The organism is Rhizobium sp. S163 (assembly GCF_030380805.1).
In the GTDB taxonomy this organism is placed as follows: domain Bacteria; phylum Pseudomonadota; class Alphaproteobacteria; order Rhizobiales; family Rhizobiaceae; genus Rhizobium.
Map to the genome: position 1 here is coordinate 54,479 of NZ_JAUDSA010000018.1, position 449,074 is coordinate 503,552.

At 62.6% G+C, this 449,074-nt stretch carries 444 protein-coding genes, 5 tRNA genes, 4 pseudogenes and 1 riboswitch (2 of these 454 cut by a window edge); of the genes and pseudogenes, 211 read left to right on the top strand and 242 right to left on the bottom strand.

All coding sequences use genetic code 11. From position 1 onward, the window contains the following. Both cmk and rpsA read left to right on the top strand, forming a co-directional pair. A protein-coding gene (gene cmk, locus QTL96_RS15765; protein WP_289728351.1) for a (d)CMP kinase crosses the window boundary here: on the top strand, positions 1-316 show its 3' portion. It extends 335 nt beyond the left edge of the window; the window shows 316 of its 651 coding nt (coding positions 336-651); its start codon lies off the left edge, out of view; the stop codon is at positions 314-316. 168 nt (positions 317-484) lie between these two features. After that, positions 485-2,185, top strand: coding sequence for a 30S ribosomal protein S1 (rpsA, locus tag QTL96_RS15770; protein ID WP_018899132.1), 1,701 nt, complete (start codon positions 485-487; stop codon positions 2,183-2,185). A 106-nt stretch (positions 2,186-2,291) separates the two neighbouring features. Here rpsA and QTL96_RS15775 read toward each other — a convergent pair whose 3' ends face one another. The 4 genes from QTL96_RS15775 to QTL96_RS15790 all read right to left on the bottom strand — a co-directional run bounded on the left by QTL96_RS15775 (position 2,292) and on the right by QTL96_RS15790 (position 5,628). Continuing rightward, positions 2,292-3,908 carry a hypothetical protein gene (locus QTL96_RS15775; protein ID WP_289728352.1) on the bottom strand — a complete coding sequence of 539 codons (1,617 nt, stop codon included), beginning with the start codon at positions 3,906-3,908 and terminating at the stop codon, positions 2,292-2,294. A 229-nt stretch (positions 3,909-4,137) separates the two neighbouring features. Further along, the gene (locus QTL96_RS15780; RefSeq protein WP_111563060.1) at positions 4,138-4,764 is read right to left on the bottom strand and encodes a ribonuclease D; all 627 of its coding nucleotides are present in this window, start codon (positions 4,762-4,764) and stop codon (positions 4,138-4,140) included. Between the two features lie 94 nt (positions 4,765-4,858). After that, positions 4,859-5,305 carry a PACE efflux transporter gene (locus tag QTL96_RS15785; protein WP_289728353.1) on the bottom strand — a complete coding sequence of 149 codons (447 nt, stop codon included), beginning with the start codon at positions 5,303-5,305 and terminating at the stop codon, positions 4,859-4,861. Positions 5,306-5,418: 113 nt separating this feature from the next. Then, on the bottom strand, positions 5,419-5,628 hold the full coding sequence (locus QTL96_RS15790) for a SlyX family protein (protein WP_112944972.1): 210 nt from the start codon (positions 5,626-5,628) through the stop codon (positions 5,419-5,421). A 193-nt stretch (positions 5,629-5,821) separates the two neighbouring features. Between QTL96_RS15790 and uxaC the strand changes: the two genes are divergently transcribed. After that, a complete protein-coding gene (gene uxaC, locus QTL96_RS15795; protein ID WP_289728354.1) occupies positions 5,822-7,237 on the top strand; it encodes a glucuronate isomerase in 1,416 nt (471 codons plus the stop codon). Beyond that, positions 7,234-8,688, top strand: a complete 1,455-nt coding sequence (locus QTL96_RS15800; protein WP_289728355.1) for a mannitol dehydrogenase family protein — start codon at positions 7,234-7,236, stop codon at positions 8,686-8,688. Before uxaC ends, QTL96_RS15800 begins: the two co-directional genes overlap by 4 nt. A gap of 88 nt (positions 8,689-8,776) precedes the next feature. Here the strand turns inward: QTL96_RS15800 and QTL96_RS15805 are convergent, their stop codons facing one another. From QTL96_RS15805 to QTL96_RS15840, 8 genes are all read right to left on the bottom strand, one after another. Then, positions 8,777-10,717 (bottom strand): methyl-accepting chemotaxis protein, encoded by a 1,941-nt coding sequence (locus tag QTL96_RS15805; protein ID WP_289728356.1) that lies wholly within the window; start codon positions 10,715-10,717, stop codon positions 8,777-8,779. Between the two features lie 341 nt (positions 10,718-11,058). Beyond that, the gene (locus QTL96_RS15810) at positions 11,059-13,509 is read right to left on the bottom strand and encodes an FAD-dependent oxidoreductase (protein ID WP_289728357.1); all 2,451 of its coding nucleotides are present in this window, start codon (positions 13,507-13,509) and stop codon (positions 11,059-11,061) included. Position 13,510: 1 nt separating this feature from the next. Beyond that, positions 13,511-14,380, bottom strand: a complete 870-nt coding sequence (locus QTL96_RS15815) for a phosphotransferase (RefSeq protein WP_289728358.1) — start codon at positions 14,378-14,380, stop codon at positions 13,511-13,513. Positions 14,381-14,457: 77 nt separating this feature from the next. Next, entirely contained in the window at positions 14,458-15,537 is a 1,080-nt protein-coding gene (ugpC, locus tag QTL96_RS15820; protein WP_289728359.1) for a sn-glycerol-3-phosphate ABC transporter ATP-binding protein UgpC, read from the bottom strand. 24 nt (positions 15,538-15,561) lie between these two features. After that, positions 15,562-16,635 carry a Gfo/Idh/MocA family oxidoreductase gene (locus QTL96_RS15825; RefSeq protein ID WP_289728360.1) on the bottom strand — a complete coding sequence of 358 codons (1,074 nt, stop codon included), beginning with the start codon at positions 16,633-16,635 and terminating at the stop codon, positions 15,562-15,564. Positions 16,636-16,672: 37 nt separating this feature from the next. Then, positions 16,673-17,557 carry a carbohydrate ABC transporter permease gene (locus tag QTL96_RS15830; protein WP_289728361.1) on the bottom strand — a complete coding sequence of 295 codons (885 nt, stop codon included), beginning with the start codon at positions 17,555-17,557 and terminating at the stop codon, positions 16,673-16,675. Continuing rightward, complete coding sequence (locus QTL96_RS15835; RefSeq protein ID WP_026283119.1) at positions 17,550-18,512, bottom strand: sugar ABC transporter permease; 963 nt, start codon at positions 18,510-18,512, stop codon at positions 17,550-17,552. Before QTL96_RS15835 ends, QTL96_RS15830 begins: the two co-directional genes overlap by 8 nt. Before the next feature lie 5 nt (positions 18,513-18,517). Beyond that, positions 18,518-19,804: an ABC transporter substrate-binding protein gene (locus QTL96_RS15840; protein ID WP_289728362.1), complete on the bottom strand. Its 1,287-nt coding sequence runs from the start codon at positions 19,802-19,804 to the stop codon at positions 18,518-18,520. Between the two features lie 201 nt (positions 19,805-20,005). Here QTL96_RS15840 and QTL96_RS15845 point away from each other — a divergent pair, with 201 nt between their 5' ends. From QTL96_RS15845 to QTL96_RS15860, 4 genes and pseudogenes are all read left to right on the top strand, one after another. After that, a complete protein-coding gene (locus QTL96_RS15845) occupies positions 20,006-20,674 on the top strand; it encodes a TetR/AcrR family transcriptional regulator (RefSeq protein WP_112982924.1) in 669 nt (222 codons plus the stop codon). 135 nt (positions 20,675-20,809) lie between these two features. Then, positions 20,810-21,957, top strand: a pseudogene (locus QTL96_RS15850) (Gfo/Idh/MocA family oxidoreductase). Between the two features lie 77 nt (positions 21,958-22,034). After that, positions 22,035-22,862: a sugar phosphate isomerase/epimerase family protein gene (locus QTL96_RS15855; protein WP_289728363.1), complete on the top strand. Its 828-nt coding sequence runs from the start codon at positions 22,035-22,037 to the stop codon at positions 22,860-22,862. 50 nt (positions 22,863-22,912) lie between these two features. Beyond that, the gene (locus QTL96_RS15860; RefSeq protein WP_289728364.1) at positions 22,913-24,187 is read left to right on the top strand and encodes a Gfo/Idh/MocA family oxidoreductase; all 1,275 of its coding nucleotides are present in this window, start codon (positions 22,913-22,915) and stop codon (positions 24,185-24,187) included. Positions 24,188-24,249: 62 nt separating this feature from the next. Here the strand turns inward: QTL96_RS15860 and QTL96_RS15865 are convergent, their stop codons facing one another. Continuing rightward, on the bottom strand, positions 24,250-24,987 hold the full coding sequence (locus QTL96_RS15865) for a type 1 glutamine amidotransferase (protein ID WP_289729130.1): 738 nt from the start codon (positions 24,985-24,987) through the stop codon (positions 24,250-24,252). Positions 24,988-25,125: 138 nt separating this feature from the next. On the opposite strand from QTL96_RS15865, the gene QTL96_RS15870 reads away from it, so the two are divergent. After that, positions 25,126-25,422, top strand: a complete 297-nt coding sequence (locus QTL96_RS15870; RefSeq protein WP_113197242.1) for a SelT/SelW/SelH family protein — start codon at positions 25,126-25,128, stop codon at positions 25,420-25,422. A gap of 27 nt (positions 25,423-25,449) precedes the next feature. On the opposite strand, the gene QTL96_RS15875 is transcribed toward QTL96_RS15870, so the two are convergent. After that, the gene (locus QTL96_RS15875; protein ID WP_289728365.1) at positions 25,450-25,908 is read right to left on the bottom strand and encodes a BA14K family protein; all 459 of its coding nucleotides are present in this window, start codon (positions 25,906-25,908) and stop codon (positions 25,450-25,452) included. A 184-nt stretch (positions 25,909-26,092) separates the two neighbouring features. On the opposite strand from QTL96_RS15875, the gene QTL96_RS15880 reads away from it, so the two are divergent. The 4 genes from QTL96_RS15880 to QTL96_RS15895 all read left to right on the top strand — a co-directional run bounded on the left by QTL96_RS15880 (position 26,093) and on the right by QTL96_RS15895 (position 27,531). Next, positions 26,093-26,179, top strand: a tRNA-Leu gene (locus QTL96_RS15880). 259 nt (positions 26,180-26,438) lie between these two features. Next, positions 26,439-26,777, top strand: coding sequence for a type II toxin-antitoxin system RelE/ParE family toxin (locus QTL96_RS15885; RefSeq protein ID WP_289728366.1), 339 nt, complete (start codon positions 26,439-26,441; stop codon positions 26,775-26,777). Between the two features lie 11 nt (positions 26,778-26,788). Further along, the gene (locus QTL96_RS15890) at positions 26,789-27,076 is read left to right on the top strand and encodes a helix-turn-helix domain-containing protein (RefSeq protein ID WP_289728367.1); all 288 of its coding nucleotides are present in this window, start codon (positions 26,789-26,791) and stop codon (positions 27,074-27,076) included. A gap of 239 nt (positions 27,077-27,315) precedes the next feature. Further along, complete coding sequence (locus tag QTL96_RS15895) at positions 27,316-27,531, top strand: hypothetical protein (RefSeq protein ID WP_289728368.1); 216 nt, start codon at positions 27,316-27,318, stop codon at positions 27,529-27,531. Positions 27,532-27,574: 43 nt separating this feature from the next. On the opposite strand, the gene QTL96_RS15900 is transcribed toward QTL96_RS15895, so the two are convergent. The 4 genes from QTL96_RS15900 to QTL96_RS15915 form a co-directional block, all read right to left on the bottom strand. Continuing rightward, the gene (locus QTL96_RS15900; protein ID WP_289729131.1) at positions 27,575-28,210 is read right to left on the bottom strand and encodes a DUF1109 domain-containing protein; all 636 of its coding nucleotides are present in this window, start codon (positions 28,208-28,210) and stop codon (positions 27,575-27,577) included. Continuing rightward, the gene (locus QTL96_RS15905) at positions 28,197-28,784 is read right to left on the bottom strand and encodes a sigma-70 family RNA polymerase sigma factor (protein ID WP_289728369.1); all 588 of its coding nucleotides are present in this window, start codon (positions 28,782-28,784) and stop codon (positions 28,197-28,199) included. Before QTL96_RS15905 ends, QTL96_RS15900 begins: the two co-directional genes overlap by 14 nt. A 138-nt stretch (positions 28,785-28,922) precedes the next feature. Beyond that, on the bottom strand, positions 28,923-29,264 hold the full coding sequence (locus tag QTL96_RS15910; protein ID WP_018899157.1) for a hypothetical protein: 342 nt from the start codon (positions 29,262-29,264) through the stop codon (positions 28,923-28,925). A 115-nt stretch (positions 29,265-29,379) separates the two neighbouring features. Then, positions 29,380-31,110, bottom strand: coding sequence for a GNVR domain-containing protein (locus QTL96_RS15915; protein ID WP_289728370.1), 1,731 nt, complete (start codon positions 31,108-31,110; stop codon positions 29,380-29,382). A gap of 133 nt (positions 31,111-31,243) precedes the next feature. On the opposite strand from QTL96_RS15915, the gene QTL96_RS15920 reads away from it, so the two are divergent. The 4 genes from QTL96_RS15920 (at position 31,244) to QTL96_RS15935 (ending at position 37,699) form a co-directional block, all read left to right on the top strand. Then, the gene (locus QTL96_RS15920; protein WP_289728371.1) at positions 31,244-32,305 is read left to right on the top strand and encodes a glycoside hydrolase family 5 protein; all 1,062 of its coding nucleotides are present in this window, start codon (positions 31,244-31,246) and stop codon (positions 32,303-32,305) included. A gap of 4 nt (positions 32,306-32,309) precedes the next feature. Then, positions 32,310-33,578, top strand: a complete 1,269-nt coding sequence (locus tag QTL96_RS15925) for a hypothetical protein (protein ID WP_289728372.1) — start codon at positions 32,310-32,312, stop codon at positions 33,576-33,578. 160 nt (positions 33,579-33,738) lie between these two features. Continuing rightward, positions 33,739-34,623: a formyltetrahydrofolate deformylase gene (gene purU / locus QTL96_RS15930; RefSeq protein ID WP_113197233.1), complete on the top strand. Its 885-nt coding sequence runs from the start codon at positions 33,739-33,741 to the stop codon at positions 34,621-34,623. A gap of 148 nt (positions 34,624-34,771) precedes the next feature. Continuing rightward, a complete protein-coding gene (locus QTL96_RS15935; protein WP_289728373.1) occupies positions 34,772-37,699 on the top strand; it encodes an aminotransferase in 2,928 nt (975 codons plus the stop codon). A gap of 6 nt (positions 37,700-37,705) precedes the next feature. On the opposite strand, the gene QTL96_RS15940 is transcribed toward QTL96_RS15935, so the two are convergent. Continuing rightward, positions 37,706-38,209 (bottom strand): SRPBCC family protein, encoded by a 504-nt coding sequence (locus QTL96_RS15940; protein WP_289728374.1) that lies wholly within the window; start codon positions 38,207-38,209, stop codon positions 37,706-37,708. Positions 38,210-38,214: 5 nt separating this feature from the next. After that, positions 38,215-38,559, bottom strand: coding sequence for a metalloregulator ArsR/SmtB family transcription factor (locus QTL96_RS15945; protein WP_018899165.1), 345 nt, complete (start codon positions 38,557-38,559; stop codon positions 38,215-38,217). Between the two features lie 117 nt (positions 38,560-38,676). Here QTL96_RS15945 and QTL96_RS15950 point away from each other — a divergent pair, with 117 nt between their 5' ends. The 8 genes from QTL96_RS15950 to QTL96_RS15985 all read left to right on the top strand — a co-directional run bounded on the left by QTL96_RS15950 (position 38,677) and on the right by QTL96_RS15985 (position 47,768). Beyond that, positions 38,677-39,318 carry a dihydrofolate reductase family protein gene (locus QTL96_RS15950; protein ID WP_289728375.1) on the top strand — a complete coding sequence of 214 codons (642 nt, stop codon included), beginning with the start codon at positions 38,677-38,679 and terminating at the stop codon, positions 39,316-39,318. Between the two features lie 522 nt (positions 39,319-39,840). Further along, positions 39,841-40,035 carry a hypothetical protein gene (locus QTL96_RS15955; RefSeq protein WP_018899167.1) on the top strand — a complete coding sequence of 65 codons (195 nt, stop codon included), beginning with the start codon at positions 39,841-39,843 and terminating at the stop codon, positions 40,033-40,035. A gap of 170 nt (positions 40,036-40,205) precedes the next feature. Beyond that, positions 40,206-41,201 carry a P1 family peptidase gene (locus tag QTL96_RS15960; protein WP_289728376.1) on the top strand — a complete coding sequence of 332 codons (996 nt, stop codon included), beginning with the start codon at positions 40,206-40,208 and terminating at the stop codon, positions 41,199-41,201. 42 nt (positions 41,202-41,243) lie between these two features. Then, positions 41,244-42,161, top strand: a complete 918-nt coding sequence (locus QTL96_RS15965) for a LysR family transcriptional regulator (RefSeq protein WP_289728377.1) — start codon at positions 41,244-41,246, stop codon at positions 42,159-42,161. Positions 42,162-42,334: 173 nt separating this feature from the next. Beyond that, complete coding sequence (locus tag QTL96_RS15970; protein WP_289728378.1) at positions 42,335-43,864, top strand: ABC transporter substrate-binding protein; 1,530 nt, start codon at positions 42,335-42,337, stop codon at positions 43,862-43,864. A gap of 653 nt (positions 43,865-44,517) precedes the next feature. Next, positions 44,518-45,465: an ABC transporter permease gene (locus QTL96_RS15975; RefSeq protein WP_289728379.1), complete on the top strand. Its 948-nt coding sequence runs from the start codon at positions 44,518-44,520 to the stop codon at positions 45,463-45,465. 1 nt (position 45,466) lies between these two features. Beyond that, positions 45,467-46,330: an ABC transporter permease gene (locus tag QTL96_RS15980; protein WP_289728380.1), complete on the top strand. Its 864-nt coding sequence runs from the start codon at positions 45,467-45,469 to the stop codon at positions 46,328-46,330. A gap of 46 nt (positions 46,331-46,376) precedes the next feature. Then, positions 46,377-47,768, top strand: a complete 1,392-nt coding sequence (locus QTL96_RS15985; protein WP_289728381.1) for an amidase — start codon at positions 46,377-46,379, stop codon at positions 47,766-47,768. On the opposite strand, the gene QTL96_RS15990 is transcribed toward QTL96_RS15985, so the two are convergent. From QTL96_RS15990 to QTL96_RS16000, 3 genes are all read right to left on the bottom strand, one after another. Further along, positions 47,761-48,618 (bottom strand): NlpC/P60 family protein, encoded by an 858-nt coding sequence (locus tag QTL96_RS15990; protein ID WP_289728382.1) that lies wholly within the window; start codon positions 48,616-48,618, stop codon positions 47,761-47,763. The genes QTL96_RS15985 and QTL96_RS15990 overlap by 8 nt on opposite strands. Positions 48,619-48,634: 16 nt before the next feature. Continuing rightward, the gene (locus tag QTL96_RS15995) at positions 48,635-48,979 is read right to left on the bottom strand and encodes a MarR family winged helix-turn-helix transcriptional regulator (protein WP_289728383.1); all 345 of its coding nucleotides are present in this window, start codon (positions 48,977-48,979) and stop codon (positions 48,635-48,637) included. Between the two features lie 120 nt (positions 48,980-49,099). Next, the gene (locus QTL96_RS16000; RefSeq protein WP_289728384.1) at positions 49,100-50,488 is read right to left on the bottom strand and encodes a M17 family metallopeptidase; all 1,389 of its coding nucleotides are present in this window, start codon (positions 50,486-50,488) and stop codon (positions 49,100-49,102) included. A 143-nt stretch (positions 50,489-50,631) separates the two neighbouring features. On the opposite strand from QTL96_RS16000, the gene QTL96_RS16005 reads away from it, so the two are divergent. Beyond that, on the top strand, positions 50,632-51,462 hold the full coding sequence (locus QTL96_RS16005; RefSeq protein ID WP_289728385.1) for a tetratricopeptide repeat protein: 831 nt from the start codon (positions 50,632-50,634) through the stop codon (positions 51,460-51,462). A 5-nt stretch (positions 51,463-51,467) separates the two neighbouring features. Here QTL96_RS16005 and QTL96_RS16010 read toward each other — a convergent pair whose 3' ends face one another. The 10 genes from QTL96_RS16010 to QTL96_RS16055 form a co-directional block, all read right to left on the bottom strand. Continuing rightward, positions 51,468-52,100, bottom strand: a complete 633-nt coding sequence (locus QTL96_RS16010; RefSeq protein WP_289728386.1) for a LysE family translocator — start codon at positions 52,098-52,100, stop codon at positions 51,468-51,470. Between the two features lie 95 nt (positions 52,101-52,195). Beyond that, a complete protein-coding gene (locus QTL96_RS16015; protein ID WP_113197220.1) occupies positions 52,196-53,182 on the bottom strand; it encodes a type II secretion system F family protein in 987 nt (328 codons plus the stop codon). 13 nt (positions 53,183-53,195) lie between these two features. Next, complete coding sequence (locus QTL96_RS16020; protein WP_113009722.1) at positions 53,196-54,203, bottom strand: type II secretion system F family protein; 1,008 nt, start codon at positions 54,201-54,203, stop codon at positions 53,196-53,198. Between the two features lie 4 nt (positions 54,204-54,207). Further along, a complete protein-coding gene (locus QTL96_RS16025; RefSeq protein ID WP_289728387.1) occupies positions 54,208-55,680 on the bottom strand; it encodes a CpaF family protein in 1,473 nt (490 codons plus the stop codon). 22 nt (positions 55,681-55,702) lie between these two features. Further along, on the bottom strand, positions 55,703-56,980 hold the full coding sequence (locus QTL96_RS16030) for a CpaE family protein (RefSeq protein ID WP_289728388.1): 1,278 nt from the start codon (positions 56,978-56,980) through the stop codon (positions 55,703-55,705). Between the two features lie 17 nt (positions 56,981-56,997). Then, on the bottom strand, positions 56,998-57,732 hold the full coding sequence (locus QTL96_RS16035) for a CpaD family pilus assembly protein (protein ID WP_289728389.1): 735 nt from the start codon (positions 57,730-57,732) through the stop codon (positions 56,998-57,000). 17 nt (positions 57,733-57,749) lie between these two features. Next, positions 57,750-59,255 carry a type II and III secretion system protein family protein gene (locus tag QTL96_RS16040; protein WP_289728390.1) on the bottom strand — a complete coding sequence of 502 codons (1,506 nt, stop codon included), beginning with the start codon at positions 59,253-59,255 and terminating at the stop codon, positions 57,750-57,752. Positions 59,256-59,266: 11 nt separating this feature from the next. Further along, the gene (gene cpaB / locus QTL96_RS16045; protein ID WP_289728391.1) at positions 59,267-60,079 is read right to left on the bottom strand and encodes a Flp pilus assembly protein CpaB; all 813 of its coding nucleotides are present in this window, start codon (positions 60,077-60,079) and stop codon (positions 59,267-59,269) included. A gap of 110 nt (positions 60,080-60,189) precedes the next feature. Further along, positions 60,190-60,702, bottom strand: coding sequence for a prepilin peptidase (locus QTL96_RS16050; protein WP_289728392.1), 513 nt, complete (start codon positions 60,700-60,702; stop codon positions 60,190-60,192). Between the two features lie 107 nt (positions 60,703-60,809). After that, entirely contained in the window at positions 60,810-60,989 is a 180-nt protein-coding gene (locus QTL96_RS16055) for a Flp family type IVb pilin (protein WP_289728393.1), read from the bottom strand. 401 nt (positions 60,990-61,390) lie between these two features. Between QTL96_RS16055 and QTL96_RS16060 the strand changes: the two genes are divergently transcribed. The 7 genes from QTL96_RS16060 to QTL96_RS16090 all read left to right on the top strand — a co-directional run bounded on the left by QTL96_RS16060 (position 61,391) and on the right by QTL96_RS16090 (position 66,879). After that, positions 61,391-61,828 (top strand): pilus assembly protein N-terminal domain-containing protein, encoded by a 438-nt coding sequence (locus QTL96_RS16060; RefSeq protein WP_289728394.1) that lies wholly within the window; start codon positions 61,391-61,393, stop codon positions 61,826-61,828. A 104-nt stretch (positions 61,829-61,932) separates the two neighbouring features. After that, on the top strand, positions 61,933-62,550 hold the full coding sequence (locus tag QTL96_RS16065; protein WP_289728395.1) for a TadE/TadG family type IV pilus assembly protein: 618 nt from the start codon (positions 61,933-61,935) through the stop codon (positions 62,548-62,550). After that, on the top strand, positions 62,550-63,128 hold the full coding sequence (locus QTL96_RS16070; RefSeq protein ID WP_289728396.1) for a TadE/TadG family type IV pilus assembly protein: 579 nt from the start codon (positions 62,550-62,552) through the stop codon (positions 63,126-63,128). Before QTL96_RS16065 ends, QTL96_RS16070 begins: the two co-directional genes overlap by 1 nt. A gap of 107 nt (positions 63,129-63,235) precedes the next feature. Then, positions 63,236-64,456 (top strand): phosphopentomutase, encoded by a 1,221-nt coding sequence (locus tag QTL96_RS16075; RefSeq protein ID WP_289728397.1) that lies wholly within the window; start codon positions 63,236-63,238, stop codon positions 64,454-64,456. Beyond that, the gene (locus QTL96_RS16080; protein ID WP_289728398.1) at positions 64,453-65,421 is read left to right on the top strand and encodes an adenosine deaminase; all 969 of its coding nucleotides are present in this window, start codon (positions 64,453-64,455) and stop codon (positions 65,419-65,421) included. The genes QTL96_RS16075 and QTL96_RS16080 overlap by 4 nt, the downstream gene beginning before the upstream one ends. 133 nt (positions 65,422-65,554) lie before the next feature. Next, positions 65,555-66,184, top strand: a complete 630-nt coding sequence (gene upp, locus QTL96_RS16085) for a uracil phosphoribosyltransferase (protein WP_047506686.1) — start codon at positions 65,555-65,557, stop codon at positions 66,182-66,184. Positions 66,185-66,345: 161 nt separating this feature from the next. Then, the gene (locus tag QTL96_RS16090) at positions 66,346-66,879 is read left to right on the top strand and encodes a TIGR02281 family clan AA aspartic protease (protein WP_289728399.1); all 534 of its coding nucleotides are present in this window, start codon (positions 66,346-66,348) and stop codon (positions 66,877-66,879) included. Here the strand turns inward: QTL96_RS16090 and deoA are convergent, their stop codons facing one another. The 9 genes from deoA to QTL96_RS16135 all read right to left on the bottom strand — a co-directional run bounded on the left by deoA (position 66,880) and on the right by QTL96_RS16135 (position 75,517). Further along, complete coding sequence (deoA, locus tag QTL96_RS16095; protein WP_289728400.1) at positions 66,880-68,187, bottom strand: thymidine phosphorylase; 1,308 nt, start codon at positions 68,185-68,187, stop codon at positions 66,880-66,882. It lies immediately after the preceding gene. A 1-nt stretch (position 68,188) separates the two neighbouring features. Next, positions 68,189-68,965 (bottom strand): deoxyribose-phosphate aldolase, encoded by a 777-nt coding sequence (deoC, locus tag QTL96_RS16100; RefSeq protein WP_289728401.1) that lies wholly within the window; start codon positions 68,963-68,965, stop codon positions 68,189-68,191. Continuing rightward, the gene (locus QTL96_RS16105) at positions 68,962-69,768 is read right to left on the bottom strand and encodes a purine-nucleoside phosphorylase (RefSeq protein ID WP_289728402.1); all 807 of its coding nucleotides are present in this window, start codon (positions 69,766-69,768) and stop codon (positions 68,962-68,964) included. The genes deoC and QTL96_RS16105 overlap by 4 nt, the downstream gene beginning before the upstream one ends. Next, positions 69,768-70,154, bottom strand: a complete 387-nt coding sequence (locus tag QTL96_RS16110) for a cytidine deaminase (RefSeq protein WP_037188430.1) — start codon at positions 70,152-70,154, stop codon at positions 69,768-69,770. Before QTL96_RS16110 ends, QTL96_RS16105 begins: the two co-directional genes overlap by 1 nt. A 4-nt stretch (positions 70,155-70,158) precedes the next feature. Then, positions 70,159-71,130 carry an ABC transporter permease gene (locus QTL96_RS16115; RefSeq protein ID WP_112535027.1) on the bottom strand — a complete coding sequence of 324 codons (972 nt, stop codon included), beginning with the start codon at positions 71,128-71,130 and terminating at the stop codon, positions 70,159-70,161. Positions 71,131-71,141: 11 nt separating this feature from the next. Next, positions 71,142-72,245: an ABC transporter permease gene (locus QTL96_RS16120; protein ID WP_018899200.1), complete on the bottom strand. Its 1,104-nt coding sequence runs from the start codon at positions 72,243-72,245 to the stop codon at positions 71,142-71,144. A gap of 7 nt (positions 72,246-72,252) precedes the next feature. Then, a complete protein-coding gene (locus QTL96_RS16125) occupies positions 72,253-73,764 on the bottom strand; it encodes an ABC transporter ATP-binding protein (RefSeq protein WP_018899201.1) in 1,512 nt (503 codons plus the stop codon). Between the two features lie 71 nt (positions 73,765-73,835). Next, on the bottom strand, positions 73,836-74,828 hold the full coding sequence (locus QTL96_RS16130; RefSeq protein ID WP_018899202.1) for a BMP family ABC transporter substrate-binding protein: 993 nt from the start codon (positions 74,826-74,828) through the stop codon (positions 73,836-73,838). Positions 74,829-75,199: 371 nt separating this feature from the next. After that, positions 75,200-75,517, bottom strand: coding sequence for a hypothetical protein (locus tag QTL96_RS16135; protein WP_018899203.1), 318 nt, complete (start codon positions 75,515-75,517; stop codon positions 75,200-75,202). Between the two features lie 227 nt (positions 75,518-75,744). Between QTL96_RS16135 and QTL96_RS16140 the strand changes: the two genes are divergently transcribed. After that, a tRNA-Ser gene (locus QTL96_RS16140) sits at positions 75,745-75,834 on the top strand. Positions 75,835-76,071: 237 nt separating this feature from the next. Then, positions 76,072-76,791 (top strand): L,D-transpeptidase, encoded by a 720-nt coding sequence (locus tag QTL96_RS16145; RefSeq protein ID WP_289728403.1) that lies wholly within the window; start codon positions 76,072-76,074, stop codon positions 76,789-76,791. A gap of 232 nt (positions 76,792-77,023) precedes the next feature. On the opposite strand, the gene pncB is transcribed toward QTL96_RS16145, so the two are convergent. From pncB to QTL96_RS16195, 10 genes are all read right to left on the bottom strand, one after another. After that, positions 77,024-78,328, bottom strand: a complete 1,305-nt coding sequence (gene pncB / locus QTL96_RS16150) for a nicotinate phosphoribosyltransferase (RefSeq protein ID WP_289728404.1) — start codon at positions 78,326-78,328, stop codon at positions 77,024-77,026. Positions 78,329-78,479: 151 nt separating this feature from the next. Next, complete coding sequence (locus tag QTL96_RS16155) at positions 78,480-78,791, bottom strand: hypothetical protein (RefSeq protein ID WP_289728405.1); 312 nt, start codon at positions 78,789-78,791, stop codon at positions 78,480-78,482. An 85-nt stretch (positions 78,792-78,876) separates the two neighbouring features. Further along, positions 78,877-79,842, bottom strand: a complete 966-nt coding sequence (locus QTL96_RS16160) for a glyoxylate/hydroxypyruvate reductase A (RefSeq protein WP_289728406.1) — start codon at positions 79,840-79,842, stop codon at positions 78,877-78,879. A gap of 21 nt (positions 79,843-79,863) precedes the next feature. Next, a complete protein-coding gene (locus tag QTL96_RS16165; protein WP_289728407.1) occupies positions 79,864-81,492 on the bottom strand; it encodes an ABC transporter ATP-binding protein in 1,629 nt (542 codons plus the stop codon). Then, on the bottom strand, positions 81,492-81,980 hold the full coding sequence (locus tag QTL96_RS16170) for a type II toxin-antitoxin system VapC family toxin (RefSeq protein WP_289728408.1): 489 nt from the start codon (positions 81,978-81,980) through the stop codon (positions 81,492-81,494). Before QTL96_RS16170 ends, QTL96_RS16165 begins: the two co-directional genes overlap by 1 nt. After that, positions 81,980-82,273 carry a hypothetical protein gene (locus QTL96_RS16175; protein WP_209188744.1) on the bottom strand — a complete coding sequence of 98 codons (294 nt, stop codon included), beginning with the start codon at positions 82,271-82,273 and terminating at the stop codon, positions 81,980-81,982. The genes QTL96_RS16170 and QTL96_RS16175 overlap by 1 nt, the downstream gene beginning before the upstream one ends. Positions 82,274-82,343: 70 nt before the next feature. Then, positions 82,344-83,492 carry an ABC transporter permease gene (locus QTL96_RS16180; protein WP_112945172.1) on the bottom strand — a complete coding sequence of 383 codons (1,149 nt, stop codon included), beginning with the start codon at positions 83,490-83,492 and terminating at the stop codon, positions 82,344-82,346. After that, positions 83,492-84,583: a microcin C ABC transporter permease YejB gene (locus QTL96_RS16185; RefSeq protein WP_111563118.1), complete on the bottom strand. Its 1,092-nt coding sequence runs from the start codon at positions 84,581-84,583 to the stop codon at positions 83,492-83,494. The genes QTL96_RS16180 and QTL96_RS16185 overlap by 1 nt, the downstream gene beginning before the upstream one ends. 158 nt (positions 84,584-84,741) lie before the next feature. Next, complete coding sequence (locus tag QTL96_RS16190; RefSeq protein WP_289728409.1) at positions 84,742-86,580, bottom strand: extracellular solute-binding protein; 1,839 nt, start codon at positions 86,578-86,580, stop codon at positions 84,742-84,744. Positions 86,581-86,692: 112 nt separating this feature from the next. Further along, complete coding sequence (locus tag QTL96_RS16195; RefSeq protein WP_289728410.1) at positions 86,693-87,307, bottom strand: TetR/AcrR family transcriptional regulator; 615 nt, start codon at positions 87,305-87,307, stop codon at positions 86,693-86,695. 51 nt (positions 87,308-87,358) lie between these two features. Between QTL96_RS16195 and QTL96_RS16200 the strand changes: the two genes are divergently transcribed. From QTL96_RS16200 to QTL96_RS16230, 7 genes are all read left to right on the top strand, one after another. Beyond that, a complete protein-coding gene (locus QTL96_RS16200; protein ID WP_289728411.1) occupies positions 87,359-87,931 on the top strand; it encodes a hydrolase in 573 nt (190 codons plus the stop codon). Positions 87,932-88,060: 129 nt separating this feature from the next. Then, entirely contained in the window at positions 88,061-89,134 is a 1,074-nt protein-coding gene (mepA, locus tag QTL96_RS16205) for a penicillin-insensitive murein endopeptidase (RefSeq protein WP_289728412.1), read from the top strand. Between the two features lie 105 nt (positions 89,135-89,239). Then, positions 89,240-89,623 (top strand): methylglyoxal synthase, encoded by a 384-nt coding sequence (locus QTL96_RS16210; protein ID WP_289728413.1) that lies wholly within the window; start codon positions 89,240-89,242, stop codon positions 89,621-89,623. Positions 89,624-89,656: 33 nt separating this feature from the next. Beyond that, positions 89,657-90,688 carry a glucokinase gene (locus QTL96_RS16215; RefSeq protein WP_018899218.1) on the top strand — a complete coding sequence of 344 codons (1,032 nt, stop codon included), beginning with the start codon at positions 89,657-89,659 and terminating at the stop codon, positions 90,686-90,688. Positions 90,689-90,805: 117 nt separating this feature from the next. Next, a complete protein-coding gene (locus tag QTL96_RS16220) occupies positions 90,806-92,593 on the top strand; it encodes an ABC transporter ATP-binding protein (RefSeq protein ID WP_047506728.1) in 1,788 nt (595 codons plus the stop codon). A 23-nt stretch (positions 92,594-92,616) separates the two neighbouring features. Beyond that, a complete protein-coding gene (gene dapB / locus QTL96_RS16225) occupies positions 92,617-93,441 on the top strand; it encodes a 4-hydroxy-tetrahydrodipicolinate reductase (protein ID WP_289728414.1) in 825 nt (274 codons plus the stop codon). A 21-nt stretch (positions 93,442-93,462) separates the two neighbouring features. Further along, positions 93,463-94,098 (top strand): 2,3-bisphosphoglycerate-dependent phosphoglycerate mutase, encoded by a 636-nt coding sequence (locus QTL96_RS16230; protein ID WP_289728415.1) that lies wholly within the window; start codon positions 93,463-93,465, stop codon positions 94,096-94,098. A 63-nt stretch (positions 94,099-94,161) separates the two neighbouring features. Here QTL96_RS16230 and QTL96_RS16235 read toward each other — a convergent pair whose 3' ends face one another. Next, on the bottom strand, positions 94,162-94,575 hold the full coding sequence (locus tag QTL96_RS16235; protein WP_113197192.1) for a helix-turn-helix domain-containing protein: 414 nt from the start codon (positions 94,573-94,575) through the stop codon (positions 94,162-94,164). A gap of 87 nt (positions 94,576-94,662) precedes the next feature. On the opposite strand from QTL96_RS16235, the gene QTL96_RS16240 reads away from it, so the two are divergent. From QTL96_RS16240 to QTL96_RS16250, 3 genes are read left to right on the top strand one after another with little or no spacing between them, the layout of a single operon-like run. After that, positions 94,663-95,529: an oxidoreductase gene (locus tag QTL96_RS16240; protein ID WP_289728416.1), complete on the top strand. Its 867-nt coding sequence runs from the start codon at positions 94,663-94,665 to the stop codon at positions 95,527-95,529. Positions 95,530-95,589: 60 nt separating this feature from the next. Then, positions 95,590-95,955, top strand: coding sequence for a type II toxin-antitoxin system RelE/ParE family toxin (locus QTL96_RS16245; RefSeq protein WP_289728417.1), 366 nt, complete (start codon positions 95,590-95,592; stop codon positions 95,953-95,955). Further along, the gene (locus QTL96_RS16250) at positions 95,939-96,262 is read left to right on the top strand and encodes a DNA-binding transcriptional regulator (protein ID WP_112428009.1); all 324 of its coding nucleotides are present in this window, start codon (positions 95,939-95,941) and stop codon (positions 96,260-96,262) included. Before QTL96_RS16245 ends, QTL96_RS16250 begins: the two co-directional genes overlap by 17 nt. Positions 96,263-96,265: 3 nt before the next feature. Here the strand turns inward: QTL96_RS16250 and phnF are convergent, their stop codons facing one another. Continuing rightward, positions 96,266-96,997: a phosphonate metabolism transcriptional regulator PhnF gene (phnF, locus tag QTL96_RS16255; RefSeq protein WP_289728418.1), complete on the bottom strand. Its 732-nt coding sequence runs from the start codon at positions 96,995-96,997 to the stop codon at positions 96,266-96,268. Positions 96,998-97,113: 116 nt separating this feature from the next. Here phnF and phnG point away from each other — a divergent pair, with 116 nt between their 5' ends. From phnG to QTL96_RS16290, 7 genes are all read left to right on the top strand, one after another. Next, positions 97,114-97,599, top strand: coding sequence for a phosphonate C-P lyase system protein PhnG (gene phnG, locus QTL96_RS16260; RefSeq protein WP_289728419.1), 486 nt, complete (start codon positions 97,114-97,116; stop codon positions 97,597-97,599). Further along, a complete protein-coding gene (gene phnH, locus QTL96_RS16265; protein WP_289728420.1) occupies positions 97,599-98,222 on the top strand; it encodes a phosphonate C-P lyase system protein PhnH in 624 nt (207 codons plus the stop codon). The genes phnG and phnH overlap by 1 nt, the downstream gene beginning before the upstream one ends. 3 nt (positions 98,223-98,225) lie before the next feature. After that, the gene (locus QTL96_RS16270) at positions 98,226-99,335 is read left to right on the top strand and encodes a carbon-phosphorus lyase complex subunit PhnI (RefSeq protein WP_113009751.1); all 1,110 of its coding nucleotides are present in this window, start codon (positions 98,226-98,228) and stop codon (positions 99,333-99,335) included. Continuing rightward, positions 99,332-100,213, top strand: a complete 882-nt coding sequence (locus QTL96_RS16275) for an alpha-D-ribose 1-methylphosphonate 5-phosphate C-P-lyase PhnJ (protein ID WP_018899231.1) — start codon at positions 99,332-99,334, stop codon at positions 100,211-100,213. The genes QTL96_RS16270 and QTL96_RS16275 overlap by 4 nt, the downstream gene beginning before the upstream one ends. A 271-nt stretch (positions 100,214-100,484) precedes the next feature. Beyond that, entirely contained in the window at positions 100,485-101,261 is a 777-nt protein-coding gene (phnK, locus tag QTL96_RS16280) for a phosphonate C-P lyase system protein PhnK (protein ID WP_018899232.1), read from the top strand. A 65-nt stretch (positions 101,262-101,326) separates the two neighbouring features. Beyond that, positions 101,327-102,037 carry a phosphonate C-P lyase system protein PhnL gene (gene phnL / locus QTL96_RS16285; RefSeq protein WP_112981688.1) on the top strand — a complete coding sequence of 237 codons (711 nt, stop codon included), beginning with the start codon at positions 101,327-101,329 and terminating at the stop codon, positions 102,035-102,037. Then, on the top strand, positions 102,034-102,651 hold the full coding sequence (locus tag QTL96_RS16290; protein WP_289728421.1) for a DapH/DapD/GlmU-related protein: 618 nt from the start codon (positions 102,034-102,036) through the stop codon (positions 102,649-102,651). Before phnL ends, QTL96_RS16290 begins: the two co-directional genes overlap by 4 nt. Positions 102,652-102,713: 62 nt before the next feature. Here QTL96_RS16290 and QTL96_RS16295 read toward each other — a convergent pair whose 3' ends face one another. After that, a complete protein-coding gene (locus tag QTL96_RS16295) occupies positions 102,714-103,637 on the bottom strand; it encodes a DMT family transporter (RefSeq protein ID WP_289728422.1) in 924 nt (307 codons plus the stop codon). A 260-nt stretch (positions 103,638-103,897) separates the two neighbouring features. On the opposite strand from QTL96_RS16295, the gene rsgA reads away from it, so the two are divergent. The 10 genes from rsgA (at position 103,898) to QTL96_RS16345 (ending at position 113,802) form a co-directional block, all read left to right on the top strand. Further along, positions 103,898-104,917 (top strand): ribosome small subunit-dependent GTPase A, encoded by a 1,020-nt coding sequence (gene rsgA / locus QTL96_RS16300; RefSeq protein ID WP_289728424.1) that lies wholly within the window; start codon positions 103,898-103,900, stop codon positions 104,915-104,917. 312 nt (positions 104,918-105,229) lie between these two features. After that, entirely contained in the window at positions 105,230-106,075 is an 846-nt protein-coding gene (phnC, locus tag QTL96_RS16305) for a phosphonate ABC transporter ATP-binding protein (RefSeq protein ID WP_112534996.1), read from the top strand. A gap of 87 nt (positions 106,076-106,162) precedes the next feature. Next, positions 106,163-107,074, top strand: coding sequence for a phosphonate ABC transporter substrate-binding protein (gene phnD, locus QTL96_RS16310; RefSeq protein WP_047506750.1), 912 nt, complete (start codon positions 106,163-106,165; stop codon positions 107,072-107,074). Between the two features lie 70 nt (positions 107,075-107,144). Then, on the top strand, positions 107,145-108,125 hold the full coding sequence (gene phnE / locus QTL96_RS16315; protein ID WP_289728425.1) for a phosphonate ABC transporter, permease protein PhnE: 981 nt from the start codon (positions 107,145-107,147) through the stop codon (positions 108,123-108,125). Next, a complete protein-coding gene (gene phnE, locus QTL96_RS16320; RefSeq protein WP_018899241.1) occupies positions 108,125-109,471 on the top strand; it encodes a phosphonate ABC transporter, permease protein PhnE in 1,347 nt (448 codons plus the stop codon). Before phnE (QTL96_RS16315) ends, phnE (QTL96_RS16320) begins: the two co-directional genes overlap by 1 nt. 120 nt (positions 109,472-109,591) lie before the next feature. After that, positions 109,592-110,287 (top strand): DUF1045 domain-containing protein, encoded by a 696-nt coding sequence (locus QTL96_RS16325; protein ID WP_289728426.1) that lies wholly within the window; start codon positions 109,592-109,594, stop codon positions 110,285-110,287. 14 nt (positions 110,288-110,301) lie between these two features. Further along, on the top strand, positions 110,302-111,441 hold the full coding sequence (locus tag QTL96_RS16330) for an alpha-D-ribose 1-methylphosphonate 5-triphosphate diphosphatase (RefSeq protein WP_289728427.1): 1,140 nt from the start codon (positions 110,302-110,304) through the stop codon (positions 111,439-111,441). Next, positions 111,438-112,052, top strand: coding sequence for a phosphonate metabolism protein/1,5-bisphosphokinase (PRPP-forming) PhnN (phnN, locus tag QTL96_RS16335; protein WP_112534993.1), 615 nt, complete (start codon positions 111,438-111,440; stop codon positions 112,050-112,052). Before QTL96_RS16330 ends, phnN begins: the two co-directional genes overlap by 4 nt. 5 nt (positions 112,053-112,057) lie before the next feature. Then, positions 112,058-112,579 carry a GrpB family protein gene (locus QTL96_RS16340; protein WP_289728428.1) on the top strand — a complete coding sequence of 174 codons (522 nt, stop codon included), beginning with the start codon at positions 112,058-112,060 and terminating at the stop codon, positions 112,577-112,579. A gap of 737 nt (positions 112,580-113,316) precedes the next feature. Beyond that, on the top strand, positions 113,317-113,802 hold the full coding sequence (locus QTL96_RS16345) for a GFA family protein (RefSeq protein ID WP_289728429.1): 486 nt from the start codon (positions 113,317-113,319) through the stop codon (positions 113,800-113,802). A gap of 36 nt (positions 113,803-113,838) precedes the next feature. Here QTL96_RS16345 and QTL96_RS16350 read toward each other — a convergent pair whose 3' ends face one another. Beyond that, positions 113,839-114,876 (bottom strand): aldehyde reductase, encoded by a 1,038-nt coding sequence (locus QTL96_RS16350; RefSeq protein WP_289728430.1) that lies wholly within the window; start codon positions 114,874-114,876, stop codon positions 113,839-113,841. A 122-nt stretch (positions 114,877-114,998) separates the two neighbouring features. Between QTL96_RS16350 and QTL96_RS16355 the strand changes: the two genes are divergently transcribed. Next, positions 114,999-115,955, top strand: a complete 957-nt coding sequence (locus QTL96_RS16355) for an AraC family transcriptional regulator (protein WP_289728431.1) — start codon at positions 114,999-115,001, stop codon at positions 115,953-115,955. Positions 115,956-116,020: 65 nt separating this feature from the next. Here the strand turns inward: QTL96_RS16355 and QTL96_RS16360 are convergent, their stop codons facing one another. Beyond that, on the bottom strand, positions 116,021-117,391 hold the full coding sequence (locus QTL96_RS16360) for an MATE family efflux transporter (protein WP_289728432.1): 1,371 nt from the start codon (positions 117,389-117,391) through the stop codon (positions 116,021-116,023). 468 nt (positions 117,392-117,859) lie between these two features. Between QTL96_RS16360 and QTL96_RS16365 the strand changes: the two genes are divergently transcribed. After that, positions 117,860-118,696 carry an SDR family NAD(P)-dependent oxidoreductase gene (locus QTL96_RS16365; protein ID WP_289728433.1) on the top strand — a complete coding sequence of 279 codons (837 nt, stop codon included), beginning with the start codon at positions 117,860-117,862 and terminating at the stop codon, positions 118,694-118,696. 237 nt (positions 118,697-118,933) lie between these two features. Here QTL96_RS16365 and QTL96_RS16370 read toward each other — a convergent pair whose 3' ends face one another. Together QTL96_RS16370 and polA are read right to left on the bottom strand one after the other, a co-directional pair. Next, entirely contained in the window at positions 118,934-121,594 is a 2,661-nt protein-coding gene (locus QTL96_RS16370) for a DNA translocase FtsK (protein WP_289728434.1), read from the bottom strand. Between the two features lie 274 nt (positions 121,595-121,868). Beyond that, positions 121,869-124,868, bottom strand: a complete 3,000-nt coding sequence (gene polA / locus QTL96_RS16375) for a DNA polymerase I (RefSeq protein WP_289728435.1) — start codon at positions 124,866-124,868, stop codon at positions 121,869-121,871. Between the two features lie 328 nt (positions 124,869-125,196). On the opposite strand from polA, the gene QTL96_RS16380 reads away from it, so the two are divergent. Together QTL96_RS16380 and QTL96_RS16385 are read left to right on the top strand one after the other, a co-directional pair. After that, on the top strand, positions 125,197-125,595 hold the full coding sequence (locus QTL96_RS16380; protein ID WP_289728436.1) for a hypothetical protein: 399 nt from the start codon (positions 125,197-125,199) through the stop codon (positions 125,593-125,595). 371 nt (positions 125,596-125,966) lie between these two features. Then, positions 125,967-126,383, top strand: coding sequence for a MarR family transcriptional regulator (locus tag QTL96_RS16385; RefSeq protein WP_018899251.1), 417 nt, complete (start codon positions 125,967-125,969; stop codon positions 126,381-126,383). A 54-nt stretch (positions 126,384-126,437) separates the two neighbouring features. On the opposite strand, the gene QTL96_RS16390 is transcribed toward QTL96_RS16385, so the two are convergent. The 4 genes from QTL96_RS16390 to QTL96_RS16405 all read right to left on the bottom strand — a co-directional run bounded on the left by QTL96_RS16390 (position 126,438) and on the right by QTL96_RS16405 (position 129,282). Further along, complete coding sequence (locus tag QTL96_RS16390; RefSeq protein ID WP_113009505.1) at positions 126,438-126,839, bottom strand: hypothetical protein; 402 nt, start codon at positions 126,837-126,839, stop codon at positions 126,438-126,440. 145 nt (positions 126,840-126,984) lie between these two features. Continuing rightward, entirely contained in the window at positions 126,985-128,241 is a 1,257-nt protein-coding gene (locus QTL96_RS16395; RefSeq protein ID WP_113198805.1) for a sensor domain-containing diguanylate cyclase, read from the bottom strand. Positions 128,242-128,353: 112 nt separating this feature from the next. Continuing rightward, the gene (locus QTL96_RS16400) at positions 128,354-128,815 is read right to left on the bottom strand and encodes a cupin domain-containing protein (protein WP_289728437.1); all 462 of its coding nucleotides are present in this window, start codon (positions 128,813-128,815) and stop codon (positions 128,354-128,356) included. Positions 128,816-128,862: 47 nt separating this feature from the next. After that, entirely contained in the window at positions 128,863-129,282 is a 420-nt protein-coding gene (locus QTL96_RS16405; RefSeq protein ID WP_289728438.1) for a DUF1801 domain-containing protein, read from the bottom strand. Between the two features lie 135 nt (positions 129,283-129,417). On the opposite strand from QTL96_RS16405, the gene QTL96_RS16410 reads away from it, so the two are divergent. Both QTL96_RS16410 and greA read left to right on the top strand, forming a co-directional pair. Then, positions 129,418-130,668 carry a D-arabinono-1,4-lactone oxidase gene (locus QTL96_RS16410; protein WP_289728439.1) on the top strand — a complete coding sequence of 417 codons (1,251 nt, stop codon included), beginning with the start codon at positions 129,418-129,420 and terminating at the stop codon, positions 130,666-130,668. A gap of 110 nt (positions 130,669-130,778) precedes the next feature. Beyond that, the gene (gene greA, locus QTL96_RS16415) at positions 130,779-131,261 is read left to right on the top strand and encodes a transcription elongation factor GreA (RefSeq protein WP_289728440.1); all 483 of its coding nucleotides are present in this window, start codon (positions 130,779-130,781) and stop codon (positions 131,259-131,261) included. Here greA and QTL96_RS16420 read toward each other — a convergent pair. Then, positions 131,245-131,778: a ribonuclease H gene (locus QTL96_RS16420; RefSeq protein WP_289728441.1), complete on the bottom strand. Its 534-nt coding sequence runs from the start codon at positions 131,776-131,778 to the stop codon at positions 131,245-131,247. The two genes, greA and QTL96_RS16420, sit on opposite strands and share 17 nt — an antisense overlap. Before the next feature lie 84 nt (positions 131,779-131,862). Continuing rightward, positions 131,863-134,253: pseudogene (locus tag QTL96_RS16425) on the bottom strand (EAL domain-containing protein). A gap of 195 nt (positions 134,254-134,448) precedes the next feature. Between QTL96_RS16425 and QTL96_RS16430 the strand changes: the two are divergent. Together QTL96_RS16430 and QTL96_RS16435 are read left to right on the top strand one after the other, a co-directional pair. Continuing rightward, positions 134,449-135,834 (top strand): dipeptidase, encoded by a 1,386-nt coding sequence (locus tag QTL96_RS16430; RefSeq protein WP_289728442.1) that lies wholly within the window; start codon positions 134,449-134,451, stop codon positions 135,832-135,834. 480 nt (positions 135,835-136,314) lie between these two features. Then, complete coding sequence (locus tag QTL96_RS16435) at positions 136,315-137,223, top strand: SH3 domain-containing protein (RefSeq protein WP_289728443.1); 909 nt, start codon at positions 136,315-136,317, stop codon at positions 137,221-137,223. Positions 137,224-137,423: 200 nt separating this feature from the next. On the opposite strand, the gene QTL96_RS16440 is transcribed toward QTL96_RS16435, so the two are convergent. Then, entirely contained in the window at positions 137,424-137,606 is a 183-nt protein-coding gene (locus QTL96_RS16440) for a hypothetical protein (protein ID WP_289728444.1), read from the bottom strand. Positions 137,607-137,792: 186 nt separating this feature from the next. Continuing rightward, entirely contained in the window at positions 137,793-138,116 is a 324-nt protein-coding gene (locus QTL96_RS16445) for a hypothetical protein (RefSeq protein ID WP_113009513.1), read from the bottom strand. 282 nt (positions 138,117-138,398) lie between these two features. On the opposite strand from QTL96_RS16445, the gene QTL96_RS16450 reads away from it, so the two are divergent. The 5 genes from QTL96_RS16450 to QTL96_RS16470 all read left to right on the top strand — a co-directional run bounded on the left by QTL96_RS16450 (position 138,399) and on the right by QTL96_RS16470 (position 146,763). Continuing rightward, complete coding sequence (locus QTL96_RS16450) at positions 138,399-140,921, top strand: transglycosylase domain-containing protein (protein WP_289728445.1); 2,523 nt, start codon at positions 138,399-138,401, stop codon at positions 140,919-140,921. 236 nt (positions 140,922-141,157) lie between these two features. Beyond that, positions 141,158-143,074 carry a molecular chaperone DnaK gene (gene dnaK / locus QTL96_RS16455; protein WP_018899265.1) on the top strand — a complete coding sequence of 639 codons (1,917 nt, stop codon included), beginning with the start codon at positions 141,158-141,160 and terminating at the stop codon, positions 143,072-143,074. Positions 143,075-143,159: 85 nt separating this feature from the next. Further along, on the top strand, positions 143,160-144,287 hold the full coding sequence (dnaJ, locus tag QTL96_RS16460) for a molecular chaperone DnaJ (protein ID WP_289728446.1): 1,128 nt from the start codon (positions 143,160-143,162) through the stop codon (positions 144,285-144,287). A 263-nt stretch (positions 144,288-144,550) separates the two neighbouring features. Continuing rightward, the gene (locus QTL96_RS16465; protein WP_289729132.1) at positions 144,551-146,392 is read left to right on the top strand and encodes a tetratricopeptide repeat protein; all 1,842 of its coding nucleotides are present in this window, start codon (positions 144,551-144,553) and stop codon (positions 146,390-146,392) included. 167 nt (positions 146,393-146,559) lie between these two features. After that, positions 146,560-146,763 carry a hypothetical protein gene (locus QTL96_RS16470; protein WP_113009516.1) on the top strand — a complete coding sequence of 68 codons (204 nt, stop codon included), beginning with the start codon at positions 146,560-146,562 and terminating at the stop codon, positions 146,761-146,763. Between the two features lie 30 nt (positions 146,764-146,793). Here the strand turns inward: QTL96_RS16470 and QTL96_RS16475 are convergent, their stop codons facing one another. Continuing rightward, entirely contained in the window at positions 146,794-147,144 is a 351-nt protein-coding gene (locus tag QTL96_RS16475) for a helix-turn-helix transcriptional regulator (protein WP_026283144.1), read from the bottom strand. Positions 147,145-147,476: 332 nt separating this feature from the next. Here QTL96_RS16475 and mbfA point away from each other — a divergent pair, with 332 nt between their 5' ends. Beyond that, complete coding sequence (gene mbfA / locus QTL96_RS16480) at positions 147,477-148,460, top strand: iron exporter MbfA (protein ID WP_289728447.1); 984 nt, start codon at positions 147,477-147,479, stop codon at positions 148,458-148,460. Positions 148,461-148,707: 247 nt separating this feature from the next. On the opposite strand, the gene QTL96_RS16485 is transcribed toward mbfA, so the two are convergent. Beyond that, a complete protein-coding gene (locus tag QTL96_RS16485) occupies positions 148,708-149,307 on the bottom strand; it encodes a transglutaminase-like cysteine peptidase (protein WP_289728448.1) in 600 nt (199 codons plus the stop codon). A 239-nt stretch (positions 149,308-149,546) separates the two neighbouring features. Beyond that, a complete protein-coding gene (locus tag QTL96_RS16490) occupies positions 149,547-150,347 on the bottom strand; it encodes an alpha/beta hydrolase (protein WP_289728449.1) in 801 nt (266 codons plus the stop codon). Between the two features lie 175 nt (positions 150,348-150,522). On the opposite strand from QTL96_RS16490, the gene infC reads away from it, so the two are divergent. The 8 genes from infC to pheT all read left to right on the top strand — a co-directional run bounded on the left by infC (position 150,523) and on the right by pheT (position 157,409). Beyond that, positions 150,523-151,059: a translation initiation factor IF-3 gene (infC, locus tag QTL96_RS16495; protein ID WP_289729133.1), complete on the top strand. Its 537-nt coding sequence runs from the start codon at positions 150,523-150,525 to the stop codon at positions 151,057-151,059. A 356-nt stretch (positions 151,060-151,415) separates the two neighbouring features. Next, positions 151,416-151,619, top strand: a complete 204-nt coding sequence (gene rpmI, locus QTL96_RS16500; RefSeq protein WP_007813308.1) for a 50S ribosomal protein L35 — start codon at positions 151,416-151,418, stop codon at positions 151,617-151,619. 38 nt (positions 151,620-151,657) lie between these two features. Further along, a complete protein-coding gene (gene rplT / locus QTL96_RS16505; protein WP_018899276.1) occupies positions 151,658-152,062 on the top strand; it encodes a 50S ribosomal protein L20 in 405 nt (134 codons plus the stop codon). A 96-nt stretch (positions 152,063-152,158) separates the two neighbouring features. Further along, positions 152,159-153,013, top strand: coding sequence for a serine/threonine protein phosphatase (locus QTL96_RS16510; protein ID WP_289728450.1), 855 nt, complete (start codon positions 152,159-152,161; stop codon positions 153,011-153,013). Between the two features lie 40 nt (positions 153,014-153,053). After that, entirely contained in the window at positions 153,054-154,136 is a 1,083-nt protein-coding gene (pheS, locus tag QTL96_RS16515) for a phenylalanine--tRNA ligase subunit alpha (protein WP_289728451.1), read from the top strand. Positions 154,137-154,185: 49 nt separating this feature from the next. Then, complete coding sequence (locus QTL96_RS16520) at positions 154,186-154,500, top strand: hypothetical protein (RefSeq protein ID WP_289728452.1); 315 nt, start codon at positions 154,186-154,188, stop codon at positions 154,498-154,500. A 3-nt stretch (positions 154,501-154,503) separates the two neighbouring features. Then, positions 154,504-154,977: a hypothetical protein gene (locus QTL96_RS16525; protein ID WP_289728453.1), complete on the top strand. Its 474-nt coding sequence runs from the start codon at positions 154,504-154,506 to the stop codon at positions 154,975-154,977. Then, positions 154,974-157,409, top strand: coding sequence for a phenylalanine--tRNA ligase subunit beta (gene pheT / locus QTL96_RS16530; RefSeq protein ID WP_289728454.1), 2,436 nt, complete (start codon positions 154,974-154,976; stop codon positions 157,407-157,409). The genes QTL96_RS16525 and pheT overlap by 4 nt, the downstream gene beginning before the upstream one ends. A gap of 240 nt (positions 157,410-157,649) precedes the next feature. On the opposite strand, the gene QTL96_RS16535 is transcribed toward pheT, so the two are convergent. The 3 genes from QTL96_RS16535 to QTL96_RS16545 form a co-directional block, all read right to left on the bottom strand. Further along, entirely contained in the window at positions 157,650-158,009 is a 360-nt protein-coding gene (locus QTL96_RS16535; RefSeq protein WP_047507504.1) for a nuclear transport factor 2 family protein, read from the bottom strand. 81 nt (positions 158,010-158,090) lie between these two features. After that, the gene (locus QTL96_RS16540; protein WP_018899281.1) at positions 158,091-158,378 is read right to left on the bottom strand and encodes a hypothetical protein; all 288 of its coding nucleotides are present in this window, start codon (positions 158,376-158,378) and stop codon (positions 158,091-158,093) included. Positions 158,379-158,533: 155 nt separating this feature from the next. Further along, positions 158,534-159,529: an aldo/keto reductase gene (locus QTL96_RS16545; protein ID WP_289728455.1), complete on the bottom strand. Its 996-nt coding sequence runs from the start codon at positions 159,527-159,529 to the stop codon at positions 158,534-158,536. A 121-nt stretch (positions 159,530-159,650) separates the two neighbouring features. Between QTL96_RS16545 and QTL96_RS16550 the strand changes: the two genes are divergently transcribed. Beyond that, complete coding sequence (locus QTL96_RS16550) at positions 159,651-160,541, top strand: LysR family transcriptional regulator (protein ID WP_289728456.1); 891 nt, start codon at positions 159,651-159,653, stop codon at positions 160,539-160,541. Between the two features lie 42 nt (positions 160,542-160,583). Here QTL96_RS16550 and QTL96_RS16555 read toward each other — a convergent pair whose 3' ends face one another. Beyond that, positions 160,584-161,078, bottom strand: a complete 495-nt coding sequence (locus QTL96_RS16555) for a ferritin-like domain-containing protein (RefSeq protein ID WP_047506830.1) — start codon at positions 161,076-161,078, stop codon at positions 160,584-160,586. A gap of 150 nt (positions 161,079-161,228) precedes the next feature. On the opposite strand from QTL96_RS16555, the gene QTL96_RS16560 reads away from it, so the two are divergent. Beyond that, positions 161,229-161,846 carry a hypothetical protein gene (locus QTL96_RS16560; RefSeq protein ID WP_289728457.1) on the top strand — a complete coding sequence of 206 codons (618 nt, stop codon included), beginning with the start codon at positions 161,229-161,231 and terminating at the stop codon, positions 161,844-161,846. Here QTL96_RS16560 and QTL96_RS16565 read toward each other — a convergent pair. Both QTL96_RS16565 and QTL96_RS16570 read right to left on the bottom strand, forming a co-directional pair. Next, a complete protein-coding gene (locus QTL96_RS16565; protein WP_289728458.1) occupies positions 161,836-162,279 on the bottom strand; it encodes a GNAT family N-acetyltransferase in 444 nt (147 codons plus the stop codon). The two genes, QTL96_RS16560 and QTL96_RS16565, sit on opposite strands and share 11 nt — an antisense overlap. Positions 162,280-162,291: 12 nt before the next feature. After that, entirely contained in the window at positions 162,292-163,242 is a 951-nt protein-coding gene (locus tag QTL96_RS16570) for an aldo/keto reductase (protein ID WP_289728459.1), read from the bottom strand. Between the two features lie 193 nt (positions 163,243-163,435). Between QTL96_RS16570 and QTL96_RS16575 the strand changes: the two genes are divergently transcribed. Then, positions 163,436-164,422 carry a Gfo/Idh/MocA family oxidoreductase gene (locus QTL96_RS16575; RefSeq protein ID WP_289729134.1) on the top strand — a complete coding sequence of 329 codons (987 nt, stop codon included), beginning with the start codon at positions 163,436-163,438 and terminating at the stop codon, positions 164,420-164,422. Here the strand turns inward: QTL96_RS16575 and QTL96_RS16580 are convergent, their stop codons facing one another. Next, entirely contained in the window at positions 164,423-164,800 is a 378-nt protein-coding gene (locus tag QTL96_RS16580) for a GtrA family protein (protein ID WP_018899289.1), read from the bottom strand. After that, positions 164,797-165,810 (bottom strand): glycosyltransferase, encoded by a 1,014-nt coding sequence (locus tag QTL96_RS16585; RefSeq protein WP_289728460.1) that lies wholly within the window; start codon positions 165,808-165,810, stop codon positions 164,797-164,799. The genes QTL96_RS16580 and QTL96_RS16585 overlap by 4 nt, the downstream gene beginning before the upstream one ends. 215 nt (positions 165,811-166,025) lie before the next feature. Here QTL96_RS16585 and QTL96_RS16590 point away from each other — a divergent pair, with 215 nt between their 5' ends. After that, on the top strand, positions 166,026-167,828 hold the full coding sequence (locus QTL96_RS16590) for a hypothetical protein (protein WP_289729135.1): 1,803 nt from the start codon (positions 166,026-166,028) through the stop codon (positions 167,826-167,828). Positions 167,829-167,851: 23 nt separating this feature from the next. On the opposite strand, the gene QTL96_RS16595 is transcribed toward QTL96_RS16590, so the two are convergent. Further along, positions 167,852-168,088 carry a hypothetical protein gene (locus QTL96_RS16595; RefSeq protein WP_289728461.1) on the bottom strand — a complete coding sequence of 79 codons (237 nt, stop codon included), beginning with the start codon at positions 168,086-168,088 and terminating at the stop codon, positions 167,852-167,854. 99 nt (positions 168,089-168,187) lie between these two features. Beyond that, on the bottom strand, positions 168,188-168,451 hold the full coding sequence (locus tag QTL96_RS16600; protein WP_289728462.1) for a hypothetical protein: 264 nt from the start codon (positions 168,449-168,451) through the stop codon (positions 168,188-168,190). A 219-nt stretch (positions 168,452-168,670) separates the two neighbouring features. On the opposite strand from QTL96_RS16600, the gene xseA reads away from it, so the two are divergent. Then, positions 168,671-170,275, top strand: coding sequence for an exodeoxyribonuclease VII large subunit (xseA, locus tag QTL96_RS16605; protein ID WP_289728463.1), 1,605 nt, complete (start codon positions 168,671-168,673; stop codon positions 170,273-170,275). Between the two features lie 188 nt (positions 170,276-170,463). After that, positions 170,464-170,817, top strand: coding sequence for a hypothetical protein (locus QTL96_RS16610; protein WP_289728464.1), 354 nt, complete (start codon positions 170,464-170,466; stop codon positions 170,815-170,817). 21 nt (positions 170,818-170,838) lie between these two features. Here QTL96_RS16610 and QTL96_RS16615 read toward each other — a convergent pair whose 3' ends face one another. Continuing rightward, positions 170,839-171,321 carry a MarR family transcriptional regulator gene (locus tag QTL96_RS16615; RefSeq protein ID WP_289728465.1) on the bottom strand — a complete coding sequence of 161 codons (483 nt, stop codon included), beginning with the start codon at positions 171,319-171,321 and terminating at the stop codon, positions 170,839-170,841. Positions 171,322-171,418: 97 nt separating this feature from the next. Here QTL96_RS16615 and QTL96_RS16620 point away from each other — a divergent pair, with 97 nt between their 5' ends. Continuing rightward, positions 171,419-172,339 (top strand): EamA family transporter, encoded by a 921-nt coding sequence (locus tag QTL96_RS16620; RefSeq protein WP_289728466.1) that lies wholly within the window; start codon positions 171,419-171,421, stop codon positions 172,337-172,339. Here the strand turns inward: QTL96_RS16620 and QTL96_RS16625 are convergent. Then, positions 172,314-173,567 carry an aminopeptidase gene (locus QTL96_RS16625; protein WP_289728467.1) on the bottom strand — a complete coding sequence of 418 codons (1,254 nt, stop codon included), beginning with the start codon at positions 173,565-173,567 and terminating at the stop codon, positions 172,314-172,316. The two genes, QTL96_RS16620 and QTL96_RS16625, sit on opposite strands and share 26 nt — an antisense overlap. A gap of 139 nt (positions 173,568-173,706) precedes the next feature. Here QTL96_RS16625 and QTL96_RS16630 point away from each other — a divergent pair, with 139 nt between their 5' ends. Beyond that, the gene (locus tag QTL96_RS16630; protein ID WP_289728468.1) at positions 173,707-174,525 is read left to right on the top strand and encodes a hypothetical protein; all 819 of its coding nucleotides are present in this window, start codon (positions 173,707-173,709) and stop codon (positions 174,523-174,525) included. A 13-nt stretch (positions 174,526-174,538) separates the two neighbouring features. Here QTL96_RS16630 and ybaK read toward each other — a convergent pair whose 3' ends face one another. The 4 genes from ybaK to QTL96_RS16650 are packed head-to-tail and all read right to left on the bottom strand — an operon-like array spanning position 174,539 to position 177,151. Further along, positions 174,539-175,012, bottom strand: a complete 474-nt coding sequence (gene ybaK / locus QTL96_RS16635; RefSeq protein ID WP_289728469.1) for a Cys-tRNA(Pro) deacylase — start codon at positions 175,010-175,012, stop codon at positions 174,539-174,541. 4 nt (positions 175,013-175,016) lie between these two features. After that, positions 175,017-175,367: an ArsC family reductase gene (locus QTL96_RS16640; protein ID WP_289728470.1), complete on the bottom strand. Its 351-nt coding sequence runs from the start codon at positions 175,365-175,367 to the stop codon at positions 175,017-175,019. Positions 175,368-175,409: 42 nt separating this feature from the next. Continuing rightward, positions 175,410-176,489 (bottom strand): succinylglutamate desuccinylase/aspartoacylase family protein, encoded by a 1,080-nt coding sequence (locus QTL96_RS16645; protein WP_354669140.1) that lies wholly within the window; start codon positions 176,487-176,489, stop codon positions 175,410-175,412. Between the two features lie 44 nt (positions 176,490-176,533). Then, positions 176,534-177,151 (bottom strand): 2'-5' RNA ligase family protein, encoded by a 618-nt coding sequence (locus QTL96_RS16650; protein WP_289728472.1) that lies wholly within the window; start codon positions 177,149-177,151, stop codon positions 176,534-176,536. A 123-nt stretch (positions 177,152-177,274) separates the two neighbouring features. Here QTL96_RS16650 and QTL96_RS16655 point away from each other — a divergent pair, with 123 nt between their 5' ends. Then, the gene (locus tag QTL96_RS16655; protein WP_289728473.1) at positions 177,275-178,504 is read left to right on the top strand and encodes a glycosyltransferase; all 1,230 of its coding nucleotides are present in this window, start codon (positions 177,275-177,277) and stop codon (positions 178,502-178,504) included. A 109-nt stretch (positions 178,505-178,613) separates the two neighbouring features. After that, positions 178,614-179,174: a methylated-DNA--[protein]-cysteine S-methyltransferase gene (locus QTL96_RS16660; RefSeq protein ID WP_289728474.1), complete on the top strand. Its 561-nt coding sequence runs from the start codon at positions 178,614-178,616 to the stop codon at positions 179,172-179,174. 2 nt (positions 179,175-179,176) lie between these two features. Here QTL96_RS16660 and QTL96_RS16665 read toward each other — a convergent pair whose 3' ends face one another. Together QTL96_RS16665 and QTL96_RS16670 are read right to left on the bottom strand one after the other, a co-directional pair. Then, positions 179,177-179,566 carry a type II toxin-antitoxin system VapC family toxin gene (locus QTL96_RS16665; RefSeq protein ID WP_289728475.1) on the bottom strand — a complete coding sequence of 130 codons (390 nt, stop codon included), beginning with the start codon at positions 179,564-179,566 and terminating at the stop codon, positions 179,177-179,179. Then, positions 179,563-179,853 carry an AbrB/MazE/SpoVT family DNA-binding domain-containing protein gene (locus tag QTL96_RS16670; RefSeq protein WP_289728476.1) on the bottom strand — a complete coding sequence of 97 codons (291 nt, stop codon included), beginning with the start codon at positions 179,851-179,853 and terminating at the stop codon, positions 179,563-179,565. The genes QTL96_RS16665 and QTL96_RS16670 overlap by 4 nt, the downstream gene beginning before the upstream one ends. Positions 179,854-180,113: 260 nt before the next feature. Between QTL96_RS16670 and QTL96_RS16675 the strand changes: the two genes are divergently transcribed. From QTL96_RS16675 to QTL96_RS16685, 3 genes are all read left to right on the top strand, one after another. Continuing rightward, on the top strand, positions 180,114-181,121 hold the full coding sequence (locus QTL96_RS16675) for a hypothetical protein (protein ID WP_289728477.1): 1,008 nt from the start codon (positions 180,114-180,116) through the stop codon (positions 181,119-181,121). A 230-nt stretch (positions 181,122-181,351) separates the two neighbouring features. Then, complete coding sequence (locus QTL96_RS16680) at positions 181,352-181,777, top strand: hypothetical protein (protein ID WP_289728478.1); 426 nt, start codon at positions 181,352-181,354, stop codon at positions 181,775-181,777. A gap of 6 nt (positions 181,778-181,783) precedes the next feature. After that, positions 181,784-181,981, top strand: coding sequence for a hypothetical protein (locus tag QTL96_RS16685; protein ID WP_289728479.1), 198 nt, complete (start codon positions 181,784-181,786; stop codon positions 181,979-181,981). Positions 181,982-182,054: 73 nt separating this feature from the next. Here QTL96_RS16685 and guaA read toward each other — a convergent pair whose 3' ends face one another. From guaA to QTL96_RS16700, 3 genes are all read right to left on the bottom strand, one after another. Next, on the bottom strand, positions 182,055-183,617 hold the full coding sequence (guaA, locus tag QTL96_RS16690) for a glutamine-hydrolyzing GMP synthase (RefSeq protein WP_065692491.1): 1,563 nt from the start codon (positions 183,615-183,617) through the stop codon (positions 182,055-182,057). A gap of 123 nt (positions 183,618-183,740) precedes the next feature. Further along, positions 183,741-184,379: a 5'-methylthioadenosine/S-adenosylhomocysteine nucleosidase gene (locus QTL96_RS16695; RefSeq protein WP_112944838.1), complete on the bottom strand. Its 639-nt coding sequence runs from the start codon at positions 184,377-184,379 to the stop codon at positions 183,741-183,743. After that, positions 184,376-184,825 carry a PaaI family thioesterase gene (locus QTL96_RS16700; protein ID WP_026283151.1) on the bottom strand — a complete coding sequence of 150 codons (450 nt, stop codon included), beginning with the start codon at positions 184,823-184,825 and terminating at the stop codon, positions 184,376-184,378. The genes QTL96_RS16695 and QTL96_RS16700 overlap by 4 nt, the downstream gene beginning before the upstream one ends. A gap of 141 nt (positions 184,826-184,966) precedes the next feature. Between QTL96_RS16700 and QTL96_RS16705 the strand changes: the two genes are divergently transcribed. After that, entirely contained in the window at positions 184,967-185,428 is a 462-nt protein-coding gene (locus tag QTL96_RS16705) for a GNAT family N-acetyltransferase (protein WP_289728480.1), read from the top strand. Here QTL96_RS16705 and QTL96_RS16710 read toward each other — a convergent pair. After that, positions 185,425-186,057 carry an amino acid transporter gene (locus QTL96_RS16710; RefSeq protein WP_289728481.1) on the bottom strand — a complete coding sequence of 211 codons (633 nt, stop codon included), beginning with the start codon at positions 186,055-186,057 and terminating at the stop codon, positions 185,425-185,427. The two genes, QTL96_RS16705 and QTL96_RS16710, sit on opposite strands and share 4 nt — an antisense overlap. Before the next feature lie 11 nt (positions 186,058-186,068). Then, positions 186,069-186,521, bottom strand: a complete 453-nt coding sequence (locus tag QTL96_RS16715) for a TspO/MBR family protein (RefSeq protein ID WP_289728482.1) — start codon at positions 186,519-186,521, stop codon at positions 186,069-186,071. A gap of 137 nt (positions 186,522-186,658) precedes the next feature. Between QTL96_RS16715 and QTL96_RS16720 the strand changes: the two genes are divergently transcribed. Continuing rightward, positions 186,659-187,735, top strand: coding sequence for a DUF2252 family protein (locus QTL96_RS16720; RefSeq protein WP_289728483.1), 1,077 nt, complete (start codon positions 186,659-186,661; stop codon positions 187,733-187,735). On the opposite strand, the gene QTL96_RS16725 is transcribed toward QTL96_RS16720, so the two are convergent. The 4 genes from QTL96_RS16725 to QTL96_RS16740 are packed head-to-tail and all read right to left on the bottom strand — an operon-like array spanning position 187,721 to position 192,851. Further along, complete coding sequence (locus QTL96_RS16725) at positions 187,721-188,818, bottom strand: DUF1513 domain-containing protein (protein ID WP_289728484.1); 1,098 nt, start codon at positions 188,816-188,818, stop codon at positions 187,721-187,723. The genes QTL96_RS16720 and QTL96_RS16725 overlap by 15 nt on opposite strands. A gap of 4 nt (positions 188,819-188,822) precedes the next feature. Continuing rightward, a complete protein-coding gene (locus QTL96_RS16730) occupies positions 188,823-189,989 on the bottom strand; it encodes an imelysin family protein (RefSeq protein ID WP_289728485.1) in 1,167 nt (388 codons plus the stop codon). Further along, positions 189,989-191,524 carry a di-heme oxidoredictase family protein gene (locus tag QTL96_RS16735; RefSeq protein ID WP_289728486.1) on the bottom strand — a complete coding sequence of 512 codons (1,536 nt, stop codon included), beginning with the start codon at positions 191,522-191,524 and terminating at the stop codon, positions 189,989-189,991. The genes QTL96_RS16730 and QTL96_RS16735 overlap by 1 nt, the downstream gene beginning before the upstream one ends. A 46-nt stretch (positions 191,525-191,570) precedes the next feature. Beyond that, positions 191,571-192,851, bottom strand: coding sequence for an imelysin family protein (locus QTL96_RS16740; RefSeq protein ID WP_289728487.1), 1,281 nt, complete (start codon positions 192,849-192,851; stop codon positions 191,571-191,573). 212 nt (positions 192,852-193,063) lie between these two features. On the opposite strand from QTL96_RS16740, the gene QTL96_RS16745 reads away from it, so the two are divergent. Continuing rightward, positions 193,064-193,570 carry an HPP family protein gene (locus QTL96_RS16745; RefSeq protein WP_018899318.1) on the top strand — a complete coding sequence of 169 codons (507 nt, stop codon included), beginning with the start codon at positions 193,064-193,066 and terminating at the stop codon, positions 193,568-193,570. 15 nt (positions 193,571-193,585) lie between these two features. Here the strand turns inward: QTL96_RS16745 and QTL96_RS16750 are convergent, their stop codons facing one another. From QTL96_RS16750 to QTL96_RS16770, 5 genes are all read right to left on the bottom strand, one after another. Next, positions 193,586-194,875: an RsmB/NOP family class I SAM-dependent RNA methyltransferase gene (locus tag QTL96_RS16750; protein ID WP_289728488.1), complete on the bottom strand. Its 1,290-nt coding sequence runs from the start codon at positions 194,873-194,875 to the stop codon at positions 193,586-193,588. Positions 194,876-195,036: 161 nt separating this feature from the next. Next, positions 195,037-195,399 (bottom strand): septal ring lytic transglycosylase RlpA family protein, encoded by a 363-nt coding sequence (locus QTL96_RS16755; protein WP_026283154.1) that lies wholly within the window; start codon positions 195,397-195,399, stop codon positions 195,037-195,039. Between the two features lie 406 nt (positions 195,400-195,805). Further along, positions 195,806-196,678, bottom strand: coding sequence for an SDR family oxidoreductase (locus QTL96_RS16760; protein WP_289728489.1), 873 nt, complete (start codon positions 196,676-196,678; stop codon positions 195,806-195,808). Next, positions 196,678-197,838 carry a tRNA epoxyqueuosine(34) reductase QueG gene (gene queG, locus QTL96_RS16765; RefSeq protein WP_289728490.1) on the bottom strand — a complete coding sequence of 387 codons (1,161 nt, stop codon included), beginning with the start codon at positions 197,836-197,838 and terminating at the stop codon, positions 196,678-196,680. Before queG ends, QTL96_RS16760 begins: the two co-directional genes overlap by 1 nt. 11 nt (positions 197,839-197,849) lie before the next feature. Continuing rightward, a complete protein-coding gene (locus QTL96_RS16770; protein WP_047506891.1) occupies positions 197,850-198,542 on the bottom strand; it encodes a glutathione S-transferase family protein in 693 nt (230 codons plus the stop codon). A gap of 282 nt (positions 198,543-198,824) precedes the next feature. On the opposite strand from QTL96_RS16770, the gene QTL96_RS16775 reads away from it, so the two are divergent. Continuing rightward, on the top strand, positions 198,825-199,622 hold the full coding sequence (locus tag QTL96_RS16775) for an undecaprenyl-diphosphate phosphatase (protein ID WP_047506892.1): 798 nt from the start codon (positions 198,825-198,827) through the stop codon (positions 199,620-199,622). A gap of 61 nt (positions 199,623-199,683) precedes the next feature. Here the strand turns inward: QTL96_RS16775 and QTL96_RS16780 are convergent, their stop codons facing one another. From QTL96_RS16780 to dnaN, 7 genes are all read right to left on the bottom strand, one after another. Continuing rightward, positions 199,684-199,833, bottom strand: a complete 150-nt coding sequence (locus tag QTL96_RS16780) for a hypothetical protein (protein WP_018899325.1) — start codon at positions 199,831-199,833, stop codon at positions 199,684-199,686. A 283-nt stretch (positions 199,834-200,116) separates the two neighbouring features. After that, positions 200,117-201,097, bottom strand: a complete 981-nt coding sequence (locus QTL96_RS16785) for a complex I NDUFA9 subunit family protein (protein ID WP_289728491.1) — start codon at positions 201,095-201,097, stop codon at positions 200,117-200,119. A gap of 109 nt (positions 201,098-201,206) precedes the next feature. Beyond that, a complete protein-coding gene (locus QTL96_RS16790; protein WP_112820396.1) occupies positions 201,207-201,494 on the bottom strand; it encodes a DUF1330 domain-containing protein in 288 nt (95 codons plus the stop codon). A 29-nt stretch (positions 201,495-201,523) separates the two neighbouring features. Further along, positions 201,524-202,231, bottom strand: coding sequence for an orotidine-5'-phosphate decarboxylase (gene pyrF, locus QTL96_RS16795; protein ID WP_289728492.1), 708 nt, complete (start codon positions 202,229-202,231; stop codon positions 201,524-201,526). Position 202,232: 1 nt separating this feature from the next. Beyond that, positions 202,233-202,820, bottom strand: coding sequence for a histidine phosphatase family protein (locus tag QTL96_RS16800; RefSeq protein WP_289728493.1), 588 nt, complete (start codon positions 202,818-202,820; stop codon positions 202,233-202,235). Position 202,821: 1 nt separating this feature from the next. Then, complete coding sequence (pmtA, locus tag QTL96_RS16805; protein ID WP_289728494.1) at positions 202,822-203,418, bottom strand: phospholipid N-methyltransferase PmtA; 597 nt, start codon at positions 203,416-203,418, stop codon at positions 202,822-202,824. A 109-nt stretch (positions 203,419-203,527) separates the two neighbouring features. Next, the gene (gene dnaN / locus QTL96_RS16810) at positions 203,528-204,646 is read right to left on the bottom strand and encodes a DNA polymerase III subunit beta (protein WP_026283155.1); all 1,119 of its coding nucleotides are present in this window, start codon (positions 204,644-204,646) and stop codon (positions 203,528-203,530) included. A gap of 423 nt (positions 204,647-205,069) precedes the next feature. On the opposite strand from dnaN, the gene rsmI reads away from it, so the two are divergent. The 10 genes and pseudogenes from rsmI (at position 205,070) to QTL96_RS16860 (ending at position 215,221) form a co-directional block, all read left to right on the top strand. Then, on the top strand, positions 205,070-205,930 hold the full coding sequence (gene rsmI, locus QTL96_RS16815) for a 16S rRNA (cytidine(1402)-2'-O)-methyltransferase (protein ID WP_051110797.1): 861 nt from the start codon (positions 205,070-205,072) through the stop codon (positions 205,928-205,930). Continuing rightward, the gene (locus tag QTL96_RS16820; RefSeq protein WP_289728495.1) at positions 205,920-206,303 is read left to right on the top strand and encodes a YraN family protein; all 384 of its coding nucleotides are present in this window, start codon (positions 205,920-205,922) and stop codon (positions 206,301-206,303) included. Before rsmI ends, QTL96_RS16820 begins: the two co-directional genes overlap by 11 nt. Before the next feature lie 123 nt (positions 206,304-206,426). Beyond that, positions 206,427-207,755, top strand: a complete 1,329-nt coding sequence (ugpB, locus tag QTL96_RS16825; protein WP_112981618.1) for a sn-glycerol-3-phosphate ABC transporter substrate-binding protein UgpB — start codon at positions 206,427-206,429, stop codon at positions 207,753-207,755. Between the two features lie 66 nt (positions 207,756-207,821). Continuing rightward, the gene (gene ugpA / locus QTL96_RS16830) at positions 207,822-208,706 is read left to right on the top strand and encodes a sn-glycerol-3-phosphate ABC transporter permease UgpA (protein ID WP_047506911.1); all 885 of its coding nucleotides are present in this window, start codon (positions 207,822-207,824) and stop codon (positions 208,704-208,706) included. Between the two features lie 14 nt (positions 208,707-208,720). Further along, entirely contained in the window at positions 208,721-209,569 is an 849-nt protein-coding gene (ugpE, locus tag QTL96_RS16835; RefSeq protein WP_018899335.1) for a sn-glycerol-3-phosphate ABC transporter permease UgpE, read from the top strand. Between the two features lie 2 nt (positions 209,570-209,571). Further along, positions 209,572-210,675 carry a sn-glycerol-3-phosphate import ATP-binding protein UgpC gene (locus QTL96_RS16840; protein WP_289728496.1) on the top strand — a complete coding sequence of 368 codons (1,104 nt, stop codon included), beginning with the start codon at positions 209,572-209,574 and terminating at the stop codon, positions 210,673-210,675. Between the two features lie 149 nt (positions 210,676-210,824). Beyond that, complete coding sequence (locus tag QTL96_RS16845) at positions 210,825-211,313, top strand: cupin domain-containing protein (protein WP_289729136.1); 489 nt, start codon at positions 210,825-210,827, stop codon at positions 211,311-211,313. Between the two features lie 133 nt (positions 211,314-211,446). After that, positions 211,447-212,394, top strand: a complete 948-nt coding sequence (gene gshB / locus QTL96_RS16850; RefSeq protein WP_289728497.1) for a glutathione synthase — start codon at positions 211,447-211,449, stop codon at positions 212,392-212,394. A 315-nt stretch (positions 212,395-212,709) separates the two neighbouring features. Further along, positions 212,710-213,351, top strand: a pseudogene (locus tag QTL96_RS16855) (magnesium chelatase domain-containing protein); the annotation flags it as partial. Positions 213,352-213,436: 85 nt separating this feature from the next. Then, the gene (locus tag QTL96_RS16860) at positions 213,437-215,221 is read left to right on the top strand and encodes a recombinase family protein (RefSeq protein WP_289728498.1); all 1,785 of its coding nucleotides are present in this window, start codon (positions 213,437-213,439) and stop codon (positions 215,219-215,221) included. Here the strand turns inward: QTL96_RS16860 and QTL96_RS16865 are convergent. Next, positions 215,218-215,484: a helix-turn-helix transcriptional regulator gene (locus QTL96_RS16865; protein WP_289729137.1), complete on the bottom strand. Its 267-nt coding sequence runs from the start codon at positions 215,482-215,484 to the stop codon at positions 215,218-215,220. The two genes, QTL96_RS16860 and QTL96_RS16865, sit on opposite strands and share 4 nt — an antisense overlap. Before the next feature lie 249 nt (positions 215,485-215,733). Between QTL96_RS16865 and QTL96_RS16870 the strand changes: the two genes are divergently transcribed. Then, positions 215,734-216,378 (top strand): hypothetical protein, encoded by a 645-nt coding sequence (locus QTL96_RS16870; RefSeq protein ID WP_289728499.1) that lies wholly within the window; start codon positions 215,734-215,736, stop codon positions 216,376-216,378. Between the two features lie 43 nt (positions 216,379-216,421). Here the strand turns inward: QTL96_RS16870 and QTL96_RS16875 are convergent, their stop codons facing one another. Further along, on the bottom strand, positions 216,422-216,694 hold the full coding sequence (locus tag QTL96_RS16875; protein WP_289728500.1) for a hypothetical protein: 273 nt from the start codon (positions 216,692-216,694) through the stop codon (positions 216,422-216,424). A gap of 221 nt (positions 216,695-216,915) precedes the next feature. Here QTL96_RS16875 and QTL96_RS16880 point away from each other — a divergent pair, with 221 nt between their 5' ends. Then, the gene (locus QTL96_RS16880; RefSeq protein WP_289728501.1) at positions 216,916-218,967 is read left to right on the top strand and encodes an AAA family ATPase; all 2,052 of its coding nucleotides are present in this window, start codon (positions 216,916-216,918) and stop codon (positions 218,965-218,967) included. 142 nt (positions 218,968-219,109) lie between these two features. Further along, a complete protein-coding gene (locus tag QTL96_RS16885; protein ID WP_289728502.1) occupies positions 219,110-219,685 on the top strand; it encodes a recombinase family protein in 576 nt (191 codons plus the stop codon). Positions 219,686-219,788: 103 nt separating this feature from the next. On the opposite strand, the gene QTL96_RS16890 is transcribed toward QTL96_RS16885, so the two are convergent. Further along, positions 219,789-221,099, bottom strand: a complete 1,311-nt coding sequence (locus QTL96_RS16890; protein WP_289728503.1) for a hypothetical protein — start codon at positions 221,097-221,099, stop codon at positions 219,789-219,791. Between the two features lie 68 nt (positions 221,100-221,167). Further along, on the bottom strand, positions 221,168-221,791 hold the full coding sequence (locus QTL96_RS16895; protein ID WP_289728504.1) for a hypothetical protein: 624 nt from the start codon (positions 221,789-221,791) through the stop codon (positions 221,168-221,170). A 297-nt stretch (positions 221,792-222,088) separates the two neighbouring features. On the opposite strand from QTL96_RS16895, the pseudogene QTL96_RS16900 reads away from it, so the two are divergent. Next, positions 222,089-222,994: pseudogene (locus QTL96_RS16900) on the top strand (ATP-binding protein); the annotation flags it as partial. 76 nt (positions 222,995-223,070) lie between these two features. On the opposite strand, the gene QTL96_RS16905 reads toward QTL96_RS16900, so the two are convergent. From QTL96_RS16905 to QTL96_RS16915, 3 genes are all read right to left on the bottom strand, one after another. Further along, positions 223,071-223,370 (bottom strand): putative quinol monooxygenase, encoded by a 300-nt coding sequence (locus QTL96_RS16905; RefSeq protein WP_289728505.1) that lies wholly within the window; start codon positions 223,368-223,370, stop codon positions 223,071-223,073. A gap of 132 nt (positions 223,371-223,502) precedes the next feature. Then, entirely contained in the window at positions 223,503-224,465 is a 963-nt protein-coding gene (gene cysK, locus QTL96_RS16910; RefSeq protein ID WP_018902717.1) for a cysteine synthase A, read from the bottom strand. A 132-nt stretch (positions 224,466-224,597) separates the two neighbouring features. Next, positions 224,598-225,215: a LysE family translocator gene (locus QTL96_RS16915; RefSeq protein WP_047506924.1), complete on the bottom strand. Its 618-nt coding sequence runs from the start codon at positions 225,213-225,215 to the stop codon at positions 224,598-224,600. 256 nt (positions 225,216-225,471) lie between these two features. Here QTL96_RS16915 and QTL96_RS16920 point away from each other — a divergent pair, with 256 nt between their 5' ends. Further along, positions 225,472-225,987, top strand: coding sequence for a DNA starvation/stationary phase protection protein (locus tag QTL96_RS16920; protein ID WP_018902719.1), 516 nt, complete (start codon positions 225,472-225,474; stop codon positions 225,985-225,987). A 22-nt stretch (positions 225,988-226,009) separates the two neighbouring features. On the opposite strand, the gene QTL96_RS16925 is transcribed toward QTL96_RS16920, so the two are convergent. After that, positions 226,010-226,915: a DMT family transporter gene (locus QTL96_RS16925; RefSeq protein ID WP_289728506.1), complete on the bottom strand. Its 906-nt coding sequence runs from the start codon at positions 226,913-226,915 to the stop codon at positions 226,010-226,012. A 102-nt stretch (positions 226,916-227,017) separates the two neighbouring features. On the opposite strand from QTL96_RS16925, the gene QTL96_RS16930 reads away from it, so the two are divergent. Beyond that, positions 227,018-227,476 carry an Lrp/AsnC family transcriptional regulator gene (locus QTL96_RS16930; protein ID WP_289728507.1) on the top strand — a complete coding sequence of 153 codons (459 nt, stop codon included), beginning with the start codon at positions 227,018-227,020 and terminating at the stop codon, positions 227,474-227,476. Between the two features lie 4 nt (positions 227,477-227,480). Here the strand turns inward: QTL96_RS16930 and QTL96_RS16935 are convergent, their stop codons facing one another. Next, positions 227,481-228,380, bottom strand: a complete 900-nt coding sequence (locus tag QTL96_RS16935) for a GNAT family N-acetyltransferase (RefSeq protein ID WP_289728508.1) — start codon at positions 228,378-228,380, stop codon at positions 227,481-227,483. Beyond that, positions 228,380-228,850, bottom strand: coding sequence for a dUTP diphosphatase (gene dut, locus QTL96_RS16940; protein WP_289728509.1), 471 nt, complete (start codon positions 228,848-228,850; stop codon positions 228,380-228,382). The genes QTL96_RS16935 and dut overlap by 1 nt, the downstream gene beginning before the upstream one ends. Positions 228,851-228,940: 90 nt before the next feature. Between dut and QTL96_RS16945 the strand changes: the two genes are divergently transcribed. Beyond that, a complete protein-coding gene (locus tag QTL96_RS16945; RefSeq protein WP_289728510.1) occupies positions 228,941-230,524 on the top strand; it encodes a peptide chain release factor 3 in 1,584 nt (527 codons plus the stop codon). A 56-nt stretch (positions 230,525-230,580) separates the two neighbouring features. Further along, the gene (tsaA, locus tag QTL96_RS16950) at positions 230,581-231,105 is read left to right on the top strand and encodes a tRNA (N6-threonylcarbamoyladenosine(37)-N6)-methyltransferase TrmO (protein ID WP_289728511.1); all 525 of its coding nucleotides are present in this window, start codon (positions 230,581-230,583) and stop codon (positions 231,103-231,105) included. Here tsaA and QTL96_RS16955 read toward each other — a convergent pair whose 3' ends face one another. From QTL96_RS16955 to QTL96_RS16965, 3 genes are read right to left on the bottom strand one after another with little or no spacing between them, the layout of a single operon-like run. Then, positions 231,106-231,315, bottom strand: coding sequence for a molybdopterin-binding protein (locus QTL96_RS16955; protein WP_018898137.1), 210 nt, complete (start codon positions 231,313-231,315; stop codon positions 231,106-231,108). It abuts the gene before it with no gap. A 57-nt stretch (positions 231,316-231,372) separates the two neighbouring features. Beyond that, positions 231,373-232,887, bottom strand: a complete 1,515-nt coding sequence (gene betC / locus QTL96_RS16960; RefSeq protein ID WP_289728512.1) for a choline-sulfatase — start codon at positions 232,885-232,887, stop codon at positions 231,373-231,375. Between the two features lie 23 nt (positions 232,888-232,910). Continuing rightward, entirely contained in the window at positions 232,911-233,861 is a 951-nt protein-coding gene (locus QTL96_RS16965; protein WP_289728513.1) for a choline ABC transporter substrate-binding protein, read from the bottom strand. 99 nt (positions 233,862-233,960) lie between these two features. Here QTL96_RS16965 and QTL96_RS16970 point away from each other — a divergent pair, with 99 nt between their 5' ends. Beyond that, positions 233,961-234,860: a LysR family transcriptional regulator gene (locus tag QTL96_RS16970; protein WP_289728514.1), complete on the top strand. Its 900-nt coding sequence runs from the start codon at positions 233,961-233,963 to the stop codon at positions 234,858-234,860. Between the two features lie 26 nt (positions 234,861-234,886). On the opposite strand, the gene otsA is transcribed toward QTL96_RS16970, so the two are convergent. The 6 genes from otsA to QTL96_RS17000 all read right to left on the bottom strand — a co-directional run bounded on the left by otsA (position 234,887) and on the right by QTL96_RS17000 (position 241,600). Further along, complete coding sequence (gene otsA, locus QTL96_RS16975; RefSeq protein ID WP_289728515.1) at positions 234,887-236,263, bottom strand: alpha,alpha-trehalose-phosphate synthase (UDP-forming); 1,377 nt, start codon at positions 236,261-236,263, stop codon at positions 234,887-234,889. A gap of 58 nt (positions 236,264-236,321) precedes the next feature. Further along, positions 236,322-237,119 carry a trehalose-phosphatase gene (otsB, locus tag QTL96_RS16980; RefSeq protein ID WP_289728516.1) on the bottom strand — a complete coding sequence of 266 codons (798 nt, stop codon included), beginning with the start codon at positions 237,117-237,119 and terminating at the stop codon, positions 236,322-236,324. 90 nt (positions 237,120-237,209) lie between these two features. Continuing rightward, positions 237,210-238,739 (bottom strand): carboxypeptidase, encoded by a 1,530-nt coding sequence (locus QTL96_RS16985; protein WP_289728517.1) that lies wholly within the window; start codon positions 238,737-238,739, stop codon positions 237,210-237,212. Between the two features lie 82 nt (positions 238,740-238,821). After that, on the bottom strand, positions 238,822-240,117 hold the full coding sequence (locus QTL96_RS16990) for an MFS transporter (RefSeq protein ID WP_289728518.1): 1,296 nt from the start codon (positions 240,115-240,117) through the stop codon (positions 238,822-238,824). Beyond that, a complete protein-coding gene (locus tag QTL96_RS16995) occupies positions 240,114-240,791 on the bottom strand; it encodes an FCD domain-containing protein (protein WP_047506970.1) in 678 nt (225 codons plus the stop codon). The genes QTL96_RS16990 and QTL96_RS16995 overlap by 4 nt, the downstream gene beginning before the upstream one ends. A gap of 533 nt (positions 240,792-241,324) precedes the next feature. Then, positions 241,325-241,600: a hypothetical protein gene (locus QTL96_RS17000; RefSeq protein WP_289728519.1), complete on the bottom strand. Its 276-nt coding sequence runs from the start codon at positions 241,598-241,600 to the stop codon at positions 241,325-241,327. 39 nt (positions 241,601-241,639) lie between these two features. On the opposite strand from QTL96_RS17000, the gene QTL96_RS17005 reads away from it, so the two are divergent. Beyond that, positions 241,640-242,449, top strand: a complete 810-nt coding sequence (locus QTL96_RS17005; protein WP_209188879.1) for a class II glutamine amidotransferase — start codon at positions 241,640-241,642, stop codon at positions 242,447-242,449. Here QTL96_RS17005 and coaBC read toward each other — a convergent pair. Further along, positions 242,436-243,647: a bifunctional phosphopantothenoylcysteine decarboxylase/phosphopantothenate--cysteine ligase CoaBC gene (gene coaBC / locus QTL96_RS17010; protein WP_289728520.1), complete on the bottom strand. Its 1,212-nt coding sequence runs from the start codon at positions 243,645-243,647 to the stop codon at positions 242,436-242,438. The two genes, QTL96_RS17005 and coaBC, sit on opposite strands and share 14 nt — an antisense overlap. 87 nt (positions 243,648-243,734) lie before the next feature. Further along, positions 243,735-244,658 (bottom strand): DMT family transporter, encoded by a 924-nt coding sequence (locus QTL96_RS17015; protein WP_289728521.1) that lies wholly within the window; start codon positions 244,656-244,658, stop codon positions 243,735-243,737. Positions 244,659-244,964: 306 nt separating this feature from the next. On the opposite strand from QTL96_RS17015, the gene QTL96_RS17020 reads away from it, so the two are divergent. Beyond that, complete coding sequence (locus QTL96_RS17020; RefSeq protein WP_289728522.1) at positions 244,965-245,393, top strand: DUF2946 family protein; 429 nt, start codon at positions 244,965-244,967, stop codon at positions 245,391-245,393. Positions 245,394-245,451: 58 nt separating this feature from the next. Then, entirely contained in the window at positions 245,452-246,819 is a 1,368-nt protein-coding gene (locus tag QTL96_RS17025; RefSeq protein WP_289728523.1) for a PepSY domain-containing protein, read from the top strand. A 33-nt stretch (positions 246,820-246,852) separates the two neighbouring features. Here QTL96_RS17025 and QTL96_RS17030 read toward each other — a convergent pair whose 3' ends face one another. Further along, a complete protein-coding gene (locus QTL96_RS17030; protein ID WP_289728524.1) occupies positions 246,853-247,752 on the bottom strand; it encodes a LysR family transcriptional regulator in 900 nt (299 codons plus the stop codon). Positions 247,753-247,864: 112 nt separating this feature from the next. Between QTL96_RS17030 and QTL96_RS17035 the strand changes: the two genes are divergently transcribed. Continuing rightward, positions 247,865-248,719: an NmrA family NAD(P)-binding protein gene (locus QTL96_RS17035; RefSeq protein ID WP_289728525.1), complete on the top strand. Its 855-nt coding sequence runs from the start codon at positions 247,865-247,867 to the stop codon at positions 248,717-248,719. Positions 248,720-248,780: 61 nt separating this feature from the next. On the opposite strand, the gene QTL96_RS17040 is transcribed toward QTL96_RS17035, so the two are convergent. Further along, positions 248,781-249,530 carry an SDR family oxidoreductase gene (locus tag QTL96_RS17040; RefSeq protein WP_047506987.1) on the bottom strand — a complete coding sequence of 250 codons (750 nt, stop codon included), beginning with the start codon at positions 249,528-249,530 and terminating at the stop codon, positions 248,781-248,783. A 124-nt stretch (positions 249,531-249,654) separates the two neighbouring features. Continuing rightward, a complete protein-coding gene (locus QTL96_RS17045) occupies positions 249,655-250,419 on the bottom strand; it encodes an SDR family oxidoreductase (protein ID WP_289728526.1) in 765 nt (254 codons plus the stop codon). Between the two features lie 124 nt (positions 250,420-250,543). Between QTL96_RS17045 and QTL96_RS17050 the strand changes: the two genes are divergently transcribed. Further along, positions 250,544-251,449 carry a LysR substrate-binding domain-containing protein gene (locus QTL96_RS17050; RefSeq protein ID WP_113010964.1) on the top strand — a complete coding sequence of 302 codons (906 nt, stop codon included), beginning with the start codon at positions 250,544-250,546 and terminating at the stop codon, positions 251,447-251,449. On the opposite strand, the gene QTL96_RS17055 is transcribed toward QTL96_RS17050, so the two are convergent. After that, entirely contained in the window at positions 251,450-252,322 is an 873-nt protein-coding gene (locus QTL96_RS17055; protein ID WP_289728527.1) for a LysR family transcriptional regulator, read from the bottom strand. Positions 252,323-252,417: 95 nt separating this feature from the next. On the opposite strand from QTL96_RS17055, the gene QTL96_RS17060 reads away from it, so the two are divergent. After that, complete coding sequence (locus QTL96_RS17060) at positions 252,418-253,716, top strand: MFS transporter (RefSeq protein ID WP_289728528.1); 1,299 nt, start codon at positions 252,418-252,420, stop codon at positions 253,714-253,716. Positions 253,717-253,783: 67 nt separating this feature from the next. On the opposite strand, the gene ubiB is transcribed toward QTL96_RS17060, so the two are convergent. Continuing rightward, positions 253,784-255,358 carry a 2-polyprenylphenol 6-hydroxylase gene (ubiB, locus tag QTL96_RS17065; RefSeq protein ID WP_289728529.1) on the bottom strand — a complete coding sequence of 525 codons (1,575 nt, stop codon included), beginning with the start codon at positions 255,356-255,358 and terminating at the stop codon, positions 253,784-253,786. A 6-nt stretch (positions 255,359-255,364) separates the two neighbouring features. Continuing rightward, positions 255,365-256,141 (bottom strand): bifunctional demethylmenaquinone methyltransferase/2-methoxy-6-polyprenyl-1,4-benzoquinol methylase UbiE, encoded by a 777-nt coding sequence (gene ubiE, locus QTL96_RS17070; protein WP_289728530.1) that lies wholly within the window; start codon positions 256,139-256,141, stop codon positions 255,365-255,367. 149 nt (positions 256,142-256,290) lie between these two features. Here ubiE and mutM point away from each other — a divergent pair, with 149 nt between their 5' ends. The 6 genes from mutM (at position 256,291) to QTL96_RS17100 (ending at position 262,970) form a co-directional block, all read left to right on the top strand. Further along, the gene (gene mutM / locus QTL96_RS17075; protein ID WP_289728531.1) at positions 256,291-257,196 is read left to right on the top strand and encodes a bifunctional DNA-formamidopyrimidine glycosylase/DNA-(apurinic or apyrimidinic site) lyase; all 906 of its coding nucleotides are present in this window, start codon (positions 256,291-256,293) and stop codon (positions 257,194-257,196) included. A 48-nt stretch (positions 257,197-257,244) separates the two neighbouring features. Then, positions 257,245-258,018 carry an enoyl-CoA hydratase gene (locus tag QTL96_RS17080; RefSeq protein ID WP_209188903.1) on the top strand — a complete coding sequence of 258 codons (774 nt, stop codon included), beginning with the start codon at positions 257,245-257,247 and terminating at the stop codon, positions 258,016-258,018. A 191-nt stretch (positions 258,019-258,209) separates the two neighbouring features. Continuing rightward, positions 258,210-258,488, top strand: a complete 279-nt coding sequence (gene rpsT, locus QTL96_RS17085; protein WP_018898162.1) for a 30S ribosomal protein S20 — start codon at positions 258,210-258,212, stop codon at positions 258,486-258,488. An 854-nt stretch (positions 258,489-259,342) separates the two neighbouring features. After that, the gene (dnaA, locus tag QTL96_RS17090; protein ID WP_289728532.1) at positions 259,343-260,893 is read left to right on the top strand and encodes a chromosomal replication initiator protein DnaA; all 1,551 of its coding nucleotides are present in this window, start codon (positions 259,343-259,345) and stop codon (positions 260,891-260,893) included. A gap of 133 nt (positions 260,894-261,026) precedes the next feature. Next, positions 261,027-262,109, top strand: a complete 1,083-nt coding sequence (locus tag QTL96_RS17095) for a saccharopine dehydrogenase C-terminal domain-containing protein (protein WP_113239289.1) — start codon at positions 261,027-261,029, stop codon at positions 262,107-262,109. A 105-nt stretch (positions 262,110-262,214) separates the two neighbouring features. Next, complete coding sequence (locus QTL96_RS17100; protein WP_289728533.1) at positions 262,215-262,970, top strand: glycoside hydrolase family 16 protein; 756 nt, start codon at positions 262,215-262,217, stop codon at positions 262,968-262,970. Between the two features lie 45 nt (positions 262,971-263,015). Here QTL96_RS17100 and fhuF read toward each other — a convergent pair whose 3' ends face one another. Both fhuF and gcvA read right to left on the bottom strand, forming a co-directional pair. Beyond that, positions 263,016-263,780 carry a siderophore-iron reductase FhuF gene (gene fhuF, locus QTL96_RS17105; protein WP_289728534.1) on the bottom strand — a complete coding sequence of 255 codons (765 nt, stop codon included), beginning with the start codon at positions 263,778-263,780 and terminating at the stop codon, positions 263,016-263,018. 136 nt (positions 263,781-263,916) lie between these two features. Continuing rightward, on the bottom strand, positions 263,917-264,801 hold the full coding sequence (gcvA, locus tag QTL96_RS17110; protein WP_289728535.1) for a transcriptional regulator GcvA: 885 nt from the start codon (positions 264,799-264,801) through the stop codon (positions 263,917-263,919). Between the two features lie 213 nt (positions 264,802-265,014). Between gcvA and QTL96_RS17115 the strand changes: the two genes are divergently transcribed. Further along, on the top strand, positions 265,015-265,932 hold the full coding sequence (locus QTL96_RS17115; RefSeq protein ID WP_289728536.1) for a DMT family transporter: 918 nt from the start codon (positions 265,015-265,017) through the stop codon (positions 265,930-265,932). Between the two features lie 208 nt (positions 265,933-266,140). On the opposite strand, the gene hemW is transcribed toward QTL96_RS17115, so the two are convergent. From hemW to rph, 4 genes are all read right to left on the bottom strand, one after another. After that, complete coding sequence (gene hemW / locus QTL96_RS17120) at positions 266,141-267,343, bottom strand: radical SAM family heme chaperone HemW (protein WP_289728537.1); 1,203 nt, start codon at positions 267,341-267,343, stop codon at positions 266,141-266,143. Between the two features lie 10 nt (positions 267,344-267,353). Further along, positions 267,354-267,998: an RdgB/HAM1 family non-canonical purine NTP pyrophosphatase gene (gene rdgB / locus QTL96_RS17125; RefSeq protein WP_112983060.1), complete on the bottom strand. Its 645-nt coding sequence runs from the start codon at positions 267,996-267,998 to the stop codon at positions 267,354-267,356. Positions 267,999-268,008: 10 nt separating this feature from the next. Continuing rightward, a complete protein-coding gene (locus QTL96_RS17130) occupies positions 268,009-268,413 on the bottom strand; it encodes a VOC family protein (RefSeq protein ID WP_289728538.1) in 405 nt (134 codons plus the stop codon). A gap of 181 nt (positions 268,414-268,594) precedes the next feature. Continuing rightward, on the bottom strand, positions 268,595-269,311 hold the full coding sequence (rph, locus tag QTL96_RS17135; RefSeq protein WP_018898171.1) for a ribonuclease PH: 717 nt from the start codon (positions 269,309-269,311) through the stop codon (positions 268,595-268,597). A gap of 183 nt (positions 269,312-269,494) precedes the next feature. Here rph and hrcA point away from each other — a divergent pair, with 183 nt between their 5' ends. Continuing rightward, positions 269,495-270,583: a heat-inducible transcriptional repressor HrcA gene (gene hrcA, locus QTL96_RS17140; RefSeq protein ID WP_018898172.1), complete on the top strand. Its 1,089-nt coding sequence runs from the start codon at positions 269,495-269,497 to the stop codon at positions 270,581-270,583. 2 nt (positions 270,584-270,585) lie between these two features. On the opposite strand, the gene QTL96_RS17145 is transcribed toward hrcA, so the two are convergent. Beyond that, positions 270,586-271,020, bottom strand: a complete 435-nt coding sequence (locus QTL96_RS17145) for a GFA family protein (protein ID WP_111561566.1) — start codon at positions 271,018-271,020, stop codon at positions 270,586-270,588. 219 nt (positions 271,021-271,239) lie between these two features. On the opposite strand from QTL96_RS17145, the gene grpE reads away from it, so the two are divergent. Next, the gene (gene grpE, locus QTL96_RS17150) at positions 271,240-271,860 is read left to right on the top strand and encodes a nucleotide exchange factor GrpE (protein WP_018898174.1); all 621 of its coding nucleotides are present in this window, start codon (positions 271,240-271,242) and stop codon (positions 271,858-271,860) included. A gap of 43 nt (positions 271,861-271,903) precedes the next feature. Here the strand turns inward: grpE and QTL96_RS17155 are convergent, their stop codons facing one another. After that, entirely contained in the window at positions 271,904-272,848 is a 945-nt protein-coding gene (locus QTL96_RS17155) for a nucleoside hydrolase (RefSeq protein ID WP_026282940.1), read from the bottom strand. Positions 272,849-273,136: 288 nt separating this feature from the next. On the opposite strand from QTL96_RS17155, the gene QTL96_RS17160 reads away from it, so the two are divergent. From QTL96_RS17160 to QTL96_RS17170, 3 genes are all read left to right on the top strand, one after another. Continuing rightward, positions 273,137-273,568 (top strand): Hsp20 family protein, encoded by a 432-nt coding sequence (locus QTL96_RS17160; protein WP_047507035.1) that lies wholly within the window; start codon positions 273,137-273,139, stop codon positions 273,566-273,568. A 50-nt stretch (positions 273,569-273,618) separates the two neighbouring features. Then, positions 273,619-273,876 (top strand): DUF1150 family protein, encoded by a 258-nt coding sequence (locus QTL96_RS17165; RefSeq protein WP_018898177.1) that lies wholly within the window; start codon positions 273,619-273,621, stop codon positions 273,874-273,876. Between the two features lie 84 nt (positions 273,877-273,960). Next, positions 273,961-274,677 (top strand): carbon-nitrogen hydrolase family protein, encoded by a 717-nt coding sequence (locus QTL96_RS17170; protein WP_289728539.1) that lies wholly within the window; start codon positions 273,961-273,963, stop codon positions 274,675-274,677. A 22-nt stretch (positions 274,678-274,699) separates the two neighbouring features. Here the strand turns inward: QTL96_RS17170 and QTL96_RS17175 are convergent, their stop codons facing one another. From QTL96_RS17175 to trpS, 17 genes are all read right to left on the bottom strand, one after another. Next, on the bottom strand, positions 274,700-275,143 hold the full coding sequence (locus QTL96_RS17175; protein WP_289728540.1) for an NUDIX domain-containing protein: 444 nt from the start codon (positions 275,141-275,143) through the stop codon (positions 274,700-274,702). A gap of 21 nt (positions 275,144-275,164) precedes the next feature. Further along, positions 275,165-275,866 carry a tRNA (guanosine(46)-N(7))-methyltransferase TrmB gene (locus QTL96_RS17180; RefSeq protein WP_289728541.1) on the bottom strand — a complete coding sequence of 234 codons (702 nt, stop codon included), beginning with the start codon at positions 275,864-275,866 and terminating at the stop codon, positions 275,165-275,167. Positions 275,867-275,870: 4 nt separating this feature from the next. Continuing rightward, positions 275,871-277,112, bottom strand: a complete 1,242-nt coding sequence (gene metK / locus QTL96_RS17185) for a methionine adenosyltransferase (protein ID WP_113010982.1) — start codon at positions 277,110-277,112, stop codon at positions 275,871-275,873. 180 nt (positions 277,113-277,292) lie between these two features. Further along, positions 277,293-277,712: a helix-turn-helix domain-containing protein gene (locus QTL96_RS17190; protein WP_018898182.1), complete on the bottom strand. Its 420-nt coding sequence runs from the start codon at positions 277,710-277,712 to the stop codon at positions 277,293-277,295. 151 nt (positions 277,713-277,863) lie between these two features. After that, positions 277,864-279,468, bottom strand: coding sequence for an apolipoprotein N-acyltransferase (gene lnt, locus QTL96_RS17195; RefSeq protein ID WP_289728542.1), 1,605 nt, complete (start codon positions 279,466-279,468; stop codon positions 277,864-277,866). 77 nt (positions 279,469-279,545) lie between these two features. After that, entirely contained in the window at positions 279,546-280,697 is a 1,152-nt protein-coding gene (locus QTL96_RS17200; protein WP_047507047.1) for a hemolysin family protein, read from the bottom strand. Next, positions 280,694-281,209: an rRNA maturation RNase YbeY gene (ybeY, locus tag QTL96_RS17205; protein ID WP_018898185.1), complete on the bottom strand. Its 516-nt coding sequence runs from the start codon at positions 281,207-281,209 to the stop codon at positions 280,694-280,696. Before ybeY ends, QTL96_RS17200 begins: the two co-directional genes overlap by 4 nt. Beyond that, complete coding sequence (locus QTL96_RS17210) at positions 281,209-282,261, bottom strand: PhoH family protein (protein ID WP_026282943.1); 1,053 nt, start codon at positions 282,259-282,261, stop codon at positions 281,209-281,211. Before QTL96_RS17210 ends, ybeY begins: the two co-directional genes overlap by 1 nt. A gap of 18 nt (positions 282,262-282,279) precedes the next feature. After that, the gene (gene miaB, locus QTL96_RS17215) at positions 282,280-283,689 is read right to left on the bottom strand and encodes a tRNA (N6-isopentenyl adenosine(37)-C2)-methylthiotransferase MiaB (protein WP_289728543.1); all 1,410 of its coding nucleotides are present in this window, start codon (positions 283,687-283,689) and stop codon (positions 282,280-282,282) included. 47 nt (positions 283,690-283,736) lie between these two features. Then, the gene (locus QTL96_RS17220) at positions 283,737-284,534 is read right to left on the bottom strand and encodes a lysophospholipid acyltransferase family protein (protein WP_289729138.1); all 798 of its coding nucleotides are present in this window, start codon (positions 284,532-284,534) and stop codon (positions 283,737-283,739) included. A gap of 30 nt (positions 284,535-284,564) precedes the next feature. After that, entirely contained in the window at positions 284,565-284,993 is a 429-nt protein-coding gene (locus QTL96_RS17225) for a Fur family transcriptional regulator (protein ID WP_018898190.1), read from the bottom strand. Between the two features lie 36 nt (positions 284,994-285,029). Then, complete coding sequence (locus QTL96_RS17230; RefSeq protein WP_289728544.1) at positions 285,030-285,530, bottom strand: GNAT family N-acetyltransferase; 501 nt, start codon at positions 285,528-285,530, stop codon at positions 285,030-285,032. After that, positions 285,527-286,186 (bottom strand): tRNA (adenosine(37)-N6)-threonylcarbamoyltransferase complex dimerization subunit type 1 TsaB, encoded by a 660-nt coding sequence (tsaB, locus tag QTL96_RS17235; RefSeq protein ID WP_289728545.1) that lies wholly within the window; start codon positions 286,184-286,186, stop codon positions 285,527-285,529. The genes QTL96_RS17230 and tsaB overlap by 4 nt, the downstream gene beginning before the upstream one ends. A 97-nt stretch (positions 286,187-286,283) precedes the next feature. Then, positions 286,284-286,850 carry a NifU family protein gene (locus tag QTL96_RS17240; protein WP_018898193.1) on the bottom strand — a complete coding sequence of 189 codons (567 nt, stop codon included), beginning with the start codon at positions 286,848-286,850 and terminating at the stop codon, positions 286,284-286,286. A gap of 110 nt (positions 286,851-286,960) precedes the next feature. Beyond that, positions 286,961-287,452 (bottom strand): universal stress protein, encoded by a 492-nt coding sequence (locus QTL96_RS17245; protein ID WP_047507053.1) that lies wholly within the window; start codon positions 287,450-287,452, stop codon positions 286,961-286,963. Between the two features lie 88 nt (positions 287,453-287,540). After that, positions 287,541-287,972, bottom strand: coding sequence for a cupin domain-containing protein (locus QTL96_RS17250; RefSeq protein WP_113198698.1), 432 nt, complete (start codon positions 287,970-287,972; stop codon positions 287,541-287,543). A gap of 103 nt (positions 287,973-288,075) precedes the next feature. Then, positions 288,076-289,140, bottom strand: coding sequence for a tryptophan--tRNA ligase (trpS, locus tag QTL96_RS17255; protein WP_018898196.1), 1,065 nt, complete (start codon positions 289,138-289,140; stop codon positions 288,076-288,078). A 968-nt stretch (positions 289,141-290,108) separates the two neighbouring features. Between trpS and QTL96_RS17260 the strand changes: the two genes are divergently transcribed. Then, positions 290,109-290,537, top strand: coding sequence for a DUF882 domain-containing protein (locus QTL96_RS17260; protein WP_289729139.1), 429 nt, complete (start codon positions 290,109-290,111; stop codon positions 290,535-290,537). Positions 290,538-290,558: 21 nt separating this feature from the next. Here QTL96_RS17260 and murJ read toward each other — a convergent pair whose 3' ends face one another. The 4 genes from murJ to mutS all read right to left on the bottom strand — a co-directional run bounded on the left by murJ (position 290,559) and on the right by mutS (position 298,347). Beyond that, positions 290,559-292,142, bottom strand: a complete 1,584-nt coding sequence (gene murJ, locus QTL96_RS17265) for a murein biosynthesis integral membrane protein MurJ (RefSeq protein ID WP_289728546.1) — start codon at positions 292,140-292,142, stop codon at positions 290,559-290,561. A 206-nt stretch (positions 292,143-292,348) separates the two neighbouring features. Next, a complete protein-coding gene (locus QTL96_RS17270) occupies positions 292,349-295,225 on the bottom strand; it encodes a [protein-PII] uridylyltransferase (RefSeq protein WP_289728547.1) in 2,877 nt (958 codons plus the stop codon). A gap of 109 nt (positions 295,226-295,334) precedes the next feature. After that, entirely contained in the window at positions 295,335-295,610 is a 276-nt protein-coding gene (locus tag QTL96_RS17275) for a hypothetical protein (RefSeq protein WP_112943833.1), read from the bottom strand. A gap of 4 nt (positions 295,611-295,614) precedes the next feature. Continuing rightward, positions 295,615-298,347: a DNA mismatch repair protein MutS gene (gene mutS / locus QTL96_RS17280; RefSeq protein WP_289728548.1), complete on the bottom strand. Its 2,733-nt coding sequence runs from the start codon at positions 298,345-298,347 to the stop codon at positions 295,615-295,617. A gap of 112 nt (positions 298,348-298,459) precedes the next feature. Here mutS and QTL96_RS17285 point away from each other — a divergent pair, with 112 nt between their 5' ends. Continuing rightward, positions 298,460-300,742 carry an NADP-dependent malic enzyme gene (locus tag QTL96_RS17285; RefSeq protein ID WP_289728549.1) on the top strand — a complete coding sequence of 761 codons (2,283 nt, stop codon included), beginning with the start codon at positions 298,460-298,462 and terminating at the stop codon, positions 300,740-300,742. 206 nt (positions 300,743-300,948) lie between these two features. Here QTL96_RS17285 and QTL96_RS17290 read toward each other — a convergent pair whose 3' ends face one another. The 5 genes from QTL96_RS17290 to QTL96_RS17310 all read right to left on the bottom strand — a co-directional run bounded on the left by QTL96_RS17290 (position 300,949) and on the right by QTL96_RS17310 (position 306,704). Then, complete coding sequence (locus QTL96_RS17290; RefSeq protein ID WP_289728550.1) at positions 300,949-301,824, bottom strand: GNAT family N-acetyltransferase; 876 nt, start codon at positions 301,822-301,824, stop codon at positions 300,949-300,951. A gap of 108 nt (positions 301,825-301,932) precedes the next feature. Then, positions 301,933-304,200 (bottom strand): ATP-binding protein, encoded by a 2,268-nt coding sequence (locus tag QTL96_RS17295; RefSeq protein WP_289728551.1) that lies wholly within the window; start codon positions 304,198-304,200, stop codon positions 301,933-301,935. 55 nt (positions 304,201-304,255) lie between these two features. Beyond that, entirely contained in the window at positions 304,256-304,759 is a 504-nt protein-coding gene (lspA, locus tag QTL96_RS17300) for a signal peptidase II (RefSeq protein WP_047507075.1), read from the bottom strand. Beyond that, positions 304,756-305,616, bottom strand: a complete 861-nt coding sequence (locus QTL96_RS17305) for an RNA methyltransferase (RefSeq protein ID WP_289728552.1) — start codon at positions 305,614-305,616, stop codon at positions 304,756-304,758. Before QTL96_RS17305 ends, lspA begins: the two co-directional genes overlap by 4 nt. Next, the gene (locus tag QTL96_RS17310) at positions 305,613-306,704 is read right to left on the bottom strand and encodes a class I SAM-dependent methyltransferase (protein WP_289728553.1); all 1,092 of its coding nucleotides are present in this window, start codon (positions 306,702-306,704) and stop codon (positions 305,613-305,615) included. Before QTL96_RS17310 ends, QTL96_RS17305 begins: the two co-directional genes overlap by 4 nt. A gap of 117 nt (positions 306,705-306,821) precedes the next feature. On the opposite strand from QTL96_RS17310, the gene QTL96_RS17315 reads away from it, so the two are divergent. Both QTL96_RS17315 and QTL96_RS17320 read left to right on the top strand, forming a co-directional pair. Continuing rightward, positions 306,822-307,274: a carbon monoxide dehydrogenase subunit G gene (locus QTL96_RS17315; protein ID WP_047507081.1), complete on the top strand. Its 453-nt coding sequence runs from the start codon at positions 306,822-306,824 to the stop codon at positions 307,272-307,274. 62 nt (positions 307,275-307,336) lie between these two features. Continuing rightward, positions 307,337-307,774: a GNAT family N-acetyltransferase gene (locus tag QTL96_RS17320; protein ID WP_289728554.1), complete on the top strand. Its 438-nt coding sequence runs from the start codon at positions 307,337-307,339 to the stop codon at positions 307,772-307,774. Between the two features lie 5 nt (positions 307,775-307,779). On the opposite strand, the gene QTL96_RS17325 is transcribed toward QTL96_RS17320, so the two are convergent. The 4 genes from QTL96_RS17325 to sppA form a co-directional block, all read right to left on the bottom strand. Continuing rightward, on the bottom strand, positions 307,780-308,685 hold the full coding sequence (locus QTL96_RS17325; RefSeq protein WP_289728555.1) for a S1C family serine protease: 906 nt from the start codon (positions 308,683-308,685) through the stop codon (positions 307,780-307,782). 168 nt (positions 308,686-308,853) lie between these two features. Continuing rightward, positions 308,854-309,186 (bottom strand): LapA family protein, encoded by a 333-nt coding sequence (locus tag QTL96_RS17330; protein ID WP_018898212.1) that lies wholly within the window; start codon positions 309,184-309,186, stop codon positions 308,854-308,856. A 122-nt stretch (positions 309,187-309,308) separates the two neighbouring features. After that, positions 309,309-309,608: an integration host factor subunit beta gene (locus QTL96_RS17335; protein WP_018898213.1), complete on the bottom strand. Its 300-nt coding sequence runs from the start codon at positions 309,606-309,608 to the stop codon at positions 309,309-309,311. Positions 309,609-309,637: 29 nt separating this feature from the next. Next, the gene (gene sppA, locus QTL96_RS17340) at positions 309,638-310,588 is read right to left on the bottom strand and encodes a signal peptide peptidase SppA (RefSeq protein ID WP_289728556.1); all 951 of its coding nucleotides are present in this window, start codon (positions 310,586-310,588) and stop codon (positions 309,638-309,640) included. A gap of 210 nt (positions 310,589-310,798) precedes the next feature. On the opposite strand from sppA, the gene lptC reads away from it, so the two are divergent. The 6 genes from lptC to ptsN all read left to right on the top strand — a co-directional run bounded on the left by lptC (position 310,799) and on the right by ptsN (position 316,012). Beyond that, positions 310,799-311,464 (top strand): LPS export ABC transporter periplasmic protein LptC, encoded by a 666-nt coding sequence (gene lptC / locus QTL96_RS17345; RefSeq protein WP_018898215.1) that lies wholly within the window; start codon positions 310,799-310,801, stop codon positions 311,462-311,464. 11 nt (positions 311,465-311,475) lie between these two features. Beyond that, complete coding sequence (locus tag QTL96_RS17350) at positions 311,476-312,093, top strand: LptA/OstA family protein (RefSeq protein ID WP_113196593.1); 618 nt, start codon at positions 311,476-311,478, stop codon at positions 312,091-312,093. Positions 312,094-312,130: 37 nt separating this feature from the next. After that, positions 312,131-312,913 carry an LPS export ABC transporter ATP-binding protein gene (gene lptB, locus QTL96_RS17355; protein ID WP_289728557.1) on the top strand — a complete coding sequence of 261 codons (783 nt, stop codon included), beginning with the start codon at positions 312,131-312,133 and terminating at the stop codon, positions 312,911-312,913. Between the two features lie 174 nt (positions 312,914-313,087). Then, a complete protein-coding gene (gene rpoN, locus QTL96_RS17360; RefSeq protein WP_289728558.1) occupies positions 313,088-314,653 on the top strand; it encodes an RNA polymerase factor sigma-54 in 1,566 nt (521 codons plus the stop codon). A gap of 256 nt (positions 314,654-314,909) precedes the next feature. Next, entirely contained in the window at positions 314,910-315,485 is a 576-nt protein-coding gene (raiA, locus tag QTL96_RS17365; protein WP_026282950.1) for a ribosome-associated translation inhibitor RaiA, read from the top strand. Between the two features lie 62 nt (positions 315,486-315,547). Continuing rightward, positions 315,548-316,012: a PTS IIA-like nitrogen regulatory protein PtsN gene (gene ptsN, locus QTL96_RS17370; protein WP_018898220.1), complete on the top strand. Its 465-nt coding sequence runs from the start codon at positions 315,548-315,550 to the stop codon at positions 316,010-316,012. Between the two features lie 76 nt (positions 316,013-316,088). Here ptsN and QTL96_RS17375 read toward each other — a convergent pair whose 3' ends face one another. The 3 genes from QTL96_RS17375 to QTL96_RS17385 all read right to left on the bottom strand — a co-directional run bounded on the left by QTL96_RS17375 (position 316,089) and on the right by QTL96_RS17385 (position 320,847). Then, positions 316,089-318,449 (bottom strand): methyl-accepting chemotaxis protein, encoded by a 2,361-nt coding sequence (locus tag QTL96_RS17375; protein WP_289728559.1) that lies wholly within the window; start codon positions 318,447-318,449, stop codon positions 316,089-316,091. Between the two features lie 225 nt (positions 318,450-318,674). After that, positions 318,675-319,574 carry a ribokinase gene (locus tag QTL96_RS17380; RefSeq protein ID WP_289728560.1) on the bottom strand — a complete coding sequence of 300 codons (900 nt, stop codon included), beginning with the start codon at positions 319,572-319,574 and terminating at the stop codon, positions 318,675-318,677. Between the two features lie 49 nt (positions 319,575-319,623). Next, the gene (locus QTL96_RS17385; RefSeq protein ID WP_289728561.1) at positions 319,624-320,847 is read right to left on the bottom strand and encodes a DNA recombination protein RmuC; all 1,224 of its coding nucleotides are present in this window, start codon (positions 320,845-320,847) and stop codon (positions 319,624-319,626) included. A 195-nt stretch (positions 320,848-321,042) separates the two neighbouring features. On the opposite strand from QTL96_RS17385, the gene QTL96_RS17390 reads away from it, so the two are divergent. The 7 genes from QTL96_RS17390 (at position 321,043) to arsC (ending at position 326,060) form a co-directional block, all read left to right on the top strand. After that, positions 321,043-322,542 (top strand): globin-coupled sensor protein, encoded by a 1,500-nt coding sequence (locus QTL96_RS17390; protein WP_289728562.1) that lies wholly within the window; start codon positions 321,043-321,045, stop codon positions 322,540-322,542. 96 nt (positions 322,543-322,638) lie between these two features. After that, positions 322,639-323,157: a peptide deformylase gene (def, locus tag QTL96_RS17395; protein ID WP_026282951.1), complete on the top strand. Its 519-nt coding sequence runs from the start codon at positions 322,639-322,641 to the stop codon at positions 323,155-323,157. Between the two features lie 65 nt (positions 323,158-323,222). Then, complete coding sequence (locus QTL96_RS17400; RefSeq protein ID WP_018898226.1) at positions 323,223-323,483, top strand: hypothetical protein; 261 nt, start codon at positions 323,223-323,225, stop codon at positions 323,481-323,483. Next, positions 323,480-323,899: a type II toxin-antitoxin system VapC family toxin gene (locus QTL96_RS17405; RefSeq protein WP_289728563.1), complete on the top strand. Its 420-nt coding sequence runs from the start codon at positions 323,480-323,482 to the stop codon at positions 323,897-323,899. The genes QTL96_RS17400 and QTL96_RS17405 overlap by 4 nt, the downstream gene beginning before the upstream one ends. 40 nt (positions 323,900-323,939) lie before the next feature. Further along, positions 323,940-324,875: a methionyl-tRNA formyltransferase gene (fmt, locus tag QTL96_RS17410; protein ID WP_289728564.1), complete on the top strand. Its 936-nt coding sequence runs from the start codon at positions 323,940-323,942 to the stop codon at positions 324,873-324,875. Then, positions 324,875-325,681, top strand: coding sequence for a tRNA pseudouridine(38-40) synthase TruA (truA, locus tag QTL96_RS17415; RefSeq protein WP_289728565.1), 807 nt, complete (start codon positions 324,875-324,877; stop codon positions 325,679-325,681). The genes fmt and truA overlap by 1 nt, the downstream gene beginning before the upstream one ends. Beyond that, positions 325,659-326,060 carry an arsenate reductase (glutaredoxin) gene (arsC, locus tag QTL96_RS17420; protein WP_289728566.1) on the top strand — a complete coding sequence of 134 codons (402 nt, stop codon included), beginning with the start codon at positions 325,659-325,661 and terminating at the stop codon, positions 326,058-326,060. The genes truA and arsC overlap by 23 nt, the downstream gene beginning before the upstream one ends. On the opposite strand, the gene QTL96_RS17425 is transcribed toward arsC, so the two are convergent. The 3 genes from QTL96_RS17425 to dapD all read right to left on the bottom strand — a co-directional run bounded on the left by QTL96_RS17425 (position 326,057) and on the right by dapD (position 328,851). Beyond that, complete coding sequence (locus QTL96_RS17425; RefSeq protein ID WP_018898233.1) at positions 326,057-326,653, bottom strand: hypothetical protein; 597 nt, start codon at positions 326,651-326,653, stop codon at positions 326,057-326,059. The genes arsC and QTL96_RS17425 overlap by 4 nt on opposite strands. Then, on the bottom strand, positions 326,640-327,833 hold the full coding sequence (gene dapE / locus QTL96_RS17430) for a succinyl-diaminopimelate desuccinylase (protein WP_289728567.1): 1,194 nt from the start codon (positions 327,831-327,833) through the stop codon (positions 326,640-326,642). Before dapE ends, QTL96_RS17425 begins: the two co-directional genes overlap by 14 nt. Positions 327,834-327,990: 157 nt before the next feature. After that, a complete protein-coding gene (dapD, locus tag QTL96_RS17435; protein WP_289728568.1) occupies positions 327,991-328,851 on the bottom strand; it encodes a 2,3,4,5-tetrahydropyridine-2,6-dicarboxylate N-succinyltransferase in 861 nt (286 codons plus the stop codon). Between the two features lie 189 nt (positions 328,852-329,040). On the opposite strand from dapD, the gene QTL96_RS17440 reads away from it, so the two are divergent. Continuing rightward, positions 329,041-329,907, top strand: coding sequence for an LOG family protein (locus tag QTL96_RS17440; protein ID WP_018898236.1), 867 nt, complete (start codon positions 329,041-329,043; stop codon positions 329,905-329,907). A 7-nt stretch (positions 329,908-329,914) separates the two neighbouring features. On the opposite strand, the gene QTL96_RS17445 is transcribed toward QTL96_RS17440, so the two are convergent. The 4 genes from QTL96_RS17445 to QTL96_RS17460 all read right to left on the bottom strand — a co-directional run bounded on the left by QTL96_RS17445 (position 329,915) and on the right by QTL96_RS17460 (position 332,126). Next, complete coding sequence (locus QTL96_RS17445) at positions 329,915-330,328, bottom strand: DUF2442 domain-containing protein (RefSeq protein WP_289728569.1); 414 nt, start codon at positions 330,326-330,328, stop codon at positions 329,915-329,917. Then, positions 330,321-330,548, bottom strand: a complete 228-nt coding sequence (locus QTL96_RS17450; RefSeq protein WP_289728570.1) for a DUF4160 domain-containing protein — start codon at positions 330,546-330,548, stop codon at positions 330,321-330,323. The genes QTL96_RS17445 and QTL96_RS17450 overlap by 8 nt, the downstream gene beginning before the upstream one ends. 109 nt (positions 330,549-330,657) lie before the next feature. After that, positions 330,658-331,296, bottom strand: coding sequence for a calcium-binding protein (locus QTL96_RS17455; RefSeq protein WP_289728571.1), 639 nt, complete (start codon positions 331,294-331,296; stop codon positions 330,658-330,660). Positions 331,297-331,406: 110 nt separating this feature from the next. Then, positions 331,407-332,126: a pyrimidine 5'-nucleotidase gene (locus QTL96_RS17460; protein WP_289728572.1), complete on the bottom strand. Its 720-nt coding sequence runs from the start codon at positions 332,124-332,126 to the stop codon at positions 331,407-331,409. 120 nt (positions 332,127-332,246) lie between these two features. Between QTL96_RS17460 and QTL96_RS17465 the strand changes: the two genes are divergently transcribed. Beyond that, positions 332,247-333,017 (top strand): isocitrate lyase/phosphoenolpyruvate mutase family protein, encoded by a 771-nt coding sequence (locus QTL96_RS17465; RefSeq protein ID WP_289728573.1) that lies wholly within the window; start codon positions 332,247-332,249, stop codon positions 333,015-333,017. A 194-nt stretch (positions 333,018-333,211) separates the two neighbouring features. Here QTL96_RS17465 and argB read toward each other — a convergent pair whose 3' ends face one another. Continuing rightward, positions 333,212-334,099 carry an acetylglutamate kinase gene (argB, locus tag QTL96_RS17470; RefSeq protein ID WP_289728574.1) on the bottom strand — a complete coding sequence of 296 codons (888 nt, stop codon included), beginning with the start codon at positions 334,097-334,099 and terminating at the stop codon, positions 333,212-333,214. A 163-nt stretch (positions 334,100-334,262) separates the two neighbouring features. Between argB and QTL96_RS17475 the strand changes: the two genes are divergently transcribed. The 3 genes from QTL96_RS17475 (at position 334,263) to QTL96_RS17485 (ending at position 336,190) form a co-directional block, all read left to right on the top strand. Next, positions 334,263-334,802 (top strand): sigma-70 family RNA polymerase sigma factor, encoded by a 540-nt coding sequence (locus QTL96_RS17475; protein ID WP_018898242.1) that lies wholly within the window; start codon positions 334,263-334,265, stop codon positions 334,800-334,802. Continuing rightward, a complete protein-coding gene (locus tag QTL96_RS17480; protein ID WP_018898243.1) occupies positions 334,799-335,527 on the top strand; it encodes an anti-sigma factor in 729 nt (242 codons plus the stop codon). Before QTL96_RS17475 ends, QTL96_RS17480 begins: the two co-directional genes overlap by 4 nt. A gap of 105 nt (positions 335,528-335,632) precedes the next feature. Beyond that, the gene (locus tag QTL96_RS17485) at positions 335,633-336,190 is read left to right on the top strand and encodes a fasciclin domain-containing protein (protein WP_018898244.1); all 558 of its coding nucleotides are present in this window, start codon (positions 335,633-335,635) and stop codon (positions 336,188-336,190) included. Positions 336,191-336,248: 58 nt separating this feature from the next. Here QTL96_RS17485 and yihA read toward each other — a convergent pair whose 3' ends face one another. The 4 genes from yihA to rpmH all read right to left on the bottom strand — a co-directional run bounded on the left by yihA (position 336,249) and on the right by rpmH (position 339,401). Continuing rightward, entirely contained in the window at positions 336,249-336,905 is a 657-nt protein-coding gene (gene yihA, locus QTL96_RS17490) for a ribosome biogenesis GTP-binding protein YihA/YsxC (RefSeq protein ID WP_018898245.1), read from the bottom strand. Between the two features lie 140 nt (positions 336,906-337,045). Then, on the bottom strand, positions 337,046-338,845 hold the full coding sequence (gene yidC / locus QTL96_RS17495; protein WP_111561923.1) for a membrane protein insertase YidC: 1,800 nt from the start codon (positions 338,843-338,845) through the stop codon (positions 337,046-337,048). Next, complete coding sequence (rnpA, locus tag QTL96_RS17500) at positions 338,845-339,246, bottom strand: ribonuclease P protein component (protein WP_081619887.1); 402 nt, start codon at positions 339,244-339,246, stop codon at positions 338,845-338,847. Before rnpA ends, yidC begins: the two co-directional genes overlap by 1 nt. A gap of 20 nt (positions 339,247-339,266) precedes the next feature. Further along, positions 339,267-339,401 carry a 50S ribosomal protein L34 gene (gene rpmH, locus QTL96_RS17505; protein ID WP_065689331.1) on the bottom strand — a complete coding sequence of 45 codons (135 nt, stop codon included), beginning with the start codon at positions 339,399-339,401 and terminating at the stop codon, positions 339,267-339,269. A 450-nt stretch (positions 339,402-339,851) separates the two neighbouring features. Between rpmH and QTL96_RS17510 the strand changes: the two genes are divergently transcribed. From QTL96_RS17510 to QTL96_RS17525, 4 genes are all read left to right on the top strand, one after another. Further along, complete coding sequence (locus tag QTL96_RS17510) at positions 339,852-341,849, top strand: methyl-accepting chemotaxis protein (protein WP_289728575.1); 1,998 nt, start codon at positions 339,852-339,854, stop codon at positions 341,847-341,849. Positions 341,850-342,004: 155 nt separating this feature from the next. Next, positions 342,005-343,507, top strand: a complete 1,503-nt coding sequence (locus QTL96_RS17515) for a HAMP domain-containing sensor histidine kinase (RefSeq protein WP_289728576.1) — start codon at positions 342,005-342,007, stop codon at positions 343,505-343,507. A gap of 122 nt (positions 343,508-343,629) precedes the next feature. After that, positions 343,630-343,706 (top strand) — tRNA-Arg (locus tag QTL96_RS17520). 442 nt (positions 343,707-344,148) lie between these two features. After that, positions 344,149-344,367: a hypothetical protein gene (locus tag QTL96_RS17525; RefSeq protein WP_289728577.1), complete on the top strand. Its 219-nt coding sequence runs from the start codon at positions 344,149-344,151 to the stop codon at positions 344,365-344,367. A gap of 198 nt (positions 344,368-344,565) precedes the next feature. On the opposite strand, the gene QTL96_RS17530 is transcribed toward QTL96_RS17525, so the two are convergent. Further along, positions 344,566-344,775 (bottom strand): hypothetical protein, encoded by a 210-nt coding sequence (locus tag QTL96_RS17530; protein WP_289728578.1) that lies wholly within the window; start codon positions 344,773-344,775, stop codon positions 344,566-344,568. A 137-nt stretch (positions 344,776-344,912) separates the two neighbouring features. Here QTL96_RS17530 and QTL96_RS17535 point away from each other — a divergent pair, with 137 nt between their 5' ends. From QTL96_RS17535 to QTL96_RS17550, 4 genes are all read left to right on the top strand, one after another. Further along, a complete protein-coding gene (locus tag QTL96_RS17535; RefSeq protein WP_018898253.1) occupies positions 344,913-345,239 on the top strand; it encodes a hypothetical protein in 327 nt (108 codons plus the stop codon). Between the two features lie 167 nt (positions 345,240-345,406). Continuing rightward, positions 345,407-345,784, top strand: a complete 378-nt coding sequence (locus QTL96_RS17540; RefSeq protein ID WP_289728579.1) for a surface protein — start codon at positions 345,407-345,409, stop codon at positions 345,782-345,784. Between the two features lie 510 nt (positions 345,785-346,294). Further along, the gene (locus QTL96_RS17545) at positions 346,295-347,542 is read left to right on the top strand and encodes an FAD-binding oxidoreductase (RefSeq protein ID WP_289728580.1); all 1,248 of its coding nucleotides are present in this window, start codon (positions 346,295-346,297) and stop codon (positions 347,540-347,542) included. A 62-nt stretch (positions 347,543-347,604) separates the two neighbouring features. After that, the gene (locus QTL96_RS17550) at positions 347,605-348,642 is read left to right on the top strand and encodes a 4-hydroxyproline epimerase (protein WP_289728581.1); all 1,038 of its coding nucleotides are present in this window, start codon (positions 347,605-347,607) and stop codon (positions 348,640-348,642) included. Between the two features lie 18 nt (positions 348,643-348,660). Here QTL96_RS17550 and QTL96_RS17555 read toward each other — a convergent pair whose 3' ends face one another. Continuing rightward, positions 348,661-349,137 carry an RbsD/FucU domain-containing protein gene (locus QTL96_RS17555; protein WP_018898258.1) on the bottom strand — a complete coding sequence of 159 codons (477 nt, stop codon included), beginning with the start codon at positions 349,135-349,137 and terminating at the stop codon, positions 348,661-348,663. Further along, the gene (locus tag QTL96_RS17560) at positions 349,121-350,368 is read right to left on the bottom strand and encodes an ROK family protein (RefSeq protein WP_289728582.1); all 1,248 of its coding nucleotides are present in this window, start codon (positions 350,366-350,368) and stop codon (positions 349,121-349,123) included. The genes QTL96_RS17555 and QTL96_RS17560 overlap by 17 nt, the downstream gene beginning before the upstream one ends. 233 nt (positions 350,369-350,601) lie before the next feature. On the opposite strand from QTL96_RS17560, the gene QTL96_RS17565 reads away from it, so the two are divergent. The 7 genes from QTL96_RS17565 to QTL96_RS17595 all read left to right on the top strand — a co-directional run bounded on the left by QTL96_RS17565 (position 350,602) and on the right by QTL96_RS17595 (position 357,613). Further along, a complete protein-coding gene (locus QTL96_RS17565) occupies positions 350,602-351,627 on the top strand; it encodes a sugar ABC transporter substrate-binding protein (RefSeq protein ID WP_018898260.1) in 1,026 nt (341 codons plus the stop codon). Between the two features lie 264 nt (positions 351,628-351,891). After that, positions 351,892-352,971: an ABC transporter permease gene (locus tag QTL96_RS17570; RefSeq protein ID WP_289728583.1), complete on the top strand. Its 1,080-nt coding sequence runs from the start codon at positions 351,892-351,894 to the stop codon at positions 352,969-352,971. Continuing rightward, positions 352,971-353,753, top strand: coding sequence for an ATP-binding cassette domain-containing protein (locus QTL96_RS17575; RefSeq protein WP_289728584.1), 783 nt, complete (start codon positions 352,971-352,973; stop codon positions 353,751-353,753). The genes QTL96_RS17570 and QTL96_RS17575 overlap by 1 nt, the downstream gene beginning before the upstream one ends. After that, entirely contained in the window at positions 353,750-354,376 is a 627-nt protein-coding gene (locus tag QTL96_RS17580; RefSeq protein ID WP_289728585.1) for a nucleoside triphosphate hydrolase, read from the top strand. The genes QTL96_RS17575 and QTL96_RS17580 overlap by 4 nt, the downstream gene beginning before the upstream one ends. Positions 354,377-354,480: 104 nt before the next feature. Further along, positions 354,481-355,521, top strand: coding sequence for a dihydroorotase (pyrC, locus tag QTL96_RS17585; RefSeq protein ID WP_113196567.1), 1,041 nt, complete (start codon positions 354,481-354,483; stop codon positions 355,519-355,521). 182 nt (positions 355,522-355,703) lie between these two features. Further along, complete coding sequence (locus tag QTL96_RS17590; protein ID WP_289728586.1) at positions 355,704-356,882, top strand: GGDEF domain-containing protein; 1,179 nt, start codon at positions 355,704-355,706, stop codon at positions 356,880-356,882. A 188-nt stretch (positions 356,883-357,070) separates the two neighbouring features. Then, the gene (locus QTL96_RS17595) at positions 357,071-357,613 is read left to right on the top strand and encodes a glyoxalase superfamily protein (RefSeq protein ID WP_289728587.1); all 543 of its coding nucleotides are present in this window, start codon (positions 357,071-357,073) and stop codon (positions 357,611-357,613) included. 44 nt (positions 357,614-357,657) lie between these two features. Here QTL96_RS17595 and QTL96_RS17600 read toward each other — a convergent pair whose 3' ends face one another. Together QTL96_RS17600 and QTL96_RS17605 are read right to left on the bottom strand one after the other, a co-directional pair. Then, positions 357,658-358,929 (bottom strand): MgtC/SapB family protein, encoded by a 1,272-nt coding sequence (locus QTL96_RS17600; RefSeq protein ID WP_289729140.1) that lies wholly within the window; start codon positions 358,927-358,929, stop codon positions 357,658-357,660. A gap of 89 nt (positions 358,930-359,018) precedes the next feature. After that, positions 359,019-359,501: an anthrone oxygenase family protein gene (locus tag QTL96_RS17605; protein ID WP_289728588.1), complete on the bottom strand. Its 483-nt coding sequence runs from the start codon at positions 359,499-359,501 to the stop codon at positions 359,019-359,021. A 115-nt stretch (positions 359,502-359,616) separates the two neighbouring features. Between QTL96_RS17605 and QTL96_RS17610 the strand changes: the two genes are divergently transcribed. Next, a complete protein-coding gene (locus QTL96_RS17610; protein WP_289728589.1) occupies positions 359,617-360,273 on the top strand; it encodes a TetR family transcriptional regulator in 657 nt (218 codons plus the stop codon). On the opposite strand, the gene QTL96_RS17615 is transcribed toward QTL96_RS17610, so the two are convergent. Then, positions 360,274-361,176 carry a GGDEF domain-containing protein gene (locus QTL96_RS17615; RefSeq protein WP_289728590.1) on the bottom strand — a complete coding sequence of 301 codons (903 nt, stop codon included), beginning with the start codon at positions 361,174-361,176 and terminating at the stop codon, positions 360,274-360,276. It abuts the gene before it with no gap. 421 nt (positions 361,177-361,597) lie between these two features. On the opposite strand from QTL96_RS17615, the gene QTL96_RS17620 reads away from it, so the two are divergent. Together QTL96_RS17620 and QTL96_RS17625 are read left to right on the top strand one after the other, a co-directional pair. Next, on the top strand, positions 361,598-362,287 hold the full coding sequence (locus QTL96_RS17620; RefSeq protein WP_047507167.1) for an orotate phosphoribosyltransferase: 690 nt from the start codon (positions 361,598-361,600) through the stop codon (positions 362,285-362,287). A 91-nt stretch (positions 362,288-362,378) separates the two neighbouring features. Beyond that, positions 362,379-363,305 (top strand): carbohydrate kinase, encoded by a 927-nt coding sequence (locus QTL96_RS17625; protein ID WP_289728591.1) that lies wholly within the window; start codon positions 362,379-362,381, stop codon positions 363,303-363,305. Positions 363,306-363,309: 4 nt separating this feature from the next. On the opposite strand, the gene QTL96_RS17630 is transcribed toward QTL96_RS17625, so the two are convergent. Both QTL96_RS17630 and QTL96_RS17635 read right to left on the bottom strand, forming a co-directional pair. Next, a complete protein-coding gene (locus QTL96_RS17630) occupies positions 363,310-364,104 on the bottom strand; it encodes an alpha/beta hydrolase (RefSeq protein ID WP_289728592.1) in 795 nt (264 codons plus the stop codon). Positions 364,105-364,193: 89 nt separating this feature from the next. Beyond that, a complete protein-coding gene (locus tag QTL96_RS17635; RefSeq protein ID WP_289728593.1) occupies positions 364,194-365,624 on the bottom strand; it encodes a PLP-dependent aminotransferase family protein in 1,431 nt (476 codons plus the stop codon). 89 nt (positions 365,625-365,713) lie between these two features. Between QTL96_RS17635 and QTL96_RS17640 the strand changes: the two genes are divergently transcribed. Continuing rightward, a complete protein-coding gene (locus tag QTL96_RS17640) occupies positions 365,714-366,577 on the top strand; it encodes a DMT family transporter (RefSeq protein ID WP_289728594.1) in 864 nt (287 codons plus the stop codon). Positions 366,578-366,673: 96 nt separating this feature from the next. Beyond that, a complete protein-coding gene (locus QTL96_RS17645; RefSeq protein ID WP_181459210.1) occupies positions 366,674-366,817 on the top strand; it encodes a hypothetical protein in 144 nt (47 codons plus the stop codon). Positions 366,818-366,929: 112 nt separating this feature from the next. On the opposite strand, the gene pgi is transcribed toward QTL96_RS17645, so the two are convergent. Both pgi and QTL96_RS17655 read right to left on the bottom strand, forming a co-directional pair. Next, positions 366,930-368,555 (bottom strand): glucose-6-phosphate isomerase, encoded by a 1,626-nt coding sequence (gene pgi / locus QTL96_RS17650; protein WP_289728595.1) that lies wholly within the window; start codon positions 368,553-368,555, stop codon positions 366,930-366,932. Between the two features lie 418 nt (positions 368,556-368,973). Further along, entirely contained in the window at positions 368,974-370,674 is a 1,701-nt protein-coding gene (locus QTL96_RS17655; RefSeq protein WP_289728596.1) for a long-chain fatty acid--CoA ligase, read from the bottom strand. A 267-nt stretch (positions 370,675-370,941) separates the two neighbouring features. Here QTL96_RS17655 and QTL96_RS17660 point away from each other — a divergent pair, with 267 nt between their 5' ends. After that, a complete protein-coding gene (locus QTL96_RS17660; RefSeq protein WP_018898279.1) occupies positions 370,942-371,334 on the top strand; it encodes a PRC-barrel domain-containing protein in 393 nt (130 codons plus the stop codon). A gap of 107 nt (positions 371,335-371,441) precedes the next feature. Here QTL96_RS17660 and QTL96_RS17665 read toward each other — a convergent pair whose 3' ends face one another. From QTL96_RS17665 to QTL96_RS17690, 6 genes are all read right to left on the bottom strand, one after another. Beyond that, positions 371,442-373,895, bottom strand: a complete 2,454-nt coding sequence (locus QTL96_RS17665; RefSeq protein WP_289728597.1) for a glycoside hydrolase family 2 protein — start codon at positions 373,893-373,895, stop codon at positions 371,442-371,444. Positions 373,896-373,904: 9 nt separating this feature from the next. Further along, positions 373,905-374,300, bottom strand: a complete 396-nt coding sequence (locus QTL96_RS17670) for a VOC family protein (RefSeq protein WP_026282962.1) — start codon at positions 374,298-374,300, stop codon at positions 373,905-373,907. Between the two features lie 45 nt (positions 374,301-374,345). After that, complete coding sequence (locus tag QTL96_RS17675) at positions 374,346-375,095, bottom strand: ABC transporter permease (RefSeq protein WP_289728598.1); 750 nt, start codon at positions 375,093-375,095, stop codon at positions 374,346-374,348. Further along, positions 375,092-376,036, bottom strand: coding sequence for an ABC transporter ATP-binding protein (locus tag QTL96_RS17680; protein WP_289728599.1), 945 nt, complete (start codon positions 376,034-376,036; stop codon positions 375,092-375,094). Before QTL96_RS17680 ends, QTL96_RS17675 begins: the two co-directional genes overlap by 4 nt. Further along, a complete protein-coding gene (locus QTL96_RS17685) occupies positions 376,033-377,199 on the bottom strand; it encodes an ABC transporter permease (protein ID WP_289728600.1) in 1,167 nt (388 codons plus the stop codon). Before QTL96_RS17685 ends, QTL96_RS17680 begins: the two co-directional genes overlap by 4 nt. Positions 377,200-377,263: 64 nt before the next feature. Continuing rightward, entirely contained in the window at positions 377,264-378,172 is a 909-nt protein-coding gene (locus QTL96_RS17690; protein ID WP_113235887.1) for an ABC transporter substrate-binding protein, read from the bottom strand. A gap of 286 nt (positions 378,173-378,458) precedes the next feature. Here QTL96_RS17690 and QTL96_RS17695 point away from each other — a divergent pair, with 286 nt between their 5' ends. After that, complete coding sequence (locus QTL96_RS17695) at positions 378,459-379,181, top strand: copper homeostasis protein CutC (protein WP_289728601.1); 723 nt, start codon at positions 378,459-378,461, stop codon at positions 379,179-379,181. On the opposite strand, the gene QTL96_RS17700 is transcribed toward QTL96_RS17695, so the two are convergent. The 7 genes from QTL96_RS17700 to QTL96_RS17730 form a co-directional block, all read right to left on the bottom strand. Continuing rightward, positions 379,178-380,194: a zinc-binding alcohol dehydrogenase family protein gene (locus QTL96_RS17700; protein ID WP_289728602.1), complete on the bottom strand. Its 1,017-nt coding sequence runs from the start codon at positions 380,192-380,194 to the stop codon at positions 379,178-379,180. The two genes, QTL96_RS17695 and QTL96_RS17700, sit on opposite strands and share 4 nt — an antisense overlap. A 60-nt stretch (positions 380,195-380,254) precedes the next feature. Next, positions 380,255-381,229, bottom strand: a complete 975-nt coding sequence (locus QTL96_RS17705; protein ID WP_113196552.1) for an ABC transporter permease — start codon at positions 381,227-381,229, stop codon at positions 380,255-380,257. A gap of 26 nt (positions 381,230-381,255) precedes the next feature. Continuing rightward, a complete protein-coding gene (locus QTL96_RS17710; protein ID WP_113009845.1) occupies positions 381,256-382,809 on the bottom strand; it encodes a sugar ABC transporter ATP-binding protein in 1,554 nt (517 codons plus the stop codon). 117 nt (positions 382,810-382,926) lie between these two features. After that, on the bottom strand, positions 382,927-383,913 hold the full coding sequence (locus QTL96_RS17715; protein ID WP_113009846.1) for an ABC transporter substrate-binding protein: 987 nt from the start codon (positions 383,911-383,913) through the stop codon (positions 382,927-382,929). Between the two features lie 350 nt (positions 383,914-384,263). Beyond that, complete coding sequence (locus QTL96_RS17720; protein WP_112981972.1) at positions 384,264-384,710, bottom strand: RbsD/FucU domain-containing protein; 447 nt, start codon at positions 384,708-384,710, stop codon at positions 384,264-384,266. Between the two features lie 11 nt (positions 384,711-384,721). Next, complete coding sequence (locus QTL96_RS17725) at positions 384,722-385,741, bottom strand: aldo/keto reductase (protein ID WP_289728603.1); 1,020 nt, start codon at positions 385,739-385,741, stop codon at positions 384,722-384,724. Positions 385,742-385,773: 32 nt separating this feature from the next. Beyond that, on the bottom strand, positions 385,774-387,276 hold the full coding sequence (locus tag QTL96_RS17730; protein WP_112940964.1) for an altronate dehydratase family protein: 1,503 nt from the start codon (positions 387,274-387,276) through the stop codon (positions 385,774-385,776). 239 nt (positions 387,277-387,515) lie between these two features. Between QTL96_RS17730 and QTL96_RS17735 the strand changes: the two genes are divergently transcribed. Both QTL96_RS17735 and QTL96_RS17740 read left to right on the top strand, forming a co-directional pair. Beyond that, positions 387,516-388,427, top strand: a complete 912-nt coding sequence (locus QTL96_RS17735; protein WP_289728604.1) for a GntR family transcriptional regulator — start codon at positions 387,516-387,518, stop codon at positions 388,425-388,427. A gap of 857 nt (positions 388,428-389,284) precedes the next feature. After that, positions 389,285-390,997, top strand: a complete 1,713-nt coding sequence (locus QTL96_RS17740; protein ID WP_289728605.1) for a flagellin — start codon at positions 389,285-389,287, stop codon at positions 390,995-390,997. Between the two features lie 171 nt (positions 390,998-391,168). Here the strand turns inward: QTL96_RS17740 and QTL96_RS17745 are convergent. Together QTL96_RS17745 and QTL96_RS17750 are read right to left on the bottom strand one after the other, a co-directional pair. Then, positions 391,169-391,244: transfer RNA gene (locus QTL96_RS17745), tRNA-Thr, on the bottom strand. A 130-nt stretch (positions 391,245-391,374) separates the two neighbouring features. Beyond that, positions 391,375-392,346, bottom strand: a complete 972-nt coding sequence (locus tag QTL96_RS17750; protein WP_289728606.1) for a nitronate monooxygenase family protein — start codon at positions 392,344-392,346, stop codon at positions 391,375-391,377. Between the two features lie 247 nt (positions 392,347-392,593). On the opposite strand from QTL96_RS17750, the gene QTL96_RS17755 reads away from it, so the two are divergent. Beyond that, positions 392,594-393,781: a hypothetical protein gene (locus QTL96_RS17755; RefSeq protein ID WP_289728607.1), complete on the top strand. Its 1,188-nt coding sequence runs from the start codon at positions 392,594-392,596 to the stop codon at positions 393,779-393,781. A gap of 41 nt (positions 393,782-393,822) precedes the next feature. Here the strand turns inward: QTL96_RS17755 and ppk2 are convergent, their stop codons facing one another. Then, a complete protein-coding gene (gene ppk2, locus QTL96_RS17760; protein WP_289728608.1) occupies positions 393,823-394,704 on the bottom strand; it encodes a polyphosphate kinase 2 in 882 nt (293 codons plus the stop codon). 206 nt (positions 394,705-394,910) lie between these two features. Between ppk2 and phoR the strand changes: the two genes are divergently transcribed. The 7 genes from phoR (at position 394,911) to phoB (ending at position 402,676) form a co-directional block, all read left to right on the top strand. Beyond that, a complete protein-coding gene (phoR, locus tag QTL96_RS17765) occupies positions 394,911-396,182 on the top strand; it encodes a phosphate regulon sensor histidine kinase PhoR (protein ID WP_289728609.1) in 1,272 nt (423 codons plus the stop codon). Between the two features lie 198 nt (positions 396,183-396,380). Beyond that, complete coding sequence (locus QTL96_RS17770) at positions 396,381-397,415, top strand: substrate-binding domain-containing protein (protein ID WP_113009851.1); 1,035 nt, start codon at positions 396,381-396,383, stop codon at positions 397,413-397,415. 153 nt (positions 397,416-397,568) lie between these two features. Further along, positions 397,569-399,050, top strand: a complete 1,482-nt coding sequence (gene pstC / locus QTL96_RS17775; protein ID WP_289728610.1) for a phosphate ABC transporter permease subunit PstC — start codon at positions 397,569-397,571, stop codon at positions 399,048-399,050. Continuing rightward, a complete protein-coding gene (gene pstA / locus QTL96_RS17780; protein WP_047507228.1) occupies positions 399,047-400,369 on the top strand; it encodes a phosphate ABC transporter permease PstA in 1,323 nt (440 codons plus the stop codon). Before pstC ends, pstA begins: the two co-directional genes overlap by 4 nt. 14 nt (positions 400,370-400,383) lie before the next feature. After that, a complete protein-coding gene (gene pstB / locus QTL96_RS17785) occupies positions 400,384-401,199 on the top strand; it encodes a phosphate ABC transporter ATP-binding protein PstB (protein WP_018898305.1) in 816 nt (271 codons plus the stop codon). A gap of 43 nt (positions 401,200-401,242) precedes the next feature. Then, a complete protein-coding gene (gene phoU / locus QTL96_RS17790) occupies positions 401,243-401,956 on the top strand; it encodes a phosphate signaling complex protein PhoU (RefSeq protein ID WP_018898306.1) in 714 nt (237 codons plus the stop codon). 36 nt (positions 401,957-401,992) lie between these two features. Further along, on the top strand, positions 401,993-402,676 hold the full coding sequence (gene phoB / locus QTL96_RS17795) for a phosphate regulon transcriptional regulator PhoB (RefSeq protein WP_018898307.1): 684 nt from the start codon (positions 401,993-401,995) through the stop codon (positions 402,674-402,676). An 82-nt stretch (positions 402,677-402,758) separates the two neighbouring features. Here the strand turns inward: phoB and QTL96_RS17800 are convergent, their stop codons facing one another. Next, positions 402,759-403,304, bottom strand: a complete 546-nt coding sequence (locus QTL96_RS17800; RefSeq protein ID WP_018898308.1) for a GcrA family cell cycle regulator — start codon at positions 403,302-403,304, stop codon at positions 402,759-402,761. A gap of 427 nt (positions 403,305-403,731) precedes the next feature. Between QTL96_RS17800 and QTL96_RS17805 the strand changes: the two genes are divergently transcribed. The 3 genes from QTL96_RS17805 (at position 403,732) to QTL96_RS17815 (ending at position 406,982) form a co-directional block, all read left to right on the top strand. Continuing rightward, positions 403,732-404,928: an aspartate aminotransferase family protein gene (locus QTL96_RS17805; RefSeq protein WP_289728611.1), complete on the top strand. Its 1,197-nt coding sequence runs from the start codon at positions 403,732-403,734 to the stop codon at positions 404,926-404,928. Between the two features lie 48 nt (positions 404,929-404,976). Then, complete coding sequence (gene argF, locus QTL96_RS17810; protein WP_026282967.1) at positions 404,977-405,894, top strand: ornithine carbamoyltransferase; 918 nt, start codon at positions 404,977-404,979, stop codon at positions 405,892-405,894. Positions 405,895-405,986: 92 nt separating this feature from the next. Continuing rightward, positions 405,987-406,982: an Hsp33 family molecular chaperone gene (locus tag QTL96_RS17815; protein ID WP_047507232.1), complete on the top strand. Its 996-nt coding sequence runs from the start codon at positions 405,987-405,989 to the stop codon at positions 406,980-406,982. A gap of 64 nt (positions 406,983-407,046) precedes the next feature. Here QTL96_RS17815 and apaG read toward each other — a convergent pair whose 3' ends face one another. Both apaG and QTL96_RS17825 read right to left on the bottom strand, forming a co-directional pair. After that, the gene (gene apaG / locus QTL96_RS17820) at positions 407,047-407,439 is read right to left on the bottom strand and encodes a Co2+/Mg2+ efflux protein ApaG (RefSeq protein ID WP_026282968.1); all 393 of its coding nucleotides are present in this window, start codon (positions 407,437-407,439) and stop codon (positions 407,047-407,049) included. Between the two features lie 207 nt (positions 407,440-407,646). Further along, on the bottom strand, positions 407,647-408,831 hold the full coding sequence (locus QTL96_RS17825; protein WP_289728612.1) for an O-succinylhomoserine sulfhydrylase: 1,185 nt from the start codon (positions 408,829-408,831) through the stop codon (positions 407,647-407,649). 44 nt (positions 408,832-408,875) lie between these two features. Continuing rightward, positions 408,876-408,954: riboswitch (SAM riboswitch) on the bottom strand. 73 nt (positions 408,955-409,027) lie between these two features. Here QTL96_RS17825 and QTL96_RS17830 point away from each other — a divergent pair. From QTL96_RS17830 to QTL96_RS17840, 3 genes are all read left to right on the top strand, one after another. After that, positions 409,028-410,122 carry a 2'-deoxycytidine 5'-triphosphate deaminase gene (locus QTL96_RS17830; protein WP_289728613.1) on the top strand — a complete coding sequence of 365 codons (1,095 nt, stop codon included), beginning with the start codon at positions 409,028-409,030 and terminating at the stop codon, positions 410,120-410,122. Positions 410,123-410,191: 69 nt separating this feature from the next. Beyond that, positions 410,192-410,265: transfer RNA gene (locus QTL96_RS17835), tRNA-Gly, on the top strand. A gap of 212 nt (positions 410,266-410,477) precedes the next feature. Then, a complete protein-coding gene (locus tag QTL96_RS17840; RefSeq protein WP_018898317.1) occupies positions 410,478-410,666 on the top strand; it encodes a hypothetical protein in 189 nt (62 codons plus the stop codon). Between the two features lie 97 nt (positions 410,667-410,763). Here QTL96_RS17840 and QTL96_RS17845 read toward each other — a convergent pair whose 3' ends face one another. Together QTL96_RS17845 and QTL96_RS17850 are read right to left on the bottom strand one after the other, a co-directional pair. Further along, positions 410,764-412,776 carry a methyl-accepting chemotaxis protein gene (locus QTL96_RS17845; protein WP_289728614.1) on the bottom strand — a complete coding sequence of 671 codons (2,013 nt, stop codon included), beginning with the start codon at positions 412,774-412,776 and terminating at the stop codon, positions 410,764-410,766. A 232-nt stretch (positions 412,777-413,008) separates the two neighbouring features. After that, positions 413,009-414,943, bottom strand: a complete 1,935-nt coding sequence (locus tag QTL96_RS17850; RefSeq protein ID WP_289728615.1) for a glycosyltransferase family 2 protein — start codon at positions 414,941-414,943, stop codon at positions 413,009-413,011. A 53-nt stretch (positions 414,944-414,996) separates the two neighbouring features. Between QTL96_RS17850 and QTL96_RS17855 the strand changes: the two genes are divergently transcribed. Continuing rightward, positions 414,997-415,872 carry a transporter substrate-binding domain-containing protein gene (locus QTL96_RS17855; protein ID WP_289728616.1) on the top strand — a complete coding sequence of 292 codons (876 nt, stop codon included), beginning with the start codon at positions 414,997-414,999 and terminating at the stop codon, positions 415,870-415,872. Between the two features lie 5 nt (positions 415,873-415,877). Here QTL96_RS17855 and QTL96_RS17860 read toward each other — a convergent pair whose 3' ends face one another. From QTL96_RS17860 to QTL96_RS17880, 5 genes are all read right to left on the bottom strand, one after another. After that, positions 415,878-416,291, bottom strand: a complete 414-nt coding sequence (locus QTL96_RS17860; protein WP_018898321.1) for a tellurite resistance TerB family protein — start codon at positions 416,289-416,291, stop codon at positions 415,878-415,880. Positions 416,292-416,344: 53 nt separating this feature from the next. After that, positions 416,345-417,085 (bottom strand): thermonuclease family protein, encoded by a 741-nt coding sequence (locus QTL96_RS17865; protein WP_289728617.1) that lies wholly within the window; start codon positions 417,083-417,085, stop codon positions 416,345-416,347. A gap of 11 nt (positions 417,086-417,096) precedes the next feature. After that, positions 417,097-417,762, bottom strand: a complete 666-nt coding sequence (locus tag QTL96_RS17870) for a helix-turn-helix transcriptional regulator (RefSeq protein WP_018898323.1) — start codon at positions 417,760-417,762, stop codon at positions 417,097-417,099. A 104-nt stretch (positions 417,763-417,866) separates the two neighbouring features. Next, positions 417,867-418,514, bottom strand: coding sequence for a response regulator transcription factor (locus QTL96_RS17875; protein ID WP_113009859.1), 648 nt, complete (start codon positions 418,512-418,514; stop codon positions 417,867-417,869). Between the two features lie 91 nt (positions 418,515-418,605). Next, positions 418,606-419,004, bottom strand: coding sequence for a hypothetical protein (locus QTL96_RS17880; RefSeq protein WP_112940945.1), 399 nt, complete (start codon positions 419,002-419,004; stop codon positions 418,606-418,608). Between the two features lie 110 nt (positions 419,005-419,114). Here QTL96_RS17880 and QTL96_RS17885 point away from each other — a divergent pair, with 110 nt between their 5' ends. Further along, complete coding sequence (locus QTL96_RS17885; RefSeq protein ID WP_289728618.1) at positions 419,115-419,468, top strand: DUF952 domain-containing protein; 354 nt, start codon at positions 419,115-419,117, stop codon at positions 419,466-419,468. Then, positions 419,465-420,553: a quinone-dependent dihydroorotate dehydrogenase gene (locus QTL96_RS17890; protein ID WP_289728619.1), complete on the top strand. Its 1,089-nt coding sequence runs from the start codon at positions 419,465-419,467 to the stop codon at positions 420,551-420,553. Before QTL96_RS17885 ends, QTL96_RS17890 begins: the two co-directional genes overlap by 4 nt. Here the strand turns inward: QTL96_RS17890 and QTL96_RS17895 are convergent. The 3 genes from QTL96_RS17895 to QTL96_RS17905 form a co-directional block, all read right to left on the bottom strand. Further along, positions 420,529-421,824, bottom strand: coding sequence for an MATE family efflux transporter (locus QTL96_RS17895; RefSeq protein ID WP_289729141.1), 1,296 nt, complete (start codon positions 421,822-421,824; stop codon positions 420,529-420,531). The two genes, QTL96_RS17890 and QTL96_RS17895, sit on opposite strands and share 25 nt — an antisense overlap. An 88-nt stretch (positions 421,825-421,912) precedes the next feature. Then, entirely contained in the window at positions 421,913-422,410 is a 498-nt protein-coding gene (locus QTL96_RS17900) for a CAP domain-containing protein (protein WP_047507248.1), read from the bottom strand. 1 nt (position 422,411) lies between these two features. Next, on the bottom strand, positions 422,412-422,678 hold the full coding sequence (locus tag QTL96_RS17905; RefSeq protein WP_018898330.1) for a DUF6460 domain-containing protein: 267 nt from the start codon (positions 422,676-422,678) through the stop codon (positions 422,412-422,414). A 143-nt stretch (positions 422,679-422,821) separates the two neighbouring features. Between QTL96_RS17905 and QTL96_RS17910 the strand changes: the two genes are divergently transcribed. Together QTL96_RS17910 and QTL96_RS17915 are read left to right on the top strand one after the other, a co-directional pair. Next, positions 422,822-423,754: a methyltransferase gene (locus QTL96_RS17910; RefSeq protein WP_289728620.1), complete on the top strand. Its 933-nt coding sequence runs from the start codon at positions 422,822-422,824 to the stop codon at positions 423,752-423,754. A 196-nt stretch (positions 423,755-423,950) separates the two neighbouring features. Then, entirely contained in the window at positions 423,951-424,586 is a 636-nt protein-coding gene (locus tag QTL96_RS17915) for a YitT family protein (RefSeq protein ID WP_018898332.1), read from the top strand. Positions 424,587-424,589: 3 nt separating this feature from the next. On the opposite strand, the gene pdeM is transcribed toward QTL96_RS17915, so the two are convergent. Together pdeM and QTL96_RS17925 are read right to left on the bottom strand one after the other, a co-directional pair. Continuing rightward, positions 424,590-425,315, bottom strand: a complete 726-nt coding sequence (pdeM, locus tag QTL96_RS17920; RefSeq protein ID WP_289728621.1) for a ligase-associated DNA damage response endonuclease PdeM — start codon at positions 425,313-425,315, stop codon at positions 424,590-424,592. Positions 425,316-425,497: 182 nt separating this feature from the next. Next, positions 425,498-428,008 (bottom strand): ligase-associated DNA damage response DEXH box helicase, encoded by a 2,511-nt coding sequence (locus QTL96_RS17925; RefSeq protein ID WP_289729142.1) that lies wholly within the window; start codon positions 428,006-428,008, stop codon positions 425,498-425,500. 127 nt (positions 428,009-428,135) lie between these two features. On the opposite strand from QTL96_RS17925, the gene QTL96_RS17930 reads away from it, so the two are divergent. Continuing rightward, a complete protein-coding gene (locus QTL96_RS17930) occupies positions 428,136-429,110 on the top strand; it encodes an alpha/beta hydrolase (protein WP_289729143.1) in 975 nt (324 codons plus the stop codon). Here QTL96_RS17930 and QTL96_RS17935 read toward each other — a convergent pair. Continuing rightward, on the bottom strand, positions 429,104-429,859 hold the full coding sequence (locus QTL96_RS17935; protein WP_113009864.1) for an ABC transporter substrate-binding protein: 756 nt from the start codon (positions 429,857-429,859) through the stop codon (positions 429,104-429,106). The two genes, QTL96_RS17930 and QTL96_RS17935, sit on opposite strands and share 7 nt — an antisense overlap. Before the next feature lie 181 nt (positions 429,860-430,040). On the opposite strand from QTL96_RS17935, the gene QTL96_RS17940 reads away from it, so the two are divergent. Further along, positions 430,041-430,541, top strand: coding sequence for an Rrf2 family transcriptional regulator (locus tag QTL96_RS17940; RefSeq protein ID WP_289728622.1), 501 nt, complete (start codon positions 430,041-430,043; stop codon positions 430,539-430,541). Between the two features lie 21 nt (positions 430,542-430,562). Next, the gene (locus QTL96_RS17945) at positions 430,563-431,024 is read left to right on the top strand and encodes a carboxymuconolactone decarboxylase family protein (RefSeq protein WP_018898338.1); all 462 of its coding nucleotides are present in this window, start codon (positions 430,563-430,565) and stop codon (positions 431,022-431,024) included. A gap of 59 nt (positions 431,025-431,083) precedes the next feature. On the opposite strand, the gene QTL96_RS17950 is transcribed toward QTL96_RS17945, so the two are convergent. From QTL96_RS17950 to QTL96_RS17960, 3 genes are all read right to left on the bottom strand, one after another. Continuing rightward, positions 431,084-431,668 (bottom strand): transglycosylase SLT domain-containing protein, encoded by a 585-nt coding sequence (locus QTL96_RS17950; protein WP_209232645.1) that lies wholly within the window; start codon positions 431,666-431,668, stop codon positions 431,084-431,086. Between the two features lie 130 nt (positions 431,669-431,798). Continuing rightward, positions 431,799-432,605, bottom strand: coding sequence for a TIGR02186 family protein (locus QTL96_RS17955; protein WP_113196525.1), 807 nt, complete (start codon positions 432,603-432,605; stop codon positions 431,799-431,801). Beyond that, positions 432,605-433,525 carry a sulfite exporter TauE/SafE family protein gene (locus QTL96_RS17960; protein WP_289728623.1) on the bottom strand — a complete coding sequence of 307 codons (921 nt, stop codon included), beginning with the start codon at positions 433,523-433,525 and terminating at the stop codon, positions 432,605-432,607. Before QTL96_RS17960 ends, QTL96_RS17955 begins: the two co-directional genes overlap by 1 nt. Before the next feature lie 295 nt (positions 433,526-433,820). Here QTL96_RS17960 and QTL96_RS17965 point away from each other — a divergent pair, with 295 nt between their 5' ends. Then, the gene (locus QTL96_RS17965) at positions 433,821-434,405 is read left to right on the top strand and encodes a DUF922 domain-containing protein (protein ID WP_289728624.1); all 585 of its coding nucleotides are present in this window, start codon (positions 433,821-433,823) and stop codon (positions 434,403-434,405) included. A gap of 20 nt (positions 434,406-434,425) precedes the next feature. Here QTL96_RS17965 and QTL96_RS17970 read toward each other — a convergent pair whose 3' ends face one another. Then, on the bottom strand, positions 434,426-435,055 hold the full coding sequence (locus QTL96_RS17970) for a TerC family protein (protein ID WP_018898343.1): 630 nt from the start codon (positions 435,053-435,055) through the stop codon (positions 434,426-434,428). Positions 435,056-435,129: 74 nt separating this feature from the next. After that, complete coding sequence (locus QTL96_RS17975; protein WP_289728625.1) at positions 435,130-435,657, bottom strand: Rrf2 family transcriptional regulator; 528 nt, start codon at positions 435,655-435,657, stop codon at positions 435,130-435,132. 118 nt (positions 435,658-435,775) lie between these two features. On the opposite strand from QTL96_RS17975, the gene QTL96_RS17980 reads away from it, so the two are divergent. Then, the gene (locus tag QTL96_RS17980) at positions 435,776-436,675 is read left to right on the top strand and encodes an NAD(P)/FAD-dependent oxidoreductase (RefSeq protein WP_289728626.1); all 900 of its coding nucleotides are present in this window, start codon (positions 435,776-435,778) and stop codon (positions 436,673-436,675) included. A 100-nt stretch (positions 436,676-436,775) separates the two neighbouring features. On the opposite strand, the gene QTL96_RS17985 is transcribed toward QTL96_RS17980, so the two are convergent. Continuing rightward, a complete protein-coding gene (locus QTL96_RS17985) occupies positions 436,776-440,585 on the bottom strand; it encodes a peptidoglycan-binding protein (protein WP_289728627.1) in 3,810 nt (1,269 codons plus the stop codon). A 372-nt stretch (positions 440,586-440,957) separates the two neighbouring features. Next, entirely contained in the window at positions 440,958-441,392 is a 435-nt protein-coding gene (locus QTL96_RS17990; protein ID WP_018898347.1) for an Lrp/AsnC family transcriptional regulator, read from the bottom strand. 147 nt (positions 441,393-441,539) lie between these two features. On the opposite strand from QTL96_RS17990, the gene QTL96_RS17995 reads away from it, so the two are divergent. After that, positions 441,540-442,823 (top strand): cystathionine gamma-synthase family protein, encoded by a 1,284-nt coding sequence (locus QTL96_RS17995; protein ID WP_289728628.1) that lies wholly within the window; start codon positions 441,540-441,542, stop codon positions 442,821-442,823. A 27-nt stretch (positions 442,824-442,850) separates the two neighbouring features. Here the strand turns inward: QTL96_RS17995 and QTL96_RS18000 are convergent, their stop codons facing one another. From QTL96_RS18000 to QTL96_RS18015, 4 genes are all read right to left on the bottom strand, one after another. Next, the gene (locus QTL96_RS18000) at positions 442,851-443,222 is read right to left on the bottom strand and encodes a hypothetical protein (RefSeq protein WP_081619891.1); all 372 of its coding nucleotides are present in this window, start codon (positions 443,220-443,222) and stop codon (positions 442,851-442,853) included. A 130-nt stretch (positions 443,223-443,352) separates the two neighbouring features. Next, positions 443,353-444,375: a histidine kinase dimerization/phosphoacceptor domain -containing protein gene (locus tag QTL96_RS18005; protein ID WP_289728629.1), complete on the bottom strand. Its 1,023-nt coding sequence runs from the start codon at positions 444,373-444,375 to the stop codon at positions 443,353-443,355. Positions 444,376-444,391: 16 nt separating this feature from the next. Continuing rightward, entirely contained in the window at positions 444,392-444,829 is a 438-nt protein-coding gene (locus QTL96_RS18010; protein ID WP_289728630.1) for a response regulator, read from the bottom strand. Then, on the bottom strand, positions 444,826-446,319 hold the full coding sequence (locus QTL96_RS18015; protein WP_289728631.1) for a CHASE3 domain-containing protein: 1,494 nt from the start codon (positions 446,317-446,319) through the stop codon (positions 444,826-444,828). Before QTL96_RS18015 ends, QTL96_RS18010 begins: the two co-directional genes overlap by 4 nt. 234 nt (positions 446,320-446,553) lie before the next feature. Between QTL96_RS18015 and QTL96_RS18020 the strand changes: the two genes are divergently transcribed. Both QTL96_RS18020 and QTL96_RS18025 read left to right on the top strand, forming a co-directional pair. Next, positions 446,554-448,350 carry an acyl-CoA dehydrogenase C-terminal domain-containing protein gene (locus QTL96_RS18020; protein ID WP_289728632.1) on the top strand — a complete coding sequence of 599 codons (1,797 nt, stop codon included), beginning with the start codon at positions 446,554-446,556 and terminating at the stop codon, positions 448,348-448,350. Between the two features lie 37 nt (positions 448,351-448,387). Beyond that, positions 448,388-449,074: the 5' portion of an acetyl-CoA C-acetyltransferase gene (locus tag QTL96_RS18025; RefSeq protein ID WP_289728633.1), read on the top strand. 522 nt of this gene lie beyond the right edge of the window; the window shows 687 of its 1,209 coding nt (coding positions 1-687); the start codon lies at positions 448,388-448,390; its stop codon lies beyond the right edge, outside the window.

The window sequence follows — 449,074 nt, forward strand, 5'->3', positions numbered from 1 at the left end:
ACCGGGCACGGTGCTCGATGGGCGGGACATCGGAACGGTGGTCTGCCCTGAGGCACCCGTTAAGCTTTATGTGACGGCATCGGCCGAAGTGCGCGCAAGGCGCCGTTTCGACGAGATCAAGGCCAAGGGGATCGCCGCCGATTTCGCGGCGATTTTCGAAGACGTCAAGCGACGCGACGAACGCGACATGGGACGGGCCGACAGCCCTTTGAAACCAGCCGAAGACGCGCACTTGCTTGATACGTCGGAAATGAGTATAGAAGCCGCGTTTCAAGCCGCGAAATCGGTCATCGATGCGGCCTTGAACCGAAACTAGGATTTGAGGCGTTCCGCCAGGCTTTGCCCGGAGTGCCTCGAACGACAGCCTGAAATTCCGTCCAAGCGCCGGATTGCCTTCGATGAGAGGGCGGACGGGGATCAGGCTCATTCAACACGAACCAACCGGCGCATACGTGTCCAAAGATTCGGACACGCAGGAGATTTCATGTCAGTAGCTACTCCCTCTCGCGAAGATTTCGCGGCCCTTCTGGAAGAATCCTTTGCCAAGAACGATCTGGCTGAAGGCTATGTAACCAAGGGTATCGTAACGGCAATCGAGAAGGACTCCGCCGTTGTCGACGTTGGCCTCAAGGTCGAAGGTCGCATTCTGCTCAAGGAATTCGGCGCCAAGGCCAAGGACGGCACGCTCAAGGTCGGCGACGAAGTCGAAGTTTACGTTGAGCGCATCGAAAACGCTCTCGGCGAAGCTGTTCTGTCGCGCGAAAAGGCTCGCCGCGAAGAGAGCTGGGTCAAGCTCGAAGCCAAGTTCGAAGCTGGTGAGCGCGTTGAAGGCGTTATCTTCAACCAGGTCAAGGGCGGCTTCACGGTTGACCTCGACGGCGCGATTGCCTTCCTGCCGCGTTCGCAGGTCGACATCCGTCCGATCCGCGACGTTACCCCGCTGATGCACAACCCGCAGCCCTTCGAAATCCTCAAGATGGACAAGCGTCGCGGCAACATCGTCGTATCGCGTCGTACGGTTCTGGAAGAATCCCGTGCCGAGCAGCGTTCTGAAATCGTTCAGAACCTCGAAGAAGGCCAGGTTGTTGACGGCGTCGTCAAGAACATCACCGATTACGGTGCGTTCGTTGACCTCGGCGGCATCGACGGCCTGCTGCACGTCACCGACATGGCATGGCGCCGTGTGAACCATCCGTCGGAAATCCTGTCCATTGGCCAGCAGGTCAAGGTTCAGATCATCCGCATCAACCAGGAAACCCACCGCATCTCGCTCGGCATGAAGCAGCTCGAGTCGGATCCGTGGGATGGCATCCAGGCCAAGTATCCGGAAGGCAAGAAGATCTCCGGTACCGTCACGAACATCACCGACTACGGTGCGTTCGTCGAGCTGGAGCCGGGCATCGAAGGCCTGATCCACATCTCGGAAATGTCCTGGACCAAGAAGAACGTACACCCCGGCAAGATCCTGTCCACGAGCCAGGAAGTCGAAGTCGTCGTTCTCGAAGTCGATCCGTCCAAGCGTCGTATTTCGCTCGGCCTCAAGCAGACCCTGGAAAATCCGTGGGCGGCATTCGCTCGCAACCATCCGGCCGGCACTGAAGTCGAAGGCGAAGTCAAGAACAAGACCGAATTCGGCCTGTTCATCGGCCTCGACGGCGATGTTGACGGCATGGTGCACCTCTCGGACCTCGACTGGAACCGTCCGGGCGAACAGGTCATCGAAGAATACAACAAGGGCGATGTCGTTAAGGCTGTCGTTCTCGATGTAGACGTCGAAAAGGAGCGCATCTCGCTCGGCATCAAGCAGCTCGGCAAGGACTCGGTCGGCGAAGCAGCCGCTTCCGGCGACCTGCGCAAGAACGCCGTTGTTTCGGCTGAAGTCATCGCCGTCAACGACGGTGGCATCGAAGTGAAGCTCGTAGACCACGAAGACATCACCTCGTTCATCCGCCGCGCTGACCTCGCTCGCGATCGCGACGACCAGCGTCCGGAGCGCTTCTCGGTTGGCCAGACGGTTGACGCTCGCGTCACCAACTTCTCGAAGAAGGACCGCAAGGTCATGCTTTCGATCAAGGCTCTGGAAATCGCTGAAGAGAAGGAAGCCGTTGCTCAGTTCGGTTCGTCCGACTCTGGCGCTTCGCTCGGCGACATCCTCGGCGCGGCTCTGAAGAACCGCGGCGAATAATCGCCAGCCGTCAGGCTTGAAGAATAAGAGAACCCGCCGGAGCGATCCGGCGGGTTCTTTGTTTTGAAGGATTGGTCGTTGCGGCTCGCGCCCGTTCCGGGTCGCGCTATTCCCAGCCGACCATCCGCCGGTAGCGCGCATAGGCCTCATCGCTCGCCGGCGCCATCGGCAGGCCGGGACCCGGCAGCATCAGGATAGGCTCGCCCGCCTCGTCGAGCATGGGTGCGTCGATTGCGGATTGCTGCGCGGCCATGATTGCGGCGTCCTCGCTGTCATCCGCGGCAAGGACTTGCTCCTCGAGCGTCCCCGCCTCGTCCGCGCCATCCTGTTCTGCGTCTTCGTTCTCGTCGCCTTGGTCGATATTGCCGTTGTGGTCCTCGCGGTTCATTTCGCGCGAGCCGGCATCGTCGGTCTCGTCCTTGGCGAAGTCGTAAGGCTGCGGCGCATAGGGCACGCCCTCGATGACCTTCATCAGCACGGGCGCGTAGGTGGCGTCGATCATCTGCCGCGTTGCCGATGGCGTGTCGGTATCCGTCTGTGCCGTCTGCCGTGCCGCCGCCTGTGCCGCCACCGCCTCCAGCGGCGAGGGGGCTGCCTGCGCCGTCACCGGCTTCGCCAGCCCGTTCGCCATCAGCATCTGCTCGGCGGGGCGCTTCAGATTGTCAGGGATGTCAGCGATCAGCGTGTCGTCGAGCAGAACGTCGATATCGACTGCCGGCTCGACGTCCGTTGCCTCAAGCAGCGTCTCGGTCGCCTGATCGCGGATGATGACCACGATCATGTCGGTCTCGTCCTTCGACAGCGAAGCCGGAATGCCGACCCAGCTCTTGGGGATGATCGGATCGGCCTTGGTGTCGCGCGTGACTGTCGGCTCAGCCGCGACCTCGGTTGCTTCCGCTTCGGCCGGGGGAGCGGATGCCTCCGTTGCCACAGGCGCTTCCGCCGCTTCGTCGGCCGAAAGCGTGGCGCTTGCGGCGGTCATCGCAGCCTTTGGCTCCGCGCGTTCGGCGACGGGAGCCATTGGTGCTTCGTCGGTCAAAACTGTCTGCGGAGTCACGTCGCTTTCGTGGCCCGTGGTCCCAGCTGCCGCCGCCGCCGTCGCCGCATTCTTGGCCCCAGCGCTCTCGGTCGCCGCGGTCGTGGCGCGCGGCGTGGATGTGACCGTATCGCGATGCAGGCTGATCTCCGGACGCTGTTCCGGGCGCGCCGGCGAACCATCGTTCTGGCTGTAGGATTTGAGAACGGCGCGTGTCGCGAGATCGCGATCTCTCGTGCCGATGGTTTCGAGATAGGCTGCGATGCGCGTCGCGGCGGGGCCGGCCGGGTTCTGCAGCGCTTCGGCAAGCAGCCGCAGCGGGATCGCGTGGCCCTGGGCCGCCAGCTGGCGCTCGATCACTTCGATCTTGGCGGCCGGCAGTTTCTGGATCGCGTCAGCAAGCCGCGATGCGAAGACGAGATCCGGTTCGTTATCGTCGCGCGGTTGCGAAAGCGCCTCGCCGGTGGCGGTCAGCACATTGAGCAGCGCCTCGACCATGCGGGCGCGAACGGCAAGCAGCAGGATATTGAGCTTGGCGGTGGCGCCGGATGTCAGGTCCGGGCTCTCGACCTGGTTGACCGGCACAACCGCGGTGACGCTGCGCACGACGTCGCTGGCGCTCAGCGCCGAGGTGGAGCCCTGCGAGGGAAAGCTTGAGCTTGACGCTGCACGAACCGGAGACAACATGGCATGCTTCCTCTTTCGTAAAATGCGCTGAAGCAGGTTACAGGGGAGCCGCGTTCATCGGGCTGTTCGCATTCTCCGGCGATGTCGCGTGCCTGGAGGACGCTGCATCGCGCCACGGAATGCTCAGAAGTTAATGAGCATCCTAGTGATTCACCGTTAACGAAGCACTAATCATTCGGTGCGTGGCGGCACACTTGGGCTTTGCGTGGTGAGAAGCCGGCAAGCAATCTCAGCTGTGCGCGAAAATATCCGTCTCGTCCCAGCCGAGCAGGTCGAGCTTGGCGCGGGTGGGAAGGAAGGCGAAGCATGCGGTCGCATGCTCGAACCGCCCGTCGCGAATGAGGCGGTGGGTCAGCTTGTCGCGCAGCGCATGCAGATAGAGAACATCGGACGCTGCATATTCGAGCTGTGCCTGCGACAGCGTCTCCGCACCCCAGTCGGAGGATTGCTGGGTCTTGGAGATATCGACCTCAAGCATCTCCTTCAGATTGTCCTTCAGCCCGTGCCGATCCGTATAGGTACGGCAGAGGCGCGAGGCGATCTTGGTGCAGAACACCGGCGTCGTCGTCACGCCGAAAGCATTGAAGAGCACGGCGATATCGAAGCGACCGTAATGGAAGATCTTCTCGTGCGTCGGATCCGAAAGAAGCGCCACGAGGTTCGGCGCCTCCGTCTGGCCGGCCGCTATGCGGATCACGTCAGCCGAACCGTCGCCCGGCGAAAGCTGGACGACGCAGAGTCTGTCGCGGCGCGGCACGAGGCCGAGCGTCTCGGTATCGATCGCGATCGCGCCGGTATAGCGAGCTGCATCGGCGGCGGAAATGTCGCCTTCGTGGTAACGGATCGTCGCGGCCATGCTGTCGTCTTTCGCTGAGTAACAATGTTCTGGCGCTATATAGACCCGAAAGCCGCGATCGCAAACCACGCCATTTGGCGCGGCGTGGTATCAATCAGCCGCGCGCGGCGTCGGGCGTCTTCCCCTGCCAGTCCGGCAGCGGGAAGATGCGATCGTAGGCGAGGTTGAAGACGAACGCATAGACCAGATAGAAGAGCGCGAAGGACACGTCCATCATGAAGGCCTGCAGCAGGCTGACGCCGAGATACCAGGCGATCAGCGGCAACAGCGCCACAAGCAGACCACCCTCGAACAGCACGGCATGAAGCACGCGCACGGCAAGGCTCTTCTTCGTGCCGCCGGTCAGGCGCTGCATCACATGGTCGAAGCCGAGATTGTAGAGATAGTTCCAGCCCGTGGCGATCGTGGCGCCGGCAACGCCGACGACGCCGATGTCGGCGACAGGCATGCCGAAGGCCAGCGCGCCGAGCGGCGTGACAAGGGCAAGACCGATGATTTCGAAGCTGATGGCGTGACGGATACGGTCGGATGTGGATCGCATGAATAACCCCTGTGGGATAGTTCGGGTCGTCCCGAGTTTTTGCCCAGAAGGGGGAGGTCGTCCTCGCAGCGCTGATATAGTGATCTCGCCCGCAAAGGGCAAGATCGGGATGCTCAGTAGTGCGGCGGCCTGGTGATCGCCGGCGCTTCCAGTGCTTGTTCCTCGAGCGAAAGGAAGCGCTCGGTCAGCCGGTCCAGCTTGGCGCGCGTCTGCTCGACCACCTTCCACTGCTCCGTCAGCTGGTCGGACAGTTCCTCGATCGTCTTTGCCTGGTGGGCGACGGTTTCTTCGAGTTGGGTGATACGATCGGTCTGATCCGACATCGGGCTCTCCTTGCCACGACCGGCCAGATGAACCGGTCATGTGATTGCGCTCTCCAAAGCGGAAATAGGCGGCAAGGTCAATCGTTTCGAGAGGGCCCGCCGCCGATTCACAACGTGAACCGTTTGGTTACTAAAAGCCCTTGCCGCATCTTTTTTTGTGCGCTAGGCCGATAGGTACCAGGGAGGAATAAAGATGGATATCGGCAATGGATTTCTGCATCCGGACCGGCTCTTTCCGGCCGATCCGGCAACGCGCAGCATAGCGCGCGAGCTTTACGAGAGCATCAGCGGGCTCCCGATCGTCAGCCCGCACGGGCACACCGAACCCTCCTGGTTCGCCGAGGACAAGCCCTTCGAGGACGCAGCCTCGCTGCTCGTCATTCCCGATCATTATCTCTTCCGCATGCTGCACAGCGTCGGCGTCAAGCTCGACGATCTCGGCGTTCCCCGCCTCGACGGCAAGCCCGTTTCGTCCGGCCGCGACATCTGGCGCACCTTCGCCGCGCACTACCATCTCTTCCGCGGCACGCCGTCCAGCCTCTGGGTCGATCACGCCATGTCGGCCGTGCTCGGCTGCGAGGAGCCGCTGACATCAGGGAATGCCGACGCGCTCTACGATCACATTAATGCGCAGCTGGCCCTGCCGGAGTTCCGCCCCCGCGCGCTCCACAAGCGCTTCGGCATAGAGACGATCGCCACCACCGAGGGCGCGCTCGATCCGCTGCCGCACCACCAGAAGATGGCCGAGGATGGCTGGATCGGCCGCGTGCGCACCACCTATCGTCCCGATAGCGTCACCGATCCGGATGCCGTCGGTTTCCGTGAAAATCTCGCGAAGCTCGGCGAGCTCACCGGTTGCGACGTCGCAAGCTGGGATGGGTTGATCGAAGCGCATCGCAAGCGTCGCGCCTATTTCCGCCAGTTCGGCGCCACCGCGACCGACCACGGCGTCCCCACCGCCTTCACCGCCGATATCCCGCATTCGGACAAGCAGCGGCTGCTCGACCGGGCGCACAAGGGCACGCTCGAGGCTGGCGAGGCCGAGCTTTTCCGTGGCCAGATGCTGACCGAGATGGCCGGGCTTTCGGCGGAAGACGGCATGGTCATGCAGATCCACGCCGGCTCGCGCCGCAACACCGACCGCGAACTCTTCCAGACGCGCGGACCGAACATGGGCGCCGATATCCCGACGCCGACCGACTGGGTCGGCGGGCTCTCGGCACTTCTGGCGAAATACGGCCATGCGCCGGGCCTGCGCGTCCTGCTCTTTACGCTCGACGAAACGACTTACGCCCGCGAACTGGCGCCGATGGCCGGCCACTGGCCCTGCCTGATGATCGGGCCGCCCTGGTGGTTCCACGACAGCCCGGCCGGCATTCGCCGCTATCTCGACCAGGTGGTCGAAACGGCAGGCTTCGCCAACATGGCCGGCTTCAACGACGACACGCGCGCGCTGCTCTCCATCCCCGCCCGCCACGATGTCTGGCGCCGCGAAGTCTGCGGCTTCCTTGCGACGCTGGCCGCCGAGCACCGGATCTCGCGCCAGGATGCGGCAATCGCCGCCGCCGATCTCTCCTACGGCAACGCCAAGAAGGCCTACAAGCTGTGACCGAACGACTGACGCGCCTCACCGGCCTCGCACATACAGCCAAGCTTCCCGCTTTCAACCGGGATGCGCTGAAGCCGGGCATCCTGCATCTCGGCCCCGGCGCTTTCTTCCGCGCCCACTTCGCGCCCTATACGGATGCGGCGCTGGCGCTTGGTGGAGGCGATTGGGGGATCGAGGTGGCAAGCCTGCGCACCGCCGATGTCGCCGATCACCTGAACGAGCAGAACGGCCTCTACACCATGCTGGTGCGCGACACGGAAGGCACGGTCGCGCATGTCATGGGCCCGATCCTGAAGGCGCATGTCGCGACCCGCAATCCTGATGAGCTGCTGGCGCGGCTCGAGGATCCCGCCATCCGCATCGTCAGCCTGACGGTAACGGAAAAGGCCTATGGCTTCGATGCCGCCACCGGCGGTCTCGATCTCAAGCATGCGGATATCGCAGCCGACCTCGCAAACCGCCACGCGCCCCGCGGCGTCATCGGCTACCTCGTCGAGGGCCTCGCCCGCCGCCGCGCCAAGGGTATCGCGCCGTTTACCCCTCTCAGCTGCGACAACCTTCCAAGCAACGGCGCCGTCTTGAAGCGCCTCGTCCTCGATTTCGCCGGCCGTGTCGATCCCGAGCTCAAGGCCTGGATCGAGAGCAACGTCCCATTCCCCTCGACCATGGTCGACCGCATCACGCCCGCCAGCACCGAGGCCACCTATCGCGACGCCGAAACGCTCATCGGCCGCGTCGATCTTGTCGCGATCGAGACCGAACCTTTCACGCAATGGGTTATCGAAGACAGCTTCGCCAATGGCCGCCCGCAATGGGAAAAGGCCGGCGCGCTGATGGTCGAGGATGTCTCGGCCTATGAGAAGATGAAGCTGCGCATGCTGAACGGCGCGCATTCGCTACTCGCCTATCTCGGTTATATCGGCGGCTATGAATTCATCCGCGACGTGATGGACGATACAGGCTTAGCAGCCCTCGCGCGCCGCCACATGAACGCCGCCGCCGCCACGCTCGATCCGGTCCCCGGTATCGACCTAGAGGCTTATGCCGACGAATTGACAGCCCGCTTTGCAAACAAGGCGATCGCCCACCGCACCTACCAAATCGCCATGGACGGCACCCAGAAGCTGCCGCAGCGCCTGCTGGAGCCGGCGGTGGAAGCGCTCGCCGATGGCAGCAAGGCCGAAACCTACGCCATCGCCGTCGCCGCCTGGATGCGTTACGCGCTCGGTATCGACCGCAACGGCAAGGTCTACGAGCTCCGCGACCCGCGCGCAGCCGAGATCGCGGCATTGCTGGCGGATATCCCCCGCAACGGCGGCGCCGTCGCCGCCGCGCTGTTCACGCTTCCCGGCCTTTTCCCGACGGCGCTCACCGAAAACCTCGCCTGGACCGAGGATGTGGCCAACAAGCTCGACATCCTCATCCAGGACAACAAGCTGCCGCTGTTCTAAAGATAGCCGCCCACCCGGCATAACGTGATGTGGCGGCGAAGATCTCCGCCGCCACACAAATCATGATGCTCAAGCCCTTAGGCTGGGATCAAAACTCTTCCCAGCTGTCCTGCTTGACCGCGGCATTGCCGACGAAGGCGCTGGCGAGCTTGTTGCCGAGCGCCTTGACGGGCGAGGCGACGGGCCGTTCGGTGCCCCTGGCGGCCCGCACGGGAGCAACAGCGCTCTGCTGCCGTTGTCCGCCCGAAAGCTTGAACATGGTGAGAAGCTCGTTGAGGGACGACACCTCTTGCGACAGGCTGTGGGTCGCCGCCGTGGTCTGTTCTACCATCGCGGCATTCTTCTGTGTGTCCATGTCCATCTGATTGACGGCGGTGTTGATCTGCTGCAGACCCGAGCTCTGCTCCTGCGCCGCCTCGACGATGGCGCTGACATGATGGTTGATTTCCTGCACTTCCGTGACGATCGATTCCAGCGCCCGCCCCGTATCGGCGACGAGTTGTACGCCCTCCTGCACCTGGGTGTTGGAAGCGGTGATCAGCGTCTTGATCTCCTTGGCGGCACTTGCCGAGCGCTGGGCGAGCTCGCGCACTTCCTGGGCCACCACCGCGAAGCCCTTACCTGCCTCGCCGGCACGCGCAGCTTCCACGCCGGCATTCAGCGCCAGCAGATTGGTCTGGAAGGCGATTTCATCGATCACGCCGATAATGTTGTTGATCTCGCTCGACGATTTCTCGATCTGCTCCATGGCGGAGACGGCGCGTCGCACCACTTCGCCGGATTTTTCCGCACCGGCCTTGGCGCGGCTGACCAGCGCACCGGCGTCCTGTGCGCGCCTGGTGGAATCCTTCACCGTGGTGGTGATCTCCTCCAGAGCCGCGGCTGTCTGCTCGACGGCGGCGGCCTGCTGCTCGGTCCGCTTGGCGAGATCGTCGGCGGCCGACTTGATTTCGTTCGAACCGGATTTGATCCCCGAGGCATTGCCGGCGATACGGCTGAGCGTCGATTGCAGCTTTTCGGCCGAATTGTTGAAGTCCATCCGCACCCGATCAAGTCCGTCCGCGAAGGGCTGCTGGATGCGGTGCGAGACGTCGCCATCCGAGAGATGCGAAAGGCCGTCCGCGAGATTTTCGACGGCGAACTTGATGGCCTCGGCCTCCTTGGCCTTTTGTGCCTCGCGTTCGATGGTCTGCTGTTCGGACAGGCTGCGGTTTGCCACCGCTTCCTGTTCGAGGCGGGTGCGTTCGAGCGCGTTGTCGCGGAAAACGGATACGGCCTGCGCCATCTCGCCGATCTCGTCCTTGCGTTCGAGGCCGGGGACATTGTCGCGGGTCTCGCCGTTGGCCAGGGTCATCATGCGGTTGCGCAGGTCATGAATGGGGCCGGCAATGCCGCGCGAGATGATCAGCAGCGCCGCGGTGATGCCGAAAAGGAAGGCGACGCCGAGAGCGGCCAGCGAGGTGACGATGATGCTGTCGCTTTCGCTTGCGATCGCCTTGCTGGTTTCGCCGATTTCCGTCGTCTTCGCCGTGATGACGTTGGCGATGTCCTTCGACAAGCCGAGGATCAGGTCATCCGCCTTGCCGAGTTCGGCCTTCGCCTGCTCGTCGGCGTTCGTTCCGGCAAAGGCGGTGGCCTTGTCGAGAATGGCGATGATCGCGTCGGCCTTGGTGATGAAGCCGGTAATCTCGGTGGCTTTTCCGGGCAGGTTGTCCTTGGCGAGACCAAGGCGCTTCTTCAGCGCGTTGGTGCTGTTGCGATAATACTGATTGGACGCCTGGAACTTGGCGTCGGAGGGATCCTGCAGCGTGATCTGGTAGGCGGCAGCCGAAATGGCATTCAGGTTGCGATCGGCGCGTGCAAGGTCGATGGTCGCGGCGTTGTCGATGGTGATGAAATCCGAATAGCGCGTGTTGGCACTCTTGTAGTTGCTAGACACCCACGCGACCCCACCAATGCCGATCAGACAGATCGGAACGATGACGGACAAGATTTTGGTGCTAATTTTTCGGTTCTGCAAGAAGGACACGTAAAACCCCATGATTCGACGGCCGTCCCTGGCTTCCCCGTGTTGGAAGTCGTTGCGACGGTAGAGAAATGGACATTCACGGGGAGACGCTCAGTCATTGAGCGAAGTGGACGGCGACGTCTTGCAAGGCTGTCACGCGTAACCCAGGGGCGGGCGAACGAGACCGCAGCGCGGCGAGAGCTCTGTTTTTAAACGAGTTATCGTACGCGGGGTCTCGTGAGACCCGGCCGCGATCCTTAGGTAAACGCAGTTAAGGGAGGGTAAAAGTGCAACAACGAGATCGCCCAATGCGCGCTTCTGACTAAGGCAGGTGCGGCGCACCTGCGTGCCAGCTTGGAGCGTTACGCCTTGACCCTTTCCATCCCCGGATCATAAAGCGGCGTCAGCGACACCTTGCACGGCACCCGCACCCGCGCGACATCGAGCTCATACTGGCCCGACAGCACGAAATCCTCGCTCACCCCCTCGGCGTTGCGGACATAGCCGTAGCCGATCGGCTTGCCCACGGTGTAGCCGAAGCCGCCTGAGGAGAGCCAGCCGACGCGCTTGCCGTCGCGGTAGATCGTCTCGCGGCCGAGCAGCACCACGTCGGGATCATCGGGGATGAAGCAGGCGAGCATCTTCTTGACGCCCGATGCCAACTGCCGCTCGATCGCCTCGCGGCCGCGAAACGGCGTGGTCTTCTTCGTCTTCACCGCCCAGCCGAGCCCGGCTTCGATCGGCGTGTGATCGGGCCCGATATCCGAGCCCCAGGCGCGATATCCCTTCTCCAATCGGCAGCTCTCGATCGCGCGGTAGCCGGCATTCACGAGATGCAGCGGAGCGCCCGCCGCCATCAGCGCGTCATAGACGGTCGTGGCGTATTCGATCGGCACATGCAGCTCGTAGCCGAGCTCGCCGACATAGGTGATGCGCAGCGCCCTGACCGGGCAGCCGGCGATGCCGATGGTTTTCACACGGCCGAAGGGGAAAGCGGCGTTGGAGACGTCGCTACCTGTGACCTTCTGCAGCACCGCGCGAGCATTCGGCCCCATCAGCGCCAATACCGAATAGGCCGAGGTCACGTCGACCAGTTCGGCATGCAGATCATCAGGAATATTGCGGGCTATCCAGTCGAAGTCGTGGGTCGCGAAGCCGGTGCCGGTGACGATGTAATACTCGTCCTCGGCGATGCGCGCGCAGGTGAGGTCGCATTCGATGCCGCCCTTGTCGTTCAGCATCTGCGTGTAGACGAGCGAGCCCACCGGCTTGGTTACATCGTTGGCTGATATCCAGGAGAGGGCTTTTTCCGCGTCGCGGCCCTTCAGCGTGAACTTGGCAAACGAGGTCTGGTCGAAGATCACCGCTGCCTCGCGCACCGCCCTGTGCTCGCGGCCCACCACCTCGAACCAGTTCTGCCGCGCGTAGCTGTAGACGTCCTTCGGCTCCTCGTTGGCGAAAAGATCTGCGAACCAGTTTGGCCGCTCCCAGCCGAGCTTCTCGCCGAAGCACGCGCCCTGCGCCTTCAGCCGGTCGTAGAGCGGCGATTTGCGGCAGGGGCGGCCGCTGGAATATTCCTCGAAGGGGAAAGCCAGCGTGTAGTGCTTGCCATAGGCCTCCAGCGTGCGGGTGCGCACCCAGTCGGTGTCGAAATGCGGGCGGCCGAAGCGGCGGATATCGACAGGCCAGAGATCGTAGGGCGGCTCGCCCTTGGCAACCCACTCCGCCAGTGCCATCCCCGCGCCGCCGGCCGATGCGATGCCGAAGGCGTTGAAGCCGGCGCCGACAAAGAAGTTCTTGAGCTCCGGCGCCTCGCCGAGAATGAAGTTGCCATCAGGCGTAAAGCTCTCCGGCCCGTTCAGCAGCTGCTTGACGCCGACATTTTCGAGCGCGGGCACGCGCCCGAGCGCCTGCTCCATGATCTGCTCGAAATGGTCGAAATTGCTGTCGAGCAGCGTGTAGTGGAAACCGTCAGGGATGCCCGATGTCGCCCAGGGGATCGGGTTCGGCTCGTAGCCGCCCATGACGATGCCGCCCACCTCTTCCTTGTAGTAGGTCAGCCGGTCGGGATCGCGCAGCGTCGGCAGGTTGGAGGGCACGCCGAAGGATTCGGTGATGATGTACTGGTGCTCGACCGAGACCAGCGGCACGTTGACGCCGAAGCGCGCCGCGAAATTGCGCGTCCATTGCCCGGCGCAGACGACGACGCGCTCGCATTCGATACGGCCGTGCTCGGTGATGACGGCGCGGATACGGCCCTTGTCGATCTCGAGATCGATCACCTCGGTATCCTCGAAGATCGAGACGCCGGCCATGCGCGCGCCCTTGGCGAGCGCCTGCGTGATATCTGATGGATTGGCCTGCCCGTCGGTCGGGAGATAGGCTGCGCCGATCAGGTCGTCTGTTGTCATCAGCGGCCAGAGGTCGAAGGCTTCCTGCGGCGTCAGAAGCTGCATGTCGAGCCCGAAGGATTGCGCCGTGGTCGCCTGCCGCTTCACCTCCGTCCAACGTTCCTCGTTGCAGGCAAGCCGCAGGCCGCCATTCATCTTCCAGCCGGTGCCGAGCCCGGTCTCGGCCTCCAGCCGCTTGTAGAGATCGACGGAATAGCCGAGCAGCTGGGTGATGTTGGCGCTGGTCCTGAGCTGGCCGACGAGGCCGGCGGCATGGAAGGTGGTGCCCGAGGTCAGCTTCTTGCGCTCCAAGAGCACGGTATCCGTCAAGCCGATCTTGCCGAGGTGATAGGCCGTCGAGCAGCCGATGATGCCGCCGCCGATGACGACAACCTTGGCGGTCTTGGGCAATTCCTTCGTCATGTCATTGATCCTGTTCGGCATAGGCGCGCTCGAAGCGCGCACGGTTTTCGGCGGTATAGGCGGCGTAGTCGAAATCGATGGTCGAGTGGATTTCCGACACCATGCTCCACAGCATCTCGCGCAAGAGAGAGGCGCATTTCATTGCCTGGTAGCGCCGCCAGAGATCCGGTTTCAGCGGCGCCTGGTAATAGGCCTCTAGCATCGCGCGCTCGGCATCTTCGGAGAACTCGTTGTTGGAGGCGAGGCCGCCGAGATCGAAGAGCGGCGTGTTGAAGCCGGCATAGTCCCAGTCGATCAGCCAGAGCCTTTTGCCGTCGTCGAGAAAATTGGCGGCCAGCATGTCATTATGGCCGAAGGCGATCTCGAACGGCCCGGCCGCCTGCTCCAGCCGCTCCGCCTTGACCAGGAGATCGGGAAACAGCCGATGATACGGGCTGCCAGCGGCATCGAGCGTGGCGATATAGTCGCGCACCACATGAAACACCCAGAAGATCGTAGCCGTGCCGCGAAATTCGCGTGCGATATCGTCGTGGCAGGCGCGCACCAGCGGGATCACGCGCTCCAGCGTCCCGGCGTCGCGCAGATCCTCGGGCGTGAGCGCTTTTGACTCGATGTAGTCGAGCACCAGCACGCCCGGCGCATGGTGGATCACCGCGGGCGATAGCCCGGCCGCATGCGCCGCCTTGCTCGCCGCCAGTTCGTTCGATCGGCTGATGTGGTGGACGGGGATATCGTCGCCCAGCCGCACGACCCGCTTCAGCGTGCCGTCACGGACCAGATAGTTGCGGTTGGTGATGCCTCCCGTGATCGCCGAGATATCGATCGGACCATTCCATATGCCAAGCGCATGTATCCGGTCTTCAGGCGTCACGCTGTCCCCCTCGCGGCCTATCCTATTGAAATCTTGGCCAGAGCGGGCTGTGCTGTCAAGCGGGGTAAATGGCCGGCCTAAATGGTGCTGCCCGCGCCGTCGAAGATATGACAGCGCGCCGGGTCGAAATAGGCAGTGACGTTGGCCCCGCGCTCCACCTTCTGCTGCCCGTCGAGCGCGATCGTCAGCTGCTGCTTGTCCGGCGTCGTCGTGTAGAGCATCGTCGCGCCGCCGAGGTTTTCCAGAAGGTCGATGTTGACTGATGACAGCGCGATACCGCCCTTGTCGATCAGCGACAGATGCTCCGGGCGGATGCCGAAGGTTACGCTTTCTCCCGCCTGCGCCGCCACCCGGCGCGGCAGCCGCACGCTGTTGCCGCAGACGTTGATCGTTGTCTCGTTGCCGCCGACGCTTTCGATCTTGCCCTGCAGGAAGTTCATCTTCGGGCTGCCGATGAAGCCGGCGACGAAGCGGTTGGCGGGGTTGTTGTAGAGATCGAGCGGCGCGCCCACCTGCTCGATGCGGCCGGAGTTCAGCACCACGATCTTGTCGGCCATGGTCATGGCCTCCACCTGGTCGTGGGTGACGTAGATCATCGTGTTGCCGAGGCTGCGGTGCAGCCGCGAAATCTCCACGCGCATCTGCACGCGCAGTTCGGCGTCGAGGTTGGATAGCGGCTCGTCGAACAGGAAGATGCGCGGCTCGCGCACGATGGCGCGGCCGATCGCGACGCGCTGCCGCTGCCCGCCTGAGAGCGCCTTCGGCTTGCGCTGCAACAGCTTCTCGATCTGCAGGATCTGAGCGGCGCGCTGCACCTTCGGCTCGATATCGGCCTTCTTGTAGCCGGCCGTTTCCAGCCCGAAGGCGAGGTTTTTGTAGACGGACATGTGCGGGTAAAGCGCGTAGGACTGGAACACCATGGCGATCCCGCGCTTGGCCGGCGCCACCTCGTTCATCCGCTCGTTGTCGAGCATCAGCGCGCCGCCGGAGATCTCCTCCAGTCCTGCGATCATACGAAGCAGCGTGGACTTGCCGCAGCCGGAAGGGCCGACGAAGACGACGAATTCGCCGGGATCGATCGCCAGATCGATGCCGTGGATGACGTCAAGCGCGCCATAGCGTTTCTCGACCTTCTGAAGAACGACGCTTGTTGCCATATCCAGGGTTTCCTTGTCTGTCCGTTACCGGGTTCTTGCGCGCCAGTCGGCGTATTTCGGGCTGTCGGGTCCGACGGGCAGGGCGATGTCCTGGCCGCTGTCCGACGATTGATAGATGGCGGTCACGAGCTCCAGCGCCCGCCGCGCATCCTCAGTGCTGACCGGCAGCGGGCCGTTGCCTTCGAGGTGGGCGTGGAAATGCGCCATCTGCGTGGTGAAGCGCGGCGCTACCGGCTGCCAGTCGCCGATCACGGTGTCGATCCGGCGCTGCACCTCGTCATTGGCGGCAAGGATCGTCCATGGGTCCTTGCCGGGCGAATAGGCCTCGTGGTTGCTCTCGAAGGTGACGTTCTCGAAATGCAGCCTGAGCCGGCTGATTTCCCGCTGCGAGCCGAGCGTGCAGGACAGCGAGACGAAGGCGCCGTTTTCCATTTGCAGGCTCGCCGAGGCGCAATCCTCGACCTCGATGTCGTTGACGCGGGTCGCGACGCGGCCGAAAACGCGTGTCGCCGGCCCCATCAGGTGCAGCAGCATGTCGTGCAGGTGCAGCGCATGCGTCACCAGCACGCCGCCGAGCTCGGTTGCCCACTTGCCGCGCCAGGGAACGGCGTAATAGGCAGGCGTGCGCAGCCAGAAGGTTTCGACCGAGCCCATATAGGGTTTGCCCGCGATCCCCGCCTCGATGATCCGCTTCGCCTTTTCCACGCCGTCGCCGTAGCGATACTGGAAGATCGGCATCAACACGCCCTTGGCGGTCTTTTCGACGCGCATGATCTCGTCGACGCCGGACAGCGATCCGGTGAGCGGCTTCTCGCATATCACATGCTTGCCCGCCTGAAGGGCTGCCACCACCTGCTCGAGATGGATGCCGGGCGGCGTGCAGATGTCGACGATGTCGATGCTCTCGTCGGCGAGAACCTCGGCGAAGGACGTGGTGCGTCCGGCGATCCCGAACTCGTCGGCCACCTCGGCAAGCCTGGCTTCGTTGAGGTCGCAGAGAAGGGCTACCTCGAGCTTGTCGGGATGCGGCAGGTAACCCTCGACGATATGCGAGCGGCCGATGCCGCAGCCGATGATCGCAACTCTCTTTATGCTCATGGGGTAGGTCTCTTTGGCATGTTCATCGCGGCCGGTCTCAACGCTTCATGCCCGTCGTGGCGATGCCGTCGATCAACAGCCGCTGGAAGAACAGGAAGAAGAAGAACACCGGAACCAGCGTCAGCGTCGACATGGCGAACAGCCCGCCCCAGTCCGATGTACTGCTCGAATCGACGAAGGTGCGCAGGCCGAGCTGGATCGTGTAGGTGTCCATGTCGTTGAGGTAGATCAGCGGCCCGAAGAAATCGTCCCAGGTCCAGATGAAGGAGAAGATCGCCGCCGTCGCCAGCACCGGCAGCGAGAGCGGCAGCATGATCTTCCAGTAGATCCGCCAGGCGCTGCAGCCATCCATCATCGCCGCCTCATCGAGCTCGCGCGGGATGCCGCGGAAGAACTGCACCATCAGGAAGATGAAGAAGGCATCGCTGGCGAGAAACTTCGGCACGACGAGCGGCAGGATGGTGTTCACCCAGCCGAGGTTGAGAAACAGCACATATTGTGGGATCAGCGTCACGTGATAGGGAATCATCAGCGTGCCGAGCATGATCGCGAACCAGAAGTTCCGCCCCGCAAAGCGCAGCCGCGCGAAGGCATAGGCGGCAAGCGAACAGGCAACCACGTTGCCGGTCACGGTCAGCAGCGAAATCACCAGTGAGTTCCAGAAGAAGCGCCCGAAGGTGATGTCGAGCCCGCTCCAGCCGCGCACATAGGATGTGAAATCGATCGATGACGGGATAAGCGAGGTCGACGAGAAGATCTCGTTTTCCGGCCGCACCGAGGCCGAAACCATCCACAAGAGCGGATAGAGCATCAGCAGCGAGGCCATGATCAGCAGCGCGTGAACGACGATCGAGGCCGGCAGGCTGCGCTTGGTGATGTCGGATGGCGGCGCGGCGACCGCGGATGTGATCCCGTTAGTCATCGTAATGCACCCAGTAGCGTGAGGACAGGAACGAGAAGGCGGTGAACACGGCGATGATCAGCACCAGGATCCACGCAAGAGCGGAAGCATAGCCCATGCGGAAGTTCCCGAACGCCTCCTGATAGAGATAGAGCGTGTAGAACAGCGTCGAATTGATCGGCCCGCCCGACCCGCCGGAGATGATGAAGGCAGGCGTGAACGCCTTGAAGGCGTCGATCGTCTGCACCACGGCGTTGAAGAAGATGACGGGCGTCAGAAGCGGCAGGGTGATCTTGTAGAACTGCCGGAACTTCGAGGCCCCGTCCAGGCTCGCCGCCTCGTACATGTCGGTCGGGATCTGTCTCAGCCCGGCGAGGAAGATGATCATCGGCGAGCCGAACTGCCAGACGCTGAGCGCCACAAGCGTATAGATCGAGTAGCTCGGATGCGAGATCCAGCTCGGTCCCTGGATGCCGATATGCGACAGCGCCGCGTTGACCAGGCCGTCACCGGCAAAGAGCTGCCGCCACAAGACGGCGATCGCCACGCTGCCGCCAAGCAGCGATGGCAGATAGAAGACGGCGCGGTAGAACGTCAGCCCCCGCACGCCCTTGTTGAGCGCCATCGCCACCAGAAGCGCGAAGATCAGCTTGAACGGCACCGACAGCACGACATAGGTCAGCGTCACCTTCATCGCTGCCGCGAACTTCGGGTCTGCGGTGGTGATGCGCACATAGTTCGCCGCCCCCACCCATTCGGGCGAGCGGATCATGTCGAAATCCGTGAACGACAGGTAGAGCGACACCAGCGCCGGCCCGAGCGTCAGCCCCAGGAAGCCGAGCAGCCATGGAAGAAGAAAGAGATATCCAGGTCCGTTGGCGGCAAGGAGGCGTCGCCAACGGCTGTCGGCGACCACTCCCTGATACTGCTCCGCCGTCGCGGCCCGGTCAGCCGTCGCGCGCATCGCATTGCTCATGTCGGTCAACCCCGCGCGAGAAGGCGCGTGATCTCGTCGACAAGCTGTTTGCCGGCATCGGCTGGCGTGACCTGACCGAAGGCGACCTGCTCGGCAAGCTGGCGCAGAACGGTCTGGCCTTCGCCGGCGCCTGAAGGCGGCGGCGGCGGCAGCGGCCCGGCGAGATCGCCGAGATTGGCCACATAGTTCAGCGGGATCTTGCCGACATCGTCGAGCATGCCGGCCACGACATCGCGCATCGCCTTGGATTCCGGGATGCCGCGCTCGACATCGAGCACCTTGGCGGCTTCTGGATCCTTGACGAAGAAGTTGACGTAGTCGACGGCCTGTTCGAGCGCCTTGGACTGCGCCGAGACCGAGAAGAACATCGACGGCTTGCGGTAGTGGCCGCCCTTCGAGTCCGCCTTGATCAGCGGGTAGTTGTTGAGCGTCAGCTTGTCCTTGACCACGGCCTGGAAGCCGACGAACTGGTTGCTGTGCGCATAGTCGATCGCGGCCTTGCCGAGCGTCAGCGGCGCGGTATCGATCGTGTCCTTGTAGAGCGCCTGCACATCGGGCGGCACGCAGGCTTGCGCCTCGCGGAACTTGGCCCACATGTCGAACCATTCGGATGCGTCGTCGGCGCCGAAGGCGATCTTCGAGTCCGCCGTGTAGAGCGCCTTGCCGCGCTGGCGCACGTAGTTTTCGAAGAGCGGCTCCGCGCCGCTGCCGTCGGCAAAACCGAAGAAGCCCTTGCGCTTGCCGGCCTTGGTGATCTCGGCGCCCATCTTGCCGAGCTCTTCCCAGGTTGTCTTGTTGGTGGGCATCTCGACGCCGGCTTCCTGCAGCGCCACCGTGTTGACGACGGTTGCCGCCGAGTTTGCGCCGAGGCTGACGCCATAGAGATGGCCGTCGACCTTGCCGCCCTCGATCTGCGCCGGATCGAAATCGTCGAGATTGAGCTTCGACGGCATGTAGGATTCAAGCGGGGCGAGCGCGCCGCGCCGCGCGTATTCGACGATATAGCGGTAATCCATCTGGATCACGTCGGGCGCGTTGCGGCCGGCGACCTGGGTCGCCAGTCGCGGCCAGTAATCGCTCCATCCCAGGAACTCGCCGGTTATCGACGTGCCTGAATTCTTGGCCTTGTAGAGATCCGAAACCTTGTTGGTGCGGTCGGCGCGCGGTTGCGAACCCCACCACAAGAGCCGCAGCCGGGCGTCGGCGGCAAAAGCCCCTGGCGCCAGTGCGGACAGCGAAAGAAGCGTGGCCCCTCCCGCAACGAAATTGCGTCTGCTCACACGAAACGTCATCTGTTTTTCCTCCTCCCTTGGGGAGCGCCTCCACACGCTCCCGGCTGGTTTCTCTTGCAACAAATAACTATTTGGTTACAAGCTATGAAGAAGCACCGGGACTGTCAAGCGACATGTGGCGGCGGGATCGTCAGGCTTGGTTTTTTACAATCTGTTCATAAACAACTATGAGCGCGAGGTTTAAAGGAAAGGGTATTAGGGATGGATGGCAGCGGAGAGAAGAAACCGGCCAAGCGGCGTTCACAAGAGCGCGTTTTGCAGCGCGATCCCGAGCGAACGCGCGCCGCCATTCTCGAAGCCGCGACCCGGGAATTCGCCGAAAACGGCATGGGTGGCGCCCGTGTCGATGCCATCGCCGAGCGTGCCGGCACCAACAAGCGCATGCTCTATCACTACTTCGGCGACAAGGAGCAGCTCTATCTGCATGTGCTCGAGGAAGCCTATGTCGGCATCCGCACCGCCGAGCGCGAGCTGCATATCGGCGACCGTAGCCCGGAGGAGGGGATCGCGGAGCTTGCGCTCTTCACCTGGCGCTATTTCCTGAGACATCCCGAATTCCTGAGTCTGCTTGGCACAGAAAACCTGCACCGCGCCCGCTGGCTGCGCCAGTCGGTGCGGCTGAAGGAGCTGCATTCGCACCTGATCGTCGAGCTGACCGAGGTGCTCGATCGCGGCAAGAAGACGGGCGTCTTCATCGATGCCGCCGATCCGCTGAACGTCTATCTGACCATCGCCTCGCTCGGCTATTTCTACATTTCCAACCAGTACACGCTCTCGACCATCTTCGGCCGCGACCTTGCGGAGAAGGGCAATCTCGACGCCTGGGAACGCCACATCGTCCACGTCACGCTCGCCTCGATCAAAGCCTGATCGCTGAAATTTAGCCCCGGCTATTGACAGCGCCGCTTCTCCTCTGCCATCAAGTAACTGTTTGGTTACTGGCCGGGAGGAGCCGCGCGGCATCGCGCGTCCGGCATTGCAACACGGTTTTGCAGGGAGGCAGACATGGCACGTCTAGGAATAATTCTGCACGGCGTAACGGGCCGCATGGGCTACAATCAGCACCTCGTCCGCTCGATATTGGCGATCCGCGATCAGGGCGGCCTGACGCTGAAATCAGGCGAGAAGCTCGAGATCGACCCCATCATCGTCGGCCGCAACGCCGCCAAGATGGAGGAACTGGCGAAGCGCCACGGCATCAAGCGCTGGTCGACCGACCTCGACGCGGCGCTCAAGAATCCCGACGACCAGATATTCTTCGATGCCGGCACCACGCTGATGCGCGCCGAGCTTTTGTCGCGGGCGCTCGACGCCGGCAAGCATGTCTATTGCGAAAAGCCGATCTCGGATGATCTCGAAGTCGCGATCGCGCTCGCCCGCAAGGCGCGCGGCTCGGGCCTCAAGCACGGCGTCGTGCAGGACAAGCTCTTTCTGCCCGGCCTGCGCAAGCTGGCGCTGCTGCGCGACAGCGGCTTCTTTGGCAAGATCCTCTCTGTGCGCGGCGAGTTCGGCTACTGGGTCTTCGAGGGCGATTGGGGCGTGCCGGCGCAGCGCCCGTCCTGGAACTACCGCAAGGCCGATGGCGGCGGCATCATTCTCGACATGCTCTGCCACTGGCGCTACGTGCTCGACAATCTCTTCGGCGAGGTCAAATCGGTCTCCTGCCTCGGCGCCACCCATATCGGCACCCGCGTCGACGAACAGGGCAAACCCTATCATTGCGACACCGATGACGCCGCCTATGCCACTTTCGAGCTCGAAGGCGGGGCGATCGCCCACATCAATTCGTCCTGGGCGGTGCGCGTGCGCCGCGACGATCTCGTCACCTTCCAGGTCGACGGCACCCACGGTTCGGCCGTCGCCGGGCTGACGAAATGCTGGACCAGCACCGCGTCAACACGCCCAAGCCCGTCTGGAATCCCGACCAGCCGCAGACCATCGATTTCTACAAAACCTGGGACGAGGTGCCGGACACGCAGGCCTTCGACAATGGCTTCAAGGTGCAGTGGGAGATGTTCCTGCGCCATGTCGCCGAGGACGCGCCCTGGCCCTATGGTCTGGAAGCAGGCGCCAAGGGCGTACAGCTCGCCGAACTCGGGCTGAAATCCTGGGCTGAGCGCCGCTGGCTCGATGTGCCCGCGCTGGAGTTCTGAGCCATGCCTGATATAGTGCGCTATGTACTCATGGTGATCGCGCCTGTTGCCCCGCATGAAAGCGGGGCCTGGCAAACATGGTAGACGATCTCTCCATCAACCTCGCGACCATTCGCGAGCAATGTGGCTTCGCCGAAGCGGTCGATCTCTGCCTGAAACACGGCATCACCTCGATCGCCCCCTGGCGCGATCAGGTCGCCAAGGTGGGGCTCGACGAGGCGGTGCGCATCGTCCGCCAAAACGGCATCAAGCTCACCGGTCTCTGCCGCGGCGGCTTTTTCCCCGCCGCCAACGAGGCGGACCGCCAATCGGCGATCGACGACAACAAGCGCGCCGTCGATGAGGCGGCCGCTCTGGGCGCCGATTGCCTCGTGCTTGTCGTCGGCGGGCTCGCCGGCGGCTCGAAGAACATCGATGAAGCGCGCAGCATGGTGGCGGACGGCATCGCCGCCACACTGCCGCATGCCCGCGCGAGCGGCGTGCCGCTGGCGATCGAGCCTCTGCATCCCATGTATGCCGCCGACCGCTCCTGCGTGAACACGCTCGGCCAGGCGCTCGACATGTGCGAGACGCTGGGCGAGGGGGTGGGCGTTGCGATCGACGTCTACCATGTCTGGTGGGACCCCGATCTGGCGCGCCAGATCGCCCGCGCGGGTCAACTGAAGCGCATTCTCGCGCATCACATCTGCGATTGGCTGGTGCCGACGCGGGACATGCTGACCGACCGTGGCATGATGGGCGATGGCGTCATCGACCTGAAGGGCATAAGACGGATGGTGGAGGGCGCAGGTTTTCATGGCGCGCAGGAGGTCGAGATATTCTCGGCGGAGAACTGGTGGAAACGCCCGGCCGACGAGGTGATCCGCACCTGCGTCGAGCGTTTTCACGACTGCTGCCGGATCTGATTTGGCAGAACAACATTTTCGTTTCCGCACGCATGAAGGAGGATCATTCGATGGAGAAACGCCGCTTCGCACTGATAGGCACCGGAAATCGCGGAACGACCATGTGGGGCAAGGAATTGCTGGCCGGCTGGCGCGAGCATGTGGATCTGGTGGCGATCGTCGACACCAATTCGCTGCGCGCCGAACGCGCCCGTACCATGATCGGCAGCAACGCCCCGATCTACGAGAACATCGACGCCATGCTCGCGGAGCAGCAGGTCGACATGGTCATCGTCTGCACGCCCGATTATACCCATGACGACATCGTCGTGCGGGCGCTCGAAGCCGGCATCGACGTCATCACCGAAAAGCCGATGACCACAGCCGTCGACAAGATCCGCCGCATCCTCGATGCCGAAAAGCGCAGCGGCAAGCGCGTCGACGTCTCCTTCAACTACCGCTACGCGCCGACGGCCGCCAAGATCAAGGAGCTGCTCTCCTCGGGCGAGATCGGCCGCGTCACCTCCGTCGATTTTCACTGGTACCTCGACACCAAGCACGGCGCCGATTACTTCCGCCGCTGGCACGCCTATACGGAAAATTCCGGCAGCCTCTTCGTCCACAAGGCCACCCATCACTTCGATCTCCTGAACTGGTATCTCGACAGCGACCCTGAGGCTGTCACCTCCTTCGCCGACCTGCAGAATTATGGCCGCAAGGGCCCATTCCGCGGCCCGCGCTGCAAGCTCTGTCCGCACACCGAGGAGTGCGATTACTACCTTGATCTCGAGGCCGATCCCTTCCTCGATGCGCTCTATGAAGACCCCTCCGAAATCGACGGCTATTTCCGCGATGGCTGCGTCTATCGCGAGGATATCGATATTCCCGACACCATGGTCGTCAGCCTGCGCTACCGCAACAACGTCCACGTCTCCTATTCGTTGAACACCTTCCAGCCGATCGAAGGCCACCACATCGCCTTCAACGGCACCGAGGGGCGGATCGAGCTGCGCCAGTTTGAAAAGCAGCCTTGGGAAACGCCGGATGAGGACACGATCCTTTTGATCCGCAATTTTCCGAAGGGCAGGGAGCCGGTCGAGCGCATCGTCGTGCCGCATTTCTCTGGCGGCCACTATGGCGGGGACGACCGCATGCGCAACATGATCTTCAAGCCCGGCATGGAAGACCGCCTCGGCCAGCGCGCCGGCACCCGCGCCGGCGCCATGTCGGTGCTGACAGGGATCGCGGCGCTGTCGAGTGCGCGCAGCGGCAAGGTCGTGAAGATCGCCGATCTGATGCCGGAGCTTACGGGCGGCGATGCGAGCCCGGGCTTGAAGGCGGGTTGAGGCAAGCCGGCCGACGAAGGCGGGTTGATGCAAGCCAATGGCTGCCGCCATCGGCCCTATCCTCAGGCGTTGGCGGCGAGCGGTTCCTTCGCCGTCGCGACCTCGATCATCGCAACCCAGTTGCGCGCGATCTGAAGGCCGCTGGCGTCAGCCGCTGCACCGTCCACCGGGGCGAGATCGGGATGGCGCTTCAGCCAGCCGGGCTCCATCCGCTCGATCGTTGCCTCGAAGCCCGTCTTCCACCCCTCGACCACCGCGCGGCTGGCCTCGAAATGAAACTGCGTCCCATAAGTCGCGCGGCCAAGCCGGAAGGCCTGGTTGCGCACGAGTGGGCTGGTCGCCAGCAGGCAGGCGCCCTCAGGCAACGTAAACGTATCGCTGTGCCATTCGAAGGTGGTGAAATCGGCATCGAGGCCCGAAAGCAGCGGATCGGCCTTTCCCTCTTCCGTCATCTCGACGGGTTTCCAGCCGAATTCCAGCTGCCGTCCAAGATGGTTTTCCGCGCCATAGGCGCGCGCCAGGATCTGCGATCCCAGGCAGATGCCCATCACCGCCTTGCCCGCCTCGCAAAAGCGCTGCATCAGCCGCGCCAACGCCGGCAGATAGGGATAGTTCGCGTCGTCGAGCGCATCCTGCTCACCGCCCAGCACGACAAGTGCGTCATGCTCGAAGATGCTCTGCGGCAGCCGGCCGTTAAGATAGGGCTGGTAGATGTCGAGCTCGGCATTGGCCTCGGCCAGCGCGATGCCGAGCGAACCCAGCGACGTGTTCTTCATATTTTCGACCACGGCAACCCGCATCGGCATCTCCTGTCTTCCTTTGAGCGACAGGAAGAACACCAAGCCATCGTGCATTGCAATATCCGTTGCGCGCCACCCGGCCACTTCGTAAGCTCGGCGCAACTGGAACGACATGCCCGAAGCCCGACGGAAAGCGCCATGACCGAGAAAAAAGCCCGCGTCACCATTCTCTATTGCACCCAGTGCAACTGGCTGCTGCGCGCCGGCTGGATGGCGCAGGAACTGCTGCAGACCTTCACCGACAGCCTCGGCGAAGTGGCGCTCATCCCCGGCACCGGCGGCAATTTCGAGATCCGCGTCGATGATGAGCTTATCTGGGAGCGCAAGCGCGACGGCGGCTTTCCCGGCCCCAAGGAGCTGAAGCAGCGCATCCGCGATATCATCGACCCCGATCGCGACCTCGGCCACACCGACCGGGCGTCGAAGGAAAGCTAAGCCACACCCGGTAGGCTCAACTCGCTCCTAGTCGTAAGGCGAGTTGCACGTCTTGTAGATCCCCTCATAGGTGACGAAGCGATCCGTCCTGGGATTGTAGCTGCGATATTGGTTGCGGCACCAATCGACATGGAAGTTGCGATCGGGCGTGTTCGGCCGCGCGGTCCGCGTCTGTGGCTGCGACGGCTTATAGCGCGTCGGCGGCTGCGGGTTGTAGTATTGCGGCGCCGGGCCCATTTCGCGCGGGCGATAATAGGTCGGTCCGGTCGCGGTCGGCGGCCGGTAGTTCGGCTGTATGTAGGATGGCGTGAACGATTGCGTCTTGCCGAAGGTGAAGCAGCCGCGAAAATCGCACATGGTCTGCACGCGGACGATATCTCGATTGCCGATATTTTCAGGAGCAGGCGCCATCGGCATGGCCGAAACCTGGCTGAACGGCATGACGGATAGAATCACAACAACCGGCAATTTCTGAAAAACGCGCATCGCACCATCCTTTTCCTTGAATGACATATAGTGCGCCCAAGCTTTCTTGGCATCGCCCGAAATCCCCGACCGCCCAAAAACCCACCTTTCCCGGCCTTGGCCTTAGACTTTTTTGCGTGGTGTCAGAAAAACTTCAAAAACCCTGTTGACACCAACGGGCCACCCCCGTACATGGCTCTCCGTCGCCCAGATGGCGGAATTGGTAGACGCGCCAGCTTCAGGTGCTGGTACCCGAAAGGGTGTGGAGGTTCGAGTCCTCTTCTGGGCACCATTCCATTTTTGAGAAACATAGATTTCTCAACTATTTCAAGACTTAGCAGATATCTTCGATACGCTTTCCGGTTCACCGGAAGCCCTCACGGGCTTGTCTTTTTTGCGTCAGACTTATTGAAACCGGGCTTTCTCACTGTCGCTGCCGATACAAACAGCAATCCGCAGCATTCTGGATTAAAGCGAATTTGACCGGGCTCTTCGCATGCCTGACGAATAGTCGATTATCTTGAAAATGATAACCCAATGGGGTACATTTCATGCTGACTGTTGCAGAGACTCCGACCTTCACCCGACAAGCCGAAAAACTGTTCAGCGAGGAAGAGAAGCGGGAGCTGATAGACTTTCTCGCGGAAAATCCTCTTGCCGGGGATGAAATTCCGGGCACCGGCGGCGTTCGCAAGGTGCGCTTTGCGGCGTCTGGGCGAGGAAAGCGAGGCGGCGCTCGGATCATCTACTACTATCTCGATGAAACGATGCCGCTTTATGCTCTGCTTGCCTATGCGAAGAACGCCAAGACGGACATGACGCCGGACGAGAAACGGATTGTTTCGGCCTTGGCCTCGGCTCTCAAGGCCGCCGCGCGGCAAACGAAATGACGGAGACGAAAATGACAAGCTTCGCAGACGATCTTATTCAGTCTCTTGGAGAGGCTCTCGCCCATGCAAAGGGTGACGGTCTAGCTGTCGTTCATGCTCCTCTCGATCCCCGCGAGGTGCGTGAAAGGGTGAACCTCACCCAGGCTCAGATGGCGCCGCTGATGGGCATGAGCCTTTCCGGCTACCGCAAGTGGGAGCAAGGTCAGCGACGCATCAGTGGTCCAGCTGCGGCGTTGTTAAAGGTAATTGAAAAGGAGCCGGATGCCGTGCGCAGGGCTCTGGTGGACGGTACGCGCTGAACGCAGGCATGTCATGCTGCGCCAACGCGCGTGCGTTACTGCCTCATCGCAAGTGCCGACGCGACTATTTCTACCTCTGCCCGCGTAGCCATGTTTTCATGCAACTCTGCCAAGTATTATCGCGCGATCGATCCCTTAGATAAGCCCCAATCTCTTTCCATCCTCTTCGAATGATGCTTAGGTCACTCCGCTGGGAGGCGACGATATTCATCGATAGTATTCGAGGGACCGGGTGCCGCATGACCAACGTGACGTCTTCTTCCGATAATGGCGGCGGTTCCACGCTGAGGGTCGATCTGACGGGCGTGCTTGCCTGTCTGCTGATGGCCGTCATCGTCGCCTGCGCCATCATAGGCTACGGCACCAGACACCGGATCGACGACGTTGTGCAGCCGGTCGGGCCAAAGGCGACGCAGCAGCAGGCGGTCGATGGCGACGTCGCCAATGGCGGCTAGCAGTCCCGCATGCAGGGTGGCCGTTCGGGTCGCAGTTTGATCATCACCATCTGAGGTAACGGCGCCCGAGTGCCGCGCCTATGGCGGTCACGAGTGCGATCGCGATCGTGTACCAGGTGGCGACGAAGAGCGGGCTGTCGTCGACGCAATGCCAGGCGTAGAGCGCTGACGCGATGGCGCTGGCGGCAAGCCCGGCCGCGGCACCCGCAAGCGCCGGCCGGCGCGGCGCACCGGCGCGGAGCGCCAGGATGAAGCCCAAAAGCGGCGCGATCGACAGAAGCGGGATCAGCGCCAGGCAATAGGCCGCGTTGTGCCCCATCATCTGCGGTTCCCAAAGCTCTCGAGGCAACACCTGGAGCTCTATGAGGACGGCCGCCGCAAGCACGCCTGTCGGCGCCAGAAGCGCCCATGACGCGGCGCTGACGGGGGCGTCAGGGCGGCCGATGCGAAACACGATCGTCGATGCGAGAATGGCGAGCACCAGCATCAGGCTCACCTTGAAGAGCACGCGGGTGGTACCCATCATGCCTGCAATGTCGTGGCGGATGCCGATCGCGAATACCAGGATAAGCGCCGAAGCGACGACGCCCGAGACGAGCGCGGTCTTCAGCGCGCGCCCCAGCCGCATCCGCACGGGCGCATCCTCGGTCAACAGGCTGATCAGCTCATTCGTCTTCAACACGTCCACTCCGATCGTCCGTCTCGCCGCGATAAAAGGCGGCAAGTTTCTTCAGCGCCCGATGCAGCGAAACGCGCACCGCCCCCTCGCTCATCTTCAGCCGCTCCGCCGTTTCCCGTATCCCCGCGCCACCGATCGAGATCGAGCGAACGATGTCGCGCTGCGGATCCTTCAGCCGCTCCAGGAGGTGGATGGCGTCGAGCCGGTCCATCGCATCGGCTGCCTCGTCGTCGCTGGCAACCGTTTCCATCACATCCTCGATCGGCACGCTCACATGCCGTCCGCGCCGGCGCAGGCTGTCGATCAGCTTGTTGCGCACGATGGCCGAAAGCCACGGACCGATCGGCCGCGCCGGGTCCCAGGTGCCGCGCTTCAGGTGCACGGCGAGCAGCACTTCCTGCACCACGTCTTCCGCCTCGCTTGCCGGCGCGCAGAACTGTTCGCAACGCCGCCTCGCCATGGCGCGCAGATGCGGCGTCACCGCCAGAAGAAAACGCTGATAGGCCTGCGCGTCGCCATCAAGCGCCCGCCGCATCCAGTCTGCCCATTCCTCTTCACGCGCCGAATAATTCACCCGACATCATCCTCTACGAACGGGCACATGCAGTTGTTACCGGACCTTGGAAATATTTCGCAGACCTCGCAAGGCCGCATCGCCTAAAAAGCGTCGCGGGCGCGAGCCGAAACCCGATGAGGAGGGGAAAAGGCCCGCTTAGCGGACGGGCTGGTAATGACCGCGCAGCGGCACCTGGCTGCCGGTGGAAATCACACCGTCGCGGTCGCACACATAGACGGTCATCGGCATGCCGCCGGAGCGGAAGATCTCGTCGTAGCGCCGGCGCACGAATTGCGTCTCGGTGCGGCAGGTCAGCTTCGGCTCCAGCGAAGGGTCGGTCGGCGCCTTGACGCCCGGCAGGTTGGGATAGGGATAGGCCGACTGCACCCGGCCCTGGCCGGCGCGGCCCCAGTCGGTCGAAAACGCCGGCGCGGGGAGAACGCCGCTCGAAAGCGTCAGCGCCACGAGAACGATTTTTTCGAAATTACCAAGCCGCATCAATTCCCTCCGGCCGTTTGCCGGTCTCTCTATCAATGCTCTCGATGTAAGCATGCCACTCTAACGCATCAAGCGGAAGCACGCGCCGCTCCCGCAAACGTGACCTCATGCGAGCCTAGGCCGGCTTGCGGAAATAACCGCGAAACGTCGGGTGGGCGAAGAGGCTGGCGAGGATGGCAAAGCCCGCGCCGAGGAGGAAGCCGGCGAAGAACCCACCAATGACGCCGGCAATCAGCAGCGCCGTCTTGCCCGGCCCGTTGGCCTTCAGCGGCGGCTCGGCCTCGGAGATCACCCGCACATTGCTGCGCGACAGGCTTTGCTCCTCGCTGGTCTGGCCGGAACGCTTCAGCACGGTCTCGTAGATGTCGCGCGCGGCGGTCGCCTTGCGCTGCAATTCGTTGAGCTCGACCTGCTTGTCGGAGGTGTTCACCTGCAGGGCCTTTTGAACCGACAGCTCCTTGGAGACAGCGTCCTCGGCCTTCTTCGCCTGCTGGTATTCGCCCTGCGCCGTGCTCGCCAGCCGCTGCAGCTCGCCGCGGATCTGGTCGGATATGCTGTTCAGCGACGAGCGCGCGGCCTGCAGGCGCGGATGGCGCGTGCCCATCTGGCTCTCGAGGCTGCTCACCATGGCGGCCTGCGTCGAATATTGCTGGCGAAGCGTTGCAAGCGCGGTTGAAACGCCGCCGCCCTGCGAGGTGCCGCCGACCACGTCCTCGAAGCGCAGGTTGGCCGCCGCATCGGCGCGTGCCTTGGCCTGGATCGTCTTGTCTTGCGCGGTCACCAGCAGGGTGTTCAGCGAGGCCAGGCGCTGGTCGGAGATCAGTCCGTTCTGCGTCGAGGCCATGTCGTTGTCGGCGCGGTAGGTCTCCACAGCCTGTTCGGCCTCCTGCACCTTCTGGCGAAGATCGGTCAGGCGGTTGTCGAGCGTTTTCGAGGTATCCTGGTAGAGGCCTGAGCTGGCGCCGTCTTCTTCCTGCAGGAAGGAGGCCACGACCTGGTTTGCCAGCCTCGCGGATTTCTCGGCGTTCTTCGTGGTGACGTCCATGGAGACCACATAGGTGGAACTCTGGCGGGTGATGACGAGCGCTTTCTGCAGCGCGCTGACGACCGCAGCACTGTCTGCCCGGCCGGCGTTGAATTCCGGATCCTGGTCGAGCTTCATCGCATCGGCCACGCGGCGCATCACGTTGCCGGAACTCAGGATCTGCACCTGGCTGTCGATCATCGCCGAGATCATCTCGGGCGAGGGGCCGGAGGCCTGCGTGCTGGGATCGTTGAGGCCGATCTGGCGCGGGTCGAAGTAGAGCGTCGTGTTGGCTGTGAATTTCTGCGTCGACATCGGCAGCACGACGGCGCCGGCAACCGCGCCAAGCACGGAGAGACCAAGAATGAGGAGCCGCTTGTTCCAGATCGCCTGGATCGCCGAGCGGGTGTCGAGCAGCGGGCCGCCCGGCGCTGGTGCCTGGACGACAACGGGCGTGATCACGGGTGCAGCGACGGTCTCCGTCACCGGCGTCGCAAGGGGCGCTGGTGCCGCCTCGCGCGCGACGGTGCTGGCGGATGGAGGTGAAGCGTCGGCGCTCGGCTGGATCGGGGCGTCGCGCTCAGTCGTCCGCGTGGGCTCGGCGGCGGCCGGCGGTGGTACCGGTCTCGATCGGCTTGCCGATACTGGCTCTTGCGGGGCGGCGTCGGTGATCAGGGAGGCGGGCGCAGGCTTGGCGGGCACGAAGTCGGACGGGCGCAGCACCGGTCCGGGTGCGCCGGTCCGGTTGGGCTCGGTATTCGGCGGCTCATAGCTGCGCCATTGTGGCAGCCGGCCAACCTTGTTCCTGTCAAACTGGTTCATGCGCGCGCTCGTTGCTCGCCTCTAAAATACTGGCGACGTGGGCTCGACTTTAGAAATCCTTAGCTAACGGACCGTTAAGATGCCGGGACAAGCAATGACACCAACGACCAGCCGAACCCGGAAGCGGTATCAAATGAGCGACAAATCCTCCCTCCGGCGGCGCCTCGCGGCGGCCGTCCTGGCAACGATCTTGCTCCAGGCCGGTGGCGCCAGCGCGCAGGGCACATGCCTGCAGGGCATCAACCTCTCGGGCGCCGAATTCGGCGAGCGCGGCGGCGAGGTTTTCAAGGCCTATGCCTATCCATCCGAGGACACCATCGCCTATTTCGCCAAGAAGGGCTTCAACACCGTGCGTCTTCCCTTCCTCTGGGAGCGCCTGCAGCCCGAACTCGGCAAGCCGCTCGACGAGGCCGAGCTGCAGCGGCTGAAGGACGCGGTTGAGCTTTTGCGCAAGCAGCACCTGACCATCATTCTCGATCCGCACAACTACGCCCATTACGACAAGGTGATGATCGGTACGCCGCCGGTCACCGATACCGCCTTCGCGGAATTCTGGGCGCGGCTGGCGATAGAATTCTCCAATCAGGAAGATGTGATCTTCGGCCTGATGAACGAGCCCTACGACATCGGCGCCGATGCCTGGCTGAAGGCGGCCAATGCCGCGATCCGCACGATCCGCGCGACGGGGGCGAACAACCTGATTCTCGTTCCCGGCACCCGCTTCACCGGCGCCCATTCCTGGCAGGCGGATGCGCCGGGTGGCGCCAACGGCACGGTCATGCTTGGCGTTCGCGACCCTCGCAAGAATTACGCTTACGAGGTGCATCAGTATTTCGACCAGGATTCATCGGGCATGCACGCCGAATGCAGCGGTAACGACAGCGCGCTCAATGCGGTGACTGCAATGACCGACTGGGCGAAGAAGAACAACACGCGCGTTTTCCTCGGCGAGTTCGGCGTGTCGCAGGACAAGTCCTGCGTGGCGGGTCTCGGCCGCGTGCTAAACCACATGCAGGCAAACCCCGATGTCTGGCTCGGCTGGACCTATTGGGTGGCGGGCGATTGGTGGCCGGAGACCGAGACGCTGAACGTCCAGCCGCGCAACGGCAAGGATCGCCAGCAGATGACGGCGCTGGAAAACGCCATTAAAGCCCCGCCCGCCGACAAGGCCAAGTGCAAGACGCTGGTGGATTGAGGACATGACAGGCAAGGGCACAACCGTTAAGGAGCCGATCGATTACAGCATCCTGGCTGTCAGCGTGCTCGGCGTGACCTATAACGCCATCCTTGCCTTCATCAATCACAACATCATGCCGCTGACACCAACCGCCGTGGTGTTGAGCGAAATCCTGATCCTCGCCTACAGCTTCGGCTATATCCTGAAGAAGGGGATTTTCGAGGAGGATATCATTCCTCTCGGCTATCTCCTCGCGACGATCGTGCTGACTGTCTACGTGATGGTCATCAACAAGGCCGGCTATATCGATCATCTGCGCAACGTCCTGATCATCTTCGCCTTCACCGTGCTCGGCCGCTGGAGCAACGAGCGAACGCTGCGGCTCGCTTTCAAGATCTGCTGCGTTACGGTTCTGGCCGTGCTGGTTTGCGAGATTGTCTCGACGCCGGCCTATGTGGCGTTGGTCCATCCGGCCGAGTATTTCCAGAACACCCGCGGCGTGCCTCCCGCCACCTATAGTGATGCCGGCCTGTTTCGCGGCGCGCTCGGCTTCGAAGGGAGGTTTTCGTTCGGCCTGATCGATCACCGCTCCTCCTCGATCTTCCTCGAACAGGTGTCGCTCGCCAATTTCTGCGGCGTCATGGTCATTTATCTCGTGAGCTTCGCCAATCGCATCACGCTGTTCGATCGCCTGATCTTCGTCACCACGATCGTGCTCATCCTGGTGACGAACGATACCCGCACCATGCTGATCTTTGCCATCGTCAGCGCTGCCGGCTATGTCATCTATCCCTTCATCCCGAAGATCTTCAATTTCCTGATGATGCCTGGCATCGTCATGGTCGGCTTCATCATCCATGCCTTCAAGCCGAACGCCCATGACGACGACTTCGTCGGCCGCATCAGCGGCACGATCAGAAACATCATCGCCATGGATTTGCCGGCGACGATGGGGCTTGAGCTCGACAAGGCGACGACCTTCGTCGACAGCGGCTACGTCTACATCACCTACGGTGCCACCGTCTTCGGTCTGATCCTCTTCTGGCTCTTCGTCTCCTTCTACCCGGCCGGCCAGACGCCGAACCAGAAGCGGCTTTGCCATTCCCTCTCGCTCTTCATGTTCCTGAACCTGATGATCGGCTCGACCGCGATCTTTTCCATGAAGACCGCCGGCCTCGGCTGGCTTCTCGTCGGCTTTCTCAAATTCAACGAGGGCACCAAGGCCACGGCGGGGATGCGCGGTTCCACGACGCAAAGTGAACGGACTCCGATAGGAAACGCCGTAAGCTGACGGTCGATGGGATGTTCCGGCCATTGAGGCCGCTCTTCTCGATAAACTTGGTGCAGCGGCGTGAGCGTCGTGCTTGATCGGCCATGTCGCTTTGATCTAAGCAGGCTCGACGGTCGATGCCGCCTAAACAAGGCCGACGCTTAAACAAGGAATATGACGCATGACGCAATATGTATTGACGGTAGCCTGCAAATCGACACGCGGCATCGTGGCGGCGATTTCGACCTATCTGGCCGACAAGGGTTGCAACATCATCGATAGCTCGCAGTTCGATGACCTGTCGACAGGCATGTTCTTCACCCGCGTCAGCTTCATCTCCGAAGAGGGTGCGACGCTGGCGGCTATTCGCGAAGGCTTCCAGCCGATCGCCGAGAAATTCGAGATGACCGCGGAAATCCACGACGGCGACCAGCGCATGAAGGTGCTGCTGATGGTCTCGCGCTTCGGTCACTGCCTGAACGACCTGCTCTACCGCTGGAAGATCGGTGCGCTGCCGATCGATATCGTCGGCGTAGTGTCCAACCACTTTGACTATCAGAAGGTGGTGGTCAATCACGATATCCCTTTTCACCACATCAAGGTGACGAAGGAAAACAAGCCCGAGGCCGAAGCGCAGATCATGCAGATCGTCGAATCGACTGGCACCGAACTCGTCGTGCTCGCCCGCTACATGCAGGTGCTCTCGGATGCGATGTGCAAGAAGATGTCCGGCCGCATCATCAACATTCACCACTCCTTCCTGCCGTCGTTCAAGGGCGCAAACCCCTACAAGCAGGCCTATGAGCGTGGCGTAAAGCTGATCGGCGCCACCGCGCACTACGTCACCGCCGACCTCGACGAAGGCCCGATCATCGAGCAGGACACGGCGCGCATCACCCATGCGCAGTCGGCTGACGATTACGTCTCGATCGGTCGCGATGTCGAGAGCCAGGTTCTCGCCCGCGCCATCCACGCCCACATCCACCACCGCGTGTTCCTGAACGGCAACCGCACCGTGGTCTTCCCGGCAAGCCCGGGCAGCTATGCCTCCGAGCGCATGGGCTGACACAGCTATCGGGCGTCCGCTAATTCCTTGGCCAGTAATTCCTAGGCCGGTAATTCCTAGTGATGACGCCCGATCCCTTGCTTGCCGATAGCAAGCTGTCGATTATCTGCTTATTGTGCAGGATCGAATCGTGCGGTGGGGGAATGCCATGACCGATGAAACGCTTGCTCAGCGTCTCGAGCTTCCGCGTCCAGATGTGACGGCCGAGGAAGCTGGAGACATCCTGCAGTCGCGTTACGGTTTGTCCGGCCAGCTGAGCGAACTCGGAAGCCAGCAGGACCGCAACTACCGCGTCGATACCGGCGATCAGACCTACGTCCTGAAGATTTGCCACATGATCTACGAGACGATCGAGCTCGAGGCGCAGAATGCCGCGATCCGTCATCTCGCCGGCATCGAGGGCGCGCCGCGCGTGCCCCGCGTGGTCGCCTCCACCGATGGCCAGGACATCGTCGCCGTCGTCGTCCGCGACCAGACCTATCAGGTTCGCCTGCTCGAATATCTCGAAGGTGAGGGCCTCACCAAACCTTCGTATCTCCCCGGGCACTCCGTGGCGGCGCTGGGCGCGCTCTGCGCCAATCTCGCCCGGTCGCTGGCCGATTTCGATCACCCCGGCCTCGACCGCAACCTGCAATGGGACTTGCGCCGCGCCGGCCCGGTCGCCGTCCAGCTCCTGTCGGCGATCACCGATGGCGCCGCGCGCGACCGCATCGCCAAGAACATGGTCGCTGCCGTTCGCCGCGTGCAGCCCTTCGCGCCGGCGCTGCGCCTGCAGGCCGTCCACCATGACGTGACCGGCGACAATGTCGTCAGCCGCCGTGACGAAAAGGGCCGCCTCATCCCGGATGGCGTCATCGATTTCGGCGATATCATCCGCGGCTGGCTGGTCGGCGATCTCGCCGTCACCTGCGCCTCGCTGCTGCACCAGGCCGATGGCGACCCCTTCTTCGTGCTGCCCGCCGTCAAGGCCTATCACGAGGTCTATCCGCTGAAGGAAGAGGAGCTCAGGGCGCTCTGGCCGTTGGTCGTCGCCCGCGCCGTCATTCTGGTGGCGAGCAGCGAGCAGCAGATCTCCATCGATCCCGAAAACGAATATGTCCGCGCCAATCTCGTGCTTGAGCAGCGCATCTTCGATACCGCCATCGCCGTGCCCTTCGATCTCATGGAGACGGCGATCCTGAAGACGGCGGGCATCGAACTTCCCACTGTTGCGACCGAGCACTGGCATCCGCTGCTGCCCGATCTCGATCTCCAGAACATGCTCTATGTCGACCTCGGCGTCGAAAGCCAGCACTTCGCCGCCGGCAATTGGGGCCAGGGCGACATGGACTGGCGCCTGCTCGCCCGCGCCGCCTCCGAGGCCGATGCCGCCGCCACCCGCTACGGCGAATACAGGCTGTCGCGCGCCCGCCTGCTGAGCGCCAGGCCGTCGGCCACCTACGCGCTGCATGCCGATATCTGCCTCGCCGCCGGCAGTGCGATCGCGGCCCCGTTCTCGGGGCGCATCAGCTGGCAGAACCACCATCTGGTGCTCGAGGGCGCCGATATCGGCCTTCATCTCGACGGTCTCGACCCATCGGTCGAGGATGGCGCCGAGCTCGAATCAGGCCAGGCGATCGGCGTGGTCTCTGGCGAACAGGGATCGCTCGGCGGCTTGCGCGTGCAGCTCTCGACGTTGAAGGGTGCCGAGCCGCCGCTCTTCTGCACGCCCGCTGAAGTCTTCGCCTGGTCGGCGCTTTGCCCGTCGCCAGCAGCCTTGCTTGGCAAGGGCGTCGAGGCGCCGAAGCCTGTCGACGCGGAAATCCTTGCCGTTCGCACGGCCCATTTCGCCGCGGCCCAGAAGCATTATTACGAGATCCCGCCGCGCATCGAGCGCGGCTGGAAGGAATATATGTTCGATGTCGAGGGCCGCGCCTATCTCGACATGGTCAACAACGTCACCATCCTCGGCCACGGCCATCCGCGCCTGGCCGATGCCGTCGGCGAACAATGGCTGCGGCTGAATACCAATTCGCGCTTTCACTATGCAGCCGTCGCCGATCTCTCCGAACGGCTGGCGGCTCTGGCCCCCGAAGGTCTCGACACCGTCTTCCTGGTCAATTCGGGGTCGGAGGCCAACGATCTGGCGCTGCGGCTTGCCTGGGCCCACACCGGCGCGCGCAACATGCTGAGCCTGCTTGAGGCCTATCACGGCTGGTCGGTGGCGAGCGATGCCGTCTCCACCTCGATCGCCGACAATCCGCAGGCGCTGACGACGCGGCCCGATTGGGTCCATCCGGTCGCTGCGCCCAACACCTATCGCGGCGAGTTTCGCGGCCCCGATTCGACCGGCGACTATCTACAGAGCGTTCTTGCCGCGCTGGAGCTGATCGACGCCAGCGGCGAGCGGCTGGCGGGCTTCATCGCCGAGCCGGTTTACGGCAATGCCGGCGGCATCGCGCTGCCGCATGGTTATCTCGCCGCCGTCTACGGCCAAGTGCGGGCCCGTGGCGGCGTCTGCATCGCCGACGAGGTGCAGGTCGGCTATGGCCGGCTCGGCCATCATTTTTGGGGCTTCGAAGAGCAGCAGGTGGTGCCCGATATCATCACGGTCGCCAAGGGCATGGGCAATGGCCACCCGCTCGGCGCCGTCATCACCACGCGGGCGATCGCCGATTCGCTGGAGAAGGAGGGCTATTTCTTCTCCTCGGCCGGCGGCAGCCCGGTCAGCTCCGTCGTCGGCATCACCGTGCTCGACATCATGGCCGACGAGGCGCTGCAGCAGAACGCCCGCGAGATCGGCGATCGGCTGAAGGGCCGGCTGGTGACGCTGATGGATCACCATCCGCTCATCGGCGCGGTGCATGGCATGGGGCTCTATCTCGGCGTCGAGTTCGTCCGCGACCGCGAAACGCTGGAGCCGGCGAGCGAGGAGACGGCGGCGATCTGCACGCGCCTGCTCGAGCTCGGCGTTATCATGCAGCCGACCGGCGATCACCTCAACGTGTTGAAGATCAAGCCGCCGCTCTGCCTTGCCGCCGAAAGCGCCGATTTCTTTGCCGACATGCTGGAAAAGGTGCTGTCCGAGGGCTGGTGAGCGGCCTTATTCGGCCGCCTCACCGCCTGCCTGGCCATCCAGCCAGGCCACCAGTCCGTCAAGCGTCTGCAGCCCGTATTCGACGGCGCCGAAGCCGATGACGAACTGACGCCGCGCGCGGGTGGGATGCAGCTGGCGCATGGTCAGCACCGTCTTGCCGTCGGTCTGCTCGTCGAAGGTCACCGTCACCCGGAAGCGATCGGGGTCCTCGGGGTCGGGCGTGCCGTAGTCCATGACGATCCGTTCGTTGGGCACGATTTCGAGAAAGCGCATGAGATTGGGGAAGCGCTGCTCCCGGCCTTCGAACATGCCCACCATGTCGAACCGCCACACGCCGCCTTCGCGAATATCGGCCTCGATGCTCTCGATCGCAAGGCCTGCGGGGCCATACCATTGCGCCAAGGCATTGGGGTCCATCCAGGCCGCGAAGACCCTGTGGCGGGGATGATTGATGACCTTCACCAGCACGATTTCCCGGTCCAGCGACCAGCTGTCAAACGGATCTGCCATGTGCTTCAATCTCCTCCCACTTCATCTTGCGTATTATCGAGATAAGTCTCCAGGCGATCCAGCCGCTGGCTCCAGCGCAGCCGCTCGGACGCCATCCAGTCCGCCGCCTCGTCGAACCGCGCCTGCACCAGGCGGCACCAGCGGCTGCGGCCGCGCTTTTCGCTGGCGATCAGCCCGCAATCTTCAAGCACCTTCAGATGCTGGACGAAGGAGGGCAGGGCCATGTCGAAGGGCTCCGCCAGGATGCTGACCGATACCTCGCCCTCGGCCAGCCGCGAGACCACCGCGCGGCGCGTGGGGTCGCTGAGGGCGTGAAAGGCGAGGTCGAGCGGGGTCGAGTGATAGGGCATGTCGTTTTCTACGGCAGGCCGGATTGCGGGTCAATATTATAAAGGTACTTGCCTTAGTAATTTGATCTGATACAAAGGTAATGGCCTTAGTATTTAGCCTGTGAGGAGGATAGCACAATGGCAGTCCGTATCGATCTCATGATCTCGCTGGATGGTTTCGCCACGACGACCGACCAGACACCCGAAGTCCCGTTCGGCGAGGACTGGCCACGGCTCGTAGGCGCTTATGCCGCCACGCGGACCTTCCGCGAGCGCGTGTTCAAGGACACAAGCGGCAGCGGCACCACCGGCCTAGACGATGACTATGCGCGGGCCTATTTCGAAAATATCGGCGCCGAGATCATGGGTGCCGGCATGTTCGGCCTGCACAATTTTCCCGATGATCCGGACTGGCGCGGATGGTGGGGCGACGAGCCGCCCTTCGGTTGCCCGGTCTTTGTCCTCACGCATAAGCAGCGCCCGTCGATCGAGATGTCCGGCGGCACGACCTTCCACTTTCTCAGCGCTGATCCCGTCGATGCGCTGGCACAGGCGACGAAGGCCGCCAACGGCAAGGATGTGCGCGTCGGCGGCGGGCCGACGGTCGCGCGCGATTTCCTGAAAGCCGGTCTCGTCGATCAGCTTCATGTCGCGATCACGCCGATCCTTTTGGGTCGCGGCATTCGCCTGTGGGATGATCTGCGTGGCCTCGAAGCGGGTTACACGGTCAAATCCGAAACCGCGCCTAGCGGCACGATCCACCTGACTTTCAAGCGTTAATCGCTTGCCGGTGCCCGTTAACCATTTCGGTCATTTCGCGGCTTACCGACTTTTAATCAAAAGCCCATTGCCGGAATCAGACGCACTCCCTATCTCTGGCTGCGAGCGACAGAGAGTTCCGTATCGTCATACCAAGTGCACAAAGACCTGCTAATGGTCTTCTCGTGAATTCGGCTTTGGCGGAATGATATTTTCCTAATCGCCGACATTTTGACACGTTTCGGAATATGTTTCCGACAGTCCGTTATGTATTCTCTACAAATAAAGTAGATTATACGGAACGCCAACCGCCGGTCCCGGCATGCCCGGGGCCCGAAGCAAGCACGACGCAGAAGAAAGGAATGAGACATGAACGACTTTGATATTCTTGCCACGCTCCTGACGCGCCCGGTGCTTGGCAGTGACCGTCCGGGCGCTCTCTCCCGCCCGAACTGTCGAATGTGACCTTCGTCCCCCCTTAAACGGTAAAAGACAAGTCAATTCGCCATCGCCGACGCACTCCGCGCGGCAGGAGTTCTATGCATGAAAAAAGAAGTTATCGAATACGCAGGCGTGCCCGTTGGCATCGTCATTCCGGATGAAAACCGGCTGAAATTCATCGCCGTGAAGTATCACGTCCACGATCTCGACGAGCAGCACTTCAGCTCGCCGGCCGAGGTCAAGCACGCGATCCACGATCTGATGACCCGCCGTCATCCCAAACCCATCCATGCCTGAGGGCATGGTTCGATGCCGGCTTGAAATGGCCGGGCGAAAACAATTCGAGGATATCTGACCGGTCCCGCCTGAAGCGGGGCCGGTCTTGTTTTTTGCCCTCCCATATCGTCCTATCGCCTCCTGCCGATCGCCCATCTGCGAAAAGCCCACCGACGAGAAGGACGCCGCACTTGCTCAATCTGCTCACCGATATCGAAGGCCTTTCCGTCGGCCACGCCACGGATCTCGGCCTCGGCTCCGGCGTCACCGCCATTGTTTTCGATAAGCCGGCGGTGGCCTCCGGCGTCGTGCTCGGCGGTGCGCCGGGCGGCCGTGATACCGCGCTGCTCGATCCCTCCATGGCGGTGACCGAAGTCGATGCCTTCGTGCTCTCGGGCGGCTCCGCCTTCGGGCTCGACGCGGCCGGTGGCGTCCAGGCCGGCCTGCGCGCCATGGGCCGTGGCTTTCCGGTTGGAAACCAGCGCGTGCCCATCGTCCCGCAGGCGATCCTGATGGACCTCCTGAACGGCGGCGACAAGGATTGGGGCCTGCAATCGCCCTACCGCGATCTCGGCTACGAAGCCTTCCGCGCTGCCGCGAAGGGTTCGTTCGCGCTCGGCACCGTCGGCGCCGGCACCGGCGCCACCACCGCGACCTTCAAGGGCGGCCTCGGCTCGGCCAGCGCCCGCTCGTCGGCTGGCCACACCATCGCTGCCATCGTCGCCGTCAATGCGCTTGGTTCCGCCACGGTGGGCGAGGGGCCGCATTTCTGGTCGGCGCCTTTCGAAGAGGACAATGAATTCGGCGGCCTCGGCCTTCCGCAGGCAATCGGCGCGCGCGATACCGCCATGCGCCTCAAGGGCATGAACACCACCGCCACGACCATCGGCGCCATCGTCACCGACGCGGTGTTGACCAAACCCGAAGCCCATCGCCTCGCTGTCATGGGCCATGACGGGTTTGCTCGGGCGCTGTTGCCGGCACATCTGCCGCTCGATGGCGACACCATCTTCTCCGCCGCCACCGGCGCCAAGCCACTCGGCGGCCTGCCTGAGTTTCTGGAACTCTGCCACCTCGCCACTCTTGTGATGGCCCGCGCCATTGCCCGCGGCGTCTATGAGGCGACGGCGCTTCCAGTGGAAGGCACCCAGCCGGCATGGCGGGACCGCTATGCCGATCGCCTGTGATGGATTAGAGGATGGCATTGGTCCGAATGCGGAGACGGTGAGATGCAGATACGCGCCCTGATGTATTTCGACGAACTGGTCCGCACCAATTCGATGCGCCAGGCCGCCGAAAACCTGAACGTCGCGCCGACAGCGATCAGCCGCCAGATCGAAAACCTCGAATATCATTTCGGCGCGCCGCTGGTGGAGCGCAGCGCCCGTGGCGTCAAGCTGACGGCCGCCGGCGAGCTGCTCGCCGCCCGCGCCGGCCGCACCCTGCGCGAGCTCGATCATGTCGGCCAGCTGATCGAGGACCTGAAGGGCCTGCAGGCCGGCCGCGTTGCCATCCACGCCAATGGCGCCACCGTCGCCAATCTCTTGGCGCCGGCGCTGGCCGAATTCAGCCTCAAATATCCCAAGCTGCATTTCGAGGTCACCATCTCCAGCGCCCGCCAGGCCGTCGAGGCGGTCAATGGCGGCGAGGCGGATATCGCCGTCACCCTGTTTGCGCCGGCCGTATCGGGCACTAAGGTCCGCCTGCGCTCCGAGATCGCCTACGACCTGATCGTCGCGACAGGCCATCCGGCGGCCGAGCGGCAGGAGGTGAACCTCAAGGATATAGCCGACTATCCATTGGCGCTGCCCGACCAATCTTTCGGCTTCCGCCAGGCTTTCGATGCACTCTTCGAAAAGGCCGGGCTGAGCTTCGATGCTGTCTTCGTCACCAGCTCGCTGGAGATGCTGAAGGAGCTGGTGCTGAGCGGCGCAGCCGCCACGCTGCTTCCGGCGCTGACGGTGCGCCGTGAGATCGAGGCCGGCCAGCTCCGCGCCGTGCCGCTGGCGCCCAGAAGCGCCATCCGCACCCATGTCGATCTCTGCGTCGCGCCCGATCGCCAGCTATCGTTCGCCGCCTCCAAGCTTCTCGATTTCATCGAGCGTTTCATGCGCGAGCGCGCCGGCGGTCCGGTCAGCAAGGGCTGAGCGGATGCCCGGCCGCCAGCAGGCGGTGTTGGGCTTGCATCGAGCGGGAAATTCCTGTGTAGCTCTTTTGGCTGCACTGAGCACACAAAATCGTCATTGTGTGTGCACAGGCGCAATGACACTCTATCGGCAATCGGCCAGTTGCAGCAAGCGGCGGCCATGAAGGGGACATGATGATCAAGCTTTCGCTCGCGCCTTCCGCGCGCCTCGTTCGTCGTCTTTCGCTTGGGGCCGCCGTCTCGGCCGGGCTGGTGATGCTGAGCCTGACGCCGGCTGAGGCCGCCAAGACCACGCTCAGCCTCGGCATGACCATCGAGCCCACGGGCCTCGACCCGACGATCGCCGCCCCCGTCGCCATCGGCCAGGTCACCTGGCAGAACGTCTTCGAGGGTCTGGTGACGATCGACGAGGCCGGCAAGGTTCAGCCGCAGCTGGCGAAAAGCTGGGAAATCTCAGCCGACGGACTGACCTATACGTTCAAGCTGCGCGAAGGCGTCACCTTCCACGACGGACAGGCCTTCGATTCCGCTTCCGCCAAATTCGCGCTCGACCGCGCCCGCGGCAAGGATTCCGTCAACCCGCAAAAACGCTTCTTCGCCTCCATCTCTTCGATCGATACGCCCGATGCGACAACCTTGGTGCTGCATCTCTCTGAACCCACCGGCAGCCTGCTTTACTGGCTTGGCTGGCCGGCCTCCGTCATGGTGGCGCCGAACTCGGCGGCCGACGACAAGACCAAGCCCGTCGGCACCGGCCCCTTCAAGTTCGTCAGCTGGGCCAAGGGCGACAAGGTCGAGCTGGAAAAGAACGCCGGCTATTGGAACAAGGATGTGTCGGTCGCCCTCGACAAGGTGACTTTCCGCTTCATCGCCGATCCGCAGGCGCAGGCAGCGGCGCTGAAATCCGGCGATGTCGACGCCATCCCCGAATTCGCCGCACCCGAGCTGATGACCTCGTTCGACGGCGACGCCAGGCTGATGACCAAGATCGGCAACACTGAGCTCAAGGTCGTGGCCGGCATGAACAATGCCGAAAAGCCCTTCAACGACAAGCGCGTGCGCCAGGCGTTGATGATGGCGATCGACCGCAAGACGGTGATCGACGGCGCATGGTCCGGCTTGGGCACCCCGATCGGCAGCCACTACACGCCGAATGATCCCGGCTATGTCGACCTGACGGCCAAGCTCCCCTACGATCCGGAAAAGGCGAAGGCCTTGCTGACAGAAGCCGGCTACCCCGATGGCTTCACCTTCACCATCAAGTCCCCGCAGATGGCCTATGCGCCGCGCAGCGCCGAGGTCATGCAGGCCATGCTCGCCGAAATCGGCGTGACCATGACCATCGAGCCCACCGAATTCCCGGCCAAGTGGGTCCAGGACGTGATGAAGGACCGTTCTTACCAGATGACCATCGTCGCCCATGCCGAGCCGATGGACATCGACATCTATTCCCGCGATCCCTACTACTTCAACTACAAGAACCCTGATTTCAACGCGCTGATGAAGAAGGTCCAGGAAACCACCGATCCGGCCGCGCAGGCCAAGATCTACGCCGAAGCCCAAACCATCCTCGCCGACGACGTCCCGGCTCTCTTCCTCTTCGTCATGCCCAAGCTCGGCGTCTGGGACAAGAAGCTGAAAGGCCTCTGGGAAAACGAGCCGATCCCCTCGAACGTGCTCACCAACGTCTCCTGGGACGAGTAGGTGACGGGAGGGTTTGTGTTGGTGGGAGAGGATGGAGAGGTTGGGGTAAGCGATACGCTGACGGCAAGCACCGAGCTTGCGGCCCCCCCTCATCCGACCCTTCGGGCCACCTTCTCCCCGTTGGGGCGAAGGGGAGGTTGGCGCGAGTGGCTGACCCCGAGTCTCTTCTCCCCAACGGGGAGAAGGTGCCGGCAGGCGGATGAGGGGGCCACACGCGCAAAGTTCACCTACAGCCGAGTCGCCAACAGCCATCTCCTTGCCCAGGTTACCCCCCTCTGCCCTGCCGGGCATCTCCCCCACAAGGGGGGAGATTGGCTTGGCTCACCCGCTCGCTCCACTCTCATTGTTTGGCGTAAACCTCACCACTTGCCGATCTCCCCCCTTGTGGGGGAGATGTCCGGCAGGACAGAGGGGGGTATCCCGCCCACCGAGCCCGCGGCCCCCTCATCCGGCTGCCGCCACCTTCTCCCCGCTGGGGAGAAGAGACTCGTAGCGGGCAGCTCGCTCCATCTTCCCTTCTCCCCAATGGGGGTCCGAAGGACGGGTCGAGACCAGCGGCTCGACCCCGGTCAGTGGCCCGAAGGGTCGGAGGAGGGGGCCACGCGCGCTGACATCACCATCAGCCGCCCTGCACCCACCTCAAGAGCCGCCGCATGATCGCCCTCGTGCTCCGTCGCGTCGCCGGCCTCGTCATCACGCTGCTCGTGGTCTCGCTGCTGATCTTCGCCGTCATGGACATGCTGCCGGGCGACCCGGCCTCGATCATGCTCGGCACCTCGGCCTCGCCGGAAACGCTGGCGGCGCTGCGTCACGAACTCGGCCTCGACCGCTCGCTCCTGATCCGCTACGCCGAATGGCTGGCAGGCGTCTTCACCGGCGATCTTGGGCGCTCCTACACCTATGGCGTCCCCGTCGCCGGCCTCATTCTCGAGCGGCTCGCCGTCACCCTGCCGCTCGCCCTCATCGCCATCCTGCTCTCCGTGGCGATCGCCATCCCGCTTGGCGTCACCGCAGCCTCCAGGCGCGGCGGCATTGTCGATGCGATCGCGGCCGTCGTCTCGCAGGTCAGCATCGCCGTGCCCGCCTTCTGGGTGGCGCTGCTGTTGATCATCCTGTTTTCGACCACGCTCGGGCTGATGCCGGCGGGTGGTTTTCCGGGCTGGAGCGCGGGTGTCTGGCCGGCGCTGAAGGCCCTGCTGATGCCGGCAGTCGCATTGGCGCTGCCGCAGGCAGGCGTGCTCACCCGTGTCACCCGCTCGGCGGTGCTGGATACGCTGCACGAGGATTTCACCCGAACCGCCCGCGCCAAGGGTCTGTCATCAGCCACCGTGCTCTGGCGCCATTCGGTGCCCAATGCGCTGGTGCCGATCCTCACCATCCTCGGCCTGCAAGCCACCTTCCTGGTGGCCGGCGCAGTCCTGGTCGAGAATGTCTTCAATCTCCCCGGCCTCGGCCGTCTCGCCTATCAGGCGCTGTCGCAGCGCGATATTGTCGTCATGCAGGATGTGGTGCTGTTCTTCGCCGGCCTTGTCATCCTCATGAACTTCCTGGTCGATCTCTCCTACCTTGCGATCGACCCGCGTCTGAGAAAGGGGATCTGAGATGGCGCCCCTGGTCTCGACCACAACAAATGTCGGCCGCCGACGCATGCGCGACGTCAAGCGCGTCAATCTCATCATCGGCGCCGCGATCGTCGCGTGCCTCGTCGCCATCGCGCTGCTGTCGCTCGTCTGGACGCCACTGCCACCGGCCAAGATGCAGATCATCCACAAGCTGCAGCCGCCGCTCGGCTTCGGCCTTCTCGGCACCGATCAGCTTGGCCGCGATGTGCTCTCCATGCTGATGGTCGGCTGCTGGAATTCGCTCTCGATTGCCATCGTCGCCGTCGCTATTGGCGGCACGCTCGGCACCATCGCCGGCCTTGCCGCGGCCGCCTTTCGCGGCATCTTCGAAACGCTTCTGATGCGCGTCTGCGACGTCATCTTCGCGCTCCCGCCGATCCTCTCGGCGATGATGCTCGGCGCCTTCCTCGGCGGCGGCCGGCTGACGGCGATCGCTGCCATCGCCACCTTCCTCATTCCGGTCTTTGCCCGTGTTGCCCTGGCAGGCGCGCTGCAGGCCTGGAGCCGCGATTACGTGCTTGCCGCCCGCGCGCTTGGCAATACCCGGCTGGCGATCTCGCTCCGCCACGTGCTGCCCAATATCATGAGCCAGCTCATCGTTCAGGTGACCATCCAGCTTGGCCTCGCGGTGCTCACCGAAGCGGGCCTCAGCTTCCTCGGTCTCGGCCTTGCCCCGCCGGCGCCGAGCTGGGGGCGGATGTTGGCCGATGCGCAGACCTATCTTGCCCTTGCCCCCTGGCTCGCCATCCTTCCCGGCCTTGCCATCGCGCTCTCCGTCCTCGGCTTCAACATGCTGGGCGACGGCCTGCGCGACCTGCTCGACCCTCGCGAGGCCAGCCGCTGATTGAGCAAGTCGCTGATTTGAAGATGTCCTTTTGAAAGACCGCGCCATGACCGAGATCGACCTGAGCATCCGAGACCTGAAGCGGCATTTTGCGGCGAAGAGCCTATCTCCGCTGGAATACTGGCTGGCGCTGGAGCCGCATATCGCCGCCTGGGAGCCGCATATCGCCGCGCTCTATCTCTACGATCCCGACGCCGCCCGAGCCCAGGCCAAGGCCTCCACCGAACGCTGGACGAAGGGCGAAACGCTGGGCCCGCTCGATGGCATCCCGGTCACGCTGAAGGAGCTGATATCAACCAAAGGCCAGCCCGTCCCGCTCGGCACCCGGGCCATGGAGCTGACGCCGGCGCTCGACGACGCCCCCATCGCCGCCCGCATGCGCGAGGATGGTGCCATCATCTTCGCCAAGACTACGTGCCCCGACTACGGCATGCTCTCCTCCGGCCTGTCGAGCTTCCACCCGCTCAGCCGCAACCCGTGGGATATCAGCCAGAACCCCGGCGGTTCCAGCGCCGGCGCCTCGGCGGCGGCCGCCGCCGGCTATGGTCCGCTCCACATCGGCACCGATATCGGCGGCTCCGTGCGGCTCCCGGCCGGCTGGACCGGCATCTTCGGCTTCAAGCCCAGCCACGGCCGCATCCCGGTCGATCCCTATTATGTCGGCCGCTGCGCCGGGCCGATGACGCGCACCGTCGATGATGCGGCGCTCGCCATGGCAACGCTGTCGCGGACGGACTGGCGCGACGGCACCAGCCTGCCGCCGAACGATATCGACTGGACCGATCTCGACATCGACCTCTCAGGCATGCGCATCGGCCTCATGCTCGACGCCGGCTGCGGCCTTGATGCAGAGGACGAGGTGAAGGCGGCCGTCGTTGCGGCTGCGAAACAGTTCGAGCGCGCGGGTGCCGTCATCGTGCCGGTCGGCCCGGTGCTGTCGCGGGCGATGCTGGATGGTCTCGACAATTTCTGGCGCGCCCGCTTCTGGGGCGATATCGAGGGGTTGAGCGAGGAGCGCCGCGAGAGCATCCTTCCCTATATCTACGGCTGGGCCAAGGGTGGGGCCGATGTCAGCGGCGTAGCCGCCGTCAAGGGCTTCAACCAGACGATCGAGATGCGCAAGGCCTGCGGCGCGCTGTTCGAGACGGTCGACGCCGTGCTGTCGCCGACCAATCCCATCGTCTCCTATCCGGCCGAATGGGCCTCGCCGACCAACGATCCGGCCCGGCCCTTCGAGCACATCGCCTTCACCGTTCCCTGGAACATGTCGGAGCAACCGGCCTCGTCGATCAACTGCGGCTTTTCCCGATCCGGCATGCCGATCGGCCTGCAGATCGTCGGCCCCCGCTTCGACGACATGCGCGTTCTGAGGCTGTCTAAAGCGTTCGAGACCTGGTCCGGCGGCGTCACCGCATGGCCGAAGCCGCCGGTCAGTTGATCGGGCGACGATAGCCGTTCGGCTGCTCGTAGAGCCAGCCGATGCGCTGGACGGCCTCTTCGAAATTCTCGCGTACCACCGTCATGGTATGGCCGGTCGCATGCAGGATCGTTTCCGCATCCTCCATGATCGCCACATGCCCCTTCCAGAACACCAGGTCGCCGCGTCGCAGTTCCTCGCGGGTGATGGGTGTGCCAAGCGCCGAGGCCTGCATGTCCGTGTCGCGCGGCGCGGCGCGGCCGGTCATCAGCATGGAAAGCTGCACCAGCCCTGAGCAGTCGATCCCGAGCCCCGAGCGGCCGCCCCAGAGATAGGGTGTCTCGACAAAGCGGGCGGCGATGTCGACATAGTCCTCGCCGTCAAGCGCGCCGATCGGCTGCACATGCTTGGCAAAAATGGCAGTGCCGTCTTCCAGCGTCACATAGTGGTTGCCGCGCGCCTCCGCGGTGTCGGCGACCGCCACGCGGCTGCCCATCGAAAGAATGTCGTTATAGGGTTTGCGCAGTTCCGGCTCGCGATAGAGAAAGGTCCGCTGAACGGTGACGATATGGCTCGGCACGGGCGCCGTCTCGCTCACCGCGCTCTCTGGCAGGTAGCCGACGTAATTGTCCGATCGCGCCTTGATCCAGCACCATCCGTCGGCGCGGTCGAGCACGGTCACGTCCTCGCCGAATAAGAGCTCGGTGTCGATACCGACGGTCGCGTCGGGTCGCGGCCGCAGCCCCACGACCGGCACTGCGATGCGCGCCGGCGTCCCGTCGGTAAAGCGCTGCGCCGCCACCTGTCCTTCCAGCCCGCGCTCGGCGAGGTCGTCCCTGAAGGCGTGCAGGCGGCGGTCGAGCGTGGTCATGGTCTTGTCCTCAAAGTCACAGTCGGCGCCCGTGCTCGCGCACGCGGTCGCCCAGTTTTTCCAGGTAAAGCGCGCCGCCCACGGTGCGCTTGATCAGCACGTTGCGCCGGTCGCTGTCATCGCGCACCCGGTCCACCAGCCCCATGTCGCCCATCGTATCGAGTGCCCGGGTGATGACCGGCTTGGTGACATTGAGCTCGGCGGCCAGTCCGCGCACGGTATGCGGCGGCGGCACGAGATAGATATGCAGCAGGATCGCCATCTGGCGCAATGTCAAATCGCGGTCGTCGTGGCGAACCTGGTCGAGCGAGACGCCATGCCAGAGCCCGAGCGCCTGCGATGCGGTCAATTCGATCGGCACGGCCCCTCCCGCATTCGTTACGCCTGCGTTCCATTTTCCGGCACGTATCCGCACAACGCAATGGGGCGGCAAATCTGCCGCCCCACAGGGTGAATAAAATTTTAACGATCGCGATGCGGTTTAACGAACGCTCTCGCGGATGTGGTGGTAAAGCGCCCGGATTGCCTGCGCCTCGCCGCCGCCGGGCGAATGCGGACGCTCCGAAGGCGCCCAGCCGTAAATGTCGAAATGCGCCCAGCTCTTGGCATGGCTGACGAAGCGCTTGAGGAAAAGCGCGGCCGTGATCGCGCCCGCCATGCCGCCTGCCGGCGCATTGGTGATGTCGGCGAACTTGGCGCGGATGTCCTTTTCGTAGCCGGCATAAAGCGGCAGCCGCCAGAGCGGATCGTCGGTCTCTATGCTCGATTCCATCAGGTCGCGCGCGAGATCCGTATCGTCGGTGAAGAAGGGCGGCAGGTCGGGCCCGAGCGCCACGCGCGCAGCCCCCGTCAGCGTCGCCATGTCGATCATAAGGTCCGGCTCTTCCTCGTCGGCATAGGCCAGCGCGTCGGCGAGGATCAGGCGGCCCTCGGCGTCGGTGTTGTCGATCTGCACCGTCAGGCCCTTGCGGCTCTTGTAGATGTCGCCGGGGCGGAAGGCATTCGAAGAGATCGAGTTCTCGACCACCGGGATGACGACGCGCAGATCAACCTTCAGCTTGGCATCCATGATCATCAGCGCCAGACCCATGACGTTGGCTGCCCCACCCATGTCCTTCTTCATCAGAAGCATCGAGGAGGCGGGCTTGATGTCGAGACCGCCGGTGTCGAAGCACACCCCCTTGCCGACGAGCGTGATCTTGCGATGGCCCTTCTTGCCCCAGCGCAGCTCCATCAGGCGCGGCGCGTCGGCGCTGGCGCGGCCGACTGTGTGCACGAGAGGGAAATTATGCCGGAGGTCGTCGCCCGAGATCACCGAGATCTCCGCCTTGTAGTGCGCCGCAAGCCCGCGGAACGCCGCTTCCAGCTCGTTCGGGCCCATGTCGTTGGTGGGGGTGTTGATCAGATCGCGGGCGAGGAACACGCCGGCCAGCTGCCGCCTGATATCGGCGGCATCGGCATCGCGCGGGATCATCAGCGTACCCGCCGGCTGCTTTTCGGATTTGTAGCGGTCGAACCGGTAGCTCCCAAGGCCGAAGCCGAGCGCCAGCCGGTTGGCCGTCAGCGGCGCCGTCTCGATGTGCCAGTCGCCTGCCGGCAGCGCGCGCGCCAGCTTGCCGGTGATATAGGGCTGTTCGGAAGGATTGGTGCCGAGGCCGAACAACGCGCCGCCGAGATGGCCTTCCGAAGTGGGGATCAGCAGCAGCGAGCCGCTCTCGGCCTTGTAGCCTGCCTTCTTCGCCCAATCGAGCGCGATCGGATCGATCGTCCCGGTTTCGATATGCGCCGGCGTGACGGCGAAGATCGGCAGGGTCTGGCCGCCCTTGCTGTTGAAGGGGGTCGGTCTCTCGATGAACTGGAACGGGGGCATTGTTTATCCTTCGGGGGCGTCCGGAATCATATTTTAACGTTCCGTTAGGGTTAACAGACTATTGCTTGAGCGTAGATTGCGTCAAAGCCTTTCCCTGTTCCGCTTTTAGGTCAGGCGCCGATTTCTGATTTCAGGAAACCGCGATGGCTGCTTTGGTCGACACTTATTCGAAAACCCGTCTTCTCCAGTGCGCGGCAACCGCGATGCTGGCGCTGATGCTGGCCGGTTGCAACACCACCAAGGACAAGATGACGACGGGCTCCATCCCGATCGCGCTGAACAAGCCGGTCGAGACGATGAACGATCAGGAAGTGCGTTCCGCCACCGATCGCGTCGGCCAGGCCTATGACAAGAACCCGCGCGATCCCGTCAACGGGGTCAACTACGCCAATCTCCTGCGCATGCAGGGCAGGGACGCCCAGGCGCTCGCCGTCATGCAGCAGGTTGCGATCGCCAATCCGCAGGATCGCAACGTGCTTGCCGCTTATGGCAAGGCGCAGGCCGCCGCCGGCCAGCTGCAGCAAGCGCTCGACACCATCGGCCGCGCACAGACGGCCGACCGTCCCGACTGGAAGCTCGTCTCCGCGCAGGGCGCCATTCTCGATCAGCTCGGCCGTTCGAGCGAGGCGCGCCAGCGCTATCGCGATGCGCTCGATCTGCAGCCGGGCGAACCGTCGATCCTGTCCAACCTCGGCATGTCCTACGTGCTGACGCGTGATCTCCGGACCGCCGAAACCTATCTGCGCCAGGCAGCAAGCCAGCCGACTGCCGATAGCCGCGTGCGCCAGAATCTCGCGCTCGTCGTCGGCCTGCAGGGCCGCTTCCCGGAAGCTGAAAAGATCGCCCGCGGCGAACTCTCGCCGCAGCAGGCCGATGCCAACGTCGCCTATCTCCGCTCGATGATGTCGCAGCAGAATTCCTGGCAGAAGCTCGCCGCCAAGGATGTCGGCACGGATACAGCCAGCGCCAACTGACCAGTCTAACGGCCGCTCAGGCCTGACACGACAAGCTGTAACCCCAGCCCGGCCATCACGGCGCCAGCCGCGCGGTCGATCCACTTCTTCGCGGCGAGATAGATCCGGCGTGGGTGCCGGGCCGAGAAAGCCAGCGCCACGATCGTGTACCAGCCGGCCTCGACGGCAAAGACGCCGAGCGGGATTGCCACGAACAATTCCAGCGGAATGGTCTTCGGCAAGAGAGCCGCGAAAATGCTGGCATAGACGACGATCGTCTTCGGATTGCTGACCTGTGTCAGGAACGCCGTCATGAAGCTGCGGCCGACGGCACGGTTGGCGGCGGTCGTCTCGCCGATCTCAAGCGGCTCGCCGGCGCCGCGCCAGATCCTGTAGGCGATATAGGCGAGATAGAGCCCGCCCATGGTCTTCAGCGCCAGATAGAGCCAGCCGAATTGCGAGAGCAGTGCCGTCAGCCCCGCCAGCGCCAGGATGCTGAACAACACGCCGCCCAGACCCATGCCGATAGCCGCCGCAAGCCCGTCGACACGCGAGCGCGACACGGCGATCCTGGAGACGAGAACGAAGCTTGGCCCGGGGCTCATCGCGCCGATCGAGAGTGTTGCGATGATGCTGAGAAAGACGCTGAGCGACGACATGGCGATGGTCCGTGGGTGGGGTTGCGTGATCGAATGTCACACGGCCCCGCGCGGCGGTCCATCCTAAAAATCGGCTGTGCCGACGGTAGAGCCGCTTAGAACCGGTCGGCGACCTGGATGCCGGCCGGTCCGAGAATGACGGCGACCAGAACCGGCAGGAAAAACAGGATCATCGGCACGGTGAGCTTCGGTGGCAGCGCGGCCGCCTTTTTCTCCGCCTCGTTCATGCGCTCGTCGCGACCTTCCTGGGCAAGAACGCGCAGCGCCTGCGAGACCGGCGTACCGTAGCGATCGGCCTGCATCAGCGCCTGCACCACAGACTGCACGATCGGGATCTGCGTGCGCGTGCCGAGGTTTTCGAGCGCCACGCGGCGATCCGGCAGGAAGGAGAGCTCGGCCGTCGTCAGAACCATTTCTTCGGCGAGCGGCGGAGAGGCCTCGCCGAGCTCTTCCGAGACGCGGCGCATCGCGGCTTCGATCGAAATACCGGATTCCACGCAGATCAGCATCAGGTCCAGCGCGTCCGGCCAGGCGCGTTTGATCGAATGCTGCCGCTTTTTCATCTTGTTGGAGATGAAGATATTGGGCGCGTAGAAGCCGAGATAGGCAAAGCAGAGCGTTGCGAGAAAGCGGATCGGCGTCGGCTTGTCGACGAGGTGGTCGAGGCCGAACACCCAAAAGATCGCCAGTGCGAAAAAGCAGAAGGGCAGGAGGAAGCGCGCGACCAGAAACATGTTGAGCGCGTTTTCCGAGCGATAGCCGGCCGCGCGCAGCTTGTTCATGGTGTTCTCGTCGACCAGCGCCTCGCGCAGGTTGAAGCGTTCGACGATCTGGCGAACCGAGCGGTTGTTCTGCGTGCGCAGCGACGCCTTGCTGCCGGTCGATTCCGCGTTCATCCGCGCGCGTTCGCGGGCGCGCATCTGCTCGCGCTCCGTCGAGACAGCCTTCATGCGCTGGTTGAGATCGCCGCGCTCGAAGAAGGGGATGGCGAGCGTGTAGAGCGTCGCGAACACTGCGAGCGCCACAAGCACCGCGATCAGCATCGAAGGGTCTGTCAGGGAACTCGCAAGATCGGACGACATCGCATTGCCTCGGTTAGATATCGAAATTGACCATGTTGCGCATGACGAAGATGCCGATCGACATCCATACCGCCGAAGCGCCCATGATCAGGTGGCCACGCGGGTCGGTGAACAGCACCATCATGTATTGCGGCGAGGTCATGTAGACGAGCGTCGCGACGATGAACGGCAGCGCGCCGATGATGACGGCGGACGCCTTTGCTTCCATCGAAAGCGCCTTGACCTTGGCCTTCATCTTCTTGCGTTCGCGCAGCACCTTGGAGAGGTTGCCGATCGCTTCCGAAAGGTTGCCGCCGGCCTGCGATTGAATGGCGATGACGATCGCAAAGAAGCTCACCTCCTGCAGCGGCATGTGGTTGACCATGCGCGTACAGGCATCGGGCACGCTGAGGCCGACCTGCTGGGATTCGACCACGCGCCGGAACTCGCCCTTGACCGGCTCCTTGCCCTCGTTGGCGATCAGCCGGATCGAGTCGTTCAGCGGCAGGCCCGATTTGATCGAGCGCACGATGACATCGAGCGCGTTGGGGAATTCGTCGAGGAACTTGTTCTGGCGACGCTTGATCAGGAAGCCGAGGATCCAGCGCGGCAGCCCGAGCCCGGCCACAACAGGCACCCCGAGCACCACCATGGTAGGGGCGCCGGCCAGAAACGCGACGGACATCAGCACAAAGCCGAAAATGGCGCTGAACATGTAGAAACGGCCGGGCGTGATCGAGAGGCCGGCCTGCGTCAGTCGCGATTTCAGCGTCAGTTTCTTCTTGGCGTTTTCCTGCTGCCGCTTCTCGAGATCCTTCAGGTTGTCCTGCATCGACTTGCGACGCTTCGACATTTCCTGGACGCGGTCGCGTGCGGCCTTGACGTTCTGCTTGTCGAGTTCGGCCGATGCCACCCGGCTAACGCGGCTTGCCGCCTTCTTCTCGGTTTCCATCCGCGAAAAGAGCAGGCCGTAACACACCGCGCCGGCCGAAATGGCGACGAGCAGCACGATACCCAGCACGATCGGATCGAAACCGAACATAATCTTAATCCTTCGACTTCTCTTCCATTTCGTCGAGCGCCGCGGCAAGCCGCTTCTCTTCGTTGTAGTAGCGGGCGCGGTCCCAGAAATTCGGCTTGCCGATACCGGTCGATTTATGTCGGCCGATGATCTTCCCGGCCGCGTCTTCGCCCTCGATCTCGTAGCGCATCAGATCCTGGGTGATGATCACGTCGCCTTCCATGCCCATCACTTCGGTGATGTGCGTGATGCGGCGCGAGCCGTCGCGAAGGCGCGCGGCCTGCACGACGATGTCGATCGAGCCGGAAATGATTTCTCGCACCGTCTTCGCCGGCAGGCTGAAGCCGCCCATGGCGATCATCGATTCGATACGGCTCAGGCATTCGCGCGGCGAGTTGGAGTGGATCGTGCCCATCGAGCCGTCGTGGCCGGTGTTCATCGCCTGCAGGAGGTCGAAGACCTCGGGTCCGCGCACTTCGCCAACGATGATGCGTTCGGGGCGCATACGCAGGCAGTTCTTGACGAGATCGCGCATGGTGATCTCGCCTTCGCCTTCGATGTTCGGCGGGCGGGTTTCCAGACGCACCACATGCGGCTGCTGCAGCTGCAGTTCGGCCGTGTCTTCGCAGGTGATGACGCGCTCGTCGCGGTCGATATAGTTGGTGAGGCAGTTCAAAAGTGTCGTCTTGCCCGAGCCGGTACCGCCGGAGATGACGATGTTGCAGCGGACACGGCCGATGATCTGCAGCAGCGTCGCGCCCTCGGGCGTGATCGCCCCGAAGCGCACCAGCTGGTCGAGCGTCAGCTTGTCCTTCTTGAACTTACGAATTGTGAGCGCCGGCCCGTCGATGGCGAGCGGCGGCGCGATGACGTTCACGCGTGAGCCGTCGGGAAGACGGGCGTCGCAGATCGGGCTGGATTCATCGACGCGGCGGCCGACCTGGCTGACGATGCGCTGGCAGATCGAGAGCAGCTGCGCGTTGTCGCGGAAGCGCACTTCCGATTCCAGCGTCTTGCCGCCCACTTCGATGAAGGTCTTGCCGGAGCCGTTGACCATGATGTCGGCGATGTCGTCGCGCGCCAGAAGCGGCTCCAGCGGACCGTAGCCGAGAACGTCGTTGCAGATGTCGTCGAGCAGCTCTTCCTGCTCGGAAATCGACATCGCAAAGTTCTTGATGGTGATGATATCGTTGACGATATCGCGAATTTCCTCGCGCGCGCTCTCGCCGTCGAGCTTGGCGAGCTGCGACAGGTCGATCGTGTCGATCAGTGCCGAGAAAACCTGTGCCTTGGTGTCGTAATATTCGTCGGTGCGGGCAGGGCGCTTGCGCTGCGGCGTCTGCATCGGCGGCGGCGCCACCTGCTGGCGTGCCTGCTCGCGCTGCGGCTCGACGAAGACGGCCGGCGCCGTCGACGAGGAAGGCGCAGCAACAGGCGGCGGTGGCGCGATCGTGCCGCCCGCCTTGCCAGATCCTTCGTTTCCGCGTTTTCCGAACATGCCTTATTCCACTCCTGGTGGGCTACTTGCGTTTCAGGAGGCCGAGAAGACTGCTCTTCTTCGCCTTCTTGACGGCGATGCGCCCGGTAACGATGTGCGACAGCTGCGAGAAGGTCTCGGCCGTCGGCGATTTCGGGTCCATCTCCGAGATCATCCGGCCGCTATTGGCGGCCGTTCCGAACAGGTTGCTGTCGAACGGGATGATGGCGACGGGCTCGCATTCCAGCGGCTCACAGAAATCCGATGGGCTGATCTCCGGACGCTTCGGCATGCCCACCTGGTTGAGAACGAGGTGCGGCGCCTTGTCGTTCGGCCGCATCTTGCGCAGAGCGTCGATCAGGTTCTTCGTGTTGCGCAGGTTGGCGAGATCGGGAGACGCGCAGATCACCACTTCATCGGCGGCTGATAGCACCGAGCGCGTCCATTCGGACCAGGCGTGCGGCACGTCGAGAACGGTCACCGGCGCGCTGCGCTGCAGCACGTCCATGACCGGCTGGAAGGCGTGTCCGTCGAAATCATAGGCGCGGTCGAGAAGCGATGGCGCCGCAAGCAGAGAGAGGTTCTCCGAGCACTTCGTCAGCAGGCGGTCGAGGAACATCTCGTCCAGGCGCTCCGGCGCATAGACCGCTTCGGCAATCCCCTGCGTCGGGTCCTGGTCGAAATCGATATTGGCGGTTCCGTAGGGCAGGTCGAGATCGGCGAGGATGGTTTCGGTCGAAAACAGCCGCGAAATACCAAAGGCGCAATTATGCGCGATGGTGGAGGAACCGACGCCACCCTTGGCGCCGATGAAGGCGATGCTGCGCCCGAGCGGTTCGGCATCGGGGTCGACGAAGATCGTCGCCATCGCCGTCATGATGTCGGGCATCGCCACCGGCTGCACGATGTATTCGGAAATGCCGTTGCGGATCAGGTCGCGATAGAGCGCGATGTCATTGTGGTAGCCGACGATGATGACCTTGGTCGACGGGTCGCAGACGGCGGCAAGCGGTGCCAGCTCGTTGAGCAGGCCGGCGCTGCTGGCGCGTGTCTCGAGAATGATCAGGTTCGGTGTCGGCGCGCTCGCGAACATGTTGGCCGCGGCCGCGATGCCGCCGCTGGTGATGCGCAGGCTGACCTTCGACAGGCGGCGATCGTTACCGCAGCGCTCCATCACCCGCTGCAGCTCCTCGCTTTCGCAGAAGGCATGGACCGATATGCGCGGCAGCGGGCGCATGTTTTCCAGCTCGCCCATGCGCATGGCGTCTTCGGCCTGCTGAAGGTCCGCAGTGTTCGTGATGTCGTATTCAACCGTGCTCATCGTCAATCCTAGTCTGATCAGAAGCTGCCGGCGGCGTTGCCACCGACTTCTTCGATCGTGGATGTGCGTTCGCGATATTCCTTGATGGCGGCGTTGCGGCGCGTTGCATCGATCGGCGTCATGCCACGCGGCGCGACGAGATCTTCGGGGTTGGCGATCTGTGCCGCGAGGTTGTTCTGCGTCGCGCAGCCGAAATTGTAGTAATTCTGGTTGCTGAAGTCGTTGATCATGTCCTTCGGCCACTGGCCGCACTGCGAGGTCATCGCCGTGGTGCCGACAAAGGTGAGGCGGATCGGCGCCGCATCCTTGGCATCGAGCGTCACGTAGGAGCTGTTGACGATCTTCGAGCTCGCGATGCCGCGTGCGGAGAGTTCGGCGCGCACCTGGCCGCGCAGCTGGCGTGCGGCGTTGGAGTTCGGCGATCCCTCTGGCGTCAAGAGGTAGACCGGGCCGGTGGCGCGCGAACCGTAGTTCTGCGCGAAGCCACGGATCACGTCGCGCTGCGCGGTGTTGAGCCGACGATCGGTCGAGGCAACCGGAATATCCACCGACTGCTCGGCTTCCGTCACCACGATCGGATGGCGCTGGCGGTAATCATCCGGAATGCCGCCAGTCGTCAGGTCGTCGCGCGAAGCGCAGCCCGAAAGCAGGGCGGCTGCGATCGTGGCGGCCGCGATAAGCGGTGTCGAAAAGCCGCGGTTACGGGCGCTGGTCTTGATCTTGGCCATCGGCGTGTCTCTGTGTTGTGCCATTGCTGATCCCGCTTCGCTCATTTGTAGATGAACCCGATTGAACCGTGGAACTGGGCGTCTGCGACCGGCGCCTTGCCGCCATAGACCTTGTTGACGCGGTTCATGAAGAATGCCGCGCCGTCGTTCTCCGGGCTGAAATTGTCGTCGGGCCGGTTCAGCTGATTGCGAGCGACCGGACGCACGAGATAGGGCGTTGCGATGATGACAAGCTCGGTCTCGTCACGCTCGACCGTGCGCTGGCGAAACAGCGTGCCAAGCAGCGGGATCTTGTTGGCGCCTGGCGTTCCGTTCGATGTCTGTGCGACGTTGTCGCGGATGAGGCCCGCCAGCGCGATCGAGCCGCCGGAGGGAAGTTCGACGGAGGTCTCGGCAGAACGGCGCTGGTAGGTCGGCTGCGAACCGCTGACCGAAGGTGCCGGTTCCGACACGTTGGTCTTGATCTCCAGGCTGATGCGGCCCGAGGACAGGACGACAGGCTTGAAGGCCAGGTTGATACCGTAATTGTAGGGCACGACGGTCACGTTGCCGTCGTTGTCGGTCGTCGAATAGAGCACCTGGCCGCCGGAATTGAACGTCGCGGCCTGGCCGGAAATAGCCGTCAGCGTCGGCTCGGCAAGCGTCTTGACAACCTTTGCCTGCTCCAGCGCGCTCAAATAGGTCGAGATGTCGTATTTGCCGATCGAGCTCTTGAACAGGGCAGCCAGACCGCCACCCAGCGTCGCGGTTGCGGCGCTGGAATTGGGCGCGCCAAGCTGAGCGACGCTGAGGCCACCGGAATTGGAGACCAGATTGTCGAAGCCGATCTGCTTCAGGATTTCTCGGCGAACTTCGGCGATGGTCACTTTCAGCGTGACCTGGTCCTCACCTTCGATCTGCAACAGGTTGATCACCTGCGACTGCTGGCGGTTTTCCGCGAAAAGCGCCACCGAGCCGTCACCGCCACCCTGGCTGCTGGCCGTTTCCGTGCGCGTCGTCGCCTCACCACCCTTGAGGAAGACGCCGGCCAGATCAGCCGCCTGCGCGGCATCCTGCGGCGTGCGAACGGTACCCGTCAGCACGATGTTGTCGGAGACGATCTCGACGTTGATGTTGGAATCGGGAATGAAGCGGCGCAGGTTGTTCTGCAACCCGCTGACGTCGCGTTCAATCGCGATGTCGAGGCTGACGATCTGCTGACCATCGGCGCCGAAGATGAAGATGTTGGTCTGCCCGACCGTCTTGCCGAACAGGTAGATGCGCCGCGAGGAGCGCGTCACCGCGTCGGCCATGCTCGGATCGGAAACGAGAATGTCGTGCGCATCGACGGGAAGGTCGATGACGATAGCCTTTTTCAGGCCGAGCTTGAGGGCGCGATGAGCGCCCGGGCCCGTCTGGGTGATGTTGACCATGCCGTCGGCGGCAGCCTCAGCCGCGCTGACGCCGATGATGGGATCTAGGAAGGTGGGTGCGATGCCGGTAAAGCCGACCGTCAGCGACAGGCAGCCTGCCATCAGATGTTTCATGTGCCGTGTTGAGTTGCCCATGTCCGTTTCCTCTACTCGGCTTTCGAAGGCGCGCTGTCTGTGACGATGGCGCCTGACTTGATGACCTGAACGATGGAGCTGCCGTTGTCGCCGCTGAGCAGGTAATCGGCGGCCTTGGTGTCCGGCTCGCGGGCATCGGCAACCGAGCGCAGCGCTAGCGACAGGCGGTCGGCCATCTGTTGCGCGACCGCCAGAACCTTGGTCTGGTCAGGTGTCAGCTCCAGCGTCGCGGTCGTGCCGACCACGGCCTTGGAGCCGTCATCCTTTTCCTGAACCTGCTGGTCGATCGCGAGCACGCGAACGTTGTTGAGCACGGTCTCGGTCAGATACTTGTCGCCGCTCTTTTCCTTGCGCACCATGATGAGGTCGACACGGTCGTTCGGCAGGATGAAGCCGCCGGCGCCTGTTGCGACCGAGATTTCGGTGGCGACCGCGCGCTTGCCCGAAGGCAGCAGCGACGACATGATGCGACTGTTGGAATCGGCGATCTTTTCGGCCCGGATCGGCTCGCCCTCGAAGATCGGCATGCGCACCACGGCGCCCTGCAGGTCCTTGATTGCGTCGGGCTTGTCGGTTTCGGTGATGAAGCCCTGAACGACCCCGCCTGTCGGCCATGCCATCCAGTGCGTAGACTTGTCGTCGAGGCGCGCGCCGACGGGCAGATTGGCGCCCGATACCAGCACGTTGACGGTCGGTTCCTTCTCGACCACCTGCTGCACCTGGGTCACGACCGATCCGCGGCCGGCAAGGCTCATCGCCAGAACGCCGGCCAGACCGGCGGCGACGACGGCCACTCCAAGGATCAATATGCGGGCGGGTTTCATCAGGCGTTCCCCAAGGAATCGAAATATTCGTTCCGGAGAATTGGCTCCAATTGGTGTAATTATAGTTAACGAAAGACTTCGATCTTAGGTTAACGAGCGCTTAAGCGCCTTTATTTCAGGCTCTGCAGCGCGGTCATGAACAACGGCGAGGACGGAAATGCCAGAAAACCGCCGATCGCGATGGCGATACCGTAAGGGATCTTCTTGGCCATAAGGATCGAGTTCGGAACCGGAAGGCCGATCGCGAGAATGGTGTCTGCCTGCGTGCGGATCATCATGATGACCAACGTCAGGAGACCGCCAATAATACCGACATAGCCGAGAAACTCGACGATAGCAGGGTTAAGGCCGAACCAGAGTGCCGTGGCCGTCAGAAGCTTGGCGTCGCCGCCACCCATGGTGTTGGTTGCGAACAAAACGAAGCAGACGACAAACACGGCAAGCGCGCCAGCGGCATGATTGCCGATCGCGGCAAGCGGCATGCCTGTCAAAAGCGCGATGACGAAGAAAGACGCGATGAGGATGATGGAGATCCTGTTCGGGATCGTCATCGTGAACAGATCGGAAAATGCCGCGATTGCGAGGCACAGCGGGAATATCACAAAGACGGAAGCTGCGATCATTCTGCTATCGATCCTTAAGACAAAAGGCCCACCGCGTGTTCGCGTGAGCCTATGTTTAGCGCCAGACCCGTTAAGGTCTGGCGTATATCGTGTCGCCGAAGGCGATATCAGGTCGGCGTCTTGGAAGCGATCGTGTTCGACAGGCCGTTGAACATGAGGTTCAGTTTGCTGCCGAGTGCGGTCGCGCCGGTGATGAGCGCTACGGAAATGAGCGCTGCGATCAGGCCGTATTCAATTGCGGTCGCGCCGGATTCGTCTTTCAGAAAACGGCTTACAAGCTTGGTCATGATAACTCCTAACTCCAGTTGATGTTCAGCACGTCCGCCAACTGTTTGCCGTTGATCGGATGAGCACAACCTAACGTACCGCTCTTTCGATCGGCTTAAAAAAATGGGTTACCAATGTGTAAAGAAGAAGCAGTCGGCGGCTATGGTAAGTAACTGCCTCAGTAGATCTGTAGAAATTTAAATATCATGTCGAAGTTACTGCTGCATAAGGGGTTTCTGATGGGGCGGGGTGCGATGCCGTTACCTCATCCGCCATCGTGAGAGCCGTCTGTCTCATTACGCTACTGCTCCTGGCGCGTTAACGTCTCATTATGAACGGGCCGGTTGCGATATTAAGGTTTCATGCACCATTTTTTTCTATGCTCGCGGTAAGTTAGCGTCGTGATTGTGAGAGAATCCAGATGTCATCGAGCGGCATAAGGCTAGTCCTTGCCAGTGTACTTGCCGCCGCCGCGGCTTGCACAACTGTCTGCGCCCCGGCCTTCGCCCAACAGCAGCAGATGCTCAGGGTCTATATGGACCAGGCGCGCGTATTGAAGCTCGATCGTCCCGTCAGCAAGGTTATCGTCGGCAATGCCAAGGTGGCGGATGCGACGGTTGCCGACGCAAAGACTATCGTGCTCACAGGCCGCAGCTTCGGCAGCACCAATCTCGTCCTGCTCGATGCCGACGGCAACGCCATCCTTGATCAGAGCATTCTCGTATCGATCGACGAAGCAAACACGGTGCGCGTGTTCCGCCAGACGGAGCGCACGGTTTTGTCCTGCACGCCGAACTGCGAACAGCACAGCGACACGACGGCCGCCGCGGGTGCAGCCGCCGGCGCGACAGGCCCATAATCGAAGCCCTTTTACTTGTTGTTAAATTTCTGAACCGGCTTGAAACGGAAAATCAACGTTCGGCACCTAAAAATGCATGATCGAAGCTGTGTCGGATACAGGCCATGACGGAATTGGATCAAACAGCGGAACGGACGGATCGGCGCCAATGCAGGCGACGGTGGTCCATTGCCGCTTTCAGGCGCTCGCGTGATGGGGCCGCCGCGATCGAGTTCGCGCTTCTTGCCATTCCTTACTTCATGGTCGTTTTCGCGATCATCGAGACCTTCATCGCCTTTGCCGGTGAGGAGCTCGTGTCAAACGCCGTCGATACGCTCGGCCGCAAGATCCGCACAGGCCAGATTACCGCCACCAACACCGACCGCACCGCCTTTCGCACTGCCTTCTGCAAGGAAATCTCGATCCTGATCACCTGCTCGGCGACGGAGGCGGCAACGCCGAGCAAGCTGTTCGTCGATGTCCAGAAGTTCGCGACCTTCGCGGCCATCCCGACGACCATCCCGAAAAAGTCGACCGCCAACTTTTCTGATCTCGACACCTCGGCGCTGCAATACGCGCCTGGCGGCGCCGGCACCATCAACATGGTCCGGGCCTATTACAAGTGGCAGGTTATCGGCGACCTCATCCGCCCCTACATTTCCAACGTCCGGCCATCCGACGGCTCCTCGGCTTACTTCCTGATTGTCGCGACCGCCGCGTTCCAGAATGAGCAATACCCGTGATGAGGATCCGCAGCGCAATCGCCAGGCTGAAGACCCTGTCCCACCGCTTTGCCGGTGACCGCGACGGCATGGGCGCGATCGAATTCGCCATCCTCTTTCCGATCCTCGTCATGCTTTATGTCGGCGCCTTCGAGATCACCATCGGGCTGAGCGTCAGCAAGCGCGCCTCGCGCGCAGCCGCCACCGTCGCGGATGTCGTCACCCAGCAGCAGACGGTGACGAAATCCTGGCTCGCGGACATGCCCAATGCCGCAGCCGCGATCTTCGTGCCCTACAATGCCGGAACCACGCTGAGCCTGAAAATAACGGGCATCCAGATCGACGCCGCCGCCAACCCGACCGTCAAGTGGTCCTGGGCGCAGGACAATAGCCGTCCCTACGCGGTCAATGCCGCCGTGACCGTGCCGACCGATCTCAAGAAGGCCAACAGCTTTCTCGTCCGCTCGGAACTCTCCATTCCCTACAAGCTGTTCCTCTTCGCGCCCAATCTCATGCCGAACAACAGCACCATCACCATCAGTCGCACCTATTATTACCGGCAGCGGCAGGGCGACAACGTTCTGTGCAGCGACTGCTGAGCAGCACGGGCCGCGCCCCCCTTTTGCCATCCTCCCGTCTCCGTTATAAGGCTTGTGACCCTGCGGCCGGCATTCCGGCGCGCCAGCTTTTCAGTGTCGGGTGAAACATGCCGCGTGCCTTTCTATTCGTGATGGATTCCTTCGGTATCGGTGGCGCGCCCGATGCGGCCGCCTATGGCGACGAGGGGGCGGATACGCTCGGCCATATCGCCGAATTCTGCGCCGCCGGCTTGGGCGACCGCGAGGGTTTGCGGTCGGGACCGCTGAAGCTGCCGAACCTGTCGGCGCTCGGCCTCCTGCATCTCGCAAAGGCCGCATCCGGCAAGATCCCCGTGGGCATGCCGATGGCCGAGAAGGTCTATGCCAGCTTCGGCTCGGCCAACGAGGTCTCGCGCGGCAAGGATACGCCATCGGGCCACTGGGAAATCGCCGGCACGCCCGTCAATTTCGATTGGGGCTATTTCCCCGCCGAGGGCGATGCCTTCGCACCCGAATTCGTCGAAGCTCTGTGCCGCGCCGCCGAAGTGCCCGGCATCCTCGGCAATTGCCACGCGTCCGGCACCGACATCATTGCCCGCTACGGCGAGGAACACATCCGCACCGGCAAGCCGATCTGCTACACCTCGTCGGACTCCGTCTTCCAGGTCGCCGCACACGAGAAGCATTTCGGTCTCGAGCGGCTGATGACCTTCTGCGCCATCGCCCGTGCCCTTCTCGACCGCGAAAACATCGGCCGCGTCATCGCCCGCCCCTTCGTCGGCGAGACCAGGGCCACGTTCGAGCGTACCGGCAATCGCCGCGATTTCTCCGTGCCGCCGCCGGAGCCGACGCTGCTCGACAGATTGGTGAAGGAAGGCCGCACCGTCCATGCCGTCGGCAAGGTCGGCGATATCTTCGCCCACCAGGGCGTCTCACGGGTCGTCAAGGCCAACGGCAACGCGGCGCTGATGGATGCGACGCTGGACGCCATGGATGTCGCCGAGGATGGCGATCTCGTCTTTACCAATTTCGTCGATTTCGACATGCTCTACGGCCACCGTCGCGACGTGCCGGGCTATGCCGCGGCCCTTGAGGCCTTCGACGCGCGCCTGTCGGAAGTCGGCGGCAAGCTGAAGCCCGGCGATCTCGTCATCATTACCGCTGACCACGGTTGCGACCCGACCTGGCGCGGCACCGATCACACCCGCGAGCGGGTTCCCATCATCGCCTACGGCCCCGGCCATCGCCCGCGCAATCTCGGCATCCGTTCGAGCTACGCCGATATCGGCGAGACCATCGCCCAGCATCTGCGCATCCCCGCCGGCCCGCACGGGAGGAGTTTTCTGTGACGTCACATCTGAAGAAGGTCGAGCTGCACTGTCATCTGGAGGGTGCCGCCCCGCCGGCGCTCACTTTGGCGCAGGCCCGCAAGTACAACATCGACATCAGCGCCTATCTGAAGGACGGCGCCTATGTCTGGCATGATTTCGCAAGCTTCCTCGAGTGTTACGACAAGATCTCCGAGGTCTACAAGACCGACGAGGACTATGCGTTGCTCACCGAAACCTATCTGGCTGAACTCGCCGCGATCGGCACGATCTACAGCGAGCTCATCGTCTCGCCCGATCACGGCAAGCGCATCGGCCTCGGCGCCGATGCCTATATCGAAGGCGTTTGCGAGGGTATCCGCCGCGCCAAGGCGGCATCAGGTATCGAGGCCCGGCTGATCGTCACCGGCGAGCGCCACTTCGGCCCCGAGAGCGTCGTCGGCGCCGCCGAATATGCCGCAAGCGCCCGTAACCCGCTTATCACCGGCTTCAACCTCGCGGGCGAGGAGCGCATGGGCCGCGTGGCGGATTATGCGCGCGCCTTCGATATCGCCCGCAAGGCCGGTCTCGGCCTCACCATCCACGCCGGCGAAGTCTGCGGCGCCTTCAGCGTCGCCGATGCGCTGGATGCGGTTCGCCCGGCCCGCATCGGCCATGGCGTGCGCGCCATCGAAGACGCCGATCTCGTCAAGCGGCTGGCCGATCTGGGCACCGTGCTGGAGGTCTGCCCGGGTTCGAACATCGCGCTCAAGGTCTTCCCGGATTTCCAGTCGCACCCGCTGCGGGCGTTGAAGAATGAAGGCGTGCGCGTCACCATCAGCTCCGACGATCCGCCCTTCTTCCACACCTCGCTCCAGCGGGAATACGAGCTCGCGTCCTCCGTCTTCGGCTTCAGCGACGCCGAGATCGACGTGATCACCCGCACCGGCATCGAGGCCGCCTTCGTCGACGAGGCCACGCGTAGCGAGCTCCTGGCCAGGCTCTGATCCGTCCCGATCCGGGCCAGATTGGGGATCCCAGATTGGGGATCATAGTGGCAATTTGCCCTCCGCTCTTGCGGCGGAGACAAATTCCGTGGAAGAAACATGCTATAAGAACAGCTAAAGAAAGGGCTCGGCCATGAACGGCGTAACGGTCATCGATCATCCGCTCGTGCAGCACAAACTCACCATCATGCGGCGCAAGGAAACGTCGACGGGCAGCTTCCGCCGCCTGTTGCGCGAAATCTCCACGCTCCTGTGTTACGAGGTGACGCGCGATCTCGAGCTGACGATGGCAACCATCGAAACGCCGATGCAGACGATGGAATCGCCGATCCTCGAAGGCAAGAAGCTGGTCTTCGTGTCGATCCTGCGCGCCGGCAACGGCCTGCTCGAAGGCATGCTGGAGCTCGTTCCCTCCGCCCGCGTCTCGCATATCGGCATGTACCGCGATCACGATACGCTGCAGCCGGTGGAATACTATTTCAAGGCGCCCGAAGCGCTCGACGAGCGCCTGATGATCGTGGTCGATCCGATGCTCGCGACCGGTAACTCCTCGATCGCCGCCATCCACAAGCTGAAGGAACGCGGCGCGACCAACATCCGCTTCCTCTGCTTGCTTGCAGCTCCCGAGGGCATCAAGAACTTCCAGGAAGCTCATCCCGACGTGAAGATCTACACGGCCTCGATCGACAGCCATCTTAACGAGAAGGGCTATATCATGCCCGGTCTCGGCGATGCCGGCGACCGCATGTACGGCACGAAGTAATTAACGAGCCGTTTACCATTTGAAATGTTACATGGGGCCTGGACTATGTTTCCAGGCCTTATCTCCTTCCGCCGTTAGCAACTTTTCAGCAATTGTGGCTTAGCTGCTAAAGATACGGCCGCGCATGATGCACGGTTTATACAGGAAGGATTTCTGTTTCCATGCTCTTGCGTACAGTCATATTCGCAAGCATCGCAGCGGTGCTTGCCACACAGGTTCCTTCCTTCATCGGAAGCACGCCCGCGCGGCCGGAAGGGCCGATCTCCGCCAATTTCGTTTCCGGCGCGGTCGATCCCACCCCCACGACCGCAATCTCAGGCAATGGCACCAGCATGCGCCTGCAGGCCGATCAACAGGGCCACTACACCGGCGATTTCCGCATTAACGGCAAGTCGGTCTCCGGCCTGATCGACACTGGCGCCACCTATGTCGCGCTGAATGAGACCATGGCCCGCCGTCTCGGCTACACCGCCAACCAGCTCGATTTCCGCTATTCGGTCAACACCGCCAACGGCCAGACCAAGGCCGCGCATATCACGCTCGACCGTGTCGAGATCGGCGGCATCCGCGTGCGCGACGTAGAAGCTTTCGTCCTGAAGGACGAGGCGCTGTCCTCTACGCTCGTCGGCATGAGCTTCCTGAAGAAGCTCGCCTCCTACGCGGTGGCCGACGGCTCGCTCAGCATGAAGCAGTAATCAGAAGCGCGATGAAATGACCGGTGGCAGCGCGGGCGCGCTGTCGCCGATCACGTAGTTCGCCTGAAGTGTCGCAGCGGCTATTTCCGACGCATCCTCGCTTGCCGCATGCACGAAGGCGATCGGCTCGCCGCGCTCGACGCGCGTGCCGAGCGGCAGGATATCGCTGAACCCCACCCGATGGTCGATCCTGTCATCCGGATGCCGCCGCCCGCCGCCGAGATCGATCAGGCTCATCCCGATATCCCTGCTGTTGCAGGCCGCAAGCCAGCCGCTTCGCGTGGCCACGACAGGCCGGATGGCTGGAGCAGCCGGCAGATAGCTATCCGGCTTCTCCAGAAGGTCCGACGGCCCGCCCAGCATATGCGCCATGCGCCCGAATATCTCCGCCGCCTTGCCCGATGACAGCGCGTTGGCCCCCCGCGCCTCGCCATCCTCCCGCGAGGATGCGACACCCGACTGGACGAGCATCTCGGCCGCGAAGGCGAGAACCACCGTCTCCAGCCTCGTGCCGCTCTTCTCGCCCGCGAGGAACGCGATCGCGTTGCGGATCTCCAGCGCGTTGCCCACGGCATCCGCCAGCGGCTGGTTCATGTCGGTAATGACGGCCGAGGTCTTCAGCCCGGCACCATTCGCGACCTCGACCAACGACCGCGCCAGCCGCTCGGCCTCGTTGGTGGAGGCCATGAAGGCGCCGTTTCCGACCTTGACGTCGAGCACCAGCGTCTGCAGCCCGGCGGCCAGCTTCTTCGACAGGATCGAGGCGGTGATCAGCGGAATGGAATCGACCGTCGCCGTCACGTCGCGCACCGCGTAGAGCTTGCCGTCGGCGGGCGCCAGTGCCGCCGTCTGGCCTATGATGGCGCAGCCCGCCTCACGCACCACCTTGCGAAACAGCGCGGCGTCGGGCGTAATCGTATAGCCTGGTATGGATTCCAGCTTGTCGAGCGTCCCGCCGGTGTGGCCGAGCCCGCGCCCCGAGATCATCGGCACAGCCAACCCGCAGGCCGCGGCGATCGGCGCCAGCATCAGCGAGACATTGTCGCCGACGCCGCCGGTCGAATGCTTGTCGGCGATCGGCCGGTCGAGTTCGCTCCAGTCGAGCATGTCGCCGGAGCGCGCCATCGCCATGGTCAGCGAAACCGTCTCCTCGCGGCGCATCCCCTTGAACCACACGGCCATGGCAAAGGCGCCGATCTGCCCCTCGGAGAGCTTGCCCGCCGCGAGCGCTGCGATGAACGCCTGGATATCGTCATCGGACAGCACCGCGCCGTCGCGCTTGCGGCGAATGATCTCCTGAGGGATCATCTCAGTAGCTCGCGGCGGTCGCCGGTGCCGATTGCGTGCCGGAAAGAACCGCAAGGATATCGTCGAGTACGCCGGAAGCGCCGAAGCGGAACGTCGAAGGCATCGGCCAGTCGGGCGCCATGATCGTCTCGGCAAGGCTCAGATAGAGCGCTGCATCGGCCACAGAGGCAATGCCGCCCGCCGGCTTGAAGCCGACCTTGCGGCCGCTCTGGCGAATGGCCCGCAGCATGATGTCGGCGGCCTCAAGCGTCGCGTTGACGGACACCTTGCCGGTCGAGGTCTTGATGAAGTCGGCGCCCGCCTCGATCGCCAGTTCGGATGCGCGGCGGATCATCGCCGCATCCTTGATCTCGCCGGTCTCGAGAATGACTTTCAAGAGCACCGCCTCGCCGCATTCGGCGCGCACGGCGGCCACCATGTCGGTAACCGCCCGGCCGCTGCCGGCGATGAACTTGCGATAGGGAATGACGAGATCGATCTCGTCGGCGCCGTCGGCGATCGCCTCGCGCGTCTCCGCCGCCACGTCGGCGACCTCCATATCGCCCGAGGGGAAGTTGACCACGGTTGCGATCTTGATCGGATGGCCGCTGCCGAGGATCGAGCGCGCATGCGACACGAAGCGCGGCCAGATGCAGATCGCCGCGCTATTGCCGTAGGGCGTCTGCGCGCGTGCGCACAAGGCCTCGATCTGCGCTTCCGTGCAGTCGTCCTTGAGGTTGGTGAGATCAAGCAACGACAGCGCCACGGCCGCCGTTTCCTTCAGCGAGTGATTGCTCATGCGTCATTTCCTCCAGCCGCGATCATCTCTTTCAGGATGGCGGCAAGACGGACACCGCCGATGGGCGCCATCTCCTTGGTTTCGTCGTGGCTCAGTTCCGAACCGGTCATTCCGGCCCCATAGTTGGTGATAACGGAAGCAGCCGCAACCCTCATGTCGAGCATTCGCGCGATGATGACTTCAGGCACGGTCGACATGCCAACGGCATCTGCACCGAGAATGCGCGCCATGCGGATCTCCGCCGGCGTCTCGAAGCTCGGGCCCGAGAACCACATGTAGACGCCCTCAGAAAGCGCCGTCCCCGTCTTCTCCGCCGCCCGCCGCATCGCGTCAGCAAGCCCGGTGTCATAGGCATTGGTCATGCCCACGAAGCGGCGGTCGCTCTCCTCGCCGATCAGCGGGTTGATGCCGGAATAGTTGATGTGGTCGGTGATCTGCATCACCGATCCCGGCGCCAGATCCTCGCGCAGCGATCCCGCCGAATTCGTCAGGATCAGCGCCTCGACACCGAGCGCCTTCAAGACCTCGATCGGCCGCCGCATGGCGTTGGCGTCACCCTTTTCGTAGAAATGCACGCGCCCCGACAGCATGATCACAGGCGCGCCGCCAAGCGTGCCGGCAACGACCTCGCCCGCATGGCCGGAAACCGCGCTGACGGGAAAGCCCGGCACATCCTGATAGGGGATACGAACCGCATCCTTGAGCTCCGCCACCAGCGAGCCGAGCCCGGAGCCGAGGATCACGCCGTAGCGCGGCGAAAGCCCGCCGAGACGTGCCTTCAGGAGGTCGAGCGCCGCCTGCATCAGAGTTCGGTCTCGAAGCTGAAGGGAAGCAGCTCGTCCATGGTCATGGTCTTCTGCACGCCGGCTTCGTCGCAAAGATAGATCCTGGTCTCCTTGGAGGCGAATTCAGAGATCTTCTGCCGGCAGCCGCCGCAGGGCGGGCAGAGCGGCAGCTTCTCGGCGATGACAGCCATCTCGACGATCTTCTTCGCCCCGCCCATGATCATGGCGCTGATGGCCGTCGGCTCCGCGCACCAGCCCTGGGGAAACGAGAGGTTCTCGATGTTGGCGCCGGTATAGACCTTGCCGTCCTCGGCGCGAATAGCCGCGCCAACGGGGAATTTGGAATAGGGCGCGTGGGCGAATGCCATGGCGCCGCGGGCGGCTTCGAAGAGGTCGTGGGACATGGTCTTAGCGTTCCTTGACATAGGGTGCGCCGCCGGCCTTCGGCGGGATGGCTTTGCCGATGAAGCCCGCGAGCAGCACGCAGGTGAGGATATAGGGCAGCGCCTGGAAGATCTGCACCGGCACCTCGCCGATACCGGGGATCGGTTTGCCCTGCATGAAGTTGCCGAGCGCGTCGAGGAAGCCGAACAGCAGGCAGGCGAACATGACAGGCACCGGCTTCCACTTGGCGAAGACGAGTGCGGCGAGCGCGATATAGCCCTTGCCGGCCGACATGTCCTTGATGAAGGCGGCCGACTGCGCGATCGCCAGGTAGGTGCCGGAGAAACCGCAGAGAATGCCGGCGCAGATGACGGCGCGGTAGCGCAGCCAGCTGACCGAAATGCCGGCGGTATCGACCGCACCCGGATTTTCACCGACGGCGCGCAGACGAAGACCGAAACGCGTGCGGTAGAGGATCCACCAGGAAAGCGGCACCGCCAGGAAGGCGAGGTAGGTCAGCACGTTGTTGCCGGAGATGACGTTGGCGTAGAGCGGCCCAAGGATCGGCACCTCGCGCACCGCATCAGCCCCCGGAAGCGTGATCGGCGTGAAGCGCGCGTCGCCGGCCAGCTGCGGCGTGCGTCCGCCCTGGCCGAACCAGGCCTGGCCGAGCACGATGGTGATCCCGGCCACGAAGAAGTTGATCGCGACGCCGGAGATGATCTGATTGCCGCGATTGGTGATCGAGGCGAAACCGTGCACGAAGCTCAGCGCCACCGAGCAGACGATACCGGCGCAAAGCCCCGCCCAGGCGGAATCGGTGAGATAGGCGACGCAGGCGGCGGCGAAGGCCGACCCTAGCATCTTGCCCTCGAGCCCGATGTCGAAGACGCCGGCGCGTTCGGAAAACAGGCCAGCCAGCGCCGTGAAGATCAGCGGGATCGACAGGCGGATGGTGGAGCTCAGAACGCTGATGAAGATGTCGTAATATTCCATCGTCGCGCTCCTTACGCCCGCTTGAACTGTTGGTAGAGACGCACCATCGCCGGCCGGTACATATACTCAAGCGCGCCGGCAAACAAGATCACCAGACCCTGGATCACGAGGATCATCTCGCGGGTGATGTTGGGCATCTCGAACGAGATCCAGTCGCCGCCCTGGTAGAGGATGCCGAACAGGATGGCCGAGAGCACGATGCCGACAGGATGGTTGCGCCCCATCAGCGACACCGCGATGCCGACGAAGCCGGCGCCGCCGACGAACTCGACCTGCAGGCGGGCCGACGAGCCCATCACAGGGTTGAGCGCCATCATCCCCGCCAGCGCGCCCGAAAGCAGCATGGCGATGATGACGATGCGCGCATAGGGAATGCCGGCGTAAGCGGCCGCACTCGGGCTGACGCCGAGCGTGCGCATCTCGAAGCCGAGCTTGGTGCGCCAGATCAGCAGCCAGACGAAGTAAGCCGCCACCAGCGCGATGATGAAGGAGACGTTGAAGGGAGCGGCACCCAGCTTGGCGCCGAACATGTCCATGATCCAGCCAAGTTTCGGCAGCTGACCGCCTTCGAGGAAGGTGCGGGTCTCAGGCGCCATCTTGCCCGGCACGATCAGCACGTGGACAAGCAGATAGACCATCAGCGCCGCGCCGATATAGTTGAACATGATCGTGGTAATGACGATATGGCTGCCGCGCTTGGCCTGCAGCCATGCCGGAATGAAGGCCCAGGCCGCGCCGAACAGGCCGGCGCCGATGACAGCCACAGGCATGGTCACATACCACGGCACGAACTTGTCGAGCGCCAGCGCCACCAGCGCGCAGCCGAGGCCGCCGAGATAGGCCTGGCCCTCGGAGCCGATGTTGAACAGACCGGCATGGATGGCGACCGCCACCGAAAGGCCGGTGAAGATGAAGCTGGTGGCGTAGTACAGCGTAAAGCCGATGCCTTCGCCGCTCCCGAGCGCGCCTTCGATCAGAAGCTGCAGCGCGCCGATCGGGCTTTCGCCGATCAGCCAGACGACGAAGCCTGATATCAGGAAGGCGGTGAGAAGGTTCAGGATCGGGATGAGGCCGTAGTTGATCCAGCGGGGTAGGGGAGTGGAAGCAGTGCTCATCAAGGCCTCACGCGGCAATGCCGGCCATCATCAGGCCGAGGGTCTGTTCACCGGCATCGGGCGTCTTCTCGCCGACGACATGGCCGGCGAACATGACAAGGATACGGTCTGAAAGGGCGCGGATTTCGTCGAGCTCGACGGAGACGAGCAGGATCGCCTTGCCCGCGTCGCGCATCTCGATGATCCGGCGGTGAATGAATTCGATGGCGCCGATGTCGACGCCGCGCGTCGGCTGGCCGATGATCAGAGCCGTCGGATCGCGCTCGATCTCGCGGGCGACGACGATCTTCTGCTGGTTGCCGCCGGAGAAATTGGCGGTCTTCAGCCGCGGGTTCGGCGGCCGGATGTCGTATTTCTCGATCTTCTCCATCGCGTCCTTGCGGATCGCTTCGAGATCGAGCAGCGGGCCCTTGCTATATTCAGGTTTGCGGTGATAGCCGAGCACCGAATTCTCGTATTCCTCGAACTTCAGCACGAGGCCCATGTGGTGGCGGTCCTCGGGGATGTGCGCGAGGCCGAGCTCGCGCAGCCGCGCCGGATCGGCCTTGTCGATCGGCTGTCCGTCGAGCAGGATCTCGCCCGAATGCGGCTTGCGGATGCCCGCGATGGCTTCGAGAAGCTCCGACTGCCCGTTGCCGGCCACGCCCGCCACACCGACGATCTCGCCGGCCCGCACGTCGAACGACACGTTGTCGACCATGACGACGCCGCGGTCGTCCTTCACCGTCAGATTGCGCACCGACAGGATGACCTTGCCGGGATTGGCCTCGCCCTTCTGCACGCGCAAGAGCACGCGGCGGCCGACCATCAGCTCTGCCAGCTCCTCGACCGTCGTCTCCGCCGTCTTGCGGGTCGCCACCATCTCGCCGCGGCGCATGACCGACACCGTATCGGTGATCGCCATGATCTCGCGCAGCTTGTGGGTGATGAGGATGACCGTCTTGCCCTGGTCGCGCAGCACCTTGAGGATGCGGAACAGGTGGTCGGCTTCGGCAGGCGTCAGAACGCCGGTGGGCTCGTCGAGGATCAGGATCTCGGCGCCGCGATACATGGCTTTCAGGATTTCGACGCGCTGCTGCAGGCCGACGGGGAGCTGCTCGATCAGCGCATCCGGGTTGACCTCGAGGCCGTATTCCTTTTCCAGCCGCTTCAGCTCGGCGCGGGCCGACGCCACGCCTCTGGCGAGCAACGCTCCGCCCTCGGCGCCGAGCATGATGTTCTCGAGCACCGTGAAATTGTCGACCAGCATGAAGTGCTGGTGCACCATGCCGATACCGGTTGCGATCGCCGTCTGGCTGTCCTTGATCGTCACGGCCTGGCCGTTGACCCGGATCTCGCCCTGATCGGCGTGGTAGAAGCCGTAGATGATCGACATCAGCGTCGATTTTCCGGCTCCGTTTTCCCCGATGATGCCGTGGATGGATCCCTTGGCGACAGTGAGGTTGATGTCTTTGTTGGCGTGGACGGCACCGAATTTCTTGTCGATGCCCACAAGTTCGATAGCGGGCGTGTCAGTCACAGCAGGCTCCAGATACGAAAAGGGCGTATGGCGAAAATCAATTCCGCCATACGCCCAATTTCAGGCGCGGATCACTTCGGGCAGGCGTTGTCCGAGGTGTAATCGTGAACCTTGACGGTGCCCGCGATGATGTCTGCCTTGGCCTTTTCGACGGCGGCCAGCATTTCAGGCGTGATCAGCGCCTTGTTGTTGTCGTCGATGGCAGCAGCAACGCCGTCTTCCTTGACGCCGAGCGACTGCACGCCGCCGGTGAACTTGTCGGCCTTGGTGTCGGTGTAGGCGTTGTAGACCGCGAGGTCGACGCGCTTGACCATCGAGGTCAGGACCGAGCCCGGATGCAGGTGGTTCTGGTTCGAATCGACGCCGATCGAGAACTTCTTGTTGTCGGCGGCGGTCTGCAGAACGCCGAGACCGGTTGCGCCGGCTGCCGCGTAGATCACGTCGGCGCCCTGGTCGATCTGGTTCTTGGTGAGCTCACCGCCGCGAACCGGGTCGTTCCATGCAGCACCCGTCGTGCCGGTCATGTTCTGGAACACTTCCATCTTGGCGTTGGCAGCGCGTGCGCCCTGCTCGTAACCGCACTCGAACTTGCGGATCAGCGGAATGTCCATGCCGCCGACGAAGCCGACCTTGCCGGTCTTGGATGCCATGCCGGCGAGAACGCCGACGAGGTACGAACCTTCTTCTTCCTTGTAGACGACCGAGCGGACGTTCGGCTTGTCGACAACGGCGTCAACGATGATGAACTTGGTGTCCGGGAATTCGGCGGCAACCTTTTCGATCGCCGAGGTCCAGGCGAAGGATACGGCAACAACCGGGTTGAAGCCGCGGCTGGCGAAGTTGCGGATGGCCTGTTCGCCCTGCGTGTCGCCGGTCGGCTCAAAATCGCGGTAGGCGATACCGGTTTCCTTCTTGAACTTCTCGGCGCCATTGTAGGCGGCTTCGTTGAACGACTTGTCGAACTTTCCGCCGGTGCCGTAGACCAGTGCCGGCTTGACGTCGGCAGCGAGCGCCGTCGTGGACATGGCAGCCACGGCAAGGACGGTCAGAAGGGATTTTTTCATTGTGCAGCCCTGTTGTTGCTATTTGTTAGGGGTCCTCCCGCAAGCCCGTTTTCAGGCATGTCTGCGGAACCACCGACCTCCCCCCGGAGGCCTGGCTTGCCGCATCCTTGCATGGCTCCAATGAAAATTCACGAGAAATTTTTCGGCTGGTAAAAAATCACCGACTTTGCGTAAAAACCGGCCAGCGCAATCGTTTTTTACGCAAAAGCACCGCTAAAATGCGATTTTTCTAGCCATTTGAGACGCCGCCATGCACCTCCAGCCGCGATGCGCCTCGTGTCCGCATCATGCGCGCATGGCCGCCAAAGGGCGTTCACCGCCACGTCAGGTAGCATAAATGTGGACAAGCATGCCTGAGACCGGCGTCTCGCCTAAGCCGCGAAACGGCCAGCCACCGGCGGCTTCTTATACCCCGCCATCCACAGCAACAGCGAAAGCACGAGAAACACCGCGAAAGCCGGCTGCATCATCAGCCACTGGAAGGCGATCGTGTAGAAGCGGGGGTGGATATAGTAGGCGATGGTCGATTGCAGCGCCTCGAAGGAGGATGCGCTCATGTCCTGCCAGGCGTCGCCCATCGGCGTGATGACGACGGAGGATGCCGCCACGGACTGGATGCTGTCGATCGTTCCGGCAATCACCGCAACCGCCAGCGCGATCAGGCTCGCCAAACGCAAAAGGAAACGCATTACACTCTCCGCCACCGATCCGCCGGATTTGGCCCGGCCAGTTGCGCCCATTCTCCAAGACATCAAGACACTAGTGCCCTGCCGCCGGAACCGCAATGGACCGCATTCCGGCACTTTTGCTGGAAGAAGTCAAAAAACTGTTAGATTTAGGTTGATCCCTGAAAATTCCTCGGTATATATCGCGCCGTTCCAACGATTTGCATCAAGCGATGCGGATCGGCAATCAAGGACAGGTGGCCGAGTGGTTTAAGGCGCACGCCTGGAACGCGTGTGTACGTGAAAGCGTACCGTGGGTTCGAATCCCACCTTGTCCGCCATTTCCTCGGAAATCGATGCTGCTATCTCCGTCTCCCCAACGACGTGTGATCCGTTAGTCAACGCTGGCTTTTTGCGCCCTACGCCCAGCACTTCGCCACCCTGTTGCATTCCGCCAACAGCCCCGCGCCGAAGCTCCCGGGCCCCCTCTGTATTTCCCTCCGCGAACACAATTTGGTCACCGATGCCCGGCCAGGGAGAGGGATCACAGCTTACCTCTCGCATTGGATACCCTGAAATTGCATAGCCTCTCCATTCTTCGGCCGCTTGTCGCGGCGGCCGGCGTTTCGCTGCTTGCGGCCTGCACGCAGCTTCCTTCCCAGCCTGTCGATGTCGCCATGCCCAAGCCGCCGGCCGTCGAGGCCGCAGCACCCGTCGCCGAGGCCGCCGTGTCGCAGCCGGAGCGCCCGGTCGACAAGCCGGATTATCCGCTGATCTACGCCGATCTCGACGACAGCGGCTATCGGCTGCCGGCGATCAGCTATTCAGAGGTCGATCCGCGCTATCTTCGCCAGGAGGTCGATTATCATAGCGACGAGCCACCGGGCTCGATCGTCGTCGATACCGAGACCAAGTTCCTCTATTTCATTCTGAAGAACGACCGGGCGGTCCGCTATGGCGTCAGCCTCGGCGCCCAGGGTCGCGCCTGGAAGGGGCGGGCTGTGATCCAGTGGAAGCGCAAATGGCCGACCTGGACGCCGACGCCGGCGATGATAGGCCGCAATCCCAAGCTCAGCGAGTGGAAAGAGGGCATGCCACCGGGGCTCAGCAATCCGCTTGGCGCCCGCGCGCTCTATATCTTCCAGGATGGCCAGGACACGCTCTATCGCATCCACGGCTCGCCGGAATGGCGCTCGATCGGCAAGAACGCCTCTTCCGGCTGCGTGCGCATGTTCAACCAGGATATCATCGACCTCTACGACAGGGTCCGCGGCAAGGCCATCCTTGTCGTCAAGTAAGCCGGCTACGGGCGCCCGAGAGCGAGGCGCCCGTTCGGCTAGAATGATCGGGATCACGAGCAAGCACGACCTGCCGCCTTGCATCCCCGCAAATATGCTATAAACGCAGCGTCGGAACGCGACTGCCGTTAACTTAAGAACGGGGTCGGGCGGCAGATTGACGTCACGTCGCTGTCACGAGATCACGTGGCCGTTCCCTCATCCCCAAAGCACATGCCTGGCAAGATGCGTCTCAGACCAGAACGGCCTGATCGACCAGATCCTCGGTACCGAAGAATTTTAGATAGCGCTCGACCTCGGCAGGCTCGCCGGTCGCCTTCTGCGGGTTGTCGGAGAGCTTGACAGCCGGACGGCCGTTGGCGTCGCTGACCTTGCAGACGATCGAGATCGGGTTGAGGCCGGAAATCTCGGTCGGCGCGCAGCCGGCGAAGTCGTTGGTAAGGTTGGTGCCCCAGCCGAAGCTCATCCGCACGCGGCCCTCGAAATGCTTGTAGGTGTCGATGATCGCATCGACATCCATACCGTCGGAGAAGATCAGCATCTTCTGGCGGGGATCGCGCCCCATCTTCTTCCACCATTCGATGATCTTCTCGCCGCCTTCGATCGGGGGCGCGCTGTCGGGACGGAAACCCGTCCAATCCGCCACCCATTCCGGCGCGTCGCGCAGGAAGGCTGCGGTGCCGAAGGCGTCGGGCAGCACGATCAAGAGGTTGCCGCCGTAAAGCTTGTTCCAGTCGCGCAGCACCTTGTAGGGCGCGTTGCGAAGCTCATCGTCGCTCTCGGCAAGCGCGGCCGCCACCATCGGCAGCTCATGCGCGTTGGTGCCGACGGCCTCGAGGTCGTTGTCCATGGCGAGCAGCACGTTGCTGGTGCCGGTAAAGCCCGCACCGATGCCTTCCTTCAGGGCCTCGACGCACCAGCGCTGCCACAGGAAGCTGTGGCGCCGCCGCGTGCCGAAATCTGAGATGCGCAGTCCCGGCAGTTCGCGCAGCCGCTCGACCTTCTCCCACATGCGCGCCTTGGCGCGGGCATAGAGCACATCGAGCGTGAACGGCCCGAGCGCGCGTAGCGCTGAGCGCGAGCGCAGCTCGTTGATGATCGCGAGTGCCGGAATTTCCCACATCGTGGTCTCTTTCCACGAACCGTGGAAATCCAGCCTGTATTGTCCATCGCGCTTCGAAAGCTCGTATTCCGGCAGCTGGAAATGCGACAGCCAGGCCAGGAACTCGGGCTCGAAGATCTGCGCGCGGCCGTAGAAGCTGTTACCCGCCAGCCAGATCATCTCCTTCTTGGAGAGCCTAAGCGTGCGCGCATGGTCGAGCTGCGCGCGCAGTTCCCCCTCGTCGATCTCCTCGGCAAGCAGCACCCGCTTGGTGCGGTTGATGACGGTGAAGGTGGCGTTGACGTCGGGATAGAGCTTCCAGATCATCTGCAGCATCAACAGCTTGTAGAAGTCCGTGTCGATCAGGCTGCGGACGATCGGGTCGAGTTTCCAAGCGTGGTTGTAAACGCGCCGTGCAATATCTGTCTTCGCCATCGATTCCACCCTATCCAATCCGGGTGCAGGCGCCGAGAGAGGCGCACGACAACCGGCCTGTGCGCTTTCTTATCGAAAACTGTGCCGGTAATGTCCAGAACAAATAAGAACCCGCCATTTGCCCGAAAGCCGGGGCAAGCGCCGGCCCAGCCTACTGCGCGTTTGTCTGCGGCGCGTTTGCCCGCCCGGCAGGCGTCGGCGCTTCCGTGCCGGACTGCCCGCCGCCGCCTTGCGCCGGAGCGGGCTCCGCATGCGTGGGCTCGTCAGGCTGCGGCAGGTGATAGCGGCTCCAGATTTCCACGGGAATCCAGACGGCGAACGCCAGAAGCAGGGCCGCGATCAGCATGCGTAAGATGCGGACGCTGGTCGGCGACTTCCGTTTGGTCCGCCCAGCCATCGCTTCTTGTGGCGTCTCTTCGCGGTGGCCGCCTTCGCTCCACGGTCTCTCGATCCGTTCGACCATGCTTGCCCCTTCCCAAACCGGGCGGCATCGGCCGCCCTTCAAACATCAGGAAAAGAAACGGCCACCGGCAACGATGGTTCCCGCCTCAGTAACCGCGGTCGCGGTCGACCACATATTGCAGCGGCTGGCCTTGCTCGAAGCGGGCGATCTGCCGCTCCACATGCCGAAACAGCGCATTCTCCTCTGAACTCGCTGCATCATGCGGCGTGATGAAGACACCAGGCAGGTCCCATAGCGGGCTTTCCGAAGGCAGCGGCTCGACCTCGAAGACATCGAGCGAAGCGCCGCCAAGCACGCCGGTTTCGATCGCCGAGACGATATCGGCCTCGACCTGGCTCTTGCCGCGCCCGGCATTGATGAACACCGGCTTTCCAAGCGCGCCACCCTGGCGGAGCTTGGAAAACAGCGCGGCGTTATAGAATTTCGTCGTCTCCGGCGTCAGCGGCAGCAGGCCGACGAGGATGTCGGTCTTCGAAAGAAAGGCGTCGAGCCCGCTTGCGTCGAATGTCTCGATGCCATCGATTTGCTTAGCTGTGCGCGACCAGCCGATGACGTTGAAGCCCATGACCGTCAGCTTCCTGACGGCATCCTGGCCGAGCACGCCGAGACCCATGACGCCGACGGTAAGTTCCGATGCCTCCGGCGCCACGTCGCTGCCCCATTCGCGCCGGCGCTGCAATCGGTCGTGCTCTGCCTGCCCACGCTGATGCATCAGACACTGCATCACCACCCATTCGCTCATCCGCGTCGTCAGGCTGTGGTCGACGAAGCGCACGATCGGCACATCGGGAAGGCCGGGCAGGTTCATGAAGCTGTCGACCCCCGCGCCGCCCGAGAAGATCACCTTCAGGTTTGGCGCCCGTTCGAAGAGATCCGCATCCGGCTTCCACAGAAGCGCGTAGTCGAGATCGGAAAGATCCCGGCCCTTCGTCTCGGGATCGGCGATATTGATGCTGCCGCGATCGAGAAAAGCTGTCTTCAGGATGCGCGCGACGGTATCGGGATTGAACTTGAGATCGACGAGAATGGGGGCTGGCTTAAAAGCTGACATGGTGTCTGGGCTCTGATGTCGTTAGTGTTGCACTGCGGGCGTGGGCCGCGCCTCGATGTTGAAGGCCGCCGCCATCAGCGCCTTGGTATAGTCGTCCTTCGGCGCGCGGAAAATATCGGCCGATGGCCCCTGCTCCACCACCTTGCCGAAGCGCATCACGATCACCTCGTTGGCGAGCGCCTTCACCACCTTGAGATCGTGGCTGATGAAGAGATAGGCGAGATCGTGCTTCTGCTGCAGGTCGCGCAGAAGATCGACCACCTGCGCCTGAACGCTCATGTCGAGCGCCGATGTCGGCTCGTCGAGCATCACGAAGCGCGGCTTCAGCACCATGGCGCGGGCAATGGCGATACGCTGCCGCTGGCCGCCGGAAAATTCGTGCGGATAGCGCCAACGAGTGGTGGGATCGAGCCCCACTTCCTCCAGCGCCCAGCAGACGCGCCGGTCGCGCTCCTCATAGGAAAGACTACCCTCATGCACCTTCAGCCCCTCGGCGATGATGTCGCCGACCGACATGCGCGGGCTGAGCGAGCCGTAAGGGTCCTGAAACACCACCTGCAACTGGTTGCGCAGCGGACGCATCTCGGTGAATGAATAGCTGGCTATGTCCTTGCCGACGAAGCTGATCCGCCCCTGCGAGGAAATCAGCCGGGTGAGCGCCAGCCCGAGCGTTGTCTTGCCTGATCCGGATTCGCCGACCACACCCAGCGTCTGCCCGGCGCGCAGCGAAAGGTCGATCCCGTCGACCGCCTTCACATGATCCACCACCTTGCGCATCAGCCCCGCCTTGATCGGGAACCAGACCTTGATGTCCGATCCCTGCATCACGATCGGCTTGGAGCTGTCGGCAAGCGGCGGCTCGCCGCGCGGCTCGGAGGCGAGCAGGTGGCGGGTATATTGATGCTGCGGATTGGTGAAGACCTCCTCGACCGTCCCGGTCTCGACGATCTTGCCCTTGGTCATCACGCAGACCCGGTCGGCGAACTTGCGCACGATGCCGAGGTCGTGGGTGATGAACAGCATCGACATGCCGTGCTGGCCCTTCAGCTGTCGCAAGAGCTCAAGGATCTGCGCCTGCACGGTGACATCGAGCGCCGTCGTAGGCTCGTCGGCAATCAGCAGTTCCGGCCGGTTGGCCAGCGCCATGGCGATCATCACACGCTGCCGCTGACCGCCCGAGAGCTCGTGCGGATAGGCCTTCAGCCGCTTTTCCGGCTCGCGAATCCCCACTTGGTTCAAGAGCTCCAGCACCCGGGTGCGCGCCGCCTGTCCTTTGATCCCCTGGTGCAGCTCTAAAATCTCGGCGATCTGCTTCTCGATATTGTGCAGCGGGTTGAGCGAGGTCATCGGCTCCTGGAAGATCATCGTGATGTCGTTGCCACGCACCTCGCGCAGCACCTTGTCGGATGCTTTCAGGAGATCCTTGCCCTTAAACAGGATCTCGCCGGAGGGATGGCTGGCCGAGGGGTAGGGGAGCAGCCGCAGGATCGAATTGGCCGACACCGATTTCCCCGAGCCGGACTCTCCCACCAGCGCCACCACCTCGCCCTTGTTGACATCGAAGGAAATGCCATCGACAGCCACCGATGTCGCGCCCCCCTGGTGAAAGGCGACGGAAAGATTGCGGACGGACAGCAAGGGTTCGGACATCAGGACAGGCTCTCGATCAGGGAGGTCAGGGTGGCGTCGTCGGGGCGGAGAGTGGTGAGGGGTGAACGCTTTGGTGCCGCGTCCGCACCCTTGATTTCGTAGTCATGCTTCAAGCCGGTGTCGCTTGTCAGTATATGCGTGCATTCCGTTGCCAAGGCCGTCGAAACATGAATGGCATCGGGCAACTTCAAGCTTGGGTAGTTCGCCCTCAATAGTGCGGCATGCCGAAGAACGGGTTTTCCGACTGGAACGACGTCAAGCCAGGGACTTGAGACGATCGTTCTATCATATGCATCGACCAGTCTGCTGTTGGCGTCACGAAAGGGCCTGACCAGCAGCTCCGAGAGGGTCAGTTCGCTTGTAGCAAAGAGCGGCCTTTTGCTTTTGATCGCGAAAAGCTTTCTCAGCAGTTGCGTGGCCATGCCAGCATTTTCGAACGCCAGGATAAAGATATTGGTGTCAATGTAGATCTTCTTTATCGCGGGCATCAGTAGTCCCACTCGTCACGCAATTCGCGTATGCGAGCGACGGCTTCTTCCTCGCTGACGGGGGGGTGGCCAAGAGCCTGATAATCCTCGATCAGCTTAATAAGTTCGGCACCGGTGAGTGGCTTCTTGGGCTCAGTCTGGAAATCGCGCAGACCGGGGTAGATATCGTGCTCAGAGGAGGCTTTATCCTCGACCTCAAGCACGACACGCACCGTAGCATCGTCGGCAAATCCCTCCCTCAAATCCTCAGGAAGGTTGGCGACAGGATAATGATCACGCACAATCTTGTTCATCGCGGTCACGCTCCAAAAGTTGCGTAAAAATCAACTCTACCCGCAAACCCCTGCCATGACGAGGCCGCCCTCATCCGAAGGTCTTTCTCGGATCGAACGCATCGCGCACCGCCTCGCCTATGAAGATCAACAGCGACAGCATGATCGACATCGCGAAGAATGCCGTCAGTCCCAGCCACGGCGCCTGCAGGTTGGCTTTGCCCTGGGCGATCATCTCGCCGAGCGAGGGTGAGCCTGGCGGCATGCCGAAGCCGAGGAAGTCGAGCGAGGTCAGCGTGGTGATCGAGCCGGAGAGGATGAAGGGCAGGAAGGTGAGCGTCGCCACCATCGCGTTCGGCAAAAGGTGCCGCCACATGATCGTGCGGTTGCCGACGCCAAGCGCGCGTGCTGCACGGACATATTCGAAATTGCGGGCTCTCAGGAACTCCGCGCGCACCACGCCCACGAAGCCGACCCATGAGAACAGCAGCATGATCCCGAGCAGCACGAAGAAGCCCGGCGGCAGGATCGCGGCGATGATGAGGAGAATGTAGAGCACCGGCATCGACGACCAGATCTCGATGAAGCGCTGCAGCAGCAGATCGGTCCAGCCACCGAAATAGCCCTGGATCGCGCCGGCGCTGACGCCGACGACGGCCGAGCAGATCGTCAGCACCAGCCCGAACAGCACCGAAATGCGGAAACCATAGATCACCCGGGCGAGCACGTCGCGCGCCTGGTCGTCGGTGCCCAGCCAGTTGAGGTTGCTCCAGGTGCAGTTGGGGTCGTTCACCCCTTGCGGATAGCCCGAGCAGCGCTCCTGCTCGCTCATCATCCAGAAGGGTGCGGTCGGCGCCGAGTGCGGGATGTTGGAGTTCACAGAGCGGTAGGAATAGCGGATCGGCGGCCAGATCATCCAGCCATTGGCCTTGATCTCGTCGGCGATCACGTCGGAGCGGTAGTCGGTCTCGGCCAGGAATCCGCCGAACTTCTCCTCGGGATAATTGACGAGAACGGGAAACAGGATCTCGCCCTTGTAGGAGGCGATGATCGGCCGGTCGTTGGCGATGAATTCGGCAAACAGGCTGAGCCCGAAGATGAGAAGGAACAGCCAGAGCGACCAGTAGCCGCGCCGGTTGGCCTTGAAGTTCTTCCAGCGCCTTATGTTGGTGGGCGACAGCAGCCCCTTGCGCGGCGGCTTGACGGGCGTGGCGGTCGCGGGCTTTGCGGCGGTGTCCATCACACGTCCCTCCGCTCGAAGTCGATGCGCGGATCTATCCAGGTGTAGATCAGGTCGGAGATCAGGCTGACGAACAGGCCGAGCAGCGAGAAGATGTAAAGCGTCGCGAACACGATCGGATAGTCACGATTGACCACCGAGAGATAGCCGAGCCGCCCCAGCCCATCGAGCGAGAAGATATTCTCGATCAGCAGCGAGCCGGTGAAGAAGGCGGAGATGAAGGCGCCGGGAAAGCCGGCGATGATGATCAGCATGGCGTTGCGGAACACGTGGCCGTAGAGCACCTTGCGCTCGTTCAGCCCCTTGGCGCGCGCCGTCACCACATACTGCTTCTTGATCTCCTCGATGAAGGAGTTCTTGGTGAGCAGCGTCGTCGTCGCGAAAGCCGCCAGCGACAGCGAGATCAGCGGCAGCGCCAGGTGCCAGAAATAGTCGAGCGGCTTCTGCCACCACGCAAGCTGGTCGAAATTGTCGGAGACGAGGCCGCGCAGCGGGAACCAGTCGTAGAAGGATCCGCCGGCGAAAAGCACGATCAGCAGGATACCGAACAGAAAGCTCGGAACCGCATAGCCGATGATGATCACGCCCGAGGTCCAAACGTCGAAGGTCGAGCCGTCCTTCACCGCCTTGCGAATGCCGAGCGGAATGGAGATGCCGTAGGAAAAGATCATGATCCAGATGCCGAGCGAGGCAGAGACCGGCAGCTTGTCTTTGATCAGGTCGAGAACGGAGGTGTTGCGGAAGAAGCTCTCGCCGAAATCGAAGCGGATGTAGTTCCACATCATCTCGCCGAAGCGCGTCAGCGGCGGCTTGTCGAAGCCGAACTGCTTCTCGAGCTTCTTGATCAGCTCCGGATCGAGCCCCTGCGCGCCGCGATATTTCGAGCCGCCTTCATCCATGCCGGACCCCATCAGGTCGCCGCCGCCGCCCGAAAGGCGGGCGTCCGCCCCTTGAGCGTCGCCCGTCAGCTGCGCGATCACCTGCTCGACAGGCCCGCCCGGCGCGAACTGGATGACGGTGAACGAGATGGCCATGATGCCGATAATGGTCGGGATCATCAAAAGCAGGCGGCGAAGAATATAGGCTCCCATCAGCGAGCGGCCTCCGGGGAGTTCTGTCGTAGGCTGTCCAGTCTATCGCCGCTCAATCGTCAAGCCTTCCTCTGCCGGCACTTCCCGGCGCTGATCATGGTCCGAAGTGATTCGGTGGGCCCATTTGGAGCCCAGCCGTCAGGCCAATGCAAGTCCGCTCATTTCTTGGCGGAAGACGACCACCAGACGTCGGGGAAACCGGTCGCGTAGGTCGGGTATTCGGCCGGATGGGTGATCGTGTTCCAGTAGGTGATCGACTGCGTGTCGCGGTAGAACAGCGGCACGACATAGTGGCCCGCCATCAGCACACGGTCGAGCGCCTTGATCGACGCCACCTGCTCGTCGCGGTTTGGCGCGAAGATCACCATGCGGATCAGCGCGTCGACCGCCGGGTCGGAAATGCCAGAATAATTGCGCGAGCCCTGCTGGTTGGCGGAACCCGAGCCCCAGTAGTCGGCCTGCTCGTTGCCGGGGTTCATCGTTTCGGCCCACACGTTCCAGATCACGTCGTAGTCGAAGCTGCGCACGCGGTTGGTATATTGCGAGGCGTCCACGGTGCGCACCCGCGCATCGATGCCGATCTTCTTGAGATTGTTGGCGTAGGGCACCGCCCAGCGCTCGAAGACGGGGCTGGAGAGCAGAATCTCGAAGCTCATCGGCTTGCCGGTCTGGCTATTGACCATGCGGTTGCCCTTGATGTCCCAGCCCGCTTCCTTCAGCAGCTTGATCGCCGTGCGCAGGTTGTCGCGGCTCTTCTGCGAGTCGCCGCCGACAGGGTTCGAATAGGCAGTGGTGAAGACCGAAGGCGAAAGCTTGTCCTTGAGGCCGTTCAGGATCTCCAGCTCGCGCCCCTCAGGCAGACCGGAGGAGGCGAGCTCGGTGTTCCAGAAATAGCTGTCGATGCGCTTGTAGCTGTTGAAGGCGACGGTGCGGTTCAGCTCCTCGAAGTCGAAGGCATAGTTCAGCGCCTCGCGCACCTTCTCGTCCTTGAACGCGTCGCGGCGGGTGTTCAGCACCATGGCCTGCATGATGCCGGTGGCGCGCAGCGCATTCGGCACGTCCTCCTTCTTCACGCGGCCTTCCTTGACTGCGGGGAAATCGTAGCCGGTCGCCCAGCGCGCCGCGAGCGTCTCCTGCCAGTAGTCGCTGTTGCCGGCGCGGAAGGCCTCGAACTCCACGTCGCGGTCGCCGTAATAGGTGTAGTTGATCGAGCCGAAATTGTTCTGCCCGACATTCACGTTGAGATCCTTGCCCCAATAGTCGTCGCGCAGCTCGTAGCGGATCGTGGCGCCTGCCGTGAAGGCGGCGATCTTGTAGGGGCCGGAGCCCATGACAGGTTCCAGCGTGGTCTTGGCGATATCGCGCGGCTTGCCGTCAGCCCCGGTGCCCTCCCACCAGTGCTTCGGCACGACCACCAGCTGGCCGAGGATGTTTGGCAGTTCCTTGTTGTTCTTCTCGTCGAAGGTGAAGGTCACGTCGCGATCGCCCGATTTCTCGGCCTTCACCACGTGCTTGTAATAGTTGGAAGCGAGCGGGTTCAGCTCCTTCACCTTGTCGAAGCTGAAGATCACGTCCTCTGCTGTCACAGGCTTGCCATCCGCCCATTTCGCCTCGGCGCGCAGCCGGAAGGTCGCGCTCGACACGTCATCGGGAAAGGAGAGCCCTTCCGCCAGCAGCCCATACGAGGCGAGCAGCTCGTCGTCCGCCGATTTCATCAGCGTCTCGAACGGCAGCGTCAGGCCGACGGCGGCCTGCCCCTTGGAAAGCAGCGGGTTGAAGGTATCGTAGGTGCCGGATGCCGAAAGCCTCAGATTGCCGCCCTTCGGCGCAGCCGGGTTGACGTAGTCGAAATGCTTGAAGCCCGGCTTGTATTTCAGTTCGCCGATGGTGGAGGTTCCGATCCGGAAGACCGGCTCCTGGGCGACGGCCTGCAAGGGCAGGGCGGCAGCGCCCAACAGAGAAAACACCAAACCAAGTCTCGACCACGCACGCGCCATTCGCCAGCCCCAATTGTTTCGCTTTTTCGAGGATAGGCGAAATGCTGGCGAAAAACAGGTGACGCAACCTTTTTTGTCCGGCTTCGCGCAAATGTGAGCGCAACCCGGCTGCTCAGGCCGTCGCTTCCTCCAGCCTTTTGCGCAGCATCCCCCGCAACTCCGCCACCATGCGCGGATCGCCGCCGATGTCGGGATCGTGCGCCGCCGTCACGATGATCCTCAGCAGTTCGAGCACCAGCGCCGACAGAAGGTCGAGATCGTCTCCAACAGGAGGGCTCGCCTTCTGCAATAGCGCCTTGATGTTGCCGCGCAGCTCCGCCCGCGATTTCACCTTGCGGTCCTTGGGGATATCGCGCCGCGCGGCCAGCACCGGAAATTCGCGGTACTGCTCCAGAAAGGCGCCAAGCCGCGCGAAGATCGCGTCGCCGATCTCTGACGCCCGCTTGCCGTCGACCTCGTTTTGCAGCTCGACCAGCGCGGCGTTCAGCTGCCGCATCCGCTCGATATGCAGCGCTTCGGCCAGCACCGGCTTGGTCGGGAAGAACTGGTAGAGCGAGCCGATCGAGGATTTCGCCTCGGCGGCGATCTCCGTCATCGTCGCGGCCTCATAGCCCTTCTCAAGAAAAACCTTGGCGGCCGCCTCGGTCAGAATGGCAACGCGCTCGTGCCCGCGCTTCTGCTTCGGCGAACGATCGATCGAATCGGCACTTGATTTTTGTGAGTGCATCCTCATATTTCCAATTGCGAGGATATCCTCATGTTTGTTCCGGAGCCTTCCATGTCCCTCTACGATCCCAAGACCACCGCCCTGATCTCCATCGATCTGCAGGGCTTTATCATTTCCAGGCCCGTCGCGCCTCATTCCGCTCAGCAGGTGATCGAAAACACCGCCGCAATCGCCAAGTCGCTGAAAGCAGCCGGCGGCACGACCGTCTTCGTCACCATCGGATTTTCCGCGGACTATGCCGACGCTGTCAACCAGCCGACCGACGAACCGATCGCCTTCCCACAGGGTGGCTTGCCGGACGAGGCGCTGCGCGAGCCTCCGGAGATCGCTGACCTGACGCCGGATGTGCGCATCACCAAGCATCAATGGAGCGCCTTTTATGGCAGCGAGCTCGACCTGCAGCTGCGCCGTCGCGGCATCCGGACCGTCATTCTCACCGGCATCGCCACCAATTTCGGCGTCGAGGCCACGATCCGCGATGCGTTCGCCCATAATTACGCGGTCATTGCCGCCGAGGATGCGATGACGACGTTCACCGCCGAGATGCATGCCTTTGCCTGCGAGCGGATCTTCCCGCGCCTGTCGCGCATCCGCAAAACCGCCGACATCCTCGCCAACACCTGAGCGCGGCGCTGCCGGCCGACGCGATGTCTCGCAATCGCCCGTGAAAAACATCGATTCACCAGAATCGCATTTCACGGTAAAACGGGTGCAAATCACTCGACTATGGTCGGCAGCAGTTCAGGATACGGCATGGCTTTCCGCATCGCGCAGGCGCTCTCTTCAATCGGTAAACTGGCACTGGCCACTGCGATCGGCGCCAGCCTTATCGCCGGCGATGTCGCCGCCCAGCAGAAACAGCCGAGCCCCGGCAGCGCCAAGGCGATCTTCGGTGGCGTTCAGCTTCCGACGCAAGGCGCTCCGCAACCCTATGGCTTCTACGCCAAGGGCTGCATGGCAGGCGCCGAGGCGCTTCCGACCGATGGTCCGAACTGGCAGGCCATGCGCCTGTCGCGCAATCGCCGCTGGGGCAATCCGGCGATGCTCTCCACCATCGAGCAGCTGTCGCGCGATGCCGCCAAATATGATGGCTGGCCGGGCCTGCTGGTCGGCGATATCGCCCAGCCGCGCGGCGGCCCGATGATCACTGGCCACGCCTCGCACCAGATCGGCCTCGATGCCGATATCTGGCTGACGCCGATGCCCAACTTCCGCATGACGGCGGAACAGCGCGAGGCGCTGCCCTTCACGACCATGCTGCAGAAGAACGCGTTTTTGACGATCAACCCGAACGTATGGACGCCGGCTCACGCCCGGCTCCTGATGCGCGCCGCGAGCTATCCGCAGGTCGAGCGCATCTTCGTCAATCCGGCGATCAAGAAGAAGATGTGCGACACCTGGACCGGCGATCGTACCAATCTCGGCAAGCTGCGCCCGGAATACGGCCACGATTCCCACTTCCACATCCGCATCAAGTGCCCGCCGGGTGCGGCCAATTGCAAGCCGCAGGCACCCGTGGTGGCCGGCGATGGTTGCGATAAGTCGCTCGCCTGGTGGTTCAGCCCGGCGCCCTGGGCCAAGCCCAAGCCGCCGAAGCCGGATGCCAAGCCGGTCAAGCCGCGCGAGGTCATGGTGTCGGATCTGCCGAAGGCCTGCCAGGCGGTTCTCGATGCTCCCGCCGTCTCCTCCGTGCGCGCCGCGACCTATGGCGGTCCCTCGGCTGCCGAAGTGCTCCGCGCTCAGCCCATTGGCGCACCGCCCGCCGCCAATGACGACGAGTTGCCCGATCTCGGCCCCATCCCGGATGACAAGCCAGCAGCGCAATGATCCCGGTTGAACACCGCGACACCGCTCTTTAAAACCCTGATCGCTTCGTATAGAAGCGGTCAAATCGATTGAATTATGCCAGTGAATTTAGAGGGGGAGCTTCTGATGGCCGGCCGCAAGTGCCTTGCGCTCATCGCGCATGACCAGAAGAAGGACGACATGGCGGAATTCGCCCGCCGCAACGAGGAGACGCTCAACGCGAACTGGACGATCTTCGCGACGGGTACGACCGGCGGCCGCGTTCTCGATGCCGCTCCCTCGCTCGATGTCACTCGGTTGAAAAGCGGCCCGCTCGGCGGTGACCAGCAGATCGGCGCGCTGATTGCCACCGGCGAGGTCGATGCGCTGATCTTCTTCGTCGACCCGCTGACCCCCATGCCCCACGACGTCGACGTCAAGGCCTTGATGCGCCTTGCGATCGTCTATGATATCCCAATGGCACTCAACGAGGCCACGGCCGACAGGCTGATCGCCAATCTTCACGCATAAGCGGCGCGCGAACGCGCAACAACGGAACCTGCCATGCACCAGCTCGATACCAGCGACGCCTCCATGCCCTTCCCGATCCTGATCGGCGATATCGGCGGAACCAATGCCCGTTTCGCCATCATCGAGACGGCCGACGCCGAACAGGTCAATTTCCCGAACGTGCGCACCGCCGATTTCAAGACCATCGACGACGCCATCCGCGCCACCATCCTGGAAAAGAGCGCCATCAAGCCGCGTTCGGCGATCCTCGCGGTTGCCGGCCCGATCAGCGACGACGAAATCCCGCTGACCAATTGCGATTGGGTCGTGCGTCCGAAATCGATGATCGAAAATCTGGGCATCGAGGATGTCTTGGTCGTCAACGATTTCGAAGCGCAGGCGCTGGCCATCTCCGATCTGGCCCCCGAACACCGCGAACGCCTCGGCAATGCCGACGCCCATGAGGACATGGTCGCCTCCCGCGTCGTGCTCGGACCGGGCACCGGGCTCGGCGTCGGCGGCCTCGTGCATGCGCGCGGCGTCTGGATCCCGGTTCCGGGCGAGGGCGGCCACGTCGATCTCGGGCCGCGCAGCAAGCGCGATCTCGAAATCTTCCCCTATGTCGAAACCATCGAGGGCCGCGTCTCGGCCGAGCAGATCCTCTCCGGTCGCGGCATCGTCAACCTCTACCGCGCCATCTGCACCGCCGATGGCATCGCGCCGAAATACAGCGACCCTGCTGATATCACCTCGCACGCGCTGGCCGAAAGCGACCCGGTCGCCGTCGAGACCATCTCGCTGTTTTCGACCTATCTCGGCCGCGTTGCCGGCGACATGGCGATGATTTTCATGGCCCGCGGCGGCGTGTTCCTTTCCGGCGGCATCAGCCAGAAGATCCTGGCCGCTCTGCGCAAGCCCGAGTTTCGCGCCGGTTTCGAGGACAAGGCGCCGCACACGGCACTGCTCTCGACCATCCCGACCTATGTCGTCACCCACCCGCTGGCCGCACTCTCCGGCCTCTCGTCCTATGCTCGCCGGCCCGACACCTTCGGCGTGTCGACCGATGGCCGCCGCTGGGGTCGATAGCCCCCCCAGCGTCCGGCGCCCGGACAGACCTAGCCAAACGGGCGCCAACTCTTTATAGAGCCGCTCGAGCGCGGGCCGCAGCAGCGGCTCGCATGGTCACGAGACAGGAAGTCTTTATTGCGTTCATCCGATCCCCAGCAGCGCCCCGTCGACAGCGGCACGGTCACCGCCGTCTTGAAGCGCATCATCGCTGAAAACGGCCGCGAGCACATCTGGGGCTACGTCGTCGCCATCAGCTGTCTTGTCCTCGTCGCGCTATCGACGGCCTTTACCGCCTGGATCATGCGCTCGATCATCGACGAGGCCTTCGCCAACCGGCGTGCCGATGTCGTCTGGGTCATCTGCCTCTCCATCTTCATTGCCTTCGTCATTCGCGGTTTCGCGAGCTACGGCCAGGCGGTGGCGTTGTCGAAGATCGGCAACAACATCGTCGCCCGCTACCAGAGCCGTCTCTACGTGCATCTGATGACGCTGTCGGTCGGCTATTTCAACGAGGCGCGTTCGGCCCGCATCGCCGCCCAGGTGAGCCAGAACGTCGGCGGCATCCGCGACGTCCTCAACCTGACGATCACCTCGACCGCCCGCGACCTCCTGACCTTCGTCGCCCTGCTCGGCGTCATGGTCTATCAGGACCCGCTGCTCAGCGTCGCCGTCCTCATCCTCGCGCCGCCGCTGCTTCTGGCGCTGCGCTATCTCTCCAAGCGCCTGCGACAGGCCACCAAGGAAGCCATCGATCTCAATAGCCACGTGCTCGGCGCCATGCAGGAGACCATTCAGGGTATCTCCATCGTCAAGGCGTTCACGATGGAGCGGCAGCTCGAGCAGAAGATCAACAAGATCATCGTCGCTGCCGAAGAGCGTGGCAACAAGATCGCCAAGCTGTCCGAGCGCAACGCGCCGATGACCGAAAGCTTCGCCGGTTTCGCCGTCGCCAGCGTTCTTGCCTACGCCGCCTACCGCTCGATCTATCAGAACGTGCCGCCCGGCGCCTTCTTCTCCTTCGTCACCGCGCTGCTGCTCGCCTATGATCCGGCCCGCCGCCTTGCCAAGCTGCAGGTGCAGATGGAGCGCGCCGCCGTCAATGCGCGGATGATCTACGAGCTGCTCGACATGGAGCCGCGCCAGCGCGACCTGCCGGATGCCAAGCCCCTCGTCGTCACCGAAGCCCGTATCGAGCTCAAGGATGTCGCCTTCGCCTATGGCAACGACAACGTGCTCGATGGCGTCAACATGGTTGCCGAAGGTGGCAAGACCACCGCGCTCGTCGGCCCCTCCGGCGCCGGCAAGTCGACGATCATCAATCTCATCCCGCGCTTCTACGATCCGAAGGCCGGCGAGATCCTGATCGACGGCCAGGACATCGCCCATGTGACGAAGAAGTCGCTGCGCGAGCAGCTGGCCTATGTCTCGCAGCAGCCCTACCTGTTCGAAGGCTCGATCCGCGACAACATCCGCTATGGCCGTCCCGACGCCAGCGATGCCGAGGTCGAGGAAGCAGCGCGTCTGGCTTACGCCCACGATTTCATTCTCGCTCAGCCGGAAGGCTATGACACGCCCGTCGGCGAAAACGGCGTGACGCTCTCGGGCGGCCAGCGCCAGCGTCTGTCGATCGCCCGCGCGCTGGTGCGCAACGCCCCGATCCTGCTCCTCGATGAAGCGACCTCCGCGCTCGATACGGAATCGGAAGCAGCCGTCCAGAAGGCGCTCGACGAAGCCATGACCGGCCGCACCGTCGTCGTCATTGCCCACCGTCTGTCGACCGTGGTTCGCGCCGACAAGATCGTCGTCATGCAGCAGGGCCGCGTCGTCGAAGAGGGCAATCACGAGACGCTTGCGAAGCGCAGCGACGGTCTTTACGCTCGCCTCAACAACCTTCAGAGGCCCGCGGCCTCCGAGACTTTCTGATACGTGAATGATGGACGCCTGACATGAGCGATGCTGCGATGAAACTGGTGGTGGTTGGTGCAGCGGGCCGCATGGGACAGGCGCTCATCCGCATGGTGCACGAGATCGAAGGCGTTACGCTGCACGCAGCCGTCGGCCGTCCGGGCTCGCCCTTCATCGGCAAGGATGCCGGCGAGATCGCGGGCCTCGGCCCCAACGGCGTCGCGATTACCGACGATCCGCTGGCCGCCTTCCTCCACGCCGATGGCGTGCTCGATTTCACCACGCCCGCGACCACCAATGACTTCGCCGCACTTGCCGCCCAGGCCCGCATCGTCCACATCATCGGCACCACAGGCTGCTCGGTCGAGGACGAAGGGAAGATCTCCGCCGCCAGCCGCCATGCCCGCATCGTCAAGTCTGGCAATATGGGCCTCGGCGTCAATCTCTTGAGCGTGCTGGTCGAGCAGGCGGCGCGCGCGCTCGATCCCGCCGATTGGGACATCGAAGTTCTCGAAATGCATCACAAGCGCAAGGTCGATGCCCCCTCGGGCACCGCGCTCCTGCTGGGTGAAGCCGCCGCCAAGGGCCGCGGCATCGATCTCGCAACGCACTCCGTACGCGTCCGCGATGGCCACACCGGCGCGCGCGAAGCGGGCACGATCGGCTTTGCCACGCTTCGGGGCGGCTCCGTCATCGGCGAACATTCCGTCATCTTCGCCGGCGAGGGCGAGCGCGTCTCCATGGCCCACAGCGCCGGCGACCGCTCCATCTTCGCGCGCGGCGCCGTCAAGGCGGCCCTTTGGGCGCGCGACAAGAAGCCGGGTCTCTATTCCATGCTCGATGTTCTCGGGCTCTCCCAACACTGATCTCATCAGAAGGAATTTATAATGAGCGGTACCCTCGTCCTCGTTCGCCACGGCCAGAGCGACTGGAACCTGAAGAACCTTTTCACCGGCTGGAAGAACCCGGAGCTGACAGAGCTCGGCGTTCAGGAAGCCAACACCGGCGGCAAGGCGCTTGCCGAAACCGGCATCAAGTTCGACATCGCCTTCACCTCCGACCTGAAGCGCGCCCAGGACACGCTGAAGATCATCCTTGAAAACGTCGGCCAGACCGGCCTCGAGACGATCAAGGATCAGGCGCTGAACGAGCGCGACTACGGCAATCTCTCCGGCCTCAACAAGGACGATGCCCGAGCCAAGTGGGGCGAAGAACAGGTCCACATCTGGCGCCGCTCCTACGACGTTCCCCCTCCGGGCGGCGAAAGCCTGCGCGACACCGGCGCCCGCGTCTGGCCTTACTACCTGACGGAAATCCTGCCCCGCGTCCTGCGTGGCGAAACCGTGCTCGTCGCCGCCCACGGCAACTCGCTGCGTTCGCTGGTCATGGTGCTCGATAAGCTTACCAAGGAACAGATCCTCGGCGTCAACCTCGCGACCGGCGTTCCCATGGTCTACAAGCTCAACGCCGACTCGACCGTCGCGTCCAAGGAAGTCCTCGGCGACATGTCCGGCGCGCACTAAATATCATCGCGCCGCGCGTCTCTCCGATGCGCGGCGCCTCTCCGGACAGACCGGACAAATTCATTAGTTTTTGGGTCCGTTTTCCGTCTGACCCTTCGGCTTCCGCGCGGCCTCGAAATCCGGCAGCCGGTTGGCGATCCATTGCCAGAGCCCCACCACCTCCACAAGCAGCTCACCGCCCAGCGGCGTCAGTTCGTATTCCACGCGCGGCGGCACCTGCGGGTAGAGCGTGCGCGTCACCAGACCATCGGCCTCCAGCGTCCGCAATGTCTGCGTCAGCACCTTCTGGCTGATGCCTTCCACCCGTTCCAGGACCCGTGAAAACCGCAAAGGCCCCTTGGCCTCGGCCAGGATATGCATGACGCGCAGCGGCCACTTGGCGCTGGCGCGCTCCAGCATCTCGCGAGCGAGTGCGTCCTCGGCATCCGTCAGCGTCTCGCAGAAGTCGAATGTACCATCGTTTAGTTCAGTTACCATAAGGTATGTATAGATCCATCTGGTACCTTCTTTCAAGAAGATACCGTCTAGCCTATATGGTCTTTCGACGGATCAAGGAGATTTCGGATGTCACAGGTTTGGTTGATTACAGGCAGTTCGCGCGGTCTCGGCAGGGCGCTTGCTGAAGCGGTTCTGGCTGAGGGGCACAATCTGGTCGCCACCGCGCGCAACCCCGCCCAGCTCGACGATATCAAGCAGCGCTACCCCTCGAGTGTCTTGACGATTTCGCTTGATGTGACCGACGAGCAATCGGCCGAGCAGGCAGTCAAGGCCGCGGTCGAACGCTTCGGCCGGCTCGATGTCCTCGTCAACAATGCCGGCTATGGCGATGTCGGATCGATCGAGGATACCAGCCTCACAGATTTCCGCGCCCAGATCGAAACCAACCTCTTCGGCACCATCATCGTCACCAAGGCGGCCTTGCCTCTGATGCGCGAGCAGGGCGCCGGCCATATCGTCCAGATCTCCTCCGTCGGCGGTCGCATCGGCCCGGCCGGACGCGCGCCCTATGCGGCGGCCAAATGGGGCGTCGAGGGCTTCTCGGAAGTCTTGAGCCGCGAAGTCGGTCCGCTCGGCGTCAAGGTCAGCATCGTCGAGCCCGGCGGTTTCCGCACCGATTTCGCCGGCGCCTCCACGACGCTGCGCGAAGGCCGCCCCGAATACGACGAAACCGTCGGCAAGATGGCCCGCTACCAACGCGATTACGACGGCAGGCAGCCCGGCGACCCGGCAAAAGCCGCCGCCGCCATCATCCACCTAGCCAGCCTCGAAAACCCGCCGCTGCGCCTCCCGCTCGGCAGCGACGCCATCCGCGCCATCGCGCAGAACGACGCGCAAAGAGCCGCCGAACACGCCGCCTGGCGCGACCTCAGCATCTCCACCGACTTCGACGCCGGCAATGGGGCAGGGCACTTTCCCTGGGAGGCGAGGTGAGGGGCTAGCTCGATCCACTAGAACCTTGAATTTGGTAGCACTTGGTGCTACCTTTTCTTCGTGAGCGAGCGCGTCTTCAAAACATCATGGTTTGCCAAGGCGGCACGGAAGGCGCGCATTCCGGACGAGGATCTGTGCCGCGCGATCCGTCAGGTGGCGCAAGGTCAGGCGGACAATCTCGGAGGCGGAGTTTTCAAGAAGCGCCTCAATGATAACAGGCACCGTTCGATCATTCTGTCGAAGGCCGGCCAATTCTGGGTATACGAATACCTGTTCGCCAAGCAGGATCGGGCCAATATCGAGGACGACGAACTGGTGGCCTTTCGCCAGCTTGCGAAGGCCTACGCGGCATTGAACGACCGTCAGGTTGAAGAGTTGCTGCGTGTCGGCCAATTCAAGGAGATATGCAATGACGACCCGGCGTAAGTTCAAGTCCGATGCCTTCGAGGCCATCCATTCCTCGGCGGAGGCGCTGTTCAAGGTCGGTGGCATCGATAAGGCGACGTTGCGTGGGTTCGACGAGGCATGTCTGACCGCGCCGCCGGAACTTGCTCCGCAGGAGATCAAGGCGCTGCGCGAGCGCAACAATGTCAGTCAGCCGGTCTTTGCTCGATACCTGAACACGAGTGAATCCACCGTCCAGAAATGGGAGAGCGGCGCCAAGCGGCCGAGTGGCCTAGCGCTGAAACTGCTCTCCGTCGTCGAGAAGCATGGGCTCGAAGTCCTAGGATAACCCTCAATTCTCGATCGTGAACTGCACCCGGTCGGCCGCAAATCGCGTCACCGAATATTGCACCGGCACGCCGTCGAGATCGGTATTCATCGCCTTGGTGATCAGCACGATCGCGCCCGGCGTCAGTTCCAGCGCCGATAGATCGGCGGCTTCGGCGTGGGCGGCGGTGATTTCGGTGGTGGCGCGGATATAGTCGGATAGGCCGAGTTCGGCGAAGGCGCGGGTGATCGATTCCGTCGTCTCGTAGGCGTCACGCATGCCCGCGAAGCGGTCTGCCGGAAACCACGAGGTCGCGCTCGAAACCGGCCGTCCGTCGGCCTTGCGCACCGTCTCCAGCCGGATCACGTTTGTCCCCGGCGCAAGCTTCAGCCAGCGCGCCACTTCGTCGCTGGCCGCTTCCTCGCCATGTCCGAGCAGCAGCCCGCGCGTCTCGCGCGCCTGCTCGCCGATGCCGCTGTTGAAGCGGGTGCGCTTGCTGATCGGGAAGTTCAGCCGTTCCTTGCGCTCGATCAGCGTGCCGCGACCCTGCACGGCGCGCACGATCCCCTCCTGCGCCAGAGCCGCGAGCGCGCTGCGCACCGTATGGCGGTTGACGCCGAACTGCGTGGCCAGCGTCATCTCCGGCGGCACCATGCCCGTTTCGTCATAGGCGCCGGCGCTGATCGCCTGGCGAATCCGGTCGGCGATCTGCCGCCACAGCGCCACGCCCGTCTGTCTCTGAACCTGCCCAGCCATTTTAGCCCTTTATCTTATGCGCCCCCGAAATGTCACACGCTTGTCACCTCGGCGATTTAGGTCTAGGTATAGCTTGTATGGTTGTCTATATCAATAGACATTTAAAGGATGTGGCGATGACCTTAGCGGAAAAGAAGGTAGGCAAGACCGAGCTGAGTGAGGGTGACCGGGCGCGCAAGCGCACCGTCGATCTGCTGGCCCGCGCCGAGCGGCAGGAGCTGGAAGCGGCCTGGCAGGCATTGACGGAAAAGCCGGTGGCGCAAGCCGTGCGCGCCCCCGAAACCGGCCTCGTCATGGTGCGCGGCCGCATGGGCGGCGGCGGTGCGGCCTTCAATCTCGGCGAGGTCACCGTCACCCGCGCCACCATCCGCCTCGCTTCGGGCACCATCGGTCACGCCCAGGCGCTCGGCACCGATCGCGAAAAGGCCCGCCTCTCGGCGATCTTCGATGCGCTCTGGCAGGAGCCAGCCACCCGCGACGCAATCGAAACCACCCTGCTTGCGCCGATCGCGGCCCGCGTCGCCGATGCCGATAACAAGAAGGCCGACGAGACCGCAGCCACCCGCGTCGATTTCTTCACCATGGTTCGCGGAGACGACTGATGCCCCTCAAGACCGAAACGCATAACGCTGATGCCCTGTCGGGCGGCTTCGCCGAGCCGGTGTTCCACGCCCAGAGCGTCTTCAAGCTGATGATGGATGCCATGGCCCGCCCCGGCACCATCCAGACCGTCTCGCCCGATGCCGAGCCGCCGGCGCCGCTCGGCATCGCCGCCGGTGCCATCGCGCTGACGCTCTGCGATCACGACACCCCCGTCTGGCTCTCACCTGTCTTGGCCAAGTCCGCCACGCCGCAATGGCTCGGCTTCCACACCGGCGCGCCGGTCACGCCGGAAAAGGCCGAAGCCCGCTTCGCCTTTGTCGATGAAGGCGCCACGCTCTCCTCCTTCGGCCTGTTTGCCTCCGGCACCCAGGAATATCCGGATCGTTCGACGACGCTCGTCATCGAGCTGCCCGATCTCGAAGGCGGTCGCCGTCTCGCGCTGATGGGCCCCGGCATCAAGACCGTCACCGACGTTGCGCCGCTTGGGCTGCCCGAGCGCTTCCTGCATCTGTGGACGGAAAATCGCGCGCTCTTCCCGCGCGGCGTCGACATCGTGCTGACCTCCGGCAGCCGTTTCCTCTGCTTGCCGCGCACCACCAAGATCACCGCAACGGAGATGTGACCCATGTATGTTGCCGTCAAAGGTGGCGAGGCCGCCATTTCGAATGCCCACCGCCTGCTCGCCGATCGCCGTCGCGGTGATCGCGCGCTCCCCGCCATCGGCATCGAGCAGATCGTCGCGCAGCTGACGCTCGCCGTCGACCGCGTCATGGCCGAAGCCTCGCTCTACGACCGCACGCTGGCGGCACTCGCCGTGCGCCAGTCGCGCGGCGACATGATCGAGGCGATCTTCCTGTTGCGCGCCTACCGCACGACATTGCCGCGCTTCGGCTATTCACAGCCGATCGACACGGCGCAAATGAAGATCGAGCGCCGCGTCTCCGCCACCTACAAGGACCTGCCCGGCGGCCAGCTGCTCGGCCCGACCTTTGATTATACGCATCGCCTGCTCGACCCCTCGCTGCTTGAGGATGGCGCGGTCGAAGAGCCGGTGCTGCGCGAGGCCGAAACCGGCCGCGTCATGCGCGTCTCGGAGATCCTTGCCCATGAAGGCCTGATCGAGGGCGATGGCGAGATGCCCGAGGATCACGAGATCGGCGATCTCACCCGCGAGCCGATGGAATTCCCGATGAGCCGCGACCTGCGCCTGCAGGCGCTCGCTCGTGGCGACGAGGGCTTCCTTCTGGCGCTCGGCTATTCCACCCAGCGCGGCTATGGCCGCAACCACCCCTTCACAGGCGAAATCCGCATCGGAGAGGTCGAGGTGGAGTTCGATGTGCCCGAGCTCGGCTTCGCGGTTTCGCTGGGGTCCATCCAGGTCACAGAGTGCCAGATGGTCAACCAGTTCAAGGGCTCCTCCAAGGCGCCGCCGCAGTTCACCCGCGGCTACGGCCTGGTCTTCGGCCAGAGCGAGCGCAAGGCCATGTCCATGTCGCTGGTCGATCGTGCCTTGCGCGCCGGCGAACTCGGCGAGGACATCACCGCCCCCGCGCAGGACGAAGAATTCGTCATCTCGCATGCCGATAACGTCCAGTCGACCGGCTTCGTCGAGCATCTGAAGCTGCCGCACTACGTCGATTTCCAGGCCGAGCTCGATCTCGTCCGCCGCATGCGAAACGACTTCGACGCCGCCCGCAACGGTGGCGATGACGATCTCAAGGAGGCAGCCGAATGAGCGATCTCGCCACGTACAACTTCGCCTATCTCGACGAACAGACCAAGCGGATGATCCGCCGCGCCATCCTGAAGGCGATCGCCATTCCCGGCTATCAGGTTCCCTTCGCCTCGCGCGAAATGCCGATGCCTTATGGCTGGGGCACCGGCGGCGTACAGGTAACGGCCTCGATCATCGGCCCCGATGACGTGCTGAAGGTCATCGACCAGGGCGCCGACGACACGACGAATGCCGTCTCCATCCGCGCCTTCTTCCAGAAGGTCGCCAATGTCGCGGTCACCACCCACACCAAGGATGCCACCATCATCCAGACCCGCCACCGCATTCCGGAAGAAAAGCTCGGAGCCGGCCAGGTGCTGGTCTACCAGGTGCCGATCCCCGAGCCGCTGCGCTTCCTCGAGCCGCGCGAGACCGAGACCCGCAAGATGCACGCGCTTGAGGAATACGGCCTCATGCACGTCAAGCTCTACGAGGACATCGCCCATAACGGCCGCATCTCCAAGACCTACGCCTACCCGGTCAAGGTTGCGGGCCGCTACGTCATGGACCCGTCGCCGACGCCGAAATTCGACAATCCGAAAATGCACATGTCGGACGCGCTGCAGCTCTTCGGCGCCGGCCGCGAAAAACGCATCTACGCCGTCCCGCCCTACACCGAAGTCGTCAGCCTCGATTTCGAGGACCACCCCTTCGAAATCCAGCGCTTCGGCAAGCCCTGCGCGCTCTGCGGCGCCGAAGACGTCTATCTCGACGAGGTGATCCTGGACGACAAGGGCGGCCGCATGTTCGTCTGCTCGGATACCGATCACTGCGAGGATCGGCGCGAGCACGGCCACGTCGGCGAGATGCTTGCGCAGGGTCGGGAGGCTGCGGAATGAGGGCGATTCAAGTTCGGCGTTCTGCCGGGGATACCCGTTCAACTGCCTGCTTCGTTCTCCAAGCGGAGTGGGGGAACGGTGCCATTGCGGCTCGTCTCTTCTCCCCCACGGGGAGAAGGTGGCGGCAGCCGGATGAGGGGGGCTTCGCCGCAACCTCGTCCGTCGCTTATCGCTCCGGCCGTTCGCTCCTGCGTTCGCTCACCCCCTCATCTGTCCTGTCGGACATCTTCTCCCCGTTGGGGAGAAGAGGAAACGCCTGGGAGGCATAGCCATGACCGACACCCCCCTTCTCAAAGTCAACGACGTCTCGAAATTCTACGGCAACCGCATCGGCTGCAAGAACGTCTCCTTCGAGCTCTGGCCCGGCGAAGTGCTGGCGATCGTTGGTGAATCCGGCTCCGGCAAGACCACGCTCTTGAACTGCATCTCCACCCGCCTGATGCCGACGACAGGCAGCGTCGAGTATCACATGCGCGACGGCCAATATCGCGATCTCTACCACATGAGCGAGGCCGAGCGCCGCTTCCTGATGCGCACCGACTGGGGCTTCGTGCATCAGAATCCGGCTGACGGTCTGCGCATGACGGTGTCGGCCGGCGCCAATGTCGGCGAGCGGTTGATGGCGATCGGCGATCGGCACTATGGCAATATCCGCGCCACCGCGGTGGACTGGCTGAGCCGCGTCGAGATCGACGAGAGCCGCATCGACGACCAGCCACGCGCCTTCTCCGGCGGCATGCGCCAGCGCCTGCAGATCGCCCGCAACCTCGTCACCGGCCCGCGCCTCGTCTTCATGGACGAGCCGACCGGCGGTCTCGACGTCTCCGTTCAGGCACGCCTGCTCGATCTCGTTCGCGGCCTCGTCAACGATCTCGGCCTCGCGGCCATCATCGTCACCCACGATCTCGCCGTCGCCCGCCTGCTGTCGCACCGGATGATGGTGATGAAGGATGGCCACGTGATCGAGCATGGCCTGACCGACCGGGTGCTCGACGATCCCCGCGAGCCCTACACCCAGCTCCTCGTCTCCTCGATCCTGCAGGTATAGTTGAGAGCGCGATCCGTAAGCCGGCTAAGCTCACGGATTGTCGCCAGAAACCAGGGAAGTCAATCATGGCAACGCCACTCGTTGTTTCGGAAGTCTCCAAGAGCTTCACCATGCATCTGCGCGACGGCATCAAGCTGCCTGTCGTCTCGGATGTCTCCTTCTCCGTCGCCTCGGGCGAATGCGTCGTGCTCGGCGGCCCCTCGGGCATCGGCAAGAGCTCGCTGTTGAAGATGATCTACGGCAACTACGCGGTCGATAGCGGCCAGATCCTGGTCAAGCACCAGGATCGCATCGTCGATCTCGCCACCACCGATCCGCGCACCATCATCGAGGTCCGCCGCCAGACGCTGGGTTACGTCAGCCAGTTCCTGCGCACCGTGCCACGCGTCGCGGCCATCGATGTCGTCGCCGAGCCGCTGGTCGCCCGTGGCACGAAGGCGGATGTCGCGCGTGAAAAGGCAGCCGAACTGCTCGCCAAGCTCAACCTGCCGGAAGCGCTCTGGCAGCTGCCCCCCGCCACCTTTTCCGGCGGCGAGCAGCAGCGCGTCAACATCGCCCGCGGCTTCATCACCGATCATACGATCCTGCTGCTCGACGAGCCGACCGCCTCGCTCGACGCGAAGAACCGCGCTGTCGTCGTCGAAATGATCGCCGAGAAGAAGGCCAAGGGCGTTGGCCTGCTCGGCATCTTCCACGACGAGGAAGTGCGCGAGGCCGTCGCCGACCGTATTCTCGACGTGCAGAAATTCTCGCCACGGAGGCCGATCGCAGCATGAGCCGCAAGATTGGCCTCAAGCCCTATATCCACGAGACCGCCTCGGTGAACAATTCGACGCTCGGCCGCTACACCGAGCTGTCGGAGCGCTGCCGCATCGACGAGGTCGAGCTTGGCGATTACTCCTACGTCATGCAGGACGGCGCCATCTGGTGCGCCACGATCGGCAAGTTCGTCAACATCGCCGCCTCCGTGCGCATCAATGCTACCAACCATCCGACCTGGCGCGCCACGCTGCACCACTTCACTTACCGCGCCGCCGATTACTGGCCGGATGCGGACATGGAGACGGAGTTCTTCGAATGGCGCCGCTCCAACCGCGTCACGATCGGCCATGACGTCTGGATCGGCCACGGCGCCACGCTTCTGCCTGGCGTCAGCGTCGGCAACGGCGCCGTCATCGGCGCCGGCGCGGTGGTCTCCAAGGATGTGGCACCCTACACCATCGTCGGCGGCGTGCCCGCCAAGCTGATCCGCGAGCGCTTCGGCAAAGAGATCGGCGAACGCATGGACAAGCTCGCATGGTGGGATTGGGAGCACGACCGGCTGCGCGTGGCACTCGCCGATTTCCGCGCGCTCAACGCAGAGGATTTCCTGGCGCGATACGAGGCCTAGGCCGCCTATCCCTTCGCATCAAACCTCTCCGGCGCGGATAGATCCCCATTCGCGCCGAGGCCCTAGCTGAGGCTGATCAGCGCCGTGCCCGCGATGGCAAGGGCTGCCCCGCCCCAGGCATGCGCACGCGGCATCTGCCCGCTGCGCAGCCACACCATCGGCAGGATGACGACAGGCGTCATCGAAGACAGCGTCGAAACGATCCCGACATTGCCGGTCTTCAGGGCCGCCATCAACAGCGACATCCCGAGCGCCGTGCCAAAGAAGGCGGCGGTGGCCGCAAGGCCGAAATCCCGCGCCCGAAAGCCGTTTGCCTGCGCCCGCACCCGGGGCAGCGACAGAAGCGCCCAGAAGCAGATCACCGCCAACCCCGAGCGCACCGCCATCGCCGTGAATGGCTCGACACCAGCAGCCATCGCCGGCCGCGCCGTCAGGCTCCCCAGCGCCTGCCCGAGCGCGGTCACGACCCCAAGCGTTATGCCGAGCTTGGACACCGGTGGTGTTGACGGCGCCGGCTCCGCGATCGGCTCGCCATCGGCAAGCGGGATCATCGGCGCCGGCCGACGCCGGCGAAAGCCGATGGCAATCACGGTGCCGCATAAAATGAGCACGACCCCGAACCCCTGACGCAGATCGATCGTCTCGCCCAGCGCGACATAGCCCAGCACCAGCGCGAATGGCGAGGCCAGCGAAAACAGAAGCGCCGTCACACGCGGCCCGGCCGTATAGATCGCCGCGAAATAGGTGGTGCTGGCAATCACGATCCCGAACACGCTGGAGGCTAAGAGCGACCCGAGCTGCCAAGCCCCAAGCGTCGCCCACCCGCCGGCAATCGTCGCCGCCATCGCCGTCATCGCGAAAGCAGCGGTCAGCTGCCAGCGCGCCAGCTGCATCAAAGGCACCCGCCCGTTGAGCTCGTTGATGAACATTGAGCTGAGCGCGATGCAGGTGGCCGAACCGATTGCGAAGGCTTCCGAGACGAACATGGAGATTTCCTTGAGGGGCAACGCAGCTTTCAGGAAAGTCTCGCGGGAAATCAAGATGCTATGAGGCGCGAAAGGCACCAATCTCTGCCGGTGACTTGGCGGTCCAACAGCAACAGGGATCGGCTGCCGTTTTCCGCCCGGATGTCTCGCATGGTGCAAACCCCATATCTTCCCGCCGAAGCTTCCGCTAATGTCCGCGTCACCACGCATCCCATCACGGAGCCAGCCTTGACCCATACGCCGCAGTCCCCGGTGAACCTTTGACGACCGATCACGAAGCGACATTCCTGGCCTCGCTTGGCTGGTCCGAGTTCTTTTCCGATCAGCTGACGGATGACGATCATGGCCTCATCCCCCGTCGCATCGCCGAAGTGCACCGCAGCCGCCTGAGCGTCACCTCGCTGGATGGCCTGATCCGGCTCAAGATCTCGCATCAGCTGAATACGTCCGAATTTGCCGTCGGCGATTGGGTCATGGTCGATCCCGAGGACGACAGCCTGGTGCGCCGGCTGGAGCGCCGCACGCTGCTGCAGCGCCGCGTCGAAGGACGTCAGGGCCAGCAGCTCGGCGCCGCCAATGTCGATACGCTTCTGATCGTCACCTCCTGCAACGCCGATTTCAACGTCGCCCGCCTCGAGCGCTACATGGCGCTCGCCAACCAGGCGGAGACGACGCCCGTCATCGTGCTGACCAAGGCCGACCTCGCCCCTGATGTCGCGGAATACGAAGCCCAGGCGAAAGCCCTGCAGCGCGATCTTGCGGTCGTCGTGCTCAACGCCAAGAGCGACGGTGCGGCTGCAGCTCTCGGTCCATGGAGCGGCTTCGGCCAGACGCTGGCGCTGATCGGCTCCTCCGGCGTCGGCAAGTCGACGCTGGTCAACGCGCTGGCGGGGCTGAGCGGCGAGGGCTCGCAGGCAACCGGCGGCATCCGCGAGCGCGACGCCAAGGGCCGCCACACCACGACCGCCCGCTCGCTGCACGCCATGGCCGGTGGCGGCTGGGTCATCGACACGCCAGGCATGCGCACGCTCCATGTCAGCGATGTGCAGGAGGGCATCGAGCAGGTCTTCTCCGAGATCACCGAACTTGCCGGACACTGCCGCTTCCGCGATTGCACCCACGACCACGAACCCGGCTGCGCCGTCCAAGCTGCCGTCAAATCCGGCACGCTGGCGCCCGAGCGCCTCGCCCGCTGGCGGGTGCTGCGCGACGAGAACGACAAGAACACCCCGAAGATGACCGGACCGAAGGGCAACAAGGTGCTGCAGAAGCGGCGGTGAGGAGGACGCGGGAGTGGGCGCGAGAACCATGCGCCAAGCAATGGCGTCACTAGCAGTGACTATGGAAATCTACTGTTTTTCACTAGACTTCGCCATGCACGGCTAGATTCGCTTGAACTTCGGGAAAATGCCGTAGACGTGCGCCACACTCACCACATCCCGCATCTGTCACAGAATTGTGACCCCACTGTCACGTTTCAATCCACCACAGCCCCGTTTGTGACAGCACTTACACAAAACTGACATTGGAGCTTCACGGACCGGGCCTAATGCACTCCCTCATATCGCGTTTGGGCTATGAGGAAGAGCATGATGTTCGAGCTGAAGAATGTCACCCGTCAATTCGGCAAGAAGATCGCCGTCGATAGTGTGACGCTTGACATCCCTCAGGGCCAGATGGTCGGCATTATCGGCCGTTCGGGCGCCGGCAAGTCCACGCTTCTGCGCATGATCAACCGCCTGCAGGAGCCGAGCTCCGGCTCGATCCATTTCAACGGCACGGAAGTGTCGGGCCTGCGCGGCAAGTCGCTGCGCAACTGGCAGCGCGATTGCGCCATGATCTTCCAGCAGTTCAATCTCGTGCCGCGCCTCGACGTGATGACCAATGTCATCCTCGGCCGTCTCAACCACCGCTCCACCGTGCTCAGCCTGCTCGGCGTCTTCACCCGCGAAGAGCGCGTGCAGGCGATCGCGGCGCTTGAGCGTCTCGGCATCGAGCAGACCGCGCTGCAGATGGCCGGCACGCTCTCGGGCGGCCAGCAGCAGCGCGTGGCGATTGCCCGCGCTCTCATGCAGGCGCCGAAGATGCTGCTTGCCGACGAGCCGATCGCCTCGCTCGACCCGCTGAACGCCAAGATCGTCATGGACGCGCTGCGCGATATCAACGAGCGCGAAGGCATCACCGTCATCACCAACCTGCACACGCTCGACACCGCGCGCAGCTATTGCGAGCGCATCGTCGGCATGGCCGGCGGCCGCGTCGTTTTCGACGGCAAGCCGTCCGAACTGACGGCTGATGCCGTCAACGAGATCTACGGCACCGACAAGAACGGCGCCGGCATCGACGAATCCATGACGTCCACCAGCCTGGATAACATCAAGGGCAAGCAGCAGGACGCCGTATCCCGCGTGATGGCCGCCTCCGCCGTCATGCGCTGACAAGTTTCCGGCCGGGGGAAAAAGCCGGAAAAGCACAGATCCCCAGTAACTTACAGTCACTGACAAACGTCACCAAAGGAGACTACCATGTCTGCGTTCCGCAAGATCCTGATGGCAACGATCGCCATCGCCACCGTTGCAGGCCAGGCCTACGCTCAGGACGTTAAGGTCCTGCGTATCGGCCTCGACGGCGGTGAAAACGAAGCCGACCAGGTTCGCCGCACCGAGTGCGTCAAGCCGGGCCTCGTTGCCGCTACCGGCGTTTCGGAAGTCCAGATCTTCCCGTCGCCGAACTATAACGGCGTCATCCAGGGCCTGCTGGGCGGCACCATCGACCTCGCTGTCATGGGCGCTTCCTCCTACGCCTCGATCTACCTCAAGGATCCGAACGCCGTTACGCCGGTTCTGACCACCAAGCAGGAAGACGGCTCGACCGGCTACTACTCGATCATGGTCGCCCGCAAGGATTCGGGCATCAAGACGCTCGCCGACGCCAAGGGCAAGAAGCTCGGCTTCGCTGATCCGGACTCGACCTCGGGCTACCTCGTCCCGAACGTCTCGCTGCCGAAGGATGTCGGCATGCCGGTCAAGCAGTACTTCTCCGAAACCGGCTTCGGCGGCGGCCATGAGAACCTCGTTCTCGGCGTTCTCGACAAGAAGTTCGACGTCGGCACCACCTTCGGCTCCGCCACCGGCGATTGGGCCCAGGGCTACACCTCCGGCAACCTGCACATCATGGTCACCAAGGGCCTGCTCGACATGGACGATATCGTCCAGGTCTGGAAGTCCCCGCTGATCCCGAACGGCCCGCTGATGGTTTCCAACAAGCTGCCGTCCGACATCCAGAAGAAGGTCACCGCCTACTTCGCCGAACTGCCGAAGACCGACAAGGGCTGCTTCGACAGCTTCACCGGCGGTGGTTACGTCGATTGGTCGCCGGTCGACCAGTCCTTCTACCAGACGATCATCGACGCTCGTAAGTCGGTTATCGGCGGTTGATCCGAACCTCTGAATAAACTCGCGGCGGCATCATCATGGTGCCGCCGTTCGTTCAACAAGGATGCTCAACATGGCGCACGTGGCCGAACCCGACCACATGGGCGGACTGCAGCAAGGCTCCCGCACAATTCTCGATCACTACCAGCAACAGGTCCGGACACGGCGTATCTACACCGTGATCTCGATCGTTGTGTTCCTGATCGTCCTCGGTGCCTCGCTCGATTTCGCCAACAGCGCCAATTCGGGCAAGTTCTTCGAACGTCTGCCCTATCTCTTCGACTTCATGAAGCACTTCGTGCCGGACAGCCCGCTCGAAATCTTCCGCGCGATGTTCGACCTGCCGTCGCCCTATGCCGATGGCTCGATCAAGTATGATTACGTCAGCGACCGCGTCTACATCACCGACAGCGTCTACATCCCGAATTTCTTCTACCAGCTGGCGATCACCATCAACGTCGCCATCGTCTCGACCATCCTCGGCGCATCCGGCGCCTTCGTGCTCTGCTTCTTCGCCTCGACCAATCTGGTCGGCGCCGGCGCCACCCGCTGGGTCGTGCGCCGCATCATGGAAATCCTGCGCGCCTTCCCGGAGATCGTCATTGCCGGCCTGCTCGCCGCCATCCTGTCGATCGGCCCGATCTCGGCCATCATCGCGGTGTCGATCCACACCATCGGCGCGCTTGGAAAGCTGTTCTTCGAAGTGGTCGAGAATGCCGACATGAAGCCGGACGAGGGCCTGCGCGCATCCGGCGCCAGCTGGCTCGAGCGCGTCCGCTTCGCCATCCTGCCGCAGGTCATGCCGAATTTCGTCTCCTACACGCTGCTGCGCCTCGAGATCAACGTGCGCGCCTCCACCATCATCGGCGCCGTCGGCGGCGGCGGTATCGGCGAAGTCTTCAGCCTGGCGATCGGCCGCGATCACGCCGCCAAGACCTATGCCATCATCATCCTGCTCCTGATCACCGTCGTCTGCGTCGACCAGTTCTCCGCCTGGCTCCGCCGCCGCATGATCGGCAAGCAGTCCTTCGAATTCGGCCGAGGAGCAGCCTGATGTCGTCGCTCACAGTCAACGCCGCCGATCGCCAGCGCCTGCTGGACAATTATCCCGAAGTCTTCCACCGCAGCTTCATGCAGCGCTGGGGTCTCGCCCTTATCGCCGGCCTCGTCATCATCTACCTCGCGCTCGCATTCAATTTCTTCAAGGTCATCCCGACCTTCGTCAACGGCAATTGGGACCGCGCCTCGATCTACGTCCAGGACTGGTACTCCTGGCGCGCCCAGCCGCGCCTGCGCTTCGTCGATGGCAAGGTCGTGCCGCAGTGGACGAGCCGCGGCCAGTATCCGAAAGACGCCGTCATCGCATGGATGTTGCCGACCGCAGCCGGCGGCTACACCGTCACCTACGGCAGCGATGCCGACCGCATGGAAGTGACGCCCGAGCGTGTCGACGTCTATCTCGGCGGCAAGCTCTATCCTGTCGAGATCACCAAGGACCGCGCCATCCTGCCGCCGGGCGCGCCCGCCGTCATGAAGCAGGACGATAGCAAGGTCACCGTCTCCTTCGGCTTCGAGGGCCAGGCGGAAATCCGCTCGACGCAGGTCTATGTGCAGCGCCGCTTCCTCGGCTGGGCCAATTTCTTCTTCGACACGCAGTCGCCCTTCTGGGGCAAGAGCCTCGTCGATGTCGCCGGCCTCATGCTGTCGGGTGATCGTATCGATCCCGCGCAGTCCAACGCCTCCCTGGTGCTCGACAATTTCCTCAACAATGCCAGCTGGCAGCACGGCGATATCCTGTCGAAGCTGATGCAGACGCTGGTCATGGCCTTCGTCGGCACGCTGCTCGGCTCGCTCTTCGCCTTTCCGCTGGCCTTCATCGCCGCGCGCAACATCACGCTCAACCGCTCGGCCAACTGGGCGACGAAGCGCCTCTTCGATTTCCTGCGCTCGATCGACATGCTGATCTGGGCGCTGTTCTTCACCCGCGCCTTCGGCCCCGGGCCGATCCCCGGCATTGCCGCCATCTTCTTCACCGACACCGGCGCACTGGGCAAGGTCTATGCCGAGGCGCTGGAGAATGTGGATGACAAGCAGCGCGAGGGGGTCAAGTCGGTGGGTGCTTCGCCCGTCGTCGTCCAGCGCTTCGGCGTGGTGCCGCAGGTGCTGCCGATCTTCATCTCGCAGTCGCTCTATTTCTGGGAATCCAACACCCGCTCGGCCACCGTCATCGGCGCCGTCGGCGCAGGTGGTATCGGCCTGAAACTCCTGGAATCCATGAAGACCAACTCCGATTGGGACAAGGTCGCCTACATGGTGCTCCTCATCCTCATCGTCGTCTTCGTCTTCGACAATATCTCCAATGCGCTGCGTTCGCGGGTGATGGGCAAAAAGACCCATTGATGGGTCTTGATCATCATCATTCTGTCACGGAAATCTTTTAGCCGGAAGCAAGCTTGCGGCGGGCGGTCAAATCACGGCAGACTGCCTCCCGCATCCACATAGATTTCCGGGATACTGGCCTTGCGATACGCACTCTATTTCACGCCGCCGAAGGGTGATCCCTTGAACGTGGCGGCAGCCCATTGGCTCGGTCGCGATGCCTTCACCGGCGAAACTTATCCGGCTCCCGATTATCCTGATCTCCCTGCCGCCGAGCAGTTCGAGCTCACCGCCGATCCGCGCCGCTATGCCTTCCACGCCACCATCAAGGCGCCGTTCCATCTCGCCTCCTCGGTCACCGAAAAGGACCTGATACAGGCCGTCGAGGATTTCGCCGCCGCGACACCGGCCTTCGAGATCCCCGAGCTGGTGCTCGGCCAGCTCGGCCGCTTCTTCGCGCTCGTGCCCGGCTCCCTGCATCCGCCGCTTCAGCAATTTGCGGCCTCCGTGGTAAAGTCCTTCGAACCCTTCCGCGCGGCATTGTCCGAAGCCGATATCGCCCGGCGCAATCCGGACAAGCTCAGCGAAAGCCAGAGGGCCAATCTGTTGCGCTGGGGCTATCCTTACGTGATGGATGACTTCGGTTTCCACATGACGCTTTCCGGCCAGGTGCCGGAAGAGCGCGCCGAGGTGATGAAGACCATTCTCGCCGAGCGTTTCGCCGCCTTCACCGGCCGGCCGCTTTTGATTTCGGGCCTTGCCGTTTTCGTCGAAGAGACGCGCGGCGCGCCGTTTACCGCCCATTCCTGGTGGCCGCTTGCCGCCGCCAAACCTTGAAAGATCTGACGCCCATGACCAAAGAAACCGTCTTCTCCAACGCCCGCATCGTCCTCGAGGATGAAATCGTCGAAGGATCGGTCCTCGTTCGCGACGGCAAGATCGAAGATATCGCAAGCGGCAGCTCCCGCCTCGGCGAGGATTTCGAGGGCGATTACCTGATCCCCGGCCTGGTCGAGCTGCACACCGACCATCTGGAAGGCCACTATTCGCCGCGTCCCGGCCTGCGCTGGAACAAGACGGCGGCGATCCAGGCGCATGACGCCCAGATCGTGACGTCAGGCATCACCACGGTCTTCGATTGCCTGCGCATGGGCGCCGACGAAGATGGCGGCTTCGAGCATGGCGAAATGCGCGACATGGCCGATGCCATCCAGAAGGCCGAGAAAGAGGGCCGCCTGCGCGCCGAGCACCTCATCCACCTGCGCTGCGAAGTCTCCGCCGACAACGTGCTGCAGCACTTCGCCGATTTCGAAAACGACCCCTATGTCCGCCTCGTCTCGCTGATGGACCATGCGCCGGGCCAGCGCCAGTTCCAGACCATGGACCAGTACATCTTCTATTATCAGAAGAAGCGCGGCCTCACCGACGCCGAGTTCGCCAAGTTCGTCGATCGCCGTGTGTCGGAATCCGAGCGCAACTCGACGCCGCACCGCGTCGCGATCTCGAAGGTCTGCGCCGAGCGCGGCATCACGGTCGCCAGCCATGACGACGCAACGCTCGCCCATGTCGACGAGGCGATCGAAAACGGCGTGCGTCTTGCCGAATTCCCGACCAGCTTCGACGCCGCCAAGGCCTCGCATGAAAACGGCATGAGCGTGCTGATGGGCGCGCCGAATATCGTGCGCGGCAAGTCGCACTCCGGCAACATCGCCGCCCGCGATCTCGCCGAGCGCGGCGTGCTCGACGTCCTCTCCTCCGATTACGTTCCGCTCAGCCTGCTCTACGCACCCTTCCTGATTGCCGACGAAGTCGAGAGCATTTCGCTGCCCAAGGCGATCGCCATGGTCACGTCGACTCCATCACGCACGGTGAGCCTCAACGATCGCGGCCGCATCGCAACCGGGCTCCGCGCCGATCTCGTCCGCGTCTTCCGCGACGAGGGCGTTCCGGTCAGCCGCTCCGTCTGGCGCGAAGGGCGCCGGGTCGCATGACCGCGCACGAAACCCATCCCTCGCACGAGCCCCATGTCGTTCCCGGCACCGAGCACGGCATCATGGTGGTCGTGGTCGGCCCCTCCGGCGCCGGCAAGGATACGCTGATGGCGGCCGCCGCCCGGCATTTCCGCGAGCGGCAGGACGTCCATTTCGTCCGCCGCGTCATCACCCGTGATCACGACGCCGGCGGCGAGGATCATCTCGCCGTCTCGCCCCAGGGCTTCGCCTCTATGGAGCAGGCCGGCAGCTTCTCCGTCTGGTGGGAAGCCCACGGCCTGAAATACGGCATCCCCTCGGAAGTCTCGGTGTCGCTGTCAGCCGGAAGCCTCGTCATCGCCAACGGCTCGCGCTCGGCGCTGCACCATTTCCACGCCGTCTTCCCGCGCCTGAAGGTGATCAACGTCACCGCCCGCGCAGACGTGCTGGCAAGCCGGCTGGAGGCCCGCGGCCGCGAGACCCACGAGGACATCATGGCCCGCCTGGCCCGCGGCCCGCTCACCGTGCGCGGCGATTATGACGTCGTCGATCTCGACAATAGCGGGTCCTTGGAACAGGGCGAACGCCGCATGGTTGAAGTCCTCGAGGGCTTCCTCCAGGAGATCGGCTGAAGACGATGCGGCCGATCCGGGTTATCGACTATGATCCGCGTTGGCCCTCGTTCTTCCAGGCCGCGCGCGACGAAATCCTGTCGCTCGCCCCCGGCCTCATCCTTGCTGTCGAACACATCGGCAGCACCGCCCTCCCCGGCCTCGCCGCCAAGCCGAAGATCGACCTCGACGCCGTCCTGATCGACGCCGACGCCCTCGCCACCCTCACCGAGAAACTCGCGCTCTCCGGCTTCCGTGCCCACGGCGACCCGCATGGCGACGGCCGCCTGCCATTCACCCGCGAGCACGAAGGCTACGGCCTGCGCCTCTACCTCTGCCTCCACGCCAACCCCGCCCACCACGACCGCCTCCTCTTCCGCGACCACCTGCGCCTCCACCCGGACCGCGCCGCCGAATACCAGGCGCTGAAGCAGCGCCTCGCCGAGGAATCCGCCGGCGACTGGGACCACTACACCGGCGGCAAGAGCGCCTTCGTGGCCGAGACGCTGCGCCGCGCCGAGGCCGAGATATCGGCGTCGCGGGGATAATTTTGTTGCGCGGTGAAAGATATCGCCGCGATATCAGCCGCTTGCGGATTTCGTCTTCCCCATCCATCCCCGCCGAAACCATCCAGCCGATACTGATGGCGTCATTGGACAGGGAGCCGGGTCGCGAACCGGATCTGACACATCAGGGCGCAAGCCCGGCGTCCGGTGATGGTTGTTGAGAGGTGGGTGTTGAGGCCGTCAGGACCTCGCATCCATCCGGAAGCGAAAGGCCGAGAGACGCTCCTGTCGGCCTGGATATCCGGAAGCCTTGATATGATCGGGCAGGCGACATTGCCTGACAATCCTATCTTATACCGACCACCGCCTGCCCATTCCCAGCTTGTCATGTCATGCCGTCGCGGAGAGCTCTCCGGCGCGGGGTTTTGTGGTGTGCGGTTGGCGCGCTGTCTGTGCCCGACGCCTTTTATTCAGGTTTTGCCGAGCCATACCCCCCTCTGCCCTGCCGGGCATCTCCCCCACAGGTGGGGAGATTGGCTGGGCGCGGCCGCTCGTTCCACGCTCATTGTTTGGCTCTGAACAAGCCACGAGTCGATCTCCCCCCTTGTGGGGGAGATGTCCGGCAGGACAGAGGGGGGTATCTCACGGTAAAACCTCAACGATTGTCCGCGCCGTCGCCCCGCAGCCCCCCCCCACCAACGTCACCCACAAAATCCCATCCCGTCTTGCAGCCGACACACCCCTTCTCTACCGTCCCCGCACAAACCCAAGGACACCCCATGACCGACGCAAGACCCCAGCATAACGCCGCCTGCCACTGCGGCACCGTCAAATTCAAGGTGCGGCTGACGGACGAGTTCAACACCATCCGCCGCTGCACCTGCTCCTATTGCCGCATGCGCGGCGCCATCGCCGCCTCCGCCAATCTCGATGACATCGAGTTCGTCGAGGGCGAGGACAATCTGACGCTCTACCAGTTCCACACCGGCACGGCGAAGCACTACTTCTGCAAGACCTGCGGCATCTACACCCACCACCAGCGCCGCTCCAACACCAGCCAGTTCGGCATCAACGTCGCCGTCATCGAAGGCGTCAGCCCTTTCGATTTCGCCGAAGTAAAAGTCATGAACGGCATCGCCCACCCCAACGATTCCGGTGGCACGTCCGAGGTCGCCGGCGTGCTCAGGTTCGACAAACTTCGCGGCCATGCCGGGGAGGGCCCAAGCACCGACGCGGTTATGGCGCTCACCCGAGGCGAAGCGTAACGCCGATCGACACCGGCGCTAACGTAGCTCCCATCCCTACACCAACTGAAGCCGAACCAAGCTCTCGGCGCAGGCAACGATCGCCTCTTCCCTTGAGCGCGGCGCCCACCCCAGCAGGCGTTCGGCCTTCTCGCCCGTCGCGTTCATGTCGTAGTTGAGGAGCGGCACCACGGCCTTCAGCTGCGCATTCGTCTCGCCGGCGATCCGCACCTGCTCGTCGGGCCAGACATCGGTCGAGACCTTCGCCGCCGCTGCACCCAGCCTTTGCCGCAGCAGCTCCGCGACCTCGACCATCCACAGGCTGTCACCGACGGTAGCGAGGAAGCGCTCGCCGGCAGCCGCGGGGTCGGTCATGCAGCGCATGTGGAGATCAGCAACATCGCGCACGTCGACGCAGCAGGAATTGACGTTCACGCAGCCCGGCTGCCCCTTCATCATGTTGGCGATCAACCGGATCGAGTGTGAATAGTCGGCGCCGAGAACCGGGCCGTAGACCGCGACTGGATTGACCGCCGAAAGCTCCATGCCTTTGCCCTCGCGGGCGATGAACTCCCAGGCGGCGCGCTCCGACAGTGTCTTCGATTTCTGGTAAGGCGCGACATTGCCTTCGAGATTGCTCCAGTCAGTCTCGTCGAACGGCCGCCGGTGGTCCGGCCCATGGCCGACGCCGATGGCGCCGAAGGCCGAGGTCAGCACCACGCGGCTGACGCCGGCATCGCGCGCCGCCCTGAGCACCCTCAGATTGCCGTTGACGGCAGGCTCGATCCAGTCCTCCTCGCGCGTCTGGTCGCCCGATGGGGTCGGCGAGGCGCCGTGCATCACGTAAGTGCAGCCAGCGGCGGCCTCCGCCCAACCCTTGTCATGGTCGAGATCGGCGATCGCGAAGGACAGTTGATCGCCGGCATCGACGCCGCCGGCCTTCAGATGCGCCCGCACCTCGTCCTCGCGTCCGGCTGAGCGGATGGTAGTGCGCACGCGATAACCGTCTTTCAGCAGCGCCAGCATGCAATATTGCGCAATGAACCCGGTGCCGCCGGTGACGAGAACGAGCGTGTCTTTACTATCAGTCGTCATAATCTGCCTCATGTCTATGCCGCCGCATCGGGCCGCGGCGAACTTCGATGACGGGAAGGTAGGCAGCCAGGTCCGTACTGTGAATGCTTGAAAATCCGCATCACTTGCGCGATAGTTCGATAATGCTCGCTGATCCTTTCTCCGATGTCCTAAGCCTGACGAAAGCCGAGGCGATCGTCACTGGCGGCTTCACCGCCGGCGGTCCGTGGTCGATCGCCTTTCCGGGGCGCGACAAGATCAAGTTCTTCGCGGTGGTGAAGGGCGGCTGCTGGGTAACGCTGGAGGGCGAGGCCGAGCCGGTCCGCTTCGAGGAGGGCGATGTCGGCCTCCTCGCCAAGAAGCGCAGCTTCGTGCTGTCAAGCGATCCCGCGCTTCAGCCCGTCGACGCCATGAGCATATTCACCGGCGCGGGGCGGCGGCTGATGACGCTGGGAGATGGCAATGATTTCGCCCATATCGGCGGCCATGTCGCGCTCGATCCGCTAAGGGGCGGCCTGTTGTCGGATATCCTGCCCACCTGGATCCACACGCGTGCCGCCTCTCCACAGGCCGCCATCTTTCGCTGGCTGCTCGACCGGCTGATCGAGGAGCGCGATATCGGCCAGCCGGGTGCGGCGCTTGCCTCCGCGCAGCTGACCCAGCTGCTCTTCATCGAAATCCTGCGCTCGCACTTAAGCGCCGCCGACCGCATGCCCGCCGGATGGCTGAAAGCGCTCGCAGAACCCAGGATCGCGCCGGCGCTACGCCTGATGCATGGCGAACCCGCGCGCGCCTGGCATCTGGAGGAGCTGGCCAGCGCCTGCGCCATGTCGCGCACCTCGTTTGCCGTGCATTTCAAAGCGGTCTCGGGTATCGCCCCGCTTGCCTATCTCACGGAATGGCGCATGCGCCTTGCCGAGCGGGCGCTGCGCGAAGCCCGCACCCCCATCGCCTCGGTCGCCCGCTCGCTCGGCTACACCTCCGAAAGCGCCTTCAGCAACGCCTTCAAGCGGGTGAATGGCAGATCGCCATCCGCCTATAGGGTGGCGGTGAGTAGGCTGGATGCCGGCGATGGGAGTGAGTTGGCATCCGCGGGCTAAGTACCGCAGAAGCCGCCACTGTTGGGCGCCTCCCGCGCTTTCACGCTCGACGGCGGGCGGGCCCATCACCCCTGTCTCATCCGCTCTGCGCCGCGTATCACGACGGCGCCGAGAACCACCGCAGCGATCGCCACGGTCAGCCCGTCAGCGATCGGGAAGGCGAACCAGATGGCCGTTCTGTCCAGCAAAGCGGCAATGACGATGATGGCGACCGGAACAAGCACGAAGGACTTCATCAGCGTCAGAAGTCCGGCCTGCAGAGGTCGGCCGATCGCCTGGAAGTAAAGTGCGAGCACCAGCACCGGCCCCGAAAACAGATAGAGCGCGGCCATCGGTCTAAGAATCCGGGCGACCTCCTCGATAACGCCGGCATCGGCGATGAAGGCGGAGGCGATCAGTCGGCCTTGTGTCAGCAGCAGCAGTTCGACGGCGGCGCCGTAGATGAAGGCGGTTACTGCTGCAATCCGCAGAACCTGGTCGGCGCGATCCCAGCGCCCGGCTCCGACATTGTTGCCGACGATGCTCTGCATGGCGAGCGCTGCGGCCATGGGCGGCAGGAAGGCAAAGCCGAGAATGCGCGTGATGATGCCATAGGCGGCAACAGCCTGCGAATGGCCTTCACCTGACGAAGGCAGCGCAAGAACCACGCAAGTTGCCGTTAGCGCCATCCCCAGGAAAGTGAGGCTGACGGGAGCGCCGAGTGCCGCGATCTGCCCCCATTGCCCATACCATGCGTTCCGCCGCAGAGCGCCAAGCGGCATCATCTCCCGAGACCGTCGTCGCCCCTCGATAAGAAGAGCAAGGCCCGCCCCTTGCGCCAAAACGGTGCTCAAAGCCGACCCCGCGACGCCCATCGCAAGCGGCACGATCAGGATGTAGTTGAAGAGGATGTTGATCGATGTCACACCGAGCGACATCAGCGCCATGCTGCCCGCCCGGCCTTCGTTGCGCCAGGCATCCGCATGGATACCGAGCAGGAACTGCAGCGGTGTGCCTAAGAGGGTGATCATCAGGAAAACCCAGGCCATCCTGGCAACCGGCTCCGCCGTTCCCGCCATCCGCGTCGCAAACGTCCAGCCGCCGACGAGGAAGAGCAGGATCAGCACCAGGCCGATCATGATGGCCAGGCCATGCGCCCGGGCAAAGGTGGCGCCCGCCTCTTCGCGCGCACCGGCGCCGAGCTGTCTCGCAAGCAGACTGGACATGCCGCTGCCGACAAGCGTCGAAAGCGCGATGGTCAGAAGCAGAACGGGAAACGCGATGCTGATGGCCGCTATGGCCTCTTCCCCGACAAAGCGTCCAAGAAAGGCGGCATCGACGATGCCGAGCAGGCCGCTCATCGTCATGATGGCCACCATCGGCAAAGCGGTCGTGGCAAAGATCCGGCCCACGGGCGCGGTCAGGAATCGATTTTCGGGTGATTGTCTCGCAGACATCACGCACTCCTCAGATGAGGCATTTCGATTGAGGAGGGAGCCTGCATTGCCACCAACGAAATGCTTCGAGGGTGAGATGATATCGACGTCGAGCTTTTACCGTGACTTGCGTCCGCAGGCGGCAGGCACTCGAAACCTGCACCGGATCAATCATGTTGACGCGGGGCTGTCAATTCGAAAACCGGCGGACGACGGTTTCGCTTGTCGCTCAGGGCGTCGCTTCCGCTCCACCCCCTCATCGCCTCGCTACGCTCCGGCACTTCTCCCCGTCGGGGAGAAGTGGCAGGGAGCACCGTGTTGCTCCTCGTCGAGCGTTGATTTCAAGCCGGCATGTAGGCGAGAATATTGCGCGGCGCAACCACGAGTCTCTTCTCCCCGACGGGGAGAAGGTGGCGGCAGCCGGATGAGGGGGGCGCAGACGCCGGCGTTTCCACGCTAAGTCATCGACGCTACAGGGGGGAGAAAATCATGAAAGACACCGTCGCACTGGTCACCGGCGCAAGTCGCGGCGTCGGCCGCGGCATCGCGCTTGCGCTGCTCGCCGAGGGTGCCACCGTCCATGTCACGGGCCGAACGCACCATGAGACCGACATCCAAGGCAAGCGCCCAGGCTCCCTCGAAAGCCTCGCCAACGAAGCCGCCACGCTCGCCGGCCGCGTCGTCATTCATCATTGCGACCACGCCAACGACGCCGACACCCACCGTGTCGCCGAAGCGGTCACAGCCGGCGGAAAGCTGGATATCCTCGTGAACAACGCCTGGCCGGGCTACGAAAACATGGTCGAGAATGGCGATTTCACCTGGCCGCGCGCCTTCTGGGAGCAGCCTATTTGGCGCTGGGACGCCATGATCGGCACGGCGCTCAAGGCAGCCTTCCTGATGTCGCGCGCGGTGGCGCCGATGATGGTCGCAAACCGGCGCGGCCTAATCGTCAACATCTCGTTCTGGGCGTCGCGCTTTTATGATGGCAACGCCATCTACGGCATCTCCAAGGCCGCAGCTGACAAGATGGCAGCCGATTTCGCCCATGACCTGCGCCCGCACGATGTCGCGGCCGTCTCACTCTATCCCGGTCTGGTCCGCACCGAAGCGGTGATGGAGAACGCCGCATATTTCGACCTCTCCAACTCCGAATCCCCTCAGTTCATCGGCCGCATCATTTCAGGCCTCTGGCGCGATCCGGCGCTGATGTCGAAATCCGGCGAAGCCCTGATCGCAGCCTCACTCGGCCGCGAATACGATATCGCCGACGTCGATGGGTACAGGCCCGTTCCGCTGACCGAGGCGGATTTTGCTAAGACCTGAATCTGCTGCCAGCCCCTAACTCTGCCGTTATTGTTGGGCGAGACGTTTCACCGAGTCGATCTCCCCACTTGTGGGGGGCGCGTAGCGCGGGGCGAGACACGCGGCTCGGCTCCGGTGGCCCGGCAGGCAGAGGGGGGTAAGCCTCGTGGCGGGTCCAATCATTCTGCGTGTCAGCGGAACTGTCTAGCGAGCCGCCTCACCGCCCGCTACCATCCACGATCCGCATGGCGAGGGACCTCAATCCCCCTCGCCACGCCCATTGACGATCTCGCGCTTGCCTACATGGTTGGCGGGGCCGACCAGCCCTTCCTTCTCCATGCGCTCGACGAGCGATGCGGCGCGGTTGTAGCCGATGCCGAGGCGGCGCTGGATGTAGGAGGTCGAGCACTTCTTGTCGCGCAGGACGACCTTGACGGCCTTGTCGTAGAGGTCGTTGCCGTCCTCTGCCGCCATGTCGCCCTTGTCGAACACGGCGCTGTCTTCTTCCTCGCCATCTTCCTCTTCGTCGGCCGTGACCGTGTCGAGATATTCCGGGCGGCCCTGCGTCTTCAGATGCGCCACGACCTTCTCGACCTCGGCGTCGGAGACGAACGGCCCGTGGACGCGCGAGATGCGGCCGCCGCCCTGCATGTGCAGCATGTCGCCCTGGCCAAGCAGCTGTTCGGCGCCCTGTTCGCCGAGGATCGTACGGCTGTCGATCTTGGACGTCACCTGGAAGGAGATGCGGGTCGGGAAGTTGGCCTTGATCGTGCCGGTGATGACGTCGACCGAGGGACGCTGCGTCGCCATGATCAGGTGGATACCGGCCGCGCGCGCCATCTGCGCCAGACGCTGGATCGCGCCTTCGATTTCCTTGCCGGCCACCATCATCAGGTCGGCCATCTCGTCGACGATGACGACGATGTAAGGCATCGGCGTCAGGTCGAGTTCCTGCTGTTCCTCGATGGGCGCTCCGGTGCTGCGGTCGAAGCCGGTCTGCACCATGATGTGGATCGTCTCGCCCTTATCCTTTGCCTGCGCCACGCGGCTGTTATAGCCGTCGATATTGCGCACGCCGAGGCGCGACATCTTGCGGTAGCGCTCTTCCATCTCGCGCACCGCCCACTTCAGCGCCATCACGGCCTTCTTCGGGTCGGTCACGACGGGGGTGAGCAGATGCGGAATGCCGTCATAGATCGACAGTTCCAGCATCTTCGGGTCGATCATGATCAACCGGCACTGTTCCGGCGTCATCCGGTAGAGCAGCGAAAGGATCATGGTGTTGACGGCGACCGACTTGCCCGAGCCGGTGGTGCCGGCAACGAGCAGATGCGGCATCTTCGCAAGCTCGGCGATCACGGGCTCGCCGCCGATCGTCTTGCCGAGCCCGAGCGCCAGCTTGTAGCTGCTCTTCTCGAAATCGGCGCTCTCGATCATCTCGCGGAAATAGACGGTCTCGCGCAGCGCGTTCGGGAGTTCGATGCCGATGACATTGCGGCCGGGCACCACGGCGACACGCGCCGAAAGGGCCGACATCGAGCGGGCGATATCGTCGGCAAGGCCGATGACGCGCGAGGATTTCACGCCCGGCGCAGGCTCGAATTCATAGAGCGTGACGACTGGGCCGGGGCGCACATGGATGATCTCGCCCTTGATGCCGAAATCTTCCAGAACGCTTTCCAGAAGCCCTGCATTCTGCTCCAGCGCTTCCTGCGACATGATCTCGCCGACGCGTTCCGGCGGCTCCTGCAGCAGCGAGTTGGAGGGGAATTCGTAGCCGGAGGCATCGACCTTGGAGGGCACGAACTTGTGCGCCACCATGCGGGCAGCGGGCGCCAGCGGTGCGATCGCCGGCTGCGAGCGAACCGGCATCGGCGCGATCGGCTGCGCTACTGATGGCTGCGGCTCGATGGCGATGGGCTGCAAGACCTGCGGGGCAGGGGCGGGCGCCAGTGCCTCTGCGGCAGCTGCCTGCTGCTTCAGCCTGACGGCAAGCGGCTGGCGGATCGGCGCGCGGCCGGTGGTCGGGGCCGGCGCCACGACGACAGGCGCTGCAACGGAAACGGCAGGCGCAACTGTTACGACGGGCGCGGTGATCGGGGCTGCGACCGGAGCAGGGGTAACTGCAACCGGCAGCGGCGCGGCATAGGGCGCGGCGACCACGGGCTGCTTGCCCGGGCGCCATTCCATGATGCGGAACTGGCTGATGATCGAGTGGGGCTCGGAGACGGTCTGCGGCGCGACGATCTGCACCTGCGGTGCCGCTTCCGCCGGCTCGGCCGGCGCCTCGCCATCCTCGAAGGACATCACTTCCCAGAAGGCGAAGTCGGAGATCGAGGAGAGGTTGGAGGAGGCATGGAATTGCGCTTCGTCGGCGGTCTCGGAAACGACGATCGCGTTTTCCTCGACGGCAGCGACATTGGCTGCCGGCTGGTAGACGTCGAAGGGCACGTTAACAGCGATGGGCGCGCGCGGGCCAGCCGGCTGCGACGCATAGGCATTGCGTAGCGCCTGCTGTTGAACGTGTGGCTGCGGCTGCGTGGTGGCCTGGCGGGCAACATAGCCTTGGCGCGGCTGTGCGGCGGGCTGCGGCGTCACGACGATCGGCTGGGCGACCGGCGCCATCACCTTCACGGCCGCCGGTGCCACCACTTGGGCGGGCTGCGGGGCAGGTGTCGGCGCGGGTGTTGCCACCTGTGCGGGCTCCATCACCCGCTGCTGCACCGGCTCGGCCAGCTGCTTGCGCGGGTTGATCTGGCTCTCCGGCGTGCGGGTAAAGCGGACATTCGGCGCCAGCGAAAAGTGATTCTGCCAGATCGGCGGCACCGGCTTCTCGCCGGCCTGTTCCTGCAGCTGTTCGCCCTGGGCGTCGGCGGAAACCTCGCCGGCATCCGTCAGATTGGTTCTAGGAAAGCGCATACGACAGCCACTCACTCATGATTGGTAACTATTATCCTCTTCCGGCTTAGGAAATGAAGGTTAATAAGTTCCTTCTCGACGCCCCTGCGCGACAGCCGCAGCAAGGCGTAAATCGAGTGGTTTCAGTGACTTGCTTGATAAAGAAAATTTTAGCGATTTTTCGATGAGGCGCCCGCGCATCGGCCCGAAAATCAAAATCGATTTTCGGAAAGTCCGATGCGTGGATGCAAAAAGTTAGAGTGTTTCTTGTGCTTTCGCGCGAACGCGAGGCGCTCTAGTGCGCCTCGTCCCAGTTGGTCGCCGCGCGCGCATCCACCTTCAGCGGCACACGCATTTCGAGCGCCGGCATGGTGGCGTTTTCCATCACCGAAACGATGACAGGCATGGCCTTGTCGACGTCCTCGTCCTCGACCTCGAAGATCAGTTCGTCGTGCACCTGCAATAGCATGCGCACCCGCTCGGAAAGCCCGACCTCGGCCAGCGCCGGCTCCATCTTGATCATCGCCCGGCGGATCACGTCGGCGGCCGAGCCCTGGATCGGGGCGTTGATCGCCGCGCGCTCGTTGAAGGCGCGAACCGAGGGGTTGGAGGAGCGGATTTCCGGATAGTTGATTCGCCGCCCGAAGATTGTCTCGACATAGCCCTTGTCGCGCGCCTGCTGCTTGGTGCTGTCCATGTAGTTGCGGATGCCGGGGAAGCGCTCGAAATAGCGCTTGATGTAGTCGCTGGCTTCCGAGCGTTCGATGGAGAGCTGGTTGGCAAGGCCAAAGGCGGAGATACCGTAGATGATGCCGAAGTTGATCGCCTTGGCGCGGCGACGCACCTCTGACGGCATGCCCTCGACGGGAACGCCGAACATCTCGGACGCCGTCATCGCGTGAATGTCGATCCCGTCGGCGAAGGCCTGCGTAAGCTGCGGGATTTCGGCGACATGGGCAAGCACGCGCAGCTCGATCTGGCTGTAGTCGGCCGAGATCAGCTTGTGACCCGGCGTCGAGATGAAGGCGGTGCGGATCTTGCGGCCTTCGGCGGTGCGAACCGGAATGTTCTGCAGGTTGGGTTCCGACGAAGAAAGCCGCCCCGTCGTCGTAGAAGCCAGCGAGTAGGAGGTATGCACCCGTTTCGTCTGCGGGTGCACATAGCCCGGCAGCGCGTCGGTATAGGTGGATTTGAGCTTGGTCAGCTGTCGCCAGTCGACGATCTTGCGCGGCAGTTCCAGCCCGGCCGCGGCCAGATCCTCCAGCACGCTGGCCGAGGTGGACCACTGGCCGGTCTTGGTCTTCGAGCCGCCGGCAAGGCCCATCTTGCCGAACAGGATGTCGCCCAGCTGCTTCGGCGAGCCGATGTTGAAGCGCTCGCCGGCCAGCTGGTAGATCTCGTCCTCCAGCCTCGCCGCACCCTGCGCCAGCTCGCCCGAGAGACGCGACAGGATCTGCCGGTCGACGGTGATGCCCCGCTCTTCCATATGCGCGAGAACGGGCAGCAGCGGCCGCTCCAGCCGCTCGTAGACGGAGGTCAGCTTCTCGGCCGCCAGCCGCGGCTTCAGCACCATCCAGAGCCTGAGCGTCACGTCGGCATCCTCTGCCGCGTAATGCGTGGCGCGGTCGATATCGACGAGATCGAAGGAGATGTTCGACTTGCCGCTGCCGGCCACGTCCTTGTAGGCGATCGGCTTGTGGTTGAGGAATTTCTCCGACAGCGGATCCATGCCATGCGCGCCGGTGCCGGCGTCGAGCACGTAGGAGATCAGCATCGTGTCGTCGAAGTTCTTCGTCTCGATGCCGTAGCGCTTCATCAGCAGGTAGTCGTATTTCAGGTTCTGCGCCACCTTGAGCACCGACTGGTCCTCGAGCAGCGCCTTAAGCCTCGGCAGCGCATCGCGCATCGCGATCTGGTTCTCGGCCATGCCGCCGCCGAGCAGGTCGCCGACGCCGGTCTTGTGGCCGAGCGGCACATAGGCAGCGCGGATGTTGACGCCCGTGGGGCTCTTCGCGTTATCGGCAATCGCCATCGAGAAGCCGACGAGCTCGGCCTGCATCGCATCGAGCGAGGTCGTCTCGGTGTCGAAGCCGATTACGCCGGTCTCGCGCGCTTCCGCGATCCACTTGTCGAGCGTCGCGACATCGCGGATGGTCACATAGCGCGAATGGTCGAAGGGCAGGTTGGCGAAGGCATCGGCCCGCGACTTGGCGAAGTCGGATGGCGTGAAGCTGCCCTCGGGCGCAGCGGAGCCATTGACCTTTGCGGGAACCGCCACGGCATCACCGACGATCTCGGGCGTGCCGCCGGCAACCGGCGCCGGCTCCGCGACGTCGAGGTCGGGCCCATGCGCATTGGCGCCCCACTCGACCGGCACGTCCACCGCATCGATGGCACCAGCGTCGCATTCGCAGGCCTCGGCCACGCGCCGCGTCAGGCTGGTGAATTGCATGGCCTTCAGGAAGCCGATCAGCTTCGGCCCGTCCTGCGCCTCGAGAATGAGGTCGGTGACGGCGATGTCGAGCGGCACGTCGGTGCGGAGCTTGACGAGTTCACGCGACAGCCGCGCCTTGTCGGCATTCTCGATGATCGTCTGCCGGCGCTTCTCCTGCTTGATCTCGGTGGCGCGCTCAAGCAGCGTGTCGAGGTCGCCATATTCGGCAAGCAGCGTCGCCGCCGTCTTCGGGCCGATACCGGGAATGCCAGGCACGTTGTCGACGGAATCGCCGGTCATCGCCTGCAGGTCGATCATCTTCTCCGGCGGCACGCCCCATTTCTCGATCACGTCGGGAATGCCGATCTGCTTGTCCTTCATGCTGTCGTACATGTGGACGTTATCGGTGACGAGCTGCATCAGGTCCTTGTCGGAGGAGACGATCGTCACGTCGGCGCCGAGCGCTTCCGCCTGCCGCGCATAGGTGGCGATGATGTCGTCGGCCTCGAAACCCTCGGTCTCGATGCAGGGCAGGTTGAAGGCCCGCGTCGCCTGGCGGATCAGCCCGAACTGCGGGATCAGCTCTTCCGGCGGCGCCGAGCGGTTGGCCTTGTAGGCGTCGTAGAGATCCTTGCGGAAGGTCTTCGACGAATAGTCGAAGATGACGGCCAGATGCGTCGGCGTCACGCCCACCGACGTGTCGCGCGCCTCGGTCAGGAGCTTCCACAGCATGTTGCAGAAACCCGAGACGGCGCCGACAGGCAGCCCATCGGATTTGCGCGTCAGCGGCGGCAGGGCATGGAAGGCTCGAAAGATGAATCCGGAGCCGTCGACAAGAAAGAGATGATCGCCTTTTTTCATGGCAGCATGGATAGCGCGCCGGCCTTGCGAGGTCCATATAAAGTTAGGGTGTCCAAGCGTTGCGCACATGCTTGGGAAGTGCCGGAAAACGCGCGGAAACGGCCATAACCCCTCAATAGCTGCGGCTTGTTTCAGGTGTTTTTCGCCCGTACATTAGGTTTGCGCTTAACGAGAGCCCGCGATGTCTGGAGCCCCTGAATCTCAGAGATACTTTCTCAGCCAACTCTCCGTGCTTATCGATGGCATGAAGGGGTTGAGTACGCAGGTCGCCCGGCAGGTCGACGCGATGGGTCGGTACGACGTCGAATTTTTCAAGCTAGGGCGTTCCATGACCAAGTTCGAAAGCGACTTGATCGAACTCAGGGCTGATATGGGAAGCGTGAAGCTGGAAGTTGGCCAGCTGAGAATTGAGATTGGCCAGGCACGAGCCGACGTCGGCCAGTTACGGGCCGAGATGGGCCAGTTTCGCTCCGAGATAGGTCAGTTTCGCTCGGAAATGGAACTCCGACTCGGCGCAATCTTGAAGCGCATAGACGACCTAGAAGGCCGGACACATGATCTCGCCGATCATATCCAGGAACTGCGCTCCGACAGCCTGCGCCAGTACAACGAAGTGATCAACGCCGTGCAGGACAGTTATCAGAACCGGATGTCGGTCAACGACATCGAGGAGCGCCTCGCCGAACTCGAACGCCTCATCGGCCCGCGCTTGCCACCTGCGGCATAATCCTTCGCAAGCCGCTCACCGGACTGTTACCAAAATGTAATAGTCAATTCTTTTCTTTCCCTTGAAAAGCCACATTCGGAACTACAAATAAATATCACCGACGCGACATTGATCACGTCGAGGGTCTGATTGTCGGCTCGTCCCCCGCCGCATTGGACTTGGACAAAGGCCTCATCCCCTCTCCGGGCCTTTGTCCCCTATTTGAAGCCGCCATAGCCTTACCTCCAGGCTATGGCGGCTTTGTTTTTCTGCACTATCTCCAGCTGTATGAATATGAATATGAATGTCTGTCTTTCAAAGCATCGCATACGATTTGTTGCATTGCTCGTGGCTGGGTTTTGCGCCTAACTGAAAAAATGGGAACGGAACGAATGGACTCGGGAGCCTATCTCGCCAGCCAGCTGGCCAAGGGCTTTGCCCGCTCGCTGCAGCAGCGCGCGGCAAGGTTGGGTTTTTCGCCGGGTCAGTTTCCGATTCTGCTGGAGCTTTGGGCCGAAGACGGGCTGACGCAGAAGCAGCTGCTCGCCCGTGTCGATATCGAGCAGGCGACCATGGCCAACACGCTGTCGCGCATGGAGCGTGACGGTCTGATCGAGCGCCGCCCGCATCCGTCAGACAAGCGTGCTCAGCTGGTGTTCCTCACCGACCGCGCGAAAACGATGGAAAACGATGCGGTGCTGGCCGCCCGCGAGGCCGATCTCGCTCTGTTCGATGGCTTCAAGACATTCGAGCGCGAGCTGACGCTCGAATACATCCGTCGTCTGCTGGAGAATGCCAAGAAGCTCTAAGATGTGGGTGTGGCCCCGGCGCGAGCCGCACCATCAGGGAGGGAAGCCGGCGCCTTATTCGGCGGCGGCGAGGTAGATCTGGTTCTGCGAGGATGCGGCCAGAGCCTGCACGCGCGCTTCGGTCTTGGCGATCAGCTGATAGAACTCGTCCTGTGCCTCGACATCAAGCTGAATGACGGCGTTCACTTCATCCGGCGTATCGCAGACGCAGGCAATGGCCGATATCGGGCAGATGCCGCCGGGATAGCGCTTGCCGCTACCCGTATAGGCGCGGCGACCCCAGCGCTCGGAATAGACGGTCTCTTCGCGATCGATATGAAGGATCGTGCCCTTGCACGCGGTCACGATGCCGGCCTTGCCATAGGCAAACCAGTGGTAGTTCAATTTCCGCAAGATATACTTGCCGGTGATGTCTTCCCCGGCCAATTCGGCGGGATCTTCAATCATACGGATCATGACGTCTTCCTTAACGTGCACGTAATATCCGATATCTATGTTTCAGCTTCAAGACGAAAAGGTCAGCTTTTGGAGCCACTTAGTCACAAGTTGTTTCGAATTCTTACGAATTTCGCCGCTTTTTCGCCCTTTGAGCGCAATGGGCTCAGCCCCGGAACGCAACTTCCAGGTTTTGCCGGTCCTGCGCGACCACCCGGCAATGCGTCTCGAAGCCTTCGCCCTTGATCATCAATACGAACTCGGCCGGGATTCCCGTTGAGCTCGAAACCGAGAGTGCGGCGCTGTCGGCGCCGAGCGAGCGGATGGTGCAATCGATCGTCGAGCGACGGTCGTTGAAGAGGATCGAGCCGGCCTTCAGCACGCGTCGGCGCGCGCCGCTCGGCTGATCCGAGCTGATCGATTGCCAGCAGAGGCAGCGGTTGCGGCCGCTGCGCTTGGCCTCGTACATGGCGGCATCCGCCTGGGCCAGCAGCGTGTCGATCTCCTTGCAGACGATCGAGAGCGCCGAAATCCCGAAGCTCGCCGTCACCTCGAGCGAGCCGAACTCGCCGACGATCGGCTCGGCCGAGATCGCCGCCCGAAGTCTTTCGGCCACGACGAGTGCGCCGTCGCGGTCGACATTGGGCAGGATGATCGCGAATTCCTCGCCACCCAGCCGGCCGAACAGGTCGCCGCTTCGAAGCACCGAGCGGCAGATCGAAGACACCGCCTTCAGCACCTCGTCGCCGGCCGCATGGCCATGCGTGTCGTTGACGGTCTTGAAGTGGTCGATGTCGAGCACGATGCAGGCGAGGCTTTTCTGGTTGCGCAGCGCAGCGCCGATCAGCTGGTCCGTCTCTTCCTTGAAGGCGCGGCGCGTCAGGCCCTCGGTCAGGCTGTCGGTCGCCGCCGATTGCATCAGCTCGATGCGGTCCATGGCGACGCCGGCAATCTCTTCAAGAATGGTCAGATCCTTGCGCCCGAAGGAGCGCGCCGTGCGGTCGATCGCGCAGACGGTGCCGACGGTGTGGCCGCTCTTGGTGCGCAGCGGAACGCCGGCATAGAAGCGAACGTGATTTTCACCTGTCACGGCGGGGTGGGCGGCAAAGCGCGGGTCGCGGGTGGCGTCGGGCACGATCACGGCCGTGTCGAGATCCACCACGAAACGGCAGAAGGAATCCTCGCGCGGCACTTCGCTGTTCGAGAGACCGGAGCAGGCCTTGTACCATTGGCGGTGCGCGTCGATCAGCGACACCAGGCCGATGTCGACGGTGAACACTTCCTTGATCAGCCGAACGATCCGCTCGAAGCCTTCATCGCGCGGTGAATCGAGCAGGTCGAGCTGCTCCAGCGCCGCCAGACGCTCAAGTTCCCGCTGTTTCACATCCGCGGAAGACGTACCGAATGCGCGCGCAACAGCCATTGCAAACGTGCTCCCCACCTAAGTCCGTGTATGAGATGCCTCGCACAAAATCATGAACAAATGAATATTATGCGTCCCCGGTTCTCATGGGTGAAGGTCGCGGGCAGGGGTGTCAAGGTTTCGGATAGGGGCTCCCATCCTTGTGAACGAACCGGCCATCGGCATTCGCGCTCATCATGTCGATGTCGGAACAGGTGGTGAGGTCGGCCATGTCCCGTGAGCCGATTTCCAGATAAATCGCCATCGCATCGGACCGGTTGATGAGGTGATGACCGTTGCCGGTATTCTTGGGAAAGGCGGCGCAATCGCCTGCGCGAAGCGGCGTCTCGCCGTCATCCTCGACCAGCACCACCTCGCCCGAGAGCACATAGACGAACTCGTCCTCATGCGAATGCCAGTGCCGCTGGCTCGACCAGTTTCCCGGCGGCAGGTGCATGAGGTTGATGCCGAAATCGGAAAGCCCGCCGGCGTCACCCAGCCGCTGGCGGATCCGCTCGGCGCAGGCCGCCGCATGCGGCTCCGGATAAGGCGAGCCCTTGACGCGGGGCACGTTGGCGACGTCGATCTTCGGCATCAGACTATCCTCCGCGGTATGTGTTCGGTGGGCGGCGGGCCGCCCGCTCAGCTCTTCGGTTTCTTAGTGGCCTTCGTCATGTTGAGCGCGATCGCCGCCCGCACCAGTGCCGTAAGTGCCGGCGCGTCGATCGTGTCTCCCTCGTGGAAGTCGATGGCGCGCCGCGCATTCCCCTCGAGGCTGGCGTTGAACAGGCCGGAGGGATCGCCGAGCGATGCGCCCTTGGCGAAGGTCAGCTTCACGGCGGTCTTGTAGGTCTCGCCGGTGCAGATGATGCCGGAACGCTCCCACACCGGAACGCCGCGCCACTTCCACGTCTCGATCACCTCTGGATCGGCACCCCGGATGATGCGCCGCGCATTGGCCAGCATTGCGCCGCGCCAGTCGGTCAGCTCCGCGATCCGCTGGTCGATCAGCTGTGACGCATCGGCTTCCTCGCCCGCGGCACCCTTCGTCTTCTCCGCCATTCCATCCTCCCCGTCGATAAGCTTATGCGAATACTGCGCAATCTAGGAGATTCGCGGCTGAGGGAAAGAGGGTTTCCTTTGTCTCCGCCTCTATCGTCGTGCTACCACTCCCGCGGGATTCGAGGAGGTTCACTCATGACGCAGGTGCCTGCCGCCAATTGGGCGGAAAGCTTTCACTATGGTTTCAAGGACTGCCATTACCCGTCTTCCATTGAGGAGATACGTGCGATCGTCGCGCGGTCGGCGGCGGTAAAGACGCTCGGCTCGCGCCACTCGTTCAACGCCATCGTCGATGGCAGCTCTGCCATGTCGCTCGAGCGGATGCCGATCGATCCTGTCGTCGAAAGCGGCGGCCGCCAGGTCTCGGTCGCCGGCCACTGCACCTATGGCGAGCTCGCGCTCTTCCTGCAGCGCCACCAGCTCGCGATCCACAATCTCGCATCCCTTCCGCACATCTCGATCGCCGGCGCGATCGCGACCGCGACGCATGGCTCGGGCGATAGAAACGGTAATCTGGCCACGGCCGTCTCCGGCCTCGAATTCGTCGCCGGCGATGGCAGCCTGGTGAAAGTGAAGCGCGGCGACGCCGATTTCGAAGGCATGGTCGTGCATCTAGGCGCGCTCGGCGTCGTCACCCGCGTGACGCTGGATGTCCAGCCGGAATTCCAGGTCGCGCAGCACGTCTATGAGGGGCTGAGCTGGGATGCGCTGCTCGCCAACCTCGATGCCATCATGGCCGCAGCCTATAGCGTCAGCGTCTTCACGCAATGGGGCGAGAAGGCCGGTGCGGTCTGGCTGAAGGAGACGGAAAAGAGTGGCAATCATCCCGATGCCCTGCATGGCGCGGTCAATGCCGACATCAAACGTCATCCGATCATCGGCCTCGATGCCGAAAACGCCACCGAGCAGCTGGGCGCCTTCGGCCGCTGGTCGGACCGGCTGCCGCATTTCAAGATGGGTTTCACGCCAAGCAGTGGCGCCGAGATCCAGTCCGAATATCATGTGCCCCGCAAGCATGGTGCGGCCGCCGTCGAGGCGCTCTTGTCGATCCGCTCGAAATTCGCGCATCTCGTCCAATCAGGCGAGCTGCGCACCGTCGCCGCCGACGGCCTGTGGCTCAGCCCGCAGTTTCATCGCGATACGCTGTCGATCCACTTCACCTGGGTTCGCGACCAAGCGGCGGTCGATGCCGCCGCCGCCGAGATCGAGCAGGCGCTGGCGCCTTTCTCGCCCCTGCCGCACTGGGGCAAGGTCTTCACCCGCCGCCATGTCGGCAAGAGCTACGAAAAACTGGCCGACTTCGCCCGCATTCGCGAGCGCATGGACCCGGAACGCAAGTTCTCCAATCCATGGCTGGAAGAGGTCGTCTTCGGCACGAAGGCCTGAGCGGGATCGTGCGGCATCTTGCCGGCGTTGGCGCTCGCCGCCGCGCCGGTATATGCTGTTGCGAACAAGCAAGGGGCGAAGACGTCCCTGATATCGGCATGGAGTAGAGATTGGCGGTCGCCTTCACCAAGGAAGAAAGCTTCGAAACGGCATCGGAAACACTGATTCCCGATCGGCCGATTTCGCCACATCCGAACCTCGTCACCGAGGCCGGATTGAAGGCGCTGGAGCTCAATCTTAGCCAAGCGCGCGAGGCCTATGAGGCGACCTTGGGGATCGAGGATATCAACGAGCGCCGCCGCCAGGGTGCCGCGCCGTTGCGCGATTCCCGCTACTTCGCGGCCCGCCTCGGCACTGCCCAGCTCATGCCTGCGCCTACGTCCAGCGATACCGTCGCCTTCGGCAGCCTCGTCACCTTCGAGCGCGAGGACGGGCGCGTGCAGACCTATCGCATCGTCGGCGAGGACGAGGCCGATCCGAAGGCAGGGTCGATCTCTTACGTCTCGCCGGTGGCGCGCGTGCTGATCGGCAAGGCTGTCGGCGACGTGGTCGATGCCGGCGGCCAGGAGCTGGAGATCATCGCGATCGCTTGAGCGGGGCTTTCACCGCGATCGACAGCCGCCCGCTGTCCGCCAACCTGTCGGCTCGCTCGTTCCCCTCGGTGCCGGCATGGCCCTTGCACCATGAAATGGTGATCGTCGCTGATCCCGAGAGTGCCGCGTCGATCGCCCTCCAGAGATCGGCGTCGGCGATGCCACGGCTTCTGAGCCGGCTATTGGCGGTAATCTTCTTGAAGCCGTTATTCCGCCAGATCGGCCGCCACTCGTTGCAGCCCTTCACCGCGTAGACCGAATCCGACCAGATCGTCACCGTCTCCTCCGCCGCATGGGCGTTGACCCATTCCGATGCCTTCAGAACGGCGGTCGCCTCCATCGCGTTGTTGGCGGTCTTGCCAGCGCCGCCATGGCCGGACGCGATCTCGACGCCATCGCGGTAGACGGCAAAGCCCCAGCCGCCGTTGCCGGAGCCGGGCTCGCAGCAGCCATCGGTGAAGATCTCAAGCTTGTCGTGAGCATCGATGGCGGGCGGGTCGTCGGGATTATCGGTCATGTCGGCGGAATGTCTGGCAAATCGGCGGGAAGGCGCAGCCTATCCGAAACGCCCGGCCCTGTCTTCCGCCCCAGATGATGCCCCCTACTTCGACGTCGAAACCACCTGCGGATAAAGCAACACCGTCTTCTGCTGCTTCTCGTGTGCAGACAGATAACTCTCGCGCGCCGCCATCTTCACGCTCGGCTCGATATCCGGTTTGCCGAGAAGCAGCCCCTGCATCTGCTCGCAGCCCTCGTTGGTGACGATCTGGCGCTGCAGTTCTGTTTCCACGCCCTCCGTCACCACCTGTATCCCAAGGCTGTGGCCGAGCCCGATGATGGCGCGCACGATCGAGCGGGCGGCGGCGTCGTGCTCGAGAATGCCGGTAAAGCTGCGGTCGACCTTGATCTTGTCGAAGGGAAGGGCGCGCAGGTTGGAGAGCGAGGAGAAGCCGGTGCCGAAATCGTCCATGACGATGCGGACGCCGAGACCATGCAGCCGCATCAGCGTCGAGATCGTGGCCACCCGGTCGCGGATGAAGGCAGCCTCGGTGATTTCGAGCTCCAGCCGCTGCGGCGCAAGCCCGGTCTCGTGCAGAATGGCCGCCACCCGGTCGTAGAGATTGGGCAGCATGAATTGCACCGGCGAGACGTTGACGGCGATCGTCAGCGGCTGCGGCCAGCGCGCCGCCTCCGTGCAGGCCTGGCGCAGCACCCATTCGCCGAGCTGCACGATGATCCCGCTCTCCTCGGCGATTTTGATGAAGACGTCGGGCTCCGAGCTTCCATGCCCCGGCCGGTTCCAGCGCATCAGCGCCTCGTAGCCGCTGATGCTGCCGGTGCGGCTGTCGAGGATCGGCTGGTAGTTGACGAAAAGCTGGTTGCGGGTGATCGCGTGGCGCAGCTCGTTTTCGATCTCGCGCCGCGCCTTGACGGCGGCATCCATCTCCGCGTCGAAGAAGCAGGCCTTGCCGCGCCCGGCATGCTTGGCGCGGTAAAGCGCCGTATCGGCGTTGATGCAGAGAAGCTCGCCGGTATCGCCATCGGCGGGATAGACCGCGATGCCGATGCTGACGCCGACGGCGGTCGGGTCGCGGGCGACGTCCATTTCGGCCGCAACGCCGGCAAGGATCGCGTCGGCAAGGCCACGCGCGCCATCGGGCTGCGGCTTGCCGCTCTGGATGATGGCGAACTCGTCGCCGCCAAGCCGCGCGATGGTGGCACTGTCGTCGGCCACGCGCTGCAGGATCGCGGAGACCTTGCACAGAAGCCGGTCGCCCTCGGCATGGCCGAACAGGTCGTTGACGGCCTTGAAGCGATCGAGATCGAGATAGAAGACGGCGACCTGCGCGCGCTTGCGCTGCGCCACCTGGATTGCTTGTCTGAGGCGCGTGTCGAAGAGCGAGCGGTTCGGAAGGCCGGTCAGCACGTCATGCTGGGCCAGATGCTCGATCATTTGCTCGGCGCGCTTGCGTTCCGTCAGGTCGCGCACGGCCAGGATATCGCAGCTGCGGCCGCGATAGATCATCCGCCGCGCCATCAGTTCGACCGGCAGTTCCGTCTCGCTGTGGGTGGTAAGCAGCGTCTCGTGGTGCACGCCGGATTGCAGCCCGCCTGGGGGCAGCAGCAGGAAATCCGGTTTCTGGCCGCGCAATTCGTTGAGCTGCCAGCCGGACATTTCGAGGAACCGCTCGTTGGCGTCGAGGATCATTCCCTCGTAAAGCACCAGCAGCCCCTCCATCGTGGCGTTCGCCAGGCCCTTGAGGTCGGTGAGATGGCTTGCCAGGAAGACCATGCCGAGCGATGCGAGAATGAGCGCCGTCGAGACCGCCATGACGACACCCGCCAGCGCCTTCGGCTCGACGATGGCAGCCGTCATCTGCCGTCCCGGCTAGGGGACCAGCGCGATGAAGCTCATCGACACGAAATGCGCGGCGGCGATCGCCAGCACCATTGCGGTTGCGGAAAGCAGCACCCGCTTGGAGCCGGATAGCGAACGGAAGATCAGGAAGGCAACGCTCGCGAGCGCTGCGCTGATCACAAGCGCCGAGAGTGTCGCCGTCGCGTTGAAGAGAATGTTGAACTGGCCCTCGACCGCCTGCATGCCGGTAAGGTGCATGGCAGTGATCCCCAGCGCCATCAGCGCGCCGCCCTGCGCGAAGGCGAAGCGGCTAGTGCCCTCGGTGGCGACAAGCAGCGCCAGATAGGAAACGCCGATGGCGATCACAACCGAGAGTGTGGTGAGCCCCAGCCCGTAGGCGATCGAATAGCCGCCGTCATAAGCGAGCATGGAAATGAAGTGGGTGGCCCAGATGCCGACGCCGATGGCGAAAGCCGAGGCCATGATCCAGTTGCGCTGCTGAGCGCGATCGCATTGCTGCGCGCGGAAGAGCAGCAGCATGGCGGTGAGATTTCCGATGAAACAGACGACGACGGCGGCAATGATCAAGCGCCAGTCATGATTGTCACGAATACAGGCGATCACGGTAAACATCAGCCACCTCCAGCACCAATCTCCGGAAGTTATCAAGCGTCTTCTTAAATAACTATGAATTGCAAATTGCAACTTTTCCCAGCATTCGATGTGCGTTTTCGCCCTGTCAAGCGGATGCCCGAAATTTCGTTTTTCACCTCGAAAGCGCTGATGCTTTGGTCTATCGTCCGGCAAAAATTCAAGAAGGAGTCGGAAATGCCTGACCTGATGCCGGTTCTCGCGCGTGCGGACCAGAATTTGCCCTCGAGCCTCGACAAGCTGTTCGAGCTGTTGCGGATCAAGTCGATCTCGACCGATCCCGCCTACAAGGATGATTGCCACAAGGCGGCCAAGTGGCTGGTGGCTTATCTCCGCGACATCGGTTTCGACGCTTCGGTGCGCACCACGCCCGGCCACCCGATGGTCGTCGCCCATCACGATGGCGCCAATTCTTCGGCTCCGCATGTGCTCTTCTACGGTCACTATGACGTGCAGCCGGTCGATCCGATCGATCTCTGGGACAACGACCCCTTCGAGCCTTCCGTGCAGGAAGCGGGCGGCCGCAAGATCCTGACCGGCCGCGGCACCGCCGACGACAAGGGCCAGCTGATGACCTTCGTCGAAGCCTGCCGTGCCTATAAGGAAATCAACGGCGCGCTGCCCGTGCGCGTCACGATCCTGTTCGAGGGCGAGGAAGAATCCGGCTCACCATCGCTGAAGCCGTTCCTGGAGGCCAACGCCGCCGAGCTGAAGGCCGACTATGCGCTGGTCTGCGATACCAGCATGTGGGATCGCGACACGCCGGCGATCGCCGCCGCCCTGCGCGGCCTGGTCGGCGAAGAAGTGGTCGTCACCGCAGCCGACCGCGATCTGCATTCGGGCCTCTTCGGCGGTGCGGCAGCCAACCCGATCCATATCCTGACGAAGATCCTCGCCGGCCTGCACGACGACACCGGCCGCATCACGCTGGATGGCTTCTATAATGGCGTCGAGGAAACCCCTGCAAATATCAAGGCTTCCTGGGAAACGCTGGGCCTCACCACCGAGGGCTTCCTCGGCGAGGTCGGCCTGTCGGTTCCCTCGGGCGAAAAGGGCCGCTCGGTGCTGGAGCTCACCTGGGCCCGCCCGACCGCTGAAGTCAACGGCATCTGGGGCGGCTATACCGGCGAAGGCTTCAAGACCGTGATCGCCGCAAAGGCCTCCGCCAAGGTCTCCTTCCGCCTCGTCGGCACGCAGGACCCGGCCGCCATCCGCGACAGCTTCCGCGCCTATGTGCGCTCGCAACTCCCCGCCGATTGCTCGGTCGAGTTCCACCCGCATGGCGGCTCGCCGGCCATCCACCTGTCCTATGACTCGCCTGTTCTGACCAAGGCAAAGACGGCGCTCTCCGACGAATGGCCGAAGCCCGCCGTCGTTATCGGCATGGGCGGCTCGATCCCGATCGTCGGCGATTTCCAGAAGATGCTCGGCATGGAATCGCTGCTGGTCGGCTTCGGCCTCAGCGACGACCGCATCCATTCTCCGAACGAGAAGTACGAGCTGACGTCCTATCACAAGGGCATCCGCTCCTGGATCCGCATCATGGAAGCGCTGGCGGCGTAATCGGCGTCGATGAAATGAAAAAAGGCGCACCGATTTTTAAAGATCGGGGCGCCAGAGGAACAAAAAGGCCGGGTTGAAACCGGCCTTTCGTCATTCGCTTCGCATCAGTGCCAGTACATCCGTGGTCAAAGTGAAAGCGAATATTGCGGTCAGACTGCCCGCGAAAGGTTAACGGAGCGTTAACGATAATCTCGCGATAGGCAGGTCAATTCTCCATGCGCTCCATGGTGCGGCTTGGTGATCGACGACTGCATCCGATGACCGGGATATCGTGATTGCGCCCGGCAATTTCAAGGCCTTGGTGCTCGAACCGTTCAAGCTGCGTTCATCAGCAGATGCTATAAGTCATTGAAAGAAAAGTTGAATCACTCTCGCCAAACTTTGGCCGGGAAGCTGTTCACTGTTGTCTTGATAAGGCGATAAGCCGGAAAGTTTTCTGAAGGGGCGGCGTTTCGGCCGCTCTATCTAGGGAGTGCAAGCGTGAAGACCACATTGATGAAGATCACCGCCGTCGCAGCCTTGTTGCTGGCCCCGGTGGCAGCTCAGGCCGCCGAAGGGTTCGCGACCGCCAACGTCAACATGCGCGCCGGCCCGAGCACGCAGTATCCTGCCGTGACAGTCATTCCCGCCGGCGAATCCGTTGAAATCCACGGCTGCCTTGCCGATGTGCCCTGGTGCGATGTCGAGTTCTACAATGGCCGCGGCTGGGTCGCCGGCCGCTATGTGCAGGCGCTCTATCAGCAGCGCCGCGTCTATGTCGATCCGCAATATTATCGCCCGCTCGGCATCCCGACGGTGGTCTTCAGCGTCGGCAATTACTGGGATCGCTATTACCGCGACCGGTCCTTCTACGGTCAGCGCGACCGCTGGCGCCGTAACCCGGTCTATGACCGCCCGGCAGCCGTTCGCCCGCCGCCCGGCCCGGGCTTCGACAATCCCGGCCGTCCGCGTCCCGGCTATGACAATGGCGGACCTCGCCCTGGTTACGATTACAACCGCCCGGGTTACGACAACAATCGCCCGCGTCCCGGCTTCGACAATGGCCAGCCCAATTTCGACCGTGGCCCCGGTCGCGGTCCCGATTTTGGCCGTGGCCCCGATCCGCGCCAGGACAATGGTGGCCGTCCCGGCCGCCCGCCGCAGTTTGACGATCAGTCCGGCCGCGCCGGCATGCCCGGCCAGCCAGGCATGCCAGGTCAACCGGGTCAGCCCGGCCGGCGTGGTGAGGGTGGCCAAGGCGGTCAGGGAGGACAGGCCGGCCAGCCAGGTCAGCCAGGCCAACCCGGACAGCCAGGCTTCGATCGCGGCCCGGATCGTCGCGACCACGACCGCCGCCGTCCGCCGGTCTGCCAGCCGGGCGATCCGAACTGCGGCCAGAACCAGCAGTGATCAACAATCAGCAGTAAGAGTGAGAAGGGCGATCGAAAGGTCGCCCTTTCTGTTTGTCGGGAAGAAACGAAAAGCCCGACGCTCCTGAGAGACGCCGGGCCTGAATTCGATCGGCTCGTGTTGAGGGGAGACGGCCGATCTGCCGCGAGGCGTGTTGCCTCGCTTGGGTAGAAATGGGTGAAAGAGGAAATGGTTCCGCGTCACCAGCCGGAAGCTGTATTTTTGCCGGATGCCATCAGGTCGCGCATCGAGGCGTAGGGGCCGTGCAGCATCTTCAGACGGCTCTCCTTCATCTTCGACAGCCGATGACGGCGCGCGAAATCATGCACGCTCCAGATCTCTCTGGGGATGAAATCGTCTGCTGTTGCCGAATGGATGGTCATTGTCTGCCTGCTTGATGCGCTGGATGCGCGAATAATAGGCGCAATCGCCGCGAGATATGTCAGATTTGTGACAAAGGCAACGAATGGCAGCCATGTTGAGACAAAATGGCTCGCCGTGCGCATGCATACGAAAAAAAGGCCCGCGATGGGCGGGCCTTTCGAGTGGTCGTTGCGATCGTTTGTCGCTCAGTAGCGATAGCCGTAGCCATCGCGTGCCCATGGCGGCGGGCGATGGCCGCGCTCATAGCGCCAGCCGTAGCGCGGCGGCGGGCGGTGACCCCAGCCGTAGTCGCGGTGGTAGCGGCGTTCGTAGCGCGGCGGCGGCGGGCGGCGCCAGTTCGGGCGGCAATCGCCCCAGGGTGTGACGTGGAAGCCACGGCCGCAGGCGTAGTCGACCTTGACGACATTGTTGGTGACGCCGCTCTGAACGGCGCCCATCGGCATGGCTTCGGCAACCGTGGCGCCAAGCCCGGTCAGTGCGATCGCGATCGCGATAATTGTCTTGCGCATCTCTGCACCTCATTCCTTATGCAAGTCCCTTGCACGTGGATTAGAGGGCCGTTCGGGTGAACGGGAGCTGAACCAACAAAGGCATTATTGCGGCAGCCGGGGAGGGGCGGCTGAAACCGAAAAATGCTGCGCTCAAAAGCTTTTGCCTTTGGCTAACGAGGTCTTAACTCCCCCTTAAATCGCCGCATTTAAAGTTCAACCGGGTAAAGGTGCGACCGGCGTGATGCGGTTGCGTTGGGGCAAACCTCGGTTTGCGATTGAAGCGAGGTTCAGCGGGCGTATATGGCAGGCAGGGGCAGATCAGGCGATAGAATCGAACCATCCTTCAGCGGCCGCGAGCGCCGCGACGATGGCGATGATTTCGCGCTCGGCGCCGATGACCGGGTCGCCGGCGGCGGACGCCCCGTCAAGCGCACCGCGCAGAAGTCCTCCCCACGCCGCGAACCGCCTGCAAGGCGCGAACCCGATTCCGCCCGCTATGAAGACGATTACGACGACGAGCCGCGCTACCGCGAGCCGACGCGCCGCCGCAATGGTGGTGGTGGTAATGATGGCAGGGGCAAGCGCCGGCGGCCGGAGCGCGAGGGCCTCGGCTTCTTCGGCCTCATTCGGCGCATGGTCTACTGGTGCATCGTGCTCGGTATATGGGTCGGCATCGGGGTCACCGGCCTGGTCGTCTATTACGGCTCGCGCATGCCGAGCGCCAGCAGCTGGGAAATCCCCGCCCGTCCGCCCAACGTCAAGATCACCTCGGTCGACGGCAGCGTGATCGCCAATCGCGGCGCCACCGGCGGCGAAGCCTTGGCGCTGGAAGACATGTCGCCGTATATCCCCGAAGCGATCGTCGCCATCGAGGACCGGCGTTTCTATTCGCATTATGGCGTCGATCCGCTCGGCCTCGCCCGCGCCTTCGTCACCAACCTGACCTCGGGCCACATGGTGCAGGGCGGCTCGACGCTGACGCAGCAGCTCGCCAAGAACCTCTTCCTCTCGCCCGACCGCACTTTAGAGCGTAAAGTCCAGGAAGTGCTGCTCTCGTTCTGGCTGGAGCAGAAATACACCAAGGACCAGATCCTTGCGATGTACTTGAACCGCGTCTTCTTCGGCTCCAACGCCTATGGTGTGGAAGCCGCCTCGCGGCGCTATTTCAACAAGTCGGCGCGCGATGTGAACCTCGGCGAGGCCGCACTTCTTGCCGGTCTCGTGAAGGCGCCGTCGCGTCTGTCGCCGGCGCGCGATCCGCAGGCCGCAAACGACCGCGCCCAGGTGGTGCTGCAGGCCATGCGCGACCAGGGCATGATCTCCGACGACGAGGTCAAGACCGCGATGTCGCAGACACCCGCCAAGGCCAAGCGCTACTGGGATGGCGCCGGCCATTATGTGGCCGACATGGTCATGGACGAGCTTCCGGCACTGATCGGCGACGTCAAGGAAGACATCGTCGTCGACACCACCATCGACAAGACGCTGGAAAAGCGCGCCGAACAGTCGTTGAACGACGTGCTCGGCAAGGACGGCGCCAAGCTCGATGCCTCGCAGGCGGCCCTCGTCTCGGTCGACGGCACCGGCGCGATCCGCGCGCTTGTCGGCGGCCGCGATTATGCCGACAGCCAGTTCAACCGCGCGGTCAAGGCCAAGCGCCAGCCGGGCTCCTCCTTCAAGCCCTTCGTCTATGCGGCGGCGCTCGAAAAGGGTCTGACGCCGTTCTCCGTCTTCAACGACGCGCCGATCCGCATCGGCGACTGGACGCCTGAGAATTACGAGAAGAAGTACAATGGCGAGGTGACGCTGGCGACAGCGCTTGCGAAATCGCTGAACACGGTCGCCGCCCAGCTGGTCATGTATGACGGCCCCGATCAGGTCATCAAGCTCGCCCACCGCCTCGGCATCGAGAGCGAGCTGCAGTCCAACGCCTCGATCGCGCTCGGCACCTCGGAAGTGTCGCTGACGGAGCTGACCGGCGCCTACGCCGCCTTCATGAATGGCGGCTACAAGGCGACGCCGCATGTCATCCGCCGCGTGACCACGGCAGACGGCAGCAAGGTTCTTTACGAAAACACCTATGACAACCCGCCGCGCGTTCTCTCCGAGGCGGTCGCCGCCAACATGAACGCGATGATGATCGGCGTCGTCGAGCAGGGAACGGGCAAGGCCGCGAAGATCCCCGGCTGGCAGGTCGCCGGCAAGAGCGGAACGACGCAGAACTCCCGCGACGCTCTCTTCGTCGGCTTCACCAGCAATCTGACCACGGGCGTCTGGTTCGGCAATGACGACGGCAAGCCGATGAAGAAGGTCACCGGTGGTGGTCTTCCGGCCAAGGCCTGGCAGGAATTCATGGTCGCCGCCCACAAGGGCCTGTCGCCGGCGCCGCTCTTCGGCAACGGCCAGTTCGTCAATCCGGCGGCACCCATCGATAACGGCCAGCCGATGGCGTCGAACGATCCGAACATGCAGGGCGGAATGCCCAACGACATGCCCAACGACATGAATGGCAACATGACTGGATCGACCGGCGGCATGCAGCCGCCCGTCGAGGAGCAGGGCACCATCGGCAGCATCATTTCGGGCGTCTTCGGTGGCGGCGGCAACGACCAGCGGAGCCAGTATCCGCAGGCGCCGGTGCGCCGTGGCGGCCAGCAGCAGCCTCCGGTTTATGGTGGTCCGGTACCGCCCGCGGATGTCGCTCAGGACGACGGTTACGGCTATGGAAATGCGCTGCCGCCGGGCGATGTCGGGGGTGGTCCGCAGCACCAGCCGTACCAGCCGCGCCGCACCACGCTTCTCGACCTGATCATGGGCGAGTAAACGCTTTGCCGCGCAACAAAAAACGTGCCTTCGGGCGCGCGGCGAAAATTAATTGCTGTTGGCTTCTTTTGCTGGTTTTCAGGACATTTCCCGCCTTGCAGTCGCGAAAACCCGTCCTTATATACGCCGCATCACCGCAATCACGATTGCGTCAAACGTAGAGACCCATCCCGTAAGGGGCTGTCATCGAAATGCCTTCCCGGGGTTCAGACAGCTTGCTTCAAGGAGTAAATGACATGGCAAAAGTAATTGGTATCGACCTTGGAACGACAAATTCCTGCGTCGCTGTCATGGACGGCAAGGACGCAAAGGTCATCGAGAACGCCGAAGGTGCGCGCACCACGCCTTCGATCGTTGCATTTTCCGAAGATGGCGAGCGCCTCGTCGGTCAGCCGGCCAAGCGCCAGGCAGTCACCAACCCCACGGACACGCTGTTCGCAGTGAAGCGCCTCATCGGCCGCCGCTACGACGATCCGACGGTTGAAAAGGACAAGGGCCTCGTTCCCTTCGAGATCACCAAGGGCGACAACGGCGACGCATGGGTCAAGGCCCGCGGCACCGGCTATTCGCCTGCCCAGATCTCCGCGATGATCCTTCAGAAGATGAAGGAAACCGCTGAATCCTACCTCGGTGAAAAGGTCGAAAAGGCCGTCATCACCGTTCCCGCATACTTCAACGACGCACAGCGCCAGGCAACCAAGGATGCCGGCCGTATCGCTGGTCTCGAAGTTCTGCGCATCATCAACGAGCCGACGGCGGCAGCCCTTGCCTACGGTCTCGACAAGAAGGACGGCAAGACCATCGCCGTTTACGACTTGGGTGGCGGTACCTTCGATATCTCGATCCTCGAGATCGGCGACGGCGTCTTCGAAGTGAAGTCCACCAACGGCGATACCTTCCTCGGCGGTGAAGACTTCGACATGCGTCTCGTCGAATACCTCGTTGCCGAGTTCAAGAAGGACAACGGCATCGACCTGAAGGGCGACAAGCTTGCTCTGCAGCGCCTCAAGGAAGCTGCTGAAAAGGCCAAGATCGAACTGTCTTCGTCGCAGCAGACCGAAATCAACCTGCCGTTCATCACGGCCGATGCAACCGGTCCGAAGCACCTGACGCTGAAGCTGACCCGTGCCAAGCTGGAAAGCCTGGTCGACGATCTCGTCCAGCGCACCATCGCGCCGTGCAAGGCAGCCCTCAAGGATGCCGGCGTAACCCCTGCCGAGATCGACGAAGTCGTTCTGGTCGGTGGCATGAGCCGCATGCCGAAGGTGCAGGAAGTCGTCAAGCAGCTGTTCGGCAAGGAGCCGCACAAGGGCGTAAACCCGGATGAAGTCGTCGCTCTCGGCGCAGCCATCCAGGCCGGCGTTCTCCAGGGCGACGTCAAGGACGTTCTGCTTCTCGACGTAACCCCGCTGTCTCTCGGCATCGAAACGTTGGGTGGCGTCTTCACCCGTCTGATCGAGCGTAACACCACGATCCCGACGAAGAAGTCGCAGACCTTCTCGACCGCCGACGACAACCAGTCCGCCGTCACCATCCGCGTTTCGCAGGGCGAGCGCGAAATGGCCCAGGACAACAAGCTGCTCGGCCAGTTCGACCTCGTTGGCCTGCCGCCGGCACCGCGTGGCGTTCCGCAGATCGAAGTCACCTTCGATATCGACGCCAACGGCATCGTGCAGGTTTCGGCCAAGGACAAGGGCACCGGCAAGGAACAGCAGATCCGCATCCAGGCCTCTGGTGGTCTCTCCGACGCCGACATCGAAAAGATGGTCAAGGACGCCGAAGCCAATGCTGAAGCCGACAAGAAGCGCCGCGAAGGCGTTGAAGCCAAGAACCAGGCCGAAAGCCTGATCCACTCCAGCGAGAAGTCGCTGAAAGATTACGGCGACAAGGTCACCGAAGCCGATCGCACCGCGATCTCCGACGCGATCGCCGCTCTGAAGACCTCCGTCGAGGCAACCGAGCCGGACGCCGAGGACATCAAGGCGAAGACCCAGACCCTCATGGAAGTGTCCATGAAGCTCGGTCAGGCGATCTACGAAGCGCAGCAGGCTGAAGGTGGCGCGGAAGACGCTTCCGCCGAAGCCGGCGATGACAATGTCGTCGATGCCGACTACGAAGAAGTCAAGGACGACGACCGCAAGAAGTCGGCGTAAGCGGCTCGCAACGGTCACGTTTGAAACTGACATTCCGGCTGCTCACCATGGCAGCCGGAAATCCATTTCCGGGGTCTGATCCTTAATGGCAAAAGCCGATTTTTACGAAACGCTGGGTGTCGCCAAGACGGCTGACGAAAAAGAGCTGAAGAGCGCTTTCCGCAAGCTGGCGATGAAATACCATCCGGACAAGAATCCCGATGATCATACCGCCGAGCAGAAGTTCAAGGAAATCAACGAAGCCTACGAGACGCTGAAGGACCCGCAGAAGCGCGCGGCCTATGACCGCTACGGTCACGCGGCCTTCGAACATGGCGGCATGGGCGGCGGTGGCGGCGGTTTTGCCGGCGGCGGCTTCTCCGATATCTTCGAGGACATTTTCGGCGAGATGATGGGCGGCGGCCGCGCAAGGCAGCGCTCGTCCGGCGGTCGCGAACGCGGCGCCGATCTTCGCTACAACATGGAAATTTCGCTGGAGGAATCCTTCTCCGGCAAGACGGCGCAGATCAGGGTTCCGACCTCGATCACCTGCGACGTCTGTTCCGGCTCCGGCGCCAAGCCCGGCACCCAGCCGAAGACCTGCGGCACCTGCCAGGGCTCCGGTCGCGTGCGCGCCGCCCAGGGCTTCTTCTCCGTCGAGCGCACCTGCCCGACCTGCCATGGCCGCGGCCAGATCATTCCCGATCCCTGCACCAAGTGCCACGGCCAGGGCCGCGTGACGGAAGAGCGTTCGCTCTCGGTCAATATACCCTCGGGCATCGAGGACGGCACCCGCATCCGCCTGCAGGGCGAGGGCGAGGCCGGCATGCGTGGCGGCCCGGCGGGCGATCTCTATATCTTCCTGTCGGTCAAGCCGCACGAGTTCTACCAGCGCGATGGAGCCGATCTCTACTGCGCCATCCCGATCTCGATGACGACGGCTGCCCTTGGCGGCACCTTCGATGTGGCGACACTCGACGGTACCAAGTCGCGCGTCACGGTTCCCGAGGGCACGCAGGCCGGCAAGCAGTTCCGCCTGAAGGGCAAGGGCATGCCGGTGCTGCGCTCCAGCCAGACCGGCGATCTCTACATCCAGATCCAGATCGAGACCCCGCAGAAGCTCTCCAAGCGCCAGCGCGAGCTGCTGCAGGAATTCGAGGAGCTGTCGTCGAAGGAGAACAATCCGGAATCGACCGGCTTCTTCGCCCGCATGAAGGAATTCTTCGAGGGCTGATCGAAGACTTTCAGTAAAAATTCAGGGGCCCGGTTGTTCGCAACCGGGCTTTTCTATTTTTGCATAGGGATAAACATATATTTTGCGACTGGAGAGACTCGACAATTCTATTGCTAGTCCCTTTATTAGATATGTTACATTCGTTCTGTATTGGGCCTCGAAAAGGTTCTAGACTTGCATTCCCTTAGGTAGCCTGTCCCGAGGTTGATTTGGAACGCCGTCTCGCAGCTATTCTCGCAGTGGATATTGTCGGCTACAGCCGAATGATGGGTGCCGATGAGCGGGGGACCTTGGATGCGGTCAAGCTCTGCCGCGGCGAGGTCATCGATCCCAGGATCGCCAATGCCCGCGGCCGTGTGGTCAAGCACACGGGCGATGGCATGCTCGTGGAGTTCTCCAGCATCGTCAACGCGGTCTCCTGCGCCAACGACGTGCAGCAGGCGATGGCGGCGCGCAACACGGCGCTTCCCGAAGAGCGGCGCATCGAGTTCCGCATGGGCATCCATCTCGGCGACGTGATCGTCGAGGACAACGACATCTTCGGCGATGGCGTCAATGTCGCGGCCCGGCTGGAGGCGATCTGCGCGCCCGGCGGCGTGGCGATCTCGGCGTCCGCCCGCGATCACGTCGGCAGCCGGCTCGATCTGTCTTTCCAGGATCTCGGCCTCTTCACGCTGAAAAACATCGAGCAGCCCGTGCAGGTCTACGCCATCTCGGCAAAGCGCGCTCTGCCGCTGAAGGTCAATGCGGCGGCACTGGCGGCGGCCAAGGAGAAGCAGAAGCCGTTGGTCGCGGTGTTGCCCTTCTCCAACATGAGCGGCGATCCCGAGCAGGAATATTTCTCCGACGGCATCACCGAGGACATCATCACCGATCTCTCGAAGATCTCCAATCTCTACGTCGTCGCCCGCAACACCGCCTTCACCTACAAGGGCAAGTCGGTGCAGGTGAAGCAGGCGGCAGCCGAGCTCGGCGTCCACTTCGTGCTGCAGGGCAGCGTGCGCAAGGCGGGCCAGCGGGTGCGCATCACCGGCCAGCTGATCGACGCGCGCAACGGCGCCCATCTCTGGGCCGACCGTTTCGACCGCGACCTGACCGATATCTTCGCCGTGCAGGATGAGATCACCCATGCGATCGTCGACCAATTGAAGATCAAGCTGCTGCCGGAAGAGCAGGAAGCGATCGCCGCCGCGCCGACCACCAATGTCGAGGCCTACACCTATTATCTGCGCGGCCGGCAGTTCTCGCACTCCTGGACACGCCACTATCTGCTGATGGCGCGCCGCATGTTTGCGACCGCGGTGGCGCTCGACCCCAACTACGCCCAGGCCTATGCCGGCATCGCCGATTGCGAATCGACGCTGCGCGACTGGCACGCCGGCGAATACACGCTGAAGGGCATTCTGGAGCTCACCGCCAAGGCGCTGGCGCTCGACCCCAATCTCGCCGAGGCCCACGCCTCTCGCGGCCTGGCGCTGCATCAGGACGGCCGCGACGCCGAGGCGCTGGTGGAGTTCGAAAAGGCGCTGGCGCTGGAGCCCGATCTCTACGAGGCAAACTTCCACTACGGCCGCTTCCTGTTCATGCAGGGCAAGTTCGAGGGCGCCATCACCTTCTTCACCCGCGCCAGCGAAATCCGGCCGGACGATTATCTCTCGCCGATCCACCTGACGAGCGCCTGCCGCTCGCTGGGGCTGTCGCGCGAGAGCGAGCACTGGGCGAGCGTCGGGCTGGAGCGCGCCGAGCGGGCGCTGGAACTGCATCCCGAAAACGCCGGCCCCGCGCATCGCGGCGCGCTGGCGCTCGCCCATATGGGCCGCTTCGACGAGGCGCGCGAATGGGTCAAGCGCGCCCAGCTGATCGATCCCGATGATATCGTCGCGCAGTACAACGTCGCCTGCGTCCACGCGCTGATCGGCGAATGCGACAAGGCGCTCGATATCCTCGAGGCGCTGCTGCCGCAATCATCCTGCTACCAGATCCTCTGGTTCAGCAATGATTCCGACCTCGACGCGGTGCGCGGCCACCCGCGTTTCCAGGCGATGCTCGACGCGATCGCCGCCTGCACCTTCCATCAGGACGGGTTCCGGGTCGCGTCGGAATAACGTGCAGGTAGAGTGCAACCGCGCAGGCGCCTCATTCCGGGACAGGGTGTGGCAGCCGCAATATTCGCGTTAACGCAAGCAATGAAAGCCGCTTTGCAGCGATCGCGAATATATTCAATATGCTCGAAGGGGAATACACACACACTCACACACCGAGAGCAACTTCCATGACGGTAGCCGCTTTGTCCATGCATGCTGATGATGTCGATGTACTCGCGGGCGCGCTGTACACCTGGTGCGCCGAGCGCAATATCAAGCTCTTGAGCCAGCAGGGCCTGTCGATCGCCAATATCGCGATCGATCTCTATCATGCCGGTCATCAGACGCAGGATCAGCTGCTGGTCGCTCTGCACGACTGCGATTTTCACTGACCGCTCGCGCGGTCACGTCTCGCCGAAATCTCAGGCGTAGACGTCCTCACCCGACATCAGCGTCACGATGGTCATGACGGCTTCCTTGCCGGCGGTCGAGCGCAGCTTGTCGTAGGTCACGGCAAGCTCGTAGGCCTCGGCGCTGAGGCCCGGCCGCGACGTCGTATCCGCACCTTCGAACAGCGCCGAGATATCGACGCCGAGAAAAACCGCGATCTGGTGCAGCTTGCTCGCCGAAACGCGGTTGGTGCCCTTTTCATACTTCTGGATCTGCTGAAACGTCAGCCCGAGCGCCTCTCCAAGTTCCAGCTGGGAGATGCGTCGCTTGGCGCGCAACGTCCTGACATTCTGGCCGACAATAATATCCACCGGATCTGGCACTTTGATAGTTCCCGTTCATTTCATTAAATTTATCTGAACACTATGCCGAGGTTTTTAAATATCTCAACCCGAGAGTTGCAAATTTCAACCAGCTTTTCAGCTGATTTTTAGGCTATTTTTGTAAATAAAGAAGGTGAAATATACCTGGACGTGCATAAAATACATAAAGCTAGTTTATGGATGTGCTTGCGGTTACTGCGGGGAGCTGTTTTTCGCTTTCGCTAGACATGGCCGCTCGGCGGAACATGCACATCACCCGCAAGCGGCCGCTCCGCGGGCTTGACCGCCGCATGTGCGAGGCCTATTTTAGAATTATTCTAAAAGAGGCCAGCATGCTCAAACGTATTTTCAGATCACCCAAGCGTTCTTTCGACAGCCTGTCCGAGCAGGAGATCCTGGCGCTCGCCATTGGCTCCGAGGAGGACGACGCGCGCATCTATTTCGCCTATGCCGACCGCCTGCGCAATGATTATCCGGCTTCGGCCAAGGTTTTCGAGGAGATGGCGGAAGTCGAAAACACCCACCGCAACTCGCTTATCACGCTTTACCGTCAGCGCTTCGGCGAGCGCATCACGCTGATCCGCCGCGAGCATGTCGAGGGCTTCTACGAGCGCAAACCGGACTGGCTGCGTGCCAACCTGTCGCTTGAGAAAATCCGCCAGGAAGCGGAAGCCATGGAGAACCAGGCCTACCGTTTCTACATAGAGGCCGCCGGCCGCGTCAGCGACGCCTCGACGCGGCAATTGCTCGGCGATTTGGCGCTGGCAGAGCAGGGGCATGAGGACATCACCCGCATGCTCGGCGACAAGCACACGCCCGAGGACGTGCGCAAGGAAGAGGACCAGAAGAACCGCCGCCAGTTCGTGCTGACCTATGTGCAGCCCGGCCTCGCCGGACTGATGGATGGCTCCGTCTCGACGCTCGCGCCGATCTTCGCCGCGGCCTTTGCGACGCAGGATACTTGGCAGACCTTCCTCGTCGGCCTCTCGGCCTCCGTCGGCGCTGGCATCTCGATGGGCTTTACCGAGGCCGCCCATGACGACGGCAAGATCTCCGGCCGCGGTTCCCCCATCAAGCGCGGCCTCTCCTGCGGCGTCATGACGGCGCTCGGCGGCCTCGGCCACACGCTGCCCTACCTGATCTCCGATTTCTGGACGGCCACCACGCTGGCGGTCATCATCGCCATCTTCGAACTCTGGGCCATCGCCTTCATCCAGAACCGTTTCATGGAAACCCCATTCCTGCGCGCCGCCTTCCAGGTGGTCGTCGGCGGCGGACTGGTGCTGGGCGCGGGGATATTGATCGGGAGTGGGTGAGGGGTGTGATGGCGGCAGGCGTTCGCCGTCCCTCTCCGCCCTCATTCCTGTGCCTGTCACAGGAATCCAGCCACGGCGCGTCTGCGCCATGAATGATGCACTTCATAAGCGGCTAGAGAGTCTTCCGCATTCACGGACGTGAATGCGCTGGATCCCTGTGACGAGCACAGGGATGAGGGCGAGCGTAGATGAAACACCGGAAAAGAGGTCGCCCCGCGCAAGAAGCGAGCAGCGGCCTTCTACAGTCCTACTTCAGCGCGCCGACCAGAACGTCGCGGCCATTCTCGATGGTGACCCAGCGGCCGGCATTGGCGCTCGATTGGCGCTTGATGAAGGAATAGGGGGTGTCGAACCAGGGCTTCACGGTGGAGGCCAGGTTGTCGAGGACGAAATCGCCCTTGGTGGTGCGCAGCGTCAGGATCGCGTGACCCTCGCCGTCAGGCTTGCGCACGACGGTCATCAGCAGGTTGGCGGCGGAGAAGCCGCGCTGGATCAGGATGCGGCGCTTCAGGAGCGCATAGTCCTCGCAGTCGCCGGCGGTCGTCGGGTAGGCCCAGACTTCTTCCTTGCCGTAGACTTCCATGTCGGTCATCGGGATGATCGTGGTGTTGACGCTTGCGTTGACCGAACGGACGAGAGCCCACTTGGCGTCGGTCATTTCCATGGCGGCGACGTTGCGGTTCGGGCCGCATTCTTCGCGATGCGACTGGCAAAACTCGTAGTGGCCGATCGGCTGCGACGTCGTGGCGCCGACGACCATGGAAAGAGTGTTGGTCGATGCCGGCGTAGCCGAGGTCGACATTGCAAACATGGCCATCATGGCCACCAGGAAACCCTTGATCCGCACGCCCACTGTCCCTTGCATCGCCCTTGATTTATTAACAAAAAGTTAACGGAGAGGGCCGCTTGGAGTCAATCACTACTTCTGAGGAGGGGGTGAGAAGCGGTCAATATGGTTAAAATGCGTTAGGATTTGGCACAAGGCGTGGCGCCGCGCGCGCTCATTGCGCGCAGCGAAATGTCGCCAACGCATTGAAATAAATTCAGATTTTTCGGCAGGCGCGACGCGGGTGCGCCATCAACGGCTTAGCTGACGAACGACTTGACCGCCGCAAGCATGCGCTCGATGTCTTGTGGACGCGACAGGCGGTGGTTGCCATCACGAATAAATGTCAGCACTACATCGTCGGCGGGAAGGTGCTCGATCAGGGTCATCGCATGCGTATAGGGAACGTCAGGATCCTTCATGCCCTGCAGGATGTGAACCGGGCATCCGGTCTCGATCATCCCGGTCAGGACCCGGTTGTCGCGGCCGTCCTCGATCAGCGCGCGGGTATAGATATTGGGCTCCGGGCTATATTCCGAATGCTCCTCGAAGAAGCCGCGCTCGGCGAGCGATGTCTTCTCTTTCTCGGTGAGGTTCGGCTCGATCAGCACTTCGGTGAAATCCGGCGCCGGCGCGATCAGCACCATACCCTCGAGTTTCGGCGCACCGGTTCTGGCCGCCAGTTCCTGCGCCAGCCGGAGCGCGATCCAGCCGCCCATCGAGGATCCCACGACCACGATGCGTTCGGGATTGAGGTGAAGGACGACGGCCATCGCCTCTTCGAGCCAGCGCGAAATCGTGCCGTCGCGGAATTCGCCGTCGGAGAGCCCGTGGCCGGAATAATCGAGGCGGATGCAGGCAAGCCCGGTCTCTTCAGCCATGCGATCGAGCTCGACGGCTTTGCTGCCGCTCATGTCCGACCGGTATCCGGATAGCCAGACCAGCGTCGGGCCTGTTTTGCCGCTAGCGGCGGGGCGGGCGATGTAGGCGATCTCTCGCGCTGCCGCTCCCTCGCCGACGGTCAGAAATTGGTGCTGAGGGGCGATATTGGCGTCGGACATGGCGAAACTCCTTTGTTTCGGCCTATAAAACAGATTCTTGACAGGCTGACAGCAGGTGATTTTTCCGCTAAAGCGTGCTAATGACTTCGTTGCAGCGATGGCGAAACACGGTCGTCTTCCTTATATAGAGGCGATCCGCTGCAGCAATCCGAAACAACGCGAGGAGAATACGACCATTCGCAGACCGTTTAAGAACGACGCGCCCGTAAAGGATGGGCCGCGCTCGAACAGGGAAATTCGCATTCCCAAAGTTCAGCTGATCGACGCTGAAGGACAGAATTTGGGCGTCGTGGCGACCGACCAGGCCCTGAGAATGGCTGAAGAAGCCGGACTCGACCTCGTTGAGATTTCCCCGAACGCCGAACCGCCTGTGTGCAAGATCCTCGATCTGGGTAAGCTGAAATACTCCAACCAGAAGAAGGCCGCCGAGGCGCGCAAGAAGCAGAAAATCGTCGAAGTCAAAGAAATCAAGATGCGTCCGAATATCGACACGCATGACTATGACGTGAAGATGAAGGCGATGGGCCGCTTCTTCGAAGAAGGCGACAAGGTCAAGGTGACCCTGAAGTTCCGCGGCCGCGAAATGGCCCACCAGGAACTCGGCATGAAGCTCCTGCAGCAGGTCAAGGCCGACACGCTGGAGTTCGCCAAGGTCGAAGCCGAGCCCAAGCTCGAAGGTCGCCAGATGATGATGGTGCTCGCGCCCAAATAAGGCGCGTCGCCACCGTTCGTATCAAAGCCGTCCGCGAGGGCGGCTTTTGTATTTCTGCCCTGGTACAAAGGGCGATCGGCGCCCGAAGGGCGGGGGCCGAAGCGGCCCGGCAAGATTCCTTCCTCGCCCCGTTGCACTTTCATGACACTGCGGTTATAAGCGCGCGTCCGAACTGACCGGCAGGGCATGCCGTGGCAGTTTCGAATGCTTGCGGCACGGTTCGTCACCGTGACCGCAGATCAACAACAAACGCTCCCGCACTTGTTGCGACGACCGGGCGACCGGGCATCGCGAGAGGACTTCTTTTGAAGCCGTCTCTTTAGGCCAAGTGGGGGGATCAGAAACGGAGTAGCAAAATGCCCAAGATGAAGACGAAGTCCTCCGCCAAGAAGCGGTTCAAGATCACCGCGACCGGCAAGGTCAAGGCTGCAGCCGCTGGCAAGCGCCATGGCATGATCAAGCGTTCCAACAAGTTCATTCGCGATGCACGTGGCACCATGGTTCTGGCAGAACCGGATGGCCGCAAGGTCGTGAAGAATTACCTGCCGAACGGTCTCTAAGACTATTCCGCGAACGTATAGATTAAGGAGATCATGAAATGGCACGTGTAAAGAGAGGCGTTACCGCCCACGCCAAGCACAAGAAGGTTCTGAAGCAGGCCAAGGGCTTCTACGGCCGCCGCAAGAACACCATCCGCGCCGCCAAGGCTGCTGTCGATCGTTCGAAGCAGTACGCTTACCGCGACCGCAAGATTAACAAGCGTAACTTCCGCGCACTCTGGATCCAGCGTATCAACGCTGCTGTCCGCGAATTCGGCCTGACCTACGGCCGCTTCATCGACGGCCTGAACAAGGCTGGCATCGAAGTTGACCGTAAGGTTCTCTCCGACATGGCGATCCATGAGCCGGAAGCATTCGGTGCGCTCGTTGCTGCCTCCAAGAAGGCACTCGAGTACCTGAAGGACGCTGGCACGAAGAACGAGTTTGAAGCAGCCGTCAACTAAGCCGGCGCTATTCGAACCTTCGCTTCGATGATTTGAAACCCGCGCTGGCAAGGCTTGCGCGGGTTTCTTCGTTTTACCGGGATAGGGACGCCTGAAGTGGCGAACGATCAAGATTTGGCCAACGATCTGAGACACCCGACGACGGATCGCGACCTGCTTGCCGAAAGCGGGTTGGGCGAGGAGGACGTTCCCGTTCTGCTCGCGGCATTGCTGCGCGGCTCCAAGCGCGTCGAGCGTGTTGCGCTCTCCAGCGGTGCGGTCTGGATCAAGCGCTACGGCACCGAGCGCGCCTCGCGCTGGATGGTGCTGCAGCGCATGCTCGCCAATCTCATCCGCGCGCCCTTTTTACGTCCGTCGCCGCTTCTGGCAGACGAGGGCATGGCGGCGCGCGAAATCCGCCGCATCGCCCAGTTTTCAGCCCAGGACGTGCCGACGGCCCGCGTCATCTACTCCTCGGGCGCCGCCGTCGTCTTCAGCGATGCCGGCGATACCGTCGATCGCCAGCTCTATCACGTGCTGAACAACGATCCGGTCGCCCACGACAACATGCTCGTCCATTGCGCCGGCGAACTCGGAAGGCTGCATGCAAAGGGCCTTTGCCACGGCAGGCCTTATCCGCGCGACATGTTCCTGAAGGACGGCCGCGTCGGCTTCATGGATTTCGAGGAAGAGCCCGACCGGGTGATGCCGCTGGAGGTCGCCCAGGCGCGCGATATCTGGCTGCTCTTTTTGCAGGTCGCGACCCGCGCCAAGCTTGGCGGCGAAACCCACGACCGGGCCTACAAGGCCTGGGCCGAGGTGGCGCCACCGGCAGCCGTTGCCGAACTGCGCAAGCTTACCGGCTTCCTCGGCGGCTTTTTGTCGGCTGCCCGGTTGATTGGCCGCGTACACATGGGTAGTGATCTGCGACGTTTCATCGTGGCGACCAGCTATCTGAAGCATGTTTCGTGAAGTGTCCCTCAAAGACTGGACGCCCTGAAGGCAGGAAAAGATGACCGAACTCGCAACCCTGGAAAAGCAACTCCTGTCCGATGTCGCGGCCGCCGCCGATGAACCGGCGATCGAAGCCGTGCGCGTCGCGGCCCTTGGCAAGAAGGGGTCGGTCTCCGAACTCCTGAAGACGCTGGGCGCGATGACCCCTGAAGAGCGCCAGACCCGCGGTGCGGCGATCAACGCGCTGAAGACGGTCGTGACCGATGCGATCAACGCCCGCAAGGCTGATCTCAAGAAGGCGGCGATCGATGCGCGCCTGAAGGCCGAGACCGTCGACGTCTCGCTGCCGGTCCGCTCCTCGCCCGCCGAGCGCGGCCGCATCCACCCGATCAGCCAGATCGTCGACGAGATCACCGCGATCTTCGCCGACATGGGCTTCTCGATCGCCGAAGGTCCCGATGTCGAGACCGATTACTATAACTTCACGGCGCTGAACTTCCCCGAGGGCCACCCGGCCCGCGAGATGCACGACACCTTCTTCTTCAATCCGGATGAGAACGGCGAGCGCAAGGTGCTGCGCACGCACACCTCGCCGGTGCAGGTGCGCACCATGGAAGCGCAGAAGCCGCCGATCCGCATCATCATCCCCGGCAAGACCTATCGCCAGGATAGCGACGCGACGCACTCGCCGATGTTCCACCAGGTCGAGGGCCTCGTCGTCGACAAGAAGGCGAACGTCGCCAACATCCGCTGGGTGCTGGAAGAGTTCTGCAAGACCTTCTTCGAGGTCGACAGCGTCACCATGCGCTTCCGCCCGTCCTTCTTCCCCTTCACGGAACCGTCCTTCGAGGTCGACATCCAGTGCGACCGCTCCGGCCCGATCGTCAAGTTCGGCGAAGGCACCGACTGGATGGAGATTCTGGGCTGCGGCATGGTGCACCCGAACGTGCTGCGCGCGGGTGGTCTCGATCCCGACGAATACCAGGGCTTCGCCTGGGGCATGGGCCTCGACCGCATCGCCATGCTGAAATACGGCATGCCCGACCTGCGCGACTTCTTCAACGCCGACGTCCGCTGGATGACCCACTACGGCTTCCGCCCACTCGACATGCCGACGCTGTTCGGCGGGTTGAGCGCGTAGGTTTATCGGCTATGATCGGGCTGTGGGCTCGGTTCAGGAGGTAGGTGCTATGTCAAGTCTGCGTGCCAGGTACTTGTCGCCACAAGAGATCGATAAGATCGTCACGCCTTTGCTGTCGGATGATTTCAAGACGTTCGGCTACAAGGATAAGTCGATCAAGGAAGACGAGACCTATGACGGCGAGCCGATCATTCGCGTCCGGGCGGATGTCGAGCAGCCTGTTCCAGCAAAAGAGCTGGTAAAGACACTGAGCCGCATCCACGACGCGCTGCGGAAGCTTGACGACGAGCGTTTCGTGTTCTTGAGCGCGCCGGGTCCGAAGATATCGCAGTCAGAAGGTGAAGATGACGAGGACTTAGATTAAGTCATGGCCGCTCCCTCGATGGTGGACCGGTTGCTCGGGTCCTGCGACGACTTGCTAAGATCAAAGAAGAACAGCGCGGCATACCGTCGACGCGCGGTAAGCACAGCTTATTACGCGGTATTTCATGCGCTGGCGAAGCTCTGTGCGGAAACGCTTGTGCCGGGCGCGAAGCACGATGGCGAAGATTATGCGAGGGTTTACAAAGCACTCGATCATGGTCCGCTCAGAAATGTTTTCAAGCAGGCGCCGCTGAAGGATCATGGTTCCATTCGCGATTTTGGTCCTATTATTGTAACTCTCCAGGCAGAGCGGCATCGCGCGGACTACTCGCCACCGGATCGGAATATGTTCGATGTTTCGGAAGTTGAAGAGATCATCCGCCAAGCGCGCTTCGTTATTGAAGAGCTCAGCAAATTAAATAGAGACGACCGGCGGTTGCTGGTTACCAGCCTTTTATTCAAAGAGCGAAAATCATGAAATTCACGCTTTCCTGGCTCAAGGATCATCTTGAGACCGACGCCACACTGGATGAAATCTGCAAGCGCCTGACCGAGATCGGCCTTGAGGTCGAGGATGTCGACGACAAGGCGGCCTACAAGCCCTTCGTCATCGCCCGCGTGCTTTCGGCCGAAAAGCATCCGGAGGCCGATCGCCTGAAGGTGCTGTCGGTCGATGCCGGTCCTGACGTCAACGGCGGCAAGCCGTTGCAGATCGTCTGCGGTGCGCCGAATGCGCGCGCCGGTCTGGTCGGTGCGCTGGCGCGGCCTGGCGATTATGTGCCGGGTATCGATGTCACGCTCGGCGTCGGCAAGATCCGTGGCGTCGAAAGCCACGGCATGATGTGCTCCGAAAAGGAGCTCAACATGTCCGACAGCCATGACGGCATCATCGACCTGCCCGAGGATGCGCCGGTTGGAACCTCTTTCGCCGCCTACGCCCATCTCGACGACCCGATGATCGAGATCAACCTGACGCCGAACCGTCCGGATTGCACCTCGATCTACGGCATCGCCCGCGATCTGGCCGCTTCCGGCCTCGGCACGTTGAAGACGCGCCCCGCGCCGTCTTTCGCTGTCGAAGGCGACACGCCGGTGAAGCTGACGCTCGATCTCGACGACAACAAGCTCTGCCCGGGCTTCGGCCTGCGCCTCGTGCGCGGCGTCAAGAACGGCCCGAGCCCCAAGTGGGTGCAGCAGCGCCTGACGGCGATCGGTCTGCGGCCGATCAACGCGCTCGTCGACATCACCAACTACATGACCTTCGACCAGGGTCGCCCGATGCACGTCTTCGACGCCGCCAAGGTGAAGGGCAACCTCACCGTTCGCCGCGCCAAGGACGGCGAGACGGTGCTGGCGCTCGACCAGCGCGAATACAAGCTCGGCCCGAACAATGTCGTCATCGCTGACGAGAATGGTATCGAGTCGATCGGCGGCATCATGGGCGGCGAGCATTCCGGCTGCGATGAAAACACCACCGACGTCTTGATCGAATCGGCGCTGTGGGACCCGATGAACATCGCCAAATCAGGCCGTGGGCTGGGCATCATCACCGATGCCCGCTATCGCTTCGAGCGCGGCGTCGACCCGGAATATATGGTCCCCGGCCTTGAGCGCACCACCGAACTGGTGCTGGAATTCTGCGGCGGCACCGCCGCCAAGGCCGAGATCGTCGGCTACAAGGGCTATGAGCCCAAGATCGTCGACTTCCCCTTCTCGGAAGTGAAGCGCCTGACGGGCCTGGAAGTCTCCACCGAAGAGAGCGTCGAGATCCTGACCCGCCTCGGCTTCAAGGTCACCGGCTCGGGCGAGCGCGTCTCTGTCGCCGTTCCCTCCTGGCGTCCGGATGTCGACGGCAAGGCCGATCTTGTCGAAGAGGTCATGCGCATCCATGGCGTCGACAACATCAAGCCGGCGCCGCTGGAAAGCCACACCGAAGTCAACGGCCGCATCCTGACGACGCTGCAGATCCGCACCCGCACTGCCAAGCGCGCGCTTGCCTCGCGCGGCATGCTGGAAGCCGTCACCTGGTCCTTCATCTCCGAAGAACAGGCGAAGCTCTTCGGCGGTGGTTCGCCCTCGCTGAAGCTTGCCAACCCGATCGCTGCCGAAATGTCCGACATGCGCCCCTCGCTGCTGCCGGGTCTGCTCACGGCTGCCCAGCGCAATGCCGACAAGGGCTATGGCGACGTCGCGATCTTCGAGGTGTCCGGCACCTATGAGAACGACAGGCCGGAAGGCCAGCGCCGCGTTGCCGGCGGCATCCGTCGCGGCACCGCCTCGATGGCCGGCTCCGGCCGCATGTGGTCGAATGCGGTGAAGGGCGGCGGCAAGCCAGTCGACGTCTTCGACGCCAAGGCCGATGCGCTGGCCGTGATCGAGGCCTGCGGCCTGCCGATGACCAACATCCAGGTCGAGCAGGGCGGTCCGGAATGGTATCACCCCGGCCGCTCCGGCACCATCAAGATGGGCCCGAAGGTCGTGCTCGGCTATTTCGGCGAGTTCCACCCCTCGACGCTTGAGGCGCTCGACGTCTCCGGCGCGCTCGCGGGCTTCGAAGTCTATCTCGACGCCATGCCTGAGCCGAAGAAGAAGGCGACCCGCACCAAGCCGGCGCTGGAGCTCTCGCAGTTCCAGGCCGTCAAGCGCGACTTCGCCTTCGTCGTCGACAAGGCGGTCGAGGCCGGCGCCATCATCAAGGCCGCGACCGGTGCCGACCGCAAGCTGGTCGCCGGCGTCAACGTCTTCGATATCTTCGAGGGCGCTTCTGTCGGCGAGGGCAAGAAGTCGGTTGCCATCGAGGTGCAGATCCAGCCGGTCGAGCGCACGCTGACCGACGAGGATTTTGACGCCCTGACGCAGAAGATCGTCGCCAGCGTCACCAAGGTCACCGGCGGCGTCCTGCGCGGCTGATGAATAGGGGCTTCGGCCTCGGCCGAGCCCCACTCTCCCTCATCCTCGCCCTCGTGGCGGGGATCCAGCCGACGCGCGTCGGCGCGGCGGAGAGACTCTTTCCTTGATATGAAAAGCAGTCATTCACGGCGCAGACGCGCCGTGGCTGGATTCCTGTCACAAGGACAGGAATGAGGGAGGAGAGTGGGCTGTGGCGGAACGCGATAGCAGATCTACCGAGGCCAACACACCACCACCCCATCAATCGTGCAGATAATAAACCTTGTTCACGATCGTCCACCGCCCCTCGATCTTCAGCATCGAGAGATAGTCGGTGAAACGCATGCCGGCGAAGTCGTCGCTGACCCTGACGCTGGCGGCATCACCGATGACGTCGAGGGTCTGGATGTCCATGTGCGGCTGTGTGCCTGGCGGGGCGGAGCCCTCGGCCACGATGGCGGCGATGAACTCGTCGCGGGTCGACCACTCTACCGCGCTCTCGTAATGCCCGATTACTGCGCATTTCGGATGAAACGCCTTGCGCAGCGCCGCCTCGTTGGCAAAGGTCATGCCTTCGACATAGAGATGCACGACTGCCTCTATCGCCTGCCGGTCCGTCATGGTCCGTACCTCGATCGTGTCGATGGTGAAGTATAGCGCGGAGCGCGCAACGCGCAAAGTCGTTGCGGGACTGTGCATACTTTAATGCGTGGATGGGTAGAGCGTGGCCAGGGCGGTGCCGATCAGTTCCTCGGCATAGGCCTGCGCGGTCGATGAGGCGTTGTCGGAGAGACCCATCTCGTCGCATTTGTTGCCGACGGCCTCGCGGATGAGATGCAGGATACCCCGCCCCATCTTCCCGCCATCCTCGCCGGATGTGTCCAGAACCAGCGCCAGCGAGGTCATCGCCACCACTTCAAGCACGAGCATGCGTCCTCTTATGTCGGACAGGCCTGGATCGGCCGGCCCTTTGTCCTTGGCATCTGGCATGGGGTTCCCTTCCTCTCAACGGAAAGTTTACCTAGTGCTAATATTTGCGAGGAGAAGACCCAAAGTTGAACAAAACCAAATCTCTTTCATGATCTGTGGTTGGGCCCGCCCCGCTGATCTCGCAGGGGCGGCCCAACCTGTCAGAGGTTGTTCTCTCAGAGATTGGTCATTGCCAGCGATGCCTGGGAGTAGCGTTTGCCGGCGATCTCATCGAGCGGCATGATTGCGCTAAGCTCGGCGAGTTCCTTGGCCGAGAGCGCGATATCGGCGGCGGCCGCGTTCTGCTCGAGATGATTGACCTTGCGGGCGCCGGGGATCGGCACGATGTCCTCGCGCTGATGCAGAACCCAGGCGAGCGCCAGCTGCGCCGTGGTCACGCCCTTGTCTTTCGCGAGCGCCTCGAGCTTGGCCACAAGGGCCGCATTGGCATCGAAATTGTCGGCCTGGAAGCGCGGCAGCTGGCTGCGGAAATCGTCGGCGCCGAGATCCTCGCGCTTGCGGATCGCCCCCGTCAGGAAGCCGCGGCCGAGCGGGCTGTAGGGCACGAAGCCGATCTTGAGCTCCCGGCAGGTGGCGAGCACATCATGCTCGGGATCGCGCGACCAAAGCGAATATTCGCTCTGCACGGCCGCGATCGGATGCACCGCATGCGCCCGACGGATCGTGGCGCTGCCGGCCTCGGACAAGCCCAGCGCCCGCACCTTGCCCTCGCGCACCAGTTCGGCCATGGCGCCGACGGTCTCCTCGATTGGCACATTGGGATCGACGCGGTGCTGGTAATAGAGGTCGATGACATCGGTGCCGAGCCGCTTCAGCGACGCTTCCGCTACGCGCTTCACATTCTCCGGCCGGCTGTCGACGCCCGTCAGCGCCGCCGCGCCGGATTTCGAAGGATCGAACTTGAAGCCGAACTTGGTGGCGATGACGACGCGGTCACGCACCGCCTTCAAGGCGCGCCCAAGCAGCTGCTCGTTGGTGTAGGGGCCGTACATTTCGGCCGTGTCGAAGAAGGTGATGCCGAGATCGACGGCGCGGTGAAGCGTGCGGATCGATTCATTCTCGTCGCTGGCGCCATAGGCAAAGCTCATGCCCATGCAGCCGAGGCCGACGGCGGAGACTTCAAGGTCCTGTCCGAGTGTGCGGGTTTTCATGTCTGGCTCCCTTCGAGCAAATAGTGAGGCCGCGTTTGAGCGGCACGAGGCAAACCTAGCGCGCCGGGAGCTTTCAAAAAATACGTGCAATGCGGCACAGGCTGTTCTAACAAATAGATCAATGAACAGGACCCAGCTCGCCCAACTCGCCGTTCTCGCCACTGTTGCCGAGCGCCGCAGCTTCCGCGCCGCCGCCAAGGAACTGGAGATCGCGCCCTCGGCCGTCAGCCATGCCGTCTCTAGTCTCGAGGAGAGCCTGGGCATTCGCCTTCTGGCGCGCACGACACGTAGCGTCGCGCCGACGGAGGAGGGGAGACTGCTTCTGCAGCGGCTGAAGCCGGCGCTGGATGAGATCGGCATCGCGCTCGAAGCCGTCAGCGAGGCGGGAGGAAGGCCGGCCGGCACGCTGCGGGTGACCGCACCGCGCTTCGCCTCCGATATCCTGCTCGCGCCCCGCCTCGGCGAGTTCCTCAATCGCTATCCCGATATCACGCTCGAAATCGCCAACGAGGATGGCTTCATTGACATCGTCCGCGAAGGCTTCGATGCCGGCATCCGGCTGGAGGAAAGCCTCGAGGCTGACATGATCGCGGTCCGCGCCTCGCCGAACCTCACGACCGTGATCGCCGCTTCGCCGGATTATTTCAAGCACCACCCCAAGCCGCTGCATCCCTCCGATCTCGTCGACCACCGCTGTATCAAGCGGCGCTTCACCAACGGCACGATCTACCGCTGGGAGTTCGAGAAGGATGGCCGCGAACTGGTGGTGCCCGTCGATGGCCCCTTGATCGTCAGCGAAGACAGGCTGGCGTTGATCGCGGCGCTGAACGGCGTCGGCCTCGCCTATCTCTTCGATCTGCGCGTCAAAGACGAGCTTGCGAGCGGCAAGCTGGTGCGGGTGCTGGAGGATTGGTGCGCACCCTATCCCGGCCCGTTCATCTACTATCCGAGCCGCCGCCAGATGCGCCCGGCCTTGCGCGCCTTCATCGATTTCTTCCGTTATACGGACTGAGGCGGGAGCGGCCGATCATGGCGCTCCCGCCAACGCCGCCGGTCAGGCCGCGGCCTTCTGGTTGGCCGCCGAGGTGGCGAGCTTCGACAAGGTCTTGTCGGTGGCGGCTTCTTCCTGCAGCGTCTGGTCGAGCAGTGTCACCACGTCCTTCTTGCCGAGCGTCTGCGCCCAGGTCTTCAGCGTGCCGTAGCGGGCCATCTCGTAGTGCTCGACGGCCTGCGCCGAGGAGATCAGCCCGGCGTCGATAGCCGGCGAACCCTTGAATTCCTCGATGATCTCTTCGCCTTCCGCGATGATCCCCTGGATCGCCTCGCAGGTCTTGCCCTGCGCCCGCTTGCCGATCAGCTCGAACACCTGCTGCAGCCGGTCGACATGGCCTTCCGTCTGCTCCTTGTGCGTCATGAATCCGGCTTTGAGCTCTTCCGATTGCGCCGCGCGCGCCATTTTCGGCAGCGCCTTGAGGATCTGCTTTTCCGCGTAGTAGATGTCCTTGAGCGTATCGTAGAACAGATCGTCGAGGTTCTTTTCCTTTGCCATGTCCCTTGTCCTTTGTCCCTGGCTCGTGGAAGCCGCGTCATGCGGCTTCGCAGGGAGAAGCTGGACGAAGGCTAATGGTTCCGATCATTTCGGGTGGCCATTTGCGGCCGATGCTGCAAACTTGCCGTCAGCAGGGCAGGGAGGTCGCTTATGAAGAAGCCGGGATCGATGAAAGCATTGGAGGATCTGGGTCGGGCGCGGCTGTCGAAGAACTTCTTCCTGCGCGATTTCCTGCACTCGGAGATCGCCGATTTCTATCGCATCCCGAATATCCCCGAGGATCCGGATCTCGCCATCGAGACAGGAAAGAGGCTGTGCGAGGAACTGCTGGAACCCTTGCAGGAGACCTTCGGCCGCCTGCACATCCGCTCTGGCTACCGCTCGCCCGAGGTCAATCACTTCGGTAACGTCAACAAGCTCAACTGCTCCACCAACGCCGCAACGGCCGCCCACCACATCTGGGACATGCGCGATGCCGAAGGCTACATGGGTGCCGCGGCCTGCGTTGCCGTTCCCTGGGTTGTTGATCGCTATCACGCGCTGGAAGACTGGCAGCGGCTCGCCTGGTGGATCCACGACCATCTGCCCTACGCCTCGCTCTGCTTCTTCCCGAAATTATGGGCCTTCAACATCCAGTGGCACGAGCGCCCGCGCCGGTTGATCCAGAGCTACGTCAGCCCGCGCGGCATCTTGACCAAGCCCGGAATGGAGAATTGGGAGGGCGAGCATTCGGATTGGTATGAGGGTTTTCCGCCGCTCAAAAATTGATGCGGTAGCGGATATGGCCGTCGCTTTCGACGTAGCTGTCGTAGAGCGAGCGGGCGCGTTCATTGCTCTCGCTTGTGTGCCAGTAGAGCCGCGACCAGCCTTGCGTCTTGCAGAGCGCCACGAGATCGTCGAGCAAAGCCCGGCCAATCCCCATCCCGCGCGCGGCGTCATCGACATAGAGATCTTCCAGATAGCAGTCCTTGCCCATGATCCAGGTGCCTTCATGGGTGAGATAGAGCGCAAAGCCCATCAGCGTCCCATCCACCTCGGCCACGCGCATGCCGATGGATGACGCCGGATCGAAGACCCGGCGCCACGTATTGTCGGTAATCTCTGGCGCGACCGTGACCGCGTAGAACGCCAGATAGCCATCCCAAAGCGCACGCCAGCGCGCTTCGTCATCGGGTCTCGCGTCTCGTATCGTCACGGTCATCGCCATCTCCCCTCAGGCACCAGCCTTGTCGAGCAGCGCCATGGCTTCGTCGCTGAGCGCAAGCGTCGCCGATTTTGTCAGGCTGTCGAGCTGAGACAGGTTGGTGGCGCTGGCGATCGGGGCGGTGACGCCCTTCTTGCGCAGGAGCCAGGCCAGAGCGATCTCGGCGGGCTTGGCGCCGGTCTCGGTGGCGACCGTGTCGAGGGCGGCGAGGATCTTCAGGCCCTTGTCGTCGAGATAGCCGGCTGCCTTGCCGCCGCGCGCCTTGCCCTCGGTATCGGCCTTGCTGCGATATTTGCCCGACAGGAAGCCGGCCGCGAGGCTGAAATAGGTGATGACGCCGATGTCTTCCTTCACGCAGAGATCGGCCAATGATCCCTCGAAGGGGGCGCGGTCGTAGAGGTTATACTCCGGCTGGATCACGTCGTAGCGCGGCAGCCCGGCCTTCTCGGCGGCGTCGAAGGAGGCCTGCAGCTGCGTGGCGTCGAGGTTGGAGCAGCCGATGGCGCGAATCTTGCCCTGCTGCTTCAGCTTGGCGAAGGCGCCGAGCGTTTCTTCATAGGGTGTCTCGGCATCCGGCCAGTGCGAGAGGTAGAGGTCGATATAATCGGTCTGCAGCCGCTTCAGCGAGGCCTCGACGGCCTCAAGGATGTACTGCTCCTTCAGACCCTTCTTGCCGGGACCCATCTCGGAGCCGACCTTGGTGATGATCACGGCCTTGTCGCGGGCGACCTTGTTCTGCTTCAGCCACTTGCCGATGATCTCCTCGCTGTCGCCGCCCTTGTTGCCGGGCACCCAGGCCGAATAGACATCCGCCGTGTCGATGGTGTTGAAGCCGGCGTCGAAGAAGGCGTCGAGGATGTTGAAAGAGGTTTTCTCGTCGGCCGTCCAGCCAAACACATTGCCGCCGAACACGATCGGCGCGACCGAAAGGCCGGTTTTTCCAAGGCGACGCAATTCCATGAAATACTCCTGAAATCTTCAATCTGGTGAAATTCGGACCGCGACAGGACGCCGCTGCGATGTAACCTAGTGCGCATCCGGGCGGATGAAAACCTGCGCCGCGACCAGCGCCGCGAATTGTGATCGCGCCATTGCGCCGCAGGGCGGCCGTCTCTAATCTCCCCTTAAAATCATTAGAGGAGAGGAAATGACCATGCTGCGCTTCGGTATCATGTCGACCGCCAAGATCGGCCGCGAGCTTGTGGTTCCGGCCATCCAGGACGCGGAAAACTGCGCCGTCACGGCAATCGCCAGCCGCGATTTGTCGAAGGCAAGGGAGATGGCCGACCGTTTCTCGGTGCCGCATGCTTTCGGCTCCTACGAGGAGATGCTGGCCTCCGACAAGATCGACGCCGTCTATATCCCGCTGCCGACGGCCCAGCATGTCGAATGGACGATCAAGGCGGCGGATGCCGGCAAGCATGTGCTCTGCGAAAAGCCGATCGCGCTGAAGGCCGACGAGATCGACAGCCTGATTGCCGCGCGCGACCGCAACAAGGTGCTGGTGACCGAGGCCTACATGGTCACCTACGCCCCGGTCTGGCTGAAGGTGCGCCAGCTGATCAAGGACGGCGCAATCGGCACGCTGCTGCATGTGCAGGGTGCGTTTACCTATTTCAACCGTGATCCGGGCAACATGCGCAACATCCCTGAACTCGGCGGCGGCGCACTGCCCGATATCGGCGTCTACCCGACCATCACCACCCGCTTCGTCACCGGCGAGGAGCCGCGCCGCGTCCAGGCCGTCACCCGTCGCGATCCTGATTTCGGCACCGACATCTATTCCAGCGTCAAGGCGGATTTCGGCGGCTTCGAGCTCAGCTTCTACATCTCGACGCAAATGGCGAACCGCCAGGTCATGGTGTTCCACGGTTCCGAAGGCTTCATCGAGGTGAAGTCGCCCTTCAATGCCGATCGCTGGGGCGCCGAAGAGATCGAGCTCAGCAACCGCAGCCACAACGAATCCACCACCTTCCGCTTCCCCGACAGCCGCCAGTACAAGCGCGAGGCCGAAGCTTTCGCGCGCGCCGCCAAGGGCGAGGCGCAGGAGATCGTGTCGCTTGAGAGCTCCAAGCTCAGCCAGGCATTCATCGACGCGATCTATCGCGCCAGCGAGAAGGACGGCTGGGAGACGGTGTGATTATTTCTCGCGAAAGACGAAGCGCGAGTAGCCGAAGAAGCTGAAGACAGTTGCCGCGGCGGTGGCAAACACCATCGCCGCCAGCGGCTGCAGGTCGGGCATCGAAAGAAGCAGCGCCGAGTAGAGCCCGTAATTGACCAATGCGGCGGTGATCCCGACCGAGCCGTAGCGAAACCCTTCGGCAGCGAGAGAATCTCCCGAGCGCTCGAAGGTGAAGGTCCGGTTGAAGACGAATGTCGTCACCATGGCGAGCGCGATCGCGATCACCCGGGCGATGAACGGCCCGATCGGCGTCGTGTGCAGCAGAAGCATGAGCACGCCGGCATCGACGATGAAGCCCAGCCCGCCGGCAATGCCGAAACGCAGCAGTTTCTTCACGCCGCACCTGCTTGAGAGGTCTGCCGGCGAATGTCGATCTCCTCAAGCTCGGATGCAAAGCCGTTGCCGAGAAGATGCGATGCCTCGAGCCGCATATATTCGATGCGCAGGTGTTCGGCGCGCGAGCGAGCGACCGAATCCAGGATCACGCCGGCGGTAAACATCATGAACGAGATCATCATCAGCGCCATCGACATGACCCAGGTCGGCATGCGGCTGACGAGCCCCGTCTCGAAATATTCCGCGAGAACCGGTGTCATGAAGCCGAGGCTTAGCGCCATGAACAGGCCGGTGATGATGCCGAAGAAGGCGAAGGGACGCGTTTCCTTCATCAGCATGGCTAACATCCAGAGGATCTTGGCGCCATCCTTGAAGGTCGAGAGCTTGGAATGCGAGCCCTCGGGCCGGCGGCCATAGTCGAGCTCGAGCTCGCTGACAGGCAGCTTCAGCCGCGAGGCGTGCACGGACATCTCGGTCTCGATCTCGAAGCCGGCCGAGACCGCCGGGAAGCTTTTCACGAAGCGGCGCGAAAACACCCGGTAGCCGGAGAAGATATCGGTGAAATCCGGGCCGAAGATCGTGCGGTACAGGATGTTGAAGATGCGGTTGCCGAAGGCGTGGCCCTGGCGGCCGGCGTCGTCATGCACGCCGCGGCGTGTGCCGACAACCATGTCGGCGCGCTCCGACAGCAGCGTGCGGATGAGCTCCTCTGCGTCCTCGGGCGCATAGGTGCCGTCGCCATCGGCCATGATGTAGATGTCGGCATCGATATCGGCGAACATGCGGCGCACCACATGGCCCTTGCCCTGGCGTCGCTCGCGCACGACATGGGCGCCCGCCAGCATGGCGTGAAGCGCGGTGCCATCGGTGGAGTTGTTGTCGTAGACATGAACAGCCGCATCCGGCAGCGTCGCCTTGAAGCCGCGCACGACCGCGCCGATCGTCGCCGCCTCGTTGTAGCAGGGAAGCAAAACGGCAACGCTCAGATTGTCGACACGCGATCCGGTCATGATCACACCCATCAGGAGAAACTTGCGGCAAGTCTAAAGCAGGGCCGTTAACAAGTGCCTATGACAGCGTCGAAGATCATGCGCACGCCGGAGAAGGTCAGCCCGCGCCGCTACTTTACGCTTTCTTGATACGGGCATCGTAAAGTCTCGCCGCAATCAATGACGAGATCTGCTTCATGGCGACTGTTGCCCCGATGACTGGCGAACCAACATCCATGTCCCTCCGCGAAAAGCTGCAGCGGCAGGCGATGCGCCTCTGGCCTTCCGTTTTCTTCTATAGCGTGCTGCTGATAATCGCGATCGTCGCGCTTCGCCTGCCGAATGCCAAGGACTATGTCGGCGCCGACAATGACGATGTCATGCGCCTCGTCGAGGTTCGCGATTTCCTGAACGGACAGGGCTGGTTCGATCTCATGCAGTATCGCATGGGGCTGGGCAACGGCACGCTGATGCACTGGTCGCGGGTGATCGACCTTCCGATCGCCACGCTGATCAAGTTCTTCTCGCTCTTCCTGCCTGAGCAGCGCGCAGAAGCCGCGGCATTGCTCGTCTGGCCGCTCTCGCTCGTCATTCCTAGCCTCTGGGGCATGGGGCTTGCCGGCCGGCGCGTCGGCGGCGTGTTCGGCATGCATATCGCGCTGGGGTTCACCGTCTTCCTGCTGCTTGCCAGCAACCGCTTCCTGCCCGGCTCCATCGATCATCACAATGTCCAGTTTGCCCTTGTGGCGATCATGACGGCGATGCTGCTCGATGAGGATCACAGGCCGCTGAGCTACGCGATCGCTGGATTTTCAGCCGCGCTGGCAATTGCGATCGGCGCCGAGACCACGCCCTTCGTCGCCGGCGTCTGCCTTGTCGTTTCGCTGGCCTGGGCCTGGGAGGGTAAGCCCTTCGCGCCCGCCGCCAAGGCATTTGGCCTGACGCTCGCTCTGTCGATCAGCCTGTTCTTCTTCGGCACGGTGCCGCCGAGGCTTTATCCGACTGTGACCTGCGACAACCTCTCGCTCGGCTATTACAGCCTGGCGACCATCGGCGGCGGTCTGCTCCTGTTTGCCGCCGCTTTTGCCAGCGGCCTCGGCCGCGGCTTGCGCTTCGTGGTCCTTGCGGGCGTGGGGGCCGGCGTGCTCGCCTCGGCGCTCATCATCGCCCCGCAATGCCTGCGCAATCCGCTTGCCGATCTAGACCCGATGCTGATCGACCTCTGGCTCAACAATGTCCAGGAAGCGCAATCAATCCTGGGCGCGATGCATCAGGATCCCTACACGCTCGGCTTCTTCTACGCGACGGGCCTGTTCGGCATCGCCGTCTGCATCTTCCGGCTTTTCCATGCCGATCGTGTTCGTATCCATCTCATCCTGCTGTGCCTGCTCGGCATCAGCTTCGGGATCTCGCTTGTCCAGGTTCGCGGCTCGACCTTCGCCAACCAACTGGCTGTCTTCCCGCTGGCACTGCTGATCATCGACATGCGCCGCGTCTCAAATGCCGACAGCGAAAATGGCGCCGCCGCGCTGAGCTATATCCTGACCGTGCTTCTGAGCGTTGCCTCGGTCTGGGGGCTGGTCGGCGGCTTCATCGGCTCGCGTCTGGACAACACCCAGGCCGAATTGGCAGAGGCCAAGGAGAAGCTCACCTGCGCCTCGCCTGAGGTTGTCGCGCCGCTGGCGTCGATCCCGCCCGGGCTCGTCTCCGCACCCTCCGACATGGGCGTCCATATCCTGCGCTTCACGCAGAACCGTATTCTTTCCGCACCCTACCACCGCAACCAGGGCGGCATGCTTACCGAGTTGCATATCGGTCTCGCGACACCCTCGGATGCGGAAGCCTTCATCCGCGGCACCGGCGTGACGACGCTCGCCTTCTGCCCCGATTTCGCGCAGACCCGCGAGATCGCCAAGATGAAGCCGGATGGCCTCTATTCGCAGCTGGAAAAGGGTAACGTGCCGTCATACCTGCAGCCGCTGCCGAAGCAGGAGGGCTCGCCGGTGCAGTTCTTCCGCTACGTGCCCAGCGGATCGTGACTATCGGTGGATCGTGACGGAAGTTAAACGAGGCGCGTTTTCTTGCGGGCGCGCCCGATCAGGTGCAGTCCTGCGAGGCAGGCGAGCAGGCTGATATTGTAAAAGACGATGGCGACGGCGAGATCGATGATCGAGGTCGGTCCGAAAAGCGCCGCACAGATATAGCTTCCGCAGATGAGCAAGCCCACGAGAACCATGGAAAAGATATTGCGCATCGGCGCGGTGGCGATGCCAATTGCTGTTGCGGTCAGAGCAATCATCAGGGTCTCCCGAATCACCTCACTATACGTCCGCTGGCTTTGACGAACAATTAACGCATCGGCAACATTCGCGGTTCCTTATGTATCACCACTCGACATTCAGACGAGACCGATGAGGCCGCTTGCCGTGGTGCCCGATGCGCGAACGCGCGACACCCGCAGCGGCAAGAGCGCGCCATCGGCCACGCCCGCGAAGGTCAGCAATGCGCCCGATGCCATCTCCACCGCAAGGCTGCCGCCGATGCCGACATAGAGCGCGCGCGTGGTTTCCGGCAGCGCCAGCGTGTCGTCGGGCGTGATCGGAAAGCCGGTGCTGGCCGGGCCTGTGAGCGAGGGCGTGTGGGATGCGAAGCGATCGGACATGGGGAGCTCCTTGGTTTCCTGCCGCAATGATGGTGCCATCATGCAAAACGGGGAAAATCGCGAGCGGCGTTGAGGTGCGGTACGGCCATGCGAGTCAATTAAGTTATTGAAAAGGCGAAATTGTTTTCATCGAAATGGCGCATCGAACAGCGCCGACGAACAAAAAACCTCCCCGCGCACGGGGCTGCCTTTACACGCTTCTTCAGCTAGAACAGCGCCATGAGCAGCTTTTTCGACAATGATTCGCCCAGCAATCTCACCGAATATTCGGTGTCGGAACTGTCGGGTTCGATCAAGCGGACCGTCGAGACGGCCTTCGACCAGGTGCGCGTGCGCGGCGAAATCTCCGGCTATCGCGGCCCGCACTCGTCGGGACACGCCTATTTCTCGCTGAAGGACGATCGCGCCCGCATTGACGCCGTGGTCTGGAAGACGAGCTTTTCGCGCCTCAAAGTCCGCCCCGAAGAGGGAATGGAAGTGATCGCAACAGGCAAGATCACCACTTTCCCGGGCTCCTCCAAATACCAGATCGTCATCGAGACGCTGGAGCCGGCCGGCGCCGGCGCGCTGATGGCGCTGATCGAGGAGCGCAAGCGCAAGCTTGGCGCCGAGGGTCTGTTCGATCCCGCCCGCAAGCGGCCGCTGCCCTTCATGCCCCGGGTGATCGGTGTGGTAACCTCGCCGACAGGCGCCGTCATCCGCGATATCCTCCACCGCATCTCCGATCGCTTCCCCGTGCATGTCGTCGTCTGGCCGGTTAAGGTGCAGGGCGAGGGATCGGGCGAGGAGGTGGCGAACGCCATTCGCGGCTTCAACGCTTTCGAGCCCAATGGTCCGACACCGCGTCCCGACGTGCTGATCGTCGCGCGCGGCGGCGGTAGCCTCGAGGATCTCTGGAGCTTCAACGACGAGATCGTGGTGCGCGCCGCTGCCGAAAGCCGGATCCCGCTGATCTCGGCTGTCGGCCACGAAACCGACTGGACGCTGATCGACTATGCCGCCGACGTCCGCGCCCCGACGCCGACGGGCGCCGCCGAAATGGCCGTGCCGGTCAAGGCGGAACTTGAGGCGCAGCTCTCGGGTCTTTCCGCCCGCCTGCAGGGCAGCACGCTGCGGCAGATGGATCAGCGCCGGCAGCAGGTGCGGGCACTGATGCGCGCACTGCCCTCGCTCGACCAGCTCCTGGCTTTGCCGCGCCGCCGCTTCGACGAGGCCGCATCGGGCCTTGGCCGTGGCCTCGAGCTCAACACCTTGAACAAGCGCCGCAGCTTCGAGCGGACGGCGGCGCATCTGCGCCCCGACATGCTGTCGAACCGGATCGCCGAGCGCCGCCAGATGCTGGCCGAGCGCATGACGCGGGCCGAGCGCACCGTCGAGCGGCTGGTCGACCGCTCGAAATCGCGCATCGGCCGCGCCGACGCAGCACTCGCCTCGCTGCCATCGCGGCTGAAGAGCCAGACATCGCGCATGCGCGACCGCCTCGCCAATCTCTCGCGCAGCGCCGATACGGCGGTGCGCCACCAATTGGTGCGGGCGCGCGGTGAGCTCTCGGCGCAGGAGCGCATGCTGCAATCGCTCTCCTACAAGAACGTGCTGAAGCGCGGCTATGCCGTCATTCGCGACGAGGACAACCGGCCGGTCTCCGAGGCGGCGATGTTGTCGGCGGGCTCCGGCATCTCGATCGAATTCTCCGATGGCCGCATCGGGGCGATCACCACCGAGGGCGGAGAGCCGCCGGCCGGCGCCAGAAAGCGCGGCAGCAAAACCTCGGAGCCCAAGGCAACTGATCCCACAGCGCCGCCGAAGCAGGGCAGCCTGTTCTGATCCCGCGAGGCTTCTTCGCGGGTCGCGCGGGGCGATCACCAAATCGTGGCCGCGCGCCATTTCTCGGCGTTTAAAAATTGCCGCAAAATGCTTATCTGGATACTGAAGCGACCACCTTTCGGTGCGTCGCGCGTTTGATATGGCCCGCCCGTCGCGGCCGCTCTGATATTTGGGACTGGAGAAATACCTTGAAAAGAATGTTGCCCGCTCTTCTGATGGTTGGCGCCCTTGCCGGCGCGCTCTCCGGCGCTTTGCCTGCCGCGCCGGCGCTGGCGGGCCAGTCGAAAGTGTCCGAGTTTATTTTCGGCAAAGCTTACAACGACAGCGTCACCGCCATCCGCATCACCTCGCTCTCCCAGCGCGAACAATCCCTGCCGCTCTCGCTGCGCCACCCCATGCCATCAGGCATCCGCGAGGCGCAGGCAACCGTCAGCGCCGACAGCCATCTGATGCAGGCGATCGCCGATCGCGGCATCGCGCTGAAGAATGTCATCCAGGTGCAGCGGGCGCTCAACGGCGGCCACGTGATCTACTACCGCTGATCACCAAGAGAGAGCGGCGTTTTATTCGAACGCCGCCAGAAACTTCCGAAGCAGCGCATCGAGCGCTGCCTTCTCGTCGTGATCGAGCGTCTCCGTCAGCCGCTGCTGGTTGGCGACATGCGCGCCGACAGCTTCGTTGACGAGGCCTAGCCCCTTGCCGGTCAGCGCGATCAGGACGCTGCGCCGGTCATGCGGATTGACCACGCGCTCGACCAGGCCTGATTTTTCCAGCTGGTCGATGCGGTTGGTCATCGTGCCGGAACTCACCATCGTCATTTCAAGCAGATCGCCCGGCGACATCTGGTAAGGCGCGCCGCATCGGCGCAGCGTCGCCAGCACGTCGAAGGAAGACGACGACAGGCCATGGCTCTGCAGCACCTGCTCCACCTCGCGCCCGAGATGGGTCGCCAGCCGCTTCATGCGCCCGAGCAGGCCCATCGCCTGGGTGTCGAGATCAGGCCGCTCGCGGGCCCATTGCTGCAATATCCTGTCGACGCGGTCCATCGGCTCACTCCATGCTGATTGAGCTCTATCGCAATATGTCTTGACGTCAAGATAAATCGGCGTAAGCTTATTTTATCTTGAGGTAGAGATACTTGATATGAAGAAAAACACGACATACGCCGCCGATGTGTTGGCCACCGCGCTCGCTCCCGCCATCTGGGGCAGCACCTATTTCGTCACCACCTCCTATCTTCCGCACGGCTATCCGCTGACCGTTGCCATGCTCCGCGCCTTGCCCGCCGGGCTGTTGTTGCTCGCGGTCGTCCGCAGGCTGCCTCAGGGCATCTGGTGGTTTCGCGCCTTCGCGCTCGGCGCGCTGAACTTCTCGTTCTTCTGGGCAATGCTCTTTGTTTCGGCCTATCGGCTGCCCGGCGGCGTCGCCGCGACCGTCGGCGCCATCCAGCCGCTGATCGTCATCGTGCTCGCGCGCCTCGTGCTTGGCCGGCCGATCAAGGCGCTGGCGGTCGCAGCCGGCCTTGTCGGCATGGCGGGTGTGGGGCTGCTGGTGCTGACGCCGGGCGCGGCACTGGATCCGATCGGGGTTCTTGCGGGTCTTGCCGGCGCCGTTTCCATGGCCTGCGGCACGGTGCTTACCCGCCGCTGGACGCCACCCGTATCAAGCCTCACCTTCACCGCCTGGCAGCTGGCGGCGGGCGGCTTGCTGCTGGTGCCGATGGCGCTGATCGCCGAGCCAGCTCTGCCGTCGCCAACGCTCGAAAACGTGCTCGGCATGGCCTGGCTCGGCCTGATCGGCGCCGCGCTGACATATATTCTGTGGTTTCGCGGTCTCGCCCGCATCGAGCCGTCGGCGGCATCCTCACTGGGCTTCTTGAGCCCCGTCGTCGCCACTCTCCTCGGTTGGCTGGCGCTCGGCCAGGTGCTGACGCCCGCCCAGCTTTGCGGTTTCGCAATGGTGCTGGCGAGCGTCTGGTTCAGTCAGCGGGTCCCGATGCCCGCCAGGTCGAATGCCAGATCGGCTGTCGAGCCGGCCGTTACGCCCACTCGCCCTGCCGCATGACGGGAACCTTCGAGCCATCGGCCCTGATGCCGTCGATATTGACCTTGTCGGAGCCGATCATCCAGTCGATGTGGATCAGGCTGGAATTGCCGCCCTGCGCCTTGATCTGCTCCTGGCTGAGGCTGGCGCCATCGAGGAAGCACTTGGAATAGCACTGGCCAAGCGCGATGTGGCACGAGGCGTTCTCGTCGAACAGCGTGTTGTAAAACAGGATGCCGCTGGCCGAGATCGGCGAGGAATGCGGCACCAGCGCCACTTCGCCGAGCCGGCGCGCGCCTTCGTCCGTATCGAGCACCTTGTTCAGCACCTCTTCGCCGCGCGACGCCTTCGCTTCGACGATCCTGCCGCCCTCGAACTTCACGCGGATATTGTCGATCAGCGTACCCTGGTGAGACAGCGGCTTGGTGCTCGACACATACCCTTCGACGCGCAGCGCGTGCGGCGTCGTGAACACTTCTTCGGTCGGGATATTCGGGTTGCAGGTGATGCCGTTCTTGGCGGTGGAGGCGCCGCCGTGCCACTCGTGGCCATCGGCAAGCCCCACCGTCAAATCCGTGCCCGGGCCGGTGAAGTGCAGCGCCGAGAACCGCTCGCCATTCAGCCAGCTGGAGCGCTTCCTGAGATTGGCATTATGCTCCGCCCAGGCCGCGATCGGGTCCTCGACGTCGACGCGCGAGGCGGCGAAGATCGCCTTGGCGAGCTTCGCGACCGCGATCGGCTCGGGATCGTTGGGAAACACCAGCTTGGCCCAGGCCGGGTTCGGATAGGAGACGATGTTCCAGTTGATGTCGAAGTTGGAGATCTTCTCGAGCGCCGGCTTGTAGGCCGTCGACATCGCCCGGTTGGCGCGGCCGACCTTGGCGGGGTCCTGCTCGGAGAGCATCATCGGATTGTCGCCGGCAACCGCAAGCCGCGCCGCTCCGTTCGCATAGGCCTTCGCCATACCCTCGTAGAGCCAGCTAGACGCCCGGTCGAAGCTGGCATCATTGGCATATTGATAGCGCGCCAGCGTCGATTCCTCGTCGGAATAGAACGCGCTGACCAGGCCGGCGCCCGCCATATAGGCATGCTTGGTGATCTGCCGCACCAGCGGCAGCGCCACGACAGGCGCGGTGATCACGAGATCCTGGCCGCTCTGCAGCTGCAGCCCGACCTTGACGGCGACTTCGGCGAGCTTGTCGAGCTTGATGGGGTCCACGGCGTTATCGCCCTGCGGCATGTAGTTCATGATCGATCACCTTCTGAAACGAACGGACAGGGCATCAGACTTAGACCCCTTTGCGGCGAAATTGAAGCTTGCGACCCTTGCCAATTTCAACCGTGCATATTCAGATGTCCAACGGGGATATCGGGCAAGCGGGGATCGGATGAGACAGCTGATGGGGATACTGGCCGCGGCGGGGCTCTCCCTGCCGGCAGCGGCAGTCGCTGGCGAGCTCGGCATGACCATGTTCGGCCACAAGGTCGAGATCGTGAAGCAGGATGACGAGCTTGCCTTGACGGTCGATGGCCGCAGGCTGCTGGCCAATGCCTATCTGATGATCGAGGAAATGGCGGTCGTCGGCAACGTCCCGGTTGCCATCGGCTCCTCGTCCAATGGCGGCAATGCCTGCCCGGGCGATCGCTTCGTGCTGTCCTTCTCACCGGGCGCCGTTCCGCGTCTCGACGGGCAGCCGGACGATTGCGTCGGGCTGGAAGTCGAAAACAAGGGCGATCACCTGCTGTTTTCCTCACAGCCGATCCCCGGCCGCGCCGGCGTGCAATGGTCATGGACTGCGCCCGACGGCTTCAAACCATCGGCCGACGTCGCCTTCACCCCCGATGCCGCAACGGGCTGGGACACGCTGCGCGATCACAAGGCCGCGCATCCGGCGGAGCTCTTCTCCAACGCGGCGGTGGCAAAGGAAATCTACGCTCTTCTGGGTGCCGACAAGGAACAGTATGAGCGCAGCATCACCGGCGTCGGCAGCGGCAGTTTCGATGGCGACGTCTTCACCGGCATGGCCTGCACGCCGCATATGTGCACGGAAGAGGAGGCGATCCTCGTTGCTGATATCGACAGCCGCGCCGTCTATCTGGCCTGGAAGCCTTTCAATAAGAAGATCATCGTTCGCCCGCCGGTCAAGCAGTGGCCGGACAAGGCGCGGGCGGCGCTGAAGGACTGGGCCGCCAAATGGAAGGGTTGAGGCCGGAACTCGCTCACGCCACCAGCGCAGCCGCCGTCGCCTTCAACACGTCAAGCGCATCCTTCGGGGCAAGCCGCAGCTGCAATCCGCGTTGCCCGCCATTCATGTAGACGAGGGTCTCGCTCATCGCCGCTTCCTCGATCGCCGTCGGAACCAGTTTCTTCTGGCCGAAAGGGCTGATGCCGCCCACATGATAGCCGGTCAGGCGCTCGGCATCCGCCGGCTTCATCATGTTGGCCGACTTGCCCTTGAAGGCGGCGGCGAGCTTTTTCATGCTGACCTCGCGGTCGGAGGGAACGACGACGCAGACAGCTTTGCCGTCCACCTCGGCCATCAGCGTCTTCAAAACGCGGTGCGGCTCCTCGCCGATCGCTTCGGCGGCCTGCAGCCCGATGCGCTCGGCGTTCGGATCGTACTCATAGGTGTGGACGGTGAAGGCCACCTTGGCCTTTTCCAGAACCTGCGTTGCCCGCGTCGTCTTCGACATTTGATCAGCCCTTGAAGAACCCGCCATAGATCTCCGGCTTGAAGCCGACCAGAAGCTTGCCGTCGGCCTCGACGACCGGCCGCTTGATCATCGACGGCTGCTCCAGCATCAGCGCGATCGCCTTCTCGCGATCGAGGTTTTCGCGGGCGTCATCCGGCAGCTTGCGGAAGGTCGTGCCGGCGCGGTTGAGCACCGTTTCCCAGCCCGCTTCCTGCGTCCACTTCTCCAGATGCGCCCGGTCGATGCCTGATGCCTTGTAGTCGTGGAAATCATAGACGACGTCGTGCTCTTCCAGCCAGGTGCGGGCCTTCTTCATCGTGTCGCAGTTCTTGATGCCATAGATGGTGACGGTCATTCGGTTCTTCCCAATCGGTTCGCAGCCCCAATGCGAGGACGCTCAGTTTTCCAGCGCGCCCGGCTTGCGCACAACCTTGCTGGCCGCCCCGCAGGCAATTTTCATCAGGTCGGCGCGGCGGCGCACCAGGCGCGACGAGGTGCGGGTGACGATCAGCCCGGCCTGCGGCGCGCGCACTTCGATTGCGCCATCGGCCATACCCGGCCGGGTGAGGATGGTCGCCAAGAGATCGCCTTCCTTGATCTCCTCGCCGATGTTGCGATGGAACAGGACAGTGCCGGCTTCAGGCGCGCGGATCATCTCGATATTGTCGAGCGGCACGGCAGGGCCGGCGAAGGGCGCAAGCGTGACCTGATGGGCGATGGCGCCGCGCGCGGCGAGGAAGTTGAACAGCCCCTCGGCATCCTTCTTCGCCATGTCGGGATAGACGTCGCGCATGCCGCGAAGCTCGACGGTGACCGAAAGCTTGCCCGGCAGCCGCGTCTTCTTCTCCTGCGTTTCGTGCTTCCAGGCATAGCCGACCGCCTCTTCGAAGGCCGAGCTTTCGCCATCCGACAGGAGCACCGCTTCCATGTCGAGGGCTGCGGCGAGATCGGCCGCCTCCGGCCAGAAGGCCTCGTCGATATAGGCATATTGCAGCGATTCATCGTCGCAATGCAGGTCGATCACCAGGTCGGCTTCGAGCGCCATATGCATCAGCTGCCGCTTCAGCCGGTCGACGGCGTTGTAGCGATCAAGCTCGGCCACCAGCCCGTCGCGATCCTTGACCGAGATCAGCGGGAACTCGCGGTTGAAATTGGTGCGCGTCCCAAGATCGAACCGGCCCTGCAGCTCGCCAAAATGCGATTGCGCCGCACCAACAGGATTGGCGTGCGGGATGATCGTGATATCGCTCAGGATCTCGCCGGCGCTTTCGGCCGCGCGCAGCTTTTCGCAGAGAAAATGCACCAGCGCCGTGCCCGGCAGCTCGTTGGCATGCAGCGCCGCCTGGATATAGATCTTCGGCGCCTTCGGGTCGCTACCCTTGAAGCGCAGCACCGGCAGCCGCCACTCCATTCCCGCCGTATCGCCTGAAATGATGATCTCGGACCTATCCATCTTTGTCTCCGCTGCTGCTGTCATTGCTGCAGCAGCTTTAAGCGCGTTCCGATACATGAGGCAAGCGGTCAGCCGCGTTCGCGAAGCGGCCAACTCGCGATAGGCTCGTAAGCCGGCTCACCCGGCCGCTTGTGCAGGAGCACGAACTCCCGCGCGGGCATGATGACAGGCGCGGCAAGCACAGTCTTTGCCACCGTCTCGTCAGCATAAAACAGCGTCGCATGCGGCTGGAAATCGGCTTTCACATGCGGGTCGCAGCCGATCGCATGCATCTCGATACCGATCTGGATATGCAGCTGTCGCAGAAGTTCCCGACCGCCATTGCCTGAGAGGACGATGGCGTTGCGCGACGCGGTTCTGAATGTCGCGACATGGTCGAAGCTGAGATCGAAGCGGCAGGCATCGACCGCCGACGCCGCCTGGCAAGCCGCGAAGATCATCTCGTCCTTGATCTTCTCGGCGCTGGCGACGCCGTAGAGCGAAATGTGCAGCCGCTCGGGCGCCATGGGTGAGAGAAGCCCGTCGTGCTCCCTCTGCAGGCGTGCTTGTATCTCCAGGCAGGCCTGGCGCGCGTCGGGATCCGGCAGGATCGCGAAAAACAGGGTTTCTTTGCCAAATCTTGACGATTTCGGGTGCATCGTGCGGCTTGCGAAATCGAAGGACGATTGCGTGTTCTGTTCGTGCATGACCAACCACCGGAGCATCCGCCCCGCCTCTGTCTATCCAGGGAACGCAGGGATGGTAGCAGGTGAATTGAGGAAAGCAAGAACAAAAGAAGAACATTTGAGATCGATGCCGGGAGACTGTACATGCGTATCCTGATGGCCTGCGCGGCCTTTCCGCCCTTCATCGATGGCGGCGGCCCGATTTCGGCCATGATGGTCGCCAAGCTCTTGATCGCCGCAGGCCACGACCTCGAAGTCGTCAACGTCTCGGGCGAGGACAGGCACGAGGTCTATGACGGCGTGCCCGTGCATCGCCTGACGACGCTGAATATCGACTGGAATTACCGCCTGCCGCGGCCGGGCTGGAAGAAGCTGATCTGGCATGCGCTGGAGAATTTCAATCCGCGCGCCTATCTGGTGATGCGCCGCGAAATCCGCCGTTTCAAGCCGGATATTGTGCTGACCGACAGCATCGAAAACATCAATGTCGCCACCTGGGCGGCCGCCAAGCGTTCAGGCGTGCCGGTCTGCCACATCCTGCGCAGCGCCTTTTTGCTCTGCTGGAAGGCCAGCATGCGGCGTGGCGACGACAATTGCGTGCGCGCCTGTTCCTCCTGCCAGGTCTCATCCTACGGCAAGAAATTCTTCTCGCGCTATGTCGATGCGGTGGTCGGCGAGACCGATTTCATCATCGGCCGCCACACCGAGCATGATTATTTCCCCAATGCCAGCACCCAACGCGTGCCCGGCGCCGTTCCGCCGATTGCTCGCAGCGAACCGCGCAAAGCGCCGGAAGGGCCGATGCGCTTCGGCTTCATCGGCGTGCATGATCCGGTGAAGGGCCTCGATACGCTGGCCAGCGCCGCCCACCGGCTGGTCAACGACCAGAACGTCCGCTTCGTCATCGCCGGCAGTGCCAAGAGCGATTATTCGAAGTCGCTGCCGCAGAAATTTCCCTGCGAGAATACGAAGTTCCTCGGCTGGACCAAGCCTGAGGATTTCTTCCCTCAGATCGACGTTCTCGTCGTGCCCTCGCTCTTCCGCGAACCTTTCGGCCGCGTGGTGATCGAAGCCTTCGCGCAGGGCGTCCCCGTCATCGGTGCCCGCTCCGGCGGCATCCCGGAATCGATCGATCCGGGCAAGGACGGCTATCTCTTCGATCCCGGCGACGACAAGGCGCTCGCCGCCGAGATCGCCTCCATGGCGGCAAAACCAGAGGCTATTCCGGCGCTGTCGCGCGCAGCCCTTGACGCCGCACGTCGCTACGAGCCGCAAAAGATCGCCGCCGGTTTCGACGCCGTCTTCGCCAAGCTCCGCCCGGATCTCGCAAAGCCGGCGCAGGAAGACGCCGAGCCCCGCCAGGCACACGGCTGACTGCAAATTCGCGACGCGCAAGAAACGGGTTGAATTCTTGGCCGGCAGGTACGATTTTTGGGTGAGGCCGATCCTATGGCCGAAGCTCCAGTATTGGGAGGCGAGACCCATGGCCCAACAAGCACAGCATTATGCCATCTTCGAAACCGCGGGCGGCTTCTGCGGCATCGCATGGAACGCCGTCGGCATCACCCGCTTCCAGCTGCCGACATCAAGCGCTGATGGAACCGAACGCCTGCTGCTCCGCCGCGTCCCCGATGCCCAGCCGGCATCCCCGACGCCTGACATCGCCCAAGCCATCGCCGCCGTGAAACGCTATTTCGCCGGCGAACCGATCGACTTCTCCGATCTCGCGCTCGAGCTCGCCGGCCAGGACGATTTCTTCCGCGACATCTACGCCGCCGCCCGCCGCCTGCGCTGGGGCGAAACGACCACCTACGGCGCGCTCGCCAAAGAGCTCGGCCACGGCCCCGAAGCCGCCCGCGACGTCGGCCAGGCCATGGCCAAGAACCCCGTCGCGCTGATCATCCCCTGCCACCGCGTTCTCGCCGCCGGCAACAAGATCGGCGGCTTCTCGGCCCCCGGCGGCTCGGTGTCGAAGGCGCGCATGCTGGAACTGGAGGGCGTGAAGCTCGCGCCGCCGAAGCCGGTGCAGCAGTCGTTGTTTTGAGGTCAGGGGTCGCGGACGAACGGGTGACCTGCGGCATGAGCCGCCTTGATGAACTTGCGATCGAACGTGACCAAGGCATCGCAGTGCTGGACGCGAAGCAGATGCAGCGCATCCGCAAAATCCATGCCTTTTTCAACGAGATCGAATGCGGTGGCCACCAAGTCTGCGTCTTCGATCGTCACACTCGGCATGCCCGCGAAGATGCGCAGCGAATTCACGATGTCAGTTCGAGAAAAACCGAAGGTCGTCCTGAGAACCCAGCCCAGTTCCATCACGACCGTGGCGGCAACGAAAACGCTTTGTGTATCGATAATTTCACGAGCCCGAAGCGCTTGCTCAGGATGGTCGCCTGTTATGTACCGTACGATAAGGTTCGTATCGACGGCGATCATGTTTCCGGATCGCGACTACGCGCGTAGCGAGCCCGCGCTTCGGCCGCCACACCCGCGTCCATCTCTTCAAGCGCCTTGGGCTCGCCCTTGTATGCCAGGATGCCGAATGCGGAGCCCTGCGGCGTCGGCGCAAACGCAGGCGCCTGCTTGAGCAGGACGCCATCCGGCGTTTCCTCGACGATCAGACGCGTACCGGCTTCCCAATCGCGCCGTTGGCGGATTGCCTTGGGGAGAATGACCTGCCCCTTGGTTGAGACGGTCGTGATCAGGGTTTCGCTCTGCGCCATGGCTTGAATTCCAGAGGTAAGATGGATGTAGGATAGCCGCGGCCAAACGGTTTCTCAAGCGACGTCGTAATTACGCGCTTCACCGATGCAATCCGGCTTCCTGACGTGAGGCTATGAAGTAGGCGACAGACGCCATGTTGTCGCACATCGGTTTCCAGTTCTTCAGCGGTTAGAGATTTTGCATTTTCTAGATTTGTCACACACGAAACTAGCTACCTTCGTTCGCCTCTTCGTAATAATATGAAAGACGGAGGTGAATCATGACCAATGTGGATGACATAAATTGGCGGATTCAGAGAATATCTCCTAGTGATGCTGCCAAAATGCTCAATATCGTGTCGATGAACGGTCACATTGACAAGCCGTCGCTTCAATCCTTTGAAAAGGATATGCGGGAGGGGCGGTGGGTGTTGAACGGGGCGCCGATTATACTCGGAGCAGACGCTTCTGTACTCGATGGGAGAGCGAGGCTACATGCTTGCGTTCGCTCGGAAAATGCCTTCGAGACGCTTGTGGTGAGCGGAATCACGAAAGATGCTTTCGAGACAATAGATTCGATAAGGAAGCGAACGCTCGCTGATGTACTTTCTATACGCAAGGAGCTCCACGGTCGGTCTCTTGGAGCCGCGTTGAGGATTCTTTGGAGCTATGAATCGCGCGTTACCCCTGGCAAGGCGAAAACGCCTGGAATAACCGCGCTTCTTGCCATTCTTGAGCAGCGCCCAGAGATCCGAGAGAGCGTACTGCCGGCCTTGCGAGCGATACCCATTCTGCCGCACGGCTGCGGCATTGCGCTACATCACCTCGCCGCCCGTATTAATTTAGAAAAGGCTGATCGGTTCTTCGCGGAACTTGGGGAGCCAGTATCGTCTGAGCCAAATCATCCAGTCAATCAACTTCGAAATGCTTTGCTTGGGCTCCGAGGCCAAGGTGGAGTGCGGAAGCAGACCTACATTCTGGCAATTGCCATCAAGGCATGGAACGCATTTTTTCATGGGCGGAGAATAAAGCAGCTTCGCTTTGGAGCTGAGCGTGAAACATTTCCGCGCTTGGATGCGGATTCGGGTTGGGGTCCATTAGGAGATTCAGTTCATTCCTCGAATCTGTCGTCCATCAAGGAACGCCAATTTAGTTTGAACGTGAGATCTGTAATGGTCACGCCGGAAATGGCTGAAACCCTGTTAGCTTCGCGAGGGCCAAACAGACATGTCTCCGCTCCGGTCATCAACAAATATGCTCGGGACATGCTCGCCGGACGCTGGCTTTAAACGGTCAAACGATCAAAATAAGCGAGGAAGGTCGCCTGCTCGACGGGCAGCATAGGCTCGAGGCCGCAAAGAAAGCGCAAGTTTCATTCCCATCTCTTATCGTTGAGGGGCTTTCAGAGGACACCTTTGCCTCCTTGGACATCGGGAGAAAACGGGCGGTCAGTGACATTTTGCGGGAAAGAGGGGAAAGCAACACGACAAGTCTCGCGTCTGCTCTCAGGTGGCTTTGGATGATAGACAATGGCGTTGTGTTGTCTGCCAATTCCGCGCCTACCAATGGCGAATTGCTTGAGATGCTTGAGCAAAATCCTGAGATTAGAGGCAGCTTGAAACATGTCGCATCGATGCGTGATATGATGGGTGGCGGTATAGCCGCAGCGCTTCACCAAACCTTCTCTCGAAAAGACGTCGTTAAGGCAAATGAGTTTTTCGCTCGTCTAGTCGATGGCGTTCAACTCACCGAACAAAGTCCCATCAGGCACTTGAGAGAAAGGCTTATCCGCACGCGTGCCTCACACCGATTGCGTCTTGCTGAAGCCGAACGCGTCGCTATCAGCGTGAAGGCTTGGAATGCATATCGCGAGTCTCGTCCGATGCATCTGCTGGTCTGGCGCAACCGTGGAGCCGGACGCGAACCCCTCCCTGCAGTGATGTGAGGCTCCATGTCAAAAAAGAACGCGCACCAAAATACCCGCCTCGACGAGGAGAAACTGGCGTTCCTCTGCAGCGTGGCAGGAGCCATGAAAACCGACCGTTCCGACGTTACCCGAAAGATGATCGACTTCTTGCAGCGGCTGGGAGTTGAAAAGGCGGTGGACTTTCTAAAGAACGGCGGGAAATCTGGTCCATCCTCATCGTAACCAAACAAAAATGCCGCCAGGCGCATCACGCCGGCGGCATCGTTATCAGCAAGAGGCAATTAGCCCCTGAGCATCACTCCCACTCGATCGTGCCCGGCGGCTTGCTCGTCACGTCATAGACCACGCGGTTGATCCCGCGGACTTCGTTGATGATGCGGGTGGCGGCGCGGCCGAGGAATTCCATGTCGTAGTGGTAGAAATCCGCCGTCATGCCGTCGACGGAGGTCACGGCGCGCAGAGCGCAGACGAATTCGTAGGTGCGGCCGTCGCCCATGACGCCGACGGTCTGGACGGGGAGCAGCACGGCGAAGGCCTGCCAGATCGCGTCGTAGAGACCGGCCTTGCGGATTTCGTCGAGATAGATGGCGTCGGCTTCGCGCAGGATCTCCAGCTTTTCGCGGGTGATGCCGCCGGGGCAGCGGATGGCGAGGCCGGGGCCGGGGAAGGGGTGGCGGCCGATGAAGCTATCGGGCAGGCCGAGCTCCTTGCCGAGCACGCGCACTTCGTCCTTGAAGAGCTCGCGCAGCGGCTCGACGAGCTGCATGTTCATGCGTTCGGGCAGGCCGCCGACATTGTGGTGCGACTTGATCGTCACCGACGGGCCGCCGGTGAAGGAAACGCTTTCGATCACGTCGGGATAGAGCGTGCCCTGGCCGAGGAAGTCCGCGCCGCCGAGCTTCTTGGCCTCTTCCTCGAAGGTCTCGATGAAGAGACGGCCGATAATCTTGCGCTTGGTCTCGGGATCGGAAACGCCTTCGAGCTCGCCGATGAACTTGTCGGCCGCATCGACGTGGATCAGGTGCAGATTGTAGTGTTCGCGGAACATGGCGACCACATTCGCCGCCTCGTCCTTCCGCATCAGGCCGTGGTCGACGAGCACGCAGGTGAGCTTGTCGCCGATCGCCTCGTGGATCAGGAGGGCGGCCACCGAGCTGTCGACGCCGCCGGAGAGCGCGCAGAGCACGCGCTTGTCGCCGACCTGCTTGCGGATTTCCTCGACCGCCTTCTGGCGGTAGGCAGACATCGACCAGTCGCCCTTGATGCCGGCGATGTTGTGAATGAAGTTGCCGATCAGCTTGGCGCCATCGGGCGTGTGGACCACCTCGGGGTGGAACTGCACGCCGTAATACTTGCGCTTCTCGTCGGCGATGAAGGCATAGGGTGCGTTCGGCGAGGTCGCGACGACCTTAAAACCTTCCGGAAGGGCGGTGACGCGGTCGCCATGGCTCATCCAGACCTGGTGGCGCGAGCCTTTCGACCAGAGGCCTTCGAACAATTCGCTGTCTTCGTCGACTTCGAGGAAGGCGCGGCCGAATTCGCGGTGATGGCCGCTCTCGACCTTGCCGCCGAGCTGCATGCACATCGTCTGCTGGCCGTAGCAGATGCCGAAAACGGGAAGGCCGCTGTCGAAGATGATCTGGGGGGCGCGGGGCGAACCCTCGTCGACCGTCGAGGCCGGGCTGCCGGACAGGATCACGGCTTTCGGCTTCAGGCTCTTGAAGCCTTCTTCGGCGGACTGGAAGGGAACGATCTCGCAGTAGACGCCCGCTTCGCGCACGCGGCGCGCGATCAGCTGGGTTACCTGGCTGCCGAAATCGACGATGAGAACGCTGTCGGGATGTGCTGTCTGGGTCATGGCGAGCCTTTAATGAAAAGCACCCGGTCTTGCAATGCGGGAAATCCGCCGCCGCGGGATTTTATTGCATCGATTGTCCCGCTTTCGCAGGGCCTGGAGCCGTTTTCGAGGGTATCGAAAGCGCTAGAACCAGAATACCCCATCTTCCAGCGCGGTGAACAGGCTGTCGGTGGCATCGGACAGCTTGCGGTCGATCACATGCAGATATTCCGTCCAGCCGGAGATGTGCTGCAGCTCCTCGACGCCGTCGGAAATCCCGCGCAGGCCGATCAGCGGCAGATTGTAGGCTTGGCAGGCGCGCAGGATGGCGAAGGTCTCCATGTCGACCATGTCGGCATCGATGGAAGAATAGGCCGCGCCCGAGACCACATTGCCACCGGTCGACAGGGTCGCTTCCGCGACACCGGGGATGCGGAGCGGCAGGTCGATCACGGCAGGCAGGTCGAGAAACGGCGTGCGTCCCTTCTCGAAGCCGAGCGGCGAGGCGTCCATGTCGCGATAGGAAACCGACGTCACCTGGTAGACCGCCGTCTGCTCGAGCTTTGCCGAGCCGGCCGAACCGAGCGAGACCACGAGTTGCGGCAGCTCTCCCTGGTGCTCGAGGGCTGAAAGCGTGCGCGTCAGCACCACGGCGGCCTCGACCGGGCCGACGCCCGTCATCAAAGGCTCGAAGCGTGAGCGCAGGAAGGGGCCATATTCGGCCTCGGCGGCCATCACGAACAGGATGGATTTTCCCGCGACCGATTTCAGTTCGAACGTCATCCAGTAATGCCCTCTCTGCCGCGTATGATCATCATGGTGCTGGTCATCGAGGCGATCAGCTTGGCCGGGCCGTCGCTGATCGCGTAGCCGCGCCCGTCGGCGACGATGATATTGGTGCCGGGCTTGGTGATCTCGCCGCGAAACAGGAAGCGCTCGCCGCGCCCGGGCGAAAGCAGGTTCACCTTGAATTCGATCGTCAGCACCGAGGCGTCGGGGTCGATGACGCTGTAGGCGGCAAAACCGCAGGCCGAATCCAGCACCGCCGAAATGATGCCGGCATGCAGGATGCCGTGCTGCTGCGTCAGCTTCACGTCGAACGGCAGCTCGATCTCCACCATCGCCCGCTCCACGCGGGTGAGTTCGGCGCCGATCGTGTGCAGCGCCGCCTGGCGCGAAAAATTGGTCTGGATGCGATCGCGGAAATCGCCGCTATCGGTGTTGGTCATCTGTCTGCCCTCGTGCGAGCCGGAAAGTGCCATGCGTCGCCGCGCCACACAAGCGCAATGGCGGGATGGCCGGTACGATTGTGCACTCAACGCCAGCGGCAGGTCGTGCTAGATCGGGGTTGAGATTAGGCGGAGGTCGGCATGCTGCAGGTGAGGCGTTACACGGCTGGCGATTGCGACGACACGATCGCGATCTTTCTGGCGGCGATCCGCGAGGTGGCATCGCGCGATTACAGCCCGGTCGAAATCGAGGCCTGGGCGAAGGTCGAGGATCGCGCCGCCTGGGCGGAGCGCCGCGCCAGCCGGCCAACCTTCATCGCCGAGCATGCGGGGCACCCCATCGGCTTTTCCGATCTGGAGCCCGACGGCCACCTCGACATGATGTTCGTCCACCCCGCCCATCAGGGCATCGGCGTCGCCAGCCTGTTGCTCGCGACTGTCGAGGACGAGGCGAGAGGGCAACGCATCGGCCGCATCTCCACCGAAGCAAGCCTCACCGCGCGGCCCTTCTTCGAGCGTCGCGGCTTCAGCGTCATCGCCCGCCAGAGCGTCGAGAAACGCGGCCAGCGCCTCACCAATTTCCGCATGGAGAAATTTCTCTAGAGCCGCTCCTGCCAGGCATGGCCGGTGTGGGTTTTCCGCAGCATGGCCTTCAGCCAGTCGCGCTCGGAAGGTGCAAGCTTCGGCAGTGCCTTGGCAAAGTCCATCTCGTCCTTGTCTCGCAGGTATTTGGCCTTGAACAGAAGCACGCCCGCCGGCCTGAGATAGGGTATGCCGTCGGCGGTGGTGGCGATCATCTCGGCACGCGGTAGCGCAATCGAGGGATCGCGCTTGTAGACCCAGCGATCGGCCGTTCCCTCCTCGATCATCATGTCGACGCGCCAGCGGCCGGCGGCGCGATCGTGGCACCATATCTGCGCGATCCCGGCGGGCGGCGCTGCATCAGCCGGCAGGGGCGAGACCACGCCGCTCCCGACGGCGTAAAAATCCATGTCGCCGAGCGCCTCGCGAAACATCGCGACGTCGTCGCGCAGCACCGTGAACTCCAGGTCCTCGTGATCGCGCGTCTTCTCTCCATGCCAGAGATCGAGCGCCCAGCCGCCGACCACGCACCATGGCTTCGAAACGCTGCGGAGCCGCAAGGCCAGTTCCGCGGGCTGCCAGGCGTCCCATGCGCCGTGATCGGGGATCGGTCGTGTGTCCATGCGGTCCGTGTTAGCGGGGCGCGGCATCAAGGGCAATCTCAGTTGAGATAGACGATCGAGGCGTTGAGCAGCGTCGCGAAGGAAACCCAGGCGAGGTAGGGCACGAAGAGCAATGCGGCGATCCGGTCGGCATTGCAGCGGTTGAGGATGAAGGCGATGATCAGCGCCAACAGTGCGAGGATCACGATCAGCGCTACCGTCGGGACCTGCAGGCCGAAGAAGAACGGCGACCAGAGAAAATTCGCCACCATCTGTCCCGCCCAGATCAGCATCCCCACGGAGAGATGCCCGCGCATCCAGGTGCGCGCGCCCGCAAGCCCGATCAGCACGTAGAGAATGGTCCATGCCGGCCCGAACACCCAGTTCGGTGGGTTGAACGGCGGCTTGGCGAGCGATTGATACCACTCGCCAGGAAGATTGTTGACGCCGATCACAAGACCGCCGCCAAGCACGATCGCAACGAAGATGATGTAGGTCAGGGCTTTGCTCATGCGGGCGGAGATAGGGCGCGGCGGTCGCCTCGCCAGAGCCATATCGCATACGATTCAAATGATCGTGCAATGATCCCGATTGCCCGCCATGCGCTTCGGGATATGCTTGGCGAAGCAGGAAATTGGAGTGCTTCGAAATGGCCGGTATCGTGCAGTCTACACAGGCCTACGAAAGCTGGCTTCGCGGCCAACTCGGGGCCGATCTGGTCGAAAGTGATCTTCTGCGCAAGCACATGAAGATGCGATCAAGCAGCTTTTCATTCCTGCGCGCCACCTATTGGCGCTTCTCGGAAACCATCCTCGATATCTGCCCTGACGCAGCCGCCGCGCCAAAGGTTCTGGCGATCGGAGATACACATCTCGAAAATTTCGGTACCTGGCGCGATGTCGAGGGACGCCTCGTCTGGGGCGCCAATGATTTCGACGACGCGGCCGTCATGCCTTTCGCGCTCGATCTCATCCGGCTGACGGCAAGTGCGCTCCTGGCGGTCACCGAGGGCGGCCCGCCGGCCCAGACGATCGCGGCTTCGGTGCTGGGGGGATATCTGAGGGCGCTGCAGAGGCCCACGCCCATCATTCTCGAGCGCGATCACAAATGGCTGCGCAAGGCGCTGACCCTTCCCGATAGCGAGCGCCGCGCCTTCTGGGATAAATTCGCGAGCCTTGCACCGGGCGAAAAGCCGGCACCGTCGGCCTATGCCGGAGCGCTCGACGCGTCCTTGCCGTCGGGTCATGCCGCTTACGTTCCGAAGCCGCGCACGGCGGGTACCGGCAGCCTCGGGCGTCCGCGTTTCATCGCTTACACGGATTGGCGGGGCGGGCCGGTGCTGCGCGAGGCCAAGGCCATGCTGCAATCGGCATGGTCTCTCGCCCACGCGCCCGATGATCGCGCCATCCATGCCGTCGAGATCGCGACAGGTCAGATGCGCTCTCCCGATCCGCACTATCGGCTGATCGGCTCGGTTTTGGTGCGGCGGCTGTCGCCGAGCAGCACCAAGATCGAGATCGACGGCAATTCCGATTTGCTGCTGTCGCCGGATATGCTTGATCTGATGGGCTTCGAGATCGGCAATTGCCACGCAAATGACCCCTCAGCGGTTGACGCGATCCTGCGCGACCTCAAGGCGCGCAAGCCGGGCTGGCTGGTGGAGGACGCGAAGGCTGCGGCGGCACAGATCGGTGCCGAGCAGAAAACCTGGTCACACGCGTCGTGACGGCGCGATCCTGACGATGTGCTGGTCCCAAGCCACGTCGCTGCGCTGACCAAGAAAATCGCCGTCATAGGAGGAAACGGCAAAGCCGCTTTTTGCGGGCGCGATGCCGGCCGCCTCGGGCACGATTTCCTCGCGCAGAACCCGGCCGCTTATGGCATCGATGGTCACCGAGGCCCCGCCCTTTGGAGACGTCACGCCCACCAGCCCGTCCTTGCGGTTGACGGCGATGGCACCGACATAGTTGGCGAGCCGGCGGGTGGTCTCTTCGGGCAGATCGACGAAGCGCAGGTCCTCACCCTTGGCGAAGGAGCCGACCAGCGGCGGCAGATCGTTGCGGCGACCTTCATATTGGCATGCAAACCAGATGCGGCCGCTGTCATCGATATCGACATGCCGCGTCGAGACCTGCGCCCACTCGGCGGGCAGCGTGTGTTTCTCGATCAGGGCGCCGGTTGCGGCATCCACGAGCGTCAGCGATGGCTGCATGTTGCCGAGGTTGAGCTTGGTGCGGCCGAAATCCGGATGCGTCTCGATGCCGCCATTGGCAATGACGAGCATGCGGCCGTCGTCGCTGACGGTCATGTCGTGCGGGCCGACGCCATAGGTCTCGAATTCGCCGATCCGCTCGAAGCGGTGGGTGGCGTCGTAGAGCCCGACCATGCCGCGATTGCCGTCGAAATCGTTCTCGCTGGCGTAAAGGATGCGCCCATCGGGCGAAAACGCGCCGTGGCCGTAGAAATGCCGGTTCTCGGCGGCGGTGATCACGATCGGCTTGGCTTTTCCGTGCGGGTCGAAGATCATCGCATAGGTGCCCGGCCGCCGCGCGAAGGCGACGGTCTTGCCCGTGGCGGCGCTGAAGGCCATGCCATGCGAGCGCGCCGGCAGCGCCACCTGATCGATGATCTCGCCGTGCTCGGAAACGGTCGCCACCGCGAAGGACCCATTGGCCTGCCGCACGCCGGAGGCATAGACGGCGTCGGCGCGCTCGAGCGCCATCAGCGCGCGCGGCTGCAAGGCCGCCAGGAAGGTCAGCCCGGCCGCCTTGACGAAGCTGCGCCGGTCGATCGCGGCACTCCTGATCATCGGCTCAATCGCCGTCGGAGAAGGAGAAGCCGGCCGAAAGGCCGATCGCGGCACCGTAATTGTCGCTGATCATGGTCACCAGGTCGCGCGTATCGACCAGGAGCTGGTCGAGCTTTGCCTTCTCGGCATCGCTGGTGGCGACCTCGATATCGGGGTTGAGCTTGGGCACGGTCTCAAGCAGCGACTTCAGCTTGGCGTCGATCGCGTCGGCGACGGGCTTCTTGTCTGATGGAAGCAGGTCGGCCATTTCGGCCTTCTGCCAAAGGTTGCGCAGCCCCTCCAGATTGGATGTCATCGACTTCCAGGTGTTCTTGGAGCGCCAGTAGATCGCCATCTTCGGGCGCGGCGTCGTGTCCTTGCCCTTGTAGAATTGCTCGAGGCGCTGATCGCGGACATTCTCGGCGCCGTGCACGAGAGTGCCGAGAAGTGCGGTCACGGCTTCCTTGTTGTCCATGAAATCGGCGCTCTGCGGACCCGGATGTTTCCAGCTCGCCTGGATGCCGTCAGGCTTTTCCCAGGCGGCGACCACTTCGGCCGCCTCGCGCTGGATGTTGCCGGCCACCGCCGCGCCATAGAGGCAGCGGAAACCGCTCTTCTGGTTGGTGAGGTCTTCCGATCCCGTTCCGTAGAGCACGTATTCAAGCGCCGTCAGACCCTGCAGGGCAACGCTCTTGGAGGCGATCGCATCGACCGTCGTGTCCTTGGGATCGGCCTTGGCGATCAGCGTCTGCACCTGCCTCAAGCCCACGCCCTTGCGATCCGGATAGAACAGGATGTGCTCGAAGAGATTGTCTTGGATGACAGGGCCGACCTGCACCATTTCGATGGCCGACCAGTAGCGGATGATGTCGTCAAAGGCCGACTTCGCCTTGTCGAGGCTGCCGGGCGTGCCCTTGTCGCAGAGATCCTTCATCGCCGTGGTCAGCCGCGCGGCGGACTGCTGAGCATTGCGGTATCCCGGGCGGATCACCTCGTCGACAGCGCGCTGCATCACGGCAGGCACCGCATCCTCGTTCAATCCGGCCGGAGCGGCAGCCTGGCCAGCCTGGGCAGCCGGCGCGACAGTCTGACCCGCCGGTGCTGGGGTCTGGCCCGCCTGCGGAGCGGCCGTCTGCGCCACGGCATTGGAGGCAAGGGCAAGCGAGAGAACCAGAGGGTACCAAAGGCGCATCAAAGAGACTCCAAAAACGTAATCAGTGCCTGCCTGTTATCCGCAGGCAGGGAGGCAAATGCGTCGCGCGACTTTTGTGCTTCGCCGCCATGCCAGAGAATAGCCTCGGTGAGGTTTCTGGCCCGGCCGTCATGAAGGAAAAAGCTATGTCCGCTGACAGTCTTGGTGAGACCTATACCCCATAGCGGCGGCGTGCGCCATTCACGTCCGCTTGCAAGTCCAACCTGTTGTCCGTCCGCCAGCCCGTCGCCCATGTCATGCAGCAGGAAGTCGGAATAGGGCCAGATCAGCTGGAAGGACTGCGCCTTGTCGAGGCTGTCGCGGCGCGTCACATACTTCGGAACATGGCAGGCCGTGCAGCCGCTTTCGTAGAAAACCTGCTTGCCCTTCAGCGTCTCCGGAAAGCTCGCCTTGCGCCGCGCCGGCACGGCCAGATTGGCGGAATAGAAGGTCACGAGGTCGAGGATCGGTCCCGGTGCCTCCTCGTTTCCGAGCCGCTTCTGCACGCCTGTGGCCATCGCCTTGCATTTGGCCTGCGCCTCGGTGCAATCGCCATGCGGGTCGGGCTGGTCAGGCGTGGAAATGCCGATGTCGTTCAGGAACGCATCGGCGCTCTGGTCGCGCACGCTTGCGTTCTGCGCCTTCCAGCCGAAGCGGCCAAGCGCGATCTTTCCGGTGCGGCGATCGCGCACGATGGCCGCCTTGCCGTGGATGCCGTCGCCGTCCTTGTCGTCCGGGTCGGCATGCGCGAGGATATCGGCCTCCGGAATGGCCTCGATCAGCCCCAGCCCGATCATCGCCGGCGCCACGCGCGGCGAGATCGTCGTTGCCGGGTCGAGCGGGCCGTAACCGAGATTGTCGATTGCGTAGCGCGGCCGCCGCAAGGATACGGTCTCGCCACCGGCAAGCGTCACCGGCTCTTCGGTGTAGCTGACCGCCATCTTCCCCTCGGCGGGAAGGCCGGGTACCGCGCGGTCCTGCAGCTGGTGACCGTAGACGAGATCGGGGAAGTTGATGGTCTCGGCATTGGCGACGGCCCGCGCCTCGTCGGGCGTCTTGGCCGTGCGCGCCAGTCTGAGAAACATCGAGCTGGTGCTCGCGTCGGGCTCCGGCTTGCCGCGCCCGTCATTGAGATGGCAGTTCATGCAGGAGCGCGCGTTGAACAGCGGCCCCAGCCCGTCGGAGGCTTGCGTCGAGGAGGGAGCGGAGACCCAAAGCTTCTTGAAGAGCGCATTGCCGAGCTTGAACGGCTGCTCCTCCTCGAAAGGGATGTTCGCGGAGATATGCGAGAAGGAATTGCGCGTCACCGGATCGATCGACGTCGCCCCGCCCGCCTGCATGGCCTCGTATTGCTCGGCCTTGGAGAAGTCGGTGGTCGGCCGCGTCACATCGGCGACGCGCTTGGCGTCGGCTTCGGTGAGATCGGTGCGCTTGGTGGGAAGGTCGAAATTATCCGCAAGGGCGGCGGACAGGCCGGCGATCGTGGCGCAGATGGTTGCGCTGAAGAGAAGACGACGGGCCGGGAAAGGCGACATTTCGGAGCTCGGGCCGCCTCGACAGCAAAGCGGCCCGCCTTTTCACTTATTTGAAGACCGCGCCAGGATTATCCAAGCTGTCGGAACCTTCAAGCTTGACCGTGCCGAGATCAAGGGCTGCGATCACGCGCTGCACCGATTTCGTCTGGTCGACGAGGCCGTCGATGGCAGCCTGGACAACGGCGTTGCCCTTCTTGTTGCCCTCGGCGATCATCTGGTCGTACTTCTCGACGTTCTGGCCGCGCTTGGCCATGATCGCCATCGCCTTCAGCGTCGCGTCGAGCTTGCCCTGCATTTCCTTGTCGAGCTTCTTGTCCTTGGCGGCGACGAGATCGTGCAGCGACGGACCCTTCATCTTCGTACCGTCGACGCGGGTGTAGTTGCCCGTATAGGCGGCAGCGATGCCGACAGCGTCGTTGAGGTGCGAGTTGTAGGTGTTGTCGGAGAAGCAATCATGCTCTTCTTCCGGATCGTGCAGGATCAGGCCGAGCTTCATGCGCTCGCCGGCCAGTTCGCCGTAGGAGAGCGAGCCCATGCCGGTCAGGATGGCGACGAGGCCAGCCTTTGGATCGGCTTCGACATGCTTGGTGGCTTCGCCATCCGGCTTCCAGTTGTCGGTCATTTCCTGCAGGTCGGAGACCAGAAGCGTCGATGCCGACTTCAGATATTCGGCGCGGCGGTCGCAATTGCCGTGCGTGCAATTCTTCAGGTCGTAATCGGTGGCCGGGCGGTTGCCGGCGCCTGGGCCGGTGCCGTTCAGGTCCTGGCCCCAGAGCAGGAATTCGATGGCGTGATAGCCGGTCGCGACGTTGGCTTCCACGCCGCCGGCTTCAGCCAGCGTGCCGGACAGGAATTCGGGCGTCAGCTTCGAAGCGTCGACATCCTTGCCGTCGATCTTGATCGTCTTGTTGGCGATCACGTTGGCGACGTAAAGGGAGTTCTCGTCGCTTTCGGTGCCGTAGGAGGCGTCGACATAGTCGATCAGGCCTTCGTCGAGCGGCCAGGCGTTGACCTTGCCTTCCCAGTCATCGACGATCGGGTTGCCGAAGCGGTAGACTTCCGTCTGCTGGTAGGGAACGCGAGCCTTGATCCAGGCGGCGCGGGCAGCTTCAAGCGTCTTGTCCGTCGGCTCCTTCAAGAAGGCGTCGATCGCGGCGTCGAGAGCCTTCGCCGTGATCAGCGCGTCCTCATACTTCGCGTGGCCGACTTCGGTGTAATATTTCACAACGGCAGCAGCATCCGGGGCCGCGTAAGCGGGGATGGCGGACAGAGCGGTTGGGGCCACCGCCAGCGCCAGGGCTGCGCAGAAATTCCTGTTGAGTTTCATGGGATCCTCTCCTGTGACGGGCGTGCTTTATAAGGCCCGGCGAAAATGTCTTCGCCCAAAAGCAAACTGGTGTCAAACACTCTAGTTTGGAATGGTTTTAAGGAAGGAAATGCGCCGAAAGGCCGTCAAATCGAAATCGAATTGCTTGGAAAATGGGCGATATATGAGTAATCACTGTGCAACTGCATAAACACTGTCCGGATTGACCGCGTATGCGCCGACACATCAAGCATTTCACCCATCGCCATGAACCGAAGGGTACTGTCCACCTCCATCTGAAATCCGGCATCGGCGCCATGATCGGCATGGCCTCTGTCGGCGCGCTGACCGTATTTACCGGCATTCCGCTGCTGATCGCGCCCTTTGGCGCCACGGCGGTGCTGATCTTCGGCCAGCCGAAGAGCCCGCTCGCGCAGCCGGCCAACGTCATCGGCGGCTACCTTCTGGCGGCGCTGATCGGCGGCCTCGCGGTCTTCCTGTTTCCGGGTCTCTGGTGGGTCGGCGCGATCGCCGTCGGGTTGACCATCGCCGGCATGCTGATGCTGCGCGTTACCCATCCGCCGGCGGGCGCCGTGCCGCTGGTGGCCTTCGGCTCGCATATGGGCGGGCCGATGCTGTTTCTGATCGTCGGTTTCGGCAGCGCGCTGTTGATCGCGATCGCCGTGCTGCATCACCTGATCCCGCCGCGGCATCAATATCCGCTGCGGGCCCCGCACTGATCTCGGCTTTTTGAATTAGGCCTTGCGCTTCATCCGGCAGAAGAAGAAGCCATCAGTGTCAGTTGACGCGGGCGTCAGCGTGATGGTCTGTCCGTCCGACGAGCGCGGATGCGGGCTGTCCTTGCCGAACAGCTGATCCCAGCCCTCTATCGCACCCGAAATCTCGAACGCGGGATTGGCGGCGGTAAACGCGCGCACCTGTTCCTCGTTCTCCTGCGGCAGCACCGAGCAGGTCACATAGATGAGTTCGCCGCCGGGGCGCACATAGGCACTCGCTTGGCTCAGCGCGTCCTGTTGCTGCGCGGTGCGCTCGTCGAGGTTCTTGGGCGTAAGGCGCCATTTCGTGTCCGGGCGTCGGCGCCATGTGCCGGTTCCCGTGCAGGGCGCATCGACCAGCACCTTGTCGCAGCGATCCTCGAGGTTCTTCAGTGCCTTCGGATTGTCGTGAACCTGAACGTTTCGGGTGCCGGCGCGCTTCAGCCGCTCAATGATCGGCGCCAGCCGCTTGCGGTCGGCGTCATAGGCGTGAACCTGGCCCTTGTTGTGCATGGCAGCCGACATGGCGAGCGTCTTGCCGCCGCCGCCGGCGCAGTAGTCGAGCACCTGCTCGCCATCCTGCGGCAGCACGAGATCGGCGACGATCTGCGATCCCTCGTCCTGAACCTCGAACCAGCCTTTTTGGAACGAAAGCTCCGCTGTCACGTTGGGAAGACGGGAGGCTCCTTCGCCAGCGGCAATCCGGATGCCGTAGCGTGCTATGCTAGCCTCCTGCGCGCCTGATCTTTCGAGCGCCTTGACGGCCTTTTCGCGGGTGGCCTTCAGGATGTTCGCACGAAGATCGAGCGTCGGCCGCTCGGCGAGCGCCTGTGCTTCCCTCAGCCAGGTATCGCCGAAGGATTTTTCGAAGGTGGGCTGTATCCATTCCGGGATATCGCCCTGAATATGGGAAGGAGCGTCCTTGAGATCACGGGAGTGAAAGGCCGAAAGCGTTGCCTCGGAGAGTGCTGCCGGCGCGAACTTGTCATCTACAAGCTCGGCTGCAAGCGTCTCGGGCGTAAAGCCCCACTGGCGGAACATGACGGCATGGGCAATCGCCGATGCGCTGTCGTCATCCATCAGCCAGGCGTGCGAGAGGCGCATGCGAAGCGCGTCGTAGACGATGTTGCCGATTGCGGCGCGATCGCCGGAACCGGCGAACCGATGCGCGAGCCCCCAATCCTTGAGGGCATCGGCGACAGGCCGTCTGCGGGCATCGATGTCTTCAAGAACCGAAATCGCCCCTTCGAGCCTACCGCCCAATCGCATTCACAACGCTCCTATTGCCTGGATCAATGCCGGACCTTCAAGGGCCGGCGGCTTGTGAACGATCCGCAGGAAGCGCGACAGACGCAGCGGATGGTACACAAGTCTCAACCGCGTGGTATCCGCGATTGGCGGCAAGAGCAAGCGGTGCCTTATATCAGGCGTTAGCCGATGACTTCGTAGCAGACCTTGGCGGTGCCGGTGCTGACCATGCCGATGTTGCTGGCGGCGGCACGGGAAAGATCGAGAACGCGGCCGCGGATGAAAGGACCGCGATCGTTGATGCGCACGACGACGCTGCGGCCGTTGTTGCGGTTGGTGACCTTGACCTTGGTGCCGAAGGCGAGCGAGCGGTGCGCGGCAGTATTGATGGTCGGGTTCATGCGTTCGCCGGAAGCGGTTTTGGAGTGAAGTGCGTACCACGACGCGCCACCGCAACCGTTTGCAGCAAAGCCTTCCATCGGAAGGATCGTAGAACAGGCTGCTATAGTTGTGACGGCGATAATAGAACGGCAGATTTTCTTCAAAACGGGGTGTCCCTCAACTGTTAAACCTACGCCTTGTGGGCGGCGGGGGCTTAAACCGGTCGAAAAGTGGCAGAAAAGTGCCCCGAATGATCACGGAATGTTACCTACTGAAATATATGTGATGAGCCGGCAAAATGATTCGAACCGTCGTCAAGCGGTTTCGAATGAAAAAAGCGCAATTGAATCAAGTAAAATTAGAACTTTTTTTGCTGGAAGCCGTTCACGACTCCCGCGATCACAAAAATCACGAAAATAATTTTGCGCGGGCGTCATAATTCTTGCCCCATTTGGGCAATTTCCAAGGCTTCCGCCCAAATTTTGCGCCAAATTTTAACGAAATATGCCTGGAGTAGGAATTTCCTACCAATTCATCTGGTGCAATATAGCGATATCAGGGGCGTCTAAGTCAGCCGCGCCAGCGCTCGTTCTGCAACAACTGCGCGAGTGATTGCGGGTAGGTGGGGAAGGCGAAGGTGAAGCCGGCGGCCTTCAGCTTGGCGTTCGAAACGCGCTTGTTCTCGCCATAGAAGGAGCGCGCCATCGGCGTCAGTTCGGCGGTCTCGAAGGCCTGTTCCGGCGGCGGCTCGACATCCATGAGGCGGGCCGCTTCTACGATGACATCCTGCGGTGGGCCGGGGCGGTCGTCGGTCACATTATAGATGCCGCCAAGCTTGCGGTCCGAGAGGAACCGCGCGCTGGCGCCGATATCCTCGACGCGGATGCGGTTGAACACCTGATCCTTCTTGATCAGCCTTCTTGCCGTGCCGCGCGCCAGATTGACGAAGGCGTTGCGGCCAGGCCCGTAAATGCCGGAAAGGCGCAGCACCGCCGCGGGAATGCCGATCCGCTCGCCGATCGCAATCCACGCCGCCTCCGCCTCCAGCCGCTCCTTGGAGCGTCCCGAAACCGGAACGCACGGCGTCTCCTCGCTCACCCAATTGCCCTTGTGGTCGCCATAGACACCAACCGTCGAGAGATAGCCAATCCAGGAGAGTTCGGGCATGAGCGTCTCGATGCGCTCGCCGGCGAGCTTCAGCACAGGATCGCCCGCCTCGCGTGGCGCGATCGATTGCACCAGGTGCGTGGCCGAGCGCATGGCATCCACAAGCGTCGCATCGAGCGTCTCGCCGTCGAACACGAAAGCCTCGATGCCCTCGGCTCGCAGCGCCGCTGCTTTCTCTTCAGAGCGCGTCGTGCCGGAAACGCGAAAACCCTCGGCCATGAACGCCTTGGCGATTGCCGTGCCGGAATAGCCGCAACCGAAAATCACAAGATGCATCACGCCGCTCCCGCCAGTCTCCATTCGTTCAGCACATCGCTGTCCGACTCATCCTGAGGCCTTTGTGCAGCAAAGCGCTGGAATTCGCCAGCCTCCATCAGCCGCGACAGCGCCCATATCGCCATGGCGCGGACGACAGGCGAGGCGTCGGCGGCAAGAGAAAGGCAGGCATCGAGGAACCGGCGGTCGCCGGAATTGCCGGCCGCGATCAACACATTGCGCACGAAGCGGTCGCGGCCGATGCGTTTGACCGGGGAGCCGCTGAAGAAGCTGCGGAAACTGGGATCGTCGAGCGCAAGCAGCTCCGCGATATCCGGCTCCTGCAGATCCTCGCGCGCCTTCAGTTTCATTTCGGAAGCAGCACTGGCGAACTTGTTCCAGGGACAGGCGGCGAGACAGTCGTCGCAGCCATAGATGCGGTTGCCGATCAGCGGCCGGATGGCGGGATCGATCGGCCCCTTGTGTTCGATCGTCAGATAGGAAATGCAGCGCCGCGCGTCGATCTGATAAGGCGCCGGGAAGGCTGCCGTCGGGCAGGCGTCGAGACAGGCCCGGCACGAGCCGCAATGATCGATCTCGGGCGTGTCGATCAAGAGGTCGGCGGTGGTGAACATCGAGCCGAGAAACAGCCAGGAGCCATGCGCGCGGCTGACGAGATTGGTGTGCTTGCCCTGCCAGCCAAGCCCGGCCGCGGCCGCCAGCGGCTTTTCCATGACGGGGGCCGTATCGACGAACACTTTCACATCTTCGCCGGCGCGCGCCGCAAAACGCGTGGCGATCTCCTTCAGCCGGCCCTTGATGATGTCGTGATAATCGCGGTTGCGCGCATAGACCGAGATCGCCGCCTTGTCCGGCTTCTCAAGAATGCCGCGCGGGTCTTCCTCGGGCCCGTAATTCATCGCGAAGACGACGACCGATTTCACGTCGCTCCACAGCGTGCGCGGATCGCCGCGCCGCTCGCGCGTCTCGGCCATCCACTCCATCGTTCCGTGCCTGCCGGCATCGATGAACTCACCGAGGCGATCCTTAGCTTCGGGAATGCTGTCCGGCAGCGTGATCCGACAGAGATCGAAGCCGAGCGCCTGCGCTTCCGCCTTGACGAAGGCGGTCAGCGTCATCAGGCGTTTGTCTTCCTTGGTCTGTGCGGATCGTTCGGGCATGAGAGGCCCCGTCAGAAATCCAGGTCGGCGTAGTGCGAAACAGGGGTCAGGCCGCGCACGCGCTCGGTGAGCAGCGGGCGGAAGGACGGGCGCGACTTGATGCGCTGGTACCATTCCTTGACGAGCGGCGATTCCGTCCAGTCGATCTCGCCGAGATAGTCGAGAATGGAGACGGAAGAGGCAGCCGCCAGATCGGCATAGCTCATCCGGTCACCCGCCAGCCACTGGCGCGAGCCGGAGAGCCACGTCAGATACTTCATGTGCTGGCGGATATTGGCGCGTGCCGTGCGCAGGATCTTCGAATCCGGTGCGCCACCGCCCTGATCGGCCGTCATCTGCAGCTTGTAGACGCGCTCGCGGGCAAGCGGCCGGGTGACGTCGGTTTCCATCTTGACCATGAACCACTCGGTCAGCCGCCGGATTTCGGCGCGCTGGAACGGATCCTCGGCGAGCAGTCGGCGATCGCGCTTCAGCACACCGTGCGTCTCGTCGAGATATTCGGAGATCACGGTGGACCCACAGAGCGCGCGCATGCTGTCGTCGACATAGACGGGCAGCGTGCCGGCCGGGTTGAGCGCCAGGAAGTCCCGGCGCTTCTCCCAGGTCTGCTCTTCGATCAGGTCTGCCTGATAGCCGTACTCCGTCAGGATCAACCGGACGAAGCGTGATGCGGATGACATGGGGTGATGATAGAGCGTGGGCATCGAGACTCGGATTTTTGGATGGCTGGGGGTGCACGTCGCATGGACGCGATGATTATAGCGCCCTAGTCATGACTCATTCGTTGAAGCTATAGAAGTTTGGCCCCTCCAACACAAGCGAGTCGGGCCGCCCGAAACCCTGACGAAGGAAATCGACCTCGCCCAAAAATCGCCGACAACCGATCAGAGGTTCTCGTCGCATCCTCGTCTGGTGAAAATTGGTGTCGTTCCCCCAGCGGCACAACACAATTCCCGTCTGACCGAACCCCGAAACGGAGACAATTGATGGATTACATAAACGCGATAATCCTAGGCATAGTCGAAGGCATTACCGAGTTTCTACCGATTTCAAGCACCGGCCACCTCATCATTGCGGAGCAATGGCTCGGCCACCGGTCTGATCTTTTCAACATCGTCATTCAGGCCGGCGCCATCCTCGCCGTCACCATCATCTACTGGCGCCGTATCATGACGCTTTTGCTTGGTTGGCAGGATCCCGAAAACCGCTCCTATCTCTTCAAGCTGATCCTCGCCTTCCTGATCACCGCCGTCCTCGGCCTGATCGTCAAGAAGCTCGGCTTCGAGCTGCCGAGCACGGCCACGCCGATCGCCTGGGCGCTGATCATCGGCGGTATCTGGATGATGGTCGCCGAATGGCTCGCCGCCCGCCGTCCGCCGCACAAGGAGATCACCTGGCTGGTCGCCATCCTGGTTGGTATCGCGCAGGTCGTCGCCGGCGTTTTTCCGGGCACCTCGCGTTCGGCATCGACAATCTTTGTCGCCATGCTCGCCGGCACGGGCAACCGCGCGGCGGCCACGGAATTCGCGTTCCTGGTCGGTATCCCGACGATGTATGCGGCAAGCGCCTATGAATTGCTGAAGACGTTCAAGGATGGTGGCGCGGCCAATGAAGACTGGACCGCTCTCGGCATCGCCTTCGTCGTGTCGACGATCGTTGCCTTCGTCGCCGTCAAATGGCTGCTCTCTTATATCCAGAGCAACAAGTTCACGGCTTTCGCGATCTACCGCATCATTCTCGGCGCCATCCTGCTGGGCATGGCATCGGTCGGTATGATCGCCTGATCGGGAAGCAAAGCTTCCCAACCAAAAAAAGAAACCGGCGTCTTGGGGCGCCGGTTTTTCTTTACCTGAGTGCTGCGGTTTCGCAGGGGTCGACGCCGTAGGCCGGCGAGCATTCGCCCTTCACGGCAGCGACCGAACCGGGCGCCACGAAAGAACCAGCCAGAATCACCAGCGCCGCGGAAGCAAAAAGCAGCGCAATTGACCTACCCATCGAAGTAACCTTTCAAGTCGTTTGAGCGCGCCTGTTTGAGGCGCTGAGTCCAAGCACAGACGCGCGGGGTGTGTAGTCAGAGGAATGGGAAATAGCAATAAATGTTCCTGCTAAATTTCCTGTTAATTCCGCTAAACTTTTCATGCGACTTTTATGCAACGCCCGGCGGTGCATAAACCCGCAAAAGCTGATGGTTCAGCCTGTTTTTTAACCCCTGCCTCGAAACGCGCAACGCCGCCAGCGGGTCCGCGGGCGGCGTTGTCGTTAAGAAAATCGGCGTGGATCAGGCAGCCTTGCCGCTGTTCGTATACTGGCCCTGCGGGCGGAACTGCACGAGGTAGCCATCGATGACGGAGCTTACCATCGTCGGCGCAATGCCGAGGTCCCGCAGCGTCCGTCCTTCGGTTTCGGCTTCCTTGGAAACGACGTTGTCCTTCTTCAGAAGCTTCACCTGATCGGCGGTGATCGGCGGGGCGATCAGCGGGATCATGGAGGCAACGCTGCCGATCAGCGAGGCAACGCCGAAGGGAAGCGAGACCAGCGGGTTGGTGCGCGCGGTCGACTTCAGCACCGCTTCGAGACACTGGCGGAAGGTCAGCACTTCCGGGCCGCCGAGTTCGTAGATCTTGCCGCCGGCAACCTTGCCTTCGACAGCCTTGGCCACGGCCTCGGCGACGTCCATGACGTAGACCGGCTGCAGCTTCGTCTTGCCGCCGCCGATCAGCGGCAGAAACGGTGCCGAGCGCGCCATGCCGGCGAACTTGTTGAAGAAGCCGTCTTCCGGACCGAACACGATCGACGGACGGTAGATGATGGCGTCGGGCGCGATCGAGTGGATCGCGGCTTCGGCGCGGCCCTTGGTGCGTGCGTAGGACGAATCGGAGTTGGCGTTGGCGCCGATCGCCGAGATGTGGACCAGCTTGGCGCCGACGCCGCGCGCGGCTTCGGCCACGGCACGACCGCCGAATTCCTGGACGGCCTCAAACGAGTTGCGGCCGCTTTCAAACAGGATGCCGACACAGTTGACGACGTAGGACGCACCTTCGACGGCGCGGTCGACCGACTGGCGGTAGCGCAGGTTGGCCTGCACGAAGGAGATCTGGCCGACATTGCCGAGCGGCTGCAGGAAGCCGGCGAGATCGGGGCGGCGCACGGCAACCCGGATGCGGTAGCCGCGCTTGGCCAGCGCGCGTACGACGTGCCTGCCAACGAAGCCGGAGCCTCCGAACACGGTGACGAGTGGCGGCAGGTTGGCAAGGGTCATGGCAGGTTCCTCGGAAGGCTGATGTGATTGGCGGGTGATCTCGTCTTAGCCCAATCAGGGTGCGACGAAAAGACCTATCGCACCACGCTTGCCACGACTTTGATCTGCCTCAAACGCCTTCGACGACAACCATTTCCGCGTCGGCCACTTCCTGGCGGATCTTGGCGGCGATCTGGTATTCAGGCGAGTTGTAGCAATCCACCGCATGCTGCATCGACGGGAACTCGATGACGACGTTGCGCGCCCGCGCCTTGCCCTCGAGCTCGGTCAACGCGCCGCCGCGGGCGAGGAAATTGGCGCCGTATTTCTCGAAGGCCGGCTTGGCGGCGGCGACATAATCCTTGTAGCGCTCGGTATCGCGCACATCTACGCGAGCGATCCAGTATCCCTTGGCCATGGTGTCTCCTCCTGGTTTATGTCGTAGGATCAGCGATTGGCGGGCCAGAGCGCGCTGACCATCTCGTCGAGAATGGCCTTGGCCGCGACCTTCGGCTCCGGCGCCTTGACGATCGGGCGGCCGACGACGAGATGCGTCGAGCCGGCCTTCAGCGCGTCATAGGGCGTCATCACACGCTTCTGGTCGCCGCGCTCGCTGCCGCTTGGGCGAATGCCTGGTGTAACGATCGCCATGCCTGGGCCGACGACTTCGCGCACGACAGCAGATTCCTCGGCCGAGCAGACGATGCCGCCCATGCCGGCTTCGCGCGCCTGTTCGGCGCGGCGCAGCACCAGCGAGCGGGGATCGCCGCTGTAGCCGGCCTCGGTGAGGTCGGCCTCGTCCATCGAGGTCAGCACCGTGACGCCAAGCAGGCAGAGGCCCGAGCCCTTGGCTGCCTCGACGGCGGCGCGCATCGCCTTCGGATAGGCGTGCAGCGTCAGCATCGACATGCCCATCTTGGCGATGTTTTCGACGCCCGAGGCGACCGTGTTGTCGATGTCGAGCAGCTTCATGTCGAGGAAGACTTTCTTGCCGTCCTTGGCAAGGTCGCGGGCGAATTCCAATCCGCCGGCAAACACCAACTGGTAGCCGATCTTGTAGAAGGAGACCGTATCGCCGAGCGTCGCGACCATCTTTTCGGCTTCACCGAGTGTTGGAACATCCAGTCCGATGATCAACCGTTCGCGCGCGTCCATCTCACATCCATCCCTGCCAGTCTTCGATAGGCGTCCAGTCGCATGATAGGCGCCGATCCGCAAGACGGAAACAATAGAGATTGCCGCCGCCACCGGGCTGGTCGCGATCCCGCCCGATCGGCCGGCCTTCAAGGTGACACTTCAGAAGCGTCCCCACGCCGCCATGGCCGACGAATGCGATCGGCAGACTGGTATCGTGCGTGGAGAGAATGCGCTCGACGTTGGATACGATCCGCAGCTGTGCATCGATCGCCCGCTCCCATCCGTTGAAGCTCTTCTCCGGATTGGCGAAGAACCAGTCCGCCGCCTTCTCGAATTCTGATGGAGGCAGGAAGCCGGTCGCGGAGCGGTCGTTCTCGTGCATCTCCTCGACGATCTCGACGGAAACGCCCGAGGGCGCAGCCAGAATGGCGGCCGTCTCGATCGCCTTGGTCTCGTCGCTGCTGACGATACGTCGCAATTGCGACGCCCATGGGTTATCCGCCGCCAGCCGCGCGCGTGCGGCGCCGACATCCGACAAGCCCCATTTGGGCACCGGAACGGCGGCGTCGATCTTCACTTGCGGGTGGGTGATGTAGAGACCGAACACTTCAGCCTCGGCGGTAGATCCAGAGCTGCGCCGGCGGAATGTTGCGGACGATGAAGTCGAAGTGCTGGATATGGTAGCGCTCCGGTCGCGCGATGATCGGCGAAACCGGGCCGTAAGAAATCTGCACGAAGGGGCGTCCAGCCGGCAGCCGGTCCAGTACGCTTTCCAGCATGGCGATGCGCGCCTGCATCGGGAAGTTCAAAAGCGGCACGGCGGAAACGACGCTGTCGAATTTCTGCCCATCCATATGGGCCAGCGTCTTGTCGAGATTGAAGGCGTCGCCGTTGATGACGTTCACGCCGGGATAGAGCCGCACCAGATGTTCGTAGAAGTCGGTCGAATATTCGATGGCGACGAGGTTTTCAGGCTTCACGCCACGCTGCAGGATGGCCTTGGTGATGGCGCCGGTGCCGGGCCCGAGTTCGAGAACCGGCAGGCCGGAGTTCGGGTTGATGACGCTTGCCATCTTCTTCGCCGTGATCGACGACGTCGGCACGATCGAGCCGACGGTCTTCGGCCCCTGCATCATCCCCTTGAAAAACCGGATCTCCTCGTCGAATTTCTTGCCCAGCCGTTCCTTGAGGCGCAAGCCACCCATGCCGTTCTCCTTCGTGCAGCACATGCTGCATGCTTATGTGCAGGCAATACGGCGCTAAAACAAGGCAGAGCGTCGCAATTGACAAAGTTTGAACGGCAAATGCGACGCGCTACACGCGCATCGGCATCAGCACGTAAAGGGCGTCGTCGCCGGCGGTGTCGCGAATGAGCGTCGGCGAGCCGGCGTCGGCAAGAAGGAAGATCGCCTGATCGCCGGAAAGCTGCGCGGTGATATCGAGCAGGTATTTGGCGTTGAAGCCGATTTCCATGGCGTCGGTGTCGTAGCCGACGGCCACTTCTTCCGTGGCGCTGCCCGAATCCGGGTTGTTGACGGTGAGCAGCAACTGTCCGTCCGAAAGCGCCAGCTTCACGGCGCGGCCGCGTTCCGACGAGATGGTCGAGACGCGGTCGACGGCCTGCGCGAAGCTCGTGCAATCGACGCGCATTTCCTTGTCGTTGCCGGTCGGGATGACGCGCTGGTAATCGGGGAAGGTGCCGTCGATCAGCTTCGAGGTCATGACGATCGAGCCGATGGAAAGGCGGATCTTGGCGTCGGAAACTTCGACCGTGACCATCGCTTCCGGATTGTCGACCAGCTTCTGCAGTTCGCCGACCGTCTTGCGCGGAATGATGATGCCAGGCATGCCCTCGGAGCCCGAGGGAGCGTTGACGTCGGCGCGCGCCAGGCGGTGGCCGTCGGTGGCGACGGCGCGCAGCTTCAGATCGCCTTCGCTTTCGATCGTGTGGAAGAAGATGCCGTTCAGATAGTAGCGGGTCTCTTCCGTCGAGATCGCGAACTGGGTGCGATCGATCAACATCTTCAGATCCGTCGCCTTCAGCTTGAAGGTGTGCGTGAAGGTGCCGGCCGTGAGATCCGGGAAGTCGGATTCCGGCAGGCACTGCAGCGAGAACTTCGAACGACCGGACTGAACCGTCATCGAGCCGCCATCCTGGCTGGTGGCGAGCAGAACTTCCGAGCCGTCGGAAAGCTTGCGCACGATGTCGTAGAGAAGATGGGCGGGAACCGTGGTGGCGCCGGGCTGCTCAACGTTGGCGGGCGTGGCTTCCGTCACTTCCAGATCGAGGTCGGTCGCCTTCATGTCGAGGTTCTGGCCATCGGCGCGCAGCAGGATGTTCGACAGGATCGGGATCGTGTTGCGGCGTTCAACCACGCGGTGAACGTGGTTCAGCGACTTCAAAAGGTTGGACCGCTCAATAGTAATACGCATGGGATGCTACCGCTTTCGACCGTTACTGCCCGGGCGCGCTTGAACGCGCCTGAATAATGCCTTTCCCAAAAGCTGGGATCGGAGGATTGGACGCGCAAAATGGCAGAATTTTGCGGATGAATGCAAGAGGGGCGAGAGCGTGCGTTCGCGCAATTGCCGATTTCGCTGCAGATGCTCACAGAAATCGCCGGACTTGCCCCCAGCTAGCCCCAGACCCGCCCCTAACTCGCCCCAACTGGCCCCGGAAATGCCCCGGACTGGCCCCGCGCTGACCGAGGCGCCGCCTCTGGCAGCTCCGCGCCCCCTTGCCGAAGAGAAAGGTGTCGCCCATAAAGGCCGGAAGCCAGAAAGGGCAGACATATCTTGAGCAATGACGACGCGACGACAGAGGGCGGCAGGCAGCGCAGCTTCCGCCTGCACAACATGGCCGTTCCCGCCCGCCCGCAGGAGCCCGGCCTCTATCTCGTCGCGACGCCGATCGGCAATCTCGGCGACATAACGCTGCGCGCGCTGGAAACGCTCGCCGGTGCTGATGTCCTCGCCTGCGAGGATACCCGCGTCACCCGCGTGCTGCTCGATCGCTACGGCATCCAGAACCGCCCCTACGCCTATCATGAGCACAATGCCGACGAGGCCGGACCTCGCCTGCTTGCCGCGCTCGAGGCGGGGAAATCCGTGGCGCTGGTCTCCGATGCCGGCACCCCGCTGGTCTCCGACCCCGGTTATCGCCTCGCGCAATCGGCGATCGAAGCCGGCTATCGGGTGATCCCGATCCCCGGCGCCTCGGCGCCGCTGGCAGCGCTTGTCGGCTCCGGCCTTCCGAACGATGCCTTCCTCTTTGCCGGTTTCCTGCCCACCAAGGACAAGGCCCGCCGCGATCGCCTGTCTGAATTCGCCGCCACGCCTGCGACGCTGATGTTCTTCGAATCCCCGCACCGCATCGGCGCCACGCTCATTGCCGCCGCCGACGTTCTCGGCGGTGATCGCCCGGCTTCCGTCTGCCGCGAGCTCACCAAGAGCTACGAGGAGTTCCGCCGGGGCACGCTCGCAGAGCTCGCCGCTCACTATGCCGATGTCGACAACGTCAAAGGCGAGATCGTCCTCGTCATCGGCCCGGCACCGGAGCGCGCCATCGAGGAGACGGATATCGACGCTATCTTGGCCGATCTCTCGCAAACGCTTCCGACCGCCAAGGCGGCCGCCGAGGCCGCCCGCATCACCGGTCTCCCCCGCAAGGAGCTCTATCAGCGCCTTCTCGACCGAAAGGCGGGCGATGTCAGGTAACGACGCTACGGACCCGCATCAGAAGGGTCTTCGCCGCAAGGCACTGCGTCGGGGTCATGTCTCCGAATACATCGCCGCTTTCTATCTCATTCTCAAAGGCTACCGCATCGTCGCGCTGCGCTATCGCACGCGGCTCGGCGAGATCGACATCATCGCCCGCAAGGGCGACCTGGCAATCTTCGTCGAGGTGAAGGCGCGTCGCGACGAGGGCGCGGCCGTCGATGCCGTCTCGCATCTCGCGCAAACCCGCATCCGCGGCGCCAGCGATCTCTGGCTCGCCCGCCAGCGCGACCAGGCCCGCCTGTCTCAACGCTACGACATCGTCGCCATCTTGCCCGGGCGATGGCCGGTCCATTTGCGCGATGCGTTCTGATTGCTTTCGTTAGCTGAGTAAATTCTTCGGAATTTGTAATCGGCGCGTCACAAAACTGTTAAGGAGGCGTCACAATAGGCCTCTATTGCGTCCTCACGCCAACAACGGTGGAGAGGGTTTTTCATGTTTAAGTCGATTTCATTGGCCGCTGCTGCGGTTGCTTTGTCCGCTTCCGCGTCCTTCGCTGCAACAGAAGTGACCTGGTGGCACGCCATGGGTGGCGAGCTTGGCAAGAAGCTCGAGGAAGTTGCCCAGAAGTTCAACGACAGCCAGAGCGAATACAAGATCGTTCCTGTTTACAAGGGCACCTATCCCGAGACGCTGACGGCCGCTATCGCCGCTTTCCGCGCCGGCCAGCAGCCCGCCATCGTTCAGGTTTTCGAAGTCGGCACCGGCACCATGATGGCCGCCAAGGGCGCCGTCTACCCGGTCTACCAGCTGATGAAGGACGAGGGTGAGCCTTGGGATCCGTCGAAGTTCCTGGCGCCTGTCGTCGGCTACTATTCCGACGCTGAGGGCAACATCCTGTCGATGCCGTTCAACTCGTCGACCCCGATCCTCTACTACAACAAGGACGTCTTCAAGAAGGCCGGCCTTGATCCTGAAGTCGCTCCGAAGACCTGGGCCGAGCTTGCCGAAATGGGCAAGAAGATCGTCTCCTCCGGCGCTGCCAAGTGCGGCTTCACTATGTCCTACGGCGCGACCTGGGTTGGCCTGGAAAACTACTCCGCCATCCAGAACCTGCCTTACGGCACCCAGCAGAACGGCTTCGGCGGCATGAACGCCGAGTTCACCTTCAATGGTCCGAACCAGGCCAAGTTCTGGGATCACCTGAAGACCTGGCAGGATGAAGGCGTCTACAAGTACGGCGGCCCGAGCGCCGGTGCCGACGCTGCTCCGCTCTTCTATTCGCAGCAGTGCGCAGCCTACATGAACTCGTCCGCTTCGCGCGCCGGCGTCATCAACAACGCCAAGGACTTCAAGGTCGGCTTCGCGCCGATGCCTTACGACGACACGGTCACCCAGGATCCGAAGAACTCGATCATCGGCGGCGCAACGCTGTGGGTTCTGAACGGTCAGAAGGACAAGGCTGTCTACAAGGGCGCCGCCAAGTTCTTCACCTACCTGTCGCAGCCTGAAGTCCAGGCAGATTGGCACCAGTTCACCGGCTACCTGCCGATCACCAATGCTGCTTACGAGCTTGGTCAGAAGCAGGGCTACTACGAAAAGAACGCCGGTTCTGACATCGCCATCAAGCAGATCATGCGCGGCACGCCGTCCGAAAACTCCAAGGGCGTTCGCTTCGGCAACCTGACGCAGATCCGCGACGTCATCGACCAGCAGTTCGAAGCCGTTCTCAACGGCAAGAAGACCGGTCAGGAAGCGCTCGACGAAGCCGCAAAGCAGGGCAATGCCAAGCTGCGCGAATTCGAAGCCGCGAATTCCAACTAAGGGTCGCTCCCTCCGTCAGCCCTCTCCGGCCCGTCCGGGGAGGGCATTTTCCTTGAGGGGTCATGCATGCAAACCAAACGCACCGTCTTCCAAAGCCGTCTCCTGCCTTATCTCCTGATCGCACCGCAGCTGCTCATCACGATTGTCTTCTTCGTGTGGCCGGCGGTTCAGGCCGTATGGCAGTCCTTCCTGCGCCAGGATCCCTTCGGTCTGAAGGACACCTTCGTCGGTTTGGCGAACTACACGCGCTTGCTGCATGATCCGGATTATCTGAATTCGCTGACCGTCACCTTCGTCTTCTCGATCGGCGTCACCGTGCTGTCGATGGGGCTGTCGCTGCTCTTCGCGATCTGCGTCAACCGCGTGATCCGCTCGCAGCGCTTCTATACGACGCTTCTGGTCTGGCCCTATGCCGTGGCGCCGGCCGCATCCGGCCTGCTCTGGTGGTTCATGTTCAACCCCAGCGTCGGCATCATTCCCTATGTGCTGGAACATTTCGGCTACAGCTGGAACCATCGCCTGAACCCGAACAACGCAATGATCCTGATCATCATCGCCGCCGCCTGGAAGCAGATTTCCTACAATTTCCTGTTCTTCGTCGCCGGCCTGCAATCGGTCCCGCATTCGCTGACCGAAGCCGCCGCGATCGATGGCGCCGGTCCCATCAAGCGCTTCTGGACTGTGGTCTTCCCGCTGCTGTCGCCGACCACCTTCTTCCTTGCCGTCATCAACATCACCTACGCGATGTTCGACACCTTCCCGATCATCGACGCGGCCACCTCGGGCGGTCCGTCGCAATCGACCAACATCCTTGTCTACAAGGTCTATGCCGATGGTTTCGTCGGTCTCAATCTCGGCCCGTCGGCCGCGCAGTCGGTCGTGCTGATGCTGATCGTGGTCGTCCTGACCGTCGTCCAGTTCCGCTGGATCGAGCGCAAAGTGCAGTATTGAAGCGAGAACCAGCCATGGTCGAGAACCGTCCCTTCCTCAATTTCCTCACCCACTTCGTGCTGATCATCGGGATCGGCATGGTGGTGTTTCCCGTCTACCTCGCCTTCATCGCCTCGACACGCGGTCCCTCGGACTTCTTGACCGGCGTCGTGCCGATGACGCCGGGCCACCAGATGCTGGAGAACTACGGCGTGCTGCTCGGCACCGGCGCATCCAACGCCGGCGCACCGCCGTTCCTCCTGATGCTCGGCAACAGCCTGGCGATGGCTATCCTGGTGGCGATCGGCAAGATCGCTATTTCGATCATCTCGGCCTTCGCCATCGTCTATTTCCGTTTTCCCTTCCGCACGGTCGCCTTCTGGATCATCTTCATGACGCTGATGCTCCCCATCGAGGTGCGCATCTTGCCGACCTACAAGGTCGTCGCCGATCTCGGCATGCTGAACTCCTATTCCGGCCTCGTCATTCCCGTCATCGCGTCGGCAACCGCCACCTTCCTGTTCCGGCAGTTCTTCCTGACGGTTCCTGAAGAGATGATGGAAGCGGCGCGCGTCGATGGCGCCGGTCCGATGAAGTTCTTCTGGGATATTCTGCTGCCGCTGTCGCGCACCAATATCGCGGCACTCTTCATCATCATGTTCATCTACGGCTGGAACCAATATCTCTGGCCGATGCTGATCACCACCGAACCCGGCTACTACACCGTCGTCATGGGCATCAAGCGCCTCGCCGCGGTGCTGGATGGCGACACCCAATGGAACCTTGTGATGGCAGGCGTCATCCTCGCGGCCCTGCCGCCGGTTCTGGTTATCATTTTCATGCAGCGCCTTTTCGTCAAAGGCCTGGTTGAGACGGAGAAGTAACAATGGCCTCCATCGACGTCGATAATGTCGGCAAAATCTATCACGGCGGAGTGCGCGCCGTTTCCGGCATCGAACTCAAGATTGCCGATGGCGAGTTCATCGTGCTCGTCGGTCCCTCCGGCTGCGGCAAGTCCACCCTGCTGCGCATGATCGCGGGGCTCGAGACCATCTCCGAAGGCGAGGTGAAGATCGGTGCGCGCGTCGTCAATAACGTCGAGCCCGCCGATCGCGACATCGCCATGGTCTTCCAGAACTACGCGCTCTATCCGCATATGAGCGTGCGTGAGAATCTGGAATACGGCCTGAAGAACCGCAAGACGCCGAAGGCCGAGATCGATGCGCGCGTGGCCGAGGCCGCCCGCATGCTGGAGATCAACCAGTATCTCGAGCGCAAGCCGAAGGCACTTTCCGGCGGCCAGCGCCAGCGCGTCGCCATGGGCCGCGCCATCGTCCGCAAGCCGGCCGTCTTCCTCTTCGACGAGCCTCTGTCCAACCTCGATGCCAAGCTGCGTGTCTCCATGCGCGGCGAGATCAAGCGCCTGCAGCGCCGCCTCGGCACCACCTCCATCTACGTCACCCACGACCAGCTGGAAGCGATGACGCTGGCCGACCGCCTGGTTGTGCTCAACGGCGGCAAGATCGAGCAGGTCGGTTCGCCACTCGATGTCTACCACCGCCCGGCCTCCACCTTCGTCGCCTCCTTCATCGGCTCTCCGGCCATGAATCTCCTGAAGGGCGAGCTGCACGGCGACAAGCTGGCGCTTGGGCCGAGCCTGATCGACCTTGCAGGCTGCGCTCCGACCTCGGGGGCCGTCACCGTCGGCATCCGCGCCGAGGATCTCTGCCTCGCCGGTCCCGATCAGCACGCCATGCCCGTCAGCGTCGAGTACGTCGAGGAACTCGGCGCCCAGCGGCTGGTCCACGGCCTGCTCGGCGATCAGCCGATCACCGCGGTGCTGGCGCCCGATATCGACATTCCCGCCGAACTGCGCCTGACCATCGCGCCGGAAAAGCTGCATTTCTTCGCGGCCGACACAGGCAAGCGCATCGTCGCCGCCGACACCGATGGCGCATCCAAGCCCGCCATGGCTGCCCAGCCCGCGTGAAGACAGCGCCCGCTCTTTGGCGGGCGTGCATTATCGTGACACTCGTTACAACTTTAGCGAATGTCTGAACGGGTCCGTCAGGACTCCCTGATATCTCCCACTTTAGGGGATAGTGTACTCAGGGGGTTCTGGTGGCATCACTGCATCTTATGTTCGCGAGCGCGATGGCCTTGGCCGCCCGCTCCATGCCCGATATCGTGGTATTGCCGCGCGGCAAATCTTTCGTCGCGCATTCGAGCGATCTCATCGCCATGAAGTCGACGCCGATCAATCCTGATTGGATTGTCGCCGGTGACCCGCAGGCGCGCACCGGTGAGCACTCGCGCGGCCACGACGACGCCGCACTGACGGCGATCTGGGACTGCACGGCAGGCGAATTCCGCTGGTTCTTCGGCTGGGACGAAACGGTGATGATCCTTGAGGGCGAGGTTCACATCACCGCCGACGACGGCACCGAGCGCGTGCTTCGCGCCGGCGACGTCGCCTTCTTCGCCGGCGGCACATGGGCCAGCTGGCGGGTCGACAATTACGTCCGCAAGGTCGCCTTCCTGCGCAAGCCCTTCCCGAAGCCGGTGGCGCTCGCCTATCGCCTGCGCAACCTGCTGCGCGGCAACGGCCAGCAGGGCATCGCGGCCTGAAACAAGGCCTGAATTGAAGCCTGAAGGGAACGCCGGCCAATTGCGCCGGCGCACCGCACAAAAGCCGTCCATTGACCGTTGCGTTCGCGCCCTCTGCGGCCTACATCTGTCCGGCAATCGCTAAGGGACAGAAATGGCCAAGATCAAGAACGTAGCGGTCCAGATGGACCATGTCGCCTCCATCAACATCGCGGGCGACTCCACCTTCGCCATGAGCCTCGAGGCGCAGACCCGCGGCTACAAGCTCTTCCACTATACGCCCGACCGCCTGAGCTTCCTCGATGGCAAGCTCTACGCTTCCGTCGAGCCGATGACGCTGCGCGACATCAAGGGCGACCATTTCGATCTCGGCGCGCCCGAGCGCGTCGACCTGTCGACCATGGATGTGATCCTGCTCCGCCAGGACCCGCCCTTCGACATGTCCTACATCACCTCGACGCATCTCTTGGAGCGCATCCACCCGAAGACGCTTGTCGTCAACGACCCGGCCTGGGTGCGCAATTCGCCGGAGAAGATCTTCGTCACCGAATTCTCCGACCTGATGCCGCGGACGCTGATCACCAAGGATTCCGCCGAAATCCGCCGCTTCCGCGACGAGATGGGCGACATCATACTGAAGCCGCTCTACGGCAATGGCGGCGCCGGCGTCTTCCATTCGACCAAGGACGACCGCAACCTCTCCTCGCTGCTCGAAATGTTCGGCCAGCTCTTCCGCGAACCCTACATCGCCCAGCAGTATCTGCCTGACGTGCGCAAGGGCGACAAGCGCATCATCCTCGTCGACGGCGAACCGGTCGGCGCCATCAACCGCGTTCCGGCCGAGCACGACAGCCGCTCCAACATGCATGTAGGCGGCCGCGCCGAGGCGACCGAGCTCACCGCACGCGAAAAGGAAATCTGCGCCCGCATCGGCCCCGCCTTGCGCGAACGCGGCTTCCTGTTGGTCGGCATCGACGTCATCGGCGACTACATGACCGAGATCAACGTCACCTCACCGACCGGCATCCGCGAAGTCAAGAAATTCGGCGGCGCCGACATCGCCAGCCTCTTGTGGGACGCGATCGAGCGCAAGCGCGCGTAAGGCCGGCTACGGGGCGGGCGGCGACGCCGCCCCACGCTCGACCGTCATGCTCGGCCTTGTGCCGAGCATCTGCTGAGCATCCAACTTGCTCGACCTGAGTGGATAGCTTGCACCCCGCCGATAGCAAGCCCTCCCCACCTTTGTTCCACCTATACAACCCACCACAACCGCACCACAGCGATGGCGCGCAATTGTTCATTTGTTGTTCTTGTTTCATTCCAATTTCTATGCCAGATTGCAATCCGCGACCATGATGGGTCGCGATTTCAGGTGCAAGGGGTTGCACCATAGGGGATCTGGGCCAAGGGGTTGGGCATGGTGGCGCGCGTCAGCACGGTTGCATTCCAGGGCATAGAAGGGGTTCCGGTCGAGGTCCAGGTCATGGTCGCGCCCGGCAAGCTGATCACCCAGATCGTCGGCCTGCCCGACAAGGCGGTGGCCGAAAGCCGCGAGCGGGTGCATGCGGCACTCCACGCCTCCGGCTTGGCGCTCCCCGCCAAGCGCATCACCGTCAACCTCGCGCCCGCCGATCTTCCCAAGGAAGGCAGTCACTTCGACCTTCCGATCGCGCTCGGCCTGATGGCGGCCCTCGGCGCGATTCCGGCCGATGCGCTCTCGGGCTATGTCGTCATCGGCGAACTCAATCTCGACGGCACGATCGCCGCCGTCACCGGCGCGCTACCGGCCGCGATCGGCGCCAATGCCATGGGCAAGGGCCTTATCTGCCCGGCCGAAAGCGGCCCCGAGGCCGCCTGGGCCGGCGCCGAGCTCGATATCCTGGCGCCCCGCAGCCTGATCGCGCTCGCCAATCATTTCCGCGGCACCCAGGTGCTCTCGCGTCCCGAGCCGTCGATCCGCGCCACCGCCGCCAATCTGCCCGATCTCGCCGACATCAAGGGCCAGGAGAGCGCCAAGCGGGCGCTGGAGGTGGCGGCCGCCGGCGGGCACAATCTGTTGATATCGTGTACCATTAGTGGGATTTAATTGGTCACAATATCAGGATATTGTGTACTATTAAATGAAACTAGTTTAGTAGCATTCCATGGATCTGGCTTCTGATGAACGACCGCTGGCTTTCTCTTACGTGAGAATGTCGACTGCAACGCAGCTAAAGGGCGACAGCCTGCGAAGGCAGACCGATGCTTCTCGCCAATATGCCGAGGACAATGGACTGCGGCTCGTAGAAGAGTTGGAGGACATAGGGGTCTCTGCTTTCCGAGGAAGCAATTCGAAAAGCGGTCGGCTAGCTGGATTTCTAAAAGCGCTTGACGAGCATGACATACCGCAGGGGTCATTTCTGCTTGTTGAATCGCTGGACCGGCTAAGCAGAGAGCGAATCCACGACGCACTAGAGCAGTTCCTGAGCATATTGAAAAAAGGGGTCAACATCGTGACCCTGCTTGATAAACAGGTCTACATGTCGGGCAAGCTGGACGTTAACCAGCTTCTTGTTTCGCTAATTTTCATGAGCCGAGCGAATGAGGAATCAGAAACAAAAAGCAGAAGGTTAACTGCGGCTTGGAATGCAAAACGACAACGAATTGCCACTCAGAAGTTAACTCGCCTTTGCCCTGCGTGGATGGAGTTGGCAGCCGATAGGTCGCACTACATTTTAGACGACCGTAAAGCGAGTGTCGTCAAGAGGATCTTCGATGATGCGGCTAATGGGGAAGGAAGCTACTCGATTACCAGAGCACTTAACCGAGATGGTATTCCTCCGTTTGGAAGATCCAACTTCTGGATCAAGTCGTACGTCACAAAGATACTCACAAACCGAGCAGTTCTCGGTGAATATCAGCCACACAGACTGATCGACGGAAAAAGAGTCGCTGAGGGTGATCCGGTGCACGGATATTTTCCTCGTGTTGTGGATGATGAGCTGTTTTACAGTGTGCAATCGTTCCGACAAATACGAGCGGTTGGCGGTGGTGGCCGGCGAGGTCCCGCCGACTTAAATCTTTTCAAAAACGTAGCTGTCTGTTTTTATTGCAGCTCGCCAATGCACTTTTTCAACAAGGGGAAAGGATCCAAGGGAGGAAATTATCTCCGTTGCTCTGGCGCCGAGTCTGGATCGGGATGCTGCTCGGTAGCGTGGAGATATGAGAATTTTGAACAGTCCTTTTTGTTCTTTTGCCGGGAAATCGACCTCTTAGAAATTGCACAGAATACGCAACAAAAAGAGCAAAAAGGCCGGAGGCAGGCACAAGTCGCAAAACTTCATACGGAGATATCGGACCGTGAGCTGCAGATGCAAAAGGTATTCTCGCTTACGCAACAAGCCACCTCATCCGCCACGTATGTAGCGGGTCAGCTCGATAAGTTGCAAAATGAGATTCGCCAAAGGCAGGATGAGATTGCAGAGCTGACAGCATCACGTGACGATCAGGCAGATCATATAGAAGTTGACCCTGATGAATTCGCCCGGCTTGCGAGAATGATCAGCGATCCCGCAGTACAGGAACGGGGAAATCTGAGATCCCTCCTAAGGAGCAAGATCTTGCGAATGGTAGATTACCTGCGGCTTGCTCCCGACGGCGGTCGACACAACATGGCTTGGACGAAGCCGATAAGCATTGACGATCTTCCTACTTCTCCCAACGAATACGACGACTTTAAAAAGGTCGGGAGTATGTTGATTGAAGCGAAGGTTGCCGAGCCGTTCTTTCAAGTCGGCTTTGCAGGAGACGTCCACCGGACGGTGCGGGTCAGCAGCGCCAATCCACTCCAATATACCAATATTCTTGAGAAAGACGGCGCCATCAGTTGGATGCAATCTTCCGGAGAGGAAAGGATCACGCTTAAAAATGCAGATCCTTCAGAGGACTAGCTCTGCTTTTTCCGCCTTCCAGCTCTCAGCGGCATCGGTGGAGACTCCCCTTCATCTGGCAGCCTGAATAAATCTGCGATTGTTACGTTTAGTGCCAATGCGATTTGTTCGATTGTGCTGATCGTAACGTTTTCTCTGCCTCGCTCTACTCGCCCAAGGTAAGCACGATCAACTTGCGCCTCAAGCGCAAGTGCCTCCTGAGACAATCGCCTTTCGACACGACGCTTTCTCAAGTTCCAACCAAGGGTTTCTCTTGCATCCATGCCCCACAGAACAAAATCTGTGGTTGACAAATCCACGGACTGGTAATCTCATATTACCGAAAATTTTGCCGTTCGAGGGTTTAAATGACATCTTCTGCTTGCGATACGAGGCACACTGGTTTCGGGTTCATTAAGTGGCGGTATGTCACCCATTCCAGTGATTCTAAAGGATCCAAGGCGCTCCAGCGTTCATCCAGTAGGTCGTTCTGGCTGAGAGCCCTTTGGCATCGGAAGGGTCCAACTCTCGTCTTGAGCCTGGTTGTAATACCGGTGATAGTTGCAGTTCTCGCTGGTGCTTCGTACGAGAATCCTACGTTCAACCAACGAACACGGGGCGAGTTCGTCTCTTCCGCCAATCAAAAGCTGGAAGCCATACAACGCACCCTAAATTCAGTCGACTTGAACGGTAAGAAGACTGTGCTCAGCGATGCAGACCTAAAGGCTCTCGACGGAATTGGGCAGCGCTACATGGATTTCACGCATGTGTTGGGTGAAGGCTGCTGCTACTTATCAAGAGATGTTAAGAAGCTATTCGAACAGAACCGTGCCAATCAGGCATACAACGATCAGAACGATCCTTCAAAAGTAGCTGCGGAACGCAGAGCTTCGGATGAGCACCGACTTCGTCTTGGGTACATTCACTATCTTGCGGCAGCCCAGTGCTGGAATAACGCCGTGGAATTCGATGATGCTGAAATAAAAGGGCTTACGTTGGCGCTAAAAGAATTCAGCAACAACACTGTCTTCTCGAAGCCGGAGCGAGATAAGTTCTGGAGCAATGCCGAAGTGATCAACAAACGGAAAGGTTTGGTAAGATCGGATTGCCTTGACGCCCGAAGGTATCTGATGACAGAGTTTCCTAATGCTTTTCCAAAGCAATCCAACCCATTCTAGTTGACCCAAAGACGCCTCAGACCCCTTTGGTCAACGGCCATTTCTAATGTTCAACAATAGCGATGCTCTTTTCCAGCAATTCCATGTCAACGTCCTGCTGCCGATGAGCTTCAATTGCGTTCCGATACGCTTCAATAAACGCTGCTTTATCGACCCAGCTTTTGCTGCACACCTGCATCGGCCAGTTGTATACGTCCAATCCCTTATCTCCACGTTCGAGCAAACGGTTCGCTGCGATCTCGTAAGTTGGCGCTGGTGATCTCGACTGAAGCCCAAATTCATTCACTATCCATTGCTCGTTCTTGAAGTGTTCCAACGATCTGCTCCTTAAAAATTTACCCAGTCCTAAAGATTTAGGTAGCCCGATTTCTCCAATCAATAAACAAAACGCACGACCGGCACGGTTACTTGGCAATCTGGAATGACCTGTTTGATTTAAAAGAATATTCGGAGAATGGAGTTGAATAGGTGCGACCATAAGTGGAAGACTGATTCTGAGGATTGATATTCCATTGCGATTCTATGTTAGGGCACAGGATGTATCTGAAGACGCTGTCGATAGAGAATTTTAGGGCGATCGAGTCGATCGACGTTGAGCTTACCGAACGTATCAACGTCATTGTTGGTCCAAATGCCGTCGGAAAGACAACAATTCTTGAGGCTATCAGACTGCCTAAGGCGCTCCTTGCACCAAGAACGCAGAATGAATCGACACAAGCGCTGATCTCGATGGGGGCAGCGTCCCCGCACAATCCCCAGCAGCTCATCGCTGAGTCAATTGCGAGAGACATTTCGAAGCCGGTGCAAATCCGCTGCGGATATCAGTTGAGCGACGCTGAAATCAGGAATGTTGCGGATAGTCAGCCTCAGATGGTCACGCGACTAATTCGATCCCGAGTCGCCGATGCTCTCACACCAGCAAATTTTGCCGCTTTCTTGTCTTCTCCGGCTGGCCAAGCCACCGTACAGGATGCAACTCGGGAAGTGAGTGAGGGGATAGAGAGACTAAAGGCGCTGCGAGGAGTATGCCGCCTCGACCTCTTGATCGATTTTCGCTCCTCACAAATTTCAACTCCTGACCCAACTGGGGCAGCCATAATAGCATTCTTGGATGATAGCCTGTCGCCCGATTCCACAGTCTTCAGCTATTTTCCAGCCGATCGTGCGCTCCCGCGAGGAGAGCAGCCCATACAGCTTGGCATTCAGGATGCTGCGCAGCAGCTGGAGGCTCACAACTCGCAACCGCAGACAAAATATAACCGCCTGAAGAACACGATTTTCGGCGCGATTGTTGGAGCTGAAGAAGGACGACACTCGATTCGAGAGAACTTCGAAAGAATTTTCTCGGGTGTTCTCAAGGGGCGGGAACTGGTTGGTGCCGGAGTGAACCAGTACGGGCTGCTCACTATCAACGTCCGGGATTTGGAGTCAGGTCGAATTTTCGATATTGACGCGATGAGCAGCGGTGAAAAGGGTCTCATCCTCACATTCCTGCTGATCGAACGCACACTGGCGCAGGGCGGGGTCGCCCTGCTTGATGAACCTGAACTCCACTTGAACCCAGCTGTCTGTAAAGATTTGTTGTCGTTTATGGTCGATGCGTATGCGATCCGAAAGGACCTACAGATTATCCTTTGTTCTCACTCGCCAGAGATTTTAGCCGGATCATTTGGCCGTGAGGAATGCGCATTGTTCCACCTAGTATCTGGCAATCTGCTCAGCCGAGTCAGAAGGAGCGACGGAGAGGCGGTCTCGGAGGCACTCCGACAACTTGGAACTTCGGAAAGTGAAGGGCTTCTCTATAAGGCGACAATATTTGTTGAGGGCGAGGACGATGTCGAGCTCTTAGAATTGGGTTTCGGTTCAATTTTGAGGCAGCACAAACTCAAAGACCTGGGCGGACGCACCGAAGTCGAGAAGCAAATCAGACAACTTCAGGACGCCGAGAAAACGGGTGTGGATCTAACGCCACGGTATTTTATATTCGATAAGGATGAGGCGCCTACAAATTTGGCTAGCACGCGCAACGTCAAGGTCTTGCAATGGGATAGGCGTTGCCTGGAAAATTATTTGATAGACGTCGACATTCTCACTGCGCTGCTCAAGGACAACGATATTGTCCATGAAGCCATCAAGAATGAAGGGGAGCTCATCAAACTTTTAAAGGGATTGGCGATGAGCCATCTGGACGATGCCGTCGCCAAGGAGGTGTACGACGACATGGCGTACGATAATCCCGGCAGACGTCCTCGCGAACTCAACGGAAAAACTTTCGAAGAGGCTTCATCGGTTCTCTACAACCGGCTCGAAAACATCTCGACCCAGCTTTCCGGGCTCAATGAGCAAACTTGGAAAGCCGCCTTCGTGGAGAAATGCAAGAGGCGAAAAGAGGAGCTGTTGCCGCTCTGGGATGCTGAATGGAAAGAGCGTTGCGACGGAAAGCGGCTGTTCAAAGAGCTTCAGCAGAAAGTGAAAATGAGGATCTCCATCAGAAGTTTTAAGAGGCGGGTCATGGAGAGAATGAGAGGCGTTCCCACGACAGACAACTGGCGCGCTATCGAGGGCCTACTGAAGCAGCTTCTCGCTTAGCTGTCATGGTCGTTTGTATCGTTGGGCCTTGGGCTAGCGATACCGAACTGGAAGATCTAGAGCGGTATCGCACAAATAGTAATGTACCTTCTATACAACCTGTACAATATTATCTTAGATTTTATTGATACAGGAGGTTGTGTTGGAAGGCATTGCCGTTGGATGCGCAAGAACATCGACATTCGATCAAGTTGCCGGGCTTGATGCCCAGCTAAGAGACCTTTCGCACGCCCAGTGCAGCAAGATCTTCCACGAGCAGGTGTCATCACGAGCCACGACTAGACCTGAGCTCGATAAGGCGCTGGACTATTTGCGAGACGGCGACACTCTCGTGGTGACACGCATCGATAGGCTGGCGCGCTCAATGAGAGATCTGGTGGATTTAATTCGTCACCTGGAGCTAAAGGCAGTTCAATTGAGGGTCTTGTCGCTGAATTTAGAGACCGGCACACCGACGGGCAAACTGATGGTGAATTTGCTCGGCTCGATAGCAGAGTTCGAGCGGGAGCTGATGTTGGAGCGTCAACGTGAGGGAATTGCGAGAGCCCAAGCCGCAGGCAAATATAAAGGTCGTGCGCCCACAGCGCAAAGACGAGCTGCCGAGATTCGCCAGCTAAGAGCAGATGGCATATCGGCGGATTCTATAGCCAACATGCTGGGAATCGGAAGAGCCAGCGTGTTCAGGATACTGCGAGCGTCACCAAATGCGGAAGGCTAATTTGCTCGTCGCATATCTGCGTCTTTTTTTGGCTGCTGCTGAACATCAAGATTCAGCCTCGTGGTGCCCGTTTTCGTCGGAGTGACAGAATTGATGCTCTCCGTTAGCCGCGTCCTTGTGAGTCCTGATCAACGGCGCCCATTAGCCAGTCTTCCGGAATTGCTTTTCCCCAAACCTCGTAGATAGGGCTGAATGCATAAAGCGCGGTCCCTTGCAAAACGTGGGTTTCCGACAGCTCGACAATTTGCCCTTCTCGTCTTATGTCAGCCCAACATTGAAGGGGATCACCAGCTTTGCTAACCAAGCTGGAAGTGAGGGCTTCGCGCTTGTCAGGAGCATCGACCGCGCGTCTATAAGGGTGCTGGTCATCAAAGAGAGCGGTCCAGACTTCAGACGTTAAAATAATCGCGTCAGCGGCATGTTTTCGCACTTCATGTGCCAATTTTCGCATCATAAGATATTTTTCGCCATGCTCTGACGGTGCCATCTGAATTATGTCGATCGGCACTCCGTCCCTTAGCAAGAACGCGATCGTCACGTGGTGACCATCGTTCACGAACATGATGCGTGCGACTTCAAACAAGGATTTGAGAAGGTCTTCGTTCTTTCCGCTGATCTTAAAGGCTGCCTTGGCTTCGACACCATATTTTGCCTCAAGCTTTTTCGCTTCGGCCAAGTCAAGTTCGATCTTATTGGATGAGAAGTCGACCGGACGGCCGTCCGCCAGCCAAATGTTCAATGTCCGCTGATCCTCATGGCCGACCATACACGGCATCCGACCGTCAGTTCCGTCCTTGGGAAACGTGGTGCCTACCGATTGATCTGTAGTCGCAGGCGCGGCAAGACCAAGTGCCTTATGTGCATCCGCTACGAGCAAACTGATCTGACCGTATGCCCTTGCTACGGCCTCCAACAGCTCATAGTCCGGCAAGCTGTTTTCAACCCATCTGCGACTTATCCGCATGGTGCCATCCTTGCGGACGTGATCACCAAGTGAATTTTCTGGGATGCTCTTCAGCAATTTGAGGGGAGCATCTGACAAATTGGCGGGGACTTGGATCGTAGGACCTTCATTGAAATAAGATGCGACGATTTCCGCCCTCACAAAACTGTAGGTTTCCAGATCGCCTTGCTTCTCGATCTTGTTGCGTGCGTCCACCATCCACCGCATCAACTTATCTGCTCGGAAGCGATCCTGCCAGGGTTTGTACCAAGCGTCGAAGTCAGGAAATAGCCGCTTATGGCTCTGCAGAACGAATGTCACAGTGCGGAGGGTTTGGATTGCGGTTTGAACCGCGAAGCGAAAGCGATCAGGATCAAAGTAGGCATTCTCTGCATCGTGCCACGCCCTATGGACATCTTCGAGACGTCGATCGACGCCAGCCAATGGGCACACATACCGTTCGTCATGCATAAAAGCCTACTCCGACAGTTTATGCCCTAGCCTTTGGGCGAAGCAAATCGACCTTGCAGCCGAAAATCTTAAAGGCTCTTATAAAATGGGTAAAGCTTTGGCTTAAGATCGGGCAGCAGCATGTCTGGTTGGAAATTGTAATTGTTCCCTTGCAGGGTAGTGCTGTGTTTGATCGTGTAGTCGACGATACGGCTGAGATCCTCAAGTCCTCCGCGATGGGCTTCAAATGTGACCTTCTCGATCGAGCCGTCGGAGTTTTTTGTCAGCATTTTTGCTTCTAAAGCACGGACAAAATTGTCGCGCGTTTTGGGGTGCAGCAACATGAGGCCGTGGAGGTGCGGGATCTGTGCATCAATGGCCGGACTATTATAACGGCTACCTTCAACGTCATAGGCGACGTAAGTTAGCGGCTGCATTACGGTCTGGCGCGAGTGCTCGATCAACTCCCGCTGCATCTCGATATAATATTTCCGAAACGCATTCATTGCATATTCTTGCTTTGATGATGAGTTTGGTAACATCTTGTATTTCAAGTGGGCAGTAAAAAAGTATAGGTGCTTTGATATATGATGTTCAACTATGGCTGGATCGCTTTCAGGATTGATATCAAACACCGCCTTGGAGCGAAATAGATTTTCTACATATGATTGAGCTTCTTCTCTCAATCTAAATGATTTATCTGCAAGATTCATATGATTACCTTTATTATTTCAATTTGGTATAACTTTAAATAAATAGCGTCGTTTCCGGCACTATTTAAAGTTGTGTAGTCACGCATCGCATTTGATTAAACTATCGACGAAGTCTATCGGAAAAATTTAATTGAAGTCAAAAATTATGAGAGACGATTTATTTGAATATTTATTGATTGTGCTGTTTTGTATAAAAAATAAATCAAAATATGAGGCAATATACGTAAAAACGTAAGTAAAGTCAACATAATATATTTGGATATTCTTCCAGGGCGTTCATAAAGTCGGCATCTAATGGGGCATAATATCTTGATGGTCGGACCTCCCGGTTCCGGCAAGTCGATGCTCGCCGCTCGTCTCCCGTCGATCCTGCCGCCGCTTTCGGCCGCCGAGCTGCTTGAAGTCTCGATGATCCATTCGATCGCCGGCCAGCTCTCCGGCGGCAAACTCTCCGATCGCAGGCCGTTCCGCACCCCGCATCACTCCGCCACCATGGCGGCCCTCGTCGGTGGCGGCTTTCGTGCCCGTCCGGGCGAGGCGTCGCTTGCCCATCACGGCGTGCTCTTTCTCGACGAGTTTCCCGAGTTCTCGCCGCAGGCGCTGGATGCGCTGCGCCAGCCGCTGGAAACCGGCGAGTGCATCATTGCGCGGGCCAATCACCGCGTCAGCTACCCCGCCACCATCCAGCTGGTGGCGGCCATGAACCCCTGCCGCTGCGGCATGGCGGGTGAGCCCGGTCATAGCTGCGCCCGTGGCCCGCGCTGCATGACCGATTACCAGGCCCGCATCTCCGGCCCGCTGATGGATCGCATCGATATCAGGATCGACGTCCCCGCCGTCTCCGCCTTCGACCTGATCCGCCCGGCGCCGGCCGAAAAGAGCGCCGACGTTGCCCGCCGCGTTGCCCGTGCGCGCGATCTGCAGCGGGACCGCTTCCGCGCCGCCGGCCTCGGTGAAACCGGCACCAATGCCCGCTGCTCCACCGCGATGATCGAGACCTACGCGGCCCCCGATGCATCCGGCCTGCAGTTGCTGCGTGATGCCGCCGAAAAGATGAAGTTCTCCGCCCGCGGCTACCACCGCGTCCTCAAGGTCGCCCGGACGCTCGCCGATCTCGACGGCCAGGAGATGGTCGGCCGCATCCATTTGGCCGAGGCGATCTCCTACCGCATGGCGGGCGAGCGGCTGACGGCGGTGGCATGAAGGGGAGGGGCGAGCGAAAGCGGAGACGCAATGAGAGCGTCGTCGCTAGCTTGGCGGAGGGGAGTAATCCGGCGCCTCAGGTCTCGCGCGGCGCGCCGACCTCGTAGCTCTGGAGCTTGCGGTCATGAATGCCGAGTGCTGGCCATGCGGCGCGCCAGTCGCTCAGGTGCGCGGTTTGGAAATGGCGGTCGAGCGAGGCCTGGTCACGCCAGCGTTCGGTGACGTGAATGAGGCCGGGCTCGAACACGTCCTCGGCGTAGGAATAATCCAGGCAGCCGTCTTCGGCGCGGCTCATCTCCACCATGCGCCGCATCACGGGGCGTGCGAGCGCGAGGTTCTCATGGGGAAGCCGGATGGTTCCGACGATCAGCAGCATGGCGTGGCTTGCTTACGTTAGAAGGTTGGAGCGGGATTGCAGACAGTGGAAAGGGCGCCGAAGCGCCCTCGTATAGCGAAGTGAAGCGTGAAGAGCGGATGCTGGGAACCGCGACACGCTCCAGTCCAATTCTCAGCCGCCTAGGCCTTCGAACAGCGCCGTCGAGAGGTAGCGTTCGGCAAACGACGGGATGATCACCACGATATTTTTTCCGGCGTTTTCCTCGCGAGAGCCGATCTTGATCGCTGCGGCAAGGGCTGCACCCGAGGAGATGCCGACCGGCACGCCTTCGAGGCGGGCGACGTGGCGGGCGGTTTCGAGCGCGGTCGCGCTGTTGATGGTGACGACCTCGTCATAGATGTGGGTGTCGAGGATGGCGGGCGCGAAGCCGGCGCCGATGCCCTGGATCTTGTGCGGTCCCGGCTGGCCACCGGAGAGCACCGGCGATTCCTCCGGCTCGACGGCGATCACCTTGATCTCCGGCTTCTTCGACTTCAACACCTGGCCGGCGCCGGTGATCGTGCCGCCGGTGCCGATGCCCGATACCAGGATATCGACAGTGCCATCCGTGTCGTTCCAGATCTCCTCGGCCGTCGTCTTGCGGTGGATCTCGGGGTTGGCGGGGTTTTCGAACTGCTGCGGAATGATCGCGTCGGGCAGCGTCGCAGCCAGCTCCTCGGCCTTGGCGATCGCGCCCTTCATGCCCTTAGGCCCCTCGGTCAGCACCAGCTCGGCGCCGAGCAGCGCCAGCATCTTGCGGCGCTCGACCGACATGGTCTCGGGCATGGTGAGAATCAGCTTGTAGCCCTTGGCGGCGGCGGCGAAGGCGAGCGCGATGCCGGTGTTGCCGGAGGTCGGCTCGACCAGCGTCGTCTTGCCGGGCGAGATCTTGCCCTGCGCTTCCAGGGATTCGATCATCGCCACGCCGATGCGGTCCTTGACCGAGGCGATCGGGTTGAAGAATTCGAGCTTGGCCAGAAGGTTGGCCTTCACGCCCTTTTCCTTGGCGAGCTTGTCCAGTCGAACGATCGGGGTATCGCCGATCGTTTCCGTGATCGAGGAGTAAATGCGGCCGCGGCCCGGTTTCTTCGACATGATAAGCTCCCTTGATGAAATATAGAGTGAGAATAGGGTCTAAGCCGGTGGTCGGCCAGAGTAGCTTCACCCGCCAACCCTGTGGTTCAGAGAAAAAACCCTTTGTGAACCACGGTTTAGCGGATGATTTTTTCAGGCCGCGCGGGTGGCGATGAAGGCGGCAGTGCCCGCCAGAATGCTCGCCGCCACCCGGTTCAGCGCCTGCAGCGCGCGTGGTTGTTTGAGCAAAGTGCGCGCCCGCGAGGCCAGCAACATATAGGGGATCAGCACCACCAGAAGCACGACGAAGGTGGTCAACAGCAGCAGGCCGTATTCGCGCATCCCGACGCTGTCGATGCTGATCAGCGTCGGCACCAGCGCGACGTAAAAGAGCATGGTCTTCGGGTTGCCGAGCGTCACCAGCAGGCCGGAAAGAAAGCTCATGCCGATGTTGCTGGATTTCTTCGCGGCGATGTCCTGCGGCAGCAGGCCCGCGGTCCAGAGCTTGTAGGCGATATAGCCGAGATAGAGCGCGCCGAGGATCTTGATGACGATGAACACCTCGGTGAAGGTCTGCGCCACGAAGGCGAGGCCGAGGATCACGGCGGTCAGATAAGTCATGTCGCCGAGCACCAGCCCGAGCCCCATGAAGAAGGTCTCGCGGAAGTTCGAGCCCAGCGCGCGGGCAACGATGGCGGTAATGCCGGGGCCGGGAATGGCGGCCGCGATGAACAGCGCCGCGGCATAGGCGAAGAGTGCGGTGAACGACATGTGAGCCTCCCAATCGGCTGTGTTCTACGCCTCTTGCCGGGCCGTTTCAACAGGCCGTTGGGTAGCCTCAACGGGGCGGATTTCTGGCGCGGGCATTCTGTCACGGGCGTCTGCTATTGACGCCTCGGGTCGCGGTTCTAGTTCTCGGTTGGTGGCGGATGTCTGGCCGTAGCCGGAGCCGGAATTGTCGGCCACATGGGGGACGCAACCCGTTCCGGCACCCGTATCACGCCGATCTGGCGAAGGAGAAAATTTCATGTCGACACCCGTCGAAAAGCGCAAGACCGCGGCGCTGGCAACCCCGACCGATCTGAAGAGCAACGCCATCCAGGATATTTCCGGCGCGCTGGCAGCGCTTCTGGCGGATACCTTCGCGCTCTATCTCAAGACCAAGAATTTCCACTGGCACATGTCCGGCCCGCATTTCCGCGATTATCACCTGCTGCTCGATGAGCATGCCGAGCAGATTTTCGCCATCACCGACGAGATGGCCGAGCGCGCCCGCAAGATCGGCGGCACGACGCTGCGCTCCATCGGCCACATCGGCCGCCTGCAGCGCTTGGCCGATAACGACGCCGACTACGTGACGCCGGAGGACATGCTGGCCGAACTGCGTGACGATAACCGCCAGTTGATCTCGCTGATGCGCGAGACCCACGACGTCTGCTCCGAACACAACGACGTCGCCACCACGAGCCTTCTCGAAAACTGGATCGACGAGGCCGAGCGCCGCCACTGGTTCCTCTTCGAGATCACCCGCCAGGCGAAATAATCGCCATCATTGAGCCCATCGCTCAGGTCCGGGCGCCCCGCTGCACACCTTTCAGCCGCGCGGGCGTCCAGCCAAGGTTCATGCCCGCCGCCGCCAGAAGAATGATGGCGGCGCCGGCGATCTGCAGCGGCTGCAGCGCGTGGCCGAAGGCGACCCGGTCGACGACGATCGCCGCGATCGGGTAGAGGAAGGATAGCGCGCCGGTCAGGTGGATCGGCAGCTTCTGGATCGCGCCGTAGAGCAGCACATACATCAGCCCCGTATGCACGACGCCCAGCGTCACCAGCAGCGACCACGTCGCGCTGTCATAGGGCAGGGCGGAGAAGTCCGTCATCGGCGCCAGCATCACCACGCCGGCCGAAACCTGGATCAGCGCGATAAGGTGCGGCGGCGTGCCCTTCAACCATTTCGCGGCCAGCGCCGCCAGTGCGTAGAAGAAGGCCGCGCCCAGCGCCATGGCGATGCCGATGGCATAATCGCCGCCCGCGCCCGCCACCTGCGGCTTGCCCTCGACGATCCCGATCATGCCGATGAATGCCAGTACCAGCCAGAACAGCTTCGCCGCGGTGATCCGGTCGCCGAGAAACAGGGCGCCGAGCCCGAGCAGCATGAAGGGCTGCGTATTGTAAACGGTGGTCGCCACCGAGATCGACGTATGCCCATAGGCGCCGAAGAGCAGCAGCCAGTTGAACACGATGGCGACACCCCCGAACACCGCGATCGTAAAGGCACGCAGCCCGATCGTCCCGGGCTTCAGCAATCCCATCGCCGCGCAGACGACAAGCAGGCTGATCGCCCCGAACAGGCAGCGCCAGAAGACGACGCCGCTGACCGGTTGGCCCGACATCACGACGAACCAGCCGATCGTCCCCGAAATCAGCATCGCCGCTGTCATCTGCATGCTGCCGCTGCGGATATCCTGTTGCATTCCCGTCTCCCGTTATTGAGAGCAAGGATATTGCGGAATACCCGTAATTTATATAATCTTTAAGCGCCGAATGGCGGCTTTCACCTTTCATCGTGAGGCAAAATGATTGTTCAACCTAACAATGATCTCGACGATATCGACCGCCGCATTCTCGAGGCGCTGGCCGCCGATGCGCGCATGTCGCTGAAGGAGCTCGCGCAGGCAGCCGGTCTGTCTTCGCCCAGCGCCGGCGAGCGTCTGCGCCGGCTGGAGGAGCGTGGCGTCATTTCCGCTTTTACGGTCGATATCGATCCCACGGCACTCGGCTATCCCCTGCAGGCGATCGTCCGCGTGCGGCCGCTGCCGGGGCAGCTGCAGGTGGTGGAGCGCATCATCCAGGAGACGCCGGAGTTCGTCGAATGCGACAAGGTCACCGGCGATGATTGCTTCGTCGCCCGCCTCGTCGTCCGCTCCATGGCGCAGCTGGACACAATCCTCGACAAGGTCGCGGAGAAGGCCGAGACCAGCACATCGATGGTGAAGGCCTCGCCGGTCAAACGCCGTTTGCCGCCGCTGAGCTGAAAGCCTAGAAATCCGCCATAGGCGAAAGCATCCCCGACCGCTCAAGGCTGATGTCGAGATCGGTGCGGATCATGAAATGCGTGCCGCCGTCAAGCGCCCGAACATCGCCCTGCCAGCCGAGCTTGTCCGGCGAAAACAGAACCTCGACCGCTAGCGGCGCAATCCCGAGCCCGCCGAGAATGGCCTTGAGCGGCGGAATGGTTTCGGCAATCACATCCGAAAGCACGAATGTGTTGTCGTCCCCCACCTTCCAGGCGACCACCGCCTGCCGGTCCTCCAGCCAGCTCAGCTTCACATCCGGATCGAACTGCGTGTTGATCAGGAACATCGCCGCGCTCTCGCAGACCGCGAGAGCGTCTGACACCGGCGTGCGGGATTCCAGCGCCCGCTGCAGCAGCGCAAGATCCTCGGGCTTCCACGGGTCGAGCATCCGCGCGGGCATGGCGCCCATCGCGGGCTCCGGCGCCGTGCCGGCATAGAGATGCATCGGCAGCGAGCGAAAACCATAGGGCGTATAGAGATCAGGCTTGTCCGTGTAGAGCACCACCGCCTCGAAGCCCTGGCCCTCGCACCAGTCGAGCGCCTTTCTGGTTACGTCGCGATAAAGCCCGCGCCCGCGCCACGGCGGCCGCACCGCGCCCGATTGCAGGCCGGCGGCGTTGATTTCGCGGCCGTTGATGACGATCGGCATGGCGAAGGCCGAGAGATTGGCGGCCAGCAGACCGGTCTCGTCGAACCAGCCGAAGGGCATGCTGGTGGGGTCAGCGCCACCGAGGCGCCTCAGCGGGTCGAGATCGATGCCGAACGTATCGGAGAGAAGCGACACCAGCGCCGACCACGCCCTGTCGTCGGCGAAATAGTCCTGCCGGAAGCTGAGGCCGGAACTATCGGTCGCCTTTTGCATCACACGCCCGTGGAGCCAAAGCCGCCGGCGCCGCGCGCCGTGGTGCTCGCCTCGGTGATTTCGGCGACGCGCGCCTGCGTCACCGGCGCGATCACCATCTGGGCGATGCGCATGCCGCGGGTGATCTCGAACGGCTCCTCGCCGAGATTGATCAGGAGCACCTTCACCTCGCCGCGATAATCGCTGTCGATCGTGCCTGGCGTGTTGAGGCAGGTGATGCCGTTCTTGAAGGCGAGGCCGGAGCGCGGGCGGATCTGGCCCTCGAAGCCCTCGGGGATCTCGAAGATCAGCCCGGTCGGCACCAGCGCCCGCTTGCCCGGCGCAAGCACCATCGGCGCACCGTCGTCTACGGCGGCGCGCAGGTCCATGCCGGCGGCGCCCTTGGTTTCATAGGCGGGCAGCTCGATGCCCTCGCCATGGGGCAGACGCAGGAGATTGAGGGTTGGGCGGGTATCTGTGTGAATGGTCATGCGCCATTACTTTGCCCCCGCAAGGCCAAGGTCAATTGCAAAGCGGCGCCTAAATCGCTAGATACGCCGCAACTCCACAGGATTCATAGCATGGCCGAAAGTCTCGCCGAGGCGGTTTCCCGCCGCCGCACATTCGCTATTATCGCCCACCCGGACGCGGGCAAGACGACGCTGACCGAAAAGCTGCTGCTGTTCGGCGGCGCCATTCAGCTCGCCGGCGAAGTCAAGGCGAAGAAGGATCGCATCCAGACCCGGTCGGACTGGATGAAGATCGAGCGCGAGCGCGGCATCTCGGTCGTCACCTCGGTGATGACATTCGAATATGAAGGCAATGTCTTCAACATTCTCGATACGCCCGGCCACGAAGACTTCGCCGACGACACCTACCGCACGCTGACGGCGGTGGATGCCGCCGTCATGGTCATCGACGCCGCCAAGGGTATCGAGCCCAGAACGCTGAAGCTCTTCGAAGTCTGCCGCATGCGCGACATCCCGATCATCACCTTCATCAACAAGATGGACCGCGAAAGCCGCGATCCCTTCGAGATCCTGGATGAGGTCGAAGAGAAGCTGGCGCTGGACACCGCTCCGGTCACCTGGCCGATCGGCCGCTCCAAGACCTTCTGCGGCTCCTATCATCTGGCTGACAACACGGTGCGCGGCTCCGATACGGAAGTGACGCCCACCAAGGTCAACGGTCCGCAGGCCGTTGCCGACCGCCTGCCGGAAAACGAGCGCTCGGCCTTCGTCGAGGAGACGGAGCTGGCGATCGAGGCCTGCCGCCCCTTCGACCGCAAGGCCTTCCTCGAAGGCCACCTGACGCCTGTATTCTTCGGCTCGGCGCTGCGCAATTTCGGTGTCCGCGATCTCATCAATGCGCTCGGCGAATTCGCGCCGCCGCCGCGCGACCAGGTCGCCGATATCAGAACCGTCCACGCCGCCGAAGACAAGATGACGGCCTTCGTCTTCAAGATCCAGGCGAACATGGACCCCAACCACCGCGACCGCATCGCCTTCGCCCGTATCTGCTCCGGCAAGCTGGAGCGCGGCATGAAGGCGCGTCTTGCCCGCACCGGCAAGCAGCTCGGCCTCACGGCGCCGCAGTTTTTCTTCGCCTCGCAGCGCCAGCTGGCCGACACCGCGTTCGCCGGCGACGTCGTCGGCATCCCGAACCACGGGACGCTCAGGATCGGCGATACGCTGACGGAAGGCGAAGCGCTGGTGTTCCAGGGCGTGCCGAACTTCTCGCCGGAAATCCTGCGCCGCGTGCGCCTGGAAGACGCGATGAAGGCGAAGAAGCTCAAGGAAGCCCTGCAGCAGATGGCCGAAGAGGGCGTCGTGCAGCTCTTTTCCCCGGAAGATGGTTCGCCGGCTATCGTTGGCGTCGTCGGCGCGCTGCAGCTCGACGTTCTGAAGGAACGACTGTCGGCCGAATATACGCTGCCGGTCTCGTTCGAAATGTCGCGCTTCTCCGTCTGCCGCTGGATCTCGTCGGATCAGCCTGCCGAACTTGAGAAGTTCCTCAACGTCAAGCGCGGCGACATTGCCCGCGACCTCGACGGCGACCCGGTCTTCCTGGCGCAGGACTCGTTCTCGCTGCGCTACGAATCCGAACGCTTCCCCACGATCAAGATGGTCGCCATCAAGGAATATCACGTCGCCAAAGCGGCGTGATGTTTCATCGGCTATAACGCCATGCCATAGTGCCTCCCGCAAACTGGGAGCGCAGCATGGTCAGGGAAAACGAAATCCGGAAGAACGAAGTGGCGGTCGATGCTCCGCCGCCGACGGATGCCGGCCTCGTCTTCATCGGGCGGATTCGCACGCCCTGGACGTCCCGCATGGAAACCCCGCGCCAGGGACGGCATGACGGGCCGATCTGCCAGATCGAGATATTCGAGCCCTGGACGCAGGCGCTGCAGGGCGTAGAGGCCTTCGAGCGGCTGGAAATCCTCTATTGGCTGGATCGCTCGCGCCGCGATCTCGTGCTCCAGAGCCCGGCCAATTCGGGCAAGGTGCACGGCACCTTCTCGCTGCGCTCTCCCGTCCGCCCCAATCCGATCGGCACGTCCATCGTCAAGCTGGAGGCGGTGGAAGGGGCGACGCTTCTGGTGCGCGGCATGGATTGCCTCGACGGCACACCGCTGGTCGACCTGAAGCCGGATCGCACCCTGTTCAAACCGATCGCGCCGCCGCAGCCTGGCGATTTCCAGACGGGCGACGACGGCACGACCCATTATTGCCAGAAGGCGTGATCAGTCTACGGCGACCATAACATCCGACGCCTTGACCACGGCATAAGCGTCGGAGCCGACGGTAAGCCCGAGTTCCTTCACCGCCTCGTTGGTGATCGACGACGTCACGATCGAGCCGCCGCCGATATCGATGCGCACATGTGCCGTCGTGGCGCCGAGCGTGATCTCGACGACCTTGCCCTTGAGGCGATTGCGAGCGCTGATTTTCATGAGTTTTCTCCTTGTTTCGGTGGCGGAACTTAGCGATTCGCCGCCGAAACGGCAATCTCACTCGCCGCGCGGATAGCGCTGGTTTTCTTCCAGCACGTTCAAATCCATGTGGTTGCGCATGTAGCGTTCCGAGGCGCGCTGCAGCGGCTGGTAGTCCCACGGGTAGTAGGCGCCGTTGCGCAGCGCCTCGTAGACCACCCAGCGCCGCGCCTGGCTTTCGCGCACGGCGGCATCGAAGCTTGCAAGGTTCCAGCGCTTCTCCGCCTGCGCGGTCAGATGCGCCAGCGTATCCGCATAGGCGGGATCGGTGGCGAGGTTCTTCAACTCTTTCGGATCCGCGTCGAGGTCGAAGAGCATCGGCGCGTCCTTGTCGCAGAGCGTCAGCTTGAACTTGCCGTCGCGCAGGCCGACCAGCGGCGCGATCGAGCCCTCGGCCGCATATTCCATCGGCACCGGCCCGCGTCCGCCGGTTCCCGTGGCGAGCGGCGTCAGATCCTCACCGTCGGTCCAGGGCTTCAGCTTGGTGATGTCGATGCCGGCAAGCGAGGCCAGCGTCGGCGTCACGTCGAGCGTCGAGACTGGCTGGCTGATGAGCTTCGGCTCCCAGCCGGGCGCGGCAATTGCAAGCGGCACGCGCGCGGAACCGTCGAAGAAGCACATCTTGAACCAGAGACCACGCTCGCCCAGCATGTCGCCGTGGTCGGAGACGAAGAGGATGACGGTATCCTCGGTCATGCGTCCGCGCTCGAGAACGTCGAGCAACTCGCCGACCTTCTCGTCGATATAGGAGATGTTGGCGAAGTAGCCGCGCCGTGCGTTGCGCACCTGCTCGCGGGTGATCTCGAAGGCGTCGTAGTCGCAGGCTTTCAACAGCCGCTGCGAATGCTGGTCCTGCTCGTCGAAGGGGATGGTGCCGACGTCGGGGTCGAGATGAGGGCAATCCTCATAGAGATCCCAGAACTTGCGGCGCGCCACATAGGGGTCGTGCGGATGCGTGAAGCTGACAGTCAGGCACCAGGGGCGATCGTCCTGCCGACGCGAGAGGTCGTAGAGCTTGCGGGTCGCGTTGTAGGCAACCTCGTCGTCATACTCCATCTGGTTGGTGATCTCGGCCACGCCCGCACCCGTCACCGAGCCGAGATTGTGGTACCACCAGTCGATGCGCTCGCCGGGCTTGGTATAGTCAGGCGTCCAGCCGAAATCGGCCGGGTAGATATCGGTCGTCAGCCGCTCCTCGAAGCCGTGCAGCTGGTCGGGGCCGACGAAGTGCATCTTGCCCGAGAGCGCGGTGTGATAACCTGCTGCGCGCAGATGGTGCGCGAAGGTCGGGATATCGGAGGCGAATTCGGCGGCGTTGTCGTAGACGCGGGTGCGGCTCGGCAGCTGCCCGGACATGAAGGAAGCCCGCGCCGGCGCGCAGAGCGGGCTTGCCGTATAGGTGTTGGCAAAGCGCACGGAGCGCTTCGCCAGGGCTTTCAGATGCGGCGCATGAAAAAACTCGGCCGGCCCGTCGGGAAACAGCGTCCCGTTATACTGGTCGACCATCAGGATGAGAAAATTCGGGCGCGACATGCTGTTCTAGTGTCCTTGAAGTATCAGAGGCCGAGGGAGGTCTTGACTGCATCCGCGGCGGGCTTGCCGTCAAGCGTCGTGACGCCAGACAGCCATGGGTCGACGGCGGTCGGATTGGCCTTCAGCCATGCGGTTGCCGCGGCCTTCGGGTCCTCGCCGCCAAGGATCGAGCCCATCAGCGAGTTTTCCATGCTGATGTCGAACTTCAGGTTCTTCATCAGTGCGGCCGCGTTCGGGCACTTCGCCGACCAGCCGGTGCGGGCCAGCGTGTAGACTTCCGCGCCGCCGAAGTTCGCGCCGAAATAGGCATCGCCGCCAGAGAGATAGGTGATCTGGAACTTCTCGTTCATCGGATGCGGCGCCCAGGCGAGGAATACGACAGCGCCCTTGTCCTTGGAGGCACGCTCGACCTGCGCCAGCATCGCCTGCTCGCCGGATTCAACCAGCTTCCAGTCCTTGAGGCCGAAGTCGTTGGCGTCGATCATCTTCTGGATGTTGCCGTTGGCCGGCGCGCCCGGCTCGATGCCGTAGATCTGCTTGCCGAATTCGTCGCCGTGCTTCTGCAGGTCGGCGAAATCCTTGATGCCCTTGTCGGCGACATAGGTCGGCACGGCGAGCGTGAACTTCGCGCCTTCGAGGTTCTTGTTCATCACCTCGACCGCCTTGGCGGCATTGAGGTCGTCGATGAAGGACTTCTGCGCCGGCATCCAGTTGCCGAGGAAGACGTCGATTTCGCCGTTCTTCATCGACTGGTAGCCGATCGGCACCGAGAGCGTCTTGACGTCGGGCTCATAGCCGAGGGCAGTCAGGATTACGGAGGTCACGCCATTGGTGGCGGTGATGTCGGTCCAACCCGGATCGGACATGCGGATCGTCTTGCAAGCCGCATCGTCGGCGGCCGCGGCCGACCCAACGGCCAGAGCGGAAAGCACAACGCCGGCGGCAAGACGGCGGATCATGGAAACTGCTGTCATCTCATTTCCCCTTTTTTGTCATTTGATAGTTTTATTGAACAACACTAGCATCGTCCCTGTGAAGGCAGCTTTTTTCGATAGTTCCCAACAGGATTTTTTATGGCAGAGCGGCCGATCGATCTGGGGTGGATGCGCATTTTCGCGGAGATCGGCGGCGCCGGCAGCCTGTCGGCCGCAGCCGCCGCGCTCGGCCTCACCCAGCCCGCCGTCAGCTACCAGATCCGCCGGCTGGAAGAGCAGATCGGCGTGACGTTGTTGAAGCGTCAGCACCGCGGCGTCGAGCTCACGCCCGAGGGGCAGCGGCTCTTCGATCTGGTCGCAAAAAGCATCGATGAGATCGACCAGCTGACCCGCAGGCTGCGCAGCGAAAAGGAGCGCCCGTCGATCCGCCTGCATACGGACTATGCCTTTTCCGCGCTCTGGCTGATCCCGCGCATGCACGCGTTTCGGTTGGTCCATCCGGATACAGATATCCAGATCATCGCTACGCAGCGCATGGAGCGGCATCGTTCGGGAGAAGGCGACGTCTCCGTCGTTTTCGGCACCCGCGCCGAATTTGGCCGCGACGCGAAGCTTCTGCTGCCGGAAAAGGTGGCGCCCGTCTGCAGCCCCGGTTTCATCGAGCGCAACGGCCCCTTTGAGACGCCCGCCGATCTCGCCCGCAACAGGCTGATCCACCTCGACACGGCGGCGCCATCGCCCTGGTTCGATTGGCGCAGCTATTTCGCCGAGCTCGGCGTCGGACGCGAGGCCTTTGCCGGGCAGGGCGATCTCAGTTTCAACACCTATTCGCTGGTGGTGCAGGCAGCACTCGGCGAACAGGGGCTGGCGCTCGGCTGGATGGGCCTGGTCGACACGCTGCTCTCCACGGGCATCCTGTCTCTCGCCGGGCCGACGCTGGAAGCGCCCGACCGCGGCTATTTCCTGCTGCAGCCGAAAAGCCGCACGCCCGGGAGCGACGAACTCGGCGCGTGGATGCTGGCCGAAGCCGGTCTCTGACATCCCTATTTTCAAGCGGCAGAAGGTCAGGCGGCCAGATCCTGCAGGAAGTCGTCGCACCAGCGCGAAACGTCGTGGACCATGAGATAGTCCATCATCCGCTGCCACCGCTCCTTGCGCTCCTCAAGCGACATGTTCAGCGCCCGCGCGATCGCGTTGGCGGTCCCCTCGATGTCATAGGGATTGACCAGAAGAGCGCCCTTCAGTTCGCGGGCGGCACCCGCGAAGCGTGAAAGCACGAGAACGCCCGGATCCTCCGGATCCTGCGCCGCGACATATTCCTTCGCCACAAGGTTCATCCCGTCGCGCAGCGGCGTCACGAGACCCACTCTCGCGAGGCGATAAAGCCCGGCCAGGATCGGTCGGCTGAGCGAGCGGTTGATATAACGGATCGGCACCCAGTCCACGGTGCCGAGCGCGCCGTTCACCCGGCCCGCCTGTTCGGCCACGGTGCGCTGCATCTGCTCGTATTCTGGCACCTCCGAGCGCGATTTCGGCGTCACCTGCAGATAGGTCACGTTGCGCTGGTGGGCGGGGTTGTTGAGCACGAAGCGCTCGAAGGCGTCGATGCGCTGTGTCAGGCCCTTGGAGTAGTCGAGCCGGTCGACGCCGATGATCAGGTCGCGGCCGATGATACTCTCCTTCGCCTTGTGCACCATGGCGTGGCTGACGGCCTTGCGGGCGAACTTCGCGAAGGCCTCGGTCTCGATCCCGATCCCATAGGCGCCGCCCTTGAAGATCTTGTCGCCTGAGTTAAAGCGGCCGTCTCCCAGCGCGTCGCCCATCTCCTCGCGACGCAGGCAGCCGGCGAAGTTCTCGAGATCGTGGTCGGTCTGGAAGCCGACGAGATCGTAGGCGGCAAGCCCGCGCATGATCTCCTCATGCACAGGCATGGTGAAGAGCACGTCGGCGGGCGGCCAGGGGATGTGGTGGAAGAAACCGATGCGGTTCTTGACCCCCATCTGCCGGAGCTCGGCGGCAAGCGGGATCAGGTGGTAGTCGTGGATCCAGATCGTGTCGTCTGGCTCAAGCATCGGCGCGAGGCGGTGCGCGAAGAAGCGGTTGACGCGGAAATAGCCCGTCATCTCCTTGCGGCCGTATTCCGCCAGATCCAGCCGGTAGTGGCAGATCGGCCAGAGCACGCGGTTGGCAAAGCCGAAGTAATATTCCTCGACATCCTTTTCGGTCAGATCCGTCAGCGCATAGGTGATCCGGCCATCCTCGCTGATCTGGAGGGCACCCGGCTCGGTGTCGCCGCTCGACTTGCCCGACCAGCCCATCCAGATGCCACCGCGCTGCTGGAGCGCGGCCTGTAGCGCCACGGCAAGCCCGCCGGCCGCCGCTGCCGCGCCGCCCTTTTCGGGAACGGGCACACGGTTGGAAACGATGACAAGACGGCTCACGCAATATTCCTTTCAAAAACGGCAATACGCAAAAATGGCAATCGATAGGTGGCGATCATCAAACGGCGAGATGCGCGATGAGTTCCCTGAGAGCGACCGCGGTCGGCAGCGTCAGTTGCGCGGCCGTGCCTGACAGCGGCGCGCCGACGCGGATCGAATGGCCGCCCAGCCGGTTGGCGACGTGGAACATCGCCTCGTCGGTAATGTCGTCGCCAATGGCGATCGGACGGCGGCCCGCAAATGGTGCCTCGGAGAGAAAGGTCTCCACCGCATGCCCCTTGTCGGCGCTGGCAGGGCGAATTTCGAGCACCATCTTGCCGCGCTGCAGCGTCCAGCTCTCGCCGGCCTTGGCGAGGAACTTCTCCATCAGCGGCTCGAGTTCGGCCTGCCGCTGCGGCGCGAGCCGATAGTGGGCGGCGACCGCAGCTCCTTTGTCTTCGATCAGCACGCCATCGAATCCTGAAGTTTCCTTGCGCAGATCGGCCTTGAGTTTCTCGAAATGCGCGGTCGGCTCGGCCTGCTCGATCCGTCCGTCCGCGCGGCGAAGCTCCGCTCCATGCAGGCCGGCGATCGGAAACTGGTAGGGGGTAAAGAGCTTGTCGGCATAGGGCAGCGCCCGTCCCGTCACCAGCGCCACAGCACCGCCGAGCTTGCGCGACAGCTGATCGAGTTGCTGCGGCAGGGCAGGGGGCACGACAATGCCATCGGGTGTGTCGGCGAGATCGAGCAAGGTGCCGTCGATATCGAGAAACAGCGCCCAATCCGCGGCCGAGGACCGGAGCAGATTGAACAGAAACGAGGTTCCGGAAACCTGCTGCGGCTTCAGGGTTCGGGATGGCTGCGCTGGATAGGACATGTGGTCTAAATGTGGCAGCAAAGCCCGATGGCAACCCTAAAAAGTCATCGCGGCCCCTTGGCAGGGCCGCGCGCGCGCGTTTGCGGCCGCTCAATCTCCCGGCGTCACAGGGGCATTGGCCGCATAAAAGGCCTTTGCGTCGCGGGTGAACAAGGCACCCTGATCGCTGCGTGTGTAGAACATGTGCCCGCCCTGATAGACCTTCAGCCCCACCCGGTTGGCGGCAAGCGAGGCCGGCAGATGGTCGACGACATAGCGGCTGACGCCATAGGGCGTCACGAGATCGCTATAGCCATGCGCGATCAGCAGCCGGAAGCTTGGAACAGCGGCGAGAAACTGCCTGATATCGCCGGTCACGCTTGCCTGCAGGCGCGAACCACCACCCCGGCGGCCCCATTCCCACTGGCGGTTTATGTCGCTGTCGAGCAGCGAGTAGGTCATCTCCGTCTTGAAGCCGAGCTCGTTGCGGGCGTAGTCGGAAAAAGCGCCGCCATAAGCGCGTGTGAAACCGTCAAGAATGGCGTCGTCACCACGCGCGTCAGCGGTCTCGGGAAACGCATCGGGCGTGGTAAAGGCCGCGTCATAGGGGCTGGCAACCAGCCCGTCACTCTTGCCGATCTCCTTGGCAAAGGCGTTGCCAAGAAAGCCACGGTTCTTTTCGACCACGTCCTCGGGAATACCCGTCAGATCAGAAAGCTTGGAATAGAACGCCTTGGCCGCATCGCCCGTGGGCGCCGCGCCTGCCAGCGTCGTCATATAGTCGCCAAGCGCGAACCGCTCGGCCTCGCGCTGCTTCGTCTCGTCGAATGCCTTTTGCCGATCCATCTGAGCTGCCGCCAGCGACGGCAGCTCCAGCGCCGCACCGAGCGCGAACTCGTCGGCGCCGAACATCAGCTGTCCCTCGAGGAGCGGCGACAGCATCACCGCACCCGAGACGATGATGCCCTGCGTGTCCTTGAGCGCACTCGCGACTTTCGCCGCCCGGAAGCCGCCGTAGCTCTCTCCGAGCAGATATTTCGGCGAGGACGCCCGGTTGTTGTGCGTAACGTAGAGCGCGATCGCCTTGGCGACGCTTTCGGCATCGGCATTCACATTGTAGTATTTCGTTGCGTCGTCGGGCTTCACCGTCCGGCTCCAGCCGGTACCAACAGGATCGATCAGCACGAGGTCGGTGAAGTCGAGCCAGCTGTTCGGGTTGTCGACCAGCCGAGCTTCCGCGCCGTCATCGCCCTTCGGTCCGAAGTCGACGATCCGGGGACCGACGAGACCCAGATGCAGGAAGGCCGAGGCCGCACCCGGGCCACCGTTGAAGGCGAAGGTCAGCGGCCGGTTGGCCCCGCCATCCTTCTTGACGTAGGCGGTGTAGAAGATCGCCGCCGTCTGCGCGCCATCCTGGCCGAACATGTCCAGCGTTCCAGCCGTCGCGGTATAGGCGAGCTTGCGGCCATCGAGGGTGATCTCATGCTCGGTGACGGAATCCGCAGGCAGCAGCTTCAGCACGCCCTCGCGCGATCCGGCGGATGGCCGCGCGGCGTCTTGCGCATAGATCAGGGATGGGCCGAGTGCGGCGGCGAGCCCGGTGGCCAGGATGGTGGCCAGGACAATGGATCGAAAGCGCACGACTGTTCCTCCGCGGATGCCATCTTTGCGCGGAGCCTAGCATCGGCGCCGCCGCAGAGGGCATCAACAGATGGTGAAGGCCTCAATCAGCGGTTTTCTCGACCGTCCGCGCATTCACATGCAGCGCCCGCCCGGCGTTCCAGCCGTTGATGGCGGCCCCCGCTCCCAGCGCCACGAACAGCACGGCGCACCAGGCGAAACTCCCCGTCCAGCCGCGGATGAGGCCAACGACAAGCGGCCCGATGGCGGCGAGCAGATAACCGACGCATTGCGCCATGCCGGAAAGGTGCGCGGCCACATGCGGATCGCGCGAGCGCAGCACGATCGTCGTCATCGCCGCCGCGATAAGACCACCCTGGCCGATGCCCTGAAGCACGGCCCAGAGCCAGACCGTCGAAAGCGGCGCAAAGAGAAGACCCAGTAGGGCGACCACGGCGATGCCGCAAAGCGCCGCGTTGATCACCCGCTGATCCTTGCCGCGCACCGCGATCTGCGGCGCGACCAGGCAGGCGGCCGCCTGCACCATGACCGAGACGGACACGATCGCGCCGGCCGTGACGCCATCCATGCCGCGCTCGCGCAGGATCGGTACCAGCCAGCCGAAGACGCAGTAGGCGAGCGCCGACTGCAGACCCATGAAAAGCGTGACCTGCCATGCAAGCCTGTCCCGCCACAGCCCCTCGACGGAAAAGCCACTGCGCTTCACTTGCGCTTTCGTCGAGAGCACCTGAGGCAGCCAGATCAGGCCGACGACGAGTGCGGGCAGCGCCCAGATCGCCAGTGCCGCCGCCATCGAACCGCCGAAGGCACGCTCGAGCGGCAGCGTAAATCCGGCAGCGCCGGCCGCACCCGCGCAGAGCGCCATCGTATAGAACCCCGTCATCAGCGCCGCGCGATCGGCAAAATCGCGCTTCACGAGACCGGGCAGCAGAACATTGCCGACCGCGATGCAGGCGCCGGCGAGCGCCGAACCGATAAACAGAAGCGGGATGGAGGAGAGGCCGCGCAGCGCCGTTCCGAGCGCCAGCAGCAAGAGCACGCCAAGCAGCGTCCGCTCGGCGCCGATACGTTGGGCGAGCTTCGGCGCCAGCGGCGAAAAGGCGCCGAGGCAGACGACCGGCAGTGTCGTCAGCAGGCTGGTGCCCAGCGCCGACAGGCCAAGCTCGCTGCGGATTTCGGGCAGCAGCGTCGAGGCGCTGGAAAACAGCGGCCGCAGGTTGAACGCGATCAATACGAGGCTGGCGCCGAGCATGAACCGTCCCGTCGCGCTCGTTCCCATCGGTGGCTGCGGTTGCGGCACACTGTCTGCTTCCGCATCGATCAGCTGCTGCTCCGCGTGATCGTAGAGATGGGCGGCGTCTTGCGAAGGCGTGGTCATGAAAGGATCATCCGGTCAAGAGCTGTAATAACGGGAGCCATGAAGGCGCGCACCGCCGCATCCGCTTTTTCGGCGTCGCCGGTGGCGATCGCATCAATGATGGCGGCGTGGGCCTGCATGTCGGGCTCGGGAATATCTTCGCCCAGGGTCGCCTCGATGGTCTCGGCGATCGAGGCGGAAAAGAAGTCGTAGATTTCGATCATCGCGCGGTTTTGCGAAGCGGCGATCACAGCCTTGTGGAAGGCGAGGTCACGCTCGATGAAGGCTATCTTGTCGCCGCCGTCGAAATTGCCGCGGCTGACAAGCAGCTTGCGCAGCGTCGTGATCGTCTGTGGCGTGTGGCGCAGCGCCGCCAGTCTGGCTGCCTCCACATCAAGCGCGCATCGCGCCTCGAATAGATCACGAAGCCCGGCGCGCCGCGCCATGGTGAGCGGCAATGCGGTATCGGTGGTAGAGAGCACATAGGTGCCCGACCCTTGCCGCGTCTCAAGCAGGCCTTGCGAGACAAGCACACGCACGGCCTCGCGCACCGTGCCGCGGCTGACGGAGAGCATTGCGGACAGCGCCGCCTCGTTCGGCAGCTTGTCACCGACGGCCCAGCGCTTGGCAAGGATATCGGCGCGGATCGCTTCTGTCGCGGTTTCCGCGAGATTGGTTTTCGAAAGCGGCTGCATAGGCGCCTCATAAAGTCATCTGATGACTTTATGAATAGCGATGGAATTGCCTTTGGTCAATTGGCGACCTGAAACGGAAAAAGGGCCGCGCTAGCGACCCTTTCCATGAGTTTTGGCCTGTAAAACCGGCCGGACCGCTATGGCGATCCCAGGAAGGCGGGTTTCAGAGCGAGGGCTGCCTCGCCTTCATCACCACTTCCAAGCCCGTTACGAGGTCCGAAATCTCATTAGACATTGGATCACCTTCCTTTCGTTCTGTTTCCGATAGAAGAAAGGTAAGAGCATTTCAGCGGGATGCAAGGCCTAATTTGGTGGTAATGGAGATTGCAACCAAGGGATGATATTGCTTGCGGCGTGAGTGGCAAAGCAGCGTCCGCCGCGCCAGCCGGCGGGATCGGGGAAGATGGGCAACCTCGACCGCGGCGATCGGCCTCGCCCTCTCACAAGGAGGTGAGCTATGTGGTTTCCACTTAGCATCACGTTTAGGGTAAGAAAAACCCGGACCAGCTGGCTGCTAGAGGTCCGGGTCAATATCATAGCCTAAGCAAGTGGAAGGCAGGCGCGAACCTGCCTTCCACTCCTTGAATATAAGCCATCCCCACATTTTCATCAAGACATCGCGCGCAATGCTGGCAGTGCGCACCCTGTTCGCGCAGACCGCTCACGACATCGTTCACAAAACAAAATGCTGCATGGCCGAAGTTGATCGCCGTCAATGTCAGAAAAACGTCATGTTCGGCTTGCAAGCCACATGCTTGTTTAGTTCTTATTAACCATCGGATTCGACAATCGTCGATGCGTTTCAGCATTATCCCGCCACGATCAGGGCGGGTTGCGGAGTGAATAGCATGTGTCGCTGGGCAGCCTATCGCGGAGAACCCCTCTATCTGGAGGAGCTCGTCTCGTCGCCTGCGCACTCTCTGATCGAACAATCCCACTGTGCCACCCGCGCTAAGACGGCGACGAATGGCGACGGTTTCGGCATTGCGTGGTATGGCGATCACCCCGAGCCCGGTCGCTATCGCGACACGCTTCCTGCCTGGTCGGATTGCAACTTGAAAAGCATCGCGCGGCAGATCCGCTCGCCGCTGTTCCTCGCCCACGTCCGCGCCGCGACCGGCGGCGGCACGCGGCGCGACAATTGCCATCCCTTCGTTTTCGCCAACTGGTCCTTCATGCATAACGGCCAGATAGCGGGCTTCGAGCGCCTGCGCCGATCGATGGAGGCGATGCTTGATGATGATCTCTTCAACGCGCGCGGCGGCACCACCGATTCCGAGCTGATGTTTCTCTTGGCGCTCCAGTTCGGCCTGCGCCAGACGCCGATCGCCGCCATGTCCGAAATGATCCGCTTCGTAGAGGGGCTGTCGGAAAACATTCTCGGCTCCGCGCTCGTGCGCTACACGGCGGCCTTTTCCGATGGCAACGCGCTCTATGCCATCCGCTACGCGACCGATCGCAAGGCGCCGACGCTCTATGCGTCTCCTGTCGGCAAAGGCTATTGCCTCGTCTCCGAGCCGCTTAACGATGATGTCGACGCCTGGGCGGAAATTCCGGATGGCAGCGCTGTCACGTTGACCGACAACGGCCTTGACGTCACGCCGTTCCAACCGGTCGCAACGCCTGCCAAATCCGCTCCCGTCGCTATCCCCGCCTGAGCCTTTCGGCGATCGTCTCCGCAAGCTTGGTCGCGACATCCTCCTTGGCCATGTCGGGCCATTGATCGACGCCATCGCACGTGACGATCTTCACGCGGTTGCGCACGCCACCCATGATGCCGGTTGCCGGCGAGACGTCGTTGGCGACGATCATGTCGGCGCCCTTGCGCTCCAGCTTGGCTTTCGCATTGCTGTCGACATCCTGCGTCTCGGCGGCAAAGCCGACAACGAGTTTCGGCCGCAGCGTGTGATGCCCGATCGTCTTCAGGATGTCCGGGTTTTCGGTCAGCGCCAGCGTCGGAATGGACTCTCCGGGATGCTTCTTGATCTTCTGATCGGACGCGGATGCCACGCGCCAGTCGGCGACGGCCGCGACCATCACCGCAATATCGGCGGGCAGCGCGGTCAGCACCGCGTCGCGCATCTCCTCGGCACGCTCGACGTGAATGGTCTTCACATCGGCGGGGTCGGCGATCGTCACCGGGCCCGAGACCAGCGTCACATCCGCGCCGAGCCGTGCCAGCGCCGAAGCGATCGCGTGACCCTGCCGGCCGGATGAGCGGTTGGCGATATAACGCACCGGATCGATCGGTTCATGCGTCGGACCCGATGTAACGATCGCCTTGCGCCCGGCAAGCGGTTTCGGGCTGGTGTCGAGCAATCGCTCCGCCGCAGCGGCGATATCGAGTGGTTCGGCCATGCGGCCCACGCCCGCCTCGCGGCTTTCCGCCATCTCGCCGGCCATTGGCCCGATGAAATGGACGCCATCGCCATGAAGCGTCGCGACATTCCGCTTGGTCGCGGCGTTGCTCCACATATGCGGGTTCATCGCCGGCGCCAGAAGCACCGGCCGGTCGGTGGCGAGCAGCACCGTCGAGGCAAGATCGTCGGCCAGTCCGTTCGCCATCTTCGCCATCAGGTCGGCGGTCACAGGCGCCACCAGCACGAGGTCGCAGTCGCGCGCCAGCCTGATGTGGCCGACATCCTGCTCGTCCTGCCGTGAAAACAGATCGGTGAACACATGGTCGGCGGCGAGTGCCCCGACGGCAAGCGGCGTGACGAACTGTTGCGCGCCCGCTGTCATCACCGGCCGAACCGAGGCGCCGCGCTCACGAAGGCGCCGGATCAGATCGAGGCTCTTATAGGCCGCGATGCCGCCGGAGATGATGAGGAGGATGCGTTTGCCGCCGAGAACCATGCCGCTTGTCCAAGCTGGAATTGACTGGCGGAACCCTAAGCCTTTGGCGGATAATAAGCAATCGACGCGAGCGGTAAGCTCCGTCGCTCACGCGTGCTGCTGTTGCCTGACATGGCTGAAGATCGCGATCGCCATCCCAACGCCCGCAAGCTGCAGCAACGAGCCACCGGCTTCGGCCAGCGTCGGAAGCCGCTGTTCGAAGACGAAGCCGAAGATGAGGCCGAAGACCGTTTCGGCGACGATCAGCTGGGCGGCCAAGGCCAATGGCAGTCTCTTCGAGGCGATCATCCATAAAAGCGTGGCGAGCCACGCGCCGGCGAGCCCCATGATCAGCGACCATAAAAGGAAACGCACGAGGTCGATATCGGTGTAGACGATCGGCGTGTTCAGCGATGTCAGCGGGATCAGCACAAGGCTGCCGAGCCCGGCGCCTATGCCCTGCAGGCCCGTCCATTGCAGGATGTCGGGCGCGTCGGGCGATTGCATGGTGGCGGTACTGGCCAACCCGTAGACGACCCAGAGAACGAGCCCGATCGCCGCGGACGCGATGCCGTAGGCGATCATCACCCGGTCGCCCGTCGGCGTCGATGCGAAGACGGCGACGTTGACCCAGGCGATCCCGGCCGCGATCAGCATCAGCGGCAGTGCAAGCAGACGCCACGAGACGGAGCGGTCGCGGAAGTTGGCGATCATCGCCAGGATGACAGGCATGGTTCCGATCACCAGCGGCGGAATGGCGGCGCCCGCGAACCGCACCGCATAGGCAACGCTGATGAAATAGCCGACATAGCCGACACCGCCAAGCAGCAGCGCGGTGATCATCGGCTTGAGCTTGATGCCACGCGGCCGGAAGCGCGGGTGAACCATCAGCACCACGCTGGTCAACGCGAACAGCCCATATCGCGCCACGGTCAGGTCGAGCGTCGTGAACGGCGCGATGGCGCGCGGCACGACAAAGGTCAGCCCCCACAGTGCGCAGGTGGCGATGCCGCAGAGAATGCCGAACAGCATGGAGGTCTCCGGAACGGATAGAGCCGCAGGAAATGGGAAGGAATCGGGATAGGCGAAGAGCTGGAAATGCCACTATGCCTGATATCGCACGGGTGCAAGTGTCCACCAACGACATGGCGTAGGCGGGATGGGGACAGGTCGCGATCGCAAATCGTCCGTGAATGATCCGGTCGTGAGGTGGCCAAAGGTCGCATCCCCCAACGCCAATCGTCTAAGTTGATGATTACATGGATGGAATGCAGCTTTGGCGTCGCCGGCCGGCAGCGTGACATTGTCCGCGCGCTGTGGCATGCAGCGGATATGGGGATGATCAGAACAGTTTTGGGAGACAGGGCATCGGCAAGCGCCATCACGCTGCTCGTCGCCCTCCTGCTGCTGATCCAGGGCCTGCTGTCGGGCCAGGCACAGGGATCGATGGCGGTCTCCGCCATGGATCCCCTGCAGTCGATCTGCACCATGGCCGGCGAGAGCGTCATCGACCATGTCGATCACGCCAAAAACACCAACGACGGCACATCGCATGATCGATCGCATGGCAAGGCCGCCGACTGCCCCTGCTGCACGCTCTGCCGCCTCGCTGCCCACGCAATGCCGGCCATCCTCGGTGCGGATCCAGCGATCCTCCACGTCGATGCCGTCGGCGCGACCGCGATCGTCATCACCGCCGAAAGCGCCATCACGCCCACCCTGCGAGGCCTGATCGGCCAACCGCGCGCGCCACCACAAATCTCCTGACGTCCGATTGCCGACGCCCTCAGTATCGGCCCCAATCTTCATCATCAGGAGACATATCATGTCCGATTTCACCATCGGTCGGGAAAGCGCGAGCGCTGCCGTGCGTTCCCCGTCCGATCTCTACCGCGCCGTCTGGCGCTGGCATTTCTACGCAGGTCTTCTCGTCCTGCCCTTCATGCTCTCGCTCGCCGTCACCGGCGCGCTCTATCTCTTCAAGGACGAGATCGACAATATCGTCCATGCCGATCTGAAGCGCGTCGCAATCAGCGAGCAGGCAACGCGGCCGCCATCCGCGATGGTGGATGCCGCCCTTGCCGCCCATCCCGGCACCGCGATCAAGTTCACCGATCCCGTCGATCCTGGCTCATCCGCCGAGATCACCATCCATACCGCGGCCGAGGGCAATATCGCCGTCTATGTCGATCCCTATAGTGGCAAGGTGCTCGGCGCGCTGCCCGATCGCGGCACGGTCATGTGGACGGTCCGCTATCTCCACAGCCTCAAATATTTCGGCTCCTTCACCCGCTCGTTGATCGAGATCGCGGCCGGCTGGGCGATCCTGCTTGTCGGTACCGGCATCTATCTCTGGTGGCCGCGCAAGCAGATGGGTGGCGTGCTCAGCATTCGCGGCACGCCCCGCAAGCGGGTGTTCTGGCGCGATACCCATGCTGTCCTCGGCCTTTTCGTCGGTGGCTTCATCGTCTTCCTCGCCGTCACGGGCATGCCGTGGTCCGGCGTCTGGGGCGCCAAGGTCAACGAGTGGGCGAATGGAAACAACTTCGGCTATCCGGCCGGCGTGCGCGTCGCCGTGCCGATGTCGGACGAACATGTCGACCACATCGCCAAGACCACATGGTCGCTCGAACAGGCGCAGGTCCCGCAATCCCCGGCCCACCAGCACGGCGCAACGCCGATCAGCCTGGATGACGCCGTCGCCACTTTCGACCGCCTCGGCCTGCATCGCGGCTACGCCGTCAACATCCCCGTGGATGCGATGGGCGTCTACACCGGCTCTGTCTATCCTGACAATCTCGCGGAGCAGCGTGTCGTCCATCTCGATCAGTTCACCGGAAAACCGCTGATCGACATGAGCTACGCCGATTACGGCCCGCTCGGCAGGGCGCTGGAATGGAGCGTCAACGTCCATATGGGGCAGGAGTTCGGACTGGCGAACCAGCTCGTCCTGCTCGCCGCCTGCATCGGCATCGCAGTGCTGGCGGTATCCGCCGCCGTCATGTGGTGGAAGCGCCGCCCGACAGGCTCGCTCGGCGTCCCGCCCATGCCATCGGACAAGCGGGTGTTTCGCGGTCTGATCGCCATCCTCGCCATCGGCGGCATCATCTTCCCGCTGGTCGGCCTGTCGCTTGTCGTCATGCTGGCGCTCGACTGGATCTACGTGAGAACCCGTCGTCGCCGATCGATCTGAAAGCCGTGAGGAGGCATCGTCGCTGCCTCCTCACTACTCTTGAACGATCCCGACACAGAAATCGATGAACGCCCTGACCTTCGCCGGCACATGCTGGCGCGACGGATAGAAGGCGTAGAGCGGGAAGGTCTCGTCGGGCCAGTCAGGAAACAGGTCGATCAGCTGGCCGCTCTCCAGATAGTCCTGCATCCCAAGCGAAAACACCTGCGCGATGCCGATCCCGGCAAGGCAAGTGGCGAGCGTGGTACCGGCGTCGTTGACGAGAATGCGTCCGCGCGTCTCGATCGGAACGACCTCGGCGCCACGCCGCAATTCCCACTCGAAGGGACGCCCGGTGAGTGAATCCCGGAACTGGATGCAGGTGTGGTCGGCAAGATCGCCGGGCGCCATCGGCCGCCCATGCTTGGCGAGATAGGCAGGCGCTGCGATGGTGATTACCCGCGTACGCATCAGGAGCCGCGAGATCAGCGTGGTCTGCGCGGGATCGCCGAAGCGCACCGCCACGTCCATGCCGTCGGCCACCAGATCGCCGATCTCGTTGCGGGTGATGATCTCGATCTGCAGCTCGGGATAGAGATCGAGAAACGCGCCAAGCTTGGGTCCCAGAACCAGTCGCGAGAAATACGGGTCGACATTGACCCTCAGCCGCCCGCGCACCGACTGCGCCACGCCCGAGGCCGCCATCGCCGCCTCCTCGATACCGCTCAGGAGCGGCGCCACCTGCTCGTAGAAGCGGGCGCCGTCGTCAGTCAGGCGCATGGTGCGGGTGGTGCGGTCGAGCAGCCGCAGGCCGATGCGACCTTCCAGCCGGGCAATGGCGCGGCTGACGCCTGATGGCGACAGACCCATCGCATCCGCCGCCCGCGCGAAGCTGCCGCTTTCGATCACGGCCGCCAGCACGCTCACCCCGTTCAGCAATCGTCCGTCGAACATCGATCCATCCGTGATTCTCAGTCATCAATACCATGACATATGCGCACTTCAATCAAGGATCGGAAAGGATCATTTTGCGGGCGAACGGAAAACTGAACCAAAGGAGTTTCCAATGTTCGCCATTACAGGAGTAACCGGACAGGTCGGCGGCATCGTCGCCACGCGGCTGCTGCAGGCCGGCTTGCCGGTCCGCGCCATCCTTCGCAACGCCGAAAAAGGCAAGGCTTGGCGCGAGAAGGGCGCCGAACTGGCGCTTGCCGAAATGACCGACGCCGATGCGCTGACCGCCGCCTTCACCGGCGCCAAGGGCGTCTTCCTGCTGATCCCGCCGACCTTCGACCCGACATCAGGCTTCCCGGAAGTGCGTGCCGTCATTGACGCATTGAAGACGGCGCTGCTGCGGGCGCGACCGGAAAGGGTCGTCTGCCTCTCCACCATCGGCGCGCAGGCCGAGGAGCCGAACCTGCTCAGCCAGCTGGGCCTCGTCGAGCAGGAGCTGTCGAGCCTGCCGCTACCGATCGCCTTCCTCCGCGCCGCGTGGTTCATGGAGAACGCCGCCTGGGATGTGGCAGCCGCGCGCGAGGCTGGCGTTATCTCAAGTTTTCTCCAGCCGCTCGACCAGGCCTACCCGATGGTTTCGGTGGCCGATGTCGGCGAAAGGGCTGCGTCACTGTTGCGGGAGAGCTGGACCGGCAAGCGTATCGTCGAGCTGCAGGGCCCGGAGAAGGTAACACCCGCCGATATCGCAGCCGCCTTCTCCAAGGTTCTCGGCAAGCCGGTCAGCGCGGAAATCGTCGCGCGCGAGAGCTGGGAGGCGCTGTTTCAAGGGCAGGGCATGCGCAATCCCATGCCGCGCATCCGCATGATCGACGGTTTCAACGAGGGCTGGATTCGCTTTGAAGGCCAGCCCGAGCAGGGATCAACCACGCTGGAGACAGCCATCCGTCGGCTGGTCGAAGCCGCCTGATACAAAAGAAAGGCCGCGGATGTTTCGTCCGCGGCCTTCCATGCGAGATCGACACTCAATCTCAGAGATTGCTCATCCCGCCATCGATGACGAGTTCGCTGCCGACGATATAGGCGGCCTCGTCGGAGGCGAGGAAGATCACGGTCTTGGCGACTTCGGCGGCGTCGCCGAAGCGGCCGACCGGGATCTGGGACTGGATATGGTCGGCCATCGCCTTGGAATCCGCTTCCGATGCGCCGAGCTTGCTGTAGAGCGGCGTGGCGATCGGGCCGGGGCTGACGGCGTTGACGCGGATGCCGCGGCCGATCAGTTCGCCCGACAGCGTCTTGGCAAGCGTCAGCAGCGCGCCCTTGGTTAGCGAATAGACGCTGGAGTTCGGCATGCCGATATGCGCGTTGATCGAGGTGTTGAGCACGATCGCGGCCTGCTTGGAAAAGATCGGCAGCAGCGCCTGGATGAGGAAGAACGGACCCTTGACGTTGATCGCGATCGATTTGTCGAAGGCGGCTTCGCTCCATTGCTCGACAGGGCCGAACTCGGCCACGCCGGCATTGACGAACAGGATGTCGAGATGGCCGAAAGCGTTTTTGATGGCTTCGGCGACGACCTGCTGCCCGGCGACATTGCCGGCATCGGCCTGGATGACGATGGCCTTGTCGCCGAGTTCGGCGCGGGCGGCCGCGACGCTGTTGGCGCTGCTGCCGGTGATGGCGACGCGGGCGCCCTCGGCGATGAACTGGCGGGCGGTTTCAAGGCCGATACCGCTGGTGCCGCCGGTGATAAGCGCAGTCTTGTTCTGAAGGCGTGACATGGATGTGGATCCTTGTGGGGTGGGCTGCTTGCCCGGCTATGTTGAGTATGCGGTGTTGGGAGAAAATACGCTTCAGTATGGTGTCGATCATCCGCGCCCATGGAGCGGATGATCTTGTCTTTCGTCAAGTCCGGGTGATCGAGGCGCCGCCATCGACCAGCGAGGCCGTGCCGGTCACGAAGCTCGAGTCGTCCGAGGCGAGGTAGAGCACCGAGCGTGCCAGTTCGTCAGGCGTTGCCACGCGCTTCAGCGCATGCAGGTTGGTGACGAAGCCCTGCTTGTCGGGCGTGTCGTTCATCTCGCGATACATGTCGGTATCGACGGCACCTGGGAGCACCGAGTTCACGCGCACGTTCTTCGGGCCGTATTCGGCGGCCAGCGCCTGCGTCAGGCCGATCAGGCCGGCCTTGCTGGCGGCGTAGGCTGCTACTCCAGGGAAGGCGAAGCTGTAGCCGACGAAGGTCGAGGTGAAGATCACCGAGCCGCCACCGTTCTGTTCCATCTGGCCGATCTGGTGCTTGGCGGCAAGGAAGGAGGCCGTGAGGTTGATCGTCACTGCTTCGGTGAATCCGGCTTCCGATACGCCTGTGCTCGGGCCGGCCTCGCCGAGGATACCGGCATTGTTGAAGGCGATATCGAGCTTGCCGTAGCCTTCGACAGCGGCGGCGACCAGCGCCTTGTGATAATCTTCCGAGCGCACGTCGCCGGCAACGGCGACTGCGTCTCCGCCGGCGGCCTTGATCTCCTCGACCAGGCTGTCGAGCTCGGCCTGGCGGCGGGCGCCGACCACGACCTTGGCGCCTTCGGCGGCAAAGAGCTTGGCCGTTGCGCGGCCGATGCCGGCGCTGGCACCAGTGATGATGGCGACTTTTCCATTCAAGCGGTTCATTCTTCCATCTCCTTTTTGGGTTGGGGTGACGTTTGCCGCCCCGTTCGATGAGTGGAAGATGGCATTTTCCTTTTGTTCGGATTAGTCTCCAAATAGCGGAACTCGAATTCGGAAATACCGAACGATGATCAAGATTGAGGGAATAACGGCATTCGTGTCGGTGGTGGAATCCGGCTCGGTCAGCGAGGCGGCGCGGCGCCTTCGCCTGTCGAAATCGGTGGTCAGCGAAAGGCTGGCCGAACTGGAGCGCTCGCTGGGCGGCATGCTGCTCCACCGCACCACTAGAAAGTTGACATTGACCGAGGACGGCACCGCCTTTCTCGATCGCGCCGCCCGCATCGTCCGCGAGATCGAGGATGCCACGGCCGAGATGGCTGAGCGGCGCGGCACGCTCTCAGGCCCCTTGCGGATCGCCGCCCCCGTCACCTTCGGCCGCATGCATCTTGGCCCCGCGCTCTATCCGTTTCTGGCCAAGCACCCGGAGATCCAATTGGTGCTCGATATCGACGACCGCCGCGTCGACGTTTCATCGGAAGGCTATGATGCCATCGTGCGCAACGGGCCGATCGTCGATTCCCGTCTCGTTGTCTGGAAGCTCAGCCGCAGCCGCCGTCTCTTGGTCGCGTCTCCCGACTATCTGGAGCGCCACGGCACGCCGAAGACGCTGAATGATCTCGATGGCCACAAGGGCATTTTCTACACCAATCGCGGCGTCTCCGACTGGCGCTTCCAGACGCCGGATGGCGCGATTGTCGTCCGCGCCAGCCAGGTGCTCGGCATGAACAATGGCGACATGATCCGCGATGCGGCGGTAGCCGGCCTCGGCATCGCGCTTCTGCCGGCCTTCATCGCCGGCCCGGCGGTGAGCGAGGGGCTGCTGAGCGAGATCGACGTCGGCTACAAGCCGGAAGCCGAGTTCATCTACATGGCTCACCCCGAAGGCCGCAATCCCTCCGCCAAGCTGCGCGCCGTCGCCGATCACCTGCGCAAGACTTTCGGCGATCCGCCCTATTGGGACCCATCAGGCTGATCAGATCAGGCTCATCAGATTGCCGACGACACGCGACCGCTGTGCCTTCAGCATCGCCAGCCCAAGCCGCGCCACCAAAGGCGGCCCCTCGATCGGCCGGTAGGCGACCCCGTCGAGTTTAAGATGCTCGAGCGAACCGGGCACGATCGACACGCCGAGATCGGCGGCGACCAGATTGATGACGGAAGGGATCTGCGGCGCCTCCTGCGTCACGACGAGCTCGAAGCCCGCATCCCGGCAGCCGCGCACGATATCGTCATAGAGGCTGAGGCCGACGGTGCGCGGAAAGAGAATGAAGGGTTCGCCCGAAAGTGCGGAGAGCGGCACGGTCTTCAGCTTCGCCAGCGCGTGGTGCGCCGGCAAGGCGATCAGCATCGGCTCGTCCGCCAGCCGCTTCAGGTACACGTCTTTCGGGTCTTCCAGCCCGGGGCGAATGAAGGCGGCGTCGATCTCCTGCCGCATCAGCTTTTCCATCAGCCAGTTGCTGTTCATCTCGGTAAGCGACAGGCTCACATCCGGCCATTGCCCGCGAAACCGGCGGATCGTGCCGCTGACGGCAGTGTTGAAGGCCGACGACGCCGTAAAGCCGAGCGCCAGCCGCCCGGTCTCGCCACGCGTCGCCCGCTGGGCGGCCAGCTTCGCCTTCTCGGCCGAGGCAATCGCGGCGCGCGCCTCCGGCAGAAACGCCGATCCCGCCTCGGTCAGCTCCGCCCCATGCGGCACGCGGTGAAACAGCGCCGCCCCGATCTCGTTTTCCAGATCGCGAATCTGCTGGCTGAGCGGCGGCTGGCCGATGCCGAGCTTGGCGGCGGCGCGGGTGAAATTCTGCTCCTCGGCCACCGCAAGGAAATAGCGGATATGGCGCAGCTCCATCGGTATCTCCAAAACCTATCAAGAAAGCCAGTTTCATATATTGGACAAATGATGATCGGTTGGCTAGATCAAAGGGCGTGAAAGGTTGGTCCTCAATGCCACGCGCCGCAGACAAGCAGTCCGTTCCCTCGGAAATCCCCTCCCGTCCCCATCTCACCGTCATCGAGAATGTCGCCTCCCAACAGCAGGGAAGCGAGCCGCAGGAAAAGCAGTTCCTGCTGCGCGGCACTCCGGCCTACAGGCGCGCCAGCATCGCGCTGTTCCTCTCGGGCTTCGCCACCTTCTCGCTGCTCTATTGCGTCCAGCCGCTGATGCCGATCTTCGCCAGCGACTTCGGCATCAGCCCGGCCGCAAGCTCGCTCTCCCTGTCGCTGTCGACGGGCCTGCTCGCCTTCGCCATCTTCTGCGCCGCCGCCGTCTCTGAAAGCTTCCGGCGCCGCAGCCTGATGTTCGCCTCGTTGCTCGGTGCCGCTCTTTGCACGATCGCCTGCGCGCTAGTCCCCAGCTGGCATGCGCTCCTTGTTATCCGCGCGCTTGAAGGCTTGCTCCTCGGCGGTGTCCCGGCCGTCGCCATGGCCTATCTCTCGGAAGAGATCGATCCCCGCGGCCTCGGCGCCTCCATGGGCCTCTACATCGCCGGCAACGCCTTCGGCGGCATGGCCGGCCGCGTCGTCACCGGTACGCTGGCCGAGTTCTTCTCGTGGCGCATCGCGCTCGGCACGCTTGGCGCCATCGGCCTTGCGGCGGCCATCGGCTTCTTCCTGCTCCTGCCCGCCTCGCGCAATTTCACCCCGCGCAAGGGCTTCAACGCCCGCTTCCATCTGGGTGCCTGGGCCGGCCATATCAGGAGCCCGGCGCTGCCCTTCCTGTTCGCCATCGGCTTCCTCGCCATGGGCACCTTCGTCACGGTCTACAATTACATCGGCTTCCGCCTCGTCGAAACGCCCTACAATCTGAACCAAACCGAACTCGGCCTGATCTTCACGGTCTACATCTTCGGCATCGCCGCCTCGTGGATCGCAGGCGTGCTCGGAGACCGCTTCGGCCATTTCGTCGTGCTGCCTTCTGGCATAGCGCTTTCGGCGATCGGCGTGGCGCTGACGCTCTCGGCCTCGCTGCCGCTTATCATCCTGGGCATCGTACTCCTGACCTCGGGCTTCTTCGTCGCCCACTCGGTCGCAAGCGCGCTGGTCGGGCGGCTGGCCAGGGGCACCAAGGGCCACGCCTCGTCGCTCTATCTCCTGTCCTATTACATCGGCTCCAGCGTCGCCGGCTCCGTCGGCGGCTATTTCTGGGGCGCCGATGGCTGGAACGCGGTGGTGATCTTCACGCTGACACTGCTGGCGATCGGCATGGTCGCCGCACTCGCCGCCGCAAGGCTGTCGCGCCGATAGCAAAAAAATAGAAAAAGCCCGCGGCAAAGCGGGCTTTTCTCATTATCGGTAGGCTCATGGTGAGCGCTCAGCTAACCACCCAGGCGATATAGATTAGCGTCAGCGCGATCAGCCACAGTGCCCAGCGGCCGGAGCGGCTGTGGCGGGCTTCAGACTTGCCGATCGCCTCGGCCGTCTCGGCGTCGAAGCGCAGGCCGTTCTCGCTCATCCTTAGCAGCTCGTGGTGGAACTTCTCGGTCTTGGCGGCGATCTCGGGTGCGGCCTCGGCAAGCTTCACGGCGGCCTTTAGCCCATCCTTGATATCGGTCGCGATCCGCTTCGGTCCGAGATTGTTGCGGATCCATTCGCCGACCACCGGCTCCGAAGCCTTCCACATGTTGAAGCGCGGGTTGAGGATGCGGGCGACGCCCTCGACCACGACCATGGTCTTCTGCAGCATCACCAGCTCGGGCCGTGCCGCCATGTCGAACAGTTCGGTCACCTCGAACAGCAGCGTCAGCAGCTTGCCCATCGAGATCGTCTCGGCCGGCTGCCCGTGGATCGGTTCGCCGATCGCCCGGATCGCCTGCGCGAAGCTCTCGACATTGTGGTGGCCGGGCACGTAGCCCGCCTCGAAATGCACCTCGGCAACGCGGATATAATCGCGGGTGATGAAGCCGTAGAGAATCTCGGCGAGGAAGCGGCGTTCCTTCTTTCCGAGACGCCCGACGATGCCCATGTCGACTGCGACGATCATGCCCTTGGGGTCGACGAAGAGATTGCCCGGATGCATGTCGGCATGGAAGAAGCCGTCGCGCAGCGTATGGCGCAGGAAGGACTGGATCAGCGTGTCGGCCAGCGCATTGAGATCGTGGCCGGCGGCCTTCAGGCCCTCGACATCGGACATCTTGACGCCGTCGATCCACTCCATGGTGATGACGTCGCGTCCTGTGCGTTCCCAATCGACGGTCGGAACGCGGAAGCCCGGATCGTTCTGGGTGTTCTCGGCGATCTCCGAAAGCGCTGCCGCCTCGAGCCGAAGGTCCATCTCGACCTTGGTCGTCTGCTCCAGCGTCTTCGTCACTTCCACCGGCTTCAGGCGCCGGCTGGAGGGCATGAAGCGCTCCTGCAGATGGGCGACGAGATACATCGCCTCGAGATCGTGGGTGAAGCGCTGGCGCACGCCGGGGCGCACCACCTTGACGGCAACCTTCTTGCGTCCCTGCGGCGTCATCACCTCGGCCGGATGCACCTGCGCGATCGAGGCAGCCGCGATCGGCTCGCCGAAGCTGACGTAAAGCTCATCCACCGGCCGGCCGAGCGATCCCGCGATATTGGCCTTGGCGGCGGCCTCGGGGAAGAAGGCCATCCGGTCCTGCAGCTGCGACAGGTCGTCGGCGAACTCGACGCCGACGACGTCGGGCCGCGTCGCCAGGAACTGGCCGATCTTCACATAGGAAGGCCCCAGCCGCTCGACGGCCTTGGAGAGCCGGTCGCTGCGCTTCTGGGTCTTGGCGCGCTTGCGCGCAAACATGCCGACGAAGGACTTGGCAGCCGCGACCGAGGGCGGAAGCTCGTCGGAAGGCAGCGCCGAGACGACGCCCTCGCGCACGAGAATCCAACCAACCCGCCAGAGCTGGAAATATGCCGAAACAGTGCTCATTCCGGCTTAAAGCTTCCAGCCGGAGTGAAGGGCGGCGATCCCGCCGGTATAATTGGTGTAGCTGACGCGCGAGAAGCCGGCATTGCGGATCATCGCCGCGAAGTTCTCCTGGTTGGGGAACTTGCGGATGGATTCGACCAGATACTGATAAGGCTCGGCATCGCCGGTGATCGCCTTGCCGAACTTCGGAATGGCATTGAACGACCAGCTTTCATAGACGCGGTCGAGCAGCGGCATGTCGACTTCGGAGAACTCGAGCACCAGAAGACGGCCGCCGCGCTTCAGCACGCGGTAGGCTTCGCTGAGCGCCACGTCGATGCGCGGCACGTTGCGGATGCCGAAGGCGATCGTATAGGCGTCGAAGCTGTTCGGCTCGAAGGGCAGTTCCTCGGCATTCGCCTCGACGAAGGTCAGGTTGTCGGAGAGCTTCTTCTTGGCCGCGCGCTCGGCGCCGACAGCCAGCATCGAGCCGTTGATGTCGAGCACGGTGGAGTGCGCCATCCGGTTCGATGCTTCGATGATGCGAAACGCGATGTCGCCGGTGCCGCCGGCCACGTCGAGCGTCTTGTAGCCGGGTTCCTTGCGCGGGTTCAGCGCCGCGATCATCGCATCCTTCCAGACGCGGTGCATGCCGACCGACATGACGTCGTTCATGATGTCGTAGCGCTTGGCGACCTTATGGAAGACTTCGTTGACGAGGCCCTGCTTTTCGCCGCCTGAAACTTCGCGGAAGCCGTATGATGTTTCCATGCCGCCGTCGGCGGAGGTGCGGCTGTCTGACATCGAATACTCCAATCTCTTAAATCAACGCGGCGACCATAGCGAAATCAGGCAGGCGACGCTATCTGTGGGCAACGGTCCGGTCCGCGACACCATGGCGCTATAGCGCACATCGCGGGCGGTTGAAACATGTTCGATATAGATGGGTTAAGATGCCGGAATTGCCAGAAGTCGAAACCGTCAAACGCGGCCTCGCGCCCACCATGGAGGGTGCGCGCATCGTCAAATTGGAGCTTAGGCGAGGGGACCTGCGCTTCCCGTTTCCTGAGGCCTTCGGCGAAAAGGCGTCCGGCCGCACCATCGTCTCGCTCGGCCGCCGCGCCAAATATCTGCTGATCGATCTCGATAGCGGCGCCACCATCATCGCCCATCTCGGCATGTCCGGCTCCTTCCGCATCGAGGCAGGCCCGATCGCCGAAACCCCCATCTCCGAAACACCGGGCGAATTCCATCACCCGCGCTCCAAGGATGAAAAGCACGATCACGTGATCTTCCATCTGGAAGGGCCGTCGGGCCAAAGCCGCGTCATCTATAATGACCCGCGCCGCTTCGGCTTCATGGACATGGCCGATCGCACCGCGCTCGACATCAATCCCTTTCTCTATGGGCTCGGCCCGGAGCCGACAGGCAATGCGCTCAGCGCCGCCTATCTGGCCGAGCGCTTCAAGGGCAAGGCGCAGCCGCTGAAGAGCGCGCTGCTCGACCAGAAGAACATTGCCGGCCTCGGCAATATATATGTGTGCGAGGCGCTATGGCGCGCGCACCTGAAGCCGACGCGACCCGCATCGACCCTAGTGACGCCGACCGGCAAGCCTACAAAGCAGCTCGACCTGCTGGTCTCCTCGATCCGCGACGTCATTGCAGATGCGATCAAGGCGGGCGGCTCGTCGCTGCGCGATCATATCCAGACGGATGGCTCGCTCGGCTATTTCCAGCACTCCTTCTCCGTCTATGATCGCGAAGGGCAACCTTGCCGTACGCCCGACTGCGGCGGTACCATCGCCCGCATCGTTCAGGCCGGGCGCTCGACCTTCTATTGCCCTACTTGCCAGAAATAACTGTCTGCCAGAAGTAAGCCTGGGCATTGGCCCGACCGGGAGGAACGCATGTCTTATGAAACGCTGATCGTCGAAACCCGTGGCGCCGTGGGCCTGATCACGCTGAACCGCCCGCAGGCGCTGAATGCCTTGAACTCGACGGTGCTGAAGGAACTGCTGCAGGCCTACGCCGCATTCGAGAATGACGACGCCATCGGCGCCATCGTCCTGACCGGCTCCGAGCGCGCCTTTGCCGCCGGCGCCGATATCAAGGAAATGCAGTCGCTCGATTTCGCCGATGTCTACCGCCGCAATTTCCTCGGCGGCTGGGAGGATGTCGCCAAGGTGCGCAAACCCGTCATCGCCGCCGTCAGCGGCTTCGCGCTCGGCGGCGGCTGCGAGCTCGCCATGATCTGCGACTTCATCATCGCGTCGGAGACCGCCAAGTTCGGCCAACCGGAAATCACCCTTGGCGTCATTCCCGGCATGGGCGGCTCCCAGCGCCTGACGCGCGCCGTCGGCAAGGCCAAGGCGATGGATATGGTCCTGACCGGCCGCATGATGGATGCGGCGGAAGCAGAACGGGCAGGACTCGTATCGCGTGTGGTGGCGCCCGATCGTCTGCTCGATGAAGCGCTGGAGGCGGCGGCCAAGATCGCGTCCCTGTCGCGCCCCTCGGTGCTGATGGCCAAGGAGGCCGTCAACCGCGCTCTGGAGACCACGCTGGAGGAAGGTCTGCGCTTCGAGCGCCGCCTGTTCCACAGTCTCTTCGCGACGGAAGATCAGAAGGAAGGGATGACAGCCTTCATCGAAAAGCGTAAACCCGCCTTCAAGAACCGCTGAGCCCTGAAGAGAAAAGGCGACGGTTCCTTGAAAATGCGCGTTGACGCCGGTCGGCTTTAGGGTTATATGCCCGCCCAAGGTTCGGGAAGCCAGTCCGGTTTCCCGATAATACTCCCGCATTGCTGTGTAGGAAGTGGCTGCAAGGCCCGCGGCGGTAGCGGAATTTGTTCGAATTCTTGAGAGAGGCATCCATGGCCAATACAACTTCGGCGAAAAAAGCGACCCGCAAGATCGCCAGCCGTACCGACGTCAACAAGGCTCGTCGCTCGCGCGTTCGCACGTTCGTTCGTCAGGTCGAAGAAGCGCTCGCAGCTGGCGATGCTGCCAAGGCCAAGGAAGCTTTCCAGGCCGCGCAGCCGGAACTGGCCCGCGCAGCAAGCAAGGGCGTCCTGCACGCCAACACGGCATCCCGCAAGGTCTCGCGCCTCGCAGCTCGTGTGAAGGCTCTGTCGGTCGGCGCGACCGCTTAAAGCTTCCGTTAATAAAGACAGCTATATGATTAGCCCGGCAACTTTGTCGGGCTTTTTCGATTCCGCCAATTGCCCGAACTGTGGTTAATTTGGCGACGATTTCGTGTCCGGCAAATGACACAAAAAAATGAGTGATTACAGAGGCTTGTGCCAGGTTGTTCCTGAGCGAAGAGACTCAGACCTTCCCTTGCGGCGTCTAAAACGAGTCAAGAAGCTTTTTTCTTTTTTTCTTTTTATGCGTGTCAAAATTGCCGGTTTCCTGAATCTCCTTGATTCAAAAGCGATTCTTTTTTTGCTCCAGTGCAGCGCCCTAAATCTGCCGCAGGAGTCAACCGGCTACGCTTAATTTTGGCGAAATATGCCCGTTGATCTCGACCCCCGATCCTGCCTAAATGCCTCCCAACAAGGGGCTCGGACATCACCTGTTTTAAGGCTTGGTCTGAAACTGCCACGTCGGCAGGACGATGCTTTAGTGTCTTTTGTTGCGGAAGTTTCGACCTCCGGATTTTCACGCACTGATGCAGATTGGACCGCGGCTATGGCTGCCGCGGAACGGGATCATCTGTGCGCCATTTTTGAGGGCTGCACGCAGCGCGTGCGATCCTAATGAAGAGAAAAAGCATACGCAGGCAGGCTGGTGTTCGTCGGACGAGGAGCGGGCACCTAGGAGACAAGAAGCAATAAGACCGCATGAAGCGGTTGGCTTCGCCTCCAACAGTCGCCTCTCGTTAAGAGGCACGCGTTTGAGTGAACCGGCCGACGGCAGAGCATGAGGGTGATGCTGTCAGGTCATAAGCGGGGAAATGATCGGGCGACCAGGATTAGGTCGGCCGATGGAACTATAAGGCGGCAAGATGCACATGAATTCGATGGCGGCGAGTGCTTTGGACAACTCGGACAAGGTATCTCAGACGTTAGGCTCTATTTGCCCAGACGCGGCGGGGGAAAAGGGAGACATGAAGAATGATGGCATACTTTTTGAACGAGCAAGTGCACGCCTGAAGGCGCAGGTCGGTCCGGATGTCTACGCAAGCTGGTTTGCACGACTGAAGCTCCATTCCGTCTCCAAGAGTGTCGTACGGCTGACGGTCCCAACAACTTTTTTGAAGTCCTGGATCAACAATCGCTACCTCGACCTGATCACCGGCATCTTCCAGGCGGAAGACGCTGAAATCCTGAAGGTCGAAATCCTGGTTCGCACGGCAGCGCGCGCAACCAGCAAGCCGGAAGAAACGGCGACCCAGGAGCCGGTATCATCCGTCGCGCCGATCCGTCGCCCGGTCGCTCAGCAGGCCGGCCAGATCGTCCAGCAGGCTGTTTCGGCAGCGTCTGCGGCGCGTCCGGCGACCTCTGGCCAGCCGCTCTTCGGCTCGCCGCTCGATAACCGCTTCACCTTCGACACCTTCGTCGAAGGCAGCTCCAACCGCGTCGCTCTCGCGGCTGCAAAGACCATTGCCGAAGCCGGTCAGGGCGCAGTGCGCTTCAACCCGCTCTTCGTTCATTCCACGGTCGGTCTCGGCAAGACCCATCTGCTGCAGGCGATCGCCAATGCAGCCGTACAGAACCCGCGCCAGCTGCGCGTCGTCTACCTGACGGCGGAATACTTCATGTGGCGTTTCGCAACCGCGATCCGCGACAATGATGCGCTGACGCTGAAGGACTCGCTTCGCAACATCGACCTTCTGATCATCGACGACATGCAGTTCCTGCAGGGCAAGATGATCCAGCACGAGTTCTGCCATCTCTTGAACATGCTGCTCGACAGTGCCAAGCAGGTCGTCGTCGCAGCCGACCGTGCGCCCTGGGAGCTGGAATCGCTCGACCCGCGCGTTCGTTCGCGTCTGCAGGGTGGCGTGGCGATCGAGCTTGACGGCCCGGATTACGAGATGCGTCTCGAAATCCTCCAGCGTCGTCTTGAGGTCGCCCGTGGCGAAGACCCGTCGCTGGAAATGTCGACCGAGCTGCTCAACCACGTTGCCCGCAGCATCACCGCCAGCGGCCGCGAACTGGAAGGCGCCTTCAACCAGCTGCTCTTCCGTCGCTCCTTCGAGCCGAACCTGACGGTCGAGCGCGTGGACGAGCTTCTCGCCCACCTGGTCGGCTCCGGCGAGCCGCGCCGCGTGCGTATCGAGGATATCCAGCGCATCGTCGCACGTCACTACAACGTGTCGCGCCAGGAGCTGGTCTCGAACCGCCGCACGCGCGTCATCGTCAAGCCGCGCCAGATCGCCATGTATCTGGCCAAGACCCTGACCCCGCGCTCCTTCCCAGAGATCGGTCGTCGCTTCGGCGGACGTGACCACACGACGGTTCTGCACGCCGTGCGCAAGATCGAGGAGCTGATTTCAGGTGATAGCAAGCTGTCGCACGAGATCGAGCTGCTGAAGCGCCTGATCAACGAATAGTCGCGATCATGGCATCGAAATTAAGCGGCCGGGAGCGATCCCGGCCGTTTCCTTTTATGCGCTGTTTATTTTATACAGCCCTTTCAAGCATACGCGCGGCGGGAGGAAAACGCTGCGCCTTGGGAGGATATAAATGAGCTTTACGAAAATCGCCGTACTCGGTCTGGGCAAGGTCGGGCGGCTGGCCGCCACGCTTTTGCATGAGGGCGGCTTCGAGGTCACGGGTGTGGACGCGCAACTGCCTGTAGGCGAGGTGCCGTTCAAGTGCCATAGCGGCGATATCTCCGACCCCGCCGTCATCGGTGAATTGCTTTCGGGTGTCGATGCGGTGCTGTCGTGCCTGCCCTATCACCTGAACATCGAGCTGGCGCGCGCCGCCCATGCAGCCGGCATCCATTATTTCGATCTGACGGAAGATGTGCCCACCACCAACTTCATCATCGAGCTGTCGAAGACCGCGCGTGGCCTGATGGCGCCGCAATGCGGCCTTGCCCCGGGCTTTGTCGGCATCGTCGGCTCGAGCCTTGCCGATGGCTTCGACCGCTGCCGCTCGATCCGCATGCGCGTCGGCGCCCTGCCGCAAAATCCGACCGGCCTCCTGGGCTATGCCTTCAACTGGTCGCCGGAGGGCGTCGTCAACGAGTATCTGAACGATTGCGAAGTGATCGAAGGCGGCGTGCGCAAGCTGGTGTCGCCGATGGAGTGGCTGGAGACCATCTACGTCGAGGGCGTCAAGCTTGAGGCATTCACGACCTCGGGTGGTCTCGGCACCATGTGCGACACGCTGCTCGGCAAGGTCGAGAACCTCGACTACAAGACCATGCGCTATCCCGGCCACATGGACCTGATGAACTTCTTCTTCCACGAGCTTCTGATGCGCGACAAGCGCAAGCTCGCCGGCGAAATCCTGACGGAAGCCAAGCCGCCAGTCGATGACGATGTCGTCTACGTGCATGTCGCCGCCGAAGGCACCGAGCGTGGCAGCCTGCGTCGCAAGGAATTCGTGCGCGCCTATTACCCGATCGAGATATCAGGCGCCCGCCGCACGGCGATCGCCTGGACAACCTCGGCATCGGTCGTTGCCGTCATCGAGATGGTGCGCGACGGCCTGCTGCCCGCAACCGGCTTCCTGCACCAGGAGCACATTCCGCTCGACATGTTCCTGAAGACCCCGACCGGCAGCCTCTTCAAGACGGGTGCGTCCCGCAGAGCCTGATCGCTGCTCGCATCATCGCCAGACGGCCGGGGCAATCCCGGCCGTTTGCTTTTGGCGCGCGCCTCTGCATAGTCGGCAGTAGACGATTGAGGCGCGGAGCTGATCATGCCGGCATTGCTTTTTTCCGACGACTTCGATGCGCCCGAGCTGAACGGCGAAAACTGGCTGCCCTGCTATCTCCCGCATTGGAGTTCATGGGAACGGTCGCAGGCGCGCTACAAGATCCGCGATGGCTACCTCCGGCTGGTGGTCGAAGACGACCAGCAGCCCTGGTGCCCGGAATTCGATGGCGGCGTCAGGGTCTCCAATCTGCAGACGGGCCATTGGTCCGGCCCGGTCGGCAGCCGCGCCGGCCAGCATCGGTTCAATCAGGATCTCACGGTGCGCGAGGCGATCGCGCCCCGCCGCCTTTTCCTGCCACATTACTGCCGTCTGGAGATGCGCGCTCGTGCAAGCCTCAACCCATGGAACCTGGCGGCACTATGGCTGATCGGCTTCGAGGACGAGCCGCACCGCTCCGGGGAGATAACCCTCTTCGAAGTCTTCGGCGGCAATGTCGAGCCCGATGCGGTGAAGATCGGGCGCGGCATCAAGAAGATCCACGATCCGAAACTGACAACGGAGCTCGATGAGGCAAGCGTGCCGATCGCTGTTGGCGACTGGCATGTCTACGCGATGGATTGGACGCCCGAGGGGATCGATTTTCTCGTCGATGGGACGGTCGTCACACGCACCCGCCAGAGCCCCGATTATCCGATGCAGCTCATGCTGAACCTCTACGATCTGCCCGGCGACGAGGATCGCTCGCAGGCGCTCACTGCCACATTCGACATCGACTACGTCAAGGCGTGGGCCAAGTGACGCGCCGCGTCGTCATCGGTTCTGAGCTGAAGCGGCGCAATGTGTCTATTGCGGATTGCGCTGGCTGGGCAGCGCGCAGCGATTGCCGCAGCTGGCGACCCCTGGCAGCATATAGCGCAGGCAGCAGAGCTTGCGCCGCTGGATCATCTGCCCGTCTTCCTCGACCTGTCTGACGCTGCCGCACAAGGGGTTCGGCCCACCATCCGGCAGGCATCCGCGCACGAAGAGCGGCAGGTCGGGAGCGGAACGCCCACAGCCGTCGCTATCGGTCAGACGCAGCGTATAGTCGATGTAGACGGCGGCGTTGTTCCAAAGGAGCTTTGCCGAGAGCCCGCAGCGCTTCAATCGTTCGACGGCCACGTTGAGATGGCCAGCCATCAACGGCCCGACCACGGAAAATTCGTCGCCGCTCGTCTCTTCGCCGATCATGCCACGATGGGAGACGCCGAAGGCGCGCGGCAGCCCGTCCTCGGTCAGCGCGATCGTCATCTCATCGAAAGCCACCGGCAGCACCTGGCCGGCCAGGCGGCGGGCGAGCAGATAGGGAATGCTGATCCCGGCGAAATAATAGAGCGACCACATGGAGACGACGGCACGGCGATCCGTGCCCTTGGTCACCTCGGTGTACCGGTCGATTGCTCGCTCGAAACCGCCATCCTCGAAGAATGTTGCGAGGGCGACGCCACCGGCCAGCTCATCTGCCAGCATCATCTTCTCGCGGCACCAGGCGTGATCGCCGGAAAAAGCGTGCGACAAGCCAATCGGCTGCGGAAGCCCGGGCGCCGTCCGCGCGATCTGTTGAACTGCCATGACTGAGGTTCGGCCTTGCCCGTATGCGTCTTAATCCTGACTATGATAATCAGCAAATACGCGGCGGGAAAGTGTTTTATGAGTGCGACGGTCCACTTTTTCGGCGATTGCTGAATTAAGCGCGCAGGCGCCGCGATCAGCGCTGCGCTTCGGAGAGCAGCCAGCGACGGAAGGCGGCGGCAGCCGGCCGTTCCAGCGCCTGGCCGGGATAGACGAGATGGAAGGCGAGCCGGCTGGCGACGCCGACGGGGAAGGGAGCGACGACTTGGCCGTCTTCCAGTTCAGTCGTCACGAAGGAGCGCCGCATCAGCGCGAAGCCGAGCCCCGCCTTCATCGCCTCGTAGGCGCCGTTGCCGTGCATGAAAACAGGGCCACGGGCAGCATCGGCATCGCTTGCGCCCGCCGCCTCCAGCCATAGCTGCCAGTCGTGACGGTAGACGTCGTGGATCAACTGGAACGGCGCCAGTGCATCGGGCGATGGATCCGGGCCGAGCGCATCGGCGAGCTTCGGCGTGCAGACCGGCACCAACTCGTCATCCACCAGTCGCTCGCTGACGAGGCCGTCATAGCCGCCGAGCCCATGGCGTATGGCGAGGTCTATGCCGTCGCGCTGGAAATCCATCACCCTGTGCGAGGCGCTGATGCGCACGTCGATCTCCGGGTTCAGCGCTTCGAAGCGCGAAAGCCGCGGCACCAGCCAGTAGGTCGCAAAGCCCGCGGTGCATGTGATGTTCAGCACCGTGCCGCGGTTTCGCGCCGTGATCGCCGCCGTCGCCTCGCGCACCAGCCGAAAGGCCGCCCGCAATGTCGTGAAATAGTCGGCACCCTCGGGCGTTAGCGCCAATGCGCGCGTCTTGCGCTCGAACAGGCGCACGCCGAGCGACGTCTCGAGATCGCGGATCTGCAGGCTGACGGCGCCCGGCGTCACATTGAGTTCCCGCGCCGCAAGCGTCATGCTCAAATGCCGGGCGGCGGCTTCGAAGGCGCGGAGCGCCGATAGCGATGGAAGAAAATCACTCATGCTTTAGCTCAGCTCAATCATGAAACGAAAAAGACTCGTTTGTCGCATGGCTCTGACAGCCATAGTATATGCATCAAGGCAATCATTCCAAGTCAGAGCTTGATCATAACGGATAAGAATAACTCGACAAACGATAACAAGCCGCGCAGGAATCGGGTGGCGCAGGCTAGCGCCGAGCGCTAAGCCGGCCATGCCGCAAAAGGGAGAGAAGCGATGCAGCAGAGACAGATGGGCCTTGCCGAATGGGGAATGTTGCTGGTGCTCTCGCTGCTGTGGGGCGGCTCCTTCCTTTTCAACGGCATCCTGGTGAAAACCCTGCCGCCTTTCACCATCGTCACCGGCCGCGTGCTGATCGCCGCCGTCGCGCTGAATCTGATCGTGCGCGCCACCGGCCACGCCATGCCGCGTGATGGCAAGTCTTGGGCCGCCTTCTTCGTCATGGGCCTGATCAACAACATGATCCCCTTCTGCCTCATCGTCTGGGGCCAGACCCATATTGCGAGCGGCCTCGCCTCGATCCTCAACGCCACCACGCCGCTCTTCGGCGTCGTCGTCGCGCATCTGTTGACGGCGGATGAGAAGATGACTGGCAACCGCCTGTTCGGCGTCCTCGTCGGCTTTGCCGGCGTCGCCTACATGATCGGCTTCGATGCGCTGCGCGATTTGGGAACCAATGTGCTGGCGCAGCTCGCCGTTCTCGGCGCCGCACTCTCCTACTCTTTCGCCGGTATCTACGGCCGCCGTTTCCGCCAGATGGGAATGGCACCGCTTCTCCCCGCCGCCGGCCAGGTCACCGCCTCCAGCGTGCTGATGCTCCCTATCGCCCTTATCGTCGACCACCCCTGGACGCTCGCCGCCCCCTCTATGGAGACCTGGATGGCGCTCTTCGGCCTGGCGCTGCTCTCGACAGCGGTCGCCTACGTCCTCTTCTTCCGCATCCTCGCCACGGCCGGCGCCACCAACCTCATGCTCGTCACCTTCCTCATCCCCGTCAGCGCCATCCTGCTCGGCGCCGCCATCCTGGGCGAGCAGCTGCAGGGCAAGCATCTGATCGGCATGGCGATGATTGCGATCGGCCTTGCGGCGATCGATGGACGGTTGTTTGCGCGGGTGAGGAGGAGGGTGGTGTGATTGCGGGAGTTATTTAGAAACAAGAGGATAGCATAGAGCTCGGAGCCCCCTCATCCGCCTGCCGGCACCTTCTCCCCGTTGGGGAGAAGAGACTTGGGGCTGGCCGCTCGCGCCAATCTCCCCTTCGCCCCATAGGGGAGAAGGTGGCCCGAAGGGTCGGATGAGGGGGCCTCACGCTAGGACGCTAGAGACCTCATCCACCCTCAAATCAACAAGCCAGATCAGCCACCACCGAATCCAGAATCAGCATCCCCGACTGCGTGCAGCGGATGCGCGAATTGCCGATCCGCTCGATAAACCCGTGTTCCAGTAAAAATTCTTCACGCTTCGGATCCGGATCGCGGCCCGAGAGCTGCTGCCAGCGGGCGAGGTCGACGCCTTCGGTGAGACGCAGTCCCATCAAGAGCAGTTCGTCGGCCTGTTCGTCATAACCGAGCTGTTCCTGGTCGAGCACGCCGTGGCCGTCGCGCTCCACGAGCTCGAGCCAGGCTTCCGGCTTGCGCTCGGTGGCGGTGGCGAGCTTGATGGGGCCGCGCGTCAACCGGCCATGCGCGCCGGGGCCGATGCCGGCATAGTCGCCGTAGCGCCAGTAGGTGAGGTTGTGGCGGCTCTCGGCGCCCGGGCGGGCATGGTTGGAGACCTCGTAGGCAGGCATGCCCTCGGCGGCGGTGATTTCCTGCGTTGCCTCGTAGAGCAGCGCCGACTGGTCGTCGTCAGGCACCACGAGCTTACCCATCTTGTGCAGCCCGAAGAAGGGCGTGCCCTCCTCGATCGTCAGCTGGTAGAGCGACAGGTGGTCGACCGCGTAGGAGATCGCTTCACGCAGCTCCCGCTCCCATTCCTCCACCGTCTGCTTGGGACGGGCATAGATCAGGTCGAACGACATGCGCGGAAAGATATCGCGCGCCAGCTTGATCGCTTTCAGCGCATCCTCGACATCATGCAGACGCCCGAGAAACTTCAGGTCGCGATCGTTCAGCGCCTGCACGCCGAGCGACACGCGGTTGACACCGGCGGCGCGATAGCCGCGAAAACGCTCGGCCTCGACGCTGGAGGGATTGGCCTCCATGGTGATCTCGATGCCATCGGGCATGTGCCATTCCTTGGCGATGCCGTCGAGAATGGCCGAGACCGTGGATGGGTTCATCAGCGAGGGCGTGCCGCCGCCGAGGAAGACGCTGGTCACCGTCTTTGGGCCGCTCAGCTGCCGCATCGCCGCCATCTCCTTCAGGAAGGCAGCGGTAAAGCGTTCCTGGTCCACAGGCTGGTGGCGCACATGGCTGTTGAAGTCGCAATAGGGGCACTTGGCGGCACAGAACGGCCAATGCACGTAGACGCCGAAGCCGGGCTCGCCGGTATCGGGCAAAAGAGATGCATGGCGCGTCAGGTTAGGCTGTTCCAAAGTGTCCACGATTCGGGTCTTATGCGTCCAGGCAGGTTTCGACGAAGATCTTGAAGGCGCGGGCGCGGTGCGAGAGAGCCTGAGGGTCGCCGGGCTTCCAGCCGTGCTTCTCTTCCGCGCTCATCTCTCCGAATGTGGTGTCGTAGCCCTCGGGTTGGAAGACCGGATCGTAGCCGAAGCCTTCCGTGCCGCGCGGCGGCCAGGCGACGAAGCCTTCGACTTCGCCGCGGAACATTTCCGTATGTCCGTCCGGCCATGCCAGGCAGAGCACGCTGACGAAGCGCGCGGTGCGCTGCTCCGGCGTGGTCGCGCCTTTCTCCTCAAGAGCGGTTTCGACCTTCTGCATCGCCATGGCGAAATCGCGCGTGCCGTCAGCCGTTTCCGCCCAGTTGGCGGTATAGACGCCAGGCGCCCCACCCAGCGCGTCGATTACAAGGCCGCTGTCGTCGGAGAGCGACGGCAGGCCGGAAGCCTTGGCGGAAGCCAGCGCCTTGATCGCGGCGTTTTCCTCGAAGGTCGTGCCGGTCTCATCCGGCTCCTCGAATTTCAGTTCGGCCGCCGATTTCGCCGAGAAGCCGAAAGGACCGATCAGGTCGGCGATCTCGCGTATCTTGCCGGCATTGTGGCTGGCAACGACGATGGTGCGGGTATCGAGCTTGCGCATGAGCGGTCCTTCAAAGATTCCAAAGTTTGGGTTCGGCGCATTCCAGGCTGTTGCCGTCAGGATCGCGGAAATAGATCGATCGCGCCCCGTTCGGCCAGCTAAAATCGCTTTCGATGGAAACGCCCGCTTTGTTGAGCTTTTCCGCGATCAAGTCAATCGCTTCCACACTCATCCGGAAACACGCATGCCCCGCGCCCGTCGTGCCATGCGGCGGAACCGGCAGCGCATCGGAAGAGGGCGGCTTGATCGTTTCATGGCGGTTGAAGATCAGGAGGATGCCTGGGCCGCAGCGGAAGAAGACGTGCCGGTTGTCATGGCGCAGAACCTTCTCGAGGCCGAGAACATCGCGATAGAAGCGTTCGGCGGCATCGAGGTCGTCGACATAAAGCGCGGTTTCAAGAATGCCGTCGATCATGCTGTCATTCTCCGGGGGGGGCGCCAAAGACCCTCTCTGGCCTGCCGGCCATCTCCCCCACAAGGGGGGAGAAGACCCGTGGCAACCGCCTGCCCAAATTGAACGTCGACGGGGCGTCTGGGTTAAGCCCTCCCCCTTGTGGGGAGGGTTGGGGAGGGGCCTTTACTAGGACCTCAAACCCTCAGGCAATCGCCGCCTTCTGCATCTCCACCAGCTCGGCAATACCGTTCTTGGCAAGCGCCATCAGCGCGCCGAACTCTTCTTCGCTGAACGGCGTGCCCTCGGCCGTGCCCTGGATCTCGACGATGCCGCCCGAACCCGTCATCACGAAGTTCGCATCGGTCTCGGCCGACGAGTCCTCGAGGTAATCGAGATCGATGACAGGCTGGCTGGCGAAGACGCCGCAGGAGATCGCGGCGACGTGGTCCTTCAGAACCCGCTCGACCTTGATCATGTTGCGGCTTTCCATCCACTTCAGGCAGTCGTAGAGCGCGATCCAAGCGCCGGTGATCGATGCCGTGCGGGTGCCGCCGTCGGCCTGGATCACGTCGCAGTCGAGCGTGATCTGGCGTTCGCCGAGTTCCTTGAGGTCGACCACGGCGCGCAGCGAGCGGCCGATCAGGCGCTGGATTTCCTGGGTGCGGCCGCCCTGCTTGCCGGCGGCGGCTTCGCGCTTCATGCGGTCGCCTGTTGCGCGCGGCAGCATGCCGTATTCGGCGGTGACCCAGCCCTTGCCGGTGTTGCGCAGCCATGGCGGCGTCTTTTCTTCAAGGCTCGCGGTGCAGAGCACGTGCGTGTCGCCGAACTTCACCAGACAGGAGCCTTCGGCGTGCTTGGAAAAGTTGCGCTCGAAGGTGACCTTGCGCATCTGGTCGGTTTTTCTGCCTGATGGCCGCATCCTAATTCTCCTCGGTGCACGGGGCCGGGAACGCGGGCGCGATCCCAGGCTTCATCCTATGTGCGGGTCTGTTGTTGACCGCTTCTACGATTGGCGGCGCGCATTTGCAAATTCCCTTTTGCGCGCACGGGGAGATTGGCTATATTTTGCGGCATCATTATCAGCATGGGTGCGCAAGGCTTAATGGAATTCAGGTCGTCGACGATTTCGGACGCCGTTGCCGCGCTGGACGAACGCTCCAAGGAAATCTTCCGTCGTATCGTCGAGGGCTATCTGGAGACGGGCGAGCCGCTGGGCTCGCGCAATCTCTCGCGCATCCTGCCGATGTCGCTGTCGCCGGCCTCGGTGCGCAACGTCATGAGCGATCTGGAAGAGCTCGGCCTCGTCTATTCCCCGCATGTCAGCGCCGGCCGCCTGCCCACACAGGTGGGCCTGCGCTTCTTCGTCGATGCCTTCATGCAGGTCGGCGATCTCTCCGCCGAGGACCGCGCCAATATCGACCGGCAAGTGCGGGCGGAAAGCCGCGATGGCCCGATGGAGGCGATGATGAACGAAGCAAGCCGCATGCTGTCAGGCATGTCGCGCGGCGCCGGTCTCGTCATCACGTCCAAGAGCGATCCCGTGCTAAAGCACGTCGAGTTCATCCGCCTGGAGCCCACCAAGGCGCTGGCCGTTCTCGTCGGCGATCACGATCAGGTCGAAAACCGCATCATCGAACTCCCCGCCGGCGTCACCTCCTCGCAGCTCACCGAAGCCGCGAACTTCCTCAACGCCCACATGACCGGCCAGACGCTGCCCGAACTGCGCAGCCAGCTCGGTCGCTTGAAGGCCGATGTGCGCCACGAGCTCGACGCGCTGTCGCAGGATCTGGTAGAGCGCGGCATCGCCGTCTGGTCCGGCAGCGCGGACGAAGGCAAGCCGGCGCAGCTCATCATCCGCGGCCGCGCCAATCTGTTGGAGGGGCTGGGCAATCCGGATGATCTCGATCGCCTGCGCATGCTGTTCGATGATCTTGAGAAGAAGGACAGCCTGCTGGAGCTGCTGAACCTTGCCGAAAGCGGCCCTGGCGTGCGCATCTTCATAGGCTCGGAAAACAAGCTCTTCTCGCTTTCCGGCTCTTCGCTGATCGTCGCACCCTACCGCGATGAAGACGACCGCATCGTCGGCGCCGTCGGCGTCATCGGCCCGACGCGGCTCAACTATTCGCGCATCGTGCCGATGGTCGATTACACCGCCCAGCTCATGGCAAGGCTCTCGCGCCCATCCAAATAGCGCTATTCAGGCAGCTGCACCCCGGAACCGCCCATTTCCGAAGGCATGTCCTTGAACTTCGGCAACCCGTCCTTCACGTGCAGGATGGTGTCCTCGTAGTTCACATGCATGGTCGGCTTGTAATCGAGATCGGGGATCACAGGCGCATAGACGTCGGTCACGCCCCAGAGCGGGTGCTCGCTATAGAGATGCCCGCCGCAGGTGTCGCAGAACTTGCGCACGCTGTAATCGGTCTTCTGGAAGCTCTCGACATGCTCGCCACCCTTGGTGACCCGAACCGCCTGCGGCTGCCACAGCGTGAAGGTGTTGATCGGCCCGGCCGACCAGTGCTGGCAGGAGCGACAATGGCAATAGCCCATCGCGACAGGCGTGCCGGTCACGGTCAGTTCCACGGCACCGCAAAAGCATTTCCCGACATAGACGTTTTCGTCGGCCATCTCAGCACCTCCCAGGTTGAGAGATGAGTGTCGCACCGTATTAGGTTTTGCGAAAGTAAGAATGACATGTGGCTGCCGCCTCGCTGTCGCTTTCATATGCGGTCGTCACGGGCCGAACATGCCTGTGTTTCCGACCTTCTTCGTCACGCAGACTTGATTTTTGATGTTCAAAGTTCGATATCGGGCTCATCCAAAAGCCACCAATGACCGGAGAACGTCATGACTGACGAGACGACGAAGAACGGACCTGACGCAGCCGCGGAAGAAGCCGCAGCCGACGCCGCCGCAAACGTCGAGAACGAGACCGCAGCCGAGCCCGATCCGATCGAGCTCCTGAAGGCTGAGAATGCCGAGCTGCGCGACCGCTATCTGCGCCTCGCCGCAGACATGGACAATCTGCGTCGCCGCACCGAGCGCGAAGTCAAGGACGCCAAGTCCTATTCCGCAGCCGGCTTCGCCCGCGACATGCTGGCTGTCTCCGACAACTTGCGCCGCGCGCTCGACGCTATCCCGGAAGAGGCCCGCGCCGGCGCCGATGCCGGCCTGACGACGCTGATCGAAGGTGTCGAGATGACCGAGCGCTCGATGCTGTCGACGCTGGAGCGCCACGGCGTGCGCAAGCTGGAGCCAGTCGGCCAGAAGTTCGACCCGAACTTCCACCAGGCGATGTTCGAAGTGCCGAACCCCGACGTGCCCAACAACACCGTCGTCCAGGTCGTCCAGGCCGGCTATTCCATCGGCGAACGCGTCCTGCGCCCCGCCATGGTCGGCGTCGCCAAGGGCGGCCCGAAGATCGTCGAAGCCGAAACCAACTCGGTCTTCGACCAGAAGGATGCCTGATCCAATCGGGCCCGCCTAAGCGGGCCTGATCTCATCAAGATAGTCAGATGCGGGCGAAGCGTTCGATCAGTAGATCGAAGAAGCCGTCCGCGTCGACATCGCGCATCACGGTCGCGTTGCGCTTGCGGTCGGTCACGTGCCACCAGTCGACCACGGTCATGCCGACGGTCAGTTCCGACTTCACTTCGATCTCGACATTGCAGACCCGTCCCTTGAACAGCTCCGGCTTCAGCAGATAGGCAACGACCGTCGGGTCGTGCAGCGGGCCGCCGTCGGAGCCGTACTTCTCGATATCGAAGCGCTCGAAGAATTCGAGCATCTCCACCATCGCGATCGCCGGGCGCGTACCGATCTCGGCCATGCGCTTGACGCGCGATTTCAGCGTCAGGAGCTTGTGCGTCACGTCGAGCGGCATCATCACGATCGGCACGCCGGAGCGGAACACGATGTCGGCGGCCTCGGGATCGACGTAGATGTTGAATTCGGCCGCCGGCGTGATGTTGCCGCCCTCGGAATAGCCGCCGCCCATCATCACCAGTTCGCGCACGCGGCCGATGATATCTGGTGCCTTCTGGAAGGCGAGGCCGATATTGGTCAGCGGTCCGAGCGTGCAGAGCGTCACAGTGCCTTCGGGTTCGCTCCGCAGCGTCTCGATGATGAAGTCGACGGCGTGGCCGGCCTGCAAGGGCATGGTCGGCTCGTCGAGTTCGGGACCGTCGAGGCCGGTCTTGCCGTGCACATGTTCAGCGGTGACGAGCGGGCGGGCTATCGGCTTGTCGGCGCCGGCGAAAACCTTGGTGTCGGTCTTGCCGCAGAGCTCGCAGACGATGCGCGCATTGCGGCTGGTGTAGGAGAGCGGCACGTTGCCGGCGACGGTGGTGATGCCGAGCAGTTCCAGTTCTTCAGGGCTGCCAAAGGCCAGCATGATCGCGGCCGCGTCGTCCTGACCTGGGTCGGTGTCGATAATGATCTTTCTCGGGTTTGCCATTCCGTTCGTCCCATCCTCCCAGTGCCCGTATCGACGCACATATCGATGCGTGCACCATCTGTTTATCTTCCCGCCGCAAATCGGCACAGCCGGCGCGGGGCAGGATTTGATGCGAGGCGCAGCAAGCTTTGTCAAGGCGGCGCGATCGCGTGCGGGGAGGCCGCACCTCTTACGCCCCGTGTCTCGCGCCCTGTCTTGCGAATGCCTGCATTCGTTCCCATATTAGCAACATCCGGATGCTGTCTTCAGGTCCGGAAGGGTCGCTTGCATCAAGGACTTGGAACGCTGATGAGCCGTATGACGCCTTTCGCCAGCCCGCTGTTGCTGGGTTTCGACGCCATGGAAAAGACGCTGGAGCGGATTTCCAAGGCGAGTGACGGATATCCCCCCTACAATATCGAGCGCCTCGCCGCCGACCGCATCACCGATGATCCGGAACGCCTGCGCATCACGCTGGCTGTCGCCGGCTTCAGCGAGGAGGAGCTCGACATCTCCGTCGAGGAAAACCAGTTGGTCATCCGCGGTCGCCAGGTCGAGCAGGGCGAGCGCGAATATCTCTATCGCGGCATCGCCGCCAGGCAATTCCAGCGCACTTTCGTGCTGGCTGACGGCATGCAGGTTCTCGGCGCGGGCCTGAAGAACGGCCTGCTGTCGGTGGATCTCATTCGCCCGGAGCCGTCGCGTATGGTGAAGAAAATTAACATTTCGGTCCCACAGTAGGACAACGGCGCAAATCGCACCGTTGGTCCCTTCTCTCTGGAGGTACAGGAATGTTGATGAAAGAAGCCAATTCGCACCTGACCAAGACCGAGCTTGCCGGCATCGGCAACGGCGAGGTCGCCTATATCAGGAAAATCCGCTCCGAGGATGTTCCCCGGTGTTTTCCGGAAGCTCCCGATATCGATCCCAATGTCGATCTATGGGCGCTCTTCGGCGCGGACGGAACCCCGATCCTCCTCACGGACAACCGCTCCAGCACCTTCTTCAAGGCCGCTGAAGACGAGTTGAAGACGGTCAGCCTGCACTAAGGCGGGTCAGCATGAAAACAGACGGCGTTCCCCGGAACGCCGTTGTTTTGTTTCTGAGGGGCGACTCATGCTACGCCCCATCTCATGCGAATAGCGTCCTTCCAGCGTTTCCCCATTTTCGATGCTGAGAAGGCGGCAGGCGTGATCCTGCGCGACCTGACATGGGCCGACAGCCACGGCGCCGATCTCGCCATCTTTCCCGAATGCTATCTCCAGGGCCATAGCTACGACCGCTCGATCAACGAGCGGCGCGCGCTTAGCGTCGATGATCCAGCGCTGCACAAGCTGATCGAACCGCTTCGTTCCATCAGGACAGCGGCGATCGTCGGCTTTGTCGAGCGTCGCGGCGAGCTGGTCTACAACAGCGCCATGCTGATCGAAAACGGGGCTGTGGCGGGCGTGTATGCCAAGGCCAACCCGCTCGAAGATGGCTGCACGCCGGGCAATGCATTTCCCGTCTGGCAAAGAGCCGGTCGTGGCTTCGGCATTAATATCTGCAGCGACTTTCGCGATCCGGCATTTTCCGATGCCATCGTGGCAAACGGCGCCTCCGTCGTCTGCGCCCCGCTCAATATGATGATCCGGGCGCACAAGGTGGACCAGTGGCGCGAGCCCGCGATCGAGAGCCTTCGCGCCTGCGCGGTCCGCACGGGCAGCTGGGTCATCTCCTCCGATGTCGTCGGCGACAGGGGAGATGGCTGGATGAGCTGCGGCTGCACGCTCGCCGTCGGGCCTGATGGCGTGATCGCGAGCAAGGTGCTTGAATGGGAAGAGGGCGCTATCTTGCTCGATATTGATTGACGCTACCGGCCGAAGCCGATGCTCAGCCTTGGCCAAACAGCATGGACGTCGGATAGGGCAGCGCCAGCGGCGGCATGTCGTCTCGTGTGAAGTACCGGATGGATTTCGTCTCGCTGTCCGTCCAGACGCCGCTGCCGCCGCCGGTCTGGCACTTGAACAGCGTCACGATATACTCGACCTGATCGCCATTCGGATAAACATATCTGAATTCGTGTCCGCCGAAGACGCCGAGAATGCTGGTCGATGTGACGACAAGCCCGGTCTCTTCCATGACTTCACGGATAATGGCTTCCTGCGGCGTCTCGCCCGGCTCGATCGCGCCGGCAGGCAGGCTCCATGCTTCTCCGGATGATTTTTCCTGCAGCAGCAAACGGCCCGCCTCGTCATGGATGACGGCGGCGACGGCGGGCAGCAGGATGAGGCGATTTCCGATAAAGCGGCGAAGGTCGGTCAGGTAGGATGCCATTCGCCGACCTCGCTTGATCGTTTAGACGCGCTTGAACGTCAGATAGGCGGACGAACGCCCTTCGCGCCGGGCCTTGGCCTCGTAGCGCGTGCTCGGCCAGCCCTCGTAGGGTGTCAGCCAGTCTGCCGCGTTGCTGGCCTGCCAGTCGAAGCCACCGTGGTCGCGGCACTTCAAGAGCGTCCAGTTCACATAGGTGTCGATGTCGGAGGCGAAGCAGAACAGGCCGCCGGGCTTCAGCACGCGGTGAAAGCGGTCGAGATTGGTCTTCGAGACGAAGCGGCGCTTCCAGTGCTTCCGCTTCGGCCAGGGATCGGGATAGAGCAGGTCGATCTGGTCGATCGATCCATCCGGCAGCCAGTCGAGCAGCTGCGTCGCATCGTCGTTGTAGACGCGCACATTGCGGGCGCCGGCATTGTCGACGCTGGCAAGCAGCTTCTGCATCGAATTGATGAAGGGCTCGACACCGATGAAGCCGGTGGAAGGGGTCTCGATCGCGCGGTAGATCAGATGCTCGCCGCCGCCGAAGCCGATCTCCAGCCTCAGCCGGTTGGTCTCGACGGGAAAGAGCGTGCTCAGCGGCTCCGGGGGAGCCGCCGAGAGGTCGATAATGAACGCCGGCAAGAGGGTGCTGAGCTTCTCCGCCTGTTGTCCGCGAAGTGCCTTACCCTTGCGGCGACCGAAGAAAGCCTCGGTCGCGCGTCCGCGACGTTCCATGTCAGTCATCGTCTTAAGCCTTGATCGCTTCCTTGAGCGGCTTCACCAGGTCGGTCTTCTCCCAGGAGAACGAGCCGTCACGGCCAGCCTTGCGGCCGAAGTGGCCGTATGCCGAGGTCTTGGCGTAGATCGGCTTGTTAAGGTCGAGGTGACGACGAATGCCGGTCGGAGACAGGTCCATGGTCTTGCGGATCGCCGCTTCGACCTGGTCTTCCGTCACCTTGTTGCCGGTGCCGTGCAGGTCGACATAGATCGACAGCGGCTGGGCAACGCCGATGGCGTAAGAAATCTGGATCGTGCACTTCTCGGCAAGGCCGGCTGCCACGACGTTCTTGGCGAGGTAGCGAGCCGCGTAGGCTGCCGAACGGTCGACCTTGGTCGTGTCCTTGCCGGAGAATGCGCCGCCGCCGTGCGGAGCCGCACCGCCGTAGGTGTCGACGATGATCTTGCGGCCGGTCAGGCCGGCGTCGCCGTCAGGGCCGCCGATGACGAACTTGCCGGTCGGGTTGATGTACCACTTGCAATCGTCGGCGATCGGCAGGTCGCCGAGGGCTTCGCGGATATATGGCTCGACGACGGCGCGAACCTTCTTCGAATCCCAGCTGTCGTCGAGGTGCTGCGTGGAGAGAACGATCGAGGTGACCTCGGCCGGGTGGCCGTTGACATAGCGAACGGTGACCTGGCTCTTGGCGTCCGGGCCGAGCTTGGCGGCGTCGCCGTTGCCAGCCTTGCGGGCGGCGGCGAGCAGCTGCAGGATCTTGTGCGAGTAGTAGATCGGCGCCGGCATGAGATCCGGCGTTTCCTTGCAGGCGTAGCCGAACATGATGCCCTGGTCGCCGGCACCTTCGTCACCCTGCTGGTCGGCGGCGTTGTCGACGCCCTGCGCGATGTCGGCGGACTGCGAGTGCAGGAGAACGTCGATCTTGGCGGTCTTCCAGTGGAAGCCGTCCTGCTCGTAGCCGATGTCCTTGATGGCGCGGCGTGCGGCGGTCTTGAACTTCGACGGGTTGATGACGTCGGCGCCGTTCTTGTCCTTCTTCATCAGGCTCGGCGGCAGGCGAACTTCACCGGCGATGACCACGCGGTTGGTGGTTGCCAGCGTTTCGCATGCGATACGCACGCCCCATGGGTTGATGCCGGTCTTGGCGGCTTCGCGGTACACCAGATCCACGATCTCGTCGGAGATACGGTCGCAGACCTTGTCCGGGTGACCTTCTGCTACGGATTCGCTGGTGAAGAGGTAATTGGCACGCATTCCGGGATTCCCCTCAAAGAATAAAAAGCTGCGTAGTGGTACTCAGTTCAGGGCTGAAAAACAAGCGCAGAAGGACATAAATATATCTTTATGTCTGCGGCGAAGTGACAAATTTTGCCCAAAAAACGCAAAAAAGCGGCCTTTACGACCGCTTTCTCTATTGTGACTTATGAGGGATGCTTATTCGGAGTCGGCTTCGGCGGCCAGCGCCTTGACCAGTTCGACCACCTTTCGGCGCACCTTGGGATCGGTGATCTTCACGAAGGCGCGGTTCAGCTGCAGGCCTTCCGAGGAGGACAGAAAGTCGACCACGTAGTTGGAGCTGGAGGCTTCCGCCATGCCACCCGCCATGCCGGCGTTCTCGCCGGGTGCATCCTCGAAGAAGAAGGAGACCGGAACGTTCAAAATGCTGGAGATATTCTGCAGCCGGCTCGCGCCGACGCGGTTGGTGCCTTTTTCGTATTTCTGGATCTGCTGGAATGTAATGCCGAGGCTTTCCCCAAGCTTTTCCTGGCTCATTCCAAGCATAGTCCGGCGAAGGCGAATACGGCTGCCGACGTGAATGTCGATCGGGTTCGGCTTCTTCTTGTTCTCAATCATGGTGCTGCCCTAACAATAATTCTGCCCTTGTTTAAACCGGCACGCCCAAACCCATCCCCAAAACGCCACGTTGCAAAGTGCGATCTATTCACCTTGAACCATACGTTAAGAATGCCGATCCTAACCACTATGCAATTTTAGGGGTTTTCGGTCAATTACGCTTGAAAACAAAACCAAAACGCGAAGCCATTGCAATTGCAAGCAGAAGTGTTTCGATCAACCAGAAGTACGTTTCGCGTGACAGCGGCAGATGGGTCGGAGAGGCGAAACTATCAAGGGTTGCGTCAATAAAGCCGGTCTCATTGAGCGAAAGACCTGCAATAATTTCACCACGGGGGCTGACAAGGGCGGAAATCCCGCTATTGCCGTCGCGAATCAGCGGCAGACCCGTTTCCACGGCCCGAACGCGGGCCTGCTGGAAGTGCTGGTAGGGGCCGGGCGTGGCGCCGAACCAGGCGTCGTTGGTGATGTTCAAGATGGCCGATGCCGAGCCGATATCGCCGGTCATTTCGCCGGGGAAAATGATCTCGTAGCAGACCAACGGATAGAGCTTCAGCCCGCTTGGCAGCGTCAGCAGCTGGCGCGTGGCGGCCGCCGAGAAGCCGCCGGGCATCTCGACGATGTTCTGGATGCCGAACTCGCTGAGAAGGCTCTCGAACGGCATGTATTCGCCGAACGGCACGAGGTGCACCTTGTCCGAGGCGGCGATGATCTGGCCGCGACCGTCGATCACGTAGATCGAATTATAGTAGCGCGGCGGATTGCCCGGTCCCATGTCCTCGGCGCGCACGGCGCCGGCCAGCAGCACCTGGTTGTCATCAAGCGTATCGGCGATCCTCGTCAGCGCATCCTGGTTATCGGTCAGGATGAAGGGGATCGCCGTCTCCGGCCAGACGATGATATCGGGCTTGCGGCCGCCATCCTTAGGCGCTTCCGCCGAAAGCTTCAGATGCTTCTCGAAGATCGCGGCGCGGTCGGCGTCGCTGTCCATCTTGGCGCTCTGGTCGATCGTCGGCTGTACGAGGCGGATGACGGGGCTCTTATCGCTAGTGGCGACAACCGGTTTCGGTGCGCCGTAAAGCACATAGGCGCCATATCCGACATGCGCGGCAAGCAGCAGCAGTGCCAGCGAAATGCCGGTTTTGGCGCCCTGCTTGGTACCCAACAGGGCAGGGGCGGCGAAGACGAAGACGGACAGCGCGGTGATGCCCATGATCCCGATGATATGGGCCGACTGCATCATCACCGGCACCGGCGTCATGCCATAGCCGATGGCGTTCCACGGAAAGCCGGTGAAGAGCACGCTGCGCGCCCATTCCAGCAGGCCGAAGCTCGCGGCCAGCGCCGCGATCCGCCCGACGCCATCCGACCAGAGGATGCGGGCAAGTGCTGTGGCCAGGCCGTAGAAGATCGCCAGCACGGCCGGAAGCCCGAAGATCGCGAGCGGCAGCGCCCAGGCGAACTCCTCGGCATCGATCATCAGCGCATGGCCGAGCCACCAGAGGCCGGCGACGAAGTAGCCGAAGCCGAACAGCCAGCCGGTGACGAAGGACGGCCAGAGCCTGCCGATGATGCCGCTGTCGGGTGCGGCCGCGGCACCGTCGATCAGCCAGACCAGCAGCGTGAAGGACACGAACATCGCGGCGAAGAAGCCGATGGGGGGGAGGGCGAGAACGCCGAAAGCCCCGGCAAGGATCGCCAGCAGCACTCTCTTGTAGCCCCAGACCAGGATGACCCTGTCGGCAATTCGCTCCATGCGCACCCCACCAATCCGCGAATCAACTGAGGTCGCAGTGTTTCAAAAAAGCCGCCCGTTGTCGTGGTTGGCAGTGATCAGTTTGCCGTCGGCGTCTCGCTCTGCCGTTCGTCGCCATGGTCGAGACCGATTGCGCCGTCACCATCGCTCTTCGCGCGCCGGCGGATCGCCTGGCGCTTGCGGGTAATCCGCACACGCTTGATGCGGCGCGGATCGGCGTCGAGAATGTGGAACTCGAAGCCCGGCAGCGCCTGAACGACTTCGCCGCGCACGGGAATGCGCCCAAGCTCGGAGAAGATCAGTCCGCCCAGCGTATCGACTTCGTCGACCTGCTCGGTGATGTCGAAATCCGGGCCGATGGCTTCGGCGATATCCTCGAGCTCGACGCGGGCGTCGGCCACGAACATGTCCTCGGAGACCCGTTTGAACATGACTTCTTCGTCGTCATGCTCGTCGTCGATGTCGCCGACGACCATTTCCACGATGTCCTCATGCGAGGCCAGCCCGTCGGTGCCGCCATATTCGTCGATGACGAGCGCCATCTGCGTGCGGTTCACCTGCATGCGGCGCAACAGGTCGGAGGCCAGCATCGAGGGCGGAACGAACAGGATCTTGCGGATGATGCCCGCTTCGGAAAGCGTCTTCTGCAGGTCCACGCGGGCAAGGTCGAAATTCGGCTTGGCCGAGCGCGGCGCCTTCTGCAGGTTCTCAGGCGCGACCTCGACGATCGGCTCGGCGCCCTTGGCGGCCTTGGTCGATCCGCGGCGCTTGTTGCGCGCCTGCTTGGCGACGTAGGAGAGGAGATCGCGGATGTGCACCATCCCGCGCGGATCATCCAGCGTTTCGGCATAGACGGGCATGCGTGAGCGGCCGGATTCCTCGAACAGGATCATCAGCTCGCCGATGGTGATTGTCTGGTCCACCGCCTCGATATCGGCGCGGGGCACCATCACGTCGGCAACGCGCACTTCGCGGAAGCGCAGGATGTTGTTGAGCATCGCCTTCTCGTCGGCGGAAAAGGCATCGCCGTCGGCCGCGTCGGTCATCAGCGCGTCGGCAAGGTCTTCGCGGATACGCGAACCCTGCTGTGGCCTCAATATGCGGGCAGCCCGCGACCAGAAGGATTGGGATCGTCCGGACTGCCTGCTACTACTGCCACCCTCGTCGGAGGATGATTGATCGGCGGTGTCCTTGGCCTCGGTGGCCGGTCTCGTCGTAAAGTCGCTCATGGTTCCATTTTAAGGTCTTGACCCTCGTATGGGTCAGATAGGCCGAGTTTCGCCAAAATGCGAGTCTCCAGCCCCTCCATTATCTCGGCTTCGGTATCATTATTATGATCGTAGCCGAAGAGATGCAAGAAGCCGTGCACCATTAGGTGGGTGAGATGGTCGTCGAAACTCTTTTCGAGTTCGACCGCCTCACGGGCCACGGTCTCCCTGGCGATGATGATATCGCCAAGCATCGGCCCCGGAACCTTGCCCGGCTGAACCGGGAAGGCGGGGAATGAAAGCACGTTGGTCGGCTTGTCCTTGCCGCGCCACTCCGCGTTGATGTCCTGGATCGAGGCGTCGTCGGTGAAGACCAGCGACACCTCGGGGACCATTTTCGGAAAGGGCTGCTTCTCGGTCTCGCGCAGATAGGTCGCGGCCGTTTCCAGCACGCGGTCGGCCAGCGCGTGGAGCGCGTCTTCGGAGGGCCATTCGCCCTCCTCGATGCTGATCTGTATGTCTAACTCGGCCATCAGTCCTGCTGCGCGGCCTCTGCTGTGTCCGTCAGATAGGTTGCGTCGTAGGCGCGAACGATGCGGCCGACCAGCGGATGGCGCACGACGTCCGTGTCCTTGAAGCGGATGATCGAGATGCCCTCGACACCGTTCAGGAGCTGCAACGCCTCGACCAGGCCCGACTTGACGCCACGCGGAAGGTCGATCTGGCTCGGGTCGCCGGTCACGATCATGCGCGAGTTTTCGCCAAGACGGGTCAGGAACATCTTCATCTGCATAGACGTCGTGTTCTGCGCTTCGTCGAGGATGACGGCAGCGTTGGACAGCGTGCGACCGCGCATGAAGGCGAGCGGCGCGATTTCGATGACGCCGGCGGTGATGGCGCGATCGACCTTGTCGGCCGGCATCATGTCATAGAGCGCATCGTAGAGCGGGCGCAGATAGGGATCGACCTTCTCCTTCATGTCGCCGGGCAGGAAGCCGAGGCGCTCGCCGGCTTCGACGGCCGGACGCGAGAGAATGATCTTCTCGACGACGCCGCGCTCCAGAAGCTGGGCGGCGTGGGCAACGGCGAGATAGGTCTTGCCGGTACCGGCAGGACCACAGCCGAAGACGAGTTCGGAGCGCTCAAGTGCACGCAGATAGGCGTCCTGCGTCGGTGTGCGGGCAATGATGGTCTTCTTGCGCGTGGAAACCTGCGCCATGGTCAGCTTGGCCTTCTTCTCCATCGTCGGCAGGCTCAGCTGATCGTCGGCTGCCACCGCCATGCGGATCGCGCCCTCGACGTCGGAGCGTTCCACGCTGCCGCCCTTCTGGAGCTTGTCGTAGAGATAGTCCAGCGTGCGGCGCGCCTGGTTGGTGGTGACGATGTCACCCGAGATCACGACGGAGTTGCCTCGCGCTCGGGCGTCGATATTAAGGCGTTCCTCGAGAAGCTTGAGGTTCTGGTCGAATTGACCAAACAGTTCGCTGGCGAACCGATTGTTTTCGAACGTCAGAATAAAGTGATTGGCGTCGCTCGCGATGCGTGGGTGGCGCGGTGAAGAAGAAACCAATTCTTGTCCGTTCAAGCGGTCGAGCTCCTTGAGTTAGGCACCAGCCTCTACCATCTCGGAAAACAGGCTGTTGGGTCCGGTACCTGTGATTCGCACTTTAATAATGTCACCGATTTGCGATGCTTTTGCATCAACATTCACCGACTGAAGCCAGGGGGAACGGCCGATAAGTTGTTGAGACATGCGACCGGGCTTTTCGAGCAACAGTTCGATGGTCTTCCCGACGCAGGATTCGGCAAATTCCTGCTGCTGCTTCAGGAGAAGCGCCTGCAGGCGTTCGAGCCTTTCTGCCTTGATCTCTTCCGGCACTTGGTCCTTCAGATCAGCGCCGGGCGTACCCGGCCGCGTCGAGTATTTGAACGAAAAGGCCTGCGCGTAGCGGACCTTCTCAACGAGCTTTAGTGTATCCTCAAAATCGGCGTCTGTCTCCCCCGGAAAACCGACGATGAAGTCGCCCGAGAGCGCGATATCGGGACGCGCGGCGCGGATGCGGTCGACCAGCGTCAGATACTCGGCAGCCGTATGGCGGCGGTTCATGGCTTTCAGGATCCGGTCGGAGCCGGCCTGCACCGGAAGATGCAGATAGGGCATCAGCGCGCGCAGGTCGCGATGCGCCTCGATCAGCCGATCGTCCATGTCGCGCGGATGGCTGGTGGTGTAGCGAAGGCGGGCAAGGCCCGGGATTTCGGCCAGCCGGTAGAGCAGGTCGCCCAGCGTCCATTCCTGGCCATCAGGGCCGAGGCCGTGCCAGGCATTGACGTTCTGGCCGAGCAGCGTGATCTCGCGCACGCCGCCCTCGACCATCTTCTGCGCTTCCTCGACGATCTGGCTCACCGGGCGCGATACTTCCGAGCCGCGCGTATAGGGCACGACGCAGAAGGTGCAGAACTTGTCGCAGCCTTCCTGCACCGTCAGGAACGCGGTCACGCCGCGCGCCCGGATCTTGGTCTTTTCGGCGATCGGCAGATGCTCGAACTTGTCTTCCAGCGCATATTCCGTATCGACGATGCGCTGCCCTTCCTTGGCGCGGCGCAGCGCTTCCGGCAGGCGGTGATAGGTCTGCGGCCCGATGACGACATCGACGGCGGGCGCCCGGCGGAGAATCTCTTCGCCTTCGGCCTGCGCCACGCAACCGGCCACGCCGATCATGAACTCGCGGCCTTCCTTGTTGCGCTCCTTCTTCATGTCGCGCAGTCGTCCCAGCGCCGAGTAAACCTTCTCGGCCGCCTTCTCGCGGATATGACAGGTGTTGAGCAGCACGAGATCGGCTTGCTCCATGTCCTCCGTCGGCTCATAGCCGTCGCGCGCCAGAGCATCGCTCATGCGCGTGGAGTCGTAGACGTTCATCTGACAGCCATAGGTCTTGATGAAAACCTTGCGGCTGTTGCTGCCATCGCGGAGTGTGGTCTCCGGGGCCGGGAGGAGGGCGCTGTCCTGGGTCATGCCGGCTATTTAGTGGTTTTTGACGCGCGAGAAAAGGGAATCTTGCCTCAGTTTGCGTCCCGGCCTCGAAGCGCCGCACCCAGCATGGCGCGGATACGGCTGGCGATCGTGGCGCTGACCTGCTTGCGGTTGGTCTCGGCGCTGTAGGAGACCGCTTCGCCGAAGTGGACATCGACGTCGAAGGCGCCGCAGCGCAGCATGTCTTTGAGGTGCGGCAGCATCTCGACATCGCCGGGCCAGGAGGCGAGCGGGCGGTGGTAGCGGCCCATCGGAAGGCCGTGCACGCCGGTATAGGCGACCGCCACGGGCTGCACGATGACGGTGCCCGTGGGCGAGGCTGGTACGGCCATGGCGGCGGCGCCGAACAGCGAGGATTTCACCTCCAGGAGCCGGTTGCCATCCGATGTCGTGCCCTCGGGAAACAGCACCACGATCTCGCCGTCGGCCATGCGTGCGGCGATCTCGCTCACCTGGTTGCCGGTGTTGCGCTTTTCCTCGCGCACCACGAACACGCTCTTCTGCAGCTTGGCGAGCGTGCCGAAGATCGGCCAGTCGCGCACCTCGTTCTTGGCGATGAAGGCGACGTCGGCGATCGAGGACAGCACCATGATGTCCATCCACGAGGAATGGTTGGCGCACAGCATCAGCGGCCGGTGTGTTTCCATCTGCCCGTGAACGCGAACGCGGATGCCGAGACAGAAGCAGATGATGCGGTGCCAGATGCGCGGCAGCCAGCGGCGCATCTTCCAGTCGTAGCGCAGGGCAAGAAGCTGCCAGGGCATGAGCAGAATGCTGGCGATGAGGATGACGATGCCGGCGAGGGCGACGCGCAGCCAGGCGATCAAATCGAACACTCCGCGGCTGCACGCATGATATCAGTGATCGTCCTTCTTGAGCGGTATGCCGTAGAGCTCGAGCCGGTGATCCACCAGCGTGAAACCGTGCTCGCGGGCAATCCGCTCCTGCAGCGCCTCGATCTCCGGCGAGCGGAACTCGATGACGACGCCGGTCTTCAGGTCGATCAAGTGATCGTGATGCTCTTCCGGCACCGTCTCGTAGCGCGAGCGGCCGTCGCGGAAGTCGTGGCGGGCGATGATGCCGGCGTCCTCGAACAGCTTGACGGTGCGGTAGACGGTGGAAATCGAGATCTTGGCGTCGACCTTCACCGAGCGGCGATAGAGCTCTTCGACGTCGGGATGGTCTTCGGATTCCTCGAGAATGCGCGCAATGACCCGGCGCTGCTCCGTCATGCGCATGCCGCGCTCGGTGCAGAGTTCCTCGAGGGTCTTTGCCACATCCGTCATCAGGAGCCTTTCGATAGTCAACGTCTCAAGACGGAACTAGCGAAGAATGCGCTTCATGACAAGCGCCGTGGACACGTCGCCATTGGCGTCCTTGTAGTATCCACGGCGTTCTCCGACCTGGTCGAAACCGAGCTTGCGGTAAAGGCCGAGTGCCGCGACGTTGCCCTTGTCGACCTCGAGGAAGATGCTTTCGCCGCCGCGCTGCTTGGCCTCGCGCATCGCCGCCTGCATCAGCCGCCATCCGAGACCCGACCGCCCGACCTTCGCCTGCACGGCGATCGTCAGGATCTCGGCCTCGCCGGCAACCTCGCGTGCCAGCACGAAGCCCGGCAGCGGCTTTTTCAGGAAGGCGTTGGTCTGCCGCGCCACGAAGCCGAAGACATTGCTCTGGCTGAGCAGGCTGTAGAACTCGCCGTCACCCCAGGGGCGGGCGAAGCGTTCGCCGTGCAGTGTCGAGACCGCATGGCAATCATCGGCGTCCATTGGGATGATTTCGAATTCCGGCTTCAGCGACAGATAGGATTCCAGCATGGTCATACTCGCGCAATCGCAAACCCGGCCTGCGGTTTGGCGTCGGGTCCGCGCAGATAAAGTGGCTTCGGCTTTCCGGAAGAGGGGTCGGCGGCAGCGGCAAGGCGCGCCACGATGGAGATGGGGAAATGGTTGGAGTGTTCGCCTGTGGCGTCAGGCCGCAGCAAGGGCGTTGCCGAGCCGGTGATAACGCCGTCGAAGGATGCCGCGAAGGCCTGCGCGTCCTCGACAGTCACGGCCCTGGCTTCATCGAGCGGCGTGCCGTCGGCGTCAAAGGCTTGCAGATAGATTTCGTTGCGCTTGGCATCCATGGCGGCCAGCACCTGTCGGTCCGGCGAGCGCTCACGCTCGGCCTCGGCCATGACTGCAAGCGTCGTGATGCCGACGGCGGGTACGCCGAGCGAAAGGGCAAAGCCACGGGCGGCGGCGACGCCGACGCGGATGCCGGTGAATGAGCCCGGACCGATGGTGACGGCAATGCGCTCGACATCGGAGAGCTGAACGCCCGCCTGATCCAGCGCGCGATCCACGATCCCCATCAGATGCTCTGCATGCCCCTTGCCGATCATGTCCGATGCCTCCCCCAGCACCGTATTCCTGCTGCTGTCATAGACAGAAGCAGCGCAATCCACACCTGCGGTGTCGAGCGCCAGTATGATCATGGCATCTATTTCCGAATAAACCGTTCCTGACCTGTCCATACATCGCAAGACGCCGCGTTTGCAAACGCCGCGTCATCGCGAATGTCGGTTCAGTTCGTCAGACGGCTTCGACTTCCTGAACTTCCGGCACGAAATGGCGCAAAAGGTTCTGGACGCCGTGCTTCAGCGTTGCCGTCGAGGACGGGCAACCCGCGCACGAGCCCTTCATGTTCAGATAGACGGTGCCGTCCTTGAAACCGCGGAAAGTGATGTCGCCGCCATCCTGGGCAACGGCCGGACGCACGCGCGTCTCCAGCAGCTCCTTGATGGTCAGAACGATCGTCTCGTCACCCTCGTCGAAGAATTCGCCATCGGCATCGGCTGCTTCACCAAGCACCGAGGAAGCGCCCATGACCGGCTTGCCGGACATGAAGTGCTCCATGATCGAGCCGAGGATGGCGGGCTTCAGGTGCTGCCACTCCTGGTCTTCCTTGGAAACGCTGATGAAATCATAGCCGAAATAGACGCCGGTGACGCCGTTGATCTCGAACAGGCGCGCGGCGAGCGGCGAAGCAGCCGCTTCCTCGCGATTGCGGAATTCGGCGGTGCCGCTCTCCATGACGATCTTGCCCGGCAGAAACTTCTGCGTGGAAGGGTTCGGCGTGGCTTCGGTCTGGATAAACATGGTGCTCTCCGTGCGGCAGGCGCGCGCCCGCGACGTATTTAGAATTCTTCAAAAGTAGAAATAAGCCGTTTGGCCTCGCTATTCAAGAGACTGATACTCAAGAAAGCGCTTTATGCCAACGCGTCCAGCTCCTCATCGCTCAGTGTATCAGGCAAGACGGTGACGGGGATGGGAAAGGCCGCACCACGGCCGGCAACCGACGACACCAGTGGCCCCGGACCTTCCTTGGCGGAGCTTGCGGCGAGCACCAGAATGGCAATGTCGCGGTCGTCCTCGATGACGGCGTTGATCTGCTCTGCCGCCCCGCCCTCGCGGATGACGATCTCAGGCTCGATGCCGATATTCTCGCGCACCAGCTGGGCGGACTTGGCGACGACCGCTTCGGCTTCCTCGCGTGCTTCCGCCCGCATGATCTCCTCGACCCCCAGCCATTGCTGGAAATCGCCGTCGGGGATCACGTAGACGAGCACCAATCCGCCATTGGAATTCTTGGCGCGCCGGCCGGCATAATGGACGGCGCGCTGGCATTCGGGCGTGTCATCGATCACGGCCATGAACTTGCGGCGGTGACCTTCGAGCCGTGAGAGTCGTTTTGATACCATGAGCGCGACTCTGACACTTGATCCGGGAGATTTGCAAGTCCCCGTTTTGCCGCAAACTGTCCGCTCACCGACAGGTGTTCGGCCGAGGCTATCGTGGTGCTGCAACGAGCCCGTAAAGCAGCATGATTTCCTTCACATGCTCGATGTCGGGCTTGCCGATGACGTTGATCGCCGATGCGATCTCCTCGAAGAACCGCCTGCCGATCAGCCCCGGCGTCATGGTGATCAGGGCGCGCGCCGTTTCCTGGTGAAGGTTCTCATGCGTGTGGACCACGCCGCGCGGAATGAACACCGTGTCGCCAGCCCGCACCTCGCAGCGCTCGCCGTCGACGGTCGTCGTCATCGTTCCGGAGAGACCGAAGATCACTTCGTCGACGTCTTCGTGATAATGCGCCGCCGGCACGCGCGACTGGTAGGGGACCACGAATTCGAACATGACCATGCTGCCCGCGCTCTGGTCCTCATCGACCAGCAGCCGAACCTCCATCATGCCAATCTGAATGAGGTTCCGGTTGCGCATCTTGGCCTCCTCATGGCTCTGAGGAGAGTACGCCGCAGTCCAGTTTTCGACAAGTCTGGGCCGTCGATAGGCTCGGGCGGCCGAAGCCGCCCGGCTGTGGTTGCTAGTAGAGGAAGCCGACGATGTCTCGGACTTCCTTCATCGTCACTTCGGCGCGGGCGCGGGCCCGCTCGCCGCCATCACGCAGGATCGCGTCGATATGGCTGGTGTCGGCCATCAGGCGGCGCATCTCCGCGGTGATCGGCGAAAGCACCTTGACCGAGAGGTCGATCAGCGCCGGCTTGAACACGGAGAACTGCTGTCCGCCGAATTCCGCAAGCACCTCGGCCTTCGACTTGTCGGCGAGTGCTGCGTAGATGCCGACGAGGTTGTCGGCCTCCGGGCGACCCTGCAGGCCGTCGAGTTCGCTCGGCAAGCCGTCCGGATCGGTCTTGGCCTTGCGGATCTTCTTCGAGATCGCGTCCTCGTCGTCCATCAGGTTGATGCGCGACAGATCGGATGGGTCCGACTTCGACATCTTCTTGGTGCCGTCGCGCAGCGACATGACGCGCGGCGCCGGGCCGTCGATCATCGGCTCGACCATCGGGAAGTAGGCATGCACCGGCTCCTTGCCGACGGTGATATCCACCCCGTATCCGGCCTTGCGGATATGCTCGGCGTAATCGAGGTTGAACTTCATCGCGATGTCGCGGGCAAGTTCCAGATGCTGCTTCTGGTCGTCGCCGACGGGAACATGCGTTCCGCGATAGACCAGAATGTCGGCCGCCATCAGGCTCGGATAGGCGTAGAGACCGAGCGAGGCCTGCTCGCGGTCCTTGCCGGCCTTGTCCTTGAACTGCGTCATGCGGTTCATCCAGCCGATGCGCGCCACGCAGTTGAAGATCCAGGCGAGTTCCGCGTGCTGCGGCACGGCCGACTGGTTGAATACGATATGCTTCACCGGGTCGATGCCGGAGGCGATGAAGGCAGCGGCGATCGAGCGGATCTGGTTCGGCATGTCCTCATGCACCAGCTGCGCGGTCAGCGCATGCATGTCGACGACGCAATAGATGCAATCGTTGCCGTCCTGCAGCGCCACGAACTTGCGGATCGCGCCGAGATAGTTGCCGAGATGGAGATTGCCGGTCGGCTGAACGCCCGAAAAGACCAGTTTCTTGAATTCGTTCATCATGTCCTCGATTAGGCTTGTGGAGGGCCCCAGGGTTTGTAACCCATGTTGCTAACGTCGCGGCTTATGCACGTCGGATGGCTTGTGATCAAGGGGTTGTGGTGGTGGCGTGGCGGATGGGGGTGGAGGTGTTGCGGTTGGTCCTCTTTGCTCGGCTGGATGTTCAGCATTGTACCGTGTGGCCCCCTCATCCGGCTGCCGCCACCTTCTCCCCGCGGGGGAGAAGAGACTCGGGGTGGGCCGCTCGCTCAACCTCCCCTTCTCCCCCGCGGGGAGAAGGTGGCCCGAAGGGTCGGATGAGGGGGCCACACGGCACAGCCTCTCAATCACCACATCCCAATCCACAGCCACACAAAATCCACACGCCGCCCGAAAGCCCGTGTCTCCACCATGCAATCTTCACTCGGACGGGGCGCTGGAAATCACCTCGATTGAGTAAGTAAGATATGGCGCTTCCCAGCGCCCCGTTCGGCGGTTTTTACCCGCGACTTCGATCTCTCTGCCTTTCCGCCCAACTTCGCGACGGAACCATGTGTGCCTCACAGGCACGTCCGGGCTCAACTCAGGCACCATCTTGCGACGGGACCTGCCGTCACCGGAGGGAGATCATTTTCCGCGGACCCGGACCGTGAGGTTTTGCGTCTCACCCTCACGCTCCGCGCCGATCCCGCCTCGCCGGCACGCCTGCCGGTGTATCCGATAACGGGACGCCGACAGTGTAGGGCGGGGTTTTCGAGCCGGGGAAAATCGACGGACGATTTTTTGTGAGCATGCTCAGGCGTTCTCGCGAAAAGGGCAATTCATACTTCATTTTAGGTATCTTGAATGTAGTAATTCGACGTAAAATAAGGCGCCTACCTGATATACTAGGTACATGTTTCCTTAAATTGGCCATTTTTGAGGAGAGTTTTTCCTCCCGCAAACGCGAGCGCCACCTTTTGCGGCGCTCCCAACTGGGGGACGACATGATGCATCCTGCATTCTCAATCGCACTCGCCGGCTTGTTCAGCCTCTCCAGCCTTAACGGCGCCACCGCCCAGAATGTTCGAAAGCTCTCGATCGGGCCGCTGAAGAAAAATGAAACGCTTGCCTATAGCCTGCAGACTGTCAGCGTCCGCGCCGGCTGCTTTCCGCCGAGGCTGAGGGGCATCCTCACCTATATCGCCGACAAGACCGGCCGCCGCCCGCTGGTCACTTCGGGGCTGAGGGCGCATTCCGGCCGCTCGCATTCTCAGCACCGCAATTGTGCCGCCGCCGATATCCGGGTGCCCGGCGTGTCCGACAAGACGATCATCGCCATTGCTGCGCAGGCGCCGGGGATCGGTGGCATCGGCCGCTATTGCAACGGCATCATCCATGTCGATGTCGGCCCGAAGCGCCGCTGGACGCACTGTTGACTGGCGCCAGCCGGGGGCGGCTCAGCCGTCGGTCTTGGTAACCGCCGGCTTGCGGTTGAGGTTTCGGCGGATCATGCCGAGGTTCGCGCCGCCGATCAAAAAGGCTGTGGCGAAATAGACGACCATCGAAATGCCGATCAGCATGCCGAGCGTGCCGACCTTGGTGGCAAGCGAAGCGCTCGAGGCAAGCCACGGCTCCCAGCGATGCTGGAGATAGATGATGACCGCGCCCATGACGGCGGCAGACACGACGAGCAGCGCCGTGCGCCGCGCGAGCGCCCATTCCCATGTCAGGTGGCCCCGTCGCAGAAGCGTGGAGAACAGAAGAACCGTGCTGATCCATCCGGCCGTGGCTTCCGCGACCGCGATGCCCGGCGCGCCGAGATAGGGAAACAGCGTCAGCGCGGTGGCGCAGTTGACGCCGACGGCAACGGCTGAGAAGCGCATCGGCGTCTTGGTGTCCTCGCGGGCGTAAAAGCCCGGCTGCAGCGCCTTGATCAGCACGAAAGCCGGCAGGCCGATGCCGTAAATGGCAAGGATCGAGCCTACGATCATTGTGTTTTCCTGATGGAAGGCGCCGCGCTCGTAAAGCACGCGGATGATCTCGTCGGAGAGGATCCACAGCGCGAAGGCGGCGGGGATCGTGAGGAACATCACGAATTCGATCGAGCGGTTCTGCAGGTTGCCGGCTTCGCGCAGGTTCCCGCCCTTCAGCGCGCGCGCCAGTTCGGGCAGAAGCACGACGCCGACGGCGACGCCGACCACGCCGAGCGGCAGCTGGTAGATGCGGTCGGCATATTGCAGGGCGGCGATCGCGCCTTCCTTGCTGGAGGCAATCGCCTGGCCGATCATCTGGTTGATCTGCGTGATGCCGCCGGTCACCGCGGCGGGGATGGCAAGGATCAACAGTCGCTTGACGTTGGGCGTGATCCTAGGGAAGCGGATGCCGATGCTCATGCCCGCATGCAGCACGCCGAAATAGACCACCGCGAGCTGCAGGACGCCCGCGACCAGTACGCCCCAGGAGAGATACCAGGCGGTCTGCAGCGGTTCAGCGCCGGTATAGAGCGCGTAGAACAGCGCCCCGATCATCACGACGTTGAGGAAGACGGGCGCCACTGCGGCGGCGAAGAAGTGATGCAGCGAGTTCAGCATCCCGCTCATCATCGCCGTCAGCGACATGCACATCAGATAGGGGAACATTACCGCCGCCATGCGCACGGTGATCGAGAACTTTTCCGGATCGTCGGTAAAGCCCGGCGCGATGATGAAGCGCACCAGAAGCGGCATGGAGAGCTCCATCACGATGGTGATGAGGAGCAGCACCGAGAAGAGAACGCCGAACACTTCCTCGGAAAAACGCTTGGCGCCATCCGTGCCATTCGCCTCGATCTCCTTGGCGAAGAGCGGCACAAAGGCGGCGTTGAAGGCACCCTCGGCAAACAGCCGGCGAAACAGGTTCGGAAAGCGGAAGGCCGCGTAGAACACGTCGGCCATCGGCCCGGTGCCGAGTGCCGCCGCCATCAGCGTTTCGCGGGCGAAGCCGAACAACCGGCTGCCCAGCGTGGCGCCGCCGACGGTGGCGAATTTCTTGACGAGGCTCATGCGGCTAAAATTCCTTCATGGGAAGGGTGAGAGTGCAATTGCTTGAATGCGCCGATCCCACAGAACTCCCTCATTCCTGTGCTTGTCACAGGAATCCAGCCAGCCCAAGTCCTTGGGCTGAAAAAGAGTCCTTCGCCGCGCGGACGCGCAGCAGCTGGATTCCTGTGACGAGCACAGGAATGAGGGAGAGAGGACTTGGCGACCACCTATCGCGTCCTCTCGGCCGTGTCGGCCGGCGCGATCATGCCTGATGGCATTCGCTCGCGCAGCTCGTCCTGCTCTTCCGCGATCACGGCCTTCATCCGGGCGGTGATGTTGGAGCGCTTGCTGTCGCCCGATATCTTCTGGCCGACGAGATCGGTGACGTAGAATGTGTCGATCACCTTCTCGCCGAAGGTCGTGATCCGCGCCGACTGGATGTCGAGCGAGAGGTCCGACAGAACGGCGGTCACCTCGGACAACAGGCCCGGACGGTCGAGGCATTCGACCTCGATGACGGTGAACTTGTTCGACAGGCTGTTGGAGATATGCACCGACGGCGGGATGAAGAAGGCCTTGCTCTTCTTGCGGTTCTTGGTGCGGGTCGCGATCACCTCGGGCAGCCGCTTGCGGCCGGAAAGCACGTCCTCGATCATCCGCCCGATCGTGCCGGCGCGGCGAAGCTCGTCGGCATCGTCCTTGAACTCGCGGCTGACATGGATCGTGTCCAGCGCCCGGCCATCTGAGGTCGTGAAGATTTGCGCGTCGACGATGTTGGCGCCGGCCGCGGCACAGGCGCCGGCGATGACGGCGAGCAGGCGCGGGTGGTCGGGCGAGAGCACGGTGATCTCGGTGATCGCGTGGAAGCTGTCGGTGCGCACCATCGTCGCCAGCGCCTGGCCGGACTTGTCGGCCTGTCGGATGAAGCCTGCATGGCGCACCTGGTCTTCCAGCGGCACCGAAAGCAGGTAGGGCTGGTAGTGCAGCTTGCTGTAGATCTTGCGATCCTTTTGGCTCCAGTCGGCAAGCGCGTTGAACAGCGCCTCGGCGGCGACGGCAGCGCGCTCCTTGCGCGACACCTCGGAGAAGCCGCCGGCAAGCAGAAGCTCGGTCTCGTAATAGAGCGTGCGCAAGAGCTGGCCCTTCCAGCCGTTCCAGACGCCCGGACCGACGGCGCGGATATCGCAGACCGTCAGGATCATCAGCATCTTCAGCCGCTCGAGCGATTGCATGCGGTCGGCGAAATCGGTGATCGTCTTGCGGTCGGTGAGGTCGCGCGTCTGCGCCACCATCGACATGGTCAGATGTTCTTCGATCAGCCAGACCACGGTGTCCGTCTGCTTGTGCGACAGGCCGAAGCGGGCGCAGAGCTTGCGGGCGACGCGGGCGCCGGCGATCGAGTGGTCTTCCTGGCGGCCCTTGGCGACATCGTGCAACAGCACCGCCACATAGAGCGCCTCGCGATCCTCGATCCCGGGCATCATCTTGTTGGCGAGCGGGTGCAGCTCTTCGGCCTTGCCCTTGTCGATCTCCGAGAGCACGTCGACGCTGCGCAGCAGATGCTCATCGACAGTATAGTGGTGATACATGTTGAACTGCATCATCGCGACGATCTTGCCGAACTCGGGAATGAAGCGGCCAAGCACGCCGGCCTCGTTCATGCGCCGCAGGATCAGCGCCGGATCGCGCTTCGAGGTCAGGATCGAAAGGAACAGCCGGTTGGCTTCCTCGCTCTCGCGCACGCTGTTGTCGATTAGGCTGAGCGAGCGCGTCACGCGCTTCAGTGCATCCGGATGGAATTCGAGCCCGTTGATATCGGCCACATGAAAGAGCCGGATGATGTTGACGGGATCGCGCTTGAACACATCGGGGCTGGCGAGCGCGATGCGGCCGCGATCCTCCATGAAGTCGGTGCTGCCGGCGATCTTGCGGGTGCGGTGGGTGAAGCGGCTGAACACGCCCGAAAGCCCCGGCGTCGATTTCGCCTGTTGGTCCTCGAGTGCGGCGCAAAGGATGCGCGTGAGGTCGCCGACGTCCTTGGCCACCAGGAAGTAGTGCTTCATGAAGCGCTCGACGGCCGAAAGGCCGGGGCGCGAGTGATAGTCGAGTGCTGCCGCGATCTCGCGCTGGATGTCGAAGGAGAGCCGTTCCTCGGCTTTGTTGGTGAGGAAGTGCATGTGGCAGCGCACGGCCCAGAGGAAGTCGTCGGCCTTTTCGAACAGACGATATTCGTGCTTGGAGAGAACGCCGAGCGCCACCAGTTCGGCGGTGTCGCGCACGTGGTAGTAATATTTGGAGATCCAGAACAGCGTGTGCAGGTCGCGCAACCCGCCCTTGCCCTCTTTCACGTTCGGCTCGACCAGATAGCGCGTGTCGCCGGCCTTGCGGTGGCGCTCGTCGCGTTCGGCGAGCTTGGCCGCGATGAATTCGGGGCCGGTGCCGGTGACGATCTCCTTGTCGAAGCGGGCCTCGAGCTCGGTTTCGAGCGAACGAAGGCCGCAGATATAGCGCATCTCCAGGATCGCCGTGCGGATCGTCATGTCGGACTTCGACAGCGCGATGCACTCTTCGACGGTGCGCGTGGCGTGGCCGACCTTGAAGCCCATGTCCCACAGCATATAGAGGATGAATTCGACCGCCTTGTGTGTCTCTTCCGCCGGCTTCGGCTGGAACAGGAAGAGCAGGTCGATATCCGAGCCCGGCGCCAGCGTGTCGCGGCCGTAGCCGCCGACGGCGGTGACCGAGAACTTGTCCTTCTGCTTGGGAAAGACGTGGTCGGTGGAAAATTCGTAGAGAACGGTAATGATCTGGTCCTGCAGCCAGGAAATACGCCGCGCGCATTTCAAGCCGCTGCCGTCGGCAGACAGCAGTTCGCGCGCCTTGTTGCGCCCATCCGTGCTGGCCTTCTTGAAGATGCCGAGCAGATCGGAGCGCATCGCGTCCGGCCGGTTCTTGTTGGCCTCCACCACGGCGTCGCACTGCTTGCGCAGATAGTCGGTGTCGAGAATGTCGGAGAAATCGATATCGTTCGTCGGCGCCATGCGCTGGGCGGCTTCCTGTTCGCGCGGCGCGGCCATCTGCTGCGCCTCTCGTTTCGTCTGCATGCGCTATAGCCTCTTTGCCCGCAATTTGACACGGGCTTTCATACTGCAAGAACCTGTAATTTTGGCGAAAAGGTGATCGTTAGCCGAGACGGCTGCGGCCCGGCCCGGCTTAAGCCGCGATCTGCTCGTTGACGGAATAGAGCACCTTGCGGTTTTCGCTGGCGATCTCTTCGAGCATCTCCTTGTCGCATTCGCGGTATCCCGCCTTGGCGATGGATGCCGTCAGATCCGATATGCGCGAGCAGCAGGCGATGATCTGCAGCAGCCCGAAGGGCGAGGCCCATCCGCGCGGATTGCCGTGTTCGTCGGCAAGGCGAAGCGCCTCGATCGCCGTGAAGATGTTGGCGAGCAGCTGCGTTTCGCGAAGCAGGCGGTCCATGAACATGCGCTTACCCCTGCTTCAGCTTCTTCTTGAGGTCGTAGAGCGCGTCCAGCGCCTCGCGCGGCGTCATGTCGTCTAGGCTCATGTTCTTCAGCGCTTCGTCGACCTTCGAAGGTCCGCGCGCCACGTCCTCGCGCCGCACCGCCACCTGGAACAGCGGCAGGTCGTCGATCAGCTGGCTCGCCGGGTTCTTGCGGTCGGCGTCTTCGAGCCGCGTCAGCACATCGCGGGCGCGGGCAACGACAGAGGCGGGAAGGCCGGCAAGCCGCGCCACCTGAATACCGTAGGAGCGGTCGGCGGCACCAGGGCCCACTTCGTGCAGGAAGATCACGTCGCCGTCCCATTCCTTCACGCGCATCGTCGCGTTGGAAAGCCGCGCCAGCTTCTCCGAGAGCACCGTCAATTCGTGGAAGTGCGTGGCAAACAGCCCGCGGCAGCGGTTGGCTTCATGCAGATGCTCGACCGATGCCCAGGCGATCGACAGGCCGTCGAAGGTGGCGGTGCCGCGCCCGATCTCGTCGAGGATGACCAGCGAGCGGCTGGTCGCCTGGTTGAGGATCGCTGCGGTCTCCACCATCTCGACCATGAAGGTCGAGCGCCCGCGCGCCAGATCGTCGGAAGCGCCGACGCGCGAAAACAGGCGGTCGACAATGCCGATATGCGCCGAGGTCGCCGGCACGAAGCAGCCCATCTGCGCGAGAATGGCGATCAGCGCGTTCTGGCGCAGGAAGGTCGACTTACCGCCCATGTTCGGGCCGGTCAAAAGCCAGATCGCGCCATCCTTGCCGTCTCCCTCGGGCGACAGGTCGCAATTATTGGCAACGAACGGGCCAGTGGACTGGCGGCGCAGCGCCTGCTCGACCACGGGATGCCGCCCGCCCTCGATGGCGAACATGGTCGAGCCATCGACCAGCGGCCGGCAATAGGCCTGCTCGTCGGCAAGCAGCGCAAGCCCCGCGGCAACGTCGATGACGGCAAGCGCCCGCGCGCCGGCCTTGATGGTTTCGGCCTCGGCCACGACAGCCGCGCTCATGCGGTCGAAGGCAGCAAGCTCGATCGACAGCGCCTGGTCGGCGGCGTTGGCGATGCGGCTTTCGAGATCGGCAAGCTCGGTGGTGGTGAAGCGCATGGCGTTCGCCATCGTCTGGCGATGGATGAACCGCGCCTTGGCTTCCGGCGTATCGGTCATCGGCCCGGCATTGCCCGCCGTCACCTCGATGAAATAGCCGAGCACATTGTTGTGCTTGATCTTGAGCGACTTGATGCCGGTCTCGTCGGCATATTGCAGCTGTAGCCCGGCAATCACCCGGCGCGATTGGTCGCGCAGCGCACGCACCTCATCCAGCTCCGGATTGGCCCCGTCGCGAAGGAAACCGCCGTCGCGCTTCAAAAGCGGCAGCTCGTCGCCGAGTGTTTCGCTGAGAAGTGCCGCCACCTGATAGGGTAGGGCTACCAGTCCAGCCAGCGCGTCGGCCAGTTCCTCGGGCAGCATCGCGGTTTCGAGCAGCCGCGCCACGTCGGTGGCGGCGTTCAGCCCCTGCCGGATCGCCGCCAGATCGCGCGGACCGCCGCGCTCAAGCGCCAGGCGCGATAGGGCGCGGGGCATGTCGGGCACATGCTTCAGAAGATCGCGCAGGTCGCCCGAAAGCGAGGGCTCCTCGATCAGGAAGCCGATCGAATCCAGCCGCGCGTTGATCCGCACCGGATCGGTGAGCGGCGACATCAGGCGTTCGGCGAGCAACCGCGCGCCGCCGCCGGTCACGGTGCGGTCGATGGCTTTCAAGAGCGAGCCGTTGCGGTCGCCGGAAAGCGTGCGCGCGAGCTCGAGATTGGCGCGAGTCGCCGGGTCGATGAAGAGCGTCGAGGCAGCGCTTTCGCGCTCCGGCTTGCCGAGCGGCGGCCGTTCGGCGATCTGCGTCTTCTCGACGTATGCGACGGCCGCTGCCGCCGCCGCAAGCTCCGAGCGCGAGAAGGTGCCGAAGCCATCGAGCGTCGAGACGCCAAAATAGCGCGCGATCCGCCCTTCCGCCGTGGCGCTGTCGAACAGCACCGATGGCTGCGGCACGGCGGTGCGACCAAGCACGTCGAACACCGGCTTCAGCTCCGGATCGTGGAACATCGTGTCCGGCACGATCAGCTCGCGCGGATCGATCCTCAGGATATCGGCCAGCAGCCGCGACGCCTCGGTCTCCGCCAGACGGAAAACGCCGGTGGAAATATCGATCCAGGCAAGCGCCATCAACGGCTCGGAGGCGCCGCGAATGCGGGTCAGCGCCATGAGATAATTCGATTCCGAGGGCGAAAGCAGCTTCTCCTCGGTGATCGTTCCCGGCGTCACCAGGCGCACGACGTCGCGCTTGACCACCGACTTGCTGCCGCGCTTCTTGGCTTCCGCTGGGTCCTCGACCTGCTCGCAGACCGCCACGCGGAAACCGAGCCCGATCAGCTTCTGCAGATAATCGTCGGCCGCATGAACCGGCACGCCGCACATCGGGATATCCTGCCCCATGTGCTGGCCGCGCTTGGTCAGCGTGATCCCGAGCGCGCGCGATGCATCGAGCGCGTCCTCGAAGAACAGCTCGTAGAAATCGCCCATGCGGTAGAACAAAAGCGAATCCGGATTGTTCGCCTTGATCTCGATGAACTGCTCCATCATCGGCGTGGCCGAGGCGCGGCTCTCTTCCGTTGCAAGCTCGGCAGCCGAAAAGGCTTCGTGTCTCAAGGTCATTCGATCGTTCACGGAGGTTCGGTTCATCCCAAAAAAGAGGTGCCAACCCTATCCGCCCGCCGCTATACATGACAACCGCCATTGAGGAAGAGCAAGGCGTCACCCACAAGACGTTGGAGGAAAAATGCCCGATACCGAGAAGAAGCCGCGGCCGGTCACATCAGTCACCGACAACGAAGCCCTTGAGTTTCATGCCATGGGCCGACCTGGAAAGCTGGAGATCACACCGACCAAGCCGATGGCGACGCAGCGCGATCTGTCGCTTGCCTATTCGCCGGGTGTCGCGGTGCCGGTCAAGGCGATCGCCGCCAACCCGGAAAGTGCCTACGACTACACGACGCGCGGCAACATGGTCGCCGTCATCTCCAACGGCACGGCCATTCTCGGCCTCGGCAATCTCGGCGCGCTGGCGTCGAAGCCTGTCATGGAGGGCAAGTCCGTCCTCTTCAAGCGCTTCGCCGATGTCGACAGTATCGATCTTGAGGTCGATACCGAAAATGTCGACGAGTTCATCAATTGCGTCCGTTTCCTCGGCCCCTCCTTCGGCGGCATCAACCTTGAGGACATCAAGGCGCCGGATTGTTTCATCATCGAGCAGCGCCTGCGCGAGCTGATGGACATTCCGGTCTTTCACGACGACCAGCACGGCACCGCGATCATCGCCGCCGCCGGCCTGATCAATGCGCTGGAGCTGACCGGCCGCGATCTGAAGACCACCAAGCTGGTCTGCAACGGCGCCGGTGCGGCTGCGATTGCCTGCGTCGAGCTCATCAAAGCGATGGGCTTCGCGCCCGAGAATATCGTCCTCTGCGACACCAAGGGCGTCATCTACCAGGGCCGCACCGAGGGCATGAACCAGTGGAAGTCGGCGCATGCGGTCAAGACCAAGGCGCGCACGCTGGAAGAGGCGATGAAGGGCGCCGACGTCGTCTTCGGCCTTTCGCAGAAGGGCGCCTTCTCGAAGGATATGATCCTCTCCATGGCCGATCGCCCGATCATCTTCGCCATGGCCAATCCCGATCCCGAGATCACGCCCGAGGAAGTGGCCGGCATCCGCGATGACGCGATCATGGCGACCGGACGCTCGGACTATCCGAACCAGGTCAACAACGTCCTGGGCTTCCCCTATATCTTCCGCGGCGCGCTGGATGTCCGCGCCACGACGATCAACGACGAGATGAAGATCGCGGCCGTCAGAGCGTTGGCGAGCCTTGCCCGCGAAGACGTTCCCGACGATGTGGCCGCCGCCTACCAGGGCAACCGTCCGCGCTTCGGGCCGCAATACATCATCCCGGTCCCCTTCGATCCGCGCCTGATCTCCGCCATTCCCGTGGCCGTCGCACAGGCTGCGATCGACAGCGGCGTTGCCCGCCGGGTGATCACGGATATGGCGGGCTATGCCCGTGAACTGTCGGCGCGTCGCGATCCGATCGCCTCGACGCTGGCGAGCCTCTACGAACGTGTCCGCCGTCGTCCGAAACGCGTGGTGTTTGCGGAAGCGGAGGAAGAACAGGTCATGCGCGCCGCCATGTCCTACGCCAATCAGGAACTCGGCACCGCCATCCTGCTCGGCCGCGAGGATCTGATCCATGCGACGGCAGAGCGTGCCGGCATCGATCTCAATCGCCCGGGCCTCGAGATCGTCAACGCCCGCATCTCGACCCGGGTGGAAGCCTATATCGACTATCTCTACGCCCGACTGCAGCGCAAAGGCTATCTGCACCGCGATGCTCAGCGCTTGATCCACAACGACCGCAACCACTTCGCGGCCTGCATGGTGGCGCTCGGCGATGCCGATGGCATGGTGACGGGCATCACCCGCAACTACTCGACGGCGCTCGAGGATGTCCGCCGCTGCATCGACGAGAAGCCCGGCCACCGGGTGATCGGCGTCTCGATCGCGCTCTGCCGCGGCCGCACCGTCTTCGTGGCCGACACGGCGGTCCACGACATGCCGTCCGCCGAGGAGCTGGCCGATATCGCGGTCGAGGCCGCCGGCTTCGCCCGCCGCATGGGCTATAATCCCCGCGTCGCCATGCTCGCCTACTCGACCTTCGGCCACCCCTCCGGCGAGCGCTCCGAGCGCGTCCGTGAAGCCGTCGCCATTCTCGACCGTCGCCATGTGGATTTCGAGTATGACGGCGAGATGGCGGCGGACGTGGCGCTGAACCGCAAGGCGATGGAGCAATACCCCTTCTGCCGCCTGTCTGGCCCCGCCAACGTGCTGGTCATGCCGGCGTTCCACTCCGCCTCGATCTCCACCAAGATGCTGCAGGAACTCGGCGGCTCGACCGTCATCGGCCCCATCCTCGTCGGCGTCGACAAGGCGGTGCAGATCACCTCGATGGGAGCGAAGGACAGCGACATCGTCAACATGGCCGCGATTGCGGCTTATACGGGGTCGTGAGTTGATTGTGGGGTGAGGTGGCTATGGGTGAGGGCGTGCCGTGTGGCCCCCTCATCTGGCTGCCGCCATCTTCTCCCCGCTGGGGAGAAGGGGTGTGTGGCGGGCCGCTCGCCCCAATCTCTCCCTTCTCCCCAGCGGGGAGAAGGTGGCCCGAAGGGTCGGATGAGGGGGCTACACGGCGAAAGGCTAAAGATTAGCTATGCCAATCAGCTGGCAAACCGCCCGGCATCGGCACCGTAATAATTCACATACCGATCCGAAATGCTCGCGATCGGCAGAACGATCAGCACATCCGTCGTGTTGAACGCCTTGTCGACAACGGCGGTGGAGCCGACCATGGCGCCGAGGCGCAGGTAGCCCTTGATCAGCGGCGGCAGGGCCATCAGCGCGCGCTTCGGATTGACGGCTTCGACCGGCATCAGGTCCATGTCGCGGGCGAGATGCGGCAGCGCGTCGACGGCCCACTCGTCCTTTGCCGCGACGTTGTGGCGGAGGAAGGAGAGCGCCAGCGCATGCTGTTCCGGGTGAATGCCGGGGAAGGAGGCGCAGCCGAACATCGCGCTCATGCCGTGCTTCAGCGCATAGGCCCAGTTGCCCTGCCAGAGAAGCTCGACGATGCGCTTGGTGCGGTAGTCCGGCAGCACGCAGGAGCGGCCGAGCTCCATGAAACGCTTATCCGGATGGCGCGCGATCAGCGTGTCGATGTCGAATTCGGAAGCCGAGTAAAAGCCGCCATTGGCCATCGCCACCTCCTGCCGCAGCAGGCGGTAGGTGCCGACGATCTGATCCTCGCTGTCGCCCTCGATCGAGCGATCGAGCACCAGCAGGTGGTCGCAAAAGTCGTCGTAAGCGTCGAAATCGCGCTTGCGGCGCATCGCTTCGGCGGGAAGTTCGGCCTTCATCTCGTCCACGAAAACACGGTAGCGCACGGACTGCGCGGCATCGATTTCGCCAGGCGTACGGGCAAGGCGTGTCTCGAGATTGCCGATCCGGCCGAACACGTCGCTCTCGATCTGTTCGGCTTTCCGCGCAGGGGGAAGAGCCTCGACGAGGGTGTCACGGTTGCAGATATCTACGGACATGACGAATCTTTCATTGCCGGCTTTAGGACGCCATAAAACACTTATATGCGACAGCAAAGTGACATTTTAAACCCCAGATACGCAAGAAACACATGGGTGGCGGTAGAGCTACAGTGCTTCTGCGCGGCGTGCCGAAAGCGCGGCGACAGCCTGAACTTCCGTCAGTAGCCGTATGGGGTCTATGGGTTTCAGCATGACGCGGTTTGCCCCGTTCAGCAAGACTTGACGACGCGATTCATCGCGTTTGTCGGCGGTGAGAACGATGATCGGCACCGAGGGAACCTCAAGCCGGCGCTCATGGCCACGTAGCCGGCCAATCATTTCGATCCCGTCGCCGCCGGGCATGGAAAGATCGCTGATGACGATATCCGGCCGCACGCTTCCTTCCGCCAGCGCCGCATCGAGCAGCGCCTCGAAGTGTTCGACATGCTGCACGCTGTGGCCGGCTTTTTCCAGCATGGCGCGGATCAGCATGGCGTTGATCGGATCGTCTTCCGCAAGCACGATCTTCAGCCCGCTCTGAATGCCGGCCTCCGGGATGCCGGGGCTGAAACCGGGCTGGTTGTCGTTGAGCGCGTCGCGCTTTTCCATGCCGCGCATGCGCCCGCGCAAGACGTCGATCAGCGACTGTTCGCGCAGCGGCCGGATCAGCCAGGCGTCGAAGAGATCGAGCGAATGGGCGTTGCGCTCTTCCGGGTTGACCAGGAAGATCTTGCGCAGGCCAAGGGCTGCGATATCCGTCCGGTCGGCGAGGTGTGCGGCGAATTCCGCAGACATGCGGTGGTCGACGATGATGTCGGTCGGACGCCGTCCGTTGGCCGCCATGTCGAGCAGGATCCAGCGCGCCGTCTCGCCGTCCTCGACGAAGTGGCACTGGCCGCCGAGCGTGCGGATGGTCTCGGAAATCGCCATGCGCGCGGCACCCGCCGGCGCCAGGAGCACGACGAGATTGCCCGAAAGCAGCGTGTCGCGGCGGGCCACGGGCTCTTCGTCTCCTTCAGTACGGAAGCGGATGCAGAACTCCGTGCCGGTGCCCTTTTCGCTGGCGACCGTCAGCGCGCCGCCGAACTCGCGCATGATACGCGCCGAGATGGCAAGGCCAAGGCCCGTGCCGTTGCTCTTCTCCACCATGGTGCCCGCCTGCTCGTATTCGCCGAAGACACGCGCCTGTTCTTCCTCGGTCATCCCGGGGCCGGTGTCGGTAACCGTGATCGCAAGCTCGCCATCCTGCAGCGACACGCGAATGAACACGCCGCCGACCTGGGTGAATTTCACCGCATTGCCGATGACGTTGAACAAGACCTGGCGCAGACGCGCCGCGTCGAAATTCATCAGTTCGGGAACATCCGACGATACGGTCGAGCCGATCTCGATGCCCTTCTCATGGGCGCGGTGAGCGAGCATCTCGACGACGCTCTCCAAGAGCTTGCGCACCGATTCCGAGCGCGGGCGCAGCTGGAAGCGCCCGACCTCGATGGTCGAGAAGTCCAAGAGATCCTCGACCAGTTGCGTCAGCGCATGGCCGGACTGGCGGATGCCGGTGAGGTAATTGTCCTGCTCCTGCGTCATCCGCGTCTCGGTCAGAAGATGCGTCATGCCGAGAATGCCTGATAGCGGCGTGCGCAGCTCGTGGCTGACGGTCGCAAGCAGCCGCGATTTCGAGGCGCTGTTCAACTCCGCTTTCTGGCGAGCCTCTTCGCGCTCCTGGGCAGCGATGCGATCGGCGGTCACGTCGCGGGCGATGCTGTGCAGCAAAAGCTTTCCGTCCGAGGGGTTGCGGGTCACCACATCGCGCCAGAAGAAGATGCGCTGGCCCTCGGGCGTCGACATCTCGACATCGTAGCGATGCGGTTCGGTGCCGGGACGAAAGGCGATGCCGATCTCCTCGCAGGTCTGGCCGATCGGGTTTAACCGCCCGGTCAGCCTGCGGAACATGTCGTTTGCGGCAACGATCCGCCGATCCATCGTGCGGGTCACGGTGATGTCGCCGAGCGCGTCGTGGATGCTGGCGAACAGTGCGGCATCGCTTCCGCCGCGCAAGGCGTCGTCGCCGGCGCGCGCCTTGATGTGATGTCGGCGCGTGGAGAGAACGGCGAAGCAGACGATCGCGGCAAGCACCAGCGCGCCGATGCCGATCGCGACCCAGAGCAGGCCGCCCATATAGCCGAGCGCGAGCAGGAGGATGGCGGAGAAAATGCCGGCGCCGCCGAGCCAGTAGGAGATCAGCTTGCGCGCGGAGGGCGCGACGACGGGGCTGTGTTCAGGGGTAGCAGGGGACATGTCAGCCGGGATCGCGGCCTGCTCATCTTGAGGATGAGCGGCAGGCGCGCCGAAGGCGGCGGCAAGCTTCTCGTGTAACTGACCCAGTCCGACCATAGGTTCAAATTAGCACGCCGGCTATTCTAAATGCCTTCAGTAAACCGCTAAGATTTTACTTATCGGCGGTCTTGGGTTGCAATAGCTCGTCCAAAATCACGCATCCCGCGCCGATGGTGATGAAACTATCGGCCAAGTTGAAAACCGCGAACGACCATGTCTCGGTATAGAACAGGATGTAATCGATCACGTGTCCATAAAGGAAACGGTCGAGGAGATTGCCGAGCGCGCCTGAAATGATCAGTGCGTAGCCGAGATGGGCGAAGGTGCGCTGCTTGCCCGTGCGGTGCCAGAGCCAGAGCACGAAAGCGACGATGATCAGCCGCATGCCGACGATGAACCAGCCGTCCATGCCTGACAGCATCGAGAAGGCGACGCCGAGATTATAGGTGCGGTAGAGCGCCAGCATCGGGATGACGTGCACGGCCTCCTGCAAAGGCAGCGTATGATCGACCACGATCTTGATGATCTGGTCGAGCACCACGGCAAGAACGACGAAGATCAGGATCGGCAGCGGGCGCGAAAACAGCGTCGGGCGGTCTAGCGTCTGATCGGTCATTTGGCCTCGGTGAGTGAGAGAAGGTGGCGGCGTGCCTCGAACATCATGACGGCGCTGGCAACGGCCAGATTGAGCGAATCCGCAAGGCCCTGCTGCGGAATGCGGGCAAGCGCGTCGGCTTCGCGCGCAAGTTGCTCCGGCAGGCCGGATTGCTCGTTGCCCATCAGGATGACGACTGGCTTCGCCTTGTAGTCGATCGTGCGGTAATCGACGGAACCGGCCAGATGCGTGGCGACCAGGAACACGCCCGCCTGCTTCTTCCAGGCGATGAATTCCTCGGGCGTTGCGCGCGACACGGGCATGGCGAAGACCGAGCCCATCGTTGCCCGTACGGTCTCGAGCGAAAACGGATCGGTCGTCTCGCCGACCAGAATGACGCCGGATGCGCCGGCCGCATCGGCGGTGCGGATGATCGTGCCGAGATTGCCTGGGTCACGCACCCGGTCGAGCGCGATCCACGTCTCGCCCTTGGCCGGGCGAATGTCGCGGAGCGGCTTCCAGCGGTTTTCGAAAACGCCGACCACCATCTGCGGATTGTCGCGACGGGTGATCGAGGAGAGAACCTTTTCGCTGACCTCGAGCACCAGCCCGCCGGAAGCGACGGTCTTTGCCGCCATCTGCTCGACTAGCGGCTTGCCCTTGGCGGCCTTGGCGTAGACCAGCGTGCGGATGGTCCAGCCAAGCTCGATCGCGTCGATGACGAGTTTGAGGCCCTCGGCCATGAAGGTGCCGCTCTGCTCGCGGGTCTTCTTGTCGCTGAGCGCCTTGATGTCCTTGATGATGGGATTGGCAAGCGAGGTGACTTCCTTCACCTGGCCGACCCTGCGCGGACCGTTGTCGCGGTGTTCGTGGCTCATTTCGGCACCCAGCGGGAAAAGAGGGATGTGGAGAGCGCGCGGCCCGGCGTGTTGCCATCAAGCCCGGCTTCGCGGATCACCAGCTCTCCGGATTCGACCACGCCGCCGGCTCCGCGCATCGTCTCGCGCATCAGCTCGTGGATGGAATAGAAGCTGGCGCGGATCGAATAGGCCGTCAGCACGAGGCCGACAGCCTTCGGCGACAGGATCTCGCGGCAGATGTCGAGCATCACGGGCAGGTGCTCGAACAGATGCCAGACTTCGCCATTCGGACCGCGGCCGAACTTCGGCGGATCGGTCAGAATGATGTCGTATGTGTTGCCGCGGCGTTCCTCGCGCAGGATGAACTTCATCGCGTCTTCGCAGATCCAGCGGATCGGCGCTTTTTCAAGCCCGCTCATCGCCTGGTTCTCGCGCGCCCAGCCGATCGCCTTCTTCGAGGCATCGACATGCGTGACCTCGGCGCCGGCGGCGGCCGCGACAAGCGAGGCAACGCCGGTGTAACCGAAGAGGTTCAGCACCTTCAGCGGCCGGCCCGCGGCTTCCACCTGCTGTTTCATCCACGTCCAGTGAACGATCTGCTCGGGAAACACGCCGACATGGCGAAACGAGGTAAAGCGGCCGAGGAAATCGACGCCGAGAAGGTTGAGCGGCCAGGTCTCGCCCAGCGCTTCCTTGGGAAACCGCCAGCGGCCGGTGCCTTCTTCATCGGTATCGCCGGTAAAGGCCGCATCGACCTTGTCCCAGACATGTTTCGGAAGCGATGGCTTCCACAGCGCCTGTCCTTCCGGGCGAATGATCCGGTAGGGGCCGTACTGCTCGAGCTTTTCCCCATTGCCGCTGTCGATCAGGTGAAAATCGCCGGCGCCGAGGGATTCGAGGATGATCGGTACGCGCTCGGGCGGCCGTTCACCGGTGCGCTCCATCAATGGGCGCTCCAGTGCCGCGGGCTCGCGTGCGGCCTGTTGCGGCGCTGCGGGTCTGTTCGCGGGCTTCGGCGGGCGGCTGTTGCCGCGCTCGTCGCCGCGTCGTCCACTGGCGGGGCCCGTGCCGGATTTCTGGCCCGGCCGGCGTTCTTTTTGTCTCAACGTGGTGTTCCGCGTGCTGAATTTGATAGAGCCCGTGCAAATAGCATCCCATTTTCACCTTGGCAAAGCGCTTTCCCGCCGCGATATGTTCGACAAGGTGAAAATGGGAGGATTGTGATGGACTTCGTCGGACAAGAGCGGATCACCGCGCCGCGCGATGCCGTGTGGGCCGGCCTCAACGATCCCGATATCCTCAAGGGATGCATCCCCGGCTGCCAATCGCTGGAGTTTACGGGTCCGAACGAACTCGTCGCCACGATCCGGGTCAAGATCGGCATGGTGCCGCTGACCTTCACCGGCGAAATCCGCGTGTCCAACATCGATGCGCCCTCGAGCTATACGCTGTCTGCCGAAGGCAAGGGCAGCATCGCCGGCTTTGCCAGGGGATCGGCCGATGTGACGCTGGAGGATGATGGCGGCGAAACCATCCTGCATTATCGCGCCGGCGCCGATGTCGGCGGCAAGATCGCCCAGCTTGGCGCCAAGCTGATCGATTCCTCGTCGCAGAAGCTCGCGCAACGGTTCTTTTCCGATTTCAACGCGGCGGTCAGCGCCAAGGCAGCCGAATAAAAGGCCGCTGCCGTCCAACGAGGTAATTGGCAGCCCATCCCGTCTCGGCTACATCCATAACCATGCAGTGGACCATCCGATCGCCAGAAAAGGCCGACCTGGAAGAACTCGCGGATATCTATCTCGCGGTGCGTCGCGATACCTTCACCTGGGTCGACCCGCAGGTTTTCCGCCACGAGGATTTTCACGCACACACGCAGGGCGAACTTCTGTGGCTTGCCGAGATGCCGGATGGCGAGATCGCGGGCTTCATGACGCTGTGGTCGCCGGATGACTTCATCCACATGCTCTATATCAGGAAACAGTATCGCGGCCTCGGCATCGGCCAGGCTCTCCTGAAAGCGCTGCCCTACTGGCCGGACAAGGCCTACCGGCTGAAGTGCCTCGACCGCAACGAACACGCCAAGGCCTTCTATCGCGCCCGGGGGTTCGTGGTCACAGGCAAGGGCTCATCGCGTGAAGGCGAATACGAAGAGATGACCTTCTTCCCCGAGCGCTGATCGCCTCACTGCATCTGCGGCTTGCGCAGGAAGCTGTTGCGATCGGCCGAGCGCACGCGCAGCCACGCCTCGCGGCCGTCTCTGAGGATACGCATGGGGATCTCGGCGCCGGCGGGGCCGCTGCTCCAGATCTTGCGGTAGAAATCGGCCAGCCCATCGACCTCGCCGTCGCGGATTTCCGAGATGACGTCACCGCGTTTCAGCCCGGCCTGATCCGCCGGGCTACCCTCCGCGACGCTCATGACGATCACGTCGCCGTTGCTTTCGGCCGAGAACGCGCCAAGCCAGGGGCGTGCCGGCTTGTTGACCTGCCCGCGCGTGGTCAGGTCGTCGATGATCGGTGTCAGGAGGTTGATCGGCACGATCATGTTGATATCAGCCACCTCGCCACCCTGGCTCATCTGCAGTCGCAGCGAACCGATGCCGATCAGCTTGCCGTCGCCATCGACCAATGCCGCGCCGCCCCAGGAGGGGTGTGCGGGCGTGGTGAAGATCGCTTCATCGAGCAGATATTCCCAATAGCCGGCGAATTCCTGCTTGGCGACGATCTTGGCATCGACGAACTCGCCGATCCCGTCGATCAGCGTCACCGATTGCCCAAGCTCGGCCAAGGTGGTGTCGCCGAATTCCAGCGCCGGCAGGTTGAGGGGGCCAAGCGCCTGCAACAGGCCAAAGCCCGTTTCCTGGTCGTAACCGAGCGGATGCGCCGCCACCACCCGTCCGTCATGGGCGGTGAGCCACACTTCCTCGGCCTCGGTGATCAGATAGCCGATCGTCAGTACCAGACCGCTGTCCTTGATGACCACGCCGCTACCCTCGCGCCGGGTGCCAAGCGTATCGGCAGTGTACGCGTCATCGGGAATGATGCCGCGGACGGCGACGACCGATTTCAGGATCTGATCTGTGTTCATGGTTTCATCCTCATGAAGCGACGCGCTGAGGCAGTGAAACTGCTTTGGGAGAAGGGCGCAGCGGGTTCTTTGGACATAGCTATGAAGACAGATGGCGCGGTGCAAGGGCTTGGCAAGCCGAAATCGCCGCGCGCATTTATGTCAGGGAAGGCTTAAAAGCCTGAAGTCTCACCGCGACGGCAGCTGTCCGGCGATTTCTTCCGAGCGTGCCTTGTGGCGGTCGGCTTCACCCTGCCAGCGCACAGCTTCCTTGGCTTCGCTGCGGGCGCGCTTGCGATGCTTGCCCTGGTTCATCCAGGTCACCGCCGAGCCGGCGAACATGCCGATGATCAGTGCGATGAAGAGGAACACGAAGAACGGCGCCGAGAGCGACAGCACCTGATCCTCCGGCCGGAACGGATTGAACGCCAGCGTCACGCTCTGGCGGTTGGCCACGCAAAAAATGATCAGGATGATGCCGAGAGGCAGCAAGATCAGGAGGTTGATAATCTTCTTCGCCATCGCAGGCCTCCATATGCTCACGCACGCTCATAGATGAGCGGCGCGTTCTTTCAGCCACAGGATAGAAAAGACCTCGTGAAGTTCAAGTGCGGTTTCGCCGCAGGCGGGCCTGAAGGCGGCGATCAGTCGTCCTGATCGGCCTGTCCCGGGTTCAGCCGCTCGCGCAGCTCCTTGCCGGTCTTGAAGAAGGGGACCCACTTCTCCTCGACGAACACCGTGTCGCCGGTGCGCGGGTTGCGGCCCGAGCGCGATGGACGGTTCTTGACGGAAAAGGCGCCGAAACCGCGCAGCTCGACGCGGTTGCCCGCCGCCAGCGCATCGGTGATCTCGTCGAGAACCGCGTTCACGATATTTTCCACATCGCGATGGTAAAGATGCGGGTTGCGAGCCGCAACTATCTGCACCAGCTCGGACTTGATCACGGTGGCCCCCTTAAATTATTGATTTCTTATCAATCATGGCCAACCTGCCAAACTGAAACGAGCCCGTCAAGAAGCAACTTCTGCGGCAGAATTCCCGTAAGGTCCTGGCTTCTGGCGAGATCGCCGTAACCGAGAACTGTCAGGATCTGCGAGGCCGCGCCTGCAAGCAGGAACGGCGTGCTGCTCTTCTTGTTCCAATCGATCTCGGGCAGGTCCTTGCTGACGTTCTTGGTGGCCAGATAGGCGCGGATTTCGTCGTCGCCGCCGAGCTGGTCGATGAGCTTCATCTTCAGCGCCTGGCGCCCGGTGAAGATGGTACCGTCGGCGAGTTTCAGCACGTCTTTGCGCGGCAGCTTGCGGCGATCGGCCACAAGGTCGACGAACCAGGCATAGCTGTCGACGATCATGTTGTTGATCATCGCCTTGGCCTCGTCGCTCGCCGGATGGAAGGGCGAGGGCTCGGCCTTCAGCGGCGAGGATTTGATCTCCTCCATCGAGACGCCGATCTTGTCGAGCAGCGGCTTGACCTGCGGATACTGGAAGATGACGCCGATCGAGCCGGTGATCGAGCTGTCGCCGGCGATGATCGTGTCGCCTGCTGTCGCGATCATGTAGCCGGCGGAGGCCGCAAGTGTGCGGACATCGGAGACCACCGGCTTCTTGGCGGCGATCGCCCGGATCGCCTTAAAGATCCGCTCGCCGCCATAGGTCGTGCCGCCGGGCGAGGAAATGGAGACGACCAGCGCCTTCACCGCGTCTTCGTCCTTGATCTTGGCAAGCCGCTCGAGCAATTCGCTGTCGTCGGTGATCAGGCCGGAGATCGTCACATGTGCGACGTGCGGGCGCCGGTTTGCATTGTCGGCGAACAGAAAGCCGTAGAAAGCAAGCGCAAGCGCGAGAAGAAGCAGTACCGCCACCACGCGCCAGAAGCCGACCTTGCGGCGCAGCCTGCGGCGATCTGCGATCATGGAGCTGTCCATTTATTCCTCCGGTCGGCAAGTCTGACGCAACTCTTCTTACGTAGAGTGCATAGATATGCGTTAACGCTGTGTCGATTGGTTTTGCGGTTTTCTTGCTTGTTGCAGAAAAAAATCCATATTGGCAAGTCAGTGTAATAATGCGAAACGAACTGTGATCGGGCGAAAGCGCTCCCTATATACGCCGTCCTATCATCGACACGGACCGAACGAATGCTCAACACCTTGGATAATGGCGGACAGGCTGCCTATGCGAAGCCCGCGCAAAGTGCCTATGGCGCCGCGCGGTTTCACTCCGCCCGCGTTCGCCGGCTGAAGGTTCTGCTGCCGGTCGCCGCCGTGATCGTGTCGCTCGCCTTTATCGGCGTCTCCGTGATCCGCACCTATCTGCCCGAGAACATCAAGATCGAAGGCGCCAAGATCGAAAACGGCAAGGTCGTGATGCTGAAGCCGGCGATCGCTGGCCGCAACGCTTCCGGGATCAACTATTCGATGCTCGCCGAACGGGCGCTGCAGGACATCAAGAATCCGAACCTGATCTCGCTCGAAACCGTCAAGGCGGTGGTTCCGGTCAAGGACGATCTGGTCGCCCGCGTCGAGGCGACGACCGCCGATTACGACCGCGCGACCGACAATCTGAACATCACGTCTCCCTTCGTCATCAACATGAGCGACGGCATGACCGCCAAATTCCAGACCGCGCAGGTCGATGTGAAAGGCGGAAAGCTTACAACCAGCGACCCTGTCGACATCAAAAAAGATGGCGCATCGGTTGTTGCGCGCTCGCTCAAGATGACAGATAAGGGACGGACGATCACATTCGAGGGGAACGTTCGAATGAATGTGAACCCCACCGCTATCCGCAAACAGGGCACTTAACCCGGGTCACCATGGCAAAAGATTGTCGCATTTCTACCCGCAAGGCGGGCGCAGTATTCACGAACGGTGCGCTTGCACTCCTGCTGTTGGCCGGAGCCGCGATGGCGCAGGCGACGACCAGCCAGATGAGCGGACTGAAGCTCAACAAGGATCAGCCGATCCAGATCGAAAGCGACAAGCTCGAGATCCATGACCAGGATCATACCGCCGACTTCACCGGCAACGTGAAGGTCGTTCAGGGAACGACCACGCTGCAGGCCGGCCACATGACCGTCTTCTACAAGGCAAAGGCTGCAGCCGATGGCGCTGCGCCCGCGACCAAGGCGTCTGAAACCACGACGCCTGCATCCTCGATCTCGTCGGGCAACACCGACATCGACCACATCATCGTGACGAACAAGGTGTACCTCACCTCTGGCACGCAGACCGCGACCGCCGATAACGGTTCGTTCGACATGGCAAAGCAGCTCTTTATCCTGAAGGGCGACAAGGTTGTTCTGACCGACGGCGGCAACGTCTTCACCGGCTGCCAGCTGACGGTGCACATGGAAACGGGTCAGGCACAGTTGGACAGCTGCGGGGGCCGCGTCCAGATCCAGCTCGATCCGCAATCCCAGAAAAAGAACTGACCTCGGCTGCCACGTGAAATTATTCTCGCTATCGAATATGTTCGGCAAGACCGGGCAACAGGCCGCCGCAGATGGCGCCGTTGACAAGAGTCGCTATCAGGGAACCCTGATCGCGCGCGGTCTGACGAAGACGTACAGCACCCGGCGCGTCGTCAACGGCGTGTCACTGGTCGTGCGTCGTGGCGAGGCCGTCGGCCTACTCGGCCCGAACGGCGCCGGCAAGACGACCTGTTTCTACATGATCACGGGCCTTGTCCCTGTCGATGAAGGCACGATCGAGATCGACGGCAACGACGTGACGTCGATGCCGATGTATCGCCGCTCGCGCCTCGGCGTCGGCTATCTGCCGCAGGAAGCCTCGATCTTTCGCGGGCTGACGGTCGAGGAAAACATCCGCGCCGTTCTCGAAGTGCATGTGAAGGACAAGGCGCAGCGCGAGAAGAAGCTCGACGAGCTGCTCGACGAGTTCCACATTCGCAAGCTGCGCAAGAGTGCTGCCGTCTCCCTGTCCGGTGGTGAGCGCCGCCGTCTGGAAATCGCCCGCGCATTGGCGACCGACCCGACATTCATGCTGCTCGACGAACCCTTCGCGGGCGTCGATCCGATCTCGGTTTCCGACATCCAGAACCTCGTCCATCACCTGACGGCACGCGGCATCGGTGTCTTGATCACCGACCACAATGTGCGCGAGACGCTCGGGCTAATCGACCGTGCCTATATCATCCATGCGGGCGAAGTGTTGACGCATGGCCGGGCAAACGACATTGTTAACAATGCCGAAGTCCGCAGGCTTTATCTCGGCGACAACTTCAGCCTCTGATAGCTCACCCCTGTAATCGCGGGGCTCCCGCAGCGGAAATTCACCTTCCCGCATACTTCCGCTTGACCAAATAGAATAAAAAAGCAATTTTTGGGCCAACTTGGATTTCAGTAGTCTTGGCCCCGTTATAGGACACTGTTTCCCGGAGGAACGAGCGGGAGTTTTGCGTCCATCATGGCACTTTCGGCCAATTTATACCTGCGCCAAAGCCAATCGCTGGTGATGACACCACAGCTGATGCAGTCCATCCAGCTGCTTCAGATGACGCACTTCGAGCTCAACCAGTTCATCGCCCAGGAAGTCGAAAAGAACCCGCTGCTTGAGTTTCCGTCAAATGACGCCGAAACAGGCAGCGATCGCGCCGGCGATGACGACGATGGCCATTCCCGCCAGGCCGAAGAACAGAGCTTCGACGAAGATTACGACAGCCGCTCAGAGGTGATGTCCGGCGATTGGTCCGACCGTGCCGATGGCGCCGGCGCTGGCCGCATGAGCGACGAACTCGACGCCAACTATGCCAACGTCTTCCCTGATGACGGCGTGCCGCAGCGCGCCGACGCTCCCGAATTGATCAGCCAGTGGAAGTCGATGCCGGGTGGCGGCGAGGGCGGTGCCGACGGCTACGACCTCGACGATTTCGTCGCCGGCCAGGTCTCGCTGCGCGATCATCTCGCCCAGCAGATGCCGTTCGTCCTGCCCGATATGGCCGACCAGCTGATCGGCCAATACCTCGCCGACCAGCTCGACGAGGCAGGCTATCTCCATGCCGATCTCGCCGAAGCAGCCGAACGGCTGGGTGCCGGCGCTGTTGATGTTGAGCGGGTTTTGGCCGCGCTGCAGACGCTCGATCCGCCCGGCGTCTTCGCCCGCAATCTGTCCGAATGCCTGGCGATCCAGCTGCGCCAGAAGGATCGCCTCGATCCGGCCATGCAGGCCTTCGTCGGTAATCTCGAATTGCTCGCCCGTCGCGACTTCGCGACGCTGAAGCGGCTTTGCGGTGTCGATGAAGAAGATTTGCTCGACATGCTGAGCGAGATCCGCCAGCTCAACCCCAAGCCGGGCAGCGGCTTCGAGACGGCGGTGTCGGAGGCGATCATGCCCGACGTCGTCGTGCGGCCGAGCGCCGACGGCAGCTGGCTGGTGGAGCTTAACCCGGATACGCTGCCCCGCGTGCTCGTCAACCAGGCCTATTTCGCCAAGGTCAACAAGATCGGGGATGACCACGCTTTCCTGTCGGAGTGCCTGCAGACCGCCAACTGGCTGACGCGCAGCCTGGATCAGCGCGCCAAGACGATCATGAAGGTGGCGACCGAAATCGTCCGCCAGCAGGATGCCTTCCTGCTCCATGGTGTCGATCACCTGCGTCCGCTCAATCTGAAGACCGTGGCCGACGCCATCAAGATGCATGAATCGACCGTCAGCCGAGTAACGTCGAACAAGTACATGCTGACGCCACGCGGCCTGTTCGAGCTCAAATACTTCTTCACGGTGTCGATCAGCGCAGTGGAAGGCGGTGACAGCCATTCGGCGGAAGCCGTTCGTCACAAGATCCGCGCACTTATAGCGCAGGAAAGCCCCGACGCCGTACTCTCAGATGATGATATCGTGGACATCCTAAAGGGGAGTGGGGTGGAGCTTGCCCGCAGAACGGTCGCGAAGTATCGTGAAGCCATGAATATCGCTTCTTCCGTCCAGCGCCGGCGGGAAAAGCGGGCGCTCGCGAAGGTCGCGGGCTTCTGAGGAGTTCGGTCTGTTGCGGCCGACGCGTCCCGCCCCCGCGAGAAAACAGGGCGTGTGTTGACTTTTTGGTAACTTCTGGCTAGAAGCCGCGCCAAATTGACGCTGTGAATGGTGTCTGAGGTTATCCCCATCAATCCTAAGGGCGCCCACTGCCGAGAACTTCGGCCGATCTTGCTTGAGATTGCGCGAAGTGCTTGGATGAGAGTCAGGCTTGGCGTAAACTGGTACTCGCAAACCACATAAGAAGGGAAACTCCATGAGTGTGCGTGTATCCGGTAAACATATGGAAATTGGTGACTCGTTCCGTCAGCGGATAGAGGACCAAATTGCCGTGGCCGTCACGAAATACTTCGACGGAGGGTATTCTGGTCAAGTGATCGTACAAAAGGCCAACGCCCGTTTCGCCGCCGATTGCAAGGTTCATCTCGACAGTGGCGTGATTTTGCACGCGGCCGGCGAGGCAATGGATCCGCAGTTGGCATTCGACGCCGCTTCCGAGCGTATCGAGAAGCGACTTCGCCGTTACAAGCGCAAGCTCAAGGATCACCATGCCGGGAATCATCTGAATGGTTTTGCAGAAGTCGCCTACACCGTCATGGATGGCATGCCGGATCATGACGACGAGATCGCCGATGATTTCGCACCAGCGATCGTTGCCGAAAGCACCAAGCAGATGAAGACCATGTCCGTCGCGACCGCCGTGATGGCGCTCGACATGACGGACGAGCCCCTGCTGCTCTTCCGCAGCCCGGGTAACGAACAGTTGAACATCGTTTACCGTCGGCACGACGGCAACATTGGCTGGATAGACGCAGCCAACATCAAAAGCTGAGAAAACGGAGCGGAGCGGCAGGCATCTGCCGCTCCCCCGGCTTGGCACAAAAGGAAAAAGAAATGGCTTTGGCAGATTTGCTGCAGCAGAATGCGATCATTCCCGCTCTCAGGGTCAACTCCAAGAAACAGCTCCTGCAGGAATTGTCGGCCAAGGCGTCGAAAGTCACCGGGCTGTCCGAGCGCGAGATTTTTGACGTTGTCCTGCAGCGCGAGCGGCTTGGTTCCACCGGCGTCGGCAATGGCATCGCCATTCCGCACGGCAAGCTGGCAAGCGTCAATTCCATCGTCGGCATCTTCGCGCGTCTCGACCAGCCGGTCGATTTCGAAGCGCTGGACGATCAGCCGGTCGATCTCGTGTTCCTGCTTCTGGCGCCCGAGGGCGCCGGCGCCGATCACCTGAAGGCGCTCTCGCGCATCGCCCGCGTGCTGCGCGACCACGATCTCGTCGCCAAGCTGCGCGCCACCGACAGCGCCTCTGCGATCTATGCCTTCCTCAATGAAGAGCAGACCTCCAACGCGGCCTGATCCTATTCGATTCAAATGAAAAGAGGCGCCGGATCGCTCCGGCGCCTCTTTTTTTGTTTTGGCTCAGCCGATCGGCTCAGAATTCTTCCCAGCTATCCTGCGCGACGGCTGCCGATCCATGCGACTGCGCGACAGCGCGGCGCGGGGCAGGGGCGGCTGCCTGGCGGTAGCTCGGCTGCGACGACGGGCGATAGCTCGGTGCCGCCGGTGCCCGCATATGCTGGGCGGTCGAGCGCAGCGATGCGCCATGGTTGGCGTTGCTGACGCGGAAGCGGGCGACGAGATGCTGCAGCGTCTGTGCCTCTTCGTTCAGCGTGACGCTGGCCGCGGTGGTCTCCTCGACCATGGCGGCGTTCTGCTGCGTCACCTGGTCCATCTGGTTCATCGCCTGGCTGACTTCCTTGAGGCCGATCGCCTGCTCGCTGGCCGATGCCGAGATCTCGCGGATCAGACCATTGATGCGCATCACCTGCTCGGAGATGTTGTGCAGCGTGTCGCCGGCGCGGCCAACGAGATCGACGCCTTCCTTGACCTGCACGGCCGAGGTGTTGATGAGCGTCTTGATCTCCTTGGCGGCGTTCGCCGAACGCTGGGCCAGTTCGCGCACTTCCTGCGCCACGACCGCGAAGCCCTTGCCCGCTTCACCAGCACGCGCGGCTTCGACACCGGCGTTGAGCGCCAGCAGGTTGGTCTGGAACGCGATCTCGTCGATGACGCCGATGATGCGCGAAACCTCGGTGGAGGACTGCTCGATCCCGTGCATGGAGGCGATCGCCTTGCGCACGACATCGCCGGAGCGTTCCGCATCCTCGCAGGCGTGGTTGACGTTGTCGGCGGCCGTGCGGGCATTGTCGGCGCTGGAATTGACCTGTGCGGTCAGCTCGTTCAGTGCCGCAGCCGTTTCTTCCAGGCTCGCAGCCTGCTGCTCCGTGCGCTTGGCCAGATCAGACGCGCTGCCGCTGATCTCGCTGGTGCCGGAGCCGATGTTGACGACGCTGAGGTTCATCGTCGTGATGGTCTCTTCAAGGGCAGCCAGAGCCGCGTTGAAGTCCTGCTTCAGCTTACCGTATTCGCCCGGGAATTCATCGGTAATGCGGTGGCTGAGATTGCCCTGCGACAGCTCCGAGAGACCGGCGCCAACGATGGACACGATGTGGCGCTGTAGCGAAACCGACTGCTGGCGTTCGCTTTCCGAACGACCGCGCTCATCTTCCGCTTCCTGGCGCTGGCTCTTGGCTTCGGCTTCGAGACGGCGGCTGTCGGCGAGCGCATGGCGGAAGCCTTCGAGCGCCTTTGCGACGGAACCCGTTTCGTCCGAGCGATCCTGGCCAACGACCGGCTGCTCGTAGCGACCTTCGCTCAGCATCTTGACGCTGGCGACGAGGCCACCAAGCGGCTTCTGCACGAAGGCGCGGACGGCGAAGTAGAGCGCCAGCATGACGGCCGCCAATACGACGATGCCTGCGACGATCATCATGAAAGTCTGGTCCTGCACCGGCCCGTTGATCGCGCTGTGCGGCACGTCGACGAGGATGACCCAGTTGGTGTTCACGTCAGGCAGCGCAAAGGGATAGACCACGCGGTCGAACTGCTCGCCGCCATCGATCGAGAGGTTCTTGACGACAGCAGGCGCAAGCGTCGAGAGGCCGGTCTTGACGGCATCGACACCTTCACCCTCGTAGGGCTTCATCGCGAGATCCTTGGACGGCGCGACGATCCAGTTGCCGCCCTGCGAAAGCAGGGTCACGCGGCCGGTGCCGAAGGGATGCAGGCCGCCGAGCTTGTCGGCGAGCGACTTCAGCGAAATGTCGACGCCGCTGACGCCGATCATCTTGCCGCCGGACATGACCGGGTAGCCGATGGAGGTCATCGCGGTGTTTTCGCCGGTGGTGCTTTCAGCGTAGGGCGAGGAGATCGCGCCCTTCTTGCTGGCGGCGGCAAGGCTGTACCATTCGGCCTTGTAGTCCGATGCGAACACCGAGAACGTGAAGCCGCCATCCTTCTTCTTGGTCCAATAGGCGTTGAACGCGCCGTTCTTGTCCGAGCCGAGATCCGTGCGGCCGGCAAGCGACGGCGACTGGCCGTCGAACGCATTCGGTTCTTCGCCGAACCAGCTGCCGAAGGCGAACTGGTTGCGCTCGACATTGGCCTTCAGCATATCGACGATCGCCTTGCGATCCAGATACTTGCCTTCGTGGCCGCGGCCGATGACGCCGGCCATGGAGCGCGCGGCGCCCGCGAGTTCGCCGACCGAGGACGCGACTTCGTTGGCGATGGCCTTCGCCTCTAGATTGGCTTGATCCATGGTCAGCGTTTCCACGCGATCACGGGTTTCGCCGATGAGGAAGAAATTGGAGATCAGGAGAACCAGTGCGATCGCGCAGCCGGTGATCACAATGAGTTTGGCCGCAAGCGATTTCATGCGAAAGATGAACATGCATTCCTCGGGGGGATCAAGGATGGGCCAGGCGAAGCATCCGCCGGCACAAGAAGCGAGGGCGGCTACATCATGAAGCCGCCGTGGCGAGTGCCGCGTCCCCTTGGAGAGGGAGCCGGCGATCACGCGGAAGATCGCCGGAAACCTATTAAATTTAAGTGAAATGCGATGATAATTCGACCCATCGCAAGCAAACGCATCGCCGATGTCGTCGGCGGATAACGCCTATAGTTTGTTTGCGACGTCGTCGCGCGAGGGAATGGACGGCTGGGCGCCTGCCTTGAGGCATGCGAGCGAGCCGGCAACGGCTGCGCGACGCAACGCCTTCGCGAAATCCAGGCCCTCATCGAGGCTGGCCGCGAGATAGCCGCAGAAGGTGTCGCCCGCGCCAACCGTATCCACCGGCTCGATCTTCAACCCCTTCGCCCGCCACATAGCGCCATCGCGGATCGCCACGACGCCGTCAGCCCCGAGCGTGACGATCAGTGTTTGCCCAGTCTCGGCGTTCAGGCGCTGCAACGCCATCTCCCGCTCCTCCGGCGTCATGTTTTCCTGCCCGGCCAGAAGCTCGAACTCGGTCTCGTTGGCAATGACGATATCGGCGAGGCGTCCGAGACGCGCGGCATCCGCAATCAGCGGCGCGAGGTTGAGCACGGTGGTGACGCCCTTGGCGCGCGCGGCAGCCAGAGCCTGCTCGACGGCGGCAACCGGAATTTCGAGCTGCAGCATCAGCGTGTCGCCCTTGCTCATCGCGCCGACGGCCTGATCCGCATCCTGCGGTGTCACGGTGCCATTGGCGCCCGGCACGACAGCGATCATGTTCTCGCCGTCTCCGCCCACGAGGATGATCGCTGTTCCGGTCGGCTGGTCGGCGCGCTTGACGGACTGGAGGTCCGTGCCGGCCTCCTTCAGGAGCGCAAGCGCCTCGTCCGAAAAGCCATCATGGCCGACGGCGCCCGCCATGGTCACGCTGCGGCCGGCGCGGCGCGCGGCCAGCGCCTGGTTGGCGCCCTTGCCGCCGGCGGCCGTCGAAAAGCCGTTGCCGGCCACCGTCTCGCCCGGCTTCGGAAGCCGTTGCGTCGTGGCGATGAGGTCCATGTTGATGGAGCCGAAAACGGTGATCATGCGAGGTGTCCTTCCCAGTGTTTTGTCGGGCGCGACACTGCCGAAGGCCTCACTCGTCGTCAACCACCCTTAGCTTGAGGAGCCCCGTTCTGCTCTCCACGGATTTCGACGCCGGCGCACTTTCATCCGGGACGCGACCTGCATCCGCACCCTCGAATTCCAGCGCCTCGATCTTGGCGCCGCGCTTGGTCAGCTTGTCGGCCGAGGTGACGATCATGTCGACATCCTTCTGCGCCATGGCGAAATGCCCCTGCAGCTTGCGCACGCGATCGTCGAGGCGACCGAGATCATCCATCAGATTGGCGACTTCGCCCTGGATGACATGCGCCTGCGCCTGCATCCGCTGATCCTTCAAGACAGCCTGGATGACCTGGATAGACAGCATCAGCAGCGACGGCGAGACGATCACTACGCGGGCGCGATGCGCCTTCTGCACGATCGCCTCGAAATTCTCGTGAATTTCCGCGAAGATCGATTCCGACGGCACGAACAGGAAGGCGGTATCCTGGGTTTCGCCCTGGATCAGATACTTCTCCGCGATATCGCGAATATGGATCTCCATATCGCGGCGAAACTGCTGCGACGCGGCCTTGGCAAGCTCCGGCCCGCCCGCGTCGCGAATGGCATTCCATGCCTCCAGCGGAAACTTGGCGTCGATGACCAGCGGCGGCGCGCCATTGGGCATGCGGATCGTGCAATCCGGACGGGAGCCGTTGCTCAGCGTCTGCTGAAAGGCATAGGCGCCGATCGGCAGGCCGTCGGCAACGATCGTTTCCATCCGCGATTGGCCGAAGGCGCCGCGCGTCTGCTTGTTGGACAGGATCGCCTGCAGGCCGACGACGTCCTTGGCGAGCGTCTGGATGTTGTTCTGCGCCGCATCGATCACCGCCAGCCGCTCCTGCAGCTTCCTCAGGTTCTCATGCGTAGACTTGGTCTGCTCGGTGATGGTCGAGTTTACCCGCTGCGACATGCCGTCCAGCCGCTGGCTGATCGCCTGGTTGAGTTCGGACTGGCGTGAGCCGAACACCTCGGCCATCGCCGCCATCCGGCCCTGCATCTCCGATTGGATCCGCAACAGCTCCATCATCCGCGCATCCGCCTCGGCGGCACGCTCCATTGCCTCTTCCGCCTGCTCTCGCCGCGCCTGGCCGCCACGAACGAGCAAGGCAAGCATCAGGACGATCACGATGGCCAGTGCCGCGCCGGCAAGGGCGAGCGACATGGGGCTGAGACCGGAAAGGGTGGCGGAAAACGAGTCGGTGCTGGTTGTCATCTCAGCACCATAGCAAAGTCGCGCAGCTTTTCCAGATCAAAACGTGAACATTGTGAATGGCCTGCCGGCGATACCCGAGCTTCACATTCGAGCGCTAGCTAAGAAATAACCGCATAATTTAACGCTTGCGAAACTATATTCGGCAAAAGCTGCGCGAAAATTGCCCTTCGTCAAATGAAAAAGCAGAAATATATTATGAGCAGCCAGCAGCCTGAAAACGGTCTCAAGCAACGCCTCGATTTCATCGAACTGGACGACAACGCGCGGCAATCGCTGCGCCAGATGCGCCCGGCGATTTCGGAGCTGCTGAGCGGCGCGCTCGAGCGATTCTACGGAAAGCTGGCGCGCACGCCCTCGGTCGCGAGCTTCTTCTCCGACAAGTCGCATATGAATAGTGCCAAGACCCGGCAGGAAGCCCATTGGGCCAATCTCGCTGGCGGCAATTTCGACGAGGCCTACGTCAAGGGCGTCGTCGCGGTTGGCAAGACGCATGCGCGCATCGGCCTCGAGCCGCGCTGGTACATCGGCGGCTACGCGCTTTTGATGAGCGATCTGATCAAGGGCCTGATGGCCAAGGAATGGCCGTCGCGCTTCGGTCGCGGCCAGAGCAAGCTGCTCGGCGAAAAGCTCACGGCCGTCGTCAAGGCCGCGATGCTCGATATGGATTATTCGATCTCGGTCTATCTGGAAGCGCTGGAAGAAAAGCGGCTGAAGCTCGAAGAGGAACGCCACAAGGCGGAAGCCGACCAGGCGATGGCACTGAGCCATCTCCGTCGCGGTCTCGAAGCGCTGTCGCGCGGCGACCTCGAAGCCACCTTGCCGGCTGATCTGCCGGGCAACTTCAAAGATATGGGCGACGACTACAACCGCGCAGTGGCCGCCCTTCGCGCCTCCTTCGCATCCGTTCGCGCCACCTCAGGCGAAATCCTGCGCGGCACTGATGTGATCGCCAAGGGCTCCGACGATCTGGCGCTGCGCACCGCCCAGCAGGCCGCCGGCGTCGAGGAAAGCTCAGCCGCCTTGCAGCAGCTCTCCGTCAGCGTCGGGCAGACCGCATCCAACGCCGAAAAGGCGTCGGCGGCTGTCCGCGAAACCCAGCAGAAGGCGAAGAACTCCGGCGAGCTCGTCACCAGCGCCGTCTCCGCCATGGCCGGCATCGAAAGATCGTCGAGCGAGATCACCAAGATCATCGGCGTCATCGATGATATTGCCTTCCAGACCAATCTTCTCGCGCTGAACGCCGGCGTAGAAGCGGCCCGCGCCGGTGAGGCCGGCAAGGGCTTTGCCGTCGTCGCCCAGGAAGTCCGCCAGCTGGCGCAGCGCTCGGCCGATGCCGCCAAGGAGATCAAGAAGCTGATCTCCGAGAGCTCCGCGCAGGTCAACCAGGGCGTCGACATCGTCAGCAGCACCGGCGAATCGCTGAGCGACATGATCAACCGCATCGACAATATCAGCAGCTTCGTTGCCGATATCGCCGCCGCCGCGCGCGATCAGGCGACCGGCGTCAACGAGGTCAGCGTCGCCATCCGCAACATGGACACCATCACCCAGCAGAATTCGGGCATGGTGGAGCGCACTTCGTCGGAAACCCGGCGCCTGCGCAACGAGGTGGAAGGCCTGGTCGGCCTGCTCGAGCGCTTCCGGACCGACAGCGCCAGCCACTCCGGCTATCAGGCCTCGCGCCGCGCCGCCTGAGGCAAAAGCGTCGAAATTGCGAAGGCGGCGTAAAAAAGCGCCGCCTCCGGCCATCGGATAATTCCATCCCGCAAAAAGATGGGTTATGGGAACGCCATGACCATCAAGCCACTCATCATTCTTCCCGATCCGCTGCTCCGTCAGGTTTCCAAGCCGATCGAGCGCGTCGACAGCGATCTCCAGCGTCTCGCCGACGACATGCTGGAGACCATGTACGATGCCCCTGGCATCGGGCTGGCCGCCATCCAGATCGGCGTTGCCCGCCGCATGCTCGTCATCGACGTTGCGCGCGAGGGAGAGGAAAAGCAGCCGCTCGTCTTCATCAATCCCGAAATCGTCTCGTCCTCCGATGAGCGCTCGGTCTATGAAGAGGGCTGCCTCTCCATCCCGGATTATTATGCCGAGGTCGAGCGCCCGGCCACCGTCGGCGTCAAGTATCTCGACCGCGACGGCAAAGAGCAGACGATGGAAGCAGACAGCCTGCTCGCCACCTGCCTGCAGCACGAGATCGACCACCTGAACGGCGTGCTCTTCATCGACCACATCTCCCGCCTGAAGCGCGAGATGGTCATCAAGAAGTTCACCAAGGCCGCCAAGACCACCAAGGCGCTCTAAGCCTCGCGTTGATTGTCCGGCGTCGAAGCGCTATGATATCAGTGATATCGTAGTGGAGGTGCCAAATGGGTGATCTTCTGATCCGTGGCCTTGATGACGACTTGAAGGCGCATCTGCAGGAACGTGCGATCCGCAATGGCCGCAGTCTTTCGCAGGAAGCGATCGAAATGATGCGGGGCCAAATCCTGCGGGAGCAATCTCTCGTGCCTGCTGGAAACCGGTTGCGCGGGTTGCTGGGAGATGAACGGCTGACGGCGGATGAGGTCGAGACCTTTTCCGAGCTCCGTCATGATACCGATCGCGATCCGCCGCGCTTCGAACCATGATCGTTCTCGACACCAACGTGATCTCCGAGATCCAGGGCCGGCTGAACAGCGAACGTATCCTGACTTGGCTCAACGGGTTCGAGATCGAGTCCCTGTTCCTGACGACCATTTCCATCGGCGAGATGTATTATGGTCTGCATCTGCTCGACGAAGGCCGCCGCAAGGCCTTACTGCTCGCGGATTTCGCCCGGATCGAAGCTGATTTTACTGGCCGTGTTCTTGGCTTCTCCATCGAGGCGGCACGCCGCTACGGCGCACTGGCCGCCGCTCGCCGAAACATTGGCCGTTCGATGGAGACCAAGGATGCCATGATCGCCGCGATCTGCCTCATCCACGGCGCCACGCTTGCGACGCGCAACACAAAAGACTTCGAAGGGCTTGATCTCAAGCTCGTAAACCCGTTTGAAGGCGGCTGATCTTCAAGATTGGCCCCGAGCCAGGAATTGGCGGCATAGAATGTCTCTTCGCATCATCTTCATGGGTACGCCCGACTTCTCCGTTCCGACGCTGCGCGCGTTGGTCGATGCCGGCCACACGATCCTGGCGGTCTATACCCAGCCGCCGCGTCCCGGCGGGCGTCGGGGGCTCGATCTGCAGAAGTCGCCGGTCCATCAGGCGGCCGAGCTCCTGGGCCTGCCGGTCTTCACCCCTGTCAATTTCAAGGATCCGGAAGAGCGCGAACGCTTCGCTGCCCACAAGGCCGATGTCGCCGTCGTCGTCGCCTACGGGCTCTTGCTCCCCGAAGCGATCCTCAACGGCACGCGATATGGCTGCTACAATGGCCACGCCTCGCTGCTGCCACGCTGGCGCGGTGCGGCCCCCATCCAGCGCGCGATTATGGCCGGAGACGAGAAGACCGGCATGATGGTGATGAAGATGGACAAGGGTCTCGACACCGGCGCCGTGGCCATCACCAGCGAAGTGGCGATCGGCGAAAACATGACGGCAGGCGAGCTTCACGACCGGCTGATGCTTGCCGGCGCCAAGGCGATGGCCGAGGCCATGGTCAAGTTGGAGATGGGCGACCTGCCACTGACGCCGCAGCCCGAGGACGGCGTGCTCTACGCGTCGAAGATCGACAAGGCCGAGACACGCATCGATTTCTCGCGCGATGCCGCCGACGTCCACAACCACATTCGCGGCCTGGCCCCGTTCCCCGGCGCCTGGTTCGAGCTTGAGCACGGCGGCAAGCCCGAACGCGTCAAGGTTCTGGGCTCCGAGCGTGCCGAGGGATCGGGTGCTGCGGGCGAGCTGTTGAGCGACGATCTCGTCGTTGCCTGCGGCACCGGCGCCGTGAGATTGACGAGGCTGCAGAAGGCCGGCGGCAAGCCGTTGGCGGCCGCCGACTTCCTGCGCGGCACGCCGCTTGCCAAGGGCACGAGGCTCGCCTGATGTTCCGCTACCGCATGATCGTCGAATATGACGGCTCGCAATATGTCGGCTGGCAGCGGCAGGAGAATGGCCCGTCGGTTCAGGGCGCGATCGAGAAGGCCATCCTGTCGGCCAGCGGCGACGTCGTCTCGATCCGCGGCGCCGGCCGTACGGATTCCGGCGTGCATGCCATGGGCCAGGTCGTCCATGCCGATCTCTCCAGGGAATGGTCACCCTTCAAGCTGCAGAACGCGCTCAATGCGCATCTGAGGCTGGCGGGCGAACGCGTCGCGATCCTCGATGTAGAGAACGCCAGCGAATTCTTCGACGCACGATTCTCGGCGCTGCGCCGTCACTATCTTTACCGCATCATCAGCCGCCGTGCGCCTCTGGCGCTGGAGGCGGGTAAGGCATGGTTCGTGGCGAAGACACTCGATCACGAGGTCATGCACGCCGCCGCCCAGATGCTGGTCGGCAAGCACGACTTCACGACCTTCCGCTCCGCCCATTGCCAGGCAAACAGCCCGGTGCGCACGCTCGATCGTCTGGATGTGACGCGATCGGGCGATCTCATCGAAATCCGCGCCACCGCGCAGAGCTTCCTGCACAACCAGATCCGCTCCTTCGCGGGCACGCTGAAGCTTGCCGGTGAGGGGCGCTGGACGCCGGATGATGTCCGCGCGGCGCTGGAGGCGAGGGATCGCAAGGCCTGCGGCCCCGTCGCCCCGCCCGACGGTCTTTATTTCATGCAGGTCGATTATCCCGACGTGATCGTCGACCGTAGAAAAGATGCGGAAACATCCGATGCCGACGACGATCTATCATAACCCCGCCTGCGGCACCTCGCGCAACACACTGGCCATGATCCGCCAGTCCGGCGAGGAACCCGTCGTCATCGAATATCTGAAGACCCCGCCAAGCCGCGAAACGCTGGTCGCGTTGATCGCCGAAATGGGCATCCCCGTCCGCGCGCTGCTTCGAGAGAAGGGCACACCCTACCAAGACCTCGGCCTTGCCGATCCTGATCTCAGCGACGAGCACCTCCTCGACACCATGCTCGCCCACCCGATCCTCATAAACCGCCCCATTGTCCAGACCACCAAGGGCACCCGCCTCTGCCGCCCGTCGGAAGTCGTTTTGGAGATACTGGAGAACCCGATCGCCGTCTTCACCAAGGAAGACGGCGAGATCGTCGGCATCAGTTAGACCGGATAAATCCCCAGGAACCGCTGCATGAATTCCGACAGCATCAGCGCCGGCACGAAGAGCACCAGCGTCATCGCGCCGATCAGGAGCCCGTTGCCGTTGAAGATCATTCGCAAGATACGCGCGATGGCGAAGACCTGGGCCAGCATGAAGGCAAGTAGCAGTAGCGAGACGATGCCGATCGTGCCGGGCAGGAAGAACACCAGCGCCAGCAGCAGACCGTTGATATAGGAGAGCGGCACGCCCAGCCAGTTGACGCTGACGACGACGGCCGAGAAGCGCTCGCCCTTCTTCATCGCAAGCAGAAGCAGCCCCGCCAACACAAGCGGCACGAACCAGTTCGCCGCCTCGACCAGGCCTAGCCGAACATAGAAGACCAGGCCGACATCGGTGTGCGGCGGCATGGTGCGCAGGAAGGATTCGCGCCACCAGAGCCAGGAAATCCCCATTGGCGGCAGGCACCAGACGAAGGCCCAGAACGAGCGGTTGACGCCGCGATCCGACATGTCGAGAAACCGGAAGCCGGCCGGATCCATTCGGATCAGCAACCAGAGGCCGGCCAGATAATACTGGACTTCCCTAAACCCCGGCATTCTCGAACCAGCGCGCGATAAAGGTTTCATAGACGACCGTCAGCCGCTCGAGGTCTTCGACCGCGACGCGTTCGTCGACCATGTGCATGGTCTGCCCGACGAGGCCGAACTCGACGACGGGGCAGTAATCCTTGATGAAGCGGGCATCCGACGTGCCGCCCGTGGTCGACAGCTTGGGCGACTGGCCGGTCACGCTTTCGATGGCCGAGGACAGCGAGGCGATCAGCGCGTTGTTGCGGGTGAGGAAGACGTGGCTTGGGCGCTCGGCCCAGACGATATCGTATTTGAACGGCGCGCGGCCGGGCCGGAGCACGCCTTCGCTCGCGGCGGCATCGAGGCGGCGGATGATCTCCTGCTGCAGCGTCTCGGCCGTCCATGTGTCGTTGAAGCGGATGTTGAAGCTCGCCGTCGCCTTGGCCGGCACGACATTGGTCGCCGGATTGCCGACATCGACGGTCGTCACTTCGAGATTGGAAGGCTGGAAGTTCTCGGTGCCGGCATCGAAGGGCGGGTGCATCAGCGCCTGCGTCAGCTGCAATATCCCGCGCACCGCGTTATCGGCCAGATGCGGGTAGGCGGCATGGCCCTGCACGCCATGGGCGGTGATCTTGCCCGACAGCGAGCCGCGGCGACCGATCTTGATCATCTCGCCCAGCGTGTTCGGGTTGGTCGGCTCGCCGACAAGGCAGGCGTCCCAGCGCTCGCCGCGCTCGGCGGCCCATTGCAACAGCTTGATCGTGCCGTTGACGGCGGGGCCTTCCTCGTCGCCGGTGATCAGGAACGAAACGGAGCCCTTAGGCGCTCCATGCTTTTCGATATGGCGGGCGATGGCAGCCACGAAGCAGGCGACGCCGCCCTTCATGTCGACAGCACCGCGACCGAAGAGTTCGCCGCCCGCGATCTCGGCGGCAAAGGGCGGATGCGTCCACGCGCCTTCGTCGCCGACCGGCACGACATCGGTATGGCCGGCAAACATCAGGTGCGGGCCGTCATTGCCGAGCCGGGCGTAGAGGTTCTCGATGTCGGGCGTTCCCGGCTCCGTCGCCTTCACCTTTTCGACCTTGAAGCCGAGCGGCGACAGCATCGCCTCCAGCGCCGAAAGCGCGCCACCTTCGGCGGGCGTAACGGACGGGCAGCGGATCAGGGTCTCGAGATTGGCAACGGGATCGGTAGCGGTCATGACAGTGGAACTATCCGGCGGTAATGGCAAAGAGAAGGCAAGGGAGAGTTGCATCAGGCGAAATGCGCCGTTCGCTTACGGCAGCCTGATATCGGGCAGGAAATGGTTCGGTGCCGCGCACGAATTCTGTCACGCGCGGCACCGGATTTGGTGTGAATTAGTCGCGCAGCAGTTCGTTGATGCCGGTCTTCGAGCGGGTCTTCTCATCGACGGTCTTGACGATCACGGCGCAGTAGAGGTGAGGTGCGGCAAGGCCGTTCGGCATGGTGGCATTACCCGACGGCATCGAGCCGGCGACGACGACCGAGTAGGGCGGTACTTCGCCGTAAGTGACTTCGCCGGTGGCGCGGTTGACGATCTTGGTCGACTTGCCGATGTAGACGCCCATGCCGAGAACCGAGCCCTCGCGGATGATGCAGCCTTCGACGACTTCCGAGCGGGCTCCGATGAAGCAATTGTCTTCGATGATGGTCGGTCCGGCCTGCATCGGCTCGAGCACGCCGCCGATGCCGACGCCGCCCGAGAGATGCACGTGCTTGCCGATCTGCGCGCAGGAGCCGACCGTGGCCCAGGTATCGACCATTGTTCCCTCGTCGACGAAGGCGCCGAGGTTGACGAAGGAAGGCATCAGCACGACGTTCTTGCCGATATGGGCCGAGCGACGCACGACGCAGTTCGGCACGGCGCGGAAGCCGGCGGCGCGGTATTCGTTCTCACCCCAGTTCTCGAACTTCGACGGCACCTTGTCCCACCAGGTCGAGTTGCCCGAACCGCCCTTGACGACTTCCATGTCGTTCAGGCGGAAGGAGAGGAGAACGGCCTTCTTCAGCCACTGGTTCACCTTCCACGCGCCATCGGCGCCGCGCTCGGCAACGCGCACCTTGCCGCCGTCGAGAAGCTCGAGCGCGGTTTCGACCGCGTCGCGTACTTCGCCCTTGGTCGAGGTGTTGACGCTGTCGCGGTTGTCGAAGGCGGCTTCGAGTGTCTTTTCGAGGGCGGAGAGGTCGGTGGCGCTCATGAGAATTCCTTAAACTTCGATCTTTATCGTTGGAGGCGGAGGCCTCCGGGAATTGTGATTGGCGGGATGCGATCTGCTCTATCGCATGCAAGGCTAAAATGGAATGATTTTTCGGGACCGGTTGGCTCCCGATCACTGCTACAAAACGACATACCGGCTGTACTGCCGGCAGGACTGAAAGGCATTGGAATGGCAAAGGCGAAAAACGGCAGACTGCGGCGCAAGGACGGCGTCTGGGATCCGTTGAAATCAAGCGAGACCGACAAGCAGCGCGCCGAAGCCGTGCCGAAAACGCCGCAGACCCTGTCGCCGGCCTATCGCCTCGCCTATGCCGACGAGGACTTCCTGTGCCGCGAGGAGCTCAGGCCGATCCGTCTGCAGCTGGAGCTGATGAAGCCGGAAATGCTGCTCACCGAGCGCGGCATCAAATCGACGGTTGTGATGTTCGGCGGCGCCCGCATTCCCGCACCCGGGCAGAGCGCGTGGGCTGCCCGCAACGATACGCAGCGCGCCAATCTGGAGGCGGCATCCGTCTATTACGACGAGGCGCGCAAGTTCGCCCGCCTGTGCTCGAAATACGCGGCTGGCTTCGATTTCCACGAATATGTCGTCGTCACCGGCGGCGGCCCGGGCGTGATGGAGGCAGGCAACCGCGGTGCGGCCGACGAGGGCGCGCCCTCGATCGGCCTCAACATCGTGCTGCCGCACGAGCAGGCGCCGAATGTCTACGTGACGCCGGAGCTCAGCTTCAACTTCCACTACTTCGCCATCCGCAAGATGCATTTCATGGTTCGCGCCAAGGCAATCGCGGTCTTCCCCGGTGGCTTCGGCACGATGGACGAGTTCTTCGAATGCCTGACGCTGATCCAGACCGGCCGCATGGAAAAGATGCCGCTTATCCTCTTCGGCGAAAAATTCTGGAAGAGCATCATCAATTTCGAGGCTTTGGCCGAATTCGGCACGATCGCGCCCGATGACGTCGACCTCATCAGCTTCGTGGACACCGCCGACGCCGCCTGGAAGATCATCCAGGAATTCTACGAACATCCGGAATAGGGCGCTCTCAGGGGGCGTCGCCGGCCTTCTTCGGCCGGCCGCCCTTGGCGCCGTTCGCCCGGCTGGCGGCCGCCTTCGCGAGCGAGCGGGATTGCCCGCCACGGCGTTGCGCTTCCATGAAGCTCCTGGTGCCGAACACGCCGTTCAGCAAGCCTGAAATCGTGTAGTCGGCATCGAGGCTCTCCCAGTGAAGGCCCGTCTCTCCAAGCAGTTCGACTTCGCCAAGCTCGGCCACGGTCGCCTCTTCCAATCCCTGCAACGCGCGCGCGGGGAAAATGAATGATGCGCCATTGGTGAAATCGAGGATGATGCGCTCCGAAGCGACATCGAAGCGAACAGACGCGGGTATCGGCCGCTCGGAACGCTCCGCTTCCCAGCGCTGCTTTGCCTGCGCGAGTTCTGCGTCGGTGACCTCAACCATGATAATGCCTCCACGTATCGAGCAGCAGTTGGCGGTTCTCTTCCACGACCGTCATCGCCCGGCGCACGTCCCGGTCGGACATCCCGCCCTGCGTTATGACTTTGAGACCGATGATGTCGATGCGCGCTTCCCCGTCTCCGATGACGTGGACATGCGCAGGCTCATGATCCGCCGTGTAGATCACGAAGCGCATTCCATGCTGACGTAGGATCGTGACCATTCCAAAAGAATAACCCAACAACTTGGGTATTTCAATCAGACGAAAAAGCCCGCCGCGATCGTCGCGGCGGGCTCGGTTGTCGGCCGGTTCCCGTCTTACAGGCCCGTTTTTACAGGAACGGACGCTGCGGCATGTCGGCGATCGAGATGACGCCGTCCTTGTTGGTGTCCATCCGCGTGAAGAATTTCTCGAAGGCGGCTTCGGCTTCCTGCTTGGAAATCTGGCCGTTCTCGTCGGTATCGATGCGCTGCATCAAGAGGAGTTCGCGGATCATGCCTGGGCCGCGCATGCCGTGTCGGCCGGGGCCGCGGCCGGCTTCGTCCTGCGGCGGTGCGGGCTGGCCAGCGTCGGCATCAGCCGGTGGCGGGGATGGCGGGGCTTCGTCATCGGCGGCCATGTCTTCGGCAGGCGCCTTCATCTTGGCCATCTGCGCTTCGTGATACTTGCGGATCTCGCCCGGTGTCAGCGAGCCGTCATTGTTGGTGTCGATCGCCGCGAAGATCGCTTCCATGCCCTTCTGGGCTTCGTCCTTGGAGATCTGGCCGTCCTTGTTCGTGTCGAACTGCTGCATGCGCACGAAGACGACTTCCCGCATCACGGGCCCACGCATTCCGCCGCCCATCATCGCGTGGTGTGGCCTTGGCGGATGCTTGTGCTTGTCGCCGGGCGCGGCAAAACTGCTGCCGGCTGCGGCACCGACAATCAAGACGGAGGAAAGTGCGGCCAGTATCAGCTTGTTCCGAGACATTTGGGTTCCTTTCAGTGTGCAATCTCATTGGGGATCACAGACGAAAAGGTAGGGCGGACAAGCCCGATTACCCAGTTAAACATCGGTAAGCTGGATGAAACTTTCGTAATTTAGCCGGTAATATTGGGCGTAATCTTGCCAAGGAAATCAGTAAGATCGTCGGTCACGAAGTCGATGTGATCGTCCTCGCCGCTGGTCTTTTCCCACCACTCGACAACCGTGTCCTCGAGATTGTTGGGCACGAGCAGAACCGTCTGCATGCCAAGCGCCTTCGGCGCGATCAGGTTGCGTGGCAGATCCTCGAACATCGCTGCCTTCTGCGTCTCGACGCGCTGCAGCTGGGTGAACTTGTCGTATGTCTGCTGCGCCGGCTTCGGCACGAACTCGGCGGCCACGATGTCGAAGATATCGTCGAAATGATCGAGGATACCAAGAGCGCCGGCCGCCATTTCCGCATGCTTGACGCTGCCGTTGGTGAAGATGAACTTGCGGCCGGGCAGCGCCTTGATCGCGGCACCCAGTTCCGGCTGCGCTGTCAGGCTGGAATAATCGATCGCATGCGCCTTCTCGAGGAAGTCGTTGGGATCGACGCCGTGGTGGATCATCAGCCCCTGCAGCGTCGTGCCATGATCGTAATAATACTTCTTCTGCAGCTTGCGTGCCTCGTCCCGCTCCATCTGCAGCAGCGTCGAGACATAGGCTGTCATGTTCTTGTCGATCTGCGCGAACAGATTGACGTGATGCGGATAGAGTGTGTTGTCGAGGTCGAAGACCCACTCTGTCACATGCGAGAAGTCGGAATGGGTGGGCGTGCGATCGATCTTGCTCATTCCTGCCTTATGCCACGCGTCGCCTTCGATTGAAATCCGGAATGCGACCATTCACGCCGGCCGATTGATCGCCTGACCTGATCGCACTAGTTTTCCGGCACAAGAAACGAGGAGGCGAAGATGAATCAGGCTGAAGAGGCAAAGACGTTCGGCGCGCTGCACCAGAAGGGCAATCCTGTCGTTCTCTACAATGTATGGGATGCCGGAACGGCAAAGGCAGTGACCGAGGCGGGCGCCAAGGCTTTGGCGACCGGAAGCTGGTCGGTCGCGGCCGCGCAAGGCTACGGCGATGGCGAGAAGATCCCGATGGAGGCGCTGGTCGCAACGACCCGCCAAATCACCGCGGTCAACGATCTGCCGCTCTCCGTCGATTTCGAGGGTGCCTATTCCACCGATCCCTCAGGCGCTGCCGCCAATGTCGAGCAGCTGATCGATGCCGGCGCGATCGGTATCAATTTCGAGGATCAGGTGGTGGGCGGTGATGGGCTGCACCCGGTGGAGAAACAGGCCGCCCGCATCCGCGCCATCCGCGAAATGGCGGATCGTCGCGGCATCGCGTTCTTCATCAATGCGCGCACTGACCTGTTTCTGCGCGAGGGTGATCTTTCGAAGCATGCCGGTCTGGTCGAGGAAGCGCTGGAGCGTGGCAAGGCCTATGCCGCTGCCGGTGCCGATGGCTTCTTTGTGCCGTGGCTGATCGATGAAGGCTTGATCGAGAAGGTCTGCGCGGCCTCGCCGCTGCCGGTGAACATTATGATGCGGCCGGGCGCGCCTGATGTGAAGGTGCTGGCGAAGCTTGGTGTCAGCCGTGTCAGCTATGGGCCGGGGCCATATCGGATGATGATGGAGAAGCTGAAGGAAGCTGCTACGGCGGTTTACGGGGCGCTGTGAGTTAGACCCCTCCCCAACCCCTCCCCACAAGGGGGAGGGGCTAACTCGTGGCGCCCTCTGTGCCATCTCATACCATCAGCGTCTGTCGAGAGGCTTCGGTTTTGTGAAGAGGGTGCACCCAGCAAGCCCCTCCCCCTTGTGGGGAGGGGTTGGGGAGGGGACTTCATCCCGACCGAAAAAGAAAAATACCGCCCTTACGGAACGATCAGTGTACCCGCGCCACGCTCGGTGAAAATCTCGAGCAGCACGGAATGCGCGGTCTTGCCGTTCAAGATGACGACGCCCTGGACGCCGGCCTTGATCGCGTCGATGCAAGTTTCGACCTTCGGGATCATGCCGCCGGAGATCGTGCCGTCGGCGATCAGCTGGTGCGCCTGCGAGACCGAGAGTTCCTTGATCAGGTTGCCCTGCTTGTCGAGAACGCCGGGAACGTCGGTGAGGAACAGCAGGCGCGTCGCATTGAGCGCGCCGGCGATTGCGCCGGCGAACGTGTCGGCGTTGATGTTGTAGGTCGCACCGTCGCGGCCCGGAGCAACCGGGGCGATGACGGGGATCATTTCCGAGCGGGCCAGAAGGTCGATCAGCGTGCGGTCGACTTCAACGACTTCGCCGACGAAGCCGAGGTCGAGAACGCGCTCGATGTTGCTGTCCGGGTCCTTGATCGTCTTCTGCGCCTTTTCGGCGAAGACCATGTTGCCGTCCTTGCCGCAAAGGCCGATCGCCCATTCGCCTGTCTGGTTGATCAGCGCGACGATTTCCTTGTTGATCGAGCCGGCCAGAACCATTTCGACGATCTCGACCGTCTTGGCGTCGGTGACGCGCAGGCCGCCTTCGAACTTCGATTCGATGCCCATCTTCGTCAGCATGGCGCCGATCTGCGGGCCGCCGCCGTGCACGACGATCGGGTTGACGCCCGACTGCTTCAACAGCGCGATGTCGCTGGCAAAGGCCTTGCCGAGCTCGGGATTGCCCATGGCATGGCCGCCGTATTTCACGACGATCGTCTTGTTTTCGTAACGCTGCATGAAGGGCAGCGCCTGCGCCAGCAGCCGTGCCTGGATTTCGCTTTCGGTCTCGGTCATCGGATACCCCGCAGAAAAATGGTTGCGGCCTTTTATCCCAAGTTTTTGACAGATGGAATAATCAATGGCCCGATAGTTCGCGCAATTTGCCCACACGCCGCCGTCTTGCCAAGCGTGACCGAACACCCATAGTTAGGGAAGGACATTGGGGAAGAGACACGGCATGACGAGCGAGGAAATCGCCGAACTGATCGGTCGGGTTGCAATGCGCGACCGAAAGGCTTTCGTGGCTCTGTATCGTGAAACAAGCCCGAAACTTTTTGCGATCTGCCTGCGTATCTTGAAGGACAAGACGGAGGGGGAGGAGGCATTGCAGGAGGTCTATATCAAGGTCTGGCAGCGCGCTTCCGCCTTCGCGATCTCTTCGGGAACCCCGTCGTCTTGGCTTGCGGCGATCGCGCGCAACCAGGCGATCGACACCCTGAGAAGCCGCAAGCCGGTAGCCGACGAATTGGACAGTGCCTATGATCTCGCAGACAGCCAACTTGATCCGGAAGCGACAACTGTGATCCGCGATGAAGGAAGGCGGATTGACACCTGCATGGAACAGTTGGAAGCTGATCGTGCGGTGGCGGTCAGACGGGCTTATGTCGAAGGGCTGAGCTATCAGGAACTGGCCGGTGAGTTCGGCGTGCCCCTGAACACGATGCGCACATGGCTGCGGCGCAGCCTATTGAAGCTGAGAGAGTGCCTGGAACGATGACGTCGTCCGATCAAAGCAAGGGAGGTCGCTCCCGCGATGAGGTACTCGCCGGTGAGTATGTTCTCGGTGTTCTCTCTTTCCAGGATCGTCGTGTCGTCGAGGACCGCATGCGCGTCGACCGGCAGTTCGCGGCGATCGTCAGCCGCTGGGAGGCAAACCTCTCGACGTTCAATGACGATTATGACGCCGTCACCCCCGGCCAGGAAACCTTCAAGCAGGTCGAAGCCCGCCTGTTCGGCACCCCGCAGCAGGCAGCCGTGCCGGGCAGGGGCGTCTGGAATTCCCTTTTCTTCTGGCGCTGTCTCGCTGCCGTCTCGCTCGTCATCACGTCGGCTGCCCTGTCGCTGACGGTCGCGACGGTATCGCCGCTGAAGCCGACCGTCCCGCCGCTGGTCGCGCAATTGTCGGGACCCGCAAGCCAGGTCAATCTGCTGGCCTCTTATGAGGCCCAAACCGGCCGGATGCGGATCATTCCGGTCGCCGCGGGCAAGCCTGAGGAGAAGTCGCTTGAGCTGTGGCTGCTGCCCGAAGGCGGCACGCCGAAGTCGCTCGGCATCTTCGCGGCGGGAGAGGGCGGTGATGGCGAACTGGTCATCCCCGTGGACATGCGCTCGGCCATCGGCGAGGGCACGAGCTTCGCGGTCAGCCTCGAACCCTTCGGCGGCTCGCCGACGGGCGCGCCGACCGGCCCCGTCGTTGCAAGCGGCGCTGCGCATCGGCCGTAAGATCGGCTGAAACTTTTTCTGACAACCTTCCGTAGATCCTCATGTCCCAGCGACGCTGATGCATTCAGCCGGCGACCCGCGAGCGGACGGATGAGGAGAACAGTCATGATCAAGTCCGCACTGCGCACGGCAGCCCTTGCAGTCGCCGTATCCGCAATCGCCTTTGCCGCGCAGGCCAAGAACCCGATGGTCGGTGGCGCCGCCATGTATCCGACCAAGAACATCGTCCAGAACGCCATGAAGTCGAAGGATCACACGACGCTGGTCGCCGCCGTCAAGGCAGCCGGCCTGGTCTCGACGCTTGAAGGCAAGGGCCCGTTCACGGTCTTCGCGCCGACCAACGAAGCCTTCGCGGCACTCCCCGCCGGCACCGTCGACACGCTGCTGAAGCCTGAGAACAAGGCCAAGCTCACCAAGATCCTCACCTGCCATGTCGTGGCCGCTGACGCCATGGCCAAGACCGTCGCCAAGATGATCAAGGACGATGGCGGCGAGCATGACATCAAGACGGTCGGCGGCTGCGTGCTGAAGGCCAAGGAAGACATGGGCAAAATCACGCTGACCGACGAAAGCGGCGGCGTTGCCCATGTCACGATCGCCGACGTCAAGCAGTCGAACGGCGTCATTCACGTCATCGACAAGGTCTTGCTGCCGAAGATGTAATCTTGAGTTCAGGCAGCAAGCGGGGGCGCCCTGTCAACACCACTGGGGCGCCTCCACCTCACTTCCAGTGATCGGCTCCGACGGTGAGCGCGATCGCCTCGCGCAGATCGTCAAGCCCCTCGCTCTTTTCCGATGAGGTAGCGATGATCCCGGGATACGCGGCGGGGCGCTTCTTGATCTTCTCGGCCGTCTCGGCAAGCAGCTTCACCACGGCCGGCGGCTTGATCTTGTCGGTCTTGGTCAGCACCACCTGATAGGAGACTGCGGCCTTGTCGAGCAGGTCGAGAACCTCGTCGTCGTTCTTCTTGATGCCGTGGCGGCTGTCGATCAGCACATAGACGCGCTTCAGCGTCGCGCGGCCGCGCAGATAGTCGAACACCAGCTTGGTCCAGGCGTCGACATGTTCCTTCGGCGCCTTGGCGTAGCCGTAGCCCGGCATGTCGACCAGAGCCATCGGCGGCAGATCGCCGGCCTCACCGGAATAGCCCTCGGGCACGAAATAGTTCAGCTCCTGCGTACGCCCCGGCGTGTTCGAGGTGCGCGCCAGGCCATGCTGGCCGACGAGCGCGTTGATCAGCGACGACTTGCCGACATTCGAGCGGCCGGCAAAGGCCACCTCGGCCGGCCCTTCCGGCGGCAGGAACTTCAGGGAAGGCACGCCACGGATGAAGATCCAGGGGCGGCCGAAGAGCGGCTTGTCTTTATTGTCGGTCATTCGGCCTTTTCCAGCGCGTCCAATTCCAGTGAACCTATGGCATTCAGGTTTCGGGCGATTTTGTCAACCGGCAGCCCCGATTGTCGCGAGAAGCATCCCGATGCCACAAAAGAAAAAGCCCCGGCGAACCGGGGCTTTTGCTATTTCTCTGTCGGCGCCGGCTTTCGCTTGAACAGCCCCTTCAGATTGTCGAAGAGCTCGATCTTCACGCCGTGGCGGCGCATGATGACGCCCTGCTGGATGACTGACAGCGTGTTGTTCCAGGCCCAGTAGATGACCAGACCGGCCGGGAAGCTTGCCAGCATGAAGGTGAAGACCAGCGGCATCCAGTTGAAGATCATTGCCTGCGTCGGATCCGGCGGGGTCGGGTTCATGCGCATCTGCAGGAACATCGTGACGCCCATGATCAGCGGCCAGACGCCGAGATGCAGGAAGGTCGGAGCCGCGAACGGCAGCAGGCCGAACAGGTTGATGAACGAGGTCGGATCGGGCGCCGAAAGGTCCTGGATCCAGCCGAAGAACGGCGCGTGGCGCATCTCGATGGTGATGTAGATCACCTTGTAGAGCGAGAAGAAGATCGGGATCTGCAGCGCGATCGGCCAGCAACCGGCGATCGGGTTGATCTTCTCTTCCTTGTAGAGCGCCATGGTTGCCTGCTGCAGGCCCATGCGGTCGTCGCCGAACTTCGCCTTCAGCTCTTCCATCTTCGGCTGCACGCGCTTCATGTTCGCCATCGAAGCGTACTGCTTGCTGGCGAGCGGGAAGAACAGCGCCTTGACGACGATCGTGGTCATCAGGATCGCGACGCCGAAGTTGCCGAAGTAACGGAAGAAGAAGTCCATCAGTTTGAACATCGGCTTCGTCAGGAAGTAGAACCAGCCCCAGTCGATCAGGCGGTCGAAGCGCGGGATCTGGTAGGTTGCCTCGTAGCCGTCGATGACGGGAACTTCCTTGGCGCCGGCAAACACGAGGTTCTTCAGCTCGAGCGACTGGCCAGGTGCGACGGTGACGGCGTTCTGCTTGTAGTCGGCCTGGAAGCGCGGCTGGCCATCCGTGAAGTGGCTGAAGCGGGCGTCGTAGGCGGTCGTCTGCGGCGGAATGATCGTCGCGGCCCAATACTTGTCGGTGATGCCGAGCCAGCCGCCGGTCGCCGTTGCCGGCGTCACGGCTTCCTTCTCGACGGAAGCATACTTGCTCTCGATCAGGCCGTCTTCGCCGATTACGCCGATGAAGCCTTCGTGCAGCACGTAGGTCGAGGCGACGGCGGGCTTGTTGTAGCGCGTCACGCGGCCGTAGGAAGAGAGTGCAGCGGGCGCCTGGCCGGCATTGGTGATCTTGTCGGTGATCGTGAACATGTAGCGTTCGTCGACCGAGATCGTGCGGGCGAATGTGATGCCCTTGTCATTGGTGTAGGTCAGCGTGACCGGCGTCTTCTCGGTCAGCTTCGCGCCCTCAGGAGCCGTCCAGAGCGTCGAGGGGCCTGGGACGTTGCCGGTCGCGGCGTCGCCGATATAGCCGAGTTCGGCGAAGTAACCGTCCTTGGTTTCCGACGGGCTGAACAGCGTGATGATCGGGCTCGAGTCATCCACGGTCTCGTGGTAGCCCTTGAGCTTCAGGTCGTCGAGGCGACCGCCGGCAAGGTTGATCGAGCCGGAAAGCGCTGCCGTGTCGATGATGACGCGCGGGTTCTTGGCAAGAGCGTCGGCAAGCGACGTGGTCGCCGGCGCCTGGCCGGTCGGAGCAGCGCCATTCGTCTGCGCGCCACCGGCTGCGCCATTGGCGGCCGGTGTCTGCGTCTGCTGGGTCGTCTGCTGTGCCTTCTGGGCAAGCTCGGCCTTGCGTTGCGCTTCGATGCGCGGATTCATGTAAAGGAATTGCCACCCGAGAACGATCAGCACGGAGAGAGCGATCGCAATGAAGTAGTTGCGGTTGTTTTGCATCATACGTTCCTGGGGCGGCCGTCTCCGGACCGCTTGTGTTTCGGCTTCGTCTCGACGCGAGCCGTAAGCTCAGCGGCTAATTGATGGAAGGATGCTTGGAGCACGTCCCTTCGCGCGACAACCACATAGTCGTGTCCGGGCTTCATTGCAAACCCTGCATGCAGCCGTACCGCCTCTTTCAGGCGCCGACGCATGCGGTTTCTTTCAACCGCGTTGCCATGCTTCTTGGTGACGGTGAAGCCGACGCGGGCTTCGGTATCGGGTTCCTTCCTGTCGAGCACCTCGAGAAGGAAGAATCCACCCCTGCGTTTTTCGCCATTGCGAACAGCAAGAAACTGCGGGCGGCTTTTCAGCCGCCCGGCAGTTATTTTGGGATCTTTGGTCGTCGGATCGCCCGTCATCTGATCGGGCACTTCCGGCCTTAGGCCGAAAGACGCTTGCGGCCGCGGCCGCGACGAGCAACGATGACCTTACGGCCGCCCTTGGTAGCCATACGTGCACGGAAACCGTGACGACGCTTGCGAACAAGCTTGGAAGGTTGGTAAGTACGCTTCATTTATTTTAATCACCGCGGAGTGCGGCCCTTCTTGAATTTGCATAATGCAAGGAGCGTTGTTTTTCGAACGGCGGGAGGCTCAAAAAGCCTTATATGACCGGACGTGCGGCGGCTTATACGGACGAAGGTCGCGAAAGTCAATTATCGCAGGGAGAATCCGCTCTGCTCGCCTCTTGGGTGTGAAAATTAGCAGATGCTGTTAATGATTGCGCCGTCGGGCCCACATCGCGCTCGCTATCATTTTATTCCGTTTCCGCAGCCCAAACGTGCGCCTATCCGGCCTCTGTGCGTTTTTCGCGCAAAAAATAGGGCCAGCAACCATCGTTCATGGATGATTTTTTATAGTAGCCGGCGAAAATATCGGAAATTCAACATTAATTGTTTTAGCGCAATTTGATCTAACGGCCGGGCATCCAGTTTTCGGCCTCTAGTCTTATTGGGGGGGATCCTTTGAAAATCCGAGGCAAGATCAACATACTCGTATGCGCCATGTCCTGTGTCGCGCTGGTTATCGGCGCGACCGCTCTCTGGGCGGTGCAGCGCTACAACAATAATCTCTCCGCCTATGAGGATGCCGCCAGCCGCGCCTATTCCGGCGAGCGCCTGAACCGCTACGTGACCGCGACCGTGATGGAAGCGCGCGGCATCTATGGCGCCGCCTCGACAAAGGACGCCGCAAGCTTCGCCAAGGGTCTGCTCGCAGCACTCGACCAGATCGACGCCACCATCACATCCTGGACGCCGCTGGTTCCCGACAACCAGATGGATGCGTTCAACAAGCTCAAGGCCCGCTCGGCCGAATTCCGCACCTTCCGCGCTGAAACCGCGCGCCTCGGCACCGAGGTCAGCCCGCAGGCGGCCAACGAGCAGGGCAACAACGACGCCAACCGCGCCAACCGCAAGGCCTTCCAGGCCGAGATCGACGCGATCGTCGCCACCGACAAGGCCACGCTCGACGCCGTCAATCTGGAAGTCGAAAGCTTCCGCACCTCTGTTCTCTGGCTGGTTCTCGGCATCACCGGCTTCGGCATCGCGGCCGGCATCGGCATGGGCCTTTATGTCGGCACCATCCATCTCTCGCGTCCGATCAAGAAGGTCACCGAGGCGATCAAGAATGTCGCCGACGGCAACTTCGACACGGACGTTCCTTTCCCCGGTCGCAATGACGAGATCGGCGAAATGGCTGCTGCTGTCGCGGTGTTCAAGGAGAATGGTCTGGCCGTTCGCCGCATGAACGCCCAGGAAGCCGCCATGCGCGCCAAGAGCGACGACCTGCAGTCCAGCATGTCCGTCGTCGTGGCCGCCGCTGCCGCCGGCGATTTCTCCCGCCGGATCGACAAGGATTACCAGGACGACAACCTCAACCAGTTCGCCAGCAACATCAACCAGCTGCTGTCGGGTGTCGATGGCGGCGTCGGCGAAACCCGCCGTGTTATCGCGAGCCTGTCTGAAGGCGATCTGACGCAGACCATGCGCGGCAACTTCCAGGGCGCCTTCGCCGAGCTGCAGAAGAACGTCAACAGCACCTTCGCCACGCTGCAATCGACCATGCGCGAAGTGCGCGAGACCGCCGAGGGCTTCCACGGCAACACCAACGAGCTGCGCGCCGCAAGCGACGACCTCTCCAAGCGCACCGAACAGCAGGCGGCTGCGCTTGAGGAAACCTCGGCCGCGCTGGACGAGATCACCGCCGTCGTCAATAACTCCACCGATCGCGCCCAGGAGGCCAGCGTCATGGTTTCCGAGGCCAAGGACGATGCCGGCAAGTCGGGCGTTGTCGTTCGCAACGCCGTCGATGCCATGGGCCGCATCGAGCAGGCCTCGCGCGAAATCAGCCAGATCATCAACGTCATCGACGAGATCGCCTTCCAGACCAACCTGCTGGCGCTCAACGCCGGTGTCGAGGCCGCGCGTGCCGGCGAAGCGGGCAAGGGCTTTGCCGTCGTCGCCCAGGAAGTTCGCGAACTCGCGCAGCGCTCGGCAACGGCCGCCAAGGACATCAAGGGCCTGATCACCAAGTCCGGTGGCGAAGTGCAGATCGGCGTCAAGCTGGTGCAGGAAACCGGCGAGGCACTCTCGCAGATCGAGCGCCGCGTCAACGCCATCAACGACCACATCCACTCGATCGCCACGGCCGCCAAGGAGCAGTCGACCGGTCTGAAGGAGGTCAACACCGCCGTCAACCAGATGGACCAGGTGACGCAGCAGAACGCCGCGATGGTCGAGGAAACCTCGGCGGCCACCCACAAGCTGTCGTCGGAAGCAGACAGCCTCGTGCGCCTGATCTCGCGCTTCAAGGTGTCGAACGCGCAGCATGCGGCGCCCGTGGCCGTCGCCCGCTACGAGGAACACCGCCCGGTTGCCTCGCCCGCTCGCCGCGCCATGGGGAACGTTGCCCGCGCCTTCAACGGCAACGCCGCGGTCGACCAGAGCTGGGAAGAATTCTGATTTCCTGGTGTGCAAACTAAATAAGAGCGCCGCCTTCGGGCGGCGTTCGCGTTTTGACATTATGTCGCACCGCTCGCAAAGATTTGAAAGCGACGCGATTTCGTCTAATATAGAGACTGAATCCGTGGCGCATGGCGCCGGTTGGACGAGAAGCGATGCCCGCCCCTGATCAAGGCCAAACTGTTCCCGAAGCACTCACGACGGCAACCGATGCCGCCCGGCCCGCCGGTATGTTTGGCGGTATCTCCGGCAAGCTCCTGTGGCTGACCGTTATCTGCATCATGCTCGCCGAAGTGCTCATTTTCTTTCCCTCGGTGGCCTCCATGCGCCTTCGCTGGCTGGACGAGCGGCTGAACGCGGCCGCTGCCGCCGCCATCGCCATCGATGGCCTGCAGCCGGTGGAGCTGCCGCGCGATCTGCAGCGGCAGACCCTGGAAGCGACGGGCACCAAGGCGATCGTGCTGCGCAAGGACGGCACCTCGCGCCTGCTTGCCACCTGGGACATGCCGGCATCCGTCGATGAGCAATATGATCTCACCAGCGTGCCAGCCGTAACCGCCATGCGCGATGCGCTCGACACGTTGATCTTCGGCGGCGACCGGATGATCCGCGTCTACGGTCCGGTGCAGGACACCAATATCGGTGTCGAGGTGCTGATGAAGGACAAGCATCTGCGCAATGCGATGCTGCTCTATTCCCGCAACGTCTTCCTGCTGTCGATCCTGATCTCGCTGTTTACCGCCACACTCGTCTTCTTCGCGATCAACCGCATTTTGATCCGGCCGATCCGCCGGTTGACGGGCAGCATGCAGCAATTTTCCGCCGATCCCGAAAATCCGCAGCATGTCTTCGTCGGCGATGGCGGGCGCGACGAACTGGGTATTGCCGGCCGCCACCTGACCGCCATGCAGCTGCAACTGCAAAAGACGCTGAAACAGCAAAGCAACCTCGCGGCCCTCGGCCTCGCCGTCTCCAAGATCAACCACGACATGCGCAACATCCTCGCCTCCGCGCAGCTGATGTCCGACCGCCTGGTTGATGTCGACGATCCCATGGTGAAGCGCTTCGCACCGAAGCTGCTGCGCACCATCGACCGCGCCGTCGGCTACACCACCGAAGTTCTCTCCTACGGTCAGGCCAGCGAATCGGCCCCGCGCCGCCGCCTGGTAAGGGTGACGACGCTGGTCGAGGATGTCAGGGACATACTGGCGATTGATCCGCAGAGCGACGTGGAGTTCGTCGAGCAGATCAACGCCGATCTCGAAGTGGATGCCGATAACGAACAGCTGTTCCGCGTCATCCACAATCTCTGCCGCAACGCCCTGCAGGCGCTGACGTCTAACAACGCAGGCGCAAGCCCACGGCGCATCACCGTATCCGCCCACCGCATCGGCAGCGTCGTCAGCATCACCGTCGACGACACCGGCCCCGGCATGCCGCAGAAGGCCCGCCAGAACCTCTTCACCGCCTTCCGTGGCTCCGCCCGCTCCGGCGGCACGGGCCTTGGTCTCGCCATCGCCCGCGAACTGGTGCTCGCCCACGGCGGCACCATCGCGCTTGTGGAAAAACCATCGATCGGCACCCAGTTCCGCATCGAAATCCCCGATCGCCCTGTGTCACTGGACGATTATCGCGGCCGCAGCCTCTTGGAAAAGTGATGCAATCCCGCGTTCCCGGCAGCTCGCGAAGAAAGACGTCACTTTTTTTACAAACCCTATTGCATTCATCCAGATGACCCTTTAGAGAACCGCTCACGCCAGCGGGACACACCGCTGCAGACGCACCCGTAGCTCAGCTGGATAGAGCACCAGACTACGAATCTGGGGGTCAGGAGTTCGAATCTCTTCGGGTGCGCCACTTCTCTTTTCTCACGAAAATTTAGCATGACGACCTCAAGCAAGGTTGAATTCTGCTCGTCTAAATTTTTAAAGCCGATCTCCGCGATTCCCATCCTTTGCGAGTCGTGAGACACTTCCCCGGTACGAAATCCATACGATCACCAGAGCGTTGCACAGGCCGGCATTCCCTCACGGAATACAGGGCAGGTGTGTCCGCGCATTCGTTGCGAGGTCAGGCCGATGGACTCAAATTTCTATGCGCAGCTAGCCACTGACGTTTTGACGAACCGCTCTCGTCATGTGGGAGCATCTCTCCGAGATCGATTCGAGCGGGACCGGTGTGCGTCGGATGCGGCCTGCTATGCGCTTGCTGCCGCCGGTCTGATCGATTTCGAGGAACTCACCGCCCGCATGTTTGAGCAGGAGCGCGCGTTGCTCGATTGGCACGGGTTCCAACCTTGATGGCACGTCGCAAGAAGAAGCGGGAAGCCCCTTTCACCCTGGAGATCGCCATGCTGCATTTGTCGGGCCTCGATTGGGTCGAGACCTTCGAATATGTCTCGCGACGGCACGGGATCGGCATGACCAGCAGCGATATCAAGGTCTTTGCCGTGGCCGCCGAATATAGCTACGAGCTCGAGCTTATAGAGGCGGTGCGCAAAGGGTGGATCTATGTCTGACAAACACATGCAGAAGAACATGATCGTTACAGGCCGGCGGGAACACGACAACGCGGTCGAGCGCTGGCTTGGCGGCGAAATCGCTGCGTCCTAGGACGCCATGAAGGCTGATCCGGGCAGAGGCATATCCGTGGACAGCGCGTTTGCATCCGTTCGCGATCGTCACGCCGAGCGGACGAAGGCGGACAACTAGTCGTCCTACCGCCGCCGGCCAACCGACGAAATCAGATACCCCACGGCAAACGTCATCGCCGCCACCGCGATCCCGGTGCTGATGACGCCGGCGGGCGTGATCCTGGCGCTGCCTTGCAGGGTGATGTGCTTTCCGACGCGTAGGTCGAAGACCGATTTCATTTCCTCCGGGTGGGTGGGGATGTCTTGTGCGTGTTCGTTCTGAAGAGCTGACACTGTCTAATCCTCCATCTTGATGTTGGCGCCTGTGCGATGCGGGCGTGGCGCTAGCTTGGCACAATGTTGCCAGACGATTGTCTCGGCAAGATGCCTTTGGGGCAGGACATGCCGTGGCCGTGGGCCGGAGAGATTGAATGCTGAGCAATATGGTTCGTGGAATGGTGTTTCTGGCGTCGGTGGCGGCCTTGGCCGGTTGCGTCGATCATGCCAACGGCCCGATGCTGACGCCGGTCAACACACTCGACCCGCCGCTCAATCCACCCGGCATCGCCCACAACATCTGCGTCGCCGACGGCAACGTCATGTATAATGAAGCGCGCAAGCAATACGAGGCGCGGGCGCAGATGTCGCGCTATGCGATCGATCCGGCCAACGAGGAAGCGCAGGCGAGGGCGGCCGCGCGCCGCCAATATGTCACCTGCATCTCCAGCCAGGGCTACCGCGCCGTTTACGACCAATAGGAGCGGCCGGAATCACGCCGTAGGGCGCGATCGGGATCACGCCGTAGGCGTAATCGGGACCACGCGCAATCGCCTGTGATCACGACTGTTGGAGCGCGCGTGCAAGCGCGGAACTTTGCAAGCTGAGACGGCATTTTCTTCATGTGAATCCTGAAGGAGGGTTTATCATGAAAATCTCCCGTTACATCCCGTCCGTCCTGTCGCTTGGCGTCATCGCGGCGCTCTCGGCCGCGGTGCCTGTTCAGGCAGCGCCCGTCGATCAGTCCGCGCAGCCGGCTCAAGTGATCCAGGTGGCTGAGACCCAGCCGGGCTATTGGCACGGCTATCATGGCTCGCGCACCGAGCGACCCGGCACCCGTCTCCACGACGGGTATTGGTATCCCGATGCCGCCTTCGGCGTCGATCGCCAGACGACCGGCTCGATCGGCGAGCGCCCGATGCAGCCCCAGCCCCCAATGCAGCAAATGCACAGGCAGACCTATTGCCAGGGCACTTTCGGCGGCACCAATGGCGACGGCTCCATGCCATGCGGCAACGAGTGGTAAGTCAGTCTCGAAGGCGACGGCAAAGGCCGCCGCCTTCGGCCCATGTGGTTGGAATTGCTCATATCTTGGCAGGTTTGATGAAATGATGTGCATGAATCGAAAGCCAATGACGATCTAAGGGGTCGTGTTATGCGTTCGGCGCATTGCTGCGTTGCGGTATTCTCCCTATTCCTGATCGAAACGATGGGTTATCTATCCCCTCGAAGGCAGCGCACTCCTCCTCCCAGCGCTCCTTCATCGGACTGACAACACTCCTCCTCCCAGTTGTCAGTCAGGATCAAGAGCCCGGTGCACCTCCTCCCGCACCGGGCTCTTTTCCATTCTAGACCTCCCCATCTCCCTTGCATCCTTCACCCGCATTTTTCGTTGTGTGGCTGCATCGTCATGTCCAGCGCAATGTGATGTCGCGGCGGTCGGCAGATCTCGAAAATTCAGATGGAAGTCGCCCCTGTTCTGATATATCACAGTGCGGTCGGTGGTGTGGTCCGCCGCGCGAATGGGCGGTGAGGGATGAACGAGAAGAAACAGACGGTCGCGGTTGTCGGCGCAGGTGTCATCGGGGCGGCGATCGCGCTCGAATTGCAGCGTCGCGGCCTGCAGGTCACGCTGATCGACAAGGGCGAGCCCGGGCGCGGCACCTCTTATGGCAACATGGCCAGCATCGCGCTCGATTTCGCCGCCGGCTCCGGCCCCAATACCTGGCGCAAGATCCCCCGTTGGCTGCTCGATCCCGAAGGCCCCGTCTGGCTGCGTCCCGCCTATGCGTTGAAGATGGCGCCATGGTTCCTGCGCTTCATCGCCGCCGGCCGGCCCTCGCGGCTGCGGCAGATCGAGGATGCCGGCATGAGCCTCTCCAATCCGGCGCTCGCCGATTTCCGCGCCATGCTGGAGACGATCGCGGCCCCTGAGCTGATGACCGACGAAGGCTGCCTGGCGATCTACGAGACCGAGGCGGAATTCACAGGCGATCGCGGCCACATCGATTTCATGCGCCGCTACGGCTTTGATTTCGACGTGCTCGAAGGTGCCGCCATCCGCGATCTGGAACCCTCGCTTTCGCCATCGATCGCCAAGGCGGTCCTGCTGCCCGACAACAAGACCATCCGCGATCCCTATCGCCTGGTGGTCAAGCTTGCCGATGCCGCCCGCGAACGCGGCGCGACCTTTCTGTCCGGCGCGGTTCGCACCGTCGAGAAGAATGCCGACGGCACCTCCGTTGTCATTCTCGAAAGCGGCGAGCGTATCGCGGCCGATTTCGTCGTGCTGGCGGCCGGCGTGCACACACGCTTCCTGGCGGAAAAGCTCGGCGAGCCGATCCCGCTTGAGACCGAGCGCGGTTATCATACACAGATCATGCAGCCCGGCGTCTCCATGCGCTATTCGGTGATCTGGCCGCACCGCGCCTTCATGATCACGCCGACGGCAGGCGGTATCCGCGTCGGCGGCAATGTCGAGCTGGCGGGGCTCGACGCCGCGCCCGATTTCCGCCGCGCCCGCGTCCTCGTTCGCCATGCCCAGCGCGCCGTGCCGGGTCTTGAAGTCAAGGACGCCAGCGAGTGGATGGGCCACCGCCCGGCGCTGCCCGATACGATCCCGATCATCTCGCCCTCGTCGAAAATGCAGGGCGTCTACTATGCGACCGGTCACGGCCATCTCGGCCTCACCTATTCGGCCAGCACGGCTCAGCTGATCGCGGATATGGTGACGGGGGCAAAACCCGCCGTCGACATGACACCGTTCCGTATTAACCGCTATTGAGACATAACAGAGAGCCGGCGGCGACGGGTTCGCCCTGCCGGCAAGGATGATGGGAGACACCGATGAGATGGAAGCGCACGATCCAGCTTCTGGATGTCCACGCCGAAGGTGAGATCGGAAAGGTCGCGATCGGCGGCGTTCCGAAAATCCCCGGCAACACCGTTGCCGAGCAGCTGCACTGGCTGAACACCGATCCGAAGGGCCAGGAGCTTCGCCGCTTCCTCTGCCTCGAGCCGCGCGGTGCGCCGATCGGCTCCGTCAATCTGCTGCTGCCGCCCAAGCATCCGGATGCCGACGCCGCCTTCATCATCCTGCAGCCCGATCAGGCGCATGCAAGCTCCGGCTCGAACTCGATCTGTGTCACCACGGCGCTGCTCGAATCCGGCATCGTCGAGATGCACGAGCCGGAAACCGTGGTCACGCTGGAAACAGCGGCCGGCCTCGTCAAGGCGACGGCCACCTGCCGCGATGGCCGCTGCGAGAAGGTCAAACTGACAATGGTGCCGTCCTTCGTGCACGAGCTCGACGTCTCGCTGGAGACCGAGCAGTGGGGCACGATCAAGCTCGACCTCTGCTATGGCGGCATCTTCTATGCGCTTGTCGATGTCAGCCAGATCGGCCTGACGATCGCCAAGTCCAATGCCGCCGCCCTCGTCAGCGCCGGCATGGTGATCAAGGAAAAGATCAACCGCGAGATCAAGGTCGTCCACCCGGAGATCCCGGCGATCTCGGGCGTCGCCTATGTGATGTTCCGCGATCTCGAAGCCGATGGCACGGTGCGCACCTGCACCACCATGTGGCCGGGCCGCGCCGATCGTTCGCCCTGCGGCACCGGCAACTCCGCCAATCTCGCGACGCTGCATGCGCGCGGCAAGGCGAAGGTCGGCGATGTCTTCAAATCGCGCTCGATCATCGATTCCGAATTCGAGGTTGGGCTTCTCGCCGAGACCACCGTCGCCGGCCGCCCCGCCGTTATCCCGACCATCACGGGGCGCGGCTTCACCTTCGGCCTGTCGCAGGTGGCGCTCGATCCTTTCGATCCGCACCCCGGCGGCTTCGCGCTGACGGATGTCTGGGGACCGCTAGCCGGCGAGATCTGATCGCCGGCTGATCCGTCGTCAGTAGGGAAACGGGTCGACTTGGGCCTTGCTCTTGTCGCCCGGCTTGCCCGGGTGGATCACGCCCTTGCGCAGGATGATGTTGCCGTAAAGGCGCGGCTCGCTGGTCTGGATCAGCGCATGCGCCGCCTTCACCCTGTTGTAGAAATCCGGACCCACCAGCGGCACGACCTGCCGGTGCGGCTCGTAATGCGCGCAGCAGTCGATCATCTCCTCGTGCACGGGGTCGAGCTTGTCGCGTTCTCCCTTCACGGTGGCGCGGAAGATCGCCTCCGGCACGAACTCGTCGATCGGCAGCACGCTCAAGACGGCGTCGAGCACCGGGATGATGCCGTGCCCATCGAGCCGGATCAGCCGTCGCGCATCCTCAAGGCCCGGATAATTGCCGTCGACGATGGCGATCTCGTCGCCATGGCCCATGGCGCGCAGCGTCGAGAGCAACTCGGGGCTCAGGATCGGGTTAAGTCCCTTCAGCATTCTCCACCTCCTTGAAGAGCACGTTCTGGTCCGTGAGATAGCGGGCGAAGATCGGCAGGCTGGCGCCGCCGATGGCGCGCGCATGTGCCCCCACCGCGCCCTCGATGATATCGGGCATGACGACGCCCTGCAGGTCGAGCCTGTCCGCTTCGTAGATCGTCGCCTGCACGATCCGCTCGCGAACCCAGGCCGGAAAGCCGCCATCGATGACGGCGGCGCTGAAATCGATGATCGAGGCGGCCGCGACGATGCCCTGCGCCAGCGCCTTGGCGGTATCCTGGATCCACAATTCCAGCGGCTCGCCGAAGTCGATCCAGTCATCGGCTGAATACCAGAGCGGCTCCGGATCGACGCCGCGCTCGCGCAGCATGTTTTCGAGCACGAAGATCGAGGCGACCTCGAGCAACTGCAGTGTCTCGCCATTCTTGCCGCGTACCGGTAGGGGACCGATCGCGCCGGCCGTGCCGGTGCGGCCGGAAAAGATCGCCGAGTTCAAGACGATGCCGCCGCCGATGAAGGACCCGATGAAGAAATAGACGAAATCGGGGTGCTGAGGGCCGATGCCGAAAACGAGTTCCGCGCCACAGGCGCTGGTCGCGTCGTTCTGCAGGTATACGGGGTAGGGGAGGCTCGCCGCCACCTCGGCATGCAGGTCGTAATCGCGCCAGACATCCATCGCGCCTTTGGGAGAGCCCACTTCCTCTTCCCAGTTCCATAGCTCAAACGGTGCCGCGATGCCGACGCCGGCGATCCGGCTGCGCTCGTCGTCGCTGAGCCGGCTTTCCAGCTCCTGTATGCCTGACACGATGAAGTCGAGAAACAGGTTTGGCAGGGGGTAGGCGTAGGTGACATGCAGCTGCATGCGGATCTTGCCGACAAAATCCATCAGCACCAGATCGGCGCTGCGCCGCCCCATCTTCACGCCGAAGGAATAGACGGCGTCGGGATTGAGCCGCATCGGCACCGATGGTTGGCCCACGCGTCCGCGGATCGGCTCGCCGCGCGAAAGCAGCCCTTCCTTTTCCAGAACACGCATGATCACCGACACGGTTTGCGCCGAAAGGCCCGTGCGGCGTGCGATATCCGCCTTCGACTGGGCGCCATGCAGGCGCACCAGCGAAAGCACCAATCTTTCATTGTAAGCGCGAACCCGAACCTGGTTCGCACCGCCTGCCGGACTGACACCCGGCAGCTGGGCCGGCACGTGAACCGGACCTCTCATCGACGACATTGGCCATTCCTCCCTTGATCGGCCTATGCGTTATTTTCGCCGAGCATGCCACAAGGAATTAATAATTCAATTGGATTTATTTATTGACAAGCCAAATTCTTTCGCCCTTAATTAGCACCGTAAACAGCACGAAACGGCTTGGAGGAAGCCATCGGCGGTATTCGAAGGCGGTGTTCGTGCTTTAAAATTCCGGCCAGCCATGGGGCGGTCCGGCTACACTCTGGGAGGAGTAAATGAAGAAATCAGTGCTTTCCGCAGCGCTCGCCGCGCTGGCCCTCGGCGTCGCCTTCTCGGCGCCTGCAAAGGCCGCGGACGTCTCCGCCTGCCTGATCACCAAGACCGACACCAACCCCTTCTTCGTCAAGATGAAGGAAGGCGCGACCGCAAAGGCCAAGGAACTGGGCGTCAACCTGAAGTCCTATGCCGGTAAGATCGATGGTGACTCTGAAAGCCAGGTGGCCGCGATCGAAACTTGCATCGCCGATGGCGCCAAGGGTATCCTGATTGCCGCCTCCGACACCAAGGGCATCGTGCCGAACGTCAAGAAGGCCCGCGACGCCGGCCTGCTCGTCATCGCGCTCGACACCCCGCTGGAGCCGATCGACAGCGCCGACATGACCTTTGCCACCGACAACCTGCTCGCCGGCAAACTGATCGGCCAGTGGGCCAAGGAAACGCTGGGCGACAAGGCTGCGGACGCCAAGGTTGCCTTCCTCGACCTGACGCCGTCGCAGCCGTCGGTCGACGTGCTCCGCGACCAGGGCTTCATGATGGGCTTCGGCATCGACCCGAAGGACCCGAACAAGATCGGCGACGAGGATGACAAGCGCATCGTCGGCCACGACATCACCAACGGCAACGAAGAAGGTGGCCGTACCGCGATGGAAAACCTTCTCCAGAAGGATCCGACCATCAACGTGGTCCACACCATCAACGAACCGGCTGCAGCCGGCGCCTATGAAGCGCTGAAGGCTGTCGGCCGCGAGAAGGACGTGCTGATCGTCTCCGTCGACGGCGGTTGCCCTGGTGTCAAGAACGTCGCTGATGGCGTCATCGGTGCCACCTCGCAGCAGTATCCGCTGCAGATGGCAGCACTTGGCATCGAGGCGATCAAGAAGTTCGCCGACAGCGGCGAAAAGCCGAAGCCGACCGAAGGCAAGAACTTCTTCGACACCGGCGTCACGCTCGTTACCGACAAGCCGGTCTCCGGCGTCAAGTCGATCGACACCAAGGAAGGCCTTGGCAAGTGCTGGGGCTAAGCGATCGGCTTTAAGACCCCTCCCAACCCTCCCCACAAGGGGGAGGGCTAACCCGGCCGGATCCACCGAGCCTCGATTGGGGCAGGTGGGTGCCGCAAGTCTTCTCCCCCCTTGTGGGGGAGATGGCCGGCAGGCCAGAGGGGGACTTTCCCGATGCATCGACTGTGACCCCAGGCGGCCCAAGGGCAGGCCTGGGGAAAGACCACCACTCACATGCAATCGTCCCGCGCACGCACGGCGGACAGGATTCCGGGAGGAACATCCATGAGTGAGCCAACCGCGGCATCGCCGCATCACGATTACGAAAAAGTGCTCAAGGAAAGTTCGACCGATGTCGCTTCCTTCGACACGGACGACAAGAGTTTCCTTCAAAGGTTCCGGCATTTCCTGCATTCGAGCCCATCGGCGGTATCGCTGATCGTGCTCGTGCTGTCGCTGGTCATTTTCGGCGTCCTGTTGGGCACCAAGTTCTTCTCCGCCTTCTCGCTGACGCTCATCCTTCAGCAGGTGGCGATCACGGGCATCGTCGGCGCCGCGCAGACGCTGGTCATCATGACGGCGGGCATCGATCTCTCGGTCGGCGCCATCATGGTGCTGTCCTCGGTCGTTATGGGCCAGTTCGTCTTCCGCTACGGCCTTCCGGTCGAGCTCGCCATCCTCTGTGGCTTTGCCGTCGGCGCGATTTGCGGCTTCATCAATGGCTGGCTCGTCGCCCGCATGAAGCTGCCGCCCTTCATCGTCACGCTCGGCATGTGGCAGATCGTTCTGGCGACGAACTTCCTCTATTCCGCCAACGAGACGATCCGCGCCCAGGAAATCGAAACCACGGCGCCGCTCCTTCAGCTCTTCGGCGATACGTTCCGCATCGGCGGCGCGGTCTTCACCTATGGCGTCATCGCCATGGTGCTGCTCGTTGCCTTCCTCTGGTACGTGCTCAACCACACGCCCTGGGGCCGCCATCTCTATGCAGTGGGTGACGATCCTGAGGCGGCCGAACTGTCGGGTGTCAACGTCAAGCGCATGCTGATCTCGGTCTATGTGCTCTCAGGCATCATCTGCGCGCTCGCCGGCTGGGCCCTCATCGGCCGCATCGGCTCGGTATCGCCCACCGCCGGCCAGTTCGCCAACATCGAAAGCATCACCGCGGTGGTGATAGGCGGCATCTCGCTCTTCGGCGGCCGCGGCTCGGTTCTCGGCATGATGTTCGGCGCGCTCATCGTCGGCGTCTTCTCGCTCGGTCTGCGCCTGCTCGGCACGGACGTGCAATGGACCTACCTCTTGATCGGCGTCCTCATCATCGTCGCCGTCGCAATCGACCAGTGGATCAGAAAGGCAGCAGGCTGATGGCTACCGAACCCCTTCTCATGGCACGTGGTCTCGTCAAGCGCTACGGCCGCGTCACCGCCCTCGACCATGCCGATTTCGATCTCTATCCGGGCGAAATCCTGGCCGTGATCGGCGATAACGGCGCCGGCAAGTCCTCGCTCATCAAGGCGATCTCCGGCGCCATCCGCCCCGATGAAGGCGAGATCCGCCTCGAGGGCCGGCCGATCCAGTTCCAGTCGCCGATGGAAGCCAGAAAGGCCGGCATCGAGACCGTCTATCAGAACCTTGCCCTGTCGCCGGCGCTCTCCATCGCCGATAACATGTTCCTCGGCCGCGAAATCCGCAAACCGGGCTTCATGGGCAAGTTCATGCGCAAGCTCGATCATTCTGCGATGGAGAAGATGGCGCGGCAGAAGCTCACCGAGCTTGGCCTGATGACCATCCAGAACATCAACCAGGCAGTCGAAACTCTCTCCGGCGGCCAGCGTCAGGGCGTGGCGGTTGCCCGTGCAGCGGCCTTCGGCTCCAAGGTCATCATCCTCGATGAGCCGACGGCGGCCCTGGGCGTCAAGGAAAGCCGGCGCGTGCTGGAGCTGATCCTCGACGTCCGCTCTCGCGGCATCCCGATCGTGCTCATTTCGCACAACATGCCGCATGTCTTCGAGGTGGCGGATCGCATCCATATCCACCGCCTCGGGCGTCGCTTGACGGTCATCAATCCGAAGGAATACACAATGTCGGATGCTGTCGCGTTCATGACCGGCGCCAAGTCTGTTCCTACGGAGCCTGTTGCCGCATGACGATGACGATCGAGGATATCGCCGGCGAGGTTCTTGCCCGCGCCGGCGACGCGAAGCGCTTTCTGATCGCCATCGCCGGCCCGCCCGGCGCCGGCAAATCCACCATGGCAGACCACATCGCCGACGCCTTGCGCGCCGGCGGCGAAACGGCCGCAGTATTGCCAATGGACGGCTTCCACATGGACAATGCCATCCTGATCGAGCGCGGCCAGCTTGCCCGCAAGGGCATCCCCGAGACCTTCGACGTGCGCGGCTTCCTCGATATCATCCGCGCCGTTCGCCTGGGCGATCAGGAAGTGCTGGTGCCGGTGTTCGATCGCTCGCGTGAACTCGCCATCGCCTCGGCGCGTCCGATCGGCCCGGAGCATCGCTTCATCATCGTCGAGGGCAACTACCTGCTTTTCAGCCTCGGCAAGTGGGCGGAGCTCGAAGGCGTGTTCGATTACTCGATCATGCTCGCCCCGCCGATCGAGGTGCTGGAGGAGCGGCTGTGGGCGCGCTGGCGCGGCTACAAGCTGAGCGAGGAGGAGTCTGCGCGCAAGGTTTATGAGAACGACCTTCCGAACGGTCGCCTCATTCTCGGCAACCGCCGCCGCGCCGACGTCACCCTCGAGATCGCCTGATCGCAATTGCCCGGTAGCGATGGGCAAACCATTTGCCATCTCCCATGCTTGGATGTAATTCCCAAGGCTGAGCCCTAAAGCGCAGCCTTGCCGGAGTTACAGTCATGCAATCGATCACCATCCGCCGCCCCGATGATTGGCATCTTCACCTGCGTGACGGCGCCATGCTGGAAGGCGTGATTGCCGATTCAAGCCGCGACTTCGCCCGCGCCATCATCATGCCGAACCTGGTGCCGCCGGTCGTCACGACAGCGGATGCCGAGGCCTATCGCGGCCGCATCATGGCCGCCTTGCCGAAAGGCGACCGGTTCGAACCGCTGATGACGCTCTATCTGACCGAGCACACCGATCCCGACGATGTCGAGAAGGGCAAGGCCAGCGGCCTGATCACCGCCGTCAAGCTCTACCCCGCCGGCGCCACCACCAATTCGCATGGCGGCGTACGCGATATCGACAAGGCCATGCCGGTGCTGGAACGTATGGCCAAGATCGGCCTTCCGCTTTGCGTCCATGGTGAAGTCACGACATCGGACGTCGATATCTTCGATCGCGAAGCCGTCTTCATCGAAACCGTGCTCGACCCATTGCGCAAGCGCCTGCCGGAACTGAAGGTGACGATGGAGCATGTGACGACGAAGGACGGCATCGACTACATCAAGTCGGCCGAGCGCAACCTCGCAGGCTCGATCACCACCCACCACCTGATCATCAACCGCAACGCCATCCTCGTCGGCGGCATTCGCCCGCATTATTACTGCCTGCCGGTCGCCAAGCGCGAACACCATCGTGTCGCGCTGCGCCAGGCCGCCACCAGCGGCGACGCCCGTTTCTTCCTCGGCACCGATTCCGCGCCGCATGTCGATCCGCTCAAGGAATGCGGCTGCGGTTGCGCCGGCATCTATACGTCGATCAACACGATGAGCTGCCTCGCTCACGTCTTCGAACAGGACAATGCCCTCGACAAACTGGAAGCCTTCGCCTCGCTGAACGGCCCGGCCTGGTATGGCCTTCCGATAAACGAAGAAGTAATAACGCTGGTGAAGCGCGCCGAGCCCGTGTCGTTCCCGGCCAAGATCGAGACCGGCGCGGGTCCCGTCACGGTATTCGACCCCATGTTCCCGCTTCATTGGGATGTCGAGCGCTAACGGCGCTCGTAAACCCATCATTTTTTACTGGAAGGAGAATGCGTATCCGCGGGGATATGTTATTGCGCTAACATCTAAGCTTTAAATACATGTTTTTTTAACGAAATTGATAACACATTCGCTGTCGGCCGAATTCCATTTTCTTAAAACGAAAGCGTGGCAGAAGCCGCGGAGCTCAAAGCATGACGCTTGACTATAATTCATTGCTGACCGCGTTGGCGGTCTCGGCGACTTGTCTCGCCATTACTTTGCTGGCGAGCTGGATTGCCCGGCGGACCGAAACATTTCTGCTGGCCTGCGGCGTCGGCCTGATCCTGATCGTCAGCGGCATCTTTGCCTATGGCATCTATGTCGATAAGCCGAACGCGATCGTCGCTGTTGTCTGCTTCGCGCTGCTCTTTCCCGGCTTCGCGACCGTCTGGGGCGCGGGATGCCAGTTCCGGACAGGAACATTGCCACACGCGCGCGTTGCTGCCTTCGGCGCCGTGGCGGTGGTGGCGACCTCATTGCCGATGTTGCTCGGCTATGACGGCCTGTCCTTCATCATCGACAATATCGCCATCGCATCCTTCCTCTTCGCCACCGCCTATCAATACTGGCGGGCGCGTGCCGAGGCGATCGTTCCACTCACGGGCATCACCAGTCTCTACTGCCTGACAGGCTTTTCCTTCGTCCTCTGCGCCGCCGTGCTGATCTATCAGGGCAAGCTTGTGCTGGGTGCTGCACCCAACAACTGGTCGGAGGATTTGAGCCTCGCCGTCTGCATCGCCAGCATGACCGGTATCGGCGCGCTGTCGCTTGCCCTGCACCAATGGCGCATGGCCGCCCTCCACCGCATCGATGCTGCTACCGATCCACTGACCGGCCTGCTCAACCGCCGCGCTCTGTTCGATCGCCACGGCGCCGGCGTCATGGGCCCGACCACGGCCGTGCTGGTTTTTGACATCGACCACTTCAAATCGATCAACGACAACTTCGGTCACGACGTCGGTGACCGCGTGCTGAAGGTCTTCGCAGCCGAATTGACCGCGAGCTGCAGGCTGAGCGACACGGTTGCCCGCCTCGGCGGTGAAGAGTTCGCGATGGTCTTGCACGAGGTCATGCCAGGCCGCGCCGAGGTCGTCGCCGAGCGCATCCGCAAGGCCTTCGAGGGGCGCGAGCTCGATATCGACGGCCAGGTCTGCAAATGCACCGTCAGCGTCGGCGTCGCCTCCGGCCGCACCAAGCCGCTGCCATTCGACGCCATGCTGACCGCCGCCGACAAGGCGCTCTACGCCGCCAAGCGCGCCGGCCGCAACCGCGTCGAGCTTGCCAGCCACCTGCAGGCAGTCCCCACGGACACGGCCCGCACCGCCTCTTGATCGTCGGCGGTTCCCCTCGTATGGTCGGGTTGGCCGGATGCAGCCAGCCGCCCCGCGGTGCGAAAGCACGATGGTGAATGCATCCACGCATATCCTTCACATCCCTTGCCGTTTGGCGATTGATGGCGAACGGGTCAGCAGACGCGGGCACTGATCGTCCTGTTCGCCGCCAACGAAGGGAATGCACCATGCGTGATTTTCGCGATGCGAAACTGATGGCCAAGGCATTGCGCCAGGCACTTGCCGACCGCGATGTCGATCTCTCTCACAGCGAGACGCTGGAGATCGTCGCCCGCCAGTTCGGCTTTGAACAATGGAACATCCTGTCTGCGAAACTTGAGCAGACAACGGCGTCGCCGCGCGCGGTCGCTATAGAGCCGCCAATCCCGATCTTCCGTATCTTCGACGTCGACAAGGCCAAGGAGTTCTATTGCGGCTTTCTGGGATTCGCGCTCGATTGGGAGCACCGCTTTGGCGAGCATTTCCCGCTCTATTGCCAAGTCTCGCGAAGCGGCATGATCCTACACCTTAGCGAGCACTCGGGAGACGCCAGCCCCGGCGCCAGGGCCTTCGTCCCAGTGAAAGGCGTTCGCGCCTATCAGGCGGAGCTCACAGCCAAGGATTATCGTTACATGAAGCCGGGGCTTCAGGAAGCGCCGTGGGGATTGGAGATGGAGGTCATCGATCCCTTCAACAATCGCGTTACGTTCTGCGAGCGCAACGACGGATAAAAGCCGGCAGGGTCTGCGGCGGTGTGCTGGGTAAGTGTGCCGCCTCAGACTGCCCAGAGGCCGCGCGTCGAGAGATAGCCGATCGCGCCGAAGAGGATGGCGACCGCTGAGGCGAGGCCCAGCGTCACGGCATATTCGCGGCGGCCCGCCGTAAAGGCGAGCGCGACCTTGGTGACCATGTTGACGAAAACGGCGATCAACGTGACGTCCGCCGCCGTAGTGGCGGTGATCGCCGAGCCGACAAGGCGCACGGTCGAGAGCGTGATCGCATCCACATCGACAAGGCCCGAAATGGCGGCGACGGCATAAAGCGCCGAGGCGCCGACATACTCGGTCGCCATCTTCGAGACGAGGCTAATCAGGCCGAGCAGCAGCGCAAAGGAAATCACCGTCTTGAGTTCGAACGGATTGGTGAGCCCGATCTCCGGCGCCTGCGTGCTCGACCCCGAGCGCCAGGCCAGAAACAGGCTGGTCGCCAGGAAGCCGATGATGGCGGGGACGAGCGCCGATGAGAGCGGCGCCAGCATGCTGAGCGACAGGGCGCTCGCGATGACGAGAACGCGCGCGAAGGAAAGCGCGCCGGCAATCGCCGCACCCGCCGCCAGATGCCGCGCCCCTTGCGGCGCTTCCATCGAATAGCGCGCGAAGGACAGCGTCAGCGCGGTGGAAGAGACAAGCCCGCCGGCCGCACCTGCAAGCAGGATCCCGCGGCTCGATCCCATCAGTCGTATCGCCACATAGCCGGCAAAGGAGAGCGCCGCGATGGTGATGGTCAAGAGCCAGAGCGCGTAGGGATTGAGCGCGCCCCAGGGATCGAGCGGCTTGTCGGGCAGCAGCGGCAGCGCGATCACGGTCATGGCGAGCAGCATCAGCGCTGATCGCAGTTCCACCCAGGTCAGCCCCTGCAGGAAGCCGTGAAGACTGGTGCGGGCCGCGAGCACGACGGTCACCACAACCGCGCCGGCTCCCGCCGTGATGAGATCGCCAAGTGTGGCGAGCATGCCGAGCGCGAAGACGCAAAGGGCAGCGATGATCGAGGTGATGCCGTAATCCTTGTCCTCGATCGCCTCCTGCCACTTCCCGGCGATATAGACGACGCCGAGAAGCACCGCGATCGTGGCCGGGAAGAACGGGCCGGTTAGCGGCTGCAACGTGCCGACAATGCCGCCGAGAAAGCCGGTGAGGCCGAACGTCCGAAGCCCGGCGGTGCGTCCGCCGACGCGCACGTCGCGCTCGGTCCAGCCCCGCTCGACGCCGACGAGCAGACCGATGGCAAGGGCCACGCCGAGACGGCGGAAGACTTCGATATGTTCCATGTCCTGCACGATATCGCCGCCGCGCCGCTAAGCAAGCGCAAACATCTGAAACCATTGGCGCATTAGCGATACAGGCGCCGATTTCGCCATCAGATCAGCATCAGTGCCCGGACGAACGCGGCCGATGCCAGAAGCGACGCCACGGTCCTCACATGGTTCCACCACGTCCAGTCGCGAAGGTAGCCCTGCCACAGCGCCGATGCCTCGGGGCCGTTGCCTGAAACCTGCCCCAGCGCATCGTTCATCGGCACGTTGAAGATGATCGTCGAGGCAAAGGAGGCGAGGATGTAGATGACGGCGCCGGCGAGCATCCAGAGGCTCGCCCCCTCCCGCCAGCTCATCACCGCGAGCACGCCGATCAACAGGCAGAGAATGGCCGTCGGCACGAACAGCATCATGAAGGGGGAGCGCAGGATGGTGACGTTGATCGAGTTCATCGCCGCGATCCCTTGTTCCGTCGAGATGCGCGAAAACGCCGGCATCACGAAGGTCGAGAACGCGAAGAATGTGCCGGCGACGAGCCCGCTGCCGATCGCGGCGGCGACAAGCGCCAATACGAGAATGATTGCCATGCCGATGACCTCCCATTTTGGCTGCCAAGCCAAAAGTCAATAACAGAGAAATTCTCTCATTTGCAAAATGAGATAAACTCTCTTATTTCTGCTGTCAACCGGAACGGAGTGTTAGATGGCGGACGAAACGGCGGCGGGATCGCGAATAAAGGCGGGCGCCACAAGGCAGCCCCGGCGTATCCCCCGTCAGCAGAGAGGCCGCGAGCGCTTCGAGAAGATATTGGCCGTAGCCACGCAACTGATCCAGGCGAAGGGAAGCGATGCGCTGAAGATGAGCGAAATCGTCGAAAAGTCCGATCTCTCCTTCGGCGCTCTCTACCAGTATTTCCCGGATCGAAGCTCGATCTTCGCAACGCTGGCCGAGCGCTTCAACGAGGAGGGCCGCGCCTGCGTGATCGCGGCGCTTGCGGAAGCGACGGATGCCGCAACGCTGCGTTTGGCGCTGTGCCGGATCGCCGACGAGTACCACGCCTTCTTCCGCAGCGAGCCCGTCATGCGTGACATATGGTTCGCCACGCAGGCGGATCGGCTGCTGCAGGAAATCGATGCCGACGATATGGAGTTTCACGCCCAGGCGCTGCTCGCGGTGCTGGAGCAGGTCTATCCGGATCGCCCGAAGGCGGCCTTGCTCGCGCTCGCCAGGCTCGTCATGCAGCTGCTGGCAGCGGCGGTCAGATATGCCGCCGCGTTGAACGAGGAAGAGGGGCGGGCAGCAATCGCGCTCTACAAGAAGATGCTGCCCGCCGATATCGGCGAATTGGTAGCGGAGTGATCAGGCACGGATCTTTGCGTCCCTGATCGACAAGGAGACCGCCGAACGAACCATGTTGCGGCCTCCGTTCTTGGCGGCATAGAGCTCCCGGTCCGCCGCCGTCAGCATGGATTTCAGCGTTTCGCTGGCGGGATCGCCGCGATAGACGCCGAAGCTTGCCGTCACGCGCTTGGCCGGCAGCGGGCCGACGGACTTGCTTTCGAACTGCATGCGCAGCCTGTTGGCGATGTTGACCGCGGCATCGATATCCGTGCGCGGCAGGACCAGGCAGAACTCCTCGCCGCCGATGCGCGCTGCAATGTCATAGGGCCGCAGATTGTGTTGGATCGTGGCGCCGGCCATGACGAGCACCTGGTCGCCGACATCGTGACCGAACTGGTCGTTGATCGACTTGAAGTGATCGAGATCGAAGACCACGACGGAGATCGGCGTGCGCTCGCGCGCGGCGCGGGCAATCTCCAGCGCCCCGATATCCTTCAGCCAGCGGCGGTTGCCGAGACCGGTCAGGACGTCCGTTGTCGCCTGGCGGCGCAATTGCGCCAGCGTTGCGTCGAGTTCCTTGATCAGGATCGAGATCCCGTTGGTGACGATCCCGACCTCGTCCTTGCGCTTGCTGCGCACCGACTTGACGACGCCGGTGGAGCGGTAGGTCTCGACCACGCCGGCGATCTGGTGCAGCGGCCGGATGAACGCCCAGACGCAGGCCAGGCAAAAGGCAGTGCCGATCAGCGTTGCTCCCAGCACCAGGATAAGCACAGGCATCGCCTCGCTCCGAAAGCCGGTGACGAGATAGACGACGAGCGCCAGCAGCGGCACGTGCGTCGAGACAAAGCAAATGGAGAAGATCTTGAGGGTCAGCGATTGGTTGAACTGCTGAAGCGGTGTGAACCTCGTGAGGCGCATTCTGGACTCCTTCATGGTGTCTTTGGGCGCTGGGAAAATGGCGCGGGAAGTTTCACCCCGTTGTTAACGAAATCATTCAAATTTGAATGTCTTTAGGGCCGCCGGGCATTAGACACAGTGCAAGTGCCTGCCGAACAATACGTATGACGAATGTCTAAAATTATGAATGGGTTGTGGAAATTTAAGTTGTCCGCAAAAGAAATACCATCAAGGGTTTTTGCGACCCGGCGCGCCTCACGCTTTTGGTGAATCACCGCGTCCTGACACAACGAAATTAACAGAGCGAGAAGCGGCACCAACGGCAACGTAAGCGCGTGCAAATGCCATTCTTGCGTTTGAGCCGCTCGCGTTCTGGAAACTTGCCCCACTTGCTGCTATTGGCCCATAAGTTTGAGCACAAGATCGAGGCAAGGAGAGAACGATGATCCAGGCAACATTCACAGACCGCAAAGTCATGGCCGAACTGGTGGCCAAGATGCTCTGGGAGATCAAGGCCGTTCACTTCAATGCCACCCAGCCCTACAAGTTCGCCTCCGGCATGGCGAGCCCCGTCTATATCGACTGCCGCAAGCTTCTCTCCTTCCCGCGCATCCGCTCGACAGTGATGGATTTCGCCGCCAGCGTCGTGCTGCGCGAGGCGGGCTTCGAGAAGTTCGACTGCATCGCCGGCGGCGAAACGGCGGGCATTCCCTTCGCGGCGCTCCTTGCCGATCGCCTCAGCCTGCCGATGATCTATGTCCGCAAGCAGCCGAAGGGCCACGGCCGCAACGCCCAGATCGAAGGCAACATGCCCGAGGGTTCGCGCGTACTCGTCATCGAGGACCTGACGACGGCGGGCGGCAGCATGTTCAAGTTCATCGATGCGGTGCGCGACGCCGGCGGCATCGTCGATCATGGCATCGCGCTCTTCTATTACGGCATCTTCGACGAGGGCGCGCTGCGCTTTGCCGATGGCAAGGTTAAGCTGCATTACATCGCCACTTGGCGCGATGTTCTGGCCGTCGCCAAGGAGCAGCAGCTGTTCGATCAGAACACCTTGAACGAGGTGGAATCCTTCCTCGATGCGCCGCTCGCATGGTCCGGCCGCAACGGCGGTATTTCATCACTTTGAGTGAATAATTGCTCACGGCGCTTTGCTTTTGCCACGAAGTTATCTAATCCAGTTGGGCATCGACAGATCGTAATGCCCTTGGGAGACGGACATGATTTTGTGCTGTGGAGAAGCGTTGATCGACATGCTGCCGCGGGAGACGACGCTCGGCGAAAAGGGCTTCGCGCCCTATGCCGGCGGTGCCATCTTCAACACGGCGATCGCGCTCGGGCGCCTGGGCATCCAGACGTCTTTCTTCACCGGTCTCGCCGACGACATGATGGGCGAAATCCTCTGCGATACGCTGAAGGCGAGCAATGTCGACTTCAGCCTCTGCGCCATCGCGCAGCGCCCTTCGACGCTCGCCTTCGTCAAGCTGGTCAACGGCCAGGCGACCTACGCCTTTTATGACGAAGGCACCGCCGGCCGCATGATCACCACCGACGACCTGCCTGTCCTCGGCGACGATTGCGAGGCGCTGCACTTCGGCGCCATCAGCCTGATCCCCAGCCCGTGCGGCGAAACCTACGAGGCGCTGCTAGACCGCGAGGCGGCCAAGCGCGTCATCTCGCTCGACCCGAACATCCGCCCCGGCTTCATCAAGGACAAGCAGGCGCACATGGCGCGCATCAAGCGCATGGCCGCCAAGTCCGATATCCTGAAGTTCTCCGACGAGGACCTGGAGTGGTTCGGCATGGACGGCAACCATGACGATCTCGCCGCCCATTGGCTGCAGCACGGCGCCAAGCTCGTCGTCATCACCAAGGGCGCCGAGGGCGCGACGGGCTACACCAGCGAACGCAAGGTCACCGTTCCCAGCCAGCGCGTCACCGTGGTCGATACCGTCGGCGCCGGCGATACCTTTGATGCCGGCGTTCTCGCCTCGCTGAAGATGGATGGCCTGCTCACCAAGGCGCAGGTCGCCTCGCTCGACGAAAAGGCGCTGCAGAACGCGCTCTCGCTCGGCGCCAAGGCCGCCGCCGTCACCGTCTCCCGCGCCGGCGCCAACCCGCCATGGGCCAACGAGATCGGCCTTTAGAGCCTCATGGTAACTGATCGAGGAAGCCTAACACGGTCCGATTGAAGTCATCGGGCCGCTGTAGCGGCGCGAAGTGGCTGACGCCCTCGAGCGAAACGAAGGTCGCGCCGGGAATGCTACGCACCAGATGCGCCGCATGCTCCGGCTTGATGAACTCGTCCTTGTCGCCAAGAACCACCGCCACCGGCACACGGATGCGGTTCAGATCGGCGGCCGAATAATTAGGTTCGGTCGACATCATCAGGCTCACATTCTCGACAAAGCGGTCGAACTGATCGGGCGTCGGCGAAAGCGCCTCGTAATCCATCCGATGCCTATTGAAGCAGCGGTCGATGACAGGCGTCGGCACGAAAGGCTTTACGCCCGACGGGTCCATGCTGCAGGCGAAGAAGAACACGCCGTTCACGCGTTGCGGATGCTTATCGGCGAGAATGAGCGCCGTGCACGCCCCATCGCTCCAGCCCACAAGCGCGGCCTTCTCGATCTCCAGATGATCCATCACGGCAAGCACGTCGGATGCCATCAGCTCGTAGGTGTATGGCTTGCCGTCCCGCGTGCTGCGGCCGTGCCCACGGCTGTCGATCACCACCACGCGCCGGCCTGATCGCAACAGCGCCGGCACCTGATAGCCCCAGTTGCCGCTATTCCCGAGCCCGCCATGCAGCAGGATCACAGCCGGCCCGGAGCCATAGGCGCTGTACCAGATATCGGCGCCATCATGCGTGACCACGCCGTCGTCACCGTCAGGCAAGGCCTCCGCTCCCTGCGCTGCAAATCGCTCGAGTTCGTCGTCTGTCATATCAGTCCTCCCAATTCCTCATTCTCTCTAGACGGATGACGCGGCCCCATCTCGACACCTCCAGCGCAATAATCACCGCGCCGCCCGAACTAAGCCTTACCTCGCGCCGCCCACATGGCCTCGCGAAGTACTTCGAAGACCTTAGGGTCTTCCGTCTGCGAAACATTGAACCGCATAAAATCCGTCGCCGTCTGCGACAGGCTGAAGGCGTTGCCCGGCGCCAGCACCACATCCCGCTCCAGCGCCGCGCGCGCCACATCGGCGGCGTCGATACCGTCAGGCAACCGGCACCAGAGGAACATCCCCGCCTGCGGCTCGAGCCAGGGCACGATGCCGAGGGTCTTGAGCTTGCCCGAGACATCGAACATCGTCTTCGATAGCCGGCTACGCAGTGTCTCGATATGCTTGCGATAGCTGCCGTCGCTGAGCACGCTCAAGACCAACTGCGCCGCATGCCGCCCGCCGCCGAACGAGGTGGCGATCTTCAGATCCGTCAGCCCGCCGATCCACTCCGGCTTGGCGGCGATGAAGCCGCAGCGTGCCGAGGCCGACAGCGTCTTCGAGAAACTGCCGATATGGATGACGCGGTCCAGCCCGTCGAAAGCGGCAAGGCGTGGCGCCGTGGTATGCTCGAAATCGGCGAAGATATCATCCTCGATGATCGTCAGGTCGAACTGTTCGGCGATCTTCAGCACCCGATGCGCCGTTACCGGCGAGAGGATCGCGCCGGTCGGGTTATGCAGCGCCGAATTGGTCACGTAGAGCTTCGGTCGATGCTCGGCCACCGTGCGGGCGAAGACCTCGATATCCGGGCCGGAAGGCGTATAGGGCACGCTGACGATCTTGGCGCGGTGCGCCCGAAGCAAGGCGTGGAAATTGAAGTAGCAGGGATCGTCGACCATCACGGTGTCGCCGGGCTCGATCAGGAAGCGGCAGAGAAGGTCGATCGCCTGAATGCCTGATTCCGTGAGGATGATCTGGTCGGGCGAGGCGCCGATCCCCTTGTCGGCCATCCGCCGCGCGATCAGCTGCCTGAGCGGCGGTAATCCGAGCGGCGATCCATAGGCGAGCAGCACCGGCCCATCGGCCCGCGCCAGCGCCCGCAGGCCGCGGCGAACGCCGTCTTCCGGCAGCCAGGCCGGCGGCAGCCAGCCGCAGCCGGGCTTCAGCCCGATATCCCCCGCCTCCAGCGACTGCCGCGACACCCAGAAGGGATCGATTTCCCGATCGAGCCGTGGCCCGACCTCCGACAGCGCAAAGGGCGCCGCTTGGTTGGCGACGTAAAAGCCGGAGCCCGGCCGCGACAGGATCGCGCCCTCGGCAACCAGCCGCTCATAGGCCTCGACGACCGTCGAGGTGGAAATCTTTAGCGACCCCGCGAGCGCCCGCACCGAAGGCAGCTTCGCCCCCGCCGTCAGGCTGCGGACTGCGATGCGCTGCCTGATGGTGTTCATCACCATCGCCACGCGGGTCGTACCAATGATCACGTTATCGGCCATCCGTACTGCTCTCCGATGCATAACAGTTTGGCGAAACCGTACCATACCGTCTCTGGCATGGCCACGCCGCCAGGGATCATAAGATGGCATTGATCGTGAAGGAGTGTGCCATGGACCGCACGGCGGCCGGTTGGTTGAATGGTTTTATCGGTGTCTTGATCTTCAGCGGCTCGCTGCCCGCGACGCGCATGGCGGTGATGGGGTTCGATCCCGTCTTCCTGACCGTCGCCCGCGCGGCGATCGCCGGGTTGATCGCGCTGGCGCTGCTCGTGCTGTTTCGCGAGAGGCGGCCGGCGGCGAGCGATCTTCTGTCGCTTGTTATCGTCGCCGTCGGCGTCGTCATCGGCTTCCCGTTGCTGACGGCGCTGGCGCTCACCCACATCACCTCGGCCCACTCCATCGTCTTCATCGGCCTGCTGCCGCTCTCCACCGCGATCTTCGGCGTCATCAGGGGCGGCGAGCGGCCGCAGCCGGCCTTCTGGATCTTCTCCTGCGTGGGGAGCGCGCTGGTCGCAGGCTTTGCCCTGTCGCAGGGCGTGACCGCAGCCCCGTTCGGCGATCTCCTGATGCTCGCCGCCATCATCGCTTGTGGGCTCGGCTATGCCGAGGGCGCCAAGCTGTCGCGCAGGCTCGGCGGCTGGCAGGTCATCTCCTGGGCGCTGGTTATCTCGCTGCCCGTCATGCTCGCCCTTGCGCTCTTCAATCTGCCGCCGTCCTTTGCGGCGATCGAAACGCCGGCCTGGGCAGGCCTCGTCTATGTCTCGCTGTTCAGCATGCTGATCGGCTTCTTCTTCTGGTATCGCGGCCTCGCGCAGGGCGGCATTGCCGGTGTCGGCCAGTTGCAGTTGCTGCAGCCCTTCTTCGGTCTGCTCCTGGCGGCAACGCTGCTGCATGAGCAGGTGAGCCCGATCATGCTCGTCGTCACCATCGCCATCGTCGGCTGCGTCGCTGGCGCCAAGAAGTTCGCTCGGTAGGCGCTTGCAGGTGAGAATGGGTTTGCATTTTGCCGCATAAGCGCGCCTGCTGGTTGGCGTCACATCCTTTGATGTGGCCAAACCAGGGAGCTTGAAATGGCAAAGGGTCAACTCCGCGGCACGCGTGAAGCGCGCAAGCCGAAAAAAGACAAGTCCGCTCCAGCAGTCGCCTCGCAGCCGGGCTCGCAAGTCAAGCAGGCCGCGAGCACCGTACCATCAGGCAAGGGCGCCAGGCCCTGACCGCCACCAGGGGGTGGTCCTGAGGGCAGTCATCTCAGCCAAATAGAAAACGCTCCCGCGGCGGCCACCAGGGGAGCGTGTGTAGTACGTTGCGCGCGTTAGGTTGCGCTCTTTACTTTGCGAGCTTCGCCAGCTCGGCAACAAGGCCCTGCGTCGACGAATCGTGGCCGGCAGCGCTTTCCTTGCCTTCGATGACAGGCAGCAGGCCGGTCGCCAGTTCCTTGCCGAGCTCCACGCCCCACTGGTCGAACGAGTTGATGCGGAACAGAACGCCTTCGACAAAGACGCGGTGCTCATAGAGCGCAACGAGGCGGCCGAAGGCGAACGGCGTCAGCTTGTCATAGACGAAGGTGATCGACGGGCGGTTGCCGGTGAACACGCGGTGCGGCGCGATGAAATCGGCCTGCTTGTCGTCCATGCCCTTGTCGGTCAGCTGCTTCTTGGCTTCCTCGAAGGTGCGGCCCTTCATCAACGCTTCCGACTGCGCGATGCAGTTTGCCATCAAAAGCTGATGCTGGTGGCGCAGCTCCGGCTCGAAGCCGTTGGCGGCGATCATGAATTCGGCCGGGATCACGCTCGTGCCCTGGTGGATCAGCTGGTAGAAGGCGTGCTGGCCGTTGGTGCCGGGCTCGCCCCAGACGACAGGACCGGAATTGCCCTCGACCGGCGTGCCGTCGATGGTGACGCCCTTGCCGTTCGATTCCATGTCGAGCTGCTGCAGATAGGCCGGGAAGCGCGACAGGCGCTGGTCGTAGGGGAGGATCGCGCGGGTGGCGTAGCCGAGAACGTTGCGATTGTAGAAGCCGATGAGGCCGAGCAGGATCGGCAGGTTCTTGGCGATCGGCGCGGTGCGGAAATGGTTGTCGATCGAGTGCGCGCCATCCAGGAACTTGCCGAAGTTCTCAGGACCAACGGCGATCATCAGCGGCAGGCCGATGGCCGACCAGATCGAGTAGCGACCGCCGACCCAATCCCAGAAGCCGAACACGCGCTCGCTCTCGATGCCGAAGGCGGCAACCTTGTCGAGCGCGGTCGAAACGGCTGCGAAGTGATGTTGAACGGCGGCTTCGCCGAGCGCATCCGCAACGAACTTGCGCGCCGTCTGGGCGTTCGTCATCGTCTCGATGGTGGTGAAGGTCTTGGACGCTACGATGAAGAGCGTCGTTTCCGGCTGCACCAGCTTCAGGATGTCGGCGATATGCGCGCCGTCGATGTTGGAAACGAAGTGCGCGCGCGGGCCATCATGGAAAGGTGCCAGCGCCAGCGTCGCCATGACGGGGCCGAGGTCGGAGCCGCCGATGCCGATGTTGATGACGTCGGTGATCTTCTTGCCGGTCGCGCCCTTCAGCGCGCCCGAGCGAATGCCGTCGGCGAATTTGCCCATGGCAGCGAGCACGCCGTTGACGTCAGGCATCACGTCCTTGCCGTCGACGATTACAGGGGTGTTCGAACGGTTGCGCAGCGCTGTGTGCAGCACGGCGCGGTTTTCGGTGAAGTTGATCGCCTTGCCCGAGAACATCTCGTCGCGCTTGGCCTCGACACCGCCGGTTTCGGCGAGCTTGACCAGAAGGGCCAGCACTTCGTCGTTCACGGCGGTCTTCGAGAAATCCATCAGGAGGTCGTCGAGCGAGGCGGTGAAGCGCGAAAAGCGTTTCGGATCGGCCGCGAAGGCAGCACGGATATCGGTGGCCTTGGTGGCAGCCGCGGTGCTTTTCAGTTGGTCGACGATGGCATTCATGGGAGGCTCCTTTGCAGGGCGTGAGGGTCGCGGAAACTATTCGCTTTACCGGGTGCAAATCAAGTTATGTCTGAAACTATTCATAAAAAGGGTGCGCACGTCGCGCTTGATGCGCCAGCGCAGTCGGGCTATATTGGAGAGGTTGCAGGCGGAGCGGTAACTCCACCTGCTGCGCTTATGTTCTTTGGAATGTGACCCGGACGCTGAGTGACCAGCTCGTCCGGGTTTTCCTTACCATAAGCGTGACGCTAAGCGGTCGAAACCACATGTCATCACCTCCCGTTCTGATAGCAAGGCTCTTGCCGAAGTCGGCGCGGCCCATCCTCGCCGATAGGCCGCATTGCCGCGACCTGTGCTGCTTCTGCCTCAAAACAAGCGGATAGCAGCACAGTTTTGGGTTGTGCTCAATTGCGAAATATTACGCGCGCAGATCCTTGCGCAGGATCTTGCCGACCGGCGATTTCGGCAGCTCGGTGCGGAACTCGATGAAGCGTGGCCGCTTGTAGTTGGTAAGGTTGGCCGCGCAGTGCGCCTTCACATCCGCTTCCGTCAGATCAGGATCCTTGCGCACCACGAAAAGCTTCACCGCCTCGCCGGAGTGCCCATCGGCCACGCCAACGGCTGCGGCTTCCAGGATGCCAGGGTGCATCGCCGCCACTTCCTCGATCTCGTTCGGATAGACGTTGAAGCCCGAGACGAGGATCATGTCCTTCTTGCGGTCGACGATCTTGGTGTAGCCGCGGGCATCCATGAAGCCCATGTCGCCGGTGCGGAAATAGCCGTCGGGGGTCATGGCGCGCGCCGTCTCATCCGGCTTGTTCCAGTAACCGGCCATCACCTGTGGCCCGCGAATGCAAATCTCACCGACCTCGCCGAGCGGCAGCGACGCGCCGTCCTCGTTGCGGATATCGAGATCGGTGGAGGAGATCGGCAGGCCGATCGCGCCGGTGAATTCGGGCGAATCGAAGCGGTTGGCGGTGGCGACGGGCGATGTCTCGGAAAGCCCGTATCCCTCGGTAATATGGTTGCCGGTAATCGTCAGCCAGCGCTCCGCCACCGGCCGCTGCACGGCCATGCCGCCACCCAGCGAAATCACCAGCGAGGAGAAATCCACCTTGGCGAATTCAGGGTTGTTCATCAGCGCGTTGAACAGCGTGTTGAGCCCGGGGAAAACATGGACGTTGGATTTCGAGAATTCGCGCACCAGGGCAGGGATGTCGCGCGGGTTGGCGACGAGGATGTTGTGCGCGCCAAGCGACATGCCCATCAGCGAATTCACCGTCAGCGCGAAGATATGGTAGAGCGGCAGCGCGCAGAGGAAGTTCAGCACATCTGGCCGCTGGCGCTTCTCGAAGGCGGATTTCAGCCAGAGTTCCAGCTGCAGCTTGTTCGACAAGAGGTTCTTGTGCGTGAGCACCGCACCCTTGGCGATGCCAGTCGTGCCACCGGTATATTGCAGGAAGGCGATGTCGCTGCCGACAAGACCTGATGGTTTCAGCGCCGCGCCGTCACCCTCACCAAGCACCTGCTTGAATGTCTTGTGTCGGGGGATCGACCAGGCGGGAACGAGCTTCTTCACCTTGCGCACGAGAAGATTGACGATCAGCCCCTTGGCGCCCAGCATTTCGCCGAGCGAGGTCACCACAACATGGCGCACATCGGTATGGCCGAGCACGTGCTGGACGGTATGGGCGAAGTTTTCCAGAACGAAGATCGCCTTGGCGCCGGCATCGCGCAGCTGATGTTCCAGTTCGCGTGGCGTATAGAGCGGGTTGACGTTCACCACCACGAGCCCGGCGCGCAGGATGCCGTAGACGGCGATCGGGTTCTGCAGCACGTTCGGCATCATCACCGCGACGCGATCACCCTTCTGCAGGCCGCTTGCCTGCAGCCATGCGGCGATCTTGCGCGTCTGGCTTTCCAGCTGGCGGTAGGTGAGCGTCTTGCCCATGCTGGAAAAGGCGATGCGGTCGGCATAGCGCGCGCAGGATTTCTCAAGCAGCTCCGCCAGTGATTCGTATTCCAGCGGCGGAAGCTCGGCCGGTACGATCGCCGGATAGGTGGCAAGCCACGGCTTGTCGGGCCTTTCACCGCCAGGATGGGCGGAAATGCTGTTCATCGTGTCTCTCTCCCTGTCGCTGCCGGCGGGGCGCCCGTCGAAACTATTGGATGATCCTCCATCCTCCAATACGGCAGCTTATGTCATTGCTCGAATGGTTCAAGCAGCATCAGGCTACAATAACCTTGACGTAAACGTCAATATTGCGACGCCCGCCAAAATTGCGGATCAAATTCGGGAACAACGGGCATCGGGCGACGTTTTCAGTTCACACGCTTGGCACAACAACCGCCAGGCACGAGGAACCAACCGAAAGGGAGTAGAGACATGCTGCAACAGGACAACGACAAAACCCTCCGTGACCCGAACGTCAAGGATACGCACTCGCTGATCGCCAGCGACCGCGTTGAAGGCACCCGCGTCTACGGTGCCGATGGCAAGCACATCGGCTCGATCGAGCGCCTGATCCTCGGTAAGAGGGATGGCCGCGTCGCCTATGCCGTGCTGAGCTTCGGCGGCTTCATGGGCATCGGTCACGATCACTACCCGCTGCCCTGGGACAAGCTGTCCTACGACACGCAGCTGGATGGCTACCGCATCGACCTGACCAAGGAACAGATCGAAGGCGCGCCAAGCTACGCGGATGATGACGACACCTGGTACAACGATAACGGCCGCCGGGTCTACGATTACTACGGCGTGCCGCCCTACTGGATGTAAGTCTCCCGCGAGGCCGGAACGGAAGGGTCCCGCCGCGTGCGGGACCCACCGACGGCCACAAAAACCTCCGGCGAGAGCCGGAGGTTTTTGCATTGCATTGGCCTATCTCAACCCGCTGAAACGAGATCGTTGGCCGAGCGCAGCACCGTCCCAACCACAATATCAGCCACACCCATCGCCGCCCGCGTCTCCACTTCGAACACATGCGTTTCGCCCGGCAAAAGCGTGATCAGCATCGTATCCACCACCGCATCCGGATCGAGACGATCAGCCATAAGGCAGAGATCCTTCAGCAGGCTGACGGCAGTCACCGCGACCGCGTAACCGCCCTCGCGCTTGCTGACCTCGATCCTCATCTCCGGCTTCGGCAGCTTGAGGTCGATATCCTGGACGAAATAGTGAAACGCCCGCCGGTCGAGCATGTCGACCACGACCATTTCATTGCCGGGATCGCTGGCGGTGGCGATATCCTGAGGCAGCGTGAATGCCTTCGCCTCGAACCGGTCGCAAAGCAGCCGCCAGAATTCGAACTCGGCAAGCACAGTCCCATCAAGTCGCAGCCGTTTGCCCGAAATCTTCGCCCGCCAGAACAGCGTCCGCTCGTTGACGGCAACGGCCGCAAGCCCGCCGTCACGCGGCTGGATCGTCAGAAGCCGGGGATCGAAAGCCTGTCGCATGGCGTACCACAGCGGCTTGCGCCGCCCGGCCGAATCCAGCGCCGCCCAGGAGGTCACCGGCCAGCAATCGTTGAACTGCCAGACGACGGCGCCCTTGCAGATATCGCGGTGCGAGCGCATGTGCTCGACCGCGAAGCGGATGGCGCGGGCCTGGTTTAGTTGCGTGGCGAAATGCCAGTCGTTCATCGTTTGCGGCTCGGGCAGATGGCCGGCCAGGCCACGGATCAGCTTGTCATTGCCTTGCGTCGCCTTCTGATGATGGAAGACGCCGTTGGAGATCGGCGTCAGCGGCGCGTCGTGCACGCTCTCTTCCAGCGTCGCCCAGTTGGGCGGCGCCTGCCAGCCGAATTCCGAGCAGAAGCGCGGGATATAGTTGCGGTAGACCTCGTAGCCCACGTCGTTCCACACATCCCAGATGTGCTTGCACCCATGCGCATCTGCATTCGGCTCGATCTCCATCGTGCCTGAATAGGGGCTGCCGGGGTAGTAGGGTCGCTCGGGATCGAGCTCGGCGCAGAGCCCCGGCAGGATATCGAGATAGTAGCCGAGCCCCCAGCTCTCGCCCTCCTTGATGATCGGCCGCCAGCCCCACTCGTCGAAGCCCCAGATATTCTCGTTGTTGCCGTTCCAGACGATCAGCGAGGGATGCGGCATCAGCCGCGCGACGTTGTCGCGCACCTCCGCCTCGACCTCGCCACGGAGCGGCTCTTCCTCGGGATAGGAGGCGCAGGCAAACAGGAAATCCTGCCACACCAGCATGCCCACGCGGTCGCACTCCTCGTAGAATTCATCCCGCTCGAAGATACCGCCGCCCCATACCCGCAAAAGGTTGATGTTGGCGGCCTTCGCCTCGTCGATCCGCGAAGCATAGCGCTCGGCCGTGACCCGCGATGGGAAGCAATCGTCGGGGATCCAGTTGGCGCCGCAGAGAAACAGCGGCACATCGTTGATCACGAAGGTGAAGGCCGAGCCATGCTCGTCCGCGGAGGTGTCGAGCCGCACCGAGCGGAAGCCGATCTGTTTGGCGTAATCGTCGAGCAACTCACCGCTCTCGCCGTCGCGCAGTTCGATTTGCAGCGGATAAAGCGGCTGCGCGCCGAGATGATGCGGCCACCAGATTTGCGGCGAAGGCACGCGCACCTGGAAGCGGACCTCGTCGGTACCGGCCGCGACGATCTCGCTATGTGTGACGCCGCCGATGCTGGCCGTGAGGTGGCAGTCGCCGGCGTCACCCGCGCGCGTGATCTTTGCGCGAACCGTTACCAGCCCGTCTCCACCGGCAAGCGTCGCCGAAACCAGCGTCTCGGCAAGCCGCGCCTTCGCCCAGCGTTCCAGCCGTACTGCCTTCCATATCCCCGCCGTCACCAGCGTCGGTCCCCAGTCCCAGCCGAAATTGCACGCCATCTTGCGCATGAGGTTGCCGGGGCCGGGATAGTTGTTCGGCCGGTAGCCGTAATGCGCTTCCATCTCCGCGCCATAGGCATAGGCCGAGCGGAAGGTCACGACCAGCTCGTTGCCTTCGGCTTTCAGCCGATCGGAAACGTCGAAGCGGTAGGTCCGGTGCATGTTGAACGTCTGGCCGATCTCTTCGCCATTGAGCGAGATCGTCGCCACCGTATCCAGCCCGTCGAAGACAAGCTCCTGCACGAGATCGGCATCGGGCGATGCGTCGAAGCGGCAACGGTAGGTCCAGTCCTCGCGGCCGATCCAGTCATTGGTGATCTCGTTGACGTCGACATAGGGGTCGGGGATCAGCCGGCTTGCCAGTAGGTCAAGATGCACGCATCCGGGCACATGCGCCGGCACTGTTTTCGGCAGATCCGGCTTTCCTGCAACGTTGCAGTTGAGGGTCCAGCCGGTATACAGGTCTGTCTTGGAAATCATCTGGTTCTCTTAGAGGTAGCGGCCGTGGCGCTGCAGGACTTCGATCTTGTAGCCGTCGGGATCGGTGATGAAGAAGAACAGGGCAAGCAGTTTGCCGTCGCGGTTGAGCTCAACAAGCTTGCCGGGATTGAGCCCGGCTTCCGTGAGCCGCTTGTGCTCGACGGCGACCTCGTCGACCGACACCGCCAGATGCCCGTAGCCGTCGCCGAGATTATAGGGTTCAACGCGGCCCTTGTTGATGGTCAGCTCCAGCTCGAAGCCGGTCTCGCGGTTGCTGAGATAGATCAGCGTGAAGGTGTCGAAATCGATGCGGTCGGCGACCTCGAGCCCGAAGACCTTGCCGTAGAATTCGACCGAGCGCGCTTCGTCGAGAACGCGGATCATCGAGTGAATCATCTTGGCCAAGGCTGCCTCCATCGTGCGTATCAGGCCGCTTTGGTAGCTGCTGCCTTAGGCGGTGCGCAAGCCCATTCTTCGCGTCATCGCGCTTTCCACCAATCCCACCGCATCATAGATCAACAGCGCCATCAGGCCGACGATCAGGCCGCCCTGCAGGATGAAGGCGGTGTTGTCGGATATCAGCCCGGCGATGATCACTTCGCCCAGCCCCTTGGCGGCCACCGTCGAGCCGATCGTCGCCGTGCCGATATTGATCACGGTCGCCACCTTCACGCCCTCGATGATCAGCGGCAGCGCCAGTGGCAGCTCTACCTGAAACAGCCGCTGCGTCGGGTTCATGCCCATGCCGTCGGCGGCATCGAGCACGGCGGGGGAGACCTGTCGCAGGCCGGAGATGGTGTTTTCGAAGATCGGCAGTAGCCCGTAGAGAAACAGCGCCACCAGCGTCGGCCCGGCGCCGAAGCCCATGGCCGGCACCGCCAGCGCCAGCACAGCGACCGGTGGAAAGGTCTGTCCGGCATTGGCGATGGCGCGCGTCAGCGGCAGGAAATCGGCGCCGCTCCGCCGCGTCACGAAGACCCCGCCCAGAATGGCGACCACGGCGCTCCCGACAATCGAGATCAGCACCAGCTGCAGATGCCCGAGCGCCAGAAGCGGCAGGCTGCTTTGCGTGTAGACGGCGGGCGCGTTGTTCTTGGTGAGCGGCGTCAGCAGGAAGGACAGCCACTCCGTCCGGAACAACAGGATCAGGAGCAGGACCAGCGCCGCGACGCGAAAGAGATTGGCGGTGAGGAGCTTCATTCCTTGCGGCCCAGCTCCAGGAGATGCGACATCGAGATCGACCCGATCGCCGCCTTCTTCTCGTTCTCGACGGCGGCTTCGTCGATCCCCTGCCAGATCATTTCGGCCAGCGCGTCGCGCAGGCTGAGCGACTGCGGCAGGCCGTGGTCGAGCCCGGCCTTGGCCGGCGCCATGCCCGATGTCAGCGGCAGCAGCGACATGCGCTTCAGCGCCCGGTCGGTCGTCCCGGTCAGTTGCTGCACGAAGGGGTCGGCGGGCTCGGTGATGATCTTCTCCGGCGTCGAATATTGCAGCAGCCTGCCGCCGCGCATCACCGCGATCCGGTTGCTGAGGTGGAAGGCCTCGTCCATGTCGTGGGTGACGAGAATGATCGTCGTGCCGAACTGCTTCTGGATCGCCAGAAGATCGTCCTGCGCCTTGCCGCGAATGACCGGATCGAGCGCGCCGAAGGGCTCGTCCATGATCAGCACCTCCGGCCCCGCGGCCAACGCCCGCGCAACGCCGACGCGCTGCTGCTCGCCGCCGGAAAGCTGATGCGGATATTTCCTGGCGAAGGATTTGGGGTCGAGATTGAATAGGCCGAGCAGTTCGTCGACGCGGGCGTCGATCCTGCCGCGCTCCCAGCCGAGCAGCTGCGGCACGGTCGCAATGTTTTGCGCCACCGTACGGTGCGGAAATAGCCCGTTGCCCTGGATCACGTAGCCGATATTGCGGCGCAGTTCCGTCTCCGGCACATCGGCCACGTTGCGCCCGCCGACGCGGATTTCGCCCGAGGTCATCGGCACCAGCCGGTTGATCATCCGGATCAGCGTCGACTTGCCGGACCCTGAGGTTCCGACGATGACGGTGATCTCTCCCTTCTCGACCGCCATCGACACATTGTCGACCACGGTCGTATCGCCGTAGCGCTTCGTGACGTTGCGGATGTCGATCATGCTCATGCGGCAGGTCCCCGTATGCTGTCGGCGACCGCATCGAGAATGACGGCCGAAGAGAAGGCGAATATGACGGTCGGCACGGCGCCGAGGAGAACGAGGTCCATGGCCGTCTGGCCAAGCCCCTGGAATATGAAGACGCCGAAGCCGCCACCACCGATCAGCGCCGCCACCGTTACCAGCCCGATCGCCTGCACGAGCACGATGCGGATACCTGTGAGGATGACCGGCAGCGCCAGCGGCAGGTCGATACCGGTAAGGATCTGGCGGCGCGTCAGCCCCATGCCGGCTGCGGCGTCGCGCACGGCGGGGTCGACACCCTCGAGGCCGACAACGGTGTTGGCCACGATCGGCAGCAGCGAATAAAGCACCAGCGTGATCAGGGCGGGTGCCGCGCCGATGCCGCTGATCCCGATCGCTGCCGCCAAGGGAACATGCGCCGCGAGATAGCCGAGCGGTAGCATCAGCAGGCCGAAGAGCGCGAGGCTCGGGATCGTCTGGATCAGGCTCAGCCCCTGCAAGAGCGCCGCCCGAAGCTTGGGCACCCAGAAGCAGACGATGCCAAGCGGCAGCCCGATCGCCACCGAGATCGCCAGCGACCCGAAGGCCAACTGCACATGCGTCCATGCCTCGGCCCAGAACTGGTCGCCGCGGTTGGCGAATTCGCGCATGATCGAGAGACTGTCGAGCAGCCCCGACCAGAGAAAAACACCGAGCAGACAGACGTAAGCCGCAAGCGCCGCGACCCGCATCCACGGCTTCAGCCGCACCTTCACCAGCGCATCCGATATGATCAGCGATGTGACCGCGAGCAGCACCCAGAAGCCGCCGCCCGGCGTCATGCGCGCCGCCGTGCTGCCCTCTGGCGTAAACGACGTCGCCACGAAGCCGATCGCCGCCAGCAATGCCGCCAGACAGAGCGTCGAGATCGCAAGCCGCGCATAGGCGTTTTCGAGAAACAGCACCGCGCAGGCCGAGAAAACGAGGAGCAGGGTGAGGATGATGGCGGAGGGCTGGTCCAGAAGCTGCATCAGCAACATCGGCTTGCCCGATGCGATCCGGTTCGCCTTCACGTAGATGAATGGCAGCAATGCCGCCGCCGCGACGCCCGCGACGACGAGAACGACGCCGAGCCGGTCCAGTCTGCGGACCGCTAAGGTTTCTTCCATCGATCCATCCCAGCCTGGAAGGAAAACGGCTCCGCATCCACTGCTGGACGCGGAGCGTCGGCGATTACTTCAGGAAGCCTTTTTCCTTCAGATAGGCCTCGGCGACGCTCTTCGCCGGCTCGCCATCGACCTGGATCTTGCCGTTCAGCTTGCGCAGTTCGTCGGCCGTCAGGCTCTTGAAGATCGGCGCCAGGATCTCTTCGATCTTTGGGTTCGCCTTCAGCACCTCCTCGCGGATGATCGGCGTTGGCGCATAGACCTGCTGCACGCTCTTGTCGTCTTCGAGCACGGTGAGCTCGGCGGCCTCGATCGCGCCATCCGTGCCGTAGACCATGGCGGAATTGGCGCCATTCGTCTGGTCGGCGGCGGCCTTGATCGTGGCAGCGGTATCACCGCCCGAGAGCACGATTTCCTGCTCCGGCTTCAGCGTGAACCCATAGGTCGTCTGGAATGCGGGCAGCGCGCCGGCGGTGTTGACGAACTCGGCCGATGCCACCAGCTTCGCCTCGCCGCCACCGGAAACCCACTTGCCGAAATCGGACATGCTCTTCAGGTTATTTTTCCCGGCAACGTCGTTGCGCACGGCGATCGCCCATGTATTGTTGGCGGGCGAGGGCGTCAGCCAGACGATCTTGTTGGCGTCGTAATCCAGCTTCTTGGCCATGTCGTAGCCCTGCTGGATATTCTTCCAGGCCGCATCGTCGGGCTTGTTGAAGAAGAAGCCGGCATTGCCGGTGTATTCGGGATAGATGTCGATCTCGCCTGCGGTGATGGCCTTGCGCACCACGGGCGTGGCGCCGAGCGCGATGCGGTCCTTCGTCTTGATGCCGTTGGCGTTCAGCGCCAGCGCGATCACGTTGCCGAGCAGCGTGCCCTCCGTGTCGATCTTAGACGACACCACGACATCCGCGGCCTGCACCGCACCTGCCGTCAGGGCACAGAGCGATACGGCAAGGGCTATTCTTTTCAGCATGACCATCCCCTTATTCCTTCAAAGGCGCGGAAAGCCTTGGCGCAAGGCGAACCGCTCGAAACTCCCCGGCGAAGACAGCGCGCTGTCGGCGACCGATCCAATGCGTAACTGACATAGTGTGCACGATTGAAAAATCGATGCGATTGCAAAAATACTGTTCACGACGATGTCCAATCGATCGATGATCGATTGCCTTCCGGTCTCCGCTCGCAAATCGGATACTTCGATGCTAACCGGAAGAGCAGGCTTCGGCTTGGACGATCATGAGATGACGAGGGAGGAAAGCGTGACAATCTTGCTTGAGGTATGCGTGGATAGCCCGCGCGGTCTGGCGGCGGCCATCGAAGGCGGTGCCGACCGTATCGAATTGTGCTCGGCGCTCGAAATTGGCGGGCTCACGCCTGTCGCCGGCATGATGAAAACGGCAGCTGCCGCACCCATCCCCGTCTACGCGATGATCCGCCCGCATGCCGGCCCTTTCGTGTTCGACGGCGGCGATGAAGCGGCGATGATGGCGGATATCGATGCCGTCAGAGCCTTCGGCCTCGCCGGTGTGGTCATCGGGGCAAACCTTGCGGATGGCACGCTCGACATGCCGCTGCTGCGCCGGTTGCAAGCGCACGCAGCCGGCCTCGGTTCGACGCTGCACCGCGCCTTCGATCTCGTTCCCGATCCCGACGCGGCACTGGAGCAGGCCGTCGAACTCGGCTGCGAGCGCATCCTCACCTCCGGCTGCATCCCCAAGGCCATCGATGGCCTGGAGACACTGGCGCGACTATCGAAGAAGGCGGCCGGGCGGATCTCGATCATGCCGGGCAGCGGCGTGCGTCCCGCCAACGCACCGCAGATCCTGCGCGCCACGGGCGCCCGCGAAATTCACGGCTCCTGCAGCTCGCCCGTCGCAAGCGTCGACCCCCGCGCGGTCGCCTTCGGCTTCGAGGCCGCGTCGCCCAACCGAACGGATGCGTCCATCGTGCGCCAGATGCGCGAGGCGATCGATAGTCTTTAGCCGACTTTGATGACGGCCTTGATCAGCCCGCTCTTTTCATGCGCCCAGCGCGCCAGATCGCGCGGCGCATCGGCAAGCGTCGTGCGGTGGGTGATCAGCCGATCCACCGGCACGAGGCCATTGGCGATCGAGGCCGCCACATGCTCGAAGTCGATTCGCGTCGCGTTTCGGCTGCCGATCACCATCATTTCGCGCTTGTGAAACTCGGGGTCGGAGAAGCGGATATCGTCCTTGACGACGCTGACCAGAACCAGCGCGCCGCCATGCGCGACGAACTGGAACGCCTTCTCCATCGAGGGACCATAGCCCGTCGCGTCGAAAACGACGTCGAAGCCATCCCCGCCGGTCTTCGCCTTCACCGCGTCGAGGCTCGCATCATTGGCGACGATGCCCGATGCGAAGCCGAAGCGCTCGGCCGCCATCTCCAGTCGCTCGGCGCTGGTGTCGAGCAGGGTCACGTCATGGCCGGCGATCCGCGAAAAGATCGCAGCCCCGAGACCGATCGGACCGGCGCCGATGACGAGCGCGCGCGAACCGGCGGGCGAAAGCGAGCGGCGTACGGCATGCGCCCCGATCGCCAGGAATTCCACCGTCGCCGCCGCCTCAAGACTCAGCCCCTGCGCCGCATAGAGATTGCCCGCAGGAACCGTGATCTCCTCGCAGAACGCCCCATCCGTGTGGACGCCGAGCACCTTGATGTCCGTGCAGCAATTCGCCTTGTCCTTGCGGCAGGCGACGCATCGGCCGCAGGAGATATACGGGTTGACGATCACAGGTGTGCCGACCGCGATCTCGACCCCTGCGCCGGTTTCCACTACGGTTGCCGAGATCTCGTGGCCCATCACCCGCGGATATTCGAGAAACGGATGCTTGCCCTCGAAGATATGGTAGTCGGTACCGCAGATGCCGACATGGCTGACGGCGAGCCGAGCCCAGCCGGCTTCAGGCGTGCCGGGAGAGGGGCGCTCGACGATTTCGAGAACACCCGGTTGTTGGCAAAGCACGGCTTTCATGACGGATCCTGCATTCTATTGAAAGGAAGCCGGCGAGTGGCCGGCTCCCTGTATTGGCATTTACGAGCTGCGGCGACGGCGCAGCTGATCGAAGTAGACGATCACGATGATCAAGAGACCGGTGATGATGCGCTGCCAGAACGAGTTGACGTTGAGCAGGTTCGCGCCGTTGTTGATCGTGGCCAGAATGAAGGCGCCGATCAGCGGACCATGCACGGAGCCGACCGCGCCGAACAGCGAGGTACCGCCGATAACCGACGAGGCGATCGCCTGCAGTTCCCAACCGTCCGCCTGCGTGGCGTTGCCGATGGCGATACGCGAGGCGAGCAGCACGCCGACGAAGGCCGCGAAAGTCGCCGACAGGATGTAGGCCATGTAGATGATGGCATTGACCCTGACACCCGACAGGCGCGCCGCTTCGCTGTTGGAGCCGACGGCGAAAAGATACCGACCCCAGCGGCTGAGATGCAGCAACACGTAGGATGGTATCGCGACCAGTATCACCATCCAGAACAGGCTCGGTATGCCGAGGAAGTCGGCGCGCGAGAAGTTGGAGAAGGCTTCGTTGGTGATGTTGATCGAGGAGCCGTTGGTGATGAGAAGTCCGAAGCCGCGCAGCGCCGTCAGGGTCGCTAGCGTGATGATAAAGGGCGGCAGCCCCATGTTCACGATGCCGAAGCCGTGGAAGGCGCCGATCGCCACGCCGAAAGCGAGCGTGATGAGGATCGCCGCCCACACGGGAACGCCGGCCTGCAAAAGCCAGGCCACGATGACACCCGCGAAGCCGACGATGGCGCCGACCGAAAGATCGATGCCGGCCGTGATGATGACGAAGGTTTCGCCAAGCGCGAGGATGGCGGTCATCGAACCCTGGCGCAGCAGGTTGCTGATGTTGAGCGGCGTCCAGAAGCTGTTGGTGGCGAGCCCGAGCGCTACCCAGAGCGCGACCAGCAGGCCGATCAACGTCAGCCCGAACAGGATGTTCACTTTACGCCGTTGCGGTGGCGCCGGAATATCGGTGGGGGTTACTGTCATTGTCTTTCTCCCTCTTATTCTTCTGCTCAGACGCCAATCGCTTCGCTGAGTACCTGTTCGTGTGACGCTTCGCGAAACCCATGGCTGGCCACGAGATTGCCGGTGCGGAACACATGAAGTTCGTCAGCCAGCTCGTAGACCTCGGGCAAATAGGATGAGATCAGGATGATACCGGCGCCTGATTGCAGCAAACGGGCAAAGAGCCGGTAGATTTCCGCCTTTGTGCCGACATCGACGCCGACAGTCGGCTCGTCGAAGATGAACAGTCGAGCGCCGTGGCTCAGCCATTTGCCGATGACCACCTTCTGCTGGTTGCCACCAGACATGGCAGAAACCAGCACCCTCCGGCTTGGCGTCTTGATCGACAGATCGCGTATCTGCTGATCCGCATTCTTCGCTTCGTCGGCAAGGCCGATGACGGGCCCCTTGCTCAGCCGCTTGAACACCGGCAGGTTGATGTTGAGGCCAATAGGCAGGTTGAGGCAAAGGCCCTGGTCGCGCCGGCTCTCCGGCGCCAGCGCAATGCCGAGCTCCATCGCCGTTCGTTCGTTCTTGATGTTGACCTTGCGCCCCATCCAGCTGATTTCGCCGGCGGTCGTCTTCTCGCGTCCGTAGAGCCCAAGCGCGAATTCGCTGCGTCCGGCGCCGATCAGCCCGTAAAGCCCGACGATCTGACCGGCTTTGACAGATAGCGAGATGTCCTTGAACCCCGGCCCCGAAAGGCCTCGCACATCGACGATCGTCTCGCCGATAGCGATATTTTCCTTGTGATAGACCTGCTCGATCGAGCGGTTGATCATCAGCGCGATCAGTTCGGTTTCATTCGTCTCGCCAATCAGGCGCGTGCCGACATGCGTTCCGTCGCGCAGCACCGACACGCGGTCGGCGAGCTCGAAAACCTCTTCCATGCGATGGCTGATATAGACGATCGTCACGCCTTCGCTCTGCAATCGACGTATCAGCTTGAAAAGCTGCGCGGATTCCTGACGCGTGAGATAGGCGGTCGGCTCGTCGAAGATGAGAAACTGGGTGCCGCGCATCGCGGCGCGCGCCGTGGCGACGAGTTGCTGCTGGCCGATCGTGAGATCGCTGAGCAGCGAGGCGGCCGGCAGGCCGAAGCCGAGATCGTCGAGAACGGTCTGCGCCATCTTGACCATCTGCTTCTTGCGCATCAGGCCGAATTTATTGACTTCGTCGCCAAGAAAGAGGTTGGCGGCGACGGTCAGATGCGGGCAGAGCACGACTTCCTGGTGAACGGCGTTGATGCCGCGGACAATGGCCTCATTGGGCGTCGCCAGCGCCACCGGATGACCGCACCAGACGATCTCGCCGGCGGTTCGGTTGATCACCCCGGTCAGAAGCTTGATCAGCGTGGATTTGCCGGCGCCGTTCTCGCCCACGATTGCGTGGATTTCGCCGGCCAGAAACGTCACTGTCGCCGGCTTGAGCGCCTGCACGTAGCCGTAATTCTTCTGCAGTCCCTTCAGTTCGAGGATGGGGGTGCCTGCGGCAATGCGGCTTGCCTCTCGCAGCTTGGCACTGTCGTCATCATGGCGATGACTGATCTCTTCCAGGCTCATGGATATCTCTCCTCCTCGACAATTCGCCGTCCTTCGCCAGCCGTCCGCGTTCCCGGAGCGGATCGTACATCGGCGAAGAGAGGCCGCGCGGGATCGCTCCAGCGCGGCCTTTTCCGATTACTTCAGCTTCGGATTGAGAAGCGCGTCGATCTTCGGATCAGACATGTTCGCCTTGGTCACCAGGTTCGCGCCGGTGTCGACGTTCTGCTCGACCTTCTCGCCCTTGGACACGGCAAGTGCGGTCTTGATGCCGTCGTAACCCATGCGATACGGATCCTGCACCACGAGGCCGGCAAGCGCGCCGTCCTTGAGGAAGCCGATGGTCTTGTCGTCGCTGTCGAAGCCGATGACCTTGACCTTGTCGCTGAGCTTGTTTTCAGCGATCGCCTGACCGACACCCTGCGCCATGATCAGGTTGGACGCGAACACGCCAACGATATTCGGGTTGGCGGTGATCAGGTCGGTCATGATGTTGAGGCCGGTCGTCGCCTGACCGTCGGCGTACTTGTCCGCAACCACCTTCAGGCCCGGATACTTGGTCTTGACCTGATCCAGGAAGCCTTCGCGGCGCTGTTCGAGCGAGCCGGCGCCGGGCGCGTTGGTAATGATGACGACATCGCCCTCATCCTTGCCGGTCATTTCCTTGATCGCAGCGGCAAGACCGTCGGCAGCGATACGGCCACCCTGGACGTTGTCGGTGGTCAGGAACGACTTGAAGGCCTTCGAGTCAGCGCCGGAATCGATGCCGATGATCGGAACGGACTTGGCGGCTTCGTCGATCGGCTTGCCGAGCGCCTTGAATTCGGTCGGCGAGATGACGATCGCGGCAGGCTTGCCGGCTACGGCGTTCTCGAGAATGCTGATCTGGCCGTTGACGTCGGTCTCAGCCTGGGCGCCGAGTTCCGGCACCTTGACGCCGAGATCGGTGCCGGCCTTGCGGGCGCCAGCCAGAACAATCTGCCAGTAGAAGGACGTGGTGTCCTTGACGATAATAGGAATGGTCACGTCTGCCGCAAAGGACGGCATCGGCACGGCTGTTGCCATGACGGCGGCGCCCGCGAGAGCGGTAAAGGTGCGACGCGAAAGAATGGACTTCATGCGCATGTTGGTTCTCCTCCAAGTGCGTTCTTCCTCCAGGAAATCTCTCGCGAACGCGAAAGAGAGACTTTTATCGATAAAAAACATTTACGAGTTCGAAGCTAGCCGAGGCCTGCCTTGTTTGCAAGACGGTGCCCGATAAGCCCTTTGGCTCTTTCCGGACCAGTCCCACACCCGTTTATCGATGAAGCCGCCGGCACGAATGCGCCGGCAACGCCCTATTCCCAATCCCGGTGCCGCTTTCTCCAAGGCCCGATGCCCCTCCAAGGCATCCGGCCTAAAAGCTCCCGAGTTCGATTTATGAAATATCGGTTCCGCGTAAATGTCAACACGGAACGTTTATTCCGTTTCTCCTCTTATCCCCAGAAGACCTCGTCCGGTAGCACGACGCCTTTCTTTAGGATGATGTTGCCATAGAGCCGAAACTCTGTGGTCGCGACGATATAAGCGGCCTTGCGCGACCGTTCGTAGAAGGCAAAACGCTCAAGCGTCGAAATGCCGAAATCGCCGGCGCGCTTGGACACAATGGTCTGAAATTCCTTGCAAACCTCGGGCACGGCGGTCGGATCGCCCACCACTTCCATGACCCAGGCCGATTCCGGCACGAATGTATCGAGCGGCATATGCGTCAGGATCGCTTCGGCCATGGTCGTGGCACTGACGCCATCGGCGCGGATCATTTCCGGGCCCATGGAAAAAGACGGGAAGTTGGCGTCGGCGATGACGATCTCGTCCCCATGGCCCATGCGCGCGATGGCGCAAAGCAGATCGGGGCTGAGGACGGGATGAATTCCTTTAAGCATTCTGTTTTTCCTTAAACGCGAACAGCATCGTCGCCGAGTGGCGGCGCAACGAGGGTGAAGCTATCGAATTCCGGATAGATCGTCTCCGGCAAAATCGGTGAGAACAGGTCCATGTTGCGCGTCACGCTGGATGCCTTGCCCGTGCCGATCAGCACCGACGACACGAGCGGCTCGCGCAGCGCGAACTGCAGCGCCGGCGCGGCCAGCGATACACCGTTTCTGGCTGCGACCGCTTCCATGCCGCGCACCTTGGCGAGCACCTCTTCGGTCGCCGGCATATAGTCGAAATTCGACCCCGCCACCGCACCGGTCGCGAGAATACCGGAGTTGAAGACACCGCCGACCACAAGCGACGTCCCCTTCTTGCGGCAGAGCGGCAGCAGTTCGGCCTCAGCCGAGCGGTCGAGCAGCGTGTAGCGCCCGGCCATCAGGATGCAGTCGATATCGGCATTGCGCATCACGTCGAGGCAGACGGGCACCTCGTTGACGCCGAGCCCGAAGGCCTTGATCGCGCCCGATCTCTTCAGTTCTTCCAGTGCCTTGATACCGGTATCGAGGAACTGCTTGAGATAGACGGCATTCTTCGCCGCGCCATGCGTATAGCCGCCGATATCGTGGACATAGAGGATATCGATCCGGTTCAGCCCCAGCCGCGCATAGCTGAATTCGACCGAGCGCATGATGCCGTCATAGGAGTAGTCGTAGTCGGCATCGAAGGAGAGCGGATCGACATAGGAGTAGTCGGGAACCGTCCCCGTCGGCACCGGGCGCAGCAGCCGCCCGACCTTGGTGGAGAGCACCCATTCGCTTTCCGGCTTGCCGCGCAGAAAATCGCCGACGTGGCGCTCGCCGAGCCCCAATCCATACCAGGGCGCGACGTCGAAATAGCGGATGCCGCTATCCCATGCCGCGTCGAGCGTTTGCATTGCCTGTTCGCGCGGGCAGGCGCGGTAGAGGCCGCCAAGGGCTGCGGCGCCGAAGCTCACTTCGGTCACCTCAAGCTCGGTCCGGCCGATCCTCCTCGTCTTCATCATTCCTCCCTGAAGACTGTCGATATTATTGATTAAAGCGTTGCTCCAAGATGCCAAGGCACGAATTCGTTATCGCCGTAGCCGAACTCCTCGCTCTTGGTCTTCTTGCCCGATGCCGTATCGATGATCAGGTCGAAGATCTCGCGTCCTTTTCCAGAGATCGTCGCATCGCCGCTGGCGATCGTGCCGCAGTCGATGTCCATGTCCTCTTCCATCGAGGCATAGAGCGCCGAATTGCTGGAGAGCTTGATCGACGGCGCCGGGCGACAGCCGAAGCAGCTGCCGCGGCCGGTGGTAAACGCGATCATGTTGGCTCCACCCGCAACCTGCCCGGTGGCCGAGACGGGATCGTAGCCGGGTGTGTCCATGAAGACGAGGCCCGGCGCGGTCACCCGTTCCGCATAACCATAAACCGCTGTCAGCGGCGAACGTCCGCCCTTGGCGACAGCCCCGAGAGACTTTTCCAGAATGGTCGTCAGCCCGCCGCGCTTGTTGCCGGGGGAGGGGTTGTTGTCGAGCGAGGCGCCGTGCATCGCCACATATTTCTCCCACCAGACGATCTTCTCGTCCAGCTTGCGGGCGACCTCTTCGCTGACCGCGCGGCTGCGCAGCAAGTGCTCGGCGCCGTATATCTCGGAGGTCTCCGACAGGATCGCCGTGCCGCCGGCAGCAGCCAGAAGATCAGCCGCCACACCCAGTGCCGGATTGGCGGTGATGCCCGAGAAGCCGTCGGAACCGCCGCACTGCATGCCGATGATGATATCACTGATCGGCAGCGGCACGCGGCGCTCGCGCCCGACATCGTCGGCGATTTCCTTCAACATGCCCATGGCGCGCTCGACCGCGCGGCGCGATCCGCCGGCATCCTGGATATTGAAATGACGCTTGGAATTGCCGGCGCCGCTTTGGCCGTAAAGCGTCAGCTGGTTGACCTCGCAGCCGAGGCCGATCATCAGCACGCCGCCGAAATTCACATGCCTGGTATAGCCGGCAAGCGTCCGGTGCAGAACGGCCATGCCGTCGCCCGTCGAGCTCATGCCGCAGCCCTGGTCGTGCACGATCGGCACGAAACCGTCGATCCCCTCGTAATGCGGCAGGATGGTGCGGTTGGCCTGGTCGGCGATGGCGCGACAGACCGTGGTGGAACAGTTCACGCTGGCGATGATGCCGATATAGTTGCGTGTCGCCGAGCGTCCATCGGCGCGCTTGTAGCCCATGAAGGTGCGCGCGCGGTCGGCCGCACTCGCTTCTTCCGGCGCCGAATTGGCGGTGGCGGCCAAGCGGTCGTTTTCGAAATGCAGGTTCTGGCTATGGATATGCTGGCCGGCCTTGACGTCGGATGTCGTGCGCCCGATCGCCTGCCCGTACTTCACGACCGGCTGCCCGAGCGCGATATCGGTCAGCGCGATCTTATGGCCGGGGTCGATCTTCTCCAGCGTCGTTATCCCCGCCACCATCTCGCCGGCGGCGATCGGGGCCGTGGCCACCGCGACATTGTCGCCTGATGACAGGATGATCCAAGGGTCTTTCTTCAACGATCTTCTCCCTAGGGAAACACTCGCTGCATCGGCGAATGCGCATTGCTTTTGTTTTTTATCTACAATAAACATTTTCAAGTCAACGGGATTATTGATCCTGTGGACGAGGGAGGCAAACAGCCGCGGACGATCCAAAATAAGATAAGGATCGCCGAGAGATAAGCTCCTGCCACGCGCCGGCGCCCGCCATTCGCGGGCTTTCGCCGTGTGCTGCAGGGCAACAAGGCGGGGTGTGCATGGCGCGGCAAAACACGGTCTTCAAGGAAGCGTATAATCGCTATGTCGCGGCTCTGCGCGCCGATGAGACCCTGCCCTCCGAGCCCGATATCGCCGCCAAGCTCGGCATCAGCCGCAGCACCGCCCGCGCCATCCTGACTCGGCTGGACGAGGAAGGCATCATCAGCTGGAACAAGCGTCAGAAGGTGGTGTTGCGCACGCCGACTGAGGCCGATCTCTTTCCCTCGGAAGAGACTGATTCCCTGCACAACATCATCGAGCGCAGCTTCATGCAGCGCATCCTGTCGGATGATGCGGCCCCCGGCACGCAGATCAACGAACTGGAGCTTGCCCGCGACATCGGCACCGGCACGACCAGCGTGCGCGAGTTCCTCATCCGCTTCTCGCGCTTCGGGCTGATCGAGAAGCGGCCGAACAGCCACTGGATTTTGAAGGGCTTTACCCGCGAATTCGCGCTGGAGCTCGCCGAGGTCCGCGAGATGTTCGAGCTGCATTCCGCCGCCGAATTCGGCCGGCTGCCCAGGGATAACGAGGCCTGGCGGGCACTGGCCGAGATCAAGGCCGAGCACCACGCCCTTCTCGAGGATCTCGACGGTCGCTACAAGGAATTCTCAGCCCTCGACGAGCGCTTCCATTTGCTGATCCATGGGGCCGCGAAGAACCGCTTCATCGCCGATTTCTACGACGCCATCGCCATCGTCTTCCACTATCACTACCAGTGGAACAAGGCCTTCGCCCGCCAGCGCAACGAACGCGCCATCCACGAGCATCTGGATTATATCGCAGCCCTTGAAGCCGGCGATCCCGCCGCGATCGACGCCGCCTGCAGGGTGCATCTGCGCTCCGCGCGCCAGACCTTGCTGCAATCCCTGCCGCAGCCTGCGGTCGACGGGGAAACGCTCGCGAAATAGTGCTGTGCGGCGCCATATAGGCGAAAAAAAGCCCGCTCAAGGCGGGCCAGGTCTCGCGAACTCAATACAATCGATAACGCAATACCAACGAGACAGCTCAACCTAACACCCCGCGCGCCGCCTTGCACTTCGCTCATTTGGATGAGGTTCGCAGGCTGGCATCAGGCAATGGGAGCATGCGCCGCTCACCGCGCTGCGTATCTTCGGCAGACCGAAGCAGGCTCGTCAGCGACCAGCTCAGCGCCGGGGAAAATCATTCCATCCGGAAGCGCGCGCCTTCGCGAACACGATCTGCGCTTCGCGCCCCAGAAAGAGCAGGCCGAAGATGCCTATGATCGTCAGGATATCCCACATGTGCGCTCTCCCCAATTGCGTTGCGGGCCGTGCCTCAGACCCCTCATGACACGGCCCGCCCAATCCAAACGCGACCGCCATCACGTTTCAGGACGATCGCACTCATATGCGACATCAATGCGTCGCGGTATCGCGAATTCTGGGGATGTGGCCGTTTGGCGCATCACTTTACGGTGCGCGCGCAAGGCAAATCGTGAGCGCGAACGATGTTTGGATCTGCAAATATTTCTCGGCCGGCCCATTCTTGCTGTCAGGTCAAGTTCTCGAGTTTCTGATCGGAAATATCTGAGAATGTCTTGAGAACTACTTGGTGAGGCGACGCCCGCGAATTTTTAAGCGGGAGCAACAAGAACAACTTCCAAGTTGTGCCATTTTCATAAGATTTAGCTAATGGCATCCACACTTTGTTAACTGCGAATTTCTTAGTTTGGCACCCATAGGCTGTAAGAATCAGCCGTAACGCTCTTCGTTTTAATTCAAGGTTTTATTTATCTGGATCTCCGATGACCTCCCTTTTGACGAATACCTCGGCACTTGCAGCACTACAGACGCTAAGCTCTCTCAACTCAGGACTGCAGGAAACCCAGGGCCGGATATCGTCGGGTCTACGTGTGGAAGCGGCTTCCGATAATGCCGCCTACTGGTCCATCGCGACGACGATGCGGTCCGACAGCAAGGCGGTCTCGGCCGTCTCGGACGCTCTCGGAATGGCATCCGCCAAAGTCGATACAGCCTACGCCGGCACCGACTCGATCGTCGATGTTCTGACCGAGTACAAGGCAAAGCTCGTTGCCGCGACTGAAGACGGTGTCGACAAGGCGAAGATCCAGGATGAACTGAAGCAGCTTAATCTGCAGGTCGAAAGCATCGTGGCTTCGTCGAGCTTCAATGGTGTCAACTGGCTGACGACGAATGCTCCGACGCATCTCATGGTCACCGATGATCTTACCACCTCTGTCATGTCGTCGTTCGTTCGCTCGGATGACGGTTCGGTTAAGGTGGAAACGGAAAGCGTAAACATCAAGCTCAGCAGCATGCTAAACACCGGTGGCGGCGGCATCCTGCAAAAGGAACTTGACGGTGTCGGCAATATCGGCGGCTTCCGCGGCACGGGTATCAATTCCGTCGCCCATGAGGGCCATGAGAACCGTGATTTCACCGGCCCGGCCACTTTCGGTGCATCCGATTACATCGATTTTGACATTGTGGTCGACGCCGGAGACTATTCCGCCGGCGAGACCTTTACCGCGCTCAGGATCGACAAGAGCGTGATCGACACTGCTTTGGGCTCGACCGACGGCAAGATCGGCAACGCTTCCGACATGCGCAAGGTGCTCAACCAGGTCTTTGCCGATAACGGCGTTCCTGCGACCGCCAACGAGACGCTTTTCTCCCGCTCGCTGACGTCGAACCAGTTCGAGATCGGTTCGCTCGAGACCTCGGGTCATCCTGGTTCCAGCATCGACATAACCGGCGTTACATCGGATTTCGGCGGCGTCTATCCAACCGGCTTTGCGCTGGGCCTGGAAAAAGCGCCGCTCAGCAATCACGACAACATGTATCCCGAAGCCCACATGACGTTCGGCCGGTCGTTCACCGTCTCCGAGAAAGCGTCCATCACCTTTGACGTGCAGGTTGGCCCCAACCCGCTGCAGACCTATAGGATCGACCGGACAACGGTCGATGCCGCGCTTGGCACCAGCGATGGCTATGTCGGCAACGCCACGGACCTAGCCACTGTCATCGCATTCGCCTCGGCGGGCAGCGATTTGGTGATCACGCCATCCGGCGACACAATCACCTTTTCGGCCGATCGGACCCTCTATCCGGAAGCGGGCAATCGCGCCGCCCGCGTCAGCGTCGGCAACGTGCAGTCTGATCCGCCCTGGACGCTTGAGTTCGACCTCGACGAGGTCGATGTCACCGGCTCCGCCTTTGGTGTCGATGAGTATCTCACCGGCGTCGAGTACATGCTGAAGCGATCGATCGAAAGCGCCAGCACGCTCGGATCGCTGCAGAAGCGTATCGACGGGCAGACGCTTTTCGCCAGCAAACTCATGGACAGCCTCGACAGCGGCGTTGGCCGTCTGGTCGATGCCGACATGGAGCAGGAATCCTCCAGGCTCGCCGCCCAGCAAACCCAGCAACAACTCGCCATCCAGGCGCTGTCGATCGCCAACTCCGCGCCGAGCGGCATCATGAGCCTGTTCCGGTAATCCATGAGCCTGTTCCGGTAATCAAAGTCGAGTGTGTCCGGCTGAGGGGAGCGCCCTCAGCCGCTACCGGTTTGGGCAGCATCGAGCGGTCATCGTCTTAGGCGTCGGCCACGCTATCGTTGCGCGCGAAAGCCGGCGAAATGTCGAAACTCTGAGAAATCTGAAGAAAAATGGTGCCGCTTGCAGGACTCGAACCTGCGACCCCATCATTACGAATGATGTGCTCTACCACCTGAGCTAAAGCGGCAATCCGGCGGGTGATTTGTGTTCGGCCCGCGATTTGCATGGCGCTGATACAAGCATTGTCGGAAGATTTCAAGCGCCCTGTCACCTCTTTGGCAAAAAAGAACGCGGCTGTGGAAACATGCCCGCGCCGTTCAGGCTGGCGAGGGGAGCGCCAGTCGGTCGCGCGCTGCGTCATATTCTTTTTTCATGCGGTCCACGAGCGCCTCAACGGGTTCTACGGCCTTGATGGCGCCGATGCCCTGGCCGCTGCCCCATATGTCCTTCCACGCCTTGGCGCCGCCCACGGCCTGTTCGAAATCCATCTTCGAGGCGTCGGCGACCGGCAGGTTGTCGGGGTCGAGGCCGACGGCCTTGACTGATGGTTTCAGGTAGTTGCCGGCAACGCCGGTGAAATAGTTGGAATAGACGATATCGCTCGACGCGCCGTCGACGATCGCCTGCTTGTAGGCGTCGGAGGCGCGCGCCTCGTCGGTCGCGATAAAGGGGCTGCCGATGTAGGCCATGTCGGCGCCCATCGCCTGCGCTGCCAGGATCGCGCTGCCATTGGCGATCGCGCCGGCAAGCAGAAGCGGGCCGTCGAACCACTCACGGATCTCTTGCACCAGCGCGAAAGGTGACAACGTCCCGGCATGGCCGCCGGCACCCGCCGCCACCGCGATCAACCCGTCCGCACCCTTGCGGATCGCCGAATTGGCGTGCCGGTTGTTGATCACGTCATGCAGCACGATGCCGCCATAGGAATGCACGGCGGCGTTCACCTCGGGCACGGCGCCGAGCGAGGAGATGACGATCGGCACCTTGTATTTCACGCAGAGCATCAGGTCGTGCTCCAGCCGCTTGTTCGACGTGTGGACGATCTGGTTGACGGCGAAGGGTGCGGCCGGCCTGTCCGGATTGGCGGCGTCGTGCGCTGCGAGATCCTCGGTCATCATCGCAAGCCATTCGTCGAGCTGGCTCTCCGGCCGCGCGTTGAGCGCCGGGAACGCGCCGATGACACCGGCCTTGCACTGCGCCAGCGTCAGCGCCGGGTGCGAAATGATGAACAGCGGAGAGGCCACCACGGGCAGTCTGAGGTTTCGCGTCAGGATCGAGGGGAGGGCCATGGGTCACCGTGAAGAATTGACGTTTACGAAAACGTCAATGTGATAGCAGAGAGTTTTCGCCAGGAAAAGACCGTGTCGCGGTTCCGCCAACATCGCTTGCTCTATAAAAAGGCCTGCCTTTCGGTATTATCCCCTATTGAACGGGCGCCGGCGGCAGCCTCAGCCTTGCGGTTTACGGCATCAGCCGCTACCGCAGTTGCATATTGTTTAAGCATATGACGCCTGTCATCAGCACGAAGGACCGGACGTGAGCGGATTAGAAACGGCTATCAGAACGGCGCTAGACAATGCCGATCGCGACAATCCCGAAGTCCGAGCCAAGATCTATCAATCCGCGCGCCAGGCGCTGGAAGCCGGCCTGCGCAAGCAGGACGTCACCGATACCAACGCGATCGCCCATCATCGCCACCGTCTGGAAACGACGATCCACATGATCGAGGCGGAGGAGCGACAGCGCCTTCATCCGCGCCAGGGGCCGCCCGAGGTGCCGGTGCCGCCCGTCGTCGACATCCCGCCACCCCCGCCGCCTCGCGCGCCTGATGATTTCGACAGTCCCACCATCGGCGGCGAAACGCGGGCGCCCGCGCCTGACGTCATGGTCGCCGACAATCGCTACCAAGAGGACTCCGGCCTCGGTGGCCTGCATGCCGGCGATGCCGATCATCTGGCGGCCGCTCCCGAACCCTTCGCGGCCGAGAAGAAGCCGGCCAACATGGATTTCCGGCCCGAGCGCGCCGTCGCTCGCCGCAAGCCGCGCAAGTTCTTTTCGCGGCTGCTCGTCTGGTGCGTCCTGCTCGCCTTCATCGGCATGGGCGCCTGGTGGGCGCATACGTCCGGCCTGCTGATGTCGGCGGCCGAGCGCGATACCAGCGTCGCCAATCCGCCCGCCACCACCGCGCCGGAGGATTTCAACGGCGCGAGTGACAATCATACCGCTGACAGCGACGCCAGCCAGGCGCCGGTCATCGATCCGCAGAATTCCTTCTCCGCCGCCTGGCTCGAAATCTTCAAGCCCTCCGACGCGAACAAGATCGTCAAGGGTCCACAGTCGCGCGTCGAGAGCATTGCCGAAAACGATGGTCCGGCGCTGCGCCTGACCTCCCAAAGCGCCGGCGCCGATGGCAATGTCGGTATCACGGTTCCGCCCGATATCCTGCAGCAGCTCGCCGGCAAGTCCTCGACCATCGCTGTGACCCTGCAATCGACCTCCGACGAGCCGACGCAGATCACCGTCGAATGCGATTTTCAGTCGCTCGGCGATTGCGCCCGCCACCGCTTCACGGTCAACCGCGAAAAGTCGGATGTCCTCCTGCAGGTTCGCTTCGATCGCTCGCTCGCGCCGACCTCGGCCGGCACGCTTTTGATCAACAGCGACGTGGACGGCAAGGCGAGGGGCATCAACCTCTACGCCGTGCGCATCCTGCCCGGCCAATAAGGCGGTCGAGCAGCGCGCTCAGATAACGCACTTGGGCGCGGTCACTTCAGGAACTTCGGCCCCTGGCCGATGATCTTGTCGTCGAGCTTGCCGATCGCGTCCTTGTCCTTGCCGTCATAATCGATCGTCTTCAGCATGTGGCGGATGAGGTTTATACGGGCGCGGCGCTTGTCGTTGGCGTGAACCACGGTCCAGGGCGCGAATTCCGTGTGCGTTTCCTTCAGCATCCGGTCGCGCTTTTCGCTGTAGTCGTCCCACTTGGTCAGCGCCGCGATATCCATCGACGACAGCTTCCATACTTTCCTCGGATCATGGCGGCGGTCGTGAAAGCGCTTCAGCTGCATCTCGCGGCCGATATCCAGGTAGAACTTGAAGAAGAAGATGCCCTCGTGGCTGATCACCTTCTCAATCTGCGGCGCCTGCGCGAGAAAATCCTCATATTGCCTCTGCGTGCAGAAGCCCATGATCGGCTCGACGCCGGCGCGGTTGTACCAGGAACGGTCGAAGAGCACGAACTCGCCCGCCGTCGGAAACTGCGCGATATAGCGCTGGAAATACCATTGCCCGGCCTCGCGGTCGGTGGGTTTCGTCAGCGCCACCACGCGGGCGAGACGAGGGTTCATGTGCGCGGAGGAGGCCGATATCGCGCCACCCTTGCCCGCCGCGTCGCGGCCTTCGAACAGCGCCATCACGCGTTTGCCGGTTGCCTGCAGCCAGAACTGGACTTTGACCAGCTCGATCTGAAGGGCCTTCAGCTCTTCGAGATACTCTTCTTCCTTGAGCTTCTTGTTATAGGGGAAGTCGCCCGATTTCAGCGCCTCCTCGTCCACCCAGTCGGGCAGCACCGGATCGTCCACGTCGAAGACGCGCTTCTTGCCCCTGATATCCAGTTCGACTGCTCTGCTTTCGACATCTTCCGACATGGCGATCCTCCTCGGTATGTGCGTAGCCGCCAAGGCGAACATATTTCCTTTTGAAAATCAAACCTCTCGTCATCGGTAAAAATTATGTGCGCAGTTGGGGTGCATTGTCGGTTTGCTGGCGGCATCGGTAAACTTCTGTCATGAAAGAGCGCTATCAGGCGAAGTTTGATAGCCAACGAAGAACGAATCGACGTCGCGAGGGGCACTTGGAACAGCAAACGCCATGGACGGCCAAACTGGCGGCGAAGCTCCGTCGGGAGAGCTTCGTGCTTCTCGTCGCGCTGGCGATTGCGTTCATCGCGGTGACCGCTGGCATGAACGGCTGGGGCGTGCTCGGTCTGCTGGCGATCATGCTGCTTGCTATCATGTGCTCGTCCGAGCCTCGTCCCCGCGTGGTTGCGGCCCCGCCGGCGTCCGAGGTCGAGGAACCTGCTGCGCGCAGTCTTCTGCCCGAGGTGTCGGCGACGCTTTCGGCGCTCGACATTCCCGTCATGGTGCTGGCCGGCGATGCCTCCGTGCTGTTCCAGAACCGCGCCGCTGAAAAGGCCTTCGGAGAGATGGTCATCGGTGCGCATATCTCAGCGCGCCTTCGTTCGCCCGGTATTCTCGACATGGTTCGCGAAACCATCGTCACCAACGCGCCGAACCAGATCGAGCACTCCGAACGCCTGCCTTCCGAGCGCGTCTATATTGTCCGCAGCTCGCCGGTGGAGCTTGGCGCTGTCAGCGGTGCAAACCATGGCGCAAGCGAGCGCTTGTTCGTCCTGTCCTTCCGAGACATATCGGAAGTTCGCCGCATCGATCGCATGCGCTCGGATTTCGTGGCCAACGCCAGCCACGAGCTGCGCACGCCGCTCGCCTCGCTGCGCGGCTTCATTGAAACCATCCAGGGACCGGCGAAAAGCGATTTCAAGGCGCAGGAGCGCTTCCTCGGCATCATGTTCGACCAGACCACGCGCATGAGCCGCTTGGTCGACGACCTCTTGTCCCTGTCACGCCTTGAGTTGAAGTCGCATATCGCGCCGGATGAGAAGGTGGATCTTGTCCCGCTGCTCGGCCATGTCCGGGATGCGCTTCTGCCCCTCGCCAACGATGTCGGCGTCGATATCCAGCTGCATCTGCCGGAAGGCCGAGCCGAGGTGGCGGGCGATCGCGACGAGCTGGTCCAGGTGTTTGAAAACCTGATCGAAAACGCCTGCAAGTATGGCCAGGAAGGCAAACTCGTCGAGGTCTTCCTGAAGAATGGCCCCAGCGGACCCGTCGAGGTCACCGTCGTCGACAAGGGGCCGGGTATCCCGGCCGAACACGTACCACGCCTGACGGAGCGCTTCTATCGCGTCAGCATCGAGGATAGCCGCTCCAAGAAGGGCACGGGCCTCGGGCTTGCCATCGTCAAGCACATCCTCACGCGCCACCGCGCCCGCCTGATCGTCAAGTCCGAGGTCGGCAAGGGAACGAGCTTTACCGTCCGGTTTTGACATAAAAGACAGTCCGGTCTTTATGAAGTCTGATTTTGTCTATGATTTTCAATTGCATAGACTGTCATAAATGTTTCACTGAACTGACATAAAAGCTCTTGTCATCAGAGGCTAAAGAATGCGTGCCGCTGACAGAGACGGCACCGTCAAAGGGCCGTTCAGGCCCCACCCAGACAGTTATAAGCCCGGGAGACTATTATGAACGCTTTTAAACTCACGGTCGCTGCACTTGCTGCTTCCGCCGCTTTCGCAGGCGCGGCTGTTGCTCGCGACCAGGTCCAGGTCAGTGGTTCGTCCACCGTTCTGCCTTACGCCAAGATCGTTGCCGAAACTTTCGGCGAAACCTTCAAGGACTTCAAGACGCCGGTCGTTGAATCCGGTGGCACCGGCGCTGGCCTCAAGGAATTCTGCAAGGGCGTAGGCCCTGACACGATCGACGTTGCCAACGCTTCGCGTCCGATCAACGCCAAGGAACTGGAAGCCTGCAAGACCGCCGGCGTTACCGACATCCAGGAAGTCAAGATCGGCTACGACGGCATCGTCTTCGCAACCGACTCGTCCAACCCTGACGTCGCTTACGAGCCGGCCGACCTCTACAAGGCTCTCGCCGCTCAGGTTGTTGTCGACGGCAAGCTCGTCGCAAACCCCTACAAGAAGTGGTCTGAAGTCAACTCGAAGCTCCCGGCTGTTGATATCGCTGCCTACATCCCCGGCGAAAAGCACGGCACCCGCGAAGTGTTCGAACTGAACGTTCTCGCTGCTGGCTGCAAGGATAGCGGCGCTCTCGACGTGATCTCCAAGGAAATCGCTGACAAGGCTGCCCAGAGCAAGGCTTGCGTTGCAGTTCGTAAGGACGGCGCTGCAGTCGACATCGACGGCGATTATCCGGAAACGCTGGCACGCATCGCTGCCAACAAGACCGGTGTTGGCGTATTCGGCCTCTCCTTCTACGAAAACAACGCCGACAAGCTGAAGGTCGCTACCGTCAAGGGTATCGTTCCGAGCCCGGAAACGATCGCTGACGGCACCTACCCGGTTTCCCGTCCGCTGTTCTTCTACGTCAAGAAGGCTCACCTGGGCGTTATCCCGGGCCTGAAGGAATACGTAAACTTCTTCGTATCCGACCAGATGGTTGGCCCTGACAGCCCGCTCGTCGAGTACGGCCTGGTTGCTGCTCCGGACGCTGAGCGCGAAGCGACCCGCAAGGCAGTCGAAGACGGCAAGACCATGTAATAAACTTTGCCGGCGCGATCCAAAGGGTCGCGCCGGCATCGCCTTTGTCCGCTCTAAGGGAGCGGTAAAGCTGAACTACTCCATGATTGGAAGCCGAGATGGCCGAAGCGCCGTTTCGCTCTTGGGGGCCGAGGGCCTGGGGGACCTTAACGAATGAGTACATCCGTCTTACTCTTGTGCCTCGTTGTGCTTGGCGCGGTTGCCTTTGTGGCAGCACGCAGCCGCGCGACGGCGCTTGCCGGAGGTAAATCCTCGGCGCTGCACTCCCGGCCTGGCTACTACGGTGCCTATGCCGCAATCTGGGCTATCCTGCCTGCGCTCATCGTTCTGTGCGCCTGGCTTGCGATTAGCCCCTCCATTATCGAATCCTCCGTTCGCGGCGGCTTTCCTGAAGACGTCAAGGCTCAGTCTGCGGCTCAGCAGAACCTGAACTACGGCATGGTCAGCGCCATCGCCCGAGGTTTGCCTCAGCTCGCGAGCGAAGACGTTGCCGCAGGCGTCGGCGATCCCGCCGGTCTCCAGGCCAAGCTCGCCGCCAAGGGCGTTCCGCTCGCCGGCGTGCCGCAGCCTTACATGATCGAAGGCGCGCAGAAGCTGAACACCGAGAGCGGCATCAGCCGCTTGATCATGACGCTGGTCGTTCTCGCGCTCGGCGTTGCCGGTGGCTTCTATGCCCTGCGCGAAGTCGCTCCCCGTTTCCGGGCCCGCAACCGCGTCGAGCGCGTCATGCTCTGGGGGCTGCTGCTTGCATCCTCCATCGCCATCCTGACCACGGTCGGTATCGTGATGTCGATGCTGACGGAAGCCGCTCACTTCTTCGCTGAAGTTCCAGCCGCCGACTTCTTCTTCGGCACCGTCTGGGATCCGCGCTTTGCCGGCGCCGGCAGCTCGTCCTTCGGCCAGTTCGGTCTCATCCCGCTGCTGCTCGGAACGCTCTACATCGGCTTCGTCGCCATGCTGGTCGCCGTTCCGGTCGGTCTCTTCGCGGCCATCTACATGGCGGAATACGCGGCTCCCAAGGTTCGCGGTATCGCCAAGCCGCTGCTCGAAGTGCTTGCCGGTATCCCGACCATCGTCTACGGCTTCTTCGCCCTCATCACCGTCGGCCCGTTCCTGCGCGACCTCTCGTCCCAGGTGAACGGCCTTCTGACCGGCGACTACAGCAACTTCATCCAGGCACAGAGCGTTCTGACCGCCGGTATCGTCATGGGCATCATGCTGATCCCATACGTCTCCTCGCTGTCTGACGATATCATCACCGCCGTGCCGCGCGCCCTGCGTGACGGTTCGCTCGGTCTCGGTGCCACGCGTTCGGAAACGATCAAGAAGGTCGTTCTCCCCGCCGCCCTGCCGGGTATCGTCGGCGCTCTCTTGATGACCGCCTCGCGCGCCATCGGCGAGACCATGATCGTCGTGCTTGCAGCCGGTGTTGCCGCCCGCATCCAGATCAATCCCTTCGAGCCGATGACGACGGTGACGGTCAAGATCGTCAACCAGCTGACGGGTGACCTTGAGTTCACCTCGCCGCAGACGCTGGTTGCCTTCGCGCTTGGCATCACGCTGTTCTTCATCACGCTTTGCCTTAACATCTACGCGCTCTTCATTGTGCGCAAATACCGGGAGCAGTACGAATGACGGACGTTGTTTCCTCCGGACAGGGCGTCGTCGTCTCCAAGGCGCCGGCCCGCCGCGACATCGGCATCAAGCGTCGCTACGCCGCCGAACGCCGCTTCCAGGCCTATGGCATCGCTGCCATCTCCTTCGGTCTGATCTTCCTGGCCATCCTGCTCACGACGGTTATCCGTCAGGGCTACACGGCCTTCGCGCAGACCTCGATCACCCTGCCGATCGAGTTCTCCGAAAAGGTGCTCGACCCCAACAACAAGCGCGCCACCGACCCGTCGGTGCTGATCGCCGCCAACTATCCGGTGCTGATCCGCGACGCCATGGTCAAGACGCTCGGCATCAACGCCCAAAGCCGTCCGGAAACGCGTGACGCCACCGCGATGATCTCCAAGGGTGCGCCGATCGTGCTCCGCGACATGGTCGTTGCCGATCCGTCGCTGATCGGCAAGACGGTCAACGTCACGCTTCTCGCAGACGCCAACGTCGACTCGGCCAACAAGGGCCAGATCGACCTGACGGTTGACGAGAAGAACCGCAAGGTCAACGACCGCCAGGTCGGCTGGATGCAGCAGATGGCAGCCAGCGGCACGCTCCACAAGGAGTTCAACACCGGCCTCTTCGTCAACGGCAACTCCAGCCGTCCGGAAGCCGCGGGTCTCGGCGTCGCCCTCATCGGTTCGCTCTACCTGATGCTGATCGTTCTTGCCCTGTCGCTGCCGATCGGCGTCGCCGCTTCGATCTACCTCGAAGAGTTCGCGCCGAAGAACAAGCTGACCGACCTGATCGAGGTGAACATCAACAACCTCGCGGCCGTTCCCTCGATCGTCTACGGTCTGCTCGGTCTCGCCGTCTTCATCAACTTCGCAGGCCTGCCGCGCTCCGCGTCGTTGGTCGGCGGTCTGGTGCTGACGCTGATGACGCTGCCGACTATCATCATCGCCACCCGCGCGGCACTGCGCGCCGTGCCCCCTTCGATCCGCGCGGCCGCTCTCGGCCTCGGCGCCTCGAAGATGCAGATGGTGTTCCATCACGTCCTGCCGCTGGCAATGCCTGGCATCCTGACCGGCACCATCATCGGTCTGGCGCATGCGCTCGGTGAAACCGCGCCGCTGCTCCTGATCGGCATGGTCGCCTTCGTTGCCAATGCGCCTGCCACCCCGATGGATCCCTCCACGGCTCTGCCGGTGCAGGTTTACATGTGGGCAAACGAAGCCGAACGCGCCTTTGTCGAGCGCACGTCCGGCGCCATCATCGTCCTGCTCCTGTTCCTGATCGTCATGAACCTCGGAGCCATCCTCTTGCGTCGTCGCTTTGAGCGCCGCTGGTAAACGGAGTAAACATCATGAACATGTTGACGGAAGCAGCAGTTGAGAAGGCGCTAGACCAGAAGATGAATACCATTCCGTATAAAATGATTGGCCAGGACGTCTCGGTTTACTACGGCGAGAAGCGTGCGCTTTTCGATGTGAAGCTGAACATCCGCGAAAACACCGTGACGGCTCTCATCGGTCCGTCGGGCTGCGGCAAGTCCACCTTCCTGCGCAGCCTGAACCGCATGAACGACACGATCGACAATTGCCGCGTCACCGGCAAGATCACGCTCGATGGCGATGATATCTACGATCCGGATATCGACGTCGTCGAACTGCGCGCCCGCGTCGGCATGGTGTTCCAGAAGCCGAACCCATTCCCGAAGTCGATCTACGAGAACGTCGCCTACGGCCCGCGCATCCACGGTCTCGCCAAGGCGAAGGCCGACATGGACGTCATCGTCGAGCAGAGCCTGCAGCGCGCCGGCCTGTGGAACGAGGTCAAGGACCGCGTGCATGAAGGCGGCACCGGCCTCTCGGGTGGTCAGCAGCAGCGTCTGTGCATCGCCCGCGCGATTGCCGTTAGCCCTGAAGTCATCCTCATGGACGAGCCCTGCTCGGCGCTTGACCCGATCGCGACCGCCAAGGTCGAGGAGCTCATCCACGAGCTGCGCGAGGCCTACACGATCGTCATCGTTACGCACTCGATGCAGCAGGCAGCCCGCGTTTCGCAGCGCACCGCCATGTTCCACCTCGGCAACCTCGTCGAGGAGAACGATACAGACAAGATGTTCACCAACCCGGATGATCCGCGCACCCAGGATTACATCATGGGCCGCTTCGGCTGATCTCCGAAACCGGTAAACCTCAGGACATTCAAGGATAAGCCCCATGGCATCGACACATATCTATTCCGCCTATGACGATGATCTCAAGTTCCTGACGCGCCGCATCTCCGAAATGGGCGGCCTCGCGGAACAGATGGTCGGCGACGCCGTTCGCGCGCTCGTCAACGGCGACACTTCGCTCGCCCAGAAGGTCATCTCCGACGACGTGATCCTCGATCACGCCGAGCGCGAGATCGGCGAAAAGGCGATCATCACCATCGCCCGCCGCCAGCCGATGGCCGCCGACCTTCGCGAAATCATGGGCTCGATCCGCATCGCGGCCGATCTCGAGCGCGTCGGCGATCTTGGCAAGAACACCGCCAAGCGCGTCATCGCTGTCCAGAGCACCGGCGTTCCGCGCAAGCTCGCCCGTGGCCTCGAGCATCTCTCCGAACTGGCGCTCGTCCAGCTCAAGGAAGTTCTCGACGTCTACACCAGCCGCGTTGCCGACCGCGCCAAGTCGATCCGCGAGCGCGACGAGGAAATCGACGCGATGTACACCTCGCTGTTCCGCGAGATGCTGACCTACATGATGGAAGATCCGCGCAACATCACCAGCTGCACGCATCTTCTCTTCTGCGCCAAGAACATCGAGCGCATCGGCGACCACGCCACCAACATCGCAGAGACCATCTACTACATGGCTACCGGCGCCCAGCCGGAAGGCGAGCGTCCGAAGGACGACACCGCCAACACCGTCGGCGCGGTCACGGAATAAGCGTTCCGGACCCACGCCCCCAGGAGACCGAGACGAATGATCCCAAGAGTAGCAGTCGTTGAAGACGAAGAAGCACTGAGCGTGCTTCTTCGCTATAACCTTGAGGCCGAAGGCTTCGAAGTCGATACCATCCTTCGCGGTGACGAGGCCGAAATCCGGCTGCAGGAACGCACGCCTGATCTTTTGATCCTCGATTGGATGCTGCCCGGCGTATCCGGCATCGAGCTCTGCCGTCGCCTGCGCATGCGCCCGGAGACGGAGCGCCTGCCGATCATCATGCTGACCGCCCGTGGCGAGGAAAGCGAACGCGTTCGCGGCCTGTCGACCGGCGCCGACGACTATGTCGTCAAGCCGTTCTCGACGCCTGAGCTCGTCGCCCGCGTCAAGGCGATGCTGCGCCGCGCCAAGCCGGAAGTGCTCTCCTCGCTGCTGAAGTGCGGCGATATCGAGCTCGATCGCGAAACCCATCGCGTTCACCGCAAGAGCCGCGAAGTCCGCCTCGGACCGACCGAATTCCGCCTGCTGGAATTCCTGATGTCGTCGCCCGGCCGCGTCTTCTCGCGCTCGCAGCTGCTCGATGGCGTCTGGGGCCATGACATCTATGTCGACGAACGCACCGTAGACGTTCACGTCGGCCGCCTGCGCAAGGCGCTCAACTTCTCGAACATGCAGGATGTGATCCGCACCGTTCGCGGCGCCGGTTATTCGATGGAAGCGTAAGGCGCTTCCATTTCATACGATCCAACGAAAAACGGGCCCCGCGAGGGCCCGTTTTCTTTTGTTCCTTATCCGGCTTTCCGGGTCATGCGACCCGGTTGGCTGCCTTGCGGCGCTCGTTGACCGGCTGGTAGGCCATGCGCTGGTGGTAGGTGCAGTATGGCGAGTTGTCGGGGGACTCGCAGCCGCAGAAGTGGAAGTCATCCGTCAGCGGATCGCCGACCGGCCACTTGCACGTGCGCTCGGTCAGTTCCGTAAGGCCGAGACGGCGCGAGATCGGAACGACAACGTTGGAGGCTGGACGGTAACGGACTTCCTCGATCGCATCGATATCCATCTCTTCCTTGAGAGCCACTGCGCCCTGCGGGCGGGCAACGGCGCGGCTTGGCGAGATGCGTGCGGAATTGAAATTGCTGGCAGGGCGGGGGGTCGAAACCGCCGGGCGCTTCGGCGCCCGCGTCGCCGTCGTCGTGCCGCCGGCCTTGGCGCGGCCAGGCAGGTTCAGGCGGTGGACCTTGCCGATGACGGCGTTGCGGCTTACACCGCCAAGTTGTGCCGCAATCTGGCTGGCGCTCAGGCCTTCGGCCCAAAGCTTCTTCAGTCTTTCAACGCGCTCGTCTGTCCAGTTCATGCCCTGTCTCCGCCTTATTGCGTTGGTGTAGGCAGAATCCTTCACCCATGGCACGGACGTGTCCGGACCAAGAAACGCTTGCTCGATTTTGGTGACTAGTTCCGCCGCATGCAGTCTAGTAATTGAGTTTTAACCTAGAGTGAGGGCGACTCCGTGACAAGAGTCGGTTGAATCGCGGCGAATCGATTTCTCGGTTTTCCCCAACTTGCTGGGTGGTAGAGTCATTTCTGCAACATTAGCTGTTGATAGCTCGCCGGCGCCCCGATGCTTGCTTGACGCATGCGACAAAAGCTCAGTTTTGTTGACATCGCACTGCGAAAAGACAATAGTGCCCCTCGCCGCCGAAAGGCGGCATTTTTCATTTCCGGGCACCCGCTTTTTCGCCGGAGTCCGGGCCTTTGTTGAGCGAATGACAGGAGATCGCGCCATGGCTGAAGCCGCGCCGCTTTATGATACCTACTCTCGTGCCCCGCTGCGGTTCGAGCGAGGAGAGGGCGTGTGGCTGATCACCGAAACTGGCGAGCGATATCTCGATTTCGGCGCGGGCGTTGCCGTGACCTCCGTCGGCCATAGCCACCCGCACGTCGTCGGCGCGCTTAAGGATCAGGCCGAGAAGGTTTGGCACCTCTCCAACATTTACGAGATCCCCGGCCAGGAGCGCTTTGCCAAGCGGCTGACGGATGCAACCTTCGCGGATAAGGTGTTCTTCACCAATTCCGGCGCCGAGGCGCTGGAATGCGCGATCAAGACCGCGCGCCGCTACCAGTATTCGAAGGGCCATCCCGAGCGCTTCCACATCATCACCTTCGAAGGCGCCTTCCACGGCCGCACGCTGGCGACGATCGCTGCCGGTGGCCAGGAGAAGTATCTCGAAGGCTTCGGCCCCAAGACACCCGGTTTCGACCAGGTGCCCTTCGGCGATATCGAGGCCGTCCGTGCCGCGATCACAGATGCCACGGCCGGTATCCTGATCGAGCCGGTACAGGGCGAAGGCGGTATTCGCCCGGCAACCACGGAATTCATGAAGGCGCTGCGCCAGCTCTGCGACGAAAACGGCCTGCTTCTGATCCTCGACGAGGTTCAGTCCGGCGTCGGCCGCACCGGCAAGCTCTTCGCGCATGAATGGTCCGGCGTCACGCCTGATATCATGGCGGTCGCCAAGGGCATCGGCGGTGGTTTCCCGCTCGGCGCATGCCTGGCAACAGCTGAAGCTGCCTCCGGCATGAAGGCCGGCACCCATGGCTCGACCTATGGCGGCAACCCGCTCGCCATGGCCGTCGGCAATGCCGTGCTCGATGTCATCCTCGAGGAGGGCTTCCTGCGCCACGTCAACGACGTCGCGCTCGTCTTCCGTCAGGGTCTTGCATCGCTGAAGGATCGCTTCCCCGATGTAATCGAGGATATCCGCGGCGAAGGCCTGATGCTCGGCGTCAAGGCGGCTGTTCCGTCGACTGAGCTGTTGCAGGCCATCCGCGCTGCCAACCTGCTGGCCATTCCGGCCGGCGACAATGTCATCCGTTTGTTGCCCCCGCTTGTCGTCACGGCCGACGAAGCCCGCGAAGGCCTCGCCCGCCTGGAGCGTGCCGCCGAGAGCGTGCGCGCCAAGGCAAAGAAGACGGCTTGAATGGATAGATGCCCGGCCGGATGGCGGGCGCAACAGGTTTAAAGACAGATGGCTTCCCCAAAACACTTCCTCGATCTCTCCGCGGTAACCTCCTCCGACCTCAGGGTCATCATGGATGACGCCAAGACCCGCAAGCAGGCTTTCAAGGCCGGCCAGGGCGACAAGCCGCTGGCAGGCAAGATGCTGGCGATGATCTTCGAAAAGCCCTCGACCCGCACCCGCGTCTCCTTTGACGTCGGTATGCGCCAGCTCGGTGGCGAAACGCTGTTCCTTTCGGGCACCGAAATGCAGCTCGGCCGCGCTGAAACGATTGGCGATACCGCCAAGGTCCTGTCGCGCTATGTCGACGCGATCATGATCCGCACCACCGACCATGCGCGCATGCTGGAACTCGCCGAACACGCGACGGTTCCCGTCATCAACGCTCTGACCGATGACACCCATCCCTGCCAGATCATGGCCGATATCATGACCTTCGAAGAGCATCGCGGCCCCATCAAGGGCAAGACGATCGCTTGGATGGGCGATGGCAACAACGTGCTGCATTCGCTGGTCGAAGGCGCTGCCCGTTTCGGCTATCGCATGAACATGGCGGTACCCCTTGGTTCCGAGCCGAAGGATCACTATCTGAACTGGGCCCGCAATGAGGGCGCCGAGATCATGCTGAGCCATGATGCAGACCGTGCGGTCGCCGGCGCCGATTGCGTGGTGACCGATACCTGGGTCTCCATGAATCAGGAACATCGGGCCCGGGGTCACAACGTCTTCCAGCCTTATCAGGTCAATTCGGCTTTGATGGCACAGGCCGACAAGGATGCATTGTTCATGCATTGCCTGCCGGCCCATCGTGGTGAGGAAGTTACCGACGAAGTGATCGACGGCCCGCAATCCGTGGTCTTCGATGAAGCGGAAAACCGTCTTCATGCGCAGAAGTCGATTCTTGCTTGGTGCCTGGGCGCGATCTGAACCATACTGGAGGCCACATCGGGCCGGACAGGCCCGTGGCCGCGCTGGCGGATGGACGGGCTCGTCCGCTGCCCTCAGACTAGGAGAAGACCATGGCAGAAGCTGCAGCCACCCTCGGCGAATTCGATTTCGCCGGTGATGATCATGTCGTTCCGTTTCAGGTGGAAGGCCTGGATGTGCGCGGTCGCGCCGTCCAGCTCGGCCCGATGCTGGATGCGATCCTCGATCGCCACAATTATCCCGCACCCGTCGCCCGCCTGCTGGCCGAAGTCATCGCGCTGACGGTGCTGCTTGGCACGTCGCTGAAGTTCGAAGGCAAGTTCACCGTCCAGACCAAGAGCGACGGCCCGGTCGATCTGCTTGTCGCCGATTTCTCGACGCCCGAGAACGTGCGCGCCTACGCCCGTTTCGACCAGACGCTGCTGGACGAGGCGGTTGCCGCTGGCCGCGCCGAGCCCGAGCAGCTGCTCGGCAAGGGCATGCTGGCGTTCACCATCGACCAGGGCAAGTTCAGCCAGCCTTACCAGGGCATCGTCGCGCTTGACGGCGCCACGCTGGAAGATATTGCCGGCACCTATTTCCGCCAGTCGGAGCAGATCCCGACGCGCGTGCGCCTGGCCGCCGCCGAACTGCTGGACCGCGACGAGCAAGGCAAGCCGCGTCATCGCTGGCGGGCAGGGGGCCTCGTTGCCCAGTTCCTGCCGGAAGCGCCCGAGCGCATGCGCCAGGCAGACCTGCATGGCGGCGATGGCGACGAAGGTACCGTCCAGCATGCGGAAGACGATGCCTGGGCCGAAGCCCGTTCGCTGGTGGAAACCATCGACGCCGATGAGCTGACCGATCCGCAGGTCGGCGTCGAGCGCCTGCTGTTCCGGCTGTTCCACGAGCGCGGCGTGCGCGTTTACGAGCCGCGCGAAGTGTTCGACCGCTGCTCCTGCTCGCGCGAGAAGATCAAGGGCGTGCTCAAGGGCTTCTCCGCCGAGGAGATCGAGGCGAGCCAGGAAGAGGGCAAGATCGCGGTCACCTGCGAGTTCTGCTCGACGACCTATCGTTTCGAGGCCGAAGAGCTCGCGCAGGCGGCTGAATAAGCTGAAGCATGTCGCGCAAAAGTGTGCAGCGGTTTTGCGGCACCGACATGCGACAAGACAAAGGTTAGTTCAGCACTCTGAGCAGGCCGGGTGAATCAAGAGAGAAGGCGGGGATTTCCACTTGGAAGACCTCGCCTTTATCGGTTTCCATCTGGTAGTGGCCGAACATCAGGCCCGATGGCGTATCGAGCGGGCAGCCCGACGAATATTCGTAGGTATCACCAGGGCTCAGCGTCGGCTGCTCGCCGACAACGCCCGCGCCGCTCACTTCGTCGACGACGCCGTTCTGGTCGGTGATGTTCCAGTAGCGGTTGACGAGGCGTACAGTGAGGTCGGAATTGTTGCTGATGACGATGCGGTAGCCCCACACATAGCGGTCGTCGTCCGGGTCGGATTGCTCCTCCAGGTAAAAGGGCTCGACCACCACTTCAATATCTCGTGTCAGGGCGCGGTACATGCCTACACCATAATAAGAATACCTTACTGGTATCTTATAAGAGGTGCGGCAGGTCAATAAACCAGGCCGGAATCCGCAATCAATTGGCTGTAAGCGCGAAAAATTCGCGCGTTAAGACTAATGCCACTCCCGCTCAGCGCGAGTAAATTACAAGAATGCGCGTTTAAATGCCGACCGGATCACATCGACCCGGCCGGCTATTCTTCATCAGGCCTTGATCTTGGAGAGCGCCTGCGCGAAATCCTCGATCAGGTCGTCGGTATCCTCGATACCGGCCGACAGGCGCACGGTGCCGGGCGAGATGCCGAGTTCGGCGCGGGCCTCGTCCGTCAGGTTCTTGTGCGTGGTCGTTGCCGGATGCGTGATCAGGCTCTTGGCGTCGCCGAGATTGTTGGAGATCTTGACGATATCAAGCGCGTTCTGCAGCGCGAACGCCGCTTCCTTGCCGCCCTTGAGTTCGATCGCCACCAGCGTCGAGCCGCCCTTCATCTGTTTGGCGACGATATCGGCCTGCGGATGGTCCTTGCGGCCGGGATAAATCACCTTGGCGACCTGCTTCTGCTCGGCCAGGAAGTCGGCGATCTTGCCGGCGTTCTCGGTCTGCTGCTTGACGCGCAGCGGCAGCGTCTCGAGACCCTTGAGCAGCGTCCACGCCGTGAACGGCGACATGGCCGGGCCGGTGTGGCGATAATAGTCCTGCAGATGCTCGTTGACCCACTCCGTATCCGAGAGGATCACGCCGCCGAGGCTGCGGCCCTGGCCGTCGATATGCTTCGTGGCGGAATAGACGACGATATGGGCACCGAGTTCCAGCGGCTTCTGGAAGATCGGCGTCGCGAAGACGTTGTCGACCACGACCTTGGCGCCGACCTGGTTGGCAAGCTTGGCAACGCCGGCGATATCGACCACTTCGAGCGTCGGGTTGGTCGGGCTTTCCAGGAAGAACACCTTGGTGTTCGGCCGGATCGCCTTTTCCCAGTTCTCCAGATGGCGCCCATCGACCAGCGTGCATTCGATGCCGTATTTCGGCGCCAGCGTCTCGACAACCCAGCGGCAGGAGCCAAAGAGCGCGCGGGCGGCCACGATATGATCGCCGGCCTTCACCTGGCAGAGGATGGCGGCGGCAACGGCTGCCATGCCCGATGCGGTGGCGCGGGCTTCTTCCGCACCTTCCATCGCGCACATGCGCTTTTCGAACATGTCGTTGGTCGGGCTGCCGTAGCGGGCGTAGATATAGCCCTCGGTCTCGCCCTTGAAGCGCGCCTCGGCGGCTTCCGCGCTGTCGTAGACGAAGCCCTGCGTCAGGTAGATCGCCTCGGAGGTTTCGCCATACTGCGAGCGCAGCGTTCCGCCGTGGACCAGTTGGGTTGCCGGGCGCCAAGTCTTGCTCATGCCATCACCACTTTCAAACACAAAAAAACCGGCCGCAAATGCAGACCGGTTTCAACCCGGTCTATTTAGCCACTTGTTTAACGTGGCTGCAAGCCGACCGGCCAAATCACCACGGGATAAAGCTGCAATACTGCTGTTGCGCGCTTGCGTCAATTCCTCGATTTTGGTTTTGTCTGCGGCAAATTATGGATGGGGCATGATGGCTCGCGAAACAGGAATATTGGCAGACCGCGCGATTGCCGCGTTGTTCGAGATGGGACGCCTCGTCGCGGAGCGCGAGCTCGACAGCGACCAGATCCAGCCGGCGAGCCTTGATCTGCGTCTCGGCGCCAAGGCCTTCCGTGTTCGCGCCAGCTTCATGCCGGGTCCGAACAGCCTTGTCTCCGACAAGCTCGACCGATTGAAGCTCCATGTCGTCGACCTCTCGGAAGGCGCGGTGCTCGAAACCGGCTGCGTTTACATCGTCCCGCTCATGGAGCGCCTCGATCTTCCGGCCGACATGTCGGCCTCGGCCAATCCGAAAAGCTCGACCGGCCGCCTCGATATCTTCACCCGCGTCATCACCGATTACGCGCAGGAGTTCGACAAAATCCCGGCCGGCTATTCCGGTCCGCTCTATCTCGAAATCTCGCCGCGCACCTTCCCGATCGTCGTGCGTCGCGGTTCGCGCCTGTCGCAGATCCGCTTCCGCATCGGCCAGTCGCTGCTCGGCGAGCCGGAACTGCTGGCGCTGCACGACGCAGAGACGCTGGTCGCAAGCACAAAGCCGAACGTGTCGGGCGGCGGCATCGCGCTGTCGATCGATCTCGCCGGCGACAAGGACGGCCTGATCGGCTATCGCGGCAAGCACCACACGGCCGTCGTCGATGTCGACAAGAAGGCCCAGCACGATATCTTCGATTTCTGGGAGCCGATCTACAGCCGTGGTCGCAACGAGCTGATCCTCGATCCCGACGAGTTCTACATCCTCGTCTCGCGCGAAGCGGTCCACGTGCCCCCGCACTACGCCGCCGAGATGACCCCCTTCGATCCGCTGGTCGGCGAATTCCGCGTTCACTACGCCGGCTTCTTCGACCCCGGCTTCGGCCACGCCCCCGCCGGCGGCCGCGGCAGCCGCGCCGTCCTTGAAGTGCGCAGCCACGAGGTCCCCTTCATCCTCGAAGACGGCCAGATCGTCGGCCGCCTGGTCTACGAGCACATGCAGGAACACCCCGAAAGCCTCTACGGCACCGGCCTCGGCTCCAACTACCAGGCCCAGGGCCTCAAGCTCTCCAAGCACTTCCGGATCTGAGTAGCCTCACCCGGAAGTCGCCAACGCCGCTTGACAGCGATCGTCATCTGTTGGAAATCTGCGCGTAACGCGGGTGTAGCTCAATGGTAGAGCAGCAGCTTCCCAAGCTGAATACGAGGGTTCGATTCCCTTCACCCGCTCCAATCCCCATCAAGAATATGTGATCTCAAGCGCTCATTCGGGCCACGTGCGTACGCACTGCGAGCTGCGCCAGTGCTGAGAACACTGCGCTCTAACGCTTTCCGCGTACTTGACGAATCCCTAATGAACGTGGTTAATTTTTAACTATTCTCCGGTACATGGAACTTGGACGGCGCTCTGGCCGTTACTGGCGCACACGAGGAGGAATAGCGAAATGCTCTTGAAGATTTTCACCGCAAAGCGCGATGTCGTCGACGCCGATGATACCGGCACCTATGCGGATGGCTACCATATGCCGGAACTCGACGTTGCCGCATACAAGCGCAGCGACCGGCGCTCCTCCTACGAGCGCGACTATGGTCGTGGCCGCAAGGTTGAAGAAATTTCGCTCGGTCTCGTCTGAAAGATCGATCACATCGCGGATAAAGTCGGCATTTGCCGAAATGAAAATGGGCGGCCTTGAGCCGCCCATTTCATGTTTGCGAGAGCCTTGTCGCTTCTCAGAACTCCGTCCAGTCGTCATCCTTCTTGTCGGCGGAAGACGTGCCGCCGAAGGCGTTGGCGAGCTTCTGCCCGAGAGCGAGCGCCGGCGAAGAGGTCGGTCGAGTAACCCCTGAGGTGGCGATCCGCACTGGCGCCTTGCGGGTCAAGACAGGCTTGGCCGGGCGCGGCGCCAGGGGCTCGTTGGCATCGGGAACCACCCTTGGCGTGAACGCCACTGTGCCGCCGCCGGTGCCGGTCAGCTTGAACTGGTCGAGCAGCGTGTTGAGTGCGGCTGCCTCGGTGGCGAGCCTGTGGCTGGCGGCGGTGCTTTCTTCCACCATCGCGGCATTCTGCTGCGTGCCCTGGTCCATCGTGTTGACAGCCGTGTTGATCTCCTGCAGCCCGATCGATTGCTCGCGCGCGGCTTCGGCGATCGCGTTGACGTGCTGGTTGATCTCCTGCACCTCATGCACGATCTCTTCGAGCGCCTTGCCGGTCTCGCCGACCAGCGACACGCCCGATTTCACCTGGTTGCCCGAGGTGAGGATCAGCGACTGGATTTCGCGTGCTGCATTGGCGGAGCGTTGCGCGAGTTCGCGCACTTCCTGGGCAACGACTGCGAAACCCTTGCCCGCTTCGCCGGCACGCGCTGCTTCCACACCGGCGTTCAGCGCCAGCAGGTTGGTCTGGAAGGCGATGTCGTCGATCACGCCGATGATGTTGCCGATCGATGCCGAGGACTGTTCGATCTGCTGCATGGCGTTGACCGCCTTGCGCACGACTTCGCCGGATCGCTCGGCGCTGTGGCGGGTTTTCGACACCAGCGTGCGCGCTTCTTCTGCCCGGCGCGCGGCGTCCTTCACGGTGGTCGTGATCTCTTCCAGCGCGGCCGCTGTCTCTTCGACGGAGGCTGCCTGCTGCTCGGTGCGACGCGAAAGCTGGTCGGCTGAGGAGCGGATCTCGCCGGCGCCGGCCGTAATCGCGCGGGCATTGTCGCCCACGGTCTGCATCGTTTCGTTGAGCTTGAAGATCGAGTTGTTGAAATCCTGGCGCAGGCTGTCCAGGTTGCCTTCGAACGGCGTGTTGATCTGCGAGATCAGGTCGCCGGCCGCAAGCTTGCGCAGGCCGTCGCCGAGCGCGCTGACCGTGCGCGAGAGATCGGCCGCCTCGGTGGCGCGCTGGGCTTCGATTTCGCGCCGCTCGCTGTCGGTGAGGTTGCGGTTGCGCTCCGCCTCGCGCTCGAGGCGAACGCGCTCGATGGCGTTGTCGCGGAAGATCGAGACCGCGGCCGCCATCTCGCCCACTTCGTCCTGCCGGTCCATGCCGTCGACGGCGCTTGCCGTCTCGCCCTCGGCAAGCCGCGTCATGCGCTGGCGAAGCCGGGCCATCGGCGCGGCGATACCCGCCTGGGCGATCCAGATGCTGAGCCCGATCGCGGCAAGCACGGCGAGCCCGATCAGCACGAAACAGGAAAGGATGCGGCTGTTGACCGTGGCAGAAAGCGCGTCGCCGCCATCGTTGAGCTGAACCATCAGCGCATCATTGTTGGCGATCATCTTCGGCGTGACGATCGAGAGCTTGGCGTTAAGCTCCGCCGCCGTGGCCTGCGCACCGGTGCGGTCGCCGGCCTTGGCCTGATCGAACACCTTTTTCGAGAGCGCGTCCATCTCGTCGATGCCGGCGATGATCTCGTCGATCGCGGGCTTGCGGTTCGGCACGAGGTCGGCTGCCTGTTGCAGGCGCTCGCGCGCTTGCGGCATCTTGCTCGGCGCGGCGATCGCGGCATCGAAGTCGGGCGTGCCGGGAGTGAGGTCGGAGATGACGGTTGCCTGCAGAACGGCTGCGGTGGCAGACGCGCTGGCACGCGAGGCTTGCATGGCTGCCAGCGCTTCGTGGTCGATGAAGGCGCTGTAGGCGGCATCGGCGCCGCGGAATTCCTCGACGACATAGACAAGACCGCCGATCGCGATGACGCCGAGAAGCGCAACGACCGAGATGATCTTGGTACGGATTTTGAAGTTTTTCAGCATGAATGGGCCCATGGGCTGCGGCCAGGGGGATGGCCGGATACGATCGTTTTCAAGAGCAGGCGGTTTCGAAGGCAGAGCTGGCGCTTGTGGCGCCGTGAGAGATGCCGGCTAAGGCTCGACAGGCGCATCATGCATTCGGTCAGGAACCGGTGTCGTCGAACGCGACTAGAATCCATATTGCTTAAGACGAAACTAACACATCCAGTGGTCCACAGAATTTACGTGGACTGGCTCATTGCGAAGGGACAGAGGCCGCGCGCATCGGTTGCGAGGTCGGCAGGTGCGGGGTCTTGTCCCAGAAGAACGGCTTGAAATGCAGCTGGAAGACGGCGCGCCACGCGGCACCCGATATCATCATCCAGTAGACGGGCAGGGCGACCCAGCGCCAGCCGACCTTTCGCTTTTCATCGCGCAGCATGGCGCGCCGGCCAAGCACCAGCAGGATGACGTAGCTTCCCAGCATGTTGGCGACATCGATCAGAAACAGCAGCGCATCAAGGGTAGCGGTTTCGGGGAAGCCAAGCATCATGTAGCTCGCGGTGGTGATGATCAGCATGACCATCCACGGATGCGTCAGCGAGGCGACGAGCATGCCGCCAACAAGCACCTGGAAAGCGAGGAACGGCCAAATCCCCATCTCGCGCACAAGCTTGCCCGGCGCGCGCATCATCACCAGCCATGTCTGCAGCCAGCCCTTGAACCACCGTGTTCGCTGGTTGAGCCAGACCTTGCGCGTCGTCGGCGCATCCTCGTAGGTCGGGCAGTCGATCACGCCGCAGCGGTAGCCGAGCCTGTAGAGCCGCAGGCCGAGATCGGCATCTTCCGTCACGTTATAGGGATCCCACCCGCCGCACGCCTTGAGATCAGCGACGCGCAGGTGGTTGGACGTGCCGCCAAGCGGCATCGGCAATCGATGCTTCGCAAGCATTGGCAGCAACAGCCGAAACAGCGCTGCGTATTCAAGCGCGAAGGCGGCGCTGATCCATGAGGCGCCGACATTGGAGATGATCAGCGGCGCTTGCAGGCAGGCAACGTCGTCTCGGCTGGCGCAGAAGCCCGCATAGGCCGCGCGCAGCTGGTCGGGATGCGGCCTGTCCTCGGCGTCGTAGATCACGAGGAACTCGCCGCGCGCGGCGCTCAGCGCATAGTTCAGCGCCTTCGGTTTCGTTCTCGGATGGGAGACGGGCACCGCGATGATTTCGAACTGCGGGCCGAGATCCTGTTTCTCAAGTGCCGCGATCGTCGCATGGTCGTCGGCCTCGCATATCAGCTTGATGTCGAGCTTGGCAGTGGGCCAGTTGAGCTGCTTCAGCGCCGCGACAAGCTGGCCGGCAACTTCCGCCTCCTTGTAGAGCGCGACGAACACGGAATAGACAGGCAGCCGCTCCGTCGGCTGTGGTGTCGGCTGCGGGCCGCGACGGTGGTGGAGCGCGCAGGCCCTGAGCAGGATCGCTGCCATGTAGATGAAAGACAGCGCGAGATGAAGGATGGCGATCAGCGGCAGATCGGAAAATGCCGCGAAGATAAGCGCGCAGAGTACCGCGCCGGCAACGAACCCCTGCTTGCCTGAGAGCACGATGCGGGCGCTGAACCGGCCCTTGTCTTCGAACAGCGTCCCGATGCTCTCCTTCACCCGCCTCTTGGCGCCGACACGCCAGATGGCGTCGCGCATCGCGGTGGGCGTGGTGACGATGATCCGCTCGGCAAGCCCCGGCCGCCCCTCGATCGTCCGCGCCAACGCCAGCAGGCGGCCGGCCTCGGGAACAATGGCGATCATCGCCTTGTCGGCATAGTTCAGCCGCACGGATCGCGTGTCCGCCAGCTGCGTGTCGAGCGCCTGGTCGTCATGGATCAGCGCCGGATCGAGCTGCGACAGGAACGGCAGGCGAAGCGCGCGGGCGAGGGCGGCATAATAGCTCTCGGCGTCCACCCATCGGTTGGCCAAGAGTTCGCGCTCGATCGACGTGCCGTTATGGCGGGCCATCGTCGCCGCGCGCGCGATCGTCGGTTTGCCGATACCGAGGCGGAGCAGCGCTTCGATCTCGATCTGCCTGACATCATTGACCACGCTCGCCGGCACGGTCGGCGAGATCAAAGGTTTCGATCGCTCTTGAAGCGTCGTGTTACGGGTGCTGATCCCGCCCGACGCATATTCCCCGATACGCATGACTCTGATACACCGTCGTTGAATTGGCAGTGCAGTCCCCGGGGCAGATCATAATGGTGCGATTTAAGCTGGCATCTCTCAATCCTAAGGGGTTTTGCAGCCTCTGGCTGTTTCTGGCCGCGTTTTGGCTACCTCTTTCGGCTGCGGCACAGCAGGCAGCGCCCTCCCTGCCGCTGTTGTTCGATAGCCGTGAGCGCTTGGCCAAGCCTGATCTGACAAGCCTCGTGCGCCTGCGTTTCCTGACCTCGGTCGATTTTCCGCCCTTCAATTTCATGGATCAGAACGGCAAGCTCTCGGGCTTCAATGTCGATCTCGCCCGCGAGATCTGCGCCGAGCTGGAGATATCGGACAAGTGCCAGATCCAGGCCTTGCCCTTCGGCGATCTCAAGGATGCGCTGGCCGCCTCGCAGGGTGACGCCGTGATCGCGGGGCTGGCCGTTGGCAGCGAGTTGCGCCGGCAGTTCTCCTTCTCGCGCCCTTATCTGATGCTGCCCGCCCGTTTCGCCCGCAATCTGAAGGCCCCGATCAAGGGCGAGAATGCCGCAAGCCTTGCCGACCGCTCCGTCGGCGTGGTCAAGGACACGGCGCACGCCGCCATGCTCGCCGCCTATTTCCCCAAGGTCAAGGCGGTGCTGTTCGACAGCAAGGAAGCGCTGCTGGCAGCATTGAAGGACGGCAAGGTCGACGCCGTCTTCGCTGATTCGCTGCAGCTCTCCTTCTGGGTGTCGTCGCAAGCATCGGAGAAATGCTGCGCCCTGTTCGACGGTCCCTATATGTCGGAAGAGTTTCTGGGCGAGGGCATGACGATCATGCTGAGGCAAAAGGACGAAGTCCTGCGCTCGGCCTTCGACCATGCGCTGGCTGCGCTTTCGCGCAGCGGCCGTCTGCAGGAAATCTACCTGCGCTATTTCCCCTATGGGCTTTACTAGGCGAGTTAAGCCTTACGAAAACGGGCAATGGCGCTACGCTCGATCGCGGCGCAGGTCAGCTTGTCGAGGCCCAGCCGGTCGCGCAGCAGGCTGAGCAGCCGCAGTTCCTCGGCCTTCACCGAAAGGTCGGCCGACGCGACCTCGACGGCCAGCGCGTAGGCCGTGTCGTAAAGCTTCGGCGACAGCGTGTCCTTGACCGTCTCGAGAACGACATCGAGCCCCTCGGGACCGGACAGAAGTGCCGCGCAGTCGCGTGCAACCGAGATCAGCTTGTCGTCGTCGAAGCCGCGAAACACCGGCAGAAAGCCGATCAGCTGTCCGATACGTTCCAGCTCCCGATCATTCATCGTGCTGTCGACGGCGGATGCCATGACCATCACGTAGATCAATGCGTCGTGGGCGGAAAGCGGCTTGTTCATGTCTGCATGGTTCCTCTGAAATGTCTGCAGAGTTTAGGAACCGGTCACGCCCATTACAAGGGATCGCTCATATCTTGCGGCTGCGTCAGGTCGGGTGTTTCAATCGCGCCGGCCTGGCGTGGATCCTGCCCGTAGATACCGTTTCCGTCTTGCTTCGCCTTGGCGCCGGCATCCGCGAAAGCGGAGCCCGCCGTAGCCTCGGCCCAGCCATTCTCGATCAGCCACTCGGAAAGATCCTGCGCGCCGATCTTGCAACTCGCCGTCGCGGTGCCGCTCCAATTGGCATTACTAAGATCGCAGTTGACGGTCCGAAGCCGCAGGAAAAGCCGGAAATTGGTCTTCGCCAGCATCCCGCAGGGCCATTCCGTGCCCCTGGCTCCGGTGCAGCTCTTGTCCACTGGCGTCGGCGTCAGCCCGGCCAATTGCAGCCGCCGTTCACCGAAACCGAGGACGCCGGCGCTCTCGGCCACCGGGCGCGGCAAGTCGATACCCTTTTCAGCCACCAAGACAGGCTTTTTCTCGGGCTCCGGCGCCTGTTCTCGCTCCAAGGGTTTGCCGTCAACCGAGGCCGGGTAGAACTGGCTGGCGTCATCCACCGGCCGGGCCATCATGCTGGCATCCGGGTTCGTTGTCGGCTGCGCGGGCGCGGGCGTTTGCTGCGCGGCCGCCCCTTGCGCCGATGCAGCGATCTCGCTGGCATCAGGCGCAGCGCTCAGCCGATGCTCGCCGGCGGCGATCAGGCCGATGACGATCGCTATTCCCGCAGTCGCTGTCAGAAGTGCCGCAGGCTTCATGGAAGATTTTCCTACTGGCTGGCCCAGATGATCCGGGCGATCCAATCCACGTCGGTGAGTTCGATCGTCCGGTTCGGATGTTCGGGATTGAGCGACATGAGTTCGATCGAGCGTGGGCTCTGGCGCATCAGCACCTTGGCCATCACCTCGCCCTCGCGGGTCTTCACTACGACGCGGTCGTTGCGACGCACCTGCGCGCCCGGCTCGACGATCAGAACGTCGCCGTCGCGATAGAGCGGCATCATGCTTTCGCCCTGAACTTCGAGCGCATAGACGCCGGCCTTTTGTGACGGTGCGGCCGGAAATTCCACCACGTCCCATCCCTGTCCGGCCGGAAAGCCACCATCATCGAAAAAGCCGCCAGCGCCCGCCTGCGCGAAGCCGAGCAGTGGAATGGAGCTCCCCTGCGGCGGAAATGCGCCATCCGGCAGCGTCGAGAAACTGCCCTGCGGCCGCATGAAGGACAGGAATTCCTCCATGCTGGAGCGCGTCGCCTCCAGCACCTTGGCGATCGATTCCGTCGAGGGCCAGCGCAGCCGTCCATCGGCGGAAAGACGTTTGGATTTGTTGAACGAGGTCGGGTCGAGGCCGGCGCGGCGGGCAAGCCCCGAGGGTGTCAGGTCGTGCCGTTCGGCAAGCCTGTCGAGCGCTCCCCAGATCTGCTCGTGTGACAGCATGTCGCCTGATCCCGTGCGCGCAACGGCGCTCCTTAATCGGCTGAAAGATTAACCGCAAGGCGGGCAGGAGTAAAGAGACAAGAGGAATAAAATCCTCTCTCCCGTCAGGCGACCATCGCCATGTTGATCTTGCCGAGCTGGATCACCGCCTGGGTGCGGCTGTCGACATTGAGCTTGAGGAGAATGGCCGAGACATGCGCCTTGATCGTCGCCTCGGAGACGCCGAGCTCATAGGCGATCTGCTTGTTGAGCAGACCTTCGGCCAGCATCGTCAGCACCCGGCTCTGCTGCGGCGTCAGCGTGTGCAGCCGGTGGATGATGTCGGCCACATCGGGGTCCTGTTCCTGCCCGTCGCGGTAGCTCTCGGGCGTTGCGATATCGCCCGCAAGCACCGTCTGTATGCCGTGGCGGATATCGTCGATCCCCGCGGATTTCGAGATGAAGCCCGAGGCGCCGAGCTCGAGCGACCGGCGGATCGTCGTCGCATCGTCGGATGCTGAGACGATGACGATCGGCAGTCCCGCAAATTCCGAGCGCAACGCCATCAGCCCGGAGAAACCGCTGACCCCAGGCATGGCGAGGTCGAGAAGCATCAGATCGGCATCCGGATGCTCGCCGACCGACTTTCGCGCGGCGGCGAAATCGCCGGCCTCGACGATATCGGGATGGCCCTCCATACCGGTCACGGCCTGGCGAAGCGCATCGCGAAACAGCGGATGATCGTCGGCAATAATGATTGTCTGCTCATGCATCGAAAACTCCCTCCCAAGAGCCCGATCATGAAGTCCATGCACCGCCTTCCTCCACGGTTCATGCCTTCCTGCTAAAGCAGACTATAGCAAATCATGTCTTTTGCGGAAGGGCGTTGCCCTGGTCCTCGCTCTGGAATTCCTTGACGATCCCCATGAAGCTGCGCATCCAGCGCTCCATGATGCCGATCGAGCGGTCGATCTCGGCGTCCGATGGCAGCGCCTTGTTGACGATGCTCTTGTTCTCCAGCGCGGTCACCCGGTCCGACAGCCGGTCGAGTTCGCTTTCATAAGCCGCGCGTTCGTCAGCGGCCATGCGGCAGACGAGTGCTCCGTCCTTCTCCTCGCAGAGCGACATGGCGCCGGTCTGGCGATCGAGCCGCACGAAATGGTCGCCGCTGCGCTCCAGTTGGAAGCGGCTTGCATCCGGCTCGGCTGCGGAGGCGGCAAGCGGAATGAGGATGGCGACGAGGCTGAGCGTGATATTTTTCATGGTTTCCTCCGGAAATCTCGATGGCCACCGCATTTTTTGCGGTGAGCGCGTGGACATCGCCGCTCAACTGCGGCAAAGCCCGGGAAAGACCAGCCATTCATGAGGCCATCATGACCCTGACACCCACGCTTTACAAGATCGTGACGGAAACGCTCTGGCAGGACGCCCGGGTGGCCGGCGTTTTTCGCGGCGCCGCCATCGATCTGAAAGACGGCTTCATCCACTTCTCGACGGCAAGCCAGGCGGTGCAGACCGCAGCCTTGCATTTCGCCGGCCAGACGGGTCTGCTTCTCGTCGCCGTCGATGGTGTGGCGCTCGGCGACAAGCTGATTTTCGAACCGTCGCGCGGCGGCGATCTCTTCCCGCATCTCTATGCGGACCTCCCGCTTTCGGCCGTGCTCTGGGAGAAGCCATTGCCGCTCGATGCCGAAAGCAAACACATCTTTCCGGACCTGCAGCCATGATCGATCTCTTCAAGCACGCCGCCCGCAAGGGTCTCTTCCTCTTCGATCCGGAAACGGCGCACGGCATGTCGATCGCGGCGCTGAAATCAGGCCTCGTCCCGGCCTGCGCGGCACCCGCGGATGCGCGCCTGCGCCAGACGGTTGCCGGGCTTGATTTCGCCAATCCGATCGGCATGGCCGCCGGCTACGACAAGAATGCCGAAGTGCCGGAAGCGCTGCTGAAGATCGGCTTCGGCTTCACCGAGATCGGTACGGTCACGCCCAAGCCGCAATCCGGCAATCCGCGTCCGCGCATCTTCCGTCTGGTCGAGGACGAAGGCGTGATCAACCGCCTCGGCTTCAACAATGAGGGCCACGACGCGGCCTTCCAGCGCCTGTCGTCCGTCAGGGGCAAAGGCATCATCGGTGTCAATATCGGCGCCAACAAGGACAGCACCGATCGCATCGACGACTACGTGAAAGGCATCCGCCGCTTCTATTCGTTGGCGGGCTATTTCACCGCCAATATCTCCTCGCCCAACACGCCCGGACTGCGCGATCTGCAGGCGCGCGAAAGCCTGTCGGCGCTGCTGTCGGCCGTGCTTGCCGCGCGCGACGAGGAAGCCGCAAAATCCGGCCGCAAGATCCCTGTGTTCCTCAAGGTCGCACCGGATCTGACGGAAGAGGGCATCGACGACATCGCCGCCGAAGCGCTCTCGCACGCGCTCGATGGCCTGATCGTCTCTAACACCACGCTGTCGCGAGATGGTCTGAAGGATCAGCGCCAGGCGAAAGAGCAGGGCGGCCTCTCCGGCAAGCCGCTCTTCGAGAAGTCGACCGTGGTGCTGGCAAAGATGCGCAAGCGCGTCGGCCCGGATCTGCCGATCATCGGCGTCGGCGGCGTCTCCTCGGCCGAAACGGCGCTGGAAAAGATCAAGGCAGGCGCCGATCTGGTTCAGCTCTATTCCTGCATGGTCTATGAAGGCCCGGGCCTTGCGGGCGATATCGTTCGCGGTCTGTCTAAGCTGATGGACCGTGAGAAGGTGGCGTCTATCCGCGAACTGCGCGACAGCAAAACGGACTATTGGGCCGGGCGGAACGTCTGATCGGCCCGCGTTCTCACCCTGAGTGCCAGGAAGAGGCCGCGAGAGAGCAGGAACAGGTTGATCGCCAGCCACAGGCCGTGGTTGGCGAATACAGGCACGAAGATCGCGAGTGCCGCGAGATAGACGACGAACGACATCAGCATGCGGTTGCGCATGTCGCTCGACCACGTCGCGCCGATGAAGACGCCATCCATCAGGAAGGCGAGCGCGCCCGTCAGCCCCGTAATCGCCGCCCAGGGCAGATAGAGGCTTGCGGCCTCACGCACGTCAGATGACGTCGTCAGCGCCGCGATCAGTCGCTCGCCGGCCACCAGGAAAAACAGCGATATGATGCCGGCAAGCCCGAACGACCAGATCGTCGTCAGCTTCAAGCCGCGATCGAAGGCCGGGCGGTAGCGCGCCCCGACGGCGCGGCCGGTGATCTGCTCGGCGGCATTGGCCAGCCCGTCGAGATAGAAGCTCGACAGCATCAGGAAATTCATCAGCACGGCGTTCGCCGCCAGCGTCACGGCGCCGAAGCTGGTACCGATCCGCGTCATCAGCGCGAAGGCGCCAAGCAGCACGAAGGTGCGGATCAGGATGTCGCGGTTGAGCGTGAAAAGCTCTGCAAGTGCGTGCCCGGCGAAAAGTTCGCTGCGCGGCGGCCGGTCAGCGCGGTTGAAGCTTCTCAGCACGATGAAGACGCCGACCAGCGCCCCGATCGTCTCGCCGACGGTCGTCGCCCAGGCAACGCCTGCGATCCCCCAGTCGAGCCAGAGGCCAAGCGCGATCGCCAGCACGATGTTGATGCCGTTGATGATCGTCTGCAGCAGGAGACCGACGCTTCCCTGACCACGCCCGAGCACGAAGCCGAGGATCGCGTAATTGGCGAGCGCTGCCGGCCCGGCGAGAATGCGGATGGAGAAATAGGTGCTGGTCGCCTGCGCCACCGCGTTGTCAGGCCCCATCAGCGTCAGACCCGCTGCCAGAAGCAGCGGTGACAGACAGAGCAGCGCCACGCCGCAGCCGAGCGCCGAAATGATCGCCCGCCAGAACACGCCCTGCTCGGCATGCCGGTCGCGGCGGCCATAGGCCTGCGCCGTCAATCCCGTGGTCGAGGCGCGCAGGAAGTTGAAGCTGCCGAGGATGAGATCGAAGAGCATCGCCCCGATCGCGAGGCCCGCAAGCGCATCGGGATCGCCCATATGGCCGACGACGCCTGTGCCGACCAGGCCAAGCAGCGGCGTGGTAATGAAGCCGAGCGTCATCGGTATGGCGATCGACAGCACCATCCGGTGCGTGACCTCGAAAGCGAGGCCGCCGCCGCTGTTGTGTACGCTCGCTTCCAAGGTCTGCTCCTCACAAAGAGGCGGAATCACCTCAGTTGGAAAGCACCATGGCCCAATAGGGCACGTTGCGGGAAGCGGGATTATAGGCAACGGCGACACCAAGCCCGCTATAGCGGCCGAGCATGTTTTCCAGATGATGCGGTGAGTTGATCCAGGCGGTGACGACGGCCGGAACCGTCTGCTGCCCGGTCGCGATGTTCTCGGCGGCAGGCAGCTGCACGCCGCTTGCCTTCACGCGCGGGCCAAAACCGTCGGCGATGCCCATCACGTGCTTCATCTTGCCGGCCGCTGCCATCCGCTTGGCCTGGAAGAGGGCTGCTGCCGTCGCGGCCGGATCCACCGTTAGCGGCGGAAGGCCGTTCTTGGCGCGCAGCTGGTTGACGAGCGGCAGCGAGGCTGCCGTCTGGTCTTCGCCGTTGGAGGGTGTCGAGGGCTCTTTCGGCCCGGTGGCGCAGCTGGCGACGCCGGCTGCAAGCGCAAGCGCGGAAAAGCGCAGCAGGCTGCGCCGAGAGAGATCGATGGAGGTCATGTTACCGGCGATAGCTGAAGAGACGGATGATGAGGAAGATCGGAATGACGATGGTGGCGCCGAGCATCAGATAGTCGCCGACGCGGCCGAGCGCGGAGAAGCCGCGATGCCAGACCTCGAGGATGAAATTGCGGATGCCGTAGATGAAATCCAGCGGTGCCAGCCCGAAGACGGCCATGATGAAGCCGACGATCAGCGACACCACCAAAAGCTTGATCAATGTACGGCCGAGCGAGTCGCCCAGAAACTTGTTCACCTGATCGGACATGCATCATCTCCTGTTCACCCCTGAGATACGGGCGCGAATCGTTGCCCGCAAGCTTTTTCAGGGCTGCTGCACCCGCCTCTGAAATAGGACTTGAGTTTTTTTGTGGCCATCGCCAAATGCGGGCCGCGCAACAGGTCACCATCATGCCGCCCCATCTCCAGACATCAGGCGATGCCATCGCCGACCGCCGTGCCGACTATGCCAGGATGCTGGACAAGGGCGGCGAGCCGGATGCCGCCGCCGAGCTGATGGAGCAGGCGCTGGAGCTGGTGCCGGATTGGGCGGTCGGCTGGTACTGGCTGGCCTCTTACCGCGAAAAATCAGGCAATGTCGCCGGCGCGATCGAGGCCTACAGGCGAACGCGCGAGCTCACCGAGGACGATATCTTCGGCGCCACGTTGAAGCTCGCCTTCCTCGGCGATATCGCCGTGCCCGATCAGCCGCCGAGCATCTATGTCGAGCGCCTGTTCGACGATTACGCCGCCCGCTTCGAGACCTCGCTGGTGGACAAGCTCGGCTACGACGTGCCGGCAAAGCTCGCCCGCATGATCGCGGCGACCGGCCGGCATTACGCGCTGGCCGCCGATCTCGGCTGCGGCACCGGGCTGATGGGACCGGAAATCCGCGCCATGGCCGGCCGGCTGGAAGGCTTCGATCTCTCGCAGAACATGCTGTCGAAGGCGGAGGAAAAGCAGGTCTACGACCATCTCGCTCAGGCGGACCTGTCGCTGCCGGCAGACCAATCCGGGCTGTTTGCGGATGGTAGCCCGCATCGCGCCGATCTCGTCACGGCCGCCGATGTTCTGATCTATCTCGGCAACCTCGAGATCGCCTTTGCATCGGTCGCGGCCCTTTGTGTCGATGGCGCCGACTTCGGCTTTTCCGTCGAGGAAACCGAGGACGAGGAGGGCGTTCATCTCGCCCATTCCCTGCGCTACGCCCACTCGGAAGGCTACATCCGCTCGCTCTGTGCCCGCCACGGCTTCGAGGTGATCGCGATCAGCCGAACCACCATTCGCAAAGATGGCGCCAATATCATTCCCGGCATTCTGTTCCTTGCACGCAAGACCGCCTGACGGAACGATTCTTGCGAAGTTTTAATAGGTCAGCATTGCTTACGTATTTCGCTTGAAAACGTGGCGAATGAACCGGATAATTCCGCTCAGAAGCCGAAGAGCGCGAATGCCGCCCGGCGACCAATCATTCACATCCCCTGCCGCCTGGGGCCTGCCCGGGCGTTCTTGAACTCGTCTGCCGTTGGAGATTAGCGACATGACTCAGCTCATCAATGCCCTTGGCTTCTGGAACACGAGCGCCACGCGTCACACGCCTGTCGAAGACGTGCAGGGCATCTTCTCCGGCAGCCTCGTCGCCGCCCTTGGCCTTTATGTGCTGGCAAGCGCCGGTCTCTTGACCGGCAGCACGGCGGGTATCGCCTTTCTTGTGCACTATGCCTTCGGCATCAATTTTGGCTTGGCCTTCTTCCTGCTCAACCTGCCGTTCTTCTATCTCTCGTGGAAGCGCCTCGGTGTGTCCTTCACCATCAAGACCTTCATCGCGATCGGCCTGACCTCGCTGCTGACAAGCCTGCAGCCGAACGTGATGAGCATCGCGACGATCCATCCGGCCTGGGCAGCCCTTCTCGGCGGTCTTCTGCTCGGCTTCGGCCTATTGGCGCTCTACCGCCACCGCGCCAGCCTCGGCGGCGTCGGCATTCTCGGCATCTACATGCAGGAGCGCTTCGGCATCCGCGCCGGCCTCGTGCAGATGGCCGTCGATCTCTGCGTGCTGGCGGCGGCCTTCTTCGTCACCACGCCGCCGGTCGTGTTTTATTCCGTGCTCGGAGCTGTGGTGCTCAATCTCTTTCTCACGATCAACCACCGCGCCGACCGCTACGTCGCGCTGTAATAGTTAGCCGAGCAGATTGCCGAACCGGACCGAATAAATCCGGTCGCGCCCGAGCAGATGTGCGATCAGCGACGGCTGGTCGAACAGCCCCTTCATCGCCTTGTGGCGCAGATCGAGCCCGCCGCTCATCACCCCGAAAGCCGGCATCAGCAGCCTTGCGCCGTCGGTCGCGAAACAGGGGCGGCGGATGGATTTTTCGCGTCGTCGTACCGTCGCCGAAGGATGCAGGTGCCCGGCGATCTCGCCACTCTGCAACCCGTCCTTCGGCTCGTGCCGGAAGGTGAGGCCACCATATTGCAGCTCATCGGCGCAGGCACCGGGCAGATCGACGGTCCCGTCTGGATCATGGTTGCCGTTGATCCAGATCCACTCCCGCCCGCGCGCCATATCCGCAATCAGCGTGCGGAATGTCTCCGGCATATGTGCCGAGCCGATCCGGTCGTGAAAATTGTCGCCGAGGGAGATCACCAGCTTCGGATCGTAGCGGGTGATGACGGCGGACAGCACCGTCAGCGTTGCCAGCGTATCATAGGGCGGCAGCATCATGCCGCGCCGGGCAAAAGCGGCGCCTTTTTCCAGATGCAGGTCGGAAACGACGAGGACGCCGGTATCCGGCAGATAGAGGCCGCCCAGCGGATCGCACACGGCAGCGATCCCATGCACGGACGTTTCCACGCCCGGCATCGCCGCAATCCCGTTCAGTTCCCGCGCCAGCGCCAGCCGGTTCATCACGTTCGTTTCTTTCCAGTGTCTGGGCGGGGAGGAAGGCCAAAAAGGCCCTCTCTGCCCTGCCGGGCATCTCTCCCACAAGGGGAGAGAAAACGTGTGGCGCCGCTCTGCCTCGGTCATGGCCTAGGCGGTGCGGCCGGATAAGCCCCTCCCCCTTGTGGGGAGGGGTTGGGGAGGGGACTTTACTCCAACGCCTCGGCAATCAGATCGTCCGCGGCTTCCGCCAGCAGAACATCCTGCGCCTCGCCATGCACATGCTCCTTGCCGATCTCCAGCATCACAGGCACGGCGAGCGGCGAGATGTGCTCGAGCGGGCGGTGGGTAATGTGCCCCTTGATTCGCTTCAGCATATCGCCAAGACGGCCGATGTCCAAAAGCCCAGTCGCTGCATCCTGCCGGGTCGCCTGCAGCAGGATATGGTCGGGCTCGTGGGTCCTGAGCACGTCGTAGATCAGATCGGCGGAAACCGTCACCTGCCGGCCGCTCTTTTCCTTGCCCGGGTGCCGACGCTCGATCAAGCCTGCAATCACGGCGCAATTGCGGAAGGTGCGCTTCAAAAGGAAGGATTCGTCGAGCCAGCTTTCGAGATCGTCGCCCAGCATGTCCTCGTCGAAGAGATCGGAGAGGCTGAGCCGGCCGGTCGATATCATCCGCCCCATATCCTCCAGCCCCCAGATGCCAAGCGAATAATCGGTGGCGACGAAGCCGAGCGGCTTGGCGCCTGCGCGTTCCAGCCGGCGGGTCAAAAGCATGCCCAGCGTCTGGTGCGCCAGCCGCCCCTCGAACGGGTAGGCCACCATGTAGCAGCGGCTGCCGCGCGGGAAGGTCTCGATCAGCAACTCGTCCCGCTTCGGCAGGATCGACTTCTCCTTCTGGATCGCCAGCCAGTCGCGCACCTGGTCCGGTAGCCGGTGCCAGCGGTCAGGATCGTCGAGCATCGAGCGCACCTGATCGGCGAGATAGGTGGAGAGCGGAAACTTGCCGCCGGCATAGGATGGGATCTTCGGGTCGTTGGAATAGGCCTGGCTGGCCAGCGCCTCGTTCTCGCGGATACCCTCGAAGCGCAGCACCTTGCCGGAGAAGATGAAGGTATCGCCGGGCGAAAGCTGCTCGAAGAAATACTCCTCCATCTTGCCGAGCGTCGCCCCGCCGCGCCCGATGCGACCGCCTTCGCCGCGCTTCACCATCTTCAGGTTCAGCATCGGGCTCTCGACGATGGTGCCGAGGTTCAACCTGTATTGCTGCGCCACCTGCGGATTGGAAACGCGCCAGCGCCCTTCTTTGGTCTTGCGGATACGGGCATAGCGTTCATAGGTGCGCAGCGCATAGCCGCCGGTGGCGACGAAATCGACGATCCGCTCGAAGGTCTCCCAACTAAGGTCAGCATAGGGCGAGGCGCTGATGATCTCGTCATAGAGCTCCAGCATGTCGAATGGCTCGGCGCAGGCCATGCCGAGAACATGCTGGGCGAGCACGTCGAGCGCGCCGCGCCCGACCGGCGGCGTGTCCTGCGCGCCGATATAGTTGGCGTCGAGTGCTGCCTGGCACTCCATCACCTCGAAGCGGTTGGCGGGAACGAGGATCGCCTTGGAGGGCTCGTCCATCCGGTGGTTGGCGCGGCCGATGCGCTGCGCCAGTCGCGAGGCCCCCTTCGGCGCCCCCACATGGATGACGAGATCGACGTCGCCCCAGTCGATGCCGAGATCGAGCGTTGAGGTGGCGACCACGGCGCGCAGCCGGTTCGCCGCCATCGCCGCCTCCACCTTGCGGCGCTGACCGACATCGAGCGAGCCGTGATGCAGCGCGATCGGCAGATTGTCGTCGTTGGCGGTCCACAGCTCCTGAAACAGCATCTCCGCCTGACTGCGGGTGTTGACGAAGAGCAGCGTCGTCTGGTGCTCGATGAGCTGCTTGTAGACATCGGGGATCGCGTATTTGGCCGAATGCCCGGACCAGGGAATGCGCTCTTCCGTCGACAGGATCGAGATATCAGGCTTGGCCCCACCCTCGACGGTGACGATGCCTGAATGCCGCTCGCCACCTTCCGGCTGCGCCACCAGCCACTTCTGCAGCTCCAGCGGCTCGGCGACGGTGGCCGAAAGCCCGATCGTCTGCAGCCTCGGCGCAAGCCGCCTGAGCCGCGCCAGCCCCAGCGACAGCATGTGCCCGCGCTTCGAGGTGACCAGCGAATGCAGCTCGTCGAAGATGATGTACCTGAGATCCTTGAAGAAACGCTCGGCCTCGCCATTGGCGAGCAGCAGCGCCACCTGCTCCGGCGTCGTCAAAAGGATGTCGGGTGGGCTGAGCTTCTGGCGCTGGCGCTTGGAAACGGGGGTGTCGCCGGTGCGGTTCTCGACGGTAACGGGAAGCCCCATCTCCAGCACCGGCTTCATCAGATTGCGCTCGATATCGACCGCCAACGCCTTCAGCGGCGAGACGTAGAGCGTGTGGATGCCGGTGAAGGCAGAGCCGGGCGGGATCTTGCCGCGGCGGGTGAGATCGGTGAGCGATGGCAGGAAGCCGGCCAATGTCTTGCCGGCCCCGGTCGGCGCAATCAACAATGTGCTTTCGCCGGCCTCGGCGCGCGCCAGAAGCTCCAGCTGATGCCTGCGCGGCTGCCAGCCCTTCTCCGCGAACCAGCGGGTAAAGGGGGCAGGCAGGGATATCAGGCGCTCGCTATCGATCTGGTCCACCGCCTGAATGTAGTTCAAACCGCGCCGATGAGAAGGCGTCGAGTCAGGCGATCGTCGATGTGGCCGCTAATTCCGCCGCATTGCTGGTCTGCCTTGCAACAACCAAGGCAAACCGATGGAACGACAGATGCTGACGCGCCGATCCGTGCTGGCCGCCCTGAGCGCCGCAACCGTGATGCCGAACGTGTTGCTGCCGGGCAGGGCCCAGGCCGCCGGCAATCCGGCGGACGCGCCGAGCGAAATCCTGCCCCTGTGGCAAGGAGAGCCGCCGGGTGGCGGCGGCCCATCCGGCGCGATCGTCGAAAATGCCAGAGGCGCGATCAGCAACATCGCCATGCCCAATATTGCGGTTTACGCACCGGCGAAACCGAACGGCATTGCAGTGCTGATCGCCGGCGGTGGCGGATACCGACGGATCTCGATGCGCAACGAAGCGAGGCCGGCGGCGCGCTGGCTGAACAGCCGCGGCATCACCGCTTTCGTACTGTCCTATCGATTGCCGGGCGAGGGCTGGGCGGCCGGTCCGTTGGCGCCGTTGCAGGACGCGCAGCGCGCGATCCGGCTGATCCGGGCCAATGCCGCGCATTTCCGCATCGATCCCGGCCATCTGGGTGTGCTGGGCTTCTCCGCTGGCGGCCATCTGCTTGGCCTTGCGGCGACCCGTTCAGCATTCGCTTCCTACCGAGAGGTCGATGCCGCGGACAAGCAATCGGCGCGACCGGATTTCGCGGCGCTCATCTATCCCGTCATCACGCTGAAGCCGCCCTATGACAACACCTGGACCCGACACATGCTGATCGGCAGACATCCGAGCGCGGCCCTCAGCGCCGAATGGTCGGTCGAGGATCATGCCAGAGCACGCTGCCCGCCGATGTTTCTGGTGCAGGCAAAGGACGATCCGATCTCCGATCCTGAAAACACTGTCATCATGCAGCAGGCCTGCCTGAAGGCCGGCGTGCCGGTGGAATTGCACCAGTTGGAGAATGGCGGCCACGGCTTCGGCATGGGGCGAAGCGGCAAGGCGTCGGCGGATTGGCCGGATGACTTTGCGCCATGGCTGGCGCGTATCAACCGACCGATCCTGCTATCATCAGGTCAGTAGATATCGAAAGGGAAGTACTGCTTGGTGATCTTCTGGTAGGTGCCGTTGGCAACCAGCGCGTCGATCGCCTTGTTGAAGCGCTCCTTCAGCTCCGTCTCCCCCTTGCGGATGCCGATGCCGGCCTGCGTCTCGCTTCCCGGGATATCGCCGAGCAGCTTGCAGCAATCCTTGCCGGCCTTGTTCAGCCAGTCGACGACCACGAACTTGTCGGAGACCACCGCGTCGGTGCGGCCGTTCTGCAGGTCGGCCACGGCCTCGTCCTGCGTCGGATAGAGCTTCGCCTCAGCGCCGCCCTTGGCGTAGACGTCGCTGGTGTAGTTTGCCTGCGTCGTCGATGCCTGCGCGCCGACCACCTTGCCCTTCATGTCCTCGACCGTAACGCCCTTGATCGGGCTGTCCTTGGGCACGGCGACGGCAAGCGGCGTCGTGTAGTATTTGTTGGTGAAGTCGATCTGCTGCTTGCGCTCCTCGGTAATGCTCATCGAGGCGATGATCGCGTCGTATTTCTTGGCGAGCAGCCCGGGAATGATGCCGTCCCAATCCTGGGCGACGATCGTGCACTTGGCCTTCATTTCCTCGCACAGCGCCTTGGCCATGTCGACATCGAGCCCCTTCAGGCTGCCGTCCGATTCCACGTAGTTGAAGGGAGGGTAGGCGCCCTCGGTGGCGATCCGGATGGTGTCTTCGGCGGAGGCAAGATGCGCCGTGGCCAGAAGTGCCGCGGCCGTCAGCAAGATCGTCTTTTTCATTGATGTTCCCTTTTGGAGTGTTTTGACACTGCAACCTTAGCTGATCCCAATCGCTTCACAAGCCTTTGCTGAATAAGCCGAAAGTCTACCGCCTCGGGCGCAATTGCAGGGTCCCGGAAAGAAGGTTGACAGGCGACATAATCATGGATATATTTTATCCATGAATTGAGGAGTTGAGTGAATGAAACTCGGAGACGGCGTCGAACAGGCCATTCACAGCGTGGCGATGCTCTCGGGTTTGTCCGAGGGTGGCGTGCTGTCGGCGGCAGCACTTGCGGAGTTTCACGGGGTGTCGACGAGCTATCTCCTGAAGCATCTGCAGGCGCTGTCAGGTGCCGGCATCCTTCACACCGTGCCCGGCCCGAAAGGTGGCTATCGCCTCGCAAGGCCGGCGGAGAAGATCACGCTGCTCGACATCGTGTTGGCCGTCGAAGGTCCGGCGCCCGCCTTTCGCTGCAACGAAATTCGCCAGCGCGGGCCGAACCCGGCGCCGGATCGTTTTTTCGCCAAGCCGTGCAACATCTCGGCGGCGATGCTGAAGGCCGAGCGCGTCTATCGCGCCGAGCTCGCCAAGACCACCATTGCCGATCTCGGCGCCGAACTGGCGGAGATTGACGACGGGACGATCGCAGCCAGAAGCTGCGCGTTCCTGGAAATGCATGAACGTCGAACGGCTCGCTGAGCCATCAAAGGAGAAAGTGCCATGCAACCGCGTTTCAATTTCGCCAAGGCCGCACCGGATGCCTACAAGGCCGTGCTCGCGCTTGAGGATTACGTCCAGAAGTCCGGCCTCGAACGCCGCTTCATTCACCTGATCAAGCTGCGGGCGTCGCAGATCAACGGCTGCGCCTATTGCGTCGACATGCACGTCAAGGAAGCCCGCCATGACGGCCTGAGCGAGCAGTGGATCAACCTCATGTGCGTCTGGCATGAATCGCCCGTCTATGACGAACGCGAACGCGCGCTTCTCGGTTGGGTCGATGCCGTCACCAAGGTCGCCCAGACGGGCGCTCCCGATGCCGATTATGAAGCGCTCAAGGCGCATTTCAGCGAAGCCGAGATGATGAACATCACGGTTGCCATCGGCGCCATCAATGTCTGGAATCGCCTGGCCGTTGGCTTCCGCGCCCAGCACCCGATCGACAAGCCGGCCAAGGCCGCCTGATTTCATCGCGCACTTTAGACCGGGCTGGCGGCGCTACCGCCGGCCCGTCGTCATTTGAACTAGCTGCAACCACCCTGCAGCTGCTGCTGATAGGTCGCAGCCATGCCTGCAAACCGCTGCGCCGTCTTCTGCAACTGCGCGTTCGAGCGCCAGTCGCCGCGCATGTATCCCTTCGGACCGGAATAGTAGGCGAGGTAGAGGCTGTAGGCGTCGTTGAGCTGGATGCCGGTCGTCTGGCTGTTCTGCCAGTGATACCAGCCGATGAAATCGATCGCGTCGGAAAAGTTGGTGCGCCGCGCGCTCCAGTTCCCCGTAGCCGATTGGTAGTGATCCCAGGTGCCGTTGAGCGCCTGCGAGTAGCCATAGGCCGTCGATTGCCGCTTCCACGGGATAAAGCCGAACAGTTTGGTGCGGGGCGGCCGCGCATTCGGCTGGAAGCCCGATTCCGTATACATCGTCGCCATCAGGATCGGCACCGGCACGCCATATTTCTTCTCGGCCTTCTCCGCCGAGCGCTGCCAGCTGGTGAACATCCCGTCGCGCTGGTCGAACACCGCGCAGATGTTTCGGGTCTGTTTGGGAGCAGTCGCGCAGCCGGCAAGAACAGCCAGAACCACGACGGCAAGGAGAGTACGGATACGCATGACTAAACCTCTCGACGTCGGAGAGATTACTAACTGGTAAACGTTAATGGTCGGTTTTTAGACAATGACGATGCCGTGATCATCTTGTGGCGAGACCGGGGCAGGCCCATCCAGCCGAGGCCGCGATCGATCACTCCTTGCGGAACACCACGCTGGCGCCCCAACCGGTCACGACGGCCAGGAACACGGCAAACAGGCCGTAGATGATCGGCTGCTCGTGCGCCGCATCGGTGATCGTCTGCTCGATGCCGGTCTTGATCACCCGCAGGGGCGCCGACTTCTCGGTCACGAACTTGCCGCTCTTGAAGAGATAAGCGCGAACAGTATGCACGCCGTTCGGAATGTTGGCCGGCAGCCGCAGGCTCGCCTTGAACAGGTTGGAGCTGACGAAGCGCACGCCGCTCGGATCGCGGACATATAGGCCGCTGCGCTCCTGCAGCCGGCGATAGGCATCGCGGAATTCACCGACATTGCTGGCATTGCCGAGAAAGCCCATCGGCGTCAGCGGAATATGGTCGATGCCGATGCCGCGATCGGTGAGATCAAGCGGCGTCGTCACATCATCGAGCATGCGCGAGCTCGACATCGAATAGGAATGCGGCACAGTCTCGAAGGTCATCGAATGCGTGTTGACCCAGATCCCGAACACCCGCTCCTTCTTGCGCACCGTGGCATTGTCGCGCGGGCCTTCCAGCACCACGACCACGTCATATTGGCCGATCGCGAGCAGCAGGCTGTCGGTGTTGGTCAAGGCGCCGAAGATCGTCAAATCCGCGCCGTGAAAGTCGGAGGTAATGGCGATCTCGCTGGTGGAGGTGCCGATCTCCAGCCCCTCGGCAACGGGCTGCGGCGTCTGGCCGGGCAAAAGCATCTGTGCGCCGGCCGCCGTCGGCAGCAGCATGAGGGATACGAGCAATGTCCTGAGCAGGTGACGCATCAGTTGGCACCCATCACGACCGAATAGATATCGCTCGGCGTGACCACCAGCGCCACGGCAAGGCGAAGACCGACGGCGAGAACGAGCAGCCCAAGCAGCGCGCGCAACTGCTCGCCGCGCAGCTTCTGCCCGACGCGAACGCCATATTGCGCGCCGATAACGCCCGCGATCATCAGGATGAAGGCCAGCACGATATCGACCGAGAAGTTGGTCGCCGCCTGCACGACCGTCGTATAGGCGGTGACGAAGATGATCTGGAACAGCGACGTTCCGACGACGACGTTGGTCGGAATGCGCAGCAGATAGATCATCGCCGGCACCATGATGAAGCCGCCGCCGACGCCCATGACAGACGTCAGGATGCCGATGCCGAAGCCGAGTGACACGATCGGGATAACGCTGAGGAAGATCTTCGATTTCTTGAATCGCATCTTAAGCGGCAGGCGGTGAACCCAGTGATGATGTCCCGGCCGGCGTGGTGCGGCCGGAATGTTCTTCGACGCGCGCCGCATCGCGTTGACGCTTTCAAGCAGCATCAGACCGCCGACCGTGCCGAGGAAGAGCACGTACATCAAGGAGATGATCAGATCGAGCTGGCCGAGCCGGCGCAGCAGCGAAAACACCCAGATGCCGACGGTGGCCCCCGCGAGACCTCCCGCCAGAAGCACCGAACCGAGCTTCACATCCAGCGTCCCGCGCCTGAAGTGGGTCAGCGCGCCCGAGATCGATGAAGCGACGACCTGATTGGCGCCGGTAGCAACCGCGACGACGGGCGGGATGTTGTAGAAAATGAGAAGCGGCGTGATCAGAAAGCCGCCGCCCACGCCGAACATGCCGGACAGGAAGCCGACGGCCGCACCCATGCCGAGGATGATGAAAATGTTCACCGACAATTCTGCGATGGGCAGATAGATTGTCACAGCCGACCCCGATTTGCGGACGACCCGGCGGGCCGTTGCGTTCCCCACGTTTTATGCGAATGCGATACGGTAACCTGAAATCGTTGCGATAGGCTTTCGATCAGCGACACCGCGTCTCCTCAATACGCGAAGAATTCTGATTAATCAGGCTTTTTTCAGGTTTTGTGACAATCGCGGCACACTCGTGCGCGGAAGCGGCCGAACGCCCAGCAGTGCGATTGAACGCGAGGTGGCGGCGCCCTAGGTTGGCCGCGCGGAACAAAGTACGGGGAAAGATGTGGGATCAGCCATTCGAATGTTGACGCTGGGCGCGCTGATCGCATCGATGCCGGTCGCGGCGCTCGCGCAGTGGAAGCCGACCGAGGAGGTGCGAAACTACGCGATATCAGGCACGACCGGCGCTGAACTCTATGGCTCGATCGGAGAGCGCGGCCCCGAGGTCGGCGGCCAGTCCAGGGTGATCGCCCACACCACGTTCAAGCTGACATGGACGCGCAAATACGAGCGGCAGCCGGACAATGCCTGCATGCTGACGGTCGCCAAGCCGAAGCTGACGATCATCTACACGCTGCCCAAGCCGTCCTCCAAACTCTCGCCAGCGGTTCAGACCAGCTGGAACAGCTTCATCGAGGAAATCCGCAAGCATGAGCGTGTGCATGGCGACACCATCATCGACATGGTGCATGAGATCGAGACGCTCAGCCTCGGCTTTTCCGCGCCCGATGATCCCGATTGCCGAAAGATCCGCGCCAATCTCACCGAAAGGCTCGGCGAGATATCCGGCAGGCAGCGCCAGCGCGGTCGCGATTTCGACCGGGTGGAGATGAGCGACGGCGGCAATGTGCAGGCGCTCATCTTGAAGCTCGTCAACGGCCCCTGACGGGGCCGTCCGAGATTGCTTTAGCCGCCCGTTGCTGCCGCGACATGCGGCCAGACTTCCAGTCCGCCGCGATAGATCATGTGCAGGGCGACATAGACGATGATCGCCAGGCCGATATAGGCGATCCAGTGATAGCGGTTGAGCAGCCGCGCGATGAAGTTCGCGGCGATACCCATCATCGCGATTGACAGGATCAGGCCGATGACAAGCACGGTCGGATGCTCGCGGGCCGCACCCGCCACGGCAAGCACGTTGTCGAGCGACATCGACACGTCGGCGATGACGATCTGCGTGGCAGCCTGGAAGAAGGTCTTGCGAGGAACCTGCGCGCCCTCGGCATGCTCGCCTTCGCCGTCCTGGGCATTGTTGGCGCGGATTTCCCGCCACATCTTCCAGCAGACCCAGAGCAGCAGGATGCCACCCGCGAGCAACAGGCCAATGATCTCGAGCAATTGCACGGTGACGCTGGCAAGCGCGATGCGCAGCACGGTGGCGGCGAGAATGCCGACCAGAATGGCCTTCTTGCGCTGATCGGGGGCAAGGCCGGCGGCGGCTAGCCCGATGACGACGGCATTGTCGCCGGCCAGAACCAGGTCGATGACAATGACCTGCAGAAGCGCCAGCAAGCCGGCGGATGTGAATATTTCCATGGTGCAATTATCCCTGCGCTGCGCGAAGCCTCTCCCCGGCGTCGCCAAGGCTTAAAGGATCGGTTGGCAATGGATCAAGTGCTGTCGGCCAGCTTCGGCAAAAGATCCGCGCCTTTCGCGTAAATCCAGCCGGATGCCGATTGTTCCGCGTGAATGTTGCCGTGGATGTTGCATTGTCCCTCGGGCATGCGCCGGTCGAAATCGGCCGCGACGTCGGCAATGGTCACCGTGCGGAAGCGTTCCAGCAGAAGCGCTTCGGCTTCCCTCAGCGCGTCGCCGAGCTTGGCATCGACGGCCTGTTCCACGAGACACTCCGGCTGATCGACCGAAGGGCCGATCGCAAACAGCGGCGGCTTGCCGATTGCCTCGTAGATGTCGAGGAGCGTGATCTGGTCGAGCCCGCGCGCCAGTTCCCAGCCGCCGCCATGCCCCTGTTCGGAGCGGACATAGCCAAAGTCGCGCAGGCCGGCCATGGTGCGCCTCACGACAACGGCATTGGTGCCGAGCATTTTCGAAATGGTTTCCGATGTCGCGCGCTTGTAGTGCCGGTCCATGTGGATCAGCACGTGCAGCATGCGCGAAAGGCGGCTGTCGCGTCTCATTCGCTTACTCCTGTTGCAATCAATCTAGCGCCTGAGCTCATCTGTAACAAGATAGGTTACGTATCTTGACGGCGAGCTTTCATGTAACATATGAAGATGCGAGATATAGGAGAACCTCATGACCTACGATGTGATCATTGTCGGCGGCAGCTTCGCCGGCCAGTCCGCTGCCATGCAGCTTGCCCGCGCGCGCCGAAAGGTGCTGGTTGTCGATGGGCGCAAGCCGCGCAATCGTTTCGCGGAAGCGTCCCACGGCTTCCTCGGCCAGGACGGCAAGGCGCCGGCGGCAATCATCGCTGAGGCATCCCGCCAGCTCGGCCTCTACAAGACGGTGACGCAGCTGCAGGGCGAAGCAACCGAGATCGGCAGGGAAGGGGACCTCTTTGCCCTCACGCTTGCCGACGGCACCACGCAGCGCGCCACCCGCATCGTGCTTGCCACGGGTGTCCGCGATGAACTGCCCGATATCGAGGGGCTGCAACAGCGCTGGGGCAAGACGGTAATCCATTGCCCCTTTTGTCACGGCTATGAAGTGGCCGACCGCCCGCTCGGCGTGCTCGCGGGCAATCCGATGTCGGTGCATCAGGCGCAGATGATCCCGGATTGGGGACCGACCACCTATTTCACACAAGGGCAATGGGAGCCCGATCCTGAGCAGGCGGCCCTGCTCGATGCACGCGGCGTTACCGTCGTCCGCAGCCCGGTCGTCGAATTGCTGGGAGAGGGGACCGACCTGGAAGCCGTTCGCCTAAACGACGGCCGCGTCCTGCCGCTTGGCGGCCTGTTCGTCGCACCGAAGACGCATCTGACGAGCCCGCTCGCCGAACAGCTCGGCTGCGCGCTGGAGGCCGGCCCCACCGGCCCCTTCATCCGCGTCGATAGTTTTCAACAGACCACGGTCAAGGGCGTCTACGCCGCCGGCGATGCCGCCGTCGCGATGGCCAATGCGACCATGGCCTCTGCCGCAGGCGTCATGGCCGGCGTTGCCGCGCACCGCTCGCTGATCATGCCGGACTGAGCACGCTTCAGGCGAGGGCGCTGGAAGGCATCGCTTTCACCAAACAAAAATCCCCCGCAAACGCCGGTTTGCGGGGGATTTTGTGTGAGCCTTCGCTCGATCAGGCCTTCGTCGATGGCGCCTTGTTGCGTTCCAGCAGCGCCTTGACCGTCGCGTCGTTGATCTTGCCGCTCGGCTCCTGGCCGATCGACTTCTGGAAGCTCTTGATCGCAGCAACCGTCTTGGTGCCGAGTTCGCCATCCGGCTGGCCGGCGTCGAAACCGTTATTGTTCAGGATCGCCTGGATGTTGCGGATTGCCCGCTTCATGTCGACGCTGGAGGTCTTGGTGGCCGTGCCTGCCCATTCATCAGGAACCTCGATGCCGTTCGACTTGTTGTCGAGCGGCTCGGCCTTCCAGAGATCCGCCTTGGCGCGGGCCTTCTCCAGCTGATCCGGCTTCATGGCGTTGGCGACTTCGTCGCGCTTTTGCGAAGCGTCCTTGTCGCCGCCCTTGGCAGCGATCGCGAACCACTTGTAGGATTCCGTCAGATCCTGCGGCACGCCGTTGCCACGGGCGCACAGGATCGCCAGGTTGAACTGGCTGTCGGTGATGTCGAGATTGGCGGCCTTGGTGAACCAGTTGGCGGCTGCCGAATAATCCTGCTGTCCGAGCGCGCCGGAGGCGTAGAGCACGGCGAGATTGTGCATCGCGTTCGCGTTGCCCTGGTTGGCGGCCTCTTCGTAGAACTGCTTGGCCTTGTTGGCGTCGCGGGCAACGCCGGTGCCCTTCTCATACATGCTGCCGAGGCGGTACTGCGCCGGCGCGAAGCCCTTGTCGGCGGCCATCTGGTACCAGTTCAGCGCCTGGTTCGGGTCGGCGGTCACGCCGGCACGGCCATCGCTGTACCTCGCGCCGATTTCAAACAGCGCCAGCGCATCGCCGGACTTCGCGGCATCCGCAAGCGACTTCGGCTGGATCGTGTCGGGGACGGCGATCGCGGGTGCCGCTGTGGCCGGTGCGGTTTCGGCCGCCGATGGTGCCGCGTTGTTGGCGGTGAAGGCGGACGTATCCTGCGGTGCGCCCGAAGGTGCGAGCGCGCCATTGCCGCCAAGCGGTGCGGCTTCGGTCAGCCGCTCGGGTGCTGCCGGCTCCGTTGGCGCTGGTGCGACATTGGCCGTCACGGGCGGGGTCGGCGTCGAGACAGCGGGTGCCTCGGGGGCTGCCGCGACGGGTGCGGAAGGTTCGGGCGCGGTTTCGCTGTCTGCGGGCAGCGTTGCGTTCTGCCCATCGGTGATCGCTGCCACTTCGGCGGTCGGCGCGGGCGCGCCCGAGGTCAGCGTGCGGGCCAGCGGGAAGGCCATGATCGCCAGAAGCACGGCGCCGACGGCAAGCAGGATCGGACGGCGGAAGCGCGAGAATGCGCTGCCCTTGCCTGATTCCTTGGCCGGATCCTTGATCTTCGCCTTCTTCTCGCCCTTCACCGCCCCGGCCTTGCCGCTGGGATCGACTTCGAGAGCTGCGGCCTGTGCGGCGCGGCGGGCAGCCGCGATGTAGTCGGCGCGATCCGTATCGCTTGCCGGCTTCGGGTTGGTGCGGGCCGCATTCTGGCTGGCGCGCACGCGCTCCAGGATCTTCTTGACGTCAGGCGCACCGGAGCCCGGCTCCAGCGGCTCGTTGGCGGCCTCAGGCGGCATCACGTCGACAGGATCGATCGACGGCGACGGGTCGATGACGGCGCGTTCGCCGGTCTTGGCTTTCTTCGAAGGCAGCAGGCGCTTGCCCAGGCTGACGAGCAGGCTTCCCTTTGCGGCGGCCGCGGCAGGCTTGCTGGCGGCCTCGATGGCAATGGCGCTGGTCTCGGATGCGGCGATTGCCGGTGCGGCCGGCTCAGGCGCGGGCTCGGCCTTGCGTACGGCTTCCGGTACGCGGGTGCCGAACACGGCGGGCTTCTCGACTTCCTCGGTGCCGGCCTCAGCCATCGCGTAAGGGTCGACGTTGAAATCGACGTCGGCGGTCGGCATCCGGGCCGGCGGACGGGCCGTGCGGCTCTCCATGTCGTCGAGCCGGTCGGCAATGTGCACCAGCGTTTCGTGCAGCGCCTGGAAGGTCTTGTGCGTGCGCTCCTCGCCGCTGCGGCTCAGATCCTCGAGATGGCGAAGATCGGCGGCGAGCGCATTGAGCGCCGACATGTCGACGCCGGCACCACCACCCTGCAGGGCGCCGTTGCGCGAATAGGCCTCGACGACCGCCTCGGCGGCCTGGCGGGCGGCTTCGACGATGTATTCGTCGCTGGTCGCCATGTAATCTTCGATCGCGCCCATGCGGCGGTCGAAATCGATGGCGATCTCGGTGCTCGGGCGTGGCTCGCTCATCAGCGCGGAAAGATTGGCGATCTGGTCTTCCAGATTGCGCAGCGCGTTGGCGTCGGTCGCGGGAGCTGCCGAGCTCTCGTCGAGACGGGCGGCGATATCGCTCAGCCGGTCCTCGATGCGCAGGAAGGCTGCGTCGTCGACCGGGGTCTGCATCGCCTGCTGCGGCTGGAATTCCATCTCGTCGATGCGGCGAGCGAGATAGTCGAGGCGCTGCGCCAGCGCATCGTTGACTGCGCCGTTCTCGAGCGCGTCGATCTTGCGCGAGATATCGGCGAGCGCGCCGGTCAGTTCGGGCTGCGGTGCGGCCCGCTGGCTCTTTTCGAGCAGGAAGGCCAGATGTTCGAGCCGTTCGTCGAGGCGCGACGTGGCCTCGGCATTGGCGACTTCCTCGACACGGGCCGTCAGGGCTTCGAGCCGTTCGGCAAGCCCATCGGCCGGGTTGGCGCGGCTGGCCACGCTCTGGCCCATAAGCTCGATCTGGTCGGCAAGGCCGCTCAGCCGTCCCTCAAGGCGGTGCATTGCAGCTGGATCGCCCGATGTCGCGGCGCGGCCGGTCGCGGCGATCGCGCGGCTGATTTCGTCGAGACGGCTGTCCATCGATGCGAACTGCTCGGACATCGCCCGGTCATGCGGCTGGATCATGCTGCCGAACTGCTCCATCGCCGTTGCGATGGAGATGAGCTTGTCTTCGAGCGCCTTGACGGCCGGGCTTTCGCCCATGCCGCCGATATGGCGCTTGATATCGTCGAGGCGGTAGGCAAGCGCCACCAGTTCTTCCTGCAGGCCGGATGTGTCGAGCGCGTGCAGCTGGTTCTCGAAGCCGTCCCAGCGCTGGTCCATGTGGCGCAGCGAATCCTCGCGCGCCAGCCCGTCCATCAGCGAGCGCAGGTCTTCGAATTCGCCGCGCAGGCCGTGGGCCTCTGATGTTTCGGAGCGAGCGGCCAGATGGTTGATGCTGTCGGCAAGCCGGCTCATGTCGGCATGAATGTCTTCTGCGAAGGGGCGATCGGCGGCGGTTGCCTTGATCTCGCGCAGTTCGCCGCGCAGCGCGTCCATTTCGCGGGCCACGCCCTCGGAGATGTCGCGCTTCAGATCCTGGCGCAGGCTGACGAGCGCCTGGGCGATTTCCGTCATCGTGTCTTCGGCACCACGCGGACTGGCGACAGGAGCCTGTGGCTGCTGAACGGCCGCGCGTGGCTGCGGCGCTGGCGTGTGTGCGGGAGCTGGCTGGGCCGCATAGGCCGTCGCCTGTTCGCGGGGTGCGTAAGGGGTGGTCTCGCGGGCGGCGCGCTCGCGGCTTGCGTCGAGCATGCGCTGGCGCTGGCGGATCTCGGCAAGCGGATCGGGACGCGGCTCGGCGGCGGCGTAGGGCGCTCGCGGCGTGTAAGTGGCGGGGGCGGGTTCGCGCTCGGGCGCCGGCTGGCGATTGCGCTGCTCGCGCACTCCGCTGCCGATCAGGCCTTCGATCCGTGCTTCCAATCCCTCGATCGTGCGGTTCAGCGCGTCAAGCGACGCCCTGTCGGAAGGCCGGGGAGAATGTGATCGCGATCCGTTCATCTTCTTGCTCGCTTATCTGTTCGCACCCTCGTCAGGGCCGATCATTGGCTTTTCCGTCAGAGCCGCAACGAATGCGGATCAGAGAGCATCGTCCATGAGAGGATAATCAATTAGGCTTTCCTCAAGCTGTACGTGTGGCGCGCATCCCATAAAACGCGAGACTTGAAAGAAGGAATGCAGGACACCAATGCTCAAACGTCACCTTTCACGGAACGTGGTAAACAACCCGTTAACCGGTGTGGCGATTTTTTAACTTTTGTGGCTGTCGAGGCGGATTTCGTGCCGAAATCGGCCTTCTAATGTACAAGCGGGCGCAAGTGGATACCGCCGTTTAAGCGAGGCGCCTGTCGAGCGGCAGGAAGACGCGAAACGCTAGATCCGGCGCGCCTTGATTGTGTTCATCACGAAGCTCGTCTCGATCGTGTCGACGCATTTCAGCCGCGCGATCTTCTCCTTGATGAAGCGCTCGTAATCGTCGAGCCCAGAGCTCATCACCTTCAGCACGTAGTCGCGCGATCCGGTGACGAGATGACATTCCAGCACCTCGTCCCACTCGCGCACGGCATTCTCAAACATCTGGATCTCGTCCTCATGCTGGCGGCTGAGGCGGATCGAGGCGAGCGCCGTCATCGTCCAGCCGTTGACGGCGGGATCGATCAGCGCCGTGTATCCCTGGATGATCTCGGCCTCCTCCAGCCGCCGCAGGCGACGCAGGCAGGCGGACGCGGAGAGGCCGACGCGCTCGGCGAGTTCGTTATTGGCAAGCCGTGCGTCGCCGGCCAGCTCTTTCAGAATCCGCCGGTCCATTTCATCCGCAACTTTCTGCACGAAATCTCCCCCGCTCTCGCATGATGTTGCTTCCAACATCGCAGCCGCGCTCCAAATAGCAATAACATCAAGCGCATTTCGATATAATTTGCCGTCATCAATCCATCTTTGAAGCAGGAGACGACCATGACCGCGCCGCATCCCTCCAAGACCCATATCGGCAATCACGCCCTGCATCCCGAAACGCAGATGCTGAACTACGGCTACGATCCCGAACTGTCCGAGGGCGCGGTCAAGCCGCCGGTGTTCCTGACCTCCACCTTCGTCTTCAAGTCCGCCGAGGATGGCCGCGATTTCTTCGATTATGTCTCAGGCCGCCGCGAGCCGCCGGCAGGGCAGGGTGCCGGCCTCGTCTATTCGCGCTTCAATCATCCCAACAGCGAGATCGTCGAGGACCGTCTCGCCGTCTACGAGCGGACGGAAAGCTGCGCGCTGTTCTCGTCCGGCATGTCGGCCATCGCCACGACGTTGCTCGCCTTCGTGCGCCCCGGTGATGCGGTGCTGCACTCGCAGCCGCTCTATGGCGGCACCGAAACCCTGCTTGCCAAGACCTTCCTCAATCTCGGCGTCGCGGCCGTCGGTTTCGCCGATGGTGTCGACGAGAGCTCGGTGCGCGCCGCCGCCGAACAGGCGATGGCCAAGGGCCGTGTGTCGATGATCCTCGTGGAAACGCCGGCGAACCCGACCAACAGCCTTGTCGATGTCGCGATGATGCGCCGGATTGCCGATGAGATCGGTAGGAAGCAGGGCCACACGCCGATCGTCGCCTGCGACAACACGCTGCTCGGTCCTGTCTTCCAGCGCCCGATCGAGCACGGCGCCGATATCTCGCTCTATTCGCTGACCAAATATGTCGGCGGGCACTCCGACCTGATCGCCGGCGCGGCGTTGGGCAGCAAGGCAGTGATGAAGCAGGTCAAGGCGCTGAGAGGCGCGATCGGCACGCAGCTCGATCCGCACTCCTGCTGGATGCTCGGCCGCTCGCTGGAAACGCTGCAGATCCGCATGGAGCGCGCCAACAACAATGCACTCGCAGTGGCCGACTTCCTGCGCGCGCATCCGAAGGTCAGGAAGATCCATTATCTTCCGTATCACGAGCCGTCTTCGCCGCTCGGCCGCACCTTCGCCGCGCAGTGCACTGGCGCCGGATCGACCTTCTCCTTCGATATCGAAGGCGGCCAGCCGGCCTCGTTCAAGTTCCTCAACGCGCTGCAGATATTCAAGCTCGCCGTCAGCCTTGGCGGCACGGAATCGCTCGCCAGCCATCCGGCGACGATGACGCACTCCGGCGTTCCGGCCGAGGTGCGTCAAAGGATCGGCGTTCTGGATTCCACCATCCGCCTGTCGATCGGCATTGAGCATCCAGACGATCTCATTGCCGATCTGACCCAGGCGCTGGACGCGGCCTGATCGCCGCGAGTGGGAAAGGGTGGCGGCTCAGGCCGCCGCCGTCTCCCTTACATCGTCGAGCAGGAAGTGCACGACGACATACTTGGTGGTGAAGTGGCGTCCGCCCTCGGTGACGTTGTCGACCGAGCCGCCATCGGCGGGGTGCCAGGCGTGGTAGTGCGGATTGGTGGTGATCAGCGTCACCGCCTTGCCGAGGTTCCTGCCGTCGAGCCGGTAGCGCGCTTCCGCCAGCGGCCAGATGCGCTCGTAATCCTCCATCGGAATGCGGACTTTCAACGCCTGCCGGCTGATTGCCTCGCTGCGCGAGCCGTCCTCATGTTCTATCGCGGGAAGATCGAGTGTTACTTCTTCTGCGTTGTCCAGAACGAAGTTGAACTCTTCGGGCCACATCCGTCTCATGAAATCGCTCCTCCTAAGCTTTTTCGTCGGTTAGCCAACAAAGTTTAGCGCGTCTTCGGCAGGAAGCAAATGATACCTGCGGCGCGTCTCATAGACGGCCGGGAGAAGCCTGTTTCAGGAGTGGGATGTACTATTGCTGCCAGCGCACGGCGACATAGGTGCCATCAGCCTTGCCGTCACGCCCGTAGCTTATCTCGGCGCCGAGCGTCGTGCCCATGGCGTTGATGAGCCGCGTGCCCAGGCCGGTTCCCTTCGGGCCGACAGTGCGATCATAGCCGATCCCGTCGTCCTCGACCGAAAGCACCGCGAGGCCATCGTCGGTGGTTTCAAGCACGACGCGCACCTCGCCGGTGCCAGCCGTATAGGCGTATTTCGTCGCGTTGGTGACGAGCTCGATCAGGATGACACCGAGCGCCACCGCCTTGTCTGCCGTCGTCGAAATCCGACAAAGCTGCGATTTCAGCGTGATGCCGCGCGCGATCGTGCTGCTGCCGTGCAGTTCGGCAAGCAGCGGCCCGAGATAGACGTCAAGCTCGACCTCGCCGATGATCTCCGATGTGTAAAGGCTGCGGTGCACGCCGGCGATCGCGGTGATGCGGTTCTGCGTCTCGTTGAGCGCGGTCTTGGTCTCGTCGCTGCCGGCGATCTGCATCTGCATGCGGATCATCGCCGAAACCAGCGACAGACTGTTGGCGATGCGGTGGTTCATCTCCGCCAGCAGCAGTTCGGCGCGTTCCTTGGCGACGACGAGCTGCCGGTCGGCCTCTTCCTTTTCGCTGCGCAGCCGCGAATTTTCCATCGCCTGGTTGAGCGCGCTGATCAGCAGCGGAAAGAAATCGTCCGTCGCCGTCTTCACGACGTAGTCCGCCGCACCGCCCTTCAGCGCCCGGATGGCGACGTCGGCGTCGCTCGATCCGGTCACGTAGAGCACCGGCGTCGGCTTGCCGATCTCGGCGATCGCCTCGAGAAAATTCAGGCCCGTCTGGTTCTCGAAATAATGGTCGAGAACGACGGCCTCGAAGGTCTCGGCCGCGAAAAGCTCAAGTCCGATCTCGATGGACGGAGCATGGACGACCGTGAAATCACTGCGCGCAAGCACCCGCGTTGCGAGGCGGGCTAGGGCCGGATCATCATCGACATAAAGGATGCGCACAGATTTTGGCTACTCGTTAGGGGACTTGGATGACGGAGAAGAACAGTCCGAGATTGCGGATCGCCGTGGAGAAGCCGTCATAATCCACCGGCTTGGTAATATAGACGTTGGCGCCCAGATCGTAGCACTTCTGGATCTCGCGCTCGTCGTCGGTCGTGGTCAGGACGACGACAGGCATGCGGCGCGTGTGTTCGTTGGTCTTGATCTTCTCGAGAATGTCGAGGCCGGACATGTCAGGCAGATTGAGATCGAGCAGGATCAGCAGATAGCGATCCTTGCTGACGATCCCGTCGCGATCCGGTCCGAGGATATAGTCGAGCGCGCCCTTGCCGAGCGTGAACGGCACGATCTCGTTGTTGACGCCGGCGCGGCGCACGTTCTTTTCGATGAGACGGGCGTGCCCCTCGTCATCCTCGATCATCACGATCGTGACTTCCTGACCGGTCGCTTTCATAGTTCCATACTCCGTACGATTTTGGTGAGGTCCGCGGGCAGCGTCAGAATGAACGTGCTGCCCTTCCCGAGTTCGGATGTGACCGTAATGTCTCCGCCCAAATTTCGGATTAACGAACGCACATGCGCAAGGCCGATACCTTCGCCGCGCTGATCCTGCTCGCCGGCCCGGCGAAACAGCTCGAAAACCCGTTCGAGATCGTTGCTGGCGATGCCGCGACCATTGTCCTTCACGTCGATCCTGACACGCCCCGGTCCATCGGGATAGGCGTCGACATCGATTTTAAGCGGCCGTCCCGGCATTTGATACTTCACCGCATTGTCGAACAGGTTGCCGAAGATCTGGTCCAGCGAGAAGCGGTCGTTGACGATGGCGCCGATGCGAACGCGCGTTTCGGTCGTCCCACCCGTTTCCACCAGCTGGTGGTGAACGTTGGCGGCGACCGTGTCGATCATCGCCTTGAGGTCAATTCTCTCGGGCTGCAGCTTGCGGCGTCCGTCGCGCGAGATCTTCAGGATCGCGTTGATCAGCGCATCCATCTTGCGGGTGGACGAGCGGATGAACCCGAGCGCTTCCGGCAGGTCTTCCTCGACCGCCAGCCGCGCATCCTGGATGTCCTGCTCGCTCAGCGTCTTGTTGTCCGCGAGCACATAGGTCGAGACCGACTTCATCGCGGTATCGAGCTCGCTCAGGAAGCCCATGATGTTGACCAGCGGCGCCCTCAGATCGTGGGTGACGATATAGGCGAAGCGCTGGATTTCCTGGTTGGCGCGCATCAGGTCTTCGGTGCGCTCGTTGACGCGCGCCTCAAGCCCGACATTGAGCACCTCGACTTCCTTGGTCGCGAGCGACAGGTCGCGCACGTGCTGCACGATGATCAGGATTGCCCCGCCCAGCACGACGAGGATCGCCAGCGCGCCGCCAATCGTCACCAATTGCAGCGTGCTGGCCGCTGAAAGCTGCTTTTCCACCAGAACCCGCAGGCGGTTGTCGGTTTGATCGAGGAAGTCGCCGATGATCGCGCGGATCTTGTCCATGTAGACAAGCCCGGCATCGTCGCGAACGATCGCCACCGCTTCGCCCGTCTTGCCCTCGCGCGTCAACGCGACCGTCTTGGCGAGCTCGTTCATCTTCCCGTCGATCGCGGCGTTCAGCGCATCGAGCTGCATCGCGTAGCTCGGCAACGATTTGACGTTGTCGAGCAGCACTTGCCGGCGCTTCGGCAGGTTTTCCAGCGCGGACGTGTAGGGCGCGAGGTAAAGGACATCGTTCGCCAACAGATAGCCGCGCTGGCCCGTTTCCGCATCCTGCACGGTTGTCAGAACGCCGACGATGGCGCTGCGCACACGGCGCAGCGATGCCGTCTCGTCGGAATATTCGCGGTTCGCCTGGACAAGCCAGAGCGACGAGCCGACGATGCCGAGGAGGATGAGGACACCCACGGCAAGCATGATCAGGCTGGAGCGGAAGAAAGCGGCTGTGGAGGTCATGCGGCATCCGTTTGGATCAGATTTTAGACATGTACACACAGCTGTGTGCGAAAGATAGCACCCTTACAGTGTGTTCCTGCGGCGGTTCCCGTGGCGCAGAGGCTTCGTGCGGCGCCCCTCTCGGCTCACAAATTTGCGATGCAATAAAATTTGACGTTTACGCAAACGTCAATATTTTGTAAGACACATGCATAGGCCGGTCCGCCCGGCTGACGAATTGGAGGAATTCGAACGATGCCAGTCTACAAGGCCCCGGTAAACGACACGCTTTTCGTGCTGAACGATGTGCTGGGTCTGGAGCGCTACAACAACCTGCCGGGCTTCGCCGACGCCACGCCCGACATGATCGAGGCGATCCTCGGTGAATCCGCCAAGGTGGCCGAGGAAGTGCTTTTCCCGCTCAACTATGCCGGCGACCAGGAAGGCTGCACGCGCAAGGAAGACGGCTCGGTTTCCACGCCGAAAGGTTTCAAGCAGGCCTACGACGCCTATTGCGAGGGCGGCTGGACGGGGCTTGCCGTGCCGGAGGAGTTCGGTGGCCAGGGACTGCCCTACACGCTGCACGCCGCTGTCGGCGAATACACCTCGGCCGCCAACATGTCGCTGATGATGTATCCGGGCCTGACCCAGGGCGCCATCGCCGCCATCATCGTTCACGGTTCCGACGAGCAGAAAAAGACCTATCTGCCGAAGATGGTCTCCGGCGAATGGTCCGGCACCATGAACCTGACCGAGCCCCATTGCGGCACCGATCTCGGCCTGTTGCGCACCAAGGCCGTTCCGCAGGCCGATGGGGGCTACAAGATATCAGGCCAGAAGATCTTCATTTCCGCCGGCGAACACGACATGTCCGGCAACATCGTCCATCTCGTTCTCGCCCGCATCGAAGGCGCGCCCGAGGGCACCAAGGGCATCTCGCTCTTCATCGTGCCCAAGTTCATGGTCGGCGCCGATGGTGCGGCCGGAGAGCGCAATGGCGTTTCCTGCGGCGCGCTCGAGCACAAGATGGGCATCCACGGCAATGCCACCTGCGTGATGAACTACGACGAGGCGACCGGCTTCCTGATCGGCGCTGAGAACAAGGGCTTGGCTGCCATGTTCGTGATGATGAACGAAGCGCGCCTCAGCGTTGGCTTGCAGGGGCTGGCGATCGCCGAGATCGCCTATCAGAACGCCGCCGAATATGCCCGCGAGCGCATCCAGGGCCGGGCGCTCTCTGGCGCCAAGGCGCCGGACAAAAAGGCCGATCCGATCATCGTCCATCCCGATGTTCGCCGCGCGCTGATGACCATCCGCTCGTTCAACGAAGCCGGCCGCGCCTTCTTGCTCTGGACCGCGCTGAAATCCGACATCGCCCACCGCGCCACGGACGAGAAGGAACGGCAGACGGCCGACGATATTCTCGGCCTCGTCACCCCGATCCTGAAGGGCGTGATGACCGACAAGGGCTTCGACCACGCCGTCATGGCCCAGCAGGTCTTCGGCGGCCACGGCTATATCGAAGAGCAGGGCATGAGCCAGTATGTCCGCGATGCCCGTATCGCCATGATCTATGAAGGCGCCAACGGCATCCAGGCGCTCGATCTCGTCGGCCGCAAGCTCGGCCAGAATGGCGGCCGCGCGGTCATGGCGCTGTTCAAGGAGATCGGCGATTTCTGCGAGGAAAACCGCAGCGACGAGCAGATGTCCTTCTTCACCAAGAACCTGAAGAAGGGCTTGAACGACGTGCAGGCGTCGACCATGTGGTTCATGCAGCATGCGATGGCAAAGCCCGACAATGCCGGCGCCGGCTCGACCGACTACATGCATCTCTTCGGCCTCGTCATTCTCGGCTATATGTGGGCCAAGATGGCCAAGGCCGCCAACGACGGACTGGCCGCGGGAGAGACCGACCGTGAGGCTTTCCTGCGCAACAAGCTGATCACCGCCCGCTTCTTCATGGAGCGGATCATGCCGGAAACGACACTGCGCAAGGCGCGCATCGAAACCGGCGCTGAAACGATGATGGCATTGAGCGCCGAGGCGTTTTGAGGTTCGCGGCCAACAGCCGCCAGGGAGACGAGACACGATGACCGAAGTTTTCATTTACGATCACGTCCGCACGCCGCGCGGCCGCGGCAAGAAGGATGGCTCGCTGCACGAGGTGCCGTCGGTGCGCCTTGCGGCGAAAACGCTGGAAGCGCTGCGCGACCGCAACGGGCTGAACACAGAGACGGTCGATGACATCATCATGGGTTGCGTCGATCCTGTTATGGAAGCCGGCGCGGTCATCCCGCGCGGTGCGGCTTTCGAGGCGGGCTATTCCATCAAGGCGCCGGGCATGCAGATCTCCCGTTTCTGCGCCTCCGGCCTCGACGCCGTCAATTTCGCCGCCGCCAAGATCGCCCAAGGCGCCGATGACATCGTGATTGCCGGTGGCGTAGAGAGCATGTCGCGCGTCGGTCTCGGCATGTCCGGCGGCGCATGGTTCATGGACCCGTCGGTCAATTTCCCTGCTTATTTCATGCCGCAGGGCGTCTCGGCCGATCTGATCGCTACCAAATACGGCTTCAGCCGCGACGACGTCGACGCCTATGCCGTCGAAAGCCAGAGGCGCGCCGCCAATTCCTGGGAGAAGGGCTACTTCAAGAATTCCGTCATCCCGGTGAAGGATCAGAACGGCCTCGTGATCCTCGATCGCGACGAACACATGCGCCCCGGCACCGACATGCAGGCGCTGGCCTCGCTTAACCCGTCCTTCCAGATGCCGGGCGAG

Bases quoted from the DNA above. Each gene is read 5' to 3' on its own strand.
- phnH (WP_289728420.1), top strand. From the start codon at position 97,599: ATGCCCCTCAAGACCGAAACGCATAACGCTGATGCCCTGTCGGGCGGC.
- QTL96_RS17850 (WP_289728615.1), bottom strand. From the start codon at position 414,943: ATGCGTATCGGGGAATATGCGTCGGGCGGGATCAGCACCCGTAACACG.
- QTL96_RS16905 (WP_289728505.1), bottom strand. From the start codon at position 223,370: ATGCTGCTGATCGTCGGAACCATCCGGCTTCCCCATGAGAACCTCGCG.
- QTL96_RS16355 (WP_289728431.1), top strand. From the start codon at position 114,999: ATGCTCGCTGATCCTTTCTCCGATGTCCTAAGCCTGACGAAAGCCGAG.
- cysK (WP_018902717.1), bottom strand. From the start codon at position 224,465: ATGTCGAAGAAACCGGGCCGCGGCCGCATTTACTCCTCGATCACGGAA.
- QTL96_RS16275 (WP_018899231.1), top strand. From the start codon at position 99,332: ATGAGCGATCTCGCCACGTACAACTTCGCCTATCTCGACGAACAGACC.
- QTL96_RS17895 (WP_289729141.1), bottom strand. From the start codon at position 421,824: ATGGTGCTGTCGATCGCCATACCGATGACGCTCGGCTTCATTACCACG.
- QTL96_RS15830 (WP_289728361.1), bottom strand. From the start codon at position 17,557: ATGACTAACGGGATCACATCCGCGGTCGCCGCGCCGCCATCCGACATC.
- xseA (WP_289728463.1), top strand. From the start codon at position 168,671: ATGAGCAGCTTTTTCGACAATGATTCGCCCAGCAATCTCACCGAATAT.
- QTL96_RS17840 (WP_018898317.1), top strand. From the start codon at position 410,478: ATGCTCTTGAAGATTTTCACCGCAAAGCGCGATGTCGTCGACGCCGAT.
- QTL96_RS17685 (WP_289728600.1), bottom strand. From the start codon at position 377,199: ATGGAAGAAACCTTAGCGGTCCGCAGACTGGACCGGCTCGGCGTCGTT.
- QTL96_RS16130 (WP_018899202.1), bottom strand. From the start codon at position 74,828: ATGAAAAAATCCCTTCTGACCGTCCTTGCCGTGGCTGCCATGTCCACG.
- QTL96_RS15980 (WP_289728380.1), top strand. From the start codon at position 45,467: ATGGCGCCCCTGGTCTCGACCACAACAAATGTCGGCCGCCGACGCATG.
- QTL96_RS17945 (WP_018898338.1), top strand. From the start codon at position 430,563: ATGCAACCGCGTTTCAATTTCGCCAAGGCCGCACCGGATGCCTACAAG.
- QTL96_RS17565 (WP_018898260.1), top strand. From the start codon at position 350,602: ATGAAGAAATCAGTGCTTTCCGCAGCGCTCGCCGCGCTGGCCCTCGGC.
- QTL96_RS16390 (WP_113009505.1), bottom strand. From the start codon at position 126,839: ATGATCCGTATGATTGAAGATCCCGCCGAATTGGCCGGGGAAGACATC.
- QTL96_RS16060 (WP_289728394.1), top strand. From the start codon at position 61,391: ATGTCATCGAGCGGCATAAGGCTAGTCCTTGCCAGTGTACTTGCCGCC.
- ptsN (WP_018898220.1), top strand. From the start codon at position 315,548: ATGGCTTTGGCAGATTTGCTGCAGCAGAATGCGATCATTCCCGCTCTC.
- rpmI (WP_007813308.1), top strand. From the start codon at position 151,416: ATGCCCAAGATGAAGACGAAGTCCTCCGCCAAGAAGCGGTTCAAGATC.
- QTL96_RS17910 (WP_289728620.1), top strand. From the start codon at position 422,822: ATGCCGCCCCATCTCCAGACATCAGGCGATGCCATCGCCGACCGCCGT.
- QTL96_RS16560 (WP_289728457.1), top strand. From the start codon at position 161,229: ATGAAGAAGCCGGGATCGATGAAAGCATTGGAGGATCTGGGTCGGGCG.
- QTL96_RS16370 (WP_289728434.1), bottom strand. From the start codon at position 121,594: ATGCGCTTTCCTAGAACCAATCTGACGGATGCCGGCGAGGTTTCCGCC.
- QTL96_RS16380 (WP_289728436.1), top strand. From the start codon at position 125,197: ATGACCAAGTTCGAAAGCGACTTGATCGAACTCAGGGCTGATATGGGA.
- QTL96_RS17985 (WP_289728627.1), bottom strand. From the start codon at position 440,585: ATGAACGGATCGCGATCACATTCTCCCCGGCCTTCCGACAGGGCGTCG.
- QTL96_RS15775 (WP_289728352.1), bottom strand. From the start codon at position 3,908: ATGTTGTCTCCGGTTCGTGCAGCGTCAAGCTCAAGCTTTCCCTCGCAG.
- upp (WP_047506686.1), top strand. From the start codon at position 65,555: ATGAACGGCGTAACGGTCATCGATCATCCGCTCGTGCAGCACAAACTC.
- QTL96_RS17830 (WP_289728613.1), top strand. From the start codon at position 409,028: ATGATGGCTCGCGAAACAGGAATATTGGCAGACCGCGCGATTGCCGCG.
- QTL96_RS15975 (WP_289728379.1), top strand. From the start codon at position 44,518: ATGATCGCCCTCGTGCTCCGTCGCGTCGCCGGCCTCGTCATCACGCTG.
- QTL96_RS16845 (WP_289729136.1), top strand. From the start codon at position 210,825: ATGTTCGCGAGCGCGATGGCCTTGGCCGCCCGCTCCATGCCCGATATC.
- QTL96_RS16935 (WP_289728508.1), bottom strand. From the start codon at position 228,380: ATGCAAAAGGCGACCGATAGTTCCGGCCTCAGCTTCCGGCAGGACTAT.
- QTL96_RS15990 (WP_289728382.1), bottom strand. From the start codon at position 48,618: ATGACCACGCTCGACCGCCGCCTGCACGCCTTCAGGGACGACCTCGCC.
- pheS (WP_289728451.1), top strand. From the start codon at position 153,054: ATGACCGAACTCGCAACCCTGGAAAAGCAACTCCTGTCCGATGTCGCG.
- QTL96_RS16075 (WP_289728397.1), top strand. From the start codon at position 63,236: ATGCCGCGTGCCTTTCTATTCGTGATGGATTCCTTCGGTATCGGTGGC.
- ubiB (WP_289728529.1), bottom strand. From the start codon at position 255,358: ATGAGCACTGTTTCGGCATATTTCCAGCTCTGGCGGGTTGGTTGGATT.
- QTL96_RS16860 (WP_289728498.1), top strand. From the start codon at position 213,437: ATGGATCTGGCTTCTGATGAACGACCGCTGGCTTTCTCTTACGTGAGA.
- QTL96_RS17635 (WP_289728593.1), bottom strand. From the start codon at position 365,624: ATGCATCGGAGAGCAGTACGGATGGCCGATAACGTGATCATTGGTACG.
- polA (WP_289728435.1), bottom strand. From the start codon at position 124,868: ATGAAAAAAGGCGATCATCTCTTTCTTGTCGACGGCTCCGGATTCATC.
- QTL96_RS16895 (WP_289728504.1), bottom strand. From the start codon at position 221,791: ATGAATCTTGCAGATAAATCATTTAGATTGAGAGAAGAAGCTCAATCA.
- QTL96_RS16660 (WP_289728474.1), top strand. From the start codon at position 178,614: ATGGCCCAACAAGCACAGCATTATGCCATCTTCGAAACCGCGGGCGGC.
- QTL96_RS16020 (WP_113009722.1), bottom strand. From the start codon at position 54,203: ATGTTCGGTTTCGATCCGATCGTGCTGGGTATCGTGCTGCTCGTCGCC.
- hrcA (WP_018898172.1), top strand. From the start codon at position 269,495: ATGGAATTCAGGTCGTCGACGATTTCGGACGCCGTTGCCGCGCTGGAC.
- QTL96_RS17975 (WP_289728625.1), bottom strand. From the start codon at position 435,657: ATGAGACGCGACAGCCGCCTTTCGCGCATGCTGCACGTGCTGATCCAC.
- QTL96_RS15855 (WP_289728363.1), top strand. From the start codon at position 22,035: ATGGTAGACGATCTCTCCATCAACCTCGCGACCATTCGCGAGCAATGT.
- QTL96_RS17560 (WP_289728582.1), bottom strand. From the start codon at position 350,368: ATGTCGTCGATGAGAGGTCCGGTTCACGTGCCGGCCCAGCTGCCGGGT.
- QTL96_RS17545 (WP_289728580.1), top strand. From the start codon at position 346,295: ATGAACGAGAAGAAACAGACGGTCGCGGTTGTCGGCGCAGGTGTCATC.
- QTL96_RS16025 (WP_289728387.1), bottom strand. From the start codon at position 55,680: ATGTTCGGAAAACGCGGAAACGAAGGATCTGGCAAGGCGGGCGGCACG.
- QTL96_RS16055 (WP_289728393.1), bottom strand. From the start codon at position 60,989: ATGACCAAGCTTGTAAGCCGTTTTCTGAAAGACGAATCCGGCGCGACC.
- QTL96_RS16625 (WP_289728467.1), bottom strand. From the start codon at position 173,567: ATGAACTACATGCCGCAGGGCGATAACGCCGTGGACCCCATCAAGCTC.
- ppk2 (WP_289728608.1), bottom strand. From the start codon at position 394,704: ATGTCGGAAGATGTCGAAAGCAGAGCAGTCGAACTGGATATCAGGGGC.
- QTL96_RS17905 (WP_018898330.1), bottom strand. From the start codon at position 422,678: ATGTCCGATCAGGTGAACAAGTTTCTGGGCGACTCGCTCGGCCGTACA.
- QTL96_RS17900 (WP_047507248.1), bottom strand. From the start codon at position 422,410: ATGACCTCCATCGATCTCTCTCGGCGCAGCCTGCTGCGCTTTTCCGCG.
- QTL96_RS17625 (WP_289728591.1), top strand. From the start codon at position 362,379: ATGATTTTGTGCTGTGGAGAAGCGTTGATCGACATGCTGCCGCGGGAG.
- phnL (WP_112981688.1), top strand. From the start codon at position 101,327: ATGGCAACGCCACTCGTTGTTTCGGAAGTCTCCAAGAGCTTCACCATG.
- dapB (WP_289728414.1), top strand. From the start codon at position 92,617: ATGAGCGATGCTGCGATGAAACTGGTGGTGGTTGGTGCAGCGGGCCGC.
- QTL96_RS16465 (WP_289729132.1), top strand. From the start codon at position 144,551: ATGATGGGTGCCGATGAGCGGGGGACCTTGGATGCGGTCAAGCTCTGC.
- QTL96_RS17955 (WP_113196525.1), bottom strand. From the start codon at position 432,605: ATGCGTCACCTGCTCAGGACATTGCTCGTATCCCTCATGCTGCTGCCG.
- QTL96_RS17040 (WP_047506987.1), bottom strand. From the start codon at position 249,530: ATGTCACGCCTTCAGAACAAGACTGCGCTTATCACCGGCGGCACCAGC.
- QTL96_RS16540 (WP_018899281.1), bottom strand. From the start codon at position 158,378: ATGCCAGATGCCAAGGACAAAGGGCCGGCCGATCCAGGCCTGTCCGAC.
- QTL96_RS16565 (WP_289728458.1), bottom strand. From the start codon at position 162,279: ATGACCGTGACGATACGAGACGCGAGACCCGATGACGAAGCGCGCTGG.
- QTL96_RS17270 (WP_289728547.1), bottom strand. From the start codon at position 295,225: ATGCAGACGAAACGAGAGGCGCAGCAGATGGCCGCGCCGCGCGAACAG.
- QTL96_RS16520 (WP_289728452.1), top strand. From the start codon at position 154,186: ATGTCAAGTCTGCGTGCCAGGTACTTGTCGCCACAAGAGATCGATAAG.
- phoU (WP_018898306.1), top strand. From the start codon at position 401,243: ATGGCATCGACACATATCTATTCCGCCTATGACGATGATCTCAAGTTC.
- QTL96_RS16290 (WP_289728421.1), top strand. From the start codon at position 102,034: ATGAGCCGCAAGATTGGCCTCAAGCCCTATATCCACGAGACCGCCTCG.
- QTL96_RS16780 (WP_018899325.1), bottom strand. From the start codon at position 199,833: ATGGGTAGGTCAATTGCGCTGCTTTTTGCTTCCGCGGCGCTGGTGATT.
- QTL96_RS17680 (WP_289728599.1), bottom strand. From the start codon at position 376,036: ATGAGCATGATCGACATCCGCAACGTCACGAAGCGCTACGGCGATACG.
- QTL96_RS17200 (WP_047507047.1), bottom strand. From the start codon at position 280,697: ATGAGCGACTTTACGACGAGACCGGCCACCGAGGCCAAGGACACCGCC.
- QTL96_RS17295 (WP_289728551.1), bottom strand. From the start codon at position 304,200: ATGGTCGGACTGGGTCAGTTACACGAGAAGCTTGCCGCCGCCTTCGGC.
- ugpE (WP_018899335.1), top strand. From the start codon at position 208,721: ATGGTCGAGAACCGTCCCTTCCTCAATTTCCTCACCCACTTCGTGCTG.
- QTL96_RS17605 (WP_289728588.1), bottom strand. From the start codon at position 359,501: ATGGCAATCATTCTCGTATTGGCGCTTGTCGCCGCCGCGATCGGCAGC.
- QTL96_RS17800 (WP_018898308.1), bottom strand. From the start codon at position 403,304: ATGAACTGGACAGACGAGCGCGTTGAAAGACTGAAGAAGCTTTGGGCC.
- QTL96_RS16405 (WP_289728438.1), bottom strand. From the start codon at position 129,282: ATGGCGGAGAAGACGAAGGGTGCCGCGGGCGAGGAAGCCGATGCGTCA.
- QTL96_RS17175 (WP_289728540.1), bottom strand. From the start codon at position 275,143: ATGGCATCCTACCTGACCGACCTTCGCCGCTTTATCGGAAATCGCCTC.
- phnE (WP_289728425.1), top strand. From the start codon at position 107,145: ATGGCGCACGTGGCCGAACCCGACCACATGGGCGGACTGCAGCAAGGC.
- QTL96_RS17970 (WP_018898343.1), bottom strand. From the start codon at position 435,055: ATGGAAATATTCACATCCGCCGGCTTGCTGGCGCTTCTGCAGGTCATT.
- miaB (WP_289728543.1), bottom strand. From the start codon at position 283,689: ATGACCCAGGACAGCGCCCTCCTCCCGGCCCCGGAGACCACACTCCGC.
- rpmH (WP_065689331.1), bottom strand. From the start codon at position 339,401: ATGAAGCGTACTTACCAACCTTCCAAGCTTGTTCGCAAGCGTCGTCAC.
- guaA (WP_065692491.1), bottom strand. From the start codon at position 183,617: ATGACCCAGACAGCACATCCCGACAGCGTTCTCATCGTCGATTTCGGC.
- fhuF (WP_289728534.1), bottom strand. From the start codon at position 263,780: ATGGCAGTTCAACAGATCGCGCGGACGGCGCCCGGGCTTCCGCAGCCG.
- QTL96_RS17145 (WP_111561566.1), bottom strand. From the start codon at position 271,020: ATGGCCGACGAAAACGTCTATGTCGGGAAATGCTTTTGCGGTGCCGTG.
- phnG (WP_289728419.1), top strand. From the start codon at position 97,114: ATGACCTTAGCGGAAAAGAAGGTAGGCAAGACCGAGCTGAGTGAGGGT.
- mepA (WP_289728412.1), top strand. From the start codon at position 88,061: ATGGCTTTCCGCATCGCGCAGGCGCTCTCTTCAATCGGTAAACTGGCA.
- QTL96_RS15920 (WP_289728371.1), top strand. From the start codon at position 31,244: ATGAGCGACAAATCCTCCCTCCGGCGGCGCCTCGCGGCGGCCGTCCTG.
- QTL96_RS16360 (WP_289728432.1), bottom strand. From the start codon at position 117,391: ATGTCTGCGAGACAATCACCCGAAAATCGATTCCTGACCGCGCCCGTG.
- QTL96_RS17080 (WP_209188903.1), top strand. From the start codon at position 257,245: ATGTCTTATGAAACGCTGATCGTCGAAACCCGTGGCGCCGTGGGCCTG.
- QTL96_RS17375 (WP_289728559.1), bottom strand. From the start codon at position 318,449: ATGTTCATCTTTCGCATGAAATCGCTTGCGGCCAAACTCATTGTGATC.
- QTL96_RS16535 (WP_047507504.1), bottom strand. From the start codon at position 158,009: ATGACGGACCGGCAGGCGATAGAGGCAGTCGTGCATCTCTATGTCGAA.
- QTL96_RS17000 (WP_289728519.1), bottom strand. From the start codon at position 241,600: ATGCTGAAACGCATCGACGATTGTCGAATCCGATGGTTAATAAGAACT.
- QTL96_RS15950 (WP_289728375.1), top strand. From the start codon at position 38,677: ATGGCAGTCCGTATCGATCTCATGATCTCGCTGGATGGTTTCGCCACG.
- metK (WP_113010982.1), bottom strand. From the start codon at position 277,112: ATGCGTGCCAATTACCTCTTCACCAGCGAATCCGTAGCAGAAGGTCAC.
- QTL96_RS16665 (WP_289728475.1), bottom strand. From the start codon at position 179,566: ATGATCGCCGTCGATACGAACCTTATCGTACGGTACATAACAGGCGAC.
- pyrC (WP_113196567.1), top strand. From the start codon at position 354,481: ATGCAATCGATCACCATCCGCCGCCCCGATGATTGGCATCTTCACCTG.
- QTL96_RS15870 (WP_113197242.1), top strand. From the start codon at position 25,126: ATGACCGAGAAAAAAGCCCGCGTCACCATTCTCTATTGCACCCAGTGC.
- phnD (WP_047506750.1), top strand. From the start codon at position 106,163: ATGTCTGCGTTCCGCAAGATCCTGATGGCAACGATCGCCATCGCCACC.
- QTL96_RS16270 (WP_113009751.1), top strand. From the start codon at position 98,226: ATGTATGTTGCCGTCAAAGGTGGCGAGGCCGCCATTTCGAATGCCCAC.
- QTL96_RS16735 (WP_289728486.1), bottom strand. From the start codon at position 191,524: ATGTCGCCTTTCCCGGCCCGTCGTCTTCTCTTCAGCGCAACCATCTGC.
- QTL96_RS15940 (WP_289728374.1), bottom strand. From the start codon at position 38,209: ATGGCAGATCCGTTTGACAGCTGGTCGCTGGACCGGGAAATCGTGCTG.
- phnC (WP_112534996.1), top strand. From the start codon at position 105,230: ATGTTCGAGCTGAAGAATGTCACCCGTCAATTCGGCAAGAAGATCGCC.
- QTL96_RS16930 (WP_289728507.1), top strand. From the start codon at position 227,018: ATGATTGTTCAACCTAACAATGATCTCGACGATATCGACCGCCGCATT.
- QTL96_RS17450 (WP_289728570.1), bottom strand. From the start codon at position 330,548: ATGGTCACGATCCTACGTCAGCATGGAATGCGCTTCGTGATCTACACG.
- rdgB (WP_112983060.1), bottom strand. From the start codon at position 267,998: ATGCGCAAGCTCGATACCCGCACCATCGTCGTTGCCAGCCACAATGCC.
- QTL96_RS16070 (WP_289728396.1), top strand. From the start codon at position 62,550: ATGAGGATCCGCAGCGCAATCGCCAGGCTGAAGACCCTGTCCCACCGC.
- phnF (WP_289728418.1), bottom strand. From the start codon at position 96,997: ATGGCTGGGCAGGTTCAGAGACAGACGGGCGTGGCGCTGTGGCGGCAG.
- QTL96_RS17875 (WP_113009859.1), bottom strand. From the start codon at position 418,514: ATGCATGAGCAGACAATCATTATTGCCGACGATCATCCGCTGTTTCGC.
- QTL96_RS16775 (WP_047506892.1), top strand. From the start codon at position 198,825: ATGGATTACATAAACGCGATAATCCTAGGCATAGTCGAAGGCATTACC.
- QTL96_RS17710 (WP_113009845.1), bottom strand. From the start codon at position 382,809: ATGAGCCTGGAAGAGATCAGTCATCGCCATGATGACGACAGTGCCAAG.
- QTL96_RS16445 (WP_113009513.1), bottom strand. From the start codon at position 138,116: ATGCGCAAGACAATTATCGCGATCGCGATCGCACTGACCGGGCTTGGC.
- QTL96_RS16615 (WP_289728465.1), bottom strand. From the start codon at position 171,321: ATGGACCGCGTCGACAGGATATTGCAGCAATGGGCCCGCGAGCGGCCT.
- pgi (WP_289728595.1), bottom strand. From the start codon at position 368,555: ATGAATGCCATCGTCGACCAACTGAAAAGCACCGCGGCTGCCACCAAG.
- gshB (WP_289728497.1), top strand. From the start codon at position 211,447: ATGGCCAAGATCAAGAACGTAGCGGTCCAGATGGACCATGTCGCCTCC.
- QTL96_RS17160 (WP_047507035.1), top strand. From the start codon at position 273,137: ATGAGCCGTATGACGCCTTTCGCCAGCCCGCTGTTGCTGGGTTTCGAC.
- QTL96_RS16200 (WP_289728411.1), top strand. From the start codon at position 87,359: ATGTCCCTCTACGATCCCAAGACCACCGCCCTGATCTCCATCGATCTG.
- QTL96_RS16235 (WP_113197192.1), bottom strand. From the start codon at position 94,575: ATGGTAACTGAACTAAACGATGGTACATTCGACTTCTGCGAGACGCTG.
- QTL96_RS16965 (WP_289728513.1), bottom strand. From the start codon at position 233,861: ATGACAGCAGTTTCCATGATCCGCCGTCTTGCCGCCGGCGTTGTGCTT.
- pheT (WP_289728454.1), top strand. From the start codon at position 154,974: ATGAAATTCACGCTTTCCTGGCTCAAGGATCATCTTGAGACCGACGCC.
- QTL96_RS17240 (WP_018898193.1), bottom strand. From the start codon at position 286,850: ATGTTTATCCAGACCGAAGCCACGCCGAACCCTTCCACGCAGAAGTTT.
- QTL96_RS16040 (WP_289728390.1), bottom strand. From the start codon at position 59,255: ATGGGCAACTCAACACGGCACATGAAACATCTGATGGCAGGCTGCCTG.
- QTL96_RS16865 (WP_289729137.1), bottom strand. From the start codon at position 215,484: ATGGATGCAAGAGAAACCCTTGGTTGGAACTTGAGAAAGCGTCGTGTC.
- QTL96_RS17460 (WP_289728572.1), bottom strand. From the start codon at position 332,126: ATGAGCAAGATCGATCGCACGCCCACCCATTCCGACTTCTCGCATGTG.
- coaBC (WP_289728520.1), bottom strand. From the start codon at position 243,647: ATGGTTCTCGGCGGCAAACGCATCCTCCTCATCATCTCCGGCGGCATC.
- QTL96_RS17030 (WP_289728524.1), bottom strand. From the start codon at position 247,752: ATGTTCGACGGACGATTGCTGAACGGGGTGAGCGTGCTGGCGGCCGTG.
- QTL96_RS16050 (WP_289728392.1), bottom strand. From the start codon at position 60,702: ATGATCGCAGCTTCCGTCTTTGTGATATTCCCGCTGTGCCTCGCAATC.
- QTL96_RS16880 (WP_289728501.1), top strand. From the start codon at position 216,916: ATGTATCTGAAGACGCTGTCGATAGAGAATTTTAGGGCGATCGAGTCG.
- QTL96_RS16720 (WP_289728483.1), top strand. From the start codon at position 186,659: ATGGCCGGTATCGTGCAGTCTACACAGGCCTACGAAAGCTGGCTTCGC.
- QTL96_RS16230 (WP_289728415.1), top strand. From the start codon at position 93,463: ATGAGCGGTACCCTCGTCCTCGTTCGCCACGGCCAGAGCGACTGGAAC.
- QTL96_RS17130 (WP_289728538.1), bottom strand. From the start codon at position 268,413: ATGATCGACGGCATTCTTGAAACCGCGCTTTATGTCGACGACCTCGAT.
- QTL96_RS15910 (WP_018899157.1), bottom strand. From the start codon at position 29,264: ATGCGGCTTGGTAATTTCGAAAAAATCGTTCTCGTGGCGCTGACGCTT.
- QTL96_RS15825 (WP_289728360.1), bottom strand. From the start codon at position 16,635: ATGAGCATAAAGAGAGTTGCGATCATCGGCTGCGGCATCGGCCGCTCG.
- QTL96_RS17615 (WP_289728590.1), bottom strand. From the start codon at position 361,176: ATGCGCCTCACGAGGTTCACACCGCTTCAGCAGTTCAACCAATCGCTG.
- QTL96_RS17315 (WP_047507081.1), top strand. From the start codon at position 306,822: ATGGACTTCGTCGGACAAGAGCGGATCACCGCGCCGCGCGATGCCGTG.
- QTL96_RS16120 (WP_018899200.1), bottom strand. From the start codon at position 72,245: ATGAGCACTGCTTCCACTCCCCTACCCCGCTGGATCAACTACGGCCTC.
- QTL96_RS17480 (WP_018898243.1), top strand. From the start codon at position 334,799: ATGACGTCGTCCGATCAAAGCAAGGGAGGTCGCTCCCGCGATGAGGTA.
- QTL96_RS16015 (WP_113197220.1), bottom strand. From the start codon at position 53,182: ATGTCGTCCGATCTTGCGAGTTCCCTGACAGACCCTTCGATGCTGATC.
- QTL96_RS16005 (WP_289728385.1), top strand. From the start codon at position 50,632: ATGGCTGCTTTGGTCGACACTTATTCGAAAACCCGTCTTCTCCAGTGC.
- QTL96_RS16915 (WP_047506924.1), bottom strand. From the start codon at position 225,215: ATGTCGTTCACCGCACTCTTCGCCTATGCCGCGGCGCTGTTCATCGCG.
- QTL96_RS15865 (WP_289729130.1), bottom strand. From the start codon at position 24,987: ATGCGGGTTGCCGTGGTCGAAAATATGAAGAACACGTCGCTGGGTTCG.
- QTL96_RS17940 (WP_289728622.1), top strand. From the start codon at position 430,041: ATGAAACTCGGAGACGGCGTCGAACAGGCCATTCACAGCGTGGCGATG.
- QTL96_RS16525 (WP_289728453.1), top strand. From the start codon at position 154,504: ATGGCCGCTCCCTCGATGGTGGACCGGTTGCTCGGGTCCTGCGACGAC.
- QTL96_RS17465 (WP_289728573.1), top strand. From the start codon at position 332,247: ATGAATCAGGCTGAAGAGGCAAAGACGTTCGGCGCGCTGCACCAGAAG.
- QTL96_RS17550 (WP_289728581.1), top strand. From the start codon at position 347,605: ATGAGATGGAAGCGCACGATCCAGCTTCTGGATGTCCACGCCGAAGGT.
- QTL96_RS17860 (WP_018898321.1), bottom strand. From the start codon at position 416,291: ATGAACAAGCCGCTTTCCGCCCACGACGCATTGATCTACGTGATGGTC.
- apaG (WP_026282968.1), bottom strand. From the start codon at position 407,439: ATGTACCGCGCCCTGACACGAGATATTGAAGTGGTGGTCGAGCCCTTT.
- tsaB (WP_289728545.1), bottom strand. From the start codon at position 286,186: ATGATCATACTGGCGCTCGACACCGCAGGTGTGGATTGCGCTGCTTCT.
- QTL96_RS17275 (WP_112943833.1), bottom strand. From the start codon at position 295,610: ATGTTCATGGACCGCCTGCTTCGCGAAACGCAGCTGCTCGCCAACATC.
- QTL96_RS17890 (WP_289728619.1), top strand. From the start codon at position 419,465: ATGATCGATCTCTTCAAGCACGCCGCCCGCAAGGGTCTCTTCCTCTTC.
- QTL96_RS17655 (WP_289728596.1), bottom strand. From the start codon at position 370,674: ATGAACAGCATTTCCGCCCATCCTGGCGGTGAAAGGCCCGACAAGCCG.
- QTL96_RS15780 (WP_111563060.1), bottom strand. From the start codon at position 4,764: ATGGCCGCGACGATCCGTTACCACGAAGGCGACATTTCCGCCGCCGAT.
- QTL96_RS17170 (WP_289728539.1), top strand. From the start codon at position 273,961: ATGCGAATAGCGTCCTTCCAGCGTTTCCCCATTTTCGATGCTGAGAAG.
- QTL96_RS17485 (WP_018898244.1), top strand. From the start codon at position 335,633: ATGATCAAGTCCGCACTGCGCACGGCAGCCCTTGCAGTCGCCGTATCC.
- QTL96_RS18000 (WP_081619891.1), bottom strand. From the start codon at position 443,222: ATGAGACGGATGTGGCCCGAAGAGTTCAACTTCGTTCTGGACAACGCA.
- dnaN (WP_026283155.1), bottom strand. From the start codon at position 204,646: ATGCGTATTACTATTGAGCGGTCCAACCTTTTGAAGTCGCTGAACCAC.
- rpoN (WP_289728558.1), top strand. From the start codon at position 313,088: ATGGCACTTTCGGCCAATTTATACCTGCGCCAAAGCCAATCGCTGGTG.
- QTL96_RS16620 (WP_289728466.1), top strand. From the start codon at position 171,419: ATGAAGAAAAACACGACATACGCCGCCGATGTGTTGGCCACCGCGCTC.
- QTL96_RS16740 (WP_289728487.1), bottom strand. From the start codon at position 192,851: ATGAAACTCAACAGGAATTTCTGCGCAGCCCTGGCGCTGGCGGTGGCC.
- rph (WP_018898171.1), bottom strand. From the start codon at position 269,311: ATGCGGCCATCAGGCAGAAAAACCGACCAGATGCGCAAGGTCACCTTC.
- trpS (WP_018898196.1), bottom strand. From the start codon at position 289,140: ATGAACGAATTCAAGAAACTGGTCTTTTCGGGCGTTCAGCCGACCGGC.
- raiA (WP_026282950.1), top strand. From the start codon at position 314,910: ATGAGTGTGCGTGTATCCGGTAAACATATGGAAATTGGTGACTCGTTC.
- QTL96_RS17225 (WP_018898190.1), bottom strand. From the start codon at position 284,993: ATGACGGATGTGGCAAAGACCCTCGAGGAACTCTGCACCGAGCGCGGC.
- QTL96_RS16725 (WP_289728484.1), bottom strand. From the start codon at position 188,818: ATGATCAGGAGTGCCGCGATCGACCGGCGCAGCTTCGTCAAGGCGGCC.
- QTL96_RS17580 (WP_289728585.1), top strand. From the start codon at position 353,750: ATGACGATGACGATCGAGGATATCGCCGGCGAGGTTCTTGCCCGCGCC.
- QTL96_RS16750 (WP_289728488.1), bottom strand. From the start codon at position 194,875: ATGCGATTGGGCGGTAGGCTCGAAGGGGCGATTTCGGTTCTTGAAGAC.
- ybaK (WP_289728469.1), bottom strand. From the start codon at position 175,012: ATGTCGAAGACGACGCGGGCAACGCAGGTTCTGGAAAAGGCCAAGGTG.
- QTL96_RS16590 (WP_289729135.1), top strand. From the start codon at position 166,026: ATGTCCCTCCGCGAAAAGCTGCAGCGGCAGGCGATGCGCCTCTGGCCT.
- QTL96_RS18010 (WP_289728630.1), bottom strand. From the start codon at position 444,829: ATGAAAGCGACCGGTCAGGAAGTCACGATCGTGATGATCGAGGATGAC.
- QTL96_RS17115 (WP_289728536.1), top strand. From the start codon at position 265,015: ATGCAGCAGAGACAGATGGGCCTTGCCGAATGGGGAATGTTGCTGGTG.
- pstB (WP_018898305.1), top strand. From the start codon at position 400,384: ATGAACATGTTGACGGAAGCAGCAGTTGAGAAGGCGCTAGACCAGAAG.
- QTL96_RS16680 (WP_289728478.1), top strand. From the start codon at position 181,352: ATGATAGACAATGGCGTTGTGTTGTCTGCCAATTCCGCGCCTACCAAT.
- yihA (WP_018898245.1), bottom strand. From the start codon at position 336,905: ATGACCGACAATAAAGACAAGCCGCTCTTCGGCCGCCCCTGGATCTTC.
- QTL96_RS17055 (WP_289728527.1), bottom strand. From the start codon at position 252,322: ATGGAGCTGCGCCATATCCGCTATTTCCTTGCGGTGGCCGAGGAGCAG.
- QTL96_RS17575 (WP_289728584.1), top strand. From the start codon at position 352,971: ATGGCTACCGAACCCCTTCTCATGGCACGTGGTCTCGTCAAGCGCTAC.
- QTL96_RS16400 (WP_289728437.1), bottom strand. From the start codon at position 128,815: ATGCCGAAGATCGACGTCGCCAACGTGCCCCGCGTCAAGGGCTCGCCT.
- QTL96_RS16170 (WP_289728408.1), bottom strand. From the start codon at position 81,980: ATGCCCGCGATAAAGAAGATCTACATTGACACCAATATCTTTATCCTG.
- grpE (WP_018898174.1), top strand. From the start codon at position 271,240: ATGACTGACGAGACGACGAAGAACGGACCTGACGCAGCCGCGGAAGAA.
- QTL96_RS17885 (WP_289728618.1), top strand. From the start codon at position 419,115: ATGACCCTGACACCCACGCTTTACAAGATCGTGACGGAAACGCTCTGG.
- mbfA (WP_289728447.1), top strand. From the start codon at position 147,477: ATGCTCAAACGTATTTTCAGATCACCCAAGCGTTCTTTCGACAGCCTG.
- QTL96_RS16790 (WP_112820396.1), bottom strand. From the start codon at position 201,494: ATGGCCAAGGGATACTGGATCGCTCGCGTAGATGTGCGCGATACCGAG.
- QTL96_RS16470 (WP_113009516.1), top strand. From the start codon at position 146,560: ATGACGGTAGCCGCTTTGTCCATGCATGCTGATGATGTCGATGTACTC.
- QTL96_RS16065 (WP_289728395.1), top strand. From the start codon at position 61,933: ATGACGGAATTGGATCAAACAGCGGAACGGACGGATCGGCGCCAATGC.
- QTL96_RS16210 (WP_289728413.1), top strand. From the start codon at position 89,240: ATGGCCGGCCGCAAGTGCCTTGCGCTCATCGCGCATGACCAGAAGAAG.
- QTL96_RS15875 (WP_289728365.1), bottom strand. From the start codon at position 25,908: ATGCGCGTTTTTCAGAAATTGCCGGTTGTTGTGATTCTATCCGTCATG.
- QTL96_RS17590 (WP_289728586.1), top strand. From the start codon at position 355,704: ATGACGCTTGACTATAATTCATTGCTGACCGCGTTGGCGGTCTCGGCG.
- QTL96_RS17640 (WP_289728594.1), top strand. From the start codon at position 365,714: ATGGACCGCACGGCGGCCGGTTGGTTGAATGGTTTTATCGGTGTCTTG.
- QTL96_RS17245 (WP_047507053.1), bottom strand. From the start codon at position 287,452: ATGGTATCAAAACGACTCTCACGGCTCGAAGGTCACCGCCGCAAGTTC.
- QTL96_RS17250 (WP_113198698.1), bottom strand. From the start codon at position 287,972: ATGCGCAACCGGAACCTCATTCAGATTGGCATGATGGAGGTTCGGCTG.
- deoC (WP_289728401.1), bottom strand. From the start codon at position 68,965: ATGAGCAATCACTCGCTGAAGGAAACGGCGGCCGTGGCGCTGTCGTTG.
- QTL96_RS15945 (WP_018899165.1), bottom strand. From the start codon at position 38,559: ATGCCCTATCACTCGACCCCGCTCGACCTCGCCTTTCACGCCCTCAGC.
- QTL96_RS17880 (WP_112940945.1), bottom strand. From the start codon at position 419,004: ATGAAAAATATCACGCTCAGCCTCGTCGCCATCCTCATTCCGCTTGCC.
- QTL96_RS17475 (WP_018898242.1), top strand. From the start codon at position 334,263: ATGACGAGCGAGGAAATCGCCGAACTGATCGGTCGGGTTGCAATGCGC.
- QTL96_RS17855 (WP_289728616.1), top strand. From the start codon at position 414,997: ATGGTGCGATTTAAGCTGGCATCTCTCAATCCTAAGGGGTTTTGCAGC.
- QTL96_RS17660 (WP_018898279.1), top strand. From the start codon at position 370,942: ATGCTGCAACAGGACAACGACAAAACCCTCCGTGACCCGAACGTCAAG.
- tsaA (WP_289728511.1), top strand. From the start codon at position 230,581: ATGGTCAGGGAAAACGAAATCCGGAAGAACGAAGTGGCGGTCGATGCT.
- ugpC (WP_289728359.1), bottom strand. From the start codon at position 15,537: ATGGCAACAAGCGTCGTTCTTCAGAAGGTCGAGAAACGCTATGGCGCG.
- QTL96_RS16705 (WP_289728480.1), top strand. From the start codon at position 184,967: ATGCTGCAGGTGAGGCGTTACACGGCTGGCGATTGCGACGACACGATC.
- QTL96_RS17350 (WP_113196593.1), top strand. From the start codon at position 311,476: ATGGCAAAAGATTGTCGCATTTCTACCCGCAAGGCGGGCGCAGTATTC.
- QTL96_RS17155 (WP_026282940.1), bottom strand. From the start codon at position 272,848: ATGGCAAACCCGAGAAAGATCATTATCGACACCGACCCAGGTCAGGAC.
- QTL96_RS16585 (WP_289728460.1), bottom strand. From the start codon at position 165,810: ATGACCGGATCGCGTGTCGACAATCTGAGCGTTGCCGTTTTGCTTCCC.
- uxaC (WP_289728354.1), top strand. From the start codon at position 5,822: ATGGATATCGGCAATGGATTTCTGCATCCGGACCGGCTCTTTCCGGCC.
- QTL96_RS16190 (WP_289728409.1), bottom strand. From the start codon at position 86,580: ATGGCGCGTGCGTGGTCGAGACTTGGTTTGGTGTTTTCTCTGTTGGGC.
- ugpB (WP_112981618.1), top strand. From the start codon at position 206,427: ATGTTTAAGTCGATTTCATTGGCCGCTGCTGCGGTTGCTTTGTCCGCT.
- QTL96_RS17285 (WP_289728549.1), top strand. From the start codon at position 298,460: ATGCCCGATACCGAGAAGAAGCCGCGGCCGGTCACATCAGTCACCGAC.
- queG (WP_289728490.1), bottom strand. From the start codon at position 197,838: ATGCCCGAACGATCCGCACAGACCAAGGAAGACAAACGCCTGATGACG.
- QTL96_RS16600 (WP_289728462.1), bottom strand. From the start codon at position 168,451: ATGTCCGATCGCTTCGCATCCCACACGCCCTCGCTCACAGGCCCGGCC.
- QTL96_RS17020 (WP_289728522.1), top strand. From the start codon at position 244,965: ATGATCAGAACAGTTTTGGGAGACAGGGCATCGGCAAGCGCCATCACG.
- QTL96_RS16240 (WP_289728416.1), top strand. From the start codon at position 94,663: ATGTCACAGGTTTGGTTGATTACAGGCAGTTCGCGCGGTCTCGGCAGG.
- ubiE (WP_289728530.1), bottom strand. From the start codon at position 256,141: ATGTCAGACAGCCGCACCTCCGCCGACGGCGGCATGGAAACATCATAC.
- QTL96_RS17600 (WP_289729140.1), bottom strand. From the start codon at position 358,929: ATGGAACATATCGAAGTCTTCCGCCGTCTCGGCGTGGCCCTTGCCATC.
- pyrF (WP_289728492.1), bottom strand. From the start codon at position 202,231: ATGGACGCGCGCGAACGGTTGATCATCGGACTGGATGTTCCAACACTC.
- dnaJ (WP_289728446.1), top strand. From the start codon at position 143,160: ATGGCAAAAGCCGATTTTTACGAAACGCTGGGTGTCGCCAAGACGGCT.
- QTL96_RS17950 (WP_209232645.1), bottom strand. From the start codon at position 431,668: ATGCGTATCCGTACTCTCCTTGCCGTCGTGGTTCTGGCTGTTCTTGCC.
- QTL96_RS16105 (WP_289728402.1), bottom strand. From the start codon at position 69,768: ATGCAGGCGGCGCTCGACCTCCTGAAGGCACGTCTCGGCGGGCTTTCG.
- dnaK (WP_018899265.1), top strand. From the start codon at position 141,158: ATGGCAAAAGTAATTGGTATCGACCTTGGAACGACAAATTCCTGCGTC.
- rplT (WP_018899276.1), top strand. From the start codon at position 151,658: ATGGCACGTGTAAAGAGAGGCGTTACCGCCCACGCCAAGCACAAGAAG.
- QTL96_RS16395 (WP_113198805.1), bottom strand. From the start codon at position 128,241: ATGGCTGTTGCGCGCGCATTCGGTACGTCTTCCGCGGATGTGAAACAG.
- QTL96_RS17735 (WP_289728604.1), top strand. From the start codon at position 387,516: ATGGCGCGGCAAAACACGGTCTTCAAGGAAGCGTATAATCGCTATGTC.
- QTL96_RS16155 (WP_289728405.1), bottom strand. From the start codon at position 78,791: ATGGTCGAACGGATCGAGAGACCGTGGAGCGAAGGCGGCCACCGCGAA.
- QTL96_RS17865 (WP_289728617.1), bottom strand. From the start codon at position 417,085: ATGAAGCCTGCGGCACTTCTGACAGCGACTGCGGGAATAGCGATCGTC.
- QTL96_RS15935 (WP_289728373.1), top strand. From the start codon at position 34,772: ATGACCGATGAAACGCTTGCTCAGCGTCTCGAGCTTCCGCGTCCAGAT.
- QTL96_RS16250 (WP_112428009.1), top strand. From the start codon at position 95,939: ATGACGACCCGGCGTAAGTTCAAGTCCGATGCCTTCGAGGCCATCCAT.
- QTL96_RS16650 (WP_289728472.1), bottom strand. From the start codon at position 177,151: ATGCACGAACAGAACACGCAATCGTCCTTCGATTTCGCAAGCCGCACG.
- pncB (WP_289728404.1), bottom strand. From the start codon at position 78,328: ATGGCGAAGACAGATATTGCACGGCGCGTTTACAACCACGCTTGGAAA.
- QTL96_RS17260 (WP_289729139.1), top strand. From the start codon at position 290,109: ATGCATCCTGCATTCTCAATCGCACTCGCCGGCTTGTTCAGCCTCTCC.
- QTL96_RS17180 (WP_289728541.1), bottom strand. From the start codon at position 275,866: ATGACTGACATGGAACGTCGCGGACGCGCGACCGAGGCTTTCTTCGGT.
- QTL96_RS17805 (WP_289728611.1), top strand. From the start codon at position 403,732: ATGGCTGAAGCCGCGCCGCTTTATGATACCTACTCTCGTGCCCCGCTG.
- QTL96_RS16030 (WP_289728388.1), bottom strand. From the start codon at position 56,980: ATGAGCACGGTTGAATACGACATCACGAACACTGCGGACCTTCAGCAG.
- rpsA (WP_018899132.1), top strand. From the start codon at position 485: ATGTCAGTAGCTACTCCCTCTCGCGAAGATTTCGCGGCCCTTCTGGAA.
- QTL96_RS17015 (WP_289728521.1), bottom strand. From the start codon at position 244,658: ATGCTGTTCGGCATTCTCTGCGGCATCGCCACCTGCGCACTGTGGGGG.
- QTL96_RS16185 (WP_111563118.1), bottom strand. From the start codon at position 84,583: ATGGGAGCCTATATTCTTCGCCGCCTGCTTTTGATGATCCCGACCATT.
- phnK (WP_018899232.1), top strand. From the start codon at position 100,485: ATGACCGACACCCCCCTTCTCAAAGTCAACGACGTCTCGAAATTCTAC.
- QTL96_RS16440 (WP_289728444.1), bottom strand. From the start codon at position 137,606: ATGACCATCCATTCGGCAACAGCAGACGATTTCATCCCCAGAGAGATC.
- QTL96_RS17725 (WP_289728603.1), bottom strand. From the start codon at position 385,741: ATGAAGACGAGGAGGATCGGCCGGACCGAGCTTGAGGTGACCGAAGTG.
- QTL96_RS16365 (WP_289728433.1), top strand. From the start codon at position 117,860: ATGAAAGACACCGTCGCACTGGTCACCGGCGCAAGTCGCGGCGTCGGC.
- QTL96_RS17095 (WP_113239289.1), top strand. From the start codon at position 261,027: ATGAGCTTTACGAAAATCGCCGTACTCGGTCTGGGCAAGGTCGGGCGG.
- QTL96_RS16340 (WP_289728428.1), top strand. From the start codon at position 112,058: ATGCGGCCGATCCGGGTTATCGACTATGATCCGCGTTGGCCCTCGTTC.
- QTL96_RS17405 (WP_289728563.1), top strand. From the start codon at position 323,480: ATGATCGTTCTCGACACCAACGTGATCTCCGAGATCCAGGGCCGGCTG.
- lptB (WP_289728557.1), top strand. From the start codon at position 312,131: ATGTTCGGCAAGACCGGGCAACAGGCCGCCGCAGATGGCGCCGTTGAC.
- QTL96_RS16345 (WP_289728429.1), top strand. From the start codon at position 113,317: ATGACCGACGCAAGACCCCAGCATAACGCCGCCTGCCACTGCGGCACC.
- QTL96_RS17535 (WP_018898253.1), top strand. From the start codon at position 344,913: ATGCTGAGCAATATGGTTCGTGGAATGGTGTTTCTGGCGTCGGTGGCG.
- QTL96_RS16925 (WP_289728506.1), bottom strand. From the start codon at position 226,915: ATGCAACAGGATATCCGCAGCGGCAGCATGCAGATGACAGCGGCGATG.
- QTL96_RS17455 (WP_289728571.1), bottom strand. From the start codon at position 331,296: ATGTCTCGGAACAAGCTGATACTGGCCGCACTTTCCTCCGTCTTGATT.
- QTL96_RS17440 (WP_018898236.1), top strand. From the start codon at position 329,041: ATGGCAAAGGCGAAAAACGGCAGACTGCGGCGCAAGGACGGCGTCTGG.
- QTL96_RS17870 (WP_018898323.1), bottom strand. From the start codon at position 417,762: ATGCTGTCACACGAGCAGATCTGGGGAGCGCTCGACAGGCTTGCCGAA.
- QTL96_RS16945 (WP_289728510.1), top strand. From the start codon at position 228,941: ATGGCCGAAAGTCTCGCCGAGGCGGTTTCCCGCCGCCGCACATTCGCT.
- QTL96_RS17980 (WP_289728626.1), top strand. From the start codon at position 435,776: ATGACCTACGATGTGATCATTGTCGGCGGCAGCTTCGCCGGCCAGTCC.
- dapE (WP_289728567.1), bottom strand. From the start codon at position 327,833: ATGACCGCTACCGATCCCGTTGCCAATCTCGAGACCCTGATCCGCTGC.
- QTL96_RS15785 (WP_289728353.1), bottom strand. From the start codon at position 5,305: ATGCGATCCACATCCGACCGTATCCGTCACGCCATCAGCTTCGAAATC.
- argB (WP_289728574.1), bottom strand. From the start codon at position 334,099: ATGACCGAGACCGAAAGCGAAATCCAGGCACGGCTGCTGGCGCAGGCG.
- QTL96_RS15925 (WP_289728372.1), top strand. From the start codon at position 32,310: ATGACAGGCAAGGGCACAACCGTTAAGGAGCCGATCGATTACAGCATC.
- QTL96_RS15965 (WP_289728377.1), top strand. From the start codon at position 41,244: ATGCAGATACGCGCCCTGATGTATTTCGACGAACTGGTCCGCACCAAT.
- QTL96_RS17050 (WP_113010964.1), top strand. From the start codon at position 250,544: ATGATCAAGATTGAGGGAATAACGGCATTCGTGTCGGTGGTGGAATCC.
- arsC (WP_289728566.1), top strand. From the start codon at position 325,659: ATGCCGACGACGATCTATCATAACCCCGCCTGCGGCACCTCGCGCAAC.
- QTL96_RS16570 (WP_289728459.1), bottom strand. From the start codon at position 163,242: ATGGAATTGCGTCGCCTTGGAAAAACCGGCCTTTCGGTCGCGCCGATC.
- QTL96_RS17320 (WP_289728554.1), top strand. From the start codon at position 307,337: ATGCAGTGGACCATCCGATCGCCAGAAAAGGCCGACCTGGAAGAACTC.
- QTL96_RS17385 (WP_289728561.1), bottom strand. From the start codon at position 320,847: ATGACAACCAGCACCGACTCGTTTTCCGCCACCCTTTCCGGTCTCAGC.
- QTL96_RS17035 (WP_289728525.1), top strand. From the start codon at position 247,865: ATGTTCGCCATTACAGGAGTAACCGGACAGGTCGGCGGCATCGTCGCC.
- rsmI (WP_051110797.1), top strand. From the start codon at position 205,070: ATGGCCGTTCCCGCCCGCCCGCAGGAGCCCGGCCTCTATCTCGTCGCG.
- QTL96_RS16175 (WP_209188744.1), bottom strand. From the start codon at position 82,273: ATGAACAAGATTGTGCGTGATCATTATCCTGTCGCCAACCTTCCTGAG.
- QTL96_RS16330 (WP_289728427.1), top strand. From the start codon at position 110,302: ATGACCAAAGAAACCGTCTTCTCCAACGCCCGCATCGTCCTCGAGGAT.
- dut (WP_289728509.1), bottom strand. From the start codon at position 228,850: ATGACCATTCACACAGATACCCGCCCAACCCTCAATCTCCTGCGTCTG.
- QTL96_RS16990 (WP_289728518.1), bottom strand. From the start codon at position 240,117: ATGACCACGCCTTCGCAAGACGCCGCCCATCTCTACGATCACGCGGAG.
- QTL96_RS16555 (WP_047506830.1), bottom strand. From the start codon at position 161,078: ATGGCAAAGGAAAAGAACCTCGACGATCTGTTCTACGATACGCTCAAG.
- QTL96_RS17675 (WP_289728598.1), bottom strand. From the start codon at position 375,095: ATGAAGCTCCTCACCGCCAATCTCTTTCGCGTCGCGGCGCTGGTCCTG.
- QTL96_RS16715 (WP_289728482.1), bottom strand. From the start codon at position 186,521: ATGAGCAAAGCCCTGACCTACATCATCTTCGTTGCGATCGTGCTTGGC.
- QTL96_RS18015 (WP_289728631.1), bottom strand. From the start codon at position 446,319: ATGACCTCCACAGCCGCTTTCTTCCGCTCCAGCCTGATCATGCTTGCC.
- QTL96_RS16110 (WP_037188430.1), bottom strand. From the start codon at position 70,154: ATGTCCCACGACCTCTTCGAAGCCGCCCGCGGCGCCATGGCATTCGCC.
- QTL96_RS16675 (WP_289728477.1), top strand. From the start codon at position 180,114: ATGACCAATGTGGATGACATAAATTGGCGGATTCAGAGAATATCTCCT.
- QTL96_RS17045 (WP_289728526.1), bottom strand. From the start codon at position 250,419: ATGAACCGCTTGAATGGAAAAGTCGCCATCATCACTGGTGCCAGCGCC.
- mutM (WP_289728531.1), top strand. From the start codon at position 256,291: ATGCCGGAATTGCCAGAAGTCGAAACCGTCAAACGCGGCCTCGCGCCC.
- QTL96_RS17100 (WP_289728533.1), top strand. From the start codon at position 262,215: ATGCCGGCATTGCTTTTTTCCGACGACTTCGATGCGCCCGAGCTGAAC.
- QTL96_RS16730 (WP_289728485.1), bottom strand. From the start codon at position 189,989: ATGCGCCTTTGGTACCCTCTGGTTCTCTCGCTTGCCCTTGCCTCCAAT.
- QTL96_RS15840 (WP_289728362.1), bottom strand. From the start codon at position 19,804: ATGACGTTTCGTGTGAGCAGACGCAATTTCGTTGCGGGAGGGGCCACG.
- QTL96_RS17525 (WP_289728577.1), top strand. From the start codon at position 344,149: ATGGCACGTCGCAAGAAGAAGCGGGAAGCCCCTTTCACCCTGGAGATC.
- QTL96_RS17515 (WP_289728576.1), top strand. From the start codon at position 342,005: ATGCCCGCCCCTGATCAAGGCCAAACTGTTCCCGAAGCACTCACGACG.
- ugpA (WP_047506911.1), top strand. From the start codon at position 207,822: ATGCAAACCAAACGCACCGTCTTCCAAAGCCGTCTCCTGCCTTATCTC.
- QTL96_RS17380 (WP_289728560.1), bottom strand. From the start codon at position 319,574: ATGATCACCGTTTTCGGCTCCATCAACATGGACCTCATCGCCACGACG.
- lnt (WP_289728542.1), bottom strand. From the start codon at position 279,468: ATGGAGCGAATTGCCGACAGGGTCATCCTGGTCTGGGGCTACAAGAGA.
- murJ (WP_289728546.1), bottom strand. From the start codon at position 292,142: ATGAGCCTCGTCAAGAAATTCGCCACCGTCGGCGGCGCCACGCTGGGC.
- pdeM (WP_289728621.1), bottom strand. From the start codon at position 425,315: ATGAACCGGCTGGCGCTGGCGCGGGAACTGAACGGGATTGCGGCGATG.
- QTL96_RS16010 (WP_289728386.1), bottom strand. From the start codon at position 52,100: ATGTCGTCGCTCAGCGTCTTTCTCAGCATCATCGCAACACTCTCGATC.
- QTL96_RS17770 (WP_113009851.1), top strand. From the start codon at position 396,381: ATGAACGCTTTTAAACTCACGGTCGCTGCACTTGCTGCTTCCGCCGCT.
- QTL96_RS15970 (WP_289728378.1), top strand. From the start codon at position 42,335: ATGATCAAGCTTTCGCTCGCGCCTTCCGCGCGCCTCGTTCGTCGTCTT.
- QTL96_RS16295 (WP_289728422.1), bottom strand. From the start codon at position 103,637: ATGTTCGTCTCGGAAGCCTTCGCAATCGGTTCGGCCACCTGCATCGCG.
- QTL96_RS17595 (WP_289728587.1), top strand. From the start codon at position 357,071: ATGCGTGATTTTCGCGATGCGAAACTGATGGCCAAGGCATTGCGCCAG.
- QTL96_RS17715 (WP_113009846.1), bottom strand. From the start codon at position 383,913: ATGCGCATGAAGTCCATTCTTTCGCGTCGCACCTTTACCGCTCTCGCG.
- QTL96_RS17305 (WP_289728552.1), bottom strand. From the start codon at position 305,616: ATGAGCCACGAACACCGCGACAACGGTCCGCGCAGGGTCGGCCAGGTG.
- QTL96_RS17400 (WP_018898226.1), top strand. From the start codon at position 323,223: ATGGGTGATCTTCTGATCCGTGGCCTTGATGACGACTTGAAGGCGCAT.
- QTL96_RS16575 (WP_289729134.1), top strand. From the start codon at position 163,436: ATGCTGCGCTTCGGTATCATGTCGACCGCCAAGATCGGCCGCGAGCTT.
- QTL96_RS16670 (WP_289728476.1), bottom strand. From the start codon at position 179,853: ATGGCGCAGAGCGAAACCCTGATCACGACCGTCTCAACCAAGGGGCAG.
- QTL96_RS16640 (WP_289728470.1), bottom strand. From the start codon at position 175,367: ATGACCGTCACCATCTATGGCATCAAGAACTGCGACACGATGAAGAAG.
- otsB (WP_289728516.1), bottom strand. From the start codon at position 237,119: ATGTCCTATCCAGCGCAGCCATCCCGAACCCTGAAGCCGCAGCAGGTT.
- QTL96_RS17445 (WP_289728569.1), bottom strand. From the start codon at position 330,328: ATGGTTGAGGTCACCGACGCAGAACTCGCGCAGGCAAAGCAGCGCTGG.
- pmtA (WP_289728494.1), bottom strand. From the start codon at position 203,418: ATGGGTGGCTTGCGCCTCAAGGAACGGCTGGGCAAGAAATTCGACGAG.
- rnpA (WP_081619887.1), bottom strand. From the start codon at position 339,246: ATGACGGGCGATCCGACGACCAAAGATCCCAAAATAACTGCCGGGCGG.
- QTL96_RS16035 (WP_289728389.1), bottom strand. From the start codon at position 57,732: ATGGCACAACACAGAGACACGCCGATGGCCAAGATCAAGACCAGCGCC.
- QTL96_RS16180 (WP_112945172.1), bottom strand. From the start codon at position 83,492: ATGGACACCGCCGCAAAGCCCGCGACCGCCACGCCCGTCAAGCCGCCG.
- QTL96_RS17290 (WP_289728550.1), bottom strand. From the start codon at position 301,824: ATGTCCGTAGATATCTGCAACCGTGACACCCTCGTCGAGGCTCTTCCC.
- QTL96_RS16595 (WP_289728461.1), bottom strand. From the start codon at position 168,088: ATGATTGCTCTGACCGCAACAGCAATTGGCATCGCCACCGCGCCGATG.
- QTL96_RS17425 (WP_018898233.1), bottom strand. From the start codon at position 326,653: ATGCCGGGGTTTAGGGAAGTCCAGTATTATCTGGCCGGCCTCTGGTTG.
- QTL96_RS16215 (WP_018899218.1), top strand. From the start codon at position 89,657: ATGCACCAGCTCGATACCAGCGACGCCTCCATGCCCTTCCCGATCCTG.
- QTL96_RS16995 (WP_047506970.1), bottom strand. From the start codon at position 240,791: ATGCAGCCGCTTTCGAAAACCAATCTCGCGGAAACCGCGACAGAAGCG.
- rpsT (WP_018898162.1), top strand. From the start codon at position 258,210: ATGGCCAATACAACTTCGGCGAAAAAAGCGACCCGCAAGATCGCCAGC.
- QTL96_RS17825 (WP_289728612.1), bottom strand. From the start codon at position 408,831: ATGAGCAAGACTTGGCGCCCGGCAACCCAACTGGTCCACGGCGGAACG.
- QTL96_RS15790 (WP_112944972.1), bottom strand. From the start codon at position 5,628: ATGTCGGATCAGACCGATCGTATCACCCAACTCGAAGAAACCGTCGCC.
- QTL96_RS16410 (WP_289728439.1), top strand. From the start codon at position 129,418: ATGACGCAGGTGCCTGCCGCCAATTGGGCGGAAAGCTTTCACTATGGT.
- QTL96_RS16165 (WP_289728407.1), bottom strand. From the start codon at position 81,492: ATGTCCGAACCCTTGCTGTCCGTCCGCAATCTTTCCGTCGCCTTTCAC.
- QTL96_RS17990 (WP_018898347.1), bottom strand. From the start codon at position 441,392: ATGGACCGGCGGATTCTGAAAGAGCTGGCCGGCGACGCACGGCTTGCC.
- QTL96_RS16655 (WP_289728473.1), top strand. From the start codon at position 177,275: ATGCGTATCCTGATGGCCTGCGCGGCCTTTCCGCCCTTCATCGATGGC.
- QTL96_RS16700 (WP_026283151.1), bottom strand. From the start codon at position 184,825: ATGACCAACACCGATAGCGGCGATTTCCGCGATCGCATCCAGACCAAT.
- QTL96_RS16685 (WP_289728479.1), top strand. From the start codon at position 181,784: ATGTCAAAAAAGAACGCGCACCAAAATACCCGCCTCGACGAGGAGAAA.
- QTL96_RS16745 (WP_018899318.1), top strand. From the start codon at position 193,064: ATGCGCCGACACATCAAGCATTTCACCCATCGCCATGAACCGAAGGGT.
- fmt (WP_289728564.1), top strand. From the start codon at position 323,940: ATGTCTCTTCGCATCATCTTCATGGGTACGCCCGACTTCTCCGTTCCG.
- QTL96_RS17935 (WP_113009864.1), bottom strand. From the start codon at position 429,859: ATGAAAAAGACGATCTTGCTGACGGCCGCGGCACTTCTGGCCACGGCG.
- QTL96_RS17610 (WP_289728589.1), top strand. From the start codon at position 359,617: ATGGCGGACGAAACGGCGGCGGGATCGCGAATAAAGGCGGGCGCCACA.
- QTL96_RS15835 (WP_026283119.1), bottom strand. From the start codon at position 18,512: ATGAGCAATGCGATGCGCGCGACGGCTGACCGGGCCGCGACGGCGGAG.
- QTL96_RS16840 (WP_289728496.1), top strand. From the start codon at position 209,572: ATGGCCTCCATCGACGTCGATAATGTCGGCAAAATCTATCACGGCGGA.
- phoB (WP_018898307.1), top strand. From the start codon at position 401,993: ATGATCCCAAGAGTAGCAGTCGTTGAAGACGAAGAAGCACTGAGCGTG.
- QTL96_RS18020 (WP_289728632.1), top strand. From the start codon at position 446,554: ATGCCAGTCTACAAGGCCCCGGTAAACGACACGCTTTTCGTGCTGAAC.
- QTL96_RS17750 (WP_289728606.1), bottom strand. From the start codon at position 392,346: ATGGCCCTCCCCTCGATCCTGACGCGAAACCTCAGACTGCCCGTGGTG.
- QTL96_RS17700 (WP_289728602.1), bottom strand. From the start codon at position 380,194: ATGAAAGCCGTGCTTTGCCAACAACCGGGTGTTCTCGAAATCGTCGAG.
- QTL96_RS17645 (WP_181459210.1), top strand. From the start codon at position 366,674: ATGGCAAAGGGTCAACTCCGCGGCACGCGTGAAGCGCGCAAGCCGAAA.
- QTL96_RS16350 (WP_289728430.1), bottom strand. From the start codon at position 114,876: ATGACGACTGATAGTAAAGACACGCTCGTTCTCGTCACCGGCGGCACC.
- purU (WP_113197233.1), top strand. From the start codon at position 33,739: ATGACGCAATATGTATTGACGGTAGCCTGCAAATCGACACGCGGCATC.
- pstC (WP_289728610.1), top strand. From the start codon at position 397,569: ATGAGTACATCCGTCTTACTCTTGTGCCTCGTTGTGCTTGGCGCGGTT.
- QTL96_RS17325 (WP_289728555.1), bottom strand. From the start codon at position 308,685: ATGAACACAGATCAGATCCTGAAATCGGTCGTCGCCGTCCGCGGCATC.
- dapD (WP_289728568.1), bottom strand. From the start codon at position 328,851: ATGAGCGCCACCGACCTCTCCGCCCTCGAAAAGACACTCGAAGCCGCC.
- QTL96_RS16785 (WP_289728491.1), bottom strand. From the start codon at position 201,097: ATGACCCTTGCCAACCTGCCGCCACTCGTCACCGTGTTCGGAGGCTCC.
- QTL96_RS16760 (WP_289728489.1), bottom strand. From the start codon at position 196,678: ATGCATCTTGTGATTTTCGGTTGCGGCTATTCCGGCACGGCAATCGCC.
- QTL96_RS15890 (WP_289728367.1), top strand. From the start codon at position 26,789: ATGACAAGCTTCGCAGACGATCTTATTCAGTCTCTTGGAGAGGCTCTC.
- QTL96_RS17740 (WP_289728605.1), top strand. From the start codon at position 389,285: ATGACCTCCCTTTTGACGAATACCTCGGCACTTGCAGCACTACAGACG.
- QTL96_RS17330 (WP_018898212.1), bottom strand. From the start codon at position 309,186: ATGGCGAAGAAGATTATCAACCTCCTGATCTTGCTGCCTCTCGGCATC.
- QTL96_RS17915 (WP_018898332.1), top strand. From the start codon at position 423,951: ATGACTCAGCTCATCAATGCCCTTGGCTTCTGGAACACGAGCGCCACG.
- QTL96_RS15895 (WP_289728368.1), top strand. From the start codon at position 27,316: ATGACCAACGTGACGTCTTCTTCCGATAATGGCGGCGGTTCCACGCTG.
- QTL96_RS17690 (WP_113235887.1), bottom strand. From the start codon at position 378,172: ATGCTGAAAAGAATAGCCCTTGCCGTATCGCTCTGTGCCCTGACGGCA.
- QTL96_RS17540 (WP_289728579.1), top strand. From the start codon at position 345,407: ATGAAAATCTCCCGTTACATCCCGTCCGTCCTGTCGCTTGGCGTCATC.
- QTL96_RS16135 (WP_018899203.1), bottom strand. From the start codon at position 75,517: ATGCGTTTCCTTTTGCGTTTGGCGAGCCTGATCGCGCTGGCGGTTGCG.
- sppA (WP_289728556.1), bottom strand. From the start codon at position 310,588: ATGGACAGCTCCATGATCGCAGATCGCCGCAGGCTGCGCCGCAAGGTC.
- QTL96_RS17230 (WP_289728544.1), bottom strand. From the start codon at position 285,530: ATGACCATGCTGGAATCCTATCTGTCGCTGAAGCCGGAATTCGAAATC.
- QTL96_RS15885 (WP_289728366.1), top strand. From the start codon at position 26,439: ATGCTGACTGTTGCAGAGACTCCGACCTTCACCCGACAAGCCGAAAAA.
- QTL96_RS16160 (WP_289728406.1), bottom strand. From the start codon at position 79,842: ATGTCAGCTTTTAAGCCAGCCCCCATTCTCGTCGATCTCAAGTTCAAT.
- QTL96_RS16490 (WP_289728449.1), bottom strand. From the start codon at position 150,347: ATGTCCGACGCCAATATCGCCCCTCAGCACCAATTTCTGACCGTCGGC.
- QTL96_RS15985 (WP_289728381.1), top strand. From the start codon at position 46,377: ATGACCGAGATCGACCTGAGCATCCGAGACCTGAAGCGGCATTTTGCG.
- QTL96_RS16195 (WP_289728410.1), bottom strand. From the start codon at position 87,307: ATGCACTCACAAAAATCAAGTGCCGATTCGATCGATCGTTCGCCGAAG.
- QTL96_RS16955 (WP_018898137.1), bottom strand. From the start codon at position 231,315: ATGAAAATCAGCGCTCGCAATCGCCTCAAGGGCAAGGTCGTCGAGATC.
- QTL96_RS17965 (WP_289728624.1), top strand. From the start codon at position 433,821: ATGTTGACGCTGGGCGCGCTGATCGCATCGATGCCGGTCGCGGCGCTC.
- QTL96_RS17060 (WP_289728528.1), top strand. From the start codon at position 252,418: ATGCCACGCGCCGCAGACAAGCAGTCCGTTCCCTCGGAAATCCCCTCC.
- QTL96_RS16630 (WP_289728468.1), top strand. From the start codon at position 173,707: ATGAGACAGCTGATGGGGATACTGGCCGCGGCGGGGCTCTCCCTGCCG.
- deoA (WP_289728400.1), bottom strand. From the start codon at position 68,187: ATGATCCCTCAGGAGATCATTCGCCGCAAGCGCGACGGCGCGGTGCTG.
- QTL96_RS17705 (WP_113196552.1), bottom strand. From the start codon at position 381,229: ATGACAGTAACCCCCACCGATATTCCGGCGCCACCGCAACGGCGTAAA.
- QTL96_RS16115 (WP_112535027.1), bottom strand. From the start codon at position 71,130: ATGGAATATTACGACATCTTCATCAGCGTTCTGAGCTCCACCATCCGC.
- QTL96_RS17555 (WP_018898258.1), bottom strand. From the start codon at position 349,137: ATGCTGAAGGGACTTAACCCGATCCTGAGCCCCGAGTTGCTCTCGACG.
- QTL96_RS15955 (WP_018899167.1), top strand. From the start codon at position 39,841: ATGAAAAAAGAAGTTATCGAATACGCAGGCGTGCCCGTTGGCATCGTC.
- QTL96_RS15915 (WP_289728370.1), bottom strand. From the start codon at position 31,110: ATGAACCAGTTTGACAGGAACAAGGTTGGCCGGCTGCCACAATGGCGC.
- QTL96_RS16645 (WP_354669140.1), bottom strand. From the start codon at position 176,489: ATGACAGCAGCAGCGGAGACAAAGATGGATAGGTCCGAGATCATCATT.
- QTL96_RS17390 (WP_289728562.1), top strand. From the start codon at position 321,043: ATGAGCAGCCAGCAGCCTGAAAACGGTCTCAAGCAACGCCTCGATTTC.
- QTL96_RS16385 (WP_018899251.1), top strand. From the start codon at position 125,967: ATGGACTCGGGAGCCTATCTCGCCAGCCAGCTGGCCAAGGGCTTTGCC.
- QTL96_RS17005 (WP_209188879.1), top strand. From the start codon at position 241,640: ATGTGTCGCTGGGCAGCCTATCGCGGAGAACCCCTCTATCTGGAGGAG.
- cpaB (WP_289728391.1), bottom strand. From the start codon at position 60,079: ATGAAACCCGCCCGCATATTGATCCTTGGAGTGGCCGTCGTCGCCGCC.
- lspA (WP_047507075.1), bottom strand. From the start codon at position 304,759: ATGACCGATCAGACGCTAGACCGCCCGACGCTGTTTTCGCGCCCGCTG.
- lptC (WP_018898215.1), top strand. From the start codon at position 310,799: ATGCTCAACACCTTGGATAATGGCGGACAGGCTGCCTATGCGAAGCCC.
- pstA (WP_047507228.1), top strand. From the start codon at position 399,047: ATGACGGACGTTGTTTCCTCCGGACAGGGCGTCGTCGTCTCCAAGGCG.
- QTL96_RS16970 (WP_289728514.1), top strand. From the start codon at position 233,961: ATGGCAGAGCGGCCGATCGATCTGGGGTGGATGCGCATTTTCGCGGAG.
- QTL96_RS17845 (WP_289728614.1), bottom strand. From the start codon at position 412,776: ATGCTGAAAAACTTCAAAATCCGTACCAAGATCATCTCGGTCGTTGCG.
- QTL96_RS16710 (WP_289728481.1), bottom strand. From the start codon at position 186,057: ATGCCGCGCCCCGCTAACACGGACCGCATGGACACACGACCGATCCCC.
- QTL96_RS15860 (WP_289728364.1), top strand. From the start codon at position 22,913: ATGGAGAAACGCCGCTTCGCACTGATAGGCACCGGAAATCGCGGAACG.
- QTL96_RS16550 (WP_289728456.1), top strand. From the start codon at position 159,651: ATGAACAGGACCCAGCTCGCCCAACTCGCCGTTCTCGCCACTGTTGCC.
- QTL96_RS17190 (WP_018898182.1), bottom strand. From the start codon at position 277,712: ATGATTGAGAACAAGAAGAAGCCGAACCCGATCGACATTCACGTCGGC.
- QTL96_RS16430 (WP_289728442.1), top strand. From the start codon at position 134,449: ATGCCTGACCTGATGCCGGTTCTCGCGCGTGCGGACCAGAATTTGCCC.
- yidC (WP_111561923.1), bottom strand. From the start codon at position 338,845: ATGCAAAACAACCGCAACTACTTCATTGCGATCGCTCTCTCCGTGCTG.
- argF (WP_026282967.1), top strand. From the start codon at position 404,977: ATGGCTTCCCCAAAACACTTCCTCGATCTCTCCGCGGTAACCTCCTCC.
- QTL96_RS16090 (WP_289728399.1), top strand. From the start codon at position 66,346: ATGCTCTTGCGTACAGTCATATTCGCAAGCATCGCAGCGGTGCTTGCC.
- QTL96_RS17720 (WP_112981972.1), bottom strand. From the start codon at position 384,710: ATGCTTAAAGGAATTCATCCCGTCCTCAGCCCCGATCTGCTTTGCGCC.
- QTL96_RS16820 (WP_289728495.1), top strand. From the start codon at position 205,920: ATGTCAGGTAACGACGCTACGGACCCGCATCAGAAGGGTCTTCGCCGC.
- QTL96_RS16000 (WP_289728384.1), bottom strand. From the start codon at position 50,488: ATGCCCCCGTTCCAGTTCATCGAGAGACCGACCCCCTTCAACAGCAAG.
- QTL96_RS17995 (WP_289728628.1), top strand. From the start codon at position 441,540: ATGACCGCGCCGCATCCCTCCAAGACCCATATCGGCAATCACGCCCTG.
- betC (WP_289728512.1), bottom strand. From the start codon at position 232,887: ATGTCGCGCCCGAATTTTCTCATCCTGATGGTCGACCAGTATAACGGG.
- QTL96_RS17570 (WP_289728583.1), top strand. From the start codon at position 351,892: ATGAGTGAGCCAACCGCGGCATCGCCGCATCACGATTACGAAAAAGTG.
- QTL96_RS16695 (WP_112944838.1), bottom strand. From the start codon at position 184,379: ATGACGTTCGAACTGAAATCGGTCGCGGGAAAATCCATCCTGTTCGTG.
- QTL96_RS17630 (WP_289728592.1), bottom strand. From the start codon at position 364,104: ATGACAGACGACGAACTCGAGCGATTTGCAGCGCAGGGAGCGGAGGCC.
- QTL96_RS17025 (WP_289728523.1), top strand. From the start codon at position 245,452: ATGTCCGATTTCACCATCGGTCGGGAAAGCGCGAGCGCTGCCGTGCGT.
- QTL96_RS17620 (WP_047507167.1), top strand. From the start codon at position 361,598: ATGATCCAGGCAACATTCACAGACCGCAAAGTCATGGCCGAACTGGTG.
- dnaA (WP_289728532.1), top strand. From the start codon at position 259,343: ATGCACATGAATTCGATGGCGGCGAGTGCTTTGGACAACTCGGACAAG.
- QTL96_RS17815 (WP_047507232.1), top strand. From the start codon at position 405,987: ATGGCAGAAGCTGCAGCCACCCTCGGCGAATTCGATTTCGCCGGTGAT.
- phnN (WP_112534993.1), top strand. From the start codon at position 111,438: ATGACCGCGCACGAAACCCATCCCTCGCACGAGCCCCATGTCGTTCCC.
- QTL96_RS16920 (WP_018902719.1), top strand. From the start codon at position 225,472: ATGTCGACACCCGTCGAAAAGCGCAAGACCGCGGCGCTGGCAACCCCG.
- QTL96_RS17665 (WP_289728597.1), bottom strand. From the start codon at position 373,895: ATGATTTCCAAGACAGACCTGTATACCGGCTGGACCCTCAACTGCAAC.
- gcvA (WP_289728535.1), bottom strand. From the start codon at position 264,801: ATGAGTGATTTTCTTCCATCGCTATCGGCGCTCCGCGCCTTCGAAGCC.
- QTL96_RS15845 (WP_112982924.1), top strand. From the start codon at position 20,006: ATGGATGGCAGCGGAGAGAAGAAACCGGCCAAGCGGCGTTCACAAGAG.
- ybeY (WP_018898185.1), bottom strand. From the start codon at position 281,209: ATGGCCGAGTTAGACATACAGATCAGCATCGAGGAGGGCGAATGGCCC.
- QTL96_RS16770 (WP_047506891.1), bottom strand. From the start codon at position 198,542: ATGCCCACGCTCTATCATCACCCCATGTCATCCGCATCACGCTTCGTC.
- def (WP_026282951.1), top strand. From the start codon at position 322,639: ATGACCATCAAGCCACTCATCATTCTTCCCGATCCGCTGCTCCGTCAG.
- phnE (WP_018899241.1), top strand. From the start codon at position 108,125: ATGTCGTCGCTCACAGTCAACGCCGCCGATCGCCAGCGCCTGCTGGAC.
- QTL96_RS16450 (WP_289728445.1), top strand. From the start codon at position 138,399: ATGGCAGGCAGGGGCAGATCAGGCGATAGAATCGAACCATCCTTCAGC.
- truA (WP_289728565.1), top strand. From the start codon at position 324,875: ATGTTCCGCTACCGCATGATCGTCGAATATGACGGCTCGCAATATGTC.
- QTL96_RS16420 (WP_289728441.1), bottom strand. From the start codon at position 131,778: ATGACCGATAATCCCGACGACCCGCCCGCCATCGATGCTCACGACAAG.
- QTL96_RS16890 (WP_289728503.1), bottom strand. From the start codon at position 221,099: ATGCATGACGAACGGTATGTGTGCCCATTGGCTGGCGTCGATCGACGT.
- QTL96_RS17165 (WP_018898177.1), top strand. From the start codon at position 273,619: ATGTTGATGAAAGAAGCCAATTCGCACCTGACCAAGACCGAGCTTGCC.
- QTL96_RS17930 (WP_289729143.1), top strand. From the start codon at position 428,136: ATGCTGACGCGCCGATCCGTGCTGGCCGCCCTGAGCGCCGCAACCGTG.
- QTL96_RS16545 (WP_289728455.1), bottom strand. From the start codon at position 159,529: ATGAAAACCCGCACACTCGGACAGGACCTTGAAGTCTCCGCCGTCGGC.
- QTL96_RS15810 (WP_289728357.1), bottom strand. From the start codon at position 13,509: ATGACGAAGGAATTGCCCAAGACCGCCAAGGTTGTCGTCATCGGCGGC.